The sequence below is a fragment of the Leucobacter fengyongliangi genome, from assembly GCF_052386045.1.
On the sequence record NZ_CM126356.1, the window covers coordinates 341525 to 800525 of the forward strand.

Consider the following 459001-nt stretch of genomic DNA (forward strand, 5'->3'; position numbering starts at 1 on the left):
CGCGCTTCCCCCACACCTGATTTCCGGGCTTCAGATGCTCGTGCGCAGCGCGGTAAGTTGCATCGCCCCCGAGTTCTTCGACGGCCCGTTCGACCCGGCCGAACTGCTCGCGCGCGCCGAACACATGCGGCACGAGCGACGGTACGTGTCGCTTGTGCCTGTGCAGTTCACGCGCCTGTTGACGCTCGCAGAGGTGGATCCCGCCGCCGCTGATGTCTTGCGCTCATTCGACGCGGTGCTCGTGGGCGGGCAGGCGGTGACGCTCGAGATGCGTCGCCGGGCGCACGACCTGGGCATCGCGCTCAGGAGGAGCTATGGCATGACCGAGACGGCCGGCGGTTGCGTCTACGACGGCGTCGAGATCGGCGATACCCGCGTGCGCATTCGGGACGGAGAGGTGCAGCTCGCGGGCCCGACGCTCGCGCTCGGCTACGTGGGCGACGCGCAGCTCACGGCGGATCGCTTTATTACCGACCAAGGCGTGCGCTGGTACCGCACCGGAGATGCCGGCCACCTGCTTGGCGGAATGCTCACCGTCACCGGTCGTCTCGACCGGGTGATCATTTCGGGCGGCGTGAACGTCTCGCTCGACGAGATCGAGCGTGTCGCGAGTGGGCATCTGGGCGGTGCGGCGGTCGCCGCGGTGGGCGTCGCCGACCCCGAGTGGGGAGAGCGGCCGGTGCTCGTGATTGAGGGGCTGGATCACGTGATCCACGAGCGAACCGAAGAGCTGGGAGCGGCTCTGCGCGCGCAACTGGGCCCCGCGGCGATCCCGGCGCGGTTCGCCCTGCTCGCGGAGCTGCCTCGTCTCGAGGGCGGGAAGCCCGACCTGCGAAAGATCGCGGCCCTCGTAAGTTGAACATGGAGACCGTCCACGAGGAAACACTGAACTGCGTATAGGAATTTCCCACAATTCGGTGCACGGTGTCCTAGACTTACTTCACTTCTGAGGCGGCTGTCCTCGGTAATTGTGTGCGCAACGGGGACGCACAGAGGGAGAAACGCTATGGACTCCGCAACAGAGAAGCAGCTCGAGGCCCGCGAGCGCCCAGTCGTCGGGCCCGCGGTGGCGTTTACCGCGCCGGTGATGTTCGCCTACGCGAGCCATTTTTTACTCTTCCACCGGGTGACGGGTCGCAGCATCGAGTTGCTTCAGCGCGCATTTCCGCGCCGCTTCCCGGCGGCGCGTGACCAGGTGGTGCTCGACGCATCCTACCCGGGCGAGGGATCGGTACTTGGGCGATTTGTGGAGGCCGGTTATCTCGAGACCGCGCCTCGCGTTCCGCACCGGAATCACGCCGGGTGGATCGTGCCCGCAGGCGCGAGAGACCTTCTTGCGCATGAACTTCTGCGTTACAGTTCGGTGAACCACGAGGAGGGTCGGCTTCACGAATCGCTGTCAGCGAGCGATGCCCTGCTCGGCTTTCGCGCGCCCCTGTTGGAGACGTTAAAATCCGCCGCGGCCGATACCGCAGACGACGAGCCGCTGATTGGAGAGCTTGCGGTGCAGCTGCGGTTCGCCAGTGACTGGGCCGAACTCGAGCATCTTTGGTATCGCTACGGCATGCGCATCATGGTGACGGACCCGCTCGCAACCCACACCGCTTTCGGCGCGCTTCCGGAGCCGGTACTGCATCAGTTTCCCGGCCTGTGGCTGGCGCATGTCTACGTCGAGTCGACGTCGGTGATGCAGCGCGTTCGCGACCTTCCCGAGGGGGAAGACCTCGATCTGCTCGTTGAACGGCTGTCTCTTCAGGTTACCGAGTGCACGGCTGCACTTGGGCCGAGGTGGCGCGAGTTGAGTTCGCCAGATGCCCGGGTGCACGTTGGCGTGAACTGGATGCGTTTCCAACGGCTGCGCGGCGATTTTGCGGGTGCGCAGGAGACCCTGGGCGAGCTCCAACAACAGGTTCAGGCCGCGGCCCCGCTGAGTCGGCCCGCCTCGGATCGGAATCGAGCATTTTTCAAACTGGAACAGGGCATTCTTCACTTTTTCGTGGAGCGATGGTCCGAGGCGATGGAGTCCCTGCGGGAGGCGACGCTCCTCTGGCAACGGCCGGGCTATGGCGATTACGTGCCGGCCTTCGCGTTCGCGTTGATGGGGTTGATGCACGAACTTCGCGGGTCGCGGGATCGCGCCGCGGAGTGCCTCGTGCAGGCTCAGGGCATCTTCGGTGAGGTGCAGGATTATGCCTATGTTTCGGTGCTGACAACGACGGTTGAGGCCATGCTCGCCCTCGACCGGCTAGAGACTGATCGCGCCCGTGAACTCCTCGACAGGATTGAGCGAACCGCACCAGAATCTGAGCTGTGGCCGATTGTGCTGCTCGCGCGTCACTGGACCGATGTGATCTCTGGAGACCCAGCAGCGGCGGCAAGAAAGCAGGAACAGCTGAGCGGCCGCGCGACCGGCGCTGGGCGACTCAGCCCGCTGGCTGTGCGGCTGGTGCACCGCGTACGCGTCGAGACGCTGCTTGCGCAGGGCCAGGCGCAGCGTGCGCGGGCAGTGTTGGAGCGGCAGACTTCGTCGTCGCACGGCTGCTGGGCGCGGGTGTCGCTCATGGGAGGGCGCAACGAACAGGCCCTGAGGTACGTCGATATCGTGGTGCACGATTCGCGTGCTTCGGCGCGCGATCGCGCACAGGCGCACCTCATCGGGGCGGCCGCGCAGCATGCGCGTGGTGACGATTCCGCGGTGGATCACGCGTGTTCGGCGGCGGTGGAAGAGATGCGCCAGGCCGGCACTCTCCTCCCGCTCGCGACCTTGCCGCCGGGCGTGCGTGTCGAGCTCGTCGAGCGCTGTGCGCGCAAGCGCGGTTGGCAGGAGCTGCTGCTCGATCTGGGACTGACACCCGCAGCTGCTGCGGGCCGGTTCGCCGCACTTGCCGGGGGATTTCCCGATCGCGCGGTGCTCGTTGACCTCACATTGCGAGAGGGCGAGCTGCTGATGCTTCTCGATCAGCGGCTCACACAGACTGAGATCGCACGCAGGCTGCACCTCGCGCTCTCCACCGTGAAGAAGCAAGTGGCTGGTCTGTATCGCAAGCTCGGCGTCGAGTCACATGGTGCAGCGCTCGAACAGGCCTATCGCATCGGTCTCTTCGACAACGCATAGGCGGATCACGCCCAGCGCGCTCCTGCTCTCACGTACATTCGGCGCATCGACGGTACCGATTTAGGTACCGCATCGCCGTCACGCGACGTGGCCTGCGCCTCAGACCGCTATAACTGTGCCCGGTCTCGACCCCAATTTCACGGGTCAGTACACGGCGAAAGGGCACACGACATGTCACTGCGGGGTACCCAAAGCGGTGCGTGTCACGTTGCTGATCCACACTCGTCATCTACCGCGGGGGATCCCGGATCTCATCGCCTGTGGCCTCGCTCAGGTTGCTGTCGGCGAGAGCCTGGATAGCTGCTCCAACTTGGGGTGCCAAAAGAACTTTCAAAAATATATTTCAACTTCGCGTCATATTCGCGACCCAACAGGACTCTCTCTGAGTGGGTCCACAACTTTTGGGCTCATTGGAAGACGTAGCCAAGGGGGCTTGTCATGAAGGGTTCACGTTCCAGACCCGCGGTTATTGCCGCACTCGTACTGGTTTCCTTATCGACTGCAATGGGTGTCGCCGGCTGTACTTCAGTGCCGAGCGCCGAGCAGGTGCGTGTCAATCAGGCCTACGATCAGGTTTCCGCAGATCCGGAGCTGCAGCTGCAGTTGCAGGGGCTGTCGGACAGGATCGACCGGGGGCTTGTGGAAGCCACGCGGGCTGACATCACATTTCATTCGGAAGTTCTTCACACCGCTCAGGTCGTGATCATCCTCGTCGACGAGGAGACAGCGCCATCGCCACAGGATCTCTCGACGGTGCTCGACGAGCTCGAGCGGTTCACCGCCTCAGAAATTACGGAGTGGTCGGTGACTGCGATGTCACCGACCGGAGCGACGGTTTCTCTCGCCTCAGCGGCCGACGCTGCCGGGGTTCCTGCTGAACAGGTATCCCCGTTCGGGGCCATCAGCATCGCAACTGCTTCACCTCAGGGGGAATGATCATGGATTACACACCGCAACATGCACGGGTGTCTCGCATCCGACGCGACAGGCGGAAGGTGGCAGCTGCGCTGCTCTCCTTCCTCTTGGTCGCTGGGGCAACGCTGCTCGGCACCACGAGCGCGCAGGCAGCCAGCGTTGGCTCTATCGCGATCACCACCTCGTCTCCGGCTATTCAGGAGGTGTCAAGCGTCTTCAATTTCGAGGTCACGTGGTCGTGTTCAGGCCTGACTGACGAGGACTGTTTCAACCCGCGGATCGATATTCCGATCTCACTAAACAATCTCCCCGGTGGCATTGAAGACATGGACTCTTGGGGTGTCACCATCACGCCGCCGAGCCCCTCCACAGCGAATTTCACCTCGACGGTGGTGCGCACCCCCACGGGGTTGACTGTGCAGCTGACTTCCACGCGCACGGTTCCTGCCGGTGCTCAGGAAATGCTCCTGGTTTCCGTCCGCCCCCACCCTTCGACCGGTGACGGTGTCGGATTCACCTTCGGCCCGGCCACATTCAGCTCACCCAGCTTTCCCTCCGTCATCTCAAACAGCCTGAGTGGATCAGTGACGGCACGTGACCTGCTGCCCATCCAGAAGGTTTTCCTGGGCGGGAGCGCCGCATCGGGAGCGACCACGGCTCGGGCCACGTACCAAATCACCCCGAACATCGCCGGCGTCTGGAACCCTGCCACGAACCAGTGGGCCTCATGCTCATCCCAGGACAACAACCGGAACGTCACAGATACCGCTGTCGCCGGCACGGTACAGATCGTGGATCAGCTCCCTCCGGAGGTGACGTTCGTGTCAGCCACCGGTGGCGGGGTGTACGATCCAGGCACCCATTCGGTTACCTGGTCAGACTGCTCAAATTATCTTGAGCAGCCGTACTTCGTGGTCGTAGAGATGCCTGCCGCAGCAAACGCTGCTGACCCCGCCTACCTCAACCCGATCACAAACACGGTCACTCGGTCCTTCATGGACACCGCAGGGGTGCCGCAGTCATCAACCAGCACGGTCAACCACAACAACATTTTTCAGGCACGACCCGACCCTCTCTTTGCAAAATGTGGCGAAGGTCGAGTGATCCCCAATGCGTCGCAACCTTCGCCGGCCGGACAGTGCCGATGGCGATTCTCACCCACCTTCGCGTACTCAGGCGCCTTGGGAGTTCACTACTACAGGATGAGTGCAACACGGCTGCTGCAGGGTGACGAGGTCACGATCACTGACTGGGTGCCGTGCCAGTCAAATCCCAACCCCGCAGGGTTTGGTTCTGATACCGGATGTCTCGATCCGCTTGAGCGCATCACCGATCTGCGGTTCACATCCACTGCTGGGTCATCCTCGGCCCGCACGATTGGGTATCAGGAGCTGACATTGTTTTTGAGCGATGGCACGCAACAGGTCTTTGATGCCACCACCCCCATCGCCTCCCTCTCTCCGCTTCCTGCCGCACCTGCGGGAACCACGTACGTTGGATTCAGTGTGCGGCTGAACGCGCTCACGCTTGATGGTGCGGTGCAGGTGGAGATGGACACGAGGGTGGAGCCTGGCGCTGATCGCGACATGGACCTGCGAAACACCGTCTCGATGTCAGTGGCCAACCCCACTTCGTCGTACTTCTATGAGGATGATGCAACCGGCATCGGCGCCGTGCGCGCTGGCATTTCGGGAACCTCGTACGCAAGCATCAACGCGTCAGGTTCGGGAATCCGTTACGCAAACGGTTCATTCGGGGCGTATGCCCTCGACCCGAACATCGCCTACCCGACGTACACGCAGGTGCTTCCTGCCGGATACAAGGTAGCCGGAGACTCACTCAACTCGATCATTGTGAATGACGCAGAGGGGCGATCCAACCGCAGCCACTACGACATCGAGTTCGTGCCGGAAGACCCTGCGACGGGAACCCCAGCACTGGTGCGGTTCACTCCGCTGCCAGGCACTCCCGCAGTTCCGGCTGATCCGTCCCAGGGATGGCCGTATGTGAGCGTCAGAATCACACTGGAACGCACCTGGGGCAACCAGTACGGAGCGCTCTACACCGAGTCGTACTCTTCGGTGACGGGCGACACCGGCGGACAGATGGCGAACTGTTTGCAGTACTCCCCATTTGTGGTGGGTGACCCTCGTGACCTTGACGGTGACGGACTGACCACCGGAGACACCGGCTGCCTGTCGCTCGGAGGCGCAACCTTCAGCTCTCCATTGGCTCCCGCAACCAGCGTGGTCACGAAGCATGTACGCGATGTGAACTCCGCAGCATGGTCGGGCGCAAACCAGGTTGCCGGCATCACCTCAGGAGCCGCGGAGTACCTGGTGCACTGGGAGAATTCGGGCCAGCCTGCTCTGTCTGACGTTGTGCTTTATGACCTTCTGCCACACGTCGGAGATACCGGAGCAACCGAAGCCAATACTGGCTCGCGTGGCAGCGCGTTCACCCCCGTGTTTGACGGTCTGAGCCGTGCAATTCCCGCAGGGGCAAACGTCGCCTACTCGGCGTCAAGCAACCCATGCCGTCCGGAAGTTTTCCCGTCGCAGCCCTCCTGCGATAACGACTGGACTGCCGACCCCGCAACGCTCGGCGGGAATGCGAATGTCAAAGCGCTGCGCATCACCCTCCCGGGCAACTGGGCGTCAGGATCCAGCGTCAACATCGGATTCCGCATGCTGGTGCCTTCAGGAACCACCAGCGGTGATGTTGCCTGGAACACGGTTGCGCAACGCGCACTCAACGGTGGCGTCCCGTTGGTCTCCGCAGAAACTGCGCGAACCGGCATCATGTCTCCCGCTGAAGTGCGCGTCGAGAAGTCGAGCCCTCAAGCAGGGACCGAGCTCGGCGTCGGCGAGATCGTGACCTACGAGATCACCGCGGAGAACCGTCTCGAGACACTCGCAAACGGAGTGCGCGTGGTCGACGATCTCAGTGAGGTGCTGCAGCACGCAATATACAACGATGATGCAACCGCCACATCAGGTGCCGTCGCCTGGGATCCGATTACGGAACAACTGATCTGGACCGGCAACCTGGGGGTCGGTGACGAGGCAACAATTCGCTTCACCGTTACTACGACCAGCCCCACGCCCTCAACCGGACTCACCAACCGCGTCATCGGGAACATTGGCACCCTGCCCACCAACTGTGTGACCGGTCTTGAGCCAGAATGTACCGTGCAGGCATGGGTCGTTGCACCTGAGGTAGGCCTGGTGAAGTCAGCGGTGGGAGTCGCGGAAGGTTCCACGATCAACGGCTTCACTGATGTGACCTGGGACTACCTGGTGACGAACACCGGCAACGAGCCACTGGAAGCTCTCCTGGTTACAGATGACCAGGGCGTGGCAGTCACCTGCCCGGCCACGACCCTCGCGGTCGGAGCCTCCATCACGTGCACCGGAACCGGGAACATCGGAAACGGGGCAAGCTACGAGAACATCGGTAGTGTCGAAGGGGTCGGCGCCATCACCGGTGACCCCACCGCAACGTCAGATCCGTGGTCGGTCAACATTGACCCCGTCGAGCCCACGGTTCAGATTGTGAAGAGCGCGAACGGCATTGCGGAGGGAGCTGCAGTGCTCGCTCTGACCGACGTAACGTGGACATATGCGGTCACGAACACCGGAGAGGAACCACTCACCGGCCTGGTCGTCACTGACGATCAAGGGGTCGCGGTCTCGTGCCCAGCAGCAGATCTCGCCGTCGGAGCAAGCATGGATTGCACCGGCACGGGTTCGGTCGGAATCCAAGCCTCCTATGCAAACACGGGAATGGTCATCGGAATCGGCACTCTCTCTGGTGGAGCAGCTACCGATGACGACGACTGGTCTGCGATCGTCACACCGCTCTCGCGCACCCTGTCGCTCGTGAAGTCCTCCCCGGACGTCACCGAAGGCGGCATGATCGACGGCTACTCGGTCATCAGCTGGGACTACCTGGTCACCAACACTGGCCAGGAACCCGTCGTTGATCTGACAGTCGTAGATGATCAGGGCGTGACCGTCGATTGCCCTATCACCTCCCTCGCTTCCGGCGCTTCGGTGACGTGCACGGGAAGTGGATCAGTCGGTGCCGGTCCGGATTACCGAAACGTCGCCACCGCTCAGGCGGTCGGCGCGATCACCGCTGGCCCGGTTTCCGCAGTCGATGATTGGTCTGTGGGCGTTCGCCCCCTGACCGTGAACGTCACGATCGACAAGCGATCCACCAACGCCACAGAAGGGACGCAGGTTCGCCCGAACACTCTTGTGGATTGGACATACCTGGTCACGAACACGGGAGAGGAGACGCTGCTCGATCTTGATGTCACCGACGATCAAGGAGTTGCCGTCACCTGCCCGCATACACAACTGCAGCCAGGTGAGTCGATGACGTGCCTTGGAAGCGGTTCGGTTGGCGGGGAAGGTGAGTACGTCAACGTCGGTGCTGTGATCGGCGAATCCGAGCTCAGCTCCACTCCGGTGAACGCCGAGGATCCGTGGACGATCACCGTCCGGGAACTGGTTCCGGCGATCTCCATTGTGAAGGGCGCACTCAACGCAGTAGATGGCGGGAGTGTGCGGGCCGACACGGTCGTGGATTGGCAGTACGCGGTCACGAACACGGGAGAAGAAGCACTCACCGACATCGTGGTCACTGACGATCAAGGCGTGACAGTGACCTGCCCCGTGTCGGACTTGCTCCCCGGAGCGAGCATGGTGTGTGAGGGCAGTGGTTCCATTGGCCGCGGGGCGAGCTACACCAACATTGGTGCGGTGGTTGGTACCGGGGTGCTCACCGGCGGTGACGTCACCGCAGAAGATGAGTGGACTGTGAGCGTCACGATGCCAACGCCACTTGTCTCGCTCGTGAAGGATGCTGACGGGATCGCGGTCGGCGCCACACTTCCCGAGAACACGGTGGTGAGTTGGACCTACACCGTCATGAACACCGGCGAAGAAACCCTGCAGCAGATTGAGGTGACTGATGACCAAGGTGTCCAAGTCACCTGCCCGGCTGCAGTCCTGGAACCTGGTGCATCGATGGAGTGCACCGGTTCAGGCTCCATCGGGGACGGTGCGACCTACGAGAACATCGGTTTGGTTCTCGCGGTCGGTGCGGTCAGCGGCGTTGAAGTCGAGGATGAGTCGACCTGGACTGCTGTGGTGAGCGACCCGCCAGTCCCGAGCACCCCATCGCTGACACCTCCGGCAACCCCACCTGCGACACCGCCGGTTTCGGTGCTCGAGCACACCGGTGGACCGGGTCAGATCGGTCTCCTGATGGTTGCCCTCGCACTCATTGGTTGCGGACTGATTGCGACAGGAGCGAGCCGCCTGCGGAAGCACGAGGAGTGATCCGCTAACCCCCAAGATCGGCCCCGGTGAACAGTGTCATCCTCACAACTCACCGGGGCTGAGTCCCGCGCGCGGCTAGGATCGTTGCGGAGTGAGGAGTGTTCCATGAACGCAGCGACCAGAGACGGACGTAAGTCGGGCAACCCGGCAAAGCGCGCCGCCGCGACCATGCAGGTTCGCACCAGCGGCTCCCCCACAATTACCTGGCGCAACTGGGTGGCAGGGGCACGGCTTCGCACGTTGCCGCTCGCCGTAGCGCCGGTCGCGGCCGGAGCGGGCATCGCACATATGGTGCAGGCATTCTCCTGGCCACTGACTCTGCTTGCGCTCGGCGTCGCGGTGTTCCTGCAGGTCGGCGTCAACTTCGCAAACGATTACTCAGACGGTATCCGCGGCACCGACGAATTTCGGGTCGGGCCCGCAAGGCTCACTGGTTCGGGGCTTGTCGATCCCAAGCGGGTGCTCGCCACCGCGCTCGTATTCTTTGCGCTCGCCGCAGCGTGCGGGCTCGTCGCCGTGCTCCTGAGTGGGCGCTGGTGGTTTCTTGCGCTTGGTGCCGTCGCCATCGTCGCCGCGTGGTTCTACACCGGCGGTAAACGACCCTATGGGTACGCTGGGCTCGGCGAGGTGGTTGTGTTTATTTTCTTCGGGCTCGTCGCCACGGTGGGTACCACCTGGCTGCAAACCGACGTGCAGACTCAGGAAGTCTGGTGGGCAGGTGCCGGGGTGGGGCTATTCGCCGTCGCTGTGCTGATCGCCAATAACACCCGCGATATCGCCACCGATCGGCTCGCAGGCAAGCACACACTCTCCGTCCGCGTCGGGGATCGCGCATCCCGAATTCTCTACGTCGTGTGTGTGCTGCTCCCATTTGCGGTTCCCGCGCTGTACGGGGCGGTGCATCCGGGCATGCTACTCGTCTGGCTGGTGCTCATCATCGTGATCCCGAGCTGCGTGATCACGCTCTGGGCGCGCACCGCGCGCGAGCTCATCATTGTGCTGGGGTTGACCAGCCTCGCCGCACTTGCCTACGGCGTTCTACTCGGCATCGCGTTTGCGTTCTAGGAGGCTCTGATGATCAACGGACAGGTTTCTCACTGGTGGCAGCAGGTCGGCGCTCCCGTTCCACGACCCGAGTTGCCCGGCGACCTCACTGCCGATGTGGCCATTGTGGGGGCAGGGTACACAGGCCTTTGGGCCGCCTACTACCTCAAACAGGCCAGGCCCGAGCTCAGGGTGGTCGTGATCGAGCAGCGACATGTCGGGTACGGCGCGTCTGGGCGCAACGGCGGGTGGCTCACCAATGCCATCACCGGCGGGCGAGAGCAATACGTGCCGAGCCACGGACGAGATGCCGCCGAGCGTTTCCAACGTGCCATGAACGAGACGGTAGATGAGGTGATTCGTGTCGCCACAGCCGAAGGCATCGACGCGGATATCCAAAAGGGCGGCGAGTTCAACGTCGCCTACACGCCGGCGCAAGAGGCGAGGATCCGCTCCTTTGCCGCATCTGAGCAGCAGTGGGCGCACACCGATCTTGAGTTGCTGGAAGCGTCAGCCGCGACGGAGAAGATTAATGTTGCGCACACTCGCGCCGCAGTCTGGCACCCACACTGCGCGCGGATTCAGCCGGCAAAGCTCGCCGCAGGGCTCGCCGATGCCGTCGAGCGTCTCGGTGTGGAAATCTACGAGCGAACCCGTGCGGTCGAAATCGCCCCGCACCGCGTGCGAACGACGCATGGCACAGTGTCTGCCGACATCGTGGTGCGCGCCACCGAAGGATTCACCGCGAATCTCGCAGGCCTACACCGGCTCTGGCTGCCCATGAACTCATCGCTCATCGCAACCGAACCACTCTCGTCCGAGGTCTGGGACGAGTTGAACTGGAGCCAGGGGGAAACCCTGGGGGATTTCGCCCACGTCTACATGTATGCCCAGCGCACGGCTGACGACCGGATCGCGATTGGAGGGCGCGGTGTGCCCTACAAATTCGGCTCCAAGACCGACACCGATGGGCAGACCCCTGCGGTGACGGTGGAAACGCTGAGCGAAATCATGCACCGATTCTTCCCGGCCACCCGAGGCGCCGAGATTGACCACGTCTGGTCGGGTGTGCTGGGCGTGCCCCGCGACTGGGCCGCGACGGTGGGTCTCGACCGTCAGACCGGGCTCGCATGGGCCGGCGGATACGTTGGAACCGGCGTCACCGCCACGAACCTCGCCGGGCGCACGCTCACCGATCTGATTCTCGAGCGTGACACCGAACTTGCTGGGCTTCCCTGGGTCAACCATCGTGTGCGCAAGTGGGAACCCGAGCCGCTGCGCTGGATCGCAACGAAGGGCCTATATGCGGCATACGGCATCGCCGACCGCACGGAGCTGGCTGGTCGCGCGAAGACCTCCCCGATTGCTCACCTGGCCGACGTGGTCACCGGCCGACACTGAGCGGGTTCGCCACGAGGCTTCGCGTGCCTCGTGTGCGTAGGGGTCTATTGGGCTTCTCGGGGCGCGTTCCCGTGGTCTGAGGCAGCGCCTTCCGAAGATCCGCCGTCGAGCGCTGCGTCCTCAGCGATGTCATCTGCGGTGCGGCCGCGGTGTCGCCACTCGTACACGCCGACAGAAGCCGCTTCGCGCGGCTTGGAGAGAAAGATGATCGAGAGAGAAACCGCCGCGAGCGTGGCCACAACTGCTGCGAGCCACCAAGGCCATCCGATGAGCATGAGCGCGGCGAAGGGCACGGCAAATATAGCGAGGCGCGCGAGTGAGTAGACGATCCAGGCGGTGCGAGGTTTCACATCCGTGAGTGTACCGACTGCTGCTGAGCAGCCACCCAGCGGGCGTGCTCTCAGGGGCGATGGGTAGCATAAGGGCATGGTGCGGTTCTTGATTATTGGTGCCGTGATCGCAGTGGCGTTTATCCTCTACGCGCTGGTCGACGCGGCGATGACCGACGCGTCCAGGGCGCGCGGGGTGCCGAAACCTGTGTGGGTGGTGCTCGTCGTGGTTTTGCCGGTGATCGGCGCGATCCTCTGGTTTGCGATCGGCAAGGGGCGGCCGGGGGCGGCTCAGGTGTCTGGTCCCGCGCCAGACGACGATCCGCGCTTCACCGGCGCAAAGCTCAGCGATGCCGAACTCGAGCGACTGCGAGAGCTTGAGGAACGTCTGCACGCGCTCGACGAGGAGACGTTTCCCGGCGAGAGCACTGACCACCCCGACAGTGAAAACGAGCCGGAAAGCGGCGCGGGCGAAGACCAGCCGGAAAAGAAGTGACATCCGTTTCACCAGCCTCGGTATTTGCCGTTGGACTGTTGGCCGAGTTCATCCGTGGCGGAGTTCGCGATGTCGTGGTGTGCCCGGGATCTCGGTCGCAGGCCCTCGCCCTCGCGGCTGCTGAGGCGGAAGGCGCGGGGGCGTTGCGCCTCCATGTCCGCCTCGATGAACGCTCCGCAGGTTTCTTCGCACTCGGCATCGCTCGCGAAACGGGCTTTCCAGCCCCGGTGATCGTCACGAGTGGCACCGCGGTCGCAAATCTCATGCCTGCCGTCCTCGAAGCTCACGAGAGTCGCGTCCCACTCATGCTTCTCACAGCCGATCGTCCGACTGAGCTTCGCGGGATTCGCAGCAACCAGACCACGAGGCAGGCTGGCCTCTTCGAGCGGTTTGCGCGACTGTCGCTCGACGTACCGGCTCCCGAGCGGGCGGATCCCATCCGCACCAGTTCGGGCTTCGCTCTGTCGCTCGATCCGGTAGAGATCGCTCAGAGGGCTCTCGCTGCCGCTTGCGGGGCGCCCGGTCGGCAGCCCGCGGGTCCTGTGCACCTCAACATCGCATTCCGTGAGCCTCTCTCCGGGCCAACGGAAGAGATCGGCTCTGATCCCGTCGGGTGGGCGACTCTCACGAGCGAAGGCGCTCCTGCGCCGGAGATTCGTTCCGCCGGTACCGATCCGAACGACTCCGAAATGTACACCCATTCAGGTGATGCGCTTACCGTCGTGATCGCAGGCGAGGGAGCAGGCCCGGAGGCCGAGCAATTCGCGCGAGCAGCGGGGCTTCCACTGCTTGCCGAGGTGGTGAGTAGTGCTCGCTTCGGACGCGAGGCAATCACCTCCTACGCCACACTGATCGATGACCCCCAGGTAGGGGAATTGGTCGAGCGCGCGATCGTATTCGGGCACCCGACGCTTACTCGGCAGCTTCCGTCGCTCCTTCGGCGAAGCGATGTTGATGTCGTCGTGGTTGACCCGCACGCAGGCGCGGGGGCCGAGCACTACGACCCCAGTGGAGAGGCGCGGATCGTTCGTTCCGCACGGGTCTCCGACACATATTCTTCGAGGAGCATGCACCGCTGGTTGGGCGCCTGGGTGGTGGCTGATCGCGCCCTGCGCGAGCAGCGATCCACTGGGCACACGCCTGACCCGTCGGCGAGCCGCGGCGCGGACTACAAACAACTGGCCGCGCTTGCTCGCGCTGAGGTGGCGGCGCGACGTGAGCCAGTGACCCGTGAAATGCTTGTGGAGAGCACCTGGCGTGCGACGTGGCCGCACGACCGGCTGGTCCTGGCCGCCTCGAGGCTCGTGCGCGTGCTAGATGGGATTGCCGCGCCACGGCACATTCGGGTGCACGCGAACCGCGGGCTTGCGGGCATCGACGGTACTGTTGGGACCGCACTCGGCGTCGCCTCCGCAAGTCAAAGGGACGAGCGCTCCGCGCATATGACCGGGGTGACGCGCGTGCTGATCGGCGATCTCGCGCTCTTGCATGATGCAGGTTCGCTCCTGTTGCCCGAATGTGAGCCGCACCCGCGCGTGCAAGTGATCGTCGGAAATGACGGCGGAGGCACGATCTTTGACACCCTCGAGGCCGCGAGTACCGCTCCCCGCGAGGCGTTCGACCGGGTGATGTTTACCCCACAACGGGTGGATCTCGAGCGCCTCGCGACCGCCTACGGATGGGAATATCAGTGCGTGAAGACCCGGGGTGAACTCGAGGCGCTATTCACCCGACCGGTCACCGGTCCGACCATCGTAGAAGTGCCGCTCGCCCGCTGAAAGACCCCAAACGGGCACAACCACGCGGGCCGTCATGGAATGCGGCTGGGCAGGCATTGCGAGGCTTCGCCCCGCTACGCGCCAAACGCCTCGGCAATGGGAGTGAACTTCGACACGGTTTCGCCAAACTCGCGGTCGGGATCAGAGCCCGCCACGATGCCGCCACCAGCGGTCGCGGTCACCTCGAGCCGTCCGTGGTCGGCGGGTCCCACCTGAGCGCAGCGCAGCGCGATGACCCACTCGCCGTCGCCGTCCGCGTCGATCCACCCGACCGCGCCAGCGTAGCGACCGCGGTCAAACGGCTCGATCTCTGCGATTGATGCCACGGCCTGGCTGGTGGGTGTTCCCGCCACGGCTGCGGTCGGATGCAACGCGGCGGTGAGCTCGAGCGAGGTGCCGCTGGCACCGGGAGTTGCGCCCAGGTCGGTCGCGAGGTGCCACACATTGGGCAGTTGCAGCGCGAAAGGCTCCTCGCTCGTGTGCAACTCGGCCACGTGCGGGGCGAGCGCCGTCACCACGCTCTGCACCGCGAAGGAGTGTTCATGCTGCTCCTTGGTGCTCGTGAGGAGTTCGTCGCGCGCACGCGCATCGGCTGCTGGATCGGGCCTGCGCGCTCGGGTTCCTGCGAGTACCCGAGCTGAGATCGCACCATCAGTCTGTCTGATGAGCGTTTCGGGACTCGCGCCGATCATGCCATCGACCGCGAACGTCCAACAGTCGTCGTAACGTTCGGCGAGGCGCCGAAGCGGCACGCGCAGGTCGTCATCGGCGCGGATCGAGCCGTGAACCTGGCGTGACAACACGATCTTTTCAACCGACCCGCGCGCAATGCGGGCCGAGGCCTCCCTTACCCCGGCCAGATACGCGGCATTCGGATCAGTTGTGGGCAGGTCTGTGCCGATCCACGCACCGATGGGTGACGACGCGGGCAAGAGCGGATCGCGGCCTATCGGCGCTTCGGCGATCTCGGTGACCCAGGTCGTGCCGCGATGCCGTGCCACGATCATGCGCGGCACGATCAGCACGCTGGTCGATTCGCTTACGGACGAGAACGCGAAGGTGCCGAACGCGAGCAAGCCGCTGCCGGGCAGCTGCACCGAATCGTCGACTTCGGCCGCGGCTGCGATGCTGCGCCAGGCGGCGCTCGCTTGCGTGAAACGATCGGGGCCGGTGAAGGTGAGGCGCAGGGTCTCGCCGATGCCGACGCAGCCGCGATCCCCCCGCGTCCACAGCAGCGGCTGGGAGGGGTCGGCAAAGCCGAGCAACTCGTCGAGTGAGGGAAGGGAAGCCAGGGGGCGCGTGACCGCACAGAGGCGGTGCGGCGATCCACTGTTCATCCCACTAACCTACCCGGTGAGCTCGTGAACTCAGCGTGCGCGCAGGGCATGACCGGCTAGCATAGGGGGGTGACCCGCCCCGATACGGCCACCAAGCTGGCCACCGACGTTTCCACGATGTTCGATGAGGTGTCTCCGCGCTACGACCTCATTAACGACGTGCTTTCGGCCGGAAATTCGCGCCTCTGGCGCATTGCAATGACCCGCGCCCTGCAGCCTCGAAAGGGTATGCGAGTGCTCGACCTTGCCGCGGGCACCGGCACGTCAAGCGCGGCGATTGCGCAGCACGGTGCGCACGTCACCGCGGCCGATTTCTCCGAGGGCATGCTGGCTGTGGGCCGCGAGCGGCAGTCGGGCAACGAGCTCATTGACTTTGTGTGGGCCGATGCCACTGAACTGCCGTTTGACGACGCGAGTTTCGACGCGGCCACGATCTCGTTCGGGCTGCGCAATGTCACCGAGCCGAAACGGGCGATCGCCGAGATGAAGCGCGTCGTGAAGCCGGGCGGGCGAATCGTGATTTGTGAGTTCTCCAGGCCGGCTGATGCGATTCGCGGGCCCTACACCGCCTACTCGCGTCACGTGCTGCCGCGCATCGCCGGGGCGCTGAACAAGAGCGCTGAGGAGGCATACCGCTACCTGAACGAGTCAATTGAGAAGTGGCCGGCGCAGGATGAGCTCGCGGCCTGGATGCGTGAGGCGGGACTTGAACGGGTCGCGTACCGCAACCTGACGTTCGGCATCGTCGCGCTGCATCGCGGGTTTGTGCCGCGGGTCGCCGAATCGGGGAGCGTCTCAGAAGTTTCGGCTCGGGCTGATCTCAAGGATTCCGACGATCTCAGCGCTTCCGATGCTTCTGCTGCCTCCGCATCGGGTCGTGCATCGTGACGCTGCCAATCGCCGAGGATACGGCGACCCAGGCCCTGCCTATGCGACTGTTCCAGGGTCCGGCCGAGCGCAAGCACTCCAAGCGCATGCGCGAACAGCTGGCGCTCATCGAATCGGGCCTGCTTGAGCACCTGAGCTTTGCTTCGGAAGTTGCTGACGCGCCCGCCCGGTACCTCGCGGAGGCCGGTGGCAAGCGCATCCGCCCGATGCTGACGCTGCTCACCAGCGAACTGGGGAACGGCCCGAATGACCTCGTGAGGCGGGCCGCTCAGTCGGTCGAGCTGACCCACCTCGCGTCCCTCTATCACGATGACGTGATGGACGATGCGAAGATGCGACGCGGCGTGCCGGCCACGCAGACGGTCTGGTCGAACTCGGTCGCGATTCTCGCCGGTGACCTGTTGTTCGCGCGCGCTTCAACCCTTGCCTCGGGCATGGGCGAGGAAGCCATTCAGCTGCAGGCACGCACCTTCGAGCGGCTCTGCCTTGGGCAATTACATGAGACGGTTGGCCCGCAGCCCGGAGAAGATCCGATGGCCCACTACCTGCAGGTGCTCGCAGATAAGACCGGCGCTCTCATCGCGACCGCCGCCCGCATGGGTGTGATGTTTTCTGGCGCCCCGGCTGAATATGCCGACCCGGTTATGGAATACGGCGAGCGGATCGGCGTCGCCTTCCAGCTCATCGATGACGTGATCGATCTGTCGCCGAAGGCGGATCGCACGGGTAAACGTGCGGGAACCGATCTGCGCGCTGGCGTGGTCACGATGCCGCTGCTCCTGCTGCGTGCGCGGGCGGCGACGAACGCCGCCGATGCCGAGCTGCTGGCCCGCATCGAGAGCGGTGTGGCACAGATCGCCGAGGGTGCGGATCCGGGAATTCTCGACCCCGAGGTAGAGGCCTTGCATCGTCACGAGGTTACGGCTGAGACCGAGGCCGAGGCTCGCCGTTGGGCCGCAGATGCGGTGGTCGCGCTCGATCCGCTGCCAAAGTCGGTCATCAAGCGCGGGCTTGCCCGAATGGCCGAGTCGATCGTGACGCGCGAGGGGTAGCAGGGCCGGCTTCGGCCGTGAGCAGTGGAAGTAGTGAGACGTCTCGCCCGCGGCGTATGCCCGTGGGGGAATGGAAGGAACCCAGAATGACCAAGATGCGACTGGCAATCGTCGGTGCGGGCCCGGCCGGAATTTACGCGGCAGACCTCCTGATCAAGGCGGAGCGCGACTTCGACGTCGAGATTGACCTCTTTGAGCAGCTTCCTGCACCCTACGGACTCGTTCGCTACGGAGTCTCGCCTGACCATCCGCGCATCAAGGGCATTGTCACCGCACTGCGCGAGGTGCTCGACCGCGCTCGTCCCGACACCGGTGACGCGGATACCGCCGCTGACGGGGAAGGTGTTCCGAGCGGCACTGTTCGGTACTTCGGCAATGTGCGCTACGGCGAAGACATCACGCTGGAAGACCTGAAGCGGCACTATCACGCGGTGATCTTCTCGACCGGGGCGATCCGCGATGCATCACTGAGTATTCCCGGGATCGAGGCGGAGGGTTCATACGGTGCCGCCGACTTCGTGAGCTGGTTCGATGGTCACCCCGACGTGCCGCGCACCTGGCCGCTAGAGGCGGCCGAGGTTGCGGTGATCGGAAACGGCAACGTTGCCCTCGATGTCTCGCGCATGCTGATTAAGCACGCCGACGATCTGTTGCCCACCGAGATACCTGCGAATGTGTACGAGGGTCTCGCTGCAAATCCCATCACCGATCTGCACCTGTTCGGTCGTCGCGGCCCCGCATACGTGAAATTCACGCCGCTCGAGCTGCGCGAGCTGGGCGAGGTGCGTGACGTCGACATGGTGATCGACGAGCGCGATTTTGAATTCGACGACCCGTACGCCACCGAAGTACTGGGCAAGAACAAGCAGGTACTCGTCATGACCCGCGTGATCAACCAGTGGCGTGAGGCTCAGAAAGAGCGTGCGGCTTCCGGTGAGCACGCGTCGCGTCGGCTGCACATGCACTTCTGGTCGAAGCCCGTCGCGGTGGTCACCGAGAACGGGCGCGTGTCCGGACTGAAGATCGAGCGCACCGCACCCGACGGCCAGGGCGGCATTCTCGACACCGGCGAATTCGAGGTGATTCCCGTGCAGTCGCTGTATCGCGCGATCGGGTACTTCGGGTCACCGCTCGAAGAGATCCCCTTCGACGACGAGCGCGGGGTGATTCCCAACGCGCAGGGCAGGGTGCTGGGCGCAGACGGCGAGCCGGTGCCTGGGGTGTACGCAACGGGGTGGATCAAGCGCGGCCCCGTGGGGCTCATTGGGCACACCAAGAGCGACGCCATGGAGACAATCGAGTGTCTGCTCGAGGATCGCGAGAGCTGGTGGCAGCCCGTTGAGCCGTCGCCCGAGGCCATTCCCGCGCTCCTCGAATCTCGCAGCGTGCCCTACACAACCATCGAAGGGTGGCAGAGACTCGACGAGCACGAGGTGTCGCTCGGCGAGGCCGAGGGCCGCGCTCGCATCAAGGTCGTGCCGCGCGAGGAGATGACCCGGGTTTCCCGAGGGGAGTAGCGCGCTGGCCTAGCCGCCGGTCTGGCGAGACCCGGAGAGGGCCGCGGCAAGTGCGCTGAGCGTCTCGCTGGTGCCGCCCTCGATGCGGGTGTGGAGGGAGGGCCGGCGATCCACCGCAGTCGGGCCGCGATTGATTACCGCGATCGGGATCCCGCGGGCCTCGGCCCGGTGCACCAGGCGCACCCCGGTGTTCACCGCGAGCGAGGAGCCTGCGATGATCAGCAGCTCGGCATCAGCGACGATCCGCTCGGCGTGCGCGAATACCGGCTTCGGCACGTGTTCGCCGAAATACACCACATCGGGGCGGAGCGTTGCCCCGCAGGCCGGACACACCGGCACCCGAACACCCTCGATGTCTGCCACGTCGGCATCGCCGTCGGGGTTTGAAGGGGCATCAGCGTTGCGCTCCACAAAGCCGGGGTTCGCGGCATCGAACCAGGCCAGCGTCTCGGCGCGGGTGAACCGGTGCCCCTCGGCAATGCACCGCATAGTGGATCCGCTGCCATGCAGCTCCGCGACGTTCTGGGCGCCCGCGGCCGTGTGCAACCCGTCGACGTTCTGGGTGATCACCCCGGTGAGGTGGCCTGACTGTTCGAGAGCGGCCACAGCTTTGTGCCCGGCGTTCGCCCGCACGTTCGCGATGCGCAGCGCCCCGATTCGGGCTCCCGCCCAGAAGCGGCTGCGGTACCTGGCATCAGTCGTGAACTGCTCGATGTTCATGGGGGTGCGGGGCGGAGAACCCGTGCCGCGGTAGTCGGGAATGCCCGAGTCGGTGCTGATGCCCGCTCCGGTCAGGATCGCCGCGGGGCCTGCCTCGAGGAGACTGGTCAGTCGTTCGAGGTGCTCGCTCGGTGCGGGGTTCTCGGATCCGCGCCCGGCATCGCCGGTGCTGTGCGCGTCGCGATCCACTGTGTGCATGATGACAGAGTAGCCGGGTGACCTTTCTTACTCATGCCGGCCACTGCCACCTCTGCCAGCACCTCCATCCGGTCACGTCCCAGAATCCGCGCAGGTTCCCCTCGGTATATCTGGTGAATACCGGGACAAACCTGCACAAATCCAGCGAGAGATGTGTTTTCCGGGGGTGTGGATAACTTCTGCGAAGCATCTGAGCAAACTCGTAGGGTGAGCACATGCGGAAACCTCAACCTATTCCCGGGCTACGTGCCGGAGAACTCGCAACGGTCCAGTCGCTGCGACTCGCCGGTGTATCGCAGTCGCGGCTCTCGCGTACAGATGTTCATCGCCCGTTGCGCGGCGTGGTCAGGCTGGGAGGGGAGCTATCGCCGTCCGATTTTACGGAGAAGGTGGCGGCGCTCAGGGTATTGCTTCGCGAGGGCCACTTCATCTCGAGATGGACCGCAGCGGTATTGCTGGGGATGCCCGTGACCAGCGGCACTGAGTTCCTGGACGTTGGCGCGATCCGCCCGAGACGACCGCAAAGTCGCCCTGAGATTCGTGGGCACCAACTCGGCGCGGGAGTACTGCTCGACGTTCCATCGATGCCACTCTTGCTTCCACCTCCCGCCGATGTGTGGGCATCGCTCGGCGCAGTTGCCACAGTTGATGAACTCGTGATCGCCGGGGATTACTTGATTTCTGGTCAGAGTCGGTGGGACGAGCCGATGGTCAGCCGTGAGGAACTTGCGGCCGCGATCGGGCGATTCGCTGGTTGTTCCGGGGTTACCAAGCTGACCAAGGCGATCCCGCAGCTCCGAACTGGTGTTGAGTCGCCTGCCGAATCAAAGACCCGCGTGCTCATCGTGAGGTCGGGCTTGCCTGAACCACGCACGAGCTGTCCGGTAGCTGTGCGGGGGCGCACTCTATATGCCGACCTCGGGTACCCCCAGTGGCGCATTGCGATTGAATATGAAGGGGCGTACCACTTCACAAACGGTGTCGAACAGGCACGCAGAGATAATGACCGTGCCGAAGCAATGCGCGATGCAGGGTGGCGCGTGCTGCGGGTGACTGCGCTGGACCTGCGTGACCCTCGCGACTTTCTCGCTCGTCTCGCTGCGGCAATTGTCGAGGCATCTGGCCATCGATGACCTGCATGGATCTTGGACCTGACTGAATTTGTGCACCTTTGTGTCGCCCAGGCACCTGAATACCGGGACAAACCCGCGCAAATATTAACCAGAGGGTCGTGCGGCGGCGGCCCGGCGGCCAGGCGGCCTGGCAGGTGGTTGATGTGTCCGAGGTGACGCACGTTGTCGAACACGTGGCGACCCCATCGAAGGCAGCCGCGAGTAGGATCGAAACCATGGCAACCGCGCGCGAACAGCTCATCGAACTCATCAAGACCGAGGCCGTCTTCCACGGCGACTTCACCCTCACGAGCGGCAAGAAGGCAACGTATTACATCGACCTTCGTAAGCTGAGCCTCGACCATCGCGCCGCCCCGCTGATCGGCCAGGTCATGCTCGACCTCATCGATGACATCGACGGCGTCGTCGCGGTGGGTGGCCTTACGATGGGGGCGGATCCGATCGCTTCCGCGATCATGCATCAGGGGGTCGCGCGCGGCAAGACCTACGACGCGTTCGTGGTGCGTAAGGAGCCGAAGGATCACGGGCGCGGTCGCCAGGTCGAGGGCCCTGATCTCGCGGGCAAGCGCGTGGTCGTGGTCGAGGATACTTCTACGACGGGCGGGTCACCGCTCGCCGCTATCGAGGCCCTCGAAAAGGTAGGCGCCGTGGTGGTCGCGGTCGCGGTGGTGGTGGATCGCCAGGCCCCTGCAAAGGAGCGCATCGAGGCGGCTGGCTACCCGTACCGCTACGCGATCGGGCTCGACGACCTGGGACTCGCCCCGCAGTGACCGATATCCTGCGCCCGCGTCCACTGCCACTCATCGCAATCGGCATAGCGGCTGGCCTACTGTCGGGCATGTTCGGCATCGGCGGCGGCACGCTGATCGTGCCGGCCCTGGTGCTCTGGCTGGGCATGTCGCAGCGCCTTGCCGCGGGTACGTCGGTCGCCGCCATCCTTCCCACCGCGGTGGTCGGAGCGATCACCTACGGCGTGCAGGGCAATGTCGATTGGATCGCCGCGGCCTGCCTCGCGGTGGGCATCATCGCGGGTGCCCAGCTCGGCAGCTTCCTGCTCGCGAGGCTGCGCATCTCGGTGCTGCAGTGGAGCTTCATGGTCTTCCTTGCGGTGATCATCGTCAGCCTGTGGTTCGTGGTTCCGCAGCGCGATGCCCAGATCGACATGGGGGTGATCCCGGTGATTCTGTTGATCGCGACCGGTTTCGTTACCGGCATCCTGTCTGGCCTGCTCGGTGTCGGCGGCGGCATCGTCGTCGTGCCGATCCTGATGTTCTTCTTCGGCGCGAGCGACCTCACGGCGAAGGGAACCTCGCTTGTGATGATGATCCCGGGTTCGATCTCGGGCACGCTCGGCAACGCGCGACGCCGCAACGTGGATCTGCGCACTGCCCTCTACGTCGGCATCACGGCGAGCGCGTGCGTTCCCGCTGGTGCCTTTATCGCCGCGTGGGTCGACCCGTTTTGGGGCAACGTCGCGTTCTCGATCTACCTTGCGATTCTGCTGGCGCAACTGTTGTGGCGTCAGTTGCGCAGGCGCACCAAGTAGCGTTTGCAAGGTGACAGTAGATGTTGTTTTGGCGCGTCAATCCGACATCTACTGCCCACGTGCACGGAGCGGAAGCGCCAGGTAACGCGGCGCGGCGCAGCGGCGGCACGCTGAGCGGTGCAGCGGGGGCCGCGCGATCCACCCAGGTATTGGGGATGCGCCCGGAGCGCAAGATCGACAAGATAGACCCATGGGTAAGAACAACTGGACCGACGCGGCACCGGATCTGCTGCGCGTGGGGGCGGGTTTCTCACTTGCAGAGGTTGACCCCGACAGCACACCGGGTTTTGCCGGGAAGAACGGGGATGGCGCGAGGGCGCTCGCTGAGGGCCACAGTGAGCTCGGTGCGCTCCAAGAACGCCTGTACGCGTCGACACGCTCGGGCGCGCGAAACGAATCCGTGCTGCTCGTGCTGCAGGCGATGGATACCGCGGGCAAGGGCGGCATCGTGCGCCATGTCGTCGGCATGATGGACCCGCAGGGGGTGACGGTCGCCGCATTCAAGAAGCCGACGACCACCGAGCTCGCCCACGACTTTCTCTGGCGGATCGAGAAGCGGTTGCCCGAGCGGGGGTTCATCGGGGTGTTTGATCGCTCGCACTATGAAGATGTGCTGATTGGCAAAGTGCGGCAGCTGGCACCAAAATCCGAGATCGAACGCCGATACGATGCGATCAACGATTTCGAGAGTCTGGTCGTCGACTCGGGCACCCGCATCATCAAGGTGATGCTGCACATCTCCCGCGATGAGCAGCGCGGGCGCCTCGCCGAGCGTCTCGAACGCCCCGACAAGCATTGGAAGTACAACCCGGGCGACGTCGACGAACGATTGCTGTGGGACGACTACATGCACGCGTACCAGACCGTGTTCGAGCGAACGTCGACCGAGGTCGCACCATGGTACGTGGTGCCCGCAAACGCGAAATGGTACGCCCGCCTTGCGGTGCAGGAACTCCTGCTGGCCGAACTGCACAGGATCGACCCGCAGTGGCCCGCAGCCGATTTCGACATCGAGGTGGAGAAGCGCCGGCTCGCCCAAAGCTGAGGCGCGACGAACTCGCTCGTGTGCTCCCCGGCCGCTGCTGGCAGACTAGAGCCATGCATGAGCGCGCAGGCGAACTCGCCAGGGAAGAAGACCTCGTCGACCTTGAGGCGCTGCTCGCGGCCTTCACCGAGATTGAGCCCGATCCAGCCAACCCGGCGCAGAGGGTCGCCTTCGGCACGTCTGGGCATCGCGGCTCGTCGCTGAACGGGTCATTCAATGAGGCACACATCGTCGCGATGAGTCGGGCCATCGCCGAATACCGCGCCGCGCAGGGCATCGAAGGTCCACTGTTCCTGGGCGCAGACACACACCCGCTTTCGGCACCCGCAGAGGAGGTGGCCCGCGAGGTACTTGCGGCAGCCGGGGTGCACGTGCTCGCCGCTGCGGGCACCGGTGACGAATCCAACGTGCCAACGCCGGCGCTCAGTCACGCGATCCTCACGCACAATCGAGACCGCGGCGCACACGACCCCGAACTCGCCGATGGCGTGGTCGTGACGCCGAGCCACAACCCGCCCCGCGATGGCGGGTTCAAGTACAACCCGCCACACGGCGGCCCGGCCGACACCGATGCGACGGGGTGGATCGCGCACCGCGCCAACGAGATCCTCGCCCGGGGCACCCACACCGTTCCCCGCGCCGGCCTCCCCGGGGTGGAGTCGGCACCGATTGGTCTCTACGACTTTCTCGGCGAGTATGTCGACTCGCTCGACCAGGTCATCGATTTCGACGCGATCCGCAGTGCAAAGGTGCGCATCGGCGCGCACCCGCTGGGGGGCGCGAGCGTCGCCTACTGGAGCGCGATCCGCGACCGCTACGATATCGACCTCACCGTGCTCGGCCCGGGGGTCGACCCGCGTTGGGCGTTCATGCACCTCGACTGGGACGGCAAGATCCGCATGGATCCGTCGTCGACGCAGGTGATGGCGACGGTCGCCGACTACCGCGACGAGTTCGACATCGTCACCGGCAACGACGCCGATGCCGACCGTCACGGCATCGTGACCCGAGACGCGGGCCTCATGAACCCCAATCACTTTCTCGCGGTCGCCATCGATTACCTCCTGACGCACCGGCCCGAGTGGCCCACGACCGCGGGCATCGGGAAGACCCTCGTGTCTTCCGCGATCATCGACCGGCTCGTTGCCGCGCACGGGCGAACCCTGCTCGAGGTGCCGGTCGGGTTCAAGTGGTTCGTGCCGGGTCTCGCGGGCGGAACGGTCGTGTTTGGCGGAGAAGAAAGCGCCGGAGCTTCCTTCCAGCGCTTCGACGGCACCGCGTGGAGCACCGATAAAGATGGCATCATCATGGCGCTCCTCGCCGCCGAGATCCAGGCGGTGACCGGGCAGTCGCCGAGCGATCGTTACGTGGCGCTGACCGAGCGCTTCGGGGCCCCCGCATACGCCCGCACCGATGCTCCCGCAACTCCAGATCAGAAGGCGAAGCTCTCGGCGCTGACCCCGTCTGCGGTCACTGACACCGAACTTGCTGGTGATCCGATCATCGCGATCCTCACCGAGGCGCCGGGCAACGGCGCGGGTATCGGCGGGCTGAAGGTGCAGACCGAGCACGCCTGGTTCGCTGCGCGCCCGAGTGGCACCGAAGACGTGATGAAGATTTACGCCGAGTCATTCAGAGGGGCGGATCACCTCGCCCTCGTGCAGGATGCCGCCCGTCAGCTCGTCGACCGGGCGCTACGCTAAGAGGCATGCCCGAGACCCCCACACCGCGTCGCCGCTACAGCTATCTGGGCCCGGCCGGCACGTTCACCGAGGCCGCACTGAAGCAGGTGCCCGAGGCCGTGGGGCAGGAGTGGAACCCGGTCTCGAACGTGGGCGAGGCCCTCAGTGATGTGATCACCGGCTTCAGCGATGCGGCGATGATCGCGATTGAGAACTCGATCGACGGTGGGGTCACGGTCGCGCAGGACGCGCTTGCGACGATTCCGGGTTTACAGATTTTCGGCGAGTACCTGGTTCCGGTGCGGTTCGTTCTCGTGGCGCGCCCCGGCACCCGGCTCGAAGACATCACCGTGGTTGCTGGGCATCCGGTGGCGTACGGGCAGTGTCGCGCGTGGCTCGACGATCAGTTGCCGAGGCACCGCCACCTTCCGGCCACCTCGAATGTGCAGGCTGCGGCTGACCTGTTCGAGCCGGGGGTCGGCGCAAACGCCGCGATCGCCCCGCCCGGTATCGAAGAGCATTACGACGTCGAGGTTTTGGCCGAGGGCATCGCGGAGAACCCCGACGCGGTCACGCGCTTCGTGCTGGTCGGGCGCACGGCACCCGTGGGCGAGCCCACCGGTGCCGACAAGACGAGCCTGATCGTCGAGTTGCCGGAGGATCGGGCGGGTGCCCTGCTTGAACTGCTCGAACAGTTTGCCACCCGGGGCGTGAACCTCACGCTGCTCGCCTCGCGGCCCATCGGCGACCGCATGGGACGCTACCGCTTTGTGATCGACGCGGAGGGGCACGTCCGTGACGAACGGGTCGCCGATGCGCTTCTGGGCGTCAAGCGGTACAGCCCGCGCGTCGTCTTCCTCGGCTCCTATCCGCGCGCCGACCGCATCGCCGCGACCACGCATGCGGTGCACGACGACGACGCGTTCCGAGATGCCCGCGAGTGGCTGCACGGGGTCACCGAAGGTCGTCTGGCCGCCGAGGGTGTCTCCGAAGCTCGTGCCTCGATCAGCGGATCAGCCGACCGACTTCCACTCGGGGAGCATCCGCAAGAGCAGTGAACCGGGGTCAACCCGACCGCTCGCCCCGAGGGCCAGCCCGAAATCGTCGCCGTCGAGCTGAATGGGCTCGGGATGATGCACCGACAGTGCGAATCGTTTCGAGCGCAGGTACGTGATCGAACGCGTGTCATTCACGAGGTCGATGATCTGACGGCCGGCCTTGGATTTGCGAAGCACGCCGTTCTCCCAGCCGATCTTGCGCCAGATCCGCAGCCACGAGAACGCACCGAGCGGGTTGAGGGCGACGACATCGAGATACCCGTCGTCGAACTTCGCGTCGGGAATCAGCAGCACACCTCCCGGCATGAGCCCGCAGTTGCCGATCATCACCGTGTAGACCGAGAGCGACTTCGCAGGTGACCCGTCGAAGGAGTACTGAATCTCCAGCGGGGCATCCTTCAGCATTGTCCTGACTCCGGCATCCACGTAGGCCAGCCACCCGAGCCGTCTCTTCAAGCTCGAGCTGGTGGTCGAGATGGTGCGTGCGTCAAGCCCCATTCCGGCAAGCACGAGGAAGACGTGCTCGCTCTCGGATTCGTCCTCGCGAGTGATGGTAATCACTCCCAGATCGATCGGCCGATTCGCCCCCTGAAATGCGGCGCGCACCGCCTCGTCGATGTCGCCCAGCGGCATCCCGATGTTGCGCGCCAGGAGATTGCCGGTGCCCAGAGGCACCACCGCGAGCGGAATACCTGATCCACGCAGCACCTCGGCGACTGCACGCACTGTCCCGTCGCCCCCAGCGGCGAGCACCATGTTCGCACCGTCTGAGACTGCCTGTCTGGCCGCACCGGTGCCCGAGTCTGCTTCGGCGGTCGGGTACCAACGGGTGGGTGACCAGCCGTTGGCCGACTGGAACCTGCCCGCCACCGACCGCAGACGCGCCAGATCGGTCTTGAGTGGGTGGTACACGACTGCCGCGGCGGGCTGGGTGCCAACACGGGAGTTCAGCATCCTTCAACGTTACCGCCCAGCACCCTCTCGATTGCCCTGACTAGACTGAAGGGGTGATCGATCCAGTCTTGCTCCGCGCAGATCCTGAGGCCGTCAAGCGCTCCCAGCGCGCCCGAGGCAACGATGAGGCGGTGGTGGATCAGGCGCTCGCCGCAGACGCGGCGCGCCGATCCGCCCTCACCGAGTTCGAGCGGCTCCGCGCCGCACAGAACGAGTTTGGCAAACGCGTGAAGGTCGCTGCCAAGGAAGATAAGCCCGCCCTGATTGCCGAGGCCCAGCAGTTGGCTGCCGAGGTAAGGGCCGCCGATGCTCGCGCGAAGGAGGCGGAGGCGGAGTTCGAGCGGGTCGCCGGGAGCATCCAGAACCTGATCATCGACGGAGTGCCAGCGGGCGGCGAGGAGAACTTTGTCACCCTGCGCGAGGTCGGCACGCTTCCGGTGTTTGAGTTCGAGCCGCGCGACCACCTCGAACTCGGCGAACTGCTCGGTGCGATCGACATGGAGCGGGGGGCGAAGGTCTCCGGCTCGCGGTTCTACTTCCTCCGCGGAGTCGGTGCCAGGCTTGAGCTTGCCCTGATGAGCCTCGCGCTCGACCGCGCGCTCGCTCACGGGTTCATTCCGCTCATCACCCCCACCCTGGTGAAGCCCGAGATCATGCGCGGCACCGGCTTCCTGGGTGAGCACGCGGCCGAGGTCTACCACCTCCCGGAAGACGACCTGTTTCTCACCGGCACGAGCGAGGTTGCCCTCGCCGGGTACCACTCAGACGAGATCATCGACCTCTCTGCGGGGGCACTGCGTTACGCCGGGTGGTCCACCTGCTACCGCCGTGAGGCGGGTTCGCACGGAAAAGACACGCGCGGCATTCTGCGCGTGCACCAGTTCAATAAACTCGAAATGTTCGTCTACGCCGACCCGAAGGATGCCGAGGCCGAGCACCAGCGTCTCGTGGGCTGGCAGGAGGAGATGCTGCAGGCGCTTGGCCTGCACTACCGGGTTATCGACGTCGCAGCTGGTGACCTCGGTTCGAGCGCCGCGCGCAAGTTCGACATTGAGGCGTGGGTGCCCACCCAGGGCGCGTACCGCGAGCTGACTTCTACGAGCAACTGCACGACCTACCAGTCTCGCAGGCTGGCAACTCGGCACCGCGGAGAGAGCGGCAAGACTGAGCCCGTCGCGACGCTCAACGGCACGCTCGCGACGACCCGGTGGATCGTCGCACTGCTCGAGACCCATCAGCAGGCCGACGGCAGTGTTCTCGTGCCCGAGGCGCTTCGGCCCTACCTCGGTGGGCTGGCCGTGCTGGCACCCGTGGCCCCCGCGCAGAAGGCGTAGGGCATGGGCGGTTCAGCGACTGACGCCAGTTCGGTGACGACCGTTCGGCCCGACGAGAAACACCTCATCGCGCTCGACATCGACGGCACCATCATGAACCACGGAGCGCTTGCGCACGGGGCTGATAACGAGGGCGGGCACATCGACCAGGAGCTCGCTGACGCGATCCGCACCCTGCATCGGGTGGGTCACGAGGTGGTGATCGCGACCGGGCGATCGACCGATTCGACGCTGCCCGTGGTCGAGCACCTGCGCATTCGTCCAGACTGGGTGGTGGCCGCAAACGGGGCGGTGACGCTGAAGCGTGATCCGCTCGCGACTCGGGCCTACCGCCGTGAGTATGTTGAGGCCTTTGACCCGACCGAGGCGCTGCTGCGGATCCGCACGCACCTGGTGAAGGCGCACTATGCGGTGGAACTCGCCGACGGCGGGTTTCTGTACACCGACGAGATTCCGAGCGGTACCTTGCCATCGGCGCAGCGTCGAGTGCCGTTTGACGAGTTGCTCGGGGTGCAGGCATCGCGTGTGGTGGTGGTGTCACCCGATTACCGACTCGAGGAGTTCTTGCAGGTCGTCGAAACGATGGGTCTGACCAGTGTCACCTACGCCGTGGGGCGCACGGCATGGCTCGACATCGCCCCGCACGGGGTGACGAAGGCCAGCGCGTTGGAGACCATCGCCGGACGACTGGAGATCGATGACGCGCGCATTTTTGCCGCGGGCGACGGGCACAACGATCTCGACATGCTGCGTTGGGCTGGGCGCTCCGGAGACTCCGTAGCGATGGGGCAGTCGGCGCCCGAGGTGCAGGCGGCGGCGACCCGTGTCACCGGCACGATCGACGAGCAGGGGCTGCTTTCGGCGCTCCGCGATCGCTTCGCTGACGTACTCGCCCGCTGATTCCAGTAAGCTCTTCCTCGGAGGGTTGTCCGAGCGGCCGAAGGAGCTTGTCTTGAAAACAAGTGGGCGGAAACGCCTCAGGAGTTCGAATCTCCTACCCTCCGCCATCTGAAAGGGCCTCGCGTGCGCGGGGCCCTTTCTGCGTGCTGCTGATCCAGCAGCCGCACAGAGGAACGCGCTACAGTCGAAACTTGCGCGGATCCACTCGCGCGGAGACACGGGAGCGAAAGGCACGACATGGGGCAGGCGAAGCGCCGGGCGGAGGGATCGCCCACGAGTGTGCGGCATGGCGTGTTGCGTCGGTCGAACTCCTGGGCCAATGCTGCCAAGGTGCTGCTGACAGCCGTCATTGTTGTGGCGCTCAGTGGCGTTTCCGTCGCCGCGTATGCGGTGTGGGGGCTCGTGCAGGGCGTGCAAACGGTCGACCTCGTTGCCCCCGCCGAAGACCCAGAAGCGGTGGGAGCTGGCGTGCAGTCTCTTGACGGAGCGTTGACGGTACTGCTTGTCGGATCGGACTCACGCGCGGGGCAGTCACTTGACGACGGTGAGGAGGGCGAGCTTAATGATGTGAACCTCCTGCTGCACGTCTCCGCCGATCACCAGAACGCCACCGTGGTGAGCTTTCCGCGAGACCTCATGGTGCCGATTCCGAGCTGCCCAGGGCCCAATGGCGAGCCGAACTACTACGCAGCGATGAGCGAGCAGCAGCTGAACTCGGCACTGTCGTACGGCGGCCTGCCGTGTGTCGCTCTCACTATTGAGAAACTCACCGGCATGCCGGTTCCCTATGCCGGACTCGTGACCTTCGATGGCGTGATCGCCGTGTCGAACGCAATTGGCGGGGTTGAGGTGTGCCTCATCGAGCCGATTAGCGACGATTACACGGGGCTGTATCTCCCTGCTGGCGACGTGACGCTGCAGGGGTATGACGCGCTCGCTTACCTGCGCACCCGGCACGGCGTCGGAAACGGCAGTGACGTGAGCCGCATCAGCAACCAGCAGATCTTCATGTCGTCGCTCGTGCGCGAGATGCGCAGCGCCGACACCCTGACGAACCCTGTCAAGGTGTATGGCCTCGCGAAGGCCGGGGTCGAGAATATGACCCTGTCGAGCAACATGGCGACGGTACAGTTCATGCAGGCCCTCGCGGGCACCGTTGCCGACATTGATCTCGAGCGGATCAACTTCGTGCAGTACCCGAGCTTCAGCCACCCGTATCAAGAGGGGCGACTGACACCCGACTACCCTTCGGCTGACACGCTGATTGAGATTCTCCTTGCCGGGCAGCCATTCGAGGTAGGCAGTATGGGCGAGGGCGTCGCCACAGTCGATCCGGTGGAGGCAGCACCTTTCGATGGCGTCGAGACACCTGGAGAGGTCACTGACCCTGCGGCGCCGACTGATGGCACGACAGCGCCGACAGATGGCACCGCAGTGGAGACCGGGCCGGTCGTCTTGCCGCAGAACATCACCGGCCAGAGCGCGGCGACGCAGACCTGTTCCCAGGGGCGCACGCAGTATTGACCGGTCTCGGGTACTCGCGGTATCTTGCCCCGCGCTGCGGGCCATCTCGGTCTGCAAGGAGTCAATTTCCGGTGAGGCCTTGGGGTGGCATAGGATAGTTCTCGGAGACGTGCCGGAGCGGCCGAACGGACTTCACTGCTAATGAAGGGTGGGGGTTAAACTCCACCGGGGGTTCAAATCCCCCCGTCTCCGCCAGAGAAAACCCCCCGAAATCGTTGAAATAATGCGGATCTCGGGGGGTTTCTTAGTTTTCAGATGTGGCCTGTGACAACACGGTGACAACATTTGTGGAAGCTATAGCCGGATTCATGCGCGACGTAAGTGCGTCTAGATCGTCATCAAACAGGTCCGCGTAGACATCTAGCGTCATCGCTGCGCTTGCATGCCCGAGCATGCGCTGAACGGCCTTAACATTGGCACCGCTACTCACTGCGAGCGATGCTGCAGTGTGCCGCAAATCAGGGTTACCGGCCAAAAAGAGTGGATGGCTTTGGGCGTGTCTACCCTCTGCCGCCCCATCCGGTCCTTGCCCAGAGCCCCTCTTTGGCGCTGAGCCCAGTGTCGTAGAGCAGGGGTCCTGGGTCTGGTTCCGTGAACTGGGGGCGCCGCTTCGGTGGTGGTGTGACCGCGGTTTCTGTGATCATGTCGTTGGCGGTGTGCAGCAGCCCCGCACGTTCGATGAGTACCCACTCGGCGGCCCGCTTTTGATGCTCGACCGTCATGCCCCGGTGCAGGCGAAGGATCTCTTTGATGACCGCGTTCACCCCACCCTCCAGGCGGCTGGTTGTCTTGGGCCCGCCAGCCGATAGATACGGCGCATTCACCACGAGTGTCGAATCCTGCTTGGAATCGATCGCCCAACCGACGATCTTCCGGCTGCACGCGTCAAGGACTGCCGCACAGAACTCCTTTCCTTCCCGCGTGGGATGCTCTGTGATGTCCGTGACCCAGAGCTCATTTGGTGTAAGTCGGTGGAATTTTCGGTGCACGAGATCATCAGCGGTAGCCACACCCTTCAGCCGTTTCACTCGCGTAGGACCGGGGAGCCCGTACATTCCACTTTTCGTCATCAGTACTGAGATCAGCCGACTCGAACACGGGATCTCCATGCCGATGGTGAGTTCGGCATGAATGCGACGATATCCGTACGTTCCGCGGGAGGCCGTGTGGATTTCACGAATCAGACCCGTGAGCCACTGCCTACGCAACTGCGTAGCGCTCGTGGGACGTTTCCGATACCGGTAGTAGCCCTGACGGGAGACACCCAAGAGTTGGCAACAAGTCTCTACGGGTGCCCCGGCATCGACGAGACGGTCGATCACCGGGTGCGCCCTTGTGGGTCGACGCGTTCCTCCTCTGCCAACCACTTCGAGGCCAGTTTCACGATGTTGAGCTCTTGCTCAAGCTGACTGATCCGGCCTCGTGCAGCTCGCAGCTCAGCGTCTTCGCTAGTAGATCTGCCTTTACGGCGACCATTATCGATATCGTCTTGTCGAAGCCAGGAATGCAGCGTGACCTCGTGGATGCCGAGATCGGCTGCGGTTTGCTTGACCGGTCGGCCATCGCGGACGAGCGCGATCGCACGTTCACGGAACTCTGGTGGGTAAGGGCGTGGCATGTGGGTGAGTCTTTCATGAAGGCCATCGACTAGCTACCCCGAGTGGAAACCAAACTATAGGTCAGGTCAGAGTGGAAACCAAAGTATAGGTCAGGTCATAATGTCACCTACTAGTGCAGCAGACCCGTCATTGCTAGTAACGATGCGACTAGTCGCAGAGTCCGTATAGTCCAGAGGCTGACATGACCATGTGGTAGTTCGGTCAGACCTTCTGTTGACGAGCAGTCTGATTCTCTGTGGCTCCGTTGCCTTACCGCAGCCGGTTTGCTGGGTGGGCGACCCATCAGGTCTGCTTTCCGCGTTCGCGTGCGACGTTGCCAAAGATCTGTCAAGGCCATCACATGTACTTGCGCCACTATTGTGCCGCCAGACTAATGCTCAGCCTCCGGCGCTTTGGTGTGGGGACTCCATTGCCGAAACGCATCATGACCGCGTGAACACGGCGCCCACAGAACTCATACATGAGTGGAAGGCTGTCTATTCGCTCGGGGTCTCTCGCTGGCGAGCATTCGTGAGCTCAAGAAATGCCTTTGCTGCAGGGCTTGGGCTGAAGTTGCTCCAGGCAAGGTACTCGACACGGGAAGGCCCGTCCGTGATTGGGAGTGAAGTCAGCGGAAGAGTGTCGGGAACAAAAAGCGCAGGTAGAAGAGTGATAGCTAGATTGTGAATGACAAGGTCGAGAGAGAGGTTCACCGCCATCGATTCAAAAGCAACATGACGGTAGATGCCCGCGGTCGCGAACGCGAGATCGCTTTCTTCGCGGGCAGGTGTTCCCGCGGGGAAATCGGCGAATGTCTCTTCGGCCAAGTCCACGAGTTGTATCTCGCCTTGCTTCGCCAAAGGATGTTCGTTGCTTACGACCGCAACCAGTCGATCTGAGCTAAGAAGTTGCGAGTCGACGCCTCGAGGTGACCGATTCTCGGGAAGGCCTAGAAAACCGACATCCACATCGCCACGAATGATTGCAGACTCGATCTCATCGCTTCCAGAGATCTGGAAATTGATGCTAACGTCCGGGTGTAGCTCGCGAAAAACCTTCAACGTGGACAGGACATCCACGGCGGTAACGGTTGGGATAGCTCCAACACTTAAGCGGCCCCTCACGTTGCCCTCTGCCTCTGCTGCGTCGGTAACCGCGCGTTCAGCAAATCTCAGGCTCTTTCTTGCAGAGGCCAGAAAGGCTATACCTGCTGGTGTCAGCTCCACTCTTCGGCTGGTTCTGTGGAACAGTGCAACGCCAATTTCAGTCTCCAAGTTCTTAATCGAATGACTTAGCGCAGATTGAGCGACGTAACACCTCGCTGCAGCGCGGGTGAAGCTCGATTCGGGCTGCGGGATCGGGTTTGGTGGTTAACACCCGTTTGCTGCGTTTGACCCCACGAATGCCAAGGCCGCGCATGATCCGGCCGGTCTGGTCACGCCCGAGCGCCCACCCTTGCCTGCGCATCAGCGCGTGCATCTTGCGGACCCCGTAAACGCCGTAGTTCTCAGCATGAAGGTGCAGAATCTCACCGCCGAGCAGCTGATCGGACAACACTCTGGCCGACGGCGGTCTGGCCTTAGCTGCCCGATACCCGCGAGAGGTCATGAACCCACATTCTGTCGCACGCATCGTGCGGCAGATGGCCTCGACCCCGAACTGATCCTTGAACGTGTCCACGTATCGGATCATCTCGTCATAGGGCGGTCGAGTTCCGCGGCGAAAAACGCTGACGCTGTCCGCAAGATCTCGTTCGCCCGCCGAAGCTCGGCGTTCTCACGCTTCAAGCGTTTCAGCTCAACGCTTTCCTCGCTCGTCACGCCGGGACGCACCCCGGAATCGATCTCGGCACGGCGACGCCACTTGCGCAACGTCTCCGGGCCCACACCGAGCTTCATGCTGACATGGCGGATTGCCGCGTACTCGGTCTCATGCTCGGGAATCGACTCCTCGAGCATCCGCAAAGCACGCTGCCGGAACTCCGGCGGAAATTGACGGGGCATAGTTCATCCTCCCAAAGGAAGCGGAACCAAACCCAGTGCGAATCACTGCCGGTGGGCTGATCTTTGGTGGGTGCGCCGCTAGTGGGGTCGAATGCGATGTAGTTTCTTGGGATGGGGTAGCTGAATCGCTGGTGTCCGTCGGCATCAATTCGACCCGTGGGCTTCAGTTGGTTGGCGGATAGTGCCTGCATGATTTCGTCGCGGGTGGGTTCGGTGTAGGGCTCGTTGGTGCCGGGGTCGATGACGCCTTTTGTGTGCCAACGGCTGATCATGATGTAGCTTTCGGGCATACGGTTCACGTAGGGAATCCCGTCTACGATGATCACGGGCTGGCCGGGGACTGATCCTTGGGGTCCGAGTTGGTTGGATCGGTAGTTGTAGAGCGTTTCGAACCGGTGCCGGCGGACGTGTTCTTGGAAGTACTCGGGCTTGAGGTTGTTGAACGCGCGGTCGACGATGAGGATCCCTCGCTTGGCGGTGAATGCTGCGTGCTCGTCGAGGGCGAATCGGGGTCCAACTCACGGGGATCCGGGGAGGTGGAAGGCGATGCCTGTCACGAGGGAGAATTCAATGCAGCTCAGCCAGTCCCGTAGAACCGGCGGACAAGAGTCAATCAAACATCTCATGATCTTGCTGGATATCGCGCAGCCACACGCCCTGCTCGATCAATCCGGCCTGATCATCGCTCACCAGGATGTCCAGGTGATCCCAATCAATGAACGTGTCGGCGAGACGACAACGTTCTTTCTCAGTCAGCAAACCTCGCCGGTGGAGTTCCTTCGCGAACCGCAGATTGTCGAGCAGTTGCGAGATCCGCACCTCAAGGAGGTCGGAGTGCCGAATGTAGTCAGCGACAAGGCGTGGCACCATGTTCAGCCACCGGAATTCCTTTCATGAGGCAGCCGGTCTTGCACCCATTCTGGAAGGGATTCCCATGCAATGAGGAAGTGATCGACCACACTGTCGGCATCCCAGAACGCAACCCTGGAGGTTCTAGGTTTCAATTCTACGCGCGCGAGTTTGGTGAGCCCGCCCCAGCACACGAGCAGGCCGGAATCGCCTGCGACAGTGGACTGCAGTTGCCTCACAACCTCAACGCCGATGCGCTTCCGGCCGGATTTCACCTGAACGATGATCTTTGGGCCAAGACCATAAGGGCGATACAAGACCTGAATATCAATTCCGCCGTCAGCCCCAGGTTTTGATACTTCGCAACGCACATTGTCGGCCCTGAGGATCTCCGCGATGAGCTCGGTGAACTCGTTCCCATGAAACCGCTCCTCAATTAGGTCGTGGATGCGCTGCCGTTCCAAAGCTTCTGGTGCAAGGGCAGCGTGCTCCCCCCCCTAGAAGGTCTGCTCAGACTGCCTGGGTCCTCACCTGTGTCAAGGATTGTGGCGACTCTCTTAGTAGCTCCCCTGAGCCGGGGCCGACTAATTGTGAGGGCAGTGGTCAGGCTTCGCCTCAGATCCGGATCAAGTGCGTCAGCGTCTACTCGCGGTCTGACTCACTCCACGCTTCGCACATGTCTGAAGTCGGGGTCTGGTTTCTCTGCGAGGTATCGATAGTCTTCACGCACCCGGCCGAACGCGAACATACGTTCAGGGCAGGGCATCACGATCATGTCTCCGACGGTCATGTCTGTGCGTAGGGCCCACAGTTGACCCGCCCAATTCCCAGGCTTACGGTCTGGACGCACAGAACGGACGACCTCCCGGATCTGATCCCGGCTCGTGAACTCCGACAGATCCGGCACCAGCCCAAATCCACCGGGGGTGGTGCCGTTGCGGAGCGCCCAGCTTGCCCTCTGGTCCGCCGGCCCTGCGCGGAAAGCCCAAACCTTTGGATCGGCTACTGCTTCCATGCTGCCAATAATTCTCTATTGTCGCTAGACACCAGACACGACATGCCGGGGGCTTCAAGTCCCACGCTCTCAGGCGGCAAACGACTGTCCGTCCCTGTCGAAGTTTGCCAGGACTGACCCACCCCGCAGGCCGCCTGTGCACAGCCCGCGGCCAGCATCCCGGCGCCGGTAGGCGACGACCCGGGCGGTAGCCAGCCGAACCCTATACATAGAGGCTCGCTCAGGGCTTCGCCCTTCGCTTCGGACGTTGCGTCCACACTAAGTTCCCCTATTTGTCCCCTTCATGTTCACTGTCATCTCGTCCCCGCCAGGCTTTCGTCTTGTGCGCGACGTGTCCGCGGGCTGCGCCCGACGCGGACCGCGGACGTCCCGTCCACTGCTCCCCGGGTGGTCGGGCCGCGGACACCCTCTCGCCTTCACCTGCCCCACAGTCACCAACTCCTGCGCCCACAGGTAGGCGTGAGGTCAGGCGCGGGGTGTGCGTCATGTTCACGGTGCGCATCGACCTGTTTGCGCCACGTTCACCGACCCTCTTCATGCATGCTCATAGGCGCTGCGCGCCCGGCCCCGAACGCCTCAGCTTGCTGCACCATGCCACCATCACCTGCCGGTGGGCTCCGCCCCGGTATCGACACCCACGGCGTGACCTGCATGCGAACGAACCGTGCACGGTAAGTCAGCGAACCGTTCCCTGGGAACCAGCACCGAACCCGCAAACTCAACCACCTCGGGGCCGCGCCGCAGGCGCAAGCCACTCCGGCATGAGGAGCCACCCCAGCCCGCCACGGAACGCCGACCTGAAGAAGGCGAAACGGGGCAGCGGTCACTCAGGAAAGCGCAGGAAAGAAGCCGACGTGGGAAGCCGATTAAGGGTTCACACGGAGGAAGAAAGACAAGCCCTGAGGGATGGGTGGGCAAAGGGTGCTGGCGAGGGGTCATTTTTGGGATATATCGCCAATTTTCTGACCGCTGTTTTCGCCCAGGTTCGCATGTGTCTGAAGCGAGGGACAATACAGCAGGGGAAGGCGGGGTCAGGTGGCGAGCCAACATCAAGCAAGGGTGTTCATCCACGAAAGAGTCCTGAGTCGCGCAGGCCGTGTCGACATCGATGATCCAGCAGATGCAGCTCCTGCCTGAGCATCTACGCCGCTCGATCACGTGGGATCGTGGGACCGAGCTCGCTGAGTATGACCGCATCCAAATTGCGCTCGTCACGAAGTTGTACTTCGCTTATCCGCGATCGCCCTGGCAGCGCGGCACGAACGAGAACACGAACCGGCTTCTCCGTCACTGGTTCGCGAAGGGCACTGATCTCTCGATTCATAGCCCGGAGTACCTTGCGCAGGTAGCCGCGACATTGAACGATCGGCCTCGCCCGACGCTTGATTACGACACCCCGGCACAGCGCATGGCCAAGCTCTCTGTTGCATCCACCGCTTGACTTTGCGGCGAGTGAAGCCTGCACGAACGTCCACTCGAAGCCGGAAGCCCGTGGGCCGAACATCGGGAGGGGGTTACGCGGCCTGGGACTGACACCCGCGCAGGGTTCACGGAACCGGAACCCTGCGCGGCCGTCCAACCGAGGACGGGGTGTCGAGGCGTGCGCGATCCGCGCTACACCCAGTGTGCTCTTCACCCAGTGTGCCCGCCTGCTCGCGATCTACGCCCCGAGCAGGCGCTGGATGCGCTGGATTCCCTCAAGCAACGCGTCGTCGCCAAGTGCGTAGCTGAAGCGCAGATAGCCGCTTGGGCCAAACGCTTCGCCGGGAACCGCGGCAACCTCAGCCTCCGAGAGGATCAGGTCTGCGAGCTCGAGCGATGTCGTGGGCGTGACGCCCGCGATCTCGCGCCCGAGCGCCGCGGTGACGTCGACGTAGGCGTAGAAGGCGCCTTCGGGCGTCGGGCAGTGGAAACCTGGAATCTTGTTGAGCTCCTCCACAATCACCTTGCGGCGGCGGTCGAAGGCCAGGCGCATCTGCTTGATCGGTTCCTGCGGCCCTGTGAGGGCCGCGATCGCGGCACGCTGCGCGATGTTGTTGACGTTCGAGGTGAGATGCGACTGCAGGTTCGCCGCGCCCTTGATGATGTCGGGAGCGGCGATCATCCAGCCGACTCGCCACCCGGTCATCGCAAAGGTCTTCGCCACGCCGTTCACAAGGATGGTGCGATCCGCGATCTCAGGCACAGCCTCGACGATCGAAACTGCCCGGACCCCGTCGTAGGTGAGATTCTGGTAGATCTCGTCAGAGATGATCCACAATCCGTTGTCGAGAGCCCACTGGCCGATGGCGCGGGCCTCCTGTGCGGAATACACCGCACCGGTCGGGTTTGAGGGGGAGACGAAGAGCAGCACCTTAGTGCGCTCGGTGCGGGCTGCTTCGAGTTGCTCCACCGTCACTTTGTAACCCTGATCGGCTCCGGCAAACACCTCGACTGAGACGCCGCCGGCAAGCTGAATCGCCTCGGGGTAGGTCGTCCAGTAGGGGCTCGGCACGAGCACCTCGTCACCTGGATCGATGAGCGCCTGAAACGACTGATACACGGCCTGCTTTCCGCCATTGGTCACGATAATCTGCTCCGGCGAAACCTCGAGGCCAGAATCACGCAGCGTCTTGGCGGCAATCGCGAGGCGGAGCTCGGGCAGGCCGGAGGACACCGTGTAGCGGAAGTTCTTGGGATCATCGAGCGCGGCGCGCGCCGCATCAACAATGTGCGCTGGGGTTGCGAAATTTGGCTCGCCCGCGGCGTAGCTAATAACCGGACGACCTGCGGCCTGAAGGGCCTTTGCTTTGCCATCCACCTTGAGTGTCGCGGATTCGCCAATTGCGCTGATCTTTTGAGAGAGACGAGGAAAATGGATCACTGTTTCAGCCTAGTTCATTGGTCACTGATGCGGGTACTCGCGCGATACTATTGGCGGGCTAATTGCATCGCGAGCGAGTCAGAAGCGAAATCTGGCTGCACCTGCGAGGCGGCGATGAGGAGTTTCGCCACCTGCGCGGCCGCCTCGATTGCTAGTTGCCCGAGTCGGCGGACGGTGTCAGGGGTGATGCGATAGGTGGGCCCGCCAATCCAGATGGCGAACTTCGGTTCGCCATCGATCAAGACCGGAGCTGCGACTGACGCTGCGTCGCGTTCGAGGGCGCCGTAGAGCCAAGCATAGCCGTGGATTCTCGCGGGTTCGAGGGTTTCTATGTAGGTCTCGAGTGTGTAGGGGTTTTCTGCCGGATAGTGAGGTTCGAGGAGTTCGCGTACCGACTGCGGGTCGCGATAAGAGAGAAGAGACTTCCCCGTCGAGGTCAGCCAGGGCGGTTGGATACGCGGGGTGGACTTGAGGGTCTGCCCGATGAGTGCCGGTCCGACGTTCTGCATCAAGACCACGATGTCGTGATCCTGAAGCATGTCAAACCCGGTCGTCTCTCCAGATGCCGTAGAAAGGTTGGAGAGTATCTCGCGGATCGCCCGAAGCGTGCCTGACTGGGTGAGAATTCCGCCGACGATCGAAAGCGAACCGACGGAGATGCGAGTCTTCTTTGTGTCCTCGTCGGTGACGAGCATGCCCTCGTCTTCGAGAGTGCTGATGATGCGGAAGCACGTCGCCTTCGGCACTCCGGAGAGTCGGGTGAGCTCGCTGAGGCCCACGCCCTGTGGAAAGGTGGAAACTACCCTGAGCACGCGCATCGAGCGGTGCAGAAGGCCATCTCTACTCTTGGAAGGCTCTTCTTCGGCAGGACGCGTTGACTGTCGTGACATGCACGAACCATACCAAACCGATAGTCCATATTGGGAAACTCTTCACAAGATTGATCGAGATGGAAGAAGATCCCAAGGGTTTTGGTGCGGAGCACCGGACGTTTCAAGAGTGCAGGCAGGTTGCGCTGAATTTGCCGAACGGGGATTTGGCACCGAATCCCCTCGTCGCGAAACCTGTTGATCGGCGAGTGATGCCTCCGGAGTAACCTGGGTCACGGACTCCCCTTGCTCTGAATCGCGATGGAACGCGCCCAATAGTGCCCCTGAGTCCGCCGCGCAACGGGAAACCCAATTATGAACCATCGGTTTACTTAAAGTTTACCGAGCCGAACTTTCGAATTTGCGAGCCGAGACTCCGGCGCCTTCTCAGTGCGTAGGGTAAGTATTGGCTTTTTTGCGGCACAGATTGCGCTCCTTACCGCATTCTCTCGGCGCGCGAGGGTGGCGCCGAATCGAGCAAGATTGTGACTTGCGAATTTCGTGAACCGGTGGTTCACTAGTTCAAGAACATCGTTTAACGTCAGGGAGGACACGATGAGCTTGCGTATTCGGAAGATTGTCCGGTTGGTCGAAGAGCTGCACATGGAGAACGGACGTCTCCTCGAGAAGCCGCACCGGGTCGCGGTGGCCGCCGCAGTGATCGAGAACCCCTACGGCACGGGTTACGTTCAGGACGTCGTGACACTCGCCGATGAGCTGGGCGAGCAGATCGGTGAATTGCTGGGCCCGGAGTGCGTACGACTTCTGGATGACGAGGTCGAGGCGTTCGGAAAGGCCGCGCTTGTCGGCACAGCCGGCGAGACTGAGCATGGCTCGGCGCTGATCCACAATCTTCGATTCGGAAACGTGTTCCGTCGTGCGGCCGCGGGCACGGAACTTCTGCCGGCTGCGGAAAAGACCGGCAGTATCGGAATCTCGATTGATGTTCCCCTCAAGCACAAGCTTGATGCCAAGACGCGCTCGCATCACCAGACGATCACCTTCCGGATCGAGGATGCACCGCGTCCCGACGAGATCGTGATCGCGTGCATTGCAGCCAATGCGGGCCGCCCGCTTGCACGCCTGGCAACGTTCGGCGCAGAGGCCCCCGTCGACCTCGCGATCTAGTCGCGCCTCATACTGCAGAAGGAGATATTCGCATGAACGCACGGGAATGGTCGAAAGAAGAACTCATCGAGGCTGACCGCGAGTACGTCATTCATTCGTGGTCAAAGCAAGGCGGACTCAATGCCCGCCCCATTGCCGGCGCGAAGGGCTCATGGTTCTGGGACTACGACGGCAACCGCATACTGGATTTTCAGTCACAGCTGGTCAATAGCAACCTCGGGCACCAGCACCCGAAGCTGATCGAAGCTATCAAAGACCAGGCAGAGAAGCTTTGCTACATTGGACCGAACTTCGCTGAAGAGTCGCGCGCACGGCTTGCGCAAAAGCTTGCGGAGGTGACGCCCGGAGACCTAAAAATGAGCTTCTTCACCACCGGGGGTGCGGCAGCAAACGAGAACGCGATCCGACTCGCTCGTCACGTCACCGGTCGGACGAAGGTTGTGGCAAGGTACCGCTCATATCACGGTGCCACAGCCGGAGCGATCGCGCTCACCGGAGATCCACGCAACTGGCATGCGCAGTCCTCGATGTCGGGCGTCGTGCGGATCCTTGATCCCTACACCTATCGGTGCCCGGCGGGGCATCCCTCGCCCTGCCCAGTTTGCTCAGGCGGACCTCACCTCGAGGAGATCCTCCAGTTTGAAAATCCATACTCCGTCGCGGCGGTCATATTGGAACCTGTGACGGGTACCAACGGCCTGATCTATCCCGGCGAGAACTACCTCCGTTCTATTCGTGAGGTGTGCGATAAGTACGGCATCATCCTGATCTTCGACGAGGTTATGGCTGGCTTTGGCCGCACCGGCAAGTTGTTCGCCTGCGATCACTGGGGCGTGACACCGGACATCTTGATCACGGCGAAGGGACTCAACTCAGGGTACGTCCCCCTCGGCGCGATGACTGTCTCTGCGCGGATCTCTGAATGGCTTCAGGAGAACAAATTCTGGGGTGGTCAGACCTACGCCGGACATCCCCTTGCGTGCGCCTCCGCGGTCGCCTCCTTGCAGATTATGGAGGAGGAGCAGGTAGTTGAGAATTCTGCACGCCAAGGCACCCGACTGGGAGCGGGCTTGGAGAAGCTCGCCGAACGTCACCCCTCGATCGGTGAGATCCGCGGGAGAGGCCTCTTTTATGGCTTGGAGCTGGTGCGAAACCGCGAAACCCGCGAGCCGCTCGTCCCGTTCAACGCGGTGGGCGAGGCCGCGGCTCCTATGCAGCGCATGATCAAGGAAGCGATGAGCAAGGGCCTGTACCTCGCGGCGAACTTCAATGTGGTGCGCCTCACGCCTCCGCTTGTGATCACCGACGAGGAGCTGGACCTGGCTCTCGACATTCTCGATGATGTCCTCTCGATTGCTGACGAGTACTACATTGACTCAAGCACGGGTGCATGATGAGTGAGGCAGGCGCGAAGACACCACAACGTACGACACTTATCACCGGGGGCACCGTCGTGAATGCCGAAGGTTTCGTGCGTGCCGACGTTCTGGTGCGGGGCGAGCGGATCGTTGGGATAGGTCTCGATCAGGGCTGGAGCGCTGACCGGGTAGTTGACGCTACCGGGAAGTACGTTATCCCAGGTGGCATCGACGTGCACACGCACCTCGAGTACCCCATCGATGGATTCACCACTCGTACTGCGGATGATTTCGCAACGGGATCGGTGGCGGCCGCGTTTGGTGGCACAACGACGTTCATCGATTTTGTCAAGAAGCGCCCCGATGCCACCCTCTACGATACGTTCGTCGAGCGGCGGCAAATTGCCGAGAGCAAGAGCATCGTCGACTTCGGGCTCCACGCCATTGTTCCCCCTCTCGCCCAGCAAGAGGACGTACATGACGATCTGATCAGGCTCCACGCTGAACACGGGGTCTCCAGCTGGAAGTTCTTCATGGCATACCCAGGTACGCAAATGGTGGAGGATGACGAGTTACTTGCGGGGATGGACCTGGCTCACCAACTCAGTGTCTTGCCGATGGTCCACGCAGAAAACGGTCACATGATCAATCGTGCAGCGAAGCAACTGCTGGATGCCGGGCTGACCGATGAGGTACACCATGTGGACGCACACGGGCACGCGCAAGAAGCCGAAGCCGTTCACCGCGCAATCATCCTCGCGCAAGAGGTAGGTACGCCGCTCTATGTGGTCCATGTGTCGAGCGAGCGAGCCGCGGCCGAGATCGCACAAGCGCGGAGCGAGGGGGTCAAGGTCTGGGGCGAGACCTGCCCACAGTACTTGCTGACAGCTCTTGAGGACTACGAGGAACTGGGGGAGCGTGCGGCCGGGTACATCTGCTCACCTCCGATCCGGGAGAAAAGCAACCAGGCGGCCCTCTGGCGTTATCTGGGCGCCGATGGTCTCTCGACGCTCGCGACCGACCACGCGGCGTTCTGCATGGAACAACCCGACGATCTCCCTCCGCAGAAGCTCCGTTCGCCGGGGTATTTTCCGAAGACACCAAACGGCGTTCCTGGTCTCGAAGACCGCCTGATGGTCGCTTGGGAAGCGGGCGTCGTTGGAGGCCTGCTGGACCTCTGCCGTTTCGTGGAAATCACTTCGGCCCGTCCCGCGAAGTTATTTGGCATGTACCCGCGTAAGGGAACGATTTCTGTGGGCGCAGATGCGGACATCGTGGTGTGGGATCCGAACTCTGACCATGTCATTACCGCCGCTGGTGGGCACTCACGCACCGACTACAACCTGTATGAGGGAATGCGCGTGACCGGTTTGCCCGTGACGGTGTTCAGTCGGGGTCGTGCGCTCATCGTGGATCGCGAGTTGCACGAGGAGGCTCGCTCGGGCCGAGGCCGGTACATCGAGCGCGGCACCCCGCAACTCTATTAAGCATCATTTGACGGCGCTCAGCATCGAGCGCAGATATTGAAAATTCATAGGAAAGAAAGGCAACACAATGAAGATTCCCATTGGAATTCACGTCGGAGACCGGATGACCCTGCCGGAGACCTACGAGGTTGCGCAGTACACGGATGAGAAGGGCTTCGACTCGTTCTGGGTCGCCGAGGGGCGAATGGCGCGCGACGGCATCGTTCCCGCCGCGATCGTGGCCTCTCAGACGAAGCAGATTCGTATCGGTACCGGCGTCGTCAACAATAAGAGCCGAAACGTTGCACTGATGGGTGTGACGTTTAAGACGCTTGATGAAGTTGCCCCGGGTCGCGCAATCTTGGGCATCGGCGCCTGGTGGGAGCCGCTGGCAACAAAACTCGGGGCACCAATCCGTAAGCCAGTCGCCTCGATGCGTGAGTACATCACGATCTTGAAGCAGCTGTTCAACAACGAGACCGTCACTTTCAACGGTGAGTTCTATTCGATCGACGGCGTTCGCTTCGACAGTATGTACCGTGAGAATACTGAGGTCCCGGTGCCGATTTATGTTGGTGCAGTCGGGCCACGGATGCTCGAGCTCTCTGGAGAAATTGCAGACGGCGTGCACATGGATTTCCTCCTGCCGCCTTCCTACCTCGTGGGGGCGAAAGAGGCGATCGACGCCGGTATCGCGAAGCGCACTGACGGCAAGACCGAGATCGACCTGACCCAGATCATCGCCTGCAGTGTCAACGACAAGGACCCGCAGGAGGCAATCGATCACTGCAAGGCATTCCTCACCCTCTATCTCATGCAGCAGCCGCACATTGCCGCGCATTCGGGCGTGGAGCCTGAGCTCGTGGAGAGGATTCAGGAGATCGCCGGTTGGCCCGCGACGAAGGAAGACATTCGCCGTGCCATGCAGCTGGTTCCGAACGAACTCGTGCAGAACGTGACCGCCTGTGGTTCAACCGAGACCGTTGTTGAGAAGCTGATGGAATACCGCGAAGCCGGAGTCCGCGTGCCGGTGATCTCGACCCATGGCAACCACCGTGAAACCTTGGTGAACATCACCGAGGCGCTGCAGTAGGACTGGCGATGACTGTCGCAATTGTGGGGGGCACGGGTCCCCAGGGAAGTGGAATTGGTCTTCGGTTGGCGCTCGCTGGCGAACACGTGATCCTCGGATCGCGAGACGCGCAGCGTGCCGAAGAAGAGGCCAAGCGTCTGACGGCGGAACACGCACCAACGGGCAAGCTCGACGGCGCCTCGAACGTTGACGCCATTGCGGCTGCGGATACCGTGATTCTTGCGGTTCCGTATGCAGGGCACGAAGAACTCGTTCGCGGGTTGGCGGATGCGCTCACGGGCAAGTTGGTCGTCAGCTGTGTCAACCCGCTGGCATTCGGCAAGGGCGGTCCGATCGGGATGCAGATTCCCGATCTCAGTGCCGCGGAAGAGGCCGCGCGCCTGCTGCCCGGCTCGACACTGACGGGCGCGTTTCATCACCTCTCAGCGGTGAACCTGCACAACCTTGACCATGACCTTCGACACGAAGATGTGCTCGTGTGCGGTGACGACGTCGAGGCGAAGAGCGAGGTGATTCGCCTGGCTGCCTTGGTTACAGGTGGGCGCGGGATCGATGCGGGTGCGCTGAGGCTTGCTCGTCACCTGGAGCCGTTTACCGCGGTGCTCATTTCGGTGAATAAACGATATCGAGCTCATTCGAGCGTGGCGCTCACGGACATCCCGGAGTCTGGAGAAAACAAGTGAAGCTAGCAGCCCTACAACTTCGAGCCACCGGTGACCGCGCGGAAACCATCCGTAGAGCCGGAGAGCTCATCGATGATGCCGCCGCTCAGGGAGCAGAAGTGATCCTGCTTCCCGAGTTCTTCGCGATACCGTTCGTGCAGCCCGAGCCTGACCTCGACTACGTGAAATGGGCCGAGAATATTGACGGGCCATCCAACACACTGGCGAGGGAAAAGTCGGCTGAGCACGGCATCACCATCGTGTCCTCGTTCTTCGAGGGCACTGAACTTCCCGGCGTGTACCACAACACCGTCGCGACCTTCGTGAAGGGGGAAGCCCGCGGCACATACCGCAAGTCACACCTGCCGTTCTCGAACGGATTTCCGGAGAAGTTCTATTTCCGTCCGGGGCAGGAAGCCCCGTCGGTCGTTGATGCCGGCGATGTCAAGGTGGGCACCATCATTTGCTATGAACGGCATTTCCCCGAACTGTCGAGAATCGTAGCGATGCAGGGCGGCGATGTGCTCTGCGTACCCGTGGCATCGGCCTCCGCGCCCATGAAAGAGGTCTTCCAGCTCGAGCTGCGTGCCCACGCGGCGTTCAATCAATTCTTTGTGATCTGTTCGAACCGGGTAGGTCTAGAGGGAACCAAAGACTACTTCGGCCTGAGCGCCGTTTACGGGCCAGAAGGCACGGTGCTCGCTCAGGTTCCGGACGGCGAGGAGGGGGTGGCAGTTGCGGAGGTGGATCTTGAGCAGATGCGCGCGTCGCGAATGCGTCGCCCGTTCTTCCGCGACCGCCGCCCTGAGCTGTACGGGGCGCTGACCGAGCAGTACTGAGAACCACCTTTCTACCGTTCAGCTTGACAGTCCCGGTGCACTCTCTTCAGGAGAGTGCACCGGGACTGAGCGAGTATTACAACAGAGGTCAACATGACGATCAACGAAGATTCATCAAGCCGAGTTGAGCTTGCCTCAACTGAGAACATCCAAAATAGCCGATTCTTCAATAAGGATCTTGCACCGGTGCCGTTCAAGGAACGAACATGGCATACGTACAACTACGCGGCCCTGTGGATGAGCATCGCTCACGGAATCCCGACCTACTATCTCGCTTCCGGGCTTATCGATATGGGAATGAGTTGGGTCCAGGCCGTAGGCATCATCGGCCTGGGCAACCTCATCGTCATGATCCCGCTTCTATTGAATAGTCACGCGGGCGCGAAGTATGGTATCCCGTTCCCCATTATCGCTCGCGCCGCATTTGGGCTTCGAGGCGCGAATATCCCGGCACTCATCCGAGCGTTGTCTGCTTGTGGCTGGTTCGGTATCCAAACCTGGGTGGGCGGACAGGCGATTCACACGCTCAGCGGTGTATTCCTCGGCGAGTGGTGGATCGATGCAGCGCCGCTCGGTGGACACCCCTGGACTCTGTGGATGTCGTTCGGAATTTTCTGGCTGATCCAGATGGCACTTGTACTGCGCGGTATTGAGTCAATCCGGCAGCTCGAGAACTGGGCTGCCCCGCTGATTCTCATCGTCGCATTCGTGCTGATGATCTGGGTGATGAGCCTCGCGGGGAACGTTGGCTCGATCCTCACCCCGCATTCTGAGCTTGGCTGGGGTCCGGAGTTCTGGAGGCTGTTCCCGGGCGCACTCATGGGGATGATCGCGTTTTACGCGACGATGTCCGTCAACATTTCAGACTTCACACGTTTCGCGAAATCACAGAAGGCGCAAACTGTCGGCCAGTCGGTGGGCTTGGTGCCAACGGTGGTTGTGTTCACCACCATCGGCGCGCTCACGACTGCGGCCACGGTCGAGGTGTGGGGCCGCGCGATCTGGGATCCGGTGGAGCTCGTCGGACTGATCCCGAACGCCTTTGTCGTCTTCCTGAGTCTCATCTGCGTGATCGTGGCAACCGTCGCGGTCAACGTCGCGGCCAATACCGTAGGACCTGCCTACGACTTCTCGAATGCCTTCCCTCGCCTTGTGACGTTCAAGATCGGTGGTCTCATCACCGGTGTGATCGCAATACTCATGCAGCCGTGGAACCTGATGGCCAGTTCGAGCCTGTACATCTTCGTCTGGCTGGGTATCACGGGTGCGTTCCTCGGGTCGGTTGCTGGAATTCTCGTGACCGAGTATTGGTTGATTCGTAAGCGTCACCTGAACGTCGAGGAACTGTATCAGGACGGCGGTCGCTACACCTACGCGCGTGGTTTCAACTGGCGCGCGATCACCGCGATGGGTGTCGCCTTGCTCCTTGCGATAGGCGGGGCCTACTCAGATCCCAGCACCGGTGGACCGTTTCCGGCGGCGGGCGTCATTCCAGTACTGAAGCCTCTCTTCGACCTGAACTGGGCGGTCGCATTCCTCACTGGGCTACTCATGCATTTCATCCTCACGAAGGCGTTCCCCCCCAAGTCGATCCTGCAAGACGCGGCAGACCGGCGTAACCGCGCGGGGAACACGCAGAAGGTGGCAGACGTCACGAGCGAGAGCACGCGAGTTCAGTAACCACAACAGACCACGACGTTAGTAGGGAATGAAAAATGAAGACGAATGCGGCTGTCATCCTTGGCGCGGGCCAGGAGTGGACGGTAACCGAGATAGACCTTGCTGAACCCCAAGCGGGTGAGGTGCTTGTTGAGTTCACTCATGCAGGGTTGTGCTTCTCAGACGAGCATCTCCGGCACGGTGGTCTGGGCGAACTGCCCGCAGTCGGCGGCCATGAGGGCGCCGGTATCGTCCGGGCGATTGGGCCTGGGGTGACGGGCCTTGCCGTCGGCGATCATGTTGCGGCATCGTTCATTCCGACGTGTGGTCAGTGCGAGTGGTGCGTGACCGGACACTCAAACCTGTGCACGCAGTCCGCGAACATCCCTGGGGGCGCAGACCGGAGCAAGTATCGCTTCTCGCTCGAGGGCGACCTCATTTCCGCGAACTGTGGTCTCGGCACCTTTGCGCGCCACTCGGTGGTCTCGGAACGCACGGTTATCAAGGTGGATCCTTCGATTCCGCTCTCGGTCGTGGCTGTTGCGAGCTGTGGAGTGCTCACTGGCTGGGGTGCGGCTGTGCATGCGGGCGAGGTTTCCACGGGTGATGTCGTGCTCGTACTCGGCGCGGGCGGCGTAGGGATCAACGCGATCCAGGGTGCTCGTTTAGCTGGGGCAAAAGAGGTCATCCTTGTCGATACCAACCCCGCGAAGCTTGAGTCGGCTCAGTCCTTTGGAGCGACCCGAACTTTCACCTCGATGGACGATGCCACCGAATACGCGCGTCAGGCCAGCGGAGTGGTCGAAGGCGCCGATGTCGTCATCGTGTGCACCGGGAATACGACCGAGCCAATCGTCACTGCCGCCTATAGTGCTCTCGGTAAGCGCGGGCGGCTGGTGCTCGCGGGCATGTCGCAGGACGTGTTCGACAAGAACGTACAGCTTCCGGGCACGCAACTCATCTTCAAGGAACAGACGATCAAGGGCACCATTTACGGATCGTGTAATCCGCGCCGCGACGTCCCGCTTCTGCTCGACCTGTATAAGCGAGGACTAATCAAGCTCGACGAACTGGTGTCGAAGGAATATTCGCTCGACGACATCAACCAGGGATTTGAAGACTTGCGGAGCGGAAAGAATCTGCGGGGCGTAGTGGCCCATGGGTGAGCAGGTTTTTGGTAGCTCCGGAACACTCACGCTTGAGATGACGGAGGGGTCGCCTGACCGCACAGGCCCGTACGAGGCAGCGCTTGATACGCTCTCGCGAACTGCGACGCACCTCAAAATGAGCGCTGTGGAGCAAAAGCTCTACGCCACCTGTAAAAGAGAGGTGTCGGTGTCGTTCCCGATTCGTTTGGATAACGGAACGAGTCGGGTCGTCAAGGGCTATCGAGTCCATCACAATACGGCCCTGGGTCCGGCGAAGGGTGGAATACGTTTCGCGACCAACGTAGACATCGATGAGGTGCGCGCCCTTGCCATGTGGATGACATGGAAGTGCGCGCTTCTGGGGATCCCCTATGGGGGTGCCAAGGGAGGACTGGCAATCGACCCGCGAGAGTTCTCAAAAGAAGAACTCGAGCGGATCACTCGACGCTTCACCCGTGAGCTTGCCGACATTTTTGGGCCCGACAAGGACATCCCGGCTCCCGATATCGGGACAGACCAGCAGACAATGGCCTGGATCCTTGACGAGTACTCCGTCGTCGCCGGGTATCTTGCTCACGGTGTTGTGACCGGAAAGCCGCTGGCGCTCGGTGGGTCGCTAGGACGGGCACTTGCCACGTCGAGTGGAGTCACTGAGATCGCGCTTGCCGCGCTGAAAGAAGAGGTCGGAGACCCTCGTCTGTGCACCGCAATCGTCCAGGGCTTCGGCAAGGTCGGTGCGGGAGTTGCGCAGTTGCTGCACGAGGCAGGGGTTTCCGTTGTGGCAGTGAGCGATGAGTACGGTGCATTGAGCAATCTGGCGGGAATCGATGTTCACGAGTTACAGCGTCATTACTCTGCCCATGGCAGGCTCACTGGATTCGGCGGTGCGGAACATCGTGATCGCGACTCGATTCTTACGGATGCCGCAGATCTCCTCGTTCCCGCTGCGGTCGAGGGGGTGCTCCACGGCGGGAACGCATCACGGGTGCAGGTGCGTGTCGTTGTCGAGGGGGCCAACGGGCCGACTACCCCGGAGGCGGACCAGGTGCTGAACTCTCGAGGAGTAGTGATAGTCCCAGATATCCTCGCGAACGCTGGCGGCGTCGTGGTTTCGTACTTTGAGTGGGCGCAAGCCAACCAGGGGTATCGCTGGGGCGAGGAAACTGTGGCCGAGCGACTGAAAGAACGCATGCTCGACGCGTGGTCCAGAGTGCGGGCATACGCCCGTGCGCATGAGCTCGACCTCCGCGCTGCGGCGACCGCGCTCGCAGTGTCAGAGGTGCATGCGGCGCAGCAACTACGTGAGGAAATCGTGTCTGTTTAACGGACGTTCTCGGTCCGTTCCGGGGGATCCCGAATCGGTGGATTGAAGAGCTTGGAGAAGATTGTGGAAAGAAATGAACTGTACATCGACGGAACCTGGATTACTCCCAGATCGGCCGATAGAAACAGCAACGTTGACTCAAATACCGAAGAATACTTGGGCAGCAATGTGCTTGCCGGGCGGGACGAGGTCGACCGTGCGGTCGCCGCGGCGCGAGCGACCCTCAACGATCGATCAGGGTGGGGAGGATATTCGCCCCAGCAACGTGCCGCGGTAATGCGTCGTTTCGCAGACGCGATCGAGCGGAAACGCGACAGTATCGGAGAGCTCATTTCTCGCGAGGTTGGCACTCCATTTGAGCGTTCACGCTTCAGCAATGCAGATACTGCTACCTCACTGCTGAGATTCTATGCCGACATCATCGCCGACGTGGCGCTCGAGGATCTGCGCCCCGCTGGGCGTGGTCACTCACTTGTGCGTCGCGAGGCAATCGGTGTTGTCGGCATGATCGCGCCATGGAATTTCCCCCTGAGTACCCTCTTCTTCAAGCTCGCACCGGCGCTCGCCGCCGGATGCACCGCAGTGATCAAGCCGGCTTCACTGACGGCTCTCAACTCGTTCCTCATTGCTGATGCGGCGGCTGAAGCAGGAATTCCTCCCGGTGTGATCAACATCGTGCCGTGCAACCGCGAGGTCGGTGATCACCTTATCGGTCATCCGGGAATCGACAAGATTGCGTTCACCGGATCCACCCCGGTGGGGCGGAAAATCGGACGCATCTGTGGTGAGAACCTCAAACCGGTGACGCTCGAACTCGGGGGGAAATCAGCCGCCCTGTTGCTCGAAGACGCGTCGATTGAGACGCTCGTGACCGAACTTCACGATCTCAGCTTCTCCAATAACGGCCAGGCGTGCACGAACAATTCCAGGCTCATCGTGCCAGCTGCAATCTATAACGATGTCGTAGACGCGGTCGCAGCTGAGGTGCGAAGCTGGAAGGTGGGGAACGCGTTTGATTCCGACACTGTGATCGGCCCGGTGGTGAGCGACACTCACCGTGCCTCGATCGAGCGATACTACGAGATTGCTGTTCGCGAGGGAGGCCGAACCGTTGCGGGCGGGCAGACGCTTCGTAACGAACCGGGATTCTTCGTACAGCCGACGGTATTTGCCGATGTGACACCCGAGATGACAATTTTCCGCGAAGAGGTGTTCGGGCCGGCGATATCGATTACCAAGTACAGCGGCGATGTGAACGAGGGCATCGACCTTGCGAACGATTCGGAGTATGGACTCTCGGGGGCTGTCTATACTGCCGACGAAGCACTCGGCATTGAGACCGCACGTCGCATCGAAACCGGCACAGTTTCCTATAACATGTCGAACTTCGACATCGGAGCGCCGTTCGGTGGGCGGAAGAATTCGGGCGTTGGCTTCGAACTGGGTGCTGAGGCGATCACCCCCTACCTGCACTACAAAACCATCTTCACACCCCAGATACCGGCGGGCTTCTAGGGCTCGGCCTCTTCGGCATGGCTCCGGCGGGAGCCATGCCGAACGTACAGCTACCACCCGGCGGGTCGCCCACTTGAGGAGTATTCAATGAGTGACAACACTCTTGCTGAGCTGCTGACGATACGCCTGTGTGAAACGGTGAAGGTAACCGCAACGTCTTCGGTTACGCAGGCGGGTTGTGGTCCTGCGTTCTCCAGACGTTCTCGTCGTGGCGATGGTCGTCCTGTGCGCAGCACGGCCATCGCCCGGGTAAGTTTTGGCGCTGGATCAGTACTTTGTTGGCAGGGGGCCTCATGACGTTCTCTCGCGTGCAGCCGTCACCGACGAAGTGGTCGGTGGTTGTTCCAGTGAGGGACTTCACGACCGCCAAGACTCGACTGCGTGCCCAATTGCCGAACGGCGTGGTGTCGGACATCGCACAACAGCTTGCGGTTCGTGTGGTGCACGCGCTTAATGCGTGTGCGGCTGTGGAGCAGGTCTGTGTCGTATCTGACGTGGACCTCAGTGAAACGCTGTCCTTTGGGAAAGCACGAGTAATGGTTCAACAGCCCGGCGGGGGGCTGAACGGCGCGGTTCGGGAGGGGATCGCACGAGCCTTTCGTGAGGCACCAATCAATCCGGTGCTCGTACTCCATGCGGATCTGCCCAGAACTACCAGTTCAAGTCTCGCAGCGCTCCTCGCTCGCGCAGAGAAGGTGGGGCGGGACTCCTACCTTCCCGATAGTTCAGGATCCGGTACGACCTCACTGGTGCTCTTCCCGCGGAGCGGTCGTCAACCAGCATTTGGAGTTGATTCCGCCAGGAGGCATGCTGAGCTTGGGTTCGCTCGACTCCAGTTTCCGCGCTGGAACGGACTCAGGAACGACCTCGACACGTTTGAGGATCTTGTTGCCATGCAGGCAGGCGGTCGGGTGCCCTTTTGGCAGGCCGCGGAAGTGTCTGCGAAGGCGGTGCGGGACTCGGTCTCGCACCTGAGCTTTGCGAGCCGAGCTCGTGACGAACTTGTTATGCGAGCCGGGGTATCGCTACCTAGAATTTTCGGATAAAGTAACAGAACCGATGGTTCAGTTTGAGAGGAATGCAATGACGCAAACTACGCTTGTGCGGCCATTGGCGTTGAATAATAAAGCATCTCGTGCTCCAACGCCACATCAATGGGCGCAACTTAGGAAATCGGTCTTCCGTTTCATTTTCATCTTCGCTGGAGCGATTATGGCGGCTGCACTCCTCTGGGAGGGCTATAAGGCACTCGGCGCTGCAACCGGAGACTTGATCCCGTTCACTGGAATTCCGCTGCCTGTTTCAAGTTCAGATAATGCTATGCCGCATATCTGGACGATTCTCACCGCGCTATCTGAGCCCACTACGGGTGCTGGTGGCCAATCGCTCTTCGGATATCTCGTGAGTCAGCTTTCTGTGACGCTTCGTGAGGCTGGAATCGGGTTGTTGATCGGCGCAGCACTCGGCTGTGTCCTTGCGGTGCTTCTTCGAGAGCTCATCATTCTCGAGCGGGGTCTCTTGCCATGGCTCGTGATGTCTCAGACGATTCCCCTTGTTGCGTTGGCCCCAATCATCGTCGTTTGGGCAGGGGCAGCCGGGCTGCCGAGCTGGGTTGCGGTCACCATCATCTCGGCATATCTCTCATTCTTTCCAGTCGTGATCAATATGTTGACCGGACTAAATAGTCCGGACCCGGTTCAGGTCGAACTCATGCACTCCGTTTCAGCCTCACGACTGCAAGTACTGTGGTGGCTTCGATTCCCGTCCGCGATCCCGAATCTGTTCACGGGATTGAGGCTGGCAGCGACCGCTTCCGTTATCGGAGCCATTGTTGGCGAACTTTCCGCGGGAACCGGACTTGGTATCGGCCGAGCTATCTTGACCGCCGCCTACTACTACAGCAACGCACCCGAGACGCTGTATGCCGCTGTTCTTGTGGCGGCATTAGGTGGCGTCCTTTTTGTTCAAATCATCACGCTGGTCGAGGCGCTCGTCCTGAGGAAGAGGAATACCCATGGCTAATGCAATTTCAATCCAGAATGCGAGCAAGACGTTTCATGTAGGCGGAAAGTCAATTCCGGCACTGTCGGAGATTACTCTTGACATTCCGCAGGGCGCCTTTGTTTCGCTCCTCGGACCGTCCGGATGCGGAAAGAGCACCCTCCTTCGGGTCATTGGAGACCTGATCGATCCAGACGAAGGGTCCGTCTTGATTCTTGGCAAGGATGCCAGGATCAGCCGACGAGACCGTGACTACGGAATGGTGTTTCAGGCTCCGGGTCTGATGGATTGGCGAACAATTCAGAAGAATGTCGAGTTGCCGCTGCAGGTCGCTGGTGTCAAGGCATCGGAACGGGCTGAGCGCGCGAGGGAACTTCTCAAGCTCGTTCGACTCGACGGTTTTGAGAATCATCGTCCTCGTCAACTGTCGGGCGGTATGCAGCAGCGCGCGGCCATCGCGCGTGCGCTCTCATTTGAGCCCAAGATACTGCTCATGGACGAACCGCTGGGTGCGCTCGATGAAATGAATCGCGAGTATCTCCAGCGCGAATTGCTCCGGATCTGGCAATCGACCGGCACGACCATCGTGTTCGTGACCCACAGCGTTTCAGAAGCAACCTTCCTTTCTACAGAAGTGGTGGTCATGTCACCACGGCCCGGTCGGATCGCTACCCGTATTCCGATTGATCTCCCCTACCCTCGAACGGACGAAACCCGCTCAACAGAGGCCTTTTATCATGCGGAGACGAGCGTTCGAGAAGCGCTCCACGCTGTGCTCGATCCAACGCCGGCGGGTGTCTGATGACCGCAACACAAGCAATTTCGCTTTCCAGTCGCGTCACACCACCCAAGATTTTCGGAAAGGTAGGGAGCGTCCTGCCGGCAGCGGTTGTGGGTGTGATAGTCATGGTGAGTTGGGAACTCATCGTCCGATTCGCCCAGGTTCCCTCGTTCATCCTGCCGGCTCCGACCGATATCGCTGCCCGCTTCGTGCTGGACTTTCCAACATTGCTCTCCGCAGCTCGCGTCACAACGATCGGAGTCTTTGGTGGCATTCTCCTCGGTGCCGGGCTCGCCATCGTTGCCTCGCTCATCGTGAGCCTGTTCGAGCGTTTCGCCCAGACAATTCTCGTGCTCGTTGCGGTACTCAGTTGTGCTCCGGTCGTCGCTCTTGCACCGATTTTTAATGCGTGGTTCGGGAGCACCAATATATTCTCGAAGATTTCGGTGGCGGCCATCATGGTGTTCTTCCCCGTCATGGTGAACACGACCAGAGGGCTCCTGAGCGTGAGCCCGCTCCATCGGGAATTGCTCGACTCGCTGGGTGCCTCACCCGGGCAGTTCCTTCGATTTGTGCGCATCCCCGGCGCGCTCCCCTCGCTCATAGACGGGCTCAAGATTGGAGCAACTCTCGCGGTCATCGGCATCATTGTCGCCGAGTACTTCGGCGGAACCGCAAACGCGCTCGGTGTCTTGATCGCCAACTCAGCGGCGCTCTCGCAGTTCACCCTGACCTGGGCGGCTGTGTTTACGGCAAGCATGCTCGGGCTCTTCGCCTACGGGTTGATCTTGCTCCTGGGTCGCGTCGTCGTTCCGTGGCGACAAACCGTTCTCTAACCGTCATCCAACCCAAATAACCAAAATGTCAATGATGATAACGAAGGGTGTAACAATGAAGTCACAAACTCGAAGGGTCACGCGCGCAGCGTTGGCCATCGGAGCTAGCTTCGCCCTATTTGCAGGGCTTGCCGGTTGCAGTGACATGGGAGGTGGAACCACCACCGACTCCGCGGCGACCGAGAACTGCGAATCTGTCGACAAGGTCACAATCGTCTTGCAGTGGGTTGCTCAAGCACAGTTTGCGGGCTACTTCGCCGCGGCCGATCAGGGATACTACGACGAACAGTGCCTGGATGTCACGATCCAGGAGGGCGGCACCAACGTCGTCCCTCAGCAGGTGCTCGCGTCAGGAAATGCCGAGTTCGCGGTGAGCCATGTGATCAAGAGCATGGCGACCCGAGCAGAAGGCGCTGACATCGTGAACATCGCCCAGATCTTCCAGCGTGGTGCCTACCTTGAGGTTGCTTGGGCAGATTCGGGCATCAAGACACTCAAAGATCTCAAGGGCAAGAAGGTGGGCTCGTGGGGTGCAGGTAATGATCTGAGTCTTCGTGCCGCTCTGGAGGTCGAGGGAATCAACTTCGATAGTGACATCGAGGTGGTTCAGCAGCCGTTCGACATGTCGCTGCTTCTGAACCGTGAGGTGGACGCTGTCCAGGCAAAGACCTACAACGAATACGCTCAGCTCCTGGAGACGATCAACCCTGAGACGGGTGAGCTGTATCAGGAAGATGACTTCACCGTCATCAATCTTCAAGACATGGGGTACTCCACGCTCGAGGACGGAATCTACGCGCGCGAGTCTTGGCTGGAGGAGGGTGACAACGCCGACATTGCTGCACGTTTCTTGGCTGCGAGCTTCCAGGGTTGGAGCTTCTGTCGCGATAACGTCGATGAGTGCGTCAGTTCAGTACTCGATCGGGGCAGCGCATTGGGTGCTTCTCACCAGACCTGGATGATGAACGAGATCAATAAGCTGATCTGGCCGAACCCCTCCGGTGACCCGATCGGAACCCTCGATCCGGCAGCATGGGACAATACTATTTCGGCGGCTTTCGATGGCGGGGTGCTTTCTGAGGTGCCCGACAGCGGGGCGTATCGACTCGACATTCAGGAGGCCGCGATCAACCTCCTGAGTGATAGCGACACGGACCTCATTGGTGCAGACTTTGAGCCAATCAAGGTCACTCTGACAGAGGGCGGGAAGTAGTTCGATGGGGAGCACGTCTCGGACGAGTAGCGCATTCACTATCGCCTGCGCGCAGACGAATCCAGTACTCGGAGATATTGATGCCAATATCGACATCACTGAACTGGCAATTCGTGATGCGGCGACCCGCGGTGCTCAACTGGTCGTGCTCCCCGAGTGCGCGAGTGGAGGATGGGCGTTTCTTGACCGTGGAGAATCAGAATCTGCAGCTCAGCCGCTGAATGGCGGGAAAACAATTCTCGCCTGGAGCGCTCTCGCGAAAGAGTTAAACATATGGGTCTGCGGTGGCTTCGGTGAATCCACCGCAGACGGCGGACTATATAACAGTGCAGTGCTACTCGGCCCGGAGGGCCCGGTGTCCCTGTACAGGAAGGTCCACCTCTGGAATACCGAGTTCCTCGCGTTCGATCCGGGAAACCTCGGTTTCCCAGTGGTCGACACCCCTTTCGGGAGGGTGGGAATGCTTATTTGTTATGACGCGTGGATCCCTGAGTCGTTTCGTAGTTTGGCTGTCCAGGGGGCTGACCTTGCCCTAGCTCCGAGCGATTGGGTGCCCAATCCTCATCAGCAAGAAGATATGCCTCCCCTCGCTCACATTGTTGTCAGCGCAGGCGCACACAGCAATCAGATGTATGTCGCGGCAGCAAGCCGTTACGGAACGGAACGCGGCCAAGAATTTATCGGACAAAGCGCAATCGTCAACCACACCGGTTGGCCCCTTGCTACCGCAGGTGACGGAAATGAAGTCATCTTTGCGGAAATCGATCCCCGGGGAACCCGCGAATCGCGCCGGAACGATCCATTCAACCGGCCCCTGTGGGATCGCCGCCTGGATCAATACACTCTGAGCGACTTAGACACGGACGTCTAGGTGTAGTTTCTCGACTCGTTGTGATCACGTGAGATGAGATGAAGACCTCCGGCTGGATGTGGGTTACCACACTCGCATCCTTGCGCCGGAGGTCTTCATGTTCCACGCTCACGCACCTCTCACTTCGGAAGCGCGGCGCCGTCTCGGTGCGCTGATCATTGGTGAGGGGTGGTCGATCCGTCGCGCAGCCGAGAGGTCCCGGGTCTCGCCTGCGACCGCTCAGAAATGGTCGGCACAGTACCGTGATGGCCTCTCGCTCACTGATCGTTCCTCACATCCACACACCTGCCCGAATCGTCTCCCGGAAAAGCCCGAGCATCGCATTTTTCGCTCCGGTTCAACCGCAGGTGGGGCTCGCGCAGTATCAGCTATCGTCTCGGGATCCCCCGCTCGACCGTCGGACGGGTTCTCAAGCGCTACCGTATGCCCCGTGTTTAGCAGGGGCTTCGGAAAGCGCATGTGTAACGATCGGATGTAACGATCGGAGAGCGCGGGCGCGACGATCGGAAAGCGGCACCCGCGCCCGCGCTCGAATGGCTTCCTACCCGGCGGCCTCGCCGCTGGGCCGCTCGGCGACATGCCGACGCATGTTCGGGCCAGCCAGCTGCACGATCTCCGCGTTCGACACGATCCGGTACAGAATCGATTCCGCGATCACCGCGTCGTGGAGCGATTTGTACCAGTCCTCGGGATCGAACTGCGACGTGACCACGGTCGATCCGCGCCCCTCGCGGGCCGCAAGAATGTTGAGGAGCTCGGCCGCGGTCTCACTACTGATGGGTGTGGTGAGGAAGTCGTCCAATATCAAGGCGTCGCACGAGTGCAGGCTCTCAAGGAATCGGAGCCTGGCCGGATCGGTGTGATGGTAGACCGCGAGCTGGTTCGCAAGATCATCCAATCGGAAATACATCGCCGTGTAGTCACGCCTGCAGGCCGCGTTCACGAGTGCTTGCGCGAGGTATGATTTCCCCACGGTCGATGGCCCGAGAATCACGAGATTCGTGCAGTGATCAACCCATCGACATGCAGCGAGCCTGGTCGTGACTTCGCGGTTCAACGAGCGCCCGTCGAGGTAGTGGATGTCCTCGATACAGGCGGCCGGGTTCGGGATGCGTGACGCTTTCAACAGTTTCAGCATGCGACGCTCACCCCGAGCCTGTGTCTCTTGCTCGAGGGCATGCCTGATCTTCTGCGAGAACGACCACTCATCACACACTGGGTCGTTCGCGATGTCGATCACGGCTTCACCAAACGCGGTCAACCGCATCCGAGTGAACAGCGGCATGTCATCAATCGTGAGGTGCTGATGAAACATCGCCGACCTCCTTGGCGCTCGTGCCTGCGGGGCGTGTGAGCGCGTCGAGGCTGAACGCTTTGATGCCCGCGAGGTGTGCCCTGCTGGTGTCACGTCCATTCACCCGGGCAGAAGCCGCAGAATCACTGGCTGGGCTCGCCGAACTCTTGCGCAAGCGTTTCGACGACATGACTCCCTGGGAAGCCGTCGAGTCGGCGCGCACCCTGCTGCACTTCGTGTTCGGACACACGCAGTCCACCCAGATGTTGCTGCAGGCGCAGGAGTTCGCGGCGCTCGCCGCGGGTCGCCCGGCAGATGCGGCCGCCGATCCACCGGGCGCGTCGCGAGCCGACCTCGATGTGTTCTTCGAGCGGGGGGGTCGCGACCATCCTCGCGGGGATCACGGCACACACCTCGGCGGGAAATCCCATTAGCATAGGCATGTCGCAAGTGCATGCGACATCATGAGGACGAACAGAGGAATGAGCATAGTGGCTCGAGCTTTTAGTGCGGTGTCAGTTCCCGGAATCGGTGAGATCGAATCGGGAGATGACCTCGCCAGCATCATTGGCGATGCGATAGAATATTACATCCTGGACGGTGACATTGTTGTCGTCACAAGCAAGGTGGTCTCCAAAGCCGAAGGGCGCATGATCTCCGCTGAAGATCGTGAGGACGCAATCACGCGCGAGACGGTTCGGGTCGTGGCAGAGAAGCACTGGCCGGGTGGATCGACGCGTATCGTGGAAAATCGACTGGGTCTCATCCAGGCGGCTGCGGGTGTCGACGCGAGCAACACCCCCGAGGGAACCGTTCTGCTGCTCCCCGCGGATCCCGATGCGACCGCGCGGGAACTGTGTGTTGCCCTGCGTGCACGGTTTGGCATGCGACTTGCGGTGGTCATTACAGACACCATGGGACGCCCCTGGAGACTGGGGCAAACTGACTTCGCGATCGGCTCGGCAGGTCTGCGAGTGCTCGATGATCTTTCTGGGGCGGAGGACACCTTTGGTCGAAAACTTAAGGTCACAAGTGCCGCGATTGCCGACGAAGTTGCGGGGGCGGCCAACCTCGTGGCGGGCAAGACCACGCAATGCCCGGTGACCCTGGTGCAGGGGCTTGAGGAGTATGTGATCGATGACCTTGATGCTCACTCGGGCAACGCGTGCGCGCGGGATCTGATCCGGCCGGCAGGGGAGGATCTCTTTTCCGTCGGCACTCAGGAGGCTTACGAACAGGGGCGCATCGCGGGCGCGGAAACGGCGCGCGCCGAGTGCTGCCCAGAGGCGCGGGAGTAGTGTCGCGCATGCGAACTGTGGTGATCACCGGCGGTGTCGGCGGGGCGCGATTCATTCGCGGGCTTCAGTCCCATCTGGGTGAGGGCCCGATCGCCGGTGGAGCTGAACAGATCACCGCGATTGTCAACGTGGCCGATGACATGTGGATGAACGGCCTGCGCATCACGCCCGATCTCGATTCGATCATGTATGCGCTCGCCGGTGCGAACGACGAGGAGCGCGGCTGGGGTCGGCGCGGGGAAACGGAGCGAGTCAGCGCCGAGCTGGTCGCATACGGGCTCGGGCATTCCTGGTTCACGCTTGGCGACTTGGATCTGGGAACTCACATCGCGCGTACCGACCTGCTGCGGCAGGGCATCCCCCTCTCCGATGTGGTCGCACGGTTGTGTGCTCGTTGGGGCCTGGGCGCACGGCTGCTGCCCGCGACCGATTCCGAGGTGGAAACACATGTGCACACCACGGACGGTGAGGTTCTGCATTTCCAAGAGTGGTGGGTGCGGTACCGTGCGACGCGCCCAGCCGAACGGTTTGAATATCGCGGCAGCGATGTCGCAACTCCGGCCCCCGGGGTTGCGCAGGCAATACGTGAGGCTGATCGCGTGATCTTGGCGCCGTCGAATCCGGTGGTCTCAGTAGGCGCGGTACTGGCGATCGACGGGATTGCTCAGGCGCTCCGAGAAACGTCAGCACGGGTGGTGGGAATCTCGCCAATTATTGGCGGGCGCGCCGTACGCGGCATGGCCGACGCTTGCCTCGCGACGATCGGAGTGGCTGCAGAGGCCGGTTCCGTAGGCCTCCACTACGGCGCCCGCTTAGCAGGAGGCCTGATCGACGCGTGGCTCATTGACACCGTCGATGCTTCCGCACTCCCTGAGCTGCAGCGGGCCGGAATTGCCGCATCGGCAGTGCCGCTCTGGATGACCGATCTAGAGCTCAGCTGTCAGCTCGCGGCGGATGCCCTGCGAGCCTAGGGTAAGGTATCAGGTGTGGGCAACTCGACGTTGAGCAATAGTTTTCAGGTCACGACTCGAGTGCGTGACAGAGATCCCGAACTCGTGCAACGCCTCAACGAGGTGCTCGACGCGCTCGAAGCTCGACCAGCCGTTTCCGATCGTCCCGAGCTCTCGGTATCTGAGGTCGAGTTGCTGCTTCAGGCAACGGGCCCTGCGCTCGATCGCTTGCTTCGCCAAGCTGCTCGGCTGCGTGACATCGGTCTCGAACGTGCTGGCCGACCCGGGGTCATTACGTTCTCGAAAAAGATTTTTCTCCCGATCACGAACATGTGTCGTGATCGCTGTCACTACTGCACGTTTGTGGAGTCGCCGCTGCAGATGCTGCGTCAGGGAAAGCCGCTCTACATGTCATCCGAACAAGTACTCGCGGTGGCGACCCAAGGTGCCGCCCTGGGGTGCAAAGAGGCGCTCTTCACTCTGGGTGATCGGCCCGAGGATCGCTGGCCAGAAGCTCGCGAGTGGCTTGACGCTCACGGGTATGATTCAACGCTGCATTATGTTCGCGACATGGCCCAGATGGTGCTTGAACACACTGGCATGCTGCCGCACCTGAACCCTGGAGTGATGACCGCCCAAGAACTTGAGTGGTTGCGTCCCATCGCGCCATCGATGGGGATGATGCTCGAGACGACGTCAGTGGAGCTGTGGTCGGAAAAGGGCCGGGCGCACTATGGGTCTCCAGACAAGGAGCCTCGAGTCAGACTGCAGGTCATCGAAGACGCGGGAATGCAGCACATTCCCTTCACCACAGGGATCCTCGTCGGTATCGGCGAAACCATGCGAGACCGGGCAGAGTCGCTGCTTGCCATCCGCGATTCTCACGACCGGTGGGGCCATGTGCAGGAAGTGATCGTGCAGAATTTTCGCGCGAAGCCGCACACTGCGATGCAGGCGACACCTGACCTGGAAAGTATTGAATATCTCGCCGCAATTGCAACTGCACGGCTGGTGATGGGTCCCGATGCACGGCTTCAGGTTCCTCCGAATCTCGCAAACCAGGCCGAGCTCGAGTTACTCGTTCGAGCGGGAATCGACGACTGGGGTGGGGTGAGCCCGCTCACGGCGGATCATGTGAATCCTGAGCGTCCCTGGCCGAGCATTCTTGCGCTCAGAGAGAGCACCGCCCAGGCAGGGTTTGTCCTGCACGAGCGTCTGACCGCCTATCCGCCCTACCTCGCACAGGAATCGGGGTGGGTTGACCCTGGCCTCACGCCAGCGATCGCACCCCTCATGGATGTGGAGAGCGGACTTGCCAATGAAGGGGCCCGCCCCACCGGCAGTTCAACTCGTGCGCATTCGACGCGCACCGCGGAATCAGCGCACGTCACGTCGTTCGCTTCGAGATCCGTTGAAGCAGTGCTGGATCGCGCCAGGCAGCAGCCGGAATCGATCTCAGATGCAGACCTCGCTCTACTCCTCACCGCTTCGGGTGACGCTCTCGATACGCTCACAGATCTGGCGAATGATGCCCGACGGTATTCAGTGGGCGAGGCAGTGACGGTCGTCGTGAATGGGACGATTGATCCCAGCGGCTTTGGCGAGGATGTTCCTCGTGCCGAAGGGCTCGCAGACATCGCGCGGATGGCGGGTGAGTTGCGGGACCGCGGCGCGACCGAGATTTGTGTGCAGGGTCGGGCACCGACTGCGTGGGGCGCTGATGCTTACCTGCATATTGCTCGTGAGGTGACGGCCGCGGCAAGGGGCGTGCATCTGCATGCGTTTCGGCCAGCAGATATTGTTGACGGCGCTGCGAGAAAACAACTGGGTGTGCCCGAGTACCTCGAGCTCATAAAGGCGGCCGGGGTAGATACCGTGCCGGGTACCGGCATCAAGATCCTCGATGAGGCGCACCGACGCCGAGTGGCTCCTCTCGACGTCTCCGTGGGGTCGTGGATGTCGACGATCATGAGCGCTCATCGCGCGGGGCTTCGCTCCACATCGATCATCGTGTACGGACTTGGCGAGAGCGCGGAGTTGCGCATCAGACATCTCAGAAGTCTGGGCCGCATCCAACAAGAAACGGGTGGGTTCACTGAGATCGTGGTCATGCCTGCGCAGAAGGATTGGACACCTCTCGTCGACTCACGATCCGCCATCGACGAGCATCGAGCCATGTATGCAGTCGCGAGGCTCGCCCTCAACACGACAATCAGTCATGTCCAGGTCGCTTGGCCGCGGCTTGACATGACGAGCGCCGTCGCAATGCTGCGAAGCGGGGCAGACGACTTGGGTGGCCGCCTCCTGCAGGTCGGGTCTGTCTCAGGCGGTGGCTCGGCACAAGAGCTCTCGGTTGAAAATCTGCAGAGCGTCAGGAAGAGTCTGGGCAGGCCCATACGGCAGCGCACGACTCTATACGGCGTGCCGGAGCAGGCAAAGGATCGGCTTCAGGTATGATTCGCACGCCCGTCGTGTTCGTCGGCCCATCAGGCGGGTACCGGGGGCTAGAGCGCACGCTCGTGGCATCGTTGCTCGAGCGGGGGACCGACTTCTTCGAGGTCGACGTTCAGCCCGAGAGCCCTGGTGAGCCCGCGAGCTTTGCCGAGATAGTAGCAAGGATTCAGCGCACCATTCTGCTGGCGACTCAAGCGACGGCGTCTGCTGATGCGGCCGAGCGAAGACTTCCCGCGCTCGTCGGTTACAGTCTCGGCGCGCAGGCCGCGGCGATCTTTGCATCGCAGCATCCGGGGGCCGTGTCCAGCTTGAGCCTCATTGCGGGGTGGGCGGCCCCTCACGGGAAGATGCGGGAGGTTCGTGCGCTGTGGCTTCGGCTTCGCGATCCGGGTGCAGGTCGGGAGTTCGACGCTCATGAGTTGTCGATGAGACTGACGAACCTCGTGTTTTCGAGCGCATTCGGGTGGTCGGGTATACCAAGCGTGGAACAAGGAGAACGCGCAGCCGCCGAAACGGCGGCCGTGATGCACCTGTGCGTGGACGCGGATCTCGTCGCAGTGGCAGAGCGTATTGTGGATCCGGTACTGGTCGTCGGCTGCGCGTTCGACGAATTCGCACCCGTGAGCCAGAGTCGCTACCTCTTCGGAGCGATCCCGAACGCACGATACGCCGAGATCGAAAGCGGGCATCTGGTCTGCGTAGAACGTCCGGCAGAAGTGGTGAGTCTCGTGGAGTCGTTTGTGGCCGACCCTAAGCAGTACCCGGCTGGCACGAGGGTGAAGGGGCACTGCCCATGAATTCGGCGGCCACGGCGAAATACACTGACCTGCTGGTGGTGGGCGCTGGTTTTGCAGGAATTGGCCTTGGTGCGATGCTCAATGCGCGGGGCTTTGATGATTTCGTCATTTTGGAGCGCGGCCTCAGCGTGGGAGGCACGTGGAGGGAGAACACGTATCCCGGGGTTGCCTGCGATGTACCGTCACAGGTGTATTCCTACTCATTTCACCTGAATCCGGATTGGAGCAGGATCTTTCCCCAAGGGTCAGAAATTCAGAACTACCTCTGGCAGGTCGCCGATGCGCACGGGGTGACCGAACACATTCGTTTCGGTACTGACGTGGAACGCATGCGGTGGGACGAGGACGCGGACCGGTGGGTGTGCCAGACATCGACGGGCATCTACGTGGCACGCGTGCTGGTGCTTGCCTGCGGGCGACTCAGCGAACCGAAGTTCCCACCGGTGCGAAACCTGGAGAGTTTCGGGCAGGGGGACCCAGAGCGGGTGGTGATGCATTCCGCCCAGTGGCGGCATGATGTCGATCTTGCGGGCAAGCGGGTGGTGGTGGTCGGGTCGGGCGCGTCGGCGATCCAGATCGTGCCGGAGATCGCTGCGATCGCAAAAACACTAACGGTGATGCAGCGGAGCGCCCCATACGTCGTTCCGCGAAACGATCGCGCCTACAGCGATGCCGAACGGCGAATGTTCCGGCGCGTGCCAGAGACGATGACTCAGCACCGGGAAGCGTGGTTTTGGCAGCAGGAAACGGTGTTTGCTCAGCGTGCGCTCGTCGCCTATGAAGTCGATGTCGCGCGGTCACGAGCCCTGGCACACCTGCGGGCTCAAGTCCAGAATTCCGAACTGAGAGACCGGCTCACGCCGGGATACGAAATCGGCTGTAAGCGGGTTCTGCTGTCGGATAGCTACTATCCGACCTTTTCTCAGCCGAACGTGTCGCTCATAGATTCTGCGCTTTCATCGGTCGCGCCCGGAAGGTTGACGGCTAAGGACGGCAGATCCGCGGAGGCGGATATCGTTGTACTCGCGACGGGTTTCAGATCGGCCCGACAGCCCTACGCGCAGCGAGTGGAGGGGGAACACGGAGTCCTCCTTGCGCACGAGTGGCGCGACGGGATGTACGCCTTCGCTTCCGCGTCCGTTCCAAGGTTTCCGAATATGTTCGTCATGAACGGGCCAAACGCAGGTCTCGGCCACAACTCGGCGATCGTCATGATCGAGTCTCAGATTGAATACGTTTGTCAGGCACTCGCGTATATGTCGGAAGCCGGGGTAGCGGTACTGCGGGTTGATCGAGCAGCGGCACAGAATTATCGATCGATGATCGATGAGATGAGTGCGGATACCGTCTGGCTTCGGGGGGGCTGCGAAAGCTGGTACCGCGATCCCGCAAACGGGCGACTGACATTGCTGTGGCCGGGATCGACCATGAAATTTCGTGAGGTTGCGGGTCGCTTTTCTCCGGACGCCTATGCGGTGGAGGGGTGTTCGGCGAGTGCGCCCGTGCTGGGAGCGCAGGGAGACACGCAGCTGCTCGGGTGGGTAACTGCGCGAGCTTCAGCCGTGTGAAGGTCTTGCAAGTGACCACTCCGGTGGGTACGAGGTCAGAGCGGAGTAGCGGGTCGACCGCAGGCCGCGATCCACCAACGAAAATGCCAGCTTCGACCAGCTGGTTCACCTGTCTCAGCTGAAGGGGACTTACCCCCTGATCTTGGACACGCATGACCCAGTAACCAGCTGGAGAAGCGAGAATAACCAAGATGCCAACGAACACCTACACCGACGAGTTCCGCCGCCGCGCGGTCGAACTTTAAGAATCCACGCCCGACACCACGTTTCAGGCCATCGCGAATGACCTCGGGATATCCAGGGGTGCGTTGAAGACCTGGGTCGCCAAGTACGGTTCCGGGCAGATCCGCGCCACTGGTGGCCTTCCTGGGGTCGCGCCACCATCGGCGAGGCCCGAACCGCAAGCCGCGAGGATCGTGCGTTTATAGGCCGAGAATCATGCACTCAGGGCTGAGACGAGGAAACTCGCTGAAGAGCGTGACATCCTCCGTCAGACGGCGAAGTATTTCGCCGGGGAGACGAACTGGTGAACCGCTTCCTGTTAAGTGTCGTGACGGTCCAATAGATGTCAAGCCGTACCAAGATCAGTTCTGAGGTCGTTGAACACTTCGCGTGCGATGAATCGTTTGAGGCAGCGCAGCACGTCTTTCTTTGAGAGGCCCTCGGTGAGTCGGCGCTGCATGTAGTCGGTCGTTCGCGCGTCGTACCTGAGTCTCACGACCGCGATCATGTGGAGTGCACGATTCGCTTTCCGGTCGCCGCCTCGGTGGAGCCTCATACGGTGACTCTTCCCTGATGACACCGGCACGGGTGCGACACCGCAGAGCCTCGCGAACGCTGCCTCGCTGCGGAACCGTGCGATGTTTTCGCCGGCAGTGACCAACAGTTGGGCGGCATGGATCGTTCCGATTCCTACCCTGGATACCAGCGTTGGTGCTGTTGCGTTCACGAGTGTGGTCAGCGCACTTTCAAGCTCTTTGATTTCCGCGTCGAGGTCAGCAGCCCGGACGGCGAGGACTCGGAGGGCGAGCTTCACTGCCTGAACGGGATCATGCAGGCGCGCCCGATCGATACGGAATTTCCGGCAGTGGCGTGCCGCTGCCAGCCCACCCCTGGGTGTGCTCTCCCTCACGTCGGCGGGTGCGGTGACCAAGATATCTTGCAGTTGCACGATGGCAGCGGTGCGAGCTTTCACCGCAGAATCACGCGCGAGCAAGAGGAACCGTATCGATTCGATGACGCTATCGGTTCGTTTGGGGATAGCCGTGGCAACCCCTGCGAGCACTTTCCGTGCAGCAGCTTCAGCATCGATGGTGTCGTCCTTACCGACTCTCGCTTTGGTGTGTGCGTGCGGGGTGTTCACTTCTCGTACCTCGACGTGGTGATCGATCAAGAACCTCGCGAGTCCGGCGGCGTAGGAGCCGGTAGATTCCACTCCGAACGCTTGAACGTGGCCGTGCTCGGTGGCCCAGGACAGCATGTCTGCGTATCCGAGGGAAGTCGCCGGGAACTCGCTATCGGTAAGGCGTTGCCCGGTGCTGGTAATAATTACCGCGTGGTGAGTGTGTTTATGCGCGTCAACTCCGACGATGACTTCTGGTTGACGCTTCAGCGTTCCGGTGGTCATGATGGTGGGGTCTCCTTCACTTCGATGTGCTGGATGACCGAACCGGGCCGGGCGGACTGGGCAGTGACGGGGCACTTGAGCAGGGTCCTATGAAGTCACATCCCCGCCCGGTCTGGCCTCTCCCTTGCGGGAGCAGTGGAATTGGGGCGGCGACGCGACCCATAACGGACAACTGTCCGCGAGTAACTCGCTAATCAACTGGCTTGACGTGCTCCCCGACAAAGTCGCTGCATACTCGATCACGAACCGGCTCGTGAACCACGCGAAGAGAATCACTCTCGGTGATGTCTATAGACGAGCCGAACTCGCCGAGCAGGCCCGTCACGCCGACGAATACTGGGCGTGAGGATTCGCATCGCTCCGGCGGATGGGAAGCTCCATGCTCTCCGGTCGCCGGAATCGTGCTCTCCGATACTTGGACTGGCGCTCTCCGAGACGGCTATTCGCCATTCTTCTCACAGGCAACTCCCGTCTTGTCGAGTTGACACCCCGGTATTGGCCTCGTGACAACCAGGTGACAACAAATTTCAAGAAACGGCAAGAATTGTGGCATGTTCTGCGCGCCCCTGAAGTGGCATAATCATGCGGATCTGTTGGGTGGCAGATGGCTTGATTCACGCGCTGGCAGGGTTCAAATCCCCCCGTCTCCGCCATTTGCACATACAAAAGCCCCTGCGCAGTCAGGGGTTTTTGTGTTTCATCTCTTGCACCGAACTCGGAGTGAATGCGCTGCGAGTCTTCAGCGAGAGCCCGTAGCATCGAACTATGAGCGACCCGACTGCGGATGACTACGAGCGGGCGAACCGCATCGGTCGACCCATCGGCCGCTTCATGGCAAAGTGGCGAGGGCGGATCCGCGAGAACCCCTGGCTCAACGTCGTCTATCGCGTGCTCATCACGCTCATCGGGGCCGCTGTAATCATCATCGGGCTCATTCTGGTGCCGCTGCCCGGCCCCGGGTGGCTAATCGTGTTTGTGGGGCTCACGATCCTGGGTTCAGAGTTCCACTGGGCGAGGCGCTTCACCAGCTGGCTGCGCATGCAGCTCGCCAAGTTTTGGGCATGGTGGAAAGCGCGTCGTGCTCGCCGCGATGGTTCGGGTGAAGGCCTCGGCAAATGAAGAAGTCCCGGTTGGCGAACGCCAACCGGGACTTCTTGATCCACTGATTACTTGATAATCGGGAAGTTAAACACGAACTCGGGGTGACCGCCCTTGCGGTACGCATCGGGTGCCTTCGCGGCCGCCATGATGTGGAAGACGAAGAGAACGACCGAAGCGATCCAAATGAGCAGGCCCAGGATCCAACCGATGTAGGGGATCATGCCGATGATCCAGCCAACGACCACCACGCCGGTGCGAATCAGCGAGAAGTTAAAGTTTGCGACGTGAAATTCGTTCGCGCGCTGGTTGCCCTTGTCTTTCTCGATCATCCAGAAGATGAGCGCGGGGAGCCAGGTGAAAAACACCGACAGCCAGTAGTTCAGCGTGATGGTGTTGGCGGGGTCAGTCGCTGTCGCCTGCGGCTGCTGGTAGCCCTGCTGAGGCTGCTGAGGCTGCTGGTAGGCGCCAGCCGGAGGCGCCTGGTACTGGGGGGCCGCGGGCGGCGGCACCGGCGCCGCGGGCTGCTCAGGTGCGGCAGCCTCAGGCTGTGCGGGTGTGGGCTGCGCGGCAGCTTCGCCGGCGGCGTGCTGATCGGCGGCCTGGCCGTTGTTTTCTTCGGGGGGCAGCGTAGTCATTGAAGTCTCCTCAATGTGACATGTACGTAGTACACAAGCTACCGCAAGAACCGCGCGCCGCGGTAGAGCGATCGGAGGGTGTGTACAAATGTGTGGTGTGAAGTTGCGGCGCCGTGCCGAGAAGCCGTGCCTAGAAGAGATCGGGGCTCGGCGTCGCACCCTGCAGAATCGCGACGTCGGCGTGCCGGTCAAAGCGGTACCCGATGCCCCGCACCGTGCGCACGATGTCTTGGTACTGAGCCAGCTTCACCCGCAGCCGCCGCACGTGCACGTCAATGGTGCGCTCGCTCGGGATTTCGCTCTCTGCGGCATCGGCCCAGAGTGACGTGATGAGCTCATCGCGGCTGACGGTGCGTCCCTCGCGCAGCACGAAGTACTGCAGGAGTTCGAACTCGCGGAACGTGAGTGGTGCCGCAACGTTATCGAGCAACACACGCTTGCGGGATAGGTCGATGGTGACTCCGCTGGCCGCGCGATCCAGACTGTCGTGCGCAGTCTGCTTCTGGCGGGCGATTGCGGCAGGGTCGCCGAGGGCCAGGCGCACCACGTCGACGTCGCGACCGCCCGCACCCTCGGGTGCCAGCGCTACCGCGGCGTACGTCTCAGCGGCGGGGGAGAGCTTGGCGACGAGTTCCTTGATCTGAGCAACGATGGCCCCGAGCTTTGGGTCGCCGTCTTCGATCTTGTCGTCGGAGAGGCCCACGTAGAGCGCGAATCCGCGCACCTCGGTGCCTTCGGGTACGCGGCGCGCGGGAGCGGGTGCGAGGTCGGCGGCGAAGTCGGGGCGGGCCTGGTCGAGAGTCTGGGTTGTCATGATGATGTCCTTACAGCGTTTGCCGCGAGATTCGGCGGCGGTGCGGCTGTCAGCCGCTGATGTGCGTGGCGAGCACGGTTCGATTCAGTTGAACCGGTACTCAGTGGATCGCGGCCAAGGCCGCGGCGGGCACTCAACCACCGCAACATGCGGACAGGAGTGCGGGCGAGAAATCCCTGCTAGATGCACATTCGACAGCGCATCGCACCACGGCGGCACATCATGCCAGCCTCCCCAAAGTTCACCTCAAGGGCGTACTGGGATGTCGTGATGCGAGTCATAACTCTCAGTTAACCAAATTATTGCCTCGTGTGTCAAACCGTGTGCGAAGGCTGCTCAGTCTGCGGTTCCATAGAGGCGGTCGCCGGCATCGCCGAGGCCCGGCACAATGTACGACTGCTCGTTGAGGCCCTCATCCAGTGCGCCGAGCACGAGCGTGACGTGTCGGTCGCCAGCAGCCTCGCGGATCGCCTCGACGCCCTCGGGGGTGCCGAGCAGGCAGATTGCGGTGACGTCGTCGGCGCCCCGGTCGAACAGGAACTTGATGGCCGCCGCCAGTGATCCACCGGTCGCGAGCATCGGGTCAAGCACGAAGCACTGTCGGCCCGAGAGCGAGTCTGGCAGGCGCTCGGCGTACGTGACTGGCTGCAGGGTCTCCTCGTCGCGAACCATTCCAAGAAAGCCGACTTCGGCGGTGGGAACGAGTTTCACCATCCCCTCCAGCATGCCGAGGCCGGCGCGAAGGATCGGCACGACCAGGGGGAGCGGATGCGTGAGTTGCACGCCCGTGGTGGAGGCGACCGGGGTCTCGATGGTGCAGGGCTCGACGCGCACCTCTCGGGTCGCCTCGTAAGCGAGCAGCGTCATCAACTCTTCGGTGAGCATGCGGAAGGTGGGTTGAGGGGTCTTCGCATCGCGCAGAACCGTAAGCTTGTGAGTGATCAGCGGGTGTTCCGCGATGACGAGACGCATGGCACAACCCTACCGAAGAAGGTCCGAGTGAACTCGATTCCGGTGAGCCCGGCCGAAGCCGCACAGATGGAACTCGCGCTTGAGCAGGCCGAGTTGGCGGCCGCGGAAGGCGAGATCCCGGTCGGCGCGGTCGTCATCGATTCGGAGGGCCTTGTGATCGGTGCTGGGCGCAATGCGCGCGAGGCAGGGCAAGACCCGACGGCTCACGCCGAGGTGATCGCGATCCGCCAGGCTGCGGCCGCGCTTGGCGACCGTCATCTCGATGGGTGCACCCTCGTGGTGACACTCGAGCCGTGCGTCATGTGCGCCGGGGTGATTCTCGCGGCCCGAGTGCCGTGCGTGGTCTTCGGGGCGTGGGACGAAAAGGCGGGCGCCGTAGGCAGCGTCTACGACCTGCTGCGCGATGGGCGCCTGCCGCACCCCGTGCCCGAGGTCGTCGCCGGTGTGCGTGCCGACGAGTGCGCGCAGCTCCTTGCCGACTTCTTCGCAACACGCCGGTAGCGAGGCCTCGAACTCGGCTCATCAGTCTCCGTGCAAGCGACTCACATCATTCGGGAGCAGCCCCTGGCCAAAGCGAGCGGTTAGTCGCTCGACAGCATCACCACCGAACTCGTGGTGGGCTGAGTTGCGTTGGGGTCGATCCACACGTCTGGCTCGATATAGATGATGCGGGCCGCTGGCACCGCCTCGCGCACGCGGCGCTCGGCGAGATTCACGATCACCGAGACTTCCTTCATCGTGCGATCGGCTGCGAGACTGACCTTCGCGCCGATCATGAACTCGTCGGGACCGACGTACAGGGTCTTCATGTGGATGATGCGGTCGACATCGCTGCTCGCGAGGAGGGCCGCCTCGATCTTCGCGACATCGCCATCGCTGGCACCCTCGCCGACGAGCAGGCTCTTGACCTCCCAGCCGATCACCGCGGCAATGAGGATCAGCAGCACGCCAATCGCGATCGTTGCCGCGCCGTCAAACACACTGTTGCCGGTCAGCACGGTGAGGCCTACGCCAAAGAATGCGATGATAAGGCCCAGCAGGGCTCCGACATCCTCGAGCAGCACGACGGGAAGTTCGGGCGCCTTAGACTTCCGGATAAAGGCCATCCAGCTGGAGTTGCCCTTGTGCGGCCGGCTCTCTTTGATCGCGGTGCGTAGCGAGAAACTCTCGAGCACGATGGCGATCGTGAGCACGAGCAGCGGTAGCCACCAGAATTCAAGGGGATGCGGATCGCGAATCTTTGCGATCCCCTCGTACACCGAGAACACCCCGCCCATGGCAAAGAGCACAATCGCCACCACGAATGCGTACACGTAACGCACCCGCCCGTACCCGAACGGATGCTCCTTGTCGGCCTTTTGCTTTGCGCGCTTGCCGCCGAGGAGGAGAAGGAGCTGATTGGCGGCATCGGCGACCGAGTGCACGCTTTCTGCAAGCATCGAGGAGGAGCCGGAGAAGATCCACGCGATGAACTTCGTAATTGCGATGCCCGTGTTCGCGAGAAATGCCGCGATGATCGCTTTGCTTCCGCCGGTAGCGCTCATAGTAGATGGATCCCTTCGTCGCAATGCCTCCATCCTAGACTTGGTGAGTATGAGCAATACATCTGACAGTCAGGCACTCCCGCGCGTCGCGATGCTGGGGGTCGGATCCATGGGCGGAGCGATTCTCGCGGGCCTCCGAGGCCCGGGCGAGCACACCAGTGGCCCCATCACGGTGACGGTGAATTCGGTGGCCAGCGCCGCCGCGTTTGCGGATGCCGATGATGTCGTTGCGTATGCGGCTGAGGAGACAGCGGAAGCTAACCGCTGGGCTGTGCGCGGGGCCCAGCTCGTGATTCTGGCGGTGAAACCCTGGCTCATTCACGACGTTTTGCGCGAGGTCGCTGACGATCTCGAACCCGAGGCCATCGTGGTGAGCGTCGCCGCTGGCATCACCACCGCCAGCATGGAGGCCATCGTGCCCGCAACTGTGTCCGTGGTGCGCGCCATGCCCAACACGCCCGCGAATGTCGGCCGAGGGGTCACTGGGGTGGCGGGGGGTGCCTCAGCAAGCGCAGGCGCGGTTGATGTCGTGCGCCGACTTTTCCAGACCGTTGGAGCGGTCATCGTGCTGGGGGAGGAGCGTCTCGATGCACTCGGTGCGGTGTCGGGATCGGGTCCTGCGTACCTGTTTCTCTTCGTTGAGGAGTTTCAGGCTGCCGCCGAACGGCTCGGATTCTCGGCCGAGGAGGCCAAGGTGCTGGCCCAGGGCACCGTGATGGGTGCCACGGAGCTATTGTCGCGATCCACTGAGAGCCCTGCCCAGTTGCGTCGCAATGTCACGAGCCCGAACGGCACCACCGAGCGTGCAATCGAGGTGTTGCAAAGCGGCGAGTGGGGTGCGCTGTTCGACCGCGCCTTTGCCGCGGCAATGGCGCGATCTCGGGAGATCGCGCAGGGATAGACACCTACGCGATCGCCGCGAAGCGCTCGACGTCAGCTCCGGCACCCGACACGATGATGAGGTCGTGTGTCGAGATCACCGTGTCTTGCGTGGCGTGCGTGAAAGGCTGCCCTGGAGTCTTCACGCCGACCACCGTGATGCGATAGCGCGTGCGCACCCCGCTGGCCTTGAGCGACAGGCCACGGATGGATCGCGGCGGGTACATCTTTGCGATGACGTAGTTGTCGTCGAACTGTATGAAGTCGAGCATGCTGCCGCTCAACAGGTGGGCAACGCGCTCGCCTGCCTCGCGCTCGGGATAGATCACGTGATTCACGCCGATGCGCTCGAGGATCTTGCCGTGCGACTGCGAGATCGCCTTGGCCCAGATCTGCGGCACACCCAGGTCGACGAGGTTGGCGGCGATGAGCACACTCGCCTCGATCGAGGCGCCAGTGGCCACGACCGCGATCTTGAAGTCCGCTGCACCGATCTGGCGCAGCGCCTCAATCGACTTGGCATCTGCCTGCACCGCGTGGGTGACTCGGTCAGACCACTTCTGCACGAGGGCAGCATCGGTATCGACCACGAGCACCTCGCGGTCTTGGCGGTCGAGTTGACCGGCGGTCGCGGCGCCGAAGCGGCCGAGCCCGATCACGATTACGGGTGCGTCAGAGCGGATGTCAACCAACGATCGGCCTTTCTTCGGGCAAGCGGAACATGCGGCGGCGACTGGTTGCCGCGATGGCGGCGGCGAGCGTCACCGTACCGACACGCCCCGCCCACATGGTGGCGGAGAGCACGTATTTTCCAGCATCCGGGAGCGCCTCGGAGACCCCCGTGGAGAGGCCACAGGTGCCAAATGCCGAGATCACCTCGAACAGCACGAGGTCGAGGGGGAGCTTGGTCATGTGCAAAATTGCGATCGATGCGGCTGCCACGATAGTGGATCCCCAGATCACGATCGAGACAGCAAGGCGGAGCACCTCGGTTGGGATCCGCCGCTCAAACGCCTGCATGTCTTGGTAGCCGCGAGCCTCGGCGTACGCCGCCAGGAAGAGCACGGCGATCGTGGTGACCTTGATGCCGCCGGCGGTGGAGGCCGATCCACCCCCGACAAACATGAGCATGTCCATCACCAGAAGGGTTGACCCGTTCATCTCGCTCGGATCCATGATGCCGAGTCCGCCCGAACGCGTCATGACTGAGGTGTAGCCAGCCGACATGATGGTCTGCCAGAAGCCCTGACTGCCGAGCGTTTGACTGTTGTTGTATTCGAGTGCGCCAATGCCGAGCCAACCGAGGAACACAAAGGCGATCGTCGTGGTGAGCGTGAGCTTTGCGTGGAGGCCGAGCCGCTTGTTGCGCTTCCATCCACGACCAGCGACCATGCGGTAGAGGGCGAAGATCACCGGGAACCCGATGCTTCCCAGAAATACCCCGACGGCGAGCACCGTCAGCAGGTAGAAATCGGTCGCGAACGGTTCGAGGCCGCTTTCGATGGGGACGAACCCGGTATTTGTGAAGGCTGAGGCGGCGAGGTAAAAGCCGTTCCACAGGGCAGAACCGAACCCGAACCCCTCCATCATCAGCCGGGGAACGATCAGCAGCGTGAGTGCCGCCTCGATCACGAGCAGGCTGACAGCAACCGCAGCGAGCAGGCCGCCGATATCGCCGAGACCCACGGCCTGACTCTCGCTGGTGCCCTTACTCGTGCGCGCCGGGTTCGTATCTGCCGCAGCGAGGAGCCGCTGGCGCAGACCGAGGCGACGGGTGACAGTGAGCCCGAGCATGCTCGCGAGGGTGAGAACCCCAATTCCGCCGATCTGGAACCCGGCGAGAATCACGATGTTTCCAAAGACAGACCAGTGCGTCGCCATGTTGACGGTGGTGAGGCCGGTCACGCAAATGGCAGAGACCGCGGTGAAGAGTGCGTCAGCGAGTGGGGTGATCTGTCCAGTCGCGCTCGCGAGGGGAAGGGAGAGCAGCGCGGTCCACAGCAGGATCAAGGCACTGAACACCAGCAGGGCGAAGCGGGCAGGTGAGGATTCGATCAGGGCGTGCAGCCATGATTTTTGTGTCAGTGGTGCCGAGCCTCGACGGGCCCATACGTGCGCCCTCACACAACCTTCTTCCCGTAGTTCGCACCCGGTTTGGCGAGTTTGCCGCAGGCCGCAGCAACCGCACAGGTCATGCTACAACGCGAATTGCCTTTGCTCAGATACCCTTGTGGCTATGCCAGACATATTCGGGGTCATCGCGGACGCGACCAGGCGCGATATTTTGCAGGTACTCCTCGAACGGCATGTGCAGGATTCAGAGATCAGTGTCTCTGAAATCGTGTCTCAGCTTGAGATGAGCCAACCCACCGTCTCGAAACACCTCAAGGTATTGAGAGAGGCGGAGTTGGTCTCGGTTCGGGAAGAGGGGCAGCATCGTTACTACTCGCTCAACCCCGAGCCGCTCGAGATGATCGAAGATTTCGTCATCCCGTTTCTTTCGGCGGGTTTTGACACTGAGGTGACCGTCGAATACGTGTCGGAGTCTGGCGAGATTATGACCGACCCCGAGGGGCGTTTCGGCGGCGGCTACGGCGACGAAACCGATGATGAGGAAGTGCTCCCCGACTCAACGGCCGCTGCGGCGGAGCGGATTGGGCGTGTCGCCGCGCGCGCTGAGCACCGCGTAAAAGAGCTCGTAGCCCGCTTCAAACTGCGGGAATAAGGTGTTCGGAGGGGGCTTCGCGATCCACTTCTGAGGGCGCGGTTCGCGCTCGCACTCCCGTCGCGGTATTATTGATGTTTTGTGGGCCACAAACTGGCGGCCCTATAGACGTTGTGAGGTTACCGTGGGTTCAGTCATCAAGAAGCGTCGCAAGCGCATGTCCAAGAAGAAGCACCGTAAGTTGCTTCGTAAGACGCGTCACCAGCGCCGCAACAAGAAGTAGTCAGCGCGCCATACGGCGCGTTGATGGCGGGCGTCGGGCTCTGCTCGGCGCCTTTGCTATGCCTGAATGTCTTGCCGCGGCCTAGACTGGTTGCGTGTCGAAACCTGTTGCCATCACCCTGCTTTCCAAGCCGGGGTGTCACCTGTGCGACGACGCGCGCGCCGTGATCAACGGAGTCTGTAACGAACTCGCAGGGCGGGGCATCGTCGCGACGCTCGACGAACACGACATCCTCGCCGACCCCGAGCTCGCGCGGCTGCACGCAGAAGACATTCCCGTGGTGCTTATCGGGGGCAGACGCCACGCGATCTGGCGCGTCGACGCGCAGAAGCTCACTCGGGCGGTCGAGCGTGCGTCGGGCTGGCGCGGCGTGTTCTCGCGTGCCACTTAGAAATGTGGATCGCTCGGCGATCCACAAACACACCGTACCCGCACTACAACCCGAAGGAACCCCATGACCCTGCGCCACGTTGTCACCTGGAAGCTCAGCGGCGAGAGTCGGGAAGCGCGTGACGCGCAGGCCACCGAGATCATCGCGGCGCTGTCGCCACTCGCCGAGACCGTGCCGAGCGTGCGGGCCATCTCGGTGCACCGCAACGACCTGTTCGATGGTGACAACTGGGACGTGACGCTGATCGCCGACTTCGACGATGCCGAGGGGCTCGCCGCGTACGTGGTGCACCCCGAACACGTTGCCGCGGGTGCAGTCATCAAGCGGCACGCGGCGGGTCGCGTGGCTACCGACTTCACGGTGTAGTCGGTGGCACCCGCTCCGACGCGCTTCCCGGTCGCTGGTGACGTCGCGGCGCTCACCCTGCATGACGGCAAGCTGTGCGTGTTGCTCGTCGAGCGGAAGTTCGAGCCGTTCGTGGGGCAACTGGCGCTCCCCGGTGGATTCGTCGAGCCCGGGGAGATGATCGAGGATGCGGCACGGCGTGAACTCGCCGAGGAAACGGGCCTCACCGACACGCCCGGGATCTTCGTGCAGCTCGGGGCCTACGGGCTCGCCCATCGCGACCCACGCGGCGACACGCTGAGCGTCGTGTACCTCGCGATCTCGGAGGAGTTTGCCGAGGTGAGCGCCGGCGACGACGCGGCGACCGCTGATTGGTACCCGGTCTTTCTGGCACTTTCGCCCGGGCAGCTTGCCTTCGATCACGAGCGGATTCTGCGTGATGCACTCGCTCGGGCCGCTGAGCTGCTCGGCACCGGCGGATCCGCCGTGGATCTCGACCCTACGTTCGTGCGCGACATGTGCGCCGCGCTCGCGGCGCACGAATCTTCCCCGAATTGAGGCAGGCATGGCATTCACCATCACCGACGGCGGCATCGAAACGGTGCTTACCGAACGGCTCGGTCAGGAGCTGCCGGAGTTCGCCGCGTTTGTGCTGCTCGGTACTGACGAGGGGCGCGCCGCGCTGCGCGAGTACTATCGCCCGTTTCTCGAGATCGCGGCGACCACCGGCACCCCAATCGTGCTCGACACGCCCACCTGGCGCGCGAATTCAGACTGGGGGGCTGCGCTGGGGTACGACGCGCTGGGGCTCGCGCGGGTAAACACAGAGGCTGTCGCACTCACTCGTGAGTGCGCGTGCGAATTCGGTGCTGGTGCCGCCGTACAGATCGGGGGCTGCGTTGGGCCGCGCTTCGACGACTGGGTAGCCGAGCAGCGCATGACGGCTGATGCGGCGGAGGTGTACCACGCGCCGCAGGTGCGAGCCCTCGCAGGGGCCGGGGTGGATCGCATCACCGCCGTCACTATGCAAGACGCTGCCGAGGCGACGGGCATCGTGCGGGCAGCCAGGACGCTCGGAGTGCCGGTCGTCGTGTCGTTCACGGTCGGTGCCAACGGGCGTCTGGCCGATGGGGCCACGCTGGGCGAGGCGATCCACTCGGTGGATGTTGCGACGGGTGGCTACGCCGGTGGCTTTCTCGTGAATTGCGCCCACCCGAGTGAGGCGGTCAGAGCGATTGAGGTGACGTCAGGCTGGCAAGACGCGAGTTCCCTGCCACTGAGCGAGGTTCAGGCCGCTGATGGTGCGAAGACGCTGGCGGATCGCCTCGTCGGGTTCCGCCTCAACGCTGCGGTACACGGAGACGACGCGCCGGGGGATGCCCCCGAGGCGTTCGCGACCGGAGTTGCCAGTCTGCGAACCCTCGCGCCCGCAGCCCAGACGTTCGGTGGCTGTTGCGGCACCGATGCGCCACACATCGCGGCGCTTACCGCTGCGCTGAGCGCTAGGTCGGAGCGGCCGTGAGGCGGCGTTCGAGCTCGTCGAGAATGACATCGAGCCCGTAGCTGAACTCGTCGGTGAAGACGTAGTCTCGCCCGGAGGTGAGCGTCGTCACGAGCTCGGCGAGGTGCGGATATTGCTCGATCAGCGGCATGAACTCGTTAGCGAAGTCACCCGCAGACTCGCTCGCCGACGGGTCGAACGGCAGGCTCTGCTCGGTGAGGGCGAAGCCGTAGACGTAAGCGTCGATCGCTGAGAACGCGTGCGAGGCGAGCATCACGGAGAAGCCGCCCCGGCGAAGGCAACCGATCACCGCGTCGTGGTGGGTGAGGAGGGCGGGGCCCGGGTTGGCCCGAGATTCAATCAGTCCGAGCGCCCAGGGGTGAGCGGTGAGCACTGCCCTGGCCGAGGCGGCCCTTCTCACCATTCCCGCGCGCCAACTGTCTTCCGGCGTGGGCAGCTCGATCTGCGCAAAGACCCAGTCGACGAGGGCATCGAGGAGTTCGTCCTTGTTCGCGATGTGGTGGTAGAGCGACATCGCCTCGACGCCCAGCTCGCGACCCACGCGCCGCATGCTGACTCCGGTCAGGCCACCGCTGTCTGCGGCAGCGGCAGCGGCCTGCACGATGCTCGCTCTGCTGAGCGGTGTCCGTTGCTGCATTCTGCCTCCTTGCGTTCTTACGACTGTAAGGTTACAGTACTCCTGACGGCTTACAGGTGTAAGGAGAGAACATGCAGGCAGCAGTGGTGCGGCGGTACGGGGCGCCCGAGGTAGTCGAAATTATGGATCAGCCCACGCCCGAGCCGAAGCGCGGCGAGGTGCTGGTGCGTGTCGAGGCGGTCGCCGTGACTGCGGCCGACGGACGTCTGCGGGCTGGGCGCTTCCCCCGCGGCTTCGGTGTGGTGGCGAAGCTCGGCTTCGGGTTCACTGGACCGCGCACGCACGTGCTCGGCATCGCCTACTCCGGCGTGATTGAGCGGGTGGGCGAAGGGGTCACCGGCTTCGCTCCAGGTGACGAGGTCGCCGGCATGAACGGGAAGACGCTCGGCATGCACGCCCAGGTTGCGGCGGTGCCGGTGGATCGCGTCGCTCTGAAGCCCGCTGGCCTCAGCCACGCAGACGCGGCCGGGGTGCTCTTTGGCGGCACCGCGGCGCTCTATTTCTTGCGGGATCGAGCTGGGCTGAGGCCGGGTCAGACCGTGATGGTCAACGGGGCCTCTGGTGCCGTGGGCAGCGCGGCGGTGCAGCTCGCGCGGCATTTTGGCGCCACTGTGACCGCCGTCACGAGCGCAGCGAATGCGGAACTCATGCGCCGAATTGGTGCTGAGTCGGTCATCGACTATTCCGTCACGCCGGTCGCCGAACTTGCGGCGCTTGGCCAGAGCTACGACGTGGTGTTCGACGCTGTCGGAAACATCGACCGCGAGTTGGGCCTCAGCCTGTTGGGCCCGGACGGCACGCTCGTGCTCGCAGCTGCTGACCTCGTCGACACGGTGCGTGCGCGCGGTCGAGTGGTCGCGGGCGTCGCGCCGGAGCGCCCCGCTGACTTCGCGGAGCTCATGCGTCTGGTTGTTGAAGGGCAGCTCGATCCACTGACCCGCAGCCTGGGTTCGCTCAACGCGCTCGTGGAAGCGCACCGCATTGTCGACTCGGGCCATAAGGGGCTCATCGCATTTGTGAGTGTAGATACGGTCTGAACCCGCCAGCCTCAAGGAGCGACCGGGCGATGTAGTTCGTGAGGTTCCTAAACCCCAGCGCGGACCCGCGGAGGTGCTCGAGCCTGCCGTTGATCGCTTCGGTTGGTCCGTTCGATGTCCTCGGGTGATCGAAATACGCGAGGATGTCCACCCTTCGCCGGTCGAGCGTGTACGCGAGTTTCCGGAGCTCGGTGAACCTGGCCGGCGTGGTCTGTTTCACCGTGTCGATGATTTCCCGTAACCGCTTCCGGCCGAGACCTGCGAGCTTCTCCCGGTACGCGGCGACGACTTGCTGGTACACGCGCCATGCCCGCCACACATCCCCATGACGGGGGTCAGCGAACACCGCATCAAGCCTCGCTTGCTGCTTTACGGTGAGGAACGCCTCCCCGGTTCTGAGGACCCGCCGCACCCCGTAGAGCGGGTCTTTCGCGCGGCCCCGATGCCCAAGGGTTTCCTGTTGCACCCGCTGCCTGGTGCGGTCGAGCATGTCACCGGCGAGCTGGACAACATGGAACGGGTCCATCACCTCGACGGCATCAGGGAGGTGCTCTTTCGATGCGGTCTTGAACCCGGTGAACCCGTCCATCGCGACGACCTCGATCCCGTCACGCCAAGCTTGTGTGCGCTCACTCAGCCAGCGACTGAACACCTGCTTCGAGCGACCCGGCACCATGTCGAGGAGCCTGGCCGGGCCGCGTTTCTCACGTACCGGGGTGAGATCGATGAGCACGGTGACGTATTTGTCTCCGTAGCGGGTGTGCCGCCACACATGCTCATCAACACCGATCACCGTGACCCTGTCAAACCGGGCCGGGTCGCTGATCAGCGCCCGGTGACCCTCGGCCAGGATCGCGGTGTTCGCGGTGTGCCAAGACACCCCGAGATTCGCGGCCGTGCGCGACACGGTGAGGTGATCGATCACGACCGCTTCGAGCGCGAAGCGCAGCCCTGCCCGGGTGATTTTCGCCCGTTCCGGCGCGACCATGCTGGTGTCTTCACGCCATACCTTCCGGCACCAATCACACCGGTATCGGCGCACCCGGATCTGGAGCGTCGTGGCACGATGCCCGAACGGGGTATGCGCCAAGGTCCGCGTCACGGTATCGCGCAGCACGCCCTCAGCGCCACACCGCCGACACCACGGGTCGGGCTCGATGACGCGGCAGTCCAGCACGACCCTGCCGGGCTCGAATCTTTGCCCGACCGCGGTCAGGCCGAGCTCATCAAGTCGGCAGAAAGTCGTGAGATCGGCAGGTTGGAAGGTAGCGTGGTGCATGTCGAGGTCTTTCGGATGGGGAGCGTCAGAACTTCCATCATCGGGAGACCTCGACCCATCTCCACGGCACCACACCGCGGAGCACTTCTACACTCTTAAATGCGAAGAGCCCCATAAGGTCGGCAACATCGTGGTGCTCCCGAACGCGCAGTAACTTCTCCGCGCAACTGGAGTGCGTGAGGGAAACGCGCGTTTACCCCTTAGGGGAGCAACCGTGTTGGTCCCCGAAACAGGTAGGCCCGCCGAGCTCAGTGTGACGATCATTTCTGATCGTCACGCGAGGTGAGCCGAGGTCGTCCCGACCTCGGGTGGTCACCTTCTGTTTAGGGGAGCAACCGTGTTGGTCCCCGGAAGAGGTACGTTACCTCACGGATCGACGACTGCTGCAGTAGTAGCATCAGCACGCGACCGAGACCCATGCCGAACCCGCCGTGCGGGGGCACGCCGTAGCGGAAGAAATCGAGGTAGAAACCGAGCTCGGCAGGATCCATCCCCTTCTCGATCGCCTGCTTCTCGAGTACGTCGATGCGGTGTTCACGCTGCGCCCCGGTTGAGATCTCAACCCCGCGGTAGATGAGGTCGTAGCTCTTGGTGAGCTCGGCGTCGCCCTCGTGACGCATGTGGTAAAACGGGCGGATCGACGAGGCGTAGTCGGTGAGAAACACGAAGTCGTGCCCGAACTTCTCCTTTGCGTAGGCCGCAATCTGGCGCTCGCCCTCGGGGTCCATGTCGGCATCGGCGCGAGGCACCTCGTAGCCGCGCTCCTTCACGATTTCTTTCGCCTCGGCGAGCGGGATCCGCGGGAACGGGCGCGACGGCACCTCAACCTCAATGCCGAAGAGCTTGTGGATCGCCTCCCCGTGCTTCTCCTTCACCGCTGCGAGGCCGGCAACCATGAGCTCCTCGTGCAGCTCCATCACATCTTCGTGCGAGTCGATCCAGCTGAACTCGGTGTCGATCGAGGTGAACTCGGTCGCGTGGCGCGAGGTGAACGAGGGGTCGGCGCGGAAGGCCGGGCCCACTTCGAAGATGCCGCCGAAGCCTGCGGCCTGCGCCATCTGCTTGAAGAACTGGGGGCTCTGAGCAAGGTAGGCGGTGCGCTCGAAGTACTCGACCTCGAAGAGCTCGGCGCGCGACTCGGATGCACTCGCCATCAGCTTCGGGGTCTGGATCTCGATGAAGTCGCGCTCGATCCACACCTGGCGCAACGCGTTCAGGAAGGTGGTCTGGATGCGGAAGATGAGGTTCTGCTCGGGGCGACGCAGGTCGAGGAAGCGCCAATCCATGCGCACGTCAAGGCCCGAGTCTTCGGCAACCGGGTTGTCGGGAAGCGCGCTCGCGACGACCTCGATCTCTTCGATCTGGATCTCGACCCCGCCGAGCTTCACACGCTCGTTGTGCTGCAACTCGCCCGTCACCGAGACGAAGGTGCCGTGGGTGAGATCGCTGATGGTCTGGGTGCGAGGCACCAGGATGTCAGAGCGTGGGTTTTCGGGGTCGGCCTCGCGCAGCACGCCACCGTTCACGAGCTGCACGGCGCCGCTCTCGTCGCGCAGCACGACGAACTGCACGTAGCGTTGGTCGCGCACCTTCTCGACCCATCCGGCCACTCGCACGGGGCCGTCGGTACGCGCGGCCAGGTCCTTGATCAATACACGCTCAGTCACCCGGCCAGTCTACTCGCGTCGGTGGTGCGGCGCTTCGCGCGCTGGCTTGCCGTGTGCGTTGCCGCTTCCGTCTCGCTCCGGTCCCCCGCAGCCCTCGGGTGGACGTGTGCGCAGGGTTGAGACGCGCCGAACCCTGCGCGAACGTCCACCCCGACGGACTGCGCTCGGTGTCATGCTGCGCTCGATATCGTGTCGCGCGGGATCAAGGCGAGCGACGGGAGTTCACAGGCGGGGCAAACCTAGAATGGCTGTGTGAGCGACAAACTCTTGCACCTGGTGCGTCATGGCGAGGTACACAACCCCGATGGCGTTCTTTACGGTCGCATGCCAGGGTTTGGGTTGTCAGAACTCGGCGCGCGCATGGCCGAGTCCGCGGCGCTCGAATTGGCCGCGGCTGACCGGAAAATCGGTCGGCTGATCGCTTCGCCGCTGATGCGCGCGCAGCAGTCGGCAGACCCGATCGCGCAGACCTTCGGCCTCGAGACCGCGACCGACGAACGCATCATTGAACCAACCAATGCCTTCGAGGGCCAGGTCAACCGCGGTGGGGCAGCCTTCAAGAACCCGCGCTACTGGTACCGCTTCTGGAACCCGTTGCGCCCCAGCTGGGGTGAGCCCTATCGCAGCATCGCGACCCGCGTGCGCGAGGCGATGAATGAGGCGTGGGAGTCGACCCGCGAGGGCGACATCGTGATGGTGAGCCATCAGGCTGTGATTTGGGCCGCGCATCTTGACGTTGCCGGCAAATCGCTCGCGCACAATCCTGCGCACCGGCGCTGTGCGCTCTCGAGCATCACGAGCTTCGAGCAGCGGGGCGGGCGCTGGTTCGAGGTCGACTATCGCACTCCCGCGGCCGACTTGCTGGGCGACGCGATCGATATCGGGGCGGTATAGCGGTGAATATGTTTGATGGTGCATATGGTGGATCGCGGCGCGGCGGGGGAATTCGCCGCACCCGCGCCCTGGCGACTTTGCTCGCGCTGCCCCTGGCTGCCGCGCTGGGGCTTGGGCTCGCGGGATGCTCGACGGGTGAGGCCGACACGCTTGCGCAGCAGTGGGAAGATTCGGGCGAGAAGGGCTTCGTCTCGGGCGACGGTTCGTCGCTGAGTATCGCCCCCGCCGAGCGCACTGAGCCGGTGGAATTCTCGGGCATCACCGAGTATGGTGACGAGCTGGGGTCGGCCGACACACTGGGCTCGGTCACCGTGGTGAATTTCTGGTACGCCGGATGCGCTCCCTGCCGCGCCGAAGCGCCCGACCTGGTTGCCGCGTACGACGAGTTCGCGCCGCAGGGTGTGCAGTTTGTTGGGGTGAATACGCGCGATCAGAGTGCTCAAGCAACTCAGTTCGCCAAGGAATTCGGAGTCCAATACGCCTCGATCATGGATTCTGCCGGGGGCCGAGCGGTGCAGCGGGCGTTCGCTGGTCAGGTGCCGCTCAACGCGGTGCCGACCACGCTGGTGCTCGACACCGAAGGGCGCGTCGCCCATCGGGTGCTGGGGCAGCTCGCCGGGGAATCGCAGCTGCGCACCCTGATCAACGAAACCCTCGCTGAGGGCTAGCCAGATCCACTTAGCGGCGTATGCCGATCGGTACATGTTTCGATTCTGAAGGAGCTAGCGCGTGGATGTGACTGATCTCGTGGCGGACGGGCAACTGCTCGTCGCCTCCGTGATCGCACTCGCTGCCGGTCTCGTCTCGTTCGTCTCCCCGTGTGTGTTGCCGCTCGTGCCGGGGTATCTCGCCTACGTCAGCGCCTCTGCCAGCTCCGCAGGCGGGACCTCGGGAAACGGAACGCTCCTCACCGATGCCCGACGCACTCGCCGGCGCATGGTGTTCGGCGCACTGCTGTTCGTGGCCGGATTCACCGCGGTGTTCGTCGCGATCCTCTCACTCGCGGGGAGCGTCGGCTCGTGGCTGATTCAGTGGGAAGACCCGATCACGCGCATCATGGGGGCTCTCATCATCGTCATGGGCCTCGTATTCATCGGCGCGTTCGGTCGAATGCAACGCACTACCCGGTTGAAACTCAAGCCACGCCTGGGCCTCGTGGGCGCACCGCTGCTGGGTGCCGTATTCGCGATCGGCTGGACCCCGTGTATCGGACCGACGCTGTCGGTCATCGGCTCACTCGCACTGCAGGGTGGTACGGCTGGGCGCGGTGCCTGGCTTGCCCTGATGTATAGCATTGGGCTCGGTGCGCCATTCGTGCTCGCCGCCTTTGGGTTCGGGTGGATGACCACCGCGACCAACTTCTTCAAGCGTCATATTCGCACGGTAAACCTCATCGGCGGCGTGCTGCTGATTATCATCGGGGTACTTATGCTCAGCGGGGTATGGATCCAAATCATGTATGCACTCCAGGCGGTGATGTCGAGCTTTGTCCCGGCCATCTGATTACGAAGACGGACGTGGCGGACGCGGTTCCGCCACCGTCGAATCCCCCGAACTCGGCCTACGCGGCTGGGGTCGCTGGTTTTGGCGACAGCTCACCAGCATGCGTGTCGCGCTCATTTTGCTCCTGCTCCTCGCGGTCGCGACGATCCCGGGTTCCCTGGTGCCGCAGCGCGGCGCCGACCCGAATGGCGTGCTTCAGTACGAAGCGGATCATCCCGAGTTGTTCCCGATTCTCGATGCGTTCCCGATCCAGGCGTTCGACGTGTACTCGTCGGTCTGGTTCTCATCGATCTACCTCTTGCTCTTCATTTCGCTCATCGGCTGCGTTCTGCCGCGCATCATCCACCATTGGAAGGCCCTTCGCAGCGCTCCACCGCGCACACCCGCGAGGCTCCAGCGCATGGCCGGATTCGCCGAGCAGCGGCTCTCAAATCCGAACGCGACTGATGCCGAGCGTGAAGAGTTCGCCGAGCGCGCGATCGCCGAGGCACAGGCGATCCTGCGCCAGCAGCGGTACCGCGCCGAGGTGCAGCGATCCACCAGCCGAAGTGGGCAGCACGAGATCTCGGTGTCGGCCGAGCGCGGGTATCTGCGCGAGACCGGAAACCTTGTCTTTCACCTCGCGCTCGTCGGGGTGCTCGTGAGCGTGGCCATCGGGGGTGCCTTCACCTTCAACGGCCAGAAGGTGCTGGTCGAGGGCGAGACGATGGTCAATCAACTCATCGACTATGACTCGGCGACTTCAGGCACCTCGTTCAGGGACGCGAGCCTGGAGCCGTTCGGCATGCGGCTTGACTCGCTCGAAGTCGACTACGTTACCCCGGAGGACGGGAATCTCGACGCGATCGGCCTGGTGCGCGAGTACCGCGCTAATGTCACGCTGATCAATCCCGATAGCAGCGAAGTGATCGACGTGATCCGCGTGAATCACCCGCTTCGCGTGCACGGTTCGCCGATTTATCTCATCGCAAACGGGTATGCACCGACGCTTACGATTCGCGATGCGGGCGGCGAGATCGTCTACAGCGAGTCCATGCCTTTTATCCCGCAAGATCAGAACCTCACCTCGCTCGGCGTGATCAAGGTGCCGTTTGGGCTTGACTTCGAGGGGGAGCCGACCCAGCTCGGCCTGCGCGGGTTTTTCTACCCATCAAAGGTTGATCTTGAGTCGGGTGCGTACACCTCCAACTACCCAGATCTTACGAACCCGGTGCTGACGCTCGACGCGTTTGTGGGCGATCTGGGTATTGATGCGGGCCTGCCGCAGTCGGTCTATGCCCTCGACACCGCGAACATGGAGCAGCTCACCGGGCGCGCGGTCAATGCTGATTCGATCGAGCTGACTCTCGGCGACACCGTGGATCTGCCCGGCGGCATGGGCACCATCACGTTCGAGGCCTCCCCGCGGTACGCCTCGTTCGACGTCATGCAGAACCCAGCCCAGGAGTGGGTGCTGATATTCGCGCTGCTCGCCCTCGCGGGACTCGGGGCATCGCTGTTCGTGCCGCGCCGCCGCATGTGGGTGAAGGCGCTTCCCGTGGCCGACGGCGTGGTGCTGCAGTACGCGGCGCTCGCGCGTGGCGATGACCCGGCGCTCGAGCGGGCGACGGAGCAGCTGCGCGACAACCACCGCGCCCGGCTGTAGCTCGCGCTACTACTTCGCGTCGGAGGCCGACTGCGCCTTCTGTGAAAAGTAGACCGGGATCAGCGACAGCAAGATGATGATCGTCGCGACCACGTTCACCTGGTTGGCCTCGTTCGGGCGCGCCATCTGGTTCATGAACCAGAGCGGCAGCGTCTCCACGCCGGGAGGGGCGGTGAAGATGGTCACCACGACCTCGTCGAACGACAGCGCAAAGGCCAGCAGGCCACCCGCAATGAACGCGCTCCGAAACTGGGGGAAAGTCACGAGGCGGAACGTCTGACCGAGGCCAGCGCCGAGATCCATCGAGGCCTCTTCAAGGTTGGGGTTCATGCGACGCAGCCGGGCGATCACGTTATTGAACACCATCACCACGCAGAAGGTGGCGTGCGCGATGATCATGCCCGCGTAGCCCACTTTGATGCCGATCGGGTCAAGCACCTGGTAAAACGTGTTCGACAGCGCGACACCGGTGACGATGCCCGGCAGGGTGATCGGAAGGATGATGAGCAGGTTGACCACGTCGCGGCCAAAGAACTTGAACCGCTGCAGGGCGAACGCGGAGAGTGTACCGAGCACCAGCGCGATCGCGGTGGCGCCGAGCGCTACCACCACCGAGTTGAAGACGGCGGCGTGCACGGCGGGGTTCGTGAGGGCCTTCTCCCACCACACGAGTGAGAAACCCGAGATGGGCCACCCGGCGATGCGGCTGGGGTTGAAGGAGTTCATGACGATCACGAGCAGCGGCACGTACGTGCTGATGATCACGAGCGCAGCGATGACGGTGAGGGTGATCTTGGCGCCTCGGCCGAGTCTCAACATTGCGATTCCCCTTCGGGCCTAGATGTTCTCGAGCGCGCCGGTGCGGCGAACGGCGAGCAAGTAGATGAGCACGAGCACGATCGGCACGACCGAAAAGGCGGCGGCGACCGGTGGGTTCAGGTTGATGTTCGAGGCGATGATGGTGCCGATCATCTGGGTGGATCCGCCAACGAACTTCGCCGCGATGTAATCACCGAGGCTGAGGGAGAAGGTGAAGATCGACCCGGCGATCAGCGCAGGCTTCATGAGCGGAAGCATGACCGACACGATTGTGCGCATTCCGCGTGCCCCGAGGTCGGCCGAAGCATCGAACAGGTTCGCAGGAATTTGTGAGACAGCCACGTATACCGGAATTGCCATGTATGGAAACCAGAGGTAGACGAGCGCGATGATGGTGACGGTGATGCCGTAGCCGGGGCTCTGGATTCCGAGTGGGCCAAAGAGCCAGTTGAAGAATCCGCCCTCGCTGAACACGATGCGTACCGAGAGGATCTTGACGAGGTACCCGGCCCAGAGCGGCAGGGTGACGGCGACGGCGAGTAACGCGCGCATCCAGGGGCTCGCGAGCTTTGCCATAAAGATGGCGAGCGGCACGGCGAAGACGGCGCAGATCACGGTGACGGCGGCGGCGATGCCGAGCGTGCGAATGGACGCGCTGAGATAGGCGGGAACCGTGAAGAGATTCACGAAGTTATCGAGGGTGAACCCGGGCTTCACCTTTGAGGTGAATGGATCGGTAACCCAGAACGCGGTGACGAGGAGAAACGCGAGCGAGAGTATGTACACGCCTACGAGCCACACCATGGGCAGCGTCAACAGCGCGGCCAGGCGCCCCTTCGGGTGGCGTTGCAGCGCCGACGAAAGCGGCTTCGGCTTCGTCGAGAGCGAGAACTGGGTGGTCACGTCGATCCTCATCTGGTGAGTGGAAAACTCGGGTGTGGCGGGCCAGGTACGCCTGGCGGGTAGTGCGGCCCCGGTGCCTGTTTGGCGCCGTGCGGGCGGGGGAGTGTGGGGACTGGCCGATCCACCATCAGATCAGCGGATCGGCCAGCCCACTCACGGGGTTAACCCTTGACGGTTGCCCAGGCGTCCGTCCACTGCTGGAAGTTCGTGCAGGTGACGTCGGTGCGGCCGTCGATGCACTGCTCGATGGGGGTGGTCCAGAACCAGACCTTCGAGAAGTACTCTTCGTCCTCGGCGTGGAACAGCTCACAGTGAGCTGCTGCCTCGTCGCTGGTGTCGCAGAACGCGGCGTTGGCCGGAGCCATACCGAAGTTCATCGCAATCTTGCCGTTGACCTCGGCGCTGGAGGTGTAATCCATCCAGGCGTAGCCACAGTTGGGGTTGTTGGCATCGGCGGCAAGCATCCACGCGTCAGACCAGCCGGTCGAACCCTCTTCGGGCAGCGTGCCCTGGAGGTTCGGGTTCTCGGACAGCTTGCGCAGGACCTCCCACGAGGTGCCAACGGTCACGTCGCCCCCGTTGAACGCGGTGATCTGCTTCACCGGGTCGGCCCAGTAGTCGCCGATGATCTCGTTCTGCTGCTTCAGCAGGTCGACTGCGGCGGCAAGCTGCTCCTCGTCGAGGGCGTAGGGGTTCTCGATGCCCAGATCGGGCTGCGTGGCCATCAGGTAGACGGCGGCATCGGCGATGTAGATCGGCGCGTCGTATGCGATGATGCTGCCGGCGGCGGGGGAGTCAGCTTCCCACGCGATGTCCCAGCTGGTGGGTGCCTCGGTGATGACCTGATCGTTCCACTGCAGGATGTTCGCGCCGCGGCCGATGGGTACGCCGTAGGGCACGCCGTTCAGCGTGTCGTAGATCTGACCCTGCATGCCCTCGACAATGTCGTCGCCGAAGTTGGGGATGAGATCCTGGTTGAGGGGCTGCACGTCGCCGCCGACGATGAGGCGGAGGCTTGCGTCGCCGGATGCCGAGACGAGGTCGTAGTTGCCGGTGCGCATGAGCTGCACCATCTCATCGCTCGTGCCGGCAACCTTGCGGTTTACCTTGCAGCCGGTTTCCTCGGTGAAGGTATCGGCCCACTCGGGCTCAACGAAGCCCGACCACGCGACGATGTTGACCTCGTTCTCGAACTCGCCGAGCTCCTCCATCATGGGGATCTCGGGCACGTCGATCTGCAGACCACCACTCTCGGATGCGGTGTCGGCGGTTGCGCAGCCCGTCAGGGCGAGCGCCAGTGCGGCCGCTGCGGCGGCGGGCACTGCCAGCTTGTTCTTCATCGGTACTCCTTTGTGTTGATGCGCCCATTCGGGCCCGGGGTGTGTGGCTTGTAAGTCTGGGTGTCTGTTTGTTTTCAGGTGTGGGGTGGATCACGTCGCGCGATGCGCGCCGCGCTAGGCGGGAACGCTGACGGGGCCGGGCACCGCGGTCGCGTGATCGCGTCGGAACCGCACGCTCACCGTGTCGCCACGGTTCACGCCGGGTTCGGTGCGGGGTGTGTGGGAGTTCTGCTTTTCAGCGATGATGCGAATGCCGTCGACGGTATCGACGAGGTAACGCGTATGCGCCCCGGCGTATACTGTCTCGGCCACGGTGCCGGCGAGCGCCACGGTGTCGGCATCGGTGGGGGAGGTCGGATCCGTCAATTGCACGCGCTCGGGACGCAGGCTGTGCACCTCGCCGTTGCCGAGCACCCGCTGCGACAGCTCGGCCGGCAGGATGTTGGTGACGCCGAGGAAGCGGGCGACGAACTCGGTCTGCGGGAACTCGTAGACCTCCCGCGGCGAGCCGACCTGCTCGATCTTGCCGTTGTTGAAGACGGCGACCCGGTCGGAGAGCGTGAGCGCCTCCTCCTGATCGTGCGTCACGAAGATAAACGTGATGCCGACCTCGCGCTGGATCTGCTTGAGTTCGATCTGCATCTGCTCGCGCAGCTGTTTGTCGAGGGCGCCAAGCGGCTCGTCGAGCAGCAGCACCTTCGGCCGCAGGATGAGGGCACGGGCGAGCGCGATGCGCTGTCGCTGGCCGCCCGACAGCTGTGTCGGCTTGCGGTCGGCGACGTGGCCGAGCTGCACCTGCTCGAGCGCTTCGGAGACGAGTTTTACGCGGGTGGCCTTGTCAACCTTGCGCACGGTGAGTCCGTAGGCGACGTTCTCGGCGATGGTCAGGTGCGGGAAGAGTGCGTAGTCCTGGAACACCGTGTTGACCTCGCGGTCGAAGGGCGCCGTGCGGGTCACGTCTTTCCCGTGCAGCAGGATCTTGCCCGCGGTCGGCTCCTCGAACCCCGCGATCATGCGGAGCACGGTCGTCTTTCCCGAGCCTGAGGGGCCGAGCATTGAGAAGAATTCGCCACCGCGAATGTCGATATCGAGATCTTTCACCGCGGTGAGATCGCCGAATTGCTTCGCGATTCCCTGCAGTGAGACTGCGGCTTCGGTGGGGGCGTCGTGCGCCGTGCTGGGCTGAGCCATGATGTCGTGTTTCTCCTCAACAACGATGTCGAACGTTCAGAAGGCTAACATACGGTTTTAGATGTATAGTCATCGAAGCAGTGGATCACGCATCACGATTCGGTCACATCGCCTGGGGCTTGCCCGGGTCATGGGGTCGGGGCAGGCCAGCCTGAAAGGCTGTCCGATCCACTTGCTGCGGGTGAGAACCCTGAGCGCAGACTCAGTGTTGCCGCGCCCGCACCGTGCCACACTCGACGACGAGGAAAGAAGGGAGGGCGACCTGTGTCGATCACAGCTCAGCGCTCCCCGCATTCCGCCTCCAGCCGTCTGCGCAACGCCGCCTTCGCCCCCATCGGCGACGAGGGTCGGGCCGAACTTGTTGAGACGCGCCTCGTGCAGGCGATCTCTTCGGGAGCCTTCGTCGAAGGCGATCGGCTGCCGAGCGAAAACGAACTGTCGCAGTTGTTTGGGGTCGCGGTCGTGACCGTGCGCGAGGCGCTGGGCACGCTCCGTCACCGCGGGTTGATCGAAACCCGTCGGGGCCGTAACGGCGGCAGCTTCGTGCGCTCAAGCCTCGGCGCGGTTGTTGAGGTGAACGCGCGCATGCTCATTGAGCTGCCGCGGGTCGATCTCGCTGACCTGGGGGTGCTGTACGAGGTGATCACCGCGGCCTGCGCAGAGTACGCCTGTCTTCGCGCGACACCCGACGAGCTGGATGCCGTGCACCATGTGCTTGCCGCGGCACGTGAACTCCCCGCCGACGCGTGGCGGCGGCGCATCACCGACGTGCAGCTCGAACTTGCTGCGCTGAGTCAGTCGGTTCGCTTGACTTCAGAACACGTGCGCGTGCAGGCGGAGTTCACGCCGCTGCTCGCGCTGCAAGACCTCGACCTCGAGCAACGCCACTTCACCCATGATTCGCTCATTGCGCAGATTGAGGCGATTCGCACCGGCGATGTTGCGCAGGTGCGCGCGGTGGTGCGACGCAGCATCCGCGGTTCGGTTCGGTGGCTCGGCGCATTTCGCGCCGAACTCATCTCGCAGCCGGCGGGTACCTCCCTTCGTGACACACTGGAGGCATACCGCGCGCGCGCTGATGCCGCGGGGAGTGCAGGGGAGGCCGCGTGAACGAGCGCACGACGCAGACTGCTGATCCAGTCGTCACCGTCATGTCAACGGTCGATCAGTTCTTCGACGGGGTCTTCGCGCCACTTGAGGCATGGCTGCCCACATTAACCGAGCAGCTAGCGGATCGCCTGGCACAGGGCGGTATCACCGGGGCGCAGCTCGCGACCCTCACCGAGGCCGACGCGCGCCGGGTGCTCGCGACCTCGGATCGCCCCATATACGGTGCAGGCTACTGCGCGACCGAGTCGATCGTCACCGAGGGGAATCCACTGGCCTGGTGGCAGGGCGCCGACCGAAGCTTGCTCGCTTCCTCGACATTCGGCCCTGGCCAGGCTGCCATCGACTTGCACCGGCTCGAGTGGTACCGCGTGCCGGCCGAAACCCTCGAGCGGCACGTTGCCGGCCCGTTCGTTGACTACCTGTGCTCAAACGAAATCACGGTGACGGTGGCTCTGCCGGTGATGCTCGACGGTGAGTTCGCAGGAGTGGTGTGTGCCGACGTGCTGATTGCCTCGCTCGAGAAATTGCTCTTGCCGGCGGTTGAGGGGCTCGGCGACGCCGCGCTGGTGAATACGAGCGGCCGGGTCGTGGTGTCGGCGGATGTCGCCTACGAGACCGGGGATCGCTACGCCGGGGTCGGCTTCGAGTCCGATCTCGATGCGCTCGGGGACGAGGTGCGAGTGGTGCGATCCACTCGTTACCCCTTCGCGTTGCTCGTGCCTGTGCGGTAGCGCGGGAATTCATCAGACGGAAGGGATAAACTGCCGCTCGTGCTGGAAACGCTGGAACACTACTCCACCCTCTCTCTGTATTCGGCCATGGCCGTGTACGCCATCGCGTTCGTGTTTTTCGCGGTGGATCTTGCCAACCGCAGTGGGGGTGTTGCCCCGGCGCAGGCTGCCGCCCCGGCGGCCACCACGGGTGCGGCCTCCGGATCCACCCTCACAATCACTCGCGCGCAGGCCCCGGCGGCGGCGCAGACATCGCGGGCACCCCGCTCGCGCTCGCTGCGCATTGGCTTCGCCCTCACCGTGGTCGCCTTCGTGTTTCACGCCGCGGCGACCGTTCTGCGCGGTATCGCCGCTGAGCGTGTGCCGTTCGCGAACATGTACGAGTTCTCTCTCACCGCTACGCTCTCGATTGTCGCGGTCTATCTACTGATGCAGTTCTTTGTGGATCTGCGCTTCCTCGGCGTGCTCATCACCGCCCTTGCGCTGCTCTTCCTCGGCGTGACGAAGGTCAACTACTACGTCGACATCGTGCCGCTGCCCCCGGCCCTCGACTCGTACTGGCTCGTGCTGCACATCATGGTGGCCGTGCTTGCCGTGGGTTTCCTGACGATTTCGTTCGGGCTTTCGGTGGTGCAGTTGCTGCAGACGAACCGCGAAAACAAGGTCAAGGCGGGCAACACTTCGAGCATGCGCTTCATGTCAACCCTGCCCGATGCGCTGCGACTCGAAGACTCTGCCTACCGAATGGCCATCATCGGCTTCGTGTTTTGGAGCTTCACGCTGATCGCCGGATCCATTTGGGCCGAACGCGCCTGGAGTCGGTACTGGGGCTGGGACACGAAAGAGGTCTGGACCTTCGTGATCTGGGTGCTCTACGCGGGCTTCATTCACGCACGCGCCACCCGCGGCTGGCGCGGCACGCGCTCTGCGTGGTTGTCGATCGTGGCGTATTCGGCCGTGATCTTCAATTACACGATCGTGAACGTCTTCTTCAAGGGCCTGCACGCCTACTCAGGCCTCTAGGTCACCGCGAACTGAAGCGCGCTTAGTCGGCGCCGTTGAAGCGGTGCAGGAGCGCCCGCAAGTGGGCGAGATCGGACTCGTCCCACCCGGCGAAGCGCTCCGCGTAGTCGCCGGCCATGTGACCACGAAGCTCTTCGACAGCTGCCGCTCCCTCCGCACTCAGGGTCAAGAGCTGCACACGCTTGTCTTCCGCGGTGGGTGCAACCTCCACGAGCCCGAGTTCACGCAGTTTGGTGACCTGACGGCTGACGGTCGCCTTATCCATGTCGAGGTGCTGAGCTACCTCTGTGGCGGTGATCGGGCCGCATCGGGTGATGCGCTGCAGCACCATGAGCCCCACGCCTTTGAGGTCGGGATGCACGTTCTCGGCGTGTCCGGCCCAGTGGCTCCGGGCGAAGGCAAACGTGGCCGCGAATTCGCCCGCAATCTCGCGGATCACCTCAGCGACCGGGGCATCGGGAGCGCGCGAGGGTGCACCCGAGTCTCCCGTGGTTCCTGAGCTACCCGATTCCCTCAGGTCACTCGAGGTGCCGGTTGCCCCGTGCTCGCTCACGCGTCGAGCCTAACTGCTTGCTCATTCTCCGCGACCTGCTCGGCAAGGCGCTGTGCGTTCGACTTTGTGCCGAGCGGGATGTTGGGCAGCAGGGCGATCGCGATAATCGCGATCAGGGCGATCGGAGTGGCGGCGAGAAAGAGGTTGCCGATCCCGTGCCCATATGCAGTCTCGACCACAAGCTTGATGGGCCCGGGAAGCTCAGCGAGCTTGGGAATTGCCCCGCCCGCCAGCACGTCTGCCCCCACCAGTTGCTCGGGAGAAAGCTTCGCAAGCTCCTCCCGAATGTAGGTGACCACCTGGCTGGCCAGCATCGCGCCCAGCACTGACATGCCAGCGGTGCCACCGATGGTGCGGAAGAAGCTCACGCCCGAACTGGCGGCACCCATCTGGTGGGGATCCACCGTGTTCTGCACGATCAGCACCAGGTTTTGCATACACAGACCGACGCCAGCACCCAGGATGAACATGGACACGCTGACGTACCAGAACGACGTGTCGTACCGCAGCTGGCCGAGCAGGAGGAGGCCGACGAACATCATGACGGCACCGGCCACCATGAAGGCCTTCCACTTGCCGAAACGCGTGATGAGTTGCCCGGCAAGCGTGGAGGTGAGGAGCAAGCCGGCCATCATGGGAATGGTGAGGAGGCCCGACTCGGTGGGAGTCTTGCCGCGAGCGAGCTGCATATACTGCCCGAGGAATACGGAGGTTCCGAACATCGCGAGCCCCACGGAGAGGCTGGCGATGACCGACAGCGTGAAGGTGCGATTCTTGAACAGGGTGAGCGGAATGAGTGGTTCTTCCACTTTGAGTTCGACGACTATAGCGAGGACCAACACGAGAAGACCGCCGACTGACATCAGCATGGATGGCCAGGACAGCCAGTCGAAGGCCGATCCACCGAGGGTCACCCAAATGAGCAGGCTGGAGAATCCCGTCGAAATCAGCGCGGCGCCCCAGTAGTCGATCTTCACCCTCCGCTTGACCGTGTAGAGGTTGAGGGTGCGCTGCAGCATGATGATCGCGACGAGGGCGATCGGGGCGGCAACGTAGAAGTTCCAGCGCCAGCCGATGGTGTCGGTAATAAACCCGCCGAGCAGGGGGCCGCCGACCGTCGAGAGCGCCATCACTGCACCCATAATGCCGGCGTACTTACCGCGTTCGCGAGGGCTGATGATCTCGGCGAGCACAATCTGACCGAGGGCAGGGATACCGCCGGCACCGATGCCCTGCACCACGCGGAACGCGATGAGCCAGGCGGGGTCGCTCGCCATACCCGCGAGCGCCGAGCCGAGCGTGAAGATCACGAGCGAGAGCTGGAGGAGGAGCTTCTTGCTCGTAAGATCGGCGAGCTTGCCCCAGATGGGCGTGCTGATCGCTGAGGCGAGCATGGCCGCGGTGACCACCCAGGTGAACGCTGCCTGATCGCCGCCAAGATCGGCGATGATCAGGGGCATCGAGGTGCCGATGACGGTCATCGACAGCATCGAGACGCCCATGCTTAAGAAGAGGCCGGTGAGGGCAAGGTTCTTGGCTCTGCCTTCGAGAGCCCACGGTCGTTGCTCGGGGGTGCTGGTGCTGGTGGTTGTGGTGTTGGCTTTGGCTCTGGTGCGGGGCATCTGCGGGCGGGTCCTCAGTTGGCTGGCGGATCGGCGGCGCCACTTGAAATCTGACCATCGGGGCGCGCGCTTTGGTTGATGAAAGTCAACTATATGCGAATGGTTGATATAGATCAACTAGTTGCTCGCGGATCCCGCGGCGTGCGGCAGAATGGGAGACATGGCTCAACACGCAGGCAACGCAGGCATTCCCGGCACATCCGGTACAACCGATGCCCGCGACACGGGCGAGAACCCCGGCATCATTCGTATCGGCGTGATCGGCGGGGGGCAGCTGGCCCGCATGATGGTGCCGCCCGCGATCCACCTGGGTCTGCGAATCAGCGTGCTCGCAGAAACGCCGAGGTCGAGCGCCGACCGAGCGGCCGACGTTGTGGGCGACTACCGCGACCCCGAGACCGTGTACGCCTTCGCGAACACCGTCGACGTGGTGACCTTTGATCACGAACACGTGCCGCAACCGATTCTGCGCGAACTCGAGGCACGAGGCGTGCAGGTGCACCCGCGTCCCGAGGCGCTGCAGTACGCGCAAGACAAGATCCTCATGCGGCAAAAGCTCGCCGAGCTCGGCGTGCCCGTGCCCGATTGGGCGGCGGTCGAGACTGAGGCCCACCTGCAGGAGTTCATCGATGCACACGGCGGCCGCGCCGTGGTGAAGACCGCGCGCGGAGGGTACGACGGCAAGGGCGTAAGGGTGGTGTCGCAGGCCGACGAGGTGCGCGACTGGTTCACGACGCTCGCCGAAGACGGGCACGTGGGCCACCTGCTGGTCGAGGAACTCGTCGAGTTCACCCGCGAGCTCTCGCAGCTAGTGGCGCGCCGTTCGAGTGGCGAAATGCGCACCTGGCCCGTGGTCGAAACCGTGCAGGAGGGCGGCGTATGCGCCGAGGTGCTCGCGCCCGCTCCCGTCGAGAACCCCGCGACGCTCGCGGAGGCGGCCAGAATCGGCCAGGTGGTCGCTGAAGGCGTGGGTGTCACCGGAGTGCTCGCGGTCGAGATGTTCGAAACAGTGGATCACCGCGTGCTCGTCAACGAGCTCGCCATGCGCCCGCACAACTCGGGGCACTTCTCGATCGAGGGTTCGGTCACGAGCCAGTTCGAGCAGCACCTGCGCGCGGTGGCGGATCTTCCGCTCGGCGACACCTCAATGACCGCGCCAGCCGTAGTGATGGTGAATGTGCTCGGCGGGCCGGCCGAGGGCCCGATGCCGGTGCGGTACGCCGAGGCGCTCGCGGCGCACCCGCGCGCGAAGTTTCACAGCTACGACAAGCAGCCCAGGCCGGGCCGCAAGGTCGGCCACGTCACCGTGACCGGTGACGATCTCGAAACGGTGCGCGCACAGGCGCGTGCCGCCGCCGCCGCCTTCAGTTAGGGCCCGGCGAGGCAGTGGTACGACGTGTTGCTCGCATAGGCCGCCGAGCAGGGCGCCACATAGCCGGGCTCCTGAGGCAAGTAGCATGGGGGAATGACTGAAACGACCCCCCTTGTTGGCGTGATCATGGGCTCCGACTCCGATTTCTCGGTGATGAGCGACGCGGTCGAGGTGCTGCGCGAATTCGGGATCCCGCACGAGGTGGAGGTCGTGAGCGCCCATCGCACGCCCGACAAGATGGTGGCCTACGCGCGCGACGCTGCGGCCCGTGGGCTGAAGGCCATCATCGCGGGGGCGGGCGGTGCCGCGCATCTGCCCGGAATGATCGCCTCGATGACCACGCTTCCGGTGATCGGTGTGCCCGTGCCGCTGGCAAAGCTCGACGGGCTCGACTCGCTGCTCTCGATCGTGCAGATGCCCGGCGGCATTCCGGTGGCGACGGTGTCGATCGGCGGCGCGAAGAACGCAGGCCTCCTAGCTGTCCGTATCCTCGGCTCAACAGACCCGGCGCTCGCCGGCCAGCTCGAGGCTTACCAGGTGGGTCTCGCCGAGATGGTCGAGCAGAAGAATGAGGCGCTGAAGGCCCGCATCGCGGGCACCCTCAGCTAGTGGATCGCCAGTCACAAGGGCCCCGGGACGTTGCGCGCTGATCCACCCCCGGCGAGTGAAACGGGTGACCCGCGCGTTGACGAGCGCAGCCCGGTCTATCGCCGCGCACTGATCGCCCTCTTTTTCGCTGGTTTCGCGACCTTCGCGCAGATGTACTCACCGCAGGCATTGCTGCCCGAGATCGCACGCGAATTCGAGGTATCGGCGGGTGCTGCATCGTGGGTGATCGGTGCGACGACCATTGGCGTCGCGGTCGGCGTGGTGCCCTGGGCGCGGTGGTCGGACCGGGTCGGTCGTGCGGTCGCGATGCGGGTCGCAATAACGCTCGCCGTGGTGGTGGGCGCGTCAGTCGCGGCCGCGCCCGGCTTCGAGGTTCTCGTCGCTGTGCGGTTCATTGAGGGGCTCGCGCTCGCTGGGCTGCCCGCGCTCGCGGTGATGACGCTCGCCGAGACCGTGCGGCCGCGCGCGCTCGCCGCCGCGATCGGCTCGTACGTCGCCGGCACCACGATCGGCGGGCTCTCGGGTCGTCTGCTGGCGGGTTCGGCAAGCGAGGTGTGGGGTTGGCGCGGCGGTGTGCTTGCGGTGGCCCTGCTCGCGTTCGTCTCTGCCGTCGTTTTCCTGCTCCTGCTCCCGGCGACACGAGTGCCGCCCGCGGCGCCGATCCCCCTGTGGCGGGGGCTCGGCGACAACCTGCGCAGGCCCGGGGTGCTCGCGCTCGTTGCCCAGGGGTTCCTCCTGATGGGGGCGATGGTAGCGGCCTACAACGCGGTGTCGTTTCGATTGCAGCAGGCCCCGTTCGATCTCTCGGTGGCGCAGGTCTCGTGGATCTACCTCGTCTATCTCGCCGGTGCCGTCGCGTCGGCGCAGGTGTGGCGACTCACGCGCCGTCTCGGCTCGACGGGTGCGCTTATCGTCTGTGTTGCGGCGCTCGCCGCGGGCGCGGCCGTCTCGCTCGTGCAGGCGGTGCCCGCGGTGGTGGCGGGCATGGCGCTCATTACCGCCGGGTTCTTCGGCGCACATGCGGTGTCGAATGGCCTCCTCAACTCGCGCGGTGGATCGGGGCGCAGCCTCACCCCGTCTCTCTACAATTGGGGCCTGTACGCGGGCTCGAGCGTGCTCGGCTGGGCGGGCGGCGCGGCATTCACCGCGATCGGGTGGCCCGGCACCGCGGGGCTAGTGATCGTGGCGGCTGCGCTCGCGGCGGTCGTCGCCTGGGGCTACGACTCGCGACCCACAAATTCAATGTGACGCGAAATGTGGTGCGCTGGCCACCCAGGCCACAATTTGCGTCATATTGCTCGGCTTCAGCGTCAGATCGGCCGAGAAAACTCGCTAGGGGCGCAGGTCGAGGAAATCGCTGAGCCAGAGCCGCACCTCGGCCAAGCATTCGGGTGACACTGAGCCCGAAACGCGCGTGATCCGCTCGCGAGAGAGGGTGCGAGGTTGCTCGGTCATGACCCAGGATTCACGATCGAGGCCAGTTTCACCGCGCGCCGCGACGTGGTTGGGCCACTGCCGATCGACGCTGGTGATAGGCAAGCCGATCACCAGCGTGGTGACCGCGTCGAGGTACCCAGCCGAGGCGATCACGAGCAATGGGCTGTGTCCCCCCTGCTCGCGCCCGCGCACCGGATCCAATGCAACCCAAGCGATATCGCCCGGTGAAAGTTCAGGATCACTCACTGACGGTCACTCAGAAGCATCTTCACGTGCTGCCCGCTCCCAGGCGGTCGTCTCGCTCTCGTAGCTTCGACGATCGTCTGGCTTGGTGCCCGAGATTGCCGACTTCAATGCTGCGAATCGCAGATCACGCTCAGCCATGTCGGCGAGTCGCTCTAGGTGTGCCCCAAGCGTGTGGCCCGACAGTGCGGCCTGCCGCTTCAGCCGATCCCGAAGTTCATTGGGAACCTTAATGGTCGTTGTCATACTCAAAGTATACCAGTCGTCGATCGCCGTCACCGGGGCGGGCGGGGGTGTAGTTGGGGCGACTCGCTCATCTTCCTCAAATTGTGGATCCTGCTCTGTGTTTCCATCAAGTTGGGGAAGCTGGTCGTAGACCCCACGCGATTTCGAGCAACCCGCGTGCCGCGTGCCGCTCTCATCCTCGGAGATTCGCGTAACTTCGAACTACAGCGCGGCGTGCAACTCCCACAGCTGCCACGCGGTCGTGGTCCAGCTGAAGGATCGGCTGCGATCCTCGGCGAGTACTCGCAGACAGTCGAGGTCGGCCTCCGGGCCCGTGAGCCGGGTGAGTTCATGCGCAAATGCCCCGGCCGAGTCAGCGGTGGTGCCAGCGTCGAGTGCGAGTTCGCTCGCGACCGGGCACTCGCTGTGCAGCACAGGCACCCCGGCATCGAGCGCGCCGAGCACCTCGTACCCGGTGCCGATGAACTCCTGTGGAAGGGCAAGGAGGAGGGCGCCCGAGAGCACCACGCCCATGTCAGTGAGCTCAGCGACCGGCAGCTGGTGCACGCGACCCTGCAGGCGCTCGCCCATCTCGGTGAGCGCGGGTGCAGGCCCCTGAGCCGGGGCCCCGGCCGTAGCCGTATTCGCACCGCCACTGGCGCTTGTTGATGTGTGCACGGAACCAGGTGCCGCGCTCTGCAGCACGACGAGGTCGGGAAGCGCGGGATCCGCCGCCATCGCGTCAAGGATCCACTCGAGCCGCCCGCGCGCGCCGGGCCCTGCGGTCGTTACGACATAGTGCTCGGGAAGCCCAAGTTCGGCGCGCCGTGCAGATGCAGCTGCCTCGTCGAGCGGCCGCGAAAAGGCTGAGGGTGCCGCCAACGGCAGCACCTGCACGGGAAGGTCAAGCCCGTAGTGCTCGTGCAGCACCGTCGCGACTGCGTGGGTGGGCGTGAGTACCGCATCGGCGAAACGCAGCGCGCGTTTCACGAAGGCCCGGTACTGGCGCGCTTCGGAGGCCCCCATGAGTTCGGGCGCGAGCCACGCGAGGGCGTGCGGCACGGTGACCGATGTCTGTGTCGCATCGTCTTCATGGCGTGCGCGCAGGGGCACGAGCGGTGTCACGGCGTGCACGAACTCGTCATCAAGCGGGCGTGCGGTCGCCCCAGTGCGCCACAGCAGCGGTAGCAGGTTTGCCCGCATCGGCATGGTCTCGGCGCGCGCCCTGGGGCTCGCGAAGGTGGGAAGTTCGCTCCCGTTCGCGAGCAACAGTCGTGCGCTGCATCCACGCGGCGCGACCCGGGCGATGGCCTCGGTGAGGTCAAGCGCGGCGGCTGCGTGCGCGGCGGATTCAAGGCCTGGCATTGGCTCGCCGATGAGCGTGAGCGTGGCCACTTTCCTCCTCGGCGCGTTGGTGCAGTGTTCTGGTCTCAGTCTACGGAATCAGCCAATGAACTTCCTGTGCATGGGCGTTTCGTGACGCGATTGTCGCCGGGTGGATCGCCACTCGCCCGGCAGCTTCACAGCCGCCGCGGCGTGAACCTCATACGCTTATCCCATGTGTGATCTCAGTGCCGGCAGCGTCGGGCGGCTTACCGGTTCGGCTGATCCACAAGCGAACCTGGATACCGGCGCGTGAGTCTCGATCTCGAACGCCCGCTGCGCAACCCTGATGCGAGCTCGCCGCCGCTGATGACGAAGCGCGCGCGCTGGTTGGTGCTGTGGGGGTTTGTGCTGCCGGGCAGCGCACAGGTGCTTGCGGGCAATCGCAAGCTGGGGCGGTTCGGTTTGGGCGCAACCCTCGTGTTGCTCGCGCTGGCGTTCGTCGGCGTGATCGGCATGCTGTTCGCGCAAGAGACGACGCTTTCGATCGTCACAAACAGCATCTTCCTACTGGTGCTGCAGGGCGTGATTTTTGCGTACGCGGTGCTGTGGCTCGTGCTCGGGTTCGACACGCTGCGGCTCACGCGGCTGGTGTCGGTCACGCCAAATTGGCGGGTGCCGGTGGCGATGCTCGCGGTCGTGCTGACGGTGCTGCCGGTGGGAGCTGCGGCCTGGGCCGGGCTCACGGTGGGGGCTGCGCGTGGCGCGATCGGTGACATCTTCGGCGGCGGGGCGCCCGCGGTCGAGGCGATTGACGGGCGCTACAACATCCTGCTGCTCGGTGCCGACGCGGGTGAGGATCGCGAGGGCCTCAGGCCCGACAGCATCTCGCTCGTCAGCGTCGATGCCGAGACCGGGCAGTCGGTCATCGTGGGCCTGCCGCGAGACCTCACTGAGATGCCGTTCCCCGAGACCTCTCCGCTGTATCCGGTGCACCCCAACGGTTTCTGCGCCGGGCCCAACGCTTTCGGCGAGTACGGCGGGTGCCTCACCACCGGGCAGCTGAATGGCCTCTACGCCGAGGTCGAACTCGTGAACGACCCGCAATGGGGCTACCTCTACACCGACATGTATGCCGATGCGGTATCGCGCGGTTCGTCGCCCGGCATCGAGGCGATGAAAGACGCGGTATCAGGCGCGACGGGGCTCACGGTGCAGTTCTACGTGCTCGTCGACATGAACGGCTTCGCCTCGCTCATCGACGCGTTGGGTGGGGTCACGATCGATGTGACCCAGCCCATTCCGCTCGGCGGGTATGAAGATCCCGACACCGGAATGTGGGTCGAGGGCGACTCATTTCTGCCGGTTGGTGCGCAGCATATGGATGGCGAGACCGCCCTGCTCTTCGCCCGCGTGCGGCACGGGCTGCAGAACGGCGACTACGACCGTATGGTGCATCAGCGCCAGCTCCAGGCGGCGATTCTCGCGCAGGCGAATCCGGCGAACGTGCTGCTCAGGTTTCAAGAGGTCGCAGCAGCTGGGTCGAACGTGGTGCAGACCGATATCCCCGAGTCGATGCTCGGCAGGTTCGTGGATCTCGCGACCAAGGCGAAAGACCATACTCCGGTGGCCGTCGAGTTGATACCGCCGATGGTGGATCCTATGTACCCCGACTACGCGCAGATTCAGAGGTTTGTCGCCGACGGGGTCGCGGCCGCCTCCCCGGTGCCCGCAGAGGAGTAGAGCTGAGGAACTGCGTCGTGTACTGCGCTGTTATGCACGCGGGTTTCAGCGTTTCGGCTTTCTGGGCGGGGTGCCAGCGCTAAGCGCTCGAATCTGGAAGCGGCGTAGTGTGCGTAGCGAACTGATATGAAAGTTCTTCGAGGCTGAGTTTCCCTTGCGAGGTGAGGAGCACGAGGGTGAATGCTTCATCATTCGTAAACGTCACTCGACGTCCGTTGAGACGCAGAAACGTGAAGGTCAGCAGCAAGGAGAGCCGCTTGTTGCCGTCGAACAGCGCATGATTTTGCGCGAGTGAACTGAGGAGAGCGGCGGCCTTGAGCTCGAGCGTTGCATACGCATCGTCACCAAACAGGTTCGACGCAGGCCGCGCGAGCGCCGAGAAGAGGAGACCACTGTCGCGTACACGAAGCCCAAGATGCTCGACTACTGCAATGGCTTGAGGAGGGTCGATGTAGACCGTCATGCGTCTGCGAGGCGACGAATCGCGTCGGCATATTCCGCACCGATCGTGTCCACCGCACTCAACACGGCTGCGGTCTTTGCCTCCTCGGCAATCAATCGTTCGGCGGCCTCGATGAGTATGGCGTGCTTTGATATGTGCCGCGTGCGCGCGAGGAGTTCGAGCTTCGTGTCGAGATCCTCCGGGAGCCTTACAGTCATAGCCATACCAAAATGATACCGAGATACCTGACTGGTATCAATGGCGATTGCGCAACCTTTGCGCGAGGGGCGCACGACGAAATGCCGCGCCATGGTCGATATCAGCGCGTCGGCCGCAGACTGGGTTTGACCAGAGACCCTGAGCGGGGTGTCAACTACACGCGCATCGCGCCGCGAGCGAGCAGCAACTGGTCGGCGCGGCTGGGTTCAGCAGCCTCCGCATAGTGGCCCACCAACTGGTCACACAGTGCGGCCCACGTGCGATCGCGCACGGAGAGCCGCGCGGCCGACCCGAAGGCGGCGCGCTTGGCATCGTCGCCGGTGAGGTCGGTCACCCGCGCACGAAGTTCGGCAAGGTTGCCGGGCTCGTACAGCCATCCGTTCACGCTGCTGCGCACGAGGTCGACGGGGCCGCCGCGGCCGGTGGCGACCACGGGCACGCCGCTCGCGAGCGCTTCCTGCACCGTTTGGCAGAACGTCTCGGACTCGCCCGGGTGCACGAAAACGTCGAAGCTGGCCATCGCTTCGGCGAGTTCGGTGCCATCCAGAAATCCGGTGAAGTGCGCGTTGGGCAGCAGTCGCTCGAGCTCCGGCCGGCTGGGACCGTCTCCCACGATCACGAGGCGCACTCCGGGCAGGTCGTGGAGTGCGGCGAGATCCTCAACCTGCTTCTCGGGGGCGAGGCGCCCCACGTAGCCGACCAGCAACTGGCCTTGCCCGACTTGCTCGCGCCAGGTCTCGCTGCGGCGCGCGGGGGTGAATCGCTCGGCGTCGACCCCTCGCCCCCAGTGGCGCAGGCGTTCGACCCCCAGCTCGCTGAGGTGTGTGTGCGCCGATGTCGAGGGCACGAGCGTGAGGGTGGATCGACGGTGCAGTCGGGCGATGTGCGCCGCGGCGAGGGGAGCGACCCCGGGGATCCCGTACTTCTCGGTGTAGGCGACGATGTCAGTTTGATAGACGGCGACCGAGGGGATGCCTAACGCGTCGGCGGCAAGCACCCCGTTCCATCCGAGCAGCAGCGGTGAGGCGAGGTGCACGATGTCGGCGCCGAACGATACAAGTGACTGCGCGATCTTCGCGGGGCGTGTGAACACCATGCGCACCTCGGGGTAGGAGGGGAGCGGATACGACCGCAGCAACTCAGTGCGGGCACCGTGGAGGTCGGCCTCGATGGCTCCCGCGTCCGGGGCCAGCACCAGGAGCTCGTGGCCGGCCGCGCCAAGGTGTTTGAGCACCTGCATCACCGAGCCTGTGACGCCGTTCATGTGGGGGAGGAAGGATTCAGCAATCAGAGCGATCTTCACACCTCAATGGTGGCGGCTCCCGGCCTCAGGAATCGTGAAAAGCGCTCCCCACCACCAAGTGTTCACGCACCCCACACCTCGGGGTCAAGTTGGTGAATCTTCGGCGCTCGAAATCTCGCACTGGCCCGGCTTCCCCGGCTCGACTGTGAGCAACTCACCCGGCTAGTCGTCGTAGATCGTGCTGCGGTGGTCAGTGTCCAAGGCGATGATAAGCAGTTCCTCGTCGTGAATATCGAGGATCACCCGGTAGTCACCAGCGCGATATCGCCACAAACCCTTGAGTGGCCCGCGTAGTGGTTTGCAGCGCAGTGCCGGATTCTCGAGTGTTTCGAGTGCGTGCAGGTCGCGCAGGATGCGGCGAGCGACCTGAGCGTCTAACTTGAGCAGCTTCTTCGCGAAGCGTGGTTGATGGCGAATCGAATAGCTCATGCCCGGAATGCGCTCGTTGCTGTTCAGACAGCGATGTTGCCACGTGCCTCGGCGCGCAACTCATCAGGGTCAAACCCGAGTTCGCGGGTCAACTCATCGAGTGGGCGAGTCTCGATTTCACCACGTCGGATCACAGCGGCCTCGTCCGCAAGCGTGTAGGCCCACTCGAGATCACTCAAATGCTCTTCGAGCGCTTCACGCACGTAGAAGGACTTCGGTCGGTGAGTCAACGCCGCGAGCCGGGAAAGGCGCTCACTGAGTTCAGCGGGAAGTCGCAGCGAAATGGTGTCGGACATGTAATACATACTACGCGTGCTTGCCCTTGAATGCACTGAAACGTCATTCCGCAACTTGCTGTATCCGGCGCAGAGTGAATCAGCTTCGTGAAAGGCGGCATCGCCAGAGTGGATCGCGCCTCTAGCGTGCGAGGTACGCCGTAAGCGCGTCGCGCGCGTCGCGCGGCGTGAACCCGGCGGCCTCGAATGCGTGGAGGGCAGGCGCTGCTCAGGAGCGTCGGCTACCCTTTATTCACTGGATGTTCATTTCAGCCCGAGGCTGCAATGGAGAGACAGGAATAGTGGGTGTTGGAGATCGCGAGCGAGCAGATGAGCGACGATCAGAAGCAAACAAGTGGCGGCAGGTCGTGCGTCAGGCGAGCCATACGCGTTTCGATGACGGTGTTCGGTTGGATCGTGGCTACCTTGGGTGCAGTGCTCGTGGGTGCGGCCTCGTGGATCCGCCGCACGTTTGGGCCGATTTCGGTCGATCAGATGCTCATGAACCTGCAGGGTGCCGGGGGAGTCGGCGGAACAGCTGCAGAGTCAGGATACGTCGAGAGTTTTGTCTGGCAGGCGATCGTCTTGCCTCTGAGCCTGGTGATCTCTGCATTAGCGATCATGCTTGTTTTTACAGGCATCCGGCGCCTTCAAGAATCTCGAGTTCACAGGGGGGCGCTTGGTTCGCCGAGCACTCCCGACTCCGCTGCACCTCCAAAGGGCAGGGCTATTCGAAGGTTGATGCCAGCGGCGGCCGCTCTTGCATTGCTGGCAATTGGTGTATCGAACTTCTCCCAAGCTGTTGAGCTGCCTCAGTACCTGCGCGCAATGTTGAGCCCGTTGTCTATGAACGACTACTACGTCGCTCCACTCGCCGAGGGAACCAATGTGCAGGTTGTGATGCAATCTGATCTACAAGAGGCCCCGCTTAACCTGGTGACGATTTATCTTGAGTCGGTTGAAGATGCGCTCGGAGATGAGAGTTTGTTTGAGGAGAATCTTCTCGAACCTCTCGAATCGCAAACAGAGAACTGGGCACAGATTCCCGCTTTGCAGCAGTACAACGGCGGGGGCTGGACGATGGCCGGGCTCGTTGGAATGGAGTGCGGAGTGCCACTTCGTGGGGCGGGAATTGGTGAGAACGATATCAATTCGAACGAGATTGGATCAGAAGCCGACGCCTTCCTTTCTGGGGCAGTGTGCCTGGGTGATGTGCTCAACGATGCAGGTTACACGAGCGTTTTCTTAGGTGGTGCGGATGCGCAATTTGCATCGAAAGAACGGTTTCTCCGTGGTCATGGGTATGACGAGGTGAAGGACCTCCGCACTTGGCAGGAAATGGGAGAGACAGAATTCTCCGCCTGGGGTCTCTCGGATAGAGCGCTGTTCGAGCTCGCACGAGCTGAGATTACGAGTCTCAAGGACTCGAGTGAGCCGTTCCATTTGTCACTTCTGACCCTTGACTCCCACGAGCCGGCTCACCTTTTTGACTATTGTCAGGCTCGAAATGAGGATCCTCTCGCAGACGCGTTTCGATGCTCAATGGAGCAGGTTGCGGGGTTCGTGGACTTTCTTGAAATGGAAGGCTTTCTAGAGAATACTGTGGTCGTCGTGGTCGGAGATCACAAAAAGATGCTTGCTGAGGGTGGGCATATGTGGGATGAGCTTTCCGCCATTGAAGATCGAACTATTTTTAACCGGTTCTGGAGCCCAAGGGCACCATCAGCAATGCGCGAAGGCCAAGATCAATTAACGGTGCTTGCCACCACTCTTGAGTTGCTCGGTCTTGGACGAGAAGACCGACGTGCTGGGATTGCAGTCTCCGCGTTGGTCGGCGCCACACCAGCAGGGAGTGTTGCAGAGATGAATCCGGGGGAGTACCAAGAGCTCATCCAGTCTCGATCTGCAGACCTTTACCATCGACTCTGGGGAGTCAGCGATGAGGATCAGTTGCAGGCCGTGGGCGCCGGATAGAGTGCTGCGGACGGACCTGATGCCGTGTCTCTCAGCCGCAGCAATCTGCTAACTCAAATACGCAATTAAGGCGTCTCGCGCGTCGCGCGGCGTGAACCCGGCGGCCTCGATCTTGCCGAGCGACAGCGTGCTGAAGAGCGGGCGCGGGGCAACCTGCTTGCCAGCGAAGTACTCGGCCGTGGTGGTGCCGCTCACGCGCTCCGGGTCGTGCCCGGTTCCCGAGTACACGAGCTTCGCGATGTCGGCCCACGACATCACGGGACCTTCATTCGTGAGGTTGTAGGTACCAAAGGCGGCGTGCGATTGCAGCAGGTGCACGATTCCCGCGGCAATGTCGTCGGTGAAGCTCAGGCGCCCGATCTGGTCATTCACAACGCTCGGATCGATGCCACGCTCGGCGAGCGAGGCCATGGTGCGAACGAAGTTGTTGCCGTCGCCGATCACCCAACTGGTGCGAACGATGTAGTGCCGCGGAACCGTTGACACCAGCGCATCGCCCGCGGCCTTCGTCTGGCCATAGACGCCCAGCGGCGCGAAGTCGTCGGCTTCCGTGTACATCCGCTTCGTGCCGTCAAACACGTAGTCGCTCGAGACGTGCACCAGGGTCAGGCCCTGCTCTGTGGCGATGCGCGCGAGCCGGGCGACGCCGGTCACGTTCGCGTCCCACGCGTCGCGCCGACCCTCGGGGGTTTCGGCGGCGTCAACCGCGGTGTAGGCGGCGGCGTTGATCACGGTGTCGTAATCAGCCCACCGCACGCGGTCGAGCGTCTCTTCGTTGAAGAGGTCGATACGACTGCGATCCGCAAAATCAGCGTGGGGGAGCGCCTGCTGCAGCGCGCGACCCAGCTGGCCGTTGGCGCCGAGCACGAGCGTGCGCTTCGGTTTCATTGGCACGACATCTGCGAGCACAGGGTGGGCGAGATCCTTCTCCGAGCGCTCGGCCTCCTCGAGGGGAATCGGCCATGCGATCGCGGCGGTCGGGTCGGAAAGGTTGAGGAAGGTGTACTCGCTCTGCGCCTCGGCGCTCCAGTGCGCGTTGACCAGGTATACATACGCGGTGTTGTCTTCCAGGGTTTGGTAGGAGTTGCCCACGCCACGTGGCACGAAGATCGCGGTCGACTGGTCGAGTTCCGCGGTGAAGACCGCGCCGAAGGTGTCACCCTCGCGCAGATCCACCCAGGCTCCGAAGATCTTGCCTGTCGCGACCGAGACGAACTTGTCCCACGGCTCCGCGTGAATGCCGCGCGTGGCACCCCGCTTGTCGTTGAAGGAGATGTTGTTCTGCACGGGCCCGAAGTCGGGCAAGCCGAGCGCGACCATCTTCTCGCGCTGCCAGTTCTCTTTGAACCAGCCGCGGTTGTCGCCGTGCACGGGGAGGTCGAGCAGCACGAGCCCAGGAATGGTGGTCTCGCGAATCGCGAGTTGCTTGGCGACCATGCTCACTGCCCCTGTTCCTTGTACTTGGCTTCGGTCGCGGCCTTTTGCGGCTGCCACCACTCGGGGTTGTCGCGGTACCAGTCGATGGTGGCGGCGAGGCCCTTTTCGAAGTCGGGGAACGACGGCTGCCAGCCGAGTTCTTCGCGCAGCTTAGTGCTGTCAATCGCGTAGCGGAGGTCGTGACCGGGGCGGTCGACGACGTGTTCGTAGGCGTCTGCGGGCTGCCCCATGGTGGTGAGGATCAGCTCCAGCACCTCCTTGTTGTTTTTCTCTCCGTCGGCGCCGATGAGGTAGGTCTCGCCGATGCGGCCGGCCTCGACGATGCGCAGCACGGCGGAGGAGTGGTCGTCGGCGTGGATCCAGTCGCGCACGTTGAGACCTTCACCGTAGAGCTTCGGGCGGTCGCCAACCAAGATGTTGGTGATCTGGCGGGGGATGAACTTCTCGACGTGCTGGCGCGGGCCGTAGTTGTTCGAGCAGTTAGAAATGGTGGCCTGTACGCCGAAGGAGCGCACCCACGCGCGCACCAGCAGGTCGCTGCCCGCCTTGGTTGACGAGTAGGGCGACGAGGGGTTGTAGGGCGTCTGCTCGGTGAACCGCTCGGGGTCATCGAGCTCGAGGTCGCCGTACACCTCGTCGGTGGAGATGTGGTGATACCGCTTCTCGTGGCGACGCACGGCCTCGAGCAGCGTGTAGGTGCCGACGATGTTGGTGTCGAGGAACGGGCGCGGGTCGTGCAGCGAGTTGTCGTTGTGCGACTCAGCGGCATAGTGCACCACCACGTCGGTGTCGGCGATCAGTCGGTCGACCAGCGGGGCATCGCATATGTCACCGTGCACCACGGTGACGCGGTCTTCGGGGAGGCCAGCGAGCGAGGCTTCGTTACCGGCGTAGGTGAACTTGTCGAGCACGGTCACCACGTCGTCGGTGTTCGCGACGAGATAGTGCACGAAGTTCGAACCGATGAATCCGGCGCCGCCGGTCACGAGAATCTTGCGGGCCACTGAGGTCCTCCTGCGTTAGTACGTGTGTCTGCGCGCAGACATAGTCGTCTCTATTCTAAGTCGGGAGCCTGTGGGCTCACCACACGAACCCCGCAGCTGCGGGCGCCCGCAGCCAATCGGTCGTCAAAGGTTGCAAGCGCAGTGCCAGTGCAGAGGGCTGCATCGAGCACGCATGCGTCGGGCATCTTGAGTCCGGTCTCTGTTCTCAGCTCAGCGAGGTTCCCTGCTCGGCCTGGCTCCGGGCGCCACTCTTCGATGCCCAGGTGCGACAGAGCCTGCAACGCTGCAGTCAGTCGGCGACCACGTGCAGGTGCGACGAGCACCTCCGCGAGTGTGAGGGAGTGCATGATGAAGGCACCTTGATTGCTGGCGAGAAGTGTGCCTGCGGCCTCATGATGTGCGTCTCGTGAATTGAAATGCGCGATGATCACGCTGGCGTCGAGCGTGATTCGTTCAAATGACACGATCAATCCGGCCACTCGTCACGTAGCTTCTCGCGATGGTGCTCTTCGTACAGGTCGCTAAACATGCCGGCTGACTCGTGCACTGCGGCAACCTGCCGAGCCGTTTGTGTCATCTGCTGATCCTGGAGTCGCTCTGCGCCAGAAACTAGCAAAAGCTTGACCCGCTCACTTCGAGATAACTCGGGCCAGGCTTCCTCCGCGACGCGGAGGGCGCGGGCAACCTCGGAGGTTTCGGTGACCTGAAAACGCGTGAGTGCGGTGGGCATGCAATGAGTGTACCACCAAAGGAAATGGTGCAACACTTCGTGGAGCTGGAACTGACCAGGTTCAGTACATGCGCAAGTTCGCGGAGAACTCGGCTATCGAGACAGGACGCTTATCGCCCGAGCCCGAGGTAGCGCCAATCGGCAGCACGCCAGCTTGCAGGGTCCAGCACGTTGCGTGCGTCAATTATCGTTGCAGGACCTGCCTGATCGGACACAAGCAATCTTGTCAGGTGAGGATCCAGGGACTTGTATTCTGTCCATTCCGTCAACAGAATTACGAGTTCAGCGCCTGCGAGAGCGTCAGAGGGATCAGGCGCATAGTGCAACTCAGGGTGACGCTGCCGAGCATTTTCGATGCCTTGCGGATCGGTGACAACCACAGCGGCACCGCGCTCATAAAGTCCGACTGCAACGTCTAGCGCTGGTGAATCGCGAATGTCGTCACTGTCTGGTTTAAAGCTCACGCCAAGGATAGTGATGCGCTTTCCAGAGACATCACCTCCGAACACACTCTCGGCCAGTTCGATCACATGAGATCGACGCCTCATGTTTATTGCATCAACTTCGTGGAGAAAGGCAACCGACTCGCCAAGACCGAGTTCTTCGGCACGCGCTGCGAACGCGCGAATGTCTTTCGGCAGGCAACCTCCGCCGAAGCCGACCCCAGCATTGAGGAAACGGCGACCGATTCGATTGTCGTGTCCAATCGCGTCGGCGAGTTGTGTGACATCCGCGCCAACTACCTCGCTGATTTCAGCCATCGCGTTAATGAAGCTGATCTTTGTCGCGAGAAAGGCGTTGGCTGCGACCTTCACGAGTTCGGCTGTCGCGTAATTTGTGACCACCTTTGGAGTGCCCTGAGTGAGAGCCTGTGCGTACACCTGATCCAGAAGCTTTTCGACTCGCTCAGCATCCTTATCGCCCGGGACCCCGTATACGATCCGGTCCGGTCGCAGGGTGTCTCGGACCGCAAAGCCCTCGCGCAAAAACTCTGGGTTCCAAGCGAGACTCGCCTGAGGTGCGTGCTGGTCAATCAAGAAAGCCAGTTGTTCCGCAGTCCCAACCGGCACTGTGGATTTCCCAACAACCAATGACCCCGGGGCAAGTCGTGGAATGAGCTCTTCAATCGCGGCATTGACGTACGTCAGGTCGGCAGATTGCCCCTCGAATGACTGAGGGGTTCCAACTGCGACGAAATGCACTGACGCTGCGGCGACCTCGTCGATGTCGGTAGTGAATCGGAGGCGGCCTGAAGCGAGCCCGGAGGTCAGGAGCTCGCCAAGACCGGGTTCGTAGAAAGGGGCCTCGCCCAAAGACAATTGCTCGACGCGTGCTGCGTCGACATCTACGCCCACGACATCGTGGCCGAGTGATGCCATTGCAGCGGCGTGCACTGCGCCAAGATACCCACAGCCAATTACTGAGATCTTCACGATGGTGCATTCTCCTTGCTGTTTCGACGGAGGATTGCCAACTTGAGGAACCCTCGAAACCTTAACGCAATGTGAATGGCCCAGCGCAAGGGGGATCGCCAGAACCCTGTGTACCGTTTGTTCATGAAGCGAATTGCACTGTCAGTCATCGCCTGTTCCACTGCGACGGCATGCTTCTTCGTCGAGTGCGCCCCGGAGTGCTCGACCGAAACGGAAGGCTCGTAGACATTGGTGAGCCCAAGGTTCCCGATCCGCCATCCGAGGTCGATGTCTTCAAAGTGCATGAAGTACGCCTCGTCCCAGCCGGAGAGATCTTCAAAGGCCGAGCGTTTCACCATGACTGCTGCGCCAGAGAGGGAACCTGCAGCGCGGCGCTCGCCGTAGTTTGCGGCATCTTGATAGGCACGCGTCCAGGGGTTCCCAGGCCAGATCTTGCTGAACAGCGCGTGGCCCACGCCGGTGCCAAACGATGGAATATTTCGAGCTGAGGGATACACGCTGCCGTCTTCATTCAGGATGCGTGGGCCAATGCTCCCGGCGCCCGGATCGCCCAGCAGCGATGCGGCGAGTTGACCGATGGCGGGTTCTATGAAACGCACGTCGGGATTGCAGAAGAAGTAGGCATCGAGGGGGGTATGTGCGGCGACCCCGAGCTTCAGCGCACGCACCCCGGCGTTCATGCCGGCACCGTAGCCAGGGTTTGCCGGGATCGGCACATACTGGGCACCGTAGCGCTGCGCGATGCCCTGCACACTTTCGTGATCCGGCTTATTGTCGACCACCACGACGGGGAGGTCCCCGTGGTACTCGCGCAAACTGCGGAGGAATATGGTGAGTGCGTCGCCGGATCCGTAGCTCACCGTCACCACGCCCACATTGGTTAGCGGAGTCGAGTGCGGGGGAGCGGCTTCTAGCATGGCTTCCATCCTATGGACTAGAGATTCAGGGCGCGCCCTGCACGCCTTCGGTAAGCTTGCCGTTGATCTGTGGAAAGGACGTGCTCCATGAAGGGCATCATTCTCGCTGGTGGTTCCGGTACCCGGCTGTGGCCCATCACTAAGGGCATCTCGAAGCAACTCATGCCGATCTACGACAAGCCGATGGTTTATTACCCCCTGTCGACGCTGATGATGGCGGGAATTCGTGAGGTGCTGATCATCACGACCCCCGAGTACAACGACCAGTTCCGTGCGCTGTTTGGCGACGGAACTCAGCTGGGCATGCGGATTGAGTACGCGGTACAGCCGTCTCCCGATGGGCTCGCGCAGGCCTTCATTATCGGCGAGGAGTTCATCGGAGACGACAGCGTGGCGCTCGTTCTTGGCGACAACATCTTCCACGGCGTCGGGCTGGGTACGAGCCTGCGCAAAAACAATGAAGTTGACGGTGCGCTGGTGTTCGCGTACCACGTGGCCGAGCCACAGGCGTATGGCGTAGTTGAATTCGACGAGAATATGCGTGCAGTTTCTATTGAAGAGAAGCCGCCGCATCCAAAGAGCAACTACGCTGTTCCCGGCCTGTACTTCTACGACAATGACGTGGTTCGGATCGCCAAGACCATTCAGCCCAGCGCTCGCGGCGAACTCGAGATCTCGAGCGTCAACGAAGAATACCTGAACGCTGGCAAGCTCTCAGTTGAGGTGCTTGACCGCGGAACTGCCTGGCTTGACACTGGCACATTCGAGTCGATGATGCAGGCCTCAGAGTATGTGCGCGTGATCGAGGATCGACAGGGCTTCAAGATTGGCTGCATTGAGGAAATCGCCTGGCGCAACGGGTGGATCGACGATTCCCATCTCGCAGAACTGGCCGCTCCTCTTGTGAAGAGTGGGTACGGGAGATATCTCACAAATCTTAAGCTGCAATAACGCGTAAAGGTACAGTTAATGAAGGAAGACGATCCGTATACCGAACCCCTGGTATCGGTAATAATTCCGATTTTCAATACTCAGCAATATCTGGATGAGGCCTTACTGAGTATTCGTTCACAGACACTTAAAGAACTCCAGATCATATGTGTTGATGATGCTTCAACTGACGGGTCGCTGGCAGTGCTTAGGCAGCACGCAGGTGAAGACTCTCGCATATTTGTGATCGTTAATGAGGAAAACATTGGTCTTGGAGCAGCACGAAACGTTGCGCTGCAGAGGGCGGAGGGGCGCTACGTCTACTTTTTTGACAGTGACGATATGCTCGATCCTGAAGCGCTCGAGAAACTAACCTATTTGGCTGAACGGGATGAACTCGATTCAGTGTTTTTCAATGCCCGACCGTTGATCGACGAGTCCATGGATTCCGGGCTGATACAGCAATACCAGCGCCAATACCAGCGGAGGCAAGCCTATACCTCCGGAATATCGGGACCCGAGTTGGTTGTGGAGATGACCAAGTTCGGGGAATGGAAGCCGTCTGCCTGCTTATACATGACAAGACGCGAGTTGCTAGAACAAGCTGAACTTCGTTTCACCGAAGGGGTACTTCACGAAGACAACGGCTTCACGATGCGCCTGATGCTTTCGGCGAGTCGAGTTGGCTACGACTCATCAGATTTCTTCGTGCGAAGGGTTCGGGCAGATTCAATCACAACGGCTCGTGTTTCTGAGTGGCACGTCCGAAGTCTAGTAGTCGCGGTGGCCGAACTAGCCTTTGCCGACGCTAGACAAAGGATCGCAGCAGACTATTTGGCTGACTTGCCGATTGCCGTCGCCACTCAGGCGGAGTTGATCTTTCACGATGCTATCCGGAAATATCTTTGTCTGGACCACAGCGAGCGGGAACAATTGTCTGAATGGGCACCCTCTCGGCCAGAGTACGTCTTCGTCCGCTCGCGCCTGTTTGACAGGGCCGAAATCCAGAAGTCTGAGGAGGCGCTCCAGGCGAGTAAGGAACACGCCCGAATGCTCGAAGCGGAGAATGCGGAGTTGCTCCGATCACGTGCGCTCCGTTTTGCCCGTCGGCTACGTTCGATTCTGGGTCTCCGTTTGAATTGAACCGGCCCCGGGACATCAAAGCTGTTGATCGTTGCGCTAAGAGGTTTTCTCAAGCGAATACTTCATTGAGATAGCTCCGCGGCTCGTTCGTGGGGCGATTACGTTGAAGGACGCGGCCTGAGTGGCATCCTTGAGATGTTGACCTCCGCCGTCAAGTACTGAGACATTGACAAAGTACTTGCCCTCCCCGAAGCATGTGTTCTGTATGGTGAACCGAAATGAGACTGAACCTGAGAACGGCGAGAGTGGCATCTCAATAAGATCATTCGCCGCGCCGAATACCCTTAGGCCCATTGGATTGTCGATCTGAATTGAAAGCATCCAGTCATCATCAAGGACTTGGCCCTGCAGATCAATATGGATATTTAGATCATCCCCGAGGTCGACTGGTTCGTTGGCCTCCCGGTGTTCGGCGACGCAGTATGCTTGTATTCCGATTTCGGTTTGTGGGCCGGATAGATCCTCCCTCGACTCTGAAACTTCATGCTCGTGTTTTACTCGTCGCTCTTCTAATAGATCACGGAAGCGGGTCACTGCTTCACGAGGGTCGCCCTGGTACACGAGCTCGCCGTGATGCAAAAGAACGGCGCTGTCGCTGAGCTCGAGCACTTGACCGAGGTTGTGCGTGACTAGCAGGATGGTTCCACCATCAGCCTGAAATCGTCTGATCGCGTCCATGCATTTGCGCTGAAAAGCTTCATCGCCTACGGCAAGTACCTCATCAACCAACAGAATGTCAGGGTCAGTGTGGATCGCGACTGCAAATGCCAGGCGTACATACATGCCGGATGAGTAAAACTTCACCTGGGTGTCAATGAAGTCTTCGAGTTCCGCAAAGGCAACGATGTCGTCAAAGACGGCATCAGTCTCTGCCCGGCTCATCCCGAGAAGCGAGGCGTTCAGAAAAACGTTGTCGCGCCCGCTAAGGTCCGGGTGGAAACCAGCTCCGAGTTCGAGCAATGCTGCAATACGACCCCGGCTGGATATCATGCCAGAAGAGGGATCAAGGATCCCGCCGATAATCTTCAGCAGTGTGCTTTTGCCCGAACCGTTGTGCCCGATCAGCGCGACCGTGTGCCCGGCCTTGACCTCGACACTGACATCGTCAAGTGCCGTGAACTCCTCACGGTTTTGACGCCCGGTGCGAAAGGACAGCAACCGATCTTTTAAGGAGTTGTCTCGTCTTAGCATGAAATGCTTGCTGACTCGATCCGCCTTGATGACGACGGGCGCCTCATCGGATGCCTCGTGTAAGGGTGGCATAGTGTTCACAGCTCCTGAGCGAAATTGCCCTGCAACCGGGCGAAAATGCGTTGTGCTCCGAAAACGCACAACAGGCCGACGGTGGCCGCGATACTGAGTTGAGTCATGAGGTGTTCAGGAACAGGGAGACCACGATCGGTGGTACTCCAGATTGACTCCTGAAAGCCGACTACCGCGAGAGTCACGGGATTCGCAGTGTAGATCTGTAGCAGCCAGGGTATCCCTGCGTTGGTAATGACGTCTCGAACCATGCCCCAGGAATAGAGGATGGGTGATGCCCACATGAGCACCATCACAGCTATCTCGACGAAGTATCCGATGTCGCGCAAGTAGACGTACCAAGCGGAGAACACGAGGGCGAGGGCAAGCCCAAAGCTGACAAGGATGATGAGCGCAGGTACGAGGTAGAGCAAATTCCAGCTCAGACGGAAATTTCCAGTTAGCAGCACGATTCCGAGAAGAATCGCCAATTGAATCACAAAATTAAACAGAGCCGTGCCCATTGCGGCAAGCGGGAACAGCTCGCGCGGCACATAGACCTTCTTGACCAGCCCGGCGTTGCTCAAGATAGAAGCGGTACCTCCCGAAACGATCTCCGAAAACAGGCTGTAGGCTGTGAGTCCCGTAAATATATATATAGCGAAGTCGGGAATGCCTCTTTCGGCGCCAAGGAACTTTCCGACCACTACGAAGTAAATCGCGAGTTGGGTGAGTGGCCGGATCAGTGTCCAGATAAGTCCGAGGGAGCTGTCCTTGTAGCGGGACTTGATGTCGCGCCTCACAAGCAGGGCGAGTATGCTTCGATTTCCAAAAATCTCACGGGCAGTTCTGGAGAACCCTTTGTAGCTGGCATGCGATTTGCCGGAATCAGCAGGGGTACCGATGTGAGTAAATGGCTCTTGGCCGAGCATCGCTAGTCGCTGGTCGCGATTCATGGGGCTCACCTTCTTGGTCCGTGGACTTTGTTCCCTGAGGTTGCCGCGTAAGTAACCTGAGCAATGCTCGCCTTACCCATCAAGTCAGATTGATTGTCTTGAAATTTCACTGCTCCACAGCTCCGGATAGTCCGAGGCCAGTTGTCCGCGACGCTCGGCGTGGCTCTGTGTGCGCGAACGCAAACCAGACCATTCTAAGCGCTTGAAGAACGATCAATAGACGGCACTCAAAGTTCTGTACCAGGTTACCTGAGTGCGTTGAAGAGCATGTAGCAAGAATAGGTCGGCCGACACCGAGAGCGGGTAGCTTCCGCTGGCAACTAGCTCTCTTTTCGCAGTGAACGTTAATTTGGCATGCCCCATAGGGACTGGAGTGAGTTGACCTAGCCTCAGCATGTTCTCGTAGTTGCTGCTATCAGACACGACTTACCCTCATAGAGGCATGCGTGTGTCGGCATTACGAAATTACGATCTGAGAGCCATGCAGATTTAGGCGGACGAAGGCCCAAGCCTGATTGAGTCAACCGGCTGAGAATGCAGCTTGCGCTTGCGTGCGCTTTCAATGGGTGACAGGCTAAAATGAGGGTTTTATTTGAGATGGGCGGGGTCGTGACAGACATTCGTGGTGAATATCGGCGTTTGCTACGCGGTACCCACACAGAGAGTAATCAGGAAAACGTTGTCTTCTATGTGCACAGCACTTCACTTGACGAAGGCAGAGGGGACCTCTTCGTCGCGTTAGGTCTTGCACGCGCGTTGGATGTCCGCGGATGGGGCGTTTCGTTTCTGGGGTTAGAACATTGGCACTTGGACGTTCCTCCTCATACGACGATTACCGTAGCGATGCTGCAGGATGCCACTCCTGGGCACGCGCGGGATGACGTTCTAAGGCTCGCCTGGGTTCGTAACTGGGTTGAAGACTGGGTTGAACGGGCACCACTAGCTGAATTTGATGGAATTCTTGCATCTTCCGAAGCGGCAGAAGCCTTTATTAGAAAGAGGTTCATGGGCGCGACGGCGACTCTCCCAATCGGGGTCGACGCGGGACTTTTTGCTGGACAAGACGCTTTGCGAGATGTGGAGATCTCAACAACGTTGAACCTTTGGGGCCATGACCGGGGGTTAGTCGATGACATTAGGAAGCTACCCTCTGGGTTTTCCGTTCATTGGTTTGGAAATGGGCTAAAGGCCCTTGAAGATGTTGGGGAGGTGGTCGTCATTCATGACCCAGTTGACTTTGTCGATGTCGCGGGAGTTTACGGCCGAAGTAAGATCGTCCTGGACGACCTCACTCCCTCGACCCGAGAATTTGGGTGCCAAAATAGCCGACTATATGAAGGCCTAGCTGCCGGCGCGCTTGTGATAACAAATTGCGCGGAAGGACTGAGCGAACTGGGCCTGTCGGGAGTCCCAGTCGTCACTGATAATGCTCCTCTGGAAGCGATTCTTCAGCAATTCTTGGATGATGAGGAGGGGAGGTTTCGACTGGTTTCAGACCTTCGGAGCCATGTGCTCTTAGAACACACCTATGAAGTACGTGCCGAGGCTTTCATGCAATTCGTAGAGAAAGCGAAGCGTCACGTTGCTTCTCGTCAGCAGATCATGGGACTTCAAGACGAGAACGCTCAGTTGAGCGCAGAATGCAGACTGCTCCGTGAGGCTCTAGACGGCGCAGAAGAGGAGATTAGGAGATTTCGAGCTCGGAAGGCAGTCCACATATCAGACCGGGTGGCAAGCATGTTCTGGCGGAGGAGATAGCGCTGCCCGAGTTCTTTGGGGATGACTCGGCTAGTGTGGTTGAGTTAAGCGACATACACATGCTGGAGGTTGACTGTTGACTTCGTTTCGATCCCGGGTAGCACTAAGGCTTCGCAACGCGCTCCCTGAAGGTTCGCGATCTCGTAGCTTTGGCGGGATGATCTATCGGGACTACCGGACAGTCCGGAACGCAGTAGGTGTCGCCCTGCCCGAGCTTGAGTCAAGGCATCGCGCTTCGCGGATACCGAAGACATACGACTCGTGGATGCGCACGCAATCCAGCAAGTTGAGCACATTTGAAGGCCGATCCCAATTAACTCGGTTCCTTGTAATTATCGAAGGGACGGGCCCATCCCCTGTTCCAGGTAATTCAGGCTCAGACTCAATTGAGATTACTGAAGTAAGGGTCCAGAGCGGCGATCGCGTAACAGCTGAAGTTCTGAAGCGGAATGACTTGGTGCTTCTTTTGAACGCAGGGTCTAAGCTGCGACGGGGTGCCATTAGTGAGATTGCTATGCGGTTCTATGAGGATCCGGCGGCTAAGTTGCTTACCTTCGACTCGGATCTGCTCGAGGGTGGGAAAAGGGTGTCTCCGACCTTTCGTCCACAGTGGTCGCCAGACGTTCTCCTCGGAAACAACTACATTGGTCGAGCGGTGGCGATTAACGCGGCTTGGGCGTGCGATAATTTCGGGGAAATTCAGAACTCAGACTCGGCGATCTGGGAGATGCTACTTGTAGCCGCGATTAGTGACGTCGAGGTTCGGCATATCCCCCGAGTGCTCTTGAGTGAGAGAAACCCAAAATGGCTGACCACGCCCGATGCCGGCGACGCGTCCATGGTGCAACGTATTCTATTGGAAAACGGATTCGAAGCCGAAGTCAAGCCTGAAAATGGCAGCTTGAGTGTTCTTCCAGTCAAGACTCAGTGGCCTCTAGCTTCAATCATCGTCCCGACCCGACATTCGCGAGAGAATATGGGTAGGTTGATCCGAAGCCTACGAATGACCGACTACCAGAACTTCGAACTCATCATTGTTGATAATGGTGTGGAGAGTGCAGAAAATTCAGCCTGGTATTCGGAGAATCTCGCAGGGCTTCGGCACAGAATTGTCTGGTGGACCGAACAGCCTTTTAACTACAATCGAGTAAACAATTCAGGAGTTTCCGCGTCGTCGGGGGAATACTTGGTCTTACTTAACGACGATACGGAGATTGTCGACTCCCGTTGGCTGAAGATGCTTGTCGGGCACGCAGGACGCGCAGGAGTGGGCGGTGTGGGTTTCCAACTCCTTGAAGGAAATGGCCGCATTCAACACGGCGGAGTATTCATTGGGCCAGGTGGCTTCGCAGACAATCTGTTTCACGGAATGTTCCCCCACTCAAAGACTCTTATTGGTTCAACAGACTGGTATCGCAATTCTTTGGCTGTGACCGGGGCGTGTGTCGCGATTAGACGTGATCATTTCCTCGATGTTGGAGGGCTCGATGAGAACTTCATACTGATGGGCAGCGATGTTGTGCTAGGGCTTGATCAGGTCCTTGCTGGACGACGCAATTTGGTAATTCCATTTGATATGGTTCGTCACTACGAGTCACTCACTCGAGGTGGGACTGTCCCTGAGCAAGACCTGTTTGCCAGCTATTGGCGCTATCATTCGTGGCTTCGACACGGGGATCCGTATGTCTCTCCCAACGTCTCGCGATCTTCCGCAGTCCCGAAGTTCGCAGGCAAGCATGAAGAGAATCCCGCACTCGTTTGTCAGCGGGCACTCGGTCGACGCCAAATCAAGTTCGTACAGCGTGCGAACATTGCGGAGGAAGCCAGGCAGCTCTTGTGGACGTCTGCGGTGACCCGCGATGATGTCGCACGACTGCGATCGAGCCATCAGGAACACGCAAGTCGCTTTGAAGTACGAACCATCAATTGGTTTATCCCTGAAGTAGACATGCCTTTCTTTGGTGGACTAAATACGGCTTTTCGGATCGCTGACAAGATGCGAGTCGAGAATGGGGTGAGGAATAGATTTGTTGTGCTCGGCGAGCCAGCAGAGATGTTCTTGAGGACTGCGCTCGATGCGGCATTCCCTGGGCTTGGCCGAGACTCGGAAATACACTTCTACGATGGTTCTGACGAATCGTTGAAGACGATTCCGAAAGCTGATGCCGCAGTCGGAACGCTTTGGCTAACTGCGCTGCATGTTGCGCGATCTGCTACGGCCAAGCGCGGATTCTATTTGGTGCAGGACTACGAACCGGAGTTCTATCCGGCGAGCAGCATGTTTGCCATGGCAGAGGAATCGTACCGGCTCGGTCTTTACGGGTTGTGCAACTCACCCAGTATGTATAAGACATATGTTGGCGAATATAACGGTCGCGCTTTCGGGTTCACGCCTGCAGTTGATCGTGGCGTCTATCATCCGGCGGATTCCTCGGATGAACGCGAATATGATCCTGTTACGATCTTCGCCTACGCTCGGGACCATTTCCGAAACTGCTGGGAGCTTGTCTATGCAGCGCTGAGTGAGATAAAGAAGAAGCACGGGCGAAACGTCAGAATAATTGTCGCAGGTGCTCGTTATCTCCCGGAAAGCGCAGACTTCGTGGACCTCGGTCTTATGGACTACAGAGAAACTGCATTGCATTATCAGAAGACAGATATCGGTGTTACGATGCAGATTTCAAGGCATCCTTCCTATCTCCCCCTTGAGCTCATGGCCTGTGGAGTACCCATGGTGTCTCCCGATAGTCACTGGTTCAAGTGGTTATTCAAGGGAGATGGGAATTCGTTGGAGAGCATGCGAAGCGTTTCCGATCTGTTCCGAAACCTTGACACCCTCGTGACGGATGCCCAGCTTCGAAAACGTTTGAGCCAAGGGGCAATTCAGACAATTGATGAATCACATTCAAGTTGGGATCAGGCCTTGGCGGGAATATATGAATACTTCTGTGACCCAGAGGGAACAGGGCCTTAGAGCCTAGGGGGCGAGCTTTCGACTACGAGAACTTGAGCTACTGAAAGTTGCAAGTGAACGAACTCTATGTCGGAATCGACGCAAGTTAACAAGTATTGCTCTGAGGCTTATTGCCAGAAGAGGCGCCTCGCGCCGAGGAAGTTTGGCAGAAGCGTCAAGGTCGAGTGTGTTGAGCGTATCGATAACCGGTTGAAGGCTAGATTCCCACGTGAACTGAATCCTGACCCGTTCAATATTCGTCACACACTCTTCGACAAATGACTTGTCTGTTGACAGGGTCACCAGTGCGTCGGACAATTCCTTCACGCTTCCTTCGGTGACAGCAATACCGAGACATTCACGCTCCACAAGCTCACCGAAGTCATCCCCACGCGTTATAAGGAGTGGGAGCCTACACCACAAATAGTCAAGTATTCGAGTCCGAAATGAAAACGTGGTTTCAATATGGGCGAAATGTGTGCTTGTGCCCGCAGTTGCGTCGAGCAGATACTTAGAGCGCTCATCGTATGGAACCCATCCAGGATTAAAAATCACATGAGTGCCGAGAAGCCCGAGCTCTGATGCGCGCTGTTGTGCCTGCTCCACGGCTTTCATGGGCGGAATGTCCGGATTGGGGTGGCTTGTTCCCATAAAGAACAAGCGGATCGAAGGGACCACTTTTCTGGCTTGCGCCACTGCTTCGATGAGCGTGATTGGATCAAACCAATCGTAGAGACCCCCGCTCCAGACGAAAACGGAGTCGTCAGGGCCTGCCGCGGGGAAGTTGTCCCTGATAGGGGTGCCGTTGCGGCGGGGCTCCTCAGATTCAAGGCCGAACGGACAAACTACGACCAGCTTGCTGAGGTTGACATCCTGTTGGTACTCGCGCGGGGTGATACGCCCGAGTGCGAGTAGCATTCCGAGATACAGCATGCGCTGTCTCTCGGATGCACAGATAACGAGATCTGCACGCGACAGTTGCTCATTCATTATGTACGTGGTGTCAAAGACCTGCCGGTTCCATTTAGAGGGCGGCAAAGATGAGCCTTGAACAAGCGCCTCAAAGGGCATTGGGTCATATGCGTCGACGATGATGAACTTCTTGCTCTTGCGGATGCATGTGAAGAGCGCCATGGCCATGCCTTGGAAGACAATGACATCGGCCCACTTTTCATGCACGCGCATATTCTGATCGTCGAAGGCGTCGACTGTGTGAATCGGGATGGTTCGCCAAGCAGGGTCGCTACTGTGAAGAGAAATCAAACGAACCTCCCCAAGCGCGGTGAGGGCAGCCGCGAGGCGTGTCGCTCGAATAGCTGGGCCCGAAACTTGGGCGCGGATTGGGTCTCCAGTTATGACCAGATATCGGGTTGGGCGAGTCAACATAGCTACGCTTTCAGCAAACATGTGCACGGGACCCAATGATTCCGCAGCACTCAAGGAACGTGTGGTTTCTAAACATCCTAGGAGCGTCGAAGCTTGCTGCTGCTTGGAGGACGAAATCCCGGCGATTTTCGTTACTGTCGGTAGGATTAGCAACTATGTCAGGATTAAGAGCCGAGTCGCAGAAACAACGGCATCGTGCCCGAGCCCGGCATGCGCTCAGTCTTATTGCTGCGATATCGGTGGTACTTCTCGGTTTCGTCGCCGCGCCCGCGGCAGAAGCGTCTGTCGCCAGCGGTTTCGACGCTGGAAACATCATTAGCGATGACCTTTTCTACAGTGGCTCAGCAATGGGCGCAGTTGAGGTTCAGGCTTTCCTGAACGGCAAAGTACCCCGCTGTACCATCGGCGACACCGGTCGTACTCCAGGTACTCAGTGGGGGTCAACCCAGATTGCCCAGGTGTGCCTCAAAGGCTTCAAGACCACAACGTCGAGTCGTGCCGCAAACGCTTACTGCAGCGCATACTCGGGGGCTACTCTTGAAACGGCCGCGGAGATCATCGCAAAAGTTGGCAGGTCTTGTGGTATAAGCCAGAGAGTCCTTCTGGTGATGCTAGAGAAAGAGCAGTCGCTCATTTCCGACAGTTGGCCCACTGTACGTCAATTCGACCAAGCAATGGGATATGCCTGTCCTGATTCTGGACCGAACAATTCCGCGAACTGTGATCCGACGCAAACTGGTTTTTTTCAGCAGGTATACCGTGCAGCGTGGCAGCTTAAGGTGTACCAATCGAATCCGAACTCCTACAATTACAAGCCATTTCAGGTAAACACTATTCAATGGCACCCGAACGCTGGTTGTGGCACCTCGCAGGTATACATACAGAATTGGGCAACAGCCGCCCTGTACATATATACGCCTTATCGGCCCAATGCCGCAGCTCTGAACGCAGGGTGGGGTGTTGGTGACACCTGCTCAAGCTACGGCAACCGCAATTTCTATCTGCTTTATAAAGCCTGGTTTGGAACCACCAACGATGCGCCAGCCTCCCCGGATCCAAAGGGTGCAGTGCAAGCTTCAATCGCTGGACCCAGTCAAGTGTCGGTTTCTGGCTGGGCATTTGATCCCGACACTCAGGACCCGGTTTCCGTCCATGTATATGTTGGTGGTGAATATGGTCTTGGGGGAAGATGGGGCGGGTCGTTCGTGGCAAATCTCGAGAATGCTGCATTTTCCGCCGCTAATTCAACGCACGGGGCAAATCATGGCTTCGAGTTCACTGCAACGGGGCTCAATGGACCAACTGAGATATGCGTTTACGTAATAAACGTCGGAGCTGGGGTGAACTCGCTGATTGGCTGTCCGGTTATGTCGCCCTCAACGGGCACACCCTTTGGAAATTACGAAGGTCTTTCACTTTCGGGCCTTACGGCGACTGTTCAAGCCTGGACTATTGATCCTGATGATTCAGGCCCAGTGACGATCCACGCGTACTTGGGTGGTCCAGTTGGAGTTGGCCGTTGGGGTGGCCAGTACTCCGCTAATGTGCCCCGCGAAGACATAGGCAGGGCCTATCCGCTGTACGGGTCTTCCCATGGGTTGGTCGCCGATATTCCGGTTGGGGTCGGTACTACCCCCATCTGCCTTTACGCTATGGATCGACAAATCTCTGGCGCGAGCGCATTCTTAGGCTGTAAGACCGTGTCTACTGCAAGTGGTCCACCCTTTGGGAACGTTGACAGTGTTCAAGCGGTACCGGGCTCGGTCAGGTTCTCTGGATGGATGATTGATCCGGATACAACAGAGCCAGTAACGATACATGTATATATTGATGGGCGCTGGGGCGGCGAATACCGAGCCAATTTGGAGCGTCGCGATGTGGGGCGTGCATATGCGGGCTATGGAGACTCACACGGATTTGACATTGACCTGACAAGTCGAATTGGTGCTGGCTCAAGTACTGTTTGCATATACGGAATCAATAGTGGTGCCGGTTTCAATTCATTGATAACTTGCCGGACGATCCAGCTTCCCGGCGGCATGCCGTTTGGGAATTGGGAGTCCACAAGTGTTGAAGGGGAGAGTGCCTCTTTATTAGGTTGGATGCTCGACCCTGACACCGTCAGTCCGGTAGCATTGCACGCCTATGTAAACGGGCGCTGGGGAGGTGCCTACTTGGCCGATTCTCAGCGGCCAGATGTGGGTCGCACTTATCCCGGCTATGGTGATGCGCACGGCTTCAAGATTTCAGTGCCGATTCCTGCTGGTCGAAGCGAAATTTGCGTTTACGGAATCAACGTGGGCGCTGGAGCGACGAACCCACTCATTGGCTGTCGTGTTGTCGATCGGTAATTCGCCTTGGTCAATCATCGATCTAATTTTACAGGGGCTTTGCGGTGAAAGTATTAGTAGATAATCGTTGGTTCGTTCTCGTAGTAATTCCCATCATCCTGGCGCTTATCAGCAGCGCATTTGTTGTTAATGCTGCCCAGAGACATACGCAAGTTTCTCCCGTAGATGAGTATGTTTACATCGATTACACGGCAAAAATTCCTGAACAGGGTGTTGTGATTCTCGGTGATGAGACCGGGGACCTCGCGCGGGAATACATTTCATGTCAAGGTGTGGCAGGCTATGGCGAATTCAATCCTGATGCATGCCGAACGGGAGACTTTTCTGAAGACGAGGAGTATCCTTATGCAGGCAAAACTGCCGCAGACATATATACGCCGCTATATTTTGCAGTTGCTTGGGCATTTGCTGCGCCACTAGAGGCTCTGATCGGTGTGGACTTTTTGGATGGAGCCAGGCTTAGCGGCATTTTATGGTTGTCTAGCTCAGTAGTGCTGCTTTATTTTGCGCTTCTCCGACTCCGTGTTCAGCTTGTCGTGAGCGCGGCGGTTCCGCTCATGATTGTTGGCTCACTTGCGGCCTGGTGGTCTACGACCTTCTTGAGTACCGACGCAACCGCACTTTTTGCGGGTTCGCTACTTTTTTATGTCTTGGTTTGGTATCTACAGAAAGGTCAAGGCATTTGGCTGGTTACCCTGGCCGGCATTCTCTCGACTCTGTTGAAGTTTCAGAATTTCATGGCGGTTGCGCTCGTCGCCTCAGTGATACTCGTTGCAGCGGGCTTCGAGCGGGCTTCATCTGAAGCGCTCGGTCTAAGGCATTTGACTTGGAAACAGAGCATTCGAGGAGCGAGTCTAGTTTTAATTGCCCCGGTAGTCGCCCAGCTCGCATGGATGCTCATTCGTAGTGCGCTCGCCAGCGGGTCCGGGGCGGAGCAAGGTGTAGCGGACCCACTATCGATTCCTGCACTACTCGGTGAGACCACGAAGTTCATTGGTGGCATGGTCTGGGGCGCATCAACAGCTGCGTCAGTTCCGGTCTTTGCCGCGGTTGTGGGGGTCGTGATGACGTGGCTGTTGGTTGGTGGTGCTGTCGCGTCCTCGCTCAGCGGCGGGAAAGGAGTCACATTCGAGAGTTCGCTCGGGTACTTCTGGATTGCGATTGCAACAGTTGCAGCGCCGCTCCTGGGAGTGGCGACCTATTTCATGGCAGGTTTCTATTTCAGCTTGCCTGCCCGATATGGAATTTCGCTACTTCCAATCGGACTTGCGATCGCCGCTATTACGTTAGGCAGGAACGCGATTTGGCGAACGGTGCTCGTCGCTTTCGCGCTATACGCAGTAGGTGTAAGCTTCTTTCCGGTCCTAACTCAGTGACGACTGGTGAACGCCAACTCGCGAGGATTGTGCGCCAGGAGTCACAATACGTGGACGATTCAAGCTCGAACTATTGAGCGTTGATCCAGGTCGCGAGTCGACGAAAACCGTCTTCGACGCTCACTTGAGCTTCGAACCCGAGGAGGTCGCGAGCTGGCTCGGGATCGGCCCAAGCGTGCCGCACATCTCCGTGCCGCCACTGCCCTGTGATCTGTGGCTGTGGTGCACCGTAGATCTGTGCGATGAGATCCGCAGCTTCGCGGATCGTCGTGTAGGTACCTGAGCCGATATCTATTGGCTGGACCGGACACGTGCTGATTTCGACCATCCTGATGATTGCGTCGGCGACATCATCGATGATTACGAAATCGCGTCGCACCTCACCATCTTCGTAAATTGAAATCTGCCCACTATCACGCGCAACCCGACAGAACAACGACATGATTCCTGTGTATGGGTTCGACGGCGTCTGGCCGGGGCCGTACACATTCTGCAGGCGAACGATACCAACCTCAGTGCCGAAGGCATCGCCCCAGATCTTCAGCAACTCTTCCTGTGCGTACTTGGTGACACCGTAGACCGATGCCGGGCGCGGGGCGACCTCGGTCGCGTTCATCGCTAGAGGAACCGCTCCCGGGAAGTCCCATTGGGCAGCCTCGAACATCGAAAGTGGGCGGGCGCCGGGGTAAAAGAGTTCAGAGGTTCCATCCGCCGAGGTCCGAACCCATGCACCCTCTCCGTACACAGCGCGGGATGAGGCGAGCACCATCCGAGCAGGGACCGCATCGTTTCGTTGCAGCGCGTCGAGCATTGTTGACGTACCCACCACGTTCACCATCGTGTGACGCGTAGATTCGGTGAGAGACTGGCCTGTTCCGGTTTCGGCTGCAAGGTGGATGACTACGTCGGGCTTCGCGCCCGCCAGTAAAAGGTCCCAGGCGGAAGCATCGGTGATATCTGCATCGAAGAGCTCTACACGCGGGTCAAATCCTTCCGAAGGCTGATGATCCGGGTGGATTTGGGGATGCAGGTTATCGAAAGCTATGACCCTCTGAAAAGTGTCCGCGAGGTGTGACGAAAGCGCGGCCCCGATAAATCCGGCACCGCCGGTCACAATGACGACTTCCTTCTTTGTGGACATTATGAGCCTTTCGTTTCGGAGTCTGAGCGCGTGGGGTGCGAATTCTCGAGTTTGCGGATTCGCGACTCAAGGAGCGCCACGTTCTCAGCAAGCGTTCGGGAGCGTTCTTCCAATCGGGTGAGTTCGCTTGATTGTTGAAGACACACCAAGAAAAGAACGACGATGCCCACGAAGAAAACAAGATTAACGGGAATCGCTACGCCGAGGGCATCCGCGATCCCGTCTAGGAGCGAAGGGAACACTCCCGCGACGAGGCCAAGGACCCCGGCGATGATCCACCACAGCGTGTGGCGCTCGCGTAGTCTGCCCCGCCGAAGCATTTCGACGACCGTGATAATGACCAGCAGCGCAGCGCCGATACCGAGAAGATAACTGGCGAGAGTCATGCGAAGTGGCTCGCTTTCGGTTTCGGTCGGAGGAACGCAACAGTTAAAGCAAGAAACGCGCGCATGAGATAGATCGCCGATTTGAGCGAATTGTGCGACGGGACTCCGCCGGCCCGCGCGCGCATCGTTACTGCGACCTGACCGAATCGAAGCCCTGCACGATGTCCGATGACAAGCGACTCGATGGTGTCTCCGAGATACTCGGCTGGGAAATCGCGCGAGAACAAGTCGATAGCTCGGGGGCCGTGCGCTTTGAAGCCGGATGTTGTGTCACTGAGTTGGGTTCTCGTTGCGCGGCTCAGGCTTGCTGAGAGCAACCGCATCGCCCATTTGCGGGGGCCGCGCACCTCGTAAGTGCCGGAGCCCGCAAACCGCGCACCGATCGCAACATCCACGGAGTCGAGAAGAGCGACAAGATCTGGCACATTTTTAGGATCATGTTGGCCGTCGGAATCAAGCTGTACTGCGACGGGGAAGCCTTGGTTTCGCGCGTAACGGAATCCGAGGCGCATTGCGCCTCCGACTCCCAGATTGAAGGGCAATTCCAGTACCTTTGCGCCCGCAGCGCGAGCGACCGCTGATGTTTGGTCAGTCGAGCCGTCGTTCACCACCACCACTGTCACGCCGGGCAGGGTTGCACGGACCTCAGAGATGACAGATGCGATGACTTCCTCCTCGTTCAGTGCCGGCATCACAATCAATACCTGGTCGAGGGGATAACTCATGCCGCAAGTCTATTCGCGAAGTGACCACTCCAGCGCCGTGCAGCTCCAAAGTCCCGAAGCGCCGACTCGCTGGACGTGCCGTGAAGTCGGGTGCATTACCGTAGGAGCCTGAGCGTGCTCCCATGTGCGCCATGAAAGCGAGAGTCAGTTGACGAGTTCAGGGGCCGCTGAGGGGCTGATTTCGGTGAGCCGAAAGAATCCCCAGTTCGAACCGAAGCCTATGAGTGAGCTCTTGTCGGGTCGAAGCGCAAACGCACTTAACGCGATCCGGCTCGTTCTCGCAGCTGCGGTGATTTTCTCACACGCGTTTCCGCTTGGCGGGTGGGGGCAGGACAAGTTCTTCACGCTCTTTCGGCAGCAGGAGAACCTCGGCGGCGTCGCTGTCATCGGGTTCTTCGCGATCAGCGGCTACCTGATTACCCGAAGTGGAGCTAACAAGGATGCGCTGCAGTTCATGTGGGCACGCGTTCTCCGAATCTTTCCCGCGTATTGGCTTGTGCTGCTCGCTGGTGCCGCGGTGGTGGGGCCTGCAATATGGGCTCTCGAGGGGCGGGGGATTGCCGAGTACTTTGCCCGCGGCAACGGAACTGCGATCGGCTACCTGGTGGGGAACTGGGACCTGACGATTCGGCAGTGGGGGATTTTCGACATTTTCCAGACGACAACCCCCTACGGGCTGGAAACCGGTGGAAGCGTGTTCAATGGCTCACTGTGGACATTGCAGTATGAGTGGGGGGCCTATCTGTTTATCGCGGCGATCGTGCTCTTTGGGGCCATGCGCTATGCGCGGGTACTCATCCCCGGGTTTCTCATTCTCGCCGTCATCGCGCAGATCATTCGACTCGGTGGTGCCGGAAGCTTCGCGGTGATCCACCCGATCTTCGCCGACGGGCTCATGGTCAACCTCCTCACTGCCTTCCTCTGGGGCGCGTTGTTTGCGGTCCTGGGGAACCGCATCATTATTGACGACCGCCTGGGATGGCTCTCGCTTGCGGTGACTGCGGCAACACTGCTCTTAGGAGGATTCGGGATCGTCGGGTTTCCTGCATTCGCCTACATGCTCTTTTGGATGTCGATACGAGTACCCGGCTGGGTGAAACGCATCGGAGCGAAGAACGACTACTCGTACGGGATTTACCTGTACGGGTTTCTCGTGCAGCAAGTACTCGCCTACTTTGGCTGGCACGAACTTGGGTATGCCTTTTATACGGTCACCGCGCTCATCATCACGACCGTGCTTGCGATGCTGAGCTGGCATCTACTCGAGAAACCCGCTCTGTCGGCGAAAGACTGGGGGCCAGGCAGAGGCTATCGATACTGGTTTGACCGGGCCACCTCGAAAACCCGGCCAGCTTGACCGCGGAGATGCACGTGACGCAGAGCGAGAAGCGCGAGGGGTGGAGCCCCGGAGGGCTCAGCCTGATTCTCGGGGCCACAGTGATCTCGGGAGCGGCCGGCTACCTGCTGCAAATTCTTATGCCGCTGTGGCTTGACACCCCTGACACCTATCTTCGGTTTGGAGTGTTCTGGGCCACGACATTCCTGCTGGTCTCAATGATCTCCGGAGTGCAACAGGAAGTTAGCCGAGCAGTCACCCTGCGGCCGAACGGTGATACACACCTATCGGATGTGCGTTCTGGAGGGGCGAGGCGGACGCTCGGAGGCAGTGCAGCAGCATTTGTGGGACTCGCGATCTTGGCAGCGCTCATCGTGACGCTGATCGGCGGGCGCTCACTTTTTGGCGGTGACGTAGTCACCCTGGGCGGGGCACTCCTAATCGCGTGTGTGGGGTACACCCTCGTTGCCGTGCTTTCCGGGGTGTTCTATGGCATCGAGGCATTTGGGTTTGCCGCGGCCACAACTTTGCTGGACGCAACGCTTCGGTTCGCACTGGTCTTAGCAATCGCGCTTCTCGGTTTGGGCCTCGTGCCAATTGCCTACGGAGTAGCGATCCCGTTCGCCCTCACGGCACTGCTTATCGGACTTGCCACACAATCGAAGCTGCGCGGGAGAGTGCGCATCGACGTCGGGGTGCGCGCACTGGTTGTGAATGCAGGGCAAGCGATGCTTGCCGCGCTCGCGACTGGAGTGCTCATTAGTGGCCTCCCCACAATCCTCAGCCTCACCTCGTTGGCGTTGGGTGAGACCGCTCTCGCCGGGATCGTGCTCGCCCTGACGCTGACGCGCGCGCCGCTGGTGATTCCACTACTCGCGCTGCAAAGCTACCTCGTTGTCTCTTACCGCAAAGCCTTGAATCGTGCCCGTACGCGTGCTCTGCAGTTGAGTGCGGCGATCGCGGTCCTGAGTATTCTGCTGGCGTCGATCATCTGGGCATTCGGGCCGTGGGCGCTCGGGGCAATCTATGGAGGCGAGTTTGCCCTCAACGGCGTTCAACTTGCACTCGTTATCGCCTCGGGTGGCGCGACTGCGGGCTTGTGCGCTGTGGCACCCGCACTGCTCTCACAGGGTAGGCATCCGCAATTCCTGGGTGTTTGGGCGATCTCCGCAATTGCAACTGTTGTCGCCTTGCTGTTCACGAGCGGATCGGTCGAGGCCACTCTGGGAGCGATCGCGCTCGGCCCCTTCATTGGATGGTGTCTTGCGTTCTTCCTCCTGCGCGGAGGGAAGGGAAGCTAACGATCCGTTGACGGGCCAAAGACGTGGCGGAGCAGGGATGACCTTCCGTCGCGGTTGCCATGTCGAATTGCTGCGGGGAGTTCGGAGAGCGCGTTGAGGCGCGACGTGAGGTGATTGCGTGCAGCGCGTGCGGCCGAAGTCCAGCCTCGCTCTGTGCAGGCCGCCTCTGCTTCAGCGAACAGGACTCGCTCCTGGGCGAACTTGGAACCGTCAGGACCGGTGACCGCCGAGTAACTCGCACCGTGCCGTCGGTACTGGAAAACCACCTGATCATCGACCACTAGTGAGCCGCCGCTCTTCGTGATTTCGAGAAGCATTGCGAGATCTTGCACCACGTTGAGGTCTGTGCGGAATCCGTGACGCCTGAGCTCAGACACGCGCCAGACCAGCGATGGAAAGTAAGTCCAGTTGCCACGCAACAGGCTTTGCGCGAGTTCAGCTCCTGCAAGTTCTATTGGCCGGGCACCGCGCGGCATGTACCGCCGCTTGACTCGGTCTGCGAGCGGATAATGCACCTGTGAATCTCCGTCTATGACTTCAACGCCAGGCTGGAAGATTGAGGCACTGGGATATTGTGAGATGAGTTCTTTGACTCGGGCGACGTACCCGGGAAGCATGATGTCGTCGCAGCCCATCAGGACGCCGAACTTAGATTCCATCATTCCCACGCACTTGATGTAATTACGACTTGGGCGAAGGTTCACTTCGTTTCTGAGGTAGGTCACGCGAGGATCGTTCAGCGAGGAGGCCCACTCGCCCGCAGACAGATCCGGGTACACATCATCCACGATTACGAGCCGCCAGTCAGGATCCTCCTGAGCGAGTACGCTATTCACAGCCTCGGTGAAGTGCGCAACGCTGCCGTAAAACGGCATAAAAATATCGAGAGTCACCTTGGATCCTTCGTGAAGTAAACGGAGGTCTCAGTATCCCACGTTCGAAAGGTCGATCCCGATGACTGAACTTGCCCAGAACCGCGTAAAGAACGCGGTAGAGGTGGATCAGTTCATGCCGAGCTTTGTTCCGGGAGGTATGGGGGGCACCGAAACCTACGCTCGACAGGTCTTCGAAGCACTGCAGCGGCGTGGGGATCTCTCACTACACGCATACATCCCCGAGAATGCCCGGGGTTTCACGGCTTCAGGTGAAGAAACCGCAATTTCGGGGGTTCGAGCTGAGAATTCAACTCTGGGAAGGCTGAAGAACGCGATCGGGGTCTGGCTTCGTTCACGGTCGATAAGCAAGCTACTACGGGTTGGCTCGATCCGCTTTGTGCCGTTTACGACACCCTTTCTCGCTCCGCGATTGCTCTCGCCGTTCGTCGTTACCGTGCATGACGTGCAGCACAAGGAATTGCCTGAACTCTTCTCAGCCGCTGAGAAGCTCTATCGGAAGTTCGCTTATGAACGTCCCGCGCGACGCGCAGATCACATCATCACGATCAGCGAGTTCGCGAAGCGTGGCATTGTGCGACATCTGGGCGTTGCAGAGTCGAAGGTGAGCGTCATTCCGCTTGGCGTGGATACCGAGAGATTTGTTCCGAACTTCATGGAACGAGAAGATTTTGTTTACTACCCAGCGAGGGGATGGGCGCACAAGAACCACGCGCGGCTGATCGCTGCAATGGAGATTGTGCGTCGCACCCGGCCGGAACTTCGTCTGGTCCTGACCGGCGGAGCACTCGACGGGCTCGGCAAGCTGCCGAGTTGGGTTGAAGTTCGTGGTTTGGTGCCGTTCGAAGAGGTTCAGGAGCTGTTTCGCCGGGCCCGTGTGCTGGCGTTTCCCAGTCTTTACGAGGGCTTTGGGTTTCCACCCCTCGAGGCGATGGCATCTGCGACACCGGTTGCAGCTTCGACTGCGGCATCGATCCCAGAGATCTGTGGTGAGGCGGCAATCTATTTCGATCCCACCGACCCAGTTTCGATCGCGGAGGGAATCCTCCGGGCGATCGAAGAGCGCGACCAGCTTGTTCCTTTGGGCCTTTCGCGAGTGAAGCAGTTCACGTGGGAGGACTGCGCGAGCGGGCACGCTGAGGTGTTTCATCGAGTGGCTGCGCAGGTGGAGCGATGAAGGTGGATCGCCGTGAGGTCGCGCAGGCAGCAGATTCGTGCGCCGTCTCCGTCGCGCTCGCGACCCACAACGGGGAGCGGTTCATTGGCGAGCAGATCGCGTCGGTGCTCGCGCAGACCATGCCCGTCAGTGAGATCGTGCTTTCCGACGATGCCTCGAGCGACCGTACAGTTGAGATCGTTGAGGGCCTAGTCGCCGAGTACCAGAAGGCGCACGGCTCGGCCCCCGAGCTGGTGGTGCTGCGGAATGATCCGCCGCTGAAGGTGACGCAGAACTTTGCCCAGGCGATCGCGCACTGCACCGGCGACCTCATCGCCCTCTGCGATCAAGACGACGTGTGGCACCCAAGCCGAACCGAACGGCTCGCCGCCCGGTTCGACGACCCCGCGGTGCAACTCGTCTTCAGTAATGCCCGCCAGGTCGACGCGAGCGGTGCATACCTGGGGCACGACCTTTTCGAAGCCATGGGCATGAGCGGTGCCGAGCGTGCGCTCGTGGAACAGGGGCGGGCATTCGAGCAGTTCATGCGGCGCAACCTCGCTACCGGGGCGACCGTGATGTTCCGGCGCTCGCTGGCCGAGCGTGCCGCCCCCTTCCCCGATGCCTGGTTGCATGACGAATGGTTGGCCGTGATTGCCGCGGCCTACGACGGGGTGCGGATCCACGATGAATCGCTTACCGACTATCGTCAACACGACAAGAACGAAGTCGGGATGAGCAAGATGAATCTCAGCCGAAAATTCAGTATGTTTCGGCAGCCTCGCACTGAGCGCAACCGACGCCTCTTTCTGCGCGCTGAAGCACTGGCCCCTCGTATCGCTGCGCTCGACGATGTCTCGGCTGAGTATCGGTCGATGGTCGAGGAGAAGCTCGCCTTCGAACATGCCCGGCAGGCTTACCCTGAGGCTCGTCTCCGGCGTCTGGTACCGATCCTGCGACAACTGCGGCTGGGCCGCTACAGCGTGTACGGCACGGGGTTCAAAGACGCGGTACGCAACCTGCTGCAGCCGGTATAAAGTTCCACTCGCTTTCTGCCGGCCTCGGGCAGATGATATTGCCAGACGTTGCACCTATCTGATGCGATTTATTTGCGATACTTTGAACTTAACGAATTCATAATCTAAAAGTATTGAGGTTTTCTGGTGGGGCGAGAAAAGGTCGGTGTTACGGGGATAGCTCGGGACGCGGCAGAGTCGCTGGGCCATCAGATTCGCCTCGCTCGCGCCCAAAAGCAATGGACTCAGCGCGATCTCGCCGCACGCTCGGGGGCCTCCGTGCGCACAATATCGATGATCGAACGAGGTGACCCAGCAGTCGCGTTCGGTAACGTGCTCAACGCTGCTGTCGCAGCAGGGGTGCCTCTCTTTCAAGTGGAAGACCCCGACGAGCTCGCGCGATTGCGTTATCGCGGCGAGGAGCGGGTCGCCCTCATTCCGAAACGCATCGTGAAGCCCGATCTGAGTCATGTCAACCGCAACTTCTGACATTTACGTCTGGGTGTGGCTGCCCGGAGAGACGAACCCAGTAGCGGCCGGCGTGCTTACACGGGTGAAGGACGGTCTCCGCTTTGCCTACGGCAACACATACCTGGGTCGCCCCGAAGCAGTGAGTCTGTCGCCCACCCTTCCACTTGGCGACGACTGGTTTGGCCCCACCGGGGAGATGGGCCTTCCGAGTGCACTCCGCGACGCCGCACCTGATGCCTGGGGCAGGCGAGTCATTCTCAACCGCCTAGCTGGTCATCGCGGAAGAGATGCCGACACTGCTGACCTCGACGAGGGCACCTACCTGCTGGAATCCGATTCGAATCGAATTGGCGCATTGGATTTTCAAGTCTCACCGCGCAGCTACGTCGCGCGGCTCGGCGGGGGCGCCCTGTCAGACCTGCAGGTCGTAGCTGAGTTGATCTCTGCAGGAGAACCCGTACCGCCTGATCTGCACGATGCGTTTCTTTCAGGAACCGGCATCGGGGGTGCGAGGCCGAAGGCCTTGGTGCAGCACCAGGGTGTTCCGGCTCTCGTGAAGTTCAGCCTCAATACTGACGTGTTTCCTGCGGTCGAAGCTGAGGCGCTTGCGGCCAACCTGGCTCGGCGTTGCGGCCTGCGTACCCCCGGCGTCTCCGCGCTCACAATTGGGGGGCAATACGCGCTTATCGCTGAGCGTTTTGATCGGGGATATCGCGGGGAACGACGCATGTTGCTCTCAGCGCTCACGATCGTCGGCCGCACCGAAGCCGAAGCGCGATACGGTAGCTACCCGGAACTCGTCTCGCACCTCATGCGCCATGCGGAACGGCCCGAGGACGTCGGCCCAGAGCTCTTTACGCGAATCGCATTCAACATGGCTATCTCAAACAACGACGACCACCTGCGAAATCATGCGTCATTTTGGAACGGGCATCGACTCACACTCAGCCCCGCCTACGATTTGGCGCCAGCGCAGCGCCGCGAAGGGGCCGAAATTACTCAGACACTCGCCTACGGCATCGACGGTGAGAAGCTTGCGAATTTCGGAGCTCTGATACATCAAGCGCATCTATACAACGTCAGTAGACCAGAAGCTTTGCGTATCGTGCACCAGATGCGGCAGACCATTGCTGATGAACTTGATGATGCGGCCGACGAGATGCGGATCCCCTCAGCGACCCTCAGTGCCGTGCGGGGGTCGTTTCTGCACCCCACGGTTACCCGAGAGCTGTCAGCGCCGATCTGACGTGGCTTCGCGCCGTTGTGTGACTGCGCCCGAAGCCACACGCCCTCCGGCGGGGCGGGTGCAGACAAGCGACCGCCGATAGCATGGGGCAATGCGCGTCTTGCTCACCGGCGGTGCCGGGTACATCGGTAGCCACACCGCTCTCGTTCTGCTTGAGCAGGGGCACCAGGTGGTGGTGCTTGACGACCTCTCCAACAGCAGCCGCGAGTCAGTACGCCGCGTCGAAGAGCTCACGGGGCAGGAGATCGTCTTCGTGCAGGCTGACCTCACCGACCCGCACGCCACCCGTGCCGGGCTCGACGACATCGCGTTCGATGCCGTGATCCACTTCGCTGGCCTGAAAGCCGTGGGCGAGTCGGTCGAGCAGCCCACCCGCTACTACCGAGTGAACCTCGACTCGACCCTCGTGCTGCTCGACCTGATGCGCGAGCGCGACGTGACCCGGCTCGTCTTCAGTTCGTCGGCGACGGTCTATGGCGACCCGCAGACCCCGCTGATCGCGGAGACGCACCCCGTCGGCGTTGGGCTCACCAACCCCTACGGCTGGTCGAAGGCGATGAACGAGCAGATCATCCGCGACGCGGCCGCGGCTTGGCCCGCGCTCGCTGCCGTGAATCTGCGCTATTTCAACCCGGTTGGCGCACACCACTCAGGGCGCATCGGTGAAGACCCGAGCGGGATCCCGAATAACCTCATGCCGTACGTGGCGCAGGTCGCTGTGGGCCGGCGCGAGCGCCTCGCGGTGTTCGGCGACGATTACCCGACGGTCGACGGGACCGGGGTGCGCGACTACATTCACGTGATGGATCTCGCCGAGGGGCACGTCGCCGCGCTCACGCACGCGGAGCCGGGGGTGCAGGCGTTCAACCTGGGGTCGGGGGTGGGCACGAGCGTGCTCGAAGCGGTGCGGGGCTTTGAGGAGGCCTCGGGGCGTGCGGTGCCGTACGCGATCCACCCGCGGCGAGCCGGTGATCTCGCGACGGTCGTGGCGGATCCCGCCCTCGCGTTTGAGCGACTCGGGTGGCGCACGACGCGCTCGTTCACCGAGGCGTGCCGCGATGCGTGGGCGTGGCAGTCGGCGAACCCGCGGGGGTACGCGGGGTAGACCAGATTCGAGTTTATGGTTCGACGGGTTGCGACACCTGCACCCAGAGCATCGTCTCGTTCTTCGAAGCGTCACCGTCGGGTGCGGGCTCGGTGAGGTACTCCTCCCAAGCGAGGCCGGTGGGCACGAGACCCTGCTCCTCGATCCACGCGTAGAGCTTGCCGTAAGCCGCTCCGAGGCCGTCATAGTTGCCGAGTGCGAGCAGGCGTGCCGCGCGACCCTCCGGAATGGTCTCACCACGCACCTCGCCGTCGCCTGCGAATGGCGCGGCCACCGGTACGGCCACCGAAATGTCGAAGGTCGCGCCGGGTTCGCCGTGCATGACACCCAGCGGCACCCCAGCCGGGGCGATACCCGCGCGCCCCAACGCTCCGATAATCTGGGGAAAGGCGCCGTCATAGAGACTGCGGATCTCATCGCCCGTGACCTGTGCCCGCACCGTGGCGAGATGCAGCTCCGGGTTGGTAACGAGCTCGGGTGCGGGGTGCTCTGACATGACGGTCTCGATCCACTGGGCGGCTGCGTATGCCCAGGGTAGGCCGCATGCTGGTAGGCGGCAAGTGAGAAAAGTGAACCTGCGTGAAGTATGGCTGAAACTCTGTCTCCCAGGCGAGGAGAAGTTTTCCAAAGTGACGAGTAGAATTCTTATAAATTGACGAGTCGGATCCTTTCAATTTGACGAATCCAAGAGCGTGGATTTCAGCTCGGGGCCTCGTGAGTCGCAACTTGCTTTCAGCGTTGGCGAGTCCTTGGCGAGTCCAATTCGAAGGAACTAATCTGACGCCCCACCCTGCAGGCGGCCCGCCACCTGCCACACCGCGATCGTGAGCTCGGGGCAGGCCTCGGCGATTTCGCGCAGCAGCGCGAACTCGAGCTCGTCGGCGTTAGTGCGGTGGGCTGGTGCGTCATCGGCGGTGCCGCGCCCCGCGAGCCGTGCCATCGCAAACTCGGCCAACTGGCCTCGCTCCTCCAACATTTCGTTCTCAAGCTCGCGCACCACGAACTCGTCGACGCTTGGAATGTCAATCAGGGTGAGCAGCGGATCCTCACCGTTGCGCCCCTCGCGTTCGAGGATCGCGTCGCGTTCGATGCGCGCGAAATTGCGCAATTGCTCGATGTGTTCGGTGGTGACGTTCATATTCAATCGTTCCCCTGGCGATCTTCGCGGAGCAGCTCAGCTGAACTGACATCCAGGGTAACCCGTTTGATATCGCGCAGAGACACCACAGGCGCTTGCGCGGGGCGAGTCTGGCCATTCTCGCGAGCAATTTCGAGCGGGGTTTTCACCTCAGTGCTCGCAGCCATCGCGCGCGACACAGGCGCCGCGGTCGATGCGCGCGGAATCGGCACCCGCCGCCACGGCAGCCGCTTCTCTTCCGATTCCTGCGAGGGCAGCTCGAAGTCGTAGCGCGACTTCACCGCGAAGATAATGAGCAGCAGCCAGCCACTCTCGATCAGGAGACGACTCTCGGTGATCGACTGCACGACGAGCGCCACCATGACGAGCCACGGCCACAGCGCGCTGGTCGCGTACGGGAGAGCTGGCCCCGGCCCGCGCCGGGGCTGATCCACCGCGCGAAACCAGACTCGCATGAGGGTCAGCGCAACAAGAGGGGCGAATACCAGCACACCCACGAGGCCGAGCTGTAGCCATACATCGATCCACGCGTTGTGTGCGCTCATCACCGGGATGCCGGCCTTCGTGTCTAGCCCGTCAAACGGCTCCACCCAGGTCGGCCAGTAGCTCACCCAGCCCCAACCGAACCAGGGGTGCTGCTCGATGAGCTGCCACACCTTGGCCCAGGTATCGGCACGGCCGGTGAGGTCGCCGCTCTTTCCGAGGAGGCCGAACAGGGCATCTCGGGCAAAGATCGCAGCAAGCGCTGCCGCCGCCACGAGACCGACACCCGTGAAGTAGACGCGCTTGCGGCGTTCGGGGCCCAGGCGCCTTGCCCACAGCGCAAACGCGAGCGCTACCAGCACGGCAGCGAGCGCCACCCAGACCGTCGCACTGCGCGTGAGCAGCAGCGTGAGCACCGCCATCGCCACCCAGAACCAGCCGAACCCGGTGCGCACAAGCCCCGCGCGTAACTGAATGCCGAAGATGATGAGGCCCAGAAGCCCGACAAATCCGAACAGTACTGAGTTCGCAACGAGCCCCTGAATCGGGCCGCCCGCAAACAGCAGATCTCGGCTCCAGTACAGGATGTTGAGCTCTTTACCCTCGGGCTGCTCAACCCACCACGAGAGCAGTGGCTCGCGCACCACCCAGGCGACCCACAGCTCGAAGGCGAACGACAGCCCGATCACATAGCGCAGGGCCGTCGCGAAGGTGCGCAGCAGTTCGTGCCAGCTCAGCACGAACGCGAGTACCACCGCTACAGCGGTCGTGACGAGCTGCGTGATGACCCCCAGCACCGACTCGAACTGGTAGGCCGACCAGAAGATCGACAGCGCCGCGAGGATCAAGAACCAGTAGATGGGCGATGGCAGGCGGTACCAGCGAAAGCGCTCGGGCTTCACCTTTACGACGAGCACGATACTGACCGCGAAGATCACCCCGGAGAGCACGAAGAACGCAGGCAACCCCACGATGTACCGCACCCCGTTGCCGCCGAGCGTGAACGCGAAGACCACGATCGCGAACGCGCTCACACCCAATCGGGTCTTGCTTCTGGCCATAGTGGGTATGGTAGTTCATGGCGGCGCTCCGCTCGTTTTGCTTGTGGATCGCTGCGCCTGTCGGCGCAGCCGCACCGCACCCACCATTCACCATGCTGATCCTCATCGAAAATGCCCCGCGGGCCTACGCCTGGGGCTCTCGCGACGCGCTGCCCGAGTTGCTCGGCACCGCGCCCACTGGTGAGCCACAAGCGGAGCTGTGGCTCGGGGCCCACCCGGGCGCGCCCGCGACTGTTGCGAAGGCGACACCGGTGCATCGCACCCTCATCGACCTCATCGAGGCGGATCCCGATCGCTATGGAGTGGGGGGCGGGCAACTGCCGTTCTTGCTCAAGATCCTCGCGATCGGCGGCCCGCTGTCGCTGCAGGTACACCCCAACCGCGCGCAGGCCGAGGCGGGCTTCGCGCGTGAGGAGGCGGCCAGTGTGCCGCGCGACGCGCCCGAGCGCAACTACGGCGACCCGAACCACAAGCCAGAGTTGCTCGTCGCGCTCAGTGAGGTGTCGGCGCTCAGTGGTTTCCGAGACCTCTCCGAGGCCCGGGCCGATTTGCGGGCCCTCGCCGCGGCCGCACCGGCTGGCGAGGGGCGTGAGGCGCTCGCCGCAGCGGCGGCACGCTGTACCGGGCGGCCAGGCGCCGCACGCTCAGAGTTTCTCGCCTGGGCGCTGCGCGGCGGTGACGACGTGGGTGCTGCGGTTCGCGCGATCCACGCCGCCGTTCGAGCTGGTGATGGGGCGTGGATCGACGCACACCGCCTCGCGGCGCTGCGCGACCTCACCGCCTCCTACCCCGGCGACCCCGGCGTACTGGTTTCGCTGCTGCTGCACCTCGTGCGGCTCGCGCCAGGCGAGGCGATCTACCTGGGTGCGCGGCAGCTGCATGCCTATCTCAGTGGGCTTGCGGTCGAGGTGATGGCGGCATCTGACAATGTGCTGCGCGCCGGGCTTACGCCGAAGCACATTGACGTCGACGAGTTGCTGCGGGTGACCGACCCGGCGGAGCTTGATGAGCCCCGTCACGCCGCGCGCCAGGTCTGCCGAGGCCTCGTGGCGTGGGAGCCAGCCGTGCCCGACTTCAAGCTCATGCGTGCGAGGCTGCGCGCCCCGGGAGACATCGAGAGCAACACCGGAGAGATCTTTCTCGAAAGTGCGGATCGCGCCGAGTCCGTGGTGCTTAATGCACCGCACCCGCTCGTGCTCGTGGTGACCGAGGGCAGGGTGCGCGTCGAGCGGCCCTCCGACGGCGAGGTGGCCAGTGTGCGGCGCGGGCAGTCGCTGTACGTCTCGTCGGGGGAGCCGATTGAGCTGAGCGGCGCGGGCGAGGCCTTCGTGGCGACGGTGGGCGACGGCTGGGCCTGATCCGCCCAATCGGTCCCGTAGCGCATAGTCTCGGCGTGTCGCAAAGCCTCAAGTAACACTTGAGGCTTTAAGATTTCCGGCTTGACTTGAGCGAACCACACCGATGTAATTATGGAAGCGCGGCGAACCAGCACGGCGAACCCCGACACCGAAGAGAGAGGAGCGCACAGCATGACGCAGCATTCTCTGAACTCGCAGGTACCGAGTAACTGGTTTGTTGACCCGGTTCACCTTGGCCTGCCCGGTGTGCGCCGCACCGAAGACGACGAACAACTCTCCTGGCAGACCGACGCCCTGTGCGCGCAGACTGACCCAGAGGCCTTCTTCCCCGAAAAGGGCGGGAGCACCCGCGAGGCAAAGCGCATCTGCGACGGCTGCGAGGTGCGCAGCGAGTGCCTCGATTACGCGCTCGCAAACGACGAACGCTTTGGTATCTGGGGCGGCCTCTCCGAGCGCGAGCGCCGGAAGCTGCGCCGCGACGCGGTGTGAAGGCTCGCCGCACCGAAAACCGGTCTTCGCTCGCCACGCGCCTAGTCTTGGCTTGATATGCGCAGCACAGTGACCGCCGTTCTCGTCGCCCGTTCCGGCGGCGACTGGCTTGACCAAACCATCGCGAGCCTGAGCTCGCAAACGCGCGCGCCCGACCGCATCGTCGCGGTGGTGACGGGCGGCAGCGAAAAGGTCGCCGCGCAACTCGCTCAGGCGGGCATCGAGCGGATCGTCACGGCCAGCGGGCAGCTCCCGTTTGGCGAGGCGGTGCGTCGGGGGGTCTCGGTGATCCCCGCAGACCACGCAGCGACCACCCAAGCCGCATCCACGCGAGACGCATCCGCAACCACGCCAGACGCCAGAACAACCGGTGCGTCGTTCGGTGAGTGGCTGTGGCTGCTTAGCGAAGATTCGGCGCCCGAACCCCGCGCGCTTGAGCTCATCCTCGCCACCGTGCAGCGTTCCCCGTCGGTCGCCGTCGCCGGGCCAAAGCTCGTCGACTGGGATCACCCCGAGCGCATCATCGAGCTGGGCCAGAGCCTCACCCACGGCGGCGAGCGGTGGCTGCTGCGCCGGCAAGAACTTGACCAGCAGCAGTACGACCACCTGCAAGACGTGCTGGGTGTCGGCCCGGTCGGCATGCTGGTGCGCCGCGACGTATGGGCGCAGCTCGATGGCTTCGATCCCGCGCTCCCCGTCTACGACGACGGTCTCGACTTCAGCGTGCGTGCGAGGCTCGCCGGCTACCGCGTCATCGTTGCGCCTGCGTCTCGGGTGCGGTTTGCGCAGCTGGGCATCGCGGGTCCGCGAGTCGACCGGTCGCGCCGGGTGATGCGCGTCGCGCACCGGCAAGCGCGCACCTCGCATCTGCACCGCCGCATCGCCTATGCGCCGGGGCTGCTCGCGCTGTTCATGTGGCTCGGGTTGCCGTTCGTGGCGGTGGCTCGCGTCGGCTGGGCGCTGATCCGCGAACAACCCGGGTACATGCTCGGCGAGTTCACCGCGGCGCTGCGCGTGTTCTTCCGGCCGGGTGCACTGCTCGCCTCCAGGCGGCGGATCAGGGCGAATCAGCAGGCGGGGTGGGCCGCCGTGCGCCCGCTGCGCATCGACCCCAAATCTGTGCGCACTGCGCGCATGATCGATCGCGAGGCGATCCTCGCCGCGCAGGGCAGGCTCGCACGCGAGCTGCATTTCATCCAGACCGGGGGACTCGCGGTCTTTGGCGCGTCGATCGTCGCCGCACTTGCGCTGTGCTGGTGGGCGGTCACGCAGACCAGCCTGCTGGGCGGCGGGCTCGCCCCGCTCAGCCCGATCGGCGAGCTGTGGCAGAACACGCGAACGATCGAGGGCGTTCCGGCGGATCCCTTCGCCTGGGTACTCGCGGTGCTCGGCAGTTTCACGTTTTGGAACCCCTCGCACGCGGTGGTGCTCTTTACGGTCGCGGCGATTCCGCTCGCCGCGCTCGGTGGCTGGATCTGGGGCGCGCAGCTCACCGAATCGCCCGCGGGTCGCGCGCTCGTGGGCCTCGGTTGGGCGCTCAGCCCGGTGCTGCTCGGCTCACTTGACGCGGGTCGTTTCCCCACGTTGATCCTCGCCGTCGTGCTGCCGTGGCTGCTCCTCGCGGCCACCAGATGCCGCGAGTCGTGGAGCTGGGCGGGCGTTGCATCGCTGCTCGCCGCGATCGCGCTGGCGTGTGCACCGGTGCTGATTCCCGCGGCGCTCGTGCTGCTGGTGGTCGGGCTGGTCAGCTCGGTGCGCGGCATCGCTCGCGTGCTTGCCACCGCACTCGCCCCGCTCGTGCTCTTCGCCCCCAAGCTTGTCGCGACCCTCACCGCGGATCCGCTGAATCTGCTGCTCGACCCGGGTATCACCACCGCGTTTGCCCCGGCGAACCCGTGGCAGCTGATGCTCGGGTTCCCTGAGTTCGGGCTCGACGGCTGGGGAGGGATTCTCGACACCATCGGTCTCGGCGGCCCGCCCGCCACGCTGCTCGTCGGGGTGCTCCTGCTGCCCATCGTGCTGCTCGCGGTGCTCGGTCTTGTCACCGGCAAGGTGCACTTCACGGTCTTGCACGCCGTGCTGGGCGGGCTGGGCCTCCTCACCGCCGTCTTCTCGTCGAAGCTGCAGCTGCTCAGCGACGGCGCAGCCCCCGTGGCGCTATGGACGGGTTCGGGGCTCGCGCTGTACTGGATCGCGGTACTCGGGCTCGCTGGCATCGGCACCACCGTGTTGCGCCGCGCCGCCGCCCCCATCGTCGCCGTTGGCCTCGTGCTCGCACTCGTCGCGGTGTCGCCCATCGCGATTCGCCTGGCGACCGCCCAGACCGATCTCGCCGCGGGTGGCACCCAGATGCCCGCCCTCGTGCAGGCGGCCGGCGCTGTGAATCCTGGGCAACGCACGCTCGTGCTCACTGCCACCGGCGAACAGGCGGTGCGCGCCGAGCTCGTGACGGGCACGGGGCTGCGCCTCGATCAGGTGCGCACGGCCGACCGGGTCACGCAGTCCACCGATGAAGACCAGTGGATCGCCCAGCTCGTCGGCGACCTCGCCAGCACTGGCAACGACGACGAATTGCAGGCGAATCTCGCCGAGGCAGGTGTCGGATTCGTGCTGCTGAATCTCGACGGCGACAGCACCGAGCGGGCCCTGCTGCAGGCCGCGTTCGATCAGAGTGCGGCGCTCACGAGCGCCGGGCAGACCGGTCACGGTTTGCTCTGGCGGGTGTCTGGTGTCGAAATTGAGGCGGTCACCACCGAACCCGCAGATACGAACGCCTGGCTCAGCGGCACGAACTTCAGCGGTCAGGCCGTGTGGTGGGTGCAGGTTGTCGTGTTGCTTGCAATGTTCCTCCTCGCTTTGCCCACCGGCGAGGTCACCGAGCGCCCCGAGCGGCGCCGCAAACCGGGCAGGCTCGCCGTGGGCGCCCCCGGAGCCCCGACCGAGGCCGAGGTCGCCGAAGAGCGGGCCGATCCGCTGCCCGAAGAGCCCACCGAGGGGAGCGCGCGATGAGCGAGAAAACCAACAGCGTGCTGCGCGGAAGCTTGCGAGCTACCACCGGGCTGGTCATTCTGGCTGTTTCAGCCGCAGCCGTCTTGGTGCTCGGCACCGCGCCGCTGCCCACGATCGAGCGCTCTCCGGTGGCACTCACCGTCGACACGATGCAGGGCGCAGAGCGCGACATTGTGTGCGCCGGCGCATTCGCAGTGCTGGGAGCGGATCCCACCCGGCCCTCCACCTCGATTCCGGTCGGGGAGGCCGCGGTGACCGTGGCCGGCACGCTCACGACACAGGGCGAGTTGCTGCGGCAAGAGGCCGGGGGCACCGCCCCGCAGGTGCTGGGCGTGCCCGCGGGCGACCGCTTTGCCGCTGCGCAGACGCAAACAGTCACGACCGACACTCTGCGGGGACTCAGCGCGAGCGCCTGTGCAGAACCCGCGAACGAGCAGTGGCTCGTCGGCGGTGCCACCACCTTGGGAATCACGACCACGGTGAACCTCGGCAACCCCTCCGCGGTTCCAGCCACAGTCCAGCTCACCGTGTTCGATGAGAACGGCGCGGTCGACTCGCAGCAAACCAGTGGGGTGCTCGTGCCCGCGGGGAGCGATCGCGTGGTGTCGATGAATGGGTATGCGCCCGGGCGTGAGCAGCTCGCGGTGCGCATCGTGAGCACCGGTGCCGCAGTCACGGCAACCCTCGGCGTGGCCCACGTTACTGAGCTCACTTCGTTTGCGGTCGACACCGCGACGAGACAGATCGCACCCAACCCGACCCTCGTGATTCCGGGCCTCACGAATCTCAGCGACCACGATCACGGACCGGGCGATGCTGGCGAGCTTGACCCCTTCTCGGTGCGTTTCCGTGTGCTCGCGCCAGGCGGCGAATCGGGCACCGCGAGCGTGCGTGCGCTGTTCCCCGACGGCTCCAGCGAAGACCTGGCAACCATCGAATACGGCGATACCGCGGTGGCTGATGTGCCCATCGCGCACTGGCCCGAAGAAGCGAACGCGGCCATCATCACGGCCGCTGATCCACTGGTGGGTGGCGCATTTGGCTCCGCCGATCAGGGCCCCGAGCATGACTACGCATGGTTCGCCCCGGCACCCCTCCTCGACGCCGACAGCGAGATCGCCGTGGCGGTCGTTCCCGGTGGGCAGCTCGTGCTCGTGAACCCGGGCACCGAGGCCGCCGAGGTGCGCATCGCCGACACCGCCGCAGAAAGTGATCGTGCGGCCCTGCGCCTCACGGTGCCAGCCGGCGGAGCGGTGGTCGCACAGGCACCCGCCTCGGCCCTCGTGACGAGTGACGTGCCGATCGTCATGGGCGTGCGGCTGGCCGCGGGCGGCAACATCGCGGGCTACCCCGTGATCGAGCTCAACGAGCGCGCGAGCACCATCACGGTCTTTACCCGCTAGGCGGCCGGGTGCGCCGCGGGTGAGGCGGACGGTTCCGGTCGCGCCTGGCCTGGTGCCGAGCTGTCGTGCGCAATGAGCTCCCACCCGTCGGGAGGCGTGAGCGCGTCGCGGTGTCGGGCGCAGAGGTCGAGCGCCGGGGGCGTACGCAGCGGGCTCAGCGGGCCCACCGCCATCACCCGATCAGGATAATCTGCGGTCAGCGTCGCCTCGGCGAGCGCCCCGCAACTGACCCGCGCGCAGAGGCGATCGTGCGCCCGCGCGGCTGCACGATCTGCGCCGGCGTGATCCACCCCAGCGTGGTCAGCATGCGTGTGATCCGACTGCGAAACTGGCGCCTCGGCCTCGCTCGCAGCCTCGTGTGCGTCGGGTTCGAGCCAACTGTGCGGATCATCGGGGGTCACCCCCTCAGCGTAGACTGGCTGCATGTTTGGGCGGTCGAAGCGGCGCGGTGAGCCGGGAGGCGCGGCGGGAATGCCGCCGGTATTTGGCGCACCTGCCGCACCGGCGAAGCGGCACGGGCGCAGGCCGATCCGCTCATCGACGACCGGTTCCCAGCTGCCCAACCCCGACAGCCGCATTGCCCGGTTCGAGCTCGACGCGCGCGGCGCGCTGCACCTGCTGCAGCACCACCTCGGCGACGAACTGCAGGGCGTGCACATCGGCTTCGCGACCGCGCCCACGGGCAACGGTGAAAGCGAGCAGCCGCTGTATTACGCGGTGGATCGGGCCGCACGCACCATCATCCTCTTCCGCATGCCCATTCAGCGCGCCCGGGGTCTGCACGTCGACGATGCCGAGCATCGGAGGCTGTTCGTTGAGCACTGCGTGCACCGCGCAGTGTGCGAGTACCTGGGGCTGAGCCCCTGGGACGTGCTGCCAGGGCGCTTCGATCACTTCTAGGTCGGGCCGGTTCGCCGCGCAGCAAGCACAGCCCGCTCACAGGAGGACTACAGGTCTGAATCGGCGATCCGCAGCCCAGAAGCAGACATAATGGGAGCATGAGCGCACGCATACTGGTGGTCGATGACGATAGGCAGTTGTCAGAAATGCTGGGCATGGTGCTGCAGGGCGAGGGGTTTCTGACCGAGCACGCGGCGGATGGCACTGAGGCGGTCGAGCTGTTTCAGAAGGGGCGCCCCGACCTCGTGCTGCTCGATTTGATGCTGCCCGGCATCGACGGCATCGAGGTGTGCACTCAGATTCGTGCGGAATCGGGTGTGCCCATCATCATGCTCACCGCGCGCAGCGACACGACCGACGTCGTGCGCGGCCTCGAAGCCGGAGCCGACGACTACGTGGTGAAGCCGTTCAACCCGGTTGAGCTCATCGCGCGCATTCGGGCGCGTCTGCGGGAGCCGCAACAGGTCAACGGTGAGAATCTGCGCATCGGCGACCTCGACATCGACGTGGCGGCCCACGAGGTGCGTCGCGGTAGCCAGCCCATTTCGCTCACCCCGCTAGAGTTTGACCTGCTCGTGATCCTGGCGCGTAAACCGCAGCAGGTGTTCACGCGAGAGGTGTTGCTCGAGAAGGTGTGGGGCTATCACTACAAGGCCGACACGCGCCTGGTGAACGTGCACGTGCAGCGGCTGCGCGCCAAGATCGAGCAAGACCCCGACCACCCGACCATCGTGACCACCGTGCGCGGGGTGGGCTACCGCGCCGGCGGCACCGGCGACTAACGGATGACGAGCGGCACCGGTCGCTCGCAGCTGATGCTGCGGCTGCGCCGCCTCAAGATCGGGTGGATCCGCACAACCAATCCCGTGCTCGGCCCGCTGCGGCGACGCTGGTCGCGGTCGCTGAAGCTGCGCACCATGACCATCACGGGCATGATCACCGGGGTGATGATTCTCATCTCCGGAACGTTTATTCTCACGAGCATCGGCGACGACCTCTACAACTCGCGCCGCGATCAAGTGCTGCAAGACTCGGCGCGGGCAACGCTCGCGGCGCAGCGGCTTGTCGATGCGTCGGACGCGAGCGACCGGGGTGCGCTCTCCGCGCTCGTCACTTCAGTGCGACGCACCGTGCAAGACACGTCATCGAGCGGGCTGATCTACGTGCGCCGGCAACCCGGGCAAGAAACGTCACCGCAGGCTCCCGCCGACTTCTACACCTCCACGCAGGTGGTTGATGCCGTGAGCCCGGATCTGTCTGAGGCCCTGCTTAAGGGGGAATCGCCGCAATTTTGGCAGGCGGTGACACTCGCCGACGAAGTGGGAAACCCGGTGCCGGGCGTGCTCGTGGCATCGAGCCTGGTGTTCCCCGCGGGGGCCGGCACCTACGATCTTTTCATCGGGTACAGCATGGCGGAGACGGAGCAAACCCTCGGGTTTGTCACGCGCACGCTGTCGTTCACCGCGTTGATTCTGATGCTGCTGATCGGGGCGCTCGTGTGGAGCATCTCGCGCATCGTGTTTCGGCCGATCCGCGCGGCGGCCGACACGAGTCGGCGGCTCTCGGCCGGAGAGAACGACGCGCGCATGCCGCTGCAAAACGATGAGCACTTTGATGTGCTCTCCAAGAATTTCAACGACATGGCCGATACCCTGCAGGCACGCATCGATGAGCTAGATGAGCTCTCGGAGATGCAACAGCGCTTCGTATCTGATGTGTCGCACGAACTGCGCACCCCACTCACCACGATTCGCCTCGCCGCCGAGGTACTCAAGGGCAGCGCCATGGCCGACGGCCCGCAAGCCCGAGCTATCGAGGTGCTCGGCACCCAGGTGGATCGCTTCGAGACGCTCCTCGCCGACCTTCTCGAGATTTCTCGGTACGATGCCGGGCGCGTCACGCTCGAGACCGAACCCACGAACCTCGTCATGCTCACGCAGACGGTCGTGGATGGCCTGCAACCCCTGTCATCAAGCCTGATTGAGGTGCGGCCGTTGGGCGGCTACGGCGCGGTCGATGTCGACGCGCGCCGAATCCGCAGAATCGTCTCAAACCTCGTCGGCAATGCCATCGAACACGGTGAGGGGAAGCCCATTGTGGTGACCATCGACTCCAATGCCTCAGCCATTGCGATCGCGGTGCGCGACTGGGGAGTGGGACTGCGACCCGAAGACGTCGACCGAGTGTTTGACCGATTCTGGCGCGCCGACCCATCGCGCAAACGCACCCTCGGGGGCACGGGGCTCGGGCTCGCAATCGCCCGTGAAGACGCCGCAGTGCATGGCGGGCTCCTCGAGGCCTGGTCGAGGCTCGGCGAGGGTTCGCAGTTTCGTCTTACCCTGCCGCGCGGCGATCAGATCGCCGCGTTCGTCTCACCCATCCCGCTCGTACCCGACGATGTCACCCCCGACGAGGGTGACCCGGAGGCCACGGGGGGCTGGTTGCGCCGCCCCTGGCGCAACGTCACAAAGGGGAAGAAGTAGTGCGACGGCGGGCGATCCACCAGGGAATGCGACCGCGCGCTGTCGTGGCGGCGCTGCTCGTCTGCGTGAGCCTCAGCCTCGCGGGATGCCAAGGAATACCGAGCTCGGGGCCGGTGAATGAGGGCCTGAAGAGCCTGAGCCAGGCCGACCAGCCCGTGCAGTTCAATCCTGGTGGACCCACAGAAGATGCCAGCCAAGAAGACATCGTGCGGGGTTTCGTGAGCGCCGCCGCGTCGAGCGCCGACGACTATGCGACCGCGCGTGAGTTTCTCGCTCCGGAGTACGCCGACGAATGGGATCCCTCGCTCGGGGTGCTCGTCGATGAGGGCACGCAGCAATACCGCGAGGCCGAGGAAAACGTGGGGGTGCTCTCACTCTCGGTGATCGCGAGCGTCGACGAGCGGGGAACCCTGCAAGGCGTGGGGCCCGGTGCCGCGACCGAGGTGCGGTTCGAGTTCGCCGAGATCGGTGGTCAGTGGCGGATCGCCTCCGCGCCGGCCGGGATCATCCTGGACAAGAGCACGTTTGCGGCGGTCTGGACCCCACTGCAACTCTATTTCTTGAGCGCAGACAACCGCCTGGTGTCTGACACGCGCTGGTTCTTGAACCGGGCCACCATCAGCACCCAGGTGGTGGGTGAGCTGCTCGCCGGGCCGACCGAGCAGATGGTCGAGGTGTTACACAGCGCGCTGCCGGCGGGCACCGCGCTCGCCGGCGGAGCCGTGCCCGTGGTCGATGGCACTGCGCGAATCGACCTCTCGGCCGAGCTGCTCGATGCCGATCCCACGACCATGGAACTCGTGAAGCGGCAGCTCGGGGCGAGCCTGCAGGCGGTGCCGAACGTGGCACGATTCGAGCTGCTCGTCAACGGCTCGCTGATTGATCAGGGCCCGGTGGTCGCCGCCGACACGACCTCCCCGACCGCGGAAAACCTGTATGTTGCGGCGTTGAAAGACGGGGTCTTTGGTCAGATTCGGGCCGGGCAGGTGACGCTGCTCGCCGGCATCGGTACGAGGATTGCCCAGCTGCAGCCGAGCGCCGTGACGCTCGCACCCGATCGGCGCAGCGCGGCCGTGCTGCACCAGGGCATCGTGAGCTGGGTGTCGCCCGACGACCAGGTACAGGTCGATCTGCGTGGGGGGTTACTCGCGCCGAGCCTCGACCGCTTCGGATATGTGTGGAGCTACTCGTCCGCGAGCCCGGGCGAGATTCTGGTCACGAAGCCGGGGGAACGGACCGTGCAACTGCAGATGCCATGGCTGGGCGGTCGACAGCCGGTGGCCGTGCGTGTGTCGCAGGGCGGGAATCGTCTGGCCGTGCTGGTCGTAGATTCAGCTTCACCGGAGCAGAGCAAGGTGCTGGTTGGGGGAATCTCGCGCGATGCCGCCGGGGTGCCGCTCGCGCTTACAGGTGCCGCGAGTGTTGAACTCTGGGCTGCGGGAACCCCAATTGATCTTGACTGGATCGACGATGAACGTTTCGTTGCGCTCACGCGAAACGGGGTCTCGGGCAAGGTCACGCAGGGGGTGCTCGGGCAGTTCGCGGTGGAATCTGGCACCGTGCCCGGAGCGGTGGCGGTGAGTGGTGGGGGGATCCGCTCGTTGCTGCGGGTGCTCGACGACGATGGTCGGCTTTACTCCCCGCAGGGCAGCGGTTGGCAGCGGCAGCTCGACGGGATCGCCCTCGTGGCGAAGGTAGGGTAGGGCCTCTTTCCCTTTCCCTTTCCCTTTCCCTTTCCCTCCCTCCCTCCCTCCCTCCCTCCCTCCCTCCCTCCCTCCCTCCCTCCCTCTCTCCCTCTCTCCCTCTCTCCCTCTCTCCCTCTCTCCCTCCCTCCCTCTCTCCCGTCGCTCGGAGATCTGCACAATCCAGGAGCAAATCGGCCACATGGGTCCTGGACATCCGAAAGGTCCGAGTAAGCGGAAGACCCCAGCCAGGCCGCGCGGTGAGTCTGCTGGTCGCTCTCCCTGAGCCCTGAGCCCTGAGCCCTGAGCCCTGAGCCCTGTGCTCGGCTGCTCGAAGACATCCCGCGCACAGGGTCGGAATCTGGAGATACGTCTGCGACTTCTCTACAGATACTCGCCTGAAGAAGTTGAACTGCGGAGGGGAGTCCAAGCTGGAGGTATGCACCCAAAATCAATGTTGCGTCAGCTCGGCGGAGTGGCCCCCGTGTCCAAGCTCGTTGATCTGGGTGTGAGCAGATATCACCTGAAATTGGAGGTGAAGGCCGGCACCATTCGATCAGTCCGCCGCGGATGGGTCGCCCTTCCTGAAGCTGACCCTCAACTCCTCCTCGCGGCGAGCACAGGTACTATCCTCACCTGCATCACGCAGGCAAAGAGGCTGGGGCTGTGGGTCCTCCACGAAGATGCGCCGCATCTGGCGGCCCCACATCCACATTCAGAAGTCAAAGATCGCCGGGGTGTTATTCACTGGGCTCAACCGGTATTGCAGCGAGAGCCGGGGGCACTGTTCGATCCCGTTGAAAATGTCTTGGATATTGTCGGCATGTGCCAGCCGTTCGAGATTGCGCTCGCGGTTTGGGAATCGGCGCTTCACGCCAAGATGGTGGATCTGCAATCCCTTGCCTACCTGTCGTACAGGGGTAGATCTCGTCGGCTCCTCGAGGAAAGTCAGCCGTATTCAGATTCCGGGTTGGAGACGTTTGTGCGGGTCAGGCTGCAGTGGTTGAGAGTTCCTATCGAACCGCAGGCTTGGATTCATGGACATCGAGTCGACTTCCTGATTGATGGCTGGCTGGTGCTGCAGATTGACGGCGGTCACCACGTGGGGGCGCAGCGCACCGAAGACATTCGACACGATGCAGAGCTAATGCTTCGCGGCTATCAGGTGATCCGCTGCTCGTATGAGCAGGTAGTGCATCGGTGGCCAGAGGTCCAAGGGTTGATTCAGCGTGCGCTTGCGCGTGGAAGGTCTCCCGCTCGCTAGGAGATCTGCAGAATGCGGGGTCTGGTGAGTGCGTTTTGGTCCTGAAATGCGTAGATCTCCGAGTGAACGGAGGCGAAAGAAGTGAGAGGGATGGCTGCGGGTGAGAGCAGAGGAAGAAGGGTGAGGGATGGCTGCGGGTGAGAGCAGAGGAAGAAGGAGGAAGAGCAGGATGTCTGGGAGAGGGATGGCCGGGAGCGGCATGACTGGACGTGGGGATGAACTTCTGGGTCGCGTGATCCACTGGTTGCGAGAAGTGTTGCTTGATGCCCTGGCGCTGTTGTGGCCGACCCAGTGTGTGAACTGTGGCGCACCTGACCGAGACTGCTGCGACGGCTGCCGAAACGAACTGCGAGCCGGCAACGGCACTGCAGTCTGGGTCGCCACCCCGGTGGGGGTGCCCGCGTGCGTCGCGGGCCCCTACGAGGGCCCGCTTCGCGCCCAACTCGTCGCCTTCAAGCACGCCGGACACACCGGCTTCGCGCGCGAGTTGGGCGCGAGACTGAACGCCCCGCTACGCGTGGCGATAAGCCTCGCACGCGCCCCGACCATGCCCCTGCTCGTGACCGTGCCCTCGCGAGCCGCGCGCGTGCGCCAGCGTGGGTACCGTCACGTCGACATGCTGGTGCGCGCGGCGCTGAGGTGCGGAACGTCTGCCCCGGTGACACCCGCAGCGTACAGCCCCGCATCCGGAAGTCCCGGAATCTCGTTCGCTCCGCATTCGCCCGGAATGCAGAGAACACCAAGAACTGCGCCCCGCCCCTGGCTCCTACCGCGGGCACTGAGCGCGCGTCCCGGCCGCACCTCACAGGTCGGACTCACTGCGACCCAGCGGCAGCGTAACGCGGCCCTCGTGGAGGTCACGCCGGCGGCAAGAACGATCTTGCATGGACGGGAGGTGGTGTTAATCGACGATGTCGTCACCACCGGTGCCACTGTCGTAGCGGCGCATCGGGCGCTGACCGAGGCGGGGGCCCGGGTCATCGCCATCGTCGCGCTGTGTGCGGTTGAGCGACGCAGCGATCGCCAGGACGACCAGGCTGCTCCCCACCAGAGCAACGGCGAACGATCCTCATCAAATCCTGTGACACACCTACCGATTTTCGAGCCGAAGCACAACCGGGTGGAAAACGAACGGTGAACCAGAGTAGTGTTCGAGAAAGGCGTAACGGTGCGCTGTTAGAGGCCACCCGCCTGAACCCTAGGGAGGTCACCATGGATGTAAACATTCGCGGACGTAGTCTCGGAATTACTGAACGTTTCGAGAACTATGTGGGTTCAAAGACGGAAAAAATCGAGACGCTACTGCCGAAGGTGCAGACGTTCGAGGTTATGGTGTCACGTTTGAGTGACCGCAGCCCACAGAATGGTGATCGCGTCGAGATCACGGTCATCGGCCCCGGCCCCGTCATCCGAGCTGAGAGCACCGGAGCCGACAAATACACGGCCTTCGACATCGCGTACGGCCGCATCCTCGAGCGGATCCGCCGTATGAAGGACCGTCGCAAGGTGCATCGTGGCCGCGGCCGTACTTCGCTCGGTGAAGCAGCTGCGAACGATTTTGAGAGCGTGGATCTGACTCCCGCACCCCTCGAAACCATTGAGGCGGTGGCCACCGGGAGCGTGCCGATCGTGACCGACGAACAGCAGCATGAAGAAGATTACACACCGGTCGTCATCCGCTCGAAAGAGTTCCCGGCCGAGCGCGTTTCTGTTGAGGAAGCGGTCGATCAGATGGAGCTTGTCGGGCACGACTTCTTCCTCTTTGTAGAGAGCGAATCGGGCAAGCCCAGCGTGGTGTATCGCCGTAAGGGTTGGAATTACGGAGTGATTAGCCTCAGCGAACTGGCGTAATCTCCGGGGTCGCAGTTCACTAGCAGAAGCCCGGAGCGACCCAGGAGCACCGAGACGCCCAGCCCGATCAGTGGCTGGGCGTCTCTTTCGTGAGCTCGCCCGTGCTCGACGGGCCCGACTGGCACGACATTCCCGACTGGCCCGACGTGCTGCCCGTCTGGCCCGACATGCCCGTTGCTCGAGGCAGCCGTCCAGGCGCGAAGCGCAGCTGCCATCCCCACGTCAGAACGCGGCCGAGCGCCTCACACACGATCCCGAAGTTCATCTTCGAACGCCCCGCGCTCCGCTCGATAAACGTGATCGGCACTTCCGCGATCGGGCAGCCCAGTCGCTCAAGTGTCCACGCGAGTTCGACCTGAAAACCATACCCGTGCGAGCTGATCTGGTCGAGGTCGAGCCGCGATAACCACCGGGTGTCAATCACCCGGTATCCGCTGGTGATGTCACGCAGCTGAGACCGCAGTGCGACCCGGGCCACCCAGGTTCCGGTGCGTGAGATCCAGCGCCTGTGCCTGGGCCAGCCGCTGATGCGCCCGCCCTCGATCCAGCGAGTGCCGATGACGAGGCCTGCCCCGGCGCACGCGGTTGAAAGCAGGTCGGGCAACTGCTCGGGCAGGTGCGATCCGTCGCTGTCCATCTCGACCACGAATCGATAGCTGCCCGCGCGCGCGCGATGGAACCCGAGCACGTAGGCCGTGCCCAGCCCGAGCTTGCCCGATCGATGTGCCACGCGAACCCGCGGATCCGCCGCCGCTAGCGCGTCGGCAAGCTCACCCGTACCATCGGGGCTCGCATCATCGATGATGAGCAGGTCGGCACCGGGTGCCGCAGTTCGCACGCGGGACACAATCTCGCCGAGCGAACCGGCCTCGTTGTAGGTCGGCAGGATCACGAGGGTGCCCTCGCCAAATCCGCTCACTTCCACCCGCATTCTTCGCCGCCTTGTGGCTTTGATCTTACGGTGCAGTGGATCTCGCGAACTGTGCCAATGCCCCCTTCTTGGGTCGCGCGTGAAGAGGAACGGGTGGGAGGGAGGGCATTGCGCACCACCCCGGCCACTAGCCGGGCCGTGTGAGATACCCAGGTGCTCCGTGCCCGGGCTTGCTAGGCTGGGGCGTTGTCACAATTTGGCAACGGTGACACGGTGCACACCTCGCACCATCACCGCCCCACCACACAGGAGACACGACGTGGCGACAGTCCTCGAACGAGTCCTTCGCGTAGGCGAAGGGCGCACCCTGAAGAAGCTGCAGCGGCTGGCTAAAACAGTCGGCGATCTGGAAGAGTCGTTTGCGGCGCTCAGCGACGAGGAACTGCGCGGCGAGACCGCCGAGTTCCGCGAGCGTCTCGAGAACGGCGAGTCGCTCGACGACCTGCTGCCTGAGGCGTTTGCCGCGGTGCGCGAAGCCGCGAAGCGCACCATCGGCCTGCGCCCCTTCGATGTGCAGGTCATGGGTGGCGCGAACCTGCACCTCGGAAACATCTCTGAGATGAAGACCGGTGAGGGCAAGACGCTGGTGGCGACGATGCCCGCCTACCTCAACGCGCTCGCCGGCAAAGGAGTGCACATCGTTACGGTGAACGACTACCTGGCGAGCTACCAGAGCGACCTCATGGGTCGCATCTTTCGCGCCCTCGGCATGACCACCGGCTGCATCGTCGCGGGCCAGAACCCGACCGAACGACGTAAGCAGTACGACGCCGACATCACATACGGAACGAACAACGAGTTCGGCTTTGACTACCTGCGCGACAACATGGCGTCGACCGCGGTTGACCGGGTGCAGCGCGGGCACGCGTTCGCGATTATCGACGAGGTCGACTCGATCCTCATCGATGAAGCGCGTACTCCGCTCATCATCTCGGGCCCCGCCTCGGGCGAGGCGAACCGCTGGTTCACCGAGTTCGCACGACTCGCGAAGAAGCTTGTCGCAGGTATCGACTACGAGGTCGACGAGAAGAAACGCACCATCGGTGTGCTTGAGCCCGGCATCGAGAAGGTCGAAGACTACCTCGGCATCACCAACCTCTACGAGTCGGTCAACACCCCGTTGATCTCGTTCCTCAATAACTCCATCAAGGCACGCGCGCTCTTCACCCGCGACAAAGATTACGTGGTGCTCAATGGCGAGGTCATGATCGTCGATGAGCACACCGGGCGCATTCTCGCCGGTCGTCGCTACAACGAGGGCATGCACCAGGCCATCGAGGCCAAGGAAGGGGTGCAGGTTAAGGCCGAGAACCAGATGCTCGCGACCGTCACCCTGCAGAACTACTTCCGCCTGTACGAGAAGCTGTCGGGTATGACGGGTACCGCCGAGACCGAGGCCGGCGAGTTTATGTCGACCTACAAGCTGGGCGTCGTGCCGATTCCGACGAACAAGCCGATGAAGCGGATCGACCAGTCCGACCTCGTCTACAAGAACGAAGAGACGAAATTCGCCGAGGTCGTCAAAGACATCGCGAAGCGTCACGAAGCCGGGCAGCCGGTCCTCGTCGGCACCACGAGCGTCGAGAAGAGCGAGTACCTGTCGCGCTTGCTCGCGAAGGCTGGTGTGCGTCACGAGGTGCTGAACGCGAAGAACCACGCCCGCGAGGCTGCGATCATCGCTCAGGCTGGTCGTCTCAGTGCGGTCACTGTTGCGACGAACATGGCCGGCCGCGGCACCGACATCATGCTCGGCGGCAACGTCGAGTTCCTCGCTGTGCAAGAGATGTCCGCGCGTGGGCTCTCGACAACCGAGACGCCCGATGAGTACGAGGCCGAGTGGGACGCGGTGTTCGAAGCCGTGAAAGCAACCGTTGATGTCGAGGCCGAGAAGGTCATCGCCGCCGGCGGACTCTACGTGCTCGGCACCGAGCGACACGAGTCGCGACGTATCGACAACCAGCTGCGCGGCCGTTCGGGTCGTCAGGGCGATCCGGGCGAGAGCCGCTTCTATCTGTCACTCACCGACGATCTGATGCGCTTGTTCAACTCGGGTGCAGCCGCCTCGCTCATGAACCGCGGCGGGTTCCCCGATGACATGGCCATCGAGTCGAAGCTCGTGAGCCGTGCGATTCAAAGCGCACAGAGCCAGGTCGAGCAGCGCAACAGCGAGATTCGCAAGAACGTGTTGAAATACGACGATGTGCTCAATCGCCAGCGCAAGGCAATCTACGCGGATCGCGCGCAGATCCTCGACGGCGAAGACATCAAGTCGCGCGTTGACGTCTTCCGCGAGCAGGTCATCTCCGCCATCATTGACTCGCACTCCGCTGCAAACGAGTGGGATTTTGACGCTCTCTGGAACGATCTGAAGCAGATCTACCCTGTCGGCCTGTCGGTCGATGAGGTGGTCGCGGAGAGCGGCAGCAAGGGCGTGGATCGCGACTTCCTCTTCCGCGAGATCCTCTCCGATGCGGAAGTGGCGTATGCGAAGCGTGAGCAGACGCTCGGCGATGAGGCAATGCGCGAACTTGAGCGCCGCGTTGTTCTCTCCACGATCGACCGTCGCTGGCGCGATCATCTCTACGAGATGGACTACCTGAAGGAGGGGATCGGCCTGCGCGCAATGGCGCAGCGTGATCCACTCATCGAGTATCAGCGTGAGGGGTACACCCTCTTTCAGAGCACCATGGGGCAGATCAAGGAGGAGGCTCTCGGCCTGCTGTACAACCTTGAGGTGCAGGTACGCCCGGCCGAGGGGCCGCAGGATCACGTGCACATCGAGGGTGGTGGGCTCGAGAAGGAAGAACCGCTCGACACCTCCAAGCTCAGCTACATCGCCCCCGATGAAGACGGGAGCACCGAGGTGAGCGGGCCGGGTGCTCAACGGGCTGCGACCACCGGTGCTGCGGCCCGGGCGCGCAAGGGTGCCGCGGCCGCGGCGCCACAGCCCCAGCAGCGCGGTGCATTCGGACAGCAGGTAGAGGGCGGCGACAGCCCCCAGAACCGCGCCCAGCGCCGAGCTTCGAAGAATAAGTAACGCGCGATCCACACGCGAACCGTCGTCTGAAACAAACCTGCGCCAGGCGCGGGCCAACCATGGAGACAGCTATGGCAAACGAAAAACTCACGAAGAACGAGCGTCGCGAGCGGGCGCGCGAGCAGGCGCGTCTTGCCCGCGAGACCGAGAAGAAGCGCGAGAAGCGCAACCGACTGCTGCTGCAGGGCGGCGTTGTGCTCGGCGTGTTGGCGATCCTTGCGGTGGTGGGTCTCGTGCTGGCGCAGACCCTGAAGCCCGCGGGCCCTGGACCCGAGAACATGGCTTCGGGTGCGGTGACCTTCGGTGCTGACTTGAAAGTTATCGAGACGCCAGCGCTGCAGCCTGACGAGTCGCGCGAGGCGCCCGATCTCAGCTGGGATGAGTTGCCGATCGACGTGACCGTGTATGTCGACTACATGTGCCCGGCCTGCGGCGCCTTCGAGCAGACCTACGGCACGATGCTCGAGAACTACATCGGGTCGGGTGACATCACGCTGTCCGTGTTTCCGCTGAACTTCCTTGACGCGACTTCGATGGGCACGAAGTATTCGACGCGAGCCGCGAACCTCGTGAGCTGCGTGGTCGAGCAGCAGCCTGATGTCGCGTTTGCTTTGCACAACCGACTGCTCAGCGCGAACGTGCAGCCTTCCGAGGGTACCTCGGCGCTCACCGACGATCAGCTCGTTGAGCAGGCCGAGCTCGCTGGCGCGACTGCAGACACCGAGCTGCGTCAGTGTGTGAAGGATCAGCGCTTTGCCGACTTCATCTCGGGTAACACGAAGAAGGCCACCGAGACTGGCCTGTGGGGGCTCGCCGAAGGCGCGCGCTTGCTTGATGCCAGCGGCCAGAACCTGCAGCCCGAGAATGAGCCGCAGCGTCTCATCAGCACGCCCACCGTGATCGTCAACGGTGAGCAGTGGTCTTCGGGCCGCGACGGTGACCTTGAGGCCTACATTTTGAAGGTGAAGGCCGCGCTCGAGGGGAACGGGGCCGACACGGCTCCCGCAGCCGGGGCCGACACGCCAGCAGAAACAGAGTAAACTAGGCGGGTGGCCGACAAACTCGGTCACCCTTTGCCGCCTTAGCTCATCTGGTAGAGCAGCGCCCTTGTAAAGCGCAGGTGGTCGGTTCGAGTCCGACAGGCGGCTCTGATGCAGGAACGCATTGCGTTCCTGCGAGGAGTCGGCCCCGCCTGGGCGGGGCCCCACGGAGCGTAGCGCGGGGTGGGCTCCACTCGAGAGGCCCACATTCGTGGGCCTCTTTCGTTTCGCCGCCTGCCGGACTCTGAACCGACCCGGGTGAAGCGCAGCTTCACCGAGCACGGGCACCATTGAACCTGCAGATTGCTCTTTTGCCTGTAGTTCTGGGAAAGAACTGCAGGTTCAACGTCACAGTGCCGGTTCTAGCGAGTTTGTGAAAGTTGGCGATGGCTCGCGTTGCCCGAGAGTAGGGTGAACGGGTGACCCCAAGCAAACAGAGCCTTCCAGTGTGGGCTGCGCTCCTGGGGTCGGGTCTAGCTGGAACCCTGGTGGCGCTGCAGTCCCAGGTCAATGGCGGCCTGAGCCAGGAACTCGGAAACGGCTACGTGACTGCGGCCGTCTCGTTCGGATCGGGTTTTGTGATCATGGTGCTCGCCGTGGTCGTCTCCGCCCGCGGACGCCGGGGGATCCACAAACTGCGCGCAGAACTCGCATCGAAGCACCTGCCGGTGTGGGCGCTCACGGGCGGTCTCTGCGGTGCGTTTTTCGTACTCGGGCAGGGGTTGGTGGCACCGTTGCTCGGGCTGGCGCTCTTTACCGTGGGCATTGTCGGCGGTCAGGTGCTCGGCGGGCTGGTTATAGACAAGGTTGGCCTCGGCCCGGGGGGCAAAGTGCGACCGAGTCCGCAGCGCATTGTCGGCACGGTGCTTGCGATCGTGGCAGTGGTGCTTTCGGTGCTCGCTGACCTGAGCGCGCCCGGAGGTGAGAGCCCGAAGTTGTGGCTCGTGCTGATCCCGGTGGCCGCCGGGCTTGCCATTGCGTGGCAGTCGGCAGTGAACGGCCTCGTGCGATCAGCATCGCAGAGCGCGACCGCGGCGACATTCGTGAACTTCTTGGTTGGCACAGCGGTACTCGTGCTGGCAGCCTCGGTCTCGGTTGGGCTCCAAGGGTGGCCGCAGACGTGGCCCAGCGAGCCCTGGTATTACGTCGGCGGATTCGTGGGCACGATTTTCATCGGGGTCGCGGCGATGCTTGTTCGCGCCGCCGGGGTGCTGCTGCTCAGCATGTCCAACGTGGCGGGCCAGCTCATTGCTTCGGTCGCCTTTGATGCCGGCATCCCCCTCGCCGGGGGAGTCACACCGGGGCTCCTTGCGGGGGCCGCGGTCGCGCTGCTCGCGGTGACGATCGCCGCGCTGCCCAGGCGGTCTACGCGGGGGTGATCACGCGATCCACTGTGAATCGCAATACCGCTTCGCTGCAAATGCGAGTGCAGTGTTGACAACATGGGGTGTTCTCAAAAGTGGATCGAGCCCATCTTCAGGGACATTTTCCGCGTCAACTTGCATCATCAGACGATATTCGTCAGACTAAGTTCTGGCGCCGAGGTTAGGGTTGCCTCAGTAAAGTCCGATGAGGGGCCCGTTGGGTCCCTTTTGTTCGGTCTGCGCGCATTTTCCGGTGTTCGAACAAGGAGCGGTTCCGCATGTCATTAGGGAAGAAGATCCGCGGCGGTTTCGCTGCGTTGCTTTCCGCATCACTCATCCTGAGCGGTGCGCTGCTTGTCGCACCAGCGGCCTCGGCGGTCGAAGCCACACCAGTGGTCACCCCAGCTCTTGTCGCAGCCTCTGAGGCCGGGCTCGAAGTCAAGATCGACTTCACGAACGTCACTATTCCCGAAGGTCGCGTGGGAGTGTATGTGGCATTGGTCGAGACGGGCACCACCGCAGCAGTCGGGCGCGGTGCATTTGTTGATTCCGCTCTAATTGCTGACGGCGCGGGTTCGGGCACATATGTGGCCGCCAAGACTGGTCTCGACCGTTCGAAAACCTATCAAGCCCTGGTTTGGTACGCGCACGGTGCAATCACGACTGAATCGATAGTGGCACGTGCCGACATTGCTGTGAGCCCCGAGAGCTGGGATCTCGTGTTTCCGCCGGCGACTCCTGCGCCCGGGACAGAAGCCGATGGCTCAGATATTCCAGGCGAATCAACTGAGACTTCTGATGCAGAATTGCCTGGCGAAACTAATAACAACCCGATGCCCGACGGAACAGCGACTGTAACTGTTGCTTCCGAAACGGGACTGACGGTGCGTACCGAACTTACGGGCGTAAACGCAGCAAGTTTGCCAGCGGGGGTGCACGTGGGGCTAGTGCTGCGGGGCACAGCCATTGGTTCTGTAACCGGAGACTTTATCGCCGTTGGTTCAGTTCCCAATCCTCTCAACCTCGATGGCACACTGAGCTACGATCTCCCTGTTGCCGTTGACAAGCTTGATCGCTCCGCTGAGTACGAGATAGTTGTGTGGCCCCGTCGAACGAACCCGGTGGCATCAAATGTTGTCGTGGTTTTGCCTTTCGACGTGGATGAGGCGCAATGGGACGCAGTTTTCCCGGCGGCTGGCCCCTCACTTTCGGCGGATATCTCCTTGGCCGACGAGAATGGGATTGAGCTAGTCGCTCGTGTTGCCGGGCTTGATCCTTTGGCTCTGCCAAACGGTGTTCACGTCGGTGTCATACCGGCAGGAATGGCTACTACTGCTGTCACAGCTGACTTCCTGGCTGTGGGGAGCATGCGTCCGGCCGATATGCCGGTTTCTGGTGAGTTTGATCTTGCACTCATGTTGGACGCATCGAAGCTAGATCGCACGAAGTCCTACGAGCTTCTTGTTTGGAAGCGTCACACTACTCCGAGTGTTGCATCGAATCTCGCATTGTCACCGCTTACGGTCTCAGAATCTGAATGGGAAAAGGTGTTTCCTTCTGGTGACGGGGTACGCGCGACAGTGGGCAAGGTTGTCTCGGGTGAGAGCATCCAGATTCATGTGACCGCTTCCGGATTACCGGTGCGGAATGAACGCGTCTATGTTGGTTTCTTTGAGAAGCCCGCAGTTGGTTCGGGCTCTCTCGCAATAGATTCTGAAGCCCAACTTGTTGACGGTGCTCTCGGTACCACGCTGAGTCTTCCTGCCAGCAAACTCAATCGCACTAAGAGCTACGAAGTTGTGATTTGGAAATCCCGAACCGTACTGTCGTCAGGGGATTACGGTCACGCAGATGTCCTTATTTCCAGCCCGCAGTGGGACGATCTATTCGCGACCCCGATCAAGCCGACCCCGTTCCCGCAGCCCGCACCCGGGCCGGCACCCGAGCCAGCTTCGCAGAGCGCCGGATCCCTCACCTGGGGCATCTCGACGAGCTTCGCGAGGTATGTCACCGGCGACGTCGCGAGCGGTACCATCACCACGAGCGGTGTGGGCGGTGGCCGCGGCGGCTACGTTTTCCCGCAGGCCAGCGGTGGCTCGTGGAACGCGCAAACGCAGACGGGTTCCATCCCGTTCTCGGGCGTGGTCACCTTCTCGGGGCACAAGGGCGCGCTCAGCCGAACCGTCAGCAACCCGGTGATCACGGTGACGAGCGCCACAAGCGCGACGATCTCCGTCTCGGGCCAGCCCTTCGCCACCCTGAACCTCGCAGCCGGGTCCAAGAGCGTCGGCGCGAACGGTGAAATCACGTGGAGCGGTGTTCCGGTGAGCGGCGGTTTCGGTTACGGGAGCTACGATCTCGCGGCGGATCCGCTGACCTTCACCGTGGGAGCCGTGAGCGGCGCGACCTTCGGATCCACCAGCGTCACCGCCCCGGTGAACATTCAGCGCACCGCGGCACCGGCGCCTCCGGCCACGAGCGGCGTGCGGGTCATCACCCAGTCGAATGAACTCGTCGCCGGCGGTGAGATTGAGTTTGAGGCATCCGGTTTTCAGCCGGGCGAGCGAGGCATTCTCGTGGTGATGTACTCCGAGCCGACCGTGCTCGACACGAACGCCGGTGCTGATGCGAACGGTGTGGTGCGCTGGATCGGCACCCTGCCCGACGATCTCACGGGTGAGCACACCATCACCCTGCAGGGCAGCATCAACGTCGGAAAGGTGATCACCATCGCCGCCGCCGAGCCGGTCAAGAAGTCCGCGTTCAACACGTCTGAAGTTGAAGACGCTCAGATCACCGAGGTGCAGGCCGCCGGTGTCTCAGATAGCGATGGCCCCGGCTGGGTAATCTGGGCAAGTGCGCTCGCTCTGCTTGTTGTGGCAGGTGGCCTGACCGCCCTGGTTGTGTCACAGCGCCGCCGCGCAGGAGGGGGCACGCTATGAGGACCAAGCGACGCAGAATCGCCGCAATTGTCGGCGCCGCCGCAGTGATCGGCTCTGCGCTTCTCATGCCCGTCTCAGCGAGCGCCACACCGGCCCTGGCTGAGGGGGAGGGCGAGACTGTCTCCGCCTGCCAGGTCGAAACCGCGACCCTCAATTGGGGCCTGAAGCAGAGCTTCCGCCAGTACATCACCGGTGCAATCGCCGGTGGGGGTTGGGAAGTCTACGGCGACGCCACCTATGTCACGCCATCGCTCACCGAGACGGGTGCCGTGGAAGACGGCACCGACCTCTTCCAATGGAGTGACGGAACGGGTGAGGTCGCCAGCATGCTCGACACCGGCACCATCGCGTTTGCGGGGGGCGTGCACTTCAGCGGGCACGATGGCGGGCTCGAACTGAACATCGCGAATCCCGCGATCGAATTCGAGGGCCCAGACACCGGCTACCTGCTCCTCGAAGTGAGCGAGGCACCCGCCGGTGAGGCTGGCACACAGGTACGCGCGGCAAAGCTCGACCTCGCCGAGAACGTAGCTGCGAGCGGGCAGGAACTGAGCATCATGCGTGCGACCGTGCGATTGACGGCCGAGGGTGCCGTGGCCTTCAACGGGGACTCCGACCGGGGAACGTACGTCGCGGGCGAGGAGATGGATCCGCTGTATGTGCAGGCCACGGTTACTGGGTGCGAGCTCGGCGAGATAGTCGCGGTGGATCAGCCCTCAGACTCTGCAGAAGACGCCACCGTGACCCCCATTTCCGCAGCGTCGGAAGCGGCGCCCGCGGTACCGTGGGTGCCCATCATTATCGGTGGCGTTGCGCTGATCGTCATCGGCATCGCCGCGGGAATGCTCATCGCGGGCCGCGGGAAGGGCGGGGCCACGCCTCCTCCGGGCACTCAGGACTAACCTCAACAGCGCCGAGGGGTCGCAATTCCACCACGTTCGCGAATCGCGCGGTGGAGTTGCGACCCCTCGGTGTTGAATCAGGCGAGGTGGATCAGGCTCCGCGCAGGTCCAGGCGAGGTGGATCAGGCTCCGCGCAGCGGGAGGACGATGCCCTTGCCGGTGACCGGGTGCGGAATGACCTCCACCGCGGTCTCGTAGACGTCAGAGATGATCCCCGCGGTGAGGACGCGCTCGGGTGCGTCGCAGGCGACGATACGCCCGGCGCGCAGCAGCGCGATACGGTCGGCGTAGGCCGCCGCGAGGTTCAGGTCGTGCAACACCACCAGCACCGCATCGCCGGCCTCGGCGCGCGAGCGCGCGAGAGACAGCACCGCCTCCTGGTGCCCGAGGTCGAGCGCCGCGGTGGGCTCGTCGAGCATGAGCACGCCCGTGCGCCCGGCCATGACGCGGGCGAACGAAACGCGCGCGCGCTCACCGCCCGAGAGTGACGGCACGCGGCGATTACCGAGGTGCCCGATGTCGGCCGCGGCGATCGACTCGGAGATCGCTGAGTTGTCGTCGTCTTCGAGGGGGGTGCGGCGCCACGGTGCGCGACCCATTTCGACAACCTGGTGCACAGTGAAGGGAAAGAGCACCTGGTTGTCTTGCAGCAGCACGCTGCGGCGGCGGGCGAGGTCGGTGAGCGACCATTCGGTGATGTCGCGCCCCGCGAACTCGATGCGGCCGCCATCCGGCACTACATCGCCAGACAGGAGGCTGAGCAGTGTCGACTTCCCGGCACCGTTGGGTCCGAGGAGCGCGAGGACCTCGCCAGCACGCAGCTCGAGCGAAACCCCGTCGAGGAGTTTGCGCGATCCACGCACCACTTCGACTCCGTGGGCAGCGCAGACGACCGCACCAGGCGTAGTGCGCTCGGGCGTGAGAAAGTGTCGTGCGTTCACTAGCCCCACCCTCCGCTGCGCTTCCGGGTGCGCCTGAGCAGCCAGAAGAAGAATGGCCCACCGACGAGCGAGGTGAGCATGCCGATGGGCAGATCCGCCATGGGAACAATGGTGCGCGCACCCAAATCGGCGAGGGTCAGGAGCAGGGCGCCGCCCAGCGCGCTCGCGGTGACGAGCGGGAGGTGGGCGGGGCCGAGCACCATGCGCATGAGGTGTGGAATCACGAGGCCGACGAAGGCGATGATGCCAGCGAATGCGACCGCTGCCCCGACGAGGAGCGACACCAACACGATCACCCCAATGCGAAGCACCTCCACGTTGACGCCGAGGTGACGCGCGTTGCGCTCGCCGAGTGAGAGGAGGTCGAGCTTGCGGGCGACCATGTACGAGATGAGAAGTCCGAGCGCGATGACGGGCGCGACGATGACCACCTGCGACCAGCGGCTGCCAGCCATGCTTCCGAGTTGCCAGAACACGATCTGCTCGCGCGACTGTGTGTCGCCCAGGAAGGTAAGGAGGGCGATGGCCGCGCCCGCGATCGCGTTCACGGCGATGCCGGTGAGCACGAGCGTCACCACCTCTGTCTTGCCGTCGGCGCGGCTCATAAAGTAGACGAGCAACGTCGCCCCGAGGCCCGCGATGAAGGCAAACACCGCCGTTGTCCACTCACCGAAGAACGTGAGGCCGAACACGATACTGAGGCCCGCACCGACCGCGGCACCTGACGAGACACCAATGACCCCGGGCTCGGCGAGCGGGTTGCCGAAGACCGCCTGCATGAGCAGACCCGCGACCGCGAGGCCCGCGCCTACCAGGGCGGCCATCACCACCCGGGGAAAGCGGATGGCCCACAGTGTCTGGTCACCCGCTGGGTGCGTGGGGAGAGGGAACCAGTTGATCCCGATCGGCTGCAGGAGCGACCCCAGCACTTCGCTCGGTGGAATCGCGAGTTGGCCGGTACCCGCCGAGGCCAGGAGTGCAAAGACGAGCGCCACCCACAGGCCAGTGAAGAGGATCGCTTTCGACGCTGCGTGCCGCGAGGCGGGAGCGGCTGGGCGCGGGGGCATCATGCGAAACAGGGTTCTTTCTGAGCTGGTGGATCCGGGTCAGGCGGCCTGAGACCGGCCTGTCAGGCTGGGGAGAAGCTTGCGTTCAACTTCATCATATGTATCTTAGCTAAGCTGACTTGGTCGTTCGCAGTGAGGCCGAGGGTCACGCACTCGTGGGGCCCGGAAAGACCGAAAGAGGTTCAGATGACACACCCGCGCGACTCCCGCCGCACCCGCGCGTCCCTCGTTGCCGCAGCCCTCGTCATGGGTCTCGGCCTCACGGCGTGTCAGACGGGTTCGATCACGGCCAACGAGGTCGCCTCGGTCACCGTGGATCTGCCTCCGCTCTCGGAACTCACCCCGATCGCAGAGCCCGCCGCATGGGAGGGGCCGAGCACCGCGCCCATCGGCGGACCCACGCTCTTGCCGGTGGCAGACAACCCCGAACAGGTGCTGCCGGCGACCGTGACATCGCACGACCACATCGGCGATACCGAGGTGGTCGTCGAGGATGCCTCGCGTGTGCTCGCGATTTCAATGACGGGTACGCTCGCGGAACTCACCTATGCGTTTGGACTGGGGGGCACCCTGATCGGTCGTGACGTCTCAACGAACCTGCCGGGCCTCGCGGACCTCCCGGTGGTCACCGGCACCGGCCACACGCTTGATACCGAAGGGATTGTGGCGCTCCAGCCCACCCTGGTGCTCACCGATAACTCGGTGGGATCTGCCGATGTCATGCTTCAACTGCGCGACGTGGGCATCGATGTCGTTGTGATCGAGCGGGCAAACAACCCTGAGACCACCTACGAGACCGCGCGCCAGGTGGCCGCCGCCCTGGGAGTTGCTCCGCTTGCAGAGACCCTCATCGCAGAACTCGACCAGGCGATTACCGAGAAGGTGGCGGAGATCGCGCAGCTTGCTCCTGCCGATCAGTCACTCCACCCGAGGGTCGCGTTCCTCTACATTCGCGGTCAGTCGGGGGTCTACTATCTCTTCGGTGACGGCAGTAGCGCCACAAGCCTGCTCGATGGACTCGGGGTGGTTGATGTCGCGCAAGAGATTGGCTGGGTCGGCGAGAAGCCGATGACTGACGAGGCGCTTGTCGCAGCCGATCCAGACATCATCGTCGTGATGACAAAGGGCCTGAAGAGCGCCGGCGGCATCGACGGGTTGATCGCGGCGCAGCCGAGCATCGCACTCACCACGGCTGGCAAGAATCGCCGCATCATCGATGCCGACGACACGCTGATCTTCGCCGGCGGCACACGGATTCCCGACATCCTTGACGGTTTGGCGCGCGCCATTTACGCTCCAGATTCACTCCCCGATGCCTCCGCCTCCTAGCGGATCGCGGCCCTCCGGGCCGGCGCAGCGACTGGGGGTGCTGTCAGGCTCGCGAGTGTAGTCTGGGGTGGTTCTGTCTGCGGATCCACTGTGGATAGGTGTTTGGTTCAGTGCGATAGGGGAGGGCGAGTGGCGCCACATCACGGTGACGTCGAGGCACCGCGTCAGTCGCGGCAGACTCTCCCGGAAGATCGCTTTGACCGGCTACCGAAAAGCCGCCGCGTGGGGGCCCACCGCATCGCCGCGAGGCCGCACAGGTTCTGGTTCTATCTCGTGGCGGTCGTCATTGGTGTCGTGGTGCTGAGCGCCGCCGGAATCGTGGCCGTCCAGGTCTTTGGCACGAACGTCGGCACCTTCACGAGTGATCAGGCGGAGCCGGGCGCGGCTCCCGCACAGATCGAGGGAGTACTTGACCCCGAGGCCACGGTTGCGATTCTGAACGGCACCGAAACGCCGAACCTGCAGGCGGGCCTGGAAGAGGTCATTACCGAGAATGCCTGGGGCAAGATCGCATTCGTCGAGTATGCGGCCTCGCGAGACGTGCAGATATCTGCGGTGTTCTACAGCGCACCGGAAGACGAGGGGGCAGCGGCCGGTCTCGCCAAAGAACTCGGTGGGGTCTCGTACTATCAAAGCCCGAACTACGCGGAGTATGGTGTCAGGCTTGTGGTGCTTCTGGGAGCGGATTACGCGGGGCCTGGCTTCGATCAGGCCGAGAACATCACCGCCCGACTTGAGGGTTCGGGCGAGGGATCCGAGCTTCCTGCGGAGTAGCGCCACGGAGTTTCGGGTGTTCGCCCGTAGCGTGCGTCGCCGCTTGCACTCTCGGTGCGTGAGTGCCAAGATTGACTTAGCAGTCGGTTCACCTGAGTGCTAAGAACTCATGCTTCGGCGCATCCGTTTGGGCGCGCCACCGGAAGACTCCCTGGAGGGATGAACACATGGCAAAGATTATTGCGTTTGACGAGGAAGCACGACGCGGACTTGAGCGCGGACTCAATATCCTCGCTGATGCCGTCAAGGTGACGCTCGGCCCGCGTGGCCGCAACGTCGTTCTCGAGAAGAAGTGGGGCGCACCCACAATCACTAACGACGGTGTGTCGATCGCGAAGGAGATCGAGCTCGACGATCCGTTCGAGAAGATCGGTGCTGAGCTCGTCAAGGAGGTCGCTAAGAAGACCGACGACGTCGCGGGTGATGGCACCACCACCGCAACCGTGCTTGCTCAGGCGCTCGTGCGCGAGGGCCTGCGCAACGTTGCCGCTGGCTCCGACCCGATCGCGATCAAGAAGGGCATCGAGAAGGCAGTGAACGCTGTCATCACGCAGCTCCTTGCGAACGCCAAGGAGATCGAGACCACCGACGAGATCGCGGCGACCGCATCCATCTCTGCTGCAGATGAGCAGATCGGCAAGCTCATCGCCGAGGCCATCGACAAGGTGGGCAAGGAAGGCGTCGTCACCGTCGAGGAGTCGAACACATTCGGCACCGAGCTCGAGCTCACCGAGGGCATGCGCTTCGACAAGGGCTACCTGTCGGCATACTTCGTCACCGACGCCGATCGCCAGGAAGCTGTGTTCGAGGATCCCTACATCCTCCTCGTCAACAGCAAGGTCTCGAGCATCAAGGATCTCCTCCCGGTCGTTGACCCCGTAATCCAGTCGGGCAAGCAGCTGCTCATCATCGCTGAGGACGTCGAGGGTGAAGCCCTTGCGACCCTCGTGCTGAACAAGATCCGTGGCATCTTCAAGTCGGTCGCCGTCAAGGCTCCCGGCTTCGGCGATCGCCGCAAGGCCATGCTTCAGGACATCGCGATCCTCACCGGCGCGACCGTCATCTCCGAGGAGGTCGGTCTCAAGCTCGAGAACGCCACCCTCGACATGCTCGGCACCGCTCGCAAGGTCATCATCACCAAGGACGAGACCACCATCGTGCAGGGTGGCGGCGACGAAGAGCAGATCGCCGGTCGCGTGACCCAGATCCGCCGCGAGATCGAGAACACCGACAGCGACTACGATCGCGAGAAGCTGCAGGAGCGCCTCGCGAAGCTTGCCGGCGGCGTGGCAGTCATCAAGGCTGGCGCGGCCACCGAGGTTGAGCTCAAGGAGCGCAAGCACCGCATCGAAGATGCCGTGCGTAACGCCAAGGCTGCAGTCGAAGAGGGCGTTCTGCCCGGCGGCGGTGTCGCGCTGATCCAGGCCGGCAAGGTCGCCTTCGGGTCGCTCAGCCTGGCGGGTGACGAGGCTGTGGGTGCACGTATCGTCGAGGTCGCCATCGAGGCACCGCTGCGTCAGATTGCGCTCAACGCTGGCCTCGAGCCGGGTGTTGTTGTGGATCGCGTATCCAGCCTGCCGAATGGCCACGGCCTGAACGCCGCGACCGGCGAGTACGGTGACCTGATTGCTCAGGGCATTCTCGACCCGGCCAAGGTGACCCGCTCGGCTCTGCAGAACGCAGCGTCGATCGCAGGCCTCTTCCTCACCACCGAGGTTGTTGTCGCTGACAAGCCCGAGCCCGCGGCCGCCCCCATGGGTGACCCGAGCGGCGGCATGGACTTCTAAGTCCGAGCACTCCGTGTGGGAGTTGCCTGATCCCTGGGATTAGCGTCAGCTCAACTTGAACAGAGACCGGGGTCGTACCGAAAGGTGCGGCCCCGGTTTTTTGTGCATGCCCTCCGACGTAGGGCGCAAGTGGTTGGTTCCCGCGCATGCAAGCAACCACTCGCGCCCGACTGCGAGGGGCCCATCCCGTGAGCGGGGCGAGGGGCGCATTCCGTAAGCGGGGTGAGGGACCGCAGAGGGTGGATCGCGCTACGCGCGCGATCCCGAGTACGCGACCTCTTCAAGGGGCAGTTCGACCCTGAAGGTTGCCCCGCCCCCGGGTGTCTCGTGGGAGCTCACCGTGCCACCGTGTGCTGCAATGATGGATTGCACGATCGACAGTCCCAGCCCCGTCCCACCGGTTTCCCGATTTCGGGAGTTGTCTGCTCGCCAGAACCGATCGAAGATCTTTGAGCGGAACTGCTCAGGGATTCCCTCGCCGTGGTCGATAACTTCGAAGAGTCCAACGCCCCGCTCGGCATCGGTGCGAACGGAAATCTCGAGCGGACTCCCCTCGGGGCTGTAGCGCAATGCGTTGCCGATCAGGTTCGTCATGACCTGACGCACCTTGTGCTCATCGCCTGTCACCACCGGCTCGCTCGGGTCTCCCAGCACCGTGACCTCCCGGTCTGGTGCCTGTGCCCGAGTATCGAGGGCAGCGTCGGCAGCGAGCTGATTAAGCGGGAGCGGCGTGAGCTTCAGCGGGCGCCGCTCGTCAAGTCGTGCGAGAGCAAGGAGATCCTCAACAAGGGAGGTCATGCGGATCGCTTCCTTCTCGATCCGTTCCATGGCCTGCCCCACCTGTGCCTCGTCTTGCAGTGCACCCATGCGATACAGCTCGGCGTAGCCGCGCACCGACACCAGTGGCGTGCGCAACTCGTGGCCAGCATCGCCGATGAAGCGTCGCATCTGTTCGATGGTGCGCGCTCGTTCGGAGAAGGAATTGTCGATGTGATCGAGCATCACATTCAGCGACTGGCCCAGGTGGCCCACCTCGGTGTGTGGGCTCGCGACCATGATGCGTTTGGAGAAGTTACCGCGCGAGATCTCGAGCGCGGTGCGCTCCACCTCGGCGAGCGGAGCAAACGTGGTGGTGACGAGGATACGCGTGAGCGCAGCCCCCAGGAGGAGCACCGCCAAGCTGAACCCAGTGAAGACCACGGTAAATCGTGCCATTACCTGGTTTGCATTTGACGTCGACGAGGAGATAAGCAGGATGCCCCCCGGCACTCCCTCGCTGGACATGATGGGAATAGCGACAGTGCGCCACTCGATGCCGTCCTCGCTGGTCAGCGTAAACACCCCGTCGCCCGTTCCCTGCGCCCACTCGGGAGTGAGGGGAGGTAGTTCAGGCACGGTGCGATAGTCTTCGCCCTGCTCGTTATCGTGTAGCAGCTTGCCATTTGCATCGAGCACCGCAACGTAATACCGGTTGCTCGCGTTCCGCACGTCGTAACTCGTCAGCGAACTCGTGTCGGCACCGGGGGCAAGTATCTCGGTGGGGTCTGCCCGAATCTGCCGCAACTCGGCATCTTGCACGTTGATGAGTTGTGGCCGTAGGAATGACTGCGTGCCAATGCCGGCCACGATCAGACCGAGCGACAGGATGAACACCGTCACACCAGTGATCTTCGTGCGGAGTGAAACATCGGCCCAGCGCTGCGCGAGCGATCGCTGCAGATCTGGGACATCAGGTGTGCCGATCGGTCCGGTATGCGAAGGCACCCTCCCGGTCGCTATTGGGCCGGTGCGTGCAGACGACTCAGCCGAACCAGCGGGCCCCGCTTGCTGCCCCACGACGCCCTACTTGGCGTCGGTCTTCAGCATGTATCCGAAGCCGCGCTTGGTCTGAATGAGAGATTCCTCAGTGAGTGGATCGAGCTTCCGACGCAGGTAGGAGATGTACGACTCAACGATTCCGGCATCGCCATTGAAGTCGTACTCCCAAACGTGATCGAGAATCTGGGCCTTTGAGAGCACCCGGTTCGCGTTCTGCATCAGGTAGCGCAGCAGCTTGAACTCCGTCGGGCTGAGCTCGACGGGCGTACCGCCCACATTTACCTCATGCGTGTCTTGATCAAGCACGATGGGTCCGGTCTCGAGTACCGCTTCTTCGTCCTCTTGAATTGTGCGGCGGAGGATGGCCTTAATGCGCGCGATGATCTCGTCGAGGCTGAACGGCTTCGTTACGTAGTCGTCGCCGCCTACGGTGAGCCCCTGCACCTTATCTTCCACGTCATCTTTTGCCGTGAGGAAGAGGATCGGAGCCGTGTAGCCCGCCGAGCGCAGCCGTTTGGTCACGCTGAAGCCGTTCATATCTGGCAGCATCACGTCAAGAATGATGAGGTCGGGCTCTTCCTCAAGCACCGCAGAAATGGTCTGTGCCCCATTCCCCACTGAACGCACCCCGAATCCCGCGAAGCGCAAGCTCGTGCTGAGCAACTCGCGAATGTTCGGTTCGTCGTCAACGATCAGAATCCTGGGACCCTTTGGCTGAGTTGTCATAACCCCAGTATCTGACAGTTCGCTATGCTTCCGCTGAAAAATCTTCCCAGTGGATCGCGAGACTAAAGCTCGTCAGCGTTCATGATCGTGTAGGCGTATCCCTGCTCGGCCAGGAAGCGCTGCCGATTCTGCGCAAAATCCTGGTCGACCGTGTCGCGGGTGACGAGCGTGTAGAACGACGCAGACGCCCCGTTGGGCTTCGGGCGGAGGAGTCGACCCAGACGTTGTGCCTCCTCCTGCCGCGACCCGAACGAGCCCGAGATTTGAATCGCCACAGAGGCATCGGGAAGATCCACTGAGAAATTGGCGACCTTTGAGACGACAAGCAGTCGCTCGCGACCCTCACGAAACTCGTTGAACAGGCGTTCGCGCTCGTCGACCGGTGTCTGGCCGGTAATGAGTGGGCAGCCGAGCGACTCGGCCATCGATTCGAGCTGATCTATGTACTGACCGATGACGAGCACGCTCTCGCCCGCGTGACGCTCGATGATGCGCCGCGCGATCGTCTCCTTCACTGAGGCGCTGGACGCGATGCGGTAGCGATCCTGATCCTCGGCAATGGAATAGTCAAAGCGCTCGCTCTCGGGAAGCTCGACGCGTACCTCGAAGCACTCGGCCGGGGCGATGAAGCCCTGCGCCTCGATGTCTTTCCATGCGGCGTCGTAGCGCTTCGGGCCAATGAGGCTAAACACGTCGCCCTCACGGCCATCCTCGCGTACGAGAGTCGCAGTGAGGCCGATACGGCGGCGGGCCTGCAGCTCTGCGGTGAGCTTAAACACGGGTGCCGGCAGCAGGTGCACCTCGTCGTACACGATGAGACCCCAGTCGTGTGCGTTGAGGAGGGACAGGTGCGCGTACTCGCCACGGCGTTTGGCGGTGAGGATCTGGTAGGTCGCAATGGTGACCGCGCGTACCTCCTTCACCTGGCCCGAGTACTCGCCAATTTCATCTTCGGTGAGGCTCGTGCGCCTGAGCAATTCGTCTCGCCACTGCCGCGCCGAAACCGCATTGGTGACGAGAATGAGCGTCTTGGCGCCCACGGCGGCCATTGCGCCCGCACCCACGATGGTCTTCCCCGCGCCGCAGGGCAGCACCACGACACCCGATCCGCCCAATGAAAACGCGTCGACCGCCTTCTGCTGGTAGTCGCGCATGTGCCAGCCATCTTGCACCAACTCGATGCTGTGCGGTTCGCCGGGGGTGTAGCCGGCTAGGTCTTCAGCAGGCCACCCGCGCGCCACCAGTTCTTGCTTGAGCTGGCCGCGCGCCCATGCGGCGACGGGATACGTGCGCTCGTCGATCTTGTTGCCGAGGAGTGGTGCGATCTTCTTGGCGCTCGCAATTTCGCGCAGAATGGCCGGTTCGTCGCTGCGCACTACGAGTTCGCTGTTTGCGTCTGCCGGGTCGAGACGTTCAATCGTGAGGCGACCGTAGCGGCGCATGGTGTCTGCGATTTCGCCAGACACGGAAGTCGGTACCGGAAACTTCGCATACCGATCGAGGGTCGCGACGATTTCTTCGGCGGTGTGGCCCGCGGCTCGTGCGTTCCAGAGGCCGAGCCGCGTCACTCGGTAGGTGTGGATGTGTTCGGGCGCGCGTTCAAGCTCCGCGAACACCGCGAGCTCGTGGCGCGCGTCCTCGGCATCGGGATGTGCCACCTCGAGAAGGACGGTGTGATCGCTCTGAACGATCAGGGGGCCAAGAGTCATAACAGACCAGTTTACGCGGGTACTGGCGCGACTGCGACGATCGCAGACAGCGGCAAGGTACGCTCGACGCCCGCCACCTGATCCGTCGCGCGCAGGCGACCACCGGTGAGGGCAACAGGTAGCAGGGTGAACGTGCGCTCGTCGCTTCCCGCGGCTGCGGTGACCTGCACGGGGCTCTTATCGCGGATCGCGAGCTCAAGCTTGCGGCTCAGATCGCCCGCCCCCGACGCGGCCTGCGTGGCCTCAAACACCCGGTCTGCGAGCGCATCGAGGTCGGCCGCCACATCGCGCGTGGTCTCAAAGGTGGGGGCCGACGTGACCCTTCGCGGGTTGGCCGCCGCGGCATCGCGAGCGGCGGTCGCGCGAGCTCGTCCATCGGAGACCCATGCGTCGCCCGGCCGGGCGTGCGCATCTGCCGGCCACCTCGCGCGATTCAGGTCGGTGAGGATGAAATCAAGCGGCTGCGGGATGCCCGTGAGCGACACCCGGGCAAGGAACGTGCGAATCGACTCGGTGCTATGCCCGTGCTGCAGCGCCCGGGTCAGCGAGGCCAAGGTCAAGCGCATGACGGCCGCAGTGCCGAGTTGCTCGGTCTCGGCAATCTCGGCGAGCGCCTGCTCGTCGGCGGGTATGAGCGGCCCGGGAACCACGACCGAGAGATCGGGCTGTACGTAGACCCCGGTGACGGGCTCTGGCAAGTCGCGGGCCGCGATCTCAAGCGCGGAAGCTCGATCGCCAGAAAAGAGAAACAGTGCAGCCGGGGAGAGCTGGCCGTGCGCGGTGAGCCCGAGCACCTCGGCGGTGGCGGCGTAGTCGGCGGCCGCGTCGCGAGCGGTTGCGGGAAGCAGTGGATACTCATAAGCAAGCAGTGCCCCGGCCGCGAGCTCCAGGTCGCCTGAGGCCAGATCAAGCGCTCGTCGAACCTGAGGATCTAGCTTCTGCGTGAACGCCCATGCGAGATCGAGCCACCGTTCGGGGTAGGGCTGCCCCAGCCAATCGGCGGCACGCTCTGACGTGACGAGCACCACAGTGGAGCCACCCGGGCGACCGGCTGCCATGGGCTCGGCGAGGCCGGCGAGCTGCAGCACCGAGAGCAAGTGCCCGGTGCTCGCCGCGTCGCCGTGGGTGCTCTCTGCGAGGCCCCGCACTGCGGTGGCCGTGACCGTCCCCTTGCGGCTGAGGCGAGGCGGCTGAGCCGCAAGCACGCGCAGCAACGCCGCGGCACGCCGCACGGATGTCAGGGCGTCGCCGAACCAGCGAGACGTGTCTGCCGGGTGGTGTGGCGCGATCCTGTCAGAGGTCGAGAGGCCATCGTTGCCGAGCGCGCGCTCCAGTGCCTCGGTGATCTCAGGCACGTGGGTGGTTGCGCCCGTGTGTTCGTCGCGACCGACAAGCCCCTGCACGCGCAGGGTAGCGAGCGCCGCGGGATCCACCCCGGACTCACCAACTGCGGCGAGGGTCTGCAGTGCGAGGAGGCCATCGCGATCCACTGTGGCAATAGCTCGCGACACCGATTCGGGGCGCAGCAGCTCGATAGCCAAGCCGAGTGGGTCGTGCACGGAGCCGGGTGTCTGCACGCGGCGTATGTCGAGCAGACCGCGCACCTCGGCGCGACTCAGCTGCGCAATTGATGCTGCCAGTGCGAGTGTGCCACTCATGGATGTACCGTCCCGCTACTTCTCGCCCCGGCGCGAGCCTCGGCGACTGAAATTGAGCACCAATAGAATCATGAGGAGAACGAAGCCGATGGGCAGCCCAACGTAAGAGATCCACACCACCACCGGCCACATACTCGCGGCGAGCACATCGCGTCCGGCAACCATGGCGACCACGAGCGTGGTGAGATATGCCGCCACGGCGACCGCGATAATCGTGAGCGAAGAATAGGCGAGCAGTCGCTCAACGACGGGAAACTTGCTGGAGTCTGTAGACATCCTTCGTATTCTACCGCGAGGGTTCTCGCCGCGACCGGCGGGCGCCGAGTGTGGGCAGGTAGACTGGGGGGATTGAATCGGGGCGAGCGCCCCGAAACTGTGCGTGAGCGCGCCCGCGAGAGACGCGGCCAGGCGCTAAAAGTGAAAGGGCGGGTCATGCCGAACGGCAAGGTCAGGTTCTACGACGAGGAAAAGGGCTTCGGCTTCATTCAGGGTGACGACGGACAGCAGGTATACCTGCACAACTCTGTGTTGCCCGCAGGTCACGAGGTTGTCGCGGGAACGCGTGTCGAGTTCAGCGTTGCCGAGGGTCGGCGTGGCCCACAGGCGCTGTCGGTGCGGGTCATCGACACGCCAAAACTGGCGCGCCGCAACCGCAAATCGGCCGACGAGATGGCGATTATCATCGAAGACCTGGTGAAGCTGCTCGACGGGCTGGGCGAGCGGTTGAAGCACGGGCAATACCCGGAGCGGCAGCAGGCGCGCCAGGTTGCGACCATGCTGCGTCGGGTTGCGGATGACTTCGATGTCTGAGACGAACGAGGCCGTCGACGCTCGCGAGGCCGGAGCGCTGAGCGAGACGGTTGGGGTCGACGATGCTGCACCGAACGAGGCGGTTGGGGTCGACGATGCTGCACCGAACGAGGCGGATTCCGCGTACGTAATTCCTACGGACGGAGTCGATTCCTCGGCTGAGGCAGAGTCTGAGGTCGTGACAGAGATCCAGGCTGTGGCCGAGGTTGCGGCCGACGCTGGTGCCGTCGAAGCGGTGGTGGATCCCGAGCCCGCCGCACAAATTGAGCCTGATCCGGTGTTGCTCGCCGCACGCGAACAGGCGCGAGCCGCGCTCGCCGAGATCACTGCCCCGCAGACCATTGGAGCTGAAGACGGACACGAGGCTCACGAAGCGCACGTGCTTACGCTCTACTTCGAATGCCGATTGCCTGGCTACCCTGGATGGCGTTGGGCGGCGACGCTGGCGCGAGTCGATGAGGAATCTGACATTAACGTGCTCGAGGTAGAGCTGCTCCCTGGCGCTGGTGCGGTGATAGCACCGGAGTGGGTGCCCTGGTCGCAGCGTCTGGCTCAGTTTCGCGAAACGCAATCCCGCCAAGCCGTCGACGAGGCCACGGCCGCCGAGGAAGCAGCGGCCGAACTCACCGATGAGGATGAGATCGATCCCGAAGATGACCTGCTGGAGAACGATTTCAGTGACTTCGACGACGAGATTGACGGCGTCGACATCGACGAAGAAGATGATGAGTCCGACGATGATGAATCAAACGAAGACGATGAGTCTGACGACGATGAATCTGGCGAAGACGATGAGTCTGACGACGATGAATCTGGCGAAGAAAGCGAAGACTCTGACGATATCTCAGGCGATGATGATGAAGAATCGGAAGACGAGTAGCCGTATCTCATGAGAACGAAGCCCGACTCCCTCGAGGGAGTCGGGCTTCGTTTATTTCCCGACCCTTGCGTCGTGCGTTTTCGTCAAATTGATGCACTCGATTCACTTCTGTAGGACGTGCAAGAAGATACGTAATTTGCACCGATGTCCTGACTCCCTGACCCTTCCTAACCTGTGGGGGAATTCGGGGGTTACGGCGTCGATGAAGGTGTCGAGGTTCAGACTCCCAATCAACGCGGCGGCAGTTGCGGTAGGGGGCGTACTAAAACAAATTGGTCACTGGCGAGTGAATGCTCGTCTCGCGACCAAGAGTTTTTGGCTCTTCGCTTCGCAGTTGCACCCGGGCCATGGGGGCACAAGGTGTACAGACAGAGCATCGTCAAGGATCGCACTCGCAAGCTGATCGCTATCTTCAGCGTGAGTGCATTTCTCATGTTGGGGGCATCCCCGGCTCTTGCGGAGGAGGTGCCAGCAGATCCTTCGGCGGTTCCGGCCGCGCCGGTCGAACCGACGCCCGAGCCAGCGCCCGAGCCAGCACCAGTCGAGCCTGCGCCGCCCGCTGAGCCCGCACCCCCAACTGAACCAGCTCCCGAGCCGGCTCCTCCCGTTCAGCCCGCACCACCCGTTGAGCCGCTTCCCGTCGAAGAGCCGCCGCCGGCGGCTCCCGCAGAACCGGCAGCGCCAACACCACCCACCGCAGGATCGGATGCAACGGAGGCGAGCGTTCCAGCACCCGAGCCTCCGTACGTTCGCTGGCGAGTCGCCGACGAATCAGACGCTCTCGTCGCGGGAACGACGATTGAGCTCCAGGGCCCCCGCAACGACAGCGTCGCAGACGATGGTGCCGATAGCCAATGGGCAGCTGCGGTGAGCACCCGCGTGACCGACAACGTGGGCCAGGACGGATATGCGGGCGAGGATCTTGACCCGATCGCCGGACAGTTCATGGTGAAGCAGCTTGTTGACCATCGAGATCCCGCTGTGACCCATGACGTTGCGGCCGGGGAGACCCTGAGGGTGAAGCCGGTGGTTGCTCCTTCCGGGTACGAGGTCGAAGTTGCGGCATGGCTGGATCTTGCGTCTGTCTCTTCCCCAGATGCGGTTGTGTCAACTCTCATTCTCCAAGTCCCAAGCCTCGACCCCGTCGAAGAGCCCCAATCATCCGCCCGGTCCGGTGCTCCAGATATCAGCCTGCTTGCAGCACCGCCGGGAGCTGAACCGAAGGGTGCGTACCAACCCAGCTTTGACAGCAGCGATCCGACCACCTGGTATTCCTCCGGGAGCCCAGCCGAAGCGACGGAGATCAACTCCTTCACCTCGTCGTTCACCCAGTCAGGCGTGAACTGGATCCTAGGCGCGACCTGGACCCGACCGAGCGCAACCGGTGCCAAGGGATGGTCGATTGAATACACAGTGGCACCTGAGCGTTGGGGTGCGGCTTCGGGTACCACGCTCGTTCCCCAGCCAGATCGTTCGCAAGGCGGCATGGTGATCATTATCGAGAACAGCAACGCACAGAACTACACAACGCAGCGCTGCACTTACACCTCGCTGGCGAATTATCCCGGTACCTGTGTGTCTGTGGCGAACGCGCTGTCGTCGCCTGATGGCGGATTCACAATGGTGTTGAGCCTTACGCTCACCCCAGAATTCGTGGGCCAACAGGGTTGCCCGTCAACGCTAGGTTCCACGGGATACATACGGTCATGGACGGGCAACAAGAACATCCAGGCATGGGTCGCACCCGTGACGGTGAACCCGCCCTCAAACTGCGCGAAGATCACCGTGAACAAGGAAGTGCTTCGCGGATCTACATCGAATCTCGCTGGTGCTACATTCCGCCTCTACACGGGCACTTCGTCAACAGTCGGTTCGCCGGTGTCCGACGCTTGGGCCACCTGCACCATTGGTGCAGCCCCGGCGACATCCTGCACGATGACGCTTCCTTCGTCAGCAAATGGAAATGCGTACTGGGTCGTCGAAGAGTCAGCGGGCGCTGGCACGTTTGCACTTCAGAACATCGCAACCGGGCCAACCGGCACGGTTGACACGTTAAATCCATACCCAGGGCGAACTGCAACCGTGACCGCCGGGCAAACGCAGCAGATACCTCGAGCAGGTACCGGCGAAACGACAAGCATTGGAAAGACCACCAATGCCTTGAACAACCCGCAGCTCGTGCCTGACTGCGTGGCTGGTCTCGATGTCGTACTCATACTGGATCTTTCGACCTCGATATCTGCGGCGCAGCGCACTGACTACGCCAATGGCTTGGAGCAAATGGTCGAAGCGCTGCAGGGCACGGGTTCACGCGTCTCGGTCGTAACATATAACGCCGCCGCAGCGAATCCCAACACGTTCGGTATCGCCAACCTGACCTCAGCAGACAGCCCCGGCCTGATAACAAGCCTCAGAAACGGGGTGCTCAACGGAGCGAACTTCGCTGCGGGTACGAACTGGGACGACGGATTCCAGCGGGCAGCGACTCTCGCCGCGGGTAGCCCGGGAGTCTACGATATCGCGATGATGATTACGGACGGGGCTCCGAACTACAGCCGGACGAGCAGCTCCAGCTACGACGTGAGGTTCCACTCGGTTGAGAATGCGGTGCTCTCTGCCAACGCAATCAAGGCCCAAGGCATCCCCGTTTGGACAGTAGGCGTCGGCAACGCGATTGGTAATCCGCTCGGCGAAGTCAACTTGCGGGCGGTTTCCGGCCCTGGCGACTACTTTGTCGGTGCCTGGGAAAGCCTGGGTGGAACTCTCGAAGACATCGCAACCGCTGCGACTTGCCAGGTGCCGATTGAGGTCAGCAAGACCACGGTGTCGGTCGCGGGAGCCACGACGACCCTCGTAGACGACTGGACCTTCGGCGCACTCAAGGCGGCAGAGAGTCCGGGCACTCTGCTCGGCGCGACTCCACAGACGACCAGCCCCACAAACGACCATCTTGCGAAATGGAGCATGCGATTCACCGAGCCTTCCGGCCAGAGCGCCACTGTGACCCTTTCAGAGACGGTCAAACCCGGTTGGACGCTGACACAGGTCGTCTGTAACGCGGTTGATCTGACGGATTCCATTGTCCTGTCCGGCGATCAGGCATCTGTAGCGCTGAATCTCACAGTTGGGCAAACGACGCAATCATGCGTCTTTACCAACACCGAGACTCCACTGCCGGCCGACGTCACCTGGTCGAAGGTCGCTAACGAGACCGAGGAGTTGCTCGGCGGATCTGAGTGGACGCTGACGGGCCCTGAAGTCCCCGCGGATACAGTGGTGGTTGACTGCACCTCCGCACCCTGCGCGGTGGGCGCCTTCCTTGACCAGAATCCCATCGCGGGTCAGTTCAAGCTCATGGATCTCCCCTGGGGCGATTACACCCTGACGGAATCCAAACCGCCTGTCGGCTACTCCGGCGTCGGATACTTCGAGTTCACCATTGATGTGTCCAACGGTGGCACCACTGTCGACTTGGGTGGCGCGACGAACAGTCCCCTCCCGGGCGCAGTCTCGTGGTCGAAGGTTGACTCGGTGAATGGTGAGTTGCTCAGCGGGTCCGAGTGGAAGATCGTCGGCCCGGCCCCCTCGCTTACCGAGGTTGCGATTATCGACTGCACGAGCGCACCATGCCTCGGCCCCGACGTGGATCCGATCGCGGGCCAGTTCGAGCTTGAAGAACTCGTGTGGGGTAGCTACACGGTCACCGAGACAAAGGCGCCACCGGGGTACATCGGAGGCGTGGAGTTCACCTTCACGGTCGATGCGCTGAACGCAGGAACGGTCATCGACAAGGGCGAATTCGAGAACGAGCAGCAGCCGGGTGTTGCACTGCCGCTCACCGGTGGGCTTGGCTCCGACATCTTCAATATCGCGGGTGTAGGTATCGCACTACTTGCCCTCATCCTCGCGGCAACGTACGCGATCCGTCTCCGCCGAATTCCGGAGGTGATGTGACGACAGCAGAGCGACATGGGGGAGTCGCCGGCCGGGATCCACACCTTGGGCCACGACCAACAATCACAAACAGCAGTCTCATGAACCGGACGAGCAGAGTTGCCGCCCGACGAGAGGAAAAGATCATGGATCAAGGAAATCGGGGGCGGCTCGCGAAGCGAGCGCTCGCCGCACTGGGAGCCACAGCTCTCGTGCTCATCGGTACCGTCACATTCAGTAGCGCGGCCTCCGCGGAGGAAGAACTGGCAGTACCCGTCGGGCCCAGCATTTCGAACATCACTGGCACCGCTGGCACCCTCACCATCCACAAGCATGCGGGTGACCCGGGCGAGGCCGGCAACGGCACCGTCATCACCGACCCGGCGAAGATCGCGGCACTCGGGGCGGGACTTGAGGGTGTGGTGTTCAGTATTGAACGAGTTACCTTCGACGGCTCGCCGATCGACCTGACGACCACGGAAGGTTGGGACGTCGCGCAAGACGCGACAGTCGCGAAGGTGCTCGGTGGGCTCGACGACTTTGGCAAGGTTGCCGCAACCACAGCGACGACGCTCGCGGGCGGAATCGCGGTCATCCCGACCCTTCCCTACGGTATGTACCTCGTGACCGAGACGAGCCCAGGCCCGAACCAGATCGTTACCCCGATTCAGCCATTCCTGGTCACGGTGCCCTACCCGCAGTCAAGCGACAGCACCTGGCTGTACGACGTACACGTCTACCCCAAGAACAAGCTCAACACGACGACGCCGGAGAAGACGGTGTCGGAACCTGATGCGCTGGTTCTCGGTTCCACAGTGGACTGGACCATCACGGCGCCGATTCCCGAACTCGGCGAGGGTGGTACCTACAACAAGTTCGTCATCACCGACACCTTGGATCCGCGACTCACCCTCACCGGCGCCGTCGTGAAGATCGATGACACGGTGCTTGAATTTGAGACGCACTACGAAGTCACCGGAAACGTGGTCATTACGCTCACCGGGGCTGGTTTGGCGCTCTTGGCCGGTGCCGACAATGTCACTGTTGAGGCATCCACCACGGTGGATTCCCTCGGGGACGGCGAGACGGGTGGTCTGATTCCGAACCAGGCGATCGTGAACGTCAACGACTCGATACGCGAGACCGGGTACCCGCAGACCAACTGGGGTCCACTGAAGGTCATCAAGCAGGCTGCAGTGGCACCGAACAACACGTTGCAGGGCGCGGAATTCACGCTGCACGAGTCGAAGGATGGCCCCGTGCTCGCAGAGGTGGGCACGCTCACGACCGACGTGAATGGTGAAATCGTCGTTGACGGCCTGTGGGTGGGAAATAACGCCACGCTCTCGAAGACGTACTGGCTGAAGGAGACGAAGGCTCCTGCAGGCTACGTGCTTCCGGCCGGTGATGCCGCGTGGACTGAGGTCACCGTCAACGCAGGTGCAGCCAGCACCGTGGTGCCAGTGCTCATCAACAACACCCAGCAAAACGCACCGCGACTGCCCCTTACGGGTTCGACTGGAACCACAGCGTTCATGATCGGCGGGATCGCACTGCTCCTCACCGCGGGCGGAGTGGCACTCGCCACTGCCCGGCGCAAGCAGAGCGTCTCGAAGCAGTAGTCGCCGCCGACGGGGCGGGGAGAAATGCGCTTCCCGCCCCACCGCACCACCACACAACTTCATTCACTTCACTTCATTTGATCGGGGGACATCATGAGCATCGTCGCAAAGCAGGAGCCGCACGCGGCACCCTCCGTTGCGATGGTGCGTTCGTGGAGGTTCCCACGGTTCGCATTTCTCACGGCGCTCGTCGCGCTGCTGGGACTCCTGGTATTCATGTATCCGAGCGTTGCTGCTTGGTTTGCGCAGTACAACCAATCCCTGATCATCGCTTCCGTCGGTACCTCGCTTGAGCAGGAGTCACCGACCAGGCTTGAATCTGAGATCATGCGGGCCCGCAGCTACAACGAGGCGCTGGTGGGCGGCGCGCTCGTGGCGCCAAACTCCAACCTGCCGACAAGCGACGGGGCCGAGAATAGCGACCTCGAATATGCGAGCCTCCTGAGGGCAGATGCTGACGGCACGATGGGTCGCCTTCGGGTTCCGAGTATCAATGTGGATCTCCCCATCTTCCACGGCACCTCTGATGAAACGCTTGAGCGGGGCGTGGGGCACCTGCAGGGCACGTCCCTGCCGGTGGGTGGGGTCTCCCAGCACTCCGTGCTCACTGCGCATCGCGGGCTCGCAAATGCCGAGATGTTCAACCACCTCGACCAGGTCAAAGTAGGAGACTCGTTCACCGTCGAAGTGTTCGGCGAGGTGCTTACCTATCGGGTCGTGTCCACCCAGGTCGTGCAGCCAGATGAATCGCAGGCGCTCAGGCCGCAGCTTGGCAACGATCTCATGACCCTCGTGACCTGCACCCCGTTAGGCATCAATAGCCATCGCATCCTCGTCACCGGGGAGCGAATTATCCCCACACCAATCGGCGACGTCGAACGAGCCGGCGCAAATCCGGACGTGCCTGGTTTTCCCTGGTGGGCCGTCGGCCTCGGAGGCGGAGTACTCCTCCTCTCTGCATACGTGTGGCGCATGGGACGCATCGAGGAGGTCGTGCCGACGTAGAGATTTCAAAGCCCGGGGCGGTGGGAGGTCCCCCCTATAACTTCCACCGTCCCGCACCAGAGCGTGGTGACGCGTCACCGTTCGCGCAGATGGAGTCCATAGCCCGTCAGCCCGTAACGAACGCCAGTGCCACGTCTCGCCGCCGGGTCCGACTGCCTCAGGGCAGCAGGACCCGGCGGTCTATTGTCTTGGTGCGGTTCGTCGATGCGACGACCGCTTAGGTATCGGGCCTACTAGCCCAGGCGCTCGAGCACGTAATCAATGCAGCCGGTCAGCGCACGCACGTCGTTGGGGTCAATAGCGGTGAACGTCGCCACGCGCAGCTGATTGCGGCCCAGCTTGCGATAGGGATCGGTGTCGACCACTCCGTTGGCGCGCAACGCCGTCGAGATCGCAGCTGCGTCTACCGACTCGTCGAAATCGATAGTGACGACGACGTTGGACCGATGATCGGGATTCGAGACAAAGGGAGTCGCCACCGAGGACTTCTCCGCCCAGTCGTAGAGCACCGCAGAAGACTCTGCCGTGCGGGAGGCAGCCCAGTCCAGGCCACCCTGCGCATTGATCCACCGCACCTGCTCGTCCATCATCGCGAGGGTTGCGACGGCCGGCGTGTTAAGCGTCTGGTTCTTGCGTGAGTTCTCGATTGCGCCGGCGAGGTTGAGCGTCTCTGGGATGTAACGACCCGAGGCGGTGACCCGCTCGATCCGCTCGATCGCTGCGGGCGAGACCAGTGCGAACCAGATGCCACCGTCGCTCGCGAAGTTCTTCTGAGGCGAGAAATAGTAGACGTCGGTCTCGGAGGCATCGAAATCGAGGCCACCTGCGCCGCTCGTCGCATCGACCACCGTGAGCGCGCCCGCATCGCCGTGCACGCGTCGCACCTCGGCCATCACGCCCGTGGAGGTTTCGTTGTGAGGGTAAGCGTAGACATCGACGCCTTCGGTGGGGAGCACCTCGGAGCGTGATCCACCATCTGCTGTGCGCACATCGGGTGCCTCGAGGAACGGTGCGGCCGCGGCGGCCTTCCCGAACTTCGCGCCGAACTCGCCGAACGCGAGGTGTTGGCTGCGACGCTCGATCAGTGAGTGCACCGCCGAATCCCAAAAGGTCGTAGCGCCACCGTTCGCCAGCAGGATCTCGTACCCCTCGGGCGCGCGGAACAATTCAGACAGGCCGTTGCGCAAGCTCCCGACCAGGTTCTTGACCGGTGCCTGGCGGTGTGAGGTGCCCAGCACTCCCGGCTGTTGGGTGGCGAGAAACGCCAGTTGCTCGTCCCTCACCTTCGAGGGGCCGCAGCCAAAGCGTCCGTCGGTGGGCAGGAGATTCGCAGGGATGGTGATGTCAGCCATGCGCCAATTCTATGTTGCGCGCACCCCTCATCGGAGTGCCGGGCGGTGCCCATAGCCTAAACTGGGTGGCGGCACAGCATGTGGAAGGCGGCAATGACTGATCTCATTGACACGACCGAGATGTACCTTCGCACCATCCTCGAACTCGAGGAGGAGGGCATCGTGCCGCTGCGCGCGCGAATTTCTGAGCGCCTGGGGCATTCTGGGCCGACCGTTTCTCAGACCATCGGTCGCATGGAACGCGACGGCCTCGTGGTCGTCAGTGGCGACCGGCACCTCGAACTCACCCAGGCTGGGCGAACGAAGGCCGTTCGCGTCATGCGCAAGCACCGCCTGGCCGAACGCCTGCTCGCTGATGTGATCGGGCTTGAATGGGAATACGTTCACGAAGAAGCATGCCGCTGGGAGCACGTGATCAGTGAGCAGGTTGAACGCAAGCTGATCGGAATCCTCGGTAACCCCACCGAATCGCCCTATGGCAACCCGATCCCTGGCCTTGAAGAACTCGGATCGCGTGCCTCGATGCCCCTCCACGCCGGGGTGAAGAGCGCACTCACCCTGTTCGCGAGCGGACCCGAGCCAGTGACCGCGCGGATCCGCAATCTCGCAGAGCCTGCGCAGGTCGACCCTGAACTTCTCCGCCTTCTCGATCAGGCAGGCATCAGACCCGGCGCGATGGCCAGCTTCGCGTACGTCGATGGTCTGGTGCGGGTCACGGTAAACCCCGCTTCCACGGTGGATCCGCATACCGATCCCGTTGTCATCGACCTTCCCGGCGAGATCGCCGCCCACATCTTCGTATCCGAATAAAACCACCCAACCGACTGTTGCGGTGGGCCCATAGCGGGCTGCCGCAGATGGAGCAGATAGACCACAGAGGAGAACCTGTGTCACGTATTACCCCCGAAGCGCACGTGAGTGCCGTAGCTGAAGCCGTCGAGACTCGCAGCCCGCACGAGCCTGAGTTCATGCAGGCCGTCGACGAGGTGCTGGAGAGCTTGGTGCCAGTGCTCCAAGAGCACCCTGAGTTTATCGAGGCGGGGATTCTGGAGCGTCTGGTCGAACCCGAGCGGCAGATCCTGTTCCGGGTGCCATGGGTGGATGATGAGGGACAGGTGCGGGTGAACCGCGGCTTCCGCGTGCAGTTCAACTCGGCGTTGGGGCCGTTCAAGGGGGGCCTCCGCTTCCACCCCACGGTAAACCTCTCGGTGATCAAGTTCCTCGGTTTCGAGCAGATCTTTAAGAATGCGCTGACCCGGCAGCGAATCGGAGGTGCCAAAGGCGGCTCCGATTTTGATCCACAGGGCAAGAGTACGGCCGAAGTGATGCGCTTCTGCCAGAGCTACATGAATGAGCTCTACCGCTACATTGGCGAGCACGTGGACGTGCCCGCGGGCGACATTGGTGTGGGCGCGCGTGAAATCGGCTTCCTCTTCGGTCAGTACCGTCGCATCACCAACCAGCACGAATCGGGGGTGCTCACCGGCAAAGGTAAGGGCTGGGGTGGCGCGGAAGTGCGCACCCAGGCAACGGGCTACGGCGCGGTATTTTTTGCGCAAGAGATGTTGGCACGCACCGGCGAGGGGCTCGAGGGGCGTCGAGCGATTGTGTCGGGGTCGGGCAACGTCGCGATCTATGTCATTGAGAAGGTCGCCCAGCTTGGCGGCACCGCAATCACCGCCTCCGATTCGTCGGGCTATGTGGTGGATGAGCAGGGGATTGATCTCGAGCTGCTCAAGCAGGTCAAGGAGGTTGACCGGGCCCGCATTTCTGAGTACGCCGAGCGGCGGCCGAGCGCTCGCTTTGTCGCTGGTGGATCAGTCTGGGACGTACCCGGCGACCTTGCCTTCCCCTGTGCGACGCAAAACGAACTCACCGAAGCCGGTGCCAGATCGCTGCTCGATGGCGGCGTGCGGGCCGTTGCAGAGGGCGCGAACATGCCCACGACGCCCGATGCCGTTGCGCTGTTCCAGCAGGCAGGCGTGCTGTTCGCGCCGGGTAAGGCTGCGAACGCCGGTGGGGTCGCCACCTCGGCGCTTGAGATGAGCCAGAACGCTTCTCGTGACAGCTGGGACTTTGAGCAGAGCGAGTTGAAACTGCACCGCATCATGCGAGATGTGCACGACGCGAGCTACGCCGCTTCGGAGCGTTACGGGCGTCCGGGGGACTACGTGCTCGGCGCGAATTCGGCTGGGTTTGTGACAGTTGCGCAGGCGATGCTCGATCAGGGCGTGGTCTAACCAGATTCAGGCAAAACCGGGCTCAAAACCCTCAACCCACAGTTGAGGTTTTGCTCGATCTCGAACAATCTGTCACTCAGACTTCCTCGGTTTTATGCGGTTTTTTCGCCTCCCTGAGAGAAATCGCATCTGAGTGTGACAATTCCGTGATCTTCGGTTAGGCTCGAAAGAGGTTTTGGCCCCCGCGGGCCGTACTCCCACCAAAACACAGGCAAACGTAAGGTTTATTGACTCGTGACTCAGCACACCGGCACAATTCAGGCGTCCGGTACTGAGGTAGTGGCCCAGACGGCATCCGCTCCTCGTACCCGTTCGCTTAAGCATCTCGCTCGCATGGTTGGCGCAGGCGCACTCAGCGTCGGCATGGTGGGTGTGTTCGCACTTCCCGCATACGCGGCTCCCGATACCTCGGGCATGCCCGACGGTTTTGCCATGGCTGCAGAATCGCAGTCGCTCCTGACCGAAGATGGCGCAGATGCACTGGTTCCCGTTGAGGCAGTGGCGGCAGAGGTGAGCTCAGTGGTTCTCGCGCAGGAGAAGGCTGCAGAGGAAGCGGCTCGTGTAGCAGAGGAAGCGGCTCGCACGGCACAGGCTACAGGTGCCGGTGTCGCGACGGCAACCGCAGCTCGGGCCGACGTTCCCTCAGGTGCCGGTGCCGCGGGCATCGTCTCCGCAGCGTACGCGCAGCTCGGTCAGTTCCAAGACTGCACGGCGCTCGTCGAGCGTTCGTTGCGCGCAGTGGGCATCCCTGCGGGTGACCTTGGCACGCGGGTGGGCGAGTACACCGCTCTGGGCGGTACCCTGGTTACCAATGGTGCCTATGCGCCTGGAGATGTGCTGATCTGGTCGGGCGTTCACGTGGCGATCTACATCGGCAACGGCCAGGCCGTGCACGGTGGATACAACGGCAACCAGACTGTGGTCGCCAGTGCGTTCTTGAATGGTGCACCGAGCGGCGTAGTTCGCTTCTAGGTTTCTTCGGCCTCACGGCTCGAATGGGGCATCGCCACCGGCGGTGCCCCATTTTCGTGCCATCGTTGTCGGTTCGCTAGACTCGTTCTGTTTGCCCCAGTAGCTCAGTGGATAGAGCACTTCTCTCCTAAAGAAGGTGTCGTAGGTTCGATTCCTATCTGGGGCACTTGCAGCTAAGACCCCCTCGATCCGCATGATTAAGCGGAAGAGGGGGTCTTCTCATTCCCGTCTAATCGTCTTTGGCAACAGATTCAGCAACAATCGCAGCATCAATCGCCGAATCTAAGCGTGATGTAAGCGTGTGAAGATCGTCTTCGAAGAGATCGGAGTACACGTCGAGCGTGACTGCAGCAGAGCTGTGACCAAGCATTCTCTGGATGATCTTGACGTGAGCACCAGACGCGACCGCAAGGCTCGCAGCAGTATGTCGGAGATCATGGATAGTCAAATACTCGAGGCCGGACTTCTTCACTGCTGACACCCACCAAGACCGACCGCTTCTTCCGCCCGTCGGAGGATGGATGAACCCACCGTACTCGTTCGGGAAAATCAGCGACTTCGAAGGCTTGTCTTTCGTGTGCTCGAGTAGAAGCTTCCAGACTCGAGAAGGTACGGGAACCCGACGTGCTTCGCCGCTCTTAGGTGTGCCTGGCACGAGCTTGGAGCCGATCTGGACGACGTTACGGCTCACGGTAATCAGTTGCTTCTCAAGGTCGAGATCGCCCACCTGCAGGGCTGTGAGTTCGCCCCAACGAATGCCGCAATAACCAAGCGTGAGGATGTGGAGCTTATGCTTCGGTGCAGTCTCCGCGAGTTGCCATAGTTGCTTGTGGGAGAGGTACCGGCGCTCTTTGGCGGTCTCCTTCTTTGGCAAGGCGATCTCGCGCGCAGGATTAGTCTTGATGCTCGCCGGAATCGCAGTGTCAAGAATCCCAGCTAAGACCTCGTTCGCACGCCGCACAGTGGTCGGGCCGCGACCCAGGTCGTTCGCCCACGCCTGAACAGCGTCGCGTCTGATCTTCGCGACCGGCACTGAACCCCAACGCTTCTTTACATGCACGTTCCAAGAAGTATCGATCGCGTTGTAGCTCGACGGCTTGAGGGTTGCCTTCTTGGTGGCAAGCCATGCCGGGGCAAGGTCCGAGACCAGTTTCATGCCGCGCTGGTGGCCGACGTAGGAGCCATCGTGAACAGCGTTCTCGATCCGACCAAGAGCAAGCTTCGCCGACTTCAGGTCTTTGAAGCCGCGCTTCGATGTTTGCTTGTGCTCCGCGTCACGAAAGACGATGCGATAGTGTTTCTCGCCCTTCGCGTTCTCGTAAGGGAAGATGCTACCCATTGTCGCGAAGCTGCATCCCGTAGGACCGCATCTGATCCTCTAGCCGCAGAACCTCATTCTGTGACTCATCAACGAGCGCAGTGTACTTCTCGATGGCATCCTGGTCGTCCGATGCTTTGGCTTCCCGCAATCGCTTGCGAAATCCTGCGATCTCATCGATGGCTCGGTGCCACTTGAACAGGGAATCTGCCCTCGCGTTTGCTAAGGCACCTGCTGGTGTAACAGTTGGTTTGGGAATGCCATCTGAGTATCGCCAGGGCATCGCGGGCTCGACAAAACTTCTCGCGACCCGGGAGACCTGTGATGCGTGAAGTTCATTCTTCCCGCCGACGAGAGTGACCATGCTTTCGGGACGATCTAGCGGAAGTGCAATCGCAAGCGGTGGGACGCCCAATGCGAATGACAGCGTGAGCAGTTCGTCGACGGTGACGTCCTTCTTGCGACCAGTTTCGATGTTCGCGATCACGCCCTTCGAGATGGTCTTGCCAGTCACCTCGCTAAGCTCCGCGGCACTCCAACCGTTTAGGCGGCGATAGAACGCAATCCGCTCACCAATGCGATCACTCGCCCTCTCACTGAAGCTCATTCCCTCATTGTATGCGAAATCCGACCAATTCTCTTCCGTATTAGATTCCCTGACTTTGATTTCGATGTGGTATTGTCATTTTGACAACGCAAGATCGAAATTAGACGAAAGGAAAGTGATGTCAGTCACCAGCCCAGAGGTGAGTCTCATGGCTCGCCGCTACCTCAGCCCGAAGGATGCCGCAGCCGCGATCCCAGGCATGACTACCGCGAAGCTCTCGCAAATGCGTTTCAAAGGCATCGGGCCGAAGTACTACCGCCCGACCCCGAAGACGATCGTCTACGAGTTCTCTGAGCTCATGGATTTCGTCGAGTCGACTGCTCGCACCGGCACTGCTGAGGCGTAAGCGTGAGCACCACCCTCGACCAAACTCTCTCCAACGTAAGGAACAACATGAACAACGCTCACCCGCGTCACCGCATCAACAGGACGCACACCGAAGCCCCCTGCGGTGACCTGCACGATGTCGTGAACGCGCTCGTCGACGCGCTCACTGAAGTCATGTCGATGGACATTCCAAGCGACTACGCGCTCGCTGAGCTTGTCTGGCTCACCGCTCGGTCAAGAGCTGAAGCAACCGCCGTGCTCGCGAAACGCCTGAATGTCGATTCTTACGACCTCGCCGAAGCTATGAACGACCCGAACAGTGATGCCGCCGACGAGCTACGCGACCGACTGAATGACCTTGTCACTGGCCTTGTGGAGTACCCCTGATGCCCGCCGCAAAGAAGAAGGCCCCGATCGAGTTGCAGCTCGACGAGGCCAATACCGATAACCCATTCCCGTATCAAGAAGAAGGAGCAACGATGAATGCCAGTATCCCAGAGAATGCGGCGAACTTCGACATCAACACCGGACATGCCCGCGTGCAGATTCAGAGCGAGGCCGACTACTGGCGCGACTATGACCAGCCCTACGCCGACGAGGTGACTGAGAAGGGTGATCTCGTTCGCCTTACCGACAACAGTGAGGCCCACATTCTCCTGAGTCCTGCTGAAGCGCTCTCGGTCGCCGCAGCGCTGCAGGCCGTCGCCATTCACCTCATGGAGCGACGACCCCGCGAGATTCACCGAAAGACCGAACCCGGCGCACCCGGCTTTGAGGAGTCGATCTAACAACCCAGGGGGAGCGGCCGCACGGTCGTTCCCCCTCTCGCTCAGGAAGGAGGAATTATGAGCATGGGCGCATACCGTTGGGCACTCGGTTGGGATGGTCTCAAGTCATCAGAAAAGTTCGTGCTTGTAATGATCGCCGACCACTACAACGACAAGGTACACCGATCCTGGCCAAGCATCGAACGGCTCGCCAGAGAGACCGCACTGCACAGAACAACCGTCATGCGTGCGATCAAGCTACTCGAGACACACGACCTCGTGCATGTTGAGCCTTGGGTCAGGGCCGACATGGGCGGCTCGCTGACGAATCGTTACTGCTTGCCGATGTACGACAAGAAGTCGCAGCGTGCCCAACACCTGCCAGTTGTCTCATACGCGAACTTCGACAACGACGGGCAAAGGGAATACGACACCTTCCCCCACCAGTGGCAGCACGGCGAAGAGGTGCCGAGCTATGCGGCAGGGGGGTAGCACCATGCGACTAGTGCCTGTGGATAACTGCCCCTTGAGGGTGCAAAGCGAACACCCCCCACAAGTCGCACCACGCTACGGGGGTAGTAGCGCCACGCGACTAGGGGTAGTAGCACCATGCGACGGGGGGGAGTAGCACCATGCGACCTAAACCCTTATATGAACCCTTAACTGAACCCTTAATTCATCCCTCAGCGTCAGCAGAGCTGACGGCGCGAAAGGAAATCATCATGACAAGAGGCGGCAAAGGGAAGGTTCGTGTCTACCGGAAGCTCTGGCGCGACTTCAGTACCGGCGAGACGACCGACGTGCTCACGATCACCGTCGGCACCTATTTCGTGAAGGTTCCCTTCGATCAAGCCCGTCGGGTCGTCGACGAGGTTCACGATCTTTGCGACCTACGCGACCGCGAACTCAGGGAGCAACCATGAAGCTCTGTGTCGAATGCGGCGAACCATCTGAGCAGTCACGATGCGCCGAGCATCAACTACCAGCCCGCGACAAACCCTCAGCCTCATCGCGAGGCTACAACGCGGCATGGTCACGCCTCTCCCAACATGCACGCCGACTGCAGCCCTGGTGCTCAGACTGTGGAACACACGACGACCTCACAGGTGACCACCTCATCTGGCCCGCAACCAAGCTCGAGCACGTCGACGTCGTCTGCCGAACATGCAACAGCAAACGGGGAGCAAGCCGATCGCTCACAGGACGGGCAGTAGACCCTCGCGACGCCGATAAAGACCCCCGGGGCATGGCAAAGTTTTTCACACTAATCGAGAATGGTTCTCATTCTGGTGGTGGTGGGCTTGGCTAGGGCTGGTGCGAAGGGTGCGATCACGGCTGATCCGCTCGACTTCACGGGCTGGCCCGAGCCTGGGTGGGAGCGGATCGTGAGGTTCGCTGAAGAGCTAGTCGTCATGCCCAAGGGGGTGGGAGCTGGTGAACCGTTCACGCTTCGGCCGTGGCAGGTGGAGCTCGTGCAGGGTCTCTTCCCGATGGAAGGCCGACCGCGCACCGGCTTGGTGAGCTTGCCTCGTGGCAATGGGAAGACGACGCTCGCCGCGCTGCTCGCACTTTATGAGCTCTTCGCGTCTGAGACGGTCTCGCCGCAGGTAATGGTCGTCGCCGGCACTGAGCAGGTCGCACGGCACACGCTGAAGATCGCGTCGAGAATGATCGAGCTCTCGCCTGAGCTTGCCGAGCGTGCTCACCTGCTGCAGGCCGCGATCAAGGTGCCGCACACTGGCGGGGAGTTGGTGACGGCCGCGTCGACGGTGGCCGCGCTGCAGGGCTTCGACCCGAGCTTGCTGATCGTCGACGAGCTGCACACGGTGACCCGTGACGATTGGGAGGCCGCGACGTCGGTCGCCGGTAAGAGGCCGCAGTCTTTGACCCTTGCGATCAGCACGCCGTCGGACTCGCAGGAATCCGTGATGTTTGAGCTCGTGAAGTACGGCCGCAAGCAGGACGACCCCAGCTTCTACTTCAGGGAGTTCGCAGCCCCCGAAGGATGCGACGTCTTCGATCAGGATGCATGGGCGATCGCGAACCCTGCGCTCGGCGACTTTCTCACCGCAGACGGGCTGCTGAGTGTCGCAAAGACGATGCGTGAAGCCGCGTTCAGACGCTACCGGCTCGGTCAATGGGTGGGCTCGTCTGATTCGTGGCTCCCTCTCGGCGCATGGGAGAAACGCGCCGATGACCGGGCTCTTGAGCTGGGGGAGAAGATCGTGCTCGGCTTCGATGGTTCGGCATCTGGCGACTCGACCGCGCTGATCGCTTGCACGCTCGACGGGCACATCGTGCCGGTCAAAATCTGGGTGAACCCGAAAGAAGCGGGCTGGCGCGTGCCGCGTGGAGAAGTGACTGACGCGATCCGCTGGTGCTTCGACATGTACACCGTGCTCGAGCTCGCCGCCGACCCGTGGGGCTGGCGCTCCGAGATTGAAGAGTGGGGAAAGACCCACGGCGCTCGCAAGGTCGTCGAGTACAACACCGGATACCGCAACCGTATGGGGCCCGCGACCGATCGGCTGTACGCGGCCGTGATGGACGGCACGATGACGCACAACGGCGACCGGGTCCTCGCGCAGCACGTCGCGCAAACCGTCGCGACACAGACGGCTGTGGGAGCGATCGTCTCGAAAGATAAACGCAATTCACCGCGCAAGATCGACGCTGCAGTCGCTTCGATCGTCGCGTTCGACCGAGCCGCATGGCACAAGAGAAAAATGAAAGGAAGGGTGGTCTCGTTTTGAGCACTCACGATATTTTGGAGAATCTGTCAGCACGTCTCGATGAAGCGCAGTCGCCGCTCGCGAGGCTCGACGCCTACTATGACGGCCGTCAGCCGGCCGCGTTTCTGAACGCTAAGTCGCGTGACGCTTTGGAAGGCCGACTGAAGGCACTGAGCGTGAACTTCCCGCGGCTGCTCGTCGGCTCGGTCGCTGAGCGTCTTCGCATCACCGGCTTCAGGCCCTTCGGCGCAGACGAGGCCGACGAGTCGGTCTGGCGGGCTTGGCAACGATGCGACCTCGACACTCAGGCGCAGCTCGCGCACGTCGACGCACTCGCTTACGGCCGGTCCTATGTGATCGTCTGGGTCGACGAGGCAGGTCAACCGCTCGTCACAGTGGAATCAGCGCGACAGATGCTCACCGACCACGACCCCGCGACCGGCATCGTGCGTGCCGCTCTGAAGCGCTGGGTCGACGGGAACCGTCATCACGCGGTCGTCTATGAGGCCGACAAGATCACCCGCTTCGCTGGGAAAGAAAACGCGCTGAGTGTCGTCGAGACGATCGACAACCCGCTCGGCGAAGTACCCGTCGTGCCGATCGTGAACCGCTCGAGACTGCTCGACATGCACGGGGCGAGTGAAATGGCCGACATTCTCGACCTCACCGACGCACTGAACAAGGTCATGGCCGACGCGATGGTCACGTCGGAATACTTCGCCAGGCCTCGCCGCTGGGTGACGGGCCTGGAGATTATGGAAGACGAGGACGGGAACCCGGTCAACCCGTTCGCGTCTGAACAGGATCGCGTCTGGCAGTCGGAAAACCCCGAAACAAAGTTCGGTCAGTTCGATGCAGCACGACTTGACGGGTACGGTGACCTCTCGGCTGTGCTGACGCAGCAGATCGGCGCGATCAGCGGTCTTCCCCCGCACTATCTCGGCTTGAACGGCGATCAGCCCCCGTCGGCTGACGCGATCCGCTCCGCTGAGGCTTCCCTTGTTGCGAAGGTGCAGGGCAAGCAACGGGTCTACGGCCGCGCATGGTCACGGGTCGCCGACCTCATCGTGAAGGTTCGCGACGGGCAGAACGCGACCGACTACGAGACCGTCTGGGCTTCCCCTGAGACTCGCACCCCCGGACAGTTGGCCGACGCAGCTGTGAAGCTCTCGACGATCGGGATGCCGCTCGAGGCGCTGCTCGCGAACCCGCTCGGTTACACCCCGGCAGAGATAGCGACGATCCGCTCTCAGAGGCGTGCTGAAGCCCTCGACGCGACCGGGGTAGACCTGGGTGCGTTCCTCGTCGGTGAGGCCGCGCAGTGACCTATCAGGCGGTCCTGGGCCGCATTAGGGAAGAGACACAGCGCAAGGTCATGGCCGCATGGAGTTTGTACGGCAAGGGGTACATCGACCGGGCCCAGTTCCTGCAGCTTGCAGAGGGCATTCTTGGTCTCGGCGGGGAGTCAGCTGCTCGCGCCGCCGACCTTGCAGTCTCCCTCGAGCTCTCGCGCCTGAACGGTCGACTCGAGGCGACTACCGGCGTGAACGCTGAACGCAAGCGCGCGAACTATCTCGACTCGCTGAGAACCGTGCTCAACGGTGACGGCGACGTCGTGATGAAGCTCGAGCGTCTGAGCCTGAACGCGCCACTCGAGGCCGCGCAAGCCGCATACAGCGACGCGGTCGCCATGTCAGACGCGACGGGCTGGGTGAGGCAGATGGACGCCGACCCTTGCCAGTTGTGCAGGTGGTGGTGGCGTGAAGGTCAAGTCTGGCGCATCGACCATTCGATGCCCACGCATTCAGGGTGCGAGTGTGTTGCTCGCCTCGTTAAGAAGGAAAAGAGAAAATGAGCGAAGAAGTCACTGAAGAAGTCACTGATGAGGTTGTCGATCAGGGTGAAGACGACACGTCAACATCTGCGGAGACCGACGACGAGACGATCGAGACCTTCCCCCGCGACTACGTGGTGAAGCTCCGAGACGAGAATGCGAAATACCGGCAGCGCGCCGCCGATCGTGACGAGGTCGCCGCACGCCTGCACGCGGCTCTCGTGGCCGCTACAGGCCGCCTACAGGACCCCACCGACCTCGCCTTCGACGAGGCGCACCTGAGCGACCCTGAAGCGCTCGCAGACGCGCTCGAGGCGCTGCTGCAGGCGAAGCCGCACCTCGCGAACCGCAGGCCGGCCGGCAACATCGGGCAAGGCGTATCCGTGGCCCCGGATTCTTTCAGCCTGAGCGGTCTTCTGAAAGCGAACGCATCATGAGCGACTTCGTTTTCGTCGACGACAACACGCCGAAGCAACCCAGTGAGCTCGACCACCACTTCGAGCAGTTGCACGAGCGTTTGAAGATCATGACGAGCATTCTCGAGAAGATTCACGACGAGCTCCTCGAAGTTGCTCGCATACTAGAGCAACAAAACTGATACCCCTTGGGGTATGATTGAGGGTAGGTCCTGGTGGCCTACCCTTAGTCGTTGGACTGATTCTCGCGACGTGATCCGAGTACATCTCTCACGTTAGGAATCATCATGGCAGTTTCAACCGCTAACGCATCCGAGCTCACGACCGAGCAGGTGCAGTCCATCCTCGTCAAGCCGCTCGAGCAGGCATCCGTCTTCCTCGCCGCTGGCCCCCGCATCTTCGACACCGACGGCAGCCCCGTTCGCGTGCCAAAGCTCGGCGGGGCAACTTCCCCCGATTGGAAGGGCGAGAACGAGCAGATCACCGACGACGACGTCACCTTCGACGAGGTCGTCCTGCTTCCCTCGACGATCAAGTCGGTGAAGACCCTCACCCGATTCTCGAACGAGCTCGCACGGCAGTCGGTCGTCAGCCTCGAGGCCGCGATCAAGGACCGTCTGGTGAAGGACGTCGCCGACAAGCTCGACGCCGCGTTCATCGCTGGCGCACTTCCCACAGAGACCGTTCCCGGTACTCCCGACCCGCAGGCGACCCCGATCGGCATTCTCAACTATGCAGGCACTCAGGCGATCACCGCTGTCGGTGCGATCGGTCTCGACGACATCGTCGATGCGTGGGGAATGCTGCTCGCCGAGTCTGCGAACACCGCTAACGCGAAATGGCTGATGCGCCCCGAGACTTTCGTCGCGCTCCGCAAGATCAAGGCGGGCACCGGCTCGAATCAGTACGTGCTCACCCCCGATCCCACTCAGGACGGCGTCTTCCGCATCTTCGGCTCGCAGGTCATCGTCACCAACCGTATCCCGATCGTCGATGACACTCAGGACACGACCAGCGCTGTGCTCGCTGACTTCAGTCAGATCGCGGTCGCACGCGATCAGGCACCGACCGTCAAGATTCTCGACCAGACCTTCGGCGACTACGATCAGCAGGCGATCCGCGTGACCGCACGCTATGACGCGCAGCCGCTCAACCCGAAGGCGATCGTGAAGCTCACCGGAATCAATATCTAATCATGGCTGCTGTAACTGCCGCAGCCGTGGCAAAGTTTCTCGGTCGGGGTGACGACACCAGCCTCGTCGCCCTGGCCGGGGAGCATCTCCCGATCATCACCGCTTGGGTGAACTCGTACACTCGAGGCGTCGGCTTTGAATACGGTGTCCCGAACGATGCCGCGATCGAGGCGGTCATCATCGCGGCGACCGCTCGCCTCACCCAGAATCCCGAAGGCAACATCACCGTCGCGATCGACGACTACAGTGTCCGAAAGACCGTGTTTGATGGTTTCACGATGCTCGAGAGACTGGTGCTCGACGGCTTCAGACGCAAGGCCGCTTAGGGCTGCTCGCGTGGCAACAAAACAGCAACAATCGCACGGAGATTCAAAGAATCGAAGATGCGTGAACATGCTTGTAAGTGGCGGAATCATGGGGGAGAAGGCGACCTCTCACGACCTGCTCTAGCTCTGAGGAGGTTCGATTCCTATCTGGGGCACTTTTCTCAATGTGCGAAGCATCGCTTCGCACGAAAAGTGCCCGCGGGCCTCTGGCCCGCCGAAGCTTTGAACGCGAAGCAATGCTTCGCGTGCTTCGTGCCCGCGGGCCCACCGGCCCGCCTGCACACCCTTTCGTAGGGCGCTAGTGGCGGCTTCGCGACGCAGGAAACAGCCACTGGTGCCCTATCCATGCTCTCAAGTGGGAAGGCAGCGCTGAGAGGAACTCGGATGAGCGCACGAAGTGCCGGGTCAGGTCGCGGCGAAAGGTGGGTTGACCAGAAGTTCGACGCGCTCTGCCAGGTACGTGTCGAGCGTGGCGGCCCCGTCTAGTGTCGCCCCCGGTCGCCAGCGTACGCGCAGTTCTCCGCCCCATACGCCGACGGGAAGCGCGGGATCGGCAGACAGGGTTGTACCTGCTGGAGCTGGGGTGCCAGGCCCGTCAGGCGAATCGAGCAGGGCAGGCGGGCCGGCAGCGTCGCCGGGCTGGTTATGCCGAGTGACGAGTTCCACCAACCGGATCGGCGCGGCATCGAAGTTCACTGGGGTGCCCGCCGGGTACCCGCCGTCTAGGGCTGCAGCGGCAAGCTCGCGCCGTTCCTCACGCGATGCCGACTGGTAGCCTGGGCGGCCTCGTTCTGCAGCCCGGGTCGCACGCCCAGCCGCATATAGGGTGCCGTCGGTGCCGAGCAACAGGGCACCCAGGCGCCACACCTCGCCCAGCGGGCGCATGGTCGCGGCCCGAGGGAGCACGAGCCATCGCCGCCCGGCGGGCACGAACTCCGCGAGCGCCTCTGGCTCGACCCCGGCGTCTTGCAACCTGCCGACGGCCGCACGGCAATCGCGCATCGCGCGATCCACCAGCTGTTGCCCACTCACCCCGCCAGTGTATTCGGCCCGCCGGCTGCTGCGCCCGCAATAGGGCTATTCTGACCTGATGCCCACTCCACGCTCCGCGGCGCAGGCCGCGACGCGATCTGCGACCCTCCGGGCCGTGCTGCTGGTGCTCAGCGGCTCGATCGGTATGCAGGTCGCCGCAGTGCTGGCGATCGGAGTCTTTGACACGGTCGGAGTGTTGGGCACGAGCGGACTGCGCTTCGCGATCGCCGCAGCCTTCCTCCTTGTGCTTTTCCGGCCACGGCTCACAGGTCGCACCCGCGAGGAGTGGACGGGAATCGTGATCTACGGGGCCGCGATGGCTGCGATGAACGTGTTTCTGTATCTCGCAATCGCGCGCATTCCGCTGGGCATCGCCGTCACGATCGACTTCCTGGGGCCTTGCCTGGTCGCGTTCTTCGCATCGCGGCGCTTGCGCGAAGGGCTCCTCGCGCTCGTTGCCTTCGGTGGGGTCGCGCTGATCGCGGGCCTCGGGGGGCCACTCGACCCACTCGGTCTCGTGTTCGCGGCTCTCGCAGCGGTGTGTTTCGGCCTGTACACGGTTCTGGCGGCGCGCGTCGGAAAGAGCGCGGGTGGGCTGCCGAGCGTGGCGCTCTCGGTCGCCGTGGCAGCGGTGCTCACTCTCCCGTTCTCTGTCCCGGCGATCTCCAGTGCCGGGCCAGCCGACTGGGGAGTGCTTGCGCTCTCCGCGCTCGTGGGTATGGCGCTGGCCTTCACGGTGGACACGCTCGCGGCGAAACTCACCTCCGCACGAGTGATCGGCGTGCTCTTCGCCTTCGACCCGGTGGTCGGCACGCTCGTCGGTGTGCTGTTTCTCGGACAGATCCTCACGGCCCCGGTTGTGGCGGGGATTGCGCTGGTGGTCGCTGCCGGCGCGGGAATTGTCTGGTTCGCGGGGCAGCATCAGCCGCGCCTAGACTGATGTGGTGGTAGGGAACGGGGCGATCGAAACCTTCGAGGTCGAGCGAAAGTATGCGGTGTCTTCGCGGGCTGAGCTTCCCGGCAGCCCCGCGTTCGCCGCAGTGGGCCTCCGGCTCATCGAGCCCGAGAGCTTCGCGCTCGAGGCCATCTACTTCGACACCCCCGACGCGGCGCTCGGCATACAGCGGGTCGCGGTGCGCAAACGGGTGGGTGGCAAAGACGAAGGCTGGCACATGAAGCTCAAGGGAGCGGACGGCTCGCGCGAGCTCGTATGGCCGCTGACCGAGACGATGCCCGATGGTTTGCTGCGCGAAATTGTGGATCGCATCGGCAAGCACGATGCCGATCGCCTGACTGCGGTGGCGACCATGCGCACCCTTCGCACCATCGTTCGGGTGTGGCGGGATGTGGGGGTCTTGGGTGCATCCGCACCCGCACCCACATCCGCCGCCGCTGCACCGGGGGCAAACGGCGTTGCCGGTTCCCCCGAGCAACTGGGTGAGTGGCTGATCGAGCTCGCCGACGACCGGGTTGTCGCAACGAACACACTGAGTGGGGAAGAACGTAGCTGGCGCGAGTGGGAGGCAGAGCTCGCCCCCGGGGCCTCACTCGAACTGCTCGAATTGGTCGAGCCGCTTCTCATCGGTGCCGGTGCCGAACGCGTGCGGGGCACCTCGAAGCTTCAGCGCGCGATGGGCCGCCCGAGCCACGGCGCATCTTGATGCGCGGAGTGGCCGAGCTTCCCGACGCGCGAAATCCGCGCTCATTCGCGAAAACTGACACGAATTCAGTGTTGGGTCTGCCGTCTCGCGGCCGATACGCGTAGGGTAGAAGCATGGCATCCAAAGGATCCCGAGGCTCGGGAAAGCGTGACTCAGACGACACCTCGCCCGCGGCGAGACGCAAGCAGGTGATCGTCGGCCTGATCATTGGTGCCGTCGTAGGCGTGGTGGTTGGCTATTTCACCCAGTTCTGGCTGTGGGTGCCTGCAGGGCTCGCGCTTGGGCTCGCCTCGGGTGTCATGATCAAGCCCCCAGCTGAGTAGTTCGTTTCACCTGGTCACCCCGTAAGTTCGCAGAGGAATCCATGGAATCCACGATTTTTGAGACCAACCGTCCGGCCGCGCGTATCGTCGAGGAATCCCTCGCAAATACCAAACACGCGGTGTTCTGGACTGAAGACATCGAGGCATCAGCCGCACGCTACCCGATCCTTGACGGAGATCTGAGGGCCGACGACGTAGTGGTCGGCGGCGGATACGCGGGCCTCTGGACCGCGATCAAGCTGAAGACCGAACATCCGGAACGCCGGGTCGTCTTGCTCGAGGCGAAGCGCGTGGGCTGGGCTGCCTCGGGGCGCAATGGCGGTTTTTGCGAGGCGAGCATCACACACGGCGAGCCCAACGCCGAAAGTCGATGGCCCGACGAGGTGGGCACGCTAAAGAGGCTCGGATACGAGAATCTCGATGCGATCGAGCGCTTCGTGACCGAGCACGGGCTCGATGTTGAGTTCGAGCGCACGGGGCAGCTTTCCGTCGCGAACGAGCCCTATCAAGCTGACTGGGTGACCGAAGAAGAAGCCGACGCCGACACGGTGGTACTGACCGCTGAAGAGGTCAGGCAGCGCTTGCACTCGCCCACTTTCTTGGGTGGCACTTTCCACCCCAGGGAAAACGCAAACGTGCATCCCGCAAAGCTCGCCGCGGAGTTGGCGCGCCACGCCGCGAGCATCGGGGTGGAGATCTACGAGAACAGCCGAGTGACGGGGCTGGAGGGTGACGCCGGGGCACCGATCCACCTGCAAACACCGCGTGGAACTATCACCGCCGAGCGGGCTGCGCTCTGCACGAACGTCTTTCCGTCGCTGCTCAAGCGATACGCCTTTCACACGGTTCCCGTCTACGACTACGTGCTCATGACCGAGCCGCTCACCGACGAGCAACTCGCCTCCATCGGGTGGGAGGGGCGCGAGGGAGTCGCCGACATGGCGAACCAGTTTCACTATTTCAGGCTCACCGGCGACAACCGCATCCTCTGGGGCGGGTACGACGCGGTGTACCACGTCGGCGGGCGTATCAAGGCCGAGTACGAAGACCGTATGGAAAGCCATCGGAAGCTCGCGAGTCACTTCTTCACCACGTTCCCGCAGCTCGCGGGGCTGAAGTTCTCGCACCGCTGGGCGGGCGTCATCGACACGAGTACGCGGTTCTGCGCCTTCTTTGGCCAGGCGTTTGGAGGGCGCGTGCAATACGTGGCAGGCTTCACGGGGCTCGGCGTGGGCGCCACACACTTCGCCGCGGATGTGATTGTCGACCGGCTCGAGGGGCGATCCACTGAGCGCACCGAACTGCAGATGGTGCGCGAGATGCCGCTGCCGTTCCCGCCTGAGCCGGCCGCCTCGATCGGCATCAACCTCACCCGCTGGTCGCTCGACCGAGCCGACCATAACGGTGGCAAGCGCAACGTGTTACTCAAGACGCTCGACGCGCTCGGCCTCGGGTTCGACTCTTAGGGAGGCAGGACGATGGCTGAATTGCTTCCCGAAGGGCTCAACGGTGTGGTGCACGGTCGCGGCGCGATTGTCGCGCTCACTCCCGTGCCCGCCGAAGAGGTCGATTATGGATCGCCCCGTCAGGGGTCGGTCGAGCTTGGCCGGCTGGGCAACGTGGAGACGGGCATCTGGGAACTGCGCGATGGCGCGGTGCTCGATACCGAGGTCGACGAGCTGTTCGTCGTGATCTCGGGTGGCGCTACCATCAAGCTGCTGGACGAGCACCGGAGCGTCGAGGTGAAGACGGGCGACGTGATGCGGCTCACCGCCGGCACGAAGACGCGCTGGATCGTGAAAGATCACATCCGCAAGATCTACCTCGCACTCGAATAGCCCGCACCGAAACTCAGCATGTCGCGCTCTCAGCGCGGCACCGCACAACGGTGAGTGGCGCGTGACCGTGGGTGACGGCGCGTAACGGCGCGTCGAGATTCAGCAATCCGGGGTGCAGTGCGGTGGCGTACTAGACTTCCCGATGGCGCTCGGCGCGCCCAAATGATGAGGCGCGCACAGCTATGACACGGCCGACGCGCCCCTACTTCGAGGAGAACCGATGGCATTCACATGGAAGCAGCACGGAGACGGCTCGAGCGTACAGCCCGACGCAATTGTGATGCCAGAGGAGCGACTGAGCTGGCCCAAGACCATTGGGTTCGGTGCCCAGCACGTGGTGGCGATGTTTGGTGCCACCTTCCTCGTGCCGCTCATTACGGGTTTCAGCCCCACTGCGACCCTGTTCTTCTCGGGCCTCGGCACGATCCTCTTCCTACTCATCACAGGCAACCGACTTCCCAGCTACCTCGGCTCGTCATTCGCGTTTATCGCGCCCATCGGTGTCGCCGTGGGCTCCGGTGGTGACCTGTCGCGCGCCTCGTTCGGTATCCTCGCGATCGGACTCCTCCTCGCGCTCATCGGCCTCCTGGTGCATAAGGTAGGCACCGGGTGGATCAATGCACTCATGCCCCCAGTCGTGATGGGCTCGATCGTCGCGCTCATTGGCTTCAACCTTGCCCCCGCGGTGAAGAACAACTGGACCGCTGAGGGGATCCAGGGTGTCGCCTGGCATTCTTCCGTCATCGCCCTCATCACACTCGCATCGATTATCTTGATTACGGTGCTCTTCCGTGGCCTGATCGGTCGCCTCTCGATCGTGCTCGGTGTCGTCGTCGGCTATATCGCTGCGGTGCTCTTCGGTGAGGTTGACTTCGTATCGGTGAGCAACGCCGCGTGGTTCGGCCTGCCCGAGTTCCACCTCGCAGCGAATCCGTTCGCTGACCCCACCCTGTGGGGCCTCCTGCCTGTCTTCCTGCCCGTGGTGCTCGTGCTCATCGCCGAGAACGTCGGCCACATCAAGAGCGTCGGACTCATGGTGAAGCGCGACCTCGATCCGGTGACCGGGCGGGCGCTGTTCGCCGACGGTCTCGCGACGATGTTCGCCGGCTTCGGGGGTGGATCGGGAACCACCACCTATGGCGAAAACATCGGCGTGATGGCGGCCACCCGCGTCTACTCCACCGCCGCATATTGGGTCGCAGGCATCATTGCGGTGCTGCTCAGCTTCTCGCCAAAAATCGGCGCGGTCATCAACACGATTCCCGCGGGGGTTCTCGGTGGGGTGACGGTGGTGCTCTACGGCCTCATCGGCCTGATCGGCGTGAAGATCTGGATTGACTACAAGGTCGATTTCTCGAAGCCCATCAACCAGTTCCCAGCGGCGGTGGCGCTGATCATCGGCATCGCTGATTTCTCCGTGCAGTTCGGTGCGATCGTGTTCAACGGCATCGCCCTCGGCACGATCGCTGCGATCGTCGTCTACCACCTCATGGCGCTCGTTTCACGGGCCCGCGGAACGTACGAGGTTGCTACCCCGATCGAGCCCGTTGCGGGCGAGACGAGCAAGTAGCCGCGCTCCTTCAACGCCGGAGCCATCCACCATGGATGTGGGGGCGGTTTTGCGCAGCGCAGGCGGAAAACGCCGAGCGCCTTCCGGGTAAAACTGCCGGTGACGCTTAGGGTGGCGGTGTGTGGAGTGTGGATCGGCGCCGTCGTCAGGGCGCAAACGTGAACGAGGCGGAGGCCCCAGTGGCCACCGCCGAGACTCCAATGCCTGAGGGCTCGCTCGCGCCAAAGCCGGATACCCCGCCGCAACCCGAGTCGGAGTTCCCCACCGAACCCATCCTCGCCACGCCAGCCCTCGCGGGGCCGCTCGCGGCGGTCGATGCGTTCGCCACGGAGCACGAGGACTGGCGACGGGAGCTTGCCGCCATCGGTGGGCGCAGCCCGTTGCTGCACTTTGACGATCAGCCCGCAAACCGCATCGAGCTTTCGACCACGCACCCCGGTGGGATGCCACAATTCATCACCGGCCAGAAGATCCTGCTGTCAGCGCTGATTCGCGACGACCTCGCGCTGCGATATGCGCGGGTTGCCGCGGGGCGCGTCACCGATAAGGCCGCCGAGATGCGCGCGGTGCGCGGACTCGAAACCGTGCATCTGGGTATCGGAATTGCCAAGTGGCAGTTTGAGGGCGAGGAGTACTGTGCGCCGGTGCTGCTGCGCCCGCTCGCGATTCGTCGCTACGGCCGCGACTTCGAGCTGAAGCTCAAGAAGCCACTCACCGTGAACCGCGAATTGCTGGGTGCCTTGCGCGAGCAGTTTGGGATCACCGTGAACGCGCGCACCCTGCTCGAGCTCTCCCAGTCGGAGGGCGTGTTCAAGCCCCAGCCGGTCATCGATCGCCTGCGGCAGATGGTCACCGGGGTGCCCGAGTTCGTGGTGCAACCGCGGCTCGTCGCTTCCTCGTTCGCCGACGTGTCACGGCACATGGTGAGCGACGCGAAGAACCTCGAATCACCGGTCTTGCAGGCTATCTGCGGCAGCGAGGTGGCCAAGCAGCAACTGGTCGACGCGTACCGCCCGGTCTCGCCGACCTGGCCGAACGATCGCGCCCCGGAGACTGACCGACACCTCTACGACGCTGATGCCGAGCAGAACGATGTGCTCGCGCAGATTGGCGCAGGGCACTCGTTGGTGGTGCGCACCCTGCCCGGAACCGGGGGCACACAGACCGTGGTGAACGCCATCGGAGAGCTCGTGCGCGCCGGCAAACGCGTGCTCGTAGTGTCGCCGCGCCGATCCACACTCGATGGCATTGGACACCGGCTCTCGCGAGCCGGCCTGTCGGGGCTCGCGGTGACGCCGCGACTGCTGCGCCGCAACCTCGTCGAGGCGATCAGCCGCAACGAGTCCGCGCGGAGCGAGCCGCTGCGCGACGTTGACGACGCACTGGTGCGGCTGCGCGGGGTGCTGCTCGACTATCAGGATGCGCTGACCGCGCGAGACCAGCGCTTCGGTGCGTCGCCGATAGATGCGCTGCGCGAACTGACGCGGCTGGCACTGCTCCCGACCCCGCCGAGTACAACGGTGCGGCTGAACGATGAGGCTCTCGGTCACCTCACGCTTGATCGCAGTTCGATTGCAGAAGACATCACCGAGGCCGCCCGCCTCGGCCAGTTTCAGTATGGGCCTGAGGATTCGCCTTGGTACGGCGTGAGCTTCGCGACGACCGAGGCGGCGCGATCCGCATATTCACTCGCGGTGGATCTCGCCGAGTCTGAACTCCCGCGACTCATTTCTCTCGCCAATGAGGTCGTCGAACAGACGACGCTCCGGCCGTACGAGACGATCGCCGAACTGGGTGTCTACTTGCGCCTCCTCATGGGCATCCGTGAGACCCTCGACCGGTTCACCCCCGAGGTCTACGATCGCTCACTCACCGAGGTCATCGCGGCCCACGCCCCGCGCGGCGAAGAGATGTCGAAGGCGAATAAGCGGCGTTTGCGCAAACTTGCGCGCGAATACGTGCGGCCCGGTGTGCACATCACCGACATGTACGCGCGGCTCGTGCAGATTCAGCAGCAGCGGGTGCTGTGGCAGCGCTACAGCACCGTTGTGGGTGCGCGTCCCGAGGTTCCGGTGGGCATCGCCGATGTGGCCACGGCGTATCAGGCGGCCTACCAAGATCTCGATGAGCTTGACCGGGTGCTGGGCAACGAGCACGACAGCGACCGCCTCCGGAACCTGCCGTTGACCACCCTCGCCCGGCGCACGACCGACCTCGCCCGCGAGAGCGAGGTGCTGCACAACATTCAGGAGCGAACCGCGATTGTGGAGCGGTTGCGGGCCGCGCAACTCGAGCCCCTGATCGATGATCTGTCGGCTCGGCACGTGCCCGCGAGCAATGTCGCGGCAGAACTTGAGCAGGCCTGGTGGCAGTCCGCGCTCGAGCGAATGCTGCAGACCAACGAGGCGCTGCTCAGTGCAAATACCGGAGTGATCGAGCGACTCGAGGCTGATTTCCGTCTCGTGGACGACGCGCACGCGAGCGCGAACGGCCCGCAGCTTGCGGTGAAGCTCGCCGACGCGTGGCGCATCGCCGTGGTTGACGCTCGCACCGAGGCGCTCGCGCTTCGCGAGCAGTTGCGCAGCGGCGACGTGTCTTTGCACTCGCTCGCACAGCACGCTCCCACGCTGATGGGCGCGCTCGCTCCGGTGTGGGTGTTGTCGCCCTACGAGGTTGCCCAGCTGCCGGCGGAGTTGCGTTTCGACACGACCCTTCTCGTCGATGCCGGGGCGACCACCCTGGTCGAGAACGTCGGCGCGATCAAGCGCGCGGCCCAGGTGGTTGCCTTTGGCGACGGGGTCACCCAGTCTCCCTCACCGTTCGAAATCGCCGTGCGAACCCCCGCAGCAGATGGCGATACCGACGTGCCAACAGTGGATCTGGAGGCCCTGCACAAGCAGTCGACCTTCGCCCAGCTGCGAGCCGTACTGCCCGAGCTCGCCCTTACGCGCAGCTACCGCGCGGGAGGCGAAGACCTCACGAGTCTCGTCAACACTCGGTTCTACGACGGGGAGATCGAGTCGCTGCCGTGGGCGGGTACCTTCCTGGGCCACTCCAGCATCACCCTTGAATTCGTGAGCGCCGGGCACGGGCTTCCCGACCCGCAGACCGGCGCGGTCGAGAGCACCGACGCCGAGGTTGAGCGCGTCGTGCAACTCGTGCTCGAGCACGCAAGCGTGCGGCCGCGCGAGTCGCTCATGGTCATTACCGCGAGCGACCGGCACGCGGTGCGGGTGTACCAGGCCGTCCTCCACGCCTTCTCGAAGCTTCCGCAGTATCGCGAGTTCTTGCTGGGGGAGCGGGCCGAACCGTTCGCCGTGCTCACGCTCGAACAGGCGATGGCGCAGAGCCGTGACCGGGTGATCTTCTCCATTGGTTACGGTCGCACCCCGCACGGGCGGGTGCTCTCGAACTTCGGTGCGCTGGGGCGCCCGGGCGGCGAACGGCTCGTGGCCGTCGCCATGACGCGCGCGCGCCGAGCCATGACCATCGTGAGCTGCTTCCGGCCCGCTGACCTCGACTCCGCGCGGATCAAGCACGGAGTGGTGGAGCTTGCCGAATTGCTGGCGCTCGAGCACCCCGTGGCCGAACCGGCAACGCTTCCCGCCGAGCGCGACCCGATGCTCGGCGAGCTCGCCGACCGGCTTGAGAAGCTCGGACTTTCTGTCGAACTCGACTACCGCGGGGTGATTCCGCTGGCGGCCTCGCTCGGCGAACGTGCGATCGCGATCGATCTCGACTTCACGGGCAGCGAGCAGAGCCTGCGCGACGCGCTGCGGCTTCGCCCGTCGGTGCTGCGTCGTCTCGGCTGGCACTACCACCGGGTGCACAGCTTCGATCTCTTCGCTGACCCCGAGCGGGTGGCGCTGCGGGTCGCGGGTATTCTCGGCTACGACGCCGAGGTTGAGGCCGCCGCTGACGTGCAAGGAAACGGTTCTGCGCCTGCCCCCAACGCAAAGGCTGCTTCCGACTTCGCTGGCGAGAGGCAGGCTGCGCAACCCGTGGATCGAGACGGGCAATTCCAGGCCCCGGGCGACGCATCCGGGTTCTGATGCCCGATCCACAATTCGACAGGTCAGAATCTGCGGGTTCACGCGACGAGCACCCGCAGAAATTGACCCCTCGGCGGGATGCCACGGGACGTAGATCCCGACGTGCGACGCTCCCGGCGCCGGTGGGGAGTGATCCCGCGCCCTACGATCCGCCCGCAGCAGACCGGCCCGAGACGGAAAACGACGCGCGCCTGCGAGAAGACAAGCCGCCACACTGGGGCTAGTTTCGCCTGCTGATCAGGGTGGTTTTGCAGGTCATGCTGGTCAGGCTGGTTTGGCAGGTCAGGCTGGTTTGGCAGGTCAGGCTGGTCTCGCAGGTCATGCCGTGCGTAGCGGCACCGCGATTCCGAAGCGAGATAGGGCGTGAGTGGCTGCTTCCCAGCCTAGGAAGCAGCCGCCCACGCCCACTCAAAACGAGACCGGCGCAGAATGCGAGAACCCGACCCTCGGAACCGAAAACCTAGGCGCGGGGACGCTCGTTCTGCGCGCGCAGGAGGTCGCGGATCTCGGTCAGCAGCTCCTGCTCGTTCGGCGGCGCGTCAGGCTCGGCGCCGGCCTGCTTGCGCTCGCGCATGGTGTTGATTGGCAGCACGAACACGAAGTACACGACCGCCGCGACAATGACGAAATTCAGCAGGGCCCCGATGACCGCGCCGAAGGCGATGGCGCCACCGCCGGGAAGCCCAACCATGAGCGCGGTGTCCAGAGAGTCAGCCTGGAAAAACATGCCGATAATCGGTGTGAACAGCGCCTCAACAACCTTGGCAATCACCGCGTTGAAGGCGGCACCAATGACCACCGCGACCGCGAGATCAATGACGTTGCCGCGCATGATGAAATCACGAAAACCCTTGAGCATGATGCTCTCCTCTCTATGGGTGTGAGAGGTAGCCTACGCGGCGGAGGAAGCGCTTGTGCTTGTTGACGCGCCGGAGCCGCCAGAGCCGCCGGGGGTGCTTGATCCACCGGACTTGCTCGATCCGGAGGATTCAGATGAACTCGATGAACTTCCGGAGGCAGCGCCTGCTCCGCTCCCTGCGCGGGAATCTGTGCGGTAGAAGCCCGAGCCATTGAACGTCACTCCGAGCTTGCCGAACACCTTGCGCAGCTTCCCGCCGCACTCGGGGCAGTCGGTCAGCGTGTCGTCGGAGAACGCCTGGTAGATGTCAAAAGCGTGATCGCAATCACTGCAGCGGTAGGCATAGGTAGGCACAGCTACTCAGTCTACCCGTTGAGTTGTGGATCTCCCTGGCCGAACAGCACCGTGCGCTCGGGAGTGACGACTCCGTTCACGGGCACATCGTGCGCCTCGCACGGGAGCTCCGCCAGAAACTCGGATTCGTGGACGATTGCGAAGACCGGCGGGCGCCTCCGCAGGGTGCTCAGGTTGCGGTCAAAGTAGCCTTTGCCCCAGCCCAGGCGCACCCCGCGTTGATCCACCGCGCACGCGGGAATGAGCATGAGGTCGACTTCGCTCACCGCAAGCGGGCTGAGGTGTTCGCCAAGCGGTTCTGGGATCCCAAATGCTCCCGAGACGGTGCCATCCGCAAGGGGGCGAATCCAATCGAGCAGGCCATCTTCTCTTGCCGAGGGCAAGAGCACATCAATGTCGTGCGCGCGGGCCCAAGTGAGGAAGACGGTGGTGTCGGGTTCGCCGAGAACCGGGAGATAACAGGAAACCGAGCGAGCATCGAGGCGCGTCACCAGTGCCACAAGTTGCTCGGTGAGGGCGGTCGCTGCGACCTGCCGATCGCCGACGCTGCGGGCCATGCGTTCAGCACGAACCAGTTGGCGGATCCGCCGCTTTTCACTCTCGATTCGTGAGTCCTCCATACTCGCAAGTCTACGGGCAGGCTAGTCTATTGCTATGAGCATTGCGCCCGAATCGACTGGCAGATCTGTGACGAAAGCCGTGATTCCCGCGGCTGGCCTGGGTACTCGGTTTTTGCCCGCGACGAAGGCGATGCCTAAGGAGATGCTTCCCATCGTCGACAAGCCGGCGATTCAGTACGTTGTCGAGGAAGCTGCGAACGCTGGCATGCGTGACGTGCTGATTGTCACCGGCCGCAACAAAGACAACCTCTCGAACCATTTCGATAGCGTTCCGGAGCTTGAGGCGACCCTGCAACGCAAGGGCGACACCGATCGGCTCGATCGAGTGCACGCCTCGAGCGAGCTTGCCGAGGTGCATTTCTTGCGACAAGGGCAGCCACTGGGACTCGGCCACGCGGTGGGGCGCGCGCGTATGCATGTGGGCAACGAATCGTTCGCCGTGCTGCTCGGTGACGACCTGATCGACGAGCGCGATCCGCTGCTCACCCGAATGATCGAGGTGCATGATCAGCGAGAGGCGACCGTGGTCGCACTGATGGAGGTGCCGGAAGAGCTCATTCATCTCTACGGCTGCGCCGCTGTGAACGCGACCGCTGACCCTGACGTGGTCGAGGTTACCGCGCTCGTGGAGAAGCCCAGCCCGGCAGAGGCTCCATCGAATCTTGCAGTGATCGGCCGTTATGTACTGCGGCCGGAGATCTTTGACGTGATTGATCGGCTGGAACCGGGTCGCGGTGGCGAGTATCAGCTCACGGACGCGTTGAACGTGCTCGCGACTGGCGACGGGGATCGACCGGTGTATGGGGTGGTCTTTCGTGGGCGCCGATACGACACCGGCGATCGGGCGAGCTGGATTAAAGCAAACCTGCTGTTGGGCGTCGATAATGAGGAACTCGGCGCAGAGCTCAGCGACTGGGTCATCGAACTCGCAGAACAGTTGCGCGCTCGCCGCAGCGACTGAGCCATACGCTGATCGCATGAGCCCACTGCCGCACCCGATCGAGGCGCCCGCGCCCATGACGGCGGGGCGGATCGGCCTGCGCCTGATCCACCGTCGCGATGCGGCGGTGCTTGAGCGGCTGCTGAAGGAGAACCGGGCGTGGCTCGAGCCCTGGGAAGCGACCTACCCCGGCGGTGGGGGAACGGTGCCGGGTTCGGTCTCGATGCGGCCGACGATCCAGATCCTCAGGCGGCAGTTGCGAATGGGCGTCGGCATCACGTTTGTGGTCACGTTCGACGGTCTCGTCGTGGGTCAACTGAGCGTCTCTGAAATTAGCGGCGGTGCCATGCGATCTGCCCAGATCGGCTATTGGGTGTCCCGACACGTGGCAGGGCAAGGCATTACCCCCGTGGCGGTCGCGCTCGCGATCGACTACCTCTTTCACCACCTGCGCCTGCATCGGGTTGAAATCTGTATTCGACCCGAGAACGCAGCGTCTCTGCGGGTGGTGGCGAAGCTCGGTCTGCGACACGAGGGCGAAAGGCAGCGATACATCCACATCGCTGGTGACTGGCGAGACCACTCGTGTTTTGCGGTCACTCGGGAGGAAGTGCCGCTGGGGATGCTCACGCGACTCGGCGCGGCAACCCCATAGAGTGCCTACGAAACCGTACAGTGACCCCTATGACAGGCGGCATATTCGGTGGCGGAGTGATCTTCGTGGTGGCAGCCCTGTTGTGGGCGGCCGTCCTGGTTCCGAGCTGGGTGCGCAGGCGCGAGTTTCGCGCGGCTGAACGCAATGCCATCAGGCTCCAGCGAACGCTGCGGGTGCTGGCCGAGACCGCCGAGGTGCCGACCGAAGTGCGTGTCGAAGCGACAGCGCGGGAAGCACTCGCACGCGAGAAGCTCCTGCGTACCGCGCAGCGGCAGCAGGAGGCTGAGCGAAAGGCCCAGCTGTCAGAGGCACGCGCCGCGCAGGTGCGAGCCGAGATTCGCGCCCAGCAAATGAAGCGCAAGCAGGCCGCTGTGAGTCGCGCAGCTCGATTGCGCAGGCCACTCGTACGCCGCGTTCGTGCGTTTGCCGCGTTGGCGGCGTTACTCGCGCTAGTTGGCGTGCTGATTGGAGCGGGAGTCGCGCTGGCAGGCCAGGGGACGGCGCTCGTGCTTGCCTCCGCGTCTGTCGTCGCCGCCGCTATGGGCGCGCTCGTGTTACTCGCCCCTGGGCGGGTCAGAGTCGCTGAGATTCCTGCTGAGCAGGCCGTGGTTGCGGCGGTGGAGGTGCAGGCCCCGCCGGTCGCAGTCTCGGATCCGCGGGGGGAGTCGGCCGCCGCTGCCGCACACGCTGCCGCGCAGGCCGCGGCTCGGGCACGCAGCGAGCATGCCCGCGCGATGGCGCGTGCGCGTGCAGAGAGGCCACCGGCGCGCCAGAACCAGCCGAATTCGATACTGCTCGAGCACGTACTCGAGCAGGCCCGGGTGGATCGCGCCAGTGCCGAAGCAACCTCGGTCGCCGGCGCGCCGACTGCTCAGTCTGCGGTATCCGAGACCGAGTCCGCTCCTGTTGTGTCGTCCACGAATGCGGCGCAGTCCGAATCCCCAGCCGCTGCCGTCGCCCAGGCGCGCTCTCAGCAGATCGCGACCGCGGAGCGACTGCGACAAATGGGCATGGTGGGTGACACGAGCGAGGGCATGCTCGATCTGGACGCGGTGCTGCGCGCGCGGCGCAACGCAAGCTAACAGCGATTCCGTATCGATTTCGCCAACTTTCCAACGCAGACTCTCGCCGAGCCTGGAGGAAAGTGCCATGATAAACACATGACAAACCCACCTTCAGATTTTCCGGCTTCACCGTCGCAGCCTGATGCAGGCGGACCCGCAGGCGTTCCGCAGCCACAGAATCCGCAGCCCCCGGTGTATCCCCAGGCCCCGCAACAGCCACCGACCTACTCGCAGCCGTCGGTGCCACAGGCCCCGGCCTACCCGCCCGCAGGCGGCCCCCCGCAAGCTCCGCAGTATGCGCAGGGGCAGCAATACCCACAGCAACCCCAGGGCCCAGTGAGGCCGAAGGGTCTTGCCATCACGGCGCTCATCCTCGGAATCGCAGCGCTTGTCTTTGCGTGGGTGCCGTTCCTCGGTTTCATCCTGGGTGCGGTAGGTGTGATTCTCGGCATCATGGCACTGGTGAAGAAACAGCCCAAGGGATTGGGCTTGACCGGCCTCATTCTGTCTGCTGTGGCAGTCATTGCCGGATTGGTAGTAACGATCATTGCCGCGGTCGCACTCTTCTCGTTTGGAGCGGCCATCGAGGAACTGGAGACTTCCCCGACGCAAACCCAATCTCCGAGCACGCCCAGCGAGTCCACGCCAGAGACCGAGCCTGATTCCCCGGCGATGGAGGACTTCCCTGAGGTGAGCGCGGCGGAGTTGGCAGAGATTGTGAGTGATCCTGACGCCTGGGCAGGCACTGACCTCACGCTGTTCGGCACGGTTGTTCAGTTCGACGAGGGAACAGGGTTGTGCAGCATTCGACTCTTCACTGGCCACGCCGCGCAGTCAGACCCAGAGCTCTACGAACACAACACTCTCGCCTACGCCGGCGACTGGGAGAGTGACTGCCCCGTGCTCGATCCGGTCTATGTTGACGACAACGTGGCGATGGCAGTGACGGTTCTCGGCGAGGAAGTCTACGAAACCTCTGCGGGTGAGTCGATTTCTGCCCTGCAGGTTGAGTTGTGGGCCGTGGAAGTACTCTAATTTCGCGCGGTGACGGGCGCGCTGTTAAGCTGATTGAGTTATCGGGTCTTTAGCTCAGTTGGTAGAGCGCTTCGTTCGCAATGAAGAGGTCAGCGGTTCGATTCCGCTAAGATCCACGGCGAACATAGGGCCCCGCAAATGCGGGGCCCTATGCGTGTGTCCGAGCAGGGAAACGTACCGATCCGCTCCCAAGGTGCTCCCATGCTCGCGGGCTACACTCCCTGCTATGGACAACTGGTGGGTGAACGCACTCTGGTCGATAACTCCGACTGTGCTGATCGGTGTGTTCTTTGCGGTTATTTTGCGACTCATTCTTCGCGCAGACCGAAATGAGCGACGCATTTACCGCGAGATGGAGGCACAAGAGCGCGAGCGACTCGGGCTGCCGCAACGCACAGCCCCTCCCGGCACCGACTCCTGATTCACGAACCCACTAGAGTAACCTCAGGCAGGTTACCCGGGTGGAGGTGTCGATGCACTCGACAATGAGTTTTTTCGGCGCGTTTCTGACTGAGGCCTCTGATTCCGTTGGATATTGGGAAGGTATCAACTGGCCCTGGGCGTGGACCATCTTCGTGCTCATCGTCGACAACGTTATTCGCGTTGTTGCCGTCTTTGTGGTTCCCCGCAACCGTCGCCCAACCGCAGGCATGGCTTGGCTTATGGCGATCTTCTTCTTGCCGGTTCCCGGGCTCCTGCTGTTCCTCTTGATCGGTGGAAACAGGCTTCCGCGGAAGCGACGCAAGATGCAGGAAGCCACGAACCGACTCGTGAGCGGCCTCACCGAGCAAGAAGGCTTCACGTTGGGTACCTCGCTTCCCGAACTGCCTGCCGGCCTGCGCAACGCGGTCATGCTTGGCCGTTCTCTCGGGGCTCAGCCGATGGTTCGCGGCAATACCGCCTCAATCAGCATCGACTATGAAGGTTCGCTTGCCCAGATGGCAGAAGCGATTCGCGAGTCTAAGTCTTACGTGCACATTGAGTTCTATATTTTGGTGCTTGATGACGCAACCCGCGACGTATTCGAAGCGATGCGTGAAGCAGTTGATCGAGGCGTGATTGTTCGCGTGCTGCTTGATCATGTCTCCGCGGTGCGGAATCCCGGATACAAACGCACCGCGAAGTTCCTCGACGAGATCGGGGCACAATGGACATACATGTTGCCGGTACGCCCGTGGCGCGGGCAATGGCAGCGGCCCGACCTGCGCAACCATAGGAAGCTTCTCGTTGTCGACGGCAGGGTCGGATTCATGGGCTCGCAGAACCTCGTCGATTCGAGCTACAACAAACCATCCAATCGTCGGCGCGGACTGCATTGGAAAGACCTTATGGTGCGCCTGGAAGGCCCGGTTGTGCTCGGGCTTGAGGCGGTGTTTCTCGGCGACTGGTACCTCGAGACAGGCGAGTCCCTCACCGACTACTTGAAGTCAGAGGCATCGTTGCAGACCCCCGGAACGCTTGATTGTCAGATCCTGCCGAGTGGACCCGGGTACGGCAGCGAGAATAACCTGCAGGTGTTCACCTCGCTGATGTACACCGCGGCCAGGCGGCTCAGCATCACCAGCCCGTATTTCGTTCCTGACGGGTCCATCATGCACGCACTCCGCGCGGCCACAGCCCGCGGGGTTGAGGTCGAGCTTTTCGTATCAGAGACGGGCGACCAGCCGGTCGTCTACCACGCACAACGCTCGTACTACGAGGAGCTCCTGCGGGCCGGCGTGCGCATCTTTATGTTCCGGCCGCCCTATATCTTGCACTCGAAACACTTCACGATTGACGATTCGGTCGCGGTGGTCGGTTCTTCGAACATGGATCAGCGATCCTTCAACCTCAACATGGAGGTCTCGATGGTCGTGAACGGCGAGGAGTTTGTGCGAGAACTCGACAAAGTGGTCGCCTACTATCACGAGAACTCTCGGGAGCTCACGCTTGAAGAATGGGAGAGGCAGTCGTTGCCCTCGCAGATGCTGGACGGGCTCGCACGGCTGACTTCGGCGCTGCAGTGATGCTTAGGGTGTGAGCGTGAGGAGGTCGCCTACCTCGCACCCGAGCGCCTCGCAAATCGCGGTGAGGGTTGAGAAGCGGATCGCGCGTGCCCGGTCATTCTTGAGCACCGACAGGTTCACGACGCTGACCCCGACGGCATCGCTGAGCTGAGTCAGGGTCATGCCGCGAGAGGTAAGGAGCTCATCGAGGCGGCAGTGGATCCGGTGCCCGGCCTCGGGCGTTGCGGGGCTCACACGAGCCCCTCGGTCTCGCGGCGGAGTCGATCGCCGACGCTGAACGCGGTGATCGCGATGGACGCGGCGAATGCGCCCATGAAGTAGGGGAGCGGCTCAACAGCGAGCACGAAGGTGTTCTCAAAGCTGCGGTCGGACAGGAGTGCAATCGCTCCGTTCGCCACCATATTGCCGAAGAACGGCACGAGGGCGGCGCCGGCGAGGGCAGTGATCGCGGCAGTCGCGACCCAGCGCGTCTGGGATTGGCTGAAGATCACTCCACGGAGAATGTTGCGAGCCACGCAAATGAGGCACACGACGACGGTGGTGACCGTCACGAGGAGCACTGTAGCTTCGAGCAGGCCGGCGCCGAGCGAGGCGATCGGTAGTTCGGGGGCGAGGACGATGGCTCGATCCAATTGCACCGAGACCGCCGCGCCAGCAGGCCCCATGGGTACCTCGGCGGCGGTGTCTACAAACTGAGCGGCGACTTCCACTGGCCCGGTGCCGAGCAGCTCCACCCAGCGCTGCACGACGCCGTATGCGGTCACTGCGACGATCGCGACCCCGATGAGCATGAACAGGACGATGCCGGCGCGGTCGCCACGCGACGGCCGATCCACTCGGGTATCTGCCGACTGCCCGCGATTCGGGGTGGAGCTGTGGATATTGTCGGTCACGGCGTATCCCTTTCTGAGCGTTCAATTGCTTGAACTTATCGTTTGTCGTTGGTATCGCTTATCGATATGTTTACATGTTTTTGCACGACATGTCAATACGGGAGGAGGAGCCCGGTCTGAGGCCGCCCGTCACGCCTCTGGCGAACACCGACGCGGGATCCACCTTCGCTGCGTACGCTGTTGGTATCGGCCGAGCACGCACCCCTCGACGCACCTCGGCCACAGGAGGTTAGAGATGTTCGAGAGATTCACCGACCGTGCCCGTCGGGTGGTTGTGCTTGCCCAAGAAGAGGCAAAGATGCTCAATCACAACTACATCGGTACCGAGCACATACTGCTTGGGCTGATTCATGAGGGCGAGGGCGTCGCCGCGAAGGCGCTTGAGCAACTCGAGATTTCGCTCGACGCGGTGCGCGAGCAGGTCACTGACATTATCGGCACCGGTCAGCAGCCGCCCGCTGGTCACATTCCCTTCACGCCGCGCGCCAAGAAGGTGCTTGAGTTGAGCCTGCGCGAGGCGCTGCAGCTCGGCCACAACTACATCGGTACCGAGCACATTCTGCTCGGCCTCATCCGTGAGGGTGAGGGAGTGGCCGCGCAGGTGCTCGTCAAGCTCGGGGCCGATCTGAACCGTGTGCGTCAGACCGTGATCCAGTTACTTTCCGGCTACCAGGCGGGCAAGGAATCGGTCAGCGTTGGAGCTTCGGAGAGTACCGGGGCCGAGGCAAAGGGTTCGCAGGTGCTCGACCAGTTTGGTCGCAATCTCACCCAAGCTGCTCGTGAGGGCAAGCTTGACCCGGTCATCGGGCGCGAGAAAGAGGTTGAGCGGGTCATGCAGATCCTCTCCCGCCGTTCAAAGAACAACCCAGTGCTCATCGGCGAACCTGGCGTGGGCAAGACCGCCGTGGTCGAGGGGCTGGCGCAGGCCATCGTCAAGGGTGAGGTGCCCGAGACGCTGAAAGACAAGCAGCTCTACATTCTTGATCTGAGTTCGCTCATCGCTGGCAGCCGCTACCGCGGCGACTTCGAGGAACGTCTCAAGAAGGTCACGAAAGAGATCCGCACGCGCGGTGACATCATCATCTTCATCGATGAGATCCACACCCTGGTCGGCGCAGGAGCGGCCGAGGGCGCGATCGACGCGGCCAATATTTTGAAGCCGCTGCTCGCGCGCGGTGAGTTGCAGACCATCGGTGCGACCACGCTCGACGAGTACCGCAAGCACTTCGAGAAGGATGCGGCGCTCGAGCGCCGTTTCCAGTCGGTGATGGTGAACGAGCCCTCGCTGCAGCACTCGATCAACATCTTGAAGGGTCTGCGCGACCGCTACGAGGCGCACCACAAGGTGTCGATCACAGATGCGGCCATTGTCGCCGCGGTGAACCTGGCGGATCGTTACGTGCAAGATCGCTTCCTGCCCGACAAGGCTATTGACCTGATCGACGAGGCGGGCGCGCGTCTGCGCCTGTCGATCTTGTCGAGCCCGCCCGAACTCCGCGAGTTCGACGAGAAGATCGCGGTGGTGCGCGCCGACAAGGAAAAGGCCATCGAGGATCAGGACTTCGAGAAGGCTGCGGGCCTGCGCGATGAGGAAAAGAAGCTCATCGCCGAACGCCTGCGTTTGGAAAAGCAGTGGCGTAAGGGCGAGGTCGAAACGACGGCAGAGGTGGACGAGGGCCTGATCGCCGAGGTGCTCGCACAGGCCACCGGCATCCCCGTCTTCAAGCTCACGGAGGAAGAAACCTCCCGCCTGCGGTTCATGGAGGAGGCCCTGCACCAGCGGGTCATCGGCCAGAACGAGGCGATCTCGGCGCTCGCGAAGACGATACGTCGTCAACGCGCGGGCCTGAAGGATCCGAAGCGCCCGTCTGGCTCATTCATCTTCGCCGGCCCCACGGGTGTCGGCAAGACCGAGCTGGCAAAGGCGCTCGCCGAGTTCCTCTTCGACGACGAGAGCGCGATGATCTCGCTCGACATGTCGGAGTACGGCGAGAAGCACACCGTGTCGCGACTCTTCGGTGCCCCTCCCGGCTTCGTTGGTTTCGAAGAAGGTGGCCAGCTCACCGAGAAGGTGCGCCGGAAGCCATTCTCTGTGGTGCTCTTCGACGAGATCGAAAAGGCGCACCCCGATATCTTCAACTCGCTGTTGCAGATTCTCGAGGAGGGTCGACTCACCGACGGTCAGGGTCGCGTCGTCGACTTCAAGAACACCGTGATCATCATGACCACCAACCTGGGTTCTTCCGCGATCGCCGGTGGTCCGGTTGGGTTCCAGATCGAGGGTGACTCTCAGATCGGCTACGAGACGATGAAGGGCAAGGTGAACGAGGAGCTGAAGAAGCACTTCAAGCCCGAGTTCCTGAACCGCGTCGACGACGTGATCGTCTTCCCGCAGCTGTCCAAGCCCGAGTTGCTGCAGATCGTGGGCCTCTTCGTGAAGTCGCTCGCAGATCGCCTGCTCGACCGCGACATTCGCATCGAGGTGTCTGTGCCCGCGCGCGAGCGACTCATCGAGATCGGGTACGACCCCACCCTGGGTGCGCGCCCGTTGCGCCGTGCGGTGCAGCGGGAGATTGAGGATCGGCTTTCCGAGCGGATTCTCGGGGCTGAGCTGCTTGCGGGTGACCTGGTCACGGTCGACTTCGTGGACGGCCAGTTCACCTTCGAGAGCGATGGCAAGTCGAAGGATCACGGCAGCACGTCGGCCTCGTCGGCCGCAGCCGTCGCCTCGACCGCTCCCACGATCGAGTAGCACCTCCGTCAACGGCAGGAACCCCGCGACCTCATGGTCGTGGGGTTCCTGCCGTTGTGGCCTGGAAGCCTGCCCACGGAAGTGTGGTGGGGCGGCCTCGCTGTGAGTCGCTCGTGGCGATGAACGCCGATCCACCCCATTAGACTCTCTGCATGACTCAGGCTGCCGACGTTCGGGTGCGCCCCGCACGCACCACCGACATCCCGACCATGGTGAACCTTATGCAGCCGCTCGTCGAGCGACGCATCCTGCTCGGCAAAGACCTCGTCGAACTCTACGGCGCGGTGCCCGAGTTTGTGGTCGCAGTGGATCCTGCCGATCGAGTCATCGGGTTTGGGGCGCTGCACGTCATGTGGGAGCACTTGGGTGAGGTGCGCACTCTGGGTGTCTCGGAGCAGTGGCTCGGACGGGGCGTGGGGCACCGGTTGCTGGAGGCGCTGGAGGAACGCGCCCGCGACCTGGGGCTCAATCAGCTGTTCTGCCTCACGTTCGAGGTTGACTTCTTCAGTCGTCACGGGTTCGCGGAGGTCGGCGAAGACACCGAGCTGGTCGCGGCAGACGTGTACGCCGAGTTGCTGCGCTCACACGACGAGGGTGTCGCCGAGTTTCTCGACCTCGCGCGCGTGAAACCGAACACCCTCGGCAACACGCGCATGTTGAAGGCCCTGTAAGGCCGCTCCCGGGTTACTCTGGCGACATGAGCACGCTGCGGGAACCGGTTGGGCCGAAAGACAAAAAGGTCTACGTCAGGCGCCGTCTGCTGGTGCTCGCCGCCCTCCTCGCGGTGGCCATCGCGGTGGTGTTGGTGATCGTGAAGCCAGGCTCGAGCGGCGGAGCCGCGGGTGCCCGCGAGGTCGAAGTGCCCGAAGATCTGGTTTCCGTCGAGAAGCAAGAAACTGAGGAAGCGGATCCCACGGCGATTGCCGCGTGCGCTGACTCGCAGCTTCGGGTGACTCCGGTGACCGATCGCGACAGCTACGCCGCGGGCGAGCTGCCGAAGCTCTCGTTCAGTGTCGAGAATGTCGGCGAGGTTGACTGCCAGGCAGACCTCGGCACGGCGGGCATGAGCTTCGAGATTACGAGCGGTGCGGATCAGGTCTGGAGATCCACTGATTGCCAGGAGAACCCCGATCACCGCGCGGTGGTCGTGCAGCCGGGCAAGCCGCTGTCGACAGAGACGCTCGAATGGGATCGCACCCGGTCAAGCCCCGAATCGTGCGAGATCACGCGAGATCCGGTCGGCGCCGGGGGAGCCACCTACCACCTGCGGGTTGCGATCGGCGGGGTGAACGGCGAGGGCACCGCGCCCTTCCTGCTGTACTGACGTGCGGCTTTTCGATCGTCTGTGCCGACGGTGAGTTCGGTGTCGAGGCGGTCTTCGAGCCGCAGCGCGATCCACAACTCGGCCCGATCGTCGGGGTCTGCGAGCGAGCGATTGAGCAGCGACTCGATGCGCGTCAGCCGGGTGCGTACGGTATTGCGATGCACACCCAGGTGGTCGGCGCAGGCACCTCGATTGCCCTGATGGGCCAGGAACGAGCGGAGGGTGGAGCGCAGCGTCGCACGCTCATCGTCGCTCAGGCCGTGTGGATCGCCGTCGCGCCCGCTTGGGGTGCACTGCAAGGGGCCGAGCATCGCCCCAATCACCGCCCGCGCTGGCGCGCCCTCGCCTTGGCTTTGCCCCGTTCCCGCCGTGCTCGGTGCCCGCAGTAGCGCCCCGAGCACGGCCGAGTCACGGTCGGCATGAATGATGCGCGGGCTGCGCGGCTCCTGGTACAGCTGCTCGATGGCCGACAGCGTGGGCAAGTGGGGTTCGAGCGAGTGAAGGCTGGACATGCTTGCCTCGAGCGGTGCGGCGACCCCGACGACGGCATCGAGCCCGTGCGAGGCGGCGACCTCGAGCGCATGCTCGGTCGGTGCGCCATCGGTGATGATCTGCCACGCGCGCGCCACGCCGGGGGAGGGCTCGGTCGGAAGCGCGACGAGCCGCGCAATGCCGCCGCGCGGTTCGGCGCGCCACGCGGAGATTGCATCGGGGCTGCCCTGCACCGCGATGGCGCGCAGCAGCGGCGGCACGGTCACCGTGGGATCGAGCAGGTGGAGCAGACCTGGCGCGCGCTGGTCACCATCAAACAGTGCTTGGGTGAGTCGCGACCAGCGCTGCGCCTCCCGTTCGCCGGCCCGTTCCTGGCCGCGATACTCGACGCTCATGACGATCGCGCCCGCGGTGAGTGCGGCGCGCGCCTCTGGGCCGAGCGGACCACCGGCGACCGTGAGGCGACGCCCTGCCCCGATGTCCAAGCTCGTGAACTCGGGTGATGAGAGGGAAACTTCCCGTGAGCTCCTGGCGCCTCCCGCGGGTATCGCGACTTCCTCTCCGGCATCGCCGTCGAAGTTGGTCGGAAAGCCTGCGGTGCCAGCGATGACCGTGTCGGCGCGGCTCAGCACCGCAACTTGCCTCCCCGTCGCCGCGGCCACCGCAGAGACGACACCCGCGGGGCCGGTCTCGCCGAACGCGTGATCGAGGATCCGCTGCTGCGCGAGGAGCGCCTCGTGGGCTGCGCGCAGCTCATCGACGTTGAGCAGGGAGCTCACGGCCTTGCTGATGGCGATGAAGGGGGTGGGTGGCGGCACCTCGATGAGCGCGACCCGGTAGGTGCTGGCGGCGCTGCGCAGCGGATCGGGGATGTGCTCATGCACGACGCCAATGCCAAAGCCGATCGCGGCCACACGGGCGCGACTGAGATCCGCGACGAAGTCTCGCCACCTCGGGTCGTCAGCCGACAGGCTGACGCCGGTAGTGAGCACGAGCTCGCCCCCGTCGAGGTACTCGCTGAGATCCACGAGCTCGGTGGTGGAGACCCAACTGATTTCTGGATCACCCGCGCCGGCTTGCACGAGCCTGAGCCCGAGCCCCGGCTGGGTGAGCAACTGCGAGAGAGATGGCATGTGCCATTTTTGCACAAATCTAGGTATTGATCCGTGCAAGAACCGCACTGTGTGTGATGCAATGCGAGCGTAGCATGGCACTCAGAACCGACGGATGGGCGGTTCGCATCGCATCACGCAGGAGGATCTCGAAGTGCAGCCAGGTCAGGAAGCCCCAGTGTCGCAAGCCGACGGCCCGCTCGCGGGGATTCGCGTCGCCGATTTCTCGCGAGTCTTGGCCGGCCCACACGCCACAATGATCCTCGCGGATCTGGGGGCAGACGTGATCAAGATCGAGGCGCCCGAGGGCGACGGTACCCGTCAGTGGTCGCCCCCGGTGAATGCGGTCGGGCAGAGCACCTACTTCGCGGGCGTGAACCGCGGGAAGCGTTCGGTCGTGTGCGACCTGCGATCCGCGGATGGGCTCGAGCGGGCGCACCAGCTCGCGCTCACCGCCGACGTGGTCATCGAGAACTTTAAGCCTGGAACCATGGAGAAGTTTGGCCTGGGCTACGAGGCGCTCGCCGCCGAGAACCCCGGCCTGGTGTACTGCTCGATCTCGGGCTTCGGCGACACCGCGGGGAAGGATCTGCCCGGCTACGATCTGCTGGTGCAGGCGGTCGGCGGGCTCATGAGCATCACCGGGCAGAGCGATACTGACGGGGGAGAACCTACCAAGGTCGGTGTCGCCCTCGTCGACATCCTGACCGGGCTGAACTCGGTTATCGGCATCCAGGCTGCCCTCATGGCACGTGACACCGCGGGCTCCGCCACGGCTGGTCGCGGCCAGCACGTGAAGGTGACCCTGCTCGGGTCGCTGCTCTCGGCGCTCGCGAATCAATCCTCATCGACCCTCGAGACCGGAGTCTCGCCGGGTCGCATGGGCAACGCGCACCCCTCGATCAGCCCGTACGAGACACTCCAGGCGGCGGATCAGGCGGTCGCCCTGGCCGTCGGCACCGATGGCCAGTTCGTCCGCCTGTGCGCGGTGCTTGGCGTACCCGAGGTCGCGGCAGATCCCCGCTTCGCCGACAACCCGAGCCGCGTCGCGCACCGCGCCGAGCTGCGAGAGGTGCTCGAGGGGCGCCTGCGCACGAGGCCCGCCGCCGAGTGGATCGCGGAGTTCACCGCCCAGAACATTCCGGCTGGCCGCGTGAACACCATCGCGCAGGCCATCGAGCTGGCGGAGTCGCTGGAGCTGGCTCCCGTCGCGACCACCCCCGCGATCGGGCCCGACGGAGCAGCGCATCCGCTTCGATCGATCGCGCTGCCTATCTCCTTCTCGGCGACCCCGCCCCGCTATCAGGCCCCGCCGCCCGGTCTCGGCGAGCACCAAGAGGATGCCGGATGGCGCTGAGCCCGAATTACTGAGCCTGCGTCCTGAGCGACTCGGCCAGACTGCTGGCCGATCCACTATCGAACCGAGATACACCGCAAGAATCGCAACCCAACGGACATTGCAAGATACTCCAGACACCGCACTTCACACAAAGGATCCGAGATGACCACCACCATTGACCAACTGTTCAACGTCGCCGACTTCGTCACCGAGGAGGAGCGCGAGTGGCAGATGAAGGCGCGCGAGTTCGCGCAGACCCGCATCCGCCCGATCATCGACCAGGCGTTCGAAGACCGCCGCCTGCCCGTCGAGTTGCTGCCCGAGGTGGGCGAGCTTGGCGCGTTCGGCATGTACATGAACGGGTACGGGCTGAAGGGCGCGTCGTCGGTCGCGTATGGCCTGGTCGCGATGGAATTCGAGGCGGTCGACTCGGGCTTCCGCACGGCGCTGTCGGTGCAGGGCTCGCTCGCGATGGGCGCGATCTACAAGTTTGGTTCTGAAGAGCAGAAGCAGCAGTGGCTGCCCGCGATGGGCCGGGGCGAGGCGATCGGGTTCTTCGGTCTCACCGAACCGCAGGGTGGATCCGACCCCAACACCATGATCACCACCGCCCGCCGCGATGGCGACGAGTGGGTACTCAGCGGCAAGAAGCGGTGGATCGGCCTCGCCACCATCGCCCAGGTCGGCGTGATCTGGGCGAAGGACGAGGAGGGCATCGTGCGCGGGTTCGTCGTGCCGACGGAGACCCCCGGCTTTCAGGCCACCGCGATTGAGAACAAGCTCTCGATGCGTGCCTCGCTGCAGACCGAGATCGAGCTGAACGACGTGCGCCTGCCTGCCGATGCGATCCTGCCCGGCGCAAAGGGACTGTCGGCTCCGTTCAAGTGCCTGAATGAGGCCCGCTACGGCATCGCCTGGGGCGTCATGGGCGCGGCGCGCGCGTGCCTTGAGGTGGCCATCGAGCGCTCGCAGACCCGCATGGTGTTTGGTGCGCCGATCGGCGGCAAGCAGCTCATTCAGGGGCAGCTCGCCGACATGTTCCTCGAGTACCAGAAGGGCACGCTGCTCGCGCTGCACCTGGGCCGCCTGAAGGATGCCGGGAACCTCTCCTACGGCCAGATCTCGGTGGGCAAGCTCAACAACGTGCGCGAGGCCATCAAGATCGCCTCGAACGCTCGCTCGATCCTGGGTGGCGACGGCATCACCGACGACTTCCCGGTGATGCGCCACATGGCGAACCTCGAGTCGGTGCGCACCTACGAGGGCACCGACGAGGTGCACCAGCTCGTCATCGGCCGTGAACTGACGGGCATCGCCGCGTTCGCATAGGCGGATCGGCCCACCCCGCCGGGCATGCGCTGCGCGGGATTGGTTAAGGCGGGGGTGGAGTGATCCACCCCCGCCTTTGCGTGTGCGCCCGCACAGTGCGCCACCATCCCAACGGGCACTTTCCCCAAATTGATGCTCTGGCCACCCATTACCCGCAAATTCGGGAAAGTGGTCGCCTTGTCTGGCCGTTCGGAGAAGTGGTCGCGTTGACTGGCCGCGCGGGAAGGTGGTCTGGTCCCGACTTTCCCCAAGTTGATGCGCGATCCACCCATCACCCGCATGTTCGGGAAAGTCGTCGCGTTAACTGGCAGCTCCCGGGGGCGGTCTGGTCCCGACTTTCCCCAAGTTGATGCTCGGGACTCTCCGCTACCGCAATTTGGGGCAACTGGATCGAAGCTCCTTGGCGGATGTTGCTGCACCCGCACGTACCTGGGGCTGCGCCCGCAGGTTCATGTTGCTGTACCCCGAGGTATTTGCGGTGCACCCTGGGCAGCTCCGAGTAGCGTTCGCCGCTCACAGGCAAACAGTGAGGGGAGTTCTCCACGGATGCCGAGCGTACCCCGATGTGGAGTTCGAACCCGCGGCAAGCTTGTCGCCATGTCTCCCCACAGAATCGAAGTGCCTGTAACCTTCCCAAGCGCGTTCTTGCGTTCAGATGGCATCGCAGCTGGGCTTTCCGAGTGGGTACTCCGGAGCCCCCGGTTTAATCGTCCGTTTCACGGGGTCCGTACCGCAGTCGTTCAGCAACCACCAGGAGCGGCAGGAACCTCAACAGCAAATACAACTGCTCTTCACCTTGCTGCTGCGCGCGACTACTATCCGCGGCTGCGAGACACCGAGATCTACAGCCACGAGACGGCATTACTCCTCCTCGGCTGCCCAATCCGTGTGGCACACCGCCCGCATGTGTCTGTATTGGCTCCACGTAACGCGAGTCGCACGCGAGGCGTGGTGGGGCATCAGCACGGCGCACCAATTTCGTGCGTCCTGGTGGATCAGCACCTCCCTGTGGCGCCACCGCAGCAGGCGCTCCTTCAGGCGGTGCCATCGCTAAGCCTCGCAGAGGTCGTCGTCGCGATTGATTATCTCCTGCGACCACGGGGTCCACGCGACCGCACGCGCCCAAAACTCACGATGGCGGAACTCGACGCGCTGGCCTGTACGCCGAATCAGCGCTGCGGGCACCGGTTGCGCTTGGCCGCGAGCTTGGCGCGCATCGGTGCCGAATCAAGGATGGAGACGCTGCTTCGACTGATTCTCGCCGCCTACGGGCTTGACGAGGGATTCGAACTACAGGTCGATCTCTCTGATGACCGCGGGTGGATCGGCCGATTCGACCTGGTCAATGCCGCCCATCGGCTCATCGTCGAGTATGACGGCGAGCAGCACCGCACGGATGCCAGACAATACGCGAAGGATGAGCGACGCATATCGCGTGCGTGGAAGGCCGGTTATCAGGTGTTGCGGTTTCGATACCCGGAGGTCGCGCAAAATCCGGAGGTGGCCGCGCTCGCCGTCGCGGAAGCACTGGGGGTGCAGTTGCGGACCCTGGAGCCCGGAATCACGGGGCTCCTCACTTGGCGCTGAGGGTGCGCTTCCCCAAATTGCGGGAAACCACCTGCCTGAACATCGATCTTGGGAAAGTAGTGTCGCGCAACCCAGGGGTAAGCATGAAGAAGCATGGAGAAGGTGAAGTCCGTTCTTGTGGGCAAGGGGAAGCCTGTGCGCATCTGCGTGACCGATTCATCTGAAGCTGATGTGCTGAGCGTGCCGATAATTCGGACTTTCGATCTCACATCTAGACTTTTCGTCAACCGAGGTCTGTTTGCCGAAGTAGAGGTGCCTGATGCTGATGCTGATTCGGAGTGGTGATGCGTGAGGATGACGCGGGCGCGATCCACAGTGGATCGCGCGAACCGCACCTCGAAAGTGGCGTTCGGAAGCGTGCCGACCGCCTGGAGCGGGTGCCGTGGCGCGCGGTCGCGGTATTCGTGATCATTGCGGTGGTACTCGCCTGGCTCGTGGCCTCGCCGATCTGGCTGATGGGTGGCACTGCGTCCCCGGAGCTGGGCCTGTGGATCCAGTTGCTTGGTATTCCGATGATGTTTACCCCCGCGGTCGCGACCCTCGTGGTTGTCTTCACCATGAAAGTGCCGAAGGGGGAGCGGCTTCGCTTTCTCGGCATGTGGCCTCTGCGGCCAGCGAAGCGGATGATCTGGTTCACGGTCGCTGCGCTGCTGGCGCCGCCGATGATCGTCTCCGCGGGGCTGTTTCTCTCGGCGGCGCTCGGGTTCACGACACTCGATCTAGTGACCTTCTCGGGCTTCGCCGCGATGCTCGATGCGCAACTTGCGGCGCTCGATCCCGCGCTGCGTGACCAGACCGGTGAGCCGCCGCCGCTCCGACTCCTCGTTGCGCTCCAGCTGCTGTCGATTCCCTTGGGTGGCCTGATCAACTCCCTCTTTGCGTTTGGCGAGGAGGTGGGGTGGCGCGGTTGGCTGCTGCCCGCGCTGCTGCCCCTCGGCACCTGGCCGGCGCTGCTCATCTCGGGTGTGATCTGGGGGCTGTGGCACTCGCCGTTGATCCTCTTGGGGTACAACTTCGGGTACACCGATTGGCGCGGGGTGGTGCTCATGACCGGCGGCTGCGTGGCATGGGGTGTGCTCTTTGGCTGGGCGCGCCTACGCTCAGGATTGGTGTGGCCTGCCGTGATCGGCCACGGGGCGCTCAACGCGGCGGCTGGCCTGGGCCTGCTGCTGGTCGCGGCGGGCGCCGAGTTGCAAATGTGGCTCGTGGGCCCGCTCGGCGTCGTGGTCTGGGCCGTGATCGCGGTGATCGTGATCGTGCTGGTGCTGACCGGGCAGTCACGGGTGCAGCCCGAGCTCGCTCCGGCTCGCGCGCGGCCACAGGTGGCCGAGCAAGCGAAGCCGGCCCCGCAGTCGCAGCCTCGGCCTGAGTTAGGCGAGCACTGAGCGGTCGAACGGGTCGACGCTGATGCCCTGCGTGAGCACGGTGCGGCACCATTCCTTGGCCGAGTGCAGGCTGTGGTCGCGGTAGTTGCCGCAGCTCTTGGCGTCGGTGCCGGGCACGTCTTCCCAGGTCACGCGCTCGGCGATGTCCTCGAGCGAGGACTTAATCGCGGCAGCAACCTCGGCGGCTTCGGGCTCGCCCCACACGATGAGGTGAAACCCGGTGCGGCAGCCAAACGGCGAGATGTCGATGACGCCGCTCAGGCGGGTGCGCAGCAGCCCGGCGATCGTGTGCTCGATGGTGTGGAGACCAGCAGTGGGGATCTCTCCCGCGTTGGGCTGCACCAGCCGAATGTCGTAGTTGGTGATCGCGTCACCCTTGGGTCCGTGCTCCACAGCGATCTTCCGCACGTAGGGGGCGCGCACCAGAGTGTGGTCGAGCGCGAAGCTTTCAACCTCGGCCAGTTCGACATCACTCATGCGTTGCTCCTCGATTCGATGGTGGATCCCCGTGCGCCTGGCGGCGCCCGGGAGCTCTCGCGTACTTAACGCTACGCGATCCACCAGCGCATCTGCGGAGGATTACGCCGCGGTACGGCTGAGCGCGATGCTCGCGGCTGTGCCGGAGCGATCGATCTGCACGTCCCAGCCATGCTGAGACAGGGCCGCGAGGTCACCCTCGGCGGCCTCGAGTCGATTGGTTTCGACCAGGTAGAGTGTGCGGCCGCTGGTGCGGTAGACCGAGCGGTGCGTGGCCCACTCGGGTACGCGGGGGCGGCTTCCGTCGCCGAGCGCGTGATAGGGGGTGTGAAGTGCCATGAGATTGTTCGACATGATGTTCCTTTCGAACGCGCGGTCATTGCGCGTTGCAAACGATTCGCCTTACGGCTGATTCTGGATCGCGAAGGCTGCCAGCGAGTAAACGCAAGGTGGCGATCTGAGCCTGCTCAATGAACGATGAGCGGCGTTGTGAGCGGAAGACCGGAGTAGTGGATTCCGCGGCTGTCGGGCGCATGCGGATCACAGTTTTCCTGCTCAGCCTTCCATCATACGTTATATCTGCTGGAATTGCTACAATGGATTGTTTGGGCGTGTTATCGCAGTGAGTTGAGGAGGTGGCTAATGGCTGAAAAGTCTTTGCTGGTGTTTGCGCACAGCGACGAGGCGACGGCCTTCGCGCAGGCTGGCGTGCCGCATCTGCTCACCGGGGTAGGCAAGGTGAATGCGGCGATGAGCCTGACCGATGCGATCTTCGCCGCGGGGTTGCGCGACATCGAGCGCGTGGTGGTGCTGGGCACCGCCGGCGTGGTGAGCGACGGGCCGTCTCTTGATGTGGTCTATCAGATCTCCGCGGCCGTGCAGCATGACTTCTCGCTGCCCTCGCCGCGGCTCGAACCAGCAGGCGAATTGCTTGCCGAGACGGCTGTGATCGCGACGGGCGACGTGTTCGTGAAGAGCGACGAGCAGCGCCGGTTGATCGCCGAGCTTGGTGCGTCGCTCGTCGATATGGAGACGTACGCGTATGCGAGCGTTTGCGCGAGACTCGGGGTGCCGCTGCAGGTGTTCAAGGCACCGTCTGATTTTGCCGACAGTTCGACTACCGATGAAGAGTGGGACACGGTGGTGTTCACGAAGAGCGACCAGCTGTTTGCGTTTGCGCAGGCGCGTCTGCCCGATCTGCTCGGCTAGTCACCACCCTCACGGATGGCTCCGGCCGCCTGCCTCGCAGCTCCGCTGCTTCTGCGCTGCTCCACCGCTCGATTCGCGATTCAGGCCCGCTTCACGTAAGCTTTTCCGCGGTGACGTGTCCGAGCGGCCGAAGGTGCGACTCTCGAAAAGTCGTGTAGGGTAACCCCCTACCGTGGGTTCAAATCCCACCGTCACCGCCAGTAGCAACAAGTTGGAACCCCCGGTAAGCGAAAGCTTGCCGGGGGTTTTGTTTTGCCCGCTCCGAGCCACTGCTGACGCTCCTCGCCCAGAATTGCCCCATTTCACGCCGCGTCGGGCGACGTGTGCGCCTTTAGGGGTGGATACGCTCGGACGCCCGAGTTCGGCAATCGCGGCCACAGGCGGCGAGAACTCGGCAGCAAGTGCGACTGCCTTCTCAGGGGGCTCAAGTGCTTCGCCCTCATTATCGAGTACATCTACGCGAACGCATTCGAATACCGCTTGGTTCAGGTCTCGCCGCAGCGGGTCTGCGACGTTGCGATACAGATCTCCTGCCGTTTCCATCAGCTTAAGAACAAGGTCAACATGCCCGCGTACCCGCTCCGCGTCAGTGCTTGCGTTCCGGATGAGCCGTTCGGCGTCAGCAATCTCAGCCGCAACCTGTTCTTGCCGTGGGCGAATATCTACTGCTTCGAGGGCCCCGTCAAGATACGCATCAATGAGCCGCTGTTTCCGGAGCTGGAGTGCTCGGAGTCGTTTCTTTTGCGCATCGTGCAGCTTGCTCGATTCAGTGCTTTCGGTTTCGAGGAGGCGGTGTGCTTCTTCCCTCGTTCGAGTGATTTCTTCCGGGCTGAACTGTACCCGCTCGTCCCATTCTTCTTGCATCGCCTGCTCGACGCATTCGACTGGCACATACGGCAGGTCACAGTTCGTGCGCCCGGTGTGCTTGCCAAGGCAGAAGAAGTACGAGTACACCCCGCCGCGGCCTTTGGAGTGTCCGTAGCCCATACGGCCTTCGCATCTTCCGCAGACGAGGAGTCCTTTGAGTTGGTGTTCGTGTTTCCACGAGCGGTCCCCAGCGAGCCTGCGTCCTGATAGAAGGTTCTGTACTTGGTACCAGGCGTCGTCATCAATGAGCGGTTCATGAACACCGTCGTAGATCACTCCACGGTGCCGGATCTTGCCGATGTAGTAAGGGTTCGACAGCATCCGATGCACCTGCGAATTACTGAGCGGCTTGCCCTCGTACCGCTGTGTTTTCCGACTCTTGAGTCCACGCTCTTTCAAGAGGTCTGTCAGCGTCGAGATGCTGACATCGCCACTCGCGTAGGTGCGGAAGGCGTAGCGGATGTGATCAGCTCGTTCGGGGTCGAGTGCGACGCCTTTGATTTCACGTCCCTCGATGCGGGTGATCGTGTTGAGGTACCCGATCGGAGCGACTCCGTGGGTGCCGCCGCGTTTGGCTTTCTGCGCGATGCCCTTTTTCGCCTCGTGAGAAAGGTTGGACGAGTAGTATTCGGCCATGCCCGCCATGACTGCGTGCTGGAACTTCCCTGCTGGGGTGTCGTCGATGTTCTCGCTTACGGATACCAGCACCGCGCCTGCTGACTTGATCGCCATCAGGATCGCGACATCGTCGGTGCGATCCCTGGCGAGACGATCGAGCTTATGCACGATGACGTAACTCACGGGGTTCTTCGCGATGTAAGCCAGCATTGCCTGCAACTCGGGTCGGTTCGCTGAATGTGCGGACTCGCCCGCGTCAACGAACTCAGCCACGACCTCACCGCCAAGATCAGTGGCTTTCCGAGTGCAGGCAGTGCGCTGTGCCGGGATCGAATACCCCTCCGCCTCACCGTTCTTATTCGCCTGCCGACTGGTCGACACGCGCAGATACAGTACCGCCCGCCCAGAGCGGTTCACTTCCTCGGCGCTTTCTGTTTCGCCACGATCCAGCAGCTCTGCAACAATGTGATTCTTCATGATCGCATGCTTCCTTTCTCCCTGTTCCGGGCTCATTTCCAACGCTCCCTCTCTGGTAGCGCTCTCGGACGATAGCTCTCTTCGCAAGAAGAGTCCATAGTCCGTTCGGGAACTCACCGCGACCCCACCGGAACGACCCCCGTTGCTACAGATGATGCGGAATTTGCATCACTCGACCACCACGAACGAAGTGCGCCCCGGGTAGTTCTAGTTTCCATTCCTTGCTTCCGCTCGAATGAGCGGGAGTCCCATCCCAGTTCAGGTGAAACTTCGCACAACACCGGGATGCCGTCGTTGCCATGATCGTCGTGAAGTGAATAGCGAACGGAATACTGACTGGACGGGCAGGCTTCGCCGCGTCGGCCGCAGCAGCACAGGCGGCTGTCTCCCGCGGCAGGGATGATCCCCAAGTCGGGATCAGTCACCATCACTCTGTCCTGGAAAGCGGCAGAAACACGCCGCAGGGCGCGAGGTGTTCAGGCAAGCGAGACGTCTCCTGAAACGTCTCCACTCCCTACCTCTGTTTCTCGAGAAACTTCAAGAAAAGCCCTGTTCATGAGATAATCAGAGCAGATCGCAGCGTCTGGTCGCAGCGTCATATGCTCCCGGCTGCATCGATTCTCTCGGCGTTTGTCGGTGGTCACTTGTATCGTGATCAAAGAGCCGAACCATAACTTAATCGCGCTCACGGAGCGTAGGAGACAGCACAAGATGGCACCGACCACCAAAGAAGGACAACGAGCAGAACTGCACAAGATGATCTGGCAGGTCGCCAACGACCTCCGCGGGTCAGTCGATGGATGGGACTTCAAGTCCTACATCCTCGGCACGCTGTTCTATCGCTTCATCTCCGAGAACCTCACGAACTACATCAACAAAGGCGAACGAGACGCAGGCGAGGCCGACTTCAACTTCGCGAAACTCCCCGACAGCGACGCCGAGTTCGCACGCGAAGAGATCGTCAAAGAAAAGGGCTTCTTCATCCTGCCCTCCGAACTCTTCGAGAACGTGCGCCGCCGCGCACCGCAGGATGAAAACCTGAACGAGACGCTCGAACGGGTCTTCAAGAACATTGAGGGGTCGGCGGTCGGGAACGACAGCGAGGATGACCTTAAGGGCCTCTTCGATGACTTGAACGTGAACAGCTCGAAGCTCGGCAACACCGTCGCGAAGCGGAACGAGAAGCTCGTGAAGCTACTCGATGAGATCGGCAGGCTCCCGCTCGGTGACTTCGCCGACAACTCGATCGACCTCTTCGGTGATGCATACGAGTACCTGATGCAGATGTACGCCTCGAGCGCCGGAAAATCCGGTGGTGAGTACTACACACCACAAGAAGTGTCCGAACTCCTCGCGCACATCACCACGATGGGCAAGAAGCGCGTCAACAAGGTCTATGACCCTGCCGCCGGGTCTGGTTCGCTGCTGCTGAAGTTCGCAAAGGTACTCGGCAAAGAAAACGTGGGCGGCTTCTACGGCCAAGAGATCAACCTCACCACCTACAACCTCGCGCGTATCAACATGTTCCTCCACGATGTGAACTACGAGAAGTTCGACATCGCACTCGGCGACACCCTGCTCGAGCCTGCGCATTGGGACGACGAACCGTTTGAAGCGATCGTTTCGAACCCTCCGTACTCGATTAAGTGGGATGGTGATGCGAACCCGCTGCTGATTAACGACCCGCGGTTTGCTCCGGCTGGGGTGCTGGCCCCGAAGTCGAAGGCCGATCTTGCGTTTACGATGCACATGCTGCACTGGCTCTCCACTGACGGCACCGCCGCGATCGTCGAGTTCCCTGGTGTCTTGTACCGGGGTGGTGCGGAGCAGAAAATTCGTAAGTACCTGATCGACAACAACTACGTTGAAGCGGTGATTCAGTTGCCGCCGGATCTGTTCTTTGGCACCACGATCGGCACCTGCGTGATCGTGCTGAAGAAGTCGAAGAAGACCAACGACGTACTGTTTATCGATGCCTCGGCGGAGTTCGTGCGGAGCGGCAACAAGAACAAGCTTTCGCCAGACAATCTACAGAACATTCTCATGGCGCTCGACGATCGTGAGGATCAGGATCATTTTGCGGTCACGGTCGCGAACAGCAAGATCGTGGAGAACGACTACAACATCGCCGTCTCCTCGTACGTTGAAGCGGAAGACACCCGAGAGGTCATCGACATCACGGAGCTGAACGCCCGGATCGAGACGATCGTGGCGAGCCAGTCAGAACTGCGGATCAAGATTGATGCGATCGTCGCTGACCTGGAGGGTGCGAAGTGAGCCGCATCGACGAACTGATTGCGGAGCACTGCCCGGATGGTGTTGAACACAAAAGGCTGGGTGATGTGCTGCGGATTAAGAACGGAAAAGACCATAAGAGTCTTTCGGATGGTGAAGTCCCTGTCTATGGCAGCGGAGGGATCATGCGCTACGTTGACACCGCGTCAGCTAGCGGGCCGTCGGTACTAATTCCTCGCAAGGGATCCCTCGGCAACATCTTCTATGTAGAAGGGCCTTTTTGGGTCGTTGATACTATCTTTCGAACCGAGATCGACTTGTCCCAAGTCGAGCCTAAGTTCATCTACTACCAGCTACTGACGATGAAGCTCGATGAGATGAACCAGGCGGGCGGTGTCCCGAGCCAAACGCAAACTGTCCTGAATTCGCTACGGCTGCCGGTTCCGCCGCTTGAGGTGCAGCGTGCGATCGTTGAGGTGTTGGATACGTTCAGTAAGCTGGAAGCGGAGCTGGAAGCGGAGCTGGAAGCCCGCAAACAGCAATACGAACACTACCGGGCAAAACTCGTCGGGTTGTCACAGATAGGTGAGAAACTCTCGCTTGGTGAAATAGAAGACCGAGGGATCGTCAAACTCGGTCGTGGAAAAGTCATCTCTAAGGTTGCGCTTTCGGTAAGCCCAGGTGATTACCCTGTGTACTCCTCTTCAGGTGCAGGTACTGGCGAGTTCGGGCGTTACGGCGAGTATATGTTTGACGATGAAAGAATCACGTGGTCAGTGGACGGTGGTGGCAGGTTTTTCTATCGTCACCCTCACCGATTCTCGGTGACAAATGTCAGCGGCTGGATGACAGTCGATACCTCGGTCTTCCGGGTGAAATACCTTTACTACGTATTGACTACTCAGTGGGAGAAACAGTCGTTTGATTACACTCGCAAGGCGCATCCATCTGTAATTCGTGATGTCTACTCCATTGCAGTCCCTTCACTTTCGCACCAGGACAGCGTAGTTCAGAGTCTTGATAGCTTAGATGCTCTCGTGAATGATCTCAGCGTCGGTTTGCCTGCTGAGTTGGCTGCGCGTCGCCAGCAGTATGAGCACTACCGTGACAAGCTCCTCACCTTCAAAGAGCTGGAGGTGACAGCATGACGGGTTCGCGCGTGAATTATGATCTGATTGCGTTCGGTGGCGAGTCGACCGTTGTCGTCGAGTACGAACCCGATCCGCGCGATCAGGCGAGTTATCAGTCGGAGTCTCAGCTCGAGAACGAGTTCATTCGTCAGCTCGAGTCCCAAGCTTATGAGCGCGTGTACATCACGAGCGAGACCGACCTTATCGTCAATCTGCGCGCCCAGCTCGAAGCACTCAACAACTACCAGTTCTCGGATGAGGAGTGGCAACGGTTCTTTACCGAACGTATCGCTTCGACCGGTGACGGCATCGTCGAGAAGACCGTGCGCATCCAAGAAGACTACGTGCAGTTGCTTACGCGTGATGATGGTTCGACGAAAAACATCACCCTGCTCGACAAGCGTGACATCCACAACAACAGGCTCCAGGTCATCAACCAGTACGCGATCGACCGTGGCGAGGGCGGAGCGTCGTTCTCGAACCGGTACGACGTCACGATTCTAGTGAACGGTCTGCCGATGGTTCATGTGGAGCTCAAGCGGCGCGGAGTGCCGATTCGTGAAGCGTTCAACCAGATCGACCGGTACCAGCGCGACAGCTTCTGGGCCGGCTCCGGCCTCTTCGAGTACGTACAACTGTTCGTAATCTCGAACGGCACACAGACGAAGTACTACTCAAACACCACCCGTCGCCAGCACGTCGCAGACCAGACCGGTTCACGCCGCACGAAGAAAACCTCGAACAGTTTCGAGTTCACCTCATGGTGGGCTGACGCACGCAATAAACCGATCCTGGATTTGACGGCCTTTTTGAAGACGTTCTTCGCAAAGCACACCCTGTTGAACATCCTCACCCGCTACTGCGTGCTCACGAGCGACCGACTGCTGTTGGTGATGCGCCCGTACCAGATCGTGGCGACCGAGAAGATCCTTCAGAAAATCGATATCTCGACGAACTACAAGACTCTCGGTACGCGTGACGCGGGCGGCTACGTGTGGCACACCACCGGCTCTGGCAAGACTCTCACCTCCTTCAAGACTGCGCAGCTCGCCTCACGCGTCGAGTCAGTGGACAAGGTGCTGTTCGTGGTCGACCGCAAAGACCTCGACTACCAGACGATGAAGGAATACGACCGGTTCGAGAAGGGTTCTGCAAACTCGAACACGTCGACCGCGGTGCTGAAGCGTCAGCTGGAGGATCCGTCGAAGAAGATCATCATCACGACGATCCAGAAGCTCTCCAACTTCATTAGCGGCAACAAGGGTCACGACGTCTACTCGGGGCATATGGTGTTGATCTTTGATGAATGTCACCGCTCACAGTTCGGCGACATGCATACCGCGATCACGAAGGCGTTCAAGCGGTATAACCTGTTCGGGTTCACGGGTACGCCGATCTTTGCTGAGAACTCGGGCAGTGGCGGCAACCCGCAATTGAAGACCACGGAGCAGGCGTTCGGTGACAAGCTGCACACGTACACGATCGTGGATGCGATCAATGACAAGAACGTGCTGCCGTTTCGTATCGACTACGTCGACACCATCAAAGTTGGCAACACCGGCGATAAGCAGGTCAGTGCGATCGATACCGAGAGCGCTCTGCTTGCATCGGCACGTGTGTCGCAGGTTACCCGCTACATTCTTGAGCACTTCGATCAGAAGACGAAACGTCAAGAAGGGTACGCGCTCGGGGAACGCCGGGTTCGAGGCTTCAACTCGATCTTCGCGACCGCATCGATCACCGCGGCACGCACCTACTATCAAGAGTTCAAAAACCAGCAAGAAGCGCTCTTCCCTGACCAGCGGCTCAAGATCGCGACGATCTTCTCCTATGCTGCGAACCCCGACAGTGAAGACGGGATGCTCGATGAAGAGGGCTTCGAAACCGATGGCCTCTCAGGTGACGCACGCACGTTCCTGGAATCTGCGATCCGTGACTACAACCAGATGTTCGGCGCGAGCTTCGATACCAGCTCAGACAGTTTCCAGAACTATTACAAGGATCTCTCGCAGCGCCTGAAAACCCGTGAGCTTGATCTGGTGATCGTGGTGAACATGTTCCTCACCGGGTTCGACGCGACCACGCTGAACACGCTGTGGGTGGATAAGAACCTCCGCTCGCACGGTCTCATTCAGGCGTACTCGCGTACCAATCGCATCCTGAACTCCGTGAAGACGTACGGCAATATCGTGAACTTCCGCGACCTCGAGGAAGCCACGAACGACGCCATCGCTCTCTTCGGCAACAAAGACGCCGCGGGTATCGTGCTGCTGAAGCCGTACCGTGAGTACTTCGAAAGCTATGCCGAGAAGGTCTCGCTGCTGACGCAGCAGTACCAGCCTGGTGCGCTCATCGTGGGCGAAGAAAACCAGGTTGAGTTCGTGAAGCTCTACGGCGAGATCTTGAAGCTTCGCAACATCCTTACGTCGTTTGATGACTTTGAGAATGATGAGATCCTCTCCGACCGCGATCGCCAGGACTACCAGTCCACCTACCTCGACCTGTGGAACGAGCGCAAGCGCGCGACCCAGAGCGAAAAGGAATCGATTATCGAGGATGTGGTGTTCGAGATTGAGCTGATCAAGCAGGTCGAGATCAACGTCGATTACATTCTGCTTCTCGTGCAGAAGTACCGTGAAGAACGCGGCAATGGTGACGACAAGGAGCTTCGTGCGGGGATCTCGCGTGCGATTGATTCGAGTCCGTCATTGCGCAACAAGAAGGATCTCATTGAGAACTTCGTCGATTCTGTGTCTGTGAAAGGTGAAATAGAGGCCGAGTGGCGTGCGTATGTTGCGGCGCAGCGTGCGAAAGAACTCGCGCGGATCATTTCGACTGAGAATCTAAAGGCCGAGGAGACTGAGCGTTTCGTCGATGCGGCGTTCCGTGACGGGCAACTGCGAACGACAGGCACGGCGATCACCAAGGTGCTGCCGCCGGTGTCGCGGTTCTCGAAAGACCAGGGACACCGTGAGAAGAAGCAACGTGTGATCCAGCTGCTGGGCGAGTTCTTTGAACGTTTCTTCGGGCTAAGTGGCGGGGTTGGTGACTGATGCTGAAGCGGATCGACTGGACGAAGGGCTGTGGGTTCTTTGAAAATTACCGGTGGGACGGGACGTTGCCCGATCTTGCGCGTATCAACGTTATCTATGGCCCGAACGGCTCAGGTAAGACTTCGCTGGCTGGGGCTCTTGACGGACTGCGAAATGCGGCGGACTCCGAGGGCTTTCGGCGTATTTCTGTGTCAATTGCCGACGACGTAGTGCGAACAACGAACGGGAACGACGACCATCTTTTCAATCGAATCCACGTCTTTAGCGAAGCTTATGTTGCACGTAGCCATAACTTCACCGCGGGTAACGCTGATATGCCTGCTGTCCTGACAATCGGCGAGAAACCCGCAGACGCAGAGCGAAAACTAGAGGTGTTCCGCGGCCAATTGGCAACCAAGGTGGAAGAGCGCAAGCAACAAACGGAGCTCGAAACCGAGGCCAAGGGTGCCGTCGACGACGCCTACGGTGCTGTGTCGCAGCAGGTCGTTGACGCTGCAAGTAGAGCCGGGGGCCGGTGGAACTCGCGGAGCAACTTCAGCGCAGGTGTTGTGCGTACCGCTTTTGGCAGATCCCATGCCACCTGGAAACTGCTGACCGAGCAGGAGTTGCGGAGCAACGTAGGAGTCGTCAACTCGGAAAAGGCCGATACGATACCGGAGAACCAACTCGTGGTCGCTGTACCGGATGGGCTGAGCCAACGTCTGGCAACGGCACTTTCGACAACTCCGGCGACCATTATCCTCGATACGTTGGAAGCGCATCCAGATGCGACGAGTTGGGTCGACGAAGGAAGAGATCTTCACGGCGGTGTCGATATCTGCATCTTTTGTGGCGCTCCGTTTTCTGATGAGCGCCGCGCCCTCATTGATCAGCACTTCTCTGACGCGGTTCAACGTCTCCAGTCAGATCTCCAGTCTGGAGCCACCAGTCTTCGAGCGGTCATAGCTTCTGTAGATGCTTCTGTAGCTAGCTTGCCAAGCAGAGGTCTCTTCTTCGAGGACCTCCGGCCGCGTTACGACGAGGCGAACACCGAGATTCGGGAGGAACTGACGGCTCTCAGGTCCTGGGCCACTGAAGTACTGGCACGAACCGAGACCAAACTAAGTAACGTTCTGAACCAAGTGGATGCGGTCGTTGCAGAGCCACCAACAGTTTCGGCGACTGCAATCCTCGAACTCAGGACCGAGCACAACGACCGTGTTAGCCAGCACGACCAACTCGTCCAGGCTGCAGCACAGGCAATCGAACTCCATTACTTGAAGGCGTCGGAGCTGAGTGTCAGCGACAACTCCGCCAAAGCAGCTGAAGCCAAGGCTGAGGGTGAGGCTCTCGATGAGACCATCGCTGGCATTCGTGCCGACATCGCCTCTCTCGAAGCCGTTGATGGTGATCCGATGCCGAGTGCGAAAATTCTTACCGACGAGGTGACCCGGTTGCTCGGTCGCAACGAGCTCAAGTTTGAATTGGCGGACGGACGTTATCGAGTCATTCGTGACGGGCAGCCAGCCCAGGGACTGAGTCTTGGTGAGCGAACCGCCATCACGTTGATTCACTTCCTTGAGCAAGTGGCCAAGTTCGACTCGTCGAACGGGAAGCCTATCGTGATCATCGACGACCCCGTCTCGAGCCTCGATAGCGACATCTTTATGGGGGTCTCCACCTATATCTGGACTGAGACGATCGTGAAGGATCACGTCGCCCAGCTGTTCCTGCTCTCGCATAACTTCGAGCTGTTCCGCCAGTGGGATATCCAGATTGAGGCCCTACACAACAGCGGCAAGATGGAAGACGGCCGCAAGTTCAGGGACGTCTATCCGACCGAGTTCTACGAGATTCGCTCACGGCATCTAACGCAAGGCGGTACGACGAAGCGGCGTCCGGTGCTTGCAAAGTGGCCGCCATCAGAGCGAGCACGCAAGATGATTCGCTCGACCTATCACCATGCGTTCATGGCTCTGGCCGATGCACGTCTTCAGCTTGCCGAAGACGACTCCATGGAGAACCGGCTTGACGCTCAGTTGCTATTTCCCAACGTCATTCGGCGGGTTCTCGAGAGTTTCCTTGCATTCAAGCATCCCGAGTGGGTCGGCAATCTCAATAGTGCGATGCGGAAGTCGGCTGACCTGCTGCGAGCAGCGGGCTATCAGGGCGACGCGGACGCGCTTCGCCTTCGACTTACGAGATACGCTCACGCCTATTCGCACAGCGAGTCGCCGGCAACCGACATCACGGTCAGCCCCGACGAAGTTGCATCCGCTATCGCTTCGGTGTTCGAGTTCATGCACTGTTTGGACGAAGCTCACTTCGCCGGGCTTTGCGAGGTCACTGGCATCTTGCCAACAGCCTTGCTGCCTCCCGTGCCGCAGGCGGCGGAGGAAGTCTTGTGAGCCAACGAGGATCATCCAACTCGAGTAGTTACCGCATCCTGACCATAGATGGGGGCGGTATCAAAGGTGTATTCGCGGCCTCCCTTCTGGCTGAGTTCGAGAAGACACTCGGCAAGCCGATTGTCGAACACTTCGACCTGATCGCTGGTACTTCGACCGGTGGCATAATCGCAATCGGCTTGGGGCTAGGGCTTTCAGCCCAGGAGATCCTCGACTTTTATGAGAAGAACGGTCCAGCAATCTTTGCAGGGCGTCGCCGCCGCTCGTTACGTCCGCTGTTCGCAGCCAAGTACAACTCCAAACCTCTACAAGATGCTCTGATCGAGGCATTCGGCGACAAGCTACTCGGCGAAAGCACAACCCGGCTGCTGATTCCTTCCTTGAATCTGGAGACCGGCGAGGTCCACGTCTTCAAGACTGCGCACCATACCCGCTTCGTTCGGGACTACAAGGAGACGGCGGTCGATGTAGCGCTGGCTACAGCTGCCGCTCCGACCTATTTTCCCACCCATCATCTGGGGACCGGCGAGCCGCTCGTGGATGGCGGCATGTGGGCGAACAACCCGATGGGAGCCGCAGCGGTTGAGGCGCTTGGCGTTCTCGAGTGGCAGCGTGGAGACATCAAGCTCTTGGGGATCGGGTGCACGGAGTCTCCACCAGACACCGCGAATCGACGATCTCGCGGCCTCGTCAACTACTGGGCTGAGCGGCTCGTGAGCATCTTTATGTCCGGTCAGTCTTCGTCCTCTCTGGGGACAGCTCAACTACTACTCGGTCACGACAACGTGCACCGGATCTCTCCGCATGTCGGTGGTGGGCGCTACAAGTTGGATGGAGCCAACGCGATCAGTTCACTCAAGGGACTTGGGGCATCGGAGGCTCGGAAGGAGAATTCGAAAGTGCAGTCGATGTTCTTCACTGATCAGCGTCAGCCCTTCGTGCCGTTGAAGGAGGTCGAACGATGAAGCTGATCAAGCACTTCGACGCCTTCCTCAAGAACAAGGTCAATTTGAGCGACGGGCGCATCGAGACGCTCGACAAGCGGGTCGACGCAGTGAGTAGTTTTCTTTCGAGTGGCGACGACGTTATCTCGAACAACTACATCGACCTGATTCCGCAGGGTTCCTACGCCCATCGCACGATTATCAATCCGGTCGACGCGAACGACGAGTTCGACGCCGATGTGTTGCTGGATATGAACGAAGTCGATGGCTGGGAGGCAGAGGACTACGTCGAGCAGCTCTACCAGGTCTTCCGCTCGAACGGCACTTACAAGGACAAGGTCAGCCGCCGAAGCCGATGCGTCACAGTGAACTATGCGGGTGAGTTCCACATGGACGTGGTGCCGTTCTTGACTCGGCACGGCGAGCGGTTCATCACGAATCGCAGCACCAACCGGTTCGAGCGTACGAACCCTGAGGGGTTCAACGAGTGGCTCGATGGCCAGAACCGCATCACGAGCGGCCGACTGGTCAAGGTCATCCGCTTGCTCAAGTACATCCGGGATTTCAAGAACAACTTCTCGGTGAAGTCCGTGATCCTGACGATCTTAGTTGGCGAGCAGGTGAACGATGCGGCGCTCTGGGCAGACCCTGATCACTATAAGGATGTGCCGACGGCGCTCGTTAACCTCCTGACGGACCTCAACGACTACCTGCAAGCGAACCCGTCGATGCCGAGCATCGATGACCCAAGTTGTCCGACAGAGAACTTCAATCATCGTTGGGATCAAGATCAGTACGCCAACTTCCGTAACTGGATTGCGACGTACACAAGCTGGGCGAAGGATGCCTACGATGAGACAGACGTTGACGAGAGTTACACGAAGTGGCGGAAGCTTTTCGGCGACAAGTTCGGCACCTACGGCACGAGCAGCTCTAAAGCATCGGAAGCCCACCGTTCGATTGCGGGTGTCCTCGATACAGAGGAGTTCATCGAGCACAAGTTCGCAGGCGTAGCACTCAACCCGGCCTATTCCATCAAGCTGCAGGCGAAGACCGTTAGTCGAAACGGGTGGCGCAACTTCGTACTCGCGACCCGCGGCAACAAGGTCAGCCCTGGACGGAGCATCAACTTCAGTATCAAATCGTCGAACATTCCTGGCTCGTACGAGCTGTGGTGGAAGGTTCGAAACGTCGGAGCAGAAGCGATCGCCAAGAACATGATCCGAGGGCAAATTGAGCGAGACGATGGAAGCCGCTCCCGAACTGAACCCGCAAGTTTCAGAGGAAGCCACTACGTCGAGATCTACGCAGTCCAGAATGGTGTCGTCGTTGCCAAAGATCACCACCCAGTTGTCATCCAGTGACAAGGGCTGACTGCTCAGACCCCTTAACGGTGACGTGTCGGCATGAAGCTGCCGGTCAATCCCCCGACGGGTTACCTGCTTCAGACGCGATTGGTTGGGGTGTGGCGTCTCACGATGATGAACCCGGTGAGTGGCTTCGGAGTGATCACCCGCTTCCAGACGTGCTGGCTCCAAAGTTTGAAGATGAGTGTGCGCCCTAGACTTGGCCTTCTAAGATTTTCGCAACTTTCTGCCAAGGTAATTCTTTCCAACCCTCCCTCACTGTGACCGCCACCGAAACCCCCGCTAGATTCCTTGAAAACACAGGGATCGCGGGGGTTTCTGCACTGTCCCTCGCACGCCGCCCGGCGTAACCTGAGCGCATGTCTTCAGCACACGGGTTGGAAGTTGAGCGGAAGTACTCCGTCGGCGACAACGATGAACTTCCGGACTTCACGCTGATCAACGGGGTTCATCGTGTCGGTGCGGCGGTGGATCAGGAGCTCGAAGCCGTGTACTTCGACACCGCCACCTTGGCGCTCGCAGCCCGCGGCATCACCCTGCGCCGACGTGCCGGCGGCAGTGACCCCGGGTGGCACCTGAAGCTCCCCGTGGCCGCAGGCGAGCGTTGGGAAACCAGGGAGCCGTTGAACCGCGATCCAGAAGCGGACGCGGATCCTGTTCTGGAGACGGAGACGGAGACAGAGACAAAGACAGAGACAGAGACAGAGACGAAGAAGTATCCGTCAACGGATCCAGAGGTGGTGCCGGCGCGCCTCAAAGACCTTGTCTCGGTGCACACGCGGGGCCAGAATCTCGTGCCGATCGCTGAGCTGAAGACCCGCCGCACGGTGATCCACCTGATAGCAACCGACGGAACGATATTGGCCGAATTTAGTGATGATCGGGTGGCATCCCGAACGCTCTTCGAGCCGGTCGAACGCTCCGCCTGGCGCGAGTGGGAGATCGAACTCGTTGACGGGGGCAGGAAGCTGCTCAAATCGGCAGACGCGGTGGTCGCTTCGCACGGTCACCAGCAGGCGGATCTGCCCTCGAAGCTGGCACGCGCGCTGGGTGGCCGTTACCCAGCAGAGACGCCTCCGCCTCCGCCTCCCCGCCGCAACGGACCTGCCTCGGCGGTGCTCGTCGCCTACCTTTTCGAGCAGGTCGAGGCGTTGAAGGCGCAAGACCAGGCATTCCGGGAGGGCGCCCCCGACGCGGTGCATCAGCTCAGGGTGGCGGCGCGCCGGATGCGATCCGCCCTCGCAACCTTCGGTGAGTTGATCGAGAAGGGAGCGGCCAAGCCCCTGCGGGAAGAACTGCACTGGCTCGCCGCAACGGTGGGCACGGCCCGCGATCTTGAGGTCAGGAAGGAACAACTCGTCTCGTTGCTCGATGCTGAGGCGCCCGATCGGGAAGTTGCCTCAGCGCGAGACTGGCTTGAGGAGCAGCTCGATGCAGAGCATGCGACTGCCCTTGCTAGCGGCTTGTCCGCCCTGTCATCCGACCGATACTTCCGGCTGCTTGATGCCCTTGACGACTTCCTGGCCTCTCCACCGCTCACCAGCCAGGCACAGAAAGCGGCAGAGAGAACAGTGGGCCGGCTCGTCAATGCAGAACGAAAGCGACTGAAGGGTGCGGTGAAGAAATTCGCCGGCCTGACGACTGAACAGTCAGCGAACCGGGCGTTGCACTGGAAATAGGTCCCTGCAGACCCAGCGCTATCTCTCGGTGGCTCGGCGCAGCTGAGAACCCACGAGCAGGAAGAAGGCCCCGAGCCCGGCAACGAGGGTGCTCACGCCGTACGCGAGCACCGAGGTCATGAGGGCCGTGCGCAATGATGCCGCGGTCGAAAGCGACGCACTCTGCTTTCGTAGCTCGCCCGCCTCGTCGCTGCTCGCGTCGACACTGCGCAGAGCCTCGCTGATGTCTGCGAAGGTTCGGCCGTCTGCGCCGCGCTCAGCATTTCCCTTGATGACGAGCGCCTGAATATACGCGGTCGCCGGATCTTGCACGGGCTTGCCCGCGAACAGGGGTGCGTTTCCGGGCACCGTGATCTTTTCATCGCGCAACTGTTTCGTCACCGCGATCCACGCCCCGCCGCCGGCGACCACAAACAACGAACCCGCCGCGAGTGCGAGCCCCCCGACGCGATGGAGTGCAGTGACTGTGTGCAATTTGGTCATCGATGATCCTTTCGTGCGGGTGGCCGTGTGGATGAATTATCGCAGGCGATTGCACCGGCGTTCTGCGCGGCCGGGAGTTTCGCCCCGATAGGCTCGAGCACTATGGCAATTGGCGCAACGATCTACACCTTTGAAGTGCAGCTCGCTCACATCGATCGGGCGGTCTACGAAGAGCTCACCCTGCGAGTGGCCAGGCACCCTTCTGAGACCGATGCCTACATGATGACTCGGGTGCTCGCGTACTGCCTGGAGTACGAGGAGGGCATCATGTTCGCCGAGGGCGGGCTCTCGTCCACCGACGAACCGGCCGTGCTGGTGCGCGACATGACCGGCCACATCACCACGTGGATCGAGATCGGTGCCCCCGATGCGCCCCGACTGCATCACGGCAGCAAATTGGCGGATCGCGTGGCGATCTACACCCATCGTGATCCGGCAAAGCTTCTTACCTCGTGGGCGGGCAAGACGATCCACCGCGCGGCGGAGATCCCAGTGCGATCGTTCGACCGCGGTTTCATCGAGAGCGCGACCCATGCGATCACGCGACGCAACGCGATGTCAGTCTCTGTCACGGAGGACCAGCTGTATCTGACCCTCAACGACCGTAATTTCGAGACGCGGATTCACGAGCAAAACCTCGCCTAGCTGTCTCGCAAATGCTCACGTGGGTATCGCAGGGTCTGACGTGAGTACTTCCTTTGTCGCCAGCCACAACCAGATCGATGCTATTAATCGTGGACGCGGCGCACGGCAGAGCGGGCCGACCGAGAATGCGCCCGGTCGGCCCGCGCTGTCACCTCCGCAGGTGCGTTCGATTAGCTCGTGGGCAGCAGCACTGAATCGATGAGGTAGACGGTGGCGTTTTCGGTCTGCACTCCGCCGCAGATCACGTTCGCACCATTCACCATCAGCATGTCGCCGCTGCCGGTCACCTCGACGTCGGTGCCCTGCACGGTGGTGTGCATTCCGGGGAGGTCGTCGGGCAGAGCCTGACCGGAAACCACGTGGTAGGTGAGGATCGACGTGAGCAGGTCACTGTCGGTCTTCAGCGTCTCGATGGTTGCCGCGTCGATCTTCGCGAAGGCCTCGTCGACCGGGGCGAAGACCGTAAATTCGCCGCCGTTGAGCGTGTCAACCAGGTTCACGTTCGGGTTCAACCCGCCGCTGACGGCCGCGGCGAGCGTGGTGAGGAGCGGGTTGTTGGACGCGGCCTCGACGACGGTCGACTCGAACATTCCTGCGACCGAGCCCGGGCCGTCCGGCACCTGCTCGGCGTACGCGGCGCAGCCAGGGCCCACCAGGTAGGCTGCGGGGTCCATCTCCTCGACCTCCATCGTCTCCGATTCGGTGGGCTCCATTGCCGGCTCTTCGGTCTCGGTCGCTGCCGACGTGCAAGCGGTGAACGCGAGGCTCGCCGCTAGCGCGAGGGGGAGTGCGAGGAACAGCTTCTTGCGTGACATCGTTTTCTCCTTCGTCGAGCCCGTGTCGTGCCGGGCGGGATTCTCTGGTTCGGTGACGAGCTTTCCTCGCCCTCCACAGTGGTCTTCGGACCGACCAGGGAAACGGATTGGATTTGTGTGAATCTTTTTTCTCGGCGAATGGCTGGCATCAAAGGCGCACCAGAGACCGGGCGTGCGAGACCCTCACCCAATCCGTTCGCACGTCGGCTCCGAAGACTCAAATAAGAAGAAGAACGAGAGGAAGGAGATGGCGCTCAGTGGGATCCAGCAGCGCGTGCGGCATACTTGACCGCATGGTGATTGACGGCTTCGATGTTCCCGAAGGGGATGCCGAACCGATCGACCACATTGCAGGGCTGATCCGTCGCGTTGCCGTTGGTGATCGTGCCGCGTTCACCGAGCTCTATGACCTGATGTCGGCTCGCATGTTCGGCCTGATCCGCCGCGTATTGGTGGATCGCGACCAGAGCGAAGAAGTGTTGCAGGAAGTATTTCTCGAGGCGTGGCGCACCGCCGACGACTACGATCCGGCGCGCGGGCAGGGACGCTCGTGGCTCCTGACCATCGCGCACCGGCGCGCGGTTGACCGGGTGCGGGCTTCTCGCGCCAGTGTCGATCGCGACATTCGCGTTGGGATCCGCGACACAGAGGTGGCGTTCGACGGGGTGGCTGAGCGCGCTGAACTCACCATCGACGCGCAGCTCATGGCTCAGGCGCTGTCTCGGATTCCCGAGGCGCAGCGAGAGGCGCTGGTGATGGCCTACTTCGGCGGGTATCACCAGAGCGAGATCGCCGCGCTCACCGGCACGCCGCTCGGCACAATCAAAACGCGAATGCGCGACGGACTCACCAGGCTCCGCGCAGAAATGGGGGTGAACGCATGACCAAGGAAGAGTTCTCTGAGCTGGCCGCGGCCTTCGCCCTTGGCGCGCTCAGCGCCGAAGAGCGGGCGACATTCGAGCAGTCGCTGGCGGAGCGCCCCGAATGGGCCGAGCTGGTCGATCTGGATCGGCACACAGTGACCGCGCTCGCCGCCTCCGTGCCCGAGGAGGCACCGCGAGAGCAGGTCAAAGCGTCGCTGATGTCGCAGCTCGACGCACTCATCGAGGCGGGGGAGCGCCCGAGCGCGCTGCGCGATTCTCCGCCACTGGTGCAGGCAGTGGATCGCGCCAGCCTCCCCGCGGCTCAGACTGTGCCTGCAGACCCGGCACAGCCCGCCCATTCAGCGCCGCAAGTTCCGCCCGCTGCGCGGCCCGACCTCCCCGAGGACGGCGAAGACGGGCTTCCGCGCCGTCGCCGCTTCGGCACCCGAATTCTGGCCACGCTTGCGGTCGTCGCCCTCATCGTGGGCGTAGGGTCGGGTCTGTTTAGTGCACTCCAACCTCAGCGCCCCGCCGGGGTGGTGGCCCTCGAGCAGATCGCCGCGGCCTCCGATGCGCAGAGCGCGAGCACCCGGGTCACGGGTGGCGGGGAGGCCGCGTTGACCTGGTCGGCGAATCAGGGCAAGGCCGTGCTTGTCACCGCCGGCCTTAATCAGGCCCCCTCGGGGCATACCTACGAACTGTGGTTCGTGCGCGGCGAGGAGAAGATTCCTGCGGGCACCTTTGACCCCAATAGCCAGGGCGAAGCCGCGGTGCTCGTGTCCGGAGAGATGCACGAGGGCGACGTGATCGCGGTGACCGTCGAAGTGACGGGCGGGTCGCCGAACGGGCTGCCGAGCGACAAGCTCGTGTTTGCCATACCCACGAGCCCGGCGGGTCAGGCTACGTAGCCGTCCCGTTTCCCGCGGCACCCGTAACTCACGTCGGGTATCTCACTTTGGTTGGGTGGATCCACCCATTCGGATCCGACCAGAGTGAGATTTCCGACAGGACTGAGCGCCACCGGAGTGAGTTCCACTGGCGCGATCCACCAGGGTCATTGGCTGTTTCATAGGAAATTCGATAATACTGGGGGGAGTATCTAGAGATTCGAGGACAGAATGGCCGCACACTCACGCACACGTCGCTCACTTCGGCGCGGAGCCGCGCTCGCCCCGCTCATCGTCGGTGCCCTCGCGGTGCCGTTGTTGGTCAGCGGCTGCACGACACAACAGTCCGAGCCCAGTGCGAGCGAGCCGACAGTCTCAGCTCCCTCGGCCACCCAAACTCCGACGCCAGAGCCGGTGGAACCCGAAGTCGCACCGGTAGCCGAGCCGTACGGCGCGCAGGGCGCACTCGCCGCAACTGACCTCACACTTGAGCAGATGCTTGCGTTCGCTGTTCAAGACGAATACATCGCCCGGCTGGAATACCAGGAGATCATGGCCACGTTCGATGTCCAGGCACCGTACGCGAACATCATGCGTTCGGAGGAGTCTCACCTCGAACTCTTGCGCGGCATCTACGCCACACGCGGCGAGGAGTTCCCGGCCGACACCGCGGCCGAGCACTTGGTCGTCCCGGCCAGCCTCCTCGAGGCCGCGCAGAAGGGAGTGCAGGCTGAGATCGACAACATCGCCATGTACGACAGATTCCTCACCTACGACCTTCCTGCAGACGTCGTTGCAGTTTTCACCGAACTCAGAAATGGTTCAGTGAACCACCTCAATGCCTTTGAAGCACAGGTGAACCGCCTCAGCTGATCGCGTGGGCACCGCTGAGTGCAATTCGGATCTCGCTGGCAGAATCAGGCTCGGCAAGTCCCCCGAGCCTAGGCTTGAGGCATGATATCCAGACGCCCGTCGCCGCTTGGGGGTGCCAAACCCACCCGTGCCGACCTCACCCGCTTCGCGACCGATGCCCCGGACGCACTGGACGACGTGCTTCCCGCGTGCTCCGCTGCTCGGGGCGCGGATCCGCTTCGTTTGCTCATCGTCGGCATCAACCCGGGGCTCTGGACCGCCGCAGTCAACGCGCCGTTCGCGCGGCCGGGCAATCGGTTCTGGCCGGCGCTCTTCCGCGCGGGCCTGACCGACTACCCGATTGACGCGTCGCGCGGGCTGTCGCCCGAGGACGAAACGCACCTGCTGTCTCGCGGCATCGGGATCACGAACCTGGTCGGCCGAGCCACCGCACGCGCGGATGAACTCAGCTCCGAAGAACTTCGTCGCGGCGCAGCTGCGCTGGTTGAGCGAGTGCGCGAGCTGCAGCCCGCCACCGTCGCGATCGCCGGCATCACGGCCTTTCGTGCCGCCTTCAGGCAACCGAAGGCAGCACTCGGGCGGCAGAACGGCGCATCGCTCGACGGGTGGCCCGAGACGGTGGGGCTTTGGGTGGTGCCGCAACCCAGCGGCCTGAATGCCCACGAGACGGTCGACTCGCTGGCTGAGAAGTGGCGGGAAGTTAGTCGGCCAACAGCGGCCTCCCTCTGCCAGGTAGCCTGGGTAGCAGGAGGTACCGCGATGATGCATGCAGGGTCAGCCATCGAAACGCAGGGGTTACGCAAGAGCTACGGTTCGCACGAGGCTCTGCGTGGCATTGACCTTCGCATCGAGCGTGGCACCGTGTTCGGTCTCATCGGGCCCAATGGCTCGGGCAAGAGCACGACGCTGAAGATCCTGCTCGACATCTTGCGGCCGTCTGCGGGCACGGTGCGCGTGCTCGGGGAAGACCCGCGGCGCGCGGGTGCGCGGCTGCGCCGCAACCTCGGATACCTTCCCGGGGAGCTGCGACTCGACGGGCGAATCACCGGGAAACGCCTACTGCGGCACCTCGCGCGGCTCTCAGGACCGGTGGATCAGAGGTACATGCACGAGCTCGCCGAGCGCTTCGGGGTGGATCTCGGCAGGCCGATCCACTCGCTGTCGAAGGGCAACAAGCAGAAGGTGGGCCTGGTGCAAGCCTTCATGCATCAACCCGACCTGCTCATTCTCGACGAGCCAACGAGCGGCCTCGATCCACTCGTGCAACGCGAGTTTCACACCCTGTTGCACGAGGTGTGCGAGCGCGGTCAGACGGTGTTGCTCAGTTCCCATGTGCTCAGCGAGGTGCAGCAGGTCGCGCACCAGGTGGCGGTCCTCGGCGACGGGCAGATCGTGGGAAGCGGCGAGGTCGATGCGCTGCGCCTGCGCGCGATCCGCCGGGTGAACGCCGGCATCGAGACGCCCGAGCCTCTGCGCACGCGCGAACTCCTCCGCGAGATTCCGGAACTGGCGGGCCTTGACGTGAACGACGACCCGGTGGGGCTGCGGATCAGCGGCACGAGTCGGGGCGACATCCGTGCATTCGTGCGGGCGCTCTCCACCCTTCCGCTCGCCGATCTCTCGCTCGAAGAACCTGATCTCGAAGAATCCGTGCTGCATCTCTACCGAGAGCGTGGGCAGGGGCAGCTTCGAACGGCGGGCCAGGAGCAGGAGCCAAAGCCAGAGCCAGAGCAGCAGCATGGGCGGAATGGGGGAAACGATGCGTAACCCCCTGCCGCTCACGACTCACGCTGTGCGTAGCTCCGCACGCGGCCTCATCGTGTGGAGCGCGGGGATCGCTGGAACGCTCTTCCTCTATCTCCCACTGTTTCCCAGCCTCGGTGGGGCGAGCGAGCTGCAAGCGATCATCGACACCCTGCCTCCGGAGCTCATCGCCGCGCTCGGGTACGACCAAATCACAACGGGTGCTGGTTACACGCAAAGCACATTCTTCGGGCTTATCGGATTCGCCTTGATGGTGATTGCCGCGACCTCCTGGGGGTCTGCGCTGCTCGCTGGTGCCTGGGAAGGCGGCGATCTCGAACTCGAACTCGCGCACAGCGTGAGCCGCACCCGAGTGGTACTCGAGGGAGCGCTGACCCTGCTGATTCGAATCTCGGTGCTCCTCGCGGTGGCGGGCACGGTGATACTCGCGCTCAATGGCCCGGCTGAGCTTGATCTCGAACCACAGAATGTGGCCGCGGCTCTCGTGGCGCTCGGTGGGCTCGCCTTCCTGAGCGGTGCGGGTGCGCTTCTGGCCGGCGCGTTGAGCGGCCGCCGCTCAGTCGCCACCGGGGTGGGAGCGAGCCTCGCGGTCCTGGGGTTCGCGTTTCAGGCGGTGGCCAGGCAGTCCAACGACCTTGAGTGGCTCGGCAACCTCTCGCCCTTTCACTGGGCCTACGATCCGCTTCCGCTGCAGGAGGGCCTCGTGCAACCCGGGTTGCCGCTGCTCTGGGGTGTCGGAGCCGTGTGCGTTGCGCTCACGGTGCTCGTGCTGAATCGGCGGGATGTCACGTGATGCGTGGGTGACGCGTTTCGTCGGAGAGCGGCTGCGGGGTGAGTATTCCGCGGCGCTCGTCGGTGAAGATCCTCTCAATTTCTTGTGCCGATACTGGTCGGCTGAAGAGGTAGCCTTGGGCGCGAAGACACCCACTCGCACGCAGGAAGTTGAGCTGTTCGATGGTCTCGACGCCTTCCGCGACGGTGACAAGATCCAGCGAGCGCGCGATTGAAATCGCCGTTTGTACAATCGCGTCATCCTCGTCTGAATGATGGATGCGCTGGATAAAAGCCTGATCAATCTTCAGTTTGTCGACCTGAAAATCCTTCAGGTAGCTGAGGCTCGAGTACCCAGTTCCGAAGTCATCGATGGACACGGCAATGCCAAGGTCATGCAGCCGTCCCACAATGGAGCTAAGGAGCTGAGGATCCTGCGCAAGAATCGTCTCCGTGAGTTCAACCTCGAGAAATTTTCCGTCAAGGCCGGTGTCTTGGAGGATCCGCTCGACCGTGTCTAAGAAGTCGGTTTCGAAGAACTGAATCATCGAGACATTCACTGCAACTGGTACGCGGCAGATGCCCTGGTCCAGCCATTTTTTCGCCTGGCTGCAGACGGTCGCGAGCACCCAGGTACCGAGTGGAATGATCAGTCGGGTCTCTTCTGCAAGGGGAATGAAATCTTCCGGGCTGATCCACCCGAGGTCTGGATCATGCCAGCGAAGGAGCGCTTCGATGCCGGTGATCTCTCCGCTCACGATGTTGACTTTCGGCTGGTAGGCGAGGTGAAAGGCCGATGACGTGATCGCGTGTCGCATCTGCTGCTCCAGAGCGACGCGGTGGCTGAGTTCCGTTCCCATGGTCTCGGTGTAAAAAGTGTAGGTGTTGCGGCCGGGCGCCTTGTGCATGGTCATCGCATAGTCGCTATGCGTGATCAGTTCTGCTACGGATCTGCCATCCTGCGGGAAGATACAAATGCCCATGTGCAGGCGCAGGTCTAGCTCGCGTTCTCCCAGGGTCGTCACAGTGCTGAAACGGCGGATCACTCCTTCGGCGACCTCAGCGAGTTGCTCCTTCGTCGAGACTCCCTGAACGATCAGCAGGAATTCGTCACCACCGTGGCGCCCGACTATGTATTCGTGGCGGCTGCCCTGACTGAGGTGCTCGCCGATGAGCCGGAGTACGGAGTCTCCGAAGAGATGGCCGTAGGTGTGGTTAAAGCGCTGGAATCTGTCGACGTCAAGCGCGATCAGCCCGAAGGGCTCTCCGATGGTGATGAGATTCTCGAGAGAGGCAAAGAGCGCGGTGCGGTTCAGAATTCCCGTGACCTCGTCGTGGGTTGCCAGGTGCCGATAACGTTCTTCCGCCAACTGGATTTCAGTGATGTCCCGAAATGAATAGATCTGGCCGATTCGTTCGTCGGTTTCATCCAATACCGGTGCGACAGAGCATTCTAAGAATCTTCCTGTGGCAGTCCGGAACCGAAATCCATGGCGAAGATGCGGTTCATCGAGGGCCGTCTGGAGGTCAGTGTGAAGTGCCTGGGGGTCTTCGGCTATCTCCGAGAATTCCTGTAGGTTCTGCGGAGTGATGCGCATGCCGAGGGGACTTTCGACGAAAATCTCAGAAGCGAGAAGATGTCGGTTATGGGCGATGACCTTACCGTCGCGGTCGAGAACGACGTATCCATCAACCGAACTTTCCAGCAGCGTTTGGAAGAAGGCGCGCTCTTCCCGCAGTTCGTTCTCGACTGCCACAGTTTGGGTGATATCGACGCCCAGCCCAACGATGCGGAACCCGTCGCCTTCGGGAATCGTTCGGGAAGAGAAAAAGAAGGGGGTGCGCTTGCCTGTCTGGGAATGCACCATGTGAGCACGAACCATGGTGTGTCCGACGGTCGCCAACTCAAGATTGGCTGCGAGTGCGCGCTCGTGATCTTCGAGAGCGATATCGGTAACCACTCCGCGTCCGTAGCATTCGTCCTCCCGAATGCCGACCGCGTCGAGGTACCCCTGGTTCCACTCCACGAGCTTGGACTCGGAATTATAGACGAAGTACACTCCGGGGATACTGTCGATCAGGGCGCGTTGAGATTTGTGCGTCAGTGGTTTGCCAGCCACCCGGCTATTGTCATCAGTTTCACCCTGCATATTCATTCCCCAATTGTGAATACGCCGACCTTCTGGTCGATCGACGCACTCACGCGTGAAGCGGGCGAGCGAGCCTTCGCATTTATCCTAAGCGTTTGGAGCGCTTCGGTGTTGCCTGCAACTCCCGGTGTTGGTCAACCTAGACTGAAGTCGCGGGTCACCAATCGAGTTCGCTGGCCCGGGTTCGAGTATTGCGACGCAGAGCCATGCACAGAAATTTTAGGGAGTGTGCAATGACCACACTGGGCACAGAAGCGGCAGAACCAGACACCGGTCCGTTGACCGAGGAGCAGGTGGGCCAGGTGCGCGAGGGGTATTCGGCCGGTGAAACCGGCGGAGCCACCATGCTCACGCTGGGTGCCCTGGTAAACGGCGATCCGCGGCCCGACGTGCAGATCACGATCCCGCTCGGCATGCTCAATCGTCACGGGCTCATCGCCGGCGCGACCGGCACGGGCAAGACGAAGACGCTGCAGGTACTTGCCGAGCAGATCGCCGCGCTGGGTGTGCCGGTGTTCGCCGCCGACATCAAGGGCGACCTGTCTGGCATCGCCACCCCCGGCACCGAGAGCGAGAAACTCCTCGCCCGCACGCAGGGCATCGGCCAAGACTGGCGGCCGCGGGCGACGCAGACCGAGTTCTTCACCCTCGGCGGCATGGGGGTTGGTGTGCCGATCCGCACCACGATCGCCCGATTCGGTCCGGTCATGCTCGCGAAGGTGCTCGGTCTCAACGAGACGCAGGAGTCGAGCCTCGGCCTCATCTTCTACTATGCCGAGAGCAAGGGTCTCCCGCTCATCGACATCGCAGACTTGCAGTCGCTCCTCGGCTTTCTCACTAGCGAGGACGGAAGAACCGAGATTCAGCAGATCGGCGGGCTGTCGCGGCAGACCACCGGCGTGATTCAGCGCGCGGTGATTGGCTTCGCGCAGCAGGGCGCAGACGTGTTCTTCGGCGAGCCCGCGTTCGAACCCGCGGACGTGATCCGCTTCGCACCAGACGGCACCGGTATCGTGAGCCTGCTCGAGGTGCCTGGGGTGCAGGATCGGCCAGCGCTCTTTTCCACTTTTCTCATGTACTTGCTCTCCGAGTTATTCGAGGCGCTCCCCGAGGTCGGCGACCAAGACAAGCCGAAGCTCGTGTTCTTCTTTGACGAGGCACACCTGCTGTTTGCCGACGCATCGAAGGCCTTCCTGCAGAAGATCACCCAGACGGTCAGGCTGATCCGCTCGAAGGGAGTGGGGATTTTCTTCGTGACACAAACCCCGAAGGACGTGCCGGGCGACGTGCTGGCACAGCTCGGATCGCGCGTGCAGCACGCGCTGCGGGCCCACACCCCCGACGACGCGAAGGCGCTCAAGGCGACGGTCTCGACCTACCCAAAGTCGGGGTACGACCTGGGAGAGGTGTTGCAGAGCCTCGCGACCGGCGAAGCGATTGTCACGGTGATGAACGAGAAGGGCGCCCCGACTCCCGTGGCGTGGACGCGCATGCGCGCGCCGCAGGGGTCCATGGATCCGGTTGCTCCGGTGATGATGCAGGCGGCCGTATTGGTCTCGCCGCTGCAGGCGAAGTACGGCGCAGCGGTCGACGAGCACTCTGCCGCAGAAATGCTCGAGCAGCGGGCAGCCGAGACGGAGGCCGCCAAGATCGCTGAGGCGGAGGCCGTGGCGGCGGAAAAGGAGGCCGCCCGGGCTGCTGCGGAGGCAGAGAAGGCCGCCGCGGCGGAAGCGAAGCGGCTCGAACGTGAGGCGATCGCCGCGGAGAAGTTGGAGCAGCGAGAAGCGGAGCGAAAGGAGCGCGAGCGCGCTGCGGCCGCGAAGAAGGTGAGTGGGCAGATCGGTTCGGTCGTGACCTCCGGTGTGCGCACCGTGGTGAACCAGGTGCTGCGCAACCTCTTTCGCAAGTAGCGGCAGAGCGACGTAGCGCTATAGTGCCGTCATGCCGATCCCTGTGGATCGCGTCGCCTTCGGGCGGGCTGTCGGTGCCCCGCTGTAGGGTCGCAGCATGGCGAAAACGAGCAGCGCATATGCGTGCACCGAGTGTGGCTGGCAGGCACCGAAGTGGGTCGGCCGCTGCGGTGAGTGCCAGCAGTGGGGCACGGTCGCCGAGAGCGGCAGGCCCGGGGCCACCCTCGGGAAGACGGTGCGCGCGACCGCCCCCGGCACGGGCCGCGAGGCGCGACCCATCACCGAGCTGCGGGGTGACGCGGTGGCACACCGATCCACGGGCATCGGAGAGCTCGATCGGGTGCTCGGCGGCGGGATCGTGCCCGGTGCCGCGATCCTCTTCTCCGGTGAGCCGGGGGTAGGCAAATCGACGCTTCTCCTCGACGTCGCCGCGCGCATCGCGTCGCTCGGCGGGCGCGTGCTGTACGCGAGCGGTGAGGAATCGACGGGCCAGATTCGCATGCGCGCCGAGCGCACGGGCGCACTGCACGACACGCTCTACCTTGCGAGCGAGAACGACCTGGGCACCGTCCTCGGCCACATCGAGGCCGTGCGCCCGAGTCTCGTCATCGTCGACTCCGTGCAGACCCTCGCGAGCGATCTCATCGATGGCAGCGCGGGCGGGCCCTCCCAGGTGCGGGAGGTCGCGGCGGCGCTGATCCGTGTGGCAAAAGACCAGGGAATTCCGGTGATTCTTGTCGGCCACGTCACCAAAGACGGCTCAGTGGCCGGGCCGAGGCTGCTCGAACACCTGGTCGACGTGGTGTGCCACTTCGAGGGCGACCGCCGCACCGCGCTGCGCTTCCTGCGCACCCTCAAAAATCGGTATGGACCCACCGACGAGGTCGGATGCTTCGAGATGACAAGCGCGGGCATCTCCGAGGTGCCCGACCCCTCGGGCCTGTTCCTCAGCCACGGGTCTGAACCGGTGAGTGGCACGTGTGCGACGGTCGCGATGGAAGGGCGCCGCGCGCTGCCGGTCGAGGTGCAGGCCCTCGTCGTGCCGAGCCCCACCCCCAACCCGCGCCGGGTGACAAGCGGGGTCGACTCATCGCGTGTGGCGATGATCCTTGCGGTGCTGGAGCGACGAGTGGGCGTGAAGCTGCACGCCAAAGACGTCTACGTGTCGACCGTAGGCGGGGTGCGCCTGCACGAGCCGGCCGCCGATCTCGCGATCGCGCTCGCAGTGCTATCCGCAGATGCGGATCAGCCGCTCCCGCACGACCTGGCTGCCATCGGTGAGCTCAGTTTGGCAGGCGAGATCCGACCGGTCGTCGGCGGGCCCCAGCGAGCGAGCGAGGCACGGCGACTCGGGTATTCCCGGCTGATCGACGCGGAGGCATCGAGTCTGCGCCGGGCGCGTGAGCTTGCGCTCGGGAAGGCGGGGTAAACTCAGAGATTGTGAGCAAAAACACTGTAGACGTGGTCCTCATTGGCGGTGGCGTGATGAGCGCCACTCTCGGCACCCTGATCAAACAGGTCGAGCCTGACTGGTCGATCGAGATTGTCGAGTCCCGGCTCGAGGTCGCAACTGAGAGCAGCAACGCTTGGAATAACGCTGGCACCGGCCATGCGGCTCTGTGCGAGCTGAACTACATGCCGGAAGGCCCCGATGGCAGCCTCACCACAGGCAAGGCGATCGAGATCAACGAGCAATTCCAGCTCTCTCGCCAGTGGTGGTCATCGCTCGTGAAGCAGGGGATTCTCGGAGAGCCGTCCGGCTTCATTAACCCGACCCCGCACATGACGTTTGTGCACGGCGAAAAGAACGTTGACTACCTGCGTCGCCGTTACGAGCTCTTGAAGCCGGAGCCGCTGTTCTCCGACATGGAGTACAGCGAAGATGCGGCTCAGATTGCCGAGTGGACCCCGCTGCTCATCGAGCGGCGCTCGAAAGATCAGGTGTTCGCGGCGACGCGATCCACTAGCGGCACCGACGTCGACTTCGGCGAGGTGACCCGTCAGCTCTTCGACCACCTCACCGAGAACGGGGCGAAGCTGGGGCTCGGCCAGGAGGCGACCAAGTTGCGTCGCCTCGCCGACGGCACCTGGGATGTCGATATTCGCAACCGCGCCGGATACGGCAACTCGACGCTGAACGCACGCTTCGTGTTCGTCGGTGCCGGTGGCGGAGCGCTGTCGCTGCTGCAGTCGTCAGGCATTCCCGAGATTCGCGGCTTCGGCGGCTTCCCCATCAGCGGTAAGTTCTTGCGTTGCGACAACCCCGAGGTCGTGCGCGATCACCAGGCGAAGGTCTACGGCAAGGCCGCGGTGGGTGCGCCCCCCATGTCGGTGCCGCACCTCGATACCCGCGTGGTCGACGGGAAGACGAGCCTGTTGTTCGGGCCATACGCTGGGTTCAGCCCGAACTTCCTGAAGAAGGGTTCGTGGTGGGATCTGCCGGGCTCGATCCGCACCCACAACCTCGGCCCGATGCTCAAGGTTGGCCTCAGCGAGTTTGCGCTCGAGAAGTACCTCCTGGGCGAGGTGTTCGCGAGCCGTGAGAAGCAGATGGACGCGCTGCGCGAGTACATGCCGTCGGCGAAGAGCGAAGACTGGTACATGATCAGCGCTGGCCAGCGCGTGCAGGTGATGAAGAAGGATCCCAAGAAGGGCGGCGTGCTGCAGTTCGGCACCGAGGTCATCACCGGCGCAGAGGGCTCGATCGCTGGTCTGCTCGGGGCGTCGCCGGGCGCGTCGACCGCGGTGCACGCGATGCTCGGGGTGCTAGAGAAGTGCTTCCCTGAGCAGTTTGAGAGCCGCTGGAAGGCCGAGTTTACCGAGCTCGTACCCGCGTACGGTGTCGGCGTGAACCACGACCCTGCGGTCGCGGCTGCAACACTTGCCGAGACCGCCGAGGTGCTGGGCCTGACCGTGGGCGCGAACGCCTAGCTTTTGCCCGCACGGGGTGGATCGAGCCCTCGGGCTGGAACCACCCCGTCGGGGGTGCTGATCCACCTCTGACTCACGCATTCCTACTCTCCGAGCTATCTGGTGCCTCTGAGAAATGCGCAAGTTCGGAGGCGCAGCGCGGATTCCGTCAGCGTTTGTGCTTATCTCCGAGCTTCAGGGAGCGCTGGGTAATGCGCGGTGTGAGGGGTCAGTCAGCGAGGAGGCGCTCGAGGAAGTCGACGGTGTCTTCCCACCCGGTGACCGCGTGGCAGGCGACACCGAGCGCCTTCACCGGGTAGTCGTTGCCATCGGGGTCGAGCCGGTCGCCGACGAAGAGCATGTCGTCGAGCGAGATACCCGTGAGTTCGGCCAGCTTCTTCATGCCGTAGGCCTTATCGATACCCCGGCGAGTGATGTCGACCGAGGTGGATCCGCCGCTGCGCACCTCGAGCTCCGGCAGCCGGGCGGCGACCGCCGCGCGCAACGCGTTCTTCTTAGTGCCGTCGGGATCCCACGCCTGCTTCACGTCGACGGGCGCGCGCTGGCCAAGCGCGGAGAAGGTGACCTGGGAGCCGCGATCCTCGAGGATCTCGCCCCAGGTGTTCTCCTCCCAAACGCCCAGCCGCTCGGCCTCCTCGCGCAGCGCGGCAAGCGCGGAGGCACTCTCTGCGGCGCTGAGGTTCTCTTGATACATGGTGCGCCAAGATCCACCCTCGCGGCGTTCGTAGCGCGTGCCGCAGGTGGGCAGGAGGTGAAGCCTCTCGAGTGCCGTCTCATCGATGCCCTCGAGATCTTCGAGTCGCGAGACCAACTGCGCTTCGAACTGCTCGAAGTTGCCGCCCGAGATGACAGCGACGGTGGTGTGCTCAAGCAGGCGCGCAAACACGGCCAGCATACTCGGGTCGGCGGGCGATTTCGACGGGGCGAGGGTGTCGTCGAGATCGAAGGCAATGAGGCGGGGGAGTGAGGTCATGCTCGCGTTTCTCTCAGTGGATCGGGCCACCCTCAACCGTACAGAAAAGCTGTGGGCCGTGCTGGCCAGGATCCCTGGCTCAGAGCGGTCGAGAACTCTGCGTTCGCATGATTTCGAGCAGCGTCGGGTAATTCGCGCCGGGAACTGCTGCGTAATAGTGCGGCTGGAGGTGGTCGCCGCGAGACGGCTGAGCCGTGCCGTCGCGAAACCCGAGATACGTGCCACCGGCCTGGCGCACGATGAACCCGGCCGCGGCCACATCCCACGGGCTCGTCTCGAATGAGACGGTGGCATCGATCCACCCGGCGGCGATCCAGCACAGGGTGATGCACGTGCTGCCGAGCATGCGTACCTGGGCAAACTCGCGGGTCACTCGCGCGAACTGCTCAAGGGCGAGGTCGGGCAAGTGCGTCAGATCGCGGGGCAATGGGAAATTCATCGCGACGGTCGCCTGCGCGGGCTCGGACGCGCCACGGCTGTGGATGTGCCGGGAGTTGCCCCGCCCATCCGCCAGAAACGCCCCGCGATCATCAGCCCAGAACAGGTGGTCAGCGACGGGGTCGAATACCACCCCAGCGACGACCTCGCCGTCTCGTGCGATGCCGATGCTCACGGCCCACATGGCGACGCCGCGAGCGAAATTGGAGGTGCCATCGATCGGGTCGATAAACCAGGTCAGGCTGCCGGTGCCCTCGGTACTGCCGCCCTCCTCGCCGACGATGGAGGAATCGGGATACGCCGCGAGGATTTCGCCGCTGATGTGTTCCTCACAGGTGCGGTCAAGCTGCGTGACCACGTCGTGAATGCTCTGCTTTGCCGAAACGTCGAGGTCGGGGTCGCGAAACCCTGCCATCGCGATCTGCCCGGCCTCGCGAGCGATGCGGATCGCGAATTCGGTTATTTCATGCACCCTGTTCACCCCAGCAGCGTAGCTGAGCCCAGCGTCAAATTTTCGAACGGGGGTACCGGGTAGACTCGATCCTTGGTGCGTTGTGTGCCGAGTGCCCGGTTCGGGCTGTGAGGAGACTGGATTCGATGACTGTAAAGGTGGCTGTCGCGGGTGTCGGCAACTGTGTGAGTTCTCTCGTGCAGGGAGTTGAGTATTATCGGGGCGCAGCCGACGATGCACAGATTCCGGGTTTGATGCATGTGCGGCTCGGCGGGCATCACGTCTCCGACCTCGAGTTTGTCGCGGCTTTCGAGGTCGACGCGGCCAAGGTCGGCACCGATCTTAGCGAGGCGATCTGGACGGGCCACAACAACACCATTAAATTTTCCGATGTGCCGCACCTCGGGCTCGAGGTGCTCCGAGGCCCCACCCTTGACGGTCTTGGTGAGTACTACCGCGATGTCGTCGAGGAATCGCCCGCGCAGCCCGTCGACGTGGCACAGGTACTCCGTGACTCCGGGGCTGATGTGCTCGCCTGCTACCTGCCGGTCGGCAGCGAGGAAGCGGCGAAGTTCTACGCGCAGGCCGCGCTCGACGCGGGCGTGGCGTTCGTGAACGCGATCCCGGTATTCATCGCGAGCGACCCCGTGTGGGCAGAGAAGTTCGTGGCAGCCGGGGTGCCCATCATCGGCGACGACATCAAGAGTCAGGTCGGTGCGACCATCACGCACCGTGTGCTCGCGCACCTGATGGAGAGCCGCGGCATCGCGCTTGACCACACGTACCAGCTCAACGTGGGCGGCAACATGGACTTCAAGAACATGTTGGAGCGCAGTCGTCTCGCCTCGAAGAAGATCTCGAAGACGCAGGCCGTGACCTCGAACATCTCGGCCAATCTGGCACCCGAAGACGTGCACGTGGGTCCGAGCGACCACGTGCCGTGGCTGGAGGATCGCAAGTTCGCCTTCGTGCGTCTCGAGGGGCGCGGCTTCGGTGACGTGCCGATGAGCCTGGAATACAAGCTTGAGGTGTGGGATTCACCCAATTCGGCCGGCACGATGATCGACGCGATCCGCTGCGCGAAGGTCGCGAAGGATCGTGGCCACGCGGGCCCCGTTGAGGCGGCCTCGGCCTACTTCATGAAGTCGCCGCCCGTGCAGAAGCCCGACCACATCGCGCGCGAAGAGCTTGAGGCGTTTCTCGCGGGCGAGTAGCTTGAGGCGCTTCTCACGGGCGAGTGGCTCGGCAGGGTTCTGATTTGCAGCCGACACCGCACCGAGATGTCGCCGCCCATGTAGGTGGGCGCTAGTGGCCGCTTCCTCGCGCGCAAGCAGCCACTAACGCCCTACCTTGGAGGGGAGCGGTGCGAAGTGGGAGTGCGGAGAGGTAGCGCGAAGGGTTGTGCGGAGCGGAGGCCGCGGAGGGTGCTGCGGCTCGTGGAAGCGCTGGCCCTGAACGCGAAAAACTCCCGGAAACCGCAAGGCTTCCGGGAGTTTTTTGGTCGGGATGACAGGATTTGAACCTGCGACCCCGTCGTCCCGAACGACGTGCGCTACCAAGCTGCGCCACATCCCGATTGCGCCTGAGCGCATCGACCACTCTATCGCGACAGAGGGGGATGGCCAAAACCGACGCTGCGCAGCGCATTCGAATCCTCGGCACTGCGGGATCCGCTACCTCAGTGCGGGGTACGCGCCCGGGGCGAGGCGATCGCCCAGCACCGGGAACTCGGCCCGCACACGGTCCACGAGGCCGGGGTCGAGATCCACCATCAACACCTCTTCGTCGGTGGGCGAGCACTCGGCGACCACGGTTCCCCACGGGTCGACCACGCGGCTGCACCCGCCGAGCTCGACCTCACCCTGCGTGCCACAGGCATTCACGGCGATGATCCACACCTGATGCTCGATCGCGCGGGCCTGGGTGAGCAGCCGCCAGTGCTCGCGCCGGGCCGCAGGCCACGCCGCGGGCACCGCGACGGCCTCGGCGCCCCGAGCCCCGAGTTCGAGCCAGAGGCCAGGAAAGCGCAGGTCGTAGCAGGTGGTGCTCGCGAGCGGCCCGAGCGGGCTTGGCGAGACCGCGAGCGCGTCGCCGGGGGTCAGCAGCTCGGCCTCCAGCGACTGGTAGCCAAACACGTGAATCTTGCGGTATGCGTGCGCGATCTCTCCGCTCGAGTCGATGAGTACCGCGGTGTTGTGCAGAGCGCCGGTCTCGCCGCGCTCCACGAAGCTGCCCAGGTGGATCCAGGCCCCCAGGTCTTTGGCAACTCGCCGGATCATGGAGACGGTCGCCCCGTCAAGCTTTTCGGCCAGTTCGTCGTAGTGTGTGAAGGCGAAGTAGCCCGCACTCCAGAGCTCGGGCAAGACGAACAGCTCAACCCCAGAGTCGCCGTGCTCGCGCAGGAGCGCCTCGACTCGATCGACACGCGCTGCCTGCGACTCGCCGTCGGGGCTCGCGATCTGTACCAGGGCGACCCGTGTCATGCGCGTGCGCTGCTCGTCGGTGGATCTGCGGAATCGCCCTGGGCCTCGGCCGAGTCGGCCGCGCCGCGAAGGAGGTTCAGCGAATCGTGCGCGATGGTTCCCTCGCGGTGTGCGCGCATCAGCGACTCGACCTCTGTGGCCGACGCACCCGCTGAGATGCGGTCGAGCAGGTGCTCGTGTTCGTCGCTCAAACGCTGGGTCACCGTGCCGCGGTACCCCACCACGGAGGCGCGCACCGCAGCGACGCGCGAACGACCACGGTCAAGCTGATCGCGCAGATGGTGATTCGGGCAGGGCGCGCGTAGGATGCTGTGGAACTCGAGGCTGCCCTCGTTGTAGCCGTGGAAATCGCCAGCGCGATACGCGTCGTTCATGCGGGCGTTCACGGCGCGGGCCCGATCGAGATCTTCGGTGGTGAGCCTGCTCACCGACATTCCGACGGCGAGCCCCTCGAGTACGGCCTCCACCTGCATGATCTCGCGGTATTCGTCGATGCCGAGATCGCGCACACGCACGCCGCGGTGGAAGAGGAACTCGATGAGGCCCTCAGATTCCAGGCGTCTGAGCGCCTCGCGCGTGGGGATCAGGCTGACGCCGGTCTCCTCCGCCAGGATGCCAATGTTCAGCGATTCTCCGGCGGCAAAGGTGCCGTCGACGATCCGCTCCATCACGTAGTCATAGACGTGCTGGGTCTTGTTGCCCTTTTTTGGTTGGGTCTCTGCGGCCACAGTGCTCACCGTCCGCCGGAAACGTCGACGTGTCGCGTGATGAATGCAGAAATGTCTGCAACCTCTTCCAGGCTGATGCCGTGAGCGATGCCCGGGTAAAGGCGAGCGTCGAGCTCGGTGTGCGCCGGGAGCCATTCTGAGGTGAACGCAACTCGCTCGGCGCTGATGATCGGATCGGCTGCATCGCGACCCCAGAAGAGCGGAGGGCGTATCTCGGCCAAGTGGGCGTCACCGGAGAAGGTACCGGGAATAACAAACCCCGAGCAGTTCACGCCGCACGCAAAGCGCTCGGGCTGTAGCCGGAGCATCGAGGTGACCATCGCCCCGCCCTGCGAGAAGCCCATCAGCACCTGTGTGCCAAGCCCCCCGTCGACCTGTGCGTCAAGCTCGTCAAGCCACTGCAGCATCGCGAGCGCGGCAGCGTGTGGATCGGAGCCCACGAAGTCGGTCGGAGAAGTCTGTGGCACGGGCAGCCCATCGGCGCCGAAGGGGATCTGGAACCAGGCAAAGCCGTTCACGACGGGCGGGGGAGCTGTCAGCGGGGCCCGCGGTGAGGCGCAAACGAAGGCCCCTGGGAGCTTGGGGGCGAGTTCGATCAGGTCACCCTCAAACGAGCCGTACCCGTGCATCATCACTAGCAGTGGTCGGTCGGCGAGCGCGGCTACCGCGTCATCCCGGGAGGCTGAGACGCCCCCAACCGACCACCGCACGAGGTCATCGTTGATCCACACACCACTCATGCGTCTTAGCCTAGTCTTTGACGGATATATTTCGCGAGGGTGCTCCGGGCGCGGTCGGTGTGAGTGCTGTGGGGCAAGCTACCCGAAGCGGCCGCTGACGTAATCTTCGGTCGACTGCTCGGAGGGGGTCGAGAAGATCGTCCGGGTGTCGGCGTACTCAATGAGCTTGCCGGGCTTGCCCGTGCCCGCGATGTTGAAGAAGGCGGTGCGATCGGAGACGCGCGATGCCTGCTGCATGTTGTGCGTCACGATGACGATGGTGAACTCGCTCTTGAGTTCGTCGATGAGATCTTCGATGGCGAGGGTCGAGATCGGGTCGAGAGCCGAGCACGGCTCGTCCATCAGCAAGACCTCAGGCTGCACGGCGATGGCACGCGCGATGCACAGGCGCTGTTGCTGGCCGCCTGAGAGCCCGGAGCCCGGCTTGTCGAGGCGATCCTTCACCTCATTCCAGAGGTTTGCGCCGGTGAGGGAGCGTTCGAGCAGCTCTTCGGCGTCGCTCTTCGACATGCGGGTGTTGTTCAGACGCACGCCAGCCAACACGTTCTCGCTGATGGACATCGTGGGGAAGGGGTTTGGTCGCTGAAACACCATGCCGACCTGGCGACGCACCATTACGGGATCGACACCGGGGGCGTACAGGTCTTCACCATCGAGCAGCACTTCGCCATCTACACGTGCGCCCGGAATCACTTCGTGCATGCGGTTGAGCGTGCGCAACATCGTTGACTTTCCACACCCCGACGGGCCGATGAATGCAGTGACACTGCGCGGTTCGATGCTCATTGAGACACCCTCGACTGCAAGGAAGTTCCCGTAGTAGACGTTGAGGTCATTAACCTCGATGCGCTTCGACATATGGTTTCTTTCTTTTTGTAGAGGATCGGTGCTGGTGGTGCACGCCGGAACCGTGAGCTAGTGCGCTCGCACTACCGTCCAGTCTTGGGCGAGAAATACTTTGCGATGAGTCGTGCCAAGAGGTTGAGTAGCATCACGATCAGAATGAGTACAAGCGCGGCCGCCCATGCGCGATCGAGGAACGCAAACGCCGGATTGCCCTGGTTTGCAAACTGCGTGTAGACGAAGACTGGCAGCGACTGCATGCGGTCCTGAAAGAGGTTGTAGTTCATGCCCGCGGTAAAGCCCGCGGTGATGAGGAGCGGTGCAGTCTCACCGATGACGCGCGCGATGGAGAGCATGATGCCCGTGGTGATGCCGGCGATTGCAGTCGGCAGAACGACTTTGATGATGGTGAGCCATTTGGGAACCCCCAGTGCGTAGGAAGCCTCACGCAGTTCGTTCGGCACCAGACGCAGCATCTCCTCACTCGAGCGCACCACAACCGGGATCATCAGGACCGAGAGCGCGATCGCGCCAATAATGCCCATGCGCACACCCGGCCCGAAGATCAAGACGAACAGTGCATAGGCGAAGAGGCCCGCGACGATGGATGGGATGCCCGTCATGACGTCGACGAGGAACGTGATGGTCTTTGCGAAGCGACCCCGGCCATATTCCACCAGGTAGATCGAAGTGAAGAGGCCGAGAGGCACCGAGATGACCGTCGCCGCGAGGGTGATGAGCAGCGTGCCGATCATGGCGTGGAGAGCGCCGCCTCCCTCGCCGGTGACATTGCGCATGGAGGAGGTGAAGAACTCCAGATCCATGCGCGCCATGCCATTCCCGATGACGGTAACTGCGACCGACACCAGGGGCACCATGGCGAGGATAAACGCGGAGGTCACGAGGCCAGTGACAAATCGGTTGGTGGCCTGTCTGCGACCTTCCACCGCCGCGGTAATTCCGGTCGAAGCCACGAGGTACACGGCGGCCCCCACAACGGCCGCACCGACGAGATTAAATTCGGATCCCGCGGCCGACCCTAGAAGGGCAAACAGTGCTGCTGAAGCCGCGAGACTTGCGGCAAGAATGAGCCAGATGGCGCTGCGCGGTAGCCTGTTACCCGCAAGGCTTGAACCGGCGGGTTGTGTGCGAACGTCGATACTGCTCATAGGTTAGTTCGCTCCCGAGAATTCGGCCCGGCGGTTCACGGCCCACCGGGCGACCGCGTTGACCAGAAACGTAACGATGAAGAGGATGAGGCCGGTGCCAATAAGCACATTGACGTTCTCGCCGTAGGCTTCCGGGAAGCTGAGCGCGATGTTTGCCGCGATCGTGGATGGGTTCTCGGAAGTCAGCAGCTTGATGGTGACGAGCCCGGTAGCGGACAGCACCATGGCGACCGCCATGGTTTCGCCCAGCGCTCGTCCGAGGCCGAGCATGGCCGCCGACACGATGCCGGAGCGACCGAAGGGCAGAACCGCCATCTTGATCATTTCCCAGCGGGTCGCCCCGAGCGCGAGAGCGGCTTCCTCGTGCAGCACGGGCGTCTGCAAGAACACCTCTCGGCACATGGCGGTAATGATCGGCAGAATCATCACCGCAAGCACGACCGCCGCGGTCAGGATCGTGCGCCCAGTGCCTGAGACCGGACCCGCGAAGAGCGGGATCCACCCGAGATTGTCAACCAGCCAGGTGTAGATCGGCTGCACGGCCGGAGCGAGCACACCGATTCCCCACAGGCCGAAGACGACGCTGGGGACAGCTGCGAGCAGATCGACGATGTAACCGAGGGTTTGCGCGAGCTTGCGGGGTGCGTAGTGAGAGATGAACAGTGCGATGCCGATGGAAATTGGCATCGCGATGAGCAGCGCAAGAATTGCAGCCCAGACGGTGCCGAAAACGAGCGGCCAAACGTAGGCCCAGAAATTTGACGGCAGAATCGAGGCCGACTCGCTCGTGGCAAAGAATGCGGGAATGCTCTGGCCAATGAGGAAGATCGCAACCGCAGCGAGGGTTACGAGGATCATTCCCCCGGCAAAGAGCGCTGTTCTGGAGAAGACGACATCTCCGATGCGTGCCTTCGCCTTCAGCGTCGGGGCGGTCGTGGTCATCTTGCGATTCCTTCGTTCGGTTGAGGCACAGAACATGGCCGATGCGCTTCCGGGCCGAAGTGTGATACTCCGGCCCGGAAGCGCATCTTTGGAGACTAGCTGATCATGTCGATTGCGGCGACAACCTTCTCGCGCAACACGTCGGTGATGGGAGCGTTGCCCGCTGATTCCTGCGACACCAACTGGCCCTCTTCGCTCGCCATGTAGTTCAGGTAGCCCTTCACCAATTCGACGTTTGCCGGGTCAGCGTAGGTCTCGCACGCAATTGCGTAGCTTACGAGCACGATTGGGTAGACACCCGAAGCGTCGGTTGCTCGGTCGAGCACGATGGCGAGGTCGCCTGCGCCTCGTTCTTCGGTCTCGCTCGCGAGAGGCGATGCGTCAACGATCGAGGCAGCAGCCTCAGGCGAATACGGCACGAACTCTTCGCCGACCTTCACCGCGACGGTTCCGAGGCCCTCGGCGCGCGATGCGTCCGCGTAGCCGATGGTGCCCACGCCGTTGGTGACGGTGTCAACAACGCCAGAGGTGCCCTGTGCTGCCTCGCCGCCCAGGGCGGTTGGCCAGTCACCCGAGACCTCGTCGGTCCAGACATCGCCTGCAGCCGCCGAGAGGTACTCAACGAAGTTCTCAGTGGTGCCCGACTCGTCAGAACGGTGCACAGGGTTGATCGCGAGGTCCGGAAGCTCGACGCCCTCGTTTAGCGCGGCAATCGCGGGATCATTCCACTTGCTGATGTCACCGCGGAAGACCTTGGCGATGGTCGCTGCGTCCATGTTCAGGGACTCGACACCGTCGAGGTTGAAGATCACAGCGATCGGGGAGACGTAGATCGGGAGCTCGATGATGCCGGAGTCGGCAGCGCATGCCTCGAAGGGGCCCGCGGTGATCTCGTCAACCTTGAACGCACGGTCGGAACCGGCGAAGTTGCTGCCGCCCTGCTGGAAGGTCTCGCGGCCAGCACCCGAGCCGGCAGGATCGTAGTTGACGGTGACGTCAGGGTTTTCCGTCTGGAAGCCAGCGATCCAGGCCTCCTGTGCGGCGCCCATTGAGGAAGCGCCGACACCGACGAGTGAGCCGGAGAGCGACGAGGCTGCGCCATCGGTCGTCTCTGTGGTGCCACCCTCGTTGGAAGCGCAGGAGGTGAGTGCGAGGAGAGCAATCCCGCCGATGGTGATGGCTTTGATTGAAGCTGAAGTCTTCACTGCGTGTCGTTTCCATTTCTGATTGCTGTGATGATGTGCACAGTAGGCGATGGCCCACGTGCTTCACGCTACGTCCCGGATGTGGCCAGTCTTCCTCCGGCGGGTGAACGGAAGGTGAACACGCGTGAACGAATGGGGTGTCGACGCCCTCGCGTAGAATCGCACCATGAGGAAACCGTCGCTGCCAGTGCACAGAACCCCGTTTACCGCAGCAATAGCCTTGACGCTCATCCTCGGTTCCGCAGGTTGTGCGGTCGAGTCGGAGCCCACCCCGACCCCGACCCCAGCGGCCGCCGCTGCGCCGACCCCGGAGCCAGTGCCTGAGCCGCAGCCGGGGGTCGGGCCCGAGTGCCCGACACTGCACTGTGTCTCGGTGGCGGTGACGGGCGACCTCCTGTTCCACCAGGGGCTCTGGACCCCGTACGCGATCCCGACAAATGAACTGGGGCAGAACTTCAACTTCGTTCCGCTTTTCGAGGGCCAGCGCGCGTATCTTGACCGCGCCGATCTTGCCATCTGCCAGATGGAGACCCCGCTTGCTCCAGTGGGCGGTCCGTACTTTGGGTATCCGGCGTTCAGCACGCCACCGGAGCTTGCGGCTGCTGCGAAAGACATTGGCTACGACGTCTGCACGACGGCTTCCAACCACACGGTTGACATGGGTACCGAGGGCCTGATCCGCACCCTTGACGGGCTCGATGCCGCGGGCATCGCGCACACCGGCTCGTATCGCGCCGAAGGTGAGCGTGACGTGCCGCTGATCGTCGAGGCGAACGGCGTGAAGATAGCGATTATTACGTCGACGTTCTCGCTGAACGGTCTCTCCGCAGAATACGACTGGCAGGTTGACTACGGTGGGCCCGAACTTGGTCTGGATCCGGAGCGAACCATCGCGAAGGCGCAGGCCGCGCGTGAAGCTGGTGCCGACCTGGTGATCGGCGTGCAGCACGCGGGCACCGAGTACTCCACGGTGCCCGACGTGCAGCAGGTAGGAAATGCTCACCAACTGGTCGACAGTGGCCTCTTCGACTTTGTGTACAACCATCACACCCATTCGGTGCAACCCATGGAGGTCTATAACGGGCGGTGGATCGCCTACGGCCTGGGGAACACAATTAGCGAGTCGGCGCCATCGAGCGAACGCGTGAACAACGAGTTCCTGATGGTGCGCATTCAGTTCGCCCAGCAGGTCGACGGCACCTGGACCACGAATGACGTGTCGTGGAACGCCGCCACGAACACGCAAAACGGGGTCTACAAGTGGTGCTCGGTGGCATCCGATGCGCCGCAGGGAATCTGCCAGTGGCCAGAGTTTGATGCCGATGTGCGCGAACGCACCCGTGCAACAGTGAACGCGATGGGTGCCGCTGAGCTCGGCGCTCGAGAGTGGTTGCTTTCCGATGAGGTACGCCCGGATGCTGCCGGATAGGGAGGACCGAGTAATCCGGGGAGTCGAACGGGTAAGAAACTTGAAGCTTCATTAGAAATCTCGCACTCGCCGGAGTAGCCTGGATGAAGGCGGCGCCGCCCGAAGGCGCTTACCGGTGCCGACGGCACTGCTCCGAAATGGAGGAAGATCATGAAGGCTGTTCGTTTCACTGCGTGGAAGACATTTCCCACGATCGAAGAAGTGGATCGGCCTACCCCTGGCCCCGGGGAAGTGCTGCTGAAGATCGCCGGTGCCGGTGCGTGCCACTCAGACGTCGCCATCTTCGAGCAGTTTGACGAGAGCATGGGCACGCAGCTGGCCCCGGCCTACACCCTTGGCCACGAGAACGCTGGCTGGGTGGAGGAGGTCGGCGCGGGCGTGACTGGATTCACGCAGGGCGATGCCTACCTGGTCTACGGTCCGATCGGCTGCGGTGCCTGCCCCACCTGCTCGCGCGGCCAAGACACCTACTGCTACAACGCGGCCACTCAGCCCTACCTCGCCACCGGTCTCGGCCGCGACGGGGGGATGGCGGAGTACATGACGGTGCCGGCACGCAATCTGGTGCCACTCGGCGACGCCGATCCCGTCGATGCTGCCCCGCTGGCTGACGCAGGTCTCACCCCCTACCACGCCATCAAGAACTCGCTGCCAAAGCTGGCGGGCGGCGGCAAGACCGCCCTAGTTATCGGGCTCGGTGGCCTCGGCCAGCTAGCTGTGCAGATCCTGAAGGCGATCACCGGTGCCACCGTCATCGCGACCGACATGAAGCCCGAGGCCATGGCCGAGGCCGAGCGCAGCGGCGCGATCACCGTGCCCGGCGGCGACGACCAGGTTGCGAAGATTCGTGCACTCTCCGGCGACCAGGGTGTCGATGCAGTGTTCGACTTCGTGGGCATTACCCCCACGATCAAGCTCGCCCAGCAGGTTGTGCGACGCCAGGGTCGCATCACCGTGGTGGGGGTTGCCGGGGGTCCCACCAGCTGGGATTTCTACACGAACCCCTATGAGGCGGAACTCACCAACACGTACTGGGGCACCATCGAGGAGCTCTACGAGGTCGCCGCACTCTACCGCGCCGGCCAGATCAAGCCCAGCGTCAAGCGCTACGCCATGGCCGACGCGTTGCAGGCGTACCACGACCTGCACGACGGTAAGCTGTCGGGTCGCGCTGTGGTTATGCCTCACGCCTGATTCAGTGCAGTGGATCCCCGCTCTGCGCTCTCGGCGAGGGCCGTACGGGGATCCACCTCTTTGTGCAGGACGATGCGAGCCCGACAGCCGACTCCGCCATTACTCAGAGCTTGATCGGGTACATCTCGACACCCAAGATACCCGCGCCCGGGTAGCGCCGCGACAGATGAAAAATCGAGAACCCGGCGGGGGGCAGTGCAGCGGCCTCACGCAGATAATCGCCTGGCAGACTGCCGGTGGCGAGAGCGAGTTCGCGTGCGGCATCGGGAAGTACGGGTCGATGCGTGCAAATCACCGTGTTCTTGCCCTTGCGCACGACCTTGCCAACCGTGCGGCGCAATTCATTGGTCTCACCGACGTCCCAGGCATCCTGGCTGAGCCCCTCGTGCACGCGCACCGTCTTGTGGAGGCGATGGGCGAGCGGTGCCACTGTGCGCATACAGCGTTCAGCGTTTGACGAGTAGATGCGGGAAACCCCGAAGGCCTCCAACGTAGGGATGAGGAGTTCCGCCTGATCCTCACCAAAATCGGAGAGCGGACGTAACCGGTCCTCGGGGAAGTCGGCGCTGCGAGACACGGCCTTCGCGTGCCGGAGCAGAATTACCGAAAATGAGTCGATCGCGTCGCGCTCGACCAAATTCGCGAATACGTCAAAAATCTCCTGGTCGGCGGAATAGCTGAGTCGCTTTCGCGCCTGCGCGACCGGCACCCATTCGAGCGCCTCGATTTCGGCGTTGGGAACGAATCTCGACACCTGCACGGCAGGTTCGGTAACCTCGGCGGCCCAGTACTGCACGGTCTTCTTTCCGCCGGTGGGAAGGGTGTAGTGGATCGTGCCGAGGTTCACGCCGAGGGTCACCCCGAGGCCGGTCTCCTCGAGGGTTTCGCGCACCGCAGCCTGCGGCATGCTTTCACCCGGGTCGAGTTTCCCCTTGGGGAAGGAGACGTCCTTTTGCTTCGTGCGATGCACGAGCAACACCATGATCTGATCGGAGACTCGCCGCCAGCACACGGTTCCTGCCGCGAGAATCTCGGTCTCTGCCGCAGCGCTCATCGGCTGCCCCGCGACCTCGCCTCGGTGCGGTCAACCATCACCAGGTCTTGCAGATCGGGAAGCGCCTCCCCGTTCTCGCCGACCGAGTGACGCTGCCACGTGCCGTCAGGGAGCATGCGCCAGGAGGAGACATCCTCGCTGAATGCGAAGTCGAAGAACCGTGAGATGCGCGCCAGGTGCTCGCGTTCGGTGATGCGCACCAATACCTCGATACGACGGTCGAGGTTGCGGTGCATGAGGTCAGCGCTGCCGATGAACACCTCGCGCGCGCCGTCGTTCTCGAACGCGTAAATGCGGGAGTGCTCGAGGTACCGACCGAGCACCGAACGCACCCGAATGTTGTCAGACAGGCCCGGCACTCCGGCGCGGATCGAGCAGATGCCGCGTACCCACACCTCAATCGGCACGCCCGCCTGGCTGGCATGGTACAGCGCGTCGATGATCTGTTCATCGACCATGCTGTTGGCCTTGAACTGGATGCCGCAGGGGCGCCCGGCACGCGCGTGCTCGGCCTCGCGCTCGATGCGCTCGAGCAGGCCCCCACGCAGACCCTCCGGAGCGACCAGCAGTCGATCGTAGCTCGTTTCGATGGCGTACCCAGAGAGCACGTTGAACAGCTTGGTTACATCGCGACCAACTTCGGGCGACGCGGTGAAGAGCCCGAAATCCTCGTACATCCGGCTGGTCTTCGGGTTGTAGTTTCCGGTACCGATGTGACAGTAGTGCGTGAGCTTGCCCTGCTCTTCGCGGATCACGTGCACGAGCTTGCAGTGCGTCTTAAAGCCGACCATGCCGTACACCACGTGTACGCCCGCCTGCTCGAGCTTTCGGGCCCAGGTGATGTTCGCCTCCTCGTCAAAGCGCGCCTTGATCTCGACGAGAGCAAGTACCTGCTTGCCGGCCTCGGCCGCCTTGATGAGCGCCGCGACGATCGGGCTGTCGCCGGAGGTGCGGTACAGCGTCTGTTTGATGGCCAGCACGTCGGGATCGACCGCTGCCTGCTCGACGAACGCCTGCACGCTGGTCGCGAACGATTCGTAGGGATGATGCACCAGCACCTCGCGGCGCGCAATCGCGCGGAAGATGTCGGGCGTATCGCTTGGCGTGTTCGGGCGGAAGCTGGGATGCGTCACGGGAATGTGCGGTTTGAACTTCAGATCTGGCCGTTCGAGTCTGGTCAGCGCAAACAGGCCGCTGAGGTCAAGGGGCGCGGGCAGCGTGTAGACCTGTTCCTGGTCGATGTCGAACTCGGTCACGAGCAGATCGAGCGTCGCCTGGTCCATGTCATCCGAAATTTCGAGGCGGATCGGCGGCCCGAAGCGCCGCCTGAGCAGCTCCTTCTCCAGGGCCTGGATGAGATTCTCGGTCTCATCCTCCTCGATCTCGACATCCTCATTGCGGGTGACACGGAAGACGTGATGATCGATCACCTCCATGCCGGGAAACAGGCCACCGAGTTGGTTTGCGATGAGCTCTTCCAGTGCGATGAACCGCACGCTGTCGGCCGATTCGCGCTGATCCACACGTACGTAGCGGGGAATCATTTGCGGCACCTTCAGCCTCGCAAATTCGATCTTGTCGCTGCGAGGGTTGCGCACTCGGATCGACAGGTTCAGCGCGCGGCCGGAGATGTAGGGGAACGGGTGGGACGGGTCGACCGCGAGGGGCATGAGCACCGGGTAGATGTGCTGCTCGTAGTAGTGGGTGAGGATCTCGCGGTCTGCCGCGTCGAGCGTGCCCCACTTCACGAAGCGCACCCCCGCCGCCTCAAGGTCTGGCTTCACCTGATCAGCCCAGCACCTGGCGTGCCGCTGCTGCAGTTCGTACGCCGTGCGATTGATCACCGCGAGCACATCGCCCGGAGCCCGGCCCACATTGGTCGGGAGAGCGAGGCCGGTGAGGATGCGGCGCTTCAGTCCGGCGACGCGAACCATGAAGAATTCGTCGAGGTTCGACGCGAAGATGGCGAGGAAGTTCGCGCGCTCCAGCACGGGCACCGCGGGGTCTTCGGCAAGCTCGAGCACCCGCTGGTTGAACGCCAACCAGCTCATCTCGCGATCAATGTAGCGGTCGGCAGGGAGGTCTTCTCCGCCGGGTGGAAAAGGCGCGTCTAATGCCGTTACGGGAACGATCGCAGCGAGTCGTGCCGCATCAGGAGTGTCACTCATGACCCCATTGTGTCAAATGCCACCGTTGTGCGCGCAGACAGGCCGTGCGTTTACCCATTGTTTCGGAGCCACTGCGTGCTCACGGTGTCGACCGTGAATCCCGCTCGGGTGTACAGCGCCAGGGCGTGCTCGTTCGAGCCGTCGACGTAGAGGGTGATGCGGGTGGGGCGGTGCTCGCTCATGCGCCTGAGTGTCTCCCCGAGGAGCGCGGCCCCCAGCCCACGTCCGGCATAGACGGGGTCGACCCCCAAGACGTAGAGCTCGGCCTCGACGAGGTCGCCTGCGCGCACGGTCTTGATCCAGGTGTATCCGGCGAGCGACCCGTTCGACTCGTCTCTGGCGAGAATCAGATCTTCGGGATCGAACCAGTGTTCCGCGCGAAGTGCTGCGAAATCGGCGTCGGTGACCCCGCCCTGCTCGGGGTGGTCGGCAAAAGCCGCGGCGTTGACGCGCACCCACGATTCGGCGTGCTCGTGATTGGCGGGATCGAAGAGCTCGAGGCGAAAATCAGAGGGCATCGCTCGGGCCTCGGCGACGGCAGCAGAAAGCCTCGCCGGGTCGAGGGCCAAGCGGTACAGTGTGCGCACCGGAGCGAAGCCAGCGACGCGCAGGAGGGCGCTTGCCGCCGGGTTCTCGCCGTGCGCCCAGGCGCGCAGGGCCTCCGGTGCCGCGCGATCCGCCTCGGCGAGCAGGTGTGCGAGCGCGGCGCTTCCTACTCCCGCGCCGCGGACATCGGGGCGCACGACGAGGTCAAGTTCGCCTTCTCCGAACACGCCGACCGCGAGGGGGTTCTGACTTCCTGCGGAAGGATCGCTTGCCGCGTCGCCGTCAGTGTCGATGTCAGTGTCGTCGAAGGCGACCAAGGCGCGAGTGCCACGGCTCGCCGCGAGCATGGCCTGGTCGGAAATCGGGGAGGTGCCGTCTGCTCGCTCAGCGTCGGCCACCAGTGCACGCACCGACTCCATCGAGCGCCGATCACTCGGGTCGATGAGCCTGGAGGTGAGAGTCACGAGGGTTCCGGCTCGTCTCGGTCACGCTCGCGCGCAAACCCGTACCCGACTCCACGGACGGTGCTGATGAGGCCCTCGTGCTCGCCGAGCTTTGCCCGCAGGCGCCGCACGTGCACGTCAACGGTGCGGGTGCCCCCAAAGTAGTCGGTGCCCCACACCTCACTGAGCAATTGCTCGCGGGTGAACACTCGGCCGGGGTGGCCAGCGAGGTAGTGCAGGAGCTCGAACTCCTTGTAGGTCAGATCGAGAGTGCGCTTGTGTACGCGCGCCGTGAAGTTGCGCTCGTCGATGACGATGCCCGCGATGCTGATCGCCGTCAGTGAGGCCGATTCGCCGCTGTCTCCCGCATCTCGGCGCACCTGGCCGAGGCGCAGGCGGAGGTCGATTTCTGCGGGGCTCGCGGCAGGGAGCAACACGTCGCTGATGCCCCAGTCTGGTGTGACCGCAGGGAGCGCGGATTCAGTGATGAGAAGAAGGCGGGGCGTCGGACAGTCGCCGAGAAGCTCGAGGCAGACCGCTCGTGCCCGGCGCGGGTCGCGCGTGGCATCCACCAGTATGAGGTCGAACCGGGCCGCCGCGCTCGCTGGCAGGCGAACTGTGAGTGGCGACGTGCGGAGCTCGTGCGGCAGGAGATCAAGGCCGGGAAGAGCGGCACCCGGGTCACCATCCGTGAGGCAGAGCAGCTGCAACGATCGCGCCCCCTCCGCCGCGCGGAATGCGCGTGCTCCGCTGTCTATATTACTGGGGTGCCGGGGTGCCCTGTGTGCGAAGATGTCAGGGTGACCCAGCAGACCATCCCCGACAAGCATCCGTGGCATCTTCCGCGGCTCATCGCGGCATGGGTTGTGGCCGCTGTGTTTGGCATTCTCGTGACCGTGTGGGTGCCCGGTGAGGCCCGGTTTCAGTGGCTCGCGCTCGCGGTCGGTGTCAGTACTCTGGTGACCTTCGCACTGCAACTTGGCACCGCGCAGCGTATCGGGTTCATCACCCGTACCTCTTTTAGCGTTGCTGGCTCGGTGCTGATCATCGCGTTGATCGACGGAATTGGGGTGCTGGTCGGCGCCTGACGGGCGCTGCTAGACTTGCCTCATGCTTGCACTCGAACTGTTCTTCACTGGGTTGCTTCTTCTTGCCACGCTTGCGATCGCGTGGGTCTCGGGAACAGTTATTTATCGGCTCTTTAAGGGCCAGCGCTAAGCGTTTCGCTCGTTCGTGCCTGACCCGTTTCTGAATCTCCCCGGCGCAGTCGCCGACGAAGCTTTTGGGGTGCCACTGCACTTTGGTTCGCCACTGAGCGAGCAGCGTGCGCTCGCCGAGGGCGACGCGATCGTGAGCCTCTCCCATCGCGGTGTGATTGCGGTGAGCGGGCCAGATCGCTTGAATTGGCTCGACTCGATGACGAGCCAGCGGTTGCTCGGGCTGTCGGCCGGTGATTCAGCCGAGACGCTGCTGCTTGACCCCAATGGGCGCATCGAGCACGCGATCCGCATCACCGATGACGGGGAACGGGCCTGGTTGCTCGTCGACGAAGGCGAAGCCGAATCGCTCACCGCGTTTCTGCTGCGCATGCGGTTCGCACTGCGCGTCGAGGTTACCGACGTTTCAGACTCGTTTACCGCGGTCTTCGCTTGCGGCGGCGGCACGGCTCTTCCCGCGCTAGTGAGTCTGGGGCTCGCGGTGGCCGAGTGGCGCGATCCCTGGGGCGAGGCACAGCCGGGCGGGGCACAGTATGCGCGAGGTGAGCACGCCGGCACCGGTTGGGTCGCGTCGCAGCTCGTTTTCTCGCGGGCGGATCTGCCGAAGGTTGCGGGGCTCGTTGCCTCGGGCGTGGCGCGGGCCGCGGGCCTCGGGGCCCTCGACGCACTCGAAGTGCGAGCGTGGCGCCCGAGCGTTCACGGCGAGGTTGACGATCGCGCGATCCCGCACGAATTTGACTGGCTACGCACCGCGGTTCACCTGAACAAGGGATGCTATCGCGGGCAGGAGACGGTAGCGAAGGTGCACAATTTGGGGCACCCCCCGCGCAGGCTTGCCATGCTGCACCTCGACGGATCTGGGGGTGAGTTGCCGGAAGCAAGCGCCCTTGTGTACCTCGCAGGCGAATCTGGATCCGCCGATGCAAGGCCCGTAGGTCGCATTACGCGCGCGGCCCTGCACTACGAATGGGGTGGCATCGCGCTGGCCCTCTTGAAGCGTTCGGTCGCCGAAGACGCGCCGCTTGAGGTGCGCACGGCGAGTGGCGAGATCATCGCAGTGACACAAGAAACGATCGTGCCCGCAGACGCAGGACGCACGCGGGACGTGCCCCGTCTCAAGCGGCTGTAGTCTTGAGCCATGACGAACACGTTGATTTTGTTGCGCCATGGCCAGAGCGAGTGGAACGAGAAGAACCTCTTCACCGGGTGGGTCGACGTGCGCCTGACCGAGAAGGGGCGCACCGAGGCCGGTCGTGCTGGTGAACTCATCGCCGACTCCGGGCTCGCGCCAGACGTGCTCTACACGTCGCTGCTGAGTCGGGCCATTCAGACGGCCAACCTGGCGCTCGATTCCGCCGACAGATTGTGGATCCCGGTGCGTCGCTCGTGGCGGCTGAATGAGCGGCACTACGGCGCGTTGCAGGGGCTCGACAAGGCTGAGACGCTCGCCAAGTACGGCGAGGAGCAGTTCATGCAGTGGCGTCGCTCGTTTGACACCCCGCCGCCCGCGCTTGATGACGCGAGCGAGTGGTCGCAGGCGAACGACCCCAGGTATGCGGGCATCGACGGGCAGCGGCCGCAGACCGAGTGTCTGAAAGATGTCATCGATCGCCTGATTCCCTACTGGGAGGGGGAGATCCTTCCCGACCTGAACGCGGGCCAGACGGTGCTGGTCACCGCGCACGGCAACTCGCTGCGCGCGCTCGTGAAGCACCTCGACGGCATCAGCGATGCCGACATCGCGTCGCTGAACATCCCGACCGGTATGCCGCTGGTGTACGAGATCAATGCCGACGGCACGCCCGCTGGCCCGGGCCGCTACCTCGACCCCGAGGCTGCGGCGGCAGGCGCGGCGGCGGTCGCTGCGCAGGGCAAGCACTAGATCTCGCCGATTCCCAGTTGGATCAGCAGTCGCCTGCGATTCCGCTAGACTATTGAGGCCCCCCACGTGGCGGTACCTCGGTGAACTCCCCCAGGGCAGAAATGCAGCAAGGGTAGCCGGGCTCTACCGGGTACGTGGGGGGTCTTGCATACCCTCCGCCTAGACTGGTGCACGTGGTCGCTTCAATATATTTGACGTCTGCCGAGGGCAGATCCGGGAAGAGCGCGGTGGCACTGGGTGTGCTCGATGCCATGCTCGTCGATGCGCCGCGGGTGGGGGTCTTCCGGCCGCTGATCCGCGCGGGGGACACGCGAGACCGCGTGCTCGAGCTGTTGCTGACCCGCGCGACGGCCCGCGCGGGCTATGCAGAGTGCGTCGGAGCCACCTATGACGAGGCGCACGACGACCCCGATGCTGCGATCGCTCGGATCGTCACGGCATATCAGGCATTGAGATCTCGATGCGACGCGGTGGTGGTGGTCGGGAGTGACTTCACCGATGTCGCCGTTCCCACGGAGCTCGCGTTCAACGCGCGCGTCGCGGCGAACCTCGACACTCCGGTGCTGTTGATCGTGAGCGGGCGCACCCACGACGCATCGGAGACCCTGGGGCAGAGCACCCCTCGCACGGCGAGCGATATCGCGCAGGTAGCCGAGATCGGCAGGCACGAACTCCACGCCGCACACGCCAGCCTGCTCGCCGTCCTCGTCAATCGGGCGGATCCACCAGCGCTGGAGCGCATCGTGACCGAGGTGAGCGCGGCGGTGCCGGCGGGCCTTCCGGTGTGGGCGCTTCCGGAGGAGATCGCGCTCGTGTCGCCGACCGTGGCAACGGTGCTGGCCGCGGTCCGTGGACGCCTGGTGCGCGGCGGGGCCGAGCTGCTTGCCCGCGAGGTGCGGCAGATTGTGATCGCGGGAATGTCGATGGAACATGTGTTGCCCAGGCTCCTCGAGGGCTCGGCCGTGGTCGTGGCGGCGGATCGCGCGGAAACCCTGCTCGCGGTGACGATGGCGCACGAGGCCCCAACGTTTCCGACGCTCGCCGCGGTGGTGCTGAACGGGGACTTCGAACTGTCGCCGGATGTCGAGCGGTTGCTTGACGGCATCGGCTCCGCGCTGCCCGTGATTCGTACCTCGCTCGGCACCTTCGACACCGCTCAGCACATCACGCAGTCGCGCGGCGTGCTGAGCGCCGACGAGCCCGCGCGGCTCGACACTGTCATCGGGCTCTTTCGTCAGCACGTGGACGCGGCGCTGCTGCGTGACCGGCTGGAGCTGTATCGCGGCGAGGTGCGCACGCCCATCATGTTCGCCTACGAACTCTTTGAGCGCGCGGCCGCGGCGGATGCGCACATCGTCCTGCCCGAGGGCGATGACGATCGGATTCTGCGCGCCGCGAGTTCGCTGTTGGCGCGCGGGACCGCCCGGCTCACGATCCTCGGCGACGAGGTCGCCGTGCGCAAGCGCGTGTCTGAACTCGGTCTCTCGCTCGCGGGTGCCGAGGTCGTGGATCCCGAAACCTCCCCTCTGCGTGAACGTTTCGCCACCGAGTACGCGCGGCTGCGCGCACACAAGGGGGTGACGCTTGAGGAGGCCGCCGAGCGGATGACCGATGTGAGCTACTTCGGCACCATGATGGTGCAGTTGGGTCTGGCGGATGGGATGGTCTCGGGTGCCGCACACACGACGGCGCACACGATCAGGCCGAGCCTCGAGATCATCAAGACGAAACCGGGTGTCTCGGTGGTGTCAAGCGTGTTCTTCATGGCGCTCGCCGATCGCGTGCTCGTGTACGGCGACTGCGCGGTCAACCCCGATCCGACCGCCGAGCAGCTCGCCGACATCGCCATTTCCTCCGCGGAGACGGCGGCACAGTTCGGCGTCGACCCCCGAGTCGCGATGCTGTCCTATTCCACCGGCGATTCAGGAAGTGGAGCCGACGTCGATAAAGTGCGTCGTGCGACTGAGATCGCCCGTGCGGCACGGCCCGATCTGCTCATCGATGGCCCAATTCAATACGACGCGGCCTCCGACCCCGCGACCGGTGCGTCCAAGCTGCCCGGCTCATCGGTGGCGGGGCGCGCGACCGTGTTCATATTCCCCGACCTGAATACGGGGAACAACACGTATAAGGCCGTGCAACGTTCGGCTGGGGCCGTCGCCGTCGGTCCGGTGTTGCAGGGCCTGAACAAGCCGGTCAACGATCTCTCTCGGGGGGCCACGATCGACGATATCTTGAACACCGTGGCCATCACCGCGGTGCAGGCGGGCATGGGCAAGGAGGCACACGCGTGAGCCTCATTCTGGTGGTGAATAGCGGGTCATCGTCAATCAAGTATCAGCTCATTGACGCGCACACCGAGCGGCGGGAAGCCTCGGGGCTTATCGAGCGCATCGGTGAGTCGATGGGCCGCGTCGTGCACCGGGCCGGGTCAGTGAGCACTGAGAGTGAGATGCCGATCCGCGACCATCGTGCCGCATTTGCCGCGATGGTCGATGCCTGCGCTGCGGCCGGACAGCCGCTTTCCGAACTTGGGCTGTCTGCGGTCGGGCATCGCATCGTGCAGGGGGGCAGTGAATTCGTCGATCCGACGCTCATCACGGACGCGGTCGCTGCGAGGATTCTCGAGCTCGCGGAGCTCGCGCCGCTGCACAACCCCGGGCATCATCAGGCAATCGTGGCGGCGCGCGCGGCGTTCCCCCAAGTGCCTCATGTCGCGGTGTTCGACACGGCGTTCCACCAAACCATGCCTCCGGAGGCATACACCTACGCGATCGACACCGAGGTCGCCGCGGCGCACGGAATTCGCCGCTACGGGTTTCATGGCACCTCGCACCAGGTCGTGGCGCAGCGGGCGGCCGACTTTCTGGGGGAGCCGATCCACTCTTTGAAGCAGATCGTGCTGCACCTCGGCAACGGTGCATCGGTCTGCGCCATCGATGGTGGTCGCTCTGTGGCGACCTCGATGGGGCTCACCCCACTCGAAGGGCTCGTGATGGGTACCCGGAGCGGCGACCTCGACCCGGGGGTGCTGCTGCACCTGCTGCGTACGGGTTACTCAGTGGATCAACTCGACGAACTCCTGAACAAGCGATCGGGGCTCGTCGGCCTCGCGGGGTCGAACGACATGCGAGACGTGCGAGCGGCGGCCGATGCCGGGTCAGCACGCGCGCGGTTGGCGCTGGATGTGTATGCGCGGCGGATCCGCCACTATGTGGGGGCGTACCTCGTCGAACTGGGGGCCGCGGATGCGCTCGTCTTCACTGCGGGCGTGGGCGAGAATCACGCGCCCCTGCGGTCGGAAGTCTGTGTGGGCTTGGAATGGCTGGGGATCGAGATCGATGCGGCGCGCAACGCCTCGTTGGAGTCGGGTTCCCGGCGAATCAGCACTGATTCCTCACGCGTGCAGGTGCTTGTCGTGCCAACCGACGAGGAAGCCGAAATCGCGCGGCAATCGTGGCAACTCGTGAGTAGTGATCGAGCGTCATCGCAGTCTAGGGAGCGAACGGAATCACTCCCCGGCTGATTGTCGGTGCCCGCCGGTAGCATGGGTGCGTGGCTACCGCACTGTATCGCCGTTATCGGCCAGAGGGCTTTTCCGAGATGATCGGGCAGGCCCATGTGACCGAACCCCTCATGACCGCGCTGCGCAACGGGCGCATCGGTCACGCATATTTGTTCAGCGGCCCTCGCGGATGCGGAAAGACCACCTCCGCGCGCGTGCTTGCCCGTTGTCTGAACTGCGCCGAAGGCCCCACCGACACGCCGTGCGGAGTGTGCCCGAGCTGCGTCGAACTGAGTCGTGCCGGAGGCGGCTCTCTCGACGTGGTAGAGATCGACGCGGCCAGTCACGGAGGTGTCGATGACGCCCGTGAATTGCGCGAGCGCGCGGTATTCGCGCCGGCCCGAGACCGGTTCAAGATCTTCATCATCGACGAGGCCCATATGGTGACGCCGGGCGGCTTCAACGCGCTGCTGAAGATCGTTGAAGAGCCGCCGCCGCACGTGAAGTTCATTTTCGCGACCACCGAGCCCGAAAAGGTCATCGGCACGATTCGCTCACGCACCCACCACTACCCGTTTCGGCTCATCGCGCCAGCCGCGCTCATCACCTATGCCCAGAGTCTGTGCGACAGCGAAGAGGTGGACGTTGAACCCGGCGTGCTGCCGCTGGTCGTCCGTGCCGGTGGCGGGTCGGTGCGAGACACGCTCAGTATTCTCGACCAACTCATTGCCGGCAGCGAAGAAGGCCGAGTCTCCACCGAGCGCGCCGCTGGCCTGCTCGGCTTCACTAGTTCAGAACTTCTTGACGAGGTCGTTGTTGCGCTCGCCGCGAGCGACGCTGCGGCGGCATTCCGCGCGACCGATCGCGTTGTGCAGACCGGGCAAGATCCCAGGCGTTTCGTCGAAGATCTGCTCGAGCGGCTGCGCGATCTCATCGTCATCAGCGCGACATCAATCGACGGCGCTGCCGCCGTGTTCCGCGGTGTTCCCGAGGCGCAGTTGCAACGCATGTTCGAGCAAACCCAGGCCTTTGGTCGGGGCGAACTTTCTCGCCTCGCTGACACGGTGAGCACCGCGCTCGACAAGATGGCTGGTGCCACGGCACCACGACTGCACCTCGAGCTGATGATCGCGCGGGCGCTTGCCACCGCGGTTCCCGCGTCTGGCCCGGCTGCCGTGACCAGCGCTGCTCCGGCACCTGGTGCAGCACCAACGACGACACGGAGTTCCATGTCGGCTCAGGGCGCGGCCTCGGCCTCGGTGCCTGCTTCGGCCTCGGTGCCTGCTTCGGGCTCAGTGTCGACTTCGGGCTTGGTGCCTGCTGCAGGATCGGCACCACCCTCCGCGCCCGCCCCTGTGGCCAGCGAGCCAGCACCAGACATCATCAGTACACTGCGATCGGCCCGCGAGTTTCTGCGCAGTGACTCGGCCGGGGCAGGTTCTGCCGGCACGGCGAACGCCGGATCCACTGCGGGGAGCAACGAGAACCAGCCCCACGTCGCACCACCGATCGCTGAACCGGTGACGCTTGACGAGCTGCGCGAGGTCTGGGCAGACCTGCTCGAGGAGATCCTCGAGCACGACCGTGACGCTTGGAACGCGGTGCGCCCGGTGGTGCCGCTCGAACTCCACGATGACGTGCTCACGATCGGAATCGCGAGCCAGTCAGACCTCGAGAGCTTTAAGTCGGTCGGGGCCGGTCCGTTGCGTGAGGCGATCAGCGCGGCGATCGGGCTCACGGTGCGGTATGTGCCGAAGCAGTTGCCCACCGGTGCGCCAGGTCTGCCTGCCGCGTCGTCGACCGAGGTGCCCGGTGCGCCAGACGGGCCGGGGGAAGCGGCAGAGGACCCCGACCCGGCGGGAAATGAGGATCTTGACCCCATCTCGGCGCGACTCAGCGCCTTGATTGGGGGCATCGGTGCGGCTGCCGCCAAACCACCGGTCGGCGAATTTGGCGATGCGACGTTCACGCCCGATCGGGATCCGAGGCTCGATCCCTCGTTTTCCCCAGGGCTCATCGGGGAAGCACCGGACGATCCCTACGCCGGGCTGCCTGACGAACCGCCATCCGAGTTCGACGACGCGCTCGCCGGTGCCGATCCACTGAATGGCGCGGGCACCGGAACACGCACCGAACACCGTGAAAGCCCGTCGTCGGGTCAGGCACTGGCGCAGGCGGAAACCGTCTCAAAGCCTGATCCTCCGGAGGCGCGGCCGATGACGAACGCCCCGACTTTCACACGGTACGGGGAGTCGGTCGTGCGCGAGGTACTCGGCGCAAAGTTCATCGAAGAGATTCCGCTCTCGAATCAATATGACAGTTAAGGCGAGGTAACTCATGTACGACGGCATCGTGCAGGATCTCATCGATGAATTTGGCCGCTTGCCAGGTATCGGCCCCAAGTCGGCACAACGCATTGCGTTTCACATTCTGCAGACACAGAACTTCGACGTCACTCGATTGGCCGAACTTCTGACCGATGTGCGCGAACGGGTACATTTCTGCGAGGTGTGCGGCAACATCACCGAGCAGGAGCGGTGTTCGGTGTGCCGCGATCCGCGCCGTGACCCGACGATGATCTGTGTGGTGGAGGAGCCGAAGGACGTCGTGGCGATTGAGCGCACGCGTCAGTTCCGTGGGCTCTACCACGTGCTGGGGGGCGCGATCAGCCCGATAGACGGCATCGGTCCCGATGACCTCAATATCGCCTCGCTGATGCGGCGATTGGGCGAAGCCGAGATCCGGGAAGTCATTCTTGCCACGGATCCTAACCTTGAGGGGGAGGCCACGGCCGCCTACCTCTCTCGGCTTCTGAGCGCCATTGAGGTGCCGGTTTCGCGTCTCGCGTCGGGGCTTCCTGTCGGGGGAGACCTTGAGTTCGCCGATGAGGTGACGCTGGGTCGGGCCTTCGAAGGGCGTCAGCAGGTCTAGCAATCGGGCGTTCTGCCGCCGATTCCCGACGCGGAAGAGCCCTCGCGGGGCTGGCTTCTGGAAGCGCTGAATTCTTCCCCATGTGGGTCGCGGTAAGATGGTCGTTGGTGCAAACCTGAAATTTTTCCCCGACCGCATGCAGGAGGTCCCACCCGTGGCATTGATCGTGCAGAAATTCGGCGGGTCTTCTGTCGCTGATGCCGAGAGTATTAAGCGCGTCGCGAAGCGAATCGTCGAGACCAGGCGTGCCGGTAACGAGGTCGTCGTTGCAGTCAGCGCAATGGGTGACACCACCGATGAGCTCCTCGATCTTGCCGCCGAGGTCACCCCGATTCCCGCTCCGCGAGAGCTCGACATGCTTCTCACCGCTGGCGAGCGCATCTCCATGGCGCTGCTTGCCATGACGATCGAGGGAATGGGCGCCGAAGCGCTCTCGTTCACTGGCAGCCAGGCCGGCATGATCACCACAGCCGAACACGGGGCCGCGAAGATCGTTGATGTCACGCCCAAGCGCGTGCGTGAGGCACTCGATCAGGGCGCGATCGCTATCGTCGCTGGCTTCCAGGGTTTCAACCGCGGCACGGGTGACATCACCACCCTCGGCCGCGGTGGATCCGATACCACCGCAGTCGCGCTCGCCGCCGCGCTTGATGCCGACGTGTGCGAGATCTATACCGATGTTGACGGGATCTTCACCACCGACCCGCGAATCGTCCCGCTCGCGCGCAAGATCGATGCGATCACCTCCGAGGAGATGCTTGAGCTTGCCGCTTCCGGAGCCAAAGTGCTGCACCTGCGCGCGGTCGAATACGCACGCCGTCACGGGGTCGTGCTGCACGTCCGATCCTCGTTCTCGAACGAAGAAGGCACGATCGTCTACGACCCCGCAAAGGGGCACCCGAAGGGAGTTCAGATGGAAGAGCCGATTATCACCGGTGTCGCCGCTGAGAAGAACGAGGCCAAGGTCACGGTAGGCGGGGTGCCCGACGTGCCCGGCAAGGCTGCACAGATTTTCGAGTGCGTCGCGAAGACGAACGCCAATATCGACATGATCGTGCAGAACATTTCGGCAGCCGACACGAATCGCACCGACATCTCCTTCACTGTGCCGCTCGCCGAGGGTCGCAAGGTTGTCGAGGCGCTTGAGGCCGACCGCGATGAGTTGGGCTTCACGAGCCTGCTCTATGACGATCAGATCGCGAAGGTCGCCGTCGTGGGTGCGGGCATGCGCACAAGCTCCGGTGTCTCGGCGCAGCTATTCCGCGCCCTCTTCGAGGCAGGCATCAACATCGAGATGATCTCCACCTCCGAGATCCGCATTTCGGTGGTCACTCATGCTGATGCGATGGAAAAGGCGGTGCGCGCACTCCACACCGCGTTCGGCCTTGATGCAGAGTCAGAGGCCACCGTATACGGGGGCACCGGGCGCTAGCGTCCGCGCACAATCGTTTTGCTGGTGGATCGCCAGGCGTGATCCACCCCCACTTCAGAGGATGGGTGACCGCACGGGCACCTCCTCGCACGCAGACAGGAGTCTTCGATGGCTGAAACACAGACCTTGACCGTTGCCGTGGTTGGTGCGACCGGCCAGGTGGGTGGCGTGATGCGTCGCCTGCTGGACGAGCGCGACCTGCCCTTCACGACACTGCGGTTCTTCTCGAGCGCGCGTTCGGCGGGAACCACCATTGAGTTTCGCGGAGAGCCGATCGTGGTGGAGGACGTCGACACCGCCGACGTCTCGGGCATCGATATCGCTCTCTTCTCCGCCGGAGGTGCAGCCTCCAAACAGTACGCCCCGAAGTTTGCCGCCGCGGGCGCGGTGGTCATCGACAATTCAAGCGCCTGGCGTCTTGATCCGGAGGTGCCGCTCGTGGTGAGCGAGGTGAATCCTCACGCAATCGACGAGGCGCTCGCGGAGGGTGCCAAGCGCATCATCGCCAACCCCAACTGCACCACCATGGCTGCCATGCCGGTACTCAAGGCGCTTGACACCGAAGCCGGGCTGGAGCGACTCGTTGTGACGACCTTCCAGGCTGTCTCGGGCTCGGGCCTCGCCGGGGCAAAAGAACTCGCCGGGCAGGTCACCGCTGCGGTCGAGGCCGGGGGAATCGAGGGCCTCGTGCACGACGGGCGAGCCGTATCGATGCCGGAGCCCACGATCTACGCGAAGCAGATCGCGTTCGACGTGGTGCCGCTCGCGGGTTCGATCGTCGACGACGGCCAGGGTGAGACCGACGAAGAGAAGAAGCTGCGCAACGAGAGCCGGAAGATTCTCGAGCTGCCGGAGCTTCGGGTCGCTGGCACATGCGTGCGCGTGCCCGTCTTTACCGGACACTCACTGGCGATCAACGCCGAGTTTGCGCGCCCGCTGTCCGCGGCGCGCGCGACTGAGGTGCTGTCTGCGGCGCCGGGGGTCGCACTCAGCGAGGTGCCCACGCCGCTTGAGGCAGCCGGGCAGGACCCGAGCTTTGTGGGTCGCATTCGCGAAGATCAGTCGGCTCCCGAAGGGCGCGGAATTGCGCTCTTCCTCTCGAACGATAACCTGCGCAAGGGTGCCGCGCTGAACGCAGTACAGATCGCGGAACTGGTCGCGCAGAAGCTCCTCGTCGCATAGGTAGGAGCCCCACTGGCAGTGCCCCCGGCAGTGCCAGTGGGAACGCCACTGTCCCGATTTCGAGTGGCGTGTTTTCGAGTGGGCGTGAATGGTTGGTTCGCGAGTCCGGAAGCCACCATACGTGCCCACTCGAGGCTGAGCAAGTGGCAGGGCAGCACGAGCACAGGGTGCCGGTGCGCGAGCGGCACACGGGCGAACAGCGCACGGCTGTGCGAGGGGCAGGGCTGTGACGAAGCGCTAGTCGCGCACGGCTTCCAGTGTGATGAGTGAGGCCTCCGGCCGGCATGCGAATCGAATCGGTGAATAGATCGAAGCGCCGAGCCCGGCGCTGACGTTCAGGAACGCCGCCCGCTCCGCGTCGTACCAGACGCTCAGGCCGCGTGCCTGCTCGGTAGGGAGATCGCAGTTGGTGGTGAGAGCTCCCACCCCCGGCATGCGAACCTGACCGCCGTGCGTGTGGCCCGCGAAAATGAAGTCAGCACCCTCGTCGAGTAGATCGTTGAGAGCGGCCTGGTAGGGAGCATGCACCACTCCGAGCCGCGGTTGCTCTGAGGGCACTGGTGAACCCGGGGAATCTGAGGCGTCTGCTTCACCTACTGCTGTCGCGCCCGCGCCGCCGACGTCACGCAGCGCGGCGAGCGACGCGTGCATTTTCGCCGCGTCGTTGTAGCCAATGTGCGGATCGCCGAGTCCGAAAACCTCGAACGTGGTGCCGCGTAGCGTGAGCGACGTGGCCGCGTTGTTGAGGTTCACAAACCCCAGGTCATCGGTCAGGCCCCGGGTCAACGCTGCTGTGTCGATGTCTGGGGTGCGTGAACCCTTGCGGCTTGGCGCCCGCAGGTACTTTAGTGGGTTCTTCACAATGGGGCTGTAGTAGTCGTTCGAGCCGTGTACGAAGACACCGGGGATCCCCGCCTCGGACAATGTTTGGAGGGCGTGCAGCAGTGGTCCACGGGCTCCTCGATGACCCATCTGGTCGCCGGTGAGCACCACGAGGTCTGGCCGCAACTCGGCAAGGCTTCTCACCCAGTTGATCTTGCGGTGTTGCCAGGGCGCGAGATGCAGGTCAGACAGCTGTAGCACGCGCAGGGGAGCGTGCCCGGCGGGGAGAAGCGCAACCGTGTGACGCCTCAGGGTGAATAGCTGCGGTTCGACGGCGGTCGCCCAGAGGGCGACCGCACCCACGGCCAGGCCGAGGGCAGCGGCGGCCTTGCTGCCACCGCCGCCCGAGGCCTGACGCACTCTCAGGTGGGCTTCAGACGAGCCAGCACGACCACTCATGAACAGTTGACCGTAATACGCACCTGGTTGTCGCGCTTCGCTTCGGTGCCCACGCCCGGATCAACCGATACGAAGGGTTTGCTGCCAGGGTTGCCGGTATTGCCGGTGTCGCAGCGCAGGGAGACATCCGAGAACCCTGCGGTCTGCAGGGTTGCCCGGGCCGCATCGCCTGTGCTGCCAGCGGGGATTTCAGGAATCGTCGACATGCTCCCATTGCTTCGATACACCGTAATCGTGGAACCAGCGATCGTTTCCGCACCACCGCCTGGGTTTGTCGCTGACACAAAGCCAGCGGGCACCGAGGAATCTTGCTCGCCCCCATCTGTCACGTCAAACCCGGCCGAGGTCAGCAGCTGTTGTGCCTCTTCGAATGTCTTTCCCCGCACCTCGGGTACCTGGGAGGTCGTCACCTTGAGCGCCGACTGAGGGGGTGCTGGGAATGCCTCACCGCCGTACTTCGAATCCGCTACGTTCATGATCGCGGGCCAGATGGTCTGGTCAGCGACCATGATGCCCGTGAAGCGTCCGAACAGCATTGTTGATACCTTGCCGGTGACGTTGCCCACCCACGTCGCGGTCGCAACCCGGGTGCTCGATCCCACCGTCCAGTTGTCTACGACGTTGTCGGTCGTGCCGGTCTTAGCAAGGTGGGGAACGCCGATCGCCGAGCGCGCGTGAGTGGCGAGACCACTATTTACCGTGTACTCGAGGGCATAGGAGACGCCGGCCGCAACCTCAGGGGAGATGCCGCTCTGGCACTTGCTCTTGGTGAAGAGGACCTCTTCACCCTCCGGCCCGGTGATCGAGTCAATGGGTACCGGCGTGCAAACCTGGCCGCCGCCAGCAAATGCCGCAAATGCGCCCGCCATCGTGATCGGGGCGATCTCGTCGATGCCGCCGTACACGTTCGAGGGAACAATGGTGAGATCCGTCGTCCCGGTGTTCGTGAGCCCAGGCAGGGTCTGTGGGCTCGCCCGATGGATGCCGAGGTTCTTTGCGGTCTCGAACGTCTCGCACAGATCCATTTTCTGCTGCATAGAGACAATGCCGCCGTTGATGGACTGGGCAATCACGTTCAGCACCGACTGGTTGCCCCGCTGAGTGCCCTGGTCGTTCTGAAACTTGAAGGAACCAGTGCCGTAAATGCCGCCCAGACACTCGGCCCTGAAAGAACTTTCCTGAACGGTTCGGCCGTTCGCGTTCACAATGTCGCGTACCGAGTGGCCAGTGCGGAGCCACTCGGCCAGGGTGATGGGCTTGAAGGTCGAGCCGACCTGGAACCCGCTCGATCCGCCGTACTCGAAATCGGTGTTGTAATTGATGCTGGTATATCCGGGATTCGCTTCGAGCACCGCTGGGTCGTTGCTAAACGGACGATTCTGCACCATCGCAAGCACGCGACCGGTGCCGACCTCGACGCTCGAACTCGCCGACCCGATGTCAATACCGTCCATTTGGGCCGGAACCACCGACTGCACCGCAGCCAAGCCCGCGGCCTGCATGTCAAGGTCAATCGTGGTCATGATCTTGTACCCGCCGCGCAGAAAGTTGAAGTTGCGCTCTTCACCGGTGCTGCCGAAGCTCGGGTCGTTCTGAATATAGAGCTGAACATAGTTGCAGAAGTGCCCCAGCCCAATGTTCTCTGCGACGGCACAACCAGAGGCGCGAGGGGTGATGACAGGTGTTACCGGAGTCGCCACCGCTTCGTCGTGCTGCGCCTGTGTGATGCGGCCCTCGCGAAGCATGGAGCCGATGATCTTGTCGCGGCGTTCCTGGTTGGCCGGAATGTTTTCGGGGAGGTCGATCTGATAGCGCGAGGGATTGTTGACGATTGCTACGAGGCTCGCGCCCTCTGCAATTGTCAGATCAGCTGCTGACTTGGCGTAATAATACTGAGCCGCCGACTCGATACCGTAGATCTGGCGGCCGAAGAGGGCGATATTCAAGTACCCGAGCAGGATCTCGTCTTTCGAATAAACTTTCTCGAGACTCACCGCGTAGCGCATTTCCTGCAGTTTGCGGTCAATTGACTGCTTCATCGCTGCCTCGTACGCAGTTTTGCTCTCTTCGGGGTCGGAAATTGCCTCAGCCTCTTGAATCAATACGTTGCGCACGTACTGCATCGTGATAGTCGAAGCCCCCGAAAACCCCTGACCGGCGACGTTCTGCAGTACCGCACGACTGGTCGCTAGCACGTCAACGCCGCCGTGCGTGTAAAACCGCGGATCTTCCTCCGCGACAGCGGCATCCTTCACGTACTGAGAGATCTGATCCCATCCCACCATTTCGCGATCCTGGGCGTAAAACGTCGCGATTTCGACTTCCGTGCCGTCTGACTGCTTGGCGTAGATGGTCGACGGCAGAGCCAGGCGGCCTGGATTGAGGTGACTGGGGAGTTCTTCGAAGATGCTGATGGCGGAACTCGCTGCGGCGCCGCTAAGTGCGACGACCGGGGTGACGGCAGCAGTAAGGAGAATGCCAGCGACCACGCTCATGACGATGATGCCGAGGATTCCGCCGAGTGCACCGCCAGCGGTGCGAGGCTTTGCGGTGCGCAGGTTGCCGCGCTTCGCGCGCGATGATTGAGGTGACTGGGAGGCCATAGGATAAATCGTATGCGACGCACCTGATAATTCGTGCGCTGCGCACCTCAGGCGCCGAGCGCCGGGCATCACCTGAACCAGATCCACAGGAGGACATCGTGAGCGAAGGCCAGGAAATTGAACCGCAGCGCTGGGAGTACTTCGTGACCCCTCTCCTGCTTCATAATGAGGCACAGATCCTCAATAACTGGGGAGGCCAAGGCTGGGAATTGGTGCAGATCATCGCCGGCCCAGTCGGCGGCAATGTTGCCTACATGAAGAGAAAGGCCTGATCCATGGCTGTTATCGAAGATCGACTCCGCGAGCTTGGCTACGAAGTGCCGGTGGTTGCAGCTCCCGTGGCCGCCTATGTGCCCGCACTTCGTCGGGGCAACCTGGTCTACACGAGCGGTCAGCTGCCGTTCGTCGACGGTGCGCTGCCCGTGACGGGCAAAGTTGGCGATGGTGAGGGTCTCGTGTCCGCCGAGCAGGCAGAGGAGCTTGCCCGCCAGTGCGCTCTGAACGGTCTTGCCGCCGCACGTGGCGTGCTCGGTTCGCTTGACAAGATCAGCCAGGTGGTGAAAGTCACCGCATTCGTCGCGTCTGACCCCTCGTTTACCGGGCAACCGACGGTCGCAAACGGCGCCTCGGTATTCCTGGGGCGCGTGTTTGGTGACATCGGCATCCACGCGCGATCGGCTGTGGGCGTGGCCGTGCTGCCGCTCGATGCGCCGGTTGAGATTGAGTTTGTGTTTGAGGTCGAAGACTAGCCTTTGCACTGCAGAAGGGGGTGGATCACGCGCGGTGATCCACCCCCTTCTGCTTGCCGACGTGGCTACCGCACCGCCTGCTCGCTGCGCACCCGTTGCGAGATAACCTGCATCACCGAGGTGTCGGCGAGCGTCGTGGTGTCGCCGATGTCACGACCCTCGGCCGCGTCCTTGAGTAGCCGCCGCATAATCTTGCCCGAGCGAGTCTTCGGCAATTCGTTCACCACGAACACCTGGCGCGGGCGGGCGATCGCACCGATGGCTCCAGCGACGTGCTTCTTGAGCGCGGCCTCCGCATCGTCTTCGGTCAGCAGCTGCTGCTGTGACTTCAGGATCACAAATGCCACTACGGCCTGGCCGGTCGTCTCGTCATCGGCACCCACAACGGCCGCCTCGGCGACCGCATGATGCTCGACGAGTGCCGACTCGATCTCGGCGGTCGACAGGCGATGCCCCGACACGTTCATGACGTCGTCGACTCGGCCGAGAAGCCAGAGGTCGCCGTCCTCGTCCACCCGAGCGCCGTCGCCCGCGAAGTAGCGATCGTCGAATTTTGACCAGTAGGTGTCGACGAAGCGGTCGGGATCCCCCCAAATGGTGCGGACCATGCTCGGCCACGGGCGCGCGACGGAGAGTAGCCCGCCCTGGCCGCGATCCACCCGGTTGCCACCATCGTCAACGACATCGATCGAGATACCCGGCTGCGGAACCTGCGCGCTGCCCGGCTTTGCCGCAGTGAGTCCCGGCAGCTGGGCGATCATGATGGCCCCGGTCTCGGTCTGCCACCACGTGTCGACGATCGGGGCCTTGCCGCCGCCGATGACCTCGTGGTACCAGCGCCACGCCTCGGGGTTGATCGGCTCGCCAACGCTGCCCAGCACGCGAATGCTTGAGAGGTCGTATTGCTCGGGCACCTGGCGGCCGATCTTCATGAACGAGCGGATCGCGGTGGGTGCGGTGTACAGAATGCTGACGCGGTACTTTTGCACAATCTCCCACCAGCGACCCCAGTCGGGGGTGTCAGGGGTGCCCTCGTAGATGACCTGGGTGGCACCGTTGGCGAGCGGCGCGTAGACGACGTAGCTGTGGCCGGTGATCCACCCGACATCGGCCGTGCACCAGTACACGTCGGTTTCGGGCTTCAGATCGAACACGTCGCGATGGGTCGTGCTCGTCTGGGTGAGGTAGCCGCCAGAAGTATGCAGGATGCCCTTGGGCTTGCCCGTGGTGCCGGAGGTGTAGAGGATAAACAGCGGGTTTTCGGCGGGGAATCCCTTGGGCTCGTGCTCGCCCTCGTAGGCGGTGATCTCCTCGTGCCACCACAGGTCACGGCCCTGCTGCATGTCGATGTCGTTTCCGGTGCGCTGCACGACCAGCACCTTCTGCACCGACAGCGGCTGACCGTCGCCTGCGAGCGCGAGGGCATCGTCGACCGTGGGCTTGAGTGCGGAGACTCGGCCTTTGCGGTAGCCACCGTCGGCGGTGATGATGAGTTCGGCTTGTGCGTCGTCGATCCGCGAACGCAGGCTCTCGGCGCTGAACCCGCCGAAGACGACCGAGTGGGCCGCTCCGAGACGGGCGACCGCGAGCATGGCGATCACGGTCTCGGGGATCATCGGCATGTAGATGGCGACGCGGTCGCCGGCTTCGACGCCCAATGCTGTGAGCATATTCGCGGCACGTTTCACCTCGTGGGTGAGTTCACCGTAGGTAATCGTGCGGGTGTCACCCGGCTCACCCTCGAAGTGGATCGCGACCCGGTCGCCCAGGCCGTTTGCGACGTGACGGTCGAGGCAGTTCGCGGTGACGTTCAGCTCGCCATCGGCGAACCATTTCGCGAAGGGAGGATTTGACCAGTCGAGCACGTCGGTGAATGGCTTGGTCCAGTGCAGCTTTCGCGCCTGATCCGCCCAGTACGCCTCGGGGTCTTCGGCGGCCTTCCAATAGATGGCCGGATCATTCTGGTTTGCTTGCGCCTTGAATTCGGCGCTCGGTGGGTAGGTCTCGACGTCGAGCGAGTGGCTTTCGATCTTGCCGTGGTCTGTCATGTCGGTCATGGAAGCCGTCATCCCATCTCTGTGATCCTGCACGTCAGTGTGCGCAGCGCACCCCGGTGTGCGTGTGCTCGAAGCTTAAAATATATTTCTCTTCGTAGCAACTTACCGAGGGCGGATCACCTCCGGTTGGGTGCGTTTGCGTGCGCTGATTGTGCGCTCACCGGGTGGAAATCCGGCAAGGTTTCCCTGACTTTTCCACAGATTCCAACTCTGGAGGCTGACGCGCCCAGAGGCTGATTGGCTGAGACAATGCCGGTCTTCAGCGACACATCTTCCCCCGTCACGCCCATTCGATCACCACCCGAGAGCCCACAGAAGAGATCCGCCGCGCTCTCGCTCGAGGCGCGGCGAGCGTTCGGCGGGCTCCTCCCGCTCATCGATGAGCCGGGGCTCCGAGACGTGCTGATCCAAGTTTCCGCGGGGGTTGGACGGCTCTGGATCGACGCGGGCGGAGCACTGCAGCGTTTGGAGAGTTGGCAGGTGTCACCCGACACCGTGCGGCGGCTCGCCGTGGCGCTGATCGCGGCCGGGGGTCGACATCTCGACGAGCTGAATCCGGCCGCGAACGTGCGCCTCGGCGACGGGATCAGAGTGCATGCGGTCTTGCCGCCGGTCTCGGCGCACGGAGCCGTGGTGTCGGTTCGCGTGCCGCGGCTGGAGCCACTCAGCTTCGACGCGCTCGTGCGGGGCGGCTTGTGTTCAGATATGCACGATCGGTGGCTGCGACTCGCGGTTAGCCAGCGCAAGAACCTGCTCATAACGGGCGGGACAGGAAGCGGGAAGACCACGGTGCTGGGGGCGCTGCTCGATCTCGCTCCCGCGCACGAGCGCATCGTGACCATCGAAGACCTTGTCGAGTTGAGGCTTCGGCATCCTCACCATGTCGCGCTGGAAGCTCGGCAGTCAAATGCGGAGGGGGTGGGGGAATTTCCCCTCGATCGTCTCCTTCGGGAGTCGCTTCGGATGCGGCCCGACCGTCTGGTGCTCGGTGAGTGTCGCGGGGCCGAAATTGCGACGCTGCTCGCCGCTCTGAATACCGGACACGATGGCGGGGCGGGGACACTTCACGCGAGCCGGCTCGCAGATGTGCCAGCTCGCCTCGAAGCGTTGGGTGCGATGGCCTCACTCAGCCCAGAGTCGCTCGCCAGGCAGGCAGCATCGGCGCTGCACGCAGTCGTCCACCTTGATCGTTCCCCGGGGGGCGAGCACCGGGTGTCGGCAATCGGTCGCTTCGCCGTGCGCGAGGGGCTCCTGGCAGTAGACGACATTTCTGAGTCTGGACCCTGAATGATGCGCTCTCGCTTAGCTCAGACAGGAAGCCGCCTGCGCCGGATAGTTCTGCGAGGTGGATCGCGCGAATCTCTTCGCGCACCCCGTGGAGGCGCGAAGGATGCTGCGGCCGCAGAGAAACAGTGTTCTGCGGCGAGCCTACTCACGCGGGCGGTCTCCCTGCTCCGCGGAGGTGTGCCGAGTAGTCGGGTGTGGGCCGTACTCGCCGCAGACGGCATCAAGCCACCGAAACCTGAGGGCCCCGAATGGCGGGTGATTCTGTCAGCGTGGCGACTAGCCGAGGAGAGTGGTGCGCCCCTCGCTGCGGCGTTGGAGCGACTCGCCGATGCACTTCGGGCGCTTGAACGGGTCTCCGAGCGGCGGGAGGTGTTGCTTGCGGGGCCGCGATCGACTGTTCGGTTGGTGGGGGCTCTCCCCGTCGTTGCCTTGGTCTTGGGGGCCCTACTCGGTTTCGACCCGCTCCCCGTGGTGTTGAGCCCATTGGGTGCGATCCTCGTCTCCCTCGGAGTGGGTCTCCTGGTGCTGGGAATCAGGTGGGCGAGAGCGCTCACAGCGAGCCTTGAGCGGGTGGACTGCGTCGCGGGCCTCGAGTGCGAGCTTGCGTGGATCGCGCTCGGTGGAGGTTCCCCGCCGTGGGTCGCGCTGCGACGCGTGGCGGACTGTGCTGACGCGGCGCGCGCTGAGTGGGTCCAGCTTGACAGGTTGCGCAGAGACGGCCCCGTTGCGGCCGTCTTTACTCAGTCCGAAGCGCTCGGCACCCCGGTTGGGCCCATGCTGCTGAGGGAGGCCGAAGGCGCACGAGCACGAGCACAGGCAGACCTAGAAAGCGCCGCCGAGCGGCTCGGGGTGCAGGTGCTCCTGCCGCTCGCGGTCTGTGTGCTGCCGTCGTTCGTGTTGCTCGGAGTGATGCCCGTGCTGCTCGCGGTGTTGGGCGGAGTGCTGGAATAGCCCACATGCTCGTTCTCCGCGCACAGGTGCCGAGCCTCCGCCTCTTCTCCACAGATTCGGGTGGCACCGACAATCTGCCCGCACCACATCCTCTCGCCCGACACCATGGAGTGACCGGCAATCGCTGGGGCCGTGCCCGTTGAAAGGAAGCGACATGAGCACCTCACTCACCCTCGTGATTGACAATTCGGCGGCGGCGCGAAACGCCCGGGCTGAATCCGCGCCGGCCCCGGAGAGGGACCCGCGCTCTGCGCACCCGAGCAGTTCGAGCCGTCAGCGCCGCGCGCGCTGGCTGCAGAGCTCCAAGGTCTCACGGGTGGAGCGGTGGCGCATGGCATCTCCTCTGCGAGAAGAGCGCGGCGCCGTTACGGCAGAGTATGCGATCGTCATCATGGCGGCAGTCGCATTTGCCGGGCTTCTCGTGGCCATTATGCGGTCTGGCGAAATTCGCGCCATGTTGGTCGACCTCGTGCAGAACGCACTCGGCTCGGCAGGATGAGAGATGGCCAAGTGGGCCACATCTCGAGACCGTGATCACGACTCCGACCGTGGCTCGGTGACCGCCGAGTTCGTGGTGGTGTTGCCAGCTGTGCTGATCGTGCTCGTCATGATTATCGGGTCGATACTGATCGCGACTCAGCAACTGACGCTGACCTCGGCAGCGGGCGACGTTGCGAGGCTCGAAGCTCGGGGTGATGCCGCAGGGGCATCACTGCGAGTGTCGCAACTCATGCCCGGTGTCAGTGTCACCCGCCAAAGCCTCGGTCCACTGCACTGTGTTGCGCTGAGCGCTCAGCCTGGGGCGGGTCTGCTTGCCGCACTGCGCATCTCAGCCTCCGGGTGTGCGGCGCGAAGTGAGGCCGAGGCCGCGCCGAGCGCAGCGACGGTGCACGAACTGCGATGAGCGCACCGCTCCTCATCGCCTGCGCCGCCACAACACTCGCGCTCGGACTTCCGATTCTCGTCGGGGCAGGTGCGCTCGAGACGAGGCATCGGGTCGCGGCGGCCGCCGATTCGGCGGCTCTCGCGGCGGCCGACGCTGCCGGTGGGTGGATCTCCGCCGACCCGTGTGCGCTCGCCGCCGAAGTCGCTGCAGCGACATCGGTCTCGCTTTCGGAGTGTTCGGTCGATGACAACACGGGCGTGGCGACGGTGGCCGCGCAGGCGAGCACGGCGCTCGGGCTCGTTGCGATCCGCGCACGTGCAGGGCCGCCGGGCATAGAGTAAGGGGAGAACGCATCGCTGGGACATGCGCGGAAGACCGCGTGGCGGAGCTTGACTGGCTGAACTTTCATCCTGTGGTGTGTATCGTGTCGAAGCAGAACCCTCTTGCGTGCGACCAAACGGTGTCGGCGCGCAGGTAACGTACGCATGAATAAAGGAGAGCCGTGGCGGCCAAGAAGCTCGTGATTGTCGAGTCTCCCACCAAAGCGAAGACCATTGGTGGGTACCTCGGTGACGGCTACGAGGTGATCGCCTCGGTAGGACACATTCGAGACCTTGCCGAGCCCTCGGAGCTGCCGACCGAACTCAAGAAGGGTCCGTTCGGAAAGTTTGCGGTTGACGTTGAGAACGGCTTCGCGCCCTATTACGTCGTCAACGCGAACAAGAAGAAGACGGTCAGTGAACTGAAGCGCGCCCTGAAGGGAGCAGACGAGCTGTGGCTCGCAACGGATGAGGACCGCGAGGGTGAGGCCATCGCGTGGCACCTGCTCGAGGTGCTGAGCCCGAAGGTTCCCGTTCGCCGGATGGTGTTTCACGAGATCACCAAAGAGGCCATCGAGCAGGCCAAAGCCAATACCCGCGACATCGACCTTGCGCTGGTAGACGCCCAGGAGACACGACGCATCCTCGATCGCCTCTACGGCTACGACATCTCTCCGGTGCTGTGGCGCAAGGTCGCTCCGAAGCTCTCCGCGGGTCGCGTGCAGTCCGCGGCAACACGGCTCGTCGTGGATCGTGAGCGCGAGCGGCGTGCATTCGTGTCGGCCTCGTACTGGGATTTGACGGCAGCGTTCCAGCCCGACGAGAACGCCCCCGATTCCACAGAGTTTGAGGCGCGGTTGGTGAGACTCGATCAGTTGCGTCTCGCCACCGGAAGTGACTTCACCGATGTGGGTGAGTTGAAGCCGAAGGCACAGTCGGCGGGAGTCATTCTGCTGCAGCAAGAGCGCGCCGAGCGACTCGCGGCTCTCCTGGCTGTGGGCACCGAAGCTCGAGTGATCTCGATCGACACCAAGCCGCACACTCGTCGGCCCGCGGCACCGTTCACCACGTCGACGCTGCAGCAGGAGGCATCGCGCAAGCTTCGTTACAGCTCGCGCCAGACGATGTCGTTTGCCCAGTCTCTGTACGAAAACGGGCATATCACCTACATGCGAACGGATTCGCCCACGCTGTCGCAGCAGGCGATTGCGGCGGCCCGCTCGCAGGCGGCCGAGCTGTATGGCGCCCAAACCGTGCCAGACGCTCCGCGTGTCTACACGGGCAAGGCGAAGGGCGCACAGGAAGCCCACGAGGCGATTCGCCCAGCGGGTGACACGTTCCAGCGCCCGAGCGAGCTCAAGAGCAAGCTCACCCAGGGCGAATTCGCACTCTACGATCTGATCTGGAAGCGCACGGTCGCGAGCCAAATGGCGGACGCGAAGGGATCGACCGACACGGTCACCCTTGGCGTCGCGCTTGACGAGCCGGGTCAGTCATCACCGACCGAGGCCGAATTTACTGCCAGCGGCACCGTCATCACCTTCCCGGGATTCCTCCTCGCCTACGAGGAGGGGCGCGACGAGAAGCGCGGTGAGGCGGAGAAGAACGTGGCGCTGCCGCAGCTTTCCGAGGGTCAGAAACTGCGGGTCGTAGCACCCGAAGCAAAGGGCCACGAGACCAGCCCGCCGCCCCGGTTCACCGAGGCGAGCCTCACCAAGAGACTGGAAGAACTCGGCATCGGGCGGCCGTCCACCTACGCCGCGATCATCGGCACAATCAGCGACCGTGGGTACGTCACAAAGAAGGGGCAAGCCCTCGTTCCGAGTTGGATCGCATTCTCCGTGGTGCGTCTCCTCGAGGAGCACTTCTCTGCGCTCGTCAGCTACGACTTCACCGCCGAGATGGAGAGCGACCTCGACCGAATCGCCGCAGGAGAAGCCGACCGAAGCACGTGGCTGAACGAGTTCTACCACGGCCACGGCGATCATCCGGGCTTGCGAGGGGTCGTCGACAACCTGGGTGAAATTGACGCTCGGGCCATCAACACGATTCGCATTGACGACTCGATCTCGTTGCGAAACGGCAAGTACGGCCCCTATCTCGAGGTATTCGACGATAAGTGCGAGGCGGGCGAAGACGGGGCGCTCAAGCCGCGTAGCGTCAATATTCCCGAGGGGCTCGCACCTGACGAACTCACGACCGAGCGGGCCCACGAGCTTGCAGATGCGGAGCCCGCAGAAGATCGGGTGGTGGGGCTCCACCCCGAGACCGGGAAACGCATCATCGCGAAGATCGGTCGTTTCGGCCCCTACGTCACCGAACTCCCCGATGAGGGAGAAGAGCTGCCGAAGGGCGAAAAGCCCCGCACTGCGTCCCTCTTCAAGAGCATGGACCCAGCGACGATCGATCTCGACACCGCGGTGGCGCTCATCGGGCTGCCGCGCGTCGTGGGCATTGACGCCGAGTCTGGCGCCGAGATTACGGCGCAAAACGGTCGCTACGGTCCGTATCTGAAGAAGGGCACCGATACCCGGTCCTTGACCAGCGAGGACGAAATATTCTCAGTCGATCTAGCTGCAGCGCAAGAACTGTTCGCGCAACCCAAGTACGGGGCGCGCCGAGCCTCTAGCGCCCTGAAAGAATTCGACGCCGACCCGGTGAGTGGGAAACCCATCAAGGTCAAGGACGGTCGCTTCGGGCCTTACGTCACCGACGGCGAAACGAACGCCACGATTCCTCGGGGCGACAGCGTTGACGACATCAATTTCGAACGCGCGGTTGAGTTGCTCGCGATTAAGCGTGCGAAAGGTCCGGTGAAGCGCAAGGCCCCGGCGAAGAAGGCAGCCGCCAAAAAGGCTCCCGCGAAGAAGACATCGGCCAAGAAAGCGTCGACCACAAAAATAGTGGATCCGGCCCGTTCGGCCGCGGCGAAGAAGGCAGCCGAAACGCGCAAGGCGAATGCGGCGGCGAAGGCCGCGGCTGCAGCTGAAGCCTGATCCACTTTCGAGATGATGACACGAAAAGAGAACCGGCAGTGAGCGGCATCTTCATCACCCTTGAAGGCGGAGACGGAGCCGGGAAGACGACGCAGGCCGAGTTGCTTGCGAGTTGGCTCGGGGAGCGTGGCCTGGAAGTGGTGCAGACACGCGAACCCGGGGGAACCATGCTTGGGGCATCGCTCCGCGAGCTTCTCCTGCACGGCGAGCACGTCGACGACCGCGCCGAGGCGCTGCTCTATGCAGCGGATCGCGCCCAGCACGTTTCCAAGGTCGTGCGCCCGGCGCTTGAACGCGGGGCTGCCGTGGTGCAGGATCGCTACATTGACTCGTCACTGGCGTACCAAGGTGCCGGTCGCCCCTTGGATCTCACCGAGGTTCGTCGCATCAGCGAATGGGCGACCGGGGGGCTCTGGCCGCACCTGACGGTGCTCTTGGATGTCACGCCCGAACTCGCTCAAAAGCGCCGCGAGGCCACGGGGGAGCGCGCGGACAGACTTGAGTCCGAAGCCGCCGAGTTTCATCGTGCGGTGCGCGAGGGGTTTCTCAGGCTCGCTGAGGCAGACCCCGATCGCTTTCTCGTGCTCGACGCTTCGCTCCCACGAGATGAACTCCACGCCGCGATTATCGGTCAGGTGGCACCGCTGCTCGCATCCTAACGGGGCGCGCGCATGCGCCCGAGGCGATGCCGCCTGCGGCTATTCCTCCTGCGGCTACTCCGAGATCCCTCGGCCGAGACCGCTTCGCGCTGCCCGCCTGGCAGCCGCGTCGGTCGGGAGGTCGAAGGTGTCCTCGGCAATGATCGCTCCGAAGCGAGCCGGCAGCGTGTCGCGGTGTGCGGCACCGAGCTCAGCGAGCGGAATGGCGAAGCGATCTTGCACTTCGATCGCCTGCCCCACGGCATCGGTGACGCCGATCCGCAACGCCGGGTAGCCGCGACCCTCGCACAGCCCGCGGAACTTCACGTCCTCCTCCTGTGGCACCGAGACCAGCACGCGTCCCTGTGATTCCGAGAAGAGCGCCGCGGTTGCGTCGACCCCGTCGCGAGACAAGATCTCGTCGATCCACACGCGCACGCCCACGCCGAAGCGCAGCGAGCCCTCGGTCAACGCCTGCGCGAGACCCCCATCTGAGAGGTCGATCGCGGCCGACAGCAGGCCCTCCAGTGCGGCCGCGTGCAGCAGCTCTGCGAGGTTACGCTCGCCCGCGAGATCGACCTGAGGCGGCAGTCCGCCGAGGTGTGCGTGGATCGCCTCGGCCCAGGCCGAACCGTCCAGCTCATCGCGCGTTGTGCCGAGAAGGTACAGGTGGTCGCCCGCATCTTGCCAGCCGCTCGGCACGCGGCGCGCCACGTCGTCGATGATGCCGAGTACGCCGACCACGGGGGTCGGGTGAATCGGAACGTCGCCGGTCTGGTTGTAGAAGGAAACGTTGCCGCCGGTCACGGGCACCTCGAGCGCGAGGCAGGCATCGGAGAGGCCCTCAACCGCACGCGAGAACTGCCACATGACTTCGGGGTTCTCGGGGCTGCCAAAATTCAGGCAGTCCGTGACCGCGGCCGGCACGGCACCCGAAGTCGCCACGTTGCGGTAGGCCTCGGCAAGCGCGAGCTGCGCGCCGGCGTAGGGATCAAGCTGGCAGTAGCGGCCGTTTGCGTCGGTAGCAATCGCTACGCCGAGGCCCGTCTCCTCGTCGACGCGGATCATGCCCGCCCCGTCGGGGAAGGAGAGCGCGGTGTTGCCCATGACGTACTTGTCGTACTGGTTCGTGATCCACGACAAATCGGCCTGATTGGGTGACGCGGCGACCGCGATGACCTGAGCGCGAAGTTCATCGTCGTTCGCGGCCCGAGGCAGCGAAGCTGCCGAGTCAGCCTGCAGTGCGTCGATCCACGCGGGGTAGGCGACCGGACGCTCGTACACCGGGCCGTCGACGGCGACGGTCGAGGGATCGACGTTGACGATCTCTTCTCCGCGCCAGTTGATGATGAGTCGGTTGGTGTCGGTAACCTCGCCGAGCACGCTCGTCTCAACGTCCCACTTTGCGGTGACCGCAAGGAACGATTCAAGCTTCTCGGGCTTCACGATCGCCATCATGCGTTCCTGGCTCTCCGACATGAGGATCTCCTCAGCGGTGAGCGTGGGGTCGCGCAACAGCACGCTGTCGAGTTCGATGAACATGCCGCCATCGCCGTTGGCCGCGAGCTCGGAGGTCGCGCACGAGATGCCGGCCGCGCCGAGATCTTGGATTCCCTCAACCAGATCTCCCGCGAACAGCTCGAGACAGCACTCGATGAGCACCTTCTCGGCGAAGGGGTCGCCCACCTGCACTGCGGGGCGCTTGGTCGGGCCGCCCTCGCTGAAGCTGTCGGAGGCGAGGATCGAAGCGCCTCCGATGCCGTCGCCGCCGGTTCGTGCGCCGAAGAGCACGACCTTGTTGCCGAGGCCCGACGCGTTGGCTGTGTGCAAGTCTTCGTGCCGCAGCACGCCGACACCGAGCGCGTTCACGAGCGGGTTCGCCTGGTACACGCCGTCGAACACGGTCTCGCCGCCGATGTTCGGCAGGCCGAGGCAGTTCGCGTAGGAGGAGATGCCCGAGACGACGCCGTGCACCACGCGCGCGGTATCGGGGTCGTCGATGTCGCCGAAGCGCAGCTGATCCATCACCGCGACCGGGCGCGCACCCATCGAGATGATGTCGCGGATGATGCCTCCGACGCCGGTCGCCGCACCCTGGAACGGCTCAATGTACGACGGGTGGTTGTGGCTCTCGACCTTGAAGGTCACCGCCCAGCCCTCGCCCACGTCGATCACGCCGGCGTTCTCACCCATGCCCACGAGCAGGCGCTCGCGCATCTTGTCATTGACCTTCTGGCCGAACTGGCGCAGGTAGATCTTCGATGACTTGTAGGAGCAGTGCTCCGACCACATCACCGAGTACATGGCGAGTTCGCCAGAGGTCGGGCGACGGCCCAGGATTTCGCGGATCTGCGCGTACTCGTCGGCCTTCAGCCCGAGAGCTTCGAACGGCTGTACGCGATCGGGCGTCGAGGCCGCGTCAGAGACGGTGTCGGGGCGGGGTTCAACGGGCGCTGCGGCAGTGGTGTCAGTCACCCCTCTAGCCTACCTTCGCAAATGAGTGCGTGGATCGCCCGGCGTGCCAAAGCCACAACCGCAACAGACTCCGCTGCGCTAGGGGAAGCAATGCGGCGGGGTGCTGGCGTTTCTCAGGCGCACCCACAAGACTGGGGGTATGACTACGCCGATTCATCCCCAGCCAGCCGCCGAGCAGCCGACCACTGAACTGCCGCCTCGTCTGGCAGACCCAGCAGCGGGAACCTCGCAGCCCTACCAGGCGGCGGTGCAGCACCGGGGGCTCTCCACTTTTCTCAAGGTGAGTATCATTTTGCTCGCTGCGCTGTCTATTGCGTCGATTTCGCTGTTGTTTATCGGGGATTTCGAGGGCAAGTTCGAGCGGGTCTTTGCGACCTTCGTGGTCTTTGCGATCTTCGTGCTTCTCACCGCGATTGATACCCGCCGCGACCTGCGCAGCGACTGGTACGCGCCGGTGGCGCTGATCGCGAACTCCTACATCCTCGCGCTGCTACTGATCGTCACCTGGATGACCCCGTTCGGTTTCTGGCTGGGCTGGGACATCTTCTGGAAGTCGCTGCTGGTCATCGCCGTCGTGCGCGCCGTCATTGGGTGCTGCCAATTGCTTATTTCGATGGGTAACGGGCGTCCTGAGCCCCTCGTGCGCTTCGCCTTCATCACGAGCGTGCTCGCCGTGGTGGCTGGCATCCTCTTCACCGCGCCGGTGGCGATCGAGGTCTTCGACGTGGTCGTGCCCGAACTGTACTGGCGCATCGCGGTGGCATCGTTGCTCCTGACCGCACTCGGCCTGGCGATTACCCTGCTGCTCCGATGGTCATATGGTGCGAACGAGCGCGAGGCGGCGAGGAGCGCGCGGCAGGCACAGGTCGCCGCGCAGCAGTCGCAGCAGGCGCAGTCTCACCAGATGCAGGCGCAGGTGAGTGTGCAGTCGCAGCAGTTATTGCCGTGGCCCACCTTCCCCGACGGGCGTCCGCTGCCGGTCGGCCACGACGGTCAGCCCGACTTCTCAGCGTTGCGCGGACCGCAGGCCTGACCGGCCCGAACGAACTACACGCGCGCGGCGAGTGCGCGGATTGCGCTCGTGAAGATGCGCAGCCCATCAAGGCCCGAACGCATTGCCTCTGCAGTGTCTGGACCAAATCCGGGCTCGACCGCGTGCTCAGGGTGCGGCATCAAGCCAACAACGTTGCCACGCTCGTTGGTGAGCCCGGCGATCTCGTTCAGCGAACCGTTCGGGTTGACCCCGGAGTACCGGAACGCGATGAGCCCCTCACCCTCGAGCCGCTTCAACGTTTCGTCGTTTGCGATGTAGCCGCCGTCGCCGTTCTTGAGCGGGATGATGATCTCCTCGCCAACCTCGAACTCGTTTGTCCAGTGCGTCCCAGCGTTTTCGACGATCAGCTTCTGGTCGCGACGGATGAACTGCTGGTGTGCATTGCGGATCAGGCCGCCGGGCAGCAGGTGTGCCTCAACGAGCACCTGAAACCCGTTGCAGATGCCGAGCACGGGCATACCCGCGTTCGCGGCGTCGATGACCTCGGCCATGATGGGGGAGACCGCCGCGATGGCGCCGGGGCGCAGGTAGTCGCCGTAGCTGAAGCCTCCGGGCAAGATGATCGCATCGACCTGGCGCAGGTCGTGGTCGCCGTGCCACAGCGCCACAGATTCGCCACCCGCGAGACGCACGGCGCGCTGCGCGTCGCGATCATCGAGCGAGCCCGGGAAGGTGATGACACCGAACTTGGGTGCCATTACTGGGCCGCCTCGTTGGCGCCGAAGTCGATGTTCACCACGTCTTCGATGACCGCGTTCGACAGCACGTGCTCGGCGAGTTCGCGGATCTCTGCCCTCACCTCGTCGGTGATGGGGCCGTCAACGGTGAGCTCGAAGCGCTTACCGATGCGCACATCATGAATCTTCGCGTGCCCGAGGCGCTTCAGCGCACCCGAGGTCGCCTTGCCCTGCGGGTCGAGCAACTCGGCCTTCGGCATCACATCAACAACAATCGTGGGCACCGGGGCCTCCGTCTTCGCGTCTCGACAGTCTCGACAGTGGATCGGGTGCGTGCGCACCCTCTCCCAGTCTACAAGCCCGGGAAGGGTGCCGGAGGCGCCCCGGATTTTAGTTCGGAGTGCAACACCCAGTGAGTCACCCCGAGCATAACTCTTGAAACACCTCTGCCGGGGTCGCCCATCCGAGCACCTTCCTGGGCCGGTTATTAATCTCCCACACGTACTCGTCCAGTTCCCGTTGGGTAAGGTCAGTGAAGCTTTCGCCTTTTGGGAGGTATCGGCGGATGCGCCGGTTGAAGTGTTCGTTACTCCCACGCTGGTAGGCGCTGTAGGGGTCACAGAAATAGGTGGGCACCCCGATCGTGTCGGCGAGTTTGTAGTGGTGCGCGAACTCGCTCCCGTTGTCCGCGGTAACTGACCGGACCGCGTGGGGCGGGAGTTGCTGGTAGATGCCCAGCTGGGCGTGCAGGGTGGGATCGGCCGCAGCGTGAGGGAGCTTCACCGCGGTGTAGTAGCGCGACCGACGTTCGATCGTGGTGTGGAGTGCCCCGGTGCCACGGGCGCCGAGCACGCTATCGGATTCCCAATGCCCAAACTCTTCACGCGTGTCAACCTCGGTGGGGCGTTCATGAATTGAGACCCGATATTTGATCCGTTCGGTGTGCACGCTTCTGCCCTTGAGCCGGCGGCGTTTCTTCTGCCCGCGCTCAAGATACTGCCAGAGCTGTCGGTGCTGCTGGCCGGGCGAGTAGATCCAGGCGTACACCGTTTCCGTACTCACCCGCATGCGGTGGTCGTTGGGGTGCTCCATGGGGAGGCGTCCGCTGATCTCTTCCGGGGTCCAACCCCGCCGTAAGTGTCCGATCACCCAATCAATGAGCGGGTCGTGTGTCATGCGGTAGGGCTGATGCGACCGTGACCTTCGCGTGTCGGCATGGAGTTGTGCTTGACCCGCGAGATACAGACGGTCGCGGGGGCTGCGGGTGTTGAGTTTGTTCCGCAGGTAGGGTCGCAGGTTCCCGTGGTCTCGTTCGGGCTGCCACGAGCGTTTCCTGATCTCGCGGGTGATGGTGGAGCGGTGCACGCCGAGGTGGCGTGCGATCTCCGCACGGTTATGGCCGTGGCCGATGAGTTTCTCAATCTCGATTCTGTCGTCAAGGGTGAGGTGGCGGTAATGTGTGGACAAGGAAGCGCAGCCCTTCGGTGGTGGTCTAGACAACTCACACCTTAGGTGTTGCGCTTCCGTTTAGAACCCGGGCGCCCGATCCACTGTGGGGGAAGACTACGCAGCGAGAACCCGCACCCGGTTGCGCCAGGGGTCAAGGAACACGAGCTCGTCGCCGTGCAGTTGGCGGTCGATGCCGCGTGACGCGAGGCGGTCGCTGAGCGCACCGAGCGCGTCGCGCGCGGGCTGTGCCTCGGTGTCTGGCAACGCGATGGTGACCTCGCCGAGCCCGAGGGCCGGGGTGCGTTCGCCGGCACCGCGCGACTCCCACGTGTTCATGCCGAGGTGGTGGTGGTAGCCGCCGGCCGACACGAAGAGGGCCTGCGAGCCGAACTCGAAGGTCACCTCGAAGCCGACGGTGTCAACGTAGAACTCACGTGCAGCGGAAATACTGCCGACCTTGAGGTGCACGTGGCCGATCTCCGCGGGGGTGTCGGAAATCGCCTCCGCGCCCGCCTCGGTGAGGTGGGCGCGCAGGAACGCATTCGGGTCGAGGGCGAGGGTCGCCATCTGTACCTCGCCGTTCGGGCTGATCTGCCACTGGTCGCGCGGACGGTCGATGTAGAGTTCAACGCCGTTGCCCTCGGGGTCGCCGAAGTAAAACGCCTCGCTGACCAGGTGATCGCTCGAGCCCTGGAACTGGCCCGGGTACTGGCGCGCTACCGAGGCGACGACCGAGGCAAGCTCTGCGGCCTCGGGGAAGAGAAATGCCGTGTGGTAGAGACCTGCTGCGCCGGCGGGGGCGTGGGCGAGGGTGCCGTCTTGATCGAGCACGAGTACCGGGCGGCCCTGGCATCCGAGGGTGGCGGTGCCCTTGTCTTCCGTGAGGAGCTGCAGCCCCAGCCCGCCGCGATAGAAGCCGACCATCTGGTCGAGGTCGCTCACCGCGAGGGTTACGGGGCCCATGCTGGTCGCCCCGGGGAGGAGATCCTGCGAGGTGGGTGTCTGGAGTCGTGTGCTCATGGGATGTTGTCCTTTCCTGCTACCCCCCATGATACTTTAATCTTCAACCAAACGGAAGGGTTGGGACGTCGCTAATTCGCCGCCGACACACTCGCTTCACCCTGCTGCCCCTCGTGATTGGGCGCAAACGGCTCTTTCGAGGGACAGGAAGAAGCCACTCGCGCCCGACATAGGGCCTATGGGAGCTTTGGGAGTGCCAGCAGTTGGGGGGGCGGAGGAGGTTAAGTCGCAGGAACCTTCCCGGTCAACCGCGTGAACAGTTCGGCGTAGCGTCCGAGCGTGCGATCCACGATCTCGCGGGGCAGCACCGGCGGTTCCCCGGTCTTGTCCCAGTGTGCGGCCAGCCAGTCACGCACGATCTGCTTGTCGAAGCTCGCCATCTTCTCGGCGGGGGTGGATCCCGACTCGTACGCCGCCAAGTCCCAATATCGGCTCGAATCGCTCGTGAGTACCTCGTCGGCGAGAACCAGCTCGCCGGTGTGCGGGTCGCGGCCGAACTCGAACTTTGTGTCGGCGAGCACCAGACCCCGCGCGGCGGCGAGTTCACGTGCGCGGGTGAAAGTCGCGAGCGAGACATCGCGCAATTGCGCGGCGACCTCGGAGCCCACAAGTTCCGCGCTGCGTTCGAACGTGATGTTCTCGTCGTGTTCGCCGAGCGGCGCCTTGTATGCAGGGGTGTAGATCGGCTCATCGAGCAGGTCACCATCGGTGATGCCTGCGGGCAACTTGATACCGCAGACGGCACCAGTCTCTCGGTACTCTGCGTACCCCGAGCCGGTGAGCGCGCCGCGCACCACGCACTCGATGGGATACATCTCGAGCTTGCGGGTGAGCATCGCGCGCGCGCCCACCTCGTCGGGAACCGGGGGTGCTGCCGGGCCATCGTGTTCGCCGCGGCGCGCGTCATCCGCATCGACCAGGTGGTTGGGCACGTCGAGCTGGTCGAACCACCAGCGCGAGAGCCCGGTCAGCAGGGTGCCCTTGCCAGAGATCGGCGGTTCAAGCACGTGATCGAAGGCGCTGATGCGGTCGCTCGCGACAACGAGGAGGAATGTGCCGTCGCCCGTCTCTGGCTCGTACAGGTCGCGCACCTTGCCCGAGTAGGTGTGTCGCCAACCGGCGAGTGCGGGCGCGCTCATGCGTCGACCACCCGAAGGGCGATATCGGTGCGGTGCTGGCCGCCGGCGAGGGCGATGCGATTCACCCCGGCGTAGGCGTGCTCACGCGCCTCGGCAAAGGAAGCCCCGCGACCGACGACCCCGAGCACGCGCCCGCCGGTGGCGACCCATCCGCCCTCGGCGTCGCGCGCGGTTGCCGCATGCACCAGGTGCGCGCCGGTCACCGGCTCGGCAAGCTGGCCAGAGTCGTCAAGCCCGGTGAGGGGGCGACCGGTCGAGGCGTCGCCCGGGTAGCCCTCGCTCGCCACGACCACGACCACGGTCGCCTCATTCGAGAACTCGGGTGCGGGGTGGGACGAGAGCGTGCCCGATGCCGCGGCGAGCAGGTACTCGCTCAGCGGCGACACCATGCGGGGGAGGACGACCTGCGTCTCCGGGTCGCCGAAGCGGGCGTTGAACTCGATGACGCGCACACCCTGCGCGGTCACGATGAGTCCGCAGTAGAGCAGGCCGATGAACGGGGTGCCCTCGTGTTCGAGCTGTCGCACCGTTGGCAGCGCCACGGTTTCGGTAATCTGGGCGACGAAATCGTCGGCCACCCAGGGAAGTGGAGAGTAGGCACCCATTCCGCCGGTGTTCGGACCCTCGTCGCCGTCAAAAATCCGCTTGTAATCCTGCGCGGGGCTCAGCGGTGCGACGTTGTGGCCGTCGGCGAAGAAGAACAGCGACACCTCCTGGCCATCGAGGAATTCCTCGATGAGCACCTCGCCATGCGGCGCCCACGTCGCGACGTGAGCGAGTGCGGCATCACGGTCAGAAGTGACGAGCACACCTTTGCCCGCGGCGAGCCCATCTGCCTTCACCACGTACGGCGCGCCGAACTCGTCGAGCACGGGCGCTGCGTCCTGAACCGAGGCGACCCGCGAAGCCCGCCCGGTGGGCACCCCCGCCTCGGCCATGATGCGCTTGGCGAACGCCTTCGACCCCTCGAGCTGCGCGGCTGCCTTGCTCGGGCCAAAGACGGGAATTCCACGCTCACGCAGCGGGTCAGCCACGCCCGCGACGAGCGGGGCCTCGGGGCCGATGACCACGAGGTCGAAGGCCCGATCCACCACGAAATTTGCGACCGCGGTGGGATCATTCGCGTCGAGCCTGGGGGTCTCGACTCCCTCCGCGGAGATGCCGGCGTTGCCGGGCGCGCACACGATTTCGTGCCCCGCCTGCTCGGCAAGTAGCGCACGGACAATGGCGTGTTCACGGGCACCTGGCCCCAAGACAAGGATCTTCACACTCTTAAGGATAGTGTCGTGGGCATGGCGAAACGCAGGATCTCGGAGGCAGACGGACGAGGGGCGCTACGTGCGGTGCTTACGGGGGAGGACTCGCGCACGACCGTCGCCACCGCGGTGCGATACCTGCTCGAAGAACTCGCGGAGCGTGCCCCCGGCAATTCCGTCGAGGTGCGGGTGCCCCCGTTTGGTGCGACCCAGTGCGTCGCGGGCCCGCGGCACACCCGTGGCACACCTCCGAATGTGGTCGAGATGCAGCCAGACACGTGGATCGCGCTGGCCACCGGGGGGCTCGAGTGGCAGGCGGCGCTCGATGCCGCGCGGGTGATCGCGTCGGGGGCGCGGGCCGACATCGCGCCGCTTCTGCCGCTGATCCGCCCGGCACAGCCGTGATACCGGTGACGAGCGGTGAAGCGGGCACCCAGCCGATACTGCGAGAATGTGCGCATGAGTAACGAAGAGGCAGCCCCGCAGATCGGTCTGCCAACCGCAGAAGACGCACCGGACGCGCCCCTGGCGGCCGCCGACAAACCCGCTCCTTACGAGCCAGTTGAGACCCGCACCGAGATCGAGGTCGGGCTGCAACGGTCGGTGCGCACCGGACGCGTCATTATTGGTGCCGGGATTCTGGGCGCCGTCATCGCTGCGCTGGTCTCACTCTTCTTCCCCCTCGCGCCGGATGCAGATTACGAGCTTGCACAAATCGCCGGTTTCATGACGCTCATCGGTGCCGCAATCGGGCTCGCGGTCGGGGCGATCCTGGCGCTCGTGCTGGGCCAGGTGGCCAAACGACACCGGGGTGCGGCGATTGCCGTGCACACTGACGTACGATAAACACATTCCTCGATCGATCGGAGCGATCCACACATGTTCGGTAACCTAAGCGGCCCCACGCTGCTGGTCATCCTGTTTATTGTCTTGCTATTGTTCGGTGCTCCGAAGCTTCCGGCGCTCGCGCGGAGCCTCGGTCAGTCGATGAAGATCCTCAAGAAAGAGGTATCGGGCGACGGAGACGAAAATTCCACTGGTGGATCAGGATCCGCGAATGCGCAGTCAGCGCCCCAGGCTCCCGCGGCACCCCAGGCTCCGGCCCAGAGCACCACGCCGCCGGTGCATCCAGCGCCTCCCGCTGAGCCCGCACCGCCCGCCGAACCGCAGGCACCCGTGGCACCGCAGGCCCCCGAAGCTCCGGGCTCAGACAAGTCCTGACACGCAAAGCACAACGGCGTTCCGCTCATCTTGGCGGAACGCCGTTGTGCATTTTTGTGTGGCCCGCCGTTCAACGTGCGAGCCACACCGGATCAGCTTGTCTGCGTCGACTCAACCCAGGAAAGGTATTCCTCGTCGACGTTGCCAGCTAGGTACTCGCCGGTGAAGCAGCTTTCCTCGAGTTCCTTCACCGCGGTCTGCCCGTCGAGAATGGCGCGATTCATTCCATCGACCGTCTGATACACGAGGTGATCGGCGGCAAGTTCGGCCGCGATCTGATCGATGCTCCGTCCGTGCGCGATGAGTTCGGCACGGGTGGGCATATTGATGCCGTAGACGTGCGGAAATAGCACGGGAGGCGCGGCCGAGGCGAAGGTCACCGAGTTAGCGCCGGCGGTGCGGGCCATCTCGACGATCTCGCGCGAGGTCGTGCCGCGCACGATCGAATCATCGACGATCAAGACGTTCTTTCCGCGGAACTCGGTGCTCATGGCGTTGAGCTTCTGGCGCACACTCTTCTTGCGCACGGCCTGGCCGGGCATGATGAATGTGCGGCCCACGTAGCGGTTCTTGAAGAAGCCTTCGCGATACTCAATGCCGAGTTTCTGTGCCACCTGCATGGCGCTCGGCCGGGCTGAGTCCGGGATCGGCATGACCACGTCGATGCTGCCATTCGGCACCTCAAGCGCGACCTGTTCGGCGAGCACATCACCGAGACGCAGGCGCGCGTCGTAGACCGAGATGCCGTTCATCACCGAGTCTGGCCGGGCCAGGTAGATGTACTCGAACGCGCAGGGGAGCAGACGCGGATTCTTTGCATACTGTCGCGAGGACAGGGTGCCGTCTGGAGCGATGAGGATCGCCTCGCCGGGCTCGACGTCGCGCACGATCTCGTAGCCGCCAGACTCGAGCACGAGCGACTCTGACGCGATGACCCACTCGTCACGACCCTTTGCGCCATCGCGGCGGCCCAGTACCAGCGGGCGGATGCCCAGCGGATCGCGGAACGCGAGCAGCCCATGCCCGGCGATGATGGCGATCGTGGCGTATGAACCTTCGACACGCTCGTGCAGGCGCTCAACCGCGTCAAACACGTGCGTGGAATCGAGGGAGAGGCCGGTGACGCTCGACTGCAGTTCGTTGGCCAGCACGTTGAGCAACAGCTCGGTATCGCTGTGTGTATTGAGGTGGCGCCGATCCACGTTGTACAGCTCTGCGCTGAGTTCGCGCGTGTTGGTGAGATTTCCGTTGTGCACCAAGATGATGCCGTAGGGTGCGTTGACGTAGAAGGGCTGCGCCTCTTCTTCGCGCGATGCTGATCCACTCGTCGCGTAGCGCACGTGGCCGAGGCCGACGGTGCCCAGCAGGCTGCGCATGTCGCGAGTGCGGTAGGCCTCGCGCACCTGCCCGCGCGACTTCACCATGTGGAACTGGCTGCCGTCAGCGGTAGCGATTCCGGTCGAATCCTGCCCGCGATGCTGCAACAACAGCAGACTGTCGTAGATCTGCTGGTTAACGGGTTCCTGCGAGACGATGCCGACAATGCCGCACATGCTAGATGTTGCTCCTGCGAACGAAGGGGGTGCCGCGCACCGCGGCTCATCAAGTCTCGCACACCTGGCCAAGTGCTCCTGCGACGTACCCAGTGGATCCCTGGGCCTATGCCGGGGCAGGGTAGGCTGGGGCGCGTGAGCGAGAACCCGTCGATCTATGCCCAGGCCGGTGTTGACACTGCAGCCGGAGATGTTGCCGTTGAACTGATGAAGTCGGCGGTGGCCCGTACCCACGGGCCCGAGGTGCTCGGCGGGGTGGGCGGCTTCGCCGGCCTCTTCGACGCGTCGGGGCTGACCGGCTACACGCGCCCGCTGCTCGCAAGCTCGACCGACGGTGTCGGCACGAAGGTCGCGATCGCGCAGGCACTCGACAAGCACGACACCATCGGTCAAGACCTGGTGGCCATGGTGGTCGACGACATCGTCGTGGTCGGTGCCAAGCCCCTGTTTATGACCGACTACATCGCCTGCGGCAAGCTCGTGCCGGAACGCATCGCGTCGATTGTGCGCGGCATCGCCGAGGCCTGTGAAGCGACCGGTACGGCGCTCGTGGGCGGCGAGACGGCCGAGCACCCGGGCCTGCTGGGCGTCGACGACTACGACGTGGCGGGTGCCGCGGTGGGTGTCGTCGAAGCCGACCGGTTGCTCGGACCCGATCGGGTGCGTGACGGTGACGTGGTGCTCGCGATGGGCGCTTCTGGGCTGCACTCGAACGGCTTCTCCCTCGTGCGTCACATCATGGCTGGACGCGACCTGCTCTACACCGACCACTCCGCGGAGTTGGGCACCACCTACGGCGAGGCGCTGCTCGAGCCGACGGCGCTCTACACCGCACCGCTACTTCGGGTGCTGGATGACCCCGCACTCGATGGCGCGATCCACTCGCTGAGTCACGTCACCGGGGGAGGCATCGCGGCGAACCTCGCGCGCGTGCTGCCGGTGGGCAGCTGGGTCGAAGTGGATCGCCAGGGCTGGTCGCCGCTTCCGGTCTTCCGGCACCTCGCCGACCTCGGCGGGCACTCCCTCGAGAGCCTTGAGGGAGCGTGGAACCTTGGGATCGGCATGTTCGCGGTGGTCGATGCCGCTCGCGCCGGAGCCGTGGCCGATCGCCTGCGCGCCGAAGGTCTCACCACATGGGTGGCAGGCACGATCTCAACGAGCGCGCGCGATTTCACCGGCTTCGAGCAGGGCGCTAAGGGTGTCGACGGCGGGGCCGTGCGCCTCGTCGGCGGCTACGCCGGCTAAGCGAATGCCCGGGGGCGGCTACGCCGGCTAAGCGAATGCCCGGGGGCACGGTAGATGCCCCTCCCGGGAACGGCGAACGCCCCGCATAGCTACGGGGCGTTCGTTCGCAGTGCTGATGATTCGCTACTTCTCGTCGTCCGAGTCGTCGTCATCGTTGTACTTGTCAGCGTACTCAGCCCAGGGATCAGCGCTCGCCTGACGTGCAGCGAGCTCCCGTTCGAGCTCAGTAAGGTTCGTATTCGGGCTGAAGTATTTCAACTCCCGAGCTACCTTGGTGTGCTTTGCTTTTTGACGGCCGCGCCCCATGCGTGACCCCCTTACACATTCGGGCCTCGCGAAAATGCAATTTCCGCGAGGCAAGGGTTGCTTGAAATAAACGTATGCGGCAAAGCTTATCATGCCTGACGCGGCCGCAGATGCGTCCCGGGTTCTAAACGGAAGCGCAACACCTAAGGTGTGAGTTGTCTAGACCACCACCGAAGGGCTGCGCTTCCTTGTCCACACATTACCGCCACCTCACCCTTGACGACAGAATCGAGATTGAGAAACTCATCGGCCACGGCCATAACCGTGCGGAGATCGCACGCCACCTCGGCGTGCACCGCTCCACCATCACCCGCGAGATCAGGAAACGCTCGTGGCAGCCCGAACGAGACCACGGGAACCTGCGACCCTACCTGCGGAACAAACTCAACACCCGCAGCCCCCGCGACCGTCTGTATCTCGCGGGTCAAGCACAACTCCATGCCGACACGCGAAGGTCACGGTCGCATCAGCCCTACCGCATGACACACGACCCGCTCATTGATTGGGTGATCGGACACTTACGGCGGGGTTGGACCCCGGAAGAGATCAGCGGACGCCTCCCCATGGAGCACCCCAACGACCACCGCATGCGGGTGAGTACGGAAACGGTGTACGCCTGGATCTACTCGCCCGGCCAGCAGCACCGACAGCTCTGGCAGTATCTTGAGCGCGGGCAGAAGAAACGCCGCCGGCTCAAGGGCAGAAGCGTGCACACCGAACGGATCAAATATCGGGTCTCAATTCATGAACGCCCCACCGAGGTTGACACGCGTGAAGAGTTTGGGCATTGGGAATCCGATAGCGTGCTCGGCGCCCGTGGCACCGGGGCACTCCACACCACGATCGAACGTCGGTCGCGCTACTACACCGCGGTGAAGCTCCCTCACGCTGCGGCCGATCCCACCCTGCACGCCCAGCTGGGCATCTACCAGCAACTCCCGCCCCACGCGGTCCGGTCAGTTACCGCGGACAACGGGAGCGAGTTCGCGCACCACTACAAACTCGCCGACACGATCGGGGTGCCCACCTATTTCTGTGACCCCTACAGCGCCTACCAGCGTGGGAGTAACGAACACTTCAACCGGCGCATCCGCCGATACCTCCCAAAAGGCGAAAGCTTCACTGACCTTACCCAACGGGAACTGGACGAGTACGTGTGGGAGATTAATAACCGGCCCAGGAAGGTGCTCGGATGGGCGACCCCGGCAGAGGTGTTTCAAGAGTTATGCTCGGGGTGACTCACTGGGTGTTGCACTCCGAACTAAAATCCGGGCGTCGATAGGATGGGGCCGTGGCCAGCTCACCCGAGAGACAACGTATCGTGCGTCGCGTACTGATCGTGGCGCTCGTTGCCGCCGTTCTTGTGTTGGCCGCAGCGGCGTGGATAGTCGTGCCAATCCTGACTCACAACAGTGCCGGAAGCTCAGGGCAAGATCAGCTGCCCGAGGGGTTCGTCAATGAGGCACGCGCCGAGGGTGCCGACGGGCGAACCCGCGAGCTCGTCGTCGAGACGACTGCCGGTTCGCCGGCAGACCTCGCCCAGCTTACGCCGGGAGATGAGCTCATTATTCGGGGTTCCGGCTTTGATGCTGGAATCGGAATATACGTGGCAATCTGCGCGGTTCCGTCAATTCCGGGTGAGAAGCCCTCACCCTGTCTCGGTGGGATTCCCGAGACCGCCGAGGGTGCGGTGGTGGCCGAGACCAGCGTCTGGATCACGGACAACTTCGCTTGGGCGGCATTCGCTAATCAGGGGTACGACGATGCCGGGGCGGGCACATTCACGGCGACCTTGCTAGTGCCCGAATCCTCCTCGAACGGCCTCGACTGCACGCTCTCACTGTGTGCGATCACGACCCGGGCGGACCACACCGCGGCGAACGACCGGGTGCAAGACCTGCAACTTCCCGTCGCATTCACCCGCTGATCCGCCTACGAGGTCAGTGGGGCGATGACGAGCGACGCGAACGTGTAGATACCGAGCCCCGCGAGCGCGCCCACGACGGTGCCGTTGATGCGGATGAACTGCAGATCCTTCCCGACCTGCAGCTCGATCTTCTCGGCAGCCTCCTGCGCGTCCCAGCGCTGCACAGTCTCGCTGACCACGCTCGCGATGTCGTGCCGATAGCTCCGCACGAGGTGCTCGGCGACCTGCATCACCCACACATCGATCTTGAACTGCAGGGTGGGCTCGTCAAGCAGGCGGTGCCCGAAGTCTTGCAGCGCCAACACCATTCGTGTGCGCAATTCACTCGCTGGGTCTTCAAGCATCTCGACGAGGGCCGCGCGGGCGGTCACCCAGGTGCTCTCGGCAAGGCCGCGAATGCGCGGGCTGTCGAATACCTCGTGCTTGAAGGACTCCAGCTGACCCTGCAACTCGGGCTTTTCACGCAGATCTTCTGCGAGGTCGGCGAGGAAGCCCGCGACGGCAAGACGGAAGGGGTGGTGCTGATCCGCCCGCACAGCTTGCGCGAAACGCACCGTCTCTGCGTGAAGCCGACCATCGACGAACCGCTGCGCAACACTCGGCAGCCACGACGGAAGTCGCGACGACACCATGCTGTCGAATGCGTCGGGGTGGTGGATCAGCCAGTCCTCCAAGCGCGCCGCCGCCATATCGATCAGGGCTTCCTGATGTGATCCGGCGACGAACGAGTCGATCGCGCCGCCGAGTAGGGGGCTCCAAGCGGGCTCGACAACGTGGCGCCGCACGAGTGCCTCGAGCAGCTCCTGCACGTCGCTGTCGTTGAGCACCGTCAGGGCCCCGAGGCCGGCACTCGCGATCATCTCGCCGAGCCGCTCGGAGTGGTGGCGATCCACCAGCCAATCGCCCGCCATGCGCGCGCCACTGATAGTGCTGAGCTTCTCGTGCACGACCTCGTCGGCGAGGAAATTTTCTTCGATGAAGGAACCGAGCCCCTCACCGATCTCATCTTTTTTGTTGGAAATCAGGCTGGTGTGCGGAATCTTGATTCCGAGCGGGTAGCGGAAAATGGCCGTCACCGCGAACCAGTCGGCGAGCGCGCCGACCATCCCACCCTCGCTTGCAGCGCGAACGTAGGCGAGCCAAGGGATTCGGTCTTGCAGGGCGAAGGACACGACGAACACCACCGCCATGAAGAGCAACAGTCCGAGCGCGAGTGCCTGCATGCGACGGAGTTGCCGGAGCCGCTCGAAATCGGCCGGGGAGGTCGCACCCAGGGTGCGACGCGGCCGACGGGCGGCGGAGGTCGTTCCAATTCGTAAGCCAGGCATTCAAGTATTATCCCGCGCAGGTGCATTTCAGTCGTGCATGGGATGATGATCGGATGCATCTCCTTGCCGCAGCGAGCCTCAAAAACCGAGCGCTTATCGCACTGGTCACCATCGTCGCGTCGCTGTTTGGCCTCATAAGCGTCAACGCATTGAAGCAGGAGTTACTTCCCTCGGTGCAGTTTCCGGCGATCGTCGTCATCACCGCGTATCCGGGAGCATCACCCGAGGTTGTCAACTCCGACGTGTCGACCCCGATCGAGACCGCGCTGCGCGGGGTGCCGGGGCTCGAAAGCAGCACCGCGACATCCTCGACCGGTATCTCGACGGTACTGGCACAGTTCACCTACGGTATCGACTTGGCGTCGACGGAGCAGAAGGTTGAGCGCGCGATCAGTCGCATCTCGCGGGTGCTTCCCGAGTCGGTTGATCCGCAGGTCGCGTCGGGCAGCATTGACGATTTCCCGGTGATTCAGATCGCGGTTACTCCGCCAGACGGGGTCGAACCAGAAGTCACCGCAGAGCTCGTGGATCGCATCGCCGTTCCCGAGCTCGGCGAACTTGACGGCGTGCGCGAGGCGCAACTCGCCGGTGCGCGCGGCGACCGTGTCACGATCACGCCAGACGAGGCACGTTTGTCGGAGGAAGCCCTGACCACACAGTCGATCCGCGACGCGTTGCAGCAGAGCGGTGTGCTCATCGCCGCCGGAACAGTGACTGAGGGGGAGCGAACACTCGCCGTGCAGGCCGGCTCGACCCTCGAGTCTGTCGACGATATCTCGTCACTGCCGCTGACCCGGAGCGCCGAGATCCTTGCGGCTCGCGCGGAGGCCGCTGCCGCTCAGGCATCCGCGGCATCTGCAGCCTCCGCACAGTCGCCGCTGGCTGCCTCAGGCTTTGGCACCGGCGGGGCACTCGCTCAGGCGCCTCCCGCAGCAAGCGAGCCACTTCCCACCATCACGATCGGCGAGGTCGCCACGGTCGCGCTGGAACAGAACCCGGAGCAGAGCATCTCTCGGGTCAACGGCAAGCCCGCGGTGACGATCGCGATCACCAAGCTGTCGTCGGCCAACACCGTTGATGTGTCGCACTCGGTGATCGAGGCGCTGCCCGGCCTCGAAGAATCGCTGCAGGGTGCGTCGCTTGAGGTGATCTTTGACCAGGCCCCCTACATTGAGCAGTCCATCGAGACGCTCGCCGTCGAGGGTCTGCTCGGGCTCGTATTCGCCGTGTTCGTCATTTTGATCTTCCTCCTGTCACTTCGGGCGACGCTCGTCACCGCGATCTCGATCCCCGTCTCGGTGCTGCTCACCTTCATCGGCCTGAACTTCGCCGAATACACCCTCAATCTGTTGACGTTGGGCGCCCTCACCATCTCCATCGGCCGCGTCGTCGATGACTCGATCGTGGTGATCGAGAACATTAAGCGACACCTGGCGTTCCCGAGCCCAGAAGGCCGACAGACGGTGATCGTGCGCGCAGTGCGCGAGGTTGCCGGAGCCATCACGGCCTCGACCGTCACCACCATCGCGGTGTTCCTCCCGTTGGCGTTCGTCTCGGGTACCGTTGGCGAACTCTTCCGACCCTTCTCGTTCACGGTCTCGATCGCGCTGGCCGCGTCGCTCTTCGTGTCACTCACGATCGTGCCGGTACTCGCATACTGGTTCCTGCGCGACAGCTCCCGCAAGCGCACCGCCGACGGTGCGCGAGAACTCGTGCCCGTCGACGAAGAGCCCGACGCCAAGCGCGGGGTCTCCGGACTCGTGCTTCGCGGGTACCGCCCGATCATTGATTGGACGCTGAAGCATCCCGCAGTGACTCTGATGGTCGCCTTGCTGGTGTTCGGTGGCACGATCGCGACCGCGCCGCTGATGAAGACCAGTTTCATCGGCAGCGACGAACAGAACTCCGTCAACCTGAGTCAGACCCTTGCTGCTGGTACGAGCCTGGAAGCCCAGCTCGTCGAGGCCGAGCGAGTGGAGCAGGCCCTCGCCGGGATCCCTGAGGTCGACACCGTGCAGGTCACGATCGGCAGCGGGGGCGCTGGCCTCCAGGCCGCCTTCGGCGGCGGTGACGGCGTGATCCGCTACGCGATCACGACCGATCCCGATGCCTCACAAACCGAGCTGCAAGACGAGATCCGCACCACGGTAGAGGCGCTCGACGATGCCGGAGAATTCTCAATCGCTTCGGGCGGTGGGCCGATCGGTGGCTCGAGCGCGATCGAGGTCTCCGTCGCCGCCCCTGATCAGGCGACACTGACCGAGGCGAATGACGCGGTGGTTGAAGCCCTCCGAGCGCAGGATGGGCTGGTGCAGGTCGAGAGCGACCTGGCAACATCCCGCCCGTACCTCGCCGTCGAGGTGGATCGCGGCAAGGCCGCCGACGCTGGCCTCAGCGAGGTCGCGGTCGCCACGCTCGTCGCGCAGCAGATGAGCCCCTCGCAGATCGGGCAGATCGTGATCGAGGCGACCTCGATCGGTGTCTACCTCTCCGCCGGTCCCGCGCCGACTGATCCTGACGGCGTCGCCGCGCTCCTGATTCCCACCCGCGGTGGCGAGGTGCGACTGGATTCGCTCGCTATCGTCGCGGTCACTGACGGCCCGGTGAGTATCAGCACCCAAGACACGGTGCGGATCGCGGTGGTCTCCGCACTCCCGGCCGGGGACGACCTGGGCGCCGCGGGCGCGCTCGTGGACGAAGCGCTCGCTGGCTTGGAGCTTCCGGCGGGTGCGTCCGCCGGGGTGGGCGGTGTGCTCTCTGAGCAGGCGGAGTCTTTCCAGCAGCTCGGACTCGCCCTGCTTGCCGCGATCCTGATCGTGTACGTGGTGATGGTTGCGACCTTCAAGAGCCTGTTGCAGCCGCTGCTCCTGCTTGTCTCGGTGCCGTTTGCGGCCACCGGCGCCATCCTGCTGCTCGTCGTCACCGGGATTCCGCTGGGGGTGGCCTCGCTCATCGGCGTGCTGATGCTCATTGGCATCGTGGTGACCAACGCGATCGTGCTCATCGACCTGGTGAACCAGCTACGAGAACGCGGCAAACCACTCTACGAAGCGGTGCGCAGCGGATCCCTGTTGCGTCTTCGCCCGATCGTCATGACGGCGCTGGCGACCATCCTCGCGCTCGTGCCGATGGGGCTCGGCATCACGGGTAAGGGTGGGTTCATCTCGCAGCCACTCGCAATCGTGGTGATCGGTGGACTGCTTTCCTCGACGGTGCTCACGCTGATCGTGCTGCCCACCCTGTACTTCGCGGTGGAACGCCGACGCGAGCGGGCGCGCGAGCGACGGCTGGAGCGCCGCGAGCAGCGGATCGAACATGGCGCGTAAGTCGGGCGGCGGGTTCCGCGCCCCCAAGAATTACGAGCCGGGCAGGGGCAGCAAGCCGAGCAAAGCTGGCTGGCGAGCCGAGCAATCGGGAGGCGCGAAGCCGACCGGAAGCGGGAAGTCCGCGTCCGGAAGGTCGGCCGCGCGGCCCACGGACCGGCAGGATGGCGAGCGTTCGCAGCGCGCACAGCGTATCCGCGACACTGCGCCCGCGGGTGCGCGGCGCGAGCCGCGCACCGATCCACCCGCCCTGCCCGCGGTTCCACCCGCGCCGCTCGAGGCACGCCGCACGACTCCCGCCGAGGTTTCCGGCACAACGTTCAGTGATCTGGGTCTCGGTGGCAACATCGTGCGGGCGCTCGCCGAACTGGGAGCGATCACGCCGTTTGCGATACAGGCCGTCACGATCCCTGACATCCTGCAGGGCCATCACGTGCTGGGTCGAGGCCGCACGGGATCAGGCAAGACCATCGCGTTCGGGGCAGCCCTCGTCGAGCGGCTCCTCCGGCTGAAAGCGGAGGGCGCGTTCCCATCCGACGCGCCCAAGGAGAAGCCGCAGCGGGGTGTACAGCAGAAGCGCCCGGCGAGGCAGGCCGCACGGGCGCCCAAGGCCCTGATCCTCGCCCCGACGCGGGAACTCGCGTTGCAGATCGACCGCACCGTGCAACCGATCGCGCGCGCCGTAGGGCTCTACACCGGCCAATTCGTGGGCGGTGCCCCGTTTGAGCCGCAACTGCATTCCCTGGCACGCGGGGTCGACATCGTCATCGGCACCCCCGGCCGCGTCGAGGACCTCTCGATGCGTGGCCACTTGAACCTCGGCCAGGTCGCCGTCACGGTCATCGACGAGGCAGACCACATGTCGGAACTCGGGTTCATCGAGCCGGTCCAGCGGATCCTGCGCAGCACCCGGCGGCGCAGTCAGCGACTGCTCTTCTCAGCTACGCTCGATGGGCGGGTGGAGGCGCTGGTCGCCGAGTTCATGCCGCGCCCCGCGATACACGAGGTGGTCGACGATGCGGGCTCGAGCGAAGAGCCGGGCGGCACGAGCGACGTGACCCACCGGGTGCTGGTTGTGCTGCGCGAGCACAAAGACGACGTTCTGATGCAGCTGGTCGTGGGCGGCGGTCGCACTGTGGTGTTCTGCCGCACGCGCGCCTACGCCGAGATGGTCACCGAGCGGTTGACCGAGGCCGGGGTGAAGGCCCTCGCCCTACACGGAGACCTGAGTCAGGCGCGCCGCGAACGCAATCTGGCGAAATTTACTGAGGGCAACGTTGATGTTCTCGTCGCGACCGACGTGGCCGCGCGCGGCATTCACGTCGATGACATCGATACGGTGCTGCAGGCGGATCCGCCGGACGACCCGAAAGCGTATGTGCACCGCGCAGGACGCACGGGTCGCGTGGGGAAGGCTGGCAGCGTGATCACCCTGATCCCGCGCACGCGGCAGAAGCGCACGCGCGAACTCTTCGAGGCGGCGGGCATCGAGCCCGATTACTTTGGCGACTTCGAGCCCGGAGCCTCTTTGTCCTAGCTTGCCGAGTTGGGGCGGTGGACTGGATTCGGCTCTCTCGGCAATCCGGTCGCATCCGCTTCGCGGACGCTCCTGCCAGACCCAGCCAGCCTCGTTCCCCGAACCCAGACCACCGCCCCGAGGGTCAACTATCTAAAGCGCCGCGGCGACCCGGTCGAGCGCCCGGCGCAGGTCGGCGATGAGGTCGCCCACCGACTCAATGCCGACAGACAGGCGTACGAGGCCCTCGGTGATGCCCAGTCGCGCGTTGAGCTCGGCGGGGAATGTCGCGTGCGTCGAGGTGGCCGGGTGGATCGCCATCGACCGGGTATCGCCGATGCCCGTCATGCGGGAGAACACGCTGAGGCCGTCAATAAACGCGCGCGCCCCGTCACGGCCTCCGCGCACCGTCACACCAAACACCGAGCCACTGCGCCCACCGTAATCGCGCACCGCGAGCTCGTAGAGCGGGTTTGACGGAAGTCCCGCATAATCGACCGACTCGACCTCGGCTTGTTCCTCGAGCCAGGTCGCGATCGTGAGCGACGACTCCACGTGCCGCTCCATACGCAGTGACAGCGTCTCCATGCCCTGCTGCAGGAGGAAGGCGTTGAACGGCGACAGCGACGGCCCGATATCGTTCACCACCGATTCACGCACCGCGCGCGCGTATGCGGCGGTGCCGAAACGCTCGAGCATGGAGGCAACCCCGGGCCGGGGCCCGTCGGTGACCAGTGGGAAGTGGCGCGGCGAACCAGCCCAATCAAAGGTGCCACCGTCGACCACCGCGCCGCCGACCGCCGCCCCGTGGCCGGTCAGAAACTTCGTGGTCGAGTGCACCACGATGTGTGCGCCGTGTTCGAAGGGCCGAATCAGCGCAGGAGTGCCCACGGTGTTGTCGACGACCACCGGCAGCCCGTATCGTGCCGCCACTTCGGCCACTCGACGCAGGTCGACCACGTCATTGAGAGGGTTGGGGATCGACTCCGTGTAAATCGCCTTCGTCCGCGGCGTGATCGTGCGCTCCCACTCGGCATCGTCTGTCGCGTCCCACACGTAGTCAACGTTGATGCCGAATCGTTTGAAACTGCGCCCGAACAGGATGCGGGTTCCGCCGTAGATCGAAGCGGTCGAAACGATGTGGTCACCCGACCCAGCGAGTGCGAAGAGGGCTGCGCTAATCGCGGCCTGCCCGCTCGACACGGCGACGGCGGCGGTCCCGCCCTCCAGCGACGCGAGCCGCTCCTCGGCGACCCAGTTGGTCGGATTGCCCTGACGCGAGTAGATCGGGTCGGTCGATTTCCCGGTGAAGCGGTCCGCCCCATCCTCGAAATCCGCGAACACGTAGCCCGCCGACATTGCGATCGGCGGCACCCGAAGGCCCGCGTTGAGATCGGGGTGCTCCCCAGCATGCACCTGGCGGGTGTCGAAGCCGAAGCCCTCCCAATCGGTCACTGGTGTTGTTGCGGGGTGTGGATCGCGTGGGGTCAAGAGACCGCTCCGTTCTGTGCCTGTGCCTGTGCCGTCGCCACGAGAGTGGCGATGCGATCCACTGCCTGGCGAATCGTGTCGGGTGCGCACGCGAGGTTCACACGCACGTGGCCCTCACCGCCGACACCGAAGGCCGTGCCTTTGCCAAGTGCGACCTTGGCCTCGGTGAGGATGCGCCGGAATGGATCGGGGCCCAGGCCAGCCTGACTGAAGTCGAGCCACGCGAGGTAGCCAGCGTGCGGCCGGGCGTAGGCCACGCCCGGAAGCTTCTCGGCGATGAGCTCGGCGAGGAGATCGGCGTTCGCCTCGATCTGCACGATGGCGCGGTCGAGCCAATCTCCCGCGTCTCGGAAGGCGGCGATGCCAGCGTGCAGCCCGAGGATACTCACGCGCGTGGTCACCTCGGGCGGAAGCCGACGCAGCAGCTGATTCGCGCGCTCGTCGGCCGCGACGATGACCGAGCATTTCAGACCCGCGACATTCCAGCCCTTGCTGGCCGAGGTGGCGGTGACGGCGAGGGCCCCGGCCGCCGCGGCGAGTGGGGCGAACGGCGTGAACGTGTGGCCACGATGGGTCAGCGGCGCGTGGATCTCATCGGAGATCACAAAAACGTCGTACTGGGCGGCGAGCCGGGCGAGTTCCGCGAGATCGCTGGGGGAGTGCAGGAGCCCGTGGGGGTTGTGCGGGTTGCACAGCACGAGTGCGTCAATGCCGGGCTCAGCGGCGAACGCGCGCTCAAGCGCAGCAAGGTCGAGGCGCGCCGCAATGCCCGTGGGCGTGGTGGCGGGCACCGCGTCCTGAACGAGTGGGATCTGCACAACCTCCACCGGAAGTTCCTCGAGCATCTCGAAGAAGGACGGGTAGACGGGGGTCGTGATCGCAACGCGCCCTCCCGCGGGCACCCGCAGTCGAAGCGGCTCGACGATGCCGCAACTCACGTCGGTTGCCAGGTGGACGTGGGCGGGATCCACCTGCCAGCCCCATCGCTCACGGGCGAACTTGGCGAACACCGGCGCTAGCTCGCCGGGGCCGTCAAGATACCCGGTATCGCTCGCGAGCACCCGCGAGATGATGGCCTGTTGCACCTTGGGTGAGAGCGTGAAGTCCATCTCGGCAACAAAGAGGGGAAGGACGTCGGCAGAAAACCTGGTCCACTTGAGGCTCGTGCGTTGGGTGCGCAGGATCGACGGATCGAGCTCACGAAACGGAACGCCACTCGGGTCGGTGTCGGTGGGGGTCGAGTTGCTCCCCGGGCTGACGCTTGCGCCGGTGCCCGCTCGGGGGGTGTCGTGACAATCTGCTTCGGAGGCCATACCTCCATTCTCCACCTTCATCAGCTGGGTGGCACGCCAGGGCGTAAAGGTGCGTAAGAGGGGCGGCCGAGGCGTGCGTGGTTATCGGCCGCATCATCGGAGGTCGCGGTCGGCTAGCCGTTCGCGCGCGCGATGTGGCTGCGCGCGTGCTCGATCGCGGGGTCAAGCTCCGTGAACAGGTGGTTCGGGTGGCGCAACGATTCGATGACTCCGAGCTGGGCGAGCAGCTCCTTGTGTTCCGGTCTGATGCCCTTGATGAGGACGGTTGCTCCGCGCTGCTCAAGGGCGGTCACCATCTCTGCGAGCGCGTTTGCCCCCGTCGAATCGATGATTTGCAGCCCGGACAGTCGCAGGATCACAACCTCAACCTCGCCCGCATCAGCCACCTCATCGAGCAGACGCTCCGCCGCTCCGAAAAACAGCGAACCCTCGAGTCTGAACAATGCGATGCGCTCGTCGCCCGGCTGGGGTTCGCCAGGTAACGGTTCGCGGTGTGCGCCGCTGGTGCGGCTGAGAGTGCGCAGGGCAAAGAAAGCGGCCGCGGCGATGCCGATACCAACCGCCACGATCAGGTCGAAGGCGACCGTCACGAAGGCCGTGACGAGGAACACCAGGGCGCTTGACCCGCCGGAATTGAATACGCGGCGAATAGTCGACACCGACACCATTCGCGCCGCGGTCACCATCAGTACGCCCGAGAGCGCAGCGAGCGGGATCACCGAGACGACATCTGCCGCCACTAGCACGATCAGCAGGAGCAGGATCGCGTGCACGATTGCCGCCAGACGAGACCGCGCGCCACTGCGAACGTTCACCGCGGTGCGGGCGATGGCACCGGTTGCCGGCATGCCACCAAAGAGCCCTGCGGCAATAGATGCGAGCCCTTGCCCGAAGAGCTCGCGGTCGGCGTTCAACGGTCCGGTGGGTGCGAGCGTCGCCGCTACCCGGGCGGAGAGGAGCGATTCGATGGCTGCGAGGGCTGCCACAGCGAAGGCCGGCCCGATCAGCGCAATGACCATCGCCGAGTCAAACGCGGGAAGGCTCGGAGCGGGAAGAGAATGAGGAAGTGCGCCGATGGTTGCGAGCGGAAGCTGGAACAGGGTCGCCGACACGGCGACCACGACGATCGCGACGAACGATCCTGGAAGTGACGGCACCCACTTGGCGAGTGACACCATGATTACGGCTACCGCGATGACAATGCCCAATGGCAGAAATGCCTCCGGCCATGCCGCGGTCATAACGACTTGCCACGCGGCGACCACGGCATTGGTGGCGTGCGATTCACTCTGCACACCGAGCGCCGATGGCACTTGCTGGAGGAAGATAATGACGCCAATGCCGGCGGTGAATCCCTCGATCACCGGCCAGGGAATGTAACTTACCGACCGCCCGAGCTTGAAGAGCCCCGCGGCAACCACGAGCACCCCTGCCATGATGCTGACGACAACCACTGCCCCGACGCCGTACATGACAACGATGGGGGCGAGCACCACCACCATCGCGCCGGTCGGACCCGACACCTGCACGCTCGATCCACCAAATACCGCAGCGACGATACCCGCAACGATTGCCGTGATGAGTCCGGCCTCGGCTCCCACCCCGGAGCTCACCCCAAAGGCGAGCGCCAGCGGGAGGGCGACGATTCCGACGGTGATGCCAGCAATGAGGTCGGCGCGCCAGCTTCTTGGCACCCCGCTGTAGTCGTTCGCACTGGGAAGCATCGAGCGAAACGAGCGCAGTACGCCGGGTGTGTCGGTCACGTCGTCAGCTTCCCCACAACCGGAAAGTGGCCGCTCGGCATCTCACCCTCGTCGTACACATCATCGGGTCGGGGGTGCCGACCACCCGGTGGTCCTTGTTCGGATAATCGAAGCGCGACAGTACCCAGCGCATGGCCTCCAATCGAGCGCGTTTCTTGTCGTTGGATTTCACCACCGTCCAGGGTGCGTGGGGCGTGTCCGTATAGAAGAACGTGGCCTCCTTCGCCTCGCTATACGCATCCCACTTGTCGAGGCTCGCGAGATCGGTGGGGGAGAGCTTCCACTGCTTGACCTCATCGGTGGATCGTGCGAGGAACCGGTCGTGTTGCTCAGCGCGACCGACTGAGAACCAGAACTTGATGAGGTGGATCCCGGACTGCACGAGCATGCGTTCGAACTCGGGGGCCGACCGCGTGAACTCGAGATACTCCTGCGGAGTGCAGTAGCCCATGACGCGCTCGACACCCGCCCGGTTGTACCAGGAGCGGTCAAATAAGACGATCTCCCCGCCGCTCGGCAGGTGCGTGGCGTAGCGCTGGAAGTACCAGGAATTGCGCTCACGATCTGTCGGTATCTCAAGTGCCACGACGCGCGCGCCTCGAGGGTTCATGTGTTCGGTGAACCGCTTGATGGCACCACCCTTGCCGGCGGCGTCGCGACCCTCGAACAGGATGACGATTTTCTGACCGGTTTCTTTCACCCAGGCCTGCAGCTTCAGGAGCTCGATCTGCAGCTTGCGCTTCTCACGCTCGTACACGGCCGCGCTGAGCTTGCGATCGTAGGGGTAGCCCTGGCGCCAGGGAGCATCGGGGCCGTCGTCGGATCTGGGCTTGCCCTTGCGACGTAATTCGGCGATCTCATCGATCTCGGGGGTGATGTCAACCTGATCAGCTGAGGCAAGAGTGAAGCCCTCGGCGTTGATGTCGGTAGTGGCAGCTTCATTCGGTCCACCGGGCTGAGTTGTGATGGTGGTGTTGTGATCGTCGGAACTGGGCACCAGGCCTCCTCGGGTGTGGTTTGTGATCCACAGCCCGCGCAACACATCGGGCCTCCTTTCAGAATATGCCTCAATGGGGGTGCAGATTTACTCCTGCTGAGCGTGCACTCGAAAAACCTTCAATGCTACCCTGAAGGTTCGCGCTGGTGACGGGATCGCGACGCGTTGGCCTGGTTCGAGGCCGAACGCCGCGGCACGTGTGAGACTGGTGGCGACCTAAAAGGGGTGGAACTTGATGCGCACGCAGTCACGAACGACACGCACGCGGTGGATCGCGGGTGCCGCTATCGCCGCGATCATTGCTACCGCGTTGGTGGGTGGCGGAACGGGATCCGTGCCCGCGCAGGCACTCGATCTGCCGAGCTGGGCAGACGTAGAGGCCGCGAAGCAGAACGAAGCAACCGCGGCCGCGAAGGTCATCGAAATTGAAGGTTTGATCGCTCAAGGCGAGGCGGAACTCGAGCGGCTGCGCAATTTGCACGCCGACGCGGTGAGCGCGTTCCAAGACGCGGAAGCCGCGTTCCAGGCCGCAGCGCGCAAGTCGGAAACCCTCGACGCGCAGGCCGAGCAGAGCCGCCTCGAGGCCGAAGCCGCCACCGCGCAGGCCGCCGCTCTTGTGTCGCAGATGTATCGATCCGGCGGAGTAGACCGCAACGTCGAGCTGTTTCTCGAGAGCGAGGGCGACACCGCCGACGCGCTGCTTGAACGGCTCGCGTCGATGTCGAAGGCGACCGAACGCAACACCACCATCTCGCAAGAGGCGCAGCAGGCGATGAACACGGCCGCTTCGCTCGGCGAACAGGCCGAGGTCGCTCGGCAGCAACGCGAGGTACTGCGCGCAGAGAAGGAAGCGGCCGAGCAGACCGCCGCTGAAGCGGTGGCGGGTCAGGCAGAGGCGCTGCAGGCGCAGGAAGAGCAGCAGGTCGTTCTGAACACGCAGCTTGCCGCGCTGAAAGACACCACCACCCAGACCGTCGCCGGATACCAGGAGCGCCTGCGCATCGAAGAGGAACAGCGCCGTGCCGAAGAAGCGCGTCGTGCCGAGGCTGCGCGATTGGCGGCCGAGGCTGCTGCTGCTGCTGCTGCGGCTGCGGCGCAGAATCCGGGTGGTGGCGGTAGTTCTGCCGGTGGCGGCGGTGGAAATGGAGCTGGCGGCGGCGCTGTTGGTGGCTGGCTTCGCCCCACGTCGGGCTGGATTTCTACCTATTTCCAGCAGTGGTCTGGCCACACCGGTGTGGACCTTGCTACCGGGTGTGGCACCCCGATCGTGGCTCCGGCTGCGGGCACCGTCACATACGTCGGCTGGAAAGATAACATCGGCGGCAACATGATGCACCTCGACCACGGAGGCGGTGTGCAGACTCGTTATGCGCACCTCAGCGGATTCGCACTGTGGTACGGCAACTACGCCTACGCTGGCCAGATTATTGGCTACGTGGGAACCACCGGTATGAGCACCGGGTGCCACCTGCACTACGAAGTGCTGCGAGGCGGAATGTTCGTGAACCCACTCTCCGGCTACGGCGTCTAGCTCCCTCACACCACACAACCACGAACGCCCTGGCACTCTCTGAGGAGGCCAGGGCGTTCGTGCGTATCTGGGAGTTAGTGCCCTTGCGCCTGCAATCGCTCCTGTGCTTCCACGATCAACTGCTCCGCATCGGAGGCCGAGCCCCACGCGTCAACCTTGACCCACTTGCCGGGCTCGAGATCCTTGTAGTGCTCGAAGAAGTGCTCGATCTCCTTGCGGGTGTACTCGGGAATGTCGGTCACATCCTGAATGTGCGCCCAGCGCGGATCCTTGTGCTGCACGGCGATGACCTTGTCGTCGCCGCCGGCCTCGTCGCTCATCTTCAGCACGCCCACCGGGCGCACTTTGATGCCCACACCGGGGAATACCGGGTAGTCGAGCAGCACGAGCACGTCGAGTGGATCGCCGTCTTCGCCGAGAGTTTCCTCGAAGAATCCGTAGTCGGTGGGGTAGACGAAACCGGTGTAGAGCACGCGGTCGAGGTAGACGCGTCCGGTCTCATGATCGACCTCGTACTTGTTGCGGCTCCCCTTGGGGATTTCGATGACGGCGTCGAATGCGGCGGTCATGCAGACTCCTTGTGTTCGCGGGCGTGGCCCTCGCGGTGATGTGCGCTCTCAGAGTACCCGAGGGCGACCGGTAGCGTGGTCGTGTGACCAGACTGCCGCCGCTTGATCCCGCCGTTGCCCACACGCGCCTGGCTGTGCGCCGCGTGCTGGCCCGGTGGTCGACGCACCCGTCTCGAGTGGATCGCGCGGCGATGGCCCCCGATGCCCCGCTGGTGCTCGTTGCCCTATCGGGGGGTGCGGACTCGCTCGCGCTCGCCGCCGCCGTCGCGTTCGAGGCCCCTCGTCTCGGCTTGCGCGCCGGCGCGGTGGTGGTGGATCACGCCCTGCAGCAGGGCTCGGAGGAGGTCTCCCGTGTCGCCGCGGGTCAGGCGACATCGCTCGGGCTTGATCCGGTGGTGGTGCGCCGAGTACGCGTCACCCGGGGCGATGCTGACGGGCCGGAGGCGGCGGCCCGAGCTGCCAGGTACGAAGCATTTGCGGTGGTTCGCGCGGAAACGGGTGCGGCCGCGATCCTCACCGCCCACACCCGCGACGACCAAGCCGAACAGGTGCTGCTTGCGCTGGCACGGGGGTCGGGTACCCGCGCCATTGCGGGCATTCCGCCCGAACGCGGCGCGATCCACCGCCCGTTGCTGGGCATCAGTCGAGGGGAGACGGAGCAGGCCTGCCGGGCACAGGGTCTCGAACCGTGGCAGGATCCACACAACACCGACCCGGCGTTCGCCCGCGTGCGGGTGCGCACCCGGGTACTGCCGCTGCTGGAGGAGGAGCTGGGGCCCGGGGTCGCGGCGGGCCTCGCCCGAACCGCGGATCTCGCGCGCGAGGATGCCGACGCGCTCGATCGTCTCGCCGAGCAACTACACGACTCGCTCACAGAGCGCTCGGAGACCGGCATCGCGCTGTCCGTCGAGTCGCTCGCGGAACAGCCCGACGCGCTGCGTAACCGCATAATCAGGCGTGCCGCAGGCGCGGCGTTCGGCTCGCACCTCAGCCGCGAGCACACCCGATCGGTGGCCGCCCTCGTCACCGACTGGCACGGTCAAGGTCCCATCAACGTTCCCGGCGCTACAGTTGAGCGTATTGCGGGTCGCTTGGAATTTCGAGCGGCCGGCCGATCCACTAGTTGATTGAACGAAGGCGGGCAGATGGACGTGAAGGATCTCGGAACCGATCTGAAGGTCGTGCTGCACACCGAGGCGGAGCTGCAGGCGCGTCTCGCGGAGCTTGCGCGTCAGATCGAAGCCGACTACGGGTTCGATACCCCGCCGCTGCTCGTGGGGGTGCTCAAGGGTGCGGTGATGGTGATGGCCGATCTCGCCCGTGAGCTGCGCTTCCACGCGGAGATGGACTGGATGGCGGTGTCGTCGTACGGAGCGGGAACGAAGTCGAGCGGCGTCGTGCGGATTCTGAAGGATCTCGACTCGGATCTGACCGGGCGTGACGTGCTGATCGTCGAAGACATCATCGACTCGGGCCTGACGCTGTCATGGCTGAAGGAGAACCTCGAAAGCCGCGGCGCAAAATCGGTGCGCATCTGCACGATGCTGCGAAAGCCCGATGCCTCGAAGGTTGACGTTGAGGTGACCTATCTCGGGTTCGATATCCCGAACGAGTTTGTGGTCGGATATGGGCTCGACTATGCCGAGCGCTACCGCAACCTGCGCGATGTCGCGATTCTCGCGCCGCACGTGTACGGCGGCGAGTGACGCTCGCACGCTGATGATTTTGCGCTGAGCGGACACACAGCAGCGGTGTCGATGCCAGCGGATACGCTTACACATATTCGCTGGTGACCGCAGAAAGGCCGCAACTTGGCTGACAAAGCACAGAAGGCCCCCAAAGGGAAGAATCTCTTCAAGGGGCCGTTGCTCTATTTGATCCTGGCTCCGCTCATCGTGTTGCTCGGGTGGTCACTGCTCTCCGGCACGGGAGTGCGTGAAATCACCACGCAGCGTGGGCTCGAAATGCTGGCCGACGGCGGCGTCACAAAGGCCGAGATCATTGATGGCGACCAGCGCGTCAACCTCACCCTCGCCAAGGCTGACGAGAAGACCGGTTCGAGCGAGGTGTTCTTCTACTACATCACCCAGCGGGGTGAAGACGTGATCGCCGCGGTCAACGAGGCAGAGCCCAAGGACGGGTACACCGACCAGGTGCCCCAGCCGAACGCGCTGTGGTCAATCCTCGGTTTCATGTTGCCGTTGCTGCTCATCGGCCTGTTCTTCTGGTGGATGCTGTCGTCAATGCAGGGCGGCGGCAACAAGGTAATGCAGTTCGGCAAGTCACGCGCGAAACTGAATTCCAAGGAGATGCCCCAGGTCACTTTTGCTGATGTCGCCGGCGCAGACGAGGCGGTCGAAGAGCTGCACGAGATCAAGGACTTCCTGCAAGACGCGACGAGGTTCCAGGCCGTGGGCGCTCGAATCCCGAAGGGTGTGCTGTTGTATGGCCCTCCCGGCACGGGCAAGACGCTGCTCGCTCGGGCTGTCGCAGGCGAGGCGGGAGTGCCGTTCTACAGCATCTCCGGATCTGACTTCGTCGAAATGTTCGTGGGCGTCGGCGCGAGTCGTGTGCGCGACCTCTTCAAGGAGGCCAAGGCTAACGCCCCCGCCATCATCTTCGTTGACGAGATCGATGCGGTGGGACAGCGCCGTGGCCAGGGCATGGGTGGCGGCCACGACGAGCGCGAGCAGACGCTGAACCAGCTGCTCGTCGAGATGGATGGCTTCGACCCCAAGACCAACGTGATACTCATCGCGGCGACGAACCGCCCCGACATGCTTGACCCTGCGCTGCTGCGCCCTGGCCGCTTCGATCGCCAGATCGGGGTTGACCCGCCAGACATGAAGGGTCGCCGGGCGATTCTTGAGGTGCACTCCAAGGGAAAGCCGCTCTCGAAAAACGTCGACCTTGAGGTGGTCGCCCGGAAGACCCCGGGCTTCTCGGGTGCCGACCTCGCCAATGTTCTGAACGAGGCTGCACTGCTGACCGCGCGCTCGAACGCGCAGTTGATTGACAATCGCGCGCTTGACGAGGCGATCGACCGCGTGATCGCGGGGCCGCAGCGTCGCACGCGGGTCATGAAAGACCACGAGAAGTTGATGACGGCCTACCACGAGGGTGGACACGCCCTGGTTGCCGCGGCGCTGAACTACACGGATCCCGTGACCAAGATCACGATCCTGCCGCGTGGACGAGCCCTCGGATACACGATGGTGATTCCGCTCGAAGACAAGTACTCGGTGACACGAAACGAGTTGCAGGATCAGATCGCCTATGCGCTTGGGGGCCGCGTCGCGGAGGAACTCGTGTTCCATGACCCGACGACCGGCGCCGGAAATGATATCGAGAAGGCCACCTCAACCGCGCGGAAGATGGTGACCGAGTACGGCATGTCGGCGAAGCTCGGGCCGGTGCGACTGGGACAGGCGCAGGCCTCGCCCTATTTGGGCGAGTTCGGCTCGACCCGCGATTTCTCCGAGGGAGTGGCCGTCTCTGTCGACGAAGAGGTGCGCGCCATCATTGAGCAGGCACACGACGAGGCATACGAGGCGCTCGTGCTCAACCGCACAGTACTCGACCGGCTCGCCGCTGAGCTTCTCGTAAAGGAGACGCTCGACCACCTGCAGATTGCCGAGATTTTCGTCGACGTTGTGAAGCTGCCGGAGCGTTCGGTCTGGCTCTCAAGCGGCAAGCGGCCCGTTTCTGATCTGCCGCCGATTGCCGTGCCAGAGAGCGTGCGCACAGATGGTGCACTTTCTGACGCTGCGGGTGACGCAGACGCCTCGGTGCATGCTGACGCTGCGGGTGACGCAGATGCCCCGGCGCGCACTGACGCTGCGGGTGTAGCAGATGCCCCGGCGCACACTGACGTGGCCGATGCCACCCCAGATCCCGACGCCGCGGCGGGTGAGGGCACGGCGAAGCCGTGACCCCTGGCGTCGACCGGCAGCGCATCGCCGCGGCGGTGCGTGAAATGCTTCGTGCGATCGGCGAAGACCCAGACAGCGAAACGCTGGCGGGAACCCCCGATCGCGTGGCCGACGCGTATTCAGAGTTCTTTGCAGGCGTCGGCGTTGATCCGCTGCAGCACCTGAGAGACGCGGTGCCCGTGGGTGATGAGACCGGAGAGCTCGTGCTGGTGCGCGACATTGCGCTGCGATCGACCTGCGAACATCATCTGCTGCCCTTTCGCGGGAGGGCGCACGTTGCCTACCGCCCGGCGCAGCGGGTGGTCGGGCTCGGCGCGATTCCGCGGGTGGTCGACACGCTCGCCGCGCGCCCGCAGGTGCAGGAACGTCTCGGCGAACAGATCGCTGAGGCGCTGCAGGTCGGGCTCGAACCCGAAGGGGTGCTCGTCGTGCTGGAGGCCAGCCATGGGTGCATGGCCGATCGAGGCGGGCGGCAAACCGAGGCCATGGTGGTCACCGTGGCTTCACGCGGATCGCTGTCTCGGCCCGGTGAGCGCGCTGAGGTGCTCGCCCTCATCGGGGCGACCGATCGGGGTACCCCGTGACTGAGGCTCCCGCTGCGGTCGAGGGATTTCAGGTGATGGGCGTGCTGAACGTCACTCCCGACTCGTTCAGCGACGGGGGTGCCTTCTTTGACCCCGAAGCCGCGGTGATGCGCGGCAGGCTGCTCGCCGAGCACGGTGCCGACATTGTCGACGTGGGTGGCGAGTCGACGAGGCCGGGAGCGCTGCCGGTGGACTCCGCGGAAGAGATCCGTCGCGTGCGTCCGGTGATTGCGGCGCTCGGCGCCGCCGGAATCACGGTGTCTGTTGACACCATTCACGCTGCGACGGCGCGTGAGGCGATGCAGGCCGGTGCCGCCATCATCAACGACGTCTCGGGTGGCCTCGCCGATCCGGAGATGTATCGGGTCGCAGCCGAAACCGGTGCCACGCTGATTCTTGGGCACTGGCGCGGTATTCCAGACCCCGCGCACCGTCGTTCCGAGTACGTCGATGTTGTGGCCGAGGTGCGAGACGAACTCGCACGCCTCGCAGCACGCGCGATCGCCGCGGGTGTCGACGCGAGCTGCATTGTGCTTGACCCCTGCCTCGGCTTCGACAAGACCGCCGAGCAGGGCTGGGAGCTCCTCCGCGGTCTGGATCGGCTCAGAGCGGCCGGTTTTCCCGTGCTCGTGGGCATCTCACGAAAGCGAATGCTCGGCGATCTGCTCGCCGCACTTCCGGGCGGCAGCGTGGATGTCCCCGCGCCCGGTCGAGACCTTGCCACCGCGGTCGTGAGCGCCTTCGCCGCGCGCGCCGGGGCCTGGGGCGCGCGCGTGCACGACGTGCCGGGCACGATGCAAGCCCTGGCCGTCGAACGCGCCTGGGGTCGTGCCGATCCGCCCGGATCACGCATCGGAGTGGACAGTGAAGCAGGGTTCACGGCGGGTGAAGCCCGCGAGAGTGTCCACTCGAACGAGGAGGGGCATGGTGCGGGGCAGGCCGGCCCACCCGCGCAGGTGCGCGACCGCATCACCCTGACCGGGCTCGAGGTGTTCGCGCATCACGGGGTCTTCGACTTCGAGCGCGAGCGGGGGCAACGTTTTCTCGTCGATGCCGAACTGGCGGTGGATCTCGGATCCGCGGCTCACACCGACGACCTGGCCCGCACCGTGCACTACGGCGAGGTGGCCGCCGCGATCGCTGGTGCAGTGCGACGCGACCCTGTCGACCTGATCGAGACCGTTGCGGAGCGAGTGGCGAGAGTGACGCTGGCCTTCCCCGGCGTTCGGTCCGCCCGCATCACGGTGCACAAACCCGACGCGCCGATCGACGAGGCGTTCGGTGACGTCTCGGTCACCGTGGTGCGCGACTCGGCTGGAGGTGGCGCATGACCCCCCAGGTCGTCACCGTGCTGCTCGCCTTCGGCGCCAACCTCGGAGACCGGGGCGAGACCATCATTGAGGCACAGCGCGAGCTGGCAATGACACCCGGGGTGACGCATCTGCGACCATCATCGCTGCGCGAGTCCATCGCGCTCACCCCGAGCGGCCCCGATCCCGATGCCCCCCGCTACCTGAACGGTGTGGCACTCGCAGACACCACGCTCACTCCGCATGAGCTGCTCGACGTGCTGCAGCGGCTTGAAGCACGCCACGGCCGGGTGCGCGACGCTCGCTGGGGCGACCGCACGCTCGACATCGACATCATCACCTATGGCGGCAAGCTCATCTCGGACGAGCGGCTGATTGTGCCGCACCCCAGGGCGCACGAGCGTGACTTCGTGCTCGCTCCCTGGCTCGAGCTTGACCCGCACGCGGTGCTCATCGGTCACGGGCGGGTCGCCGAGCTGCTCGCAAGACTTGGCGACACCACCCGTCCGATCACCCAGACACGACAGGCGGTGGATCATGCCGAAGCTTGAACGCACCTCCGCGCTCACCGTTGCCGCGTTTAGCGTGGTAGGCCTCGCCGCGGGCGTGCTCCTGCAGGTGTTTCAGTCGACGCGGGGGGATGCGCCGTTCGTGCCGCCGGTGTCACTCCCGGCGACGCTTCTCGTCATTGCCGCGGTGGTGCTTGCGCTCGGGATCGCGTTGCGACGCGCGGTGACCCGTGCCTCTGCGCGGCCGGTCAACCCTTTTCACGCGGTGCGACTGCTTGCGGGTGCCAGAGCGAGCCAGTTTGCCGGGTCGCTCCTCGGCGGGTTTGGCCTGGGGCTCCTGACACAGGTGATGACCCGCTCGGTGATTCCCCCATCTTCATCTTGGCTGCCCATGTTGTTTGTCGGGGTCGCCGGAGTCGTGCTGCTCGTCGCTGGCGCAATCGCGGAGTGGCTGTGTCGAGTTCCCCCCGATGGATCCGATGCCGAACTCGAGGATGATCCCGACCCGGAAACTGGCGAACAACTCGCCTAACCCGGCGCGTCCCGGCAGACCGGAGGCATGCGCCCTAGGCTTGCTGTTGGAGGTACGACTTGAGTGAGAATCAACCGGACGTGCAGGAAAGCACGTGGCCGAACGAGGTGCACGAGTGGCAGCGGGTGTCGACCAAGTACGCGTGGGCAGATCTCGCGCTGAACCTGATACTGACCCTGATCGTCGTGACGGTGTTCGTGCTCATCGTGCTTTTCGCCGATGAGAAGCCCCCACCGCTCGTGATCGCCATTTTCGCCGCGGTCACGCTCGGCCTGCTGCTGAGCGCGGCATTCGCGTTCCGCAGGGTGCGCGCAATCGGTTACATTCTGCGCGAAGATGACCTGCTCTTTCGCAAAGGCATCATGTTCGAGCGCGTCGTGGCAGTGCCCTACGGGAGATTGCAGCTGGTTGACGTGACGCGTGGCCCGCTCTTGCGCGCGCTGGGGCTCGCGTCCCTCAAGTTCGTGACAGCGAGCGCGGCAACCGGCGTGAACCTGCCCGGGCTTCCCCGGGAGGAAGCCGAGTTGCTCCGCGACCGCCTGGTCGAGCTTGCCGAAACGAGGCGGTCGGGCCTGTGACGAGCGACCCCTTATGGGAACGGCTGCATCCGCTGTCGCCGCTCCTTCGCGGCGGCCTGGCGATTCTCGTCATCGGCGGTATCCTCCTGGCCAATTTCCGCGATCGCATCCTCGAACTCTTTGTCGCGGAGCAATACCTCGGCGCGATGGGCCCCAATGAGGGCGACCTGATTGACATTCTGGTGGAGCAGCGACTCATTCTGGTGGCACTTGGGGTGGCGCTTGGGATCATCGTCATCATCATTTTCTTCTCGTGGCTGAGTTGGCGCTTTCACACCTACCGCATTACCGACGAGGCCGTGGAAGCGCGCAGTGGCGTGCTGTTTCGGCAGCATCGTCGCGCGCCCCTGGAGCGCATCCAAAGCGTCAATTTGCAGAGGCCGTTGCTCGCGCGCATTCTCGGCCTCACCCAAGTGGAGGTGCAAACGGCGGGGCAGGGTGGCAAGGTCACGCTGAGCTACCTCGGCTATCGCGTTGCGAAGGAGGTTCGCGAGCGGATCCTGCGCAGCGTCGCCCGGCGTCGAGGTGAGTCGGTGGCGCACACGCAGGCGCACGACGGTACCTCCGTGATGCCGGCAGAGCCAGCGGTGTCTGGCGGCACACCGTTCGAGGCAAGCCCCACGGGTTTGCCTTCGCGGCTCGACGAACGTGCGCGTGAGTTCGTGGACCTCGACATCGACCAGGCGGCGCGCGCGAGCGGGAGCCTGGTGAGCGTTCCCATCGGGCGGCTGCTGGGCAGCATCGCACTCAGCTGGGACATCTGGATCCCGGTGCTCCTCCTCGTGGCCAGCATCGTGTCTGCGCTGATTTGGAATCCCTTTTTCCTCGCGATGATCATCCCAGCGGTGTTGATTGCGGTGGGCACGAGCTACAGCTCGTTCAACAAGGGGTTCCGCTTCACGCTGTCTCGCAGTTCGGACGGCGTTCGGGTGGGGTCTGGCCTCACCGCCACACACACCGAGACGATTCCGTTTGGGCGGATCCACGCGATCGAAGCTCGTCAACCCCTCGGTTGGCGGCCCTTCGGCTGGTGGCGCGTGCGGGTCACGACGGCGGGGTACGGTGCCGCGGAAGCCGGTCAGAATAGCCTGCGGAATGTCATGTTGCCCGTCGGGCACATCGACGACGTGCTGCGCGTGATCGAGACGCTACTACCGGGTGTGGGCGATGAACCGGAAGAGCTCGAGTCGCTCCGAAGCGGGCTGCTCGGAGCGGGCAGTGCGGGCGGGTTCCTCGGCGCGGGGCCGCGCGCGGCGTGGGTGCTGTGGTTGGGAAAGCGCCGAGCGGGCCTGCGTCTGGAAGATGAGGCATCCGAGAACGCCACGCTCCGGGTGCGTCGCGGCTGGCTCACCCGCAGCTTCGTCGTCATGCCGATCCTTCGGGCGCAATCGATACAGTTTTCGAGGCCACTGCTACAGCGCTTCATTGGGCTCGCTACCCTACAAGCGCACACGGTGCTCGGCCCGGTGCAGGTGGTAATGCGGGGCATTGAGGTCGACCAGGCGCGCGCGGCCTTCGACACGATATCTCGTGCGATGGTACGGGTGCAGGGCGGCGAGGCGGTGCGCATCCGTGTTGAACGGGCAAAGCGGGCCGAGCGAGCGGAGCGAGTTGAGTGGGTCGGGCCGGCCGAACCGGGGGATCCGGCAACGTCAGTGGATCGGACCATGCCGCTGGTTCAGGCCGTGCCGCTAGCCGAGGCTGAACCGCCAGCTCAGATCCCACCCGCGCAGGGCGGCCAAGCATGACCCCCGAGCCTCGTGCGGGCCGCCTGGGCATTGGCCTCGTCGGGGCTGGCCGGGTGGGCCCGGTGCTCGCGCTCGCGCTCGCGGGAGCAGGTCACGCGCTCACCGGCGTGAGCGCGGTGAGTGAAGAGAGCAGGGAACGCGCCGAGCTGCTGCTTCCCGGAGTACCGATTCTCGATGTGCCGGAGGTCGTCAGGCGGAGCGAACTCGTCATGTTTGCGATTCCCGGCGACGAACTCGTCGGCTTGGTGCGTGGCTTGACGGAGATCGGTGCGTGGCAACCGGGTCAGCTCGTGCTGCATACGGCACCCGAGCACGGCTACGGGGTGTTCTCACCCGCACTCGGCGTGGGAGTGATCCCGCTCGCGCTCCATCCGGCGATGGTGTTCACGGGTACCAGCCTCGACCTCGCCAGGCTCGCCGGTGCCACCGTCGCGGTAACCGCACCGACCCCGGTGCTGCCCATCGGGCAGGCGCTCGCCGTCGAGATGGGTGCCGAGCCCGTGCTTGTTGCGGAGCGGGATCGGGCGGAGTACGCGGAGGCGATCAGCGCCGCAACCGAGTTCTCGCGGGCCGTGGTGCGTCAGGCGACCGACGCGCTGCGCGAAATCGGCATCGAACGGCCCGATCACGTCGTGGGTGGCCTCGTACGAGCGGCCGTTGAGGAGGAGCTAAGAGCCGCGGCGGGCCTGGCCGATGATGCCGCGTTCGGTGAGGCGTGATCCGCTCGCACACGAAGGAACCGACGGCACGAGCCGCAGAGGAATCGTTGGGCCGAGACGCACGGTCAGAGTCGGGCTGTGGCTGATCTTGGGCGCAACGCAATGATCGCGCTCACGAGGGCCCCGGCACCGCACACGGAGATGGCGATGGCCATCGGCAGCGCAGTCGACTCGCCCCAGAGGCCCACGACCGGAGCCGCAAGCCCGCCGAAGAGAAATTGAATCGCGCCAAGAAGCGCCGAGGCTGATCCGCGCGCCGTCGGCACCCGGTCGAGTGCCAGCGCGCTCGCGTTTGCGAGCACGAACCCGCTCCCCGCTGTCAGCACAAACGCCGTGATAATGAACCCTGCGGGAGTCAGCACGCCGACCAGCGTCTGCAGAAGGAAGGCGAGCCCGGAGCCCAGCACTAACGCGATACCGGTGGCCAGCAGGCGCGGCGGACGGATCCGCGATACCAACCGGATGTTCACGAGGTTCGCGAGAACCATCGCTGAGGCGCTCACCGCGAAACTCAGGGCGAAACCCAGCGGGCTCATGCCGAGCACGCGCTGCGTAACGAATGGAGCCGCGGCGATGTACGACATGGCACCGGCGAAGCTCAGGGCAAAGCCGATCGCGAGTGCGACGAATCGCCCGTCGCGCAGAATTCGGCCGATGGGCCGGTAGGTGTTGAGAAGGCTGCCCACAGTGCGTGCCTGGGGTGGATGCGACTCGCGCAATACGGTGAACGCCAGGATGAGGATCATGAGGGAGACGCTTGCGAGGGTCGCGAGTGCGCCGCGCCACCCCCACCACTCGTGAGCGATGCCTCCCAGTAGGGGCGCGATCAGCGGGCCGAGACCGCTGATCATCACGATGAAGCTGAGTGCCTTCGCGGCCGACTGGCCGTGACTCAGATCGGCTGCGATCGCTCGTGAGAGCACGAGGCCGGCGGCACCCGACAGGCCCTGCACAAACCGCAGCACCATCAGTGCCTCGATTGTCGGGGCGAATACCATGGCCACACCTGCGCTGGCGAACACTACGAGGGCAAGAAGGAGCACGGGGCGGCGGCCGCGTCGATCGGAGATCGGACCGAGCAGGAGCTGCCCGGTCCCGACCCCGAAGAAAAACAGGGTGAGCGTGAGCTGCACCTCGGATGCGGTCGCGGACAGATCGGCGGCGACGCTCGTGAAGGAGGGCAAATACATGTCGGTCGATATCGAACTCACCATTGCGATGATGCCGAGGGTGACGAGCACCCCGCGCGAGAGTCGCGATTCTGGGGGTGGTGTCACGGAGCTCCTTCAAGGTGCGTCGCTGCGTCGCTGCGTCGTTGCCTCGTGCTGTGGGCTGGGCCAGGGTGGTCTTTCAAGCCAGAACCGGCGACGCTATCGAATCGATCGTATACGTTATCGTGCGCGGTTTTCCTGTCGTGCGAGGTCTCTGGGAAAGGAGAGCCGTGTGCGCTGCCTGAAGTGCGTACCCACTCCGACGGAGCAACCTCTTCGCGATCCCCTCCCGATGCCCTCGCGATCCCCTCGCGATCCTTGAGGAGCCGCATGTTCGCGGATCCCGAATAGACTGGGTCTCTACGCCAGAAACACGGAGGATCCCGCCCTATGAGCGAGCAGCACGCGCCCGATGTCGCGACCGAAGCGATCAGCGAAGCCGAGGTCTTCGAACAAAAGCGGGTGCGTCTGGAGAAGCGCGAGAAGCTGAATGCGCTCGCGGGGGAGGATCTCGCGGGAGGTGCCTACCCGGTTTCCGTGCCGGTCACCACAACGATTCCCGCGGTGCGCGAGGCGTGGGGCCACCTCGAGGGTGCACCAGACAGTCTCTCCGGCGAAACGGTCGGAATCGCGGGGCGCGTTGTCTTTCAGCGCAATACTGGCAAGCTGTGTTTCGCATCGCTGCAGTCCGGCGACGGCACCCGCATTCAGGCCATGGTGAGCTTCGCAGAAATCGGCGCAGACTCGCTCGCGAGCTACAAAGAGCTGGTTGATCTGGGCGATCACCTCTTCGTGAGCGGCGAGGTGATCTCGAGCCGCCGGGGCGAGCTGAGCATCATGGTGACCGAGTGGCAGATCGCGGCGAAGGCGATTGCGCCGCTGCCCAACATGTACGCCGAACTGAACGAAGAGACCCGGGTGCGCCAGCGCTACCTCGATCTCATTCAGCGTGATCAGGCCCGCATCAACGTGCGCACGCGCGCACTCACCATGGCGAGCCTGCGCGAGACGTTCGCCGGGCACGACTTCCTCGAGGTTGAGACGCCGATGTTGCAGACCATGCACGGTGGCGCATCGGCTCGACCATTCGTCACCCATTCGAATGCGTTCGACACCGAACTTTTCTTGCGGATCGCGCCCGAACTCTACTTGAAGCGAGCCGTTGTCGGCGGGCTCGAGCGGGTGTTCGAAATCAACCGCAATTTCCGGAACGAGGGGGCTGATTCGACCCATAGCCCCGAGTTCGCGATGCTCGAGTCGTACCAGGCCTATTCCGACTATCAGGGGATCGCTGACCTCACGCAGGAACTCATTCAGAACGCCGCGCTCGCGGTCAACCGCGGGACCGAGCGCGAGGGGTCACACACGGTGCTGTGGGCAGATGGCACCCTGTTCGATCTGGGCGGCGACTGGGATCGCATCTCGATGTACGGCACGCTGTCGGCGGCGGCTGGCCGTGAGATTACCCCCGAGACATCCGTGGCGGAGTTGCGTGAGCTCGCGGATGCGCAAGATGTTTACGTGACGCTGCCAAATCACGGAAAGCTCGTCGAAGAACTCTGGGAGCACTTCGTGAAGGACGGGCTCACGCGCCCGACGTTCGTCATGGACTTTCCGGTGGAGACGAGTCCGCTGACTCGGCATCATCGCACGATCCCTGGCGTGGTGGAGAAGTGGGACCTCTACGTACGCGGCTTTGAACTCGCCACTGGATACTCCGAGTTGGTCGACCCGGTGGTGCAGCGCGAGCGTTTCGTAGAGCAGGCGGCGCAGGGTGCGCAAGGCGACGATGAGGCGATGCGAGTGGACGAGGAGTTCCTGCGCGCGCTGGAGCACGCCATGCCGCCCTCGGGTGGCATGGGTATGGGTATGGATCGCCTGCTGATGGCACTTACTGGGCTCGGGATCCGCGAGACCATCCTGTTCCCGCTCGTGAAGTAGGCGCGCAGTCGTGGCGGGGCGGAGCGTGCGCAACACCGCCCCGGCGCGAGTCCAGCATCAGAGCAGGTTGCCCATTGTCACCTGAGTGCACCTTCGTACTGAAGCGTTGAAGCGCCGATCAGGTAGGGCGCCAGGGGCTGGTTCCTGGGAGTGAAAGATCCACTTGCGCCCTCCGGCGCACTGCCTGACCGCCAATTCCCAGGACCCCGGCCCTGATCGGGCGCCAGGGGCTGGTTCCTGGGAATGAAGGAGCCACTTGCGCCCTATTGCACCGTATGAGTCGGCGTGTAGAGTCGACGCTCACAGTTGGAGGTCACGACGTCCGCTGGATCAGTTCTCCACAGTGTGATGTTTGTGGCTCACGGCGAATCATGTGCGAGGCATCATCGTGATCATGCCCCAACCGCGAACCCGCATCCCTGATCACCTCGTCCCGGCAACTTTCACAGTGGGGGAGGCCCGTTCGGCGGGAGTCTCGAGGGCGGTCCTGCGACACGATCGCTTTCGCACCAATTTCCGCGGGCTCCGGAGCACGCTCGAAAAACCCAACGGGCCTGACTCGTTGATTGAGTCGACGCTCTATCAGTCGAAAGTCTTTCTTCCTGCGCTGCGCCCCGGCGAAGTGTTCAGTCACACCACCGCATTGCTGTTGATGCGCTGCCCGATCCGCTGCGATGAGACACTTCACGTGACCACACCAGGCAAGGATCTTCGCCATCGGCGACCGGGGCTGCGCGGACATCGGTCCAGTCGACCCTTCGAACCCATGGTGGATGCCGAGGGCATTCCCCTGATGCCACCTGCGAGAGCCCTCGAGCAAGCGGCAGCGATACTGCCACTTCGGGAGATAGTGGTGGCTATCGATCACTTGCTCAACCAGACGCAGGCAACATCTGAGGCCAACGGCGTATTCCCAGTTGATTTCGGCACCGTGTTGGATAAGCAGACCGGGTCTATCAGAAAGCGCCTTCGTGTGGCATGCCATTTCGCGCGTCTGGGATCTGAGTCGCGAATGGAGACACTGACTCGGCTCGAGCTTGCACGCTGGGGCTTGGACTCTACGTTTGAGCTGCAGGTTGATGTGCGTGATGATGCAGGCGAGTGGATCGGGAGATTCGATCTGGTGGATGGCAGGCGCAAGATCATCATTGAATACGACGGCGAGCAGCACCGTACCAACCGCGCGCAGTACCTGAAGGATCTCAAGCGTCTTGAACGTGCCCGCGCTGCGGGCTATCGAGTGATTCGGGTTCACAAGGAGGATCTCTTTGACCGAACTCACACCTGGGTGAGGGATGTTGCTGAACTTCTCGGGTCAACAATGTGCCCGGTTCGACCTGAGCTGATGCGTCTCTTCGAGGAAAACTGACCTTCGGTCATTTGATAAGTCGAGCACTGCGGGGTAACTGGCGGGTGCGCGCACACCGCGCACGAGGTCCATCCATAGGGGCACTTGTGTCTGCGGCCCCATTCCCGGTGGGTACGGTACGCCCGCGCATCGGGCGCAAGTGGTTGCTTCGTGGCTTGGGAAGCAGCCAGAGGCGCCCTACCCGACGAAGACACCATGTCATGGGCGAGCGCGGAGCCAACGTGAGCAGTCGAGCGAGCCGCAGAGAGCGAGCCGCAGAGAGTGTGCCGCAGACGAGCGTGCCGCAGTCGAGCGTGCCGCAGACGAGCGTGCCGCAGACGAGCGTGCCGCAGTCGAGCGTGCCGCAGACGAGCGTGCCGCAGACGAGCGAGCCGCAGTCGAGCGAGCCGCAGACGAGCGAGCCGCAGGGAGCGTCAGCCGTCGAACTAGAGCAGGTGGCCCCCACCGGCGCCCTTCATGCGGTTGACGAGCTTCTTCACGTCTTGGGCGTGTGCCTTCGAGGTGACGAGCAGCACGTCTGGTGTGTCAACCACTACGACGTCCTCCATGCCTACGAGGGCGACCAGGCGGTCGCTCTCAGAGACCACGATGCCGCTCGACGCATCGGAAAGCACCTGCGCGCCGTCGCCCAGTACTGCCAGATCGTTGGATCGGCCGCGGGTGAGGAGGTTCGCGACGCTCGCAAAGTCGCCCACATCGTCCCACTCGAAATGGGCGGCGACACAGACCATCTTGCCTGCGGCCGCGGCGGGCTCGGCCACCGTGTAGTCGATTGCGATCTTGGGGAGACCCGGCCACAATTCCTCGCGCACCGCGGCGGCTTGCTCGGTATCCCAGGCCGCAGCGATCTCGCGCAAAGAGGCCACCATCTCCGGTTCCGTCAGTGCCATCTGGTCAAGGAGCACGCTCGCCCGCGCGATAAACATGCCCGCATTCCAGAGATATCCACCGCTGCGCAGATACTCCGTGGCGGTCGACTCATCCGGCTTTTCCACGAACTCGGTCACGTCGTAGATATCAAACGGTGCAAGATCGCCCCGGGCTCCGCCGCAGGCGATGTACCCGAAGCCAGTAGCCGGGTGACTTGGGTGGATCCCAATCGTCGCGATGTACCCCTGATCCGCAGCCTGCACCGCGGTGCGCACCGCCCGCTGAAACAGCACGTTGCCGCGGATCACGTGGTCGGCGGCAAACGAACCGAGGATCGAGTCGGGGTCTCGGCGCTCGAGAATCGCCGCAGCGAGTCCGATCGCCGCGGAAGAATCCTTGGGCTGGCTCTCAGTGACGAGGTTCTCTGCCCGGAGATCGGGCAGCTGTTTCACTACGGAATCGCGATGCGCGTTTCCGGTGACCACCATGAGCCGTTCGGGCGGGGCGAGCGGGGTGAGTCGATTCCACGTCGCCTCGAGGAGAGAGTCGCCGCTGCCGGTCAGGTCGAGCAAGAACTTGGGTGCGTTCGCGCGTGAGAGCGGCCAGAGTCGAGAACCTGCGCCTCCGGCAGGGATCACGCAGGTGAAACGGTCGAATGCCGGGGTCATAGTCATAGTCACCAGCCTATCCAGGCGCTCCCATCGCTGGGATGAAGGCAGGCCTGTCGGGGTCAGGGGAGTGCATCGCTGATGTCAATAGCCTCCACCAAATGGTGCCATAATGGTTTGGCGCTGTGTTCTGCGGAGATGCTGAAAATGCTGCTTCGTTTTCGCGCATCGGATCCCGGAACACGCCCGGTGCAACCCGACCCAAGGAGGAAGCTCGTGTCAGCCGAAACCGCGCAGGTCACGCCTGCAGCCGCGAAGAAGATCCGCCCCGGCGGCACCCTCTATCGCGGTAACGAGGGAATGTGGTCGTGGGTGTTGCATCGCATCACTGGTGTAGCCATCTTCTTCTTCTTGCTCGTGCACGTGCTTGACACAGCTCTCATTCGCGTGAGCCCAGAGGCCTACAACGCGGTGATCTCGACGTACCAGACCCCGATCATGGGCCTCGGCGAAGTCGGCCTGGTGGGCGCCATCGCGTTCCACGCCCTCAACGGTTTGCGCATCATCCTGGTTGACTACTGGAGCAAGGGTACGAAGTACCAGCGCGCGATGTTCTGGATCGTCATCGCACTCTGGGTCATCGTGATGCTCGGGTTCACCCCCCGTCACCTGATGAACGTCTTCGGGCACTAGGAAAGAGGAGCAACTCATGACACTCTCGATTGACACTCCTCGCTCACAGGCCCCTGCCAAGAAGCGCACCAACTGGGAAAAATGGGGATGGATCTACATGCGCGCTTCTGGCGTGCTGCTCGTCGTGCTCATCTTCGGCCACCTGTTTTCCAACCTCATGGTGGGCGATGGCGTAAAGGCTATTGACTTCGGCTTCGTGGGCGGCAAGCTCGCGAACCCCTTCTGGCAGGTGTGGGATCTTCTCTTGCTGTGGCTCGCGCTCATTCACGGCAGCAACGGCATGCGCACCATCGTGAACGACTACGTGGTGAGGCCAGGCCTTGCAAAGGGACTGAAGATCGCTCTGTTCCTCTCGGCAGCACTGCTGATTCTGCTCGGCACCCTGGTGATCTTCACCTTTGATCCCTGCCCCGCGGGCGCCGATCCCGAGTTGCTTGCCTCGTTCTGCACTGTGTCTTGATCTGACGCAGCCGCTCACCAGACTTTTCACCGGAAGTTAGGAAACACGTGACCACCAACACCCACCAGGGCGAGGAAGTGACCGTCAAAGACGGCGTCACCTACCATCAGTTTGATGTCGTGATCGTCGGTGCCGGCGGCGCTGGCATGCGCGCCGCGATCGAAGCGGGCCCGAAGGCCAAGACCGCGGTGATCACCAAACTTTATCCGACGCGTTCCCACACGGGGGCCGCGCAGGGCGGCATGGCCGCTGCGCTGGCGAACGTCGAAGACGATAACTGGGAGTGGCACACGTTCGACACGGTGAAGGGCGGCGACTACCTGGTTGATCAGGACGCTGCAGAGATCCTTGCGAAGGAAGCGATCGACGCGGTCATCGATCTTGAGAACATGGGTCTGCCGTTTAACCGCACACCCGAGGGCAAGATTGATCAGCGCCGATTCGGGGGCCACACCCGCGATCACGGCAAGGCGCCTGTGCGTCGCGCCTGCTACGCGGCTGACCGTACCGGCCACATGATCCTGCAGACGCTCTTCCAGAACTGCGTCAAACTGGGTGTCAACTTCTTCAACGAGTACTACGTGCTCGACCTGGTGATGACCGGCGAGGGCAAAGACCGTAAGCCCTCCGGTGTCGTCGCGTATGAACTCGCAACCGGCGACCTGCACGTCTTCCAGGCGAAGTCGATCGTGTTTGCCACGGGCGGGTTCGGCAAGATCTTCAAGACGACGTCGAACGCGCACACCCTGACCGGTGACGGCGTGGGCATCATCTGGCGCAAGGGCCTGCCGCTCGAGGACATGGAGTTTTACCAGTTCCACCCGACGGGTCTTGCAGGACTCGGCATCTTGCTCACCGAGGGCGCCCGCGGCGAGGGAGCCATCTTGCGCAATGCGAGCGGTGAACGGTTTATGGAGCGCTACGCGCCGACCATCAAAGACCTCGCGCCCCGCGATATTGTGGCGCGCTGCATGGTGCAGGAGGTACTTGACGGTCGCGGTGCCGGCCCCCACAAGGACTACGTTTACCTTGACTGCACACACCTAGGTGCCGAGGTGCTCGAGACCAAGCTCCCCGATATCACCGAGTTCGCACGCACCTACTTGGGTGTGGATCCGGTTACGGAGCCGGTGCCCGTGTTCCCAACCGCCCACTACGCCATGGGCGGCATCCCGACAAACGTTCACGCCGAGGTGTTGATGGACAACGACACCGTAGTGCCGGGTCTCTTCGCTGCGGGCGAGTGCGCCTGCGTGTCCGTGCACGGCTCGAACCGTCTCGGCACCAACTCGCTGCTCGACATCAATGTCTTCGGGAAGCGTTCGGGCAACCGTGCCGCCGACTACGCAAACGGAGCCTCCTTCGTCGAACTCCCGGCTGATCCGGCGAAGGAGATCCGCGAGCTCGTGGAGATGCTGCGCACGAGCACCGGTACCGAGCGCGTCGCCGACATTCGCAAGGAACTCCAGGAATCCATGGACCGTGGCGCCCAGGTGTTCCGCACCGAGGAGTCTCTCACCGAGGTCCTCCGCGTGATCAACGATCTGCGCCTGCGCTACAAGAACATCTCGGTGCAGGATCGTGGCAAGCGATACAACACCGATCTGCTCGAGGCGATCGAGCTCGGCTTCCTGCTCGATCTCGCCGAGGTGCTCGTGTTCGCCGCACGCAATCGCAAGGAGAGCCGTGGGGGTCATATGCGTGACGACTACCCGAACCGCGACGATGAGAAGTACATGCAGCACACCATGGCGTACCTCTCGGGCGATCCGCACTCGGCGAACCCTGAAGATCACATCCGCCTGGACTGGAAGCCGGTCGTCATGACGAAGAATGAGCAGGGCGAGTTGAATTACCCGCCGATGGAGAGGAAGTACTAAGCCATGAGCACCGCTACCGCTGAGGCTTCTGCCACTGTGGCCCCCGAGGCGCCGCAGCCGTTCAATGTCACCTTGCTCGTGCGCCGCTACGACCCCGAGACGGGCGCAGAGGCGTACTGGGAAGACTTCGACGTGCCGATGTACCCGACGGATCGCATTCTCGATGCCTTGCACAAGATCAAGTGGGATCAGGACGGCACGCTCAGCTTCCGTCGTTCGTGCGCCCACGGCATCTGCGGCTCCGACGCGATGCGCATCAACGGGCGCAATCGCCTGGCGTGCAAGACCCTCGTGAAGGATCTCGACATCACGAAGCCCGTCTACGTGGAAGCCATCAAGGGCCTTCCGCTGGAGAAGGACTTGATCGTCGACATGGAGCCGTTCTTCGCGTCATTCCGTGAGGTGCAGCCCTTCCTCGTGGCCGGGAGTAACCCCGAGCCGGGCAAAGAGCGCGTGCAGTCGATCGAAGATCGCGAGCGTTTCGACGACACCACGAAGTGCATTCTGTGCGCGGCGTGCACCACGAGTTGCCCGGTGTTCTGGACGGACGGGCAGTACTTCGGGCCGGCCGCTATCGTGAATGCGCACCGCTTCATCTTCGACTCGCGCGACGACAACGCGCAGGTGCGCCTCGACATCCTGAACGACACCGAGGGGGTGTGGCGCTGCCGCACCACCTTCAACTGCACCGACGCGTGCCCACGTGGGATTCAGGTCACGAAGGCGATCGCCGAGGTCAAGGCCGCGATCCGCACCGGAAAGACCAGCTAACACCAGCGGCATAGACTTGCCGAATGACAACGCCCCGCGAACACGCTCCCTCATCTGAGGGGCTGGACGACGGGGCGTTGCTCGGTTCTGAGCGGATGGGCCAGTGGCGCAGCCAGGGCCGTCAGTGGTGGAGTGGGGTGCGAAGGCTACGGCCGATGCGCGCCTTCTTCCATTTCGTTGATGTCGGCGGCAACGTCCTCTCCGCGGGCATGAGTTACCAGGCGGTATTCGCTGTGTTCGCGGCACTGTGGGTCGGCTTCGGCGTGCTGGGGGTGTGGCTACGAACCCGCACCGAACTCCTCGCCTCGCTGATCGAGCAAATCAACCTGCTCGTTCCTGGTCTGTTGGGTGAAGACGGGGTAGTGTCGGTCAGCACACTGCTGAGCGAGCGCAGCTTCGACTGGACAAGCATTGCCGCCGGTGTCGCGCTGCTCTGGGTCACCATCACATGGTTCACCGGCACACGGCGCTCGATCCGCATCATCTTCGGCCTCGACGTGCGTGAGTACCGAGGGGCGTTCATCCTGAAGGTGCGCGACCTGATCCTGGCGCTGCTGTTCTTCGCCGCGCTCCTGGTCTCTGCCGTGCTCACCGTGTTCAGCAGCAACATCACCGAGTGGCTCTTGAGCGTCTTCAACATCAGCCCCGACAACTGGCTGATCGGAGGATTCGGAGTCACCGCGAGGTACGCGCTGCTCTACGTATTTGACGTTGCCGTGCTGCTCGGGATCCACGTCTTTCTTGCCGAAGTTCGCGTGCGTCGCTGGCACCTGTTGTGGGGGTGCGCATTGGGCGGAGCGGTGTTGCTCGGTCTGAAGGTGCTCGGCACGTGGTTGCTGACCGGCACCTCCTCTAACCCGCTGCTCGCCTCGTTCGCGGTGCTTATCGGGTTGTTGCTCTGGTTCAACCTGATTTGTCGCACGCTGTTGCTCACTGCGTCATGGATCGCGACCGGTGTCGATCGTGAACTCGGCACACTGGAGGAATCGCATTCGCGCGACCTCCGTGAGGAACGGTATTTTCAGCGATCTCGCCGCTCGACAAGGAGCTGAGCGACAGTCCCAGGCAGCGCCCGCGCCACGTCGAAGGCGGTAATGGGGCCACCCCGGCCCCCCTGCCCGGGTTCTGACGAGTGTCCGAGAGACTGTGGATCGCCGCTCGCCCGGCGCGCGGCCGCATCGTGCAAGACCGCTGCGCTGGCACCGAGCGCGCCCAGGAGCTCGTGATCCTCACGCACCGAGTCTGCATGCGCGGCCACGAGCGCACCGAGTATGCCGGCCAGTACGTCGCCGGTGCCCGCGGTGGCGAGCCAGGGGGTGGCGGGGCCGGAGAGGAAGACCAAGCCGCCGGGCGTCGCAGTGACAGATGTTGAACCCTTCAGGAGCACGGACGCGCCCAGCTTTCCGGCGAGGGTCGTCGCGGCCGCGATGAGCGCGCTCTCGGCCGGCACCCGGTCTCGGCCGCCCCGCCCTCGGCTCGGCCAACCGGTGGGTCGCAGCCCAAGGCCCGCCGCGTTCCAGAGCGCCACAAACTCGCCGCGATGGGGTGTCAGTATGAGGGGCACTCCTGCGTGATCCCGCACTGGGGTGCCGTGGGAGGCGATCCTGCGCGGAGCGGGTTCAGTGCCCTCGTTCGATTGCGCACGATCCACCACAAGATCTAAGGCCCCGGCATCGATGACGACAGGCGTGTCGCCCGCAAGGAGCGCGCGCAACGCGTCCCGTTCTTGTTCGGAGCGCTGGGTGGGATCGGTGCCCGAGCCGATCAGCCAAGCATCTGAGGGTACGTGGGCTGAGGTCGGGTCGGCGAGAAACACCGTCTCAGGGCGCGCGGCGAGGACCGCTGCCGCTGGAGAAGGGAGGCCGAGCGTTCCTGCGATGTCGTCAAGGGGTGGGGTAAAGCGCACCAGACCGAGGCCGGTGCGCCATGCCGCCTCTGCCCCGAGCACCGCCGCCCCAGGGTAGGCTGCGGAACCGGTGCGCAGGCCGAGTATCCCGCGACGGTACTTGTCGTCGGTGCTGCTGGGTTCCACCAGGAGGGCCGCGGCCTGCTGGAGGCCCCATCGAACCGGGGGGCCCGCAACGGACGTGAGGTCCGACTGCTGTCGAGCGCGCCGCGCCCGACGGGCGCGCTCAGTGTTCACGATCCGATCTCAAGTAGATACGAGCGCAGCCCATGCTCAATGCGGCGAAGCCTGTCCGCGGCGACGGTGCGACGCTCGCTGGCGGTCCCCGTGGCGCTCACCACGTCGAGGTAGGCCTTCAGCTTGGGCTCCGTGCCGCTTGGCCGAATCATCACGCGTGAGCCATCCGCGAGGTCGTAGGCGAGCACATTGGCGGGCACCGCCGAGTGGCCGGGCTGCAGGAAGTCGCGAAGTCGCGAGACCTCGATGCCATCGAAGCGTGTGGGAGGGGCGTGGCGCACTCGTTCGGCCAGCGCCGCGACCGCCTCCGGAGATTCGAGTCGCACCACCACCTGGGTGCTCGCGTAGTGCCCAAACAGCTCGCTGGCTTCGTCGAGCAGTTGCCAGACGGAGCGCCCCTCGGCGTGCAGCTCGCAGGCCATCGCGCAGGCCTCTGCCGCTGCCGAGATGCCGTCTTTGTCGTGAACGACGCTGGGGTGCGTGAGGTAGCCCAGGGCCTCCTCGAAGCCAAACACGAGGTTCGGCACTCGAGAGACCCACTTGAACCCCGAGAGTGTCTCGACGTGATCGAGCCCGTATGCGCGGGCGATCGAGCCGAGGACGGGCGAGGAGACGATGGTGTTGGCGAGGGTGCCCGTGAGGGGGAGTCCCGCCGACTCCGCCGCGCGGCGTGCCCGCTCTGCCGCGCGCCACCCGAGAAGCGTCCCCAGCTCGTTGCCCGTGAGACGCCGGTAGCCTGAGGCCTCATCGGGGTGCGGGGCGGCGATGGCGAGGCGATCCGCGTCGGGATCGTTCGCGATGATGAGATCTGCCTTGCACTCCCGCGCGGTCTCGTAGGCCAGATCGAGGGCTCCCTCTTCTTCGGGGTTGGGGAAGCACACCGTGGGGAAGGTGCTGTCAGGCCGGTCTTGCCGGGCGACCGTCGTCACCCGAGGCAGGCCGGCCGCGGCGAATACCCGCTGAGCTATGGTGGATCCCACGCCGTGTAGGGCGGTGTAGACAATCTTGGGGGCGGATGCTGGCAGCGGGCCAGGGTAGCCCGCGAGGAGGGCGTCCGCTGTGCGTTCGACGTATGCATCTGTAAGCTCGGGGCCCGCGATCGTGTAGTCAGTGGATCGGGACAACTCGGAATAGGGCAGCGCACCACGCTCTTCGATGAGCGCTGCAATTTCGGCGTCGCTGGGGGGTGCGATCTGCGAACCCTGGTCTGAGTCACCGAGGTATACCTTGTAGCCGTTATCGCGCGGGGGGTTGTGGCTCGCGGTGATCATGACGCCCGCGGAGAGACCCAGGTGGCGCACCGCGAAAGCGGTCACCGGAGTGGGCAGAGGCTCGGGGAGGAGAATGGTTCGTACTCCGGCACCCGCCATGATCTCAGCAGTATCGCGCGCAAACACCTCGGAATTCACCCGACCGTCGTAGCCGATCACGATGGAGGGAGGGGTCGTTGCGGTGCCCTCGCGGGCGCGTCGATGCAGGTATTCGGCGAAGCCCGCCGAGGTTTGGGAGACGACGACTCGGTTCATGCGCCGCGGGCCCGCCCCGATTTCTGCGCGCAACCCGGCGGTGCCAAAGGCGAGTCGACCGGCAAATGCGTCGTGGAGCGCGCTCGCAGACTCGGCATCACCCTGAATTGCGCGGGCGAGAAGACCCTGGGCCTCTGCCCGGGTCTCAGGGTCGGGGTCGTTCGCGATCCACTGCGTGACGTCTGAGACCAGAGCACCGAGATCGGCTTCGCTCATGTAATTCCCTTGTCTCGCCCGACGCTCGCCGGGGCCGTTTGATTGAAACAAACTACCACGCGGCGAAGCGCGGAGACTGGCAGCGCGGCGGCCAGATCACGCGATCCGGGAGGCCGGACTATGCGAGTGACAGGAAGAGCTTCTCGAGTTCGCCAGCGTCAAGTTCGCCTTCTCCGTCCGGGCTCGTGAGGCACTCCTTGAGCGCGGTCGAGACCACCAGGTACCCGGCGCGGTCAAGCGCCTTGGAGACAGCGGAGAGCTGCTGCACGACATCGCGGCACGGTGCATCTCCTTCCACGAGCGAGATAACGGCGGCCAGTTGCCCGTGGGCACGGCGGAGACGATTGGCGATCTTGCGCTGTGCGTCGACCGCTTCTGCTGACTTTTCGGATTCCATGCCCCAATGATACCCCTGCGGGTATCACGCGAGCATCTTCTGGGTTGGTATTACGTTGAGGAGAAGCTTGACGATTTATACCCTGGGGGGTATTCTTAAATTATGACAACCATGAATCTGACACTTGAGAACTTCGAAGAGACGGTTTCCCGGGAGGGCATCGTCATCGTCGATTTCTGGGCCGCCTGGTGCGGCCCATGCCGCGCATTCGCGCCGGTGTTCGAAGCGGCGAGCGAGACGCACGCAGACATCACGTTCGCGAAGGTCGACACCGAAGCGGAACAGCAGCTCGCTGCCGGTTTCCGCATCACCTCAATTCCTACCCTGATGGTGTTCCGAGACGGCATCATCGTCTTTAGCCAGCCAGGCGCGCTTGCGGCACCGCAGCTCGAGCAGGTCATCGCGGGTACCCGTGAGCTCGATATGGAAGACGTGCGTCGCCAGATTGCCGAGCAGCAAACGCAGGAGCAGCCTGCGTAAGAATAGTCGCGTAGGTATACATCACCAGCTCATCACCTCATCCCCATCACCACCCATTCGAAGGAGAACACCATGTGCGCACGAATCACCTGCAGCAGCTGCGGCAAGCCGACCTGGGCCGGTTGCGGCCAGCACGTTGAAGAAGCGCTGGCAGGCGTGCCCGAAGCGGATCGCTGCCACTGCAACGGCTAATTCACATCAGCCGTAACTGAGTCGCCCGGTTCCCAGATCCGGGCGACTCAAGTGCTTGGTCAGCGCATCTGCAGCGCGCCAGGGAGCACCCGTGCGCTGAATCCGGTCACCTCGCCCACTGCTTCTCCGTCAATTTCGAACAGCACCGGCTGAGTGAGCGTCACCCTCGCAGACTTCGCCTGGTGAAGCTGGATGGAGTCCGAGCTCTGCGCTTCTGAATCGTCTCGAAGCATCTTTCGCATGATGCCGTTATCCCAGACAAGATTGCGAAGGGTATCGAGCCAGTCCACGACGCCTTCGGCCCGAAGGAGCATGAGATCGAGAAGCCCGTCGTCGAGAAGTGCGTCGGGAAGAAGAGCCGCGCCACCCTGGAGGGTGCCGCAGTTTGCAATGAGAAGCGTGTGGCCACGGTCAGGAACAGTGTCGCCCTCGTCGGTGCTGATGCTGAGATTCACGGGCTCGCTGTTTTGGAACGCCCTACCCAGCGACTCCACGTAGGCAAGCCACCCGGCGCGTGCCTTGAGCTCGTCGTCAGTCTCGGCGATCATCTGGGCATCGATGCCAAATCCGGCCATGACGGTGAATGCGTGACGCTCACGTCCAGTCTCACGTTCGAGCACCAATTCACCGATGTCGATCGGTCGCGCGCGTCGTTCGAGTATCCGCGCGAATGCCTGCTTCGGGTTGCCCAGCGGAACGTCGAGATTGCGCGCGAAGAGATTGCCGGTGCCGAGCGGAATGATGCCGAACCCGGGACCGTCTGCGTCTGCAGTGAGGCGCTCGACGACCGCACGAACGGTGCCGTCGCCGCCCGCGGCCACAACCACGGTGCACCCTGCGCGGATGGCGTCTCCCGTGGCATCTTGCCCCGGGTTGTCGACCGTCGTCGCGAACCAGAGCACCTCGTCGGGGGTGAAACCCGTCTGGCTCACCGCCTCGGCGAGCGCCGTGTGCAGGTCGTATTCCTCGACCTTTGACGGGTTCCACACCAGTCCTATGACATCGCCCACGCGCAGGTCCCTTCGCCATCACCGCGGAGATGCAGCGGTGTTGCACCGAGCGTAGCGCTCAATGCGGGGTGTTAGCGCAGCTGGTGAATGATTCGAGCCAACATAGCACCGAGACGTTCCGAGGCCGCTCGCCCCACCTCGAGAACTTCGAGGTGGTTCAGGGGTGCCTCCTGGATTCCGGCCGCGGGATTCGTGATGAGCGAAAGCCCCAGCACCTCCATGCCGCTTTGCCGGGCCGCGATTGCCTCCAGCGCGGTCGACATGCCAACGGCATCACCACCGATGAGCTGCAGGTAACGCACCTCAGCCGGGGTTTCGAAGTGCGGGCCGGGAAGCTGTACATACACTCCTTCACCGAGGCTCGGATCCGTGCCCTGCGCGAGTTTCCGAAGCCGCTCTGCGTACAGGTCGGTGAGGTCGATGAATTCGGCACCCTCAATCGGAGATAGCCCGGTGAGGTTGATGTGGTCGCTGATGAGGATTGCCTCGCCCTCGCCCACCTCCGGATCGAGCCCGCCCGCGCCGTTCGTGAGCACCATGATGCGTGCGCCCGCCGCTGCCGCCGCGCGCACCCCGTGCACCACTGCGCGCACCCCATGACCCTCATAGAGGTGCGTGCGGGCACCGATGATCAGCACATGCCGACCGTCCGTGAGTCGGAGTGAGGTCAGCTTGCCTGTGTGGCCGCCGACGGCGGATGCGCGAAACCCGGGTACCTGATCGGCCGGGATCTCGGCGACGATCTCGCCCAGATGGTGAGCGGTCTCGCCCCAGCCACTCCCGAGAGTGAGCGCGATGTCGTGCTGCACCACACCGGTCAGTTCGGCGATGGTGCGGGCCGCCTCTTGGGCAAGGTCATGGGGAGAAAGGAGGGCTGGGTCAGTCATGGCTTCTAGCCTATGCCCGCGCCGAGCAGCGAACGGGGAGACGGCGGCCCGATAGGCTGAGAACCGTGTGCTCCACCGATGAATTGCGTCCCAGCGGGGCCTCTGGGCTGGGAAATGCCCGGGTGAGAGTCGTCGGCGCCGGGCGTGTGGGCACCGCAATTGCCCGGAGTCTGCGCCAACTCGGTATCGAGGTGAGCGGACCTGCGGGCCGTGGCGATCGTGGAGAGAAAGCCGATATCGTCTTGCTCGCGGTGCCAGACTCAGCAATACGTGATGCCGCAAGGCTCATCGCGCCGGGGGCCCTCGTCGGTCACTTTTCTGGAGCCACCGAGCTCTCTCCACTTGCTCCACATGAAGCATTCAGTGTGCACCCGCTCACCAGCGTTGCTGACGCTGCGCACGACTTCCGCGGGGGTTTCGCGGCAATCGACGGAACAACACCCCGAGCCGAGCAAACAGCGAGAGATCTCGCAGACCTGCTCGGAATGCGGTCATTCTGGGTCCGCGATGCGGATCGAGCCGCCTACCACGCGGCCGCATCGATGGCCGCGAACTTCCTCGTCACCATCGAGGGTGCGGCGGAGCAGCTGGCGAAGACCGCCGGCGTGGGCAGGGAAGCCCTCGTTCCGCTCGTGCGCAGCGCGGTGGAGAACTGGGCGGAACGCGGCGCGGCGGAGGCGCTCACCGGGCCGATCGCACGCGGTGACAGTGAGACAGTTGCGCGGCAGCGCCACGCGGTGGCTGAGCGCACGCCGGAGTACCTGGGGTTGTTCGATGCCCTCGCCGCAGCCACCCAGCACTTAGCAGATCCATCGCGAAGCGGAGAAAACGCATGAAGGTTGTTCGTACGGTCGCCGCTCTGCGCGAGGCGCTTGCTGAGACCGGGGCAGAGGGTGTCGGGCTCGTCCCCACAATGGGGGCGCTGCACGAGGGTCACCTCTCGTTGATCCGGGCGGCGCGGCGGGATCACGAGCATGTTGTGGTCTCGATTTTCGTGAACCCTACACAGTTCAACGACGCTGCGGATCTCGAAACCTACCCGCGCGATGAGACGCGTGATGTCGAGCTCGCGGCCTCGGCGGGCGCGAACCTCATATTCGCGCCCGAAGTCGCCGAGATTTATCCCGAAGGCTTCGTGACGACGGTGCGCGTCACGGGACGCATCACCGAGTCGCTCGAGGGGGCGATGCGTGGTAGCGCGCATTTCGACGGCGTCGCTACCGTCGTCGCCAAGCTCCTGATCGCGGCCAATCCCGACTCGGCGTACTTTGGTGCGAAGGATGCGCAACAGGTGGTAGTGGTGCGACGCATGGTTGCCGACCTCGGCATTCCGACGCGGATTGTCAGTTGCCCCACCTCCCGAGAAGAAGGCGGACTTGCCAGATCCAGTCGAAACACTCGCCTGTCGCCTGCGGCACGACTACGTGCGCTCGCCATTCCGAGCGCGCTGCGCGAGATTGAAACGGCGCTGAGTGCGGGTGAGGCCCGCGTCGACCCGCTGCGCAGGCGGGCGCTGACTGTGCTGCGCGCCCAGCACATCGACCCCGAATACCTCGAGATTGTGGATCCTGACGGGCTTGAACCCCTCGATGAAGTGACCGGCCCAGCGCTCTGCGTCATCGCCGCTCAGGTCGAAAACGTACGACTCATCGACAACGTTCTGCTCGTCCCCGTGCCCCCGATCGACGCCGAGCGGTAACCTGGGTGACGTAGCCGGGTGACTCGCCTGGCGTTCGCATCACGTAACCGGAGGTTGCTCAGTGACTCGCCCAAGACTCACGATTCCAGGTCTCTCCGAGATGAAGCTCCGCGGCGAGCAAATCGTCATGGTGACTGCCTACGATTTCCCGAGTGCTCGCATGGCGGATCGAGCGGGCGTCGATGTTGTTCTCGTCGGCGATTCGGGGGCCCAAGTGGTGCTGGGGCGTGATTCAACCGTCGCGATCAGTACCGACGAGATGATTATGCTGTCGGCGGCCGTTCGTCGGGGTATCTCGGAGGCACTACTCCTGTGTGACGTGCCCTTCGGCTCGACCGAACTTTCCGACGCGCAGGCGGTCGAGACCGCGATCCGCTTCGTGAAAGAGGCGGGTGCCGATGCGGTGAAGATCGAGGGGGCGACACCGGAGCGACTCAGCCGCATCCGCGCGATCACGGCGGCGGGAATTCCCGTGGTCGGGCACATTGGTCTCACCCCGCAAACGGCGACCGCACTCGGCGGCTTCCGCGCGCAGGGTCGGACGGTCGAAACGGCGACCCGCTTCGTGACCGAGGCGCTCGCCGTTGAGCAAGCGGGAGCTGTCGCGCTCGTCGCCGAGGCGGTGCCCAGCGACATCGCGTCGCTTGCGACGCCGGAACTGCGCATCCCGGTGATTGGCATCGGTGCGGGTCCTGCCGACGGTCAGGTGCTCGTGTTGCACGACCTGCTCGGCATGACCGAGGGTCACACCGCGAAATTTGTGAAGCAATTCGCCACCATTGGAGATGACATGGTCGCAGGGATCTCGGCGTATGCCGCGGAAGTACGCGGCGGCGTCTTCCCCGCGCCTGAGCACCAGTACCCCGTCGACCCGCAGGTGGTCGAGGCCGCGCGTGCGGCGCTCGCGCAGGCCGCTGCCGAGCGCTAGGCAATACGGCGGGCCCTGGCCGCTTCTGCGTCACCCTACCGGGTGCAAGGATCCACGGTGACGGCAAAGGCATCGAGTCACTCGAGACAGGCAGACAGGAGACGAGATGCGGGCGGAACGGATCCAGCTCATCGACGAGCTGATTGAGGTGGGGCGAGATGCCGTGTCGCGCGGGCTGGTACTTGCCAGCGGCGGCAATCTCTCGGCTCGGCTGTCGGAGGATCGGTTCATTGTCACCGCCTCGGGAACGTGGTTCGATCGCTTGACTCGCGAGGATTTTAGCGAAATGACCCTTTCGGGTGAGGTGACCGGGGGCGCGCCAACACCGTCGAGCGAGTGGCGCCTGCACCAGCGTGCCTACGCCGCACGCCCCGATGCCGAGTGCGTGATTCACCTCCACCCGCACCACGCGGTCGTGCTCGCAAGCCTTGGACACCCCATTCGGCTGCTCACGCTCGACCACGCGCTGTATGTCGGCTCGGTGGGGGTGACGCCCTTCTATCCCAACGGGTCCGATGAGCTGGCAGACTCGGCGGCGGAGCAACTGAGGGAGCACGACTGCGTGATCATGCAGCATCACGGGTGTTCGGTCGTGGGCGACACGGTGCGTGCCACCTACCGTCGTGCCCTCAACCTCGAAGACGCCGCGAAGGCCACCGCGTTGGCGCTGCAGCTGGGGGACACGACGACCACCTTCCCCTCGCGCGCAGACACGACACACGCGTAGCTAGGGCCCGGCCGCGCAATCACCGCGTGATCAGAGCGTGATCGGGAACTCGCGGGAGCGATCCCAGTGCTCGGCCCACCCCACCGCATCAAAAATGTTGGATAACAGCATGCCGGTGAACCCCCACACGATGTGTCCCCCGAACTGGGGCCCGAGCTGAAATCCTTCGCCGCGGAAGGTGTGTGTTCCCCTGCGCAGCACCGAGGTGCCGCGAGCTGCAGGGCGCAAGAGCTCAGCCACCGGAACGCGAAAGACCTCCACAGACTCTGAGTGGTCTGCGACCACCGGGCTCGGCAGATGCCACCACCCGATGACGGGAGTGACGAGGTTGTTGCTCACCCGAACGTGGATCGCGGGCATGGAGCCGATGATCTCGACTCCTGACGGGTCCAACCCGGTCTCCTCCGCGGCCTCTCGCAGCGCGGTCTCTGCAAGGTTCGCGTCGCCCGGATCGACCCCTCCTCCCGGAAACGCGATCTGCCCCGGGTGATGTCTCATGTGGTCTGCGCGCCGCGTCAGTAGCACGTCAAGTTCGGTCGATACGGCGAGCTCGCCGTTGGGCCTGGCGGGCACGTCGTCGAGCGGGCCGAACAAGACGAGCACCGCCGAGTGTCGAAGTTCACGGCGCAGGGTGGTGGTGGTCTGCGGCGAAATGCCGTGATCGAACCCCTTCGCGAGCGCGGCAGCGAGCTGACGCCGTGCCTCGTCCGCCGTATTCGCCATGCGTTCCAGACTAGCCTTCGATGAGGAGGTCCCCGATGCCCTCGGGCACGCGTTGGGACCTGACCCAGGGCTGAATCTCGCGTCGTTCCACGCGCTTCATCAGTTCTGTTTCCTCAGCACGCACCCGAGTGAGGACAGTGATGACCGCGGCTTGTTCTTCGTCGCTGAGATGGCGCGTCGCAAATCGGAAATCGTCACCACGAATTGCGCCATCGCCGTCACCGGAGCCGTCGCGCTTTGCGGCATCACGCGCGGCGGCATCTGGCGGGAGCGGGGGTGTTGCATTCACGTTTCGCCTCGATCCACCCGCTATAGCGGGATGTTTCCGTGCTTCTTGGCCGGCTGCTCTGCGCGCTTGCCACGCAGGCCCCGCAGCGCTTTGATGACGGCCAGACGGGTCCCCGCGGGTTCGAGCACGTTGTCGAGCTCCCCACGCTCGGCGGCGAGGAAGGGGCTGGTGACATCGGCGTTGTACTGCGCAGTGAGTTCGGCCCGGAGGGCCTCGACATCGCGTCCCTCGGCCTCGGCCGCGGCGAGTTCTTTGCGGTACAGGATGTTGACCGCGCCAGCGCCCCCCATCACTGCGATCTCGGCCGTGGGCCAGGCTATGTTGAAATCAGCGCCCATTTCCTTCGACCCCATCACGATGTACGCGCCGCCGTAGGCCTTGCGCGTGATGATGGTGACGAGCGGCACGGTTGCCTCGGCGTAGGCATACAGCAGCTTGGCACCGCGGCGGATCACCCCCTGGAACTCCTGATCGGTGCCGGGCAGGTAGCCGGGCACATCGACGAGGGTGAGGATCGGGATCGAGAACGCGTCGCAGAAGCGCACGAAGCGGGCGGCCTTCTCGCTCGCGTCGATGTTCAGCGTGCCCGCCATCTGGTTGGGCTGGTTGGCGACGATGCCGACGGTGCGGCCCTCAACCCGGCCAAAGCCGATCAGCATGTTTGGCGCGAAGAGCGGTTGCACCTCAAGGAAATCGCCCGAGTCGAGGATCGCCTCGATGATCGTCACTATGTCGTATGGCTGGTTCGGGCTGTCCGGGATGATCGTGTTCAGGCGCCGATCGGCATCGGTGATCTGCAGCGCCGTGTCGCTGTCATAGATCGGCGACTCGGCGAGGTTGTTGTCGGGAAGGTAGCTGATGAGCGCGCGCGCGTAGTCGAGGGCATCGAGCTCGTCGCTTGCGAGGTAGTGCGAGACACCGCTCGTCTTGTTATGGGTGAGCGCCCCGCCAAGTTCCTCGAAGCCCACCTCCTCGCCGGTGACGGTCTTGATCACGTCGGGCCCGGTGACGAACATGTGGCTCGTCTTATCGACCATGATGACGAAATCGGTGAGCGCGGGGGAGTAGACCGCGCCGCCCGCGGATGGGCCCATAACGATCGAAATCTGCGGAATGACACCCGAGGCCATCGTGTTGCGGCGGAAGATCTTCGCGTAGTTCGAGAGCGAGACCACGCCCTCCTGAATTCGGGCGCCGCCCGAGTCGAGAATGCCGAGAATCGGCGCGCCCGTCTTCAGCGCGTATTCCATGGCCTTTACGATCTTCTCGCCGGCTACCTCGCCCAGCGATCCACCAAACGTCGTGAAGTCTTGCGAGTAGACGACCACCTGGCGCCCGTGAATCGTGCCGGCACCGGTCACGACCGCATCGCCCACCGGGCGATTTGCGTCCATGCCGAAGGCCGTGCTGCGGTGTTTCACGAACTTGTCGAATTCGACAAACGATCCAGGATCGACGAGCGCTGCGATACGTTCGCGCGCGGTCATCTTGCCGCGGGGATGCTGCTTGGCGGCGGCCGCGGCATCGCGGTCTCCGACGGCCTCCTGATACTTGCGGCGGTGATCGGCGATCTTCGCCGCGGTCGACGGAGCGTTCGATGTCTCTGATGTCACGGATGCCAGCCTAGCGCGCCGCGCATGCCGCGGGTCGTAGGTAATCGCCAAAGAAGTAGGCTGATTCATCATGGAACTCACCAATACCCGCCGCGTCGTGCCGCGCGCCATCTGGATGGACAGCGCACCATCGACCAACGCAGCGCTGCGCGAGGCCGTGCGCAGCGAAGAACTTCCACACGGCACGCTTCTGGCGACCGCCGATCAAACCGCGGGTCGGGGGCGCCTCAGTCGCGAGTGGATCACCCCGCCCGGCACCGCGCTCGCCATCTCGGTGCTGATTCGTACCTTCGGCGCGCGTGGCCTGGGTGTGAGCTGGCTGCCGTTGCTCGCAGGATCCGCGGTCACCGCGGCGCTGCAGCCGCTCTTCCCCGAGGGCCTGCGTGTCGGCGTCAAGTGGCCCAACGACGTACACGTGCGGGACGAGGATGATGCCGAGGCCGGGCGACCCGGGCTAAAGCTGTGCGGGGTGCTGTGCGAAATGCTGCCCGACGGATCCGTCATCGTGGGGATGGGCGTGAACCTCCTCATCCCCGAGTGGGAGCTCCCCACCGACCGCGCCACCTCGGTGCTCGCCGCGGGCGGCAACGTGGGGGGTGCCGAGACGGTCGCCGATCCACTGGGTGAAGAACTCGCTGACCGGGTCATCGCCGCGCTCGCCGAAGAACTGTTGCGCCTCGCCGCGCTCGCCGCAGATCAGCCGCAGGCCGCTCGCGCGCTGGTGCTGCGGCACTCACTCACCCTGGGCAGCGAGGTGCGCGTGCACCTGCCCGGCGACGAGGTGGTTGACGGCCGGGCTCGTGGCCTCGCCGATGACGGGTCTCTGCTGGTGGATCTTCCCACCGGTGGGCAGCTGACCGTCAGCGCGGGTGACGTCGAACACCTGCGCTAGCGTCGCGTCGGCCCAGTCTCGCGCCAGGCGAACGACCGCGAGAGGTCAAAATATGCTCGGAACTGGGCTGCCTGCCCGCATATTCTGACCTCTCGAGGACAGGGTGGCGCGAGCCTCTTTTAGGCGCGGTCGCCGAGAAGCGGGTATTTCTCCCCGAGTGCGTCGATCTGCTCGGTGCTGGGCTCGCCCTCGGAGAAGTCCATCTTTGGCACCGGACGCTTGAAACCGCCGGTGACGATTGCGATGATCCCGGCGCCGATGGCCAGCCAAATTGCCCCGACAAGCCAGGTTGCTGGCTGGAGTGAAGTCCACAGCCAAATGGTGAGCGCGAACCCAATGACCGGGGGCACACCGTAGGCCAGGACGGCGCGCACGGTGAGCGGCTGCCGGCGACCGCCCTTCGGGAAAAGGTAGGTGCGAATGACCGACAGATTGACCATCGCGAAAGCTGCGAGTGCGCCGAAGCTGATCATGAAAGCCACCGCTTCGAGACTGAGGAAGAGCGCCGACAGCGCGAACACGGAGACAGTCACCGCGGCGACGATCGGCGTGCCAAAGCGACGCCCAAGCCTCGCAAGCGGCTTCGGGAGCATGCCGTCTCGACCCATCGCGTAGAGGATTCGCGAGACCGACACCTGGCCGGTCATACCTGAGCCGAATGCCCCGACCACGTAGATCGCGACGAAGAACGCAGTGAACGTTTCGCCTCCGAGCACGTCCATCACCGTGACACCTGCGGCCTCGATCTCGCCGGCGGAGAGCGTCGACCATTCCGGTTGGAACGCAAGGCCACCGGCCCAGGCAACGAGAATGAAGAGAAGCCCACCGGTCAGGGTGGAGAGGATGATCGCGCGAGGAATGTCCTTGCGGGGGTTCTTCGCCTCTTCCGACAGGGTTGAGACCGCATCGAAGCCGAGGAACGAAAGCGCGAGGATGGCCGCACCCGAGGCGATGGCACCGATGCCCCCCTCGCCGAAGGTGAAGGGCTCGATCAAGCTCACCGCGGTGTCACCGCCGAATGCCGTCTTGAACGCGAGCGCAACGAACACCACAACGAGGAGCACCGAGAGCCCGATGATGGCGAAGTTCAGTTTGTTCACCAGCGTGATGCCGAGGATGTTGAACAGCAGCACCAGCAGGAGCGCGACAAGGGTGAACACCCACACCGGAATTGCGGGGAACTGTGTGTTCAGATAGATCCCGATCAGCATGAAGTTGATCATCGGGATGAACAGGTAATCGAGCAGCATCACCCAACCGGTGAGGAAGCCCGCCGCACCCCCGAACGATTGCTGCGTGTAGGTGTATGCCGATCCCGCAACCGGATAGCGACGGACCATCGCCGCGTAGCTCGCCGCGGTGAACAGCATCGCGACAACCGCGAGGGTGTAGGCAGCGGGAAGGTGACCGTCGGTCACCTGGTTCACGATGCCATACGTGGTGAAGACCGTGATGACGGTCATGTAGGTCACCCCGAACAGGGTGAGTCCGGTGAGACCGAGCGCCCGCTTCAGTCGGGGTGGTTCGGTGGGGTGTGACACGTGTACTCCTGAGTGCGGATGGTGGGTGGGGACAGGGTGAAATTAGGAACCGAAGGTGCGCTCTCCGGCGAGCCAGGTGCCGAGCACCTGAATCTCGGGCACCGAGTGCGGGTCGATCGACAGCGGATCAGCCGAAAGCCAGACGAGGTCAGCGACCATGCCGGTTTCGAGCGTGCCGCGGTCGGTGACAAGTGCCTGCCGGGCGATGCCCGAGGTGTAGGCGGCGAGCGCTTGCCCGGGCGTGATGCGCTCGCTGGGGAGCCACGGGGCGGACTCTGGCTCGAGATGGCTGTGCCGCGTCACCGCGGTTGCGAACGCTGGGCGCCAGTCTTTGGTCGTCACCGGCCAATCGCTGCCGAAAGTGACCGTCGCGCCACTCCGAAGCACCGTGCCAATGAGGTACTGCCATCCCTCGCGGTCGTGACCGAGGTGCGGGATCGTGAGGTCGCGCATCACCGCATCGCACTGGGCCCAGTACGGCTCGAAGTTCGCAATGACGCCGATCTTCGCGAATCGCTGCGCGTCTCCCGGGGCGAGCACCGCGACGTGCGCGATGACGTGAGCCCGCTCCCGCGCCGGGTTCCGCGCCGCGGTGGCTTCAAGCGCGTCGAGCGCCAGCCGGTTTGCGGCATCGCCGATCGCGTGCAAATGCAGCTGGAACCCCGCTGCATCGAACGCGAGCGCCGCGGCGGTCAGCTCGGCTTCGCTCCAGTTGGGCAGGCCGCGCTCGTTCGGGCGATCCGCGTACGGATCCAGCATCGCGGCGGTGTGGCTTTCGATCACCCCGTCAAGGAAAAACTTGATCGTTTCGGCGCTCAGGCGGTCATGCCCCAGTGAACGGATCTCGTCGCGGAGACCCACGAACTCAGCGATCTGCTCCTTCCAACGCGCGGGGTCGGCGCGGAACGCGAGATTCACTCGGGTGTGGAGCCGCTGCTGTGCCGCGGCGGCACGGTAGGTCTCGACATCCTGCGGATCCACCCAGGCATCTTGCACCCAGGTGGTGCCGTGTGCGGCGTACTCCCGCGTGGCCTGTTCAAGCGCTGCGACGCGCTGCTCAGTCGAGAACGGAGGGACGACGTGGGCGAGGAAATCGTTGGCGGCACTCTCCTGCAGGGTGCCCAGCGGGCTGCCGTCGTCGCGCCGCGGAATGCGACCCAGCGCGGGGTCAGGTGTGTTTGCCGTGATGCCACCCGCGGCGAGCGCAGCCGAATTTACCCACGCGGTGTGATAATCCCATGCGCGCAGGATCGTGGGGGTGTCGCCGGTCACTTCGTCGAGCCAGCGTGCGTCGAACAGGCCTTCGGTGGCAAACGTGGCGTCATAGCTGCCGCCGACGATCCACCCTGCGTCGGGGTGTTCGCGTTTCCACGTGGCGACCGCCGCGAGGATCCCCGCGAGGTCGGACGCGTCACGAATCTGGGGCCCGGTGGCCTCGAGGCCGCCGAGCACCGGGTGGGCGTGTCCGTCTCCCATGGCGGGGGCGAGGAGGCCTCCCGCGAGATCGATCACCTTGGACCCGTGCGATGCTGCGAGCTCGACCGCAGCATCGCCCTCTGCGACGACGCGGCCTTCGGCGATGGCCAGTGCCCGCGAGGTGATGACGTGCCCGTGACGGTCGGGGTCGATGATGACGGTTCCGCCGGTGAAAACAGTGATGGACACGAGCGCAGCTCCGTTCCCGGCAGCAGCGCCGGATCGGCGGTCAGGGTCGACCGGAATAAATGAACAGTGTTCGTTAGTGTAGAGCGCATCGACGGACATCGCGAGTTAGCGACACTCAAGTGCGCTAGGTTCGTGACACAAAGGAGGGTGAGTGATGACCGCACCGGCGCGTCGCAGCGGCAGGCCCCGCGAGTCGGTGCTGACGCGCGAACTCATCATGAACACGGCCTTGCGCCTGCTCGACGAGCGTGGGGAACAGGGGGCCGGGATCCGAGAAATCGCCCGTGAGCTGGGTGTGCGGCCCTCCGCGCTCTATAACCACGTGCGAGGGCAAGATGACATTATCGGCGGCGTGCGTGAGCTGGTAAGCGACCGGATCGATACCAGTGGATTTGGCGTGCTCCCGTGGAACGAGGCACTCCACCGCTGGGCAGTTTCGTATCGCAACGCGTTCGCGGCGCATCCACCGACGATTGCGCTGCTCGCGGTGCGACCACTCGAGCCGGGCTTGCGCACGAACCACATGTACGACGAGGTCTGTGAGGGACTGACCGAGGCGGGCTGGCCGATTGAGCGCGTGCTGACCGTCATCGTGAGCCTCGAGTCATTCGTGCTCGGTGCTGCGCTCGACGAGGCCGCCCCCGACGACATGTTGGATCCCGGGGAGGGCGCTGGGCTGCCCCATTTTCGCGCAGCATATGTCGCGCGTGCGCAGAATCTCGAGACCCGTGGCATCAGCGCTTCAGAACTCGCGTTTCACACCGGTCTTGAGACGATGCTCGCGGGCCTCAGCACGGAATTTACCGGTTTGGTCGCAGCGAAAACTCCGATGGTGGGCTGACAGCAGCCCGCTGGGTCGCTACTCTGACCCTATGAACGCCCCGGGGCTGCGCCTGTTTGTCGACGACCTGCACGATCAATTTGGCCGCTGGCCGCTCGCATATTCGAGTGCGGGCGGGCCCGAACTCGCTGAGGTGCTCGCCATCGGCGAGCGGGTGGGCGAGGGCAACGATGCGGACTTCGCGCGCGCGTTTCGGCAGGCGGGTGAGGCGAACGTCGCGCGGGCGGCCGAGGCTGCATCGGCCGGCCATTGGCACACCGCGTCGGATCTCTATCTGCGGGCCAGCGCGCTGTTCGGCACCGCACTGCATCCCCTGTACGGTGCTCCGGTGGATCCACTGTTGCTTGAGATCTTCGAGCGTCAGAGTGAGGCATTCGCCCGGGGCCTCGAGCTCCTTCGAGCGCCCGCGATTCCACTCGCGATTCAATGTGATGGAGTCACGCTGCCCGGATACCTAATCCCGGCGCAACACAAGACTCCAGGAACGGTGCGCCCACTCATTATCTTCACGAACGGATACGACGCGACGATGCCCGACGTGTACTTCGCTTCGGCCGTCGCTGCCACGCGGCGCGGGTATCACGCGCTGCTGTTTGACGGGCCAGGGCAGGGCGCGGTGCTCTACCAGCAGGGCGTGCCGATGCGACCCGACTGGGAGACTGTGGTGAGCGCAGTGATCGATGTCGTCGAGCAACTGCCCATAGTGGATCCCCGCCGCATCGTGATCAGCGGCTGGAGCCTGGGTGGGTACCTTGCGCCTCGCGCGGCCTCCGGCGAGCATCGGCTTGCCGCGTGCATTGCAGATCCCGGGCAGTGGGATCTCGGAGCGTCCGTGGCGAGCTTCGCGCGAACGCTGGGCGCGTCGCCAGAACAGGTGGACGACCTCTCGCTGCTGAGTGACGAATTTCTGGAAGGTATGCAGGAGGTGATCGAGTCGGACCCGCGTCTGCGCTGGAGCATCGTGCGGCGCGGCTTCTGGGTGAACGGTGTGGACTCGCTGCGGGATTTCATCGAGGTCACCCGCACCTACTCACTGGTTGGGCGGGAGGCGGACATCCGTTGCCCGACGCTGATTACCCTCGCAGAGGCGGATCCACTCGCGGCGAGCGCCGAGGCGCTCTATGCGCAGTTGACGTGTGAGAAAACGCTGATGCGTTTCACCGCGGAAGAAGCCGCCGCCGACCACTGCGAGATGGGGAATCGAAGCTTGCTCAACACTCGAGTGCTCGATTGGCTCGACGGGGTATTCGCCGAACCTACCGGAAAATAATCGTGCGATCTCCGTCGAGCAGCAGGCGATTCTCGGCGAACCAGGTCACCGCGCGGCGCAGGGTCCGGGCTTCCTCATCCTGACCAAGCTGCTGTAGGCGCTCGGGCGTGTAGGAGTGATCGACGCGAGCCACATCTTGTTCGATGATGGGGCCCTCATCGAGGTCTGTGGTCACGAAGTGTGCGGTCGCGCCGATGAGCTTCACGCCGCGCGCGTGCGCCTGGCGGTACGGGTTTGCACCCTTGAAACCGGGAAGGAATGAGTGGTGAATATTGATGGCCCGACCCTTGAGCGCCGCACACAGCTCGGGGGAGAGGATCTGCATGTATCGCGCGAGCACCACCAGTTCGATCTGCTGTTCTTCGACGATCTCAAGTACTCGCGCCTCGAAGGCCGCCTTCGCCTCGGGCCCGTCCACCACCCGGTGCTCGAACGGAACGCCGTAGAAATCGGCGATGTCTCGCACCGTCTCATGATTCGACAGTATGAGCGGCACCTCGATCGGGAGCTGACCCGTGCGCTGCCGGTACAGCAGGTCGTTTACGCAGTGCGTCGCGGTGCTCGCAAGCAACAGCGTGCGCGTGGGGCGTCCCACCGTGTCGAGACGCCAGGTCATGTTGTACCGGGCGGTGACCGACGTGAGGGCGTCGGAGAAGCGCTGCTCGAAGGTCTCCGGCTGCGCGACGGCTTCCACCTGCAGGCGCATGAAGAAGCGGCCGGTGTCATCGCTCGCGAACTGCTGACTCTCGGCGATGTTTCCGCCAGCGGCAACCACCGCTCCGCTAATTGCGTGAACAATTCCGGGTCCGTCGATGCAGCTCAGGGTGAGCACCCACTGGGTGCCTGTGGTGGCGGTGGCGTTCATCCCACCAACGTTAGTGGATCACTCCAGGCGCGCTGGTTTCGATGAGGCCGCCCTGCCCGCCCCTGCCTGACCCGCCCGCCCCTGCCTGACCCGCCCGGTCAAGGTGCGCTGTTCACCTCAGGGTGCCCTATTCGCGCAAACAAGGCTCCCTGGGCTGAAGAAGGGTGAGTGAGTTAACCAAACCCGGTTTCGCATGTGGATCGCGAGTTCGCTGGAACCCTGAGCGCCGGGTGCAGGTTTCTCGCTCCCAACTCTGGGAAACCCGGGTATCACCTGACTTATCCAGAGGCTTCCGGAAGCAGGTATGTGGTGGGCCGCCGGCCCGCACCATCAAAGGTATGGAAATGAGACGTAAGCTCAGTGAGCTCGGATCGCAGCTTCGCAGTAGAGCCCAGATCCTCGCACTGGGAACCTCGGCACGCGAGCTGGAACAAGCTGTGTCCTCGGGCAAACTCAGACGCCTGCGACGCGGGTGGTACGCGGACGGCGAGGTATGGCGAATACTGCATGCCGAAGATCGCCACCTCATGCGAGTTGTGGCGGCCGCGAGGGCAGCTGTTCGACAGCCAGTGTTCTCCCACGTTTCGGCGGCAGCACTGCATGGGCTGCCGCTCTACCGGCACGAAGGAACTCGCGTACATACGATCGGCCCGACTCCCGCCTTCGCACGCAGTTCGACTCGGGTTCTTCAACACGCGGCCGTGATCGATGAGGCCGAGGTGCAGGTCATAGGTCCACTCAGGTTCACCTGCCTGGAACGGACGGTGATCGATGTTGCGCGGACTGAATCTCCCGAGCTGTCGGTTGCGTGTGCTGATGCAGCCGCTCGCCTCGCCGGAGAGGGCAGCGAGACTCGCCAACAGTGGATCGCCTCACTCAGGCAGCGACTTGTATCCCAGCCGGGCTTACCGGGCAACGCCGCCGCTCGACTGGCACTCGGGCACGCTGATGGGAGCGCTGACTCAGTGCTCGAGAGCGTCAGTCGACTGTACTTGCAGCTGCTTGGGTTTGAGGTGCGCAGCCAGGTTGAGGTTCCATCGCCAAACGGTGCCCCATTTCGCGTGGATTTTGAGCTCGTCGGGTGCGATGTGTTTGGCGAGGTGGACGGCATGGTCAAGTACTCCGACGACGGGATTCTCCGTGGCCGAAGCCCACATCAGGTTGTGATCGACGAGAAGAGGCGCGAGGACTGGATTCGTGGCACTACGGGCAAGCGGATCATCCGCTGGGGCGCATCAGATCTGGTCTCGCTTGAGACCTTCGCTAGGCTCCTGAGGTCTTACGGGGTTCTGCCGCCACTCGTGCCACCGCGCCCGCGCAGTTCCGGGAGCCTTGTTCACCTCAAGGGGTCGAATTCTCGCAATTAGGGGCCCTTGAGGTGAACAACGGTGGATCAGATCCCCCGTTCGGGAGCGCACCCACAAGCAACGTGGATCACTCCGGGCGCGCTGGTAGGATGGACACCGTCGTGACTGGCGAAAAAGTGGAGTACCACTGGGGAACGACACCTCCATACCTAATGGCCGCTCGCCTGGGCCGCATGAACCGCGAGACGAACACACCGTGTTCCGACAGGTTCGTGAAAACGGTGCACACTGCGCCGAGGAACATATTCGAGGAGTAGCTATGTCGAACCAGTCCGCATTTTTTAACGAGCCCATCGAGGTCGTGGATCCCGAGATCGCCGAGGTGCTCAAGAATGAGCTGAACCGCCAGCGCACCACGCTCGAGATGATCGCGAGCGAGAACTTCGTACCACGCGCGGTGCTTGAAGCCCAGGGGTCAGTGCTCACCAACAAGTACGCCGAAGGCTACCCGGGCCGTCGGTACTACGGTGGGTGCGAGTTCGTTGACGTGGCCGAAGAGCTCGCTCGCGAGCGTGCCAAGAGCCTGTTCGGAGCGGCCTACGCGAACGTGCAGCCACACTCGGGCGCATCGGCGAACGCGGCCGTGCTGTCGGCGATTGCCGAGCCGGGCGACACGATCCTCGGCCTCGAGCTCGCCCACGGCGGGCACCTCACCCACGGCATGAAGCTCAATTTCTCGGGCAAGCTCTACAAGGTGGCTTCGTACGGGGTGGATCCCGAGACGTTCCTCGTTGACATGGATGTGGTGCGGCAGCAGGCGCTCGAGCACAAGCCCAAAGTCATTATCGCGGGGTGGTCTGCTTACCCGCGCACCCTTGATTTCGCGGCATTCCGCGCGATCGCTGACGAGGTGGGCGCCACGCTCTGGGTTGATATGGCGCACTTCGCCGGCCTGGTCGCCGCTGGCCTGCACCCCAACCCGGTGCCGCACGCGCACGTCGTCTCCTCGACCGTGCACAAGACAATTGGCGGCCCGCGATCGGGCTTCATTTTGACCAACGACCTCGAGATGCACAAGAAGCTCAACTCGAACGTGTTCCCCGGCCAGCAGGGCGGGCCCCTCATGCACGTGATCGCGGCGAAGGCGACTGCGTTCAAGCTCGCCGCGACCGACGAGTTCAAGGATCGCCAGGTCCGCACACTCTCCGGCGCAAAACTGCTTTCCACGGCACTCACGAGCGACGCATCGAAGGCTGCGGGCGTTGACGTGCTCACCGGCGGCACCGATGTGCACCTCGTGCTCGCAGACCTGCGCACGAGCGAGCTCGACGGGCAGCAGGCGGAGGATGCGCTGCACGCGGTCGGCATCACGGTGAACCGCAACTCGGTGCCGTTTGACCCGCGCCCGCCGATGGTTACGAGCGGCCTGCGCATTGGTACCCCCGCGCTGGCCACCCGTGGCTTTGGCGATACCGAGTTTGCCGAGGTCGCCGACATCATTGCGCTCACCCTGCAGCAGGCGGGCGATCTCGAGGCGTTGAAGGCTCGCGTCACAGCACTCGCCGATGCGTTCCCCCTATACCCCGGTCTCGAGAAGTGGTAGCAGGCAGTCACCATTCGCGCGCGCAGATGATCGCAGGATCGACACTTCGGGGAGCAACCGCATGACCGCACAAAAACTCGACGGCACAGCTGCGGCCGCAGCAATCAAGAGAGAGCTCGCGGATCGCGTGGCGGCCTTGGCTGCACGAGGTATCGTGCCCGGACTCGCAACAGTGCTCGTCGGGAGCGACCCCGGATCCCAGTGGTACGTGGCTGGGAAGCATCGAGATTGCGCAGAGGTGGGCATCGCGTCGATCAAGCGCGAGCTGCCGGAGTCGGTCACGCAGGAGGAACTCGAGACGGTGCTCGACGATCTGAACGCTGACCCTGAGTGCACCGGATACATCGTGCAGTTGCCGTTGCCGAAGCACATTGACACCGACCGCATCCTTGAGAAGATCGACCCCGATAAGGATGCCGATGGGCTGCACCCGACGAATCTCGGGCGGCTCGTGCTGAACGCGAATGCGCCGATTAGCTCGCCGTTGCCGTGCACTCCGCGTGGCGTGATCGAGCTGGTCGAACGCAATGGGCTGTCGTGGGCGGGGAAGCACGTTGTGGTGGTCGGTCGGGGTATTACGGTGGGTCGGCTCATTGGCCCGCTCCTCACCCGCCGAGAGTACAACGCGACGGTCACCCTGACGCACACGGGCACGGTGGATCTGGGGGCCGAGCTGCGTCGCGCCGATGTGATCGTCGCTGCCGCTGGAGTCGAAGGCATCGTGCGCGCCGAAGACGTGAAGCCGGGCGCGATTGTGCTGGACGTGGGTGTCTCACGCAAGACCGACCCCGAAACTGGCAAGAGCCGCGTCGTCGGTGATGTTGATCCCGGTGTTGCCGATGTCGCAGGGTATATCTCACCGAATCCCGGCGGGGTGGGACCCATGACTCGAGCGCTGCTGCTCAAGAACGTCGTCGAAATGGCGGAGCGAGCCGTATGACATTGGCGCATTCGGTGCTCGCGCAAGCCTCGGGCGCGCCCGAGTACGACGGGGTCATCGGCTGGGTCCTCAGCCTGATGGACACCCTGGGCGAGGTCGGGGTGGGCCTGGCGGTTCTCCTCGAAACCTTCATTCCTCCGATCCCCTCCGAGGCGGTGCTCCCCGGTGCTGGATTCCTCGCCTACGAGGGCCGGATGAGCTTCTGGCTCGCGTGGGCGATGGCCACCACCGGCGCGCTCGTCGGCGCGATCATTTGGTACTACATCGGTGCCGCATTCGGTCGCGCGCGCACGCGCTGGCTAGTCGGCAAAGTGCCGCTCATGGAACACGAGGACTTCGATCGCGCTGAGGCGTTCTTTCAGCGCTGGGGCGGTGTCGCAGTGCTCGTGGGCCGCTGCGTGCCGCTCGTGCGCTCGTTCATCTCCATTCCCGCCGGCATCGAGCGCATGCATTTCCTGAAGTTCGTGCTTTACACGTTCATCGGTTCGGGCCTCTGGAATGGCCTGTGGATCGGCCTCGGCTACGCCTTCGGCCCCGCGATCCGTCCGATTCTCGAGCAGTGGAGCGGTCTCCTCTCTGACATCATCGTGATCGTCATCCTCGCGCTGCTGATGTGGTTCGTGGTGGCCAGGCTGATCCGCAACCTGCGTCGCAAGCGCCAATCCGCTGAAGCGAGCTAGAACACCACGACAAAACGGGTCAGCGCGTCAATGAGCGTGTCCGCGAGGCCCGTCTCGTCACGCATTTCGCTGCGGGCACCCAGCGCACGGTCGGGGTGATCGGTGATGATCCCGTCGACATCGCGGCGGAGTAACTCCCGCATCCCGGTGTCTTCATTTACCGTCCACACCATGAACCCCAGCCCGGCCCGCTCCGCGTCATCCTGCATCTCTTGGGTGGCCGACCACTCCTCGACCACGATGAAATCTGCAGGGGTGTCGGGCACACCGAGGCCGGCGAATGCCATGGTGTAGCCCACGGTCAGGTCGGGGCGGAGCTGCTTTAATTTCGCGACGCTCGGTGCGTCGAGCGAGTGATAGATGTGGTTCTCGAGGGAGCCGATTTCTTCGAGCTCGGCAATGAGTCGCTCCACGTGGTCATCGGTGTCGCCGCCTCCGAGCTTGATCTCGACGAGGAGCGGTATGCCCAGTTCGTCCGCGCGTGTGACGTAGTCGCGGAAGCTGGGAATGGTGCCCGCGTGCCCCTCGAGGTTATGCACCGTGATGCTCGTCAGCTCATCGAATGTCAGATCCTTCACCGCCGAGTCGATGTCGGCGAGGCGAGACAACCCAGCATCGTGCATCGCGATGAACTGGCCGTCTTTCGACTGCATGACATCCATCTCGACGAGGTCGGCACCCGCCAAAGCCGCGGCCTCAAGCCCGCCGATGGTGTTCTCAACTCCGCCATCACTGAAACCGCGATGCGCGAGCACGAAGGTATCCGGTTGGCTCGCGAGCCGGTGCATGGTGTCAATCGCGAGTGCGCTGAGAATGAGGGCAAGCACGACGGAGCCCGCGGTGAGCACGAGCCGCGGCACGCGGGAGGTGAGGCGAGGAGACTGCGCGACCGAGAGCGGGCGGAGGGGCAGGCGCGCCGGGAGGCGATCCACATATCTGTGCAGAAAAGCGACCAGCACTGCGCCCAGAAAGGCGGTGATGAGGGCAGTGAGGAGCATGCCCACGACCTGCGCGATGCCCAGGCTGAACGCGGCGACCAGGGGAGAGGCATCGGGGGCAACTTCGTCGGTGATCGCGGTGGGGAGGATCGCGCCAATCGCGAGTGCGAGGGCGGCGATGCCCGAGATGGCGAGCACCGTGACCACCGCGCCGATGAGCGGGAGGATCGCCCGCCCACGCGTGAGCCGCCAGCTTGCGGCGAGTGCCCTTCCGCCGGTGGCGTCGGTGAGTGCGAATACCGGCAAGGTCAGAGCGAGTCGCACGTTGAGGAAGGCGAGGATGAGCATGAAGATCGTCAGTGCCACGGCCGAGCTCTGACTCTTCATTAGTTCGCCGGTGATGAACGAGGGAATTGAGATGCCCTGGGCGAAGGCCGTGGTGAAGCCGAAACCCGTGAGCGGGAGTACGACGAACAGGTACCCGAGGAGCGGAAATGACGAGGGGCGCACCAGTTTGCGGGCGAACTGCCGGAGATCAGTGAGGAGGTCTCTCGCGGTGAGGGGTAGTCCGAGGCTTGCGCGCCTGAGCAACACGACGAGCACGGCAAACTGGAGTGAGACGAGCCACAGCGCAAGCGCGCAGATGATCACAATGAGTCCGAGCGTCACAACCGTACCGCCGCCGATGCGGAGTGCAGCCAGATCGAGGGCGCGCATTCCGCTCGCTCTGAGCGCCTCACGGAAGAGCCAACTGATCAGCGGGAAGGCGAGAAGGAGCGTCGCCAGGTGAAACGCGAGCATGACGCCGAGCAGACGTGATCCGCCCGCCCGTACCGCGTGGAGGCCGTCGCGCAGAAGCCCTCTCCAAGTCGCCCACCCGCCGGGGTGCTCCGCAGCCTGTAAGCTCGCCATTCGATCCCTCATTCTCTACGGTTCGCGCTTCTATTCGTGGGCGTCTTCGGCGAATGCATCTTCATCCGCGTCCGCGTTCGCGTCCGTATCCGCACTCTCAGACTCGGCGCGATTCGGGTTCACCGAATCATTGCGTCCGACGAGCGCGAGCAGCGGGAAGAGGAGCACCGTGACCAGTGCGGCACCCACCATTGCGGCCGCCGTGCTCTCGTCAATGGCGCCTTTTTCGACACCGATCTGAGTCACCGCGATCACCAGGGGCAGGGTAGTGGCGATGAAGAGTGCCGAGGTTCTGCGATCGGAAAACGAGGTTCCCCGCTCCGGGGTGAAGAATCCGGTCAGCCCCCGAATGACCAAGATGGCCAGCACAAATACCGGGAGAAGTAGGAGCGCATGGGGATCGCCAAAGAGCGTAGCGAGGGGGAATGACACGCCGGTCGCCACGAAGAAGATCGGTACGAAGAAACCGAAGGAGACTGATTCAAGTTTGGCTTCGATCACATGCAGCTCATCGGGAGCGCCTCCGCGCAAGACAACGCGAGAGAGGAGGCCCGCAGTGAAGGCACCCAGGAGGAAGTCGACACCGAGCGCGAGTGCCAGAGCAACCATCGCCGCAAGGACAAGGATTAGGAAGCGGATCGCGAACTGGCCGCTCGTGTGGAGTGTGGCACTCACCATTCGGTGAAGCCACTGCTTCGGGCCGGATGATGCGAGCCAGAAAGCGAGCACCGCCACGGCGACGAAGAGCAGCAGGGTGATACTGCCAGCGAGGGGTTCGTGGCCGCTCAGGAACAGTGAGATTGCGATGAGTGGGGCGAACTCCCCGACTGCACCCGCCCCGCTGATCGTGGCTCCGAGTGGGCCGCGCGCGATTCCCGCGTCGCGAAGAATCGGTGTGATGGTGCCGAGCGCAGTTCCGGTGAGGGCGATCGCAATGATGCCGGTGGCCGCAAGACTGTCGCCGATGAGAAATCCGGCGATCAGTGCGAGCGCTGCCGAAGCGACCCACGCCCAGATGGCACGTTTTCCGGTTCGGCCACGCATTGACTGTGGATCGATCTCGCTGCCAGCCATGAAGAACAACATCGCGAGTCCCAGCTGTGACATCAATTCCAACGGGCGGCCGTCGGCGACTAGGCCAAGCCCGGCTGGCCCGATGAGCACACCCAGGCCGATCTCGAATACCACCAGGGGAACCACGAGTGCGCGACGCACGAGCGCGGCAAGGAGCGGCGCAACGACCGCGGCGAGAGGGACCAACAAGATGGTGAGTTCGAACTGATCCACTCGCAGTTCCTTTCTCTCATTCAGCTGGCGCACGGGCTCCTCCACTAATTCTGGTGGACTCCGTCCAGCTCGGGCTTCAGGCGCGCCCGAAGTGATGCTCGTGAACTCCCGAGTAACGCCTGAAATGGACTTGCGTCACCATCTGCCGGGGCCCGGCACCCACCCAACGAGGCGAGGAATCTGCGTGACTCACGTGCCTGGAGATCAAGAGATCCCACCTGCCGAGCCGTCTGTGAAGAAGGAGACGAGCCGCGGCTCGCTCCTACGCCTCCACGTCGCACGGCTTCGTGACGAATAAGCACGGGGGCGGTCACAAGAAGCGGCTCGCGGCAGCACCCACGCCCACCGTCTTCAACCGTCTCGAAGATGCTGGCATCAGCTGGCGCATCTACTTTGACAAGCTGCAGCTGGTCTCCTTCGCCGGGGTCTTACACGCTCCGGTTCTGCAGCAGTTTTGGAAAACCGAGCGGGGAAGCGTGTTTTCGCACGAAATGCATCACGGGGCGCTCTCAGCGACGCTGAGCGAGCGGTTCGGACTCGAACCGTTGACGCGGCGAGATGCGGCTGCGCGCACTCTAGCGAAGGCTTTCAATCGTAAGGTTCCGCGGCACATCGCCGACTGGCCGCAGACCTCACCCGCCTATGTGCCACCGAACCCCGAAAGTGGCACATATCCCGCGACTGCCCATCCAGATCGGCCGCTCAGCCCTCCCGCGCGTGGGCTCATCAGGCTGTTGCTCGAGAAATACGGCACCCACGCAGAGCGTGAGAACCCGCCACAAACATTTGCTGACGCGTACGCGTTGCTCACGAAGCACGGCGCAGGTCTCTTCGGTGTCGAGAGATCAAAGTAGCTTCAAGGCTCCCGCGCAGCGTTGTGCAGCCTCACAACGCCTCACGATTCCTGTCTCAACATTCATAGAGAACTGTGACTCGCCAAGGTGACATCTGTGCTGACAGACTGACTCTATGACGAAAAACAAGTGGATCGCGCTCCTGTCCGTACTCGCACTCTCGACCACACTTGCTGCCTGTGGCGCTAACGCCGCGGAAGAGCCGATTGGAGGAGATGTGATCGCGCCGGTCACCATGGAAGCGAACGATCTGCAGGGTGCCGAGGTGGAATTGCTGGTCGGCCAGGCGCTGAACATCAACACCGGCGACCTCGCCGTCGACAGCTACACGGGCGAGGTCGCAGATCCGTCAGTCGCAGAGTTCAGCCCGGGCCGGAATGACGGCAGCGCGGAATTCAACCCCGGAGTCATCGCACTCGCGACGGGCACCACCGAGGTCACGATGACCAATGAGCAGGGCGGGATCCAGCCGCTCGAGTTCACCGTTGTGGTGACGGAAAAGCCGTAGCCCGACTCGCCGGATTCCCGCACGAACGAGCGGTAGCGGTAACCAGAGTCGATCTCGCGAAGCACGCACCGTGTGACTCACACGAATCGTCAAATGTCTGGCAACATTAGGCCATGGGGCATTTGATGTACAGCAACGCAGCAGAGTACGAGTTTGACGATCGAACCTTGGCGCACTTGAAGGTCGCCATAAATATGAAGCTCCGACGTCAGGAGTGCTTTCTGATGAGTTGGACGAACCCGGTCGAGAAGGGAAGCGGTCGGGTCTCTCTGTGGCTCTCCCCAAATATCCCGCTGGTCTTTCGGTTTTCCGGCAGCCGTGCGCCGCAGATTAACGAAGCGTGGCTTCGCGTCTTGAATGAGCTTTCGCACACGCCTCGTGGCCTGGTGGTTGTCGATGAGAAGGAGGCGGAAGAATATCTTGCCAGGCAGGCTTCAAGTCAATCCTGATTGCCGAGCGACCGCATCAACACGAGGGGACACTCAGTGGGAAACCTGCACTACGCGCATGACCAAGTCTTCGGCTTCGACGATCGCACTCTGGCGCACCTGCGCACTGTAATTCTCGGGAAGTTCACGCTTCAAGAGAGTCTGGTCTTCACATGGAACGATTCGAGCCAGCAACGCAGCCTATGGTTACATCCGGCTCAGACACTGTATTTTGAGTTTGACTCGCCTGGGATCCCCGAACTCAACCGGGAATGGATCGAATCGCTTATGGCGCTTGCGAACTCGTCGGCTGGATTGCGATTGGTCGACGAACCAGGCACCAACGAGTGAGTGGGTTGTGTATCACCCGCAAGTGATGCACAACCCACCCTGTTCGTGGTCACCCTGATCGATCTAGGCTCGCTTTGATCGACCCACAATCAGGCCGTAAATCAGGAGGACGACGATTGCGCCACCGATCGCGAGGAGCCAGGTCTGGATTGACCAGAACTCTTCGAGGCCTACGCCGAAGATGACCGAACCCAGCCACCCGCCCAAGAATGCTCCAACTACACCGAGCAAGAGAGTGGCGATCCACCCGCCGCCCTGCTTACCCGGCAGGATAGCTTTGGCAATGGCACCAGCAATGAGGCCGAGGAGAAGAAAAGCTAAGAAACCCATTTCGGTGCTCCTATCGTTGAGCCGCGCGAGTATCGCCCGGATTACTTCCACGGTACGCCCCGGGTGTGATTCCTTCTAGGGGTTGCGTGTAGCAGTTGCGTTGCGATATCAAGGCCAAATGGCCGTTGGTAAGGGGTGAAAACGGCTAGTTTCCGCGCGACACAGCAGGCGGTGGGTTCTCGGGGAGGATCTGCGTGGCCAGTTCGGTGGCGAAGTCGGTAGCGAAGTTCCGCAAATTCCCCGCCCATTCCTCTGGCGTGTAGGTTCCGTGGCCGGGAACGATCGAAACGGAAATGGTGACCGAGCCGATCGGCGATTCCGCCTCGGGCAGGGTAGCGACCGCCGACTGGTACCCGCCGAAGAGTGGGGTCTGCATGACCCAGCTGTCGCGGAGGAACACGCCCAACCCGTAGTTCCACTCCTCGGTGAGCGTGTGGCACGAGCGACATCCCTCGAGCGGTGCGCCGAATCCGACGAGGCGCGGTGAAATCATCGCCTGGTACGACTCTTCTGAGAGCAATTCGCCCCGACCCACGATCGCATCGAAGCTGGAGGTCATGTCGCCGATAGTGGTGGTCTGGATCGCTCCGTGGGGAAGCGTCCATGACGGATTCCAGTAGGTGGAATCTTCAAAGACTCCCCGCTCGGCGGTGAAGCCGTGCACGACGGGATCGGGGATTCGCGCAGTGACGTCTGCGACCGTGCCCTCGAGTTCCAGCGGCTCGAGCACGTAGCGAGAGATCAACGCGTCGAGTGACTCGCCGCTTGCCGCTTCGAGCACATGGCCCAGGATGACGTAGCCCGCGTGCGAGTAGTCCCAGTTCTCGCCTGGGGCGAAAAGCCTGGGGCTAGCGGCGCTGTACGCCAGGAGTTCCTCCTCGCTAAATGCGCGGAAAGGATTCGCTTGCACGTCGGTCACAAAATCGAGATTGGCCACATGATCGGGGTAGCCCGAGGTCATAGAAGCGAGCATTCTCGGCGTTGCCGTGTCGGCTGCAGGGAGATCGGGGAGCCACCGGGCAATCGGCTCATCGATGTCGATGAGACCCTCATCGTCCATCGCGAGCATGGTCGCGGCAACGTACATGATGGCAACGGCGCCGTTACGAAACCTGCCGTCTTCGGTCACGGGGAAGCCGGTCATAGCTTCGCCGAGGGTGACGGTGGCCACCTCCGTGCCATCGATCGCCACCTGCGCCACCAGCGAGGTGAGCGCGTGGCGGTCAAGGTGTTCGAGCGCGAGCGATTCAAGCTCCGTGGCGGTGATGCGGTCGGCGGCGACCGGCGCGTCGGTCTCGGCGGTCGGCCGATCCTGCACGCCGGCCGATCCACCAGCTGTCGTGCAACCGGACACGACGAGCGCCGCTGCGAGCCCAGCGAACACGGCTGACCGGCGGGAAACACGCCGAAGTGACGGCCAGGGCTTCGGATAACGAATCGTGCGCATATGTGCAGAATAACGGTACCGGGTGCGCTGAGGTAGATCGGTGGTCGTCAGTCAAGGCTGAGACCGAGCCGCAGAAACACCTCTCGGCGGAAGGCCGCTCGAAGCGGCGAAAAATGGAGCCCGGGGTTACTGCGGCCCGGCGTTAGTAGTTTAGCGTGTGCGTCAGCGGTGTGTCAGTCGAGCGTGCCGTCGCGCCACCGACGAGCGCCGCCGTGCAATTCATCGGCGAAGGTGGCGTACCGCAGTGCGCGGGTCGTGAGTTCCGCGGCGTGCTCGTCGTCGAGAGAGTCGCGTGTATCAGCAACAAATGCCGCACCGAGCGACATCACACGGCAGTAGCTGGCCGCGCGTTCGAGCGCGACGGCGAGATCGCCCACGAATAGACCGCGCAGCAGAGTGTCGCAGAGATCGGCGATCGAATCGGGGGTGACCGGCTCGGCTGCCCCGGCCACGACCGGGTCGATCGTCACCGAGACGTTCTGCCCCGCTCGGAACACATCCGCGGTGCCCTCCGGATCTGCGTGGACGATTCGGCGTAGCAAGTAGATGCGCCACAGCATGCCCGCGAGGGAATGGGACCCGGCTCCTGACCAGAGCTCCGCAATGTCGTCAATGCCTTCGTCAGCAGCCAGGCTCAGCACGCGTTCAACCACCAGGGGGTCGGCTACGCGTCGCACTCGGTCGAGGAGCGCCCAAGACGTTTCTTGCGCGAGGCGATGCGCGGCCCCGGGCTCGTCAGAGCCGATCACCCAATCGAAACTCGAGGTGGGTTGCAGCACGGGCCGCTGAAAATTTCTCACGATGACCTCTCCTGAATGCTTACCGGCGCGAGTCTACGCCGCTCAGTTTGCCCGGTTGTGGATCGAGCATTGAGATTCACCCTGTAGATTAGTTCTGGGCCTGTAGCTCAGTTGGCAGAGCATCGGACTTTTAATCCGCGGGTCGCGGGTTCGAGCCCCGCCGGGCCCACTCGCAGTACTCGTGGGCCCGGGACCGGGACTCGCGCCGATTTCGATGAGAGCGATGCTCTCATCTCGATGAAATCGACGCCCGCCGGGCCCACGACGTGCAGTCACGTGCAGTTAGATGACGAGGTAGACGGCTCCCACCACGGTAAAGCCGATGACGGCCCATTCGAACACCGACTGCTTGATCCTTGCCCCGATCCATTTGCCGATGAGTGCGCCAATCACCACCGCGGGTGCGAGCAGCAGGTCGAGCACCAGCGTTGCCGGGGTGATCAGGCCGAGCCCGATGGAAATCGGAACTTTTGTGAGGTTGATGACGGCGAAGAACCAGGCCGCGGTGCCGAGGAACGCCTTGACTGAAAACCCCGCTGAAATCAGATAGAGAGACATCGCTGCTCCTCCAGCATTCGCGACCATCGTGGTGAAACCGCTCAGCGACCCATAAGCCCCACGCTCGATTCGTCTCCTCTTCTGGCTGCGTTCCTTGATTCGAGGGTGAACCTTTTGCCAGACCGTAACCGTCATGAGCACTAGGAGTATGACCCCAATTCCCCGCCGCACCCAGGCATCATCGGAGACCGCAAGAAATGCTGCCCCGAGCAGCAGACCGACCGCTACTGCTGGGATAAGGCGAACCAGAGTTGGCCAGTCAGCGTGACGGCGATAGATCGTGAGGGCGAAGATGTCCCCAAGAATCAATAGCAGGAGAAGTGCGGCGGTCGATGCTCGCGCGGGGAGAACCGCGGCGAAGAGAGCCGCGGCCACAGTACCGAGCCCCGGCAGTGCGGTTTTCGATAAGCCCACAAGCACTGCCGCGACGGCGAGTAGGGTCCAAGCCAGAGCTCCGAGGCTAGGCAGCAGGTCGAGCAACCCTATCTGCCGTTTCGTCGGAGTTTGGCACGAGCCCGCTTGGCCGCCTCGCGCTTCTCGGTGGCGGCTGCGAGCTGTGCGCCGCGCGAGTTTTTTGGAAGCTGCGGCTTCTTCGCCGCGGGTTTCTTCGTCTTACCTCCCGCACTCGGTGCTTTCGCTTGTGGATCGCCAGTCTTGGCCCCGGGGCGCTGGCTACGGGCGGTGCGGCCGCGCATGATGCCGACGAGCTGCTGCACGTCACCCGCGTCGCGTTCGACCGACCAGGTCGCCCAGATCTCGGTGCCCACGAGTGGCCTCTCATCAAAGACAGGGATCACGGCGTGGGTGCGCTTGCCGGCGAGGTGCCGGGCGAGTGGGAGGGGAAGCAGGATCGCCCCGGCGCCCGTGCCGACTAACTCAATCGCGGCCTCGGCGTGCACTGGTTCCCACGCCGGATCCTCCCAAGACGCAGCCGCAGGCCAGGCCGAGGAATGGTCTGGGTGCGCCAGGAGAGTGCTGAGTGCGAGGGTGTCGCGATCCACTGTCTGCTGCCCGGCGAGCTCGTGGTCAACAGACACGACAAGCGCAACCGACTCGGTATAGAGGCGTAGCGCGTGGCGATCCGTCCCCGGGCCTGCATCGCGGGGGCTGGCGCCAGGTGGTACCCGTTCAAGCACCACGTCGAGGGCTGCCTCGCGCGGGTCGGGTCGGCCGGAGAGCGGCAGCGGAACGAGTTCGAGCCGCACCGAGGGCACCGCCTCGGCCCAGCGTCTCGCCCACTTCGCGGGGGCAACTCCCCGAACGAAGCCGAGGCGCAGGGACGGGGTGGCCGGTGTCCCGTCTGGAGCGTCCGCCGGGAATAGACCAGTCGGGTCGCTCATGGCGCTACCTCCGTGAAGATGTCGTGGTCGTAGCCCAGGCGGGCTGCGGAGAGTGCAATGCGATATTCGCCAGGAACGAGGGGTCCCCGCAGCGGGGTTCCCTCTTCGAGATAGCGCGGCAGAGCGAGACGGGAATGCCCTTGGGGAGGGTGCCCGCTTGCCGGCACCACGCGCCACCATGCCACGGCGTGTCCGTAGAGAGCCATGACTCGACCGACACCACGCGGGGAATTCGATCCCAGTGACTCGGCGATGTCGCCGTAGGTCATCACGCGACCAGAGGGAATGCGAGCGACAACGTCAAGCACCGCGTCGACGAACTCTGGGCTGGGCACACCTCTAGCGTATGCCGCTGGAGTCTCACGCGAACGACGATACCCCGAGCAGCATGCCAATTGAGTAGGTCGCGACCACCGCGACTCCACCAAAGAGCAGCTGTCGCCCGGCCCCCGCGAGCGGGCTTCGACCCGTGAACTTCGCGGCGAGGTAGCCAGCGAGCACGAGCCCCACCGCGCCGAAGGCAAGACCCCACCACAGGGTGCCAAACCCGAACAGGAAGGGGAGCACCGGGATAATCGCTCCGGCGCTGAAGGCGATCAGAGAAGAACCCGCCGCGACCATCGGGGACGGGCGCTCATCGGTGCTCAGCCCGAGTTCGTGCGCAAGGTGCACTTTCAAGGCCTGCTCGGTGCTCGCGTGCACCTGCGAGGCAGCCGCTGTAGCTGTGGCGGGCTCCATCCCCAGGTGCGTGAACATCTCTGCGAGTTCCGCTTCTTCCCCCGCGGGGTTGCGCTCGAGCGCACGTCGCTCGGTCTCAACTTCCACCTCAAGCTGCTCGTTCTGAGTGCGCACCGATGTGTACTCGCCGAGGGCCATCGAGACCGCTCCCGAGATAAGGCCTGAGATGCCGGTGATCGCAATGATTCCCGCGCTGGCACCCGCTGCCGCGATGCCGGTGATGAGGCCGATGTTCGATACGAGCCCATCCATCGCCCCGAACACCGATGCGCGCAGCCAGCCCGTGCCCGCGGACGAGCTGTGCTGGTGGTCATAGTCGTGAGGATTGGCAAGATTGAAGTCGGTCACGCGAGCTCCTGAGCGTTTGATCTCGGCGGTGCACGCCGGCTTTTCGGGCGCGGATTGTCGGGCCGAGTGGCAACGCTAGCAAGCAAAACGACTTGGTGAGAACCAGGTCGCAAAGCTTGCTGGGCTGCGCCTCGGATGTTCGTGGGGGCGAAGTTGTTCCGGACTCGTGGCCGCTCTCGTGTAGTCGAGTGCGACATGCTCAATGAACCCTGCGGCGCACCGGGCTAGTCTGGAGACATGACCGTCGTGATAGATCCAGCTTTTGACCCGGTGCCGTCGCTGGCACGTCAGATCACCGTCTCGGTTGCCGCTTCGGCACCTGATGCTGGCGCGGTTGCGCACTTCGTCCCTGCTGAGGGTGACCTGCCGCCGGGGCTCCCCAGCGCGCTCGATCGGGAGGCGCTCGCCGCCGCCGGCTTCGAGGGAAAGCCCGGACAGACAATGTTGCTGCCTGGGGCGCCTCTGCGCGTGCTCGTGGGTGTGGGTAAGGGACTCACCACTGTCGCAAGCCTTCGCGACGCTGTTGCGAGCTTCACGCGCGCCGCACGCGAGATCGGGTGGATCGCGGTTGACCTCCGTGGGGTACTCGCTTTGGGCGCCTTCACGGCCCGCCTCGCGGCCCAGGCCGCCACTGAGGGCGCGATCCTGGCTCGCTACCGATTTGACGCGCTCAAGAAAGATCCCAAAACCGTGCAACTCGACAAGCTCACGCTCGTCACCGCGGAAGAGGCTGCGGTCGAGGTTGAGTCAGGCATCGAGCGAGGGCTCATTCTCGCCCGCACCGCGAGCCTTGCGCGCGACCTCGCGAACACGCCTCCGCGTCACCTGAGCGCGGCGAAATTCGCAGAGATCGCGGTTCGCGTGGGCCCCGAATTCGGCCTCGAGGTCGAGGTGTTCGACCGACAGCAGCTCATCGATTTGGGCTGCGGCGGCCTCCTGGGCGTCAACGCCGGCAGCACCGAGGAACCACGCATGGTCAAGCTGCGCTACCGCCCCACCGCAGCCAGCGCGACGAGCCCGCACCTGGCGCTCGTGGGCAAGGGCATCATGTACGACTCGGGCGGCATCAGCCTGAAGCCGTCCAACGCGATGCACGCGGCGATGAAGCTCGACATGATGGGTGCCGCGGGTGTCTTTGCTGCGATGACCTCCCTCCGGGAGCTCGGGGTGGCATCCGTGGTCACCGGCTGGCTCATGTGCACCGACAACATGCCCTCGGGTAGTGCAACGAAGTTGGGCGACGTGCTCACGATTCGCGGCGGCACGACGGTCGAGGTAAAAAACACCGACGCCGAGGGCCGGCTCGTGCTCGCAGACGGGTTGGTGCTCGCCACCGAGGAGGAGCGTCGGCCAGATGCCATCGTCGACCTTGCGACGTTGACCGGGGCCGCAATGGCGGCGCTGGGCACGCGCACGGCCGCGATGCTCGCGAACAACGATTCGGTAGCAGAACAGCTGCAGGCTGCCGCTGATGTGACCGATGAAAACGTGTGGCGCCTGCCGCTCGACCACCGCTACCGCGAGCAGCTGAAGAGCGACGTTGCAGACCTGTCGAACATGGGCGGGCAGTACGCGGGGGCGATCCTCGCGGCTCTCTTCCTGAATGAGTTCGTCGACGGACTTCCCTGGGGCCACCTCGACATCGCCGGCACCATGCAGGCTGAGCGCGACGACCTGTGGCGATCCGCCGGGTCTACCGGGTTTGGTGCGCGTCTGCTCGCAGAATTCGCCGCTGCGTTCGAGCCCCCTGTGGCCGAGACCGATGACGAAGCAGGGTTAGAGAGCGAGTAGACGTGAACACACCCGAAGCGAACGAAGCGGCAATCACCGCAGGCACGCTGGTGGTGGTCTCAAACCGTCTCCCGGTGGATCGCGTGACCGCCGAGGATGGCACTGTGACGTGGCGCACTTCGCCCGGTGGTCTCGTCACCGCGATGGAGCCTGTGGTGCGTGATCTCGGCTGCGTCTGGGTCGGATGGCCAGGCAACGTCGCGGAGGAGCTTGCGCCGTTTAGTGTCGACTCAATGGAGTTACGCCCGGTTTCCCTCGATGCACAGGATTTCAGGGAGTACTACGAGGGCTTCTCGAACGACACGATCTGGCCGCTCTATCACGACGTGATATCTGCCCCCGCCTACCACCGGGAGTGGTGGGACAGGTACGTCGAGGTGAACCGCAAGTTCGCGTTGGCCGCGGCCGAGGTGGCGGAGCCGGGAGCGACGGTGTGGGTGCATGACTACCAGCTGCAGCTCGTGCCCGCGATGCTGCGAGAGGCCCGCCCCGACCTCACGATCGGCTTCTTCCTGCACATTCCGTTTCCGTCGGCCGGCCTGTTTAGCCAGCTACCCTGGCGACGGAGGGTGCTTGAAGGGATGCTCGGAGCCGATGTGATCGGCTTCCAGCGAGTGGTTGATGCCGCAAACTTTCGGGCCAGCGTGCGTCGGTACGTTGGTGCACCGTCGAGTGGCAACCTCATCCATCTGCCCGAGCGCGATGGCTCGGTCAAGCGTCGCGTGCTTGCGCAAGATTTCCCCATCTCGATTGACGCGAATGCGTTCCAGGCGCTGGCGCAGTCGGCGAAGGTTCGCAAGCGGGCGCGCGAGATTCGCAAGGAACTCGGCAACCCGAAGCGGGTCATCTTGGGGGTGGATCGCCTCGACTACACCAAGGGGATCCGGCATCGCCTGAAGGCGTTCGCTGAGATCCTGCGCGATGACGAGGTCGCCGCGAACGACATCACCCTCGTGCAGGTTGCCAGCCCGAGCCGGGAACGCGTCGAAGCGTACCGGCAGCTTCGCGACGAAATCGAAATCACGGTCAGCCGAATCAACGGTGATTACGGAACGATCGCGCACTCCCCGGTGATGTATTTGCACCAGGGTGTGCCGCGTGAGGAAATGGCAGCGCTGTATTTGGCCGCCGACGTGTTGGTGGTGACATCCCTGCGCGACGGCATGAATCTTGTGGCCAAGGAGTACCTGGCTTGTCGTTCCGACGAGCAGGGCGTCTTGGTGCTGAGCGAATTCACCGGAGCAGCGGATGAGTTGCGCCGCGCGCTGCTCGTGAATCCGCATGACATTGACGGGCTGAAGGCGGCGATGCTGCAGGCGCTGCGCATGCCGCCGCGTGAGCAGCGTCAGCGCATGAAGGCATTGCGCAAGGTCGTCTTTCGCAACGACGTCGCGCGCTGGTCGGGGAGCTTTCTGCGCGCGGTCGAGGCGCAAGCGGCGCAGTGGCGCACGCATGCCGCCGAGACGGATCCGTCACTGATGGTCAACGATCCGGTATTCCTGTCGCCGGGCCTCGATGCTGCGCTCCTGCGACTCTCGGCCGAGCAGTCGATCCTCGTGGCCAGCGATTTCGATGGCACGCTGGCCCCCATCGTGCCGCGACCGGACGACGCTCGCATGTTGCCCCGCGCGGAGCGCGCACTCGCCACACTGAATGAGGCTCCAGGGGTCCGTGTGGCCTTGATCTCAGGCCGCTCGCTGGAGAGCCTCAGGGCGACGGGTGTGCACCTTGACGAGTGGATCGTGGCCGGGTCGCACGGTGCGGAGCTCATGGGGCTTCCTGGTACTGAGTTGGCTGCTGGCGAGTTAAGGGCCGACGAGCGCGGCCGCCTTGCGAGGCTTACCGAGGTTCTGCAGGGGCTCGTTTCAGAGAACCCAGGGGCGCAGCTTGAGTTCAAGCCCTATGGCTGCGCGGTGCACGTGCGGCAGGTTCCCGACGACCATGCGGGGGATCGTCTTCTCGAAGCGTGTGCAGCCGCGGTTTCGGGCATGGGGGAAGACGCGACGCAGATCCAGTCTCGCACCGGAAAACGCGTGCTGGAGTTCTCGGTGCGGCGCGCCAGCAAGGGTGAGGTGCTGAGGCGCATTCGTGCGGAGTTTCCCGACGCGATGGTGCTCTTTATTGGCGACGATGACACCGACGAGGAGGCACTGCAGTCGCTTCGGCCCGGAGATGTCGGCGTGCGCGTCGGCGATGCCCCGAGCGTCGCCGAGTATCGGGTGGCGGACCCCGCGGCGGTTGCGGCGCTACTCTCTCGACTGGTCAACGTGCGCACGGGGCACGTTATCGGCTCGGAATGAGGACGGCTGCGTGCGCCTCTGCCCGCGCGGCCGAATGTTTCACCGAATCTACTGGGATGGAAAAATGACTGAACTATTGGTGGATCGCGACTCCTACATTGAAGGGTTCGCCCGGTTCGTTGCCGCCTCACCCACCTCCTTTCATGCGGCCAGGGTGTTAGAGGATACGCTGGTTGCATCGGGCTTTTCGGTCCACGAAGAGGGCGACCCTTGGCCGCGTCTCACCCCCGGTGCCGCCGGATGCGTCCGCCGGGACGGGGCACTCATCGCCTGGCGGGCTGGCTCCGAAGTCAGCGCGACAAGCCCGGTGCGGATTCTCGGAAGCCATACTGACTCGCCGGGCTTTGCGCTTAAGCCACATCCGTCGTTCGCCTCAGAGGGGTGGGCTCAGGCTGGTGTCGAGGTGTACGGTGGTCCACTGCTCAACTCGTGGCTGGATCGCGACCTCGCGCTTGCGGGCAGGCTCGTCACGATCGATGGGGCCGAGCACCAGGTGTGTACCGGGGCGATCGCGCGCATTCCACAACTCGCGGTGCACCTCGACCGCGAGGCAAACTCCGGGCTGGTGCTCGATCGGCAACGACACACCCAGCCCATCATCGGGGTGGGGGAAATCTCAGTGCTGGGCTTACTCGCCGAAGAGGCCGGCCTGGAAGAGGCGCAGATTGCCGGTGTCGACGTCAGGCTCGTGGACGCGCAGCTTCCCACGCGGATCGGCGCCGCGGGTGAACTCTTCGCCTCGCCCCGGCTCGACAACCTCAGCGCCGTCTTCGCGGGCCTCATCGCGCTGCTCGACAGCGTGCCTGCTCCCGACACGATCTCAATGATTGCCGCGTTCGACCACGAGGAACTCGGCTCCAGCAGTCGATCGGGTGCGGCCGGGCCGTTTCTCGCGGAGGTGCTCGAACGCCTGCAAGCCGGGCTTGGGGCTGACGCCGAGGCGCGCGCACGATCCTTCGCCGACTCATGGTGCCTCTCGGCAGATGCGGGGCACGCCGTGCACCCCAACTACCCAGAGAAGCACGACCCTCGCGTGCGGCCGCGGGCCGGCGCGGGTCCGATGCTTAAGGTCAACGCCAACCAGAAGTACGCGAGCGATGCCCACGGGGCGGCACTGTGGCGGCGCTGTGCGCTCGCCGCGGGAGTTTCGACGCAGGATTTTGTGTCCCACAATGGCGTGCCGTGCGGATCCACTATCGGACCGATCACCGCGACGCGGCTTGGAATTCGCACCGTCGATGTGGGTGTGCCGCTGTTGTCGATGCATTCGGCGCGTGAACTTGCTCACGTTGATGACCTGCACGGGCTCGCGCGTATTTCTGCGAGCTTCCTCTCTGGTGCCTGAGGGGGGAAGGTTGGCTAAGATCGAGCTTATGAGTGAGTTGAGCGAGTCGAAGAGGGGGGTCGTCACTCTCTCGACGCGCGCACTGGTGCCATCGGTGCAGCGCTTCGGAAGCCGAGAGATTGAGACGACCTTTTTGGGCAATAACAGCGATGGCAATCCCACGTGGATGCTGTGGAATCCCTTAGAGCCGTATCTCATTGGAATTCTGCGTCAGGGCAAGCTCGGCTTCACTCTCGAGCAGCGCACCGACCACGGGGTGATGGTGCACGAGAATATTTCACTCAAGCGCCTCCAGAAGGCGATCGGCGGCTAAATCTTGGTCTGTGTCTCGACGGGTTTGCCTGCTGGCATTGTGCGAGACTCGCCGGTTTGCCGTTCGATTTGCATGCGGTTCGCATTTCATCGTAAGCTTACTTCTCGGTAGCCCAAGATGTGAAAGCATCTCGGCCCCATCGTTTAGTGGCCTAGGACACCGCCCTTTCACGGCGGCAGCACGGGTTCGAATCCCGTTGGGGTCACCACACAATTGAATAGAACATGGCCCTGTAGCGCAGTTGGTTAGCGCGCCGCCCTGTCACGGCGGAGGTCGCGGGTTCAAGTCCCGTCAGGGTCGCTGGTGAAGAACCCTTCTTCGGAAGGGTTTCTTCGTCTATGGCGATTAGCCATGGCTCTGTAGCTCAGTTGGTAGAGCGTTCGACTGAAAATCGAAAGGTCACCGGATCGATGCCGGTCGGAGCCACGTAGCGGAGATTACACCGCTGCTGAACCCTCAAGAGGCTTCTACTCTTGGGGGTTCTTCTATTTTTCCCTGGTCAGGTGGTGGTTCTGCGTCGCATCGCCGTCACCCTGAGTGCCTCTACCGTCATCCTGCAAGTAGTCGCAGGATCCCTCGCGCCACTTATAGCCCGAGCCCTCCGCGACCTTGGGCCATTCTTGGGCCATTTCCGCGGCCCGTACTGTAGCCAGCGCCTCCGAACGGATCGCTGAGCGAGTCGGCAAGGTTCGGGCTCGCAGGCGAGCGCCGCGACTTCTTCGCGCCGTTCGTCATGCTGCTCTTCTTGGTGGTCTTCTTCGACTTCGGCTTTTCCGGCTCGAAGAGCCCGTCGAGCACCGACCCGGCCCGCCGCGCGACACCCTCGCGTGCGCGTGAGTAGCGCTCGGTGACTTGCAGGCTAGAGTGCCCGAGTACGGCTTGCACGTCGGGCGCAGAGGCTCCTGCGTCGAAGAGGATCGTGGCGAAGGTATGCCGGAGATCGTGCACCCGCAGATCGGGGCGGCGAAGCTCTTGCTTGATCTCCTCCCAATCGACGGCGCGGCGGAAGTTGCGTGCGGTGAGTCTGCCGCCGTTCTGTCCAGCCCACAACAGGTCATCTGGCTCTTTGCCCTCGACCGCCTCGACGACGAATGGAAGGAGTTGCTTCGTAATTGGGGCTTCCCGCTCCTTTTGGCTCTTGGGGCTCTGCTCGATCAGTTCGCCGTTCATGCCGGGGGAGAAGCTGCGGCTGATGCGGAGGATGTTCTGCTCCAGGTCGGCGTCGCGCACCCGCTGCGCGGTTGCCTCGCCAGCGCGCATCCCCGTGAATACGAGCGCTGCCGCGTAACTCCGGTACACGCCCTTTGGGATGAGTTCGAGCAGTCTCCTGATCTGCTGCACGGTGAGTGCCCGCGAGGTTGGGGAAGTGGAGGTGTCCTGGCTCGGGCGCTTCACTTCTCGTGCCGGGTTGTAGTCGATGATCCTTGCTCGGCGTGCACCGTCGAGCAGGCGGCTGAGCACGGCAAGCGAATCTACCTTGATCGACGGAGACCCCGCCCACGCCACCATCGCCGACTCGATGAGTGGCGAGGTGATCTCTTCGAGCTTCTTGTCGCCGAGCGTCGGCTGCACCCGCTTCCGCCACGACACGTCGTAGCCGCGCGCAGTTCCAATCCGCACTGACGCTGCGACAGCGGGCCAGTATCGCTCGTGCCATTGCGTGAGCGTCATGCCCGCGTTCGGGTTGCGACCAGCGACCTCTTTTGCCAGCTCGCGCTTCGCTTCCGCGAGCGTAAGGAGCATACGAGAACGATGCTGCTTATTCCCGGCAAGGTCGGTCACCGTCACACGTATCTGATACCGTTTGCGATCCGCCCGCCACCGTATCCCCTCGGGCAGCGGGCGACCTGTGTTCGGATCGACCCGAGCCGGGGAAGTGTTTGACGGACGCCCGGCCATCAGCGTCTCGTTCCGCCGACTTCGAGGAACTCTTCGATGGTGTCTGCGCGCCAAAGCTTGTGCTTGCCCACCTCGGCATCCGGCTCCGGGATCAGTCCGTCGCGACGCAGCTTGTCGAACGTTGGCAGTGGCACCCGGCAGCGAGCGGCAGCTTCGGCGCGTGTGAGGTAGTCGGTCTGCGTCGTTGCCTCGGTCATGCCCATTCCTTTCGCCGGGGCGGTCGAGTGTCGCCAGGATCTAGCGTTATTGCGAATACCTGATATTGAAACACAAACAACACGTAATCGCAACTACATGAGACAAGCGGGTTCGTTCGCTAGACTGGGGCGCATGGCACTTCCGACGCCCCGCCCCTGGGATCAGACCGCAGATGGCCTGATCGCGCAGGCCGATCTGCCAGCTGGCTGGCACCTCGCTGCTCGGTTCCCCGGAGAACGTGCCGACGATACCAGTGACGAGATAGATCGCGTGCTCGGCTATGACGACCAGGCGAGCAATGCCAACTCGGAGCAGAACGAAGCCGCTGATGGTCGCTGGCGCTACATCGAGCATGAGGCCACCGCTACGCGGGTGATGATCCGTTTGCAGCGCCAGCTCTATGCGACCCCCGAGGAAGTGCGCATCACGGGAGTGATCTATCTGCCGTGGCGACCGGGCGACCCTATCACGAGCCATCTGCTACGTGAACTCCCGACAGCGAAGATCGAGGCCGCGATTAACAAGCGTCTCTTCGCGATGAAGCGCGTTGCTACCGTGACTGGCAACAAGGTTGTGCTCCCGAGCGGCCTTAAGATCAGCGACAGGGAACTGTTGAAGCCACTCGGTAACCCCAAGCAGGTGCCCGACTTCTACGAACTCGTCGCCTTGCAGCACGGCAAGCTCTCAGGGCAAGGCGACGAGAACCCGTCAGCGACAATGGCTGACATCAACGGTGTCGCACTCAGCACGGCGCAGGGCTGGGTCGCTAAGGCCCGCAGTCGCGGACTGCTCCCGCCCGGGCGTCGCGGCCGTGCTGGGTAGCATCGTGGACTCGAACTGTTCCGTCCCCTTCGCACATGAAATCATGAACAGACGTTCTGCCTCACGATTCCAACATTTCGGCGCAACCTACCTGTGGGTAAATGCACTGTTCTTCACGACCCCCGAATCGCCGAAGAGCAGCGCAACGAGTTCAAGCACCAAGAATTTGCTACCTGGAAGCACGAGCAAAAGCGTGCATACGCTGACGACACGTGCCGCAATATTCTTCGCGCTGCGAATTCTTTCGATGACTTTGCTCTTCACCCCCAGCACGATTTCAAGAACGGCTTTGAGGAGGATCGCGGTCAAAAGGGCGAGGAGAAAAGATTCGGAAATCACCTCTGGGAACAGCTGGGTGAACGCGCCCAGAACCACGAGGTAGACGAGGACATCCACGAGATCAATCGGCTGGATTCTCATCGTGCAATCGTACCAACGAGCATCCTTGGCTCCAGCAAGGAAAAGCCGTCGCACCAGCAGTTCCGCTGCAGGGGCCGGCTTCTGCGGCACTCAATAACGGCTAAGCGCCAGAGCTTTGGCAGTGTTACTCTTTGGGCATGGTGGTACGCCGTTTGGAAAGCCTTGGTCTGATTATCGGACCCTTGCTGTTCGCCCTGTCACCGCTCTTCTGGATCGACGGACACTATGGAGTGACCGGCGGGCTTCTCATTGCCATAGCCGCCGTGCCCTGGGTGTACGGACTCATTGGGGAATACAACGCCCTCCGCCCCCGGTTTCCCCTTCTGTCGGGGCTATGGATGCTTCTGGTGCTGATCGGCATGTTCGGCACCGTCGCGTTCGGGCTGCAAGCCGTGTTTGAGAGTGTGTTCGGTATCACCGAGTTTCGCTCGCTAGCTACTTTCGACATCTACCCACTCCCGGTGGCTATTGTGCTGATTCTGGCCGGACCGCTCTTTCCGGTCGCGCTTTTGTCCTTGGGCGCAATGCATTGGTGGACCGGGCTCACGCCCCGCTGGAGCGCTGTGTTGTTGGTATTTGCGGCGGCTGCGTTCCCGGTTGCGCGGATATCTCGATCTGTCCCAGTTGCGTTCATCGCTGACCTCGTCATGCTCGCAGCCTTCTGTGTGGTCGCCTGGTTTGCCTGGCATCGAAGGGACGAGGAATCCATATAACTTGCGGCTTGCGCTCAATGATGCAGAACTCTGACCCTGATTTCCAGAACATCGCAAGAAAGGTGCGCTCCCATGACCCCCGGATTTTAGTTCGGAGTGCAACACCCAGTGAGTTACCCCGAGCATAACTCCTGGAATACCTCTGCCGGGGTCGCCCAACCCAGCACTTTCCTGGGCCGATCATTGATCTCACCGATGTACTCGTCGAGTTCTTCCTGGGTGAGGTCCTCGAAGGTTGTGCCCTTGGGGAGATACTTCCGTAGCCGACCATTGAAGTGCTCGTTACTGCCCCGCTGATATGCGCTGTACGGGTCACAGAAATAGGTGGGCACCCCGATCGTGTCGGCAAGCATGTAATGGTGTGCGAACTCGCTTCCATTGTCGGCTGTGACAGATTTGACGGCGTGTGCAGGCAGCACCCGATACACGCCAAGCTGCGCCTCCAGAGTCGGGGCAGCAGCGACTCGGGAGAGCTTCACTCCCAGGTAGTAACGGCTTGTGCGTTCGACCATGGTGTGAATACCGCCGGTGCCGTGTGCGCCCAGCACACTGTCTGATTCCCAATGCCCAAACTCTTCCCGCGTCAATACCTCGGCGGGTCGTTCATGTATCGAGACCCGATATTTGATGCGTTCCGTGTGTACCTTTCGGCCCTTGATGCGGCGTCGTTTCTTCTGCCCCCGAGCAAGGTATTGGTGCAGCTGCCGATGCTGTTGGCCGGGTGAGTAAATCCAGGCATACAACGTTTCTGGGCTGACCCGCATACGGTGATCGGTGGGGTGCTCGATAGGGAGGCGTCCGCTGATCTCTTCCGGGGTCCACCCCCGCCCCAAATGTGTGATCACCCAATCAACGAGCGGGTCATGCGTCATTCGGTAGGGCTGGTGCGAGCGTGCTCGGCGTGTGTTGGCGTGGAGTTGTGCTTGACCAGCGAGATACACCCGGTCTCGCCGGTGACGGGTGTCGAGTTTGTTCCGTAGGTAGGGGCGAAGATTCGCGTGGTCGTGTTCAGGTTGCCAGGAACGCTTCTTGATCTCGCGGCCGATGGTTGAACGGTGCACGCCGATTCTTCGAGCGATCTCGGCGTGGGTGTGGCCGTGGTCGTGGAGTTTCTCGATCTCGATCCGGTCGTTCAGGGTGAGGTGGCGGTAAAGTGTGGACAAGGAAGCGCAGCCCTTCGGTGGTGGTCTAGACAACTCACACTTTAGGTGTTGCGCTTCCGTCTAGAACCCGGGGAATCATCATCGCCAGCCGAAGGTTGGTACGCTTCAGGAGTCTCCTGAGGGAGGGAGGGAGGACGGCGTGAACCTGGAGCTGGCGGTGGTCCTCGCACTTCTGATCGCGGCGATCGTGATGTTCGCGATCGGCCGGCCGCGCATGGATGTGGTTGCGCTATTGATGATCGTCGCGCTGCCGTTGACCGGCATTCTCTCCGTCCCGGAGACTCTCGCGGGTTTCGCCGATCCGAACGTCGTGCTGATCGCCGCGCTCTTTGTCGTGGGTGAGGGGCTCTCCCGCACGGGGGTCACGTACCGGCTCGGGGATTGGCTGGCGCGTACGGCGGGTGCGAGTGCGACGCGGGTGATCGTGCTGCTCATGCTCTGCGTCGCGCTGCTCGGCGCGGTGATGAGCTCGACGGGCGTCGTCGCGATCTTCATTCCGGTCGCGTTGAGCGTGGCATCCCGAACGGGCATCTCGGTCAGGCAGCTGTTGATGCCGATCAGCTTCGCCGGTCTCATCAGTGGCATGCTTACGCTGATCGCCACGACGCCGAACCTAGTGATCGACGCTGAGCTGCGGCGGCACGGTCTGAGCGGTTTCGGCTTCTTCGCCCCCACCCCGTTCGGGCTTGTCATCCTCGCCCTGGGCATCGGCTACATGCTGGTCGCTCGTCGGTTCCTCGGCGCGGAGGCGATCGCGGATGCCGGTTCGCGCACCTCCTTCGGGAGCCTGATCCTCGACTACGGTGTGGACGCCCGCACCCGCCGATATCGAATCAATGCAGGATCGCCGCTGATCGGCCAACGACTGGCGGATGCCGAGTTCGGCGGCGGCGCGATGGTCGGAGTCCTGGTGCTCGAGCGCACCCGCCTTTGGCGTAAGACCGTACGCACCTCCGACGGCGACACGATCCTCACGAAGGGCGACATCGTGGTGGTGGACCTGGAGGTGCCCAGCGCGGAGAGACGTCGTCTCCGGCTCGAAGAGCTGGCATTGACACCCGACTTCTTCGAATCGTACTCACGTCAGGTGGGTATGGCCGAGGTCATGATCGCGCCAGACTCGTCCGCGCGCGGCCTCAGCGTGCGGAGCATCCGGTTCCGGGAGAAGCACGATCTCGTCGTGCTTGGCGTCCGTCATCGGCGCGAGGCCGCCGGGCCGGCATTCCCCGTGATCCGCCTCGCCGCCGGCGACACACTGCTCGTCGCCGGCGGCTGGGATTCCATCCACCGGCTCCAGGCGCAGCGCCAGGATTTCATCATGCTCGACCTCCCGGCCGAAGTGAAGGAAGTGGCCCCCGCCGCCAACCAGGCCCCCTTTGCGATCGGCGCGGTGCTCGTGATGGTTGCGCTGATGATGACAGGCATCGTCCCCAACGTGATCGCCGCGCTCATCGCGTGCCTGCTGATGGGGCTCTTCCGCTGTGTCAACATGCCCAGCGCCTACCGATCGATCCACTGGCCGACGATCCTGCTCATCGTCGGAATGCTGCCGTTCGCGCTCGCCCTTCAGCGCACCGGCGGCGTGGACCTCGTCGTCGATGGCCTGCTCGGCGGGCTCGGCGACGCGAACCCGACGATCCTGCTTGGCGGCGTCTTCGTGCTGACCGCCGTCATCGGGCTCTTCGTGTCGAACACTGCGACGGCCGTGCTGATGGGTCCGATTGCGATCGGCATCGCAACACAGCTGGGGGTCTCGCCCTATCCGTTCGCGATGGTTGTCGCTCTGGCGGCTTCCGCCGCGTTCATGACACCCGTGTCTTCGCCGGTGAACACCCTCGTGGTCGAACCCGGCCGCTACAGCTTTCTCGACTTCTTCAAAGTCGGAGCACCCTTCACCATCGTCGTCCTCCTCGTCAGCGTGTTCATGGTGCCCCTCGTCCTCCCCTTCTGACCGACACCACGCGCCCGCCGAGGAGTGCACCCCGTCACGGTTTCACCCGCCAAAAAAGTGACGCCGCCCACCGACGGGTTCAGCGACTTCACTTCTCAACCTCGCGCAAGGATGACGGCGTTCCGAGCTGGCGGCGCGCGAGACCGGATCGAAGTGCGTATGCACTCGGGAAGCCCGCAACGCCGGATTCAGAGCGCTGGCGACGACCTCGTTGCACTCCAGCACGCTTCTTTGCGTGACGCACCGAATTGCCTCTGACGGACGCATTGTGATTATCGAAACGGGTGTCTACAATCAGAGGATTGCAATCGCGTCGGCGGCGCACAGGTCACAAAGCAAAAATGAGCTGGAGGCCGACAGCAGTGCAGTCGCTCGCTCACTGCGGTAGCGCAGCGTGCGCTGGACGGGCGATCATGCGTAACCGTACCCTGCCAAGGAGCACGCCAGATGAATATTTCTGAGACCGACCGCTCCCGCGCCGAGGCGCCCGCAGCGTCCTGGGCCATCACTGGGGGGGAGGTGTTGCGCGCTGTCGCTAGCGGGCCAGAAGGCCTGACGGAAGGCGAGTCCGAATCCCGTCTCGCGCGCGACGGTCGCAACGAATTGCCGACTCCGCCCGAGCCGTCCGTCTTCAAGCGTCTGCTGGCCCACTACGCTGACGTTTTGATCTACATCCTCATCGTGGCGGCCGTGCTGAAGGCGATTAGGGGCGACTGGGTCGACTTCACCGTGATCGCTGTTGTGATCGTGGCTACTGGGCTGATCGGCTTCATCCAGGAAGGTCGTGCGGCGTCGGCGCTCGCGGGATTGCGCAAGATGCAGTCGTTGAGCGCGCAGGTACGGCGCGACGGGACCTGGGGAGTGGTCGACTCCGCGACCATCGTCGTCGGTGACGTCGTCCGCGTTCGTAGCGGCGACCGGGTGCCGGCGGACGTCCGGCTGTTAACCTCCGGGCGGCTGCAGATCGACGAGTCTGCGTTGACAGGCGAGTCGGTGGCCGCCGACAAGAGCGATGAGATCGTGGCTGCGGATGCGGGCATCGGGGACCGAACGTCGATGCTCTTCTCAGGGACGATCGTCACGGCGGGCAACGGCGAGGGCGTGGTGGTGGCTACGGGGCGGGACACTGAGATCGGCCGTATCTCGGTGCTCGTGTCCGAGCAGGACCAGATGGACACCCCGCTCGCCCGACAGCTCGCCCACCTGGGTAAGCAGCTGTCGATCCTCATCGGCGTGCTCGCCGTTGTCATGTTGCTCATCGGCTGGTTCGTGCACGGCCTGGATGTTGATGAGCTCATCTCGGCGGCCATCGGGTTCGCCGTGGCTGCGGTGCCAGAGGGACTGCCCGCCCTGGTGACGATCACGCTAGCGCTCGGCGTGCAGCAGATGGCTAAACGCCACGCAATCACACGCAAGATGGAGGCGGTTGAGACCCTCGGCTCCACGACGACCATCTGCTCTGACAAGACTGGGACGCTCACTCAGAACGAGATGACCGCCCGGACGGTCGTCACGGCAGTAAGCACATACACAGTCGAGGGCACCGGCTATGACCCCGTGGGTCGGGTCGTCAACTCCGACGGCCAGACCGCCGACCTCGCCGTCCACCCCGACCTCTCCGATCTCGTGCTGGCCGCCGGTCTCACCAACGACGCCCATGTCGAACAGACGGAAGACCGCTGGCGGGTTGTCGGCGTGCCGACCGAGGGAGCCCTCGACGTCCTGGCGGCGAAAGCCGGCGCAGCCACCGGCGCCGTGACCCGCGTCGGCGCGGTGCCGTTCGAGTCAACCCACAAGTTCGCAGCCACCCTCGACGAGCTCCCGACCGGCTCAACCCCCGACGGCGTGACCCGATTCGTCCACGTGGTCGGCGCCCCGGACCGCCTTCTCGACCGAGCCGACACCGAGCGCTCTGCCGACGGCGGCACCGCACCGCTCAACCGGGCGGCGTGGGAGGAGCGGATCGACGCACTCTCGGCCAAAGGACTGCGCGTGCTGGCCGCAGCCACACGCCCGGCCGACGGTGTCGACAATATCGTGCTGGGCGACCTCGATGGCGGCCTGACTTTCCTCGGCATCATCGGCATCGTCGACCCACCACGCCCCGAGGCAACTGCGGCGATCGCCGAGGCCCACGCTGCAGGTATCCGCGTGAAGATGATCACCGGCGACCACCGCGGGACTGCGACGGCGATCGCCCGTGAGCTGGGCATCGCCCCAGCGGAGGGCGAAGTTCTCGCCCTGACCGGCGCCGACCTCCAAGCGATGGACGACGACGAACTCCGCCGGGTCGTACGTGACGTGGACGTTTACGCTCGTACCTCCCCGGAGCACAAGCTGCGGATCGTGCGCGCCCTGCAGTCTCACGGCGAGGTCGTCGCCATGACCGGCGACGGCGTCAACGACGCCCCTTCGATCACGCTCGCGGACGTTGGCGTGGCCATGGGCATCAAGGGAACCGAAGCGACCAAGGAAGCGGCGGACATCGTTCTCGCCGACGACAACTTCGCGACTATCGAACGCGCTGTCGAGGAAGGCCGGCGGATCTATGACAACATCCGCAAGTCCGTAGTCTTCCTGTTGCCAACCAACGGCGCGCAGGCCCTTGTGATCATCGCTGCGGTCCTGGCGGGGATTGCTCTGCCGCTTTCCCCGGTGCAAATCCTTTGGATCAACTTGGTCACCGCGCTCACGTTGTCGTTGACCTTGGCGAGAGAGCCCGCAGAGCCAGGCATCATGCGGCGCATGCCGCGCTCAGCGACGGAGCAGGTCCTGTCGTCGCGGGCGATCGCCGTCGTCCTCACCGCCTCGGTCGTCATCGGCGTCGCGACCTTCGTCGTTTACCTTCTCGAGCGCGACCGCACCGGCGATTACGCCGTGGCGCAGACGTCCGCAGTCCTGATGCTCGCCCTCGGCCAGCTCGCTTTCCTTTTGAACTGCCGTCTGCTCAACGGTTCCGCGTTCACTGTTCGGGTACTTACCGGGAACCGCAACCTGTGGATCTCGGCCGGCCTGCTGATGGCTCTGCAGATCATGTTCACCTACGCGCCGTTCATGAACGACTGGTTCGACTCAACCCCCATCGGTTTCCACAGTTGGGCACTGACAGCTGGCCTGGCCGTCGGCGTTTTCGTGGTGATGGAAGGTGCCAAGGCCGTCATCCGACGGATTGGAAACCGCACGCCGCGAGAGCAGGGAGCACTGCCCGCAGGAAACGCGACGCATCGGGCTTGACGCTAAGCCCGGATTCACCGGTCGACGTGAGATTCTGACGGCTCGTCAAACCGAGAACGCTCATCTGATCAGGTGCAATAGGACTTGTCTAGAGCTCACTAAGGCTGCTCAGCAGCTCTGGACGTCATAGCCTGAACCCATGCGCGCAACTTTGATTGATGAGCGGGATGTCACGGAGGAGATCCATGACGCGGTGTTCCGCGTGTGGGGCCATCTGAATGGCGATGGCGCGGTCGCAGTGTATGAGATGGAGGGCGCCAGCCTGGTTGAGACTATCGACTGGGCGCGCGCGAACTTTCGTGAGGCCTGGTCCCTTTCAGCCGACATCCGCGGGTCGGACCGAGTCACAGCGGTGTGGCTTGTGGGCTCTGACCCGTCCGACCGCGCGGACCGTTCCGTCTAGATCGTTCTCCAGATTAGGTAGTTGTCACAACACACCGACAGCCGATCAGGTGGGTCCGAATGAGACCGTCACCCTGGTCTCCACTCAGGTTGTCACAGACAGCGTGACCACCTCTTCTTGGCAAGGCTGCGCAAGCCGCCGTGACGGCTCGCGCGCCTCGAGCACCTCGCCATCTCGTTTGCGATCCCGCTCATCGCACGACGATGGTGGTTGTCGCGAGCCGGGCGAGAACCTGTTCACTGGTGGAGCCGAGGAGGAACCGTGCCATCGCCCCGCGGCGGTGCGATCCGACTATGGTGAGGCGCGCGTGCGCCGCGACACGGTTGATGAGGAGGGCCGGTTCGCCCCGTTCAACGACCAGTTCCAGTCCCAAGTCCGGGTACTTCGAGGGAAGCCCACCAACAGAGCCGGCTAGCGTTTCCGCGGCCATGCGGTGCATGATGCCCAGGTAGTCGTCGGGGTAGGACCTGAGACCGAGAGGTACCGTGACTGGCGACCAAGCGCTGACGGCGGTGAGCACCTCTGCGGACCGGTCCGCCTCGGCGGCGGCGAACGCGATGGCGGCCTCGGACACATCTGCTCCGTCGATGCCGACGACGACCCCGGTTCTGCCAGTCAGGTCCAGGTCGGGTACGACGGCGACCGGACAGTGTGCACCGGCGGTGATGCGGATCCCGTGCGGGCCGCGCGCTGGCCCGGTCTCTGGGCCGCGGTAGTCGCTTCCGATGACCAGCAGAGCAGCTCCCTTGGAGGCGTCGATGAGCTGTTCCACCGGTTTGCCCCGCCCGATCCGCGTCTCGACGGGCACGCCGTGCGCTCGGACGCGCTCAGCCTCCCGATCGAGAAGGCTTCGTGTGAGCTGGAGGGCCTCCTCGATGACTGGTCCCTCCCCGCGGACACCTTTCGCGCGGCCGATGATCGATACCAGCTCGAGCCGGTCACCACGCGCTGCAGCTCTCTCCACGGCCCAGTCCACGGCCCGACGAGACGCAGACGCATCCGTCACACCGACAACCAACTTCTCATTCATGTTGCACTCCTTCTCATCGAACGGGTTCTCAGCCCTGCGTCAACGGCAGATCGGCCCGACGCCGCATCCTCCGTCACGTCGGGCTCCGGGCTGGACAAAGAGGCTGCTGCGCGGTCGAAATGAAGAATCGGGGCGCCGCCGAGGCTGCGGAGCACTGTGTGCAGCGGGCCTCTGTGGAGCTGACCCGAGACACGAGTGGACGGATCCTTCGCGCGAATCTCGCCGACCAGCCGGCAAAGCTGCTCCCTGGCCTGGGAGGCGTGGCAATTCCGTTCGGCGATGGTCTCCCATGCTCGGTCTTCGACGACGCGAATGATACGGACGCCACCGCTTGTGCGAGCAGCGCCAGCCCAGGCGTCCCGAACGGTCTCCGGCGGTTCGCTCTCTCCGGTCAACAGCACGACGGCCCCGGCATCCATGGGACGAGTCGGACAGCCATCTTCAGAACGCGATCGGAGGGGTTGTCCGTGTGCAGTGCTCATGGGTCTCTGCCTCCTTCTTCTACTATCCGGGGGCCAGCCCGGCGCACGTAGGGCCGGAGGTCCTGTTGGCGGGGCCTCCAGCTGTTCCGGTCGAGCACGGCCGGCGGGATCGAGGTTGGGCTGCGAGGTGGTCAAGGATTGCAGGTCTCGCACCATTGCGGGTCGGCGAGGGTTGAGGTGCGTGGTCGGGTGTGGGTGGTGTCGCAGGTGCTGCAGGCGTGGATGTCGGCGGCGGGCAGATGCGTGGGTTGACCGCACGTGCCGCAGGGGAGTCCGGGGATGGTCTTTACTCGCCCGTATCCGGGGCTGCGGCAGCCGGGGCAAGGGGTGGAGAGGCGCCTGGCCATGCGGGAGCAGAGATCTCGGAGGATGTCGGCGCGGGCGGGTGAGCGATGCGCACGATAGTCCGGCAGCACCGACACGGGCACGTTCTGGTCGAGGAGCCGGTTGACGGTGATCTCAAGTTCGGCCGGGCTGTGGGTGTCTTTGTGGGCGTGGGATCCGTGGTCGTGGTGGGCTTGCACGATGACGCCTTGGTGGGGAAAGCCGAGGCTGGTGGCGTAGGAGAGGGCTTGCGCGCTGGTGAGGATGTGCCGGCCCGGGGGCAGGGGGAAGCTGGCGGTGCGGGATTCGACAACCTCGATCCCGCGGTCCTCGTCGAGGAAGAGGACGAGTTCGTTGTGTCGGGTACTCCACCCGTATTCGGTGGTGAAGCTGCCTTCGCTGGCCAAGCCTGCTGTGAGGCCTGCGGTGCGGATTCCGAGGCGCGCTTTGGCGCGCGCGGTTTCTCGTGGGGGGAGGGTGCGAGGAATGTCGCCGGCGAAGGTTCCGAACTGGTCAGTGTCGATTCCGGCCACGCCGAGAACTGTGGCGCCGAGGATTGTGTGGAACGGTCCGCGGGCGAGTTGTTCTTTGCCGTGCATGGTGGCGAACGCGATGACGGCACCGCGGTAGGGGTGCGGGGTGGGTGTCATTGGAAGTAGTCAGGTCGGCTGACGTAGGTGTCGGTGGCGAACATGACGCCGCTGCAGGTGGTGAACAGTTCCCGTGCTGCGGTGATGAGCTCTTCGGCGCGGTCGGTGGGGAGGACGGTGATCAGCATGGTGAGGGTGTCGTAGTCGTTGAACAGCAGCGCACCGGAGTGTTGGCCGTGGTGGCCGATGCCGGAGACGCCGGAGACGGCGGTGTAGCCGGTGGCGCCGGCGGCGGTGATCAGGGCGCGGATCGAGGGGGCGTCGCGGCCGGGGACGACGAATTCCACCTTCGTCATTTGGGTCAGTCCGTGCATGAGCGGTTCTCCTTGCTGTGTGTGTGGGCGGGTTGGCTCGCCCAGCCGTAGCGGGTGTACCGGTGCCAGGGGGTGTTGGGGGAGGGGCGGGCAGTGAGGGTGATCCAGTCGTTGTCGAACAGGTCGCGCAGGACCTGGTTGCCGGAGATGATGTCGCCGATCCTTTCCAGCGGGGCTTGGATGATCACGCTCAGGCGCAACGGTTCGTGCAGGTAGTTGTCGCCGACGGCGACGGATTGCCAGGGCAGTCCGCGGCGGAGGTCGCCGCTGTGGCCGGCGAGGACGCCGATGCCGCCGATGGCGTTGTGGATGGTTTTGGTGCCGGCGGAGAGCAGGTCGGGGTTGAGGGTGGAGAAGTAGTACTGGTGGTTGATCCACTGCGCCACGATCATCGGGGCGGTCAGGATGGTTTCCAGCCCTGTCCCGCCGGGGTCCATTTCGGTGCGGTAGGAATGCAGGAACACGCGGCGGTGCAGGTTCACACTGGCGGTCATTTCCCGGGGTCCGATGATCATGGCGGCGTTGCCGGCCAGTCCCAGCTCTGGGTAGACCTCTGCCCAGTCGTGTGCGCGGGCTCTCAGCCGGGCCAGGGACTGGTGCGGGTGAGCGCCCGGGAGGGTGGTCGCCCGCTCGCGGACCAGGTGATCCGCTGCGGCCCGTGCGTGCACGATGAACTCCGCTAGTTCGGTGGCGTGGGTGTCCGGGACCAGGTGCGGGTCGAGCACGGTGATGGTGTCGGCGACGGTGTCGTGCAGCGCGGCGACGAACACCGTGTCCTCCGGGATGGTGATCCCGCGGGGGGCGAGCGCTGCCCGGACGGTGGGGTCGTTGAAGATCGCTGCGGCCGCTCGGGCGTTCACAGCGCCTGGGTTTCCGCCGCAGGCGCCGCAGTCCAACGCTGATTGGTAGAGGTTGTTGATGCTGGTGGATCTGTGTCCGGTGAGGACGATCAGCGGAGCGAACTGGTGCAGGCCCATCATCGTGACCGCCGCTTCGGCCAGCGTCACACGCTCCTCGAGACTGAAGGCATCCGAAACGGTGACCTCACTGGGGGAGGGCGGCGCGATCAGGGTTCGCCAGGTGCGGGTGAGGGTGTGGTGCAGCCCGGGGGCGAGGGTGCGGGTGAAGGTGGTGGCACCGTAGAACCAGCCGGCGGTTTCGGCCAGCGCGAACGGGGTCGCGGTTGCGTTCTCGGTGGCGTGCAGCGCGTGCGCGGCGGCGTCGAGGAATCGGAGCCCCCGGCTGCGTCGATGGGCGCGCTGGGGACTCGTGGGTGATTCGGTGACGGCGTGGCGGGGACGCAACAGGGCAGGAAGGGAGTCCACTGCCCCGCGGCCCTGGAAAGACGTGAACCGGACCGGAACGCCGAAGAACCCGGCGAATCCGAGCGTCTCCAACCCCGGGTGCGATTCCAAGTGACGGCGAACCCCTTCGGAACGCGGGTCGATACACATCACCACCTGCACCGTCGGCCGGCCGGGTGCGGCAGTGCCGTAGGTGATCGACTGAACGAGTGCGGTGCGGTAGTGGCTCTCGTAGGCCGCTTGCCAGGTGAACGGATGATCGGTGGGGGGATGCAGGATCAGAACACGGGCCACCATCGCCACCTCGGCACGGGTGGGCGACGGAGAGAGGGTGGCGGAGATCTGCTCGGCGCGCGCCCACAGTTCCTTCGCCGGGTCTGGGGGGTGGTCGCCGTCGGGTCCGGGGCGGGGCGAAAGCGGGCGCGGCGGAAGGTCGAGAGCGTGGCGGAGCGCGAGGCGGACGGCGAGGTATTCGGTGAGGTCGATGTCGCCGCTGTGCTCGGACCGCCATTTCAGGTAGCTGGTCCACCCCGGTAGCGCGGCCAGCTCTGCCGTGAGGGTCTGCACGGTGGCCCCATCAGCGACCCCGAGATGGGTGAGGGCTGCCGTCAGGGCGGGCAGAGCCTGATCGGGGAGGGAGCGGATCCGCCGTCGCGCCAGCCGGCTCAGATGCGGGTCGTGGACGGACAGGGCGTGCCAGGCGCTGTAGAACCCGTCCCGTCGGCCGGGTATCGGCCACTGCGCGTCGGGGTCCACGAAAGCGGCCACCCACTTTGTGACGTGCTGTTCAAGCGGATCCGCCGCCGACAGCGTCCTCGGAGTCGGCGGGCGACTGTCGGATCGCAGCATTTCCTCGACGAGGATCTCTGCAGCCGACCAGGCCATCCGGCCGAGCTCGAGGACAGGGAAACCGTCAAGTTCCCCGATCCGCTCGTGCAGAGCTGAGATCAGATCCGGGCGGGTGATGCGCCCCGACGCGTACTGGGCGCGATACCGAGGAAGAGTCTGGGTGAGCGTGATACCGGGTTCGTGGATGTTCTCGAATCGGGTGCTCTCGTGTGCGGCGAGCGGATTGAGTGCGATGAACGATCCGATTGGCCAGACGGCGATGACATCGTGGGCTGCTTGGGCGACATGGGCCTGGATCAGCAGACTCATGCCACGACCTCCTTCTGACGAGCGCGGACCGGTTCGATCCGGGTGGGTGGGGAGACCGTCGATTCGGCGAGGGCCCACATGTACAGGACCCTGTGCATCCCGCCGGCGGTGCGGGGGGACCTGGCCAGCCACTGCAAGCCGAGCAAGAGCGCGGCGGGGATCAGCAGCAACCAGGGCGATGCCGGCTGCATGGACGCAGCGGGACTGATCAGGGAGTCGAACAGGCCGAGGAAGGCGACGTAGAAGAATCCCAGAACCGTGAGTCCGATTCCCGCGGCCGTGAGCGTGGCTGTTGTCATGGTGCGGCGAAGTCCGGCTGCGATGGCAACAACGGCGGTGAAGGCGACGAATCCGAGCAGGGCGAGGCTCGCGGGGGTTGCTTGCGGGGCGAGCACTACCTTGGCCGCCACCAGCACCGCCACGGTCAGGGTGGTGGCGAGCAGGGCCGCCGCGACAGTGCGGGACCGGGAAGACGGTTCCGGGGCGGGCCAGGTGCGTTGTTCGGCGTGTCTGGCCACTCCGGTGCCGGCGGAAAGGAACAGAGCCGACTTATAGAGCGCGTGCGCGAGCAGGTGGAAGGCGGCGGCAGCGAACGCGCCCAGCCCGACAGCCATCATCATGAAGCCCATCTGGCCGGCGGTGGAGAACACCAGCCGGCCCTTCACGTCGGGTTTGACCAGCCGGACTGCCGCGGCGTACACCAGTGTCGCCGCTCCCGCCGCGAAGATGACCAGCATCGCCACCGCAACGGGTGCGATCAGCGGGGAGAACCGGATCACCAGGATCGCGCCCGCGTTCACGACACCAGCGTGCAGCAACGCGGAGACGGGGGTCGGTGCGGCCAGCGTCGAGGGAAGCCACCGGTGGAAGGGGAACTGTGCGGATCGCCCCAGCGCCGCGACCACCAGCAGCAGCGCCACCGCGACCACCATGCCCTCCGGCAGGATCCCTGCGACCGATCCGACCTGCGCGAGACGGACATCCCCCCCGACGGCCAGCGTCAGGATCAACACCGCCACGACCAGTGGGGCGTCGGCGATCAGAAAGCTCAACCCGGCCCGCCGCACCCCTTGACGGGCCTGTGGCAGCGAGCGGTAGGTGTTCAGCAGAAAGACCAGGCAGAGACCCGCGGCGATCCAGCCGACGGTGAAGGTGACCACCGTCCCCGCGCACACCATCACCACGGTGCTGCCCGTCAACGCGTTCGCCCACACCGCGAACCATCGCTGTCGCAGGTCACCGCGCAGGTAGCGGACCGCAAACACTTGAATCACCGCGCTCAACCACAAGACCAGCATCAGCATCAGCACCGCCACCGGGTCGCCCGCCCATAGTCCACCGGACGGCGGGCGCTCACCGAGCACCGCCAACAGGCCGGTGGCGACAGCAGCGACGGCGCCTGTTCCGGTCACCCATGCTGCGGCCCGCGCCACCGTCCCGGTCGATGCGGGTAGCAACGCCGCGACCACGACAGCGACCCACGGTGCCGTCACCGCGATCGTGAACACCACGCTCCCCATCACCCGCACCCCCGACTTTTTATGTCACTGAAAACATGAAAAACATAGCACGTATTGTGATTCCGTAAATACATGTGCCGAAACGTGCGGGGCCGCACGGTAGCATGGGGCGATGGCGCAGTGGACCTTTCTCACGAATCACGCCCACGTCCTGCTGTGTGTGGCGGCCAATCCGCAGATTCTGTTGCGAGATGTGGCGACCCTGGTGGGGGTGACCGAACGGGCGGCGCAGCGCATCGTCAGCGAGCTCGAGCAGGAGGGGTACCTGACCCGGGAGCGGGTCGGACGGCGCAACACCTACCGGCTGAACCCGGACCGGCCGTTGCGGCACCCGCTGGACAGGGACCATCACATCGGTGAACTCCTGGCCATCTTTTCGGCATCTGACGCAGCCGAGCACGCACCCACCGCGGCCTGATCTCAGCCGCCGCAGATCCTGGATGGCATGCCGGTAGGCGCAGCCCTGGGAGGATGGGAGCTATGGCGGAGTGGACGTTCTTGACCCATCACGCGCACGTGTTGCTCGCGATCGCGGCTAACCATGACGCCACTGTGCGCGATATCGCCGCGGAGGTCGGGATCTCCACGCGTTCGGCGCTCACGATCCTCAACGATCTCGAGGACGCCGGATACCTGGAGCGGGAGAAGCGCGGTCGGCGCAACCACTACGTGTTGTACCAGGACCGTCCGTTGCGGCATCCTGCGAACGCCGCGCATACCGTGGGCGACCTCATCCGCGCGTTACTGGACATCCACTAAGACACGCGCGTTCCCGCTCGGCTAAGCGGATGCCGGGGCGCGGTCAGTGCACGAGTGCTTTGAGAGCGATCAGCGCGAGTCCCATGCCTGCCGTCGCGGCGGCGGTGACCACCTTCACCAGGGCGGGGTCGTTGCGTTGCCGGGCCGCCCACCATCCCAATATGGCGAGGGTGACGACGCCTCCCCACAAGGAGATGTCTACGGCGGCATCCATCGATAGTCCGAGGAGCGCGCCCGTGGTCAGGCAGGCGACCGGGACGATGAGTGCCCACAGGAGTCCGGCGGAGCGTTGGAGGCCTTCGCGGACCGCTTCTCGCCAGCTCATTGCACGGTTGCCGACGATCTCGGCGTAGACGTGTGCACCTCAGAACACCAGGACGGTGCCGATGGTGCGCGCGATCAGGACCGGCAGTCCCGGGTTGTAGAGAGAGAACGCGGAGATCAGCCCAGCGGTCAGAACGGTGCCGTATACGGCCTCCGCGTTCATGGCCCTCGACACCCACGGGTATCGCCGCAACCCGGCGTCGAGGTCGAACCCCGAACCCTTCACCCGCCACCACCACTTCGCCGTGCAGCTCGACGAGCAGCCCGAAGACAGCATAGTCCTGCCAGAACACCGCGAAAGCGCCCCCAGGCTCGCCCATCTGTTGACCGTGGTTCCGGGAACTTCTCGCGAGCCGACTTGACGTGAAGCATACTTCTCCTGTTTGATGGGGCAAGAAGGGGAGTAATCCTCGCTCCGCATCGTCAATACGTTCCCGCCTCGGGATCCGGTGCGCAGGGCCGTCAGGCCGATGAGACCTTCACGAGTATTCGTGGAGGTCTTTGATATGTCAGTGCCGTTGTGGGCGTGGTTCGCCGTCCTGGGCGTGATCCTGGTGATGCTCGCCGTCGATCTGGTCGCACACCGCAAAGCCCATGTGATCGGTGTGCGGGAAGCCGCCGCGTGGTCGATCGTGTGGGTCGTGCTGGGCGTGAGTTTCGGTGTGCTCGTGTGGTCGCTGTGGGGGGCGGAATTCGGGCAGCAGTACTTCGCCGGCTACCTGATCGAGAAATCCCTCGCCGTGGACAACGTGTTCGTCTGGGCGATCATCTTCGCCGCATTCGCCGTCCCCCGCGAGTACCAGCACCGGGTGCTCTTCCTCGGCGTCCTGGGCGCCCTGATCTTCCGCGGGATCTTCATCGCCGCCGGCGCCGCACTGATCGAGAACTTCGCCTGGATCCTGTACGTGTTTGCCGCGTTCCTGATCTACACCGGATGGCGGATGTTCCGCTCCCGCAACGACCACATTCACCCCGAGAAGTCCAAGATCCTCAAGGCCTTCCGCCGGTTCGTGCCGATGACCGACGCCTACCACGGGCAGAAGTTCCTGATCCGCAAAGCCGGAATCGTGGTGGCGACGCCGCTCTTGGCGGTGCTGGTCCTGGTGGAGATCACCGACATCATCTTCGCCGTCGACTCCATCCCCGCGATCTTCGCCGTCACCTCCGAACCGTTCCTGGTGTTCACCGCCAACGCGTTCGCCATCCTGGGGCTGCGTGCGATGTACTTCCTCCTCGCCGACCTCATCCACCGGTTCATCTACCTCAAGGTCGGGCTCGCGTTCGTCCTGATCTGGGTGGGCATCAAGATGCTCCTCCTGGACGTCCTCTACATCCCCACCACCATCAGCCTCGCCGTGGTGGCCACCATCATCACCGTCTCGATCGTCGCCAGCCTCCGCGCCACCCGCGGCCAAGGAAGGCGCGCGGTGGAAACCGAAGCGGCCGGGGCGTTCCGCCTCGCCACCGACGAGGAACTCGCCGCCGCGGAGCCGGTCTTCCGCCGCCGGGGCAGAGTGCGCGCAGATGGGAAGGTGAGTTCCGATGACTGACCGTGACCCCTCGGCGGCCCTGGCCCCCGATTCCCAGCCGGTGAGGAGGGGTCGCCGAGGTTCGACGGTGGCAGTGGTTGTGTTGCCGCTGCTCGCGGTGACCGGGATCCTCGTAGTCGCGTGGACTGTCGGTGTCGGTGACCGCTGCGGCGGACCTCTGCCGGGGTGCGGGAGTCTGCGCAACGCGGGAGACAATCCGGTTACCTTGCGTGAGGTCACTGATCAATCAGTGACCGAAGTTGTCGTCGCGGCGGGGCAGCGGGTCTTGCTAGGCGGCAAGAGCAACGAGCTGCACGTGGGTGCTGGGCAGTGCCTCATCGTCGAGGGAGGTCCATTCTGGGACGCCCGGACAGTGATCGACCGGACTGCTGCGGCCACCGGTGTGCTGCATCCGATTGATGACTGGGGCGCGCGCGTGCAGCTACACGACGATGCCTGCCCGGATCGGAGCTGATCGTGATTACGAAAGAACACGATCTGTGCTTGCTGCGTCACGGTCAGCTCACCACCCCGATCGACCGCGTCATCGTCGAAGCGCCCGTATGGCCCAATGATCTCCGCTCGTTCGTCGGGGACTGTGATCTGTGCGTGCACATCGCCCTGCCGCGCCAAAGAGTCCGGTGGAACGGACTGTTCACCGCGGTACGGCTCCTCGCAGAGCGCACCGCCCATGTGGGAGTACACGTGCAGCCGGAGCGGGCAGGGTTCAGCCTCGACCCGGCGGTCCTGCTGCATTCTCGCGCTCGACGGCACAGCGAGATTCTCACCGCGGTGCTCGCGGATGCCGCCGCCGCGGGGGTTGAGCTGACCCCCGAGCAGGTGCGCGTCGAAGCCTACTCAGCCACACGTTCTTCCCTCCGCCTCCCACCATCCGCTGGTCGGGCCCAGGCGTGGGGAGTGATGTCCGTAGCCTGGCTCCCGCTCGCCTGACCTGCCACAGGATCGACCAACGTTCGTGAAGCAGGAGGGACGACCACCCGCCCGGAAGAGGCGCAATCACGTTCCACAGCACCCCAGCACCCACACAGAAGGAAGACGCTCATGACCATGTTTGACCGCCTCACCGGCCTGGCCCAACGGGCACTCAACAAGACCCCAGCGCCTGCGAAGACCACCGGCAGCGCACCCCGCGACTGGAAAAGCACACTGCGTGGTGCGGTGGGCCCCATCACCGGCGCCGCGCCCACCCCGCCTGCCCCGGTCAGCGGACCGGCGACACCCGTCCCGCCACCGGGACCCGAGCATCCGCTCACCCCACCTGCCGGCGCACCCGCCGGTACTGCACCCTCGAACACCGTCGGGCTGACCCCACCCCCGGCAAACGATCACGCGCCCGAGCGTGCCGCAGTGGCCCGTTACGAATACCTCCTTCATGCCGCCGAGCCTGCCCAGCTGGAGCGGATCCACGCCGCTGCGTTCCGCCGACTCACTCCCGCAGAACGAAACCAGATCCAGGCGCGACTGCGGACCGAACTCCCCCTCGCAGAGCAGCCCCGCACATCCCAACCGGCTGATCTTGCCCGCACTGCCACCCGCGCCGAGGCAGCTCGGCCGGGTGTTCTGGCAAGGATCCTCGCTCGAACCCCTCGAACAGGAAACGCCACCACCGGGCAGAAGGCCGGCGCGGCCGCCGCCGGTGCTGCCGGTGGGCTCTTGGTTGTCGTCGCCACCGGAGCGATCGGAAGTGCCCTTGCCACGCCCCTTCTTGCCGAAGCGCTCACCGCGGGCGTCGATTTCGATGCGCTTGCCGGTGCGGTCGACCTTTCCGCGCTTGCCACGGGACTGGAGGACGTCACCGCCACGGCCACCGACATTGCCGGCGGGGCGAGCGATCTAGCTGGTGGGGCGAGCGACCTCGCTGCCGGAGCCACAGACAATTTCGCGGGCTGGGGAGAGAACATCAGTGGCTTCGGGGAGCAACTCTCCAACATCGACATCCCGGGCTGGGGAAACCTCTTCGGCAGATGACTAACTACCCCGAAACGGGGCACTCGCGCCACTGAGATTGATGCCACACGGGAGCGGGCGGGTCTTTCGCGCAATCTCACGGTGACTTGGAGTCGGCATGGTCTGCCACTCTTGCTCGCAGGTTGCTAGTCGCCCTGAGCGATGTCCCACGGCTTCGCTGTGCTCGATCTCCACGTCAACTTGGCTCGTTCCTGTGGTGCCATGCTGGCTTGACCTGCATCAGCGGTGCACACTTCCAGCTCGCAGCGCAATTCGGCGCTGTGCTCAGTCTTGGACGAAGGGGGAATGATGATGGCGTTAGTTGACAACGAAGTGTACGTGAACGGCGTTCGTACAGAGAGCCCGGCGAACCTGGATGAGACCTTTGAAACGATGCGATCTCGTGGCGGGATGGCATGGATCGGGTTGTATCGGCCGAACGAGGCCGAGGTGCGCGCAGTCGCCGAGGAGTTTTCGCTGCATCCGCTCGCGGTCCAGGACGCGCTGACCTGGCATCAGCGGTCCAAACTGGAACGCTACGGTGACACCCTGTTCGTGGTTCTGCGCCCGGCCCGCTACCTCGATGCTGTGGAAAAGGTTGAGTTCGGCGAACTGCATCTGTTTGTCGGCCCGGACTTCATTGCCACTATTCGGCACGCCGAGTCCCCAAACCTGGCTCAGGTCCGTCACCGCCTGGAGAGCACGCCCGAACTGCTGTCGATGGGGCCGGAGGCGGTGCTCTACGCCATTATCGATGAAGTCGTCGATGAGTACGGACCAGTTATCGCCGGTCTGGAAAACGACATCGATGAGATTGAGAATCAGCTGTTTGCTGACGAAGACGGCGTGTCACGGCGCATCTATGAGCTCTCCCGCGAGGTGATTGACTTCCAACGCGCCTCACAGCCGCTGGTCGGCATGCTCGAGGCGCTGTTGCGCGGCTCAGAAAAGTACCAGGTTGATAGTGAACTGCAGCGCTACTTGCGGGGCGTGCTTGACCACGCCCTCCGCATCGTCGAGCGATCGGCGTCGTTCCGAACCATCCTCGAGAACGCGCTCACCGTCGAGGTCACGCTGGTGGCGCAGCGGCAGAATGACGAGATGCGGCGGATGACGGAGCTCAACCTCGCGCAGAATGAGGAAATCAAGAAGATCTCTTCGTGGGCGGCGATCATCTTCGCCCCAACCCTGGTCGGCACCGTCTACGGGATGAACTTCGAGTACATGCCCGAACTCGGGTGGGAACTGGGCTACCCCTTCTCGCTCGTTCTGATGGTCGGTGTCGCCACCGGGCTGTACGGCGTCTTTAGATGGAAGCGGTGGCTTTGATCTAAATATGTCGGTACCGTTGAGACCGCCCGCAGATGGATGCGCCTAGCCGCTACATCCTGGCCCCATCCGAGGAGTCTCAATGAAGAAGTCAAGCGGCGATAGCCGGCTTCGTTGGGCTGTCGATGCTGAAGACGCGGCCGTCCCGCAGGAGTGCCCAGAGGACGTCGACGCGGCGGCGGGCGAGAGCGAGGAGCGCTTGGACGTGCTTGCAGCCTTCGGATCGCTTCTTGAAGTAGAAGTCGCGGTTGGGGTCGGGGCGGATGATCGAGGACTGCGCGGACAGGTAGAACACGCGTCTCAGTCGACGACTGTAACGCTGGGGACGGTGCATGTTTCCGGTGCGGCGGCCGGAGTCTTTTGGGACAGGGACCAGGCCGGCGGCGGAGGCGAGTCGGCCGGCGTCAGCGTAGGAGCCGAGGTCTCCGGCGGCGGCGATGAGTTCCGCGCCGAGGATCGGGCCGATGCCGGGCATGGATTCGATGATCTGCGCCTGCGGGTGGGTGCGGAAGGTCTCGGTGACCTGCGCGTCGATACGTGTGATCCGCTCGTCCAGGTCGAGCAGCGCCTGGGCCAGTTCGGCGACGATTGTCGCGGTGATCTTCTCGCCCGGGACGGTGGTGTGCTGCCCGTCGGCGGCCGCGATCGCGGTGGCCGCGACATCGGCGGCGGAGCGGACCTTGCGTTTGGACAGCCAGGACGTCAGCCGGGACGATCCGATTCGGCGCAGCACGGCGGGGGTCTGGTATCCGGTCAACAGCACCAGGGCGCCCTTGTGGTTGCTGATGTCGAACGCGCGCTCCATCCCGGGGAAGTACCCGGTGAGGGTGTCGCGGAGCCGATTCACCAGCCGCACCCGGTCGGCGACGAGGTCGGTGCGGTGTCCGACCAGCAGGCTCAGTTCGGCGACCACCGTGACCGGGGCGTCCACGACGGACAGGTCACGGCGGTGACGGACGGTCTCGGAGATCACGTACGCGTCTCTGGCGTCGGTCTTCGCCTCGCCCCGATAGGCGCCAGCCATCCGGTTCACCGTCCGGCCCGGCACGTAGTAGACGTTCTGACCGTGCCGCGGCCAGCAACGCCAACAACAATCCCGACGTGGCACCGGTGATGTCGAGACCCCCAGGTGATCTGGTCGCCCAGCTGCAGGATCGCGGCCACGGTGTCCAAGATCGCCGTCTCGTCGTAGGTGACTTTGGACGACCACACCGTCTGCCCTCTGTCGTCGATCACGCAGACCCAGTGGTGTCCCTTGCCAGCATCGATGCCCACCCACAGGCGGACGGTGGGTTTGCTGATGATGCTCACCCTCTCTACCTCCTCGTTCTGTCGTACTACAGATCGGCCCGAGGAACACCCCGCCGTCATCTCCGTAAACAGCGACCAGAACGCGCATCTCAATCAGCAGCCAGGGCGCCCCGGAGAACCGTACGGCCACTCCTCGGGAGCCACTACAGGCAAGAACCCATCAGCCACATCCGGCCCTCCCGGGCCGCTTAACAACTTACGGAGGACCCTTGCCGCACGTCAGACCCCGGGACACCGCAGGGGACCCGCCGGCGGGCGTACGAACCAACTGGCACGACCGGTCAGTCGCCCAGACCGCCAGCGAGCTCGGAACCGACGTCCGCACGGGGCTGTCGGATGTGGAGGCGGCCGACAGACTGCGGCGGTACGGGCCGAACGAACTCCAGGAACGCGCAGGCCGAACCCTCGGGCAGATTATCTGGGAGCAGGTCTCCTCGATACTGATTGGGATCCTCGTGATCGCTGGGATCCTCGCAGCAGCACTCGGACGCCCGTATGACACCGTGGCTATCCTCGCAATCGTGGTGCTCTTCGTCGTGCTTGGCGTGGTACAGGAGTACCGCGCGCAGAAGGCAATCGCCGCGCTGAAACAAATGTCCGCACCCCAGGTCCGGGTGGTTCGAGAAGGCCGCCCGTGGGAGATCTCCGCGCGGGACCTAGTTCCCGGCGACCTCGTGCTCCTAGAGACGGGTTCGGTCGTACCCGCCGACATGCGGATTATCGAAAGTGTGAATCTCCGCGCCCAAGAGGCGGCGCTCACGGGGGAGTCCGAGCCGGTCGATAAGACCGTACAGTCCATCCCGGGAACCGACACCCCGCTAGGTGACCGGACCAATCTCGCCTACCTCGGCACGTCGATTACCTTCGGGCGGGGCAGCGCGATCGTAACCTCGACAGGGATGAACACGCAGCTCGGGCGGGTCGCGGAACTCATCCAGGACGTCAAGCACGAGAAGACGCTGCTGCAGCGGCGGCTCGACGGTCTCGCTAAGATTCTCGCTTTGGTTGCAGTCGTCATCGGAACTTTCGTCTTCCTCACTGGTCTCGCGACGGGAGAGGAGATCGCGGTTCTGCTGCTCACTGCTGTCAGCCTCGCCGTCGCGATTGTGCCCGAGGGCTTGCCAGCGGTGCTCACCTTCACGCTTGCGCTCGGTGCGCAGCGCATGCTCGGGCGCAAGGCGCTGATCCGGCGGCTCCCGGCTGTTGAGACGCTGGGTTCGGTGACGGTAATCTGCTCCGACAAAACGGGTACCCTCACGCAGAACCGGATGACGGTGACCGTTCTTCGCGCGCCGACAGCGTCCGCCGATCTCACCGAAACGCTTCGCAAACAGGGTCCCGGGGCGCGTCTGCCCCTGGGGTCGGATGCCGGATGGCTCGGCCCCCTCCTGGCGGGCGGGGCACTCTGCAACGATGCGATCCTCAACATTGATGGCCGTCTCGATGCGATCGGCGACCCGACCGAGGGTGCATTTGTCGTGGCGGCGGCGCGCTACGGGCTCGACAAACCCGATCTCGAACAGGCTTTGCCGCGGGTAGCCGAGTTCCCTTTCGACTCGTCGCGTAAGCGCATGACAACGGTGCATGAACTTGCGTCGGCTGGTACCGAGGCGCTCGTGGGGTTCCGCGAGATCGCCGGGACGGCCGGCTATTTCGCGCTGACCAAGGGTGCCGCGGACACCATGGTCGACCGTTGCGGGGCGCTCTTCGCAGACGGTGCCGTGACCTCGCTGAATGTTGGCGATCGCGCCCGCCTGCGTGAGGAGATTGAGTCGTTTACCTCAAAGGGCATGCGGGTCCTCGCTGTGGCTGGGAAGGGGCTCGATGCCCTCCCCTCTTCGAAGGACGAAGAGTCCGTCGAGGACAACCTGGTCTTCCTTGGGCTCGTGGCGATGGTCGATCCGCCGCGGGCAGAGGCTAGGGACGCTGTTGCCACTTGCCGCACTGCAGGTATTCGCCCAGTCATGATCACCGGCGACCACCCGCTCACCGCTCGGGCAATCGCGGCGGACCTCGGGATAGCCTCACCTGCTGCCCGCGTCATCACCGGCCGCGACCTCGACCCGATGACCCCCGAGGAGCTCTGCGGGGCGGTACGTGAGGTGTCGGTGTACGCCCGTGTCTCACCTGAGCACAAACTTCGCATCGTCGAAGCGCTGCAGATGAACGGTGAGATCGTGGCGATGACCGGCGACGGGGTGAACGACGCGCCTGCGCTGAAGAAGGCGAACATCGGCGTCGCCATGGGCTCGGGAACGGATGTAGCGAAGGAAGCCGCGGATGTCGTGCTGCTTGATGACAACTTCGCCACGATCGTTGCCGCCGTCGAGGAAGGCCGGGTCGTCTACGACAACGTGCGACGGTTCGTACAGTTCTCCATCTCTGGGAATGTCGCCAAGGTACTCGTCGTAGCGATCCCGCCCCTGCTCGGTCTGCCGCTCCTACTCGCTCCGATCATGATCCTCTTCTCCAACCTCCTCACCGACGGTCTGCTGGGCCTCGGAATGGGGGTTGAGCGGCCCGAACGCGACACCATGCGCCGCCGACCGTACGCCCCCACCGAAAGCATTTTCAGTCGCGGCATCGGCATGCATATCGCTATCATCGGCCCAATCTTGGGGGCCGCGATGATCCTCGTCGGATACTTGACGTTCGAGGCCGCGAGAAGATCGGATCAGTTGCCAGAGGCCCAGCAGCTCGTACCGACCATGGTGTTCACGACGCTTGCCTTCGTGCAGCTCCTTCGCGCGTTGTCGGCGCGGTCATTCCGCAAACCAGTTTGGAGGACGGGGTTCCGCGGCAATCCCATCCTTATGGGGATGCTCGTCGCCGCACTTCTACTTCAACTCGCCGTCGTGTACGTGCCCTTCCTGCAGGGGGTCTTCGAAACCATTGGGCTCAACGTGACCTTCATCGGCTGGGCGATCGTCGTCGCCGTCGGCGCACTTGTCATCATGGAAATCGCGAAGGCGATTAGTGCCCGGATCTATCCGCTAGGCATCGCCGAATCGTCGATGGTCCGATCTGAGAATGCGTGATCAAGAAGCATAGATTGCTGATGCGTTCAGCCGGTGGCCTGGTGTTCTGGCTGGGCTCCTCGCTCGTACTCCTCGAACCGGGAAGCCACCTCCAGGCAGAAGGCTGGAGGTGGCCACCGCCGGATGCGTCCGGGGTGCTTTTGGTGTCGTCGCTGCTGGCGCAATCGGGAGAACATCAGTGGCTTCCGGGGAACACTCGCTCCAGCTGCGACTGGGTTCCCCATTCGAGAGTGAAAGGTTGGCTGCGAGAGGTCGACGCTCTGCGCAGCCGACCAATACCGCAGCACTCAGTATTCTCCGCCAGTCAAGTGACTCGCCTTCAATGCGACATGGGGAACCAGCGCTGGACCACGAGGCTGACCCTCGCAACGCCGGGAAGTTCCGATTGCGGTGCGCGCGATTACGGCGTGCGCGACGAAGAGCAGGTCACCACCGTGGTCGCACCCGCGGAACGGGCGATGGTGCGCGGGGCCGTGAAGAGGTACGGTAAGCGGGGAACAGTGTCTGATCGCCGAGGATGGGCCGTCCTGGAATGCCCGCACCGTGTCGACCGCACCGGCGACACAGCCTGGGCATGGCACCTGGTCGATGACTGGGTGCCCGGATCGCCCTGTACGACGGGCAGTGCCCGGAAGGAGCGCACCGTGACTGGGCAGAGCGGTCCATGCCAACTGCGCCACGAGCAGCTCACCGCGCCCATGGGCAGAACCGTTTTGGAAGCACCGCTGTGGCCCACCGGCCTGCGCCAGTTCGCCGGGCACGGTGATCTGTGCGTGCACATCGTCCTACCACGGGAACGGGCCCGTTGGAACGGGCTGTTCGCCGGGGTGCGGGTGCTCGCAGCACGCACAGCCCACCTCGGCGTGCACGTTCCACCTGAGCGGGGCGGGTTCAGCCTCGACCCCGTCGTTCTCATGGCGTCGTGGGGACGACGGGGTCGGGACCGGCTGACCGCGGTCTTGGCTGACGCTGCCGCGTGCGGAGTCGATCTGACCCCGCAGCAGGTGCGTGTCGAACCGCCGCCCGTGACCCGGACTACCCTGCGCCTGCCAGCACCGACCGGCAACGCGCGGGCGTGGGGGCTGATGTCGGTGGCGTGGTTTCCACTCATCGGGTCAGGCATCTCCGTTGCGGCCCCTGCCGCGGCGCGCGCAGAAGCGGACCGGTCGAAAGAGATTTCCGATAGGCTGGGCTCGAGCTGGCTAGTGGACCTGTTCAACGCGCCACCCGGTGGCAACTCCACCGATACCCGGCCGATCGACGCGGCCCCACCACAAGAGGAGAGCCCGTGATGCCCAGCATGTTGGACCGTCTCGCCGGCCTCGCCTCCCGGCCCCTAACCCATCACCGTCGGCGACACCGGCGCCCGATGCTCAGCCCCGGGGGTGGAAAGACTCCTTGCGGGACGCGGTGAACGCTGTCACCGCGACCACGTCTGCGCGCGGCGAAGGAAGAGGCCAGCCGGCGACCAAACAACCCCCACCGAGTCGCCGACACGTCCGTCCCGCGGTGGCCGAGTTGACGCCCTCGTCAACCGAGGCGGCCCGGACCGCGGTTGCACGCTACCAGTACCTGCTGCAAACCGCGCCACCCGGGCAGCTCGAACGCGTTCACACCGACGCGTTCAACCGCCTTACCCCCGTCGAACGCGCCCACCTTCACCACAGCAGCGCACCAGCTTGCCCCTGCGAGCAACCTGGCACCACCGACGCCGCCGAGCTTGCTCGCACCGCACCCACGTGCCGAGGCATCCCGCCCCGGCGTGCTCGCCCGAATCTTGGCCGAGGGTGCTGACGGTGGTCTCGCCCCCGAGGCATGAGCCGCAGTCGCCCGTGCCCGCGCGCATTGACACCGACCGCTCGCGGGCCGTACGATGCACCCGATCCGAGGAGGCGTAGGCGATGAGAAAAAGTGACACCGGCGTTGCCGTGCAGCGAATCCGGGTGCTCGGAAGGCCGACGTTCGGTGGGTTGGTGATCGCCCTCATGCTCTGGTTGCCGGCCTTGACGCCGACACTCATCCCGCGGATGCCGGCGACGCAGGCTGGGATCAATGCCGTTGCTCTCGCCATGGGTTATGGGATCGGCACCCTCATCGGGCTCTGCCTTCGGTTGGTCCTCCTGCGCAACGGGCGCTCAGTCGCGCGGGGCGTTCGCCGTATCGGCTGGATCGTCCTCGGGCTTGGGTGGCTGAGCGGCGTGTTGTTGGGTGCGGTGTTGTGGCTGACCTGGCAGAACGATCAGCGCCGGCTCATGGGGATGGAGACCGTCGACGGACTCGACGTGGTGTTGATGGTGTCGGTGTCCGTCCTGGGCGGAGTCATGCTCGTTGTCATCGGGCGGCTGATTGCCAAGGCCGTGCTTGCGGTGACGCGGCTCAGCCGCCGCCTGCTGCCGTCTGTTCCAGCGGCACCCCCGATCGGGTTAGTTGTATTCTTCCTCGGCACCGTGCTCGTGGGCTGGGGCGGGTGGCTGGGAATCACCGCCTTTGCCAATGCGACCTTTGGGTCGGCGAATGCGAGCACCGACGAGGGCACGGTGCAGCCCGGCTCAGCATCTGTGTCCGGCAGCAGCGAGTCGCTTGTTCCGTGGGGCACGTTGGGGCGCTGGGGGCGCAATTTCGTGGCATCGGCGACGACGGCTGAGCTCGGGACGTTCCACGACGCAGACGCCGAGCTTTCGGAGCCGGTGCGGGTCTACGTGGGACTGGACTCTGCCGGCTCGGCGTCCGAGCGGGCTGAGCTGGCGGTCCGGGAGCTGGATCGGGCCGGCGGGTTCGATCGCGAGGTCCTGGTGGTCTGGGTGCCGACCGGGACGGGTTGGGTGATCCCCGAAGCTGCTGATGCCCTCGAACTGTTGCACCGCGGCGACACGGCAATTGTGGCCACCCAGTACTCATTCCTCCCCAGTCTCCTCGCGGTCTTCATGGAACCGGGCCGGGAGATCGAGAGCGCATCCGCGCTATACAGTGCCGTCCACTCGCACTGGTCGGATCTCCCACGGGATGACCGGCCCAAGCTCCTGCTCTTCGGTAAGAGCCTCGGTACCGTCGGTGTCGAGGCGCCTTTTGTCGGAGCGGATGCGTCAGAGTCGATCGCCAACCTTACCTCCGGCACCCAGGGGGCTCTGATAGTCGGCGCCAAGCGAACGAATCCGATCCATTCCCAACTCACACGAGAGCGGGATCAGGGTTCTTCGGTCTGGCAACCAGTCATCGACGGTGGTCTCGCCGTCCGGTTCCTGTCCCGAGATCCCGACCAGCCAGCGCTCAGCCAGGACTGGCCTCTGCCCAGGATCGTGTACTTGCAGCATCCGTCAGACCCGGTGCCGCTCTGGGGCATCGATGTGCTCTGGAGGTCGCCGGAATGGATGGACCAGCCTCGCGGATTCGATGTATCCGAGGCGGCTAGTTGGTACCCGGTCGTGAGCGGCGTCCATGCCGCGGCCGACTTGATCTTCCAGCTCGACACGCCCCCCGGCTTCGGACACGTCTACGCTACGGAGTATGTTGAGGGGTGGGCGAGCGTCTGCCCGCCCGATGGTTGGACCGACGCCGACACTGCTCGCCTCGAGGAGTTCCTGTATAGCGAGCCTCCAAGCGAGGAGCAACCCTGAGTCGTACCGGACGGGACGAAGTCTCTCAGCGTCCCGTACCACGAGTGCGGCTGCGTGTTTCCGGCGATGTCGGGCGGACGTGCCAGAGCCGTGGGTTGGTCAACGCAGTCGTCGGAAGAACACATTCGCGCGACGCATCCATACCAAAGCGATGATGATGAGTGTGATCACGATGCTGAAGAGCTCGATGATCGCGTCGGCCGGGTAGGCGATCGCGAGGAATGTCGAGCCGATGACGGAGAGGCCTTCGGAGATGGTCCCGGCCACTCGAGCGAGACTGCTGCCGTGAAGCGGGCCGACGCCGATCATCAGGAGCGCCCATACCGACAATGATTGTCACAACTGCGATGAGGATCGTGTGCTCTGTCTGCCGAGCCGTTCGAAGTGTCGGCGTCATCACGCTGGAATAGCAGAACGCTGCCGTTGTACACCTCGATGAGGCTGGAAAGCCAGGTGAGCATCGCGACGAGGGTGATCCCTTCGCGCCGGGCGATCGGCCTCGACATGTACCACGCTCGTCAGAACGGTCGGTCGTGAAGGGGGCCGCTCCCGTTGTGATGCCAGCCGGGAAGCCTGCTCCGTATGCGATACATCGACAGATCCAGGCAAATTGTGGCGCCGTTCTTTCAAGTCGCAATAGCCTGAGCCCATCGCGAACTGGGAGGCGCTCATCGAAAGCCATGCGGCGATCAACCTGTCGGCAGATGCACTGTGTAGGTGGTCTGTCCTTGACCAGGGTGGATGGCCACGGCAGCCGGAGTTCGATCGCCTGCTTGTGGTGTGGGGGTGGGCGTGATGAACACGGATCTCGTGTTCGTGTTCGTGCTGCTCGTTGCGGCGGTTGCGATGTTCGCGATCGGCAAACCGCGGATGGACGTCGTCGCCCTATTGATGATCGTTGCCTTGCCCCTTACCGGCATCCTGACCGTCACTGAGACGCTCGCCGGCTTCGCCGATCCGAACGTCGTGCTCATCGCGGCTTTGTTCGTCGGGGCGTGAGGAAGGAATTGGTGACAACTGATCGTTAGTGCCGGGAGGCGCTGGCGGGGAGGATGTCATCATGCCTGGTCCCTATCCCAGAGAGTTCCGCGAGGACGTTGTCGCGGTCGCTCGTAGCCGCGAGAGCGGCGTCACCATCAAGCAGATCGCCACTGACTTCGGCATCAGCGAAGCGACGTTGCAGAACTGGCTCCGTCAGGCCGACGTCGAATACGGCAACCGTCCTGGTCAGACCGCTGCAGACGCAGCGGAGGCGCGGGAGTTGAAGAAGCGGATCCGGTTGCTCGAGCAGGAGAACGAGGTCCTCAGGCGAGCGGCGGCGTATCTGTCGCAGGCGAACCTGCGCCTCGGTGGCTCCCCAAAATGACATACCCGCTCGTTGCTGAGCTCGCCGACGCGGGGATCCCCGTGTCGGTGTCGTGCCGGGTCCTTAAGCTCGCCCGCCAGCCCTACTACCGGTGGAGAGGCGACCCGATCCGGGACGCGGATGTGCTCCGCGCCTATCGGATCAATGCGCTGCACGATGCGCACCACGAGGACCCGACGTTCGGCTACCGATACCTGGCCGACGAGGCGCGCCGGGCTGGCTGGCGGATGAGTCGCCGGAGGTGTCAGGTTAGTCAGTAGGCGAGTGCGATCTGCTCATTCTCTATTTTCACGGGCGCTCATCCGAGGCGCTTCAGCGACCTAATAGCCGGTGTCAGTGACGAGGGACGCCAAGTGCGCCCCGTAGGTGGCGACGCCCTCGATTATCCAGAGCGCGTCATCCTCTCCTCCGGTGCGGCGGCCCGCCCAATGAACCGCGCGGTTCATCCCCGCGTCGGTGGTTGGGAACTGCTCGGACGCGATTAACTCCCCGGTCGGAGCAGCGAGCACCGCGAGAGTATGAGTGCGGGCGTGGGTATCCACGCCGATGATGAATGGGCGCGTATGCGCGACGATGGTCCTGGCGGTTAGTTTCTTCCAGATTCGTTGGTTCAGTTCCGGTCGCGATCAGCCCGCGAACCTGGGAGGTAATCACCTCGGGGCAATTCTTTGATGAGCCACACCCCCTCGCAGGGTGAGGCATTCTTCGTATCAAGTCTCCGGAGTGGGCCAGGGTCGTGCCGGCCGCCGCCATTCATCAGGGCAAGTCAGAAGCAAGACGGCTCCGAAGAGCGTCAAATGAACGCTGAGCCACGAACGAACGACGAGCGGCCAGTCACCACCCTGCCAGCCGGTCCCAGACCAGCCACCTCCCACTGTTTCAAAGAATGAACGTATGCTACATTATGTAGTTGCAAGAACATGATCCAAGTGAGGCGGTGAATCTCATGCATGGCGGCGTGATCCTGTTCCGGGGAACCGGGGCCGACGCGCTGCGCTATGTCGAGGCCGACCGTTCGCGTGCTGACGACTACTACCTCAGCGACGGCGGAGACGTCGAGTATGCCGTACTTGATGCGAATGGCGAGACGGTGACGGTTCGGGCGCTCTCGAACGAGGAGTATGCGAGGTGGGTGGACTGGATCAACCCCGATACGGGTGAGCGGATGGGGCGGCCTCGTCTCGCCGGGCAGGATCGCTTGGGGTCTCCCCGGTTCGCGGAAATGACGATCAACGGCCCGAAGTCGCTCTCCATCGCCGCCGCCCTGCACTCCGAGGTGTCCGAGGTGCTGGATCGTGCACAGCAGGATGCGTTGGCGGAGGTTCGGCGATGGCTCGCGCAGCACTCGGTGACTCGGGTCGGCCCGCGTGGAGCGCAGGAGATCGTGCCCGTTGAGCACATGCAGGTCGTCGGCATCACGCACCGCACTTCGCGTGCGGGTGATCCGCATCGGCACATTCACATGCAAATCGGTGCTCGGGTGTGGGTGGCCGGTACGTGGCGTGCGCTCGATACCGCCGCGATCTTCCGACAGCAGGGCGCGATCCGCGCCCTCGGAACGGCCGTGATCGCTGCGCACCCCGAGCTTGCGGAGGTGCTGGATCGGCACGGCCTTACCCTCGACCCCGCGACCGGAGAAGTAGTCGAACTGCAGCCGTTCAACACCTTGATGAGCAAGCGGGGTGAGCAGGTGCGCCGGAACTTCGAACGGCTCGAAGCCGAATGGCAGGCGACGCACCCTGGCGAGTTGATGGGGCCGGTCGTTTCATCGCGGCTCACCGCGCAGGCGTGGGCGCATGATCGGCCTGCGAAGAAACCGACCACGCTGCGCGAAGAAGAAGCCTGGCTCACGGAACTGCGTGAGGCCGGTTACGACCCCGTGATATTGCGCCGGCCTGCGCCGAGCACCCCGGTCTCGCTTGACGAGTTGTCGGTGCAGCGGATTGCATCGCGCGCGCTCGATCGTTGCGCCGCCGCTGCCTCGGCCTGGACACGCCACAGCGTGCAAGAGCAGGTTACGCGTATCATCACCGAGGCCGGGGTGCGCGCCACGGGTGCAGAGCTGCGCGAGCTGATCGCGGTTGCCACGCGGCTCGCGCTCGAGGACTGCTTCTCTGTACTCCCGCCGGATGCGGCAACGCCGGAGCATGTGGTGCACCTCACCAGCCTGCGCGTGGTGCAGGCTGAGACGAAGCTGCGCGATCTCCTTACCGCCCGCACCTCCAATTGTGAACCGAATCACCCGAACGTGCAGGGCGCGACTCAGGTGCGCGGTTTTGATGCCGGACAGGAACGCGCGGCAGCAGCGGTGGCCTCGACCGATCCGCTCGTGATCGTGGAAGGTGCGGCAGGCGCAGGCAAGACCACCATGTTGGGCGTCGCAATTGAGGTCGCGGCGCAGAACAGGCGGGCGTCGCGGGTGGTTGCGCCGACGTTGCGCGCCGCGCAGGTCGCGCAGGAAGAACTCGGGGTGCCTGCAACCTCGGTAGCGGCGCTCGTGCATGCGCACGGGTGGCGCTGGAACGCCGATGGGGTGTGGTCGCGCCTCGCACCGGGCGACACTGATCCGGAGACTGGGCGCACCTACGCTGGAACGCCAGAGGCATCGCGGCTCGCAAGGGGTGAGCGTGTGATCGTGGACGAGGCGGGGATGCTCGACCAAGACACCGCATTCGCCCTCTTGACCGTCTGCGACGAGGCGGGCGCGACGGTAGCGCTAATCGGGGATCGTGCGCAGCTCGCGGCGGTCGGACGAGGCGGAGTGCTCGACATGGCCGCGCACATCAGGGATCGCACGTTCGATATGGCCGAGGTTCACCGCTTCATCGACCCCGCCTACGCCGACCTCACCTTGCAGATACGCGACGGCACGAACCCCGGCCAGGTGTTCGACCGACTTGCATCACTTGGGTTGGTACGGCTGCACGCGAGCAGCGACGAGGTGCGCGAGCACATCGCTCAACAGTGCACTGACGGCGACGCTGTCACGGTCACCTCGAACGATGAGTCGGCACGGTTCAATGACCGCATTCGAGACGAACGAACTGGGCGTGGCCTCGTTGACGACACCGCCACTGCCGTCGGGAGCGACGGTCTCAGCATCGGTCGGGGTGACCTGATCCAGACCCGCAAGAACGACACCGCCCTCGGGGTGGCGAATCGTCAGCAGTGGATCGTGCAGCACGTCACAGATGATGGCACCGTCACCGCACGAGAGGCGTCGAGCGGGCGGAAGGTTCCGCGCACCGTGCGCCTCTCTGTCGACTATGTGGCCGAGCATGCTCACTTGTCGTATGCGGCGACTGCGTACGGGGTGCAGGGCGCAACCACGGACAGATCGCACACGATCCTCACCGAAGCGACCAGTGCCGCCAGCGTTTACGTCGGTATGACGAGAGGTCGCGAGTCGAACCTGCTGCACATCGTGGCCGACGACCTGGTCGATGCGCGGGAGCAGTTCGTCGCCGCGATGCAACGCGATCGTGCAGACCGTGGTCTTGCCGACGCCACCCAGCGCGCGGCGGAGGAAGTCGCAGGACTCATCGCAGACGGCCCCGTGAAGCTTGTCAACAACGAGATAACTGCGCTCATGAAGAAAGCCGCGACTGCTGAGGCGCAGGCAGAACGCTGGCAGCAGGTCAGCACTGCCCTTGCTGACCTCCGTGCTCGTGAGATGAAAGCGCGTGAGACAACGCGCGCGGCTGAGAAAATAGCACGGCGGCAGGCGGATCAGGCGCGCGTCGAGGCCGCGACACCGCTGGTCGCGGCGGCACAGTCAGCATTTGCCGAGTGGCATCAGGCCGAAGCCACAGAGCAGACGGCAGGAGAGCAGGTACGGGCAGCATCGTGGTTCGGCAGGCGGCGCGCCCGCGACGAGCACGACAGAGCCAAGGCCCGAACCCACGATGCGCGCCAGCAGCTGTCGAACGAGTGGGGCGAACTGCCGAGGTTGAACGAACGCGCCGAGGCTTGGGTGGAGCGAGTCACCCGTCCGAAGATCGACACCGACCCGCGCCTGATCGAAGCCGAGCAAGTACACCAGGTAGCGCGTGATGAAGTCCTGAACGGGCCCGAGCGGGCACAGGCCGCGCGCTTGGTGGTCTACGGCCGCATCTTCGGCACAGAGCGAGTGTTCCGCAACCGTGACGCCTACCTGAGCCCGAACCCCTCACAGCGCGCCAAGAGCGCGACCCAGACTGCGAAGTACGCACGTGCAGAGGCGGAGCTACTGCGCTCACTCACGCCCGCCGATGCGATTACACGTATCGAGCTGGCTCGCGTGGCAGAGGCAGCCCGAGAAGAAGCGAGACGGGCGGAGCAGGAACCCGCCAGCCGCTACGACTATGGACACGAGCGCCGCCACACGCCCCCGCAGACTGGCCCGAACCGGGGCTTGTGATCCACTTAGCCGTTTTCGATAGACAGCAGGCTTTCGTAGTCCTGCCCGCCGTAGTAGACACCGAGAACTTCGACCGTGCTTTCTTGTACGGCGAACGCGATAACCACGCGGCGACGAAACCCGATCGTGCGCAAGCCAGGCCGCAAATCGTCTCTGGCGCTACCGCGAAATGAGAAATCTGCAAGCTCGTCGCAATAGTCGAAGATCGCGGAGACATATCCTTCGGCTCGGTCAGGGAACCCGGACTGCCCGGTAATCCAGAGATAGAGGTCGGTGAGCTGCTGTCGGGCTCGGGGCGAGTAGACGACGGTTCTTGTCACGCGCCGCTTTCCGAGGTGTGCTGCTCATGCAGTGCGGCGAGGTGGGCGCGCATGTCTGCGGAGCTGATCGCCTTGGAAGGGTTGTCGCGTAACTCGTCGTAGGCGGCGACTACCTCGGTGCGCAGCCACCGCTCGACGGCGTCTTCCTGCGAGAACAGTGCCCGTAGTCCGTCGCGGATGACTTCACTCTCACTCGCGTAAGCTCCCGATGCGACGCGCTCTTTGAGCGCGTCGGCCATGTTGTTGGGGAGGGTGATGCTGAGCTGCTTCGTGGTGCGCATGGTCGAGCCTCGCTTTCGATATGACTTAATCCTACTACGAAAGGTCCCGTGCCGACACTCCATCGTGAAGGCGAGGTCGCGTTGATGAGATTGGCCATAAAACCCGGTCGATCTCTTGGGTAAGGTTGCCGCATGGTTTTCCGCTTTCATTTCACCGACATTCAAGCTCAATCCGGTGACACTTTCACTCTTCGAGAGAATGGCGTCACTTGTGTCGTGGGGGCGAATAACTCGGGTAAGTCGCAATTGCTCAAGGATCTCGTTGAGCATGCAAAAGAGGGCAATCAGGCGCGCTTGGTAGTGCTGTCCTCAGTCGCTCACTCAATGACCGTCGGTACTGCAGCTGAAGCGGAAATATTGCTTGAGCGGCAAGCGGTAAAGCAAGAACCTTCTACCTACCCTCCCCAGTACATCCTCCTCCCGAGTGGCAACGGAGTTGACGTCAACTCGTTCACTCAACATCTTGAATTTGTGAGCCAAAACGGTGCACTGGGGCATCTGCACGAAGCCTTTCTGCGCCGTATCCCCGCTGGGGCTCTAAGTTCTTATGCTGCAGGGGAACTACGTACAGACTGGTCCCCTGACCAGCAAAAGAACTGGCTGTTGAGGGTTCTGTATTCTGACGGAGAGCTTGAGCGCGAGCTATCCGATCTTGTCTCAAGCTTCTTCGCTCTTCCTCTGTTTATGGACAAGCAGGTTTTTCCGCCGAGACTGCGTGCCGGAGAAATAAAGGTTCCAGCGCCTGCCGCAAATGCCGTGACTAGAGAATATTCGCGGGCAGTGGCGGAGGTTCCAGTTCTCGATGAGCAGGGGGACGGGCTGCGGAGTTTTGCGGGTCTTGCCCTCGTAGTTCTCGCGCTTTCTCCTGAAGTGCTTCTTCTTGATGAGCCTGAGTCCTTCCTCCACCCTGGGCAGGCGCGAGCAATTGGACGATGGCTTTCAAGCGCCTCTAGAAGTCGGAATATGCAGGTCGTGGTAGCCACCCATGACAAGGACTTTCTTATTGGTCTATTGGACTCAGGCGAGGCCTCGGCAGTCGATGTGCTCAGGGTCGTCCGTTCTTCGTCGGGTAGCGAACTTCGAACCATTTCTTCGGAGAAGCTGGATGCGTACTGGGCTGATCCCGTGCTGAAGTACTCCAATGCACTCCAAGGGCTCTTCCACGAACGGGTGGTTGTCTGTGAAGGTGATGCTGACTGTCGCTTCTACAGTGCGGCAATGGAGGAACTTGCAATCGCTCGTGGCCTCCGGCACATCTCAGACGACACGCTCTTCGTCTCAAGCAATGGAAAGAACGGCGTCGCAAAGATCATTGGAGTGCTCGCCGACCTTGGTGTCCGAGCTGCGGTGATTGCAGATTTTGACGTGTTAGACAACAAAGCCACGTTGCAGTCCATCATTTCTGGACTTGGTGGCTCCTGGACCGCAGAACTCGATCAGGCGTATTCGGCAATGGCCAAGCACGTCAGTTCAAACCCACAGACATTCTGGAGGGATGCGAAGAAGGGTGGCCTGAGCAATATACCCAGGGGAGAGGGGACGAAGGCATTCAAGTGCATGATTGAGTTGCTCGCCGAGTTCCGGCTCTATGTTGTAGAAGGTGGTGAACTCGAAGACTTTTATAGAGATGAAGGCAAAGGGCCGGGTTGGATCAGTGCCGCGCTAACAGCTGATGCGCATAGGTCGAGTTCTGCAGAAGCACTTCTTAGAGCCGTGATTCCTGAACTGAGCTAGGGGTGTCCCAGATCTGGACGATATGTCGGGGCGGCCAATAGCATCGAGCGTGGGCCATTTCTGGGCCATTCTTTTCGTGAAAAGCAACTGAAACTAACTGCCACTCACCGATGCGAACCGCGAGATTCTGCCGATCTGCCTATATATACAGAACGGAAAAACCCTTGGTCACACTGAAAATCGAAAGGTCACCGGATCGATGCCGGTCGGAGCCACGTAGCGGAGAATTACGCCGCTACTGAACCCTCGCAAGGCTTCTACTTGCGGGGGTTCTTCTTTTTCCCTGTTCAGCGACGGGTTTCGCTTCTGAGCTCGAGAGTAGCGCTCGGTGACTTGCAGGCTCGAATGCCCGAGCACTGCCTGCGCATCCGGGGCTGATGCGTCCGCGTCGAACAGGATCGCGGCGAATGCGCACAACCGCAGCAAACCGAGGTGCTGGGAGCATCGTCTCCACCGCTGACCGCCATCATCGTGTCGCGCGCCTGAGCGTCAACATGAAGGCGCTGTGCTGGAGTCAATTTCTCTCGACATCAAAATACTTTCCGTAAGTTCTGTAAACTTATCGAAGAAGAAGATTTGATTTTAGATATGGAGAGCAGACTGCCGTGAGCGAACCCGTGATCATCTACACGCACACCGATGAGGCTCCCGCACTTGCGACCGCCTCTTTCCTTCCGATTGTAGAGAAGTTCACCCGAGCGGGGAATATCGCAGTCGAGGCTCGAGACATCTCGCTCGCCGCACGCATCCTCGCGGAGTTTCCGCAGAACCTCAAGACCGAGCAGCAGGTCCCCAATGCGCTGGCGGAGCTTGGCGCGCTCGCGACCGAGCCGGAGGCCAATATCATCAAGCTTCCGAACATCTCCGCTTCAATACCGCAGTTGAAGGCCGCGATCGCCGAGCTCCAAGCCAAGGGTTACGATATCCCCGACTACCCCGACGAACCGGCGGATGTCGAGGAGCACTACATCGCTTCCCGGTACGGCAAGATCAAGGGATCGGCCGTGAATCCGGTGCTGCGTGAGGGAAACAGCGATCGTCGAGCCCCCCAATCGGTGAAGAACTACGCTCGCAAGCACCCGCATTTGAACAAGCCATTTTCAAAGGGTTCGAAGACCCGGGTAATGACAATGGGGCAGGATGACTTTTTCTCAAATGAACAGTCGGTTGTCCTTGCAGAGGAAGACGAGTTGCAGATTCGCTTCGTCGCGGATGACGGCACCCAGACTGTGCTGAAAGACGGCCTGAAGGTACTCAAGGGCGAGGTCGTTGATGCGACATTCATGTCTGCGAAGGCTCTTGACAGGTTTCTTGCCGACACGATCGAACAGGCGCAGGCCGAAGACGTGCTCTACTCGTTGCACTTGAAGGCCACCATGATGAAGGTCAGTGACCCGATCATGTTCGGTCACGCCGTAAAGGCCTTCTTCAAAGACGTGTTCGACAAGCACGCAGGTGCACTCGAAGAGGCTGGTCTCACACCGAACAACGGCCTCGGGGCAATCCTTGACGGCCTGAATGATGTGCCCGGTGGTCAGGTGATTGCCGATGATATTGCGGCTGTGATTGCACGCGGCCCGCGCTTGTCCTACGTGAACAGCGACAAAGGCATCACTAACCTGCACGTTCCCTCCGACGTGATCGTCGATGCCTCGATGCCGGCGCTCTTTCGAAATGGTGGCAAGCTCTGGGGTGCAGACGGAGCCGAAGACGACACGATTGCCGTAATTCCCGACTCCGCCTACGCGGGGGTATACCAGGCCACTATCGAAGACATCATTGAGAACGGACCGTTAGACCCGGCAACCATCGGAACGGTGCCAAACGTTGGCCTGATGGCGCAAGCAGCCGAGGAGTACGGTAGCCATGACAAGACCTTCGAGATCACGGGTGGCGGGCGCGTCGAGGTGGTGAACAGTACCGGAGAAGTGCTGATGTCACACAACGTTGAGCCTGGTGACATCTGGCGCGCAACGCAGGCGAAAGATCTGCCGATTCGCGACTGGGTGAAGCTCGCCGTCACTCGGGCCCGTGCCACGGGTGTGCCCGCAGTGTTCTGGCTCGACGAAGATCGCGCGCATGACGCGTCGCTCATTGCGAAGGTGAATACCTACCTCGCCGACCATGACACCGCAGGCCTCACGATCAAGATCTTGAAACCAGAGCTCGCGACCCGCTATACCCTCGAGCGCATCCGCCGCGGCGAAGACACCATCTCGGTCACCGGTAACGTGCTGCGCGATTACCTGACCGATCTGTTCCCGATTCTCGAGGTTGGCACGAGCGCCAAGATGCTCTCTATCGTTCCGCTGCTCGCGGGGGGCGGACTCTTTGAGACCGGTGCCGGAGGCTCTGCGCCGAAGCATGTGCAGCAGCTTGTTGAAGAGAACTATCTGCGCTGGGATTCGCTAGGCGAGTTCTTTGCGCTCGCTGCATCACTCGAGCACCACGCTGATCGCACCGGAAATTCAAAGGCACGTGTGCTCGCAGGGGCGCTCGACCGCGCGACCGGCACCTTCCTCGAAGAAGATCGCTCGCCCGGGCGAAAGATTGGCACGATTGACAACCGGGGAAGCCATTTCTACCTCGCTCAGTATTGGGCTCAGGAGTTGGCGCAGCAGACCGAGGATGCAGAGCTTGCGTCGGTTTTCGCGCCGATTGCGCAGCAGCTCGTCGCAAATGAGTCCAAGATCGTTGAAGAGCTACTCGCCGTACAAGGCAAGCCGGTCGATATCGGTGGTTACTACCTTCCCGATGCCGATCTGGTCTCACAGGTGATGCGCCCGTCAGTCACGCTCAACGAGATCATCGGCTAGGCCCATTGCCACCACATTCGTAAAGATCTGCGGGCTCAGCACGCCCGAGAGTGTGGATCAGGCAGTTGCGCACGGCGCCGACGCGGTGGGGTTCGTCTTTGCAGAGAGCGTCCGCAAGGTAACGTCTGAGCTTGCCAGTGAACTTATCACCCGTGTGCCGAGCACGGTCGAGACGGTAGGTGTGTTTCGCGAGCAACCCATTGACGAGGTGATTGCGACCGCGCGAGCCGCGGGCGTGTCAACGATTCAGTTTCACGGGCGTGAGCCGGTCACTGATCTGCGGCGAGCGCAAGATGAGGGCTTTCGCACCCTGCGCGCGTTCGGCGTTGATGAGTACCTCGCGTTGAGTGAGGTGGATCGCGCAGTGTGGGCTGGTGAACGGCTGCTGGTTGACGCAGTCGAGCCAGGGGGCGGCACCACGTTTGATCCGCAGCTGATCGAACAAGGCACCCCGACGGGGTGGTGGTTGCTTGCTGGCGGGCTGACCCCGGAGAATGTTGGGGATTTGATCGCTCGGTTGCGGCCGAGCGGCGTCGATGTATCAAGCGGCGTGGAGCTGCAGCGCGGAGTGAAATCACTCGAGCGCATCGCGGCGTTCCTGGCCGCTGCGCGAGCGCCCGGCGGCCCGGGCAGAGTTGATCGGGCACAGCCGCCGATCACTTAGGGGTTGTTCTCGGTCGGGGCATCAAGCGGGGTCGAATACGGGGCCGCGAGAAGCTTGAGGGCGAACGCTTTGGCGTTCGCTTCGCCGTCAACAGATATAGCAAGATTTGTCCAGATGACGAACGAAACCTCGTTCGCGGGGTCTGTGGAAACGACAGTGTCGAAACCCGGGAATTCTCCTTCAAGGAGGAGGTAGATGCGGTTGCCTCCAAAGCGCGCCTGTTCGATGGCAAGGCCGTACTGTGGGCCGTTGTCTCCTCGCTCCGGTGAAATTTTTTTGTACACGGTTCATATTTCCCCCTGTAAGTGGGTCTCTGTGAAATAAGCTCGAACCGACGCACCAACCGTCGGCGGCAGCGAATGTGCTTCCGATCTCAGATGACGCGGCGCACTCGGCGCCTGGTGCGGGTTTCTAGGAGGAAAACAATGACGGATGCCTACCCGAGCCGCACACTCGCAGACGCGCCACGCGCAGACGACGGACACTATGGTCCCGACAGCGTCTCGTGGCGCGTGTTTTCGGACCCGGGTTCGATGCTCGGCGCGAAGAATGCCGTCTTTCTGCAGATGCTTGAGCCAGGCATGATGACCCACTTCGAGCGCGTCTCGCTCACCAGCGAAGGTCCGGAGGCGATGGCGGCCAGATTTGACCGCACGTCTGCCTATCTGCGCGACGCGATCTTCGCCGACAAAGCCCACGCGGATGCTGCCGCCGCGCATGTCGACAGGCTGCACGAGCACGCGAGCTGGACAAACCCGGAGACCGGTGAGGTTGTCAGCGCCAAGCAGCCGGCATGGCAGCGTTGGACCTGGTGGACGTATATCTGGTCGGCGGTACGTGGCTACCAGGAATTTGGCCCCGGCCTCTCGGCCGCAGACGCGGATCGGCTGGTGGTCGAATCCCGGCTCGGTGCCGAGAAGCTCTTCGTGCCCGGACCCTACTTCGACACATTCGCGGAACTCGACCAATACATTCGAGACGAGCTCAACACCAAAGCTCTGACCCTTTTTGCAGCGCTGGCGGGGCACGCGCTCCGCCATCCGGACGTCAAGGGGCCGGTCGCAAAGTGGGCGACGCGACGAGTGCTCAATGGCATCCTCTCGCTGCTTCCTGAAAGCGCCCGGCTCTTCTACGCCGTGGAGGATCGCAGCGCGAAGGAGCTGGCGCAGGGTGCCCGCTTCACCAAATGGGTGGCGAAACTCGCACGCAAGAATCGATCGGCCGAGCAACTTATCGCCGAGGCGGTGGGAGACTCGATCGCCAAACCGTATCAGCGGGTCCGTGTGAAGACGGCATAGAGCGGGGAGCGATCCGCCGCTATTTGCCGACGGGCGCTCACAGCATTCTGATCAGAGATCGCTTCTTCTCGAAGTAGGCATGTTCAGACATAGTGCCATTGGCGCGCTGCTCTTCGAGCTCACGGATCGCCTCAATGACTGTGAGCTGCTGGTCTTCGCGGGTGCCACTGTGCAGCGTATTCTCTTCCCGGATTCTCATTCTCGCCCTCCTCATACTGCCTAAGAGCAGAGTAGGCGAAGGGTCTGACATGCGTTTACAGGCCCTATCATCGAAGCGCACACCAGAGGAGGTTCCATGTTTTCCGGAATGAGCGCGTTTCCGTTGACTCCGTTGTTTGACGATGCGGTCGATGAGCGAGCATTCACTGGGCTCGTACAGCGACTCGCCGTGGCCCGCGTTGATTCAATAACTGCGCTGGGTTCCACGGGCGCTGCTGCGTACCTCACGCTGGAGGAACGCGCTCGCGTAGCTGCCCTCGCTGTCGAGCACTCACAGGGAGTCCCCGTGATCGTAGGTGTGAGCGCACTGCGCACCTCCCATGTGCTTGCCAACGTGCGTGCTGCAGAGCGAGCCGGCGCGCAGGGCCTGCTTCTCGCGCCAATGTCTTATCAACCTTTGGCAGACGGCGATGTGTTTGAGCTCTTTCGTTCGGTACTCGGAGCGACCGACTTGCCGGTCATCCTCTACGACAATCCCACGACGACCCATTTCACCTTCACTGACCAGCTGTACGCACGCATCGCGAAACTCCCGGGCCTCGGGTCGATCAAGATCCCGGGGGTGCCCCAGGATCCGGATGAGGCCCTCGCTCGCGTTCAGCAGATAAGAGCTCTCGTGCCGAAGCACGTAACGATCGGCGTCTCAGGTGATGCGGTTGCTGCCGACGGATTGCTGGCTGGATGCGATTCCTGGTACTCGGTGGTGGGAGGCACGCTTCCCGAACTTGCGATGCAGATCACTCAGCTTTCACTGAGCGGTTCAACCGGCGACGCGCACGCAGAATCAGAGCGACTCAGACCGCTGTGGGATCTGTTTGCCGAGTGCGGCGGAAGCTTGCGTGTCGTGGCGGCGATTGCTGAGCACCTGGGCCTGGTGGCTCCGCGCTGCCTGCCGCTACCGATTCAGGGTCTCTCTGATGCGCAGCGGATACGCGTCGCGGAGGTGGTTGCGGCCCTCAACCTCCGCTGAGTCTGGCGCGCCGATGCTGGTACCATCGGTGACTGGAACCCGATAATCGGGTTCGCGGACGAGGGAGCAGTACCCGCATCGCGACAAGACTGACTCGAAAGGGTTCGTCATGGCATGGTTGGTGCTAATCGTTTCAGGGATGCTCGAGGCGGTGTGGGCCGCGGCGCTCTCTGCCTCACAGGGGTTCACCAAATGGCGGCCCGCCGTACTGTTCGTCGTGTCGCTGAGCGTCAGCATGATGGGCCTCGCATGGGCGATGCTCCAGCTGCCAGTCGGTACGGCCTATGCGGTGTGGGTCGGAATCGGTGCGACTCTCACGGTGATCTGGGGGTTCGTCACTCGACAGGAGCGCCCGACGTTCGCGAGAATTCTCCTGCTTCTCCTCTTGGTTGGCTGTGTGATCGGACTGAAGGTGGTGAGCTGAGGTGCCGTGGATCGTGCTCCTGATGAGCGCGGTTCTTGAGGCAGTCTGGGCGACTGCACTCGGACTCTCGAACGGATTCACCGAACCAGCCCCCACCATCGTGTTCCTGATCGCGGCAGTGGCGAGCATGGTGGGGTTGGGTTGGTCGGTGCGGGTGATACCCATCGGTACGGGGTACGCGGTGTGGGTTGGAGTGGGGGCCGCGCTCACCGTGTCGTATGCGATGCTCACCGGGACTGAGAGCGTCTCTCTGGGGAAGATGCTCTTCATCGCAGGTATCATTCTCGCGGTAATCGGGTTGAAGCTCGTTCAGGGGGCAGCAAACACACGCGCCGCGGTCGACCCAGAGTCGACGTAGGCCGCTTGCCGCGTGCAGCCGGTGTGGGAGAGTGGCTGCGAAGACCGAAAGGATCACAACGGTGACCCAGATTCATGCGCAGATTCTCGACACGCCAGATGGCCCGTTCACGATCGTGGAGTTGCCCGACGGAACCGTCGTCGCGTCGGGATGGAGTGCTGATATCGGGAAGATAGTGGCCCAGTCGCCGCTGTCTCGCAACGCGGAGACTGTGACTGTCCACGCAGAGGGCCCCGACCTTGCGAGCGCCCGAGCGGTGCGCGAATACTACGGTGGTAACGTTCGCGCCATTGAGACCCTGCGGGTCGCGCACCAGGGCACGCCCCTGCAACAAGCGGTGTGGGAACGCCTGCGCGAGATTCACTGTGGGTACACGCTCTCGTACGGAGAACTCGCGCGCAGTATTGACGCGCCGGGGGCATCGCGGGCGGTGGCGAGCGCCTGTGCTCGCAATGCGATCGGGTTGTTCGTGCCATGTCACAGGGTTGTCTCCGCGACTGGGTCGCTCTGTGGGTTCGCGTGGGGCCTGCCAGTCAAAGCGAGTCTGCTCGAGCGCGAGCAGCTTCACTTTTATCCATCGAATGCATGAGCGTGCTATGAATCCCACATGATTTTATATTTGCACTCACTCCAAACCTCGTGCCGGAACCTTAGACACTGTTGACATTTTTGGTCGGGTGGGTGAACCTGTAGGCATCAGTGATGATGCCGTGCCGGGGGGACACTATCGGGCGTAGTTTGCGCCTGCTTATACCTTCCGGGGCAGGGGTGGTCGTATGGTCGAGGAAGTCTTTCAGCAGTCAGGAGAGGGGCTTTTTCGCGGCCTGACGCCAGTTTTCGACACGTCGGTGATGGCTGAGCGGCTCAAAGCGGTCGTAGCGGCCGTGTCGCAGCCGGGAGCCTCGGTGTTGTTGCTCGGTGAACCTGGGGCAGGCAAATCGAGGCTCGCCGAAGCCGCCGCGTATACCCTCGAAGCGCAGGAAAGTCCCGAATTCTACGTCACCGTGATGTCGACTCCACCGGTAGAAACCAGTGGAATTGCGGCGGTGTTCGGATTCTATTTCCCCGAGATTCTTGAGGGGGAAGAAGGGGCAGGGTTCTTAGAGAGCGACTCGGTCTCGCCGCAGGTGTTCGCGACACGCTTGATGAACGCGATCCGTGGTCGCGCTGGCGGGCGGGAACCGGTTCTCGTGGTATCTGATGTACACGCCTACGGACCTCTGCCGGCCTTCCTGCTTGAACACCTCGTGCGCTCACGGTCCCTGCGTCTTATTGCGACCGCCCATCGACTCACCGGCGCAGCGAGTCGCATGGGTCGAGACCCTCGAGTGCAACGGATCACGGTCGGGCCGCTCAGCCTCGAGGAAGCGGATCTGTTTCTCTCCCGGCGCCTCGGCGTCTCGCACATCGCGACCGAGACGCTCCGGCGCTGGCACGCCGCTACGGCGGGAAATAGCTATGCGTTGGGTGTATTGGCGCTGTCCTGCGAACGACGGGGTGTGCTCAGGCGAAACCGTGGCCTTGCCTGGGTGCCACGAGGCGCCGACGATGCACCCGAGGAGTTCGCGGTGTTCGCGAGAGAAGCTTGCAGCGAAGCAGAGTTGCGCACGCTCGAACTCATCGCGCAGGCTGAACCACTGGTAGAAACACCGTTGCTGCAGCTGGTCGACCCGGGGTGCAGCGCCTCATTGATCGAGAAAGGCCTGGTGCGCACGCGTCGGCACCCCAGCGGGAGCATCGCGCTTGAGACTGCGCACCCGATACTCGCAGCCGCGATCCGCGAGCATATGAATCGGGCCAGACAGGTCGAGCTCAGCGCGCAGTTGTTTCATGCGCTGGATGCGGATCGGAGCCACTCGACCCTGATCTCGACACCGCAGCTCCTCACGCGACTGGTGGTGTTTGGCCTGGACAGTGGGCAGGACTTGCCGACCGCCTGGCTCTCACAGGCCTTCGCGTTCTTGAAGGGCGGATCGGATCCGAAGCTTCTCTTGCGAGTGTCGCTCGAACTGATCCACAGTTCCGATCCTGAGGAGGCGGCAGTCGTCGCGGTGCGAGCGGCAAGCTATGCGCGGCTGCTCGGCGATCATCAGCGGCTTCAGCTTGCCATTGCCGGAATTCGCGACATCACGGCTGACCCGGCCCGCTTCGATGAGTTGCCAGCCCCACTCAAGACTCGGCTTCGGCTCCTCCTCATCGAACATAGCTTTTGGGAGGGGAGCAGAATCGAGAATGTGCTTCTCGAGCTACAGGCTGTCACAGATGCGCTGGGAGAGTTCGATCCGGTGTCGCAAGAGATGGTGCGAAGCTCCCGGCTGATGCTTCTGGCGTATGACGGTCGGCTTCGGGAGGCCGCACTCGAGAGCCCCGCGCCCGAGTCAGCGTCACACATCAACGTCGAGTGGGTGCGTGCCCCCGCGAGAGCGGTCAACGCACTCATTCAGCAGCAAGACGGCCAACTCGACGACGCGATACGGATCGCTGAAGAAGCCCGACTGCTTTCGCTCCTGGGGGATCGGGTGCCGACTGACACCGTAGATCTCCAAGGATTTTGCTTGTTCTTTGGTTTTTGGGCAAGCGGGAGCCGGGAAGCGGGGCGTCAAAGCCTCGAAGAGTTGCGGGAAAGCGGCAGCGCCGATGTGCAAGCCGTGGTGTATCTCTCGGGGCTCGTAGAGTCAGGCTCCGCGCTCCTGGCTGCGCAGGAGGCGCGCTGGAGGGATGCCGCGGATCTAGCCGAACAGCTCCTCGATGGAGTGAAGACGTACGACGGATACGGCCTGAGGCCCCTACTGCACGCGGTGCATGCTCTCGCGCTCGCCGCGTTGGGTGAGAGCGAGTTTGCCGTTTCTGAGTTGCGACGCGCCCATCGGGAAGAGCGGGGGGTCTCGCGCGCGGTCGAGGGGTTCCGTCGCCGCCTCATGGTGCGCACCATGCAATGGCTGAGAGTCGGAGACCCCGCCGCCGAGGCGCTGGGGATGGCTGAGTGGGCCCGTGAGCAGGGGGTGAGGCTCGTCGAGCTCGAGGCTTTGCACATGGTGGCACTCGAATCCCGTTCACTGGCACGCACCATCGAATCGCGGGCTCGGGAACTCGCCACGGCAATCGATCAACCCATCGGCGACGTGATCGTCAGTCACATCGAGAAGATCATTGCGGGAGTGCACCCTACCGATGTCGACGAACCAGAGGTGCGTCTCCTCTCGGAACTTGGTTTGTGGATCCCGCTGCCCCTTTCGGGCGGCCTGTCTGCGCGCGAGCGAGAGATAGCACTGTTCGCATCACTTGGGTACTCCTCGCGATTTATTGCTGAGCGCTTGCACCTGTCTGTGCGCACGGTCGACACTCACCTCGGGCACGTCTACGCGAAGCTGGGGGTGGAGGATCGCGACGGCCTCAGGCAATGGTTCGCAAACGATCGCCACTTCTCGCATCGGAACGGCGACGCGCAGGCGGCTCCAGAGGCACCACGGAAGATTCCCGGAGTCTCTGCGGCGTAGCCGGTCGCTTATGATGTGCGCATGGGCCGAGCAGCGAAGAGCATCGAGACAGCCACCGGGCTTCCATGGCTGGAATGGACCGAATGGCTCGAGGGTCAGGGCGCTTCAGCACTCGCCCATGCGGAGTTGGCGCGCCTGGTGCTCGACCGCATCCGGCAGCTGGGCATTGACCGGCATGCCAGCACCGGCGAGCCGTTGAACGACGGTTGGTGGGCGCAGACGATCGCTATCGACTACGAGCACGATCATGGCATGCGCGAGGTTGGCCAGGGGCACTTGGGCACGTTTGCCGCCTCAGCGTCGAAGACCATTCAGGGCACACTCGATGAGGCGCTCAGCGCCTGGCTCGACGTGATGGCGGGTGTCACCGAGATAGATCGGGTGCCGTTTTCCGAACAGCCGACGACATCTGCAACTGAGAAGTGGCGCTACTGGCGGGTCTCGCTCGCAGACGGCACCCGCGCACAGGTTGACATCTCCGTCAAACAGGTCGCGGAAGGTGCGCCCGCGAAAGCGGTCGTCTCGGTGCAGCACTCCAAGCTGGAGTCGGCAGACGATATTCCACCGAAAAAAGCCGCTTGGAAGGCACTGCTCAGCCAGCTCAATCTGAGGTAGAGGGTTGCGCCCGAAGCGCCGAATCAGAGACTAGCGCGACTGGCCACGATTCTTGCGGCGGATCGCAGAGCTGGGCTTGCCGCCGAGGTACGAGGCGGCCGGATCCACGAGAAACCCCTGTCGGAGCGCCTCGCGGCCGATCAGCATGCGAAACACCATCTCGTGCCGACTCGTGAGCGTGAATTCGGCGGGAATCCGCCGGCCGAGCAACTCGATGTCCATGAGCACTACGAGGCGATCTTGTGAGTGCCCGGACGAGCTGCGCACCGTGCGCCGGTCGTGCACAGGGAGTTCAACCCGAAGCTCGTCATTGTCGTTATGTTGCCAAGGATGCACGGTAAAGCGCACCCAGTCTGATCCGTCGCGCGAAAACTCCTCAACGTCAGCGGCGTGCAGGGCAGAAGTCTGCGCACCGGTGTCAATTTTCGCCTTTATGTGCGACACGCCGATGTTCGGGAGGGTTACCCATTCACGCCACCCGGTGAGGGTGCTTGAATGGTGGGGTTCGTTCACCCTTCTATATTGGCAGGTACTTTACGTGAAACTCGCGATTCTCTCGCGCGCGCCCCAGGCGTACTCGACGCAGCGCCTCCTCGCAGCCGCCGTCGACCGTGGACATCGTGCGCGCGTGCTCAACACGTTGCGCTTCGCGATCGACCTCGCCGGTGATGAACCCGACCTGCGCTATCGGGGCAAGCCGCTGAGCGATTACGACGCGATCCTGCCGCGCATCGGCAACTCGATCACGTACTTCGGCACCGCCGTCGTGCGCCAATTCGAGCAGATGGACGTGTACACGCCGAACACCGCGAACGGCATCTCGAACGCGCGCGACAAGCTGCGCGCGACACAGATCTTGTCGCGACACAACATCGCCATGCCCGCGACAGCCTTCGTGCGTAACCGGGCCGACGTGCGCCCGGCGATCGAGAGCGTGGGTGGTGCGCCGGTCGTGATCAAGCTGCTGGAGGGCACCCAGGGCATCGGCGTGATTCTCGCGCCCCAGGTGAAGGTCGCGGAGGCCATCATCGAGACTCTGCACTCCACCCGGCAGAATGTGCTGATTCAGCGCTTCGTGTCCGAGAGTCGCGGCCGCGACATTCGGGCGCTCGTCGTGGGTGACCGGGTGGTGGCCGCGATGCGCCGCATCGCCAGCGGTGACGAGTTCCGTTCGAACGTGCACCGCGGTGGCACCGTGGAGTCGGTGCAGCTCGAGCCGGCATACGAACAGGCTGCGGTACGCGCGGCCCAGATCATGGGTTTGCGGGTCGCTGGCGTTGACATGCTCGAAGGTGATGAGGGCCCACTCGTGATGGAGGTGAACTCCTCGCCGGGATTGCAGGGCATCGAGAGCGCGACCGGTCTTGACGTTGCTGGTGCCATCATTGACTACATCGCACGGCAGGTCACCTTCCCCGAGATTGACGTGCGCGAGCGACTCAGCGTCTCGACCGGTTACGGTGTGGCGGAACTCGTGATGCACGGGGGAGCCGAGCACCTGGGCAAGCCACTCGGCGAACTCGGTCTGTGGGATCGCGACATTACCGTGCTCACCCTGCACCGCGGTGTGCAGGTCATTCCGAACCCTCGCAAGCACGTCGTGCTCGAACCGGAGGATCGCCTGCTGTGCTTTGGGAAGCTGGAAGAGATGCGATCGATGATCCCTGAGCGCCCCAAGCGCCGCGCCCGGGTGCGCAAGCTGCCGAAAGAGATTCAGGCGCTGGCCGACGGTGACCGGGTGGATCCGCGATCCACCCACGGCGACTAACCCCGCCGCGCGACCAACTCGAACTCGACGAAGCCCTGGTTCTCCACTGACACGAACCCGAGGCTGGGTGCCTGCACGCCGAAATCGGAAAATGCGATCGAAATCTGGCCTGCGATCTCGGCGGTCGCACCGTCCGTGCGCACCTGCGCGGTGAAGGTGACGGGCTTCGTGACGCCAGCGATGGTGAGCTCGCCCACGAACTGCTGCTCAACGGTCTCACCCACGATCGGCACCTCCGCCGCGACGGTCGGCTGGGTGAGGCGGAACGTGGCCGTCGGGTGCTCGGAGGTGCGCAGCGCGGTGTCGCGGAAGTAGCTATCGCGCTGTGGGCTATCCGTGGATATCGAGCCGACGTCGACCGTGAACTCGGCCTCAGTCAGCGTGAGCTCACTCACGGTGAGGGTTCCCTCGACCTGCGAGGTGCGTCCCGTGACGGTGACATCGGTGCCGTTGAGCACCTCGTCGACCCGGTAACCGGCGACCGAGCCTTCGCCCAGCCTCCACGTACCGCTCAGGCTCGCGGCATCAAGCGGGGCATCGTCGCCCATCGAGAGCGTCGTGTCATCGGCAGTGAGCAGCGGGGTCTCTGCCGGTGGAGGGGCGAGAAAGTCGCGGTAGACAACAGGCCCAGCGGTCACCGCGATCACACTGACAGCGATGATGCCGACGACTACTGAGATCGCGATCTTCGTTCGTTTGGTCATCTATGTTCCGCCTGCCCTGCATCGACTCTTGATGCCCACCAGGATGCCCTCCATGCCCATGAAGTGCCTGGGAGGAGAGTCTTCGCTACCCTCGCAGTACCCGAAACCCACGCACGGGATCATAGCCGTGGATCTCGCGGGTATCGAGCACCGCCATGAAATCGAGAATCTCGGGCGTGATCACTTGCCCCGGCACGAGCACCGGGAACCCAGGCGGGTACGGGGTTACGAACCCGCCGCTCACCGGCACCTCGCCGCGATCCACACGTTCGCGCAGTTCGGAAATGAGCACGTGCTCGACAGCCGCGCGCCGCTGACCCTTGAAGAAAGCCGCGCGCATGTCGCCATCGGGCAACTGACCGTCGGTCGAGTAGCCAGTGGAAAACGAGCTGAAGTCGGGGAGCGGTGGCATCGCGACCTCGCCGGGAAGTGGCAGATCGGGATCGCGCTGCGCTTTGTCTTCCTCGAAGCGCTCGGCCAGCTTCACGAGCACCTCGATAAGGTAGGCGATCGCGCTGCGCGAAGTGCCGATGTTCGTCATGAACAGCACGGTGTTGCGGCTGGTCTTGTTGACCTGCACGCCGTAGCGATCCATCAGATAATCGTGTTTAAACGTGTCTCCGTCGACGCCGGTGCGGCTGATCTCGATGGTGATTCGGCTCGGGTCGACCACAAACTCATCGGTCGACCAGGCCTGCCACATGGTCGCAAGTCCATCGCGCAGCGGCATCGGGCGACCACCCTCGCGGTACTCCGCGGGGATGAGGTCGTGCGCGGTGAGCACCCGAAACGTGCGGCGCAGCAGCGGGTGGCGTGCGACAGCTTGGCACAGGCTCGTGGCCAGGTCGAGCTGCCGTTGCACCAATTCGAAGCCCTCGAGCTCAACCTGGCGGCGTCCGAGATCCAGCGAAGTGAGGATCTGGTAGTTCGGGGAGGTCGTTGTGTGCGTCATGTATGCCTCGTGGAACGGCTCCTCGGCCTCGCGCACCCAATCCTGGTCGTAGACGTGGATCATCGATCCCTGTCGCAGCGACGTCAGCGTCTTGTGCGTCGATTGGGTGGCGTAAACACGCAGGCGCGCATCGGGTGCGGGTACCAGTCGCTCACTCAACCACACCTCGTCGGGAGCGGGATTCCCGTCGGCGTCGAAGAGCCGCTCTCGCTGGGAATGATAGTCGGAGGCATGCTGCGAGCTCTTCAGCCGCTCTTCGAGGCGCTTCGCGGCCGCCATTGCGGTGCGACGGCGGGTCACCGGGTGGAAGGCAGCAAACGCGAACCACGCCTCGTCCCAGAGGAACACGAGATCCGGCTTGATCGCGAGGCACTCGGCCATGACACGCTCGGGGTCATACACGATCCCGTCGAACGTGCAGTTGGTGAGGGTCACCATTCGCACCTCGTCAAGGCGTCCAGCCGCGCGGTAGTCGAGGAGCATCTGCTTGATGCGGCTGAGGGGAACCGCCCCGTAGAACGCAAACTCGTTCAGCGGGTAGGCCTCCAGGTATGCCGGGCGTGCACCGGTCAGCATCACCGCATGGTGATGGGACTTGTGGCAGTTGCGATCCACCAATACCACCTCGTTGGGCGACACGAGAGCCTGGTGCACGATCTTGTTGGCGGTCGACGTGCCGTTGGTCACGAAGAAGGTGTGTTTTGCGCCGAACGCGCGAGCCGCGAGATCCTGTGCCTTCTTGAGCGTGCGCACCGGGGCGAGGAGCGAATCGAGACCGCCCGAGGTGGCGCTGGTCTCGGCGAGCAACAAGTTCAGGCCGTAGAAGTCGGCCAGATCGGTGATCCACTTCGACCCCACGACCGAACCGCCGCGGGCGATGGGCAGGGCGTGAAACACGCCGACCGGTCGCCTGGCGTGATCCTGGATCGCGCTAAAGAATGGGGTGTCGTAGAGGTGCGAGATGCGGCGCAGCAGCGTGAGGTGCAACTCGAGGTGGTCTTCGCGGCGGAAGACGCGACGGAAGCGACGAGTGAGCGCGCTCGCCAGGTCTTCGATGTGCGCCCCTGCCATGAGGTACAGGTCGAGCTCGGGGCGAAGGGTGGCGAGGGTATCGGCGAGGCCGAGCACGCGCTGAATCATCGCCAGCGAGCTCTTCGCCGATGCGGGCTGCGTGCCCGATTCCGCGCGGGCTAGCGCGATGGTCTCGCGCAAATCGCGGCTGAGGTGCTGCTTGGAGTGCTCGGTGAAGCCGGGGCGCACTACCACCGCGAGGATGTTGGGGTTGGTGAGTACCGCGGCGACCGCGTCGTCGGCAGAGGGAACGATGACGTAGTCGTAGACGAAGGGATCGCCGCTACTGCGGAGTTGTCGCACCTCTTGGCGGATCGCATCACGATCGGCCTCGGTGGTTTCGTCGACGATCAGCACCTCGAACCGGGGGCGAGAATCAACATCGTCGTCGAGCTCAACACGCTCGACCTCGTCGAGGTACTGATCGCGGGGTGTCTCAGGGATGGTGCTGCGGCGGATGCGGTTGACCACACGGCCGATGCGATCCAAAGCGGCCTGCGTGTCGCCCTTGTGGAGCAGATTGGTGATCTCGACCACGTAGCGCTGCCCAAAACCGGCCCAGTACATCTCGATGGTTTCGAGGGCGCGAAGCAGCCGCGAGATCTCCCCGTCTGCCTCAAGCGCGCTCGATCCCGGGCTGCCGTGTACGAGCAGCTTGACCGCCGAACGGAGATATTCCCAAGCGTCACTGCGCATTCGCCAGGTGCTTGAGGGCATTCCGGGATCGCGCTCAAGCCGTGCCTCGCCGCCACTCGACAACGTGTCGGGCGGTGACGGTGCGAAGGGCGTGGCCTGCAGGCCTTCGGGTAATTCCGCGCGCATCGAATCCAGGAGCGGCATTGGCAGGGTCCTTCCCACGTCGGTGCCCAGAAAACAATCTCGGTGGCGACGACGCAAACGAAACTTTGGGGGTTATGCACCGAGTGTACGCCCCATCCATGCTTGTGGTTGCATGCGGGCCGCAGGTGCGGTGAAGAAATAGTGCGTTCTTTCCGGAGGAAAGCGACCCTGTGCTGGGTGCGCTGCCCGCGAAGGGTTGGCGCGACACGGCCTAGGATTGACTCCATGGTCCAGGCTTATGAACGCAAGCATCGAATCGTTGTTCTCGGCGGTGGCCCAGGCGGGTACGAAGCCGCCTTGGCGGGGGCGCAACTCGGTGCCGAAGTCACGCTCATTGAGCGCTCGGGGGTGGGCGGTGCTGCTGTGCTCACAGATGTCGTGCCCTCGAAAAGTCTGATCGCGACGGCAGGTGCCGCACGCGCCGTGCGGGAGTCGGGAAACCTCGGTGTGCAGGCGTTCCTCCCCGGAGCTGACGGCAAGCCGATCCGCCCCGAAATTGCGTTGAACCTCGCGGCAGTGAACAAACGGCTCACTGCCATGGCCGCGGCGCAATCAATTGACATGCAGACGACTCTTGAAGACGCCGGTGTGCGCGTGGTGCATGGTGACGGTCGCCTTGACGGGCCCAATGCCGTACTCGTCTCAACCGCGAGCGGCGGCGAGGGTACCGATTTTGACCGGATCGAGACGGACACACTCGTGGTGGCCGTTGGTGCGCGGCCTCGCGAGCTTGACTCGGCGAAGCCCGACGGCGAACGCATTCTGAATTGGAAACAGCTCTACAACCTCACCACGTTGCCCGAGCATCTCATTGTTGTGGGCTCTGGCGTGACCGGGGCCGAGTTCGCGAACGCGTATCGCACGCTCGGCGCGGAGGTAACGCTGGTCTCAAGTCGCGAGCGGGTGCTTCCCGGCGAAGATCCCGATGCTGCGACCGTGATCGAGAATGAATTCAAACGCATCGGCATGAAGGTGATGTCGAAGTCGCGAGCCGAATCAGTCACCCGCACCGACTCCGGGGTGCTGGTGCGGTTGGCCGACGGCAGCACCATCGAGGGCTCCCACTGCCTCATGGCGGTCGGGTCGATCCCGAACACCGTGGGCATCGGCCTGCGTGCCGCGGGCGTGGAACTCACCGACAGCGGCCACATTCGGGTCAATAAGGTCGCGCGCACCGCTGTGCCCTCGATTTACGCGGCTGGAGACTGCACCGACTTCTATCCGCTCGCTTCGGTCGCCTCAATGCAGGGGCGCACCGCGATTATGCACGCACTCGGTGACTTTGTGCGTCCGATCGACCTGCGCAACGTCGCGGCGAACGTGTTTACCCACCCCGAGATCGCGAACGTGGGCTGGAACGAGCGCACCCTCGCCGATGCCACTGGCATGGCAAGGTCGGTGCAGTACACGATTCCATTGAACATCAATCCGCGCGCCAAGATGATGGGCATCAAAGACGGGTTCGTGAAGCTCTTCGCGTGGGAAGCATCGCGCACCGTCATCGGTGGGGTCATCGTCGCTCCACGGGCGAGTGAATTGATCTTTCCGCTCGCGCTCGCCGTCGAGCACCGACTCACGGTCGATCAAGTTGCTTCCGCATTTGCGGTCTATCCCTCGCTTTCCGGCGCAATTACTGATGCGGCGCGAGCGATGCACGCGAGTCAGCTGTGAGCGGGCGCTCCCTATTCGGGGGTGGATCAGCCAGGTCGGCCTGGCGGATGCTCCTGCGCGGCCTTACTGCCACACTCGCGGTGATCGCCCTCAGCTTGGTGACCGCGTGCTCTGGCCAGGTGAAGCCCGACGTGGTGCCCTCGGCCGAGGGTGTGGACGCGGCAGTCGTGGTCGCGGTGATCGACAACCGATACGAGCCCGCACTCGTGGAAATCGAAGTGGGTGACGCGGTGCGTTGGGAGTTTCAGGGCAGCATGGAGCACGACGTGGTCGGGGCTGACGGCAGCTTCGTGAGCGACCTGACCACGAAGGGAAGCTACACCCACGTGTTCGACACTGCGGGGGAGTTCGCCTACGATTGCTCGGTTCACCCCGAGATGACGGGCCTCGTTCGGGTGAAGTAGGGGTTCAGCCCAGCGGCGCGGCGATGCGCAGCGAGGTGAGCTGTTCGGCGCGGGTCGGGGCGGGGTGCACGGTCATCAGTTCGTCCGCCTCGGCGTGGGCTGCGAATGCCGCGAGCTCTTCCTGCACCCGCTCGCGCCCGCCGAGCGCCGTGTACGTGAGCATCTTGCGGATCTCCTGCGCGGCTGGGCTGTCGAACAGCTGCCGGGCCTCGGCCTCGGTGAGTTCGACCTCGCGGCCGCGGGAGAGGAAGCGACGCACACGCTCGAGCTCGGTGCGGGCGAAGAGCGCCTCCGCGGCTGCGTCGGTGTCCGCGGCCACGACGTTGATGCCTGCGATGACGTAGGGCTCAGGGTGGCGCGCGCTGGGCACGAAGTTGCTGCGATAGTGTCGCACCGCCGAGCCGAGAGCCTGCGGGGCGAAGTGGGAGGCGAACGCATATGGCAGCCCGAAGTGCGCGGCCAGGTTCGCGCCGAACAGACTTGACCCCAAGATAAACATGGGCACGTTTGTGCCGCGCCCCGGGTATGCATTGACCGCGGTGCGCGGTAGCTCATCAGAGAGTAACTGCTGCAGCTCACGCACGTCAGCCGGAAAGGTCTCTGCCGCGCTGTGGCTGCGGCGCATCGCACGGAACGTCGCCATATCGCTCCCGGGTGCCCGCCCGAGCCCGAGGTCTATGCGCCCCGGGTGGAGCTCGGCGAGCATGCCGAACTGCTCGGCGATGACGAGGGGGGAGTGGTTGGGCAGCATGACCCCGCCAGCACCGAGGCGGATCCGCTCGGTGTGCGCTGCCACATGAGCGATGAGCACCGCGGTTGCGCTCGACGCGATCGCCGACATGTTGTGATGCTCGGCATACCAGACTCGCTCGTACCCGAATTTCTCGGCGGATCGCGCCAGATCGACCGAGTGGTGAAGCGCCGCGGCGATGTCTCCGGACTCTTCTACGGTGGCAAGATCGAGGACGGAGAGCGGCACGCGTGTCATGCCCGGTGCAACGCCGGGCGGGCGTGCGCTATTCCGAGTCGGCCTTCACCTCGAGCAGGAGGTGACCGGAGGGTACCGTCTGACCCACGGGTGCGTCGATGCCGGACACGATGCCGTCGTGCGGGGCGTAGATCGACTGCTCCATCTTCATCGCCTCGAGCACCACGACGAGCTCGCCACTGGAGACGCGCTGTCCCTCTTCAACTGCGAGCTTGACAACTGTCGCCTGCATGGGCGCGGTCACCGCGTCGCCTGCGATACCGTGTGCCGACGATCCCTTCGCGCGGCGCGGGGCGGGACCCCGCGTGACATCTTGGTCGCCCAACGGAATGAGCCGCGCGGGCATGCTCACCTCGACCCGGCGCCCGGAAACCTCGACGACGACCGTCTGGCGCTTCGGATCCTGCGCGAGAGCGGCCACCTCACCCTCCCAAGGCTCGATGTCGTTCTCAAACTCGGTCTCGATCCACAGGGTGTAAATGCCGAAGGTGCCATTCTCCGCGGTGAAGGCGGGATCGCGCACGATTTTTCGGTGAAACGGCAGCACTGTGGGGAGGCCCTGCACCTCAAACTCGTCGAGCGCCCGACGGGCGCGCTCAAGCGCCTGCTCGCGGGTGGCCCCGGTGACGATGATCTTGCCGAGCATCGAGTCGAAAGCGCCCGAGATGACATCTCCCGACGCAACGCCGGTGTCGATGCGCACACCCGGGCCGCAGGCGGCCTTGAACTGGGTGACCGGTCCCGGAGCGGGCAGGAACCCGTTGCCCGGGTCTTCGCCGTTGATGCGGAACTCGAAGGAGTGCCCGTGTGCGATCGGATCGTCGTAGTCGATAACGCCGCCCTCGGCGATGCGGAACTGCTCACGCACCAAATCGATCCCGGTGATTTCTTCGCTTACGGGGTGCTCGACCTGCAGTCGCGTGTTCACCTCGAGGAACGACACGGTGCCGTCTCTGGCGACGAGAAACTCGCAGGTGCCAGCGCCGACATAGCCGACCTCACGGAGGATCGCCTTCGAAGCTCGGTACAGCTCGGCGTTCTGCTCGTTGGTGAGGAACGGCGCGGGTGCCTCTTCAACCAGCTTCTGATGGCGACGCTGCAGCGAACAGTCGCGCGTGGAAATAACCACCACATTGCCGTGCTGATCGGCCAGGCACTGCGTCTCCACGTGACGCGGCTTGTCAAGATACTTCTCGACGAAGCACTCGCCGCGACCAAAGGCTGCGACGGCCTCTCGCGTCGCCGACTCGAAGAGCTCGGCAACCTCCTCGCGCGTGTAGGCGACCTTCAACCCGCGCCCGCCACCACCGAACGCAGCTTTGATCGCCACGGGCAGACCGTGTTCGTCAGCAAATGCGAGCACCTCATCGGCACCCTGCACCGGGTTGAGGGTGCCGGCTGCGAGCGGCGCGCCCACCTTCTCGGCCACGTGCCGTGCAGAGACCTTGTCGCCCAACTGTTCGATCGCCTCGGGTGTGGGGCCGACCCACGTGAGGCCCGCGGCGATAACGGCCCGCGCGAACTCGGCATTCTCGGCGAGGAAACCGTAGCCGGGGTGGATCGCGTCGGCGCCGGAGCGCCGGGCGACACCCAGAATCTTCTCGATGACGAGGTAGGTGTCGGCGCTGGTCGCGCCGTTCAGCGCGTACGCCTCGTCGGCGAGCTGCGCGTGCATGGCATCGCGATCTTGGTCGGCGTAGACGGCGACTGAGGCGATGCCGCTGTCAGCAGCGGCGCGAATAATGCGGACGGCGATCTCACCGCGGTTAGCGATGAGGACTTTACGGATACGCGACATGATCTCCAGCCTATTGGAGGCGGGGGCCTGGCCGTTGGATATACCCACCAAAGCTTGTGGGGAATCGTTGCCGAACTCGACATGTGGGGGTGCAGCCTAGACTGGGTGCGTGGTGAATCCAGATATTCAGGGCCGGGTCTACCCGCCCACTCAGCCGTACCTTGTGGGACGTGAGAAGGTGCGCGAGTTTGCGCGCGCCGTGCTCAGTTCTGTGCCGCTCCATCACGACCCGGAGACTGCTCGCGCGGCTGGGTACACCGATGTGGTGGCTCCGCCCACGTTCCCCATCGTGCTGCAAGATTTCACGCTGCAGCAGTTGCTCGCCGATGCAGACGCGGCGGTCGACTTTTCTCGCGTGGTGCACGGCGACCAGCGGTTCAGCTACTCCCGTCCGATCGTGGCGGGCGATGAACTTGTCGGCACTATGACGGTCACCTCGGTGAAACAGCTGGGGGGCAATTCAATGGTGACTTCATCCACGGAAATCGTGGATGGTAGCGGGGCACACGTGGTCACCGCGATCTCCACCCTCGTTGTACGAGCGGAGGAGAGCGCATGAGCGACACAGTGCTCCCAGTATTCGAACACCTCGCGATCGGCGACACGGTGGTCGAGCGCACCGTTGCATTCTCCCGCGACACACTGGTGCGCTACGCCGGCGCTTCCGGAGACTTCAACCCGATCCACTATCGCGACGATGTGGCGCAGTCGGTGGGTCTTCCCGGCGTGCTCTCCCACGGCATGCTTACGATGGGTGTCGCGGCATCGCCAGTGAGCGAGTGGATCGGCGCGGCCGGTTTCGTGCTCGACTACCAGGTGCGGTTCACCCGGCCGGTACCCGTCGACGCGTCAGCCGGGGCAAGCGTGAGCGTTACGGCGACCGTTGGAGCGCTTGACCTCGAGGCACGCACCGCCCGTATCGACCTGAAAGTCATGTTCGGCGGCCAGACCGTGCTGGGCAAGAGCCAGCTCGTGGTGGCATTCGCGTGATCGATACCGGCTCGCACGCGCTTCAGTCGGGCGACCATGAGGTCGTGCGGCTCGCGGATTTGACCACCATGCGGGTGGGCGGCCCCGCAGAGCGGGTGCTGGTCGCGACCACCGCAGACGAACTCGTGCGTCTGGCGAGGGAACTCTGGCGCGACGGTGATGACTGGCTGCTCCTCGGCGGGGGGTCGAACACGGTAGTTAGCGACGAAGGATTCCCGGGAACCGTGCTGCTCGTGCGCACCGGGGGAGTCGATCGCGTTTCTGACCCTTCTCTGGAGGCAGGAATCGTCCGTCTGCGCGTGCAGGCCGGTCACGACTGGGATCAGTTGGTGGCCGAATGCGTCGACCGTGGCTGGTCGGGTCTCGAAGCGCTCTCGGGAATCCCGGGGCGGGCCGGAGCCGCTCCAATTCAGAACATTGGCGCGTACGGGGCGGAGCTCGCCGACGTGCTGCACTCGATTACCTTTCTGGATCGCGAGACCGAGGAAGTGACGAGGATCCCCGCAGCAGAACTCGAACTCGGCTACCGCACCTCGAGTATCAAGTCCGGTCGAGAGGGTGTGGTCCTATCGATCGACGTGCTCCTGCGCGAGCACTTTGACACCAAACAGCCACTCTCCGCACCGATCGCCTACGGCCAGCTTGCCGACGAGCTCGGTGTGACGATCGGTGATCGGGTCACGTTGAAGGAGCTTCGGCGTGCGGTCCTTCGCCTGCGCGCATCGAAGGGCATGGTGCTCGACCAAGTCGACCACGACACGTGGAGCGCGGGCTCGTTCTTCACGAACCCCGTCGTCTCGGAACATTTTGCGCGGAGTCTTCCCGCGAGCGCGCCCCGGTATCCGGTCGCGGGAGACGAGCCGGAGCCTGCGGTGACCCCGCTCGAAGAGCTCGCTGCCGGCGCGCCGCTCCGGCTGCCCGCGCCAGCTCCGCCACGTCAGGTGAAGCTCTCTGCGGCGTGGTTGATCGAACACTCGGGCATCGCGCGGGGATTTCGCATCCCTGGTTCGGGGGCCGCTATCTCATCAAAACACACCCTCGCGATTACCAATCAGGGCGGCGCGACCGCGGCGGATATCGCTCAGCTCGCCCGGTACGTGACGCAGCGCGTGCAATCGGAGTTCGGTGTCATCTTGGTGCCCGAACCGAATCTGTACGGGCTGGATCTCTAGCTTCACGCTCTAGTTTGTGAGCATCATTTTTGGAGGGTATGGACAAGCTCAAGGGGTTCGTCGATGCCGGCCATTTGTTGGTTGTCAGCCGGCTAGTTGTCGCGAGAACACCTGAGCCCTAGCCTGGGGGCAGCATGTCAACGGCGCGCAAAGGAGCCAGAATGACCACCCCCGCAGGCACGAGCCCCACAGCCATTCGGATCGATCACACCGCTGTGGGTGATGCGCTGCTCGGCAAATGGAAGAAGGAGCGGCTCGAGTCGCGCCAGCTTGCCTCCGATCCTCGGTTTCAGACTGTTCCCGGGATGTCGATGGATGAGCACCGCGAGCGGGTACTTGAGCAGTTGGGTGAACTCGTTGCTGCCGGGGCCATCCAGCGCGCCTTCCCCAAATCGGTCGGCGGTGACGACAACCACGGGGGCAACATTGCGTCATTCCAGGAGCTGGTTTTCGCCGACCCCTCGTTGCAGATTAAGAGCGGGGTACAGTGGGGCCTGTTCGCTGCCGCGATCCAGCACCTGGGCACCACCCCACACCATGAGAAGTGGCTCCCTGATGCCCTCTCGCTGAAGCTTCCTGGGGCGTTTGCGATGACCGAGATCGGTCACGGCTCAGACGTCGCCTCGGTGGGTACCACGGCGACCTACGACCCGGGCACCGAGGAGTTTGTGATCCACACGCCCTTCACAGGAGCGTGGAAGGATTACCTGGGAAACGCGGCCCTGCATGGCCAGGCAGCGGTGGTCTTCGCCCAGCTGATTACTCAAGATGTGAACCATGGCGTGCACGCGTTCTTCGTGCCCATTCGCACCCCAGATGGCGAGATGATGCCGGGCGTGGGGAGCGAGGACGACGGATTTAAGGGTGGCCTCAATGGCATCGACAACGGTCGCCTGCACTTCACCCACGTTCGCATCCCGCGAGAGAACCTGCTGAACAGGTACGGTGACGTCGCAACGGATGGCACGTACTCCTCGCCCATCGAGAGCCCGGGACGGCGATTCTTCACGATGACGGGAACGCTCGTGCAGGGTCGTGTGTCGCTGGACGGTGCGGCGGTGAACGCGATGAAGGGTGCACTCGCCATCGCCGTTCGGTATGGCAACGAGCGACGCCAATTTCCGGGTGTCGACGGCCGGGATGTGGTGTTGCTTGACTACGGTCAGCACCAGCGTCGGCTCCTCCCGCGACTTGCACAGACATACGCAATGCAGTTCGCTGACCTGAAGCTGCTCGAGCTGTTCGACGAGGTGTTCTCGGGCAAGGGCGACACCCCCGAGAACCGCGAAGACCTCGAGACCCTCGCCGCGGCTCTCAAACCCACCTCTACCTGGGCAGCGCTTGACACGCTCCAGGAGGCTCGCGAGGCCACGGGCGGCGCGGGCTTCATTGCGAAGAACCGTCTCACCAGCTGGCGCAGCGACCTCGACATCTACGTGACGTTCGAGGGCGACAACAACGTGCTGCTGCAGTTGGTGGGAAAGCGACTCCTGACCGACTACTCAGCACGGTTCACACCGGGAGACAAGGCCGCCATCGCTAAGGCAGCGGCCGAGCAGCTGGGAGATCGCGTGAGTCGATTCGGCCTGCGCCAGTTGGGGCAGAGCCTTTCCGACTTTGGCCGGGTGGCACGGTCGGTCGACAGTGTGCGCAGCCCGGACGCGCAGCGAGCGTTGCTCACCGACCGGGTTGAGACCATGATCGCCGAAATCGCCATGGCGCTCCGCGAAGCAACCAAAGACGTTGCCAAGGCGGATCGCGCAGCGGCGGGTGCCGATGCCTTCAATGCGCAGCAGCACAAGCTCATCGAAGCGGCCAAGGCGCACGCCGAGTTGCTGCAGTGGGAGGCCTTCACCGAGGCGCTCGAGACCTTTCACGGAGACACCCT

The 459001-nt window shown here is 63.4% G+C and carries 415 protein-coding genes, 11 tRNA genes, 1 other RNA gene, 5 pseudogenes and 2 riboswitches (2 of these 434 cut by a window edge); of the genes and pseudogenes, 275 read left to right on the plus strand and 157 right to left on the minus strand.

The genetic code is table 11. From position 1 onward, the window contains the following. From ACTNFK_RS01625 to ACTNFK_RS01650, 6 genes are all read left to right on the plus strand, one after another. Nucleotides 1-859, plus strand: the 3' portion of a protein-coding gene (locus ACTNFK_RS01625; RefSeq protein WP_435937163.1) for an AMP-binding protein. It extends 293 nt beyond the left edge of the window; only the last 859 of its 1152 coding nucleotides appear in the window; the start codon falls outside the window, past its left edge; its stop codon occupies nt 857-859. Nucleotides 860-1006: 147 nt separating this feature from the next. Then, nucleotides 1007-3115, plus strand: coding sequence for a helix-turn-helix transcriptional regulator (locus ACTNFK_RS01630; protein WP_435937164.1), 2109 nt, complete (start codon nt 1007-1009; stop codon nt 3113-3115). A 438-nt stretch (nt 3116-3553) separates the two neighbouring features. Then, nucleotides 3554-4051 (plus strand): hypothetical protein, encoded by a 498-nt coding sequence (locus tag ACTNFK_RS01635; RefSeq protein WP_435937165.1) that lies wholly within the window; start codon nt 3554-3556, stop codon nt 4049-4051. Between the two features lie 2 nt (nt 4052-4053). Then, nucleotides 4054-9381, plus strand: coding sequence for a CLIPPER-2 domain-containing protein (locus ACTNFK_RS01640; RefSeq protein ID WP_435937166.1), 5328 nt, complete (start codon nt 4054-4056; stop codon nt 9379-9381). Nucleotides 9382-9486: 105 nt separating this feature from the next. Next, nucleotides 9487-10446 carry a 1,4-dihydroxy-2-naphthoate polyprenyltransferase gene (locus tag ACTNFK_RS01645; protein WP_435937167.1) on the plus strand — a complete coding sequence of 320 codons (960 nt, stop codon included), beginning with the start codon at nt 9487-9489 and terminating at the stop codon, nt 10444-10446. Nucleotides 10447-10455: 9 nt separating this feature from the next. Beyond that, nucleotides 10456-11826: an NAD(P)/FAD-dependent oxidoreductase gene (locus tag ACTNFK_RS01650; RefSeq protein ID WP_435937168.1), complete on the plus strand. Its 1371-nt coding sequence runs from the start codon at nt 10456-10458 to the stop codon at nt 11824-11826. A gap of 44 nt (nt 11827-11870) precedes the next feature. On the opposite strand, the gene ACTNFK_RS01655 is transcribed toward ACTNFK_RS01650, so the two are convergent. Further along, the gene (locus tag ACTNFK_RS01655) at nt 11871-12176 is read right to left on the minus strand and encodes a DUF4229 domain-containing protein (RefSeq protein ID WP_435937169.1); all 306 of its coding nucleotides are present in this window, start codon (nt 12174-12176) and stop codon (nt 11871-11873) included. A gap of 76 nt (nt 12177-12252) precedes the next feature. Here ACTNFK_RS01655 and ACTNFK_RS01660 point away from each other — a divergent pair, with 76 nt between their 5' ends. Together ACTNFK_RS01660 and menD are read left to right on the plus strand one after the other, a co-directional pair. Next, the gene (locus ACTNFK_RS01660) at nt 12253-12651 is read left to right on the plus strand and encodes a PLDc N-terminal domain-containing protein (RefSeq protein ID WP_435937170.1); all 399 of its coding nucleotides are present in this window, start codon (nt 12253-12255) and stop codon (nt 12649-12651) included. Continuing rightward, nucleotides 12648-14429, plus strand: coding sequence for a 2-succinyl-5-enolpyruvyl-6-hydroxy-3-cyclohexene-1-carboxylic-acid synthase (gene menD / locus ACTNFK_RS01665; protein ID WP_435937171.1), 1782 nt, complete (start codon nt 12648-12650; stop codon nt 14427-14429). The genes ACTNFK_RS01660 and menD overlap by 4 nt, the downstream gene beginning before the upstream one ends. A 74-nt stretch (nt 14430-14503) precedes the next feature. Here menD and ACTNFK_RS01670 read toward each other — a convergent pair whose 3' ends face one another. Beyond that, nucleotides 14504-15766: an isochorismate synthase gene (locus ACTNFK_RS01670; protein WP_435937172.1), complete on the minus strand. Its 1263-nt coding sequence runs from the start codon at nt 15764-15766 to the stop codon at nt 14504-14506. 69 nt (nt 15767-15835) lie between these two features. Between ACTNFK_RS01670 and ACTNFK_RS01675 the strand changes: the two genes are divergently transcribed. The 3 genes from ACTNFK_RS01675 (at nt 15836) to ACTNFK_RS01685 (ending at nt 19223) form a co-directional block, all read left to right on the plus strand. Then, the gene (locus ACTNFK_RS01675; protein WP_435937173.1) at nt 15836-16654 is read left to right on the plus strand and encodes a class I SAM-dependent methyltransferase; all 819 of its coding nucleotides are present in this window, start codon (nt 15836-15838) and stop codon (nt 16652-16654) included. Nucleotides 16655-16695: 41 nt separating this feature from the next. Further along, complete coding sequence (locus ACTNFK_RS01680) at nt 16696-17706, plus strand: polyprenyl synthetase family protein (RefSeq protein WP_435937227.1); 1011 nt, start codon at nt 16696-16698, stop codon at nt 17704-17706. Between the two features lie 86 nt (nt 17707-17792). Continuing rightward, nucleotides 17793-19223, plus strand: a complete 1431-nt coding sequence (locus ACTNFK_RS01685; RefSeq protein ID WP_435937174.1) for an FAD-dependent oxidoreductase — start codon at nt 17793-17795, stop codon at nt 19221-19223. A 9-nt stretch (nt 19224-19232) separates the two neighbouring features. Here the strand turns inward: ACTNFK_RS01685 and ACTNFK_RS01690 are convergent, their stop codons facing one another. Continuing rightward, nucleotides 19233-20141 (minus strand): Sir2 family NAD-dependent protein deacetylase, encoded by a 909-nt coding sequence (locus ACTNFK_RS01690; protein WP_435937175.1) that lies wholly within the window; start codon nt 20139-20141, stop codon nt 19233-19235. 215 nt (nt 20142-20356) lie between these two features. Here ACTNFK_RS01690 and ACTNFK_RS01695 point away from each other — a divergent pair, with 215 nt between their 5' ends. From ACTNFK_RS01695 to pheA, 6 genes are all read left to right on the plus strand, one after another. Then, on the plus strand, nt 20357-21274 hold the full coding sequence (locus tag ACTNFK_RS01695) for an endonuclease domain-containing protein (protein WP_435937176.1): 918 nt from the start codon (nt 20357-20359) through the stop codon (nt 21272-21274). Between the two features lie 215 nt (nt 21275-21489). Next, the gene (gene pyrE, locus ACTNFK_RS01700) at nt 21490-22044 is read left to right on the plus strand and encodes an orotate phosphoribosyltransferase (protein ID WP_435937228.1); all 555 of its coding nucleotides are present in this window, start codon (nt 21490-21492) and stop codon (nt 22042-22044) included. Continuing rightward, nucleotides 22041-22820: a sulfite exporter TauE/SafE family protein gene (locus ACTNFK_RS01705; RefSeq protein ID WP_435937177.1), complete on the plus strand. Its 780-nt coding sequence runs from the start codon at nt 22041-22043 to the stop codon at nt 22818-22820. The genes pyrE and ACTNFK_RS01705 overlap by 4 nt, the downstream gene beginning before the upstream one ends. 190 nt (nt 22821-23010) lie before the next feature. Next, nucleotides 23011-23865, plus strand: coding sequence for a polyphosphate kinase 2 family protein (locus tag ACTNFK_RS01710; RefSeq protein WP_433645813.1), 855 nt, complete (start codon nt 23011-23013; stop codon nt 23863-23865). Nucleotides 23866-23918: 53 nt separating this feature from the next. Beyond that, nucleotides 23919-25568, plus strand: coding sequence for a phosphoglucomutase (alpha-D-glucose-1,6-bisphosphate-dependent) (gene pgm / locus ACTNFK_RS01715; RefSeq protein ID WP_435937178.1), 1650 nt, complete (start codon nt 23919-23921; stop codon nt 25566-25568). Nucleotides 25569-25573: 5 nt separating this feature from the next. Further along, entirely contained in the window at nt 25574-26605 is a 1032-nt protein-coding gene (gene pheA / locus ACTNFK_RS01720; protein ID WP_435937179.1) for a prephenate dehydratase, read from the plus strand. Here the strand turns inward: pheA and ACTNFK_RS01725 are convergent. After that, nucleotides 26561-27559 (minus strand): diacylglycerol/lipid kinase family protein, encoded by a 999-nt coding sequence (locus ACTNFK_RS01725; protein ID WP_435937180.1) that lies wholly within the window; start codon nt 27557-27559, stop codon nt 26561-26563. The two genes, pheA and ACTNFK_RS01725, sit on opposite strands and share 45 nt — an antisense overlap. Nucleotides 27560-27612: 53 nt before the next feature. On the opposite strand from ACTNFK_RS01725, the gene serS reads away from it, so the two are divergent. From serS to ACTNFK_RS01750, 5 genes are all read left to right on the plus strand, one after another. Then, complete coding sequence (gene serS / locus ACTNFK_RS01730) at nt 27613-28893, plus strand: serine--tRNA ligase (RefSeq protein ID WP_435937181.1); 1281 nt, start codon at nt 27613-27615, stop codon at nt 28891-28893. Nucleotides 28894-28896: 3 nt separating this feature from the next. Then, nucleotides 28897-29793 carry an HAD family hydrolase gene (locus ACTNFK_RS01735; RefSeq protein ID WP_435937182.1) on the plus strand — a complete coding sequence of 299 codons (897 nt, stop codon included), beginning with the start codon at nt 28897-28899 and terminating at the stop codon, nt 29791-29793. A gap of 19 nt (nt 29794-29812) precedes the next feature. Continuing rightward, nucleotides 29813-29900 (plus strand) — tRNA-Ser (locus tag ACTNFK_RS01740). A gap of 130 nt (nt 29901-30030) precedes the next feature. Then, nucleotides 30031-31317, plus strand: coding sequence for an LCP family protein (locus ACTNFK_RS01745; protein ID WP_435937183.1), 1287 nt, complete (start codon nt 30031-30033; stop codon nt 31315-31317). Nucleotides 31318-31420: 103 nt separating this feature from the next. Then, nucleotides 31421-31512, plus strand: a tRNA-Ser gene (locus ACTNFK_RS01750). A 49-nt stretch (nt 31513-31561) separates the two neighbouring features. Here the strand turns inward: ACTNFK_RS01750 and ACTNFK_RS01755 are convergent. From ACTNFK_RS01755 to ACTNFK_RS01775, 5 genes and pseudogenes are all read right to left on the minus strand, one after another. Further along, nucleotides 31562-31777: pseudogene (locus tag ACTNFK_RS01755) on the minus strand (tyrosine-type recombinase/integrase); the annotation flags it as partial. Nucleotides 31778-32132: 355 nt separating this feature from the next. Continuing rightward, nucleotides 32133-32935: pseudogene (locus ACTNFK_RS01760) on the minus strand (IS3 family transposase); the annotation flags it as partial. Nucleotides 32936-33412: 477 nt separating this feature from the next. Then, the gene (locus tag ACTNFK_RS01765) at nt 33413-34273 is read right to left on the minus strand and encodes a LysR family transcriptional regulator (protein ID WP_435937229.1); all 861 of its coding nucleotides are present in this window, start codon (nt 34271-34273) and stop codon (nt 33413-33415) included. Then, nucleotides 34194-34607 (minus strand): IS3 family transposase, encoded by a 414-nt coding sequence (locus ACTNFK_RS01770; protein ID WP_435937184.1) that lies wholly within the window; start codon nt 34605-34607, stop codon nt 34194-34196. The genes ACTNFK_RS01765 and ACTNFK_RS01770 overlap by 80 nt, the downstream gene beginning before the upstream one ends. Then, on the minus strand, nt 34604-34918 hold the full coding sequence (locus ACTNFK_RS01775; protein WP_445117184.1) for a transposase: 315 nt from the start codon (nt 34916-34918) through the stop codon (nt 34604-34606). The genes ACTNFK_RS01770 and ACTNFK_RS01775 overlap by 4 nt, the downstream gene beginning before the upstream one ends. Nucleotides 34919-35265: 347 nt before the next feature. Between ACTNFK_RS01775 and ACTNFK_RS01780 the strand changes: the two genes are divergently transcribed. Together ACTNFK_RS01780 and ACTNFK_RS01785 are read left to right on the plus strand one after the other, a co-directional pair. Next, nucleotides 35266-35511, plus strand: a complete 246-nt coding sequence (locus tag ACTNFK_RS01780; protein ID WP_435937185.1) for a hypothetical protein — start codon at nt 35266-35268, stop codon at nt 35509-35511. Further along, a complete protein-coding gene (locus ACTNFK_RS01785; RefSeq protein ID WP_445117185.1) occupies nt 35489-35815 on the plus strand; it encodes a hypothetical protein in 327 nt (108 codons plus the stop codon). The genes ACTNFK_RS01780 and ACTNFK_RS01785 overlap by 23 nt, the downstream gene beginning before the upstream one ends. Here the strand turns inward: ACTNFK_RS01785 and ACTNFK_RS01790 are convergent. Together ACTNFK_RS01790 and ACTNFK_RS01795 are read right to left on the minus strand one after the other, a co-directional pair. Continuing rightward, entirely contained in the window at nt 35791-36231 is a 441-nt protein-coding gene (locus tag ACTNFK_RS01790) for a restriction endonuclease (protein ID WP_435937187.1), read from the minus strand. The genes ACTNFK_RS01785 and ACTNFK_RS01790 overlap by 25 nt on opposite strands. Nucleotides 36232-36425: 194 nt before the next feature. Further along, a complete protein-coding gene (locus tag ACTNFK_RS01795) occupies nt 36426-36782 on the minus strand; it encodes a DUF8426 domain-containing protein (RefSeq protein ID WP_435937188.1) in 357 nt (118 codons plus the stop codon). A 1087-nt stretch (nt 36783-37869) separates the two neighbouring features. Between ACTNFK_RS01795 and ACTNFK_RS01800 the strand changes: the two are divergent. Continuing rightward, nucleotides 37870-38223, plus strand: a pseudogene (locus tag ACTNFK_RS01800) (IS30 family transposase); the annotation flags it as partial. 219 nt (nt 38224-38442) lie between these two features. On the opposite strand, the gene ACTNFK_RS01805 reads toward ACTNFK_RS01800, so the two are convergent. Together ACTNFK_RS01805 and ACTNFK_RS01810 are read right to left on the minus strand one after the other, a co-directional pair. Then, the gene (locus ACTNFK_RS01805; RefSeq protein WP_435937230.1) at nt 38443-39642 is read right to left on the minus strand and encodes a pyridoxal phosphate-dependent aminotransferase; all 1200 of its coding nucleotides are present in this window, start codon (nt 39640-39642) and stop codon (nt 38443-38445) included. Nucleotides 39643-39692: 50 nt separating this feature from the next. Further along, nucleotides 39693-40535, minus strand: a complete 843-nt coding sequence (locus ACTNFK_RS01810; RefSeq protein WP_435937189.1) for an IclR family transcriptional regulator — start codon at nt 40533-40535, stop codon at nt 39693-39695. 534 nt (nt 40536-41069) lie between these two features. Here ACTNFK_RS01810 and ACTNFK_RS01815 point away from each other — a divergent pair. The 17 genes from ACTNFK_RS01815 to ACTNFK_RS01895 all read left to right on the plus strand — a co-directional run bounded on the left by ACTNFK_RS01815 (nt 41070) and on the right by ACTNFK_RS01895 (nt 58886). After that, nucleotides 41070-41642 (plus strand): amino acid synthesis family protein, encoded by a 573-nt coding sequence (locus ACTNFK_RS01815; protein ID WP_435937190.1) that lies wholly within the window; start codon nt 41070-41072, stop codon nt 41640-41642. Between the two features lie 32 nt (nt 41643-41674). After that, nucleotides 41675-43036 carry an aminotransferase class III-fold pyridoxal phosphate-dependent enzyme gene (locus ACTNFK_RS01820; RefSeq protein ID WP_435937191.1) on the plus strand — a complete coding sequence of 454 codons (1362 nt, stop codon included), beginning with the start codon at nt 41675-41677 and terminating at the stop codon, nt 43034-43036. After that, complete coding sequence (gene hydA, locus ACTNFK_RS01825) at nt 43036-44487, plus strand: dihydropyrimidinase (protein ID WP_445117186.1); 1452 nt, start codon at nt 43036-43038, stop codon at nt 44485-44487. Before ACTNFK_RS01820 ends, hydA begins: the two co-directional genes overlap by 1 nt. A gap of 67 nt (nt 44488-44554) precedes the next feature. Further along, nucleotides 44555-45559, plus strand: a complete 1005-nt coding sequence (locus ACTNFK_RS01830) for an LLM class flavin-dependent oxidoreductase (protein WP_435937193.1) — start codon at nt 44555-44557, stop codon at nt 45557-45559. Between the two features lie 8 nt (nt 45560-45567). Then, on the plus strand, nt 45568-46242 hold the full coding sequence (gene npdG, locus ACTNFK_RS01835) for an NADPH-dependent F420 reductase (protein ID WP_435937194.1): 675 nt from the start codon (nt 45568-45570) through the stop codon (nt 46240-46242). Continuing rightward, nucleotides 46239-47060 (plus strand): carbon-nitrogen hydrolase family protein, encoded by an 822-nt coding sequence (locus ACTNFK_RS01840; RefSeq protein WP_435937195.1) that lies wholly within the window; start codon nt 46239-46241, stop codon nt 47058-47060. The genes npdG and ACTNFK_RS01840 overlap by 4 nt, the downstream gene beginning before the upstream one ends. A gap of 93 nt (nt 47061-47153) precedes the next feature. Beyond that, nucleotides 47154-48740 (plus strand): NCS1 family nucleobase:cation symporter-1, encoded by a 1587-nt coding sequence (locus ACTNFK_RS01845; RefSeq protein WP_435937196.1) that lies wholly within the window; start codon nt 47154-47156, stop codon nt 48738-48740. A gap of 35 nt (nt 48741-48775) precedes the next feature. Beyond that, nucleotides 48776-49885 (plus strand): Zn-dependent alcohol dehydrogenase, encoded by a 1110-nt coding sequence (locus tag ACTNFK_RS01850; protein ID WP_435937197.1) that lies wholly within the window; start codon nt 48776-48778, stop codon nt 49883-49885. Beyond that, nucleotides 49878-51191 carry a Glu/Leu/Phe/Val family dehydrogenase gene (locus ACTNFK_RS01855; protein WP_435937198.1) on the plus strand — a complete coding sequence of 438 codons (1314 nt, stop codon included), beginning with the start codon at nt 49878-49880 and terminating at the stop codon, nt 51189-51191. Before ACTNFK_RS01850 ends, ACTNFK_RS01855 begins: the two co-directional genes overlap by 8 nt. Before the next feature lie 63 nt (nt 51192-51254). Beyond that, nucleotides 51255-52706 (plus strand): aldehyde dehydrogenase family protein, encoded by a 1452-nt coding sequence (locus ACTNFK_RS01860; RefSeq protein ID WP_435937199.1) that lies wholly within the window; start codon nt 51255-51257, stop codon nt 52704-52706. Between the two features lie 293 nt (nt 52707-52999). Further along, complete coding sequence (gene cofC, locus ACTNFK_RS01865) at nt 53000-53752, plus strand: 2-phospho-L-lactate guanylyltransferase (protein WP_435937200.1); 753 nt, start codon at nt 53000-53002, stop codon at nt 53750-53752. Between the two features lie 37 nt (nt 53753-53789). Next, nucleotides 53790-54728 (plus strand): ABC transporter permease, encoded by a 939-nt coding sequence (locus ACTNFK_RS01870; protein WP_435937201.1) that lies wholly within the window; start codon nt 53790-53792, stop codon nt 54726-54728. Then, nucleotides 54721-55509: an ABC transporter ATP-binding protein gene (locus ACTNFK_RS01875; RefSeq protein ID WP_435937202.1), complete on the plus strand. Its 789-nt coding sequence runs from the start codon at nt 54721-54723 to the stop codon at nt 55507-55509. The genes ACTNFK_RS01870 and ACTNFK_RS01875 overlap by 8 nt, the downstream gene beginning before the upstream one ends. A 104-nt stretch (nt 55510-55613) precedes the next feature. Continuing rightward, the gene (locus ACTNFK_RS01880; protein WP_435937203.1) at nt 55614-56324 is read left to right on the plus strand and encodes an ABC transporter permease; all 711 of its coding nucleotides are present in this window, start codon (nt 55614-55616) and stop codon (nt 56322-56324) included. Between the two features lie 55 nt (nt 56325-56379). Then, nucleotides 56380-57537: an ABC transporter substrate-binding protein gene (locus tag ACTNFK_RS01885; protein ID WP_435937204.1), complete on the plus strand. Its 1158-nt coding sequence runs from the start codon at nt 56380-56382 to the stop codon at nt 57535-57537. Between the two features lie 4 nt (nt 57538-57541). Further along, a complete protein-coding gene (locus tag ACTNFK_RS01890) occupies nt 57542-58408 on the plus strand; it encodes a nitrilase-related carbon-nitrogen hydrolase (protein WP_435937205.1) in 867 nt (288 codons plus the stop codon). A 97-nt stretch (nt 58409-58505) separates the two neighbouring features. After that, entirely contained in the window at nt 58506-58886 is a 381-nt protein-coding gene (locus ACTNFK_RS01895) for a leucine zipper domain-containing protein (RefSeq protein WP_435937206.1), read from the plus strand. Nucleotides 58887-58949: 63 nt separating this feature from the next. Here the strand turns inward: ACTNFK_RS01895 and ACTNFK_RS01900 are convergent, their stop codons facing one another. Beyond that, complete coding sequence (locus tag ACTNFK_RS01900; RefSeq protein WP_435937207.1) at nt 58950-59723, minus strand: ATP-binding protein; 774 nt, start codon at nt 59721-59723, stop codon at nt 58950-58952. Between the two features lie 86 nt (nt 59724-59809). Here ACTNFK_RS01900 and ACTNFK_RS01905 point away from each other — a divergent pair, with 86 nt between their 5' ends. From ACTNFK_RS01905 to ACTNFK_RS01930, 6 genes are read left to right on the plus strand one after another with little or no spacing between them, the layout of a single operon-like run. Beyond that, nucleotides 59810-60136, plus strand: a complete 327-nt coding sequence (locus ACTNFK_RS01905; RefSeq protein WP_435937208.1) for a hypothetical protein — start codon at nt 59810-59812, stop codon at nt 60134-60136. 48 nt (nt 60137-60184) lie between these two features. Continuing rightward, the gene (cofE, locus tag ACTNFK_RS01910; RefSeq protein ID WP_435937209.1) at nt 60185-61000 is read left to right on the plus strand and encodes a coenzyme F420-0:L-glutamate ligase; all 816 of its coding nucleotides are present in this window, start codon (nt 60185-60187) and stop codon (nt 60998-61000) included. A gap of 8 nt (nt 61001-61008) precedes the next feature. After that, the gene (cofD, locus tag ACTNFK_RS01915) at nt 61009-61971 is read left to right on the plus strand and encodes a 2-phospho-L-lactate transferase (protein WP_435937210.1); all 963 of its coding nucleotides are present in this window, start codon (nt 61009-61011) and stop codon (nt 61969-61971) included. 60 nt (nt 61972-62031) lie between these two features. Continuing rightward, nucleotides 62032-64407, plus strand: coding sequence for a 7,8-didemethyl-8-hydroxy-5-deazariboflavin synthase CofG (cofG, locus tag ACTNFK_RS01920; RefSeq protein ID WP_435937211.1), 2376 nt, complete (start codon nt 62032-62034; stop codon nt 64405-64407). Further along, nucleotides 64404-65201 carry an alpha/beta fold hydrolase gene (locus ACTNFK_RS01925; RefSeq protein WP_435937212.1) on the plus strand — a complete coding sequence of 266 codons (798 nt, stop codon included), beginning with the start codon at nt 64404-64406 and terminating at the stop codon, nt 65199-65201. Before cofG ends, ACTNFK_RS01925 begins: the two co-directional genes overlap by 4 nt. Further along, nucleotides 65198-66769, plus strand: a complete 1572-nt coding sequence (locus tag ACTNFK_RS01930) for a flavin-containing monooxygenase (protein WP_435937213.1) — start codon at nt 65198-65200, stop codon at nt 66767-66769. Before ACTNFK_RS01925 ends, ACTNFK_RS01930 begins: the two co-directional genes overlap by 4 nt. A 568-nt stretch (nt 66770-67337) precedes the next feature. Here ACTNFK_RS01930 and ACTNFK_RS01935 read toward each other — a convergent pair. Then, entirely contained in the window at nt 67338-68396 is a 1059-nt protein-coding gene (locus ACTNFK_RS01935; RefSeq protein ID WP_435937214.1) for an IS110 family RNA-guided transposase, read from the minus strand. A gap of 208 nt (nt 68397-68604) precedes the next feature. Between ACTNFK_RS01935 and ACTNFK_RS01940 the strand changes: the two genes are divergently transcribed. Both ACTNFK_RS01940 and ACTNFK_RS01945 read left to right on the plus strand, forming a co-directional pair. Next, the gene (locus tag ACTNFK_RS01940; protein ID WP_445117187.1) at nt 68605-68742 is read left to right on the plus strand and encodes a hypothetical protein; all 138 of its coding nucleotides are present in this window, start codon (nt 68605-68607) and stop codon (nt 68740-68742) included. Between the two features lie 419 nt (nt 68743-69161). Beyond that, entirely contained in the window at nt 69162-69515 is a 354-nt protein-coding gene (locus ACTNFK_RS01945; RefSeq protein ID WP_435937216.1) for a TIGR02611 family protein, read from the plus strand. Between the two features lie 47 nt (nt 69516-69562). Here ACTNFK_RS01945 and ACTNFK_RS01950 read toward each other — a convergent pair whose 3' ends face one another. The 3 genes from ACTNFK_RS01950 to upp all read right to left on the minus strand — a co-directional run bounded on the left by ACTNFK_RS01950 (nt 69563) and on the right by upp (nt 71918). Beyond that, nucleotides 69563-70132: a magnetosome magnetite crystal formation protein family gene (locus ACTNFK_RS01950; RefSeq protein WP_435937217.1), complete on the minus strand. Its 570-nt coding sequence runs from the start codon at nt 70130-70132 to the stop codon at nt 69563-69565. Nucleotides 70133-70262: 130 nt separating this feature from the next. After that, nucleotides 70263-70946, minus strand: coding sequence for a winged helix-turn-helix domain-containing protein (locus tag ACTNFK_RS01955; protein ID WP_435937218.1), 684 nt, complete (start codon nt 70944-70946; stop codon nt 70263-70265). Nucleotides 70947-71282: 336 nt separating this feature from the next. Beyond that, nucleotides 71283-71918, minus strand: a complete 636-nt coding sequence (upp, locus tag ACTNFK_RS01960) for a uracil phosphoribosyltransferase (protein WP_435937219.1) — start codon at nt 71916-71918, stop codon at nt 71283-71285. 66 nt (nt 71919-71984) lie between these two features. On the opposite strand from upp, the gene ACTNFK_RS01965 reads away from it, so the two are divergent. Next, on the plus strand, nt 71985-72419 hold the full coding sequence (locus ACTNFK_RS01965) for a nucleoside deaminase (protein WP_435937231.1): 435 nt from the start codon (nt 71985-71987) through the stop codon (nt 72417-72419). Nucleotides 72420-72499: 80 nt separating this feature from the next. On the opposite strand, the gene ACTNFK_RS01970 is transcribed toward ACTNFK_RS01965, so the two are convergent. Beyond that, nucleotides 72500-73462: a cation diffusion facilitator family transporter gene (locus ACTNFK_RS01970; RefSeq protein WP_433645785.1), complete on the minus strand. Its 963-nt coding sequence runs from the start codon at nt 73460-73462 to the stop codon at nt 72500-72502. A 49-nt stretch (nt 73463-73511) separates the two neighbouring features. Here ACTNFK_RS01970 and proC point away from each other — a divergent pair, with 49 nt between their 5' ends. Continuing rightward, a complete protein-coding gene (gene proC / locus ACTNFK_RS01975) occupies nt 73512-74363 on the plus strand; it encodes a pyrroline-5-carboxylate reductase (protein WP_433645784.1) in 852 nt (283 codons plus the stop codon). Nucleotides 74364-74367: 4 nt separating this feature from the next. Here the strand turns inward: proC and ACTNFK_RS01980 are convergent, their stop codons facing one another. Together ACTNFK_RS01980 and ACTNFK_RS01985 are read right to left on the minus strand one after the other, a co-directional pair. Next, nucleotides 74368-75033, minus strand: coding sequence for a potassium channel family protein (locus tag ACTNFK_RS01980; RefSeq protein ID WP_435937220.1), 666 nt, complete (start codon nt 75031-75033; stop codon nt 74368-74370). After that, on the minus strand, nt 75026-76399 hold the full coding sequence (locus ACTNFK_RS01985; protein WP_435937232.1) for a TrkH family potassium uptake protein: 1374 nt from the start codon (nt 76397-76399) through the stop codon (nt 75026-75028). Before ACTNFK_RS01985 ends, ACTNFK_RS01980 begins: the two co-directional genes overlap by 8 nt. A gap of 178 nt (nt 76400-76577) precedes the next feature. Here ACTNFK_RS01985 and ACTNFK_RS01990 point away from each other — a divergent pair, with 178 nt between their 5' ends. The 6 genes from ACTNFK_RS01990 to ACTNFK_RS02015 all read left to right on the plus strand — a co-directional run bounded on the left by ACTNFK_RS01990 (nt 76578) and on the right by ACTNFK_RS02015 (nt 79547). Beyond that, the gene (locus tag ACTNFK_RS01990; protein ID WP_435937221.1) at nt 76578-77066 is read left to right on the plus strand and encodes an ArsR/SmtB family transcription factor; all 489 of its coding nucleotides are present in this window, start codon (nt 76578-76580) and stop codon (nt 77064-77066) included. 124 nt (nt 77067-77190) lie between these two features. After that, nucleotides 77191-77289: a 30S ribosomal protein bS22 gene (locus tag ACTNFK_RS01995; protein ID WP_005504750.1), complete on the plus strand. Its 99-nt coding sequence runs from the start codon at nt 77191-77193 to the stop codon at nt 77287-77289. 94 nt (nt 77290-77383) lie between these two features. Continuing rightward, nucleotides 77384-77680, plus strand: coding sequence for a glutaredoxin family protein (locus ACTNFK_RS02000; RefSeq protein WP_435937222.1), 297 nt, complete (start codon nt 77384-77386; stop codon nt 77678-77680). A gap of 63 nt (nt 77681-77743) precedes the next feature. Then, entirely contained in the window at nt 77744-78046 is a 303-nt protein-coding gene (locus tag ACTNFK_RS02005; RefSeq protein ID WP_433645780.1) for a Dabb family protein, read from the plus strand. A 3-nt stretch (nt 78047-78049) separates the two neighbouring features. Continuing rightward, a complete protein-coding gene (locus ACTNFK_RS02010) occupies nt 78050-78583 on the plus strand; it encodes an NUDIX domain-containing protein (protein ID WP_435937223.1) in 534 nt (177 codons plus the stop codon). A gap of 7 nt (nt 78584-78590) precedes the next feature. After that, complete coding sequence (locus tag ACTNFK_RS02015) at nt 78591-79547, plus strand: homocysteine S-methyltransferase family protein (RefSeq protein WP_435937224.1); 957 nt, start codon at nt 78591-78593, stop codon at nt 79545-79547. On the opposite strand, the gene ACTNFK_RS02020 is transcribed toward ACTNFK_RS02015, so the two are convergent. Then, nucleotides 79528-80184, minus strand: a complete 657-nt coding sequence (locus ACTNFK_RS02020) for a TetR/AcrR family transcriptional regulator (protein WP_435937225.1) — start codon at nt 80182-80184, stop codon at nt 79528-79530. The genes ACTNFK_RS02015 and ACTNFK_RS02020 overlap by 20 nt on opposite strands. A 71-nt stretch (nt 80185-80255) precedes the next feature. On the opposite strand from ACTNFK_RS02020, the gene ACTNFK_RS02025 reads away from it, so the two are divergent. After that, complete coding sequence (locus tag ACTNFK_RS02025) at nt 80256-81221, plus strand: NAD(P)-dependent alcohol dehydrogenase (RefSeq protein ID WP_435937226.1); 966 nt, start codon at nt 80256-80258, stop codon at nt 81219-81221. Here the strand turns inward: ACTNFK_RS02025 and ACTNFK_RS02030 are convergent. Next, nucleotides 81190-82500, minus strand: coding sequence for an ISL3 family transposase (locus tag ACTNFK_RS02030; protein WP_435936741.1), 1311 nt, complete (start codon nt 82498-82500; stop codon nt 81190-81192). The two genes, ACTNFK_RS02025 and ACTNFK_RS02030, sit on opposite strands and share 32 nt — an antisense overlap. A gap of 323 nt (nt 82501-82823) precedes the next feature. Further along, nucleotides 82824-84167 carry an aspartate--tRNA(Asn) ligase gene (aspS, locus tag ACTNFK_RS02035; protein WP_435935994.1) on the minus strand — a complete coding sequence of 448 codons (1344 nt, stop codon included), beginning with the start codon at nt 84165-84167 and terminating at the stop codon, nt 82824-82826. Nucleotides 84168-84419: 252 nt separating this feature from the next. On the opposite strand from aspS, the gene ACTNFK_RS02040 reads away from it, so the two are divergent. From ACTNFK_RS02040 to resB, 4 genes are all read left to right on the plus strand, one after another. Beyond that, the gene (locus tag ACTNFK_RS02040; protein ID WP_433645774.1) at nt 84420-85061 is read left to right on the plus strand and encodes a histidine phosphatase family protein; all 642 of its coding nucleotides are present in this window, start codon (nt 84420-84422) and stop codon (nt 85059-85061) included. 8 nt (nt 85062-85069) lie between these two features. Beyond that, nucleotides 85070-85729 carry a TlpA family protein disulfide reductase gene (locus ACTNFK_RS02045; protein WP_435936166.1) on the plus strand — a complete coding sequence of 220 codons (660 nt, stop codon included), beginning with the start codon at nt 85070-85072 and terminating at the stop codon, nt 85727-85729. A 61-nt stretch (nt 85730-85790) separates the two neighbouring features. Beyond that, nucleotides 85791-86564 carry a cytochrome c biogenesis CcdA family protein gene (locus ACTNFK_RS02050; RefSeq protein WP_435935995.1) on the plus strand — a complete coding sequence of 258 codons (774 nt, stop codon included), beginning with the start codon at nt 85791-85793 and terminating at the stop codon, nt 86562-86564. Further along, nucleotides 86548-88209, plus strand: coding sequence for a cytochrome c biogenesis protein ResB (gene resB / locus ACTNFK_RS02055; RefSeq protein WP_435935996.1), 1662 nt, complete (start codon nt 86548-86550; stop codon nt 88207-88209). Before ACTNFK_RS02050 ends, resB begins: the two co-directional genes overlap by 17 nt. Nucleotides 88210-88218: 9 nt before the next feature. Here resB and ACTNFK_RS02060 read toward each other — a convergent pair whose 3' ends face one another. The 4 genes from ACTNFK_RS02060 to ACTNFK_RS02075 form a co-directional block, all read right to left on the minus strand. Beyond that, a complete protein-coding gene (locus ACTNFK_RS02060) occupies nt 88219-89028 on the minus strand; it encodes an ABC transporter permease (RefSeq protein WP_433645770.1) in 810 nt (269 codons plus the stop codon). An 18-nt stretch (nt 89029-89046) separates the two neighbouring features. Further along, nucleotides 89047-89931: an ABC transporter permease gene (locus ACTNFK_RS02065; protein ID WP_435935997.1), complete on the minus strand. Its 885-nt coding sequence runs from the start codon at nt 89929-89931 to the stop codon at nt 89047-89049. Between the two features lie 161 nt (nt 89932-90092). Next, nucleotides 90093-91271: a type 2 periplasmic-binding domain-containing protein gene (locus ACTNFK_RS02070; protein WP_435935998.1), complete on the minus strand. Its 1179-nt coding sequence runs from the start codon at nt 91269-91271 to the stop codon at nt 90093-90095. 114 nt (nt 91272-91385) lie between these two features. Then, complete coding sequence (locus ACTNFK_RS02075) at nt 91386-92462, minus strand: ABC transporter ATP-binding protein (protein ID WP_435935999.1); 1077 nt, start codon at nt 92460-92462, stop codon at nt 91386-91388. A gap of 264 nt (nt 92463-92726) precedes the next feature. Between ACTNFK_RS02075 and ACTNFK_RS02080 the strand changes: the two genes are divergently transcribed. From ACTNFK_RS02080 to ccsB, 3 genes are read left to right on the plus strand one after another with little or no spacing between them, the layout of a single operon-like run. Further along, nucleotides 92727-93572 (plus strand): FadR/GntR family transcriptional regulator, encoded by an 846-nt coding sequence (locus ACTNFK_RS02080; RefSeq protein WP_435936000.1) that lies wholly within the window; start codon nt 92727-92729, stop codon nt 93570-93572. Next, nucleotides 93569-94303, plus strand: coding sequence for a cache domain-containing protein (locus ACTNFK_RS02085; protein ID WP_435936001.1), 735 nt, complete (start codon nt 93569-93571; stop codon nt 94301-94303). Before ACTNFK_RS02080 ends, ACTNFK_RS02085 begins: the two co-directional genes overlap by 4 nt. A 39-nt stretch (nt 94304-94342) precedes the next feature. After that, the gene (gene ccsB / locus ACTNFK_RS02090; protein ID WP_435936002.1) at nt 94343-95326 is read left to right on the plus strand and encodes a c-type cytochrome biogenesis protein CcsB; all 984 of its coding nucleotides are present in this window, start codon (nt 94343-94345) and stop codon (nt 95324-95326) included. 22 nt (nt 95327-95348) lie between these two features. Here ccsB and ACTNFK_RS02095 read toward each other — a convergent pair whose 3' ends face one another. Then, nucleotides 95349-95879 (minus strand): MarR family winged helix-turn-helix transcriptional regulator, encoded by a 531-nt coding sequence (locus tag ACTNFK_RS02095; protein ID WP_435936003.1) that lies wholly within the window; start codon nt 95877-95879, stop codon nt 95349-95351. Beyond that, a complete protein-coding gene (locus tag ACTNFK_RS02100) occupies nt 95876-97501 on the minus strand; it encodes an MDR family MFS transporter (protein ID WP_435936004.1) in 1626 nt (541 codons plus the stop codon). Before ACTNFK_RS02100 ends, ACTNFK_RS02095 begins: the two co-directional genes overlap by 4 nt. Nucleotides 97502-97757: 256 nt before the next feature. On the opposite strand from ACTNFK_RS02100, the gene ACTNFK_RS02105 reads away from it, so the two are divergent. The 3 genes from ACTNFK_RS02105 (at nt 97758) to ACTNFK_RS02115 (ending at nt 100730) form a co-directional block, all read left to right on the plus strand. After that, a complete protein-coding gene (locus ACTNFK_RS02105) occupies nt 97758-98873 on the plus strand; it encodes a 5-(carboxyamino)imidazole ribonucleotide synthase (RefSeq protein ID WP_435936167.1) in 1116 nt (371 codons plus the stop codon). A gap of 93 nt (nt 98874-98966) precedes the next feature. Further along, a complete protein-coding gene (gene purE / locus ACTNFK_RS02110; protein WP_435936005.1) occupies nt 98967-99482 on the plus strand; it encodes a 5-(carboxyamino)imidazole ribonucleotide mutase in 516 nt (171 codons plus the stop codon). Nucleotides 99483-99512: 30 nt separating this feature from the next. After that, nucleotides 99513-100730 (plus strand): MFS transporter, encoded by a 1218-nt coding sequence (locus tag ACTNFK_RS02115; protein ID WP_435936006.1) that lies wholly within the window; start codon nt 99513-99515, stop codon nt 100728-100730. Between the two features lie 84 nt (nt 100731-100814). On the opposite strand, the gene ACTNFK_RS02120 is transcribed toward ACTNFK_RS02115, so the two are convergent. From ACTNFK_RS02120 to ACTNFK_RS02130, 3 genes are all read right to left on the minus strand, one after another. Next, the gene (locus ACTNFK_RS02120) at nt 100815-101165 is read right to left on the minus strand and encodes a type II toxin-antitoxin system PemK/MazF family toxin (protein ID WP_435936007.1); all 351 of its coding nucleotides are present in this window, start codon (nt 101163-101165) and stop codon (nt 100815-100817) included. Nucleotides 101166-101171: 6 nt separating this feature from the next. Next, nucleotides 101172-101408: a hypothetical protein gene (locus tag ACTNFK_RS02125; protein WP_435936008.1), complete on the minus strand. Its 237-nt coding sequence runs from the start codon at nt 101406-101408 to the stop codon at nt 101172-101174. Nucleotides 101409-101609: 201 nt separating this feature from the next. Continuing rightward, complete coding sequence (locus ACTNFK_RS02130) at nt 101610-102782, minus strand: mannosyltransferase (protein WP_435936009.1); 1173 nt, start codon at nt 102780-102782, stop codon at nt 101610-101612. Nucleotides 102783-103022: 240 nt separating this feature from the next. Here ACTNFK_RS02130 and ACTNFK_RS02135 point away from each other — a divergent pair, with 240 nt between their 5' ends. After that, nucleotides 103023-104453 (plus strand): LCP family protein, encoded by a 1431-nt coding sequence (locus ACTNFK_RS02135; protein WP_435936010.1) that lies wholly within the window; start codon nt 103023-103025, stop codon nt 104451-104453. A gap of 79 nt (nt 104454-104532) precedes the next feature. On the opposite strand, the gene ACTNFK_RS02140 is transcribed toward ACTNFK_RS02135, so the two are convergent. From ACTNFK_RS02140 to relB, 5 genes are all read right to left on the minus strand, one after another. Next, a complete protein-coding gene (locus ACTNFK_RS02140; RefSeq protein ID WP_435936011.1) occupies nt 104533-104916 on the minus strand; it encodes a type II toxin-antitoxin system death-on-curing family toxin in 384 nt (127 codons plus the stop codon). Further along, nucleotides 104913-105119, minus strand: a complete 207-nt coding sequence (locus ACTNFK_RS02145) for a ribbon-helix-helix protein, CopG family (RefSeq protein WP_435936012.1) — start codon at nt 105117-105119, stop codon at nt 104913-104915. The genes ACTNFK_RS02140 and ACTNFK_RS02145 overlap by 4 nt, the downstream gene beginning before the upstream one ends. 149 nt (nt 105120-105268) lie before the next feature. Continuing rightward, on the minus strand, nt 105269-106417 hold the full coding sequence (locus tag ACTNFK_RS02150) for a glycosyltransferase family 4 protein (protein ID WP_435936013.1): 1149 nt from the start codon (nt 106415-106417) through the stop codon (nt 105269-105271). A gap of 162 nt (nt 106418-106579) precedes the next feature. Continuing rightward, entirely contained in the window at nt 106580-106846 is a 267-nt protein-coding gene (locus ACTNFK_RS02155; RefSeq protein WP_435936014.1) for a type II toxin-antitoxin system RelE family toxin, read from the minus strand. Nucleotides 106847-106869: 23 nt separating this feature from the next. Then, a complete protein-coding gene (gene relB, locus ACTNFK_RS02160; protein ID WP_435936015.1) occupies nt 106870-107142 on the minus strand; it encodes a type II toxin-antitoxin system RelB family antitoxin in 273 nt (90 codons plus the stop codon). A 480-nt stretch (nt 107143-107622) separates the two neighbouring features. Here relB and ACTNFK_RS02165 point away from each other — a divergent pair, with 480 nt between their 5' ends. Next, on the plus strand, nt 107623-109095 hold the full coding sequence (locus ACTNFK_RS02165; protein ID WP_435936016.1) for a sulfatase-like hydrolase/transferase: 1473 nt from the start codon (nt 107623-107625) through the stop codon (nt 109093-109095). A gap of 48 nt (nt 109096-109143) precedes the next feature. Here ACTNFK_RS02165 and ACTNFK_RS02170 read toward each other — a convergent pair whose 3' ends face one another. The 6 genes from ACTNFK_RS02170 to ACTNFK_RS02195 form a co-directional block, all read right to left on the minus strand. Further along, entirely contained in the window at nt 109144-110532 is a 1389-nt protein-coding gene (locus tag ACTNFK_RS02170; protein ID WP_435936168.1) for a sugar nucleotide-binding protein, read from the minus strand. 2 nt (nt 110533-110534) lie between these two features. Continuing rightward, nucleotides 110535-111536, minus strand: a complete 1002-nt coding sequence (rfbB, locus tag ACTNFK_RS02175; RefSeq protein ID WP_435936017.1) for a dTDP-glucose 4,6-dehydratase — start codon at nt 111534-111536, stop codon at nt 110535-110537. Between the two features lie 50 nt (nt 111537-111586). Next, a complete protein-coding gene (locus ACTNFK_RS02180) occupies nt 111587-112000 on the minus strand; it encodes a type II toxin-antitoxin system VapC family toxin (RefSeq protein ID WP_435936018.1) in 414 nt (137 codons plus the stop codon). A 2-nt stretch (nt 112001-112002) separates the two neighbouring features. After that, nucleotides 112003-112266, minus strand: a complete 264-nt coding sequence (locus ACTNFK_RS02185) for a hypothetical protein (protein ID WP_435936019.1) — start codon at nt 112264-112266, stop codon at nt 112003-112005. 110 nt (nt 112267-112376) lie between these two features. Beyond that, nucleotides 112377-113699, minus strand: a complete 1323-nt coding sequence (locus ACTNFK_RS02190) for a UDP-glucose dehydrogenase family protein (protein ID WP_435936020.1) — start codon at nt 113697-113699, stop codon at nt 112377-112379. Continuing rightward, nucleotides 113696-114616 (minus strand): glycosyltransferase, encoded by a 921-nt coding sequence (locus tag ACTNFK_RS02195; protein WP_435936021.1) that lies wholly within the window; start codon nt 114614-114616, stop codon nt 113696-113698. Before ACTNFK_RS02195 ends, ACTNFK_RS02190 begins: the two co-directional genes overlap by 4 nt. Nucleotides 114617-114703: 87 nt before the next feature. On the opposite strand from ACTNFK_RS02195, the gene rfbA reads away from it, so the two are divergent. Both rfbA and ACTNFK_RS02205 read left to right on the plus strand, forming a co-directional pair. Next, complete coding sequence (gene rfbA / locus ACTNFK_RS02200; RefSeq protein ID WP_435936022.1) at nt 114704-115567, plus strand: glucose-1-phosphate thymidylyltransferase RfbA; 864 nt, start codon at nt 114704-114706, stop codon at nt 115565-115567. A gap of 18 nt (nt 115568-115585) precedes the next feature. Further along, nucleotides 115586-116689 carry a glycosyltransferase gene (locus tag ACTNFK_RS02205; RefSeq protein WP_435936023.1) on the plus strand — a complete coding sequence of 368 codons (1104 nt, stop codon included), beginning with the start codon at nt 115586-115588 and terminating at the stop codon, nt 116687-116689. Nucleotides 116690-116725: 36 nt separating this feature from the next. On the opposite strand, the gene ACTNFK_RS02210 is transcribed toward ACTNFK_RS02205, so the two are convergent. Together ACTNFK_RS02210 and ACTNFK_RS02215 are read right to left on the minus strand one after the other, a co-directional pair. After that, on the minus strand, nt 116726-117952 hold the full coding sequence (locus ACTNFK_RS02210; protein ID WP_435936169.1) for an ABC transporter ATP-binding protein: 1227 nt from the start codon (nt 117950-117952) through the stop codon (nt 116726-116728). Nucleotides 117953-117957: 5 nt separating this feature from the next. Next, complete coding sequence (locus ACTNFK_RS02215) at nt 117958-118887, minus strand: ABC transporter permease (protein ID WP_435936024.1); 930 nt, start codon at nt 118885-118887, stop codon at nt 117958-117960. A 609-nt stretch (nt 118888-119496) separates the two neighbouring features. Here ACTNFK_RS02215 and ACTNFK_RS02220 point away from each other — a divergent pair. Continuing rightward, a complete protein-coding gene (locus tag ACTNFK_RS02220; protein ID WP_435936025.1) occupies nt 119497-120645 on the plus strand; it encodes a glycosyltransferase family protein in 1149 nt (382 codons plus the stop codon). 514 nt (nt 120646-121159) lie between these two features. After that, nucleotides 121160-123619, plus strand: coding sequence for a rhamnosyltransferase WsaF family glycosyltransferase (locus tag ACTNFK_RS02225; protein WP_435936026.1), 2460 nt, complete (start codon nt 121160-121162; stop codon nt 123617-123619). Between the two features lie 3 nt (nt 123620-123622). On the opposite strand, the gene ACTNFK_RS02230 is transcribed toward ACTNFK_RS02225, so the two are convergent. Further along, a complete protein-coding gene (locus tag ACTNFK_RS02230; RefSeq protein WP_435936027.1) occupies nt 123623-124777 on the minus strand; it encodes a glycosyltransferase family 4 protein in 1155 nt (384 codons plus the stop codon). A gap of 362 nt (nt 124778-125139) precedes the next feature. On the opposite strand from ACTNFK_RS02230, the gene ACTNFK_RS02235 reads away from it, so the two are divergent. Then, nucleotides 125140-127335 (plus strand): hypothetical protein, encoded by a 2196-nt coding sequence (locus ACTNFK_RS02235; protein ID WP_435936028.1) that lies wholly within the window; start codon nt 125140-125142, stop codon nt 127333-127335. A 44-nt stretch (nt 127336-127379) separates the two neighbouring features. After that, complete coding sequence (locus ACTNFK_RS02240) at nt 127380-128711, plus strand: hypothetical protein (RefSeq protein WP_435936029.1); 1332 nt, start codon at nt 127380-127382, stop codon at nt 128709-128711. 70 nt (nt 128712-128781) lie between these two features. On the opposite strand, the gene ACTNFK_RS02245 is transcribed toward ACTNFK_RS02240, so the two are convergent. From ACTNFK_RS02245 to ACTNFK_RS02255, 3 genes are read right to left on the minus strand one after another with little or no spacing between them, the layout of a single operon-like run. After that, nucleotides 128782-129852, minus strand: coding sequence for an NAD-dependent epimerase/dehydratase family protein (locus ACTNFK_RS02245; RefSeq protein WP_435936030.1), 1071 nt, complete (start codon nt 129850-129852; stop codon nt 128782-128784). Beyond that, complete coding sequence (locus tag ACTNFK_RS02250; RefSeq protein ID WP_435936031.1) at nt 129852-130238, minus strand: DUF2304 domain-containing protein; 387 nt, start codon at nt 130236-130238, stop codon at nt 129852-129854. The genes ACTNFK_RS02245 and ACTNFK_RS02250 overlap by 1 nt, the downstream gene beginning before the upstream one ends. Continuing rightward, nucleotides 130235-130963 (minus strand): glycosyltransferase family 2 protein, encoded by a 729-nt coding sequence (locus tag ACTNFK_RS02255; RefSeq protein WP_435936032.1) that lies wholly within the window; start codon nt 130961-130963, stop codon nt 130235-130237. The genes ACTNFK_RS02250 and ACTNFK_RS02255 overlap by 4 nt, the downstream gene beginning before the upstream one ends. A 220-nt stretch (nt 130964-131183) precedes the next feature. Between ACTNFK_RS02255 and ACTNFK_RS02260 the strand changes: the two genes are divergently transcribed. Beyond that, nucleotides 131184-132320 carry an acyltransferase family protein gene (locus ACTNFK_RS02260; protein ID WP_435936033.1) on the plus strand — a complete coding sequence of 379 codons (1137 nt, stop codon included), beginning with the start codon at nt 131184-131186 and terminating at the stop codon, nt 132318-132320. Nucleotides 132321-132334: 14 nt separating this feature from the next. After that, nucleotides 132335-133600 (plus strand): hypothetical protein, encoded by a 1266-nt coding sequence (locus tag ACTNFK_RS02265; RefSeq protein ID WP_435936034.1) that lies wholly within the window; start codon nt 132335-132337, stop codon nt 133598-133600. Here the strand turns inward: ACTNFK_RS02265 and ACTNFK_RS02270 are convergent. Beyond that, nucleotides 133597-134493 (minus strand): glycosyltransferase family 2 protein, encoded by an 897-nt coding sequence (locus ACTNFK_RS02270; RefSeq protein ID WP_435936035.1) that lies wholly within the window; start codon nt 134491-134493, stop codon nt 133597-133599. The genes ACTNFK_RS02265 and ACTNFK_RS02270 overlap by 4 nt on opposite strands. 61 nt (nt 134494-134554) lie before the next feature. Between ACTNFK_RS02270 and ACTNFK_RS02275 the strand changes: the two genes are divergently transcribed. The 5 genes from ACTNFK_RS02275 to galE all read left to right on the plus strand — a co-directional run bounded on the left by ACTNFK_RS02275 (nt 134555) and on the right by galE (nt 139487). Continuing rightward, nucleotides 134555-135670 carry a glycosyltransferase family 4 protein gene (locus ACTNFK_RS02275; protein ID WP_435936036.1) on the plus strand — a complete coding sequence of 372 codons (1116 nt, stop codon included), beginning with the start codon at nt 134555-134557 and terminating at the stop codon, nt 135668-135670. Next, the gene (locus ACTNFK_RS02280) at nt 135667-136686 is read left to right on the plus strand and encodes a glycosyltransferase family 2 protein (RefSeq protein WP_435936037.1); all 1020 of its coding nucleotides are present in this window, start codon (nt 135667-135669) and stop codon (nt 136684-136686) included. The genes ACTNFK_RS02275 and ACTNFK_RS02280 overlap by 4 nt, the downstream gene beginning before the upstream one ends. Nucleotides 136687-136812: 126 nt before the next feature. After that, nucleotides 136813-137154 carry a helix-turn-helix transcriptional regulator gene (locus ACTNFK_RS02285; RefSeq protein ID WP_435936038.1) on the plus strand — a complete coding sequence of 114 codons (342 nt, stop codon included), beginning with the start codon at nt 136813-136815 and terminating at the stop codon, nt 137152-137154. Next, entirely contained in the window at nt 137135-138382 is a 1248-nt protein-coding gene (locus ACTNFK_RS02290; RefSeq protein ID WP_435936039.1) for a type II toxin-antitoxin system HipA family toxin, read from the plus strand. The genes ACTNFK_RS02285 and ACTNFK_RS02290 overlap by 20 nt, the downstream gene beginning before the upstream one ends. A gap of 91 nt (nt 138383-138473) precedes the next feature. Further along, the gene (gene galE / locus ACTNFK_RS02295; RefSeq protein ID WP_435936040.1) at nt 138474-139487 is read left to right on the plus strand and encodes a UDP-glucose 4-epimerase GalE; all 1014 of its coding nucleotides are present in this window, start codon (nt 138474-138476) and stop codon (nt 139485-139487) included. A 13-nt stretch (nt 139488-139500) separates the two neighbouring features. On the opposite strand, the gene ACTNFK_RS02300 is transcribed toward galE, so the two are convergent. The 3 genes from ACTNFK_RS02300 to ACTNFK_RS02310 form a co-directional block, all read right to left on the minus strand. Further along, on the minus strand, nt 139501-139983 hold the full coding sequence (locus tag ACTNFK_RS02300; protein WP_435936041.1) for a GyrI-like domain-containing protein: 483 nt from the start codon (nt 139981-139983) through the stop codon (nt 139501-139503). A 276-nt stretch (nt 139984-140259) separates the two neighbouring features. Then, a complete protein-coding gene (locus tag ACTNFK_RS02305) occupies nt 140260-140625 on the minus strand; it encodes a hypothetical protein (RefSeq protein ID WP_435936042.1) in 366 nt (121 codons plus the stop codon). A gap of 2 nt (nt 140626-140627) precedes the next feature. Next, nucleotides 140628-142169, minus strand: a complete 1542-nt coding sequence (locus tag ACTNFK_RS02310; RefSeq protein WP_435936043.1) for an O-antigen ligase family protein — start codon at nt 142167-142169, stop codon at nt 140628-140630. Between the two features lie 17 nt (nt 142170-142186). Here ACTNFK_RS02310 and manA point away from each other — a divergent pair, with 17 nt between their 5' ends. The 4 genes from manA to ACTNFK_RS02330 all read left to right on the plus strand — a co-directional run bounded on the left by manA (nt 142187) and on the right by ACTNFK_RS02330 (nt 148428). After that, the gene (gene manA, locus ACTNFK_RS02315) at nt 142187-143527 is read left to right on the plus strand and encodes a mannose-6-phosphate isomerase, class I (RefSeq protein WP_435936044.1); all 1341 of its coding nucleotides are present in this window, start codon (nt 142187-142189) and stop codon (nt 143525-143527) included. A 171-nt stretch (nt 143528-143698) separates the two neighbouring features. After that, nucleotides 143699-144016, plus strand: a complete 318-nt coding sequence (locus ACTNFK_RS02320) for a WhiB family transcriptional regulator (protein WP_433645714.1) — start codon at nt 143699-143701, stop codon at nt 144014-144016. 57 nt (nt 144017-144073) lie between these two features. Then, a complete protein-coding gene (locus ACTNFK_RS02325) occupies nt 144074-147025 on the plus strand; it encodes a glycosyltransferase (RefSeq protein ID WP_435936045.1) in 2952 nt (983 codons plus the stop codon). Continuing rightward, nucleotides 147022-148428, plus strand: a complete 1407-nt coding sequence (locus ACTNFK_RS02330; RefSeq protein ID WP_435936046.1) for a DUF5719 family protein — start codon at nt 147022-147024, stop codon at nt 148426-148428. The genes ACTNFK_RS02325 and ACTNFK_RS02330 overlap by 4 nt, the downstream gene beginning before the upstream one ends. On the opposite strand, the gene ACTNFK_RS02335 is transcribed toward ACTNFK_RS02330, so the two are convergent. Beyond that, nucleotides 148425-148829 (minus strand): DUF3499 family protein, encoded by a 405-nt coding sequence (locus tag ACTNFK_RS02335; RefSeq protein WP_435936047.1) that lies wholly within the window; start codon nt 148827-148829, stop codon nt 148425-148427. The two genes, ACTNFK_RS02330 and ACTNFK_RS02335, sit on opposite strands and share 4 nt — an antisense overlap. Nucleotides 148830-148851: 22 nt before the next feature. Between ACTNFK_RS02335 and ACTNFK_RS02340 the strand changes: the two genes are divergently transcribed. The 7 genes from ACTNFK_RS02340 to hpf all read left to right on the plus strand — a co-directional run bounded on the left by ACTNFK_RS02340 (nt 148852) and on the right by hpf (nt 156608). Then, entirely contained in the window at nt 148852-149328 is a 477-nt protein-coding gene (locus ACTNFK_RS02340; protein ID WP_435936048.1) for a metallopeptidase family protein, read from the plus strand. Nucleotides 149329-149426: 98 nt separating this feature from the next. Continuing rightward, a complete protein-coding gene (gene mtrA / locus ACTNFK_RS02345; RefSeq protein ID WP_435936049.1) occupies nt 149427-150110 on the plus strand; it encodes an MtrAB system response regulator MtrA in 684 nt (227 codons plus the stop codon). Nucleotides 150111-150113: 3 nt separating this feature from the next. Next, nucleotides 150114-151811, plus strand: a complete 1698-nt coding sequence (gene mtrB / locus ACTNFK_RS02350; RefSeq protein ID WP_435936050.1) for an MtrAB system histidine kinase MtrB — start codon at nt 150114-150116, stop codon at nt 151809-151811. Beyond that, a complete protein-coding gene (locus tag ACTNFK_RS02355) occupies nt 151811-153514 on the plus strand; it encodes an LpqB family beta-propeller domain-containing protein (protein ID WP_435936051.1) in 1704 nt (567 codons plus the stop codon). The genes mtrB and ACTNFK_RS02355 overlap by 1 nt, the downstream gene beginning before the upstream one ends. Before the next feature lie 463 nt (nt 153515-153977). Next, entirely contained in the window at nt 153978-154757 is a 780-nt protein-coding gene (locus ACTNFK_RS02360) for an endonuclease domain-containing protein (protein WP_435936052.1), read from the plus strand. Between the two features lie 199 nt (nt 154758-154956). Beyond that, the gene (locus ACTNFK_RS02365) at nt 154957-155895 is read left to right on the plus strand and encodes a ComF family protein (RefSeq protein WP_435936053.1); all 939 of its coding nucleotides are present in this window, start codon (nt 154957-154959) and stop codon (nt 155893-155895) included. Between the two features lie 74 nt (nt 155896-155969). Further along, on the plus strand, nt 155970-156608 hold the full coding sequence (gene hpf, locus ACTNFK_RS02370; protein WP_435936055.1) for a ribosome hibernation-promoting factor, HPF/YfiA family: 639 nt from the start codon (nt 155970-155972) through the stop codon (nt 156606-156608). A gap of 67 nt (nt 156609-156675) precedes the next feature. Here hpf and ACTNFK_RS02375 read toward each other — a convergent pair whose 3' ends face one another. Next, a complete protein-coding gene (locus ACTNFK_RS02375; protein ID WP_435936056.1) occupies nt 156676-157539 on the minus strand; it encodes a polyprenol monophosphomannose synthase in 864 nt (287 codons plus the stop codon). Nucleotides 157540-157798: 259 nt separating this feature from the next. Here ACTNFK_RS02375 and secA point away from each other — a divergent pair, with 259 nt between their 5' ends. The 6 genes from secA to ACTNFK_RS02405 all read left to right on the plus strand — a co-directional run bounded on the left by secA (nt 157799) and on the right by ACTNFK_RS02405 (nt 166824). Then, on the plus strand, nt 157799-160576 hold the full coding sequence (gene secA / locus ACTNFK_RS02380) for a preprotein translocase subunit SecA (protein ID WP_435936057.1): 2778 nt from the start codon (nt 157799-157801) through the stop codon (nt 160574-160576). 71 nt (nt 160577-160647) lie between these two features. Then, the gene (locus ACTNFK_RS02385) at nt 160648-161616 is read left to right on the plus strand and encodes a DsbA family protein (RefSeq protein ID WP_435936058.1); all 969 of its coding nucleotides are present in this window, start codon (nt 160648-160650) and stop codon (nt 161614-161616) included. A 35-nt stretch (nt 161617-161651) separates the two neighbouring features. After that, nucleotides 161652-161724, plus strand: a tRNA-Thr gene (locus ACTNFK_RS02390). 311 nt (nt 161725-162035) lie between these two features. After that, nucleotides 162036-162995, plus strand: a complete 960-nt coding sequence (locus tag ACTNFK_RS02395; protein WP_435936059.1) for a DMT family transporter — start codon at nt 162036-162038, stop codon at nt 162993-162995. Between the two features lie 263 nt (nt 162996-163258). Next, complete coding sequence (locus ACTNFK_RS02400; protein WP_435936060.1) at nt 163259-165922, plus strand: HtaA domain-containing protein; 2664 nt, start codon at nt 163259-163261, stop codon at nt 165920-165922. Then, the gene (locus ACTNFK_RS02405) at nt 165919-166824 is read left to right on the plus strand and encodes an HtaA domain-containing protein (RefSeq protein ID WP_435936061.1); all 906 of its coding nucleotides are present in this window, start codon (nt 165919-165921) and stop codon (nt 166822-166824) included. The genes ACTNFK_RS02400 and ACTNFK_RS02405 overlap by 4 nt, the downstream gene beginning before the upstream one ends. Before the next feature lie 122 nt (nt 166825-166946). Here ACTNFK_RS02405 and ACTNFK_RS02410 read toward each other — a convergent pair whose 3' ends face one another. Together ACTNFK_RS02410 and ACTNFK_RS02415 are read right to left on the minus strand one after the other, a co-directional pair. Then, nucleotides 166947-167765 carry a heme ABC transporter ATP-binding protein gene (locus ACTNFK_RS02410; protein WP_435936062.1) on the minus strand — a complete coding sequence of 273 codons (819 nt, stop codon included), beginning with the start codon at nt 167763-167765 and terminating at the stop codon, nt 166947-166949. After that, nucleotides 167765-168832 carry a FecCD family ABC transporter permease gene (locus tag ACTNFK_RS02415; protein ID WP_435936170.1) on the minus strand — a complete coding sequence of 356 codons (1068 nt, stop codon included), beginning with the start codon at nt 168830-168832 and terminating at the stop codon, nt 167765-167767. Before ACTNFK_RS02415 ends, ACTNFK_RS02410 begins: the two co-directional genes overlap by 1 nt. A gap of 186 nt (nt 168833-169018) precedes the next feature. Between ACTNFK_RS02415 and ACTNFK_RS02420 the strand changes: the two genes are divergently transcribed. The 3 genes from ACTNFK_RS02420 to groL all read left to right on the plus strand — a co-directional run bounded on the left by ACTNFK_RS02420 (nt 169019) and on the right by groL (nt 172722). After that, complete coding sequence (locus ACTNFK_RS02420; protein WP_435936063.1) at nt 169019-170161, plus strand: heme/hemin ABC transporter substrate-binding protein; 1143 nt, start codon at nt 169019-169021, stop codon at nt 170159-170161. 129 nt (nt 170162-170290) lie between these two features. After that, the gene (locus ACTNFK_RS02425; protein WP_435936064.1) at nt 170291-170935 is read left to right on the plus strand and encodes a LytR C-terminal domain-containing protein; all 645 of its coding nucleotides are present in this window, start codon (nt 170291-170293) and stop codon (nt 170933-170935) included. A gap of 167 nt (nt 170936-171102) precedes the next feature. Then, a complete protein-coding gene (groL, locus tag ACTNFK_RS02430) occupies nt 171103-172722 on the plus strand; it encodes a chaperonin GroEL (RefSeq protein WP_435936065.1) in 1620 nt (539 codons plus the stop codon). Nucleotides 172723-172971: 249 nt separating this feature from the next. On the opposite strand, the gene ACTNFK_RS02435 is transcribed toward groL, so the two are convergent. From ACTNFK_RS02435 to ACTNFK_RS02455, 5 genes are all read right to left on the minus strand, one after another. Further along, a complete protein-coding gene (locus ACTNFK_RS02435; protein ID WP_445117188.1) occupies nt 172972-174486 on the minus strand; it encodes a sensor histidine kinase in 1515 nt (504 codons plus the stop codon). 78 nt (nt 174487-174564) lie between these two features. Beyond that, the gene (locus tag ACTNFK_RS02440) at nt 174565-175266 is read right to left on the minus strand and encodes a response regulator transcription factor (protein ID WP_433645691.1); all 702 of its coding nucleotides are present in this window, start codon (nt 175264-175266) and stop codon (nt 174565-174567) included. A 62-nt stretch (nt 175267-175328) separates the two neighbouring features. Further along, nucleotides 175329-176975, minus strand: coding sequence for a DNA repair helicase XPB (locus tag ACTNFK_RS02445; protein WP_435936067.1), 1647 nt, complete (start codon nt 176973-176975; stop codon nt 175329-175331). A gap of 11 nt (nt 176976-176986) precedes the next feature. Beyond that, entirely contained in the window at nt 176987-178633 is a 1647-nt protein-coding gene (locus ACTNFK_RS02450) for a helicase-associated domain-containing protein (RefSeq protein WP_435936068.1), read from the minus strand. 15 nt (nt 178634-178648) lie between these two features. Further along, nucleotides 178649-178909, minus strand: a complete 261-nt coding sequence (locus ACTNFK_RS02455) for a hypothetical protein (protein WP_435936069.1) — start codon at nt 178907-178909, stop codon at nt 178649-178651. Between the two features lie 156 nt (nt 178910-179065). Here ACTNFK_RS02455 and ACTNFK_RS02460 point away from each other — a divergent pair, with 156 nt between their 5' ends. The 5 genes from ACTNFK_RS02460 (at nt 179066) to ACTNFK_RS02480 (ending at nt 186883) form a co-directional block, all read left to right on the plus strand. Next, nucleotides 179066-179443 carry a cold-shock protein gene (locus ACTNFK_RS02460; RefSeq protein ID WP_435936171.1) on the plus strand — a complete coding sequence of 126 codons (378 nt, stop codon included), beginning with the start codon at nt 179066-179068 and terminating at the stop codon, nt 179441-179443. After that, entirely contained in the window at nt 179436-180323 is an 888-nt protein-coding gene (locus ACTNFK_RS02465) for a DUF3027 domain-containing protein (protein ID WP_435936070.1), read from the plus strand. Before ACTNFK_RS02460 ends, ACTNFK_RS02465 begins: the two co-directional genes overlap by 8 nt. 360 nt (nt 180324-180683) lie before the next feature. Continuing rightward, nucleotides 180684-184277, plus strand: coding sequence for a SpaA isopeptide-forming pilin-related protein (locus ACTNFK_RS02470; protein ID WP_435936071.1), 3594 nt, complete (start codon nt 180684-180686; stop codon nt 184275-184277). Between the two features lie 125 nt (nt 184278-184402). Then, a complete protein-coding gene (locus ACTNFK_RS02475) occupies nt 184403-185878 on the plus strand; it encodes a SpaH/EbpB family LPXTG-anchored major pilin (RefSeq protein WP_435936072.1) in 1476 nt (491 codons plus the stop codon). 93 nt (nt 185879-185971) lie between these two features. After that, nucleotides 185972-186883, plus strand: coding sequence for a class C sortase (locus tag ACTNFK_RS02480; RefSeq protein WP_435936073.1), 912 nt, complete (start codon nt 185972-185974; stop codon nt 186881-186883). Between the two features lie 233 nt (nt 186884-187116). Here ACTNFK_RS02480 and serC read toward each other — a convergent pair whose 3' ends face one another. Beyond that, nucleotides 187117-188235: a phosphoserine transaminase gene (gene serC / locus ACTNFK_RS02485; RefSeq protein ID WP_435936074.1), complete on the minus strand. Its 1119-nt coding sequence runs from the start codon at nt 188233-188235 to the stop codon at nt 187117-187119. Nucleotides 188236-188328: 93 nt separating this feature from the next. Between serC and ACTNFK_RS02490 the strand changes: the two genes are divergently transcribed. The 4 genes from ACTNFK_RS02490 (at nt 188329) to ACTNFK_RS02505 (ending at nt 191613) form a co-directional block, all read left to right on the plus strand. After that, a complete protein-coding gene (locus ACTNFK_RS02490) occupies nt 188329-189045 on the plus strand; it encodes an iron-dependent transcriptional repressor DtxR (RefSeq protein ID WP_435936075.1) in 717 nt (238 codons plus the stop codon). A gap of 77 nt (nt 189046-189122) precedes the next feature. After that, complete coding sequence (gene gdhA / locus ACTNFK_RS02495) at nt 189123-190475, plus strand: NADP-specific glutamate dehydrogenase (RefSeq protein WP_435936076.1); 1353 nt, start codon at nt 189123-189125, stop codon at nt 190473-190475. 234 nt (nt 190476-190709) lie between these two features. After that, nucleotides 190710-191447 (plus strand): NlpC/P60 family protein, encoded by a 738-nt coding sequence (locus tag ACTNFK_RS02500; protein ID WP_433645679.1) that lies wholly within the window; start codon nt 190710-190712, stop codon nt 191445-191447. Nucleotides 191448-191540: 93 nt separating this feature from the next. After that, nucleotides 191541-191613, plus strand: a tRNA-Arg gene (locus tag ACTNFK_RS02505). A gap of 63 nt (nt 191614-191676) precedes the next feature. On the opposite strand, the gene ACTNFK_RS02510 is transcribed toward ACTNFK_RS02505, so the two are convergent. Both ACTNFK_RS02510 and ACTNFK_RS02515 read right to left on the minus strand, forming a co-directional pair. Further along, nucleotides 191677-192786, minus strand: a complete 1110-nt coding sequence (locus ACTNFK_RS02510) for a tyrosine-type recombinase/integrase (RefSeq protein ID WP_435936077.1) — start codon at nt 192784-192786, stop codon at nt 191677-191679. Then, nucleotides 192779-193372 carry a helix-turn-helix domain-containing protein gene (locus ACTNFK_RS02515; protein ID WP_435936078.1) on the minus strand — a complete coding sequence of 198 codons (594 nt, stop codon included), beginning with the start codon at nt 193370-193372 and terminating at the stop codon, nt 192779-192781. Before ACTNFK_RS02515 ends, ACTNFK_RS02510 begins: the two co-directional genes overlap by 8 nt. Before the next feature lie 118 nt (nt 193373-193490). On the opposite strand from ACTNFK_RS02515, the gene ACTNFK_RS02520 reads away from it, so the two are divergent. The 12 genes from ACTNFK_RS02520 (at nt 193491) to ACTNFK_RS02575 (ending at nt 200967) form a co-directional block, all read left to right on the plus strand. Continuing rightward, nucleotides 193491-193718 carry a hypothetical protein gene (locus ACTNFK_RS02520; RefSeq protein WP_435936079.1) on the plus strand — a complete coding sequence of 76 codons (228 nt, stop codon included), beginning with the start codon at nt 193491-193493 and terminating at the stop codon, nt 193716-193718. Between the two features lie 47 nt (nt 193719-193765). Beyond that, nucleotides 193766-194086 (plus strand): hypothetical protein, encoded by a 321-nt coding sequence (locus tag ACTNFK_RS02525; protein WP_435936080.1) that lies wholly within the window; start codon nt 193766-193768, stop codon nt 194084-194086. Continuing rightward, nucleotides 194086-194487 (plus strand): hypothetical protein, encoded by a 402-nt coding sequence (locus ACTNFK_RS02530; RefSeq protein ID WP_435936081.1) that lies wholly within the window; start codon nt 194086-194088, stop codon nt 194485-194487. Before ACTNFK_RS02525 ends, ACTNFK_RS02530 begins: the two co-directional genes overlap by 1 nt. Before the next feature lie 57 nt (nt 194488-194544). Continuing rightward, on the plus strand, nt 194545-194958 hold the full coding sequence (locus ACTNFK_RS02535) for a helix-turn-helix domain-containing protein (RefSeq protein ID WP_435936082.1): 414 nt from the start codon (nt 194545-194547) through the stop codon (nt 194956-194958). Nucleotides 194959-195188: 230 nt separating this feature from the next. Then, nucleotides 195189-195389, plus strand: coding sequence for a hypothetical protein (locus ACTNFK_RS02540; protein WP_435936083.1), 201 nt, complete (start codon nt 195189-195191; stop codon nt 195387-195389). A gap of 351 nt (nt 195390-195740) precedes the next feature. Further along, complete coding sequence (locus ACTNFK_RS02545; protein ID WP_435936084.1) at nt 195741-197219, plus strand: terminase TerL endonuclease subunit; 1479 nt, start codon at nt 195741-195743, stop codon at nt 197217-197219. Beyond that, nucleotides 197216-198523, plus strand: coding sequence for a phage portal protein (locus ACTNFK_RS02550; protein WP_435936085.1), 1308 nt, complete (start codon nt 197216-197218; stop codon nt 198521-198523). The genes ACTNFK_RS02545 and ACTNFK_RS02550 overlap by 4 nt, the downstream gene beginning before the upstream one ends. Next, a complete protein-coding gene (locus tag ACTNFK_RS02555) occupies nt 198520-199053 on the plus strand; it encodes a hypothetical protein (protein ID WP_435936086.1) in 534 nt (177 codons plus the stop codon). Before ACTNFK_RS02550 ends, ACTNFK_RS02555 begins: the two co-directional genes overlap by 4 nt. After that, nucleotides 199050-199469: a hypothetical protein gene (locus ACTNFK_RS02560; protein ID WP_435936087.1), complete on the plus strand. Its 420-nt coding sequence runs from the start codon at nt 199050-199052 to the stop codon at nt 199467-199469. The genes ACTNFK_RS02555 and ACTNFK_RS02560 overlap by 4 nt, the downstream gene beginning before the upstream one ends. Continuing rightward, nucleotides 199466-199630, plus strand: a complete 165-nt coding sequence (locus ACTNFK_RS02565; protein ID WP_435936088.1) for a hypothetical protein — start codon at nt 199466-199468, stop codon at nt 199628-199630. Before ACTNFK_RS02560 ends, ACTNFK_RS02565 begins: the two co-directional genes overlap by 4 nt. A gap of 105 nt (nt 199631-199735) precedes the next feature. Continuing rightward, nucleotides 199736-200641, plus strand: a complete 906-nt coding sequence (locus ACTNFK_RS02570; RefSeq protein WP_435936089.1) for a phage major capsid protein — start codon at nt 199736-199738, stop codon at nt 200639-200641. Between the two features lie 2 nt (nt 200642-200643). After that, entirely contained in the window at nt 200644-200967 is a 324-nt protein-coding gene (locus tag ACTNFK_RS02575; RefSeq protein ID WP_435936090.1) for a hypothetical protein, read from the plus strand. Between the two features lie 405 nt (nt 200968-201372). Here the strand turns inward: ACTNFK_RS02575 and ACTNFK_RS02580 are convergent, their stop codons facing one another. After that, nucleotides 201373-201999, minus strand: coding sequence for a hypothetical protein (locus tag ACTNFK_RS02580; RefSeq protein WP_435936091.1), 627 nt, complete (start codon nt 201997-201999; stop codon nt 201373-201375). Nucleotides 202000-202057: 58 nt separating this feature from the next. On the opposite strand from ACTNFK_RS02580, the gene ACTNFK_RS02585 reads away from it, so the two are divergent. The 7 genes from ACTNFK_RS02585 (at nt 202058) to ACTNFK_RS02615 (ending at nt 211443) form a co-directional block, all read left to right on the plus strand. Continuing rightward, on the plus strand, nt 202058-202939 hold the full coding sequence (locus tag ACTNFK_RS02585) for an EamA family transporter (protein ID WP_435936092.1): 882 nt from the start codon (nt 202058-202060) through the stop codon (nt 202937-202939). Between the two features lie 4 nt (nt 202940-202943). After that, entirely contained in the window at nt 202944-203660 is a 717-nt protein-coding gene (locus ACTNFK_RS02590) for a CYTH domain-containing protein (protein ID WP_435936093.1), read from the plus strand. Nucleotides 203661-203773: 113 nt separating this feature from the next. Beyond that, a complete protein-coding gene (locus tag ACTNFK_RS02595; protein ID WP_435936094.1) occupies nt 203774-203983 on the plus strand; it encodes an HPP family protein in 210 nt (69 codons plus the stop codon). Between the two features lie 41 nt (nt 203984-204024). Beyond that, nucleotides 204025-205449, plus strand: coding sequence for an NAD(P)/FAD-dependent oxidoreductase (locus tag ACTNFK_RS02600; protein ID WP_435936095.1), 1425 nt, complete (start codon nt 204025-204027; stop codon nt 205447-205449). Nucleotides 205450-205461: 12 nt separating this feature from the next. Continuing rightward, nucleotides 205462-205821, plus strand: coding sequence for a cupin domain-containing protein (locus tag ACTNFK_RS02605; RefSeq protein WP_435936096.1), 360 nt, complete (start codon nt 205462-205464; stop codon nt 205819-205821). Nucleotides 205822-206041: 220 nt separating this feature from the next. Beyond that, on the plus strand, nt 206042-207391 hold the full coding sequence (locus tag ACTNFK_RS02610; protein ID WP_435936097.1) for a uracil-xanthine permease family protein: 1350 nt from the start codon (nt 206042-206044) through the stop codon (nt 207389-207391). 128 nt (nt 207392-207519) lie between these two features. Further along, nucleotides 207520-211443: an AAA family ATPase gene (locus ACTNFK_RS02615; protein WP_445117189.1), complete on the plus strand. Its 3924-nt coding sequence runs from the start codon at nt 207520-207522 to the stop codon at nt 211441-211443. A gap of 460 nt (nt 211444-211903) precedes the next feature. Here the strand turns inward: ACTNFK_RS02615 and mscL are convergent, their stop codons facing one another. The 3 genes from mscL to ACTNFK_RS02630 are packed head-to-tail and all read right to left on the minus strand — an operon-like array spanning nt 211904 to nt 213276. Then, entirely contained in the window at nt 211904-212302 is a 399-nt protein-coding gene (gene mscL / locus ACTNFK_RS02620; RefSeq protein WP_433645670.1) for a large conductance mechanosensitive channel protein MscL, read from the minus strand. Between the two features lie 33 nt (nt 212303-212335). Next, nucleotides 212336-212656, minus strand: a complete 321-nt coding sequence (locus ACTNFK_RS02625; protein ID WP_433645669.1) for an FmdB family zinc ribbon protein — start codon at nt 212654-212656, stop codon at nt 212336-212338. Nucleotides 212657-212667: 11 nt separating this feature from the next. Further along, nucleotides 212668-213276 (minus strand): 5-formyltetrahydrofolate cyclo-ligase, encoded by a 609-nt coding sequence (locus ACTNFK_RS02630; protein WP_435936098.1) that lies wholly within the window; start codon nt 213274-213276, stop codon nt 212668-212670. 34 nt (nt 213277-213310) lie between these two features. Between ACTNFK_RS02630 and ACTNFK_RS02635 the strand changes: the two genes are divergently transcribed. The 7 genes from ACTNFK_RS02635 to cls all read left to right on the plus strand — a co-directional run bounded on the left by ACTNFK_RS02635 (nt 213311) and on the right by cls (nt 218976). Then, nucleotides 213311-214237, plus strand: a complete 927-nt coding sequence (locus tag ACTNFK_RS02635) for a UTP--glucose-1-phosphate uridylyltransferase (protein WP_435936099.1) — start codon at nt 213311-213313, stop codon at nt 214235-214237. Between the two features lie 16 nt (nt 214238-214253). Further along, complete coding sequence (locus tag ACTNFK_RS02640; RefSeq protein ID WP_435936100.1) at nt 214254-214871, plus strand: GNAT family N-acetyltransferase; 618 nt, start codon at nt 214254-214256, stop codon at nt 214869-214871. A gap of 29 nt (nt 214872-214900) precedes the next feature. Then, a complete protein-coding gene (locus ACTNFK_RS02645) occupies nt 214901-215953 on the plus strand; it encodes a hypothetical protein (protein WP_435936101.1) in 1053 nt (350 codons plus the stop codon). 78 nt (nt 215954-216031) lie between these two features. Then, nucleotides 216032-216970: a hypothetical protein gene (locus tag ACTNFK_RS02650; RefSeq protein WP_435936102.1), complete on the plus strand. Its 939-nt coding sequence runs from the start codon at nt 216032-216034 to the stop codon at nt 216968-216970. 43 nt (nt 216971-217013) lie between these two features. Further along, nucleotides 217014-217086, plus strand: a tRNA-Ala gene (locus ACTNFK_RS02655). Between the two features lie 110 nt (nt 217087-217196). After that, on the plus strand, nt 217197-217391 hold the full coding sequence (locus ACTNFK_RS02660; protein ID WP_433645663.1) for a hypothetical protein: 195 nt from the start codon (nt 217197-217199) through the stop codon (nt 217389-217391). A gap of 64 nt (nt 217392-217455) precedes the next feature. Continuing rightward, nucleotides 217456-218976 (plus strand): cardiolipin synthase, encoded by a 1521-nt coding sequence (gene cls, locus ACTNFK_RS02665; protein ID WP_435936103.1) that lies wholly within the window; start codon nt 217456-217458, stop codon nt 218974-218976. Between the two features lie 3 nt (nt 218977-218979). Here the strand turns inward: cls and ACTNFK_RS02670 are convergent, their stop codons facing one another. Further along, nucleotides 218980-219210, minus strand: coding sequence for a helix-turn-helix domain-containing protein (locus tag ACTNFK_RS02670; RefSeq protein ID WP_435936104.1), 231 nt, complete (start codon nt 219208-219210; stop codon nt 218980-218982). Beyond that, nucleotides 219207-219869, minus strand: coding sequence for a hypothetical protein (locus ACTNFK_RS02675; RefSeq protein ID WP_435936105.1), 663 nt, complete (start codon nt 219867-219869; stop codon nt 219207-219209). The genes ACTNFK_RS02670 and ACTNFK_RS02675 overlap by 4 nt, the downstream gene beginning before the upstream one ends. A gap of 235 nt (nt 219870-220104) precedes the next feature. On the opposite strand from ACTNFK_RS02675, the gene ACTNFK_RS02680 reads away from it, so the two are divergent. From ACTNFK_RS02680 to ACTNFK_RS02690, 3 genes are all read left to right on the plus strand, one after another. Continuing rightward, nucleotides 220105-222621 (plus strand): ATP-dependent Clp protease ATP-binding subunit, encoded by a 2517-nt coding sequence (locus ACTNFK_RS02680; protein WP_433645659.1) that lies wholly within the window; start codon nt 220105-220107, stop codon nt 222619-222621. 152 nt (nt 222622-222773) lie between these two features. Continuing rightward, nucleotides 222774-223292: an amino-acid N-acetyltransferase gene (locus ACTNFK_RS02685; protein ID WP_435936106.1), complete on the plus strand. Its 519-nt coding sequence runs from the start codon at nt 222774-222776 to the stop codon at nt 223290-223292. 26 nt (nt 223293-223318) lie between these two features. Beyond that, nucleotides 223319-223945 carry a hypothetical protein gene (locus ACTNFK_RS02690; protein ID WP_435936107.1) on the plus strand — a complete coding sequence of 209 codons (627 nt, stop codon included), beginning with the start codon at nt 223319-223321 and terminating at the stop codon, nt 223943-223945. On the opposite strand, the gene ACTNFK_RS02695 is transcribed toward ACTNFK_RS02690, so the two are convergent. Continuing rightward, entirely contained in the window at nt 223879-225570 is a 1692-nt protein-coding gene (locus ACTNFK_RS02695; protein WP_435936108.1) for a PucR family transcriptional regulator ligand-binding domain-containing protein, read from the minus strand. The two genes, ACTNFK_RS02690 and ACTNFK_RS02695, sit on opposite strands and share 67 nt — an antisense overlap. Before the next feature lie 94 nt (nt 225571-225664). Between ACTNFK_RS02695 and ACTNFK_RS02700 the strand changes: the two genes are divergently transcribed. From ACTNFK_RS02700 to ACTNFK_RS02720, 5 genes are all read left to right on the plus strand, one after another. Next, the gene (locus tag ACTNFK_RS02700; protein ID WP_435936109.1) at nt 225665-226906 is read left to right on the plus strand and encodes a CaiB/BaiF CoA transferase family protein; all 1242 of its coding nucleotides are present in this window, start codon (nt 225665-225667) and stop codon (nt 226904-226906) included. Nucleotides 226907-227050: 144 nt separating this feature from the next. Beyond that, the gene (locus ACTNFK_RS02705) at nt 227051-228217 is read left to right on the plus strand and encodes an acyl-CoA dehydrogenase family protein (protein ID WP_435936110.1); all 1167 of its coding nucleotides are present in this window, start codon (nt 227051-227053) and stop codon (nt 228215-228217) included. A 915-nt stretch (nt 228218-229132) separates the two neighbouring features. Then, the gene (locus ACTNFK_RS02710) at nt 229133-229804 is read left to right on the plus strand and encodes an endonuclease domain-containing protein (protein ID WP_435936111.1); all 672 of its coding nucleotides are present in this window, start codon (nt 229133-229135) and stop codon (nt 229802-229804) included. A 93-nt stretch (nt 229805-229897) separates the two neighbouring features. Further along, nucleotides 229898-230089 (plus strand): hypothetical protein, encoded by a 192-nt coding sequence (locus ACTNFK_RS02715; protein WP_435936112.1) that lies wholly within the window; start codon nt 229898-229900, stop codon nt 230087-230089. After that, on the plus strand, nt 230089-231189 hold the full coding sequence (locus tag ACTNFK_RS02720; RefSeq protein ID WP_435936113.1) for a CPBP family intramembrane glutamic endopeptidase: 1101 nt from the start codon (nt 230089-230091) through the stop codon (nt 231187-231189). The genes ACTNFK_RS02715 and ACTNFK_RS02720 overlap by 1 nt, the downstream gene beginning before the upstream one ends. On the opposite strand, the gene ACTNFK_RS02725 is transcribed toward ACTNFK_RS02720, so the two are convergent. Continuing rightward, nucleotides 231175-231666 carry an S-ribosylhomocysteine lyase gene (locus tag ACTNFK_RS02725; RefSeq protein WP_435936114.1) on the minus strand — a complete coding sequence of 164 codons (492 nt, stop codon included), beginning with the start codon at nt 231664-231666 and terminating at the stop codon, nt 231175-231177. The genes ACTNFK_RS02720 and ACTNFK_RS02725 overlap by 15 nt on opposite strands. Before the next feature lie 102 nt (nt 231667-231768). Beyond that, entirely contained in the window at nt 231769-232020 is a 252-nt protein-coding gene (locus ACTNFK_RS02730; protein WP_435936115.1) for a hypothetical protein, read from the minus strand. Nucleotides 232021-232308: 288 nt separating this feature from the next. Here ACTNFK_RS02730 and ACTNFK_RS02735 point away from each other — a divergent pair, with 288 nt between their 5' ends. Next, nucleotides 232309-232875, plus strand: coding sequence for a phosphorylase family protein (locus tag ACTNFK_RS02735; RefSeq protein WP_435936116.1), 567 nt, complete (start codon nt 232309-232311; stop codon nt 232873-232875). 109 nt (nt 232876-232984) lie between these two features. Beyond that, nucleotides 232985-233075, plus strand: a tRNA-Ser gene (locus ACTNFK_RS02740). Between the two features lie 712 nt (nt 233076-233787). Here ACTNFK_RS02740 and ACTNFK_RS02745 read toward each other — a convergent pair. After that, nucleotides 233788-234873: pseudogene (locus ACTNFK_RS02745) on the minus strand (recombinase family protein); the annotation flags it as partial. A 675-nt stretch (nt 234874-235548) separates the two neighbouring features. Between ACTNFK_RS02745 and ACTNFK_RS02750 the strand changes: the two are divergent. The 7 genes from ACTNFK_RS02750 to ACTNFK_RS02780 all read left to right on the plus strand — a co-directional run bounded on the left by ACTNFK_RS02750 (nt 235549) and on the right by ACTNFK_RS02780 (nt 247632). Continuing rightward, nucleotides 235549-237114: a type I restriction-modification system subunit M gene (locus ACTNFK_RS02750; protein WP_435936117.1), complete on the plus strand. Its 1566-nt coding sequence runs from the start codon at nt 235549-235551 to the stop codon at nt 237112-237114. Further along, nucleotides 237111-238220 (plus strand): restriction endonuclease subunit S, encoded by a 1110-nt coding sequence (locus ACTNFK_RS02755; RefSeq protein ID WP_435936118.1) that lies wholly within the window; start codon nt 237111-237113, stop codon nt 238218-238220. Before ACTNFK_RS02750 ends, ACTNFK_RS02755 begins: the two co-directional genes overlap by 4 nt. After that, a complete protein-coding gene (locus ACTNFK_RS02760) occupies nt 238217-241255 on the plus strand; it encodes a type I restriction endonuclease subunit R (protein WP_435936119.1) in 3039 nt (1012 codons plus the stop codon). The genes ACTNFK_RS02755 and ACTNFK_RS02760 overlap by 4 nt, the downstream gene beginning before the upstream one ends. Then, on the plus strand, nt 241255-243642 hold the full coding sequence (locus tag ACTNFK_RS02765) for an AAA family ATPase (protein WP_435936120.1): 2388 nt from the start codon (nt 241255-241257) through the stop codon (nt 243640-243642). Before ACTNFK_RS02760 ends, ACTNFK_RS02765 begins: the two co-directional genes overlap by 1 nt. After that, on the plus strand, nt 243639-244607 hold the full coding sequence (locus ACTNFK_RS02770; protein WP_435936121.1) for a CBASS cGAMP-activated phospholipase: 969 nt from the start codon (nt 243639-243641) through the stop codon (nt 244605-244607). The genes ACTNFK_RS02765 and ACTNFK_RS02770 overlap by 4 nt, the downstream gene beginning before the upstream one ends. Beyond that, complete coding sequence (locus ACTNFK_RS02775) at nt 244604-245950, plus strand: SMODS domain-containing nucleotidyltransferase (RefSeq protein WP_435936122.1); 1347 nt, start codon at nt 244604-244606, stop codon at nt 245948-245950. Before ACTNFK_RS02770 ends, ACTNFK_RS02775 begins: the two co-directional genes overlap by 4 nt. A 362-nt stretch (nt 245951-246312) precedes the next feature. Further along, nucleotides 246313-247632 carry a CYTH and CHAD domain-containing protein gene (locus tag ACTNFK_RS02780; RefSeq protein WP_435936123.1) on the plus strand — a complete coding sequence of 440 codons (1320 nt, stop codon included), beginning with the start codon at nt 246313-246315 and terminating at the stop codon, nt 247630-247632. 18 nt (nt 247633-247650) lie between these two features. Here ACTNFK_RS02780 and ACTNFK_RS02785 read toward each other — a convergent pair whose 3' ends face one another. After that, nucleotides 247651-248115, minus strand: coding sequence for an aromatic ring-opening dioxygenase LigA (locus ACTNFK_RS02785; protein ID WP_435936124.1), 465 nt, complete (start codon nt 248113-248115; stop codon nt 247651-247653). A gap of 102 nt (nt 248116-248217) precedes the next feature. On the opposite strand from ACTNFK_RS02785, the gene ACTNFK_RS02790 reads away from it, so the two are divergent. After that, on the plus strand, nt 248218-248760 hold the full coding sequence (locus ACTNFK_RS02790; protein ID WP_435936125.1) for a YaeQ family protein: 543 nt from the start codon (nt 248218-248220) through the stop codon (nt 248758-248760). Between the two features lie 170 nt (nt 248761-248930). Here the strand turns inward: ACTNFK_RS02790 and ACTNFK_RS02795 are convergent, their stop codons facing one another. Then, nucleotides 248931-249575 carry a fasciclin domain-containing protein gene (locus ACTNFK_RS02795; RefSeq protein WP_435936126.1) on the minus strand — a complete coding sequence of 215 codons (645 nt, stop codon included), beginning with the start codon at nt 249573-249575 and terminating at the stop codon, nt 248931-248933. Nucleotides 249576-249868: 293 nt separating this feature from the next. Between ACTNFK_RS02795 and sigK the strand changes: the two genes are divergently transcribed. The 5 genes from sigK (at nt 249869) to ACTNFK_RS02820 (ending at nt 254755) form a co-directional block, all read left to right on the plus strand. Then, nucleotides 249869-250459, plus strand: a complete 591-nt coding sequence (sigK, locus tag ACTNFK_RS02800) for an ECF RNA polymerase sigma factor SigK (protein ID WP_433646794.1) — start codon at nt 249869-249871, stop codon at nt 250457-250459. Then, nucleotides 250456-251346: an anti-sigma factor domain-containing protein gene (locus ACTNFK_RS02805; RefSeq protein ID WP_435936127.1), complete on the plus strand. Its 891-nt coding sequence runs from the start codon at nt 250456-250458 to the stop codon at nt 251344-251346. Before sigK ends, ACTNFK_RS02805 begins: the two co-directional genes overlap by 4 nt. A gap of 210 nt (nt 251347-251556) precedes the next feature. Continuing rightward, complete coding sequence (locus ACTNFK_RS02810; protein WP_435936129.1) at nt 251557-252198, plus strand: hypothetical protein; 642 nt, start codon at nt 251557-251559, stop codon at nt 252196-252198. Between the two features lie 81 nt (nt 252199-252279). Further along, nucleotides 252280-253965 (plus strand): ATP-binding cassette domain-containing protein, encoded by a 1686-nt coding sequence (locus tag ACTNFK_RS02815; RefSeq protein ID WP_435936130.1) that lies wholly within the window; start codon nt 252280-252282, stop codon nt 253963-253965. A gap of 25 nt (nt 253966-253990) precedes the next feature. Continuing rightward, the gene (locus tag ACTNFK_RS02820; RefSeq protein WP_435936131.1) at nt 253991-254755 is read left to right on the plus strand and encodes an ABC-2 transporter permease; all 765 of its coding nucleotides are present in this window, start codon (nt 253991-253993) and stop codon (nt 254753-254755) included. Here the strand turns inward: ACTNFK_RS02820 and ACTNFK_RS02825 are convergent. After that, nucleotides 254748-256889, minus strand: coding sequence for a sensor domain-containing protein (locus tag ACTNFK_RS02825; RefSeq protein WP_435936132.1), 2142 nt, complete (start codon nt 256887-256889; stop codon nt 254748-254750). The two genes, ACTNFK_RS02820 and ACTNFK_RS02825, sit on opposite strands and share 8 nt — an antisense overlap. A gap of 227 nt (nt 256890-257116) precedes the next feature. Between ACTNFK_RS02825 and ACTNFK_RS02830 the strand changes: the two genes are divergently transcribed. From ACTNFK_RS02830 to mqo, 3 genes are all read left to right on the plus strand, one after another. Then, nucleotides 257117-258793, plus strand: a complete 1677-nt coding sequence (locus tag ACTNFK_RS02830) for a helicase HerA-like domain-containing protein (RefSeq protein ID WP_435936133.1) — start codon at nt 257117-257119, stop codon at nt 258791-258793. Between the two features lie 97 nt (nt 258794-258890). Beyond that, entirely contained in the window at nt 258891-260222 is a 1332-nt protein-coding gene (gene radA, locus ACTNFK_RS02835; protein WP_435936134.1) for a DNA repair protein RadA, read from the plus strand. 56 nt (nt 260223-260278) lie between these two features. Next, nucleotides 260279-261724, plus strand: coding sequence for a malate dehydrogenase (quinone) (mqo, locus tag ACTNFK_RS02840; protein WP_445117224.1), 1446 nt, complete (start codon nt 260279-260281; stop codon nt 261722-261724). Nucleotides 261725-261932: 208 nt separating this feature from the next. Here mqo and ACTNFK_RS02845 read toward each other — a convergent pair whose 3' ends face one another. Together ACTNFK_RS02845 and ACTNFK_RS02850 are read right to left on the minus strand one after the other, a co-directional pair. Next, nucleotides 261933-262697, minus strand: a complete 765-nt coding sequence (locus ACTNFK_RS02845; protein ID WP_435936135.1) for an HAD-IIB family hydrolase — start codon at nt 262695-262697, stop codon at nt 261933-261935. 79 nt (nt 262698-262776) lie between these two features. After that, nucleotides 262777-263607 carry an inositol monophosphatase family protein gene (locus ACTNFK_RS02850; protein ID WP_435936136.1) on the minus strand — a complete coding sequence of 277 codons (831 nt, stop codon included), beginning with the start codon at nt 263605-263607 and terminating at the stop codon, nt 262777-262779. Between the two features lie 125 nt (nt 263608-263732). Here ACTNFK_RS02850 and ACTNFK_RS02855 point away from each other — a divergent pair, with 125 nt between their 5' ends. Next, nucleotides 263733-264800 carry an inositol-3-phosphate synthase gene (locus ACTNFK_RS02855; protein ID WP_435936137.1) on the plus strand — a complete coding sequence of 356 codons (1068 nt, stop codon included), beginning with the start codon at nt 263733-263735 and terminating at the stop codon, nt 264798-264800. Nucleotides 264801-265084: 284 nt separating this feature from the next. On the opposite strand, the gene ACTNFK_RS02860 is transcribed toward ACTNFK_RS02855, so the two are convergent. From ACTNFK_RS02860 to ACTNFK_RS02895, 8 genes are all read right to left on the minus strand, one after another. Beyond that, nucleotides 265085-265161: transfer RNA gene (locus tag ACTNFK_RS02860), tRNA-Pro, on the minus strand. Nucleotides 265162-265259: 98 nt separating this feature from the next. Beyond that, nucleotides 265260-266069, minus strand: a complete 810-nt coding sequence (locus ACTNFK_RS02865) for a nitrilase-related carbon-nitrogen hydrolase (protein ID WP_435936138.1) — start codon at nt 266067-266069, stop codon at nt 265260-265262. Beyond that, nucleotides 266066-266797, minus strand: coding sequence for a GntR family transcriptional regulator (locus ACTNFK_RS02870; protein WP_435936139.1), 732 nt, complete (start codon nt 266795-266797; stop codon nt 266066-266068). Before ACTNFK_RS02870 ends, ACTNFK_RS02865 begins: the two co-directional genes overlap by 4 nt. 5 nt (nt 266798-266802) lie before the next feature. After that, nucleotides 266803-267537 carry an alpha/beta hydrolase gene (locus ACTNFK_RS02875; RefSeq protein WP_433646769.1) on the minus strand — a complete coding sequence of 245 codons (735 nt, stop codon included), beginning with the start codon at nt 267535-267537 and terminating at the stop codon, nt 266803-266805. 78 nt (nt 267538-267615) lie between these two features. Continuing rightward, nucleotides 267616-268395 (minus strand): phosphate ABC transporter ATP-binding protein PstB, encoded by a 780-nt coding sequence (gene pstB, locus ACTNFK_RS02880; RefSeq protein ID WP_433646768.1) that lies wholly within the window; start codon nt 268393-268395, stop codon nt 267616-267618. 71 nt (nt 268396-268466) lie between these two features. Then, nucleotides 268467-269549: a phosphate ABC transporter permease PstA gene (pstA, locus tag ACTNFK_RS02885; protein ID WP_433646767.1), complete on the minus strand. Its 1083-nt coding sequence runs from the start codon at nt 269547-269549 to the stop codon at nt 268467-268469. Between the two features lie 3 nt (nt 269550-269552). Continuing rightward, nucleotides 269553-270491 carry a phosphate ABC transporter permease subunit PstC gene (pstC, locus tag ACTNFK_RS02890; RefSeq protein WP_433646766.1) on the minus strand — a complete coding sequence of 313 codons (939 nt, stop codon included), beginning with the start codon at nt 270489-270491 and terminating at the stop codon, nt 269553-269555. Nucleotides 270492-270586: 95 nt separating this feature from the next. Further along, nucleotides 270587-271696 carry a phosphate ABC transporter substrate-binding protein PstS gene (locus ACTNFK_RS02895; protein WP_435936140.1) on the minus strand — a complete coding sequence of 370 codons (1110 nt, stop codon included), beginning with the start codon at nt 271694-271696 and terminating at the stop codon, nt 270587-270589. A gap of 166 nt (nt 271697-271862) precedes the next feature. On the opposite strand from ACTNFK_RS02895, the gene ACTNFK_RS02900 reads away from it, so the two are divergent. Together ACTNFK_RS02900 and ACTNFK_RS02905 are read left to right on the plus strand one after the other, a co-directional pair. After that, nucleotides 271863-273125: a CapA family protein gene (locus ACTNFK_RS02900; protein ID WP_435936141.1), complete on the plus strand. Its 1263-nt coding sequence runs from the start codon at nt 271863-271865 to the stop codon at nt 273123-273125. Between the two features lie 150 nt (nt 273126-273275). Further along, the gene (locus ACTNFK_RS02905; RefSeq protein WP_435936142.1) at nt 273276-274319 is read left to right on the plus strand and encodes an NAD(P)-dependent alcohol dehydrogenase; all 1044 of its coding nucleotides are present in this window, start codon (nt 273276-273278) and stop codon (nt 274317-274319) included. Between the two features lie 103 nt (nt 274320-274422). Here ACTNFK_RS02905 and ACTNFK_RS02910 read toward each other — a convergent pair whose 3' ends face one another. Genes ACTNFK_RS02910 through ACTNFK_RS02925 form a run of 4 tightly spaced genes read right to left on the minus strand, consistent with a single transcriptional unit; the run spans nt 274423 to nt 279240 of the window. Beyond that, nucleotides 274423-275373, minus strand: a complete 951-nt coding sequence (locus ACTNFK_RS02910) for an NUDIX hydrolase (protein WP_435936143.1) — start codon at nt 275371-275373, stop codon at nt 274423-274425. Next, the gene (locus tag ACTNFK_RS02915) at nt 275370-277541 is read right to left on the minus strand and encodes an RNA degradosome polyphosphate kinase (RefSeq protein ID WP_435936144.1); all 2172 of its coding nucleotides are present in this window, start codon (nt 277539-277541) and stop codon (nt 275370-275372) included. Before ACTNFK_RS02915 ends, ACTNFK_RS02910 begins: the two co-directional genes overlap by 4 nt. 50 nt (nt 277542-277591) lie before the next feature. Continuing rightward, the gene (gene mshD, locus ACTNFK_RS02920) at nt 277592-278551 is read right to left on the minus strand and encodes a mycothiol synthase (protein ID WP_435936145.1); all 960 of its coding nucleotides are present in this window, start codon (nt 278549-278551) and stop codon (nt 277592-277594) included. Next, nucleotides 278548-279240: a winged helix-turn-helix transcriptional regulator gene (locus ACTNFK_RS02925; RefSeq protein WP_435936146.1), complete on the minus strand. Its 693-nt coding sequence runs from the start codon at nt 279238-279240 to the stop codon at nt 278548-278550. The genes mshD and ACTNFK_RS02925 overlap by 4 nt, the downstream gene beginning before the upstream one ends. Before the next feature lie 90 nt (nt 279241-279330). On the opposite strand from ACTNFK_RS02925, the gene ACTNFK_RS02930 reads away from it, so the two are divergent. From ACTNFK_RS02930 to ACTNFK_RS02975, 10 genes are all read left to right on the plus strand, one after another. After that, nucleotides 279331-279618, plus strand: a complete 288-nt coding sequence (locus ACTNFK_RS02930) for a hypothetical protein (protein WP_433646758.1) — start codon at nt 279331-279333, stop codon at nt 279616-279618. A 145-nt stretch (nt 279619-279763) separates the two neighbouring features. Beyond that, nucleotides 279764-280876: a CAF17-like 4Fe-4S cluster assembly/insertion protein YgfZ gene (gene ygfZ, locus ACTNFK_RS02935; RefSeq protein ID WP_435936147.1), complete on the plus strand. Its 1113-nt coding sequence runs from the start codon at nt 279764-279766 to the stop codon at nt 280874-280876. 9 nt (nt 280877-280885) lie between these two features. Further along, nucleotides 280886-281629 carry a phosphoglyceromutase gene (locus ACTNFK_RS02940; RefSeq protein WP_433646756.1) on the plus strand — a complete coding sequence of 248 codons (744 nt, stop codon included), beginning with the start codon at nt 280886-280888 and terminating at the stop codon, nt 281627-281629. Nucleotides 281630-281682: 53 nt separating this feature from the next. Continuing rightward, an RNA gene (ffs, locus tag ACTNFK_RS02945) (signal recognition particle sRNA small type) lies at nt 281683-281779 on the plus strand. Nucleotides 281780-281802: 23 nt separating this feature from the next. Further along, on the plus strand, nt 281803-283923 hold the full coding sequence (gene pta / locus ACTNFK_RS02950; protein WP_435936148.1) for a phosphate acetyltransferase: 2121 nt from the start codon (nt 281803-281805) through the stop codon (nt 283921-283923). Then, nucleotides 283920-285155, plus strand: a complete 1236-nt coding sequence (locus tag ACTNFK_RS02955; RefSeq protein WP_435936149.1) for an acetate/propionate family kinase — start codon at nt 283920-283922, stop codon at nt 285153-285155. The genes pta and ACTNFK_RS02955 overlap by 4 nt, the downstream gene beginning before the upstream one ends. Before the next feature lie 29 nt (nt 285156-285184). Beyond that, the gene (locus ACTNFK_RS02960) at nt 285185-287458 is read left to right on the plus strand and encodes a DNA polymerase III subunit gamma and tau (RefSeq protein ID WP_435936150.1); all 2274 of its coding nucleotides are present in this window, start codon (nt 285185-285187) and stop codon (nt 287456-287458) included. A 13-nt stretch (nt 287459-287471) separates the two neighbouring features. Next, nucleotides 287472-288065: a recombination mediator RecR gene (recR, locus tag ACTNFK_RS02965; protein WP_435936151.1), complete on the plus strand. Its 594-nt coding sequence runs from the start codon at nt 287472-287474 to the stop codon at nt 288063-288065. Between the two features lie 154 nt (nt 288066-288219). Continuing rightward, nucleotides 288220-289497 (plus strand): aspartate kinase, encoded by a 1278-nt coding sequence (locus ACTNFK_RS02970; protein ID WP_435936173.1) that lies wholly within the window; start codon nt 288220-288222, stop codon nt 289495-289497. A 108-nt stretch (nt 289498-289605) separates the two neighbouring features. After that, nucleotides 289606-290679 carry an aspartate-semialdehyde dehydrogenase gene (locus ACTNFK_RS02975; RefSeq protein ID WP_435936152.1) on the plus strand — a complete coding sequence of 358 codons (1074 nt, stop codon included), beginning with the start codon at nt 289606-289608 and terminating at the stop codon, nt 290677-290679. A gap of 237 nt (nt 290680-290916) precedes the next feature. On the opposite strand, the gene ACTNFK_RS02980 is transcribed toward ACTNFK_RS02975, so the two are convergent. Together ACTNFK_RS02980 and ACTNFK_RS02985 are read right to left on the minus strand one after the other, a co-directional pair. Continuing rightward, nucleotides 290917-291960, minus strand: coding sequence for a metallophosphoesterase (locus ACTNFK_RS02980; RefSeq protein WP_433646749.1), 1044 nt, complete (start codon nt 291958-291960; stop codon nt 290917-290919). Next, entirely contained in the window at nt 291957-294563 is a 2607-nt protein-coding gene (locus tag ACTNFK_RS02985) for a transglycosylase domain-containing protein (RefSeq protein ID WP_435936153.1), read from the minus strand. Before ACTNFK_RS02985 ends, ACTNFK_RS02980 begins: the two co-directional genes overlap by 4 nt. Before the next feature lie 98 nt (nt 294564-294661). Here ACTNFK_RS02985 and ACTNFK_RS02990 point away from each other — a divergent pair, with 98 nt between their 5' ends. Further along, the gene (locus ACTNFK_RS02990; RefSeq protein ID WP_435936154.1) at nt 294662-294835 is read left to right on the plus strand and encodes a DUF4177 domain-containing protein; all 174 of its coding nucleotides are present in this window, start codon (nt 294662-294664) and stop codon (nt 294833-294835) included. A 3-nt stretch (nt 294836-294838) separates the two neighbouring features. Then, nucleotides 294839-295312, plus strand: coding sequence for a RidA family protein (locus tag ACTNFK_RS02995; RefSeq protein WP_433646746.1), 474 nt, complete (start codon nt 294839-294841; stop codon nt 295310-295312). Nucleotides 295313-295377: 65 nt separating this feature from the next. Here the strand turns inward: ACTNFK_RS02995 and acs are convergent, their stop codons facing one another. Next, entirely contained in the window at nt 295378-297369 is a 1992-nt protein-coding gene (gene acs / locus ACTNFK_RS03000) for an acetate--CoA ligase (protein ID WP_435936155.1), read from the minus strand. Between the two features lie 249 nt (nt 297370-297618). On the opposite strand from acs, the gene ACTNFK_RS03005 reads away from it, so the two are divergent. The 7 genes from ACTNFK_RS03005 (at nt 297619) to tmk (ending at nt 304468) form a co-directional block, all read left to right on the plus strand. Then, complete coding sequence (locus ACTNFK_RS03005; RefSeq protein ID WP_435936156.1) at nt 297619-298656, plus strand: TadA family conjugal transfer-associated ATPase; 1038 nt, start codon at nt 297619-297621, stop codon at nt 298654-298656. A 192-nt stretch (nt 298657-298848) separates the two neighbouring features. Beyond that, nucleotides 298849-299607 (plus strand): type II secretion system F family protein, encoded by a 759-nt coding sequence (locus ACTNFK_RS03010; RefSeq protein ID WP_445117190.1) that lies wholly within the window; start codon nt 298849-298851, stop codon nt 299605-299607. Between the two features lie 154 nt (nt 299608-299761). Then, nucleotides 299762-300106 carry a DUF4244 domain-containing protein gene (locus tag ACTNFK_RS03015; RefSeq protein WP_433646740.1) on the plus strand — a complete coding sequence of 115 codons (345 nt, stop codon included), beginning with the start codon at nt 299762-299764 and terminating at the stop codon, nt 300104-300106. Nucleotides 300107-300109: 3 nt separating this feature from the next. Then, nucleotides 300110-300511, plus strand: a complete 402-nt coding sequence (locus ACTNFK_RS03020) for a TadE family type IV pilus minor pilin (protein WP_435936158.1) — start codon at nt 300110-300112, stop codon at nt 300509-300511. Next, on the plus strand, nt 300508-300834 hold the full coding sequence (locus ACTNFK_RS03025) for an Rv3654c family TadE-like protein (protein ID WP_435936159.1): 327 nt from the start codon (nt 300508-300510) through the stop codon (nt 300832-300834). The genes ACTNFK_RS03020 and ACTNFK_RS03025 overlap by 4 nt, the downstream gene beginning before the upstream one ends. Nucleotides 300835-300995: 161 nt before the next feature. Beyond that, the gene (topA, locus tag ACTNFK_RS03030; RefSeq protein ID WP_435936160.1) at nt 300996-303809 is read left to right on the plus strand and encodes a type I DNA topoisomerase; all 2814 of its coding nucleotides are present in this window, start codon (nt 300996-300998) and stop codon (nt 303807-303809) included. Nucleotides 303810-303847: 38 nt separating this feature from the next. After that, nucleotides 303848-304468, plus strand: a complete 621-nt coding sequence (tmk, locus tag ACTNFK_RS03035; RefSeq protein WP_435936161.1) for a dTMP kinase — start codon at nt 303848-303850, stop codon at nt 304466-304468. A 54-nt stretch (nt 304469-304522) separates the two neighbouring features. On the opposite strand, the gene purL is transcribed toward tmk, so the two are convergent. Next, on the minus strand, nt 304523-306922 hold the full coding sequence (gene purL / locus ACTNFK_RS03040) for a phosphoribosylformylglycinamidine synthase subunit PurL (protein ID WP_435936162.1): 2400 nt from the start codon (nt 306920-306922) through the stop codon (nt 304523-304525). Between the two features lie 139 nt (nt 306923-307061). Between purL and ACTNFK_RS03045 the strand changes: the two genes are divergently transcribed. Further along, on the plus strand, nt 307062-307955 hold the full coding sequence (locus tag ACTNFK_RS03045) for a hypothetical protein (RefSeq protein WP_435936163.1): 894 nt from the start codon (nt 307062-307064) through the stop codon (nt 307953-307955). 14 nt (nt 307956-307969) lie between these two features. Here ACTNFK_RS03045 and purQ read toward each other — a convergent pair whose 3' ends face one another. The 6 genes from purQ to purD form a co-directional block, all read right to left on the minus strand. Next, nucleotides 307970-308674, minus strand: coding sequence for a phosphoribosylformylglycinamidine synthase subunit PurQ (gene purQ / locus ACTNFK_RS03050; RefSeq protein ID WP_435936164.1), 705 nt, complete (start codon nt 308672-308674; stop codon nt 307970-307972). Further along, complete coding sequence (gene purS, locus ACTNFK_RS03055) at nt 308674-308937, minus strand: phosphoribosylformylglycinamidine synthase subunit PurS (RefSeq protein ID WP_435936174.1); 264 nt, start codon at nt 308935-308937, stop codon at nt 308674-308676. Before purS ends, purQ begins: the two co-directional genes overlap by 1 nt. 133 nt (nt 308938-309070) lie before the next feature. Next, complete coding sequence (locus ACTNFK_RS03060; protein WP_435936165.1) at nt 309071-310120, minus strand: IS30 family transposase; 1050 nt, start codon at nt 310118-310120, stop codon at nt 309071-309073. Between the two features lie 96 nt (nt 310121-310216). Then, a complete protein-coding gene (locus ACTNFK_RS03065; RefSeq protein WP_435937742.1) occupies nt 310217-311122 on the minus strand; it encodes a VOC family protein in 906 nt (301 codons plus the stop codon). A 221-nt stretch (nt 311123-311343) separates the two neighbouring features. Next, nucleotides 311344-312261 carry a phosphoribosylaminoimidazolesuccinocarboxamide synthase gene (locus tag ACTNFK_RS03070; protein ID WP_435937741.1) on the minus strand — a complete coding sequence of 306 codons (918 nt, stop codon included), beginning with the start codon at nt 312259-312261 and terminating at the stop codon, nt 311344-311346. Then, entirely contained in the window at nt 312258-313529 is a 1272-nt protein-coding gene (purD, locus tag ACTNFK_RS03075; protein ID WP_435937740.1) for a phosphoribosylamine--glycine ligase, read from the minus strand. Before purD ends, ACTNFK_RS03070 begins: the two co-directional genes overlap by 4 nt. A gap of 24 nt (nt 313530-313553) precedes the next feature. Here purD and ACTNFK_RS03080 point away from each other — a divergent pair, with 24 nt between their 5' ends. The 3 genes from ACTNFK_RS03080 to tatA are packed head-to-tail and all read left to right on the plus strand — an operon-like array spanning nt 313554 to nt 314738. Beyond that, on the plus strand, nt 313554-313922 hold the full coding sequence (locus tag ACTNFK_RS03080; protein WP_435937739.1) for a sterol carrier family protein: 369 nt from the start codon (nt 313554-313556) through the stop codon (nt 313920-313922). Nucleotides 313923-313976: 54 nt separating this feature from the next. Beyond that, on the plus strand, nt 313977-314363 hold the full coding sequence (locus tag ACTNFK_RS03085; protein WP_435937738.1) for an MFS transporter: 387 nt from the start codon (nt 313977-313979) through the stop codon (nt 314361-314363). A 33-nt stretch (nt 314364-314396) separates the two neighbouring features. Continuing rightward, nucleotides 314397-314738 carry a twin-arginine translocase TatA/TatE family subunit gene (gene tatA / locus ACTNFK_RS03090; protein ID WP_435937737.1) on the plus strand — a complete coding sequence of 114 codons (342 nt, stop codon included), beginning with the start codon at nt 314397-314399 and terminating at the stop codon, nt 314736-314738. Nucleotides 314739-314830: 92 nt separating this feature from the next. Here tatA and purF read toward each other — a convergent pair whose 3' ends face one another. Next, a complete protein-coding gene (gene purF, locus ACTNFK_RS03095; protein WP_435937736.1) occupies nt 314831-316291 on the minus strand; it encodes an amidophosphoribosyltransferase in 1461 nt (486 codons plus the stop codon). Nucleotides 316292-316399: 108 nt separating this feature from the next. Between purF and purM the strand changes: the two genes are divergently transcribed. Further along, nucleotides 316400-317536, plus strand: a complete 1137-nt coding sequence (purM, locus tag ACTNFK_RS03100; RefSeq protein WP_435937735.1) for a phosphoribosylformylglycinamidine cyclo-ligase — start codon at nt 316400-316402, stop codon at nt 317534-317536. Between the two features lie 123 nt (nt 317537-317659). Here the strand turns inward: purM and ACTNFK_RS03105 are convergent, their stop codons facing one another. After that, nucleotides 317660-317842: a DUF3073 domain-containing protein gene (locus ACTNFK_RS03105; protein ID WP_433646721.1), complete on the minus strand. Its 183-nt coding sequence runs from the start codon at nt 317840-317842 to the stop codon at nt 317660-317662. Nucleotides 317843-318030: 188 nt separating this feature from the next. Between ACTNFK_RS03105 and ACTNFK_RS03110 the strand changes: the two genes are divergently transcribed. Together ACTNFK_RS03110 and ACTNFK_RS03115 are read left to right on the plus strand one after the other, a co-directional pair. After that, entirely contained in the window at nt 318031-319080 is a 1050-nt protein-coding gene (locus tag ACTNFK_RS03110) for an IS30 family transposase (RefSeq protein WP_435936165.1), read from the plus strand. A gap of 53 nt (nt 319081-319133) precedes the next feature. Beyond that, nucleotides 319134-319769 carry a hypothetical protein gene (locus ACTNFK_RS03115; protein ID WP_435937233.1) on the plus strand — a complete coding sequence of 212 codons (636 nt, stop codon included), beginning with the start codon at nt 319134-319136 and terminating at the stop codon, nt 319767-319769. Nucleotides 319770-319774: 5 nt separating this feature from the next. Here the strand turns inward: ACTNFK_RS03115 and ACTNFK_RS03120 are convergent, their stop codons facing one another. Next, nucleotides 319775-321097 carry a DUF445 domain-containing protein gene (locus ACTNFK_RS03120; RefSeq protein ID WP_435937234.1) on the minus strand — a complete coding sequence of 441 codons (1323 nt, stop codon included), beginning with the start codon at nt 321095-321097 and terminating at the stop codon, nt 319775-319777. Nucleotides 321098-321150: 53 nt separating this feature from the next. Here ACTNFK_RS03120 and ACTNFK_RS03125 point away from each other — a divergent pair, with 53 nt between their 5' ends. Together ACTNFK_RS03125 and ACTNFK_RS03130 are read left to right on the plus strand one after the other, a co-directional pair. Then, the gene (locus tag ACTNFK_RS03125; protein ID WP_445117191.1) at nt 321151-324423 is read left to right on the plus strand and encodes an efflux RND transporter permease subunit; all 3273 of its coding nucleotides are present in this window, start codon (nt 321151-321153) and stop codon (nt 324421-324423) included. Further along, nucleotides 324413-325957, plus strand: coding sequence for a DEAD/DEAH box helicase (locus ACTNFK_RS03130; RefSeq protein ID WP_445117192.1), 1545 nt, complete (start codon nt 324413-324415; stop codon nt 325955-325957). The genes ACTNFK_RS03125 and ACTNFK_RS03130 overlap by 11 nt, the downstream gene beginning before the upstream one ends. A 132-nt stretch (nt 325958-326089) precedes the next feature. Here the strand turns inward: ACTNFK_RS03130 and ACTNFK_RS03135 are convergent, their stop codons facing one another. The 4 genes from ACTNFK_RS03135 to ppk2 form a co-directional block, all read right to left on the minus strand. Then, nucleotides 326090-327427 (minus strand): O-acetylhomoserine aminocarboxypropyltransferase/cysteine synthase family protein, encoded by a 1338-nt coding sequence (locus ACTNFK_RS03135; RefSeq protein ID WP_435937235.1) that lies wholly within the window; start codon nt 327425-327427, stop codon nt 326090-326092. Further along, the gene (locus ACTNFK_RS03140) at nt 327424-328740 is read right to left on the minus strand and encodes a MalY/PatB family protein (RefSeq protein ID WP_435937236.1); all 1317 of its coding nucleotides are present in this window, start codon (nt 328738-328740) and stop codon (nt 327424-327426) included. Before ACTNFK_RS03140 ends, ACTNFK_RS03135 begins: the two co-directional genes overlap by 4 nt. Before the next feature lie 113 nt (nt 328741-328853). Then, nucleotides 328854-330464 (minus strand): SulP family inorganic anion transporter, encoded by a 1611-nt coding sequence (locus ACTNFK_RS03145; protein WP_435937289.1) that lies wholly within the window; start codon nt 330462-330464, stop codon nt 328854-328856. Between the two features lie 43 nt (nt 330465-330507). Beyond that, complete coding sequence (ppk2, locus tag ACTNFK_RS03150) at nt 330508-331425, minus strand: polyphosphate kinase 2 (RefSeq protein ID WP_435937290.1); 918 nt, start codon at nt 331423-331425, stop codon at nt 330508-330510. 310 nt (nt 331426-331735) lie between these two features. Between ppk2 and ACTNFK_RS03155 the strand changes: the two genes are divergently transcribed. Then, a complete protein-coding gene (locus tag ACTNFK_RS03155; RefSeq protein WP_435937237.1) occupies nt 331736-333031 on the plus strand; it encodes a peptidoglycan DD-metalloendopeptidase family protein in 1296 nt (431 codons plus the stop codon). Between the two features lie 74 nt (nt 333032-333105). On the opposite strand, the gene ppa is transcribed toward ACTNFK_RS03155, so the two are convergent. Further along, complete coding sequence (gene ppa / locus ACTNFK_RS03160; protein ID WP_433646713.1) at nt 333106-333600, minus strand: inorganic diphosphatase; 495 nt, start codon at nt 333598-333600, stop codon at nt 333106-333108. 92 nt (nt 333601-333692) lie between these two features. Here ppa and tilS point away from each other — a divergent pair, with 92 nt between their 5' ends. From tilS to ACTNFK_RS03210, 10 genes are all read left to right on the plus strand, one after another. Beyond that, nucleotides 333693-334727 (plus strand): tRNA lysidine(34) synthetase TilS, encoded by a 1035-nt coding sequence (gene tilS, locus ACTNFK_RS03165; RefSeq protein ID WP_435937291.1) that lies wholly within the window; start codon nt 333693-333695, stop codon nt 334725-334727. An 18-nt stretch (nt 334728-334745) separates the two neighbouring features. Further along, entirely contained in the window at nt 334746-335306 is a 561-nt protein-coding gene (gene hpt / locus ACTNFK_RS03170) for a hypoxanthine phosphoribosyltransferase (protein WP_433646712.1), read from the plus strand. A gap of 105 nt (nt 335307-335411) precedes the next feature. After that, a complete protein-coding gene (gene ftsH, locus ACTNFK_RS03175; RefSeq protein ID WP_435937238.1) occupies nt 335412-337532 on the plus strand; it encodes an ATP-dependent zinc metalloprotease FtsH in 2121 nt (706 codons plus the stop codon). Nucleotides 337533-337576: 44 nt separating this feature from the next. Further along, a complete protein-coding gene (gene folE, locus ACTNFK_RS03180) occupies nt 337577-338116 on the plus strand; it encodes a GTP cyclohydrolase I (protein WP_445117204.1) in 540 nt (179 codons plus the stop codon). After that, nucleotides 338113-339447, plus strand: coding sequence for a dihydropteroate synthase (folP, locus tag ACTNFK_RS03185; protein ID WP_435937241.1), 1335 nt, complete (start codon nt 338113-338115; stop codon nt 339445-339447). The genes folE and folP overlap by 4 nt, the downstream gene beginning before the upstream one ends. After that, a complete protein-coding gene (folK, locus tag ACTNFK_RS03190; protein ID WP_435937242.1) occupies nt 339444-339977 on the plus strand; it encodes a 2-amino-4-hydroxy-6-hydroxymethyldihydropteridine diphosphokinase in 534 nt (177 codons plus the stop codon). Before folP ends, folK begins: the two co-directional genes overlap by 4 nt. Then, nucleotides 339964-340467 (plus strand): DUF3180 domain-containing protein, encoded by a 504-nt coding sequence (locus ACTNFK_RS03195; RefSeq protein WP_433646707.1) that lies wholly within the window; start codon nt 339964-339966, stop codon nt 340465-340467. The genes folK and ACTNFK_RS03195 overlap by 14 nt, the downstream gene beginning before the upstream one ends. 59 nt (nt 340468-340526) lie before the next feature. After that, complete coding sequence (locus ACTNFK_RS03200) at nt 340527-341045, plus strand: PH domain-containing protein (protein WP_435937243.1); 519 nt, start codon at nt 340527-340529, stop codon at nt 341043-341045. Beyond that, the gene (locus ACTNFK_RS03205; protein ID WP_435937244.1) at nt 341042-342793 is read left to right on the plus strand and encodes a PH domain-containing protein; all 1752 of its coding nucleotides are present in this window, start codon (nt 341042-341044) and stop codon (nt 342791-342793) included. Before ACTNFK_RS03200 ends, ACTNFK_RS03205 begins: the two co-directional genes overlap by 4 nt. Next, nucleotides 342790-343512 carry a DUF2520 domain-containing protein gene (locus tag ACTNFK_RS03210; protein ID WP_433646704.1) on the plus strand — a complete coding sequence of 241 codons (723 nt, stop codon included), beginning with the start codon at nt 342790-342792 and terminating at the stop codon, nt 343510-343512. Before ACTNFK_RS03205 ends, ACTNFK_RS03210 begins: the two co-directional genes overlap by 4 nt. A gap of 65 nt (nt 343513-343577) precedes the next feature. On the opposite strand, the gene ACTNFK_RS03215 is transcribed toward ACTNFK_RS03210, so the two are convergent. After that, nucleotides 343578-344789: a multidrug effflux MFS transporter gene (locus ACTNFK_RS03215; RefSeq protein WP_435937245.1), complete on the minus strand. Its 1212-nt coding sequence runs from the start codon at nt 344787-344789 to the stop codon at nt 343578-343580. A 324-nt stretch (nt 344790-345113) separates the two neighbouring features. Between ACTNFK_RS03215 and lysS the strand changes: the two genes are divergently transcribed. Together lysS and ACTNFK_RS03225 are read left to right on the plus strand one after the other, a co-directional pair. Beyond that, the gene (gene lysS / locus ACTNFK_RS03220) at nt 345114-346664 is read left to right on the plus strand and encodes a lysine--tRNA ligase (RefSeq protein WP_435937246.1); all 1551 of its coding nucleotides are present in this window, start codon (nt 345114-345116) and stop codon (nt 346662-346664) included. A gap of 1012 nt (nt 346665-347676) precedes the next feature. Further along, nucleotides 347677-348033: a DUF559 domain-containing protein gene (locus tag ACTNFK_RS03225; RefSeq protein WP_435937247.1), complete on the plus strand. Its 357-nt coding sequence runs from the start codon at nt 347677-347679 to the stop codon at nt 348031-348033. On the opposite strand, the gene ACTNFK_RS03230 is transcribed toward ACTNFK_RS03225, so the two are convergent. Next, the gene (locus ACTNFK_RS03230) at nt 347943-348440 is read right to left on the minus strand and encodes a pentapeptide repeat-containing protein (RefSeq protein WP_435937292.1); all 498 of its coding nucleotides are present in this window, start codon (nt 348438-348440) and stop codon (nt 347943-347945) included. The genes ACTNFK_RS03225 and ACTNFK_RS03230 overlap by 91 nt on opposite strands. Nucleotides 348441-348458: 18 nt before the next feature. After that, nucleotides 348459-349571, minus strand: a complete 1113-nt coding sequence (locus ACTNFK_RS03235) for a mannose-1-phosphate guanylyltransferase (protein WP_435937293.1) — start codon at nt 349569-349571, stop codon at nt 348459-348461. A 216-nt stretch (nt 349572-349787) separates the two neighbouring features. Here ACTNFK_RS03235 and sdhC point away from each other — a divergent pair, with 216 nt between their 5' ends. The 5 genes from sdhC to ACTNFK_RS03260 are packed head-to-tail and all read left to right on the plus strand — an operon-like array spanning nt 349788 to nt 354367. Beyond that, nucleotides 349788-350204 (plus strand): succinate dehydrogenase, cytochrome b556 subunit, encoded by a 417-nt coding sequence (gene sdhC / locus ACTNFK_RS03240; protein WP_435937248.1) that lies wholly within the window; start codon nt 349788-349790, stop codon nt 350202-350204. Nucleotides 350205-350220: 16 nt separating this feature from the next. Next, nucleotides 350221-350664, plus strand: coding sequence for a succinate dehydrogenase hydrophobic membrane anchor subunit (locus ACTNFK_RS03245; protein ID WP_435937249.1), 444 nt, complete (start codon nt 350221-350223; stop codon nt 350662-350664). Between the two features lie 47 nt (nt 350665-350711). After that, a complete protein-coding gene (gene sdhA, locus ACTNFK_RS03250; protein WP_435937250.1) occupies nt 350712-352544 on the plus strand; it encodes a succinate dehydrogenase flavoprotein subunit in 1833 nt (610 codons plus the stop codon). 3 nt (nt 352545-352547) lie between these two features. Beyond that, on the plus strand, nt 352548-353315 hold the full coding sequence (locus ACTNFK_RS03255; protein WP_435937251.1) for a succinate dehydrogenase iron-sulfur subunit: 768 nt from the start codon (nt 352548-352550) through the stop codon (nt 353313-353315). A gap of 23 nt (nt 353316-353338) precedes the next feature. Then, nucleotides 353339-354367 (plus strand): YihY/virulence factor BrkB family protein, encoded by a 1029-nt coding sequence (locus tag ACTNFK_RS03260; RefSeq protein ID WP_435937252.1) that lies wholly within the window; start codon nt 353339-353341, stop codon nt 354365-354367. Here the strand turns inward: ACTNFK_RS03260 and ACTNFK_RS03265 are convergent. The 3 genes from ACTNFK_RS03265 to ACTNFK_RS03275 all read right to left on the minus strand — a co-directional run bounded on the left by ACTNFK_RS03265 (nt 354337) and on the right by ACTNFK_RS03275 (nt 357597). Beyond that, nucleotides 354337-355458, minus strand: a complete 1122-nt coding sequence (locus ACTNFK_RS03265; protein WP_435937253.1) for an ADP-dependent NAD(P)H-hydrate dehydratase — start codon at nt 355456-355458, stop codon at nt 354337-354339. The genes ACTNFK_RS03260 and ACTNFK_RS03265 overlap by 31 nt on opposite strands. Further along, complete coding sequence (locus tag ACTNFK_RS03270) at nt 355455-357200, minus strand: phospho-sugar mutase (RefSeq protein ID WP_435937254.1); 1746 nt, start codon at nt 357198-357200, stop codon at nt 355455-355457. Before ACTNFK_RS03270 ends, ACTNFK_RS03265 begins: the two co-directional genes overlap by 4 nt. A 118-nt stretch (nt 357201-357318) precedes the next feature. Further along, the gene (locus ACTNFK_RS03275; RefSeq protein ID WP_433646692.1) at nt 357319-357597 is read right to left on the minus strand and encodes a metal-sensitive transcriptional regulator; all 279 of its coding nucleotides are present in this window, start codon (nt 357595-357597) and stop codon (nt 357319-357321) included. Between the two features lie 102 nt (nt 357598-357699). On the opposite strand from ACTNFK_RS03275, the gene trxA reads away from it, so the two are divergent. Beyond that, nucleotides 357700-358077 (plus strand): thioredoxin, encoded by a 378-nt coding sequence (gene trxA / locus ACTNFK_RS03280; protein WP_435937255.1) that lies wholly within the window; start codon nt 357700-357702, stop codon nt 358075-358077. 72 nt (nt 358078-358149) lie between these two features. Then, a complete protein-coding gene (locus tag ACTNFK_RS13010; RefSeq protein ID WP_504362686.1) occupies nt 358150-358269 on the plus strand; it encodes a DUF8730 family Cys-rich protein in 120 nt (39 codons plus the stop codon). Nucleotides 358270-358328: 59 nt separating this feature from the next. Here the strand turns inward: ACTNFK_RS13010 and ACTNFK_RS03285 are convergent, their stop codons facing one another. Further along, the gene (locus ACTNFK_RS03285; protein WP_435937256.1) at nt 358329-359279 is read right to left on the minus strand and encodes a diacylglycerol/lipid kinase family protein; all 951 of its coding nucleotides are present in this window, start codon (nt 359277-359279) and stop codon (nt 358329-358331) included. A 71-nt stretch (nt 359280-359350) separates the two neighbouring features. Further along, a complete protein-coding gene (locus ACTNFK_RS03290) occupies nt 359351-360166 on the minus strand; it encodes a purine-nucleoside phosphorylase (protein ID WP_435937257.1) in 816 nt (271 codons plus the stop codon). Between the two features lie 65 nt (nt 360167-360231). Between ACTNFK_RS03290 and ACTNFK_RS03295 the strand changes: the two genes are divergently transcribed. From ACTNFK_RS03295 to ACTNFK_RS03310, 4 genes are all read left to right on the plus strand, one after another. After that, nucleotides 360232-361002: a DUF2520 domain-containing protein gene (locus ACTNFK_RS03295; RefSeq protein ID WP_435937258.1), complete on the plus strand. Its 771-nt coding sequence runs from the start codon at nt 360232-360234 to the stop codon at nt 361000-361002. Beyond that, the gene (gene panC / locus ACTNFK_RS03300) at nt 360999-361865 is read left to right on the plus strand and encodes a pantoate--beta-alanine ligase (RefSeq protein WP_435937259.1); all 867 of its coding nucleotides are present in this window, start codon (nt 360999-361001) and stop codon (nt 361863-361865) included. The genes ACTNFK_RS03295 and panC overlap by 4 nt, the downstream gene beginning before the upstream one ends. 61 nt (nt 361866-361926) lie before the next feature. Then, nucleotides 361927-362793, plus strand: a complete 867-nt coding sequence (panB, locus tag ACTNFK_RS03305) for a 3-methyl-2-oxobutanoate hydroxymethyltransferase (RefSeq protein ID WP_433646686.1) — start codon at nt 361927-361929, stop codon at nt 362791-362793. 106 nt (nt 362794-362899) lie between these two features. Continuing rightward, nucleotides 362900-363520, plus strand: coding sequence for a class II aldolase/adducin family protein (locus tag ACTNFK_RS03310; RefSeq protein ID WP_435937260.1), 621 nt, complete (start codon nt 362900-362902; stop codon nt 363518-363520). Between the two features lie 30 nt (nt 363521-363550). Here the strand turns inward: ACTNFK_RS03310 and ACTNFK_RS03315 are convergent, their stop codons facing one another. Genes ACTNFK_RS03315 through ACTNFK_RS03325 form a run of 3 tightly spaced genes read right to left on the minus strand, consistent with a single transcriptional unit; the run spans nt 363551 to nt 366154 of the window. After that, nucleotides 363551-364243 (minus strand): NUDIX hydrolase, encoded by a 693-nt coding sequence (locus ACTNFK_RS03315; protein WP_435937262.1) that lies wholly within the window; start codon nt 364241-364243, stop codon nt 363551-363553. A 10-nt stretch (nt 364244-364253) separates the two neighbouring features. Continuing rightward, nucleotides 364254-364532, minus strand: coding sequence for a hypothetical protein (locus tag ACTNFK_RS03320; RefSeq protein WP_433646683.1), 279 nt, complete (start codon nt 364530-364532; stop codon nt 364254-364256). A 20-nt stretch (nt 364533-364552) separates the two neighbouring features. Next, nucleotides 364553-366154, minus strand: coding sequence for an acyl-CoA carboxylase subunit beta (locus ACTNFK_RS03325; protein WP_435937294.1), 1602 nt, complete (start codon nt 366152-366154; stop codon nt 364553-364555). A 61-nt stretch (nt 366155-366215) separates the two neighbouring features. Between ACTNFK_RS03325 and ACTNFK_RS03330 the strand changes: the two genes are divergently transcribed. Then, nucleotides 366216-367037 (plus strand): biotin--[acetyl-CoA-carboxylase] ligase, encoded by an 822-nt coding sequence (locus ACTNFK_RS03330; protein ID WP_435937263.1) that lies wholly within the window; start codon nt 366216-366218, stop codon nt 367035-367037. Nucleotides 367038-367156: 119 nt separating this feature from the next. Here the strand turns inward: ACTNFK_RS03330 and ACTNFK_RS03335 are convergent, their stop codons facing one another. Then, a complete protein-coding gene (locus ACTNFK_RS03335) occupies nt 367157-368578 on the minus strand; it encodes an APC family permease (protein ID WP_435937264.1) in 1422 nt (473 codons plus the stop codon). Nucleotides 368579-368620: 42 nt separating this feature from the next. After that, nucleotides 368621-370243, minus strand: coding sequence for an amidohydrolase (locus ACTNFK_RS03340; protein WP_435937265.1), 1623 nt, complete (start codon nt 370241-370243; stop codon nt 368621-368623). Between the two features lie 154 nt (nt 370244-370397). Here ACTNFK_RS03340 and ACTNFK_RS03345 point away from each other — a divergent pair, with 154 nt between their 5' ends. Together ACTNFK_RS03345 and ACTNFK_RS03350 are read left to right on the plus strand one after the other, a co-directional pair. Further along, on the plus strand, nt 370398-371084 hold the full coding sequence (locus ACTNFK_RS03345) for a TetR/AcrR family transcriptional regulator C-terminal domain-containing protein (protein WP_435937266.1): 687 nt from the start codon (nt 370398-370400) through the stop codon (nt 371082-371084). 31 nt (nt 371085-371115) lie between these two features. Continuing rightward, nucleotides 371116-372354 (plus strand): alpha/beta hydrolase family protein, encoded by a 1239-nt coding sequence (locus ACTNFK_RS03350; RefSeq protein WP_435937267.1) that lies wholly within the window; start codon nt 371116-371118, stop codon nt 372352-372354. Here ACTNFK_RS03350 and purU read toward each other — a convergent pair. After that, the gene (gene purU / locus ACTNFK_RS03355; protein WP_435937268.1) at nt 372341-373219 is read right to left on the minus strand and encodes a formyltetrahydrofolate deformylase; all 879 of its coding nucleotides are present in this window, start codon (nt 373217-373219) and stop codon (nt 372341-372343) included. The two genes, ACTNFK_RS03350 and purU, sit on opposite strands and share 14 nt — an antisense overlap. A 344-nt stretch (nt 373220-373563) precedes the next feature. Here purU and ACTNFK_RS03360 point away from each other — a divergent pair, with 344 nt between their 5' ends. The 4 genes from ACTNFK_RS03360 (at nt 373564) to ACTNFK_RS03375 (ending at nt 377749) form a co-directional block, all read left to right on the plus strand. Further along, nucleotides 373564-374586 (plus strand): hypothetical protein, encoded by a 1023-nt coding sequence (locus ACTNFK_RS03360; RefSeq protein ID WP_435937269.1) that lies wholly within the window; start codon nt 373564-373566, stop codon nt 374584-374586. 91 nt (nt 374587-374677) lie between these two features. Continuing rightward, nucleotides 374678-374763, plus strand: a riboswitch (ZMP/ZTP riboswitch). Nucleotides 374764-374845: 82 nt separating this feature from the next. Next, nucleotides 374846-376129 carry a serine hydroxymethyltransferase gene (glyA, locus tag ACTNFK_RS03365; RefSeq protein ID WP_435937270.1) on the plus strand — a complete coding sequence of 428 codons (1284 nt, stop codon included), beginning with the start codon at nt 374846-374848 and terminating at the stop codon, nt 376127-376129. 61 nt (nt 376130-376190) lie between these two features. Beyond that, entirely contained in the window at nt 376191-377069 is an 879-nt protein-coding gene (locus tag ACTNFK_RS03370; protein ID WP_435937271.1) for a bifunctional methylenetetrahydrofolate dehydrogenase/methenyltetrahydrofolate cyclohydrolase, read from the plus strand. Further along, nucleotides 377066-377749 carry a DedA family protein gene (locus ACTNFK_RS03375; RefSeq protein ID WP_435937272.1) on the plus strand — a complete coding sequence of 228 codons (684 nt, stop codon included), beginning with the start codon at nt 377066-377068 and terminating at the stop codon, nt 377747-377749. The genes ACTNFK_RS03370 and ACTNFK_RS03375 overlap by 4 nt, the downstream gene beginning before the upstream one ends. Here ACTNFK_RS03375 and ACTNFK_RS03380 read toward each other — a convergent pair. Next, nucleotides 377746-379599 carry a glycerophosphoryl diester phosphodiesterase membrane domain-containing protein gene (locus ACTNFK_RS03380; protein ID WP_435937273.1) on the minus strand — a complete coding sequence of 618 codons (1854 nt, stop codon included), beginning with the start codon at nt 379597-379599 and terminating at the stop codon, nt 377746-377748. The genes ACTNFK_RS03375 and ACTNFK_RS03380 overlap by 4 nt on opposite strands. A 30-nt stretch (nt 379600-379629) precedes the next feature. Then, complete coding sequence (locus ACTNFK_RS03385; RefSeq protein WP_435937274.1) at nt 379630-380886, minus strand: cation:proton antiporter; 1257 nt, start codon at nt 380884-380886, stop codon at nt 379630-379632. A gap of 287 nt (nt 380887-381173) precedes the next feature. Here ACTNFK_RS03385 and ACTNFK_RS03390 point away from each other — a divergent pair, with 287 nt between their 5' ends. The 4 genes from ACTNFK_RS03390 to ACTNFK_RS03405 all read left to right on the plus strand — a co-directional run bounded on the left by ACTNFK_RS03390 (nt 381174) and on the right by ACTNFK_RS03405 (nt 383027). Beyond that, entirely contained in the window at nt 381174-381740 is a 567-nt protein-coding gene (locus tag ACTNFK_RS03390) for a hypothetical protein (RefSeq protein ID WP_435937275.1), read from the plus strand. Between the two features lie 115 nt (nt 381741-381855). Then, a complete protein-coding gene (locus ACTNFK_RS03395; protein WP_435937276.1) occupies nt 381856-382248 on the plus strand; it encodes a hypothetical protein in 393 nt (130 codons plus the stop codon). 113 nt (nt 382249-382361) lie between these two features. After that, nucleotides 382362-382697, plus strand: a complete 336-nt coding sequence (locus tag ACTNFK_RS03400; RefSeq protein WP_435937277.1) for a DUF7882 family protein — start codon at nt 382362-382364, stop codon at nt 382695-382697. 36 nt (nt 382698-382733) lie between these two features. Then, nucleotides 382734-383027, plus strand: a complete 294-nt coding sequence (locus ACTNFK_RS03405) for a DUF7882 family protein (RefSeq protein WP_433646666.1) — start codon at nt 382734-382736, stop codon at nt 383025-383027. 63 nt (nt 383028-383090) lie between these two features. On the opposite strand, the gene ACTNFK_RS03410 is transcribed toward ACTNFK_RS03405, so the two are convergent. The 3 genes from ACTNFK_RS03410 to ACTNFK_RS03420 form a co-directional block, all read right to left on the minus strand. Further along, the gene (locus ACTNFK_RS03410; RefSeq protein WP_433646665.1) at nt 383091-383357 is read right to left on the minus strand and encodes a GlsB/YeaQ/YmgE family stress response membrane protein; all 267 of its coding nucleotides are present in this window, start codon (nt 383355-383357) and stop codon (nt 383091-383093) included. Between the two features lie 145 nt (nt 383358-383502). Then, nucleotides 383503-384804, minus strand: coding sequence for a serine hydrolase domain-containing protein (locus tag ACTNFK_RS03415; RefSeq protein WP_435937278.1), 1302 nt, complete (start codon nt 384802-384804; stop codon nt 383503-383505). Nucleotides 384805-384977: 173 nt separating this feature from the next. Further along, nucleotides 384978-385604, minus strand: a complete 627-nt coding sequence (locus ACTNFK_RS03420; protein WP_435937279.1) for a hypothetical protein — start codon at nt 385602-385604, stop codon at nt 384978-384980. Nucleotides 385605-385700: 96 nt separating this feature from the next. On the opposite strand from ACTNFK_RS03420, the gene ACTNFK_RS03425 reads away from it, so the two are divergent. Beyond that, nucleotides 385701-385773: transfer RNA gene (locus tag ACTNFK_RS03425), tRNA-Lys, on the plus strand. 113 nt (nt 385774-385886) lie between these two features. Here ACTNFK_RS03425 and ACTNFK_RS03430 read toward each other — a convergent pair. Genes ACTNFK_RS03430 through ACTNFK_RS03445 form a run of 4 tightly spaced genes read right to left on the minus strand, consistent with a single transcriptional unit; the run spans nt 385887 to nt 388588 of the window. Further along, entirely contained in the window at nt 385887-386642 is a 756-nt protein-coding gene (locus tag ACTNFK_RS03430; RefSeq protein ID WP_435937280.1) for a sulfite exporter TauE/SafE family protein, read from the minus strand. A gap of 2 nt (nt 386643-386644) precedes the next feature. Next, nucleotides 386645-387502: a LysR substrate-binding domain-containing protein gene (locus tag ACTNFK_RS03435; RefSeq protein WP_435937281.1), complete on the minus strand. Its 858-nt coding sequence runs from the start codon at nt 387500-387502 to the stop codon at nt 386645-386647. Next, nucleotides 387499-387837, minus strand: coding sequence for an MGMT family protein (locus tag ACTNFK_RS03440; RefSeq protein ID WP_435937282.1), 339 nt, complete (start codon nt 387835-387837; stop codon nt 387499-387501). The genes ACTNFK_RS03435 and ACTNFK_RS03440 overlap by 4 nt, the downstream gene beginning before the upstream one ends. 25 nt (nt 387838-387862) lie before the next feature. After that, nucleotides 387863-388588 carry a VIT1/CCC1 transporter family protein gene (locus tag ACTNFK_RS03445; RefSeq protein ID WP_435937283.1) on the minus strand — a complete coding sequence of 242 codons (726 nt, stop codon included), beginning with the start codon at nt 388586-388588 and terminating at the stop codon, nt 387863-387865. A 237-nt stretch (nt 388589-388825) separates the two neighbouring features. Here ACTNFK_RS03445 and ACTNFK_RS03450 point away from each other — a divergent pair, with 237 nt between their 5' ends. The 7 genes from ACTNFK_RS03450 (at nt 388826) to ACTNFK_RS03480 (ending at nt 394763) form a co-directional block, all read left to right on the plus strand. Then, nucleotides 388826-390379, plus strand: a complete 1554-nt coding sequence (locus ACTNFK_RS03450) for a leucyl aminopeptidase (protein WP_435937284.1) — start codon at nt 388826-388828, stop codon at nt 390377-390379. A 2-nt stretch (nt 390380-390381) separates the two neighbouring features. Further along, nucleotides 390382-392679, plus strand: coding sequence for a bifunctional alpha,alpha-trehalose-phosphate synthase (UDP-forming)/trehalose-phosphatase (locus ACTNFK_RS03455; RefSeq protein WP_435937285.1), 2298 nt, complete (start codon nt 390382-390384; stop codon nt 392677-392679). A gap of 64 nt (nt 392680-392743) precedes the next feature. Next, nucleotides 392744-394024: a M18 family aminopeptidase gene (locus tag ACTNFK_RS03460; protein ID WP_435937286.1), complete on the plus strand. Its 1281-nt coding sequence runs from the start codon at nt 392744-392746 to the stop codon at nt 394022-394024. Nucleotides 394025-394052: 28 nt separating this feature from the next. Next, a complete protein-coding gene (locus ACTNFK_RS03465; RefSeq protein ID WP_435937287.1) occupies nt 394053-394337 on the plus strand; it encodes a hypothetical protein in 285 nt (94 codons plus the stop codon). Between the two features lie 132 nt (nt 394338-394469). Beyond that, nucleotides 394470-394545 (plus strand) — tRNA-Glu (locus tag ACTNFK_RS03470). An 18-nt stretch (nt 394546-394563) separates the two neighbouring features. Continuing rightward, nucleotides 394564-394637: transfer RNA gene (locus tag ACTNFK_RS03475), tRNA-Asp, on the plus strand. 53 nt (nt 394638-394690) lie between these two features. After that, a tRNA-Phe gene (locus ACTNFK_RS03480) sits at nt 394691-394763 on the plus strand. A gap of 159 nt (nt 394764-394922) precedes the next feature. Here ACTNFK_RS03480 and ACTNFK_RS03485 read toward each other — a convergent pair. Together ACTNFK_RS03485 and ACTNFK_RS03490 are read right to left on the minus strand one after the other, a co-directional pair. Beyond that, nucleotides 394923-396236 (minus strand): tyrosine-type recombinase/integrase, encoded by a 1314-nt coding sequence (locus ACTNFK_RS03485; RefSeq protein ID WP_435937288.1) that lies wholly within the window; start codon nt 396234-396236, stop codon nt 394923-394925. Further along, nucleotides 396236-396433 (minus strand): helix-turn-helix domain-containing protein, encoded by a 198-nt coding sequence (locus ACTNFK_RS03490; RefSeq protein ID WP_124969193.1) that lies wholly within the window; start codon nt 396431-396433, stop codon nt 396236-396238. Before ACTNFK_RS03490 ends, ACTNFK_RS03485 begins: the two co-directional genes overlap by 1 nt. A 133-nt stretch (nt 396434-396566) precedes the next feature. Between ACTNFK_RS03490 and ACTNFK_RS03495 the strand changes: the two genes are divergently transcribed. Continuing rightward, entirely contained in the window at nt 396567-397256 is a 690-nt protein-coding gene (locus ACTNFK_RS03495) for a hypothetical protein (RefSeq protein WP_124969191.1), read from the plus strand. An 87-nt stretch (nt 397257-397343) separates the two neighbouring features. Here the strand turns inward: ACTNFK_RS03495 and ACTNFK_RS03500 are convergent, their stop codons facing one another. Further along, nucleotides 397344-397766 (minus strand): hypothetical protein, encoded by a 423-nt coding sequence (locus ACTNFK_RS03500; RefSeq protein WP_433646651.1) that lies wholly within the window; start codon nt 397764-397766, stop codon nt 397344-397346. 47 nt (nt 397767-397813) lie between these two features. Between ACTNFK_RS03500 and ACTNFK_RS03505 the strand changes: the two genes are divergently transcribed. After that, entirely contained in the window at nt 397814-398389 is a 576-nt protein-coding gene (locus tag ACTNFK_RS03505; RefSeq protein WP_433646650.1) for a hypothetical protein, read from the plus strand. Nucleotides 398390-398502: 113 nt separating this feature from the next. Here the strand turns inward: ACTNFK_RS03505 and ACTNFK_RS03510 are convergent, their stop codons facing one another. Then, nucleotides 398503-399552 carry an IS30 family transposase gene (locus ACTNFK_RS03510; RefSeq protein WP_192497180.1) on the minus strand — a complete coding sequence of 350 codons (1050 nt, stop codon included), beginning with the start codon at nt 399550-399552 and terminating at the stop codon, nt 398503-398505. A 139-nt stretch (nt 399553-399691) separates the two neighbouring features. Here ACTNFK_RS03510 and ACTNFK_RS03515 point away from each other — a divergent pair, with 139 nt between their 5' ends. From ACTNFK_RS03515 to ACTNFK_RS03525, 3 genes are all read left to right on the plus strand, one after another. Then, on the plus strand, nt 399692-401503 hold the full coding sequence (locus tag ACTNFK_RS03515) for an SLC13 family permease (RefSeq protein WP_435937097.1): 1812 nt from the start codon (nt 399692-399694) through the stop codon (nt 401501-401503). A 447-nt stretch (nt 401504-401950) separates the two neighbouring features. Further along, entirely contained in the window at nt 401951-404737 is a 2787-nt protein-coding gene (locus ACTNFK_RS03520; RefSeq protein ID WP_207475923.1) for a cation-translocating P-type ATPase, read from the plus strand. A 139-nt stretch (nt 404738-404876) separates the two neighbouring features. Next, nucleotides 404877-405140, plus strand: a complete 264-nt coding sequence (locus ACTNFK_RS03525) for a hypothetical protein (protein ID WP_028495563.1) — start codon at nt 404877-404879, stop codon at nt 405138-405140. Between the two features lie 190 nt (nt 405141-405330). On the opposite strand, the gene ACTNFK_RS03530 is transcribed toward ACTNFK_RS03525, so the two are convergent. From ACTNFK_RS03530 to ACTNFK_RS03550, 5 genes are all read right to left on the minus strand, one after another. Beyond that, a complete protein-coding gene (locus ACTNFK_RS03530; protein ID WP_028495564.1) occupies nt 405331-406170 on the minus strand; it encodes a universal stress protein in 840 nt (279 codons plus the stop codon). A gap of 613 nt (nt 406171-406783) precedes the next feature. Then, nucleotides 406784-407626, minus strand: a complete 843-nt coding sequence (locus ACTNFK_RS03535) for a DUF6671 family protein (RefSeq protein WP_435937099.1) — start codon at nt 407624-407626, stop codon at nt 406784-406786. Continuing rightward, nucleotides 407623-407940: a P-II family nitrogen regulator gene (locus tag ACTNFK_RS03540; RefSeq protein WP_435937100.1), complete on the minus strand. Its 318-nt coding sequence runs from the start codon at nt 407938-407940 to the stop codon at nt 407623-407625. The genes ACTNFK_RS03535 and ACTNFK_RS03540 overlap by 4 nt, the downstream gene beginning before the upstream one ends. Further along, nucleotides 407928-410402, minus strand: a complete 2475-nt coding sequence (locus ACTNFK_RS03545) for a DUF2309 domain-containing protein (RefSeq protein WP_435937101.1) — start codon at nt 410400-410402, stop codon at nt 407928-407930. The genes ACTNFK_RS03540 and ACTNFK_RS03545 overlap by 13 nt, the downstream gene beginning before the upstream one ends. Further along, complete coding sequence (locus ACTNFK_RS03550; RefSeq protein ID WP_435937102.1) at nt 410399-411913, minus strand: proton-conducting transporter transmembrane domain-containing protein; 1515 nt, start codon at nt 411911-411913, stop codon at nt 410399-410401. The genes ACTNFK_RS03545 and ACTNFK_RS03550 overlap by 4 nt, the downstream gene beginning before the upstream one ends. Nucleotides 411914-412034: 121 nt before the next feature. On the opposite strand from ACTNFK_RS03550, the gene ACTNFK_RS03555 reads away from it, so the two are divergent. Continuing rightward, nucleotides 412035-412340 carry a helix-turn-helix transcriptional regulator gene (locus ACTNFK_RS03555; RefSeq protein WP_206477558.1) on the plus strand — a complete coding sequence of 102 codons (306 nt, stop codon included), beginning with the start codon at nt 412035-412037 and terminating at the stop codon, nt 412338-412340. Nucleotides 412341-412402: 62 nt separating this feature from the next. Beyond that, the gene (locus ACTNFK_RS03560; protein ID WP_147040076.1) at nt 412403-412681 is read left to right on the plus strand and encodes a helix-turn-helix transcriptional regulator; all 279 of its coding nucleotides are present in this window, start codon (nt 412403-412405) and stop codon (nt 412679-412681) included. 43 nt (nt 412682-412724) lie between these two features. Here ACTNFK_RS03560 and ACTNFK_RS03565 read toward each other — a convergent pair whose 3' ends face one another. Then, nucleotides 412725-413006 carry a hypothetical protein gene (locus ACTNFK_RS03565; RefSeq protein ID WP_435909508.1) on the minus strand — a complete coding sequence of 94 codons (282 nt, stop codon included), beginning with the start codon at nt 413004-413006 and terminating at the stop codon, nt 412725-412727. Nucleotides 413007-413045: 39 nt separating this feature from the next. Then, nucleotides 413046-413231 (minus strand): hypothetical protein, encoded by a 186-nt coding sequence (locus ACTNFK_RS03570; RefSeq protein ID WP_445117193.1) that lies wholly within the window; start codon nt 413229-413231, stop codon nt 413046-413048. Between the two features lie 280 nt (nt 413232-413511). Here ACTNFK_RS03570 and ACTNFK_RS03575 point away from each other — a divergent pair, with 280 nt between their 5' ends. The 5 genes from ACTNFK_RS03575 (at nt 413512) to ACTNFK_RS03595 (ending at nt 417831) form a co-directional block, all read left to right on the plus strand. Continuing rightward, nucleotides 413512-414555 (plus strand): TerC family protein, encoded by a 1044-nt coding sequence (locus ACTNFK_RS03575; RefSeq protein ID WP_435937152.1) that lies wholly within the window; start codon nt 413512-413514, stop codon nt 414553-414555. Further along, complete coding sequence (locus ACTNFK_RS03580) at nt 414548-415009, plus strand: hypothetical protein (protein ID WP_435937104.1); 462 nt, start codon at nt 414548-414550, stop codon at nt 415007-415009. Before ACTNFK_RS03575 ends, ACTNFK_RS03580 begins: the two co-directional genes overlap by 8 nt. A 2-nt stretch (nt 415010-415011) precedes the next feature. After that, a complete protein-coding gene (locus tag ACTNFK_RS03585; protein ID WP_251449782.1) occupies nt 415012-415485 on the plus strand; it encodes a hypothetical protein in 474 nt (157 codons plus the stop codon). A gap of 111 nt (nt 415486-415596) precedes the next feature. Next, the gene (locus ACTNFK_RS03590) at nt 415597-416523 is read left to right on the plus strand and encodes a cation-transporting ATPase (RefSeq protein ID WP_435909511.1); all 927 of its coding nucleotides are present in this window, start codon (nt 415597-415599) and stop codon (nt 416521-416523) included. Between the two features lie 291 nt (nt 416524-416814). After that, on the plus strand, nt 416815-417831 hold the full coding sequence (locus tag ACTNFK_RS03595; protein WP_435937105.1) for a magnesium and cobalt transport protein CorA: 1017 nt from the start codon (nt 416815-416817) through the stop codon (nt 417829-417831). A gap of 91 nt (nt 417832-417922) precedes the next feature. On the opposite strand, the pseudogene ACTNFK_RS03600 reads toward ACTNFK_RS03595, so the two are convergent. Then, nucleotides 417923-419133: pseudogene (locus ACTNFK_RS03600) on the minus strand (IS110 family RNA-guided transposase). A gap of 218 nt (nt 419134-419351) precedes the next feature. Here ACTNFK_RS03600 and ACTNFK_RS03605 point away from each other — a divergent pair. From ACTNFK_RS03605 to ACTNFK_RS03615, 3 genes are all read left to right on the plus strand, one after another. Continuing rightward, nucleotides 419352-422180, plus strand: a complete 2829-nt coding sequence (locus tag ACTNFK_RS03605; protein WP_435937106.1) for a cation-translocating P-type ATPase — start codon at nt 419352-419354, stop codon at nt 422178-422180. 329 nt (nt 422181-422509) lie between these two features. Next, the gene (locus ACTNFK_RS03610) at nt 422510-423472 is read left to right on the plus strand and encodes a hypothetical protein (protein WP_435937107.1); all 963 of its coding nucleotides are present in this window, start codon (nt 422510-422512) and stop codon (nt 423470-423472) included. Nucleotides 423473-424081: 609 nt separating this feature from the next. Beyond that, a complete protein-coding gene (locus ACTNFK_RS03615; protein ID WP_435937108.1) occupies nt 424082-425794 on the plus strand; it encodes an alpha/beta-hydrolase family protein in 1713 nt (570 codons plus the stop codon). Between the two features lie 99 nt (nt 425795-425893). Here the strand turns inward: ACTNFK_RS03615 and ACTNFK_RS03620 are convergent, their stop codons facing one another. Continuing rightward, a complete protein-coding gene (locus ACTNFK_RS03620) occupies nt 425894-426061 on the minus strand; it encodes a hypothetical protein (RefSeq protein ID WP_435909516.1) in 168 nt (55 codons plus the stop codon). 528 nt (nt 426062-426589) lie between these two features. Between ACTNFK_RS03620 and ACTNFK_RS03625 the strand changes: the two genes are divergently transcribed. From ACTNFK_RS03625 to ACTNFK_RS03635, 3 genes are all read left to right on the plus strand, one after another. After that, entirely contained in the window at nt 426590-426793 is a 204-nt protein-coding gene (locus tag ACTNFK_RS03625) for a hypothetical protein (protein ID WP_435909517.1), read from the plus strand. Nucleotides 426794-426854: 61 nt separating this feature from the next. Continuing rightward, nucleotides 426855-427160, plus strand: coding sequence for a transposase (locus ACTNFK_RS03630; RefSeq protein ID WP_435909518.1), 306 nt, complete (start codon nt 426855-426857; stop codon nt 427158-427160). After that, nucleotides 427157-427420: a hypothetical protein gene (locus ACTNFK_RS03635; RefSeq protein WP_435937109.1), complete on the plus strand. Its 264-nt coding sequence runs from the start codon at nt 427157-427159 to the stop codon at nt 427418-427420. Before ACTNFK_RS03630 ends, ACTNFK_RS03635 begins: the two co-directional genes overlap by 4 nt. 60 nt (nt 427421-427480) lie before the next feature. Here the strand turns inward: ACTNFK_RS03635 and ACTNFK_RS03640 are convergent, their stop codons facing one another. Further along, the gene (locus ACTNFK_RS03640) at nt 427481-427702 is read right to left on the minus strand and encodes a hypothetical protein (RefSeq protein ID WP_435937110.1); all 222 of its coding nucleotides are present in this window, start codon (nt 427700-427702) and stop codon (nt 427481-427483) included. 404 nt (nt 427703-428106) lie between these two features. On the opposite strand from ACTNFK_RS03640, the gene mobF reads away from it, so the two are divergent. Continuing rightward, nucleotides 428107-431559, plus strand: a complete 3453-nt coding sequence (gene mobF, locus ACTNFK_RS03645; protein WP_445117205.1) for a MobF family relaxase — start codon at nt 428107-428109, stop codon at nt 431557-431559. Between the two features lie 5 nt (nt 431560-431564). Here mobF and ACTNFK_RS03650 read toward each other — a convergent pair whose 3' ends face one another. Together ACTNFK_RS03650 and ACTNFK_RS03655 are read right to left on the minus strand one after the other, a co-directional pair. After that, on the minus strand, nt 431565-431879 hold the full coding sequence (locus ACTNFK_RS03650) for a type II toxin-antitoxin system RelE/ParE family toxin (RefSeq protein ID WP_435937112.1): 315 nt from the start codon (nt 431877-431879) through the stop codon (nt 431565-431567). Next, nucleotides 431876-432160 carry a ribbon-helix-helix domain-containing protein gene (locus tag ACTNFK_RS03655; protein WP_435937113.1) on the minus strand — a complete coding sequence of 95 codons (285 nt, stop codon included), beginning with the start codon at nt 432158-432160 and terminating at the stop codon, nt 431876-431878. Before ACTNFK_RS03655 ends, ACTNFK_RS03650 begins: the two co-directional genes overlap by 4 nt. 132 nt (nt 432161-432292) lie before the next feature. Here ACTNFK_RS03655 and ACTNFK_RS03660 point away from each other — a divergent pair, with 132 nt between their 5' ends. The 3 genes from ACTNFK_RS03660 to ACTNFK_RS03670 all read left to right on the plus strand — a co-directional run bounded on the left by ACTNFK_RS03660 (nt 432293) and on the right by ACTNFK_RS03670 (nt 437374). Further along, nucleotides 432293-433894, plus strand: a complete 1602-nt coding sequence (locus ACTNFK_RS03660; protein WP_435937114.1) for an AAA family ATPase — start codon at nt 432293-432295, stop codon at nt 433892-433894. Between the two features lie 605 nt (nt 433895-434499). Further along, the gene (locus ACTNFK_RS03665) at nt 434500-436710 is read left to right on the plus strand and encodes an NADP-dependent isocitrate dehydrogenase (protein ID WP_435937115.1); all 2211 of its coding nucleotides are present in this window, start codon (nt 434500-434502) and stop codon (nt 436708-436710) included. 52 nt (nt 436711-436762) lie between these two features. Further along, on the plus strand, nt 436763-437374 hold the full coding sequence (locus tag ACTNFK_RS03670; protein ID WP_445117194.1) for a phosphoribosylanthranilate isomerase: 612 nt from the start codon (nt 436763-436765) through the stop codon (nt 437372-437374). Here ACTNFK_RS03670 and ACTNFK_RS03675 read toward each other — a convergent pair. Then, entirely contained in the window at nt 437371-437658 is a 288-nt protein-coding gene (locus ACTNFK_RS03675; RefSeq protein WP_435937116.1) for a hypothetical protein, read from the minus strand. The genes ACTNFK_RS03670 and ACTNFK_RS03675 overlap by 4 nt on opposite strands. Before the next feature lie 141 nt (nt 437659-437799). Here ACTNFK_RS03675 and ACTNFK_RS03680 point away from each other — a divergent pair, with 141 nt between their 5' ends. Then, nucleotides 437800-438672, plus strand: coding sequence for an oxygenase MpaB family protein (locus ACTNFK_RS03680; protein WP_435937117.1), 873 nt, complete (start codon nt 437800-437802; stop codon nt 438670-438672). A gap of 37 nt (nt 438673-438709) precedes the next feature. Here the strand turns inward: ACTNFK_RS03680 and ACTNFK_RS03685 are convergent, their stop codons facing one another. Next, nucleotides 438710-438871 (minus strand): hypothetical protein, encoded by a 162-nt coding sequence (locus ACTNFK_RS03685; RefSeq protein ID WP_435937118.1) that lies wholly within the window; start codon nt 438869-438871, stop codon nt 438710-438712. A gap of 96 nt (nt 438872-438967) precedes the next feature. On the opposite strand from ACTNFK_RS03685, the gene ACTNFK_RS03690 reads away from it, so the two are divergent. The 6 genes from ACTNFK_RS03690 (at nt 438968) to ACTNFK_RS03715 (ending at nt 444755) form a co-directional block, all read left to right on the plus strand. Next, nucleotides 438968-439861 carry a dihydrodipicolinate synthase family protein gene (locus ACTNFK_RS03690; RefSeq protein WP_435937119.1) on the plus strand — a complete coding sequence of 298 codons (894 nt, stop codon included), beginning with the start codon at nt 438968-438970 and terminating at the stop codon, nt 439859-439861. A 32-nt stretch (nt 439862-439893) separates the two neighbouring features. Then, a riboswitch (guanidine-III (ykkC-III) riboswitch) is annotated at nt 439894-439960 on the plus strand. A gap of 10 nt (nt 439961-439970) precedes the next feature. After that, nucleotides 439971-440285, plus strand: a complete 315-nt coding sequence (locus ACTNFK_RS03695; RefSeq protein WP_435937120.1) for a DMT family transporter — start codon at nt 439971-439973, stop codon at nt 440283-440285. A 22-nt stretch (nt 440286-440307) separates the two neighbouring features. Further along, on the plus strand, nt 440308-440643 hold the full coding sequence (locus ACTNFK_RS03700; protein ID WP_445117195.1) for a DMT family transporter: 336 nt from the start codon (nt 440308-440310) through the stop codon (nt 440641-440643). A 61-nt stretch (nt 440644-440704) separates the two neighbouring features. Then, on the plus strand, nt 440705-441232 hold the full coding sequence (locus ACTNFK_RS03705) for a methylated-DNA--[protein]-cysteine S-methyltransferase (protein WP_435937122.1): 528 nt from the start codon (nt 440705-440707) through the stop codon (nt 441230-441232). A gap of 187 nt (nt 441233-441419) precedes the next feature. Next, complete coding sequence (locus ACTNFK_RS03710) at nt 441420-444140, plus strand: helix-turn-helix transcriptional regulator (protein ID WP_435937123.1); 2721 nt, start codon at nt 441420-441422, stop codon at nt 444138-444140. Nucleotides 444141-444161: 21 nt separating this feature from the next. After that, nucleotides 444162-444755: a hypothetical protein gene (locus ACTNFK_RS03715; RefSeq protein WP_435937124.1), complete on the plus strand. Its 594-nt coding sequence runs from the start codon at nt 444162-444164 to the stop codon at nt 444753-444755. A gap of 30 nt (nt 444756-444785) precedes the next feature. Here ACTNFK_RS03715 and ACTNFK_RS03720 read toward each other — a convergent pair whose 3' ends face one another. After that, entirely contained in the window at nt 444786-445268 is a 483-nt protein-coding gene (locus ACTNFK_RS03720; protein ID WP_433647597.1) for an ATP-dependent zinc protease family protein, read from the minus strand. A 25-nt stretch (nt 445269-445293) separates the two neighbouring features. Here ACTNFK_RS03720 and ACTNFK_RS03725 point away from each other — a divergent pair, with 25 nt between their 5' ends. After that, on the plus strand, nt 445294-446523 hold the full coding sequence (locus tag ACTNFK_RS03725; RefSeq protein ID WP_435937125.1) for a RimK family alpha-L-glutamate ligase: 1230 nt from the start codon (nt 445294-445296) through the stop codon (nt 446521-446523). On the opposite strand, the gene ACTNFK_RS03730 is transcribed toward ACTNFK_RS03725, so the two are convergent. Beyond that, the gene (locus tag ACTNFK_RS03730; protein WP_435937126.1) at nt 446520-447227 is read right to left on the minus strand and encodes a YceI family protein; all 708 of its coding nucleotides are present in this window, start codon (nt 447225-447227) and stop codon (nt 446520-446522) included. The two genes, ACTNFK_RS03725 and ACTNFK_RS03730, sit on opposite strands and share 4 nt — an antisense overlap. Before the next feature lie 85 nt (nt 447228-447312). Next, on the minus strand, nt 447313-450090 hold the full coding sequence (locus ACTNFK_RS03735; RefSeq protein ID WP_435937127.1) for an aminotransferase class I/II-fold pyridoxal phosphate-dependent enzyme: 2778 nt from the start codon (nt 450088-450090) through the stop codon (nt 447313-447315). Nucleotides 450091-450315: 225 nt separating this feature from the next. Here ACTNFK_RS03735 and ACTNFK_RS03740 point away from each other — a divergent pair, with 225 nt between their 5' ends. Then, nucleotides 450316-451761 carry an NAD(P)H-quinone dehydrogenase gene (locus tag ACTNFK_RS03740; RefSeq protein ID WP_435937128.1) on the plus strand — a complete coding sequence of 482 codons (1446 nt, stop codon included), beginning with the start codon at nt 450316-450318 and terminating at the stop codon, nt 451759-451761. Beyond that, entirely contained in the window at nt 451758-452165 is a 408-nt protein-coding gene (locus tag ACTNFK_RS03745) for a cupredoxin domain-containing protein (RefSeq protein WP_435937129.1), read from the plus strand. The genes ACTNFK_RS03740 and ACTNFK_RS03745 overlap by 4 nt, the downstream gene beginning before the upstream one ends. A 4-nt stretch (nt 452166-452169) precedes the next feature. Here the strand turns inward: ACTNFK_RS03745 and ACTNFK_RS03750 are convergent, their stop codons facing one another. Together ACTNFK_RS03750 and ACTNFK_RS03755 are read right to left on the minus strand one after the other, a co-directional pair. After that, nucleotides 452170-453153, minus strand: coding sequence for an LLM class flavin-dependent oxidoreductase (locus ACTNFK_RS03750; RefSeq protein ID WP_435937130.1), 984 nt, complete (start codon nt 453151-453153; stop codon nt 452170-452172). A gap of 28 nt (nt 453154-453181) precedes the next feature. Continuing rightward, nucleotides 453182-454951 (minus strand): acetyl/propionyl/methylcrotonyl-CoA carboxylase subunit alpha, encoded by a 1770-nt coding sequence (locus ACTNFK_RS03755; protein ID WP_435937131.1) that lies wholly within the window; start codon nt 454949-454951, stop codon nt 453182-453184. A gap of 112 nt (nt 454952-455063) precedes the next feature. On the opposite strand from ACTNFK_RS03755, the gene ACTNFK_RS03760 reads away from it, so the two are divergent. The 4 genes from ACTNFK_RS03760 to ACTNFK_RS03775 all read left to right on the plus strand — a co-directional run. Further along, on the plus strand, nt 455064-455510 hold the full coding sequence (locus ACTNFK_RS03760; RefSeq protein ID WP_435937154.1) for an FAS1-like dehydratase domain-containing protein: 447 nt from the start codon (nt 455064-455066) through the stop codon (nt 455508-455510). Further along, nucleotides 455507-455941 carry a MaoC/PaaZ C-terminal domain-containing protein gene (locus tag ACTNFK_RS03765; RefSeq protein WP_435937132.1) on the plus strand — a complete coding sequence of 145 codons (435 nt, stop codon included), beginning with the start codon at nt 455507-455509 and terminating at the stop codon, nt 455939-455941. The genes ACTNFK_RS03760 and ACTNFK_RS03765 overlap by 4 nt, the downstream gene beginning before the upstream one ends. Nucleotides 455942-456009: 68 nt before the next feature. Beyond that, a complete protein-coding gene (locus tag ACTNFK_RS03770; RefSeq protein WP_445117206.1) occupies nt 456010-457113 on the plus strand; it encodes a UDP-N-acetylmuramate dehydrogenase in 1104 nt (367 codons plus the stop codon). 161 nt (nt 457114-457274) lie between these two features. Beyond that, nucleotides 457275-459001 carry the 5' portion of an acyl-CoA dehydrogenase family protein gene (locus ACTNFK_RS03775; RefSeq protein ID WP_435937134.1) on the plus strand. The gene runs 340 nt beyond the window's last position, so the window shows 1727 of its 2067 coding nt (coding positions 1-1727); its start codon is at nt 457275-457277; its stop codon lies off the right edge, out of view.

What these genes read in the sequence shown, in the direction of transcription:
- ACTNFK_RS02735 (WP_435936116.1), top strand. Translation starts at nt 232,309, where the DNA reads ATGGCTGAAAAGTCTTTGCTGGTGTTTGCGCACAGCGACGAGGCGACG.
- recR (WP_435936151.1), top strand. Translation starts at nt 287,472, where the DNA reads ATGTACGACGGCATCGTGCAGGATCTCATCGATGAATTTGGCCGCTTG.
- ACTNFK_RS03080 (WP_435937739.1), top strand. Translation starts at nt 313,554, where the DNA reads ATGGCGAAACGCAGGATCTCGGAGGCAGACGGACGAGGGGCGCTACGT.
- ACTNFK_RS02530 (WP_435936081.1), top strand. Translation starts at nt 194,086, where the DNA reads ATGCCCGCCGCAAAGAAGAAGGCCCCGATCGAGTTGCAGCTCGACGAG.
- ACTNFK_RS02385 (WP_435936058.1), top strand. Translation starts at nt 160,648, where the DNA reads ATGGCAAACGAAAAACTCACGAAGAACGAGCGTCGCGAGCGGGCGCGC.
- ACTNFK_RS02865 (WP_435936138.1), bottom strand. Translation starts at nt 266,069, where the DNA reads ATGACACGGGTCGCCCTGGTACAGATCGCGAGCCCCGACGGCGAGTCG.
- ACTNFK_RS02325 (WP_435936045.1), top strand. Translation starts at nt 144,074, where the DNA reads ATGCGCAGCACAGTGACCGCCGTTCTCGTCGCCCGTTCCGGCGGCGAC.
- ACTNFK_RS02510 (WP_435936077.1), bottom strand. Translation starts at nt 192,786, where the DNA reads ATGGGTAGCATCTTCCCTTACGAGAACGCGAAGGGCGAGAAACACTAT.
- ACTNFK_RS01695 (WP_435937176.1), top strand. Translation starts at nt 20,357, where the DNA reads ATGCGGAAACCTCAACCTATTCCCGGGCTACGTGCCGGAGAACTCGCA.
- ACTNFK_RS01680 (WP_435937227.1), top strand. Translation starts at nt 16,696, where the DNA reads ATGCGACTGTTCCAGGGTCCGGCCGAGCGCAAGCACTCCAAGCGCATG.
- ACTNFK_RS03555 (WP_206477558.1), top strand. Translation starts at nt 412,035, where the DNA reads ATGGCGCAGTGGACCTTTCTCACGAATCACGCCCACGTCCTGCTGTGT.
- ACTNFK_RS02640 (WP_435936100.1), top strand. Translation starts at nt 214,254, where the DNA reads ATGAGCCCACTGCCGCACCCGATCGAGGCGCCCGCGCCCATGACGGCG.
- ACTNFK_RS01870 (WP_435937201.1), top strand. Translation starts at nt 53,790, where the DNA reads ATGACGCAAACTACGCTTGTGCGGCCATTGGCGTTGAATAATAAAGCA.
- ACTNFK_RS02585 (WP_435936092.1), top strand. Translation starts at nt 202,058, where the DNA reads ATGCCCACTCCACGCTCCGCGGCGCAGGCCGCGACGCGATCTGCGACC.
- ACTNFK_RS03330 (WP_435937263.1), top strand. Translation starts at nt 366,216, where the DNA reads ATGGAACTCACCAATACCCGCCGCGTCGTGCCGCGCGCCATCTGGATG.
- ACTNFK_RS03105 (WP_433646721.1), bottom strand. Translation starts at nt 317,842, where the DNA reads ATGGGGCGCGGCCGTCAAAAAGCAAAGCACACCAAGGTAGCTCGGGAG.
- ACTNFK_RS02440 (WP_433645691.1), bottom strand. Translation starts at nt 175,266, where the DNA reads ATGACAACTCAGCCAAAGGGTCCCAGGATTCTGATCGTTGACGACGAA.
- ACTNFK_RS03070 (WP_435937741.1), bottom strand. Translation starts at nt 312,261, where the DNA reads ATGAGCGCGCCCGCACTCGCCGGTTGGCGACACACCTACTCGGGCAAG.
- ACTNFK_RS03275 (WP_433646692.1), bottom strand. Translation starts at nt 357,597, where the DNA reads ATGGAATCCGAAAAGTCAGCAGAAGCGGTCGACGCACAGCGCAAGATC.
- ACTNFK_RS03655 (WP_435937113.1), bottom strand. Translation starts at nt 432,160, where the DNA reads ATGCGCACCACGAAGCAGCTCAGCATCACCCTCCCCAACAACATGGCC.
- radA (WP_435936134.1), top strand. Translation starts at nt 258,891, where the DNA reads ATGGCGAAAACGAGCAGCGCATATGCGTGCACCGAGTGTGGCTGGCAG.
- purF (WP_435937736.1), bottom strand. Translation starts at nt 316,291, where the DNA reads ATGTGCGGCATTGTCGGCATCGTCTCGCAGGAACCCGTTAACCAGCAG.
- ACTNFK_RS02030 (WP_435936741.1), bottom strand. Translation starts at nt 82,500, where the DNA reads ATGCACCACGCTACCTTCCAACCTGCCGATCTCACGACTTTCTGCCGA.
- ACTNFK_RS01950 (WP_435937217.1), bottom strand. Translation starts at nt 70,132, where the DNA reads ATGACTACGCTGCCCCCCGAAGAAAACAACGGCCAGGCCGCCGATCAG.
- ACTNFK_RS13010 (WP_504362686.1), top strand. Translation starts at nt 358,150, where the DNA reads ATGTGCGCACGAATCACCTGCAGCAGCTGCGGCAAGCCGACCTGGGCC.
- pgm (WP_435937178.1), top strand. Translation starts at nt 23,919, where the DNA reads ATGCATGAGCGCGCAGGCGAACTCGCCAGGGAAGAAGACCTCGTCGAC.
- ACTNFK_RS02780 (WP_435936123.1), top strand. Translation starts at nt 246,313, where the DNA reads ATGTCTTCAGCACACGGGTTGGAAGTTGAGCGGAAGTACTCCGTCGGC.
- ACTNFK_RS03045 (WP_435936163.1), top strand. Translation starts at nt 307,062, where the DNA reads ATGACTACGCCGATTCATCCCCAGCCAGCCGCCGAGCAGCCGACCACT.
- ACTNFK_RS02875 (WP_433646769.1), bottom strand. Translation starts at nt 267,537, where the DNA reads ATGAGTGGTGTGTGGATCAACGATGACCTCGTGCGGTGGTCGGTTGGG.
- ACTNFK_RS02720 (WP_435936113.1), top strand. Translation starts at nt 230,089, where the DNA reads ATGCGTGAGGATGACGCGGGCGCGATCCACAGTGGATCGCGCGAACCG.
- ACTNFK_RS02205 (WP_435936023.1), top strand. Translation starts at nt 115,586, where the DNA reads ATGAAGGAAGACGATCCGTATACCGAACCCCTGGTATCGGTAATAATT.
- ACTNFK_RS01850 (WP_435937197.1), top strand. Translation starts at nt 48,776, where the DNA reads ATGAAGACGAATGCGGCTGTCATCCTTGGCGCGGGCCAGGAGTGGACG.
- ACTNFK_RS02005 (WP_433645780.1), top strand. Translation starts at nt 77,744, where the DNA reads ATGACCCTGCGCCACGTTGTCACCTGGAAGCTCAGCGGCGAGAGTCGG.
- ACTNFK_RS01785 (WP_445117185.1), top strand. Translation starts at nt 35,489, where the DNA reads ATGCAGCTCAGCCAGTCCCGTAGAACCGGCGGACAAGAGTCAATCAAA.
- panC (WP_435937259.1), top strand. Translation starts at nt 360,999, where the DNA reads ATGAAGGTTGTTCGTACGGTCGCCGCTCTGCGCGAGGCGCTTGCTGAG.
- ACTNFK_RS02255 (WP_435936032.1), bottom strand. Translation starts at nt 130,963, where the DNA reads ATGAGTTATCCCCTCGACCAGGTATTGATTGTGATGCCGGCACTGAAC.
- ACTNFK_RS02940 (WP_433646756.1), top strand. Translation starts at nt 280,886, where the DNA reads ATGACGAACACGTTGATTTTGTTGCGCCATGGCCAGAGCGAGTGGAAC.
- ACTNFK_RS02020 (WP_435937225.1), bottom strand. Translation starts at nt 80,184, where the DNA reads ATGCAGCAACGGACACCGCTCAGCAGAGCGAGCATCGTGCAGGCCGCT.
- ACTNFK_RS03015 (WP_433646740.1), top strand. Translation starts at nt 299,762, where the DNA reads ATGAGCACCTCACTCACCCTCGTGATTGACAATTCGGCGGCGGCGCGA.
- ACTNFK_RS02290 (WP_435936039.1), top strand. Translation starts at nt 137,135, where the DNA reads ATGTCAACCGCAACTTCTGACATTTACGTCTGGGTGTGGCTGCCCGGA.
- ACTNFK_RS02165 (WP_435936016.1), top strand. Translation starts at nt 107,623, where the DNA reads ATGAACCTGCAGGGTGCCGGGGGAGTCGGCGGAACAGCTGCAGAGTCA.
- ACTNFK_RS02100 (WP_435936004.1), bottom strand. Translation starts at nt 97,501, where the DNA reads ATGCCCCGCACCAGAGCCAAAGCCAACACCACAACCACCAGCACCAGC.
- ACTNFK_RS02900 (WP_435936141.1), top strand. Translation starts at nt 271,863, where the DNA reads ATGAGGAAACCGTCGCTGCCAGTGCACAGAACCCCGTTTACCGCAGCA.
- ACTNFK_RS02600 (WP_435936095.1), top strand. Translation starts at nt 204,025, where the DNA reads ATGGAATCCACGATTTTTGAGACCAACCGTCCGGCCGCGCGTATCGTC.
- npdG (WP_435937194.1), top strand. Translation starts at nt 45,568, where the DNA reads ATGACTGTCGCAATTGTGGGGGGCACGGGTCCCCAGGGAAGTGGAATT.
- ACTNFK_RS03495 (WP_124969191.1), top strand. Translation starts at nt 396,567, where the DNA reads ATGGCACTTCCGACGCCCCGCCCCTGGGATCAGACCGCAGATGGCCTG.
- ACTNFK_RS02015 (WP_435937224.1), top strand. Translation starts at nt 78,591, where the DNA reads ATGGCATTCACCATCACCGACGGCGGCATCGAAACGGTGCTTACCGAA.
- ACTNFK_RS03395 (WP_435937276.1), top strand. Translation starts at nt 381,856, where the DNA reads ATGACGAAAAACAAGTGGATCGCGCTCCTGTCCGTACTCGCACTCTCG.
- ACTNFK_RS02695 (WP_435936108.1), bottom strand. Translation starts at nt 225,570, where the DNA reads ATGCCATCTCTCTCGCAGTTGCTCACCCAGCCGGGGCTCGGGCTCAGG.
- ACTNFK_RS02215 (WP_435936024.1), bottom strand. Translation starts at nt 118,887, where the DNA reads ATGAATCGCGACCAGCGACTAGCGATGCTCGGCCAAGAGCCATTTACT.
- ACTNFK_RS02810 (WP_435936129.1), top strand. Translation starts at nt 251,557, where the DNA reads ATGGCCGCACACTCACGCACACGTCGCTCACTTCGGCGCGGAGCCGCG.
- ACTNFK_RS03490 (WP_124969193.1), bottom strand. Translation starts at nt 396,433, where the DNA reads ATGACCGAGGCAACGACGCAGACCGACTACCTCACACGCGCCGAAGCT.
- ACTNFK_RS03715 (WP_435937124.1), top strand. Translation starts at nt 444,162, where the DNA reads ATGGGCCGAGCAGCGAAGAGCATCGAGACAGCCACCGGGCTTCCATGG.
- pstC (WP_433646766.1), bottom strand. Translation starts at nt 270,491, where the DNA reads ATGACCACGACCGCCCCGACGCTGAAGGCGAAGGCACGCATCGGAGAT.
- ACTNFK_RS02330 (WP_435936046.1), top strand. Translation starts at nt 147,022, where the DNA reads ATGAGCGAGAAAACCAACAGCGTGCTGCGCGGAAGCTTGCGAGCTACC.
- manA (WP_435936044.1), top strand. Translation starts at nt 142,187, where the DNA reads ATGGCGGCGCTCCGCTCGTTTTGCTTGTGGATCGCTGCGCCTGTCGGC.
- ACTNFK_RS02340 (WP_435936048.1), top strand. Translation starts at nt 148,852, where the DNA reads ATGTTTGGGCGGTCGAAGCGGCGCGGTGAGCCGGGAGGCGCGGCGGGA.
- ACTNFK_RS02790 (WP_435936125.1), top strand. Translation starts at nt 248,218, where the DNA reads ATGGCAATTGGCGCAACGATCTACACCTTTGAAGTGCAGCTCGCTCAC.
- ACTNFK_RS01635 (WP_435937165.1), top strand. Translation starts at nt 3,554, where the DNA reads ATGAAGGGTTCACGTTCCAGACCCGCGGTTATTGCCGCACTCGTACTG.
- ACTNFK_RS02995 (WP_433646746.1), top strand. Translation starts at nt 294,839, where the DNA reads ATGGCTGTTATCGAAGATCGACTCCGCGAGCTTGGCTACGAAGTGCCG.
- ACTNFK_RS03375 (WP_435937272.1), top strand. Translation starts at nt 377,066, where the DNA reads ATGACATTGGCGCATTCGGTGCTCGCGCAAGCCTCGGGCGCGCCCGAG.
- ACTNFK_RS02465 (WP_435936070.1), top strand. Translation starts at nt 179,436, where the DNA reads ATGTCTGAGACGAACGAGGCCGTCGACGCTCGCGAGGCCGGAGCGCTG.
- purE (WP_435936005.1), top strand. Translation starts at nt 98,967, where the DNA reads ATGACTGAAACGACCCCCCTTGTTGGCGTGATCATGGGCTCCGACTCC.
- ACTNFK_RS03770 (WP_445117206.1), top strand. Translation starts at nt 456,010, where the DNA reads ATGCGGGTGGGCGGCCCCGCAGAGCGGGTGCTGGTCGCGACCACCGCA.
- ACTNFK_RS02415 (WP_435936170.1), bottom strand. Translation starts at nt 168,832, where the DNA reads ATGCCCCCGCGCCCAGCCGCTCCCGCCTCGCGGCACGCAGCGTCGAAA.
- ACTNFK_RS03255 (WP_435937251.1), top strand. Translation starts at nt 352,548, where the DNA reads ATGAGCACCGCTACCGCTGAGGCTTCTGCCACTGTGGCCCCCGAGGCG.
- ACTNFK_RS01900 (WP_435937207.1), bottom strand. Translation starts at nt 59,723, where the DNA reads ATGTTTCATCAGCACCTCACGATTGATGACATGCCGCTGTTCACTCGG.
- ACTNFK_RS03525 (WP_028495563.1), top strand. Translation starts at nt 404,877, where the DNA reads ATGCGCGCAACTTTGATTGATGAGCGGGATGTCACGGAGGAGATCCAT.
- ACTNFK_RS01925 (WP_435937212.1), top strand. Translation starts at nt 64,404, where the DNA reads ATGATTCGCACGCCCGTCGTGTTCGTCGGCCCATCAGGCGGGTACCGG.
- trxA (WP_435937255.1), top strand. Translation starts at nt 357,700, where the DNA reads ATGACAACCATGAATCTGACACTTGAGAACTTCGAAGAGACGGTTTCC.
- ACTNFK_RS02305 (WP_435936042.1), bottom strand. Translation starts at nt 140,625, where the DNA reads ATGAACGTCACCACCGAACACATCGAGCAATTGCGCAATTTCGCGCGC.
- relB (WP_435936015.1), bottom strand. Translation starts at nt 107,142, where the DNA reads ATGTCCGACACCATTTCGCTGCGACTTCCCGCTGAACTCAGTGAGCGC.
- ACTNFK_RS03465 (WP_435937287.1), top strand. Translation starts at nt 394,053, where the DNA reads ATGAGTGAGTTGAGCGAGTCGAAGAGGGGGGTCGTCACTCTCTCGACG.
- ACTNFK_RS03025 (WP_435936159.1), top strand. Translation starts at nt 300,508, where the DNA reads ATGAGCGCACCGCTCCTCATCGCCTGCGCCGCCACAACACTCGCGCTC.
- ACTNFK_RS02785 (WP_435936124.1), bottom strand. Translation starts at nt 248,115, where the DNA reads ATGACCAAATTGCACACAGTCACTGCACTCCATCGCGTCGGGGGGCTC.
- ACTNFK_RS02685 (WP_435936106.1), top strand. Translation starts at nt 222,774, where the DNA reads ATGACTCAGGCTGCCGACGTTCGGGTGCGCCCCGCACGCACCACCGAC.
- ACTNFK_RS02145 (WP_435936012.1), bottom strand. Translation starts at nt 105,119, where the DNA reads ATGGCTATGACTGTAAGGCTCCCGGAGGATCTCGACACGAAGCTCGAA.
- ACTNFK_RS02210 (WP_435936169.1), bottom strand. Translation starts at nt 117,952, where the DNA reads ATGCCACCCTTACACGAGGCATCCGATGAGGCGCCCGTCGTCATCAAG.
- groL (WP_435936065.1), top strand. Translation starts at nt 171,103, where the DNA reads ATGGCAAAGATTATTGCGTTTGACGAGGAAGCACGACGCGGACTTGAG.
- ACTNFK_RS01885 (WP_435937204.1), top strand. Translation starts at nt 56,380, where the DNA reads ATGAAGTCACAAACTCGAAGGGTCACGCGCGCAGCGTTGGCCATCGGA.
- purQ (WP_435936164.1), bottom strand. Translation starts at nt 308,674, where the DNA reads ATGGCACCCAAGTTCGGTGTCATCACCTTCCCGGGCTCGCTCGATGAT.
- ACTNFK_RS02690 (WP_435936107.1), top strand. Translation starts at nt 223,319, where the DNA reads ATGAGCACGCTGCGGGAACCGGTTGGGCCGAAAGACAAAAAGGTCTAC.
- ACTNFK_RS02250 (WP_435936031.1), bottom strand. Translation starts at nt 130,238, where the DNA reads ATGACTCTCGCCAGTTATCTTCTCGGTATCGGCGCTGCGCTGCTGGTC.
- ACTNFK_RS03155 (WP_435937237.1), top strand. Translation starts at nt 331,736, where the DNA reads ATGCGCACGCAGTCACGAACGACACGCACGCGGTGGATCGCGGGTGCC.
- ACTNFK_RS02750 (WP_435936117.1), top strand. Translation starts at nt 235,549, where the DNA reads ATGGCACCGACCACCAAAGAAGGACAACGAGCAGAACTGCACAAGATG.
- folE (WP_445117204.1), top strand. Translation starts at nt 337,577, where the DNA reads ATGCTTCGTGCGATCGGCGAAGACCCAGACAGCGAAACGCTGGCGGGA.
- ACTNFK_RS02045 (WP_435936166.1), top strand. Translation starts at nt 85,070, where the DNA reads ATGTTTGATGGTGCATATGGTGGATCGCGGCGCGGCGGGGGAATTCGC.
- ACTNFK_RS03005 (WP_435936156.1), top strand. Translation starts at nt 297,619, where the DNA reads ATGCCGGTCTTCAGCGACACATCTTCCCCCGTCACGCCCATTCGATCA.
- ACTNFK_RS01935 (WP_435937214.1), bottom strand. Translation starts at nt 68,396, where the DNA reads ATGACCACCGGAACGCTGAAGCGTCAACCAGAAGTCATCGTCGGAGTT.
- ACTNFK_RS02540 (WP_435936083.1), top strand. Translation starts at nt 195,189, where the DNA reads ATGACAAGAGGCGGCAAAGGGAAGGTTCGTGTCTACCGGAAGCTCTGG.
- ACTNFK_RS03400 (WP_435937277.1), top strand. Translation starts at nt 382,362, where the DNA reads ATGGGGCATTTGATGTACAGCAACGCAGCAGAGTACGAGTTTGACGAT.
- ppa (WP_433646713.1), bottom strand. Translation starts at nt 333,600, where the DNA reads ATGACCGCCGCATTCGACGCCGTCATCGAAATCCCCAAGGGGAGCCGC.
- ACTNFK_RS03370 (WP_435937271.1), top strand. Translation starts at nt 376,191, where the DNA reads ATGACCGCACAAAAACTCGACGGCACAGCTGCGGCCGCAGCAATCAAG.
- cofD (WP_435937210.1), top strand. Translation starts at nt 61,009, where the DNA reads ATGCGAACTGTGGTGATCACCGGCGGTGTCGGCGGGGCGCGATTCATT.
- ACTNFK_RS02320 (WP_433645714.1), top strand. Translation starts at nt 143,699, where the DNA reads ATGACGCAGCATTCTCTGAACTCGCAGGTACCGAGTAACTGGTTTGTT.
- ACTNFK_RS01845 (WP_435937196.1), top strand. Translation starts at nt 47,154, where the DNA reads ATGACGATCAACGAAGATTCATCAAGCCGAGTTGAGCTTGCCTCAACT.
- ACTNFK_RS01710 (WP_433645813.1), top strand. Translation starts at nt 23,011, where the DNA reads ATGGGTAAGAACAACTGGACCGACGCGGCACCGGATCTGCTGCGCGTG.
- ACTNFK_RS02635 (WP_435936099.1), top strand. Translation starts at nt 213,311, where the DNA reads ATGAGCATTGCGCCCGAATCGACTGGCAGATCTGTGACGAAAGCCGTG.
- ACTNFK_RS02515 (WP_435936078.1), bottom strand. Translation starts at nt 193,372, where the DNA reads ATGAGCTTCAGTGAGAGGGCGAGTGATCGCATTGGTGAGCGGATTGCG.
- ACTNFK_RS03125 (WP_445117191.1), top strand. Translation starts at nt 321,151, where the DNA reads ATGCATCTCCTTGCCGCAGCGAGCCTCAAAAACCGAGCGCTTATCGCA.
- ACTNFK_RS03710 (WP_435937123.1), top strand. Translation starts at nt 441,420, where the DNA reads ATGGTCGAGGAAGTCTTTCAGCAGTCAGGAGAGGGGCTTTTTCGCGGC.
- ACTNFK_RS01855 (WP_435937198.1), top strand. Translation starts at nt 49,878, where the DNA reads ATGGGTGAGCAGGTTTTTGGTAGCTCCGGAACACTCACGCTTGAGATG.
- ACTNFK_RS02830 (WP_435936133.1), top strand. Translation starts at nt 257,117, where the DNA reads ATGACCACACTGGGCACAGAAGCGGCAGAACCAGACACCGGTCCGTTG.
- ACTNFK_RS01670 (WP_435937172.1), bottom strand. Translation starts at nt 15,766, where the DNA reads ATGAACAGTGGATCGCCGCACCGCCTCTGTGCGGTCACGCGCCCCCTG.
- ACTNFK_RS02185 (WP_435936019.1), bottom strand. Translation starts at nt 112,266, where the DNA reads ATGCCCACCGCACTCACGCGTTTTCAGGTCACCGAAACCTCCGAGGTT.
- ACTNFK_RS02260 (WP_435936033.1), top strand. Translation starts at nt 131,184, where the DNA reads ATGAGTGAGCTCTTGTCGGGTCGAAGCGCAAACGCACTTAACGCGATC.
- lysS (WP_435937246.1), top strand. Translation starts at nt 345,114, where the DNA reads ATGAGCGAGCAGCACGCGCCCGATGTCGCGACCGAAGCGATCAGCGAA.
- ACTNFK_RS03765 (WP_435937132.1), top strand. Translation starts at nt 455,507, where the DNA reads ATGAGCGACACAGTGCTCCCAGTATTCGAACACCTCGCGATCGGCGAC.
- ACTNFK_RS03360 (WP_435937269.1), top strand. Translation starts at nt 373,564, where the DNA reads ATGAGACGTAAGCTCAGTGAGCTCGGATCGCAGCTTCGCAGTAGAGCC.
- ACTNFK_RS03545 (WP_435937101.1), bottom strand. Translation starts at nt 410,402, where the DNA reads ATGAGTCTGCTGATCCAGGCCCATGTCGCCCAAGCAGCCCACGATGTC.
- ACTNFK_RS01990 (WP_435937221.1), top strand. Translation starts at nt 76,578, where the DNA reads ATGCCAGACATATTCGGGGTCATCGCGGACGCGACCAGGCGCGATATT.
- purM (WP_435937735.1), top strand. Translation starts at nt 316,400, where the DNA reads ATGCCGGGGCAGGGTAGGCTGGGGCGCGTGAGCGAGAACCCGTCGATC.
- ACTNFK_RS02730 (WP_435936115.1), bottom strand. Translation starts at nt 232,020, where the DNA reads ATGTCGAACAATCTCATGGCACTTCACACCCCCTATCACGCGCTCGGC.
- ACTNFK_RS03195 (WP_433646707.1), top strand. Translation starts at nt 339,964, where the DNA reads ATGCCGAAGCTTGAACGCACCTCCGCGCTCACCGTTGCCGCGTTTAGC.
- ACTNFK_RS03345 (WP_435937266.1), top strand. Translation starts at nt 370,398, where the DNA reads ATGACCGCACCGGCGCGTCGCAGCGGCAGGCCCCGCGAGTCGGTGCTG.
- ACTNFK_RS02170 (WP_435936168.1), bottom strand. Translation starts at nt 110,532, where the DNA reads ATGGTCGCCAAGCAACTCGCGATTCGCGAGACCACCATTCCTGGGCTC.
- ACTNFK_RS02605 (WP_435936096.1), top strand. Translation starts at nt 205,462, where the DNA reads ATGGCTGAATTGCTTCCCGAAGGGCTCAACGGTGTGGTGCACGGTCGC.
- ACTNFK_RS02565 (WP_435936088.1), top strand. Translation starts at nt 199,466, where the DNA reads ATGAGCGACTTCGTTTTCGTCGACGACAACACGCCGAAGCAACCCAGT.
- ACTNFK_RS03410 (WP_433646665.1), bottom strand. Translation starts at nt 383,357, where the DNA reads ATGGGTTTCTTAGCTTTTCTTCTCCTCGGCCTCATTGCTGGTGCCATT.
- ACTNFK_RS03130 (WP_445117192.1), top strand. Translation starts at nt 324,413, where the DNA reads ATGGCGCGTAAGTCGGGCGGCGGGTTCCGCGCCCCCAAGAATTACGAG.
- ACTNFK_RS02310 (WP_435936043.1), bottom strand. Translation starts at nt 142,169, where the DNA reads ATGGCCAGAAGCAAGACCCGATTGGGTGTGAGCGCGTTCGCGATCGTG.
- ACTNFK_RS01930 (WP_435937213.1), top strand. Translation starts at nt 65,198, where the DNA reads ATGAATTCGGCGGCCACGGCGAAATACACTGACCTGCTGGTGGTGGGC.
- ACTNFK_RS03145 (WP_435937289.1), bottom strand. Translation starts at nt 330,464, where the DNA reads ATGCTTCCCAGTGCGAACGACTACAGCGGGGTGCCAAGAAGCTGGCGC.
- ACTNFK_RS03235 (WP_435937293.1), bottom strand. Translation starts at nt 349,571, where the DNA reads ATGACCCCGGCATTCGACCGTTTCACCTGCGTGATCCCTGCCGGAGGC.
- ACTNFK_RS02225 (WP_435936026.1), top strand. Translation starts at nt 121,160, where the DNA reads ATGCGGTTCTATGAGGATCCGGCGGCTAAGTTGCTTACCTTCGACTCG.
- ACTNFK_RS03690 (WP_435937119.1), top strand. Translation starts at nt 438,968, where the DNA reads ATGTTTTCCGGAATGAGCGCGTTTCCGTTGACTCCGTTGTTTGACGAT.
- ACTNFK_RS03755 (WP_435937131.1), bottom strand. Translation starts at nt 454,951, where the DNA reads ATGTCGCGTATCCGTAAAGTCCTCATCGCTAACCGCGGTGAGATCGCC.
- ACTNFK_RS01970 (WP_433645785.1), bottom strand. Translation starts at nt 73,462, where the DNA reads ATGAGCGCTACCGGCGGAAGCAAAGCGATCATCGCGGCATTTCTCGCG.
- ACTNFK_RS02765 (WP_435936120.1), top strand. Translation starts at nt 241,255, where the DNA reads ATGCTGAAGCGGATCGACTGGACGAAGGGCTGTGGGTTCTTTGAAAAT.
- serC (WP_435936074.1), bottom strand. Translation starts at nt 188,235, where the DNA reads ATGGCTGACATCACCATCCCTGCGAATCTCCTGCCCACCGACGGACGC.
- ACTNFK_RS02140 (WP_435936011.1), bottom strand. Translation starts at nt 104,916, where the DNA reads ATGACGGTCTACATCGACCCTCCTCAAGCCATTGCAGTAGTCGAGCAT.
- ACTNFK_RS01725 (WP_435937180.1), bottom strand. Translation starts at nt 27,559, where the DNA reads ATGCTGAACTCCCGTGTTGGCACCCAGCCCGCCGCGGCAGTCGTGTAC.
- ACTNFK_RS01880 (WP_435937203.1), top strand. Translation starts at nt 55,614, where the DNA reads ATGGTGAGTTGGGAACTCATCGTCCGATTCGCCCAGGTTCCCTCGTTC.
- ACTNFK_RS03630 (WP_435909518.1), top strand. Translation starts at nt 426,855, where the DNA reads ATGCCTGGTCCCTATCCCAGAGAGTTCCGCGAGGACGTTGTCGCGGTC.
- ACTNFK_RS03460 (WP_435937286.1), top strand. Translation starts at nt 392,744, where the DNA reads ATGACTGAACTATTGGTGGATCGCGACTCCTACATTGAAGGGTTCGCC.
- ACTNFK_RS02645 (WP_435936101.1), top strand. Translation starts at nt 214,901, where the DNA reads ATGACAGGCGGCATATTCGGTGGCGGAGTGATCTTCGTGGTGGCAGCC.
- ACTNFK_RS02300 (WP_435936041.1), bottom strand. Translation starts at nt 139,983, where the DNA reads ATGTCAGAGCACCCCGCACCCGAGCTCGTTACCAACCCGGAGCTGCAT.
- ACTNFK_RS03735 (WP_435937127.1), bottom strand. Translation starts at nt 450,090, where the DNA reads ATGCCGCTCCTGGATTCGATGCGCGCGGAATTACCCGAAGGCCTGCAG.
- ACTNFK_RS02535 (WP_435936082.1), top strand. Translation starts at nt 194,545, where the DNA reads ATGAGCATGGGCGCATACCGTTGGGCACTCGGTTGGGATGGTCTCAAG.
- ACTNFK_RS03225 (WP_435937247.1), top strand. Translation starts at nt 347,677, where the DNA reads ATGGAGACACTGACTCGGCTCGAGCTTGCACGCTGGGGCTTGGACTCT.
- ACTNFK_RS03590 (WP_435909511.1), top strand. Translation starts at nt 415,597, where the DNA reads ATGACCATGTTTGACCGCCTCACCGGCCTGGCCCAACGGGCACTCAAC.
- ACTNFK_RS03270 (WP_435937254.1), bottom strand. Translation starts at nt 357,200, where the DNA reads ATGAGCGAAGCCGATCTCGGTGCTCTGGTCTCAGACGTCACGCAGTGG.
- ACTNFK_RS03485 (WP_435937288.1), bottom strand. Translation starts at nt 396,236, where the DNA reads ATGGCCGGGCGTCCGTCAAACACTTCCCCGGCTCGGGTCGATCCGAAC.
- ACTNFK_RS02420 (WP_435936063.1), top strand. Translation starts at nt 169,019, where the DNA reads ATGACACACCCGCGCGACTCCCGCCGCACCCGCGCGTCCCTCGTTGCC.
- ACTNFK_RS03560 (WP_147040076.1), top strand. Translation starts at nt 412,403, where the DNA reads ATGGCGGAGTGGACGTTCTTGACCCATCACGCGCACGTGTTGCTCGCG.
- ACTNFK_RS02125 (WP_435936008.1), bottom strand. Translation starts at nt 101,408, where the DNA reads ATGACAACGACCATTAAGGTTCCCAATGAACTTCGGGATCGGCTGAAG.
- ACTNFK_RS03120 (WP_435937234.1), bottom strand. Translation starts at nt 321,097, where the DNA reads ATGCCTGGCTTACGAATTGGAACGACCTCCGCCGCCCGTCGGCCGCGT.
- ACTNFK_RS03140 (WP_435937236.1), bottom strand. Translation starts at nt 328,740, where the DNA reads ATGGCCTCCGAAGCAGATTGTCACGACACCCCCCGAGCGGGCACCGGC.
- ACTNFK_RS03315 (WP_435937262.1), bottom strand. Translation starts at nt 364,243, where the DNA reads ATGGCGAATACGGCGGACGAGGCACGGCGTCAGCTCGCTGCCGCGCTC.
- ACTNFK_RS01735 (WP_435937182.1), top strand. Translation starts at nt 28,897, where the DNA reads ATGGGCGGTTCAGCGACTGACGCCAGTTCGGTGACGACCGTTCGGCCC.
- ACTNFK_RS03530 (WP_028495564.1), bottom strand. Translation starts at nt 406,170, where the DNA reads ATGAATGAGAAGTTGGTTGTCGGTGTGACGGATGCGTCTGCGTCTCGT.
- folK (WP_435937242.1), top strand. Translation starts at nt 339,444, where the DNA reads ATGACCCCCCAGGTCGTCACCGTGCTGCTCGCCTTCGGCGCCAACCTC.
- ACTNFK_RS03535 (WP_435937099.1), bottom strand. Translation starts at nt 407,626, where the DNA reads ATGACACCCACCCCGCACCCCTACCGCGGTGCCGTCATCGCGTTCGCC.
- ACTNFK_RS01685 (WP_435937174.1), top strand. Translation starts at nt 17,793, where the DNA reads ATGACCAAGATGCGACTGGCAATCGTCGGTGCGGGCCCGGCCGGAATT.
- ACTNFK_RS01770 (WP_435937184.1), bottom strand. Translation starts at nt 34,607, where the DNA reads ATGATCCGATACGTGGACACGTTCAAGGATCAGTTCGGGGTCGAGGCC.
- ACTNFK_RS03245 (WP_435937249.1), top strand. Translation starts at nt 350,221, where the DNA reads ATGACACTCTCGATTGACACTCCTCGCTCACAGGCCCCTGCCAAGAAG.
- ACTNFK_RS01660 (WP_435937170.1), top strand. Translation starts at nt 12,253, where the DNA reads ATGGTGCGGTTCTTGATTATTGGTGCCGTGATCGCAGTGGCGTTTATC.
- pheA (WP_435937179.1), top strand. Translation starts at nt 25,574, where the DNA reads ATGCCCGAGACCCCCACACCGCGTCGCCGCTACAGCTATCTGGGCCCG.
- ACTNFK_RS02545 (WP_435936084.1), top strand. Translation starts at nt 195,741, where the DNA reads ATGGTTCTCATTCTGGTGGTGGTGGGCTTGGCTAGGGCTGGTGCGAAG.
- hpf (WP_435936055.1), top strand. Translation starts at nt 155,970, where the DNA reads ATGGATGTAAACATTCGCGGACGTAGTCTCGGAATTACTGAACGTTTC.
- ACTNFK_RS03695 (WP_435937120.1), top strand. Translation starts at nt 439,971, where the DNA reads ATGGCATGGTTGGTGCTAATCGTTTCAGGGATGCTCGAGGCGGTGTGG.
- ACTNFK_RS03730 (WP_435937126.1), bottom strand. Translation starts at nt 447,227, where the DNA reads ATGACCAAACGAACGAAGATCGCGATCTCAGTAGTCGTCGGCATCATC.
- ACTNFK_RS03065 (WP_435937742.1), bottom strand. Translation starts at nt 311,122, where the DNA reads ATGAGCACACGACTCCAGACACCCACCTCGCAGGATCTCCTCCCCGGG.
- ACTNFK_RS02520 (WP_435936079.1), top strand. Translation starts at nt 193,491, where the DNA reads ATGTCAGTCACCAGCCCAGAGGTGAGTCTCATGGCTCGCCGCTACCTC.
- acs (WP_435936155.1), bottom strand. Translation starts at nt 297,369, where the DNA reads ATGACCGACATGACAGACCACGGCAAGATCGAAAGCCACTCGCTCGAC.
- ACTNFK_RS01830 (WP_435937193.1), top strand. Translation starts at nt 44,555, where the DNA reads ATGAAGATTCCCATTGGAATTCACGTCGGAGACCGGATGACCCTGCCG.
- ACTNFK_RS03685 (WP_435937118.1), bottom strand. Translation starts at nt 438,871, where the DNA reads ATGAGAATCCGGGAAGAGAATACGCTGCACAGTGGCACCCGCGAAGAC.
- ACTNFK_RS02490 (WP_435936075.1), top strand. Translation starts at nt 188,329, where the DNA reads ATGACTGATCTCATTGACACGACCGAGATGTACCTTCGCACCATCCTC.
- ACTNFK_RS03085 (WP_435937738.1), top strand. Translation starts at nt 313,977, where the DNA reads ATGAGTAACGAAGAGGCAGCCCCGCAGATCGGTCTGCCAACCGCAGAA.
- ACTNFK_RS01645 (WP_435937167.1), top strand. Translation starts at nt 9,487, where the DNA reads ATGAACGCAGCGACCAGAGACGGACGTAAGTCGGGCAACCCGGCAAAG.
- ACTNFK_RS02075 (WP_435935999.1), bottom strand. Translation starts at nt 92,462, where the DNA reads ATGGCTCAGCCCAGCACGGCGCACGACGCCCCCACCGAAGCCGCAGTC.
- ACTNFK_RS01955 (WP_435937218.1), bottom strand. Translation starts at nt 70,946, where the DNA reads ATGACAACCCAGACTCTCGACCAGGCCCGCCCCGACTTCGCCGCCGAC.
- ACTNFK_RS01875 (WP_435937202.1), top strand. Translation starts at nt 54,721, where the DNA reads ATGGCTAATGCAATTTCAATCCAGAATGCGAGCAAGACGTTTCATGTA.
- ACTNFK_RS03450 (WP_435937284.1), top strand. Translation starts at nt 388,826, where the DNA reads ATGACCGTCGTGATAGATCCAGCTTTTGACCCGGTGCCGTCGCTGGCA.
- glyA (WP_435937270.1), top strand. Translation starts at nt 374,846, where the DNA reads ATGTCGAACCAGTCCGCATTTTTTAACGAGCCCATCGAGGTCGTGGAT.
- ACTNFK_RS02280 (WP_435936037.1), top strand. Translation starts at nt 135,667, where the DNA reads ATGAAGGTGGATCGCCGTGAGGTCGCGCAGGCAGCAGATTCGTGCGCC.
- ACTNFK_RS03610 (WP_435937107.1), top strand. Translation starts at nt 422,510, where the DNA reads ATGGGGAACCAGCGCTGGACCACGAGGCTGACCCTCGCAACGCCGGGA.
- ACTNFK_RS03380 (WP_435937273.1), bottom strand. Translation starts at nt 379,599, where the DNA reads ATGGCGAGCTTACAGGCTGCGGAGCACCCCGGCGGGTGGGCGACTTGG.
- ACTNFK_RS03615 (WP_435937108.1), top strand. Translation starts at nt 424,082, where the DNA reads ATGAGAAAAAGTGACACCGGCGTTGCCGTGCAGCGAATCCGGGTGCTC.
- pstA (WP_433646767.1), bottom strand. Translation starts at nt 269,549, where the DNA reads ATGAGCAGTATCGACGTTCGCACACAACCCGCCGGTTCAAGCCTTGCG.
- ACTNFK_RS02845 (WP_435936135.1), bottom strand. Translation starts at nt 262,697, where the DNA reads ATGACCTCACTCCCCCGCCTCATTGCCTTCGATCTCGACGACACCCTC.
- ACTNFK_RS02715 (WP_435936112.1), top strand. Translation starts at nt 229,898, where the DNA reads ATGGAGAAGGTGAAGTCCGTTCTTGTGGGCAAGGGGAAGCCTGTGCGC.
- ACTNFK_RS02905 (WP_435936142.1), top strand. Translation starts at nt 273,276, where the DNA reads ATGAAGGCTGTTCGTTTCACTGCGTGGAAGACATTTCCCACGATCGAA.
- ACTNFK_RS03750 (WP_435937130.1), bottom strand. Translation starts at nt 453,153, where the DNA reads ATGACACGCGTGCCGCTCTCCGTCCTCGATCTTGCCACCGTAGAAGAG.
- mtrB (WP_435936050.1), top strand. Translation starts at nt 150,114, where the DNA reads ATGACGAGCGGCACCGGTCGCTCGCAGCTGATGCTGCGGCTGCGCCGC.
- ACTNFK_RS02455 (WP_435936069.1), bottom strand. Translation starts at nt 178,909, where the DNA reads ATGTCTACAGACTCCAGCAAGTTTCCCGTCGTTGAGCGACTGCTCGCC.
- ACTNFK_RS02525 (WP_435936080.1), top strand. Translation starts at nt 193,766, where the DNA reads ATGAACAACGCTCACCCGCGTCACCGCATCAACAGGACGCACACCGAA.
- ACTNFK_RS02480 (WP_435936073.1), top strand. Translation starts at nt 185,972, where the DNA reads ATGAGCATCGTCGCAAAGCAGGAGCCGCACGCGGCACCCTCCGTTGCG.
- ACTNFK_RS03350 (WP_435937267.1), top strand. Translation starts at nt 371,116, where the DNA reads ATGAACGCCCCGGGGCTGCGCCTGTTTGTCGACGACCTGCACGATCAA.
- ACTNFK_RS02195 (WP_435936021.1), bottom strand. Translation starts at nt 114,616, where the DNA reads ATGCTAGAAGCCGCTCCCCCGCACTCGACTCCGCTAACCAATGTGGGC.
- ACTNFK_RS02630 (WP_435936098.1), bottom strand. Translation starts at nt 213,276, where the DNA reads ATGGAGGACTCACGAATCGAGAGTGAAAAGCGGCGGATCCGCCAACTG.
- ACTNFK_RS01965 (WP_435937231.1), top strand. Translation starts at nt 71,985, where the DNA reads ATGGAACTCGCGCTTGAGCAGGCCGAGTTGGCGGCCGCGGAAGGCGAG.
- ACTNFK_RS02760 (WP_435936119.1), top strand. Translation starts at nt 238,217, where the DNA reads ATGACGGGTTCGCGCGTGAATTATGATCTGATTGCGTTCGGTGGCGAG.
- ACTNFK_RS01775 (WP_445117184.1), bottom strand. Translation starts at nt 34,918, where the DNA reads ATGCCCCGTCAATTTCCGCCGGAGTTCCGGCAGCGTGCTTTGCGGATG.
- ACTNFK_RS02805 (WP_435936127.1), top strand. Translation starts at nt 250,456, where the DNA reads ATGACCAAGGAAGAGTTCTCTGAGCTGGCCGCGGCCTTCGCCCTTGGC.
- ACTNFK_RS03520 (WP_207475923.1), top strand. Translation starts at nt 401,951, where the DNA reads ATGAATATTTCTGAGACCGACCGCTCCCGCGCCGAGGCGCCCGCAGCG.
- ACTNFK_RS01690 (WP_435937175.1), bottom strand. Translation starts at nt 20,141, where the DNA reads ATGCACACAGTGGATCGCGACGCGCACAGCACCGGCGATGCCGGGCGC.
- ACTNFK_RS01815 (WP_435937190.1), top strand. Translation starts at nt 41,070, where the DNA reads ATGAGCTTGCGTATTCGGAAGATTGTCCGGTTGGTCGAAGAGCTGCAC.
- ACTNFK_RS02610 (WP_435936097.1), top strand. Translation starts at nt 206,042, where the DNA reads ATGGCATTCACATGGAAGCAGCACGGAGACGGCTCGAGCGTACAGCCC.
- ACTNFK_RS02245 (WP_435936030.1), bottom strand. Translation starts at nt 129,852, where the DNA reads ATGTCCACAAAGAAGGAAGTCGTCATTGTGACCGGCGGTGCCGGATTT.
- ACTNFK_RS03540 (WP_435937100.1), bottom strand. Translation starts at nt 407,940, where the DNA reads ATGCACGGACTGACCCAAATGACGAAGGTGGAATTCGTCGTCCCCGGC.
- ACTNFK_RS03575 (WP_435937152.1), top strand. Translation starts at nt 413,512, where the DNA reads ATGTCAGTGCCGTTGTGGGCGTGGTTCGCCGTCCTGGGCGTGATCCTG.
- ACTNFK_RS01820 (WP_435937191.1), top strand. Translation starts at nt 41,675, where the DNA reads ATGAACGCACGGGAATGGTCGAAAGAAGAACTCATCGAGGCTGACCGC.
- ACTNFK_RS02445 (WP_435936067.1), bottom strand. Translation starts at nt 176,975, where the DNA reads ATGACTCTTGGCCCCCTGATCGTTCAGAGCGATCACACCGTCCTTCTC.
- upp (WP_435937219.1), bottom strand. Translation starts at nt 71,918, where the DNA reads ATGCGTCTCGTCATCGCGGAACACCCGCTGATCACTCACAAGCTTACG.
- rfbA (WP_435936022.1), top strand. Translation starts at nt 114,704, where the DNA reads ATGAAGGGCATCATTCTCGCTGGTGGTTCCGGTACCCGGCTGTGGCCC.
- ACTNFK_RS02980 (WP_433646749.1), bottom strand. Translation starts at nt 291,960, where the DNA reads ATGAGTGGTCGTGCTGGCTCGTCTGAAGCCCACCTGAGAGTGCGTCAG.
- ACTNFK_RS02855 (WP_435936137.1), top strand. Translation starts at nt 263,733, where the DNA reads ATGACTGTAAAGGTGGCTGTCGCGGGTGTCGGCAACTGTGTGAGTTCT.
- ACTNFK_RS02475 (WP_435936072.1), top strand. Translation starts at nt 184,403, where the DNA reads ATGGATCAAGGAAATCGGGGGCGGCTCGCGAAGCGAGCGCTCGCCGCA.
- ACTNFK_RS03210 (WP_433646704.1), top strand. Translation starts at nt 342,790, where the DNA reads ATGACCCCCGAGCCTCGTGCGGGCCGCCTGGGCATTGGCCTCGTCGGG.
- mqo (WP_445117224.1), top strand. Translation starts at nt 260,279, where the DNA reads ATGAGCGCCACTCTCGGCACCCTGATCAAACAGGTCGAGCCTGACTGG.
- ACTNFK_RS02815 (WP_435936130.1), top strand. Translation starts at nt 252,280, where the DNA reads ATGATATCCAGACGCCCGTCGCCGCTTGGGGGTGCCAAACCCACCCGT.
- ACTNFK_RS02660 (WP_433645663.1), top strand. Translation starts at nt 217,197, where the DNA reads ATGGACAACTGGTGGGTGAACGCACTCTGGTCGATAACTCCGACTGTG.
- ACTNFK_RS03595 (WP_435937105.1), top strand. Translation starts at nt 416,815, where the DNA reads ATGGCGTTAGTTGACAACGAAGTGTACGTGAACGGCGTTCGTACAGAG.
- ACTNFK_RS03635 (WP_435937109.1), top strand. Translation starts at nt 427,157, where the DNA reads ATGACATACCCGCTCGTTGCTGAGCTCGCCGACGCGGGGATCCCCGTG.
- ACTNFK_RS02560 (WP_435936087.1), top strand. Translation starts at nt 199,050, where the DNA reads ATGAGCGAAGAAGTCACTGAAGAAGTCACTGATGAGGTTGTCGATCAG.
- cls (WP_435936103.1), top strand. Translation starts at nt 217,456, where the DNA reads ATGAGTTTTTTCGGCGCGTTTCTGACTGAGGCCTCTGATTCCGTTGGA.
- mobF (WP_445117205.1), top strand. Translation starts at nt 428,107, where the DNA reads ATGCATGGCGGCGTGATCCTGTTCCGGGGAACCGGGGCCGACGCGCTG.
- sigK (WP_433646794.1), top strand. Translation starts at nt 249,869, where the DNA reads ATGGTGATTGACGGCTTCGATGTTCCCGAAGGGGATGCCGAACCGATC.
- ACTNFK_RS02725 (WP_435936114.1), bottom strand. Translation starts at nt 231,666, where the DNA reads ATGAGTGATGTCGAACTGGCCGAGGTTGAAAGCTTCGCGCTCGACCAC.
- mscL (WP_433645670.1), bottom strand. Translation starts at nt 212,302, where the DNA reads ATGCTCAAGGGTTTTCGTGATTTCATCATGCGCGGCAACGTCATTGAT.
- ACTNFK_RS03565 (WP_435909508.1), bottom strand. Translation starts at nt 413,006, where the DNA reads ATGAGCTGGCGAGAAGCGGTCCGCGAAGGCCTCCAACGCTCCGCCGGA.
- ACTNFK_RS01810 (WP_435937189.1), bottom strand. Translation starts at nt 40,535, where the DNA reads ATGTCACGACAGTCAACGCGTCCTGCCGAAGAAGAGCCTTCCAAGAGT.
- ACTNFK_RS02650 (WP_435936102.1), top strand. Translation starts at nt 216,032, where the DNA reads ATGACAAACCCACCTTCAGATTTTCCGGCTTCACCGTCGCAGCCTGAT.
- mtrA (WP_435936049.1), top strand. Translation starts at nt 149,427, where the DNA reads ATGAGCGCACGCATACTGGTGGTCGATGACGATAGGCAGTTGTCAGAA.
- ACTNFK_RS02070 (WP_435935998.1), bottom strand. Translation starts at nt 91,271, where the DNA reads ATGAAGAACAAGCTGGCAGTGCCCGCCGCCGCAGCGGCCGCACTGGCG.
- ACTNFK_RS01795 (WP_435937188.1), bottom strand. Translation starts at nt 36,782, where the DNA reads ATGGAAGCAGTAGCCGATCCAAAGGTTTGGGCTTTCCGCGCAGGGCCG.
- galE (WP_435936040.1), top strand. Translation starts at nt 138,474, where the DNA reads ATGCGCGTCTTGCTCACCGGCGGTGCCGGGTACATCGGTAGCCACACC.
- proC (WP_433645784.1), top strand. Translation starts at nt 73,512, where the DNA reads ATGAGCAATACATCTGACAGTCAGGCACTCCCGCGCGTCGCGATGCTG.
- cofC (WP_435937200.1), top strand. Translation starts at nt 53,000, where the DNA reads ATGACGTTCTCTCGCGTGCAGCCGTCACCGACGAAGTGGTCGGTGGTT.
- tatA (WP_435937737.1), top strand. Translation starts at nt 314,397, where the DNA reads ATGTTCGGTAACCTAAGCGGCCCCACGCTGCTGGTCATCCTGTTTATT.
- ACTNFK_RS01650 (WP_435937168.1), top strand. Translation starts at nt 10,456, where the DNA reads ATGATCAACGGACAGGTTTCTCACTGGTGGCAGCAGGTCGGCGCTCCC.
- ACTNFK_RS02985 (WP_435936153.1), bottom strand. Translation starts at nt 294,563, where the DNA reads ATGGCCTCCCAGTCACCTCAATCATCGCGCGCGAAGCGCGGCAACCTG.
- ACTNFK_RS01895 (WP_435937206.1), top strand. Translation starts at nt 58,506, where the DNA reads ATGTTCCACGCTCACGCACCTCTCACTTCGGAAGCGCGGCGCCGTCTC.
- cofE (WP_435937209.1), top strand. Translation starts at nt 60,185, where the DNA reads ATGAGCATAGTGGCTCGAGCTTTTAGTGCGGTGTCAGTTCCCGGAATC.
- ACTNFK_RS02460 (WP_435936171.1), top strand. Translation starts at nt 179,066, where the DNA reads ATGCCGAACGGCAAGGTCAGGTTCTACGACGAGGAAAAGGGCTTCGGC.
- purU (WP_435937268.1), bottom strand. Translation starts at nt 373,219, where the DNA reads ATGAACGCCACCGCCACCACAGGCACCCAGTGGGTGCTCACCCTGAGC.
- ACTNFK_RS02155 (WP_435936014.1), bottom strand. Translation starts at nt 106,846, where the DNA reads ATGAGCTATTCGATTCGCCATCAACCACGCTTCGCGAAGAAGCTGCTC.
- ACTNFK_RS03290 (WP_435937257.1), bottom strand. Translation starts at nt 360,166, where the DNA reads ATGACTGACCCAGCCCTCCTTTCTCCCCATGACCTTGCCCAAGAGGCG.
- ACTNFK_RS03310 (WP_435937260.1), top strand. Translation starts at nt 362,900, where the DNA reads ATGCGGGCGGAACGGATCCAGCTCATCGACGAGCTGATTGAGGTGGGG.
- ACTNFK_RS01890 (WP_435937205.1), top strand. Translation starts at nt 57,542, where the DNA reads ATGGGGAGCACGTCTCGGACGAGTAGCGCATTCACTATCGCCTGCGCG.
- ACTNFK_RS02775 (WP_435936122.1), top strand. Translation starts at nt 244,604, where the DNA reads ATGAAGCTGATCAAGCACTTCGACGCCTTCCTCAAGAACAAGGTCAAT.
- hydA (WP_445117186.1), top strand. Translation starts at nt 43,036, where the DNA reads ATGAGTGAGGCAGGCGCGAAGACACCACAACGTACGACACTTATCACC.
- ACTNFK_RS02915 (WP_435936144.1), bottom strand. Translation starts at nt 277,541, where the DNA reads ATGAGTGACACTCCTGATGCGGCACGACTCGCTGCGATCGTTCCCGTA.
- ACTNFK_RS03415 (WP_435937278.1), bottom strand. Translation starts at nt 384,804, where the DNA reads ATGCGCACGATTCGTTATCCGAAGCCCTGGCCGTCACTTCGGCGTGTT.
- hpt (WP_433646712.1), top strand. Translation starts at nt 334,746, where the DNA reads ATGGACGTGAAGGATCTCGGAACCGATCTGAAGGTCGTGCTGCACACC.
- ACTNFK_RS02025 (WP_435937226.1), top strand. Translation starts at nt 80,256, where the DNA reads ATGCAGGCAGCAGTGGTGCGGCGGTACGGGGCGCCCGAGGTAGTCGAA.
- ACTNFK_RS03020 (WP_435936158.1), top strand. Translation starts at nt 300,110, where the DNA reads ATGGCCAAGTGGGCCACATCTCGAGACCGTGATCACGACTCCGACCGT.
- ACTNFK_RS02910 (WP_435936143.1), bottom strand. Translation starts at nt 275,373, where the DNA reads ATGAGCGCTGCGGCAGAGACCGAGATTCTCGCGGCAGGAACCGTGTGC.
- ACTNFK_RS02705 (WP_435936110.1), top strand. Translation starts at nt 227,051, where the DNA reads ATGACCACCACCATTGACCAACTGTTCAACGTCGCCGACTTCGTCACC.
- ACTNFK_RS02405 (WP_435936061.1), top strand. Translation starts at nt 165,919, where the DNA reads ATGAGGACCAAGCGACGCAGAATCGCCGCAATTGTCGGCGCCGCCGCA.
- ACTNFK_RS01630 (WP_435937164.1), top strand. Translation starts at nt 1,007, where the DNA reads ATGGACTCCGCAACAGAGAAGCAGCTCGAGGCCCGCGAGCGCCCAGTC.
- pyrE (WP_435937228.1), top strand. Translation starts at nt 21,490, where the DNA reads ATGGCAACCGCGCGCGAACAGCTCATCGAACTCATCAAGACCGAGGCC.
- ACTNFK_RS03680 (WP_435937117.1), top strand. Translation starts at nt 437,800, where the DNA reads ATGACGGATGCCTACCCGAGCCGCACACTCGCAGACGCGCCACGCGCA.
- ACTNFK_RS02680 (WP_433645659.1), top strand. Translation starts at nt 220,105, where the DNA reads ATGTTCGAGAGATTCACCGACCGTGCCCGTCGGGTGGTTGTGCTTGCC.
- ACTNFK_RS03700 (WP_445117195.1), top strand. Translation starts at nt 440,308, where the DNA reads ATGAGCGCGGTTCTTGAGGCAGTCTGGGCGACTGCACTCGGACTCTCG.
- ACTNFK_RS02235 (WP_435936028.1), top strand. Translation starts at nt 125,140, where the DNA reads ATGTCAGGATTAAGAGCCGAGTCGCAGAAACAACGGCATCGTGCCCGA.
- ACTNFK_RS03435 (WP_435937281.1), bottom strand. Translation starts at nt 387,502, where the DNA reads ATGAGCGACCCGACTGGTCTATTCCCGGCGGACGCTCCAGACGGGACA.
- ACTNFK_RS02795 (WP_435936126.1), bottom strand. Translation starts at nt 249,575, where the DNA reads ATGTCACGCAAGAAGCTGTTCCTCGCACTCCCCCTCGCGCTAGCGGCG.
- ACTNFK_RS03625 (WP_435909517.1), top strand. Translation starts at nt 426,590, where the DNA reads ATGAACACGGATCTCGTGTTCGTGTTCGTGCTGCTCGTTGCGGCGGTT.
- ACTNFK_RS03580 (WP_435937104.1), top strand. Translation starts at nt 414,548, where the DNA reads ATGACTGACCGTGACCCCTCGGCGGCCCTGGCCCCCGATTCCCAGCCG.
- ACTNFK_RS03660 (WP_435937114.1), top strand. Translation starts at nt 432,293, where the DNA reads ATGGTTTTCCGCTTTCATTTCACCGACATTCAAGCTCAATCCGGTGAC.
- pstB (WP_433646768.1), bottom strand. Translation starts at nt 268,395, where the DNA reads ATGTCGAAGCGCATCGAGGTTAATGACCTCAACGTCTACTACGGGAAC.
- ACTNFK_RS02400 (WP_435936060.1), top strand. Translation starts at nt 163,259, where the DNA reads ATGTCATTAGGGAAGAAGATCCGCGGCGGTTTCGCTGCGTTGCTTTCC.
- ACTNFK_RS02825 (WP_435936132.1), bottom strand. Translation starts at nt 256,889, where the DNA reads ATGAATATGCAGGGTGAAACTGATGACAATAGCCGGGTGGCTGGCAAA.
- ACTNFK_RS01745 (WP_435937183.1), top strand. Translation starts at nt 30,031, where the DNA reads ATGGGGCAGGCGAAGCGCCGGGCGGAGGGATCGCCCACGAGTGTGCGG.
- ACTNFK_RS01640 (WP_435937166.1), top strand. Translation starts at nt 4,054, where the DNA reads ATGGATTACACACCGCAACATGCACGGGTGTCTCGCATCCGACGCGAC.
- ACTNFK_RS02595 (WP_435936094.1), top strand. Translation starts at nt 203,774, where the DNA reads ATGGCATCCAAAGGATCCCGAGGCTCGGGAAAGCGTGACTCAGACGAC.
- ACTNFK_RS02450 (WP_435936068.1), bottom strand. Translation starts at nt 178,633, where the DNA reads ATGAGTGGCACACTCGCACTGGCAGCATCAATTGCGCAGCTGAGTCGC.
- ACTNFK_RS02375 (WP_435936056.1), bottom strand. Translation starts at nt 157,539, where the DNA reads ATGCGGGTGGAAGTGAGCGGATTTGGCGAGGGCACCCTCGTGATCCTG.
- ACTNFK_RS02365 (WP_435936053.1), top strand. Translation starts at nt 154,957, where the DNA reads ATGACTGGACGTGGGGATGAACTTCTGGGTCGCGTGATCCACTGGTTG.
- ACTNFK_RS02975 (WP_435936152.1), top strand. Translation starts at nt 289,606, where the DNA reads ATGGCTGAAACACAGACCTTGACCGTTGCCGTGGTTGGTGCGACCGGC.
- ACTNFK_RS02570 (WP_435936089.1), top strand. Translation starts at nt 199,736, where the DNA reads ATGGCAGTTTCAACCGCTAACGCATCCGAGCTCACGACCGAGCAGGTG.
- ACTNFK_RS02060 (WP_433645770.1), bottom strand. Translation starts at nt 89,028, where the DNA reads ATGTTGAGACTCGGCCGAGGCGCCAAGATCACCCTCACCGTCATCGCT.
- ACTNFK_RS02275 (WP_435936036.1), top strand. Translation starts at nt 134,555, where the DNA reads ATGACTGAACTTGCCCAGAACCGCGTAAAGAACGCGGTAGAGGTGGAT.
- ACTNFK_RS03505 (WP_433646650.1), top strand. Translation starts at nt 397,814, where the DNA reads ATGGTGGTACGCCGTTTGGAAAGCCTTGGTCTGATTATCGGACCCTTG.
- ACTNFK_RS03260 (WP_435937252.1), top strand. Translation starts at nt 353,339, where the DNA reads ATGACAACGCCCCGCGAACACGCTCCCTCATCTGAGGGGCTGGACGAC.
- ACTNFK_RS03740 (WP_435937128.1), top strand. Translation starts at nt 450,316, where the DNA reads ATGGTCCAGGCTTATGAACGCAAGCATCGAATCGTTGTTCTCGGCGGT.
- ACTNFK_RS02700 (WP_435936109.1), top strand. Translation starts at nt 225,665, where the DNA reads ATGGGCGGTTCGCATCGCATCACGCAGGAGGATCTCGAAGTGCAGCCA.
- ACTNFK_RS02575 (WP_435936090.1), top strand. Translation starts at nt 200,644, where the DNA reads ATGGCTGCTGTAACTGCCGCAGCCGTGGCAAAGTTTCTCGGTCGGGGT.
- ACTNFK_RS01945 (WP_435937216.1), top strand. Translation starts at nt 69,162, where the DNA reads ATGAGCGACCCGACTGCGGATGACTACGAGCGGGCGAACCGCATCGGT.